The sequence below is a fragment of the Pedobacter sp. UC225_61 genome, from assembly GCF_044452285.1.
Lineage (GTDB): Bacteria > Bacteroidota > Bacteroidia > Sphingobacteriales > Sphingobacteriaceae > Pedobacter.
Map to the genome: position 1 here is coordinate 3,344,946 of NZ_JBIOAL010000001.1, position 347,818 is coordinate 3,692,763.

Below are 347,818 nucleotides of genomic sequence, written 5' to 3' on the forward strand. Positions count from 1 at the left end.
ATTGACCTATAGTTAAATGGTAAGCATCCTTTAAGGCTAAAAGATAAAGAGAGCCTGAAAATAATAGAATGCCTAATGAAAATAAAATAAATGAAAAGCCTATCAGTTTGTTTTTATAACGAGCAAACGTAGATAAGTAAAGTAGTGCAAAAGTATGATAAAACTGATATTCCACTCCTTTTTGCCATATTTCTAAAGAAGATGCACTTATTAAGTTTTTAAGGCTATGTGCACCAAATGCGCCCAATATAACTGCTAAAGCTCCAAAAAAGGCCGCAGTAAGAATAATACGTTTGTTCATGAGTTATCGGCTTTATACAATTGCTAAATTAACAAAATGCCCTTATAATCTCTGTAATCCTAAAATTAAATTAAATTTGTAGTACAGTCATGAAAAGAATATACATAACGCTCGGAGTTTTATTGTTAGGAATGATTGCAATGGCTTATCTCTATTTTTCTAATTTGAATACAGAGACCAATGCAAACGATTTGTCCTTAAATGCAGTAGCTTCAAATTCAGGTATTGTTTTCAGTTTTGAAAACGATAAAAGCTTCTATGAAATTTTAAGCGGACAAGAGTTATTTCAACATATTTTAGGGAAAAGTAAAGCAAAAAGTTTCAAATCTTTAAAAGAAAATCTACTAAGTCAACATGAAGTTAACACTTCAATTGATGGGCAAAAGGTATATGTTGGTCTTTTAGGAGGTGAAGGTGATCAAGTTGATTATTTAATCAGCGCTCAGTTTAAGTTAGGGAATGATCCACAAAAAACAGTAAATAGCTTAAATTCCCAAAAAGTAAAAGTTAATAAAATTGGAGAAATTTATCAACTCACATTTACCGATAGCACTAGTTGCTATGTAGGAATTAAAGATGTGTTGGTTGTGATTTCAAATACACCAAAAGTCGTGCAGCATATATTAAAAGAGCAGAATTTAACAGATTTAAGTTTCGCAAATTATATTAAGTCTAATAGTCGTTTTAATAAAAATACGTTAGCTAATCTATACATCAACTTCAATAAAGCCCCTAACCTTCTTAAAAGCATTTTAAACAGCAATTTAAATGGAGAACTATCCATTTTCAATAAGCAAAATAGCTTTGCGGCTTTAAGTTATAATTTCAGCAAAGAAAACCTACTATTTAACGGGAATACCGATGTTAATGATTTAACTAGTTACTATAAATTATTTACAACAGTACCGGAACAAAAAATAGTGATAGACAATATACTTCCGCATAAAACTGCAAACTATACTATTTATACGATTAATGATTATAAAAGTTGGTTTGAAGCTTTAACTACATGGTTTGAAAAACAAAAAAATAGTGAGAACGTACTTAAAAATATCACATCAATTAATCAAAAGTATAGATTAGATTTAAATCAGATCTTTCCAAAGTACTTTAAAAATCAATTTGTTACTTTTCAATTAAGTAGTGGAGAAAAGTTTGGAGCTATCGCTTTAGTTAATGGTGAAAAAGTAAATCAACTTTTATTGGATTTAAGTGCAGATTATGCACCTGATATTAAAATATTTAAGGAAGCCAACATTGCTTATTCTTTTTTTGGAGAGCCATTTAAAAAATTTGAAAGACCTTTTTACACCATTATTGATAATTACATGGTGTTGGCAAATAACGCAAGTAGTATCCAAGTATTTTTAAGTCGATATAGAAATAATGAGTTGTTAATTCAGGATGAGGATTATGCGAGTTTTAGAGACCAATTATCGTCATCAGCTACCATTTCATTCTATATAAACAATAAAAACTCGACTGATATTTTTGGACGTAACTTAAAACCACCTTATTACAAACAGTATCAATCGAAAACTGGCTTTAAAGAATTTGACGCATTTTGTTATCAATTGTCTGGAGATAATGGTAAATTTTTAAGTAATTTACTCTTACATACAAAAACTGAAAAGCCACTTGAAACAGATAGTTTACAAACAAATCCGTAATTAATGAAGAAAAAATACATTTTACTTGTCGGATTTTTATTTGTTGCTAGCATTTTAAAAGCTCAGCAATACGGATTATTTAATACTAAAACGCAGTTTGATGCTTTTGAAAACCCAGCTGCAAAATCATTTACATTAGATAGTTCCAGCAAATTTGCTTCTAATTTCTTTTTGCCAAACTTAGGTATTAACGCTGCAAATGGAGGAGGTGCTGAAGGTGTAATACGAAAATCAATTAATGAAACTATTTATGACACTCGCTCTTTGCCATTAGGCACAGGAAAAGCAAATACTTTTTATCAAAACACAAATATTTATCTGTTAACATTTAGAATTTTTAGTTCATATAAATATAACCAAGAAGTGGGCTTTGCATGGCAGGTGCGCTCCGATTCTCATGTTAACTACACCAATGAAACACTAGCTATTTTCGATAGTTATAAACGCTTTGACCAGGGACCTTATACTGATGTTTTTAATAACAATGGGTATCAGCAATCTTACCATCAATTTAGCGTAAGCATTCGCGAAAATTATAATAAAAAACTTGCTTTTGGCATTAAACTAAGCTTATTAAGTGGCATTGCTTACAATTCCTTAAAGATAGACAACTCCTATTTTTATGCGGATGCAAATGATAGATTAGATATTGGTGTAAATGGAACCTATAAAGGAAGTTTTCTATATAATGATGAAATATCAAAAAGAACGTTCTTCCCTACCTTTAAAAACCCTGGAGCATCAATTAGTTTAGGAACTACGTACACCTCGAAATCTGGTTATTATTTAATGGGAAATATTAAAGATTTAGGGTTGATTAAATGGAGTAAAAGTTCTTACATAGCTCATTTTAATACCTTAAAAAGTATTTATGATGTTTCTACAAAGAGCAGCAGTGCTATTAATGAAGAAATCACCGCTATAGCTAAAGATGTAGTTGAAAAAAATGGGTTTATTACGCCAACCAATGCAAAAGCAGATTTTTTAATCTCGAAAACGTTTAATTTTTATAAGCCTAGTTTCATTGTATCTAAAAATTTATTCCATCCAGGTGGAGACATTGCTTTAGTAAATACTTTTAAGATCAATACATTATCTGCTAGCGTAATACCTGTTTATAATTTAGATGATTTTGTTATGGTTGGTTTACAGGGTATGTATCAAACACCAAATTTTGAATTCCTTTTAGGGACTGATAATGTTGGAAAGACAATCTCATTAGCAAAAGGAATACATAAAAACGACGCTACTGTTGGCTCTGGTTACAATGGTGCTTCCTTTTACATGGGGCTGGGCATTAAGTTTGGTCGTACCGTAAATCATCCCCAAAATTTAAGTACAATGCCCGGTGTAAATGGTGAAAAGGTTTATAAAGGGGTTTTCAGAAGTCTATTCAACTTCTTTAAAAAGAGCTAAAGCTAATCTATTAGCTTTTATTTTTAGGTGTAGTAAACACGAAATCCTTTAAATAAAAAGGTTCAAAATAAGCCACATCTTCAAAATTCTCATTATTGAAAGCACTATAAGCTAGATTACTCATGTTTGTTGCAGAGTTAAAATTCGATGTAGAAAAATGGGCATTCTGGCTATCAAGTATAGCTTCACATTTTTCAGCTCCATCACCAATAAAGGTTACATAGTTGCTATCTAACTCTACTACAAAACTCTTTTCATCAATAATTTTAGCATTAACGGAAACCACCTCATGCAATTTGTTATTGAAAACGGCTGTAAAAACTTCCATTCTACGGGCATCAATCATAGGGCAAATTAAGCCCCCATAATTTGGATGTTGAGCTAAAAATCCGTTTGCCATCATTTGTAAGGTATTAACTCCAATTAGGGGCTTATCTAAAGCAAAGCATAATCCTTTAGCCGTAGATACACCAATACGTAAGCCTGTGTATGAACCCGGTCCCTTACTCACTGCTATAGCATCTAAATCTGCATAGGTTAATTTAGCTATTTTCATTACCTCATCAATAAATAAGGTTAAACTAGCTGCATGAATGTTCTGTGCTTTTTCTTCTTTCAATGCAATAGTTTCTCCATTTACTGCTAAAGCAACGGAGCAAACTTGTGTAGCGGTTTCAATTTGTAAGATGGTTGCCATTGCTCAAAGATAAGAAAGGTAAGGTGAAAGTATAAGATTTGAAAATGGTTTTATTAAGGTACTGGATCGTGACCATGTTTGCCCCAAGGGTGGCAACTTGCAATTCGTTTTAAGGTAAGCCAGCCACCATAAAAAGGTCCGTGTTTTTTAATAGCCTCTACACCATATTGTGAGCAAGTTGGCGTAAATCTACAACTGGCACCTAATAAAGGCGACAGTAATAATTGGTACAATTTAATAATGCCCAAAAATAACCAGGAAAATAAAAGCTTAATTATTTTCATGAGGCTATAATTTGAGTAGTTAACTTTTTAAAGGCTGTAATTAATTTCTTTTCTAAAAAAGTAAATTCATACTTTTCCTTACCTACAAATTGTAAGGATAACAGTAATAAGTCATCACGGTTTGCCAATGCTGTATACAAATGTGCTTCTTTGTGTAAGCGATAGGCTTCTCGTGTTCTACGTTTAATTAGATTACGATCTACCGCATGTTTATACCTCTTTTTAGCCACATTAATTACTACTTGTGTAGGGTATTTATGGGGTTCATCAACAAAAAGAAAGGTAATGCGAAATGGATATAACAAAAAAGAAGAACCGTTTTTAAATAGCAAGTCTAATGACTTTTTGCTACATAACCGTTCTTCTTTGTTAAATTTGTTCATGTTTTTGATTGCAATTTTGCAGATAGACTGCTAACACCTTAAATTAGGTGGCAATCAAAAATTATGCTTTATGACGACGCTCGTCAGAAACTGATAATCTTTTTCTTCCTTTTGCACGGCGAGAAGCTAATACTCTTCTACCGTTTGCTGTAGCCATTCTTTCGCGGAAGCCATGTTTGTTTCTTCTCTTTCTTTGCGAAGGTTGGAATGTTCTTTTCATAACTGTATAATATCTTAACTAGAGTTTTTAAATAAGAGGTGCAAATATAACGCGATTTTTCTATAAATGCAAGAGTGTTTAGTTTTTTATTTTAAATAGAAAATCAAACATAGTAATTCTTTTGTTTTTGTACTCCCCTTCTCAGTTTTTCCGGTAATCTAGATAGCTATCGGAACCGAATCTCGTTAGTTCAAATTAGGCAGTACTTAGCGTTCAACTAAATCTATTTAACCGTATAGTTAAAAATTGCTCTACCCACTTTTCCATCAGCATTAATACCTTCAACCACTACTTTATATGTTCCAGTGCCATCTGCATTAAAATAATTCAATGTTTTTTTATTCTCTTTATCAATGATCACATTAGGGTTCCAATAGATCGTTGAACGTAAATCTTCTTTAGCGATGTTACTTGGTGTATATTTTGGCGAATAAAATTCTTTATATGCATCGAAACCTTGAGTTCTAAAACCTATAATACCTGGAGAAGTACTATGTTTATACGAACTTCCTGTTTTGGTTGAAACTAAAATTATTCCTCCAGCACCCCCACCACCATAAACGGTTGTTAAGGCTGCATTTTTCAATACTTCTACTACAGCAATATCTTCCACAGGCATCGCTTCTATAAATTCCTGAGCTACTGGGCTTCCATTTAAATAAAATTGAACTACTGCATCGCCATCTCCACCTGGCACATTTGTGTTTCTATTTCTAGATAAAATCATTTGTCCATTAATTTTAGACATGCCTCCACCCCATTTATCTAAGTAATCAAATAAATCTATTGCATTCACAAGTTCATCTCCAGTAATTACTTTATCCGCATTTCCTGCTCCATTCAAGTTTGATGATCTTGCTAAAAAAGCATCCTTTTTAGCCTGTCCTTTAATCTCAACCGCTTTTAAAAGTATAGCGGAATTATTTTTAAAAGCTGTATAATCAGCAGCGTATTGTTTCTTGATATTCTCAGTATATGCACTCATATCTGCCGCAGCAACATTCCAGGTATCTGAAACAGTTTTATACACTGGATTTAAGGGTTGGTCTAAACTAAGCTTGATGTTACTTTTATCTTTATTTTTAGCCTGAATAATAAAAGAAACACTATCCATAAAGCTTAATTCGTCAAAGCGAAATTTACCATCCTTACCCGCAGTAGTATCTGTAGTAAAAATAGATCCCTTACTAGAAAGTAGCCTAATTTGTGCATCTGGAATTGGTTTTCCGCCCATCGTAGTCACAATACCCGAAATAGTTATTCCTTTTTCCACTTTATACGTTAAAGGTGGTGCCGTGTTATTAAGCACTTGGTCCCATTTAAATCTTCTCCAACCGTTTGTAAGCAATAAATAATCCAGATGTTTTGCAGCATCAGTGTTTGATTTGTTAAAATAATAACCAGGGTTTTCGATATACCCTTTTAAGTCTGATGTTAATAATAAATTAGATAGAATGTTGTTTTCTTCATCTTCAGAAGATTTCACTTTACTTTCATCAGTTACAGCTATAGAATAACTTCCTAATCCAGTTTGTGTTGCATGGGTTAAATCTAACGTTAATGCTACTTTATCTTTTTTAGTGTAGGTAGATTTATCCGTTGTTAATGCAATTTTTAAATCATCATTATGATTAATGAAAACTAAACGTTCTGCAACTGGTAAATTATTCGAATCGAATACTGTTAACTGTGCTATCCCAGTAGAAAAATCTTTTTTCGGAATAATAGTAGTAATAGTTGCTGCTGATTTTATTTTAGCACCATACTTAACTACTCCGTTATTTTGAGCTACAATTACCACATCCTTTTCACCAACTAGTTCTGGAGAGATAGTAATTTTTAGTAATAGGTTTGTGGTATCTAAATTATTAACAGCTAGAACATACCCAGCCTTTTTTACTACTGGCAATGCTACCTTTTTAGATTTCCCATCTTCATTAAAAACTGCACTATACACTTCACCATCAACTGGGGTGATGGCAAAAATACCCATACCAGCATGACTTGTTTCAAAAGACGTTACTTTCTCATTGTTCTTGTTCACAATATCGCCAGAAATTGCTTTACCATAACCAGTTTGATCTATGTATTTAAATGCTATTTTAGAACGAATACCTACAATCATGTTACCGCTTTCTGGAAAAAAACTAAGCTCTGAACTTCTAGTATTTTTTTTGACCACTGGTGCAATGGCTGTAAATGGATTTTCTATTTTAATAGCTTTTTTAAAGAAAAAATCTACTCCAAAATTCTGCATCCAAGGAGTATTTGCATAAACAACATAATTACCTTTTTTTATGCCGAATGGTAAAACCATCATCCCAACTCCCATACCAGATTCGAGTGGTATCTTTTTTGAAAACAAAACAGAATCCTTTTCATTTACCATATTCAGATTAAGTGTATTACTTAAGTTGGTAGGTAAATTATTTGCAGCGGTAACTGTATATGCTTTAAACCAAATTGTATCGCCCGCAGCGTAATATGGCTTATCGAAATGTAGATGCACCTTTTCTTGAGGTCTTTCTGAATTATATTTATGCAATGACTTTACAATCTTCGCAGTAGGATCTTGCGCATTTACGAGCAAAGAAATAGTTAGCAATAAGCTTAAAGAAGCAGCAGCAATTAATTTAGTTTTCATTCCTTAAATTTTAATACAATCTAAGAAGAAACTAACTATAAACCTAGTGCTAACTTTAATTTTACATATCCAGTTTTACTAACAGGTAACCAAATGCCTGATTTTAATAAGACCACGTAACTATCTTTTTCTTTTAATTCTATTTTAGTTACTTCTGCTAAATTAATAATGTACGAACGATGAATGCGAATAAATTGGTCTGCATCAAGGGTTTGCTCAAAGAAACTCATCGTTTTATTTTTATGGAAATTTCCTTCGGTTGTACTCAATTTTACATAATCATCGTCTGCCTCTATGTACTGTAGTTCTGTTACTGGAATAATTTTAATTACCCCAGCATTTTTAACGACAATACGATTATTTTGTGCAGGCGATAAGGCTGCAGTTTCTAGCAACTCATTACTGTTTTCGCCTTTGGCTAGTTTAGCAGGCAGTTTTTGCATTGCCTGATCGAAGCGAGTCCTTTTCTATCGGCTTTAACAGATAATCTACTGCATTCACTTCAAATGCCTTTATAGCATACTCATCAAACGCTGTGGTAAAAATTACTGCAGGATGCTTTTCAACCAACTCTAACATTTCAAAACCACTAATTTTTGGCATTTGAATATCTAAGAAAATAAAATCAGGTTGATGTAGATTTATAGCCTTTAAACCCTCAAAACCATCGCTACATTCGGCAACAATTTCGATATCAGGATACGATTTTAAATAATGTTTAACTACATCCCTTGCTAAGGCTTCATCATCAATTAGTATCGTTCTTATCATCTTTTTGAGGTATTTTAAGCGTAGTAATATACAAATTATTGTTTTGGGTTTCGGTTTGCAATAAGTTGCTATCTGCAAATAATAAGTAAAGTCTACGTCGTATTGCTGATAAACCAAACCCTGTGCCTTTACTTGCTGTCATTTCCGGATCGTATGGATTTGCTACACAAATCACTAAGGCATTATTTTCTAATTTAACTTTAATGGTAATGGTAATCGCTGCTGAAGTATTGTATAAGCCAAATTTGATTGCATTTTCTACAATAGGTTGCAACAAGGTTCCTGGCAAATATAACCCCAATGTGTTTTCTTCAATTTGTACATCAATGGTTAATCGATGACTAAAACGTACCTTTTCTATATCCAAATACAATTGAATGTATTCCATTTCTTCGGCCACACTAACCCAAACTTCATCATCACGTTTTAAGGTACCGCGTAAAAAAGCAGCCAATTTAGTAATCATTGTACCCGCTTCTGTTGGGTTTACAATAGTTAAGGCATACACTGAATTTAAACTATTGAATAAAAAGTGTGGCTGTAATTGATGCCTCAGCTTGTTAAGTTCTGCCTCTTTTGCTAAATTCTGAGCAGCTAATAATCTACCTTGTGTTTCAGATTGTTCTTCTAATCTGTACCACAAAATATTTGCTAAAGCACACCAGGTTAAACATAAAAAAGCGACTATAGCCCGGTATGGAAGTGAAAAATCTAAAAATAATTGATAATCCTTTTGGTTAATGAACAAGTAATTAAGTCCATATTTTGCCAAAAAAACAATAATAGCCGTTAATATTGCTGTTAACAATAGCAAAAATAACATCCGTTCATTTTTAGGCTGGTAATAGCCTAACATGTTGCTAATAATTATACAGCCAATGGCCAATAGACCATTACTTAAAATGCTATCGGCCAAGGCAATTTGCCAATTCAAATTTAACGTGTAGTAAATAAAAAGTGCACACAGTGCAATCCAACAGACAAGAATAGCGCCTGAAACTATTTTTATTTGCTTTATAGATAATGGGGTTGTAGTCAAAACACGAGGTCTAAAATCTGATTAATAGTTTCTTATATCTACCCCGCCAAACATCGCTATTCCTCTAATAATTAATATTTTATGTTGTCCTTCAACAATCGGCTGCACACTTCTTTTATCATCTAAGCCACCAAAAATTGCAGTTACTTCCGGTTTTACAATCCACCCTGGCGGGATGATAATTTTACACCCTCCGAAAATTGCGGTAACATCAATAATAATTTCCCCTTCAAAATCTGCTTGAGTTAAGTTTAAATCACAACCACCAAAAACTGCTGTTATTTCTCCACCCTTAAAGTTTTTAGAATAAATACTTTGATGACTTCCTCCAAAAACATTTACAGAATCTAAATAATCGTTGCTATTCGTTTTTTTTTCATCAAGTGGTGATGCTTCAACTGTTTCAGCTCCAGGATAAGCCTGAAAAGTATCTGGTTCCCCAAATCTTTTTTTCCACCTTTTATTTCTTCTTCCACAACCCCTATCTCTGTGACTAAAACTACTTTTAGGTTTAAGAATGATAAATAAGCCTAGTATCACTAACATTGCTGGAAAAACAACTTTACCAAAATCTATTTCGCTACCAAATGCTTCTTTAAAGGTGAAAAACGAACCTATCAGTATCATGATAAACCAACCGCTGTTTCTAAAATTGTGTTTAATTCCAATAAATAAACCTATTAAGATTAATATATTGCTCCAATGCCATAACCAATTAGGTAGATCTAATCCTAAATTATCAAGCATTAGAAGTGAGCCGATACCTACTATTAGCAAACCTGCCCAAACCTTGCCAGAACGATTTGCTATATCACTATTATTATTTTCCATTTTTATTTCCTTTAAATAAAATGAGCTCTCATGAATTTATTCATTTAGCTTCATCACGATTTCATTTGTGTTATAATTATACTCAAATGTAGAACGAACTTTTACATTAGCAAATAGCAGACTGCTATTTATGAGCTTATTCTCGGTAAAAAGCATTAATTACTCGGTAAAAAATCAACATTCATTTGTCTTAAAATCAGATCGCAGTAGAGGATAGTTCGAGTCTTGTTCGACAAAATGTCCAATTCTCACAAACTGACTAATCCAAAATTGGCACTTAACCAAAGTTAAACTAGAGCTTGACTCGAACACTACCAAAGCATAAGTCGCAGTAAGGTCGCGGTAAGGTCGCCTTAATGTCGCGGTAAGCACCAAGAAAAAATTTAGACGTGGTAACGGAAATCGTTATGGGATGGATAGTTTTTAAATATACTTTTTTTGGCAAAAGATGCAGTAAATTATTTGTTAATTTAGGCATTTAAATTAATGAAATTAACCATGAAAAGATTATTCAGCATTGCTGTTTTATTGTTACCGTTGTTAGCTAGCGCTCAAGATATGAGCAAACATTATAAAGTTTACGACGTAAAGAAGCAAAAAATAGTAACTCTTGATGATATTGTAACTGATTTAGGTAAGGCTAATGTTTTATTTTTTGGCGAAGAACATAACGATTCTACTGGTCATTATTTAGAAGCTACGTTATTTAAAAAGATTGCCGATGCGTATCCTGGTAAGGCAACTTTGACTATGGAAATGTTCCATACGGATGTACAACCTGTAATTAATGAATATTTGAAAGGCATCATCTCAGAGAAAAATTTTATTAAAGAAGCTAGAGCTTGGAATAATTATAAAGATTATAAACCAATGATTGAATTGGCTAAACTAAATAATTTGGATGTAATTGGCGGTAATGCAGCTGCTCGATACAGCAATGCTGTTACACGTAGCGGATTAGAGATTTTAAATCAATTACCAGAAAGTTCTAAGCAATTTATTGCTCCTTTACCTATTGACACTGCTACAGGTAGATACAATGATAAGTTTATTGAAACTTTAGGTGGACATAGTATGGGTGGCATGAAAGTCTATCAAACACAGAATTTTTGGGATGCTACAATGGCATGGAGCATTGCAAAATACGCTAAAAGCAATGCAAATAAAAAGATTTTTCAGGTGAATGGTCGCTTTCATAGTGATGAAAAACTAGGCACATTGGCAAAACTGAAGAAATATGCACCAAAATTGAAAATCTTAAATATCTCCTCTTTCTCTGCTGAAGATTTTGCGCAACCGGATTGGAGCAAATACAAAGATTTGGGAGATTATATCATTATAACTGATCCTACTTTGAAAAAAACCTTTTAATAAAAAAGCCTCCAATTAAATTTGGAGGCTTTTTTATTGGCTATTTATTTTTCAATAAATCTCTTATTTCTGTTAACAGTATTTCTTCTTTAGTAGGTGCTGGAGGAGCTGTAGAAGTCTTTGCTTCCTCCTTACGTTTTAACGAGTTTATTCCTTTTACCAAAAGGAAGACCACTAATGCTAATAAAAAGAAATTCAAGGCTACAGTCAAGAAACTTCCATAGGCAAAAATTGCAGTTTCTGGAATTTCTCTGGCTTTTTCGAGGGTTGTACCATCAGGCACATTTCCTTTTAATACAATATATAAGTTACTAAAATCTGGTTGTCCAATTATGGAAGAAACAATTGGCATCACTAAATCTTTAACCACACTATCAATTATTTTACCAAATGCACCACCAATAATTACACCGACTGCAAGGTCCATTACATTGCCTTTAATTGCAAATTCTTTAAATTCTTTTACAAAACCCATAGTTATTTGTTTTAGTTTAATTTAATAGAAATAAATATATCAAATTAAGCAAATAAACTGCGTAAAAATTTAAAAAAAAGAATTATAACAGCCTTTTGCCTTAATTTTAAAGCAAATGCTTATTTTTGGAAATTAAAACTGTTACTTCTACTATATGCTAAAGCAACATCTACAACAAAAATTACTTCAAAAGCTATCTCCGCAGCAAATACAATTTATTAAATTGTTGCAGGTACCTACTGTTGCTTTAGATACGCGTATAAAAGAAGAGCTAGAGGAAAATCCAGCACTAGAAGATCCTAGTTTAATGACTGCGGATGAACCTGTTAATGAATATGATGATTTGAATGAACGCGATGATTTCAATCAAGAATCAAGCGAGGAAAGTAACAATACAGATGAGTTTAACGTAGAAGATTATTTACAAGACGATAATACGAACGATTACAGCACTTCTTACAACAATGGAGATGATGACGAAGAGAAAAAAGAAACTCCAATAGCCATTGAAAGTACTTTTTTTGAAAGTTTACAAGAACAATTAGATCTTGTTCCTTTATCTGATACAGATTTTATTGTCGGCAAACAGATTATTGGCAGCTTAGATGATGATGGCTATTTACGTCGTCCAATTACTTCAATGATAGACGATTTGGCTTTCTCTCAAAATGTAATGGTAGAGGAAGAGGATGTATTAGAAATGTTGAAAGTAATTCAAGGTTTTGATCCTCCTGGTATTGCTGCTCGCGATTTACAAGAATGTTTGTCGCTTCAATTAAAGCGTAAGGATGTAAATAACCCAATTATTAAAAAAGCGATTGCGATTGTAGAACATCATTTAGATGAATTTACACGTAAACATTACGATAAGTTAGAAAAATCTGTCGGCTTAAATAGTGAAGAATTAAAAGAAGTTGTTGCTGAAATTTTACGCCTAAACCCTAAACCAGGCGATTCTAATCAAGTAACGACAAAACAGCTTCAAATTATACCTGATTTTCACATCAGCAATAATGATGGTATTCTAATTTTAACATTAAATTCTAAAAATGCTCCCGAATTAAGAGTGAGTCGCTCTTATATGGATATGTTTGATCATTACGATAAAGCCGCTCAGAAAGATAAAAAGTTAAAAGAAGCAGTTCAGTTTGTGAAACAAAAACTTGATTCTGCTAAATGGTTTATTGATGCCATTAAACAAAGACAACAAACTTTGTTAAAAACCATGAATGCGATTATGCATTACCAATACGAGTATTTTTTAACTGCTGATGAACGTAAAATGCGTCCGATGATTTTAAAAGATATTGCTGATAAGATTGGAATGGATATTTCTACCGTTTCCAGAGTTGCGAATTCTAAATATGTACAAACAGAATTTGGTACATTCTTATTAAAATCATTTTTCTCTGAAGCTATTCAGACTGAAAATGGCGAAGAAGTATCTAATAAAGAGGTTAAGAAAATACTAGAAGATTGCATTGGCAATGAAGATAAACGCAGACCTTTGGCCGATGAAAAATTAACTGAAATCTTAAAAGAAAGAGGTTATAACATTGCTAGAAGAACAGTTGCTAAATACCGTGAGCAAATGAACATTCCTGTAGCGAGATTGAGAAAAGAGCTTTAATTGATGTTTCGATGGTTCGTTGTTTAGGTTCTTCGTTCTGGATAAGCTTTACATTAAGCCCTCTTTCCAAACCAACTAACAAACAAAAAAACTAATCAACCACCTTACCACATTCTCATCGTACTCATTACTTGATATACATTATTCAATTGTAAACCCAATACAATTTCGTGGCTACCATAACTCACTTTGTTTAATTGTGAAGTTGTAAAATCGTACGAATACGTTAAACTGATGAGCTTATTAATGTTTAATCCTGCCATTGCAGAATAAGAGTCATTATATCTGTAACTTCCACCAACCCAAAAACGATCTTTAAAAGCAATCTTTAAGTTTGCATCTACAGATAATGGTGATGGATTCACATATTTAACCATTACTGAAGGGATAGCCGAAATATCTTCGTCGAGAAACAATTTATACCCTGCGGTAAAAAAAGCGTGAGGAACTTCTTTTCCGCCCTTGTAATTAGGATCACTAGTAAATGCTAATTTTTGAGGTAAGATTTGTTGTACCGAAGCTCCCGCAAAAAAACGTGCGCCATATAACCAAACGCCCATGCCTAAATCTGGCTTAACCTGACTTGTTATAGTATTGTTTAAAGCTGGGTCATTTGGGTTTTCTAAAGTAAGTTCGTTTACATTTAACCCAATTCTAGTAATTCCAACCGCAGCACCAACTGATAAATTCAGAGTCCCCGACAGCTGAAGATGATAGGCATACGTTAAATTAGCATCTAATCGAGAAATTGGCCCAGCCTTATCTAAAACTACTGTAGCACCCATACCATGATGTGCTGGCGATGCTGTATAATTTTGCATGTAATTATCATCCATAGGATTATTTCCTTTTTCTGGCATAGACAAAGGATTTCTCCATAAATAATCGCCCCCCTAAACTCCAATGTGCAGCAGCAAAAGTAGTTTGAGGTGCACCTTCAATACCCGACCATTGTTTTCTATATCCAGCTTTAAAATCAGTGTAATTTTCTATGCCGCTTAAGGCAGGATTTAACAAATAATTATTAAAAATATATTGGGTATACTGTGGCCTTTGCTGACCAAAAGAAGACAAGCTTATTCCAATTATAAAAATGATGAGGTAGTAACTTTTTTTCAAAACTATCTTATAATGGTTAAACTCCCTGTTATACTTTTTCTTCCGCTATTTGGATTGATAATATAGTAATAAGTTCCGACAGGTAAGGCTTGATTTTTATAATTCCCATCAAATGGTACAGGATAACCTTTACTATAAAAGACCCTTTGGCCATTTCTATCAAAAACTTCCACATTACAATTTGGGTAAGTATCCAAATACTTTACATTCCATACATCATTTACTCCATCTCCATTTGGTGTAAAACTATTGGGAGCATTCACATTTTGCAAGACATGAACATATACTTGATCTACGGTAATACACCCTTGATCTGAAGTAACTGTTAATGTATATTGTGTATCAACTTCTGGTTTTGCAATTGGATTTAAAATATTATCAGCACTTAAACCCATACTTGGTGTCCATTTATAGGTTAACCCCGTACCAGTAGCATTAGCTTGCATTTTTTTCTCACCACCTACTAAAATATAAAAGTCTGCACCTGCATCAGTTGTAGGAATTGGATAAACTTCAATATCTTGTCCAATGCTAACGGTACATCCATTTTGAGGTGTAAATGTATAGGTGATACGGTGCACGCCAGGGCCAGCAAGTTTCGGATCAAAAGTGCCATCAGATTTTATACCTGTACCACTGTATATGCCTGAACCATTTATTCCTGAATTTTCCTTAGCTTGATTGATGATGAACTCCCCAACATTCTCACAAACAGCAGAAAGAGGAGTAAATGTTAACTGTGGGGCTGGTTTTATGGTAACGTTATGAGTAATAGGCAGGTTACAATTTTCACCAGAATAAGCTACTAATTTGATGGTAAAGGTTTTATTTGTATTTCCTCCAAAAGGAGCATAAGCTAAAGGGATGTCATCACTTATTGGAAGTTTTGGATATGGGATACTAATGAAACGTGTAGGGTCATTTACAAAGTCTGGATAAATTTCTAACTTGGTTATACTACCGAAAGCTGCTGCTGATGTACTGTTTATGATTACATCATTACCGCTACATAAATTTGTTTCATTTTTAATTGTAAAATCGGCTTTAACAACTGCTCCATTCACTGTAAATGGATATGATTTTTCATCAGTACAACCATTTACATTTGTAATGGTAAGCTTAACTATATAATTACCAATTGCATTATAAGCATGTTTACCATCTTTTTGTGTCGAAGTATTTGCAGTTCCCGAAGTTGGATCTCCAAAATCCCATACATAGGTTAAACCAACATCAGTCCCATTTTGATCTTTTGATTTATTAATGAAATTGGCAAAACCATCTGCTAAACAAAAATCAGGAGTAGTAAAATCTGCAATTGGCAAACCTGTAACTACTATTGAATGGGAAACACTACTTGTGCAATTTTTGTTGGAGGTTGTAGTTAAAGTAATCGTATAGGTACCAGCAGTTGTATATTGATGACTCGGTGTTGATGAATCAGGCCTATCTTCACTTACGCCATCACCAAAATCCCAGTGCCAGTTTACTATTTTAGCATTCGTAAAAACTGATGTACTAATAGTTGATTGATCTGTAAGTATGAAATTTGTATTTATACAAGTAGTGGGTACTACAAATTTTGTATCTGGTACAGGATAGATCGTAATGGGTTGTGAGAAAACATCAGACGTACAACCGTTCTCTGCACTCACAAATAGTTTTACCGTATACGTACCCTCAACTGAGTAAGTATGTTTGGCACTTGTGTTTCGATCTTTCACTAGTGTTGTACCGTCTCCAAAATCCCATGTTCTATCTCTAATTACTTTTCCAGCAACATTTGGATTACTAGCATCCGTAAACGTAACTTCTTGATTAGCACATTTTTCGGTAACAGCAGTAAACAACGCTGTAGGTAAAGGATCCACCGTAAAACCAACACTTAATTCTTCTGTAGCACCACAAGCATCAGCAGATGGCTTTGTGGCGGTTACTCTAAAAGTATAATCTCTTGGAGTAGGATAAATAATTGGTTTAGGATAAAAATAAGTGTAATAATCTATGCCATTAATTGGAGTTGGAGGACCTTGGGGAGTTGGATTAGTTTGGGTAACTAAGCCATCGCCATTTTCTACATCCCATACTAATTGAGTAGGCTGATAAGGTAAATTAATTTTTAGATTGATGACTTCGTTGATACAACCTACACTAATTGGCTGATTTGTAGCAGCATTTTGGGGTTGAAAAGTAAAATTTTGAATATTAGCACCTGCTAAATAAGCATACGACTCTACATTTCCATATCCATACGCGATAGCAGAAAAACCACTAGCTGCCGTAAGTCTATGCTGAGGTTGTGAACCTGTTACATTTATAATTGCATAACTATATTCAGCATCTATTGCAATAAATCCTGTCACCGGGTTACCATCTAATCTGAAAGAAGCTACATCAGCTGTTTTAATGATTATATTTAAAAAATATCGATCAATATTTGTCAAGTTTCCAACTACAGCTTTCAAATCAGAAAAAACTGTAATGTTATTTAAAGTTTGTTCTACTGGATTTAAAACTGTGATTTCTGGATCACCTGGGTATTGCACATTGTTATTATTAGGATTATTTATGTTGCAACCTTGAGTAGTTTGATATTGAGCAACAGAAATAGGCTTATCTGCCGAAATTACATTCCCGCCACTACTAGCGTTAAAATAACTTACCCCCTTTGCATAGACATTTGTTGTACCATTTATTGTAATAGAGGTAGCATCTTGTGCAACAATAATTTTTAAAATATCTGTATTACCATGTGTTGTATTAAAAAATGGAGCAGTTACAAATTTTTTACCCCATGCGCTCACAGGAAAAAGTTGTTGGTATAAATTATCTCCACTACTAGGATTTATAGGACTACCTTGTTGACAAAAAGCAGCCCATGTATTACCAGAAAAAACTGCTATAGGCTTACAACCATTAGCCGCTTTAACATGACTACCAGATAAATCGCCTACTGCTTGATATTGATAAATTTCGCCTTTATTTAACGTTTTAGTATAAGATACACCAGCTAAGTGCTTTCCAGTTTTCTCATCTTGAGTAGGTGTAATTTCTATATCAGTTGCATCTGCCGTTGCAATTATGGTAAACTCAGCATAAGCACCATTGCTAGCCCGACTCACATGACTAAAAGTATAATATTCTTTGCCTAAGGTATTGGTTGGTAAAACCATTGTACCGCCTGTACGAGCATTATTAGAAATTACACTATACAATGAAATTGGTTTATCTGTTACAACATGAATAGCCATATTAGACTCTACAACATCTGAACTCCCAATATATACAGTATTCACAGTAGGGTCTATAGTTACAGGAAGACAAGTATTAGCGGCGATTGGTGCGTTAGGAGCTACCGTGCTACTTTTAATTAATGTATTCCCAATATAAATTTGATAATTGGTAACTTGATCTGCAGATAAAAACAATGTCAATCTTGATGCTACACCATCAATATGTCCGCTGTAAGCAACATAAAAATCTTTACCCTTATTAGATGTATTTTGCGCTAGTAGATTTTGAGAAAATCCTATTAAAAGAAATAAAGTAATTGCTAGACAAAGTTTCTTCGCCAAAGTATTACCTATCAAAAGTTTAGAGCGCATTTTACAATAATAATGTTTATTTACATACTAAACTGATGATTTTAAAGGAATTATAAAAAACAGTGTTACATCTTACGAAAGCAGGTTTTGTCGAGCAATAAACTCTAATTGTCTATTTGCTACCAACAACTTCTCTGTAAGTTCCTTATTCTCCTTACGAAGCGTATAAATTTCAATTGCTTTTTCAATATTAATCCTTAAATCCTCTTCCATCCAAGGCTTTTGAATATATCGATACACTTGACCTTTATTTATCGCATCTATTACAGCATCAATATCTGTATAACCTGTCAATATCATGCGTATTGGATCTGGATGTGCCTCTAAAATAGAAGCTAAAAACTCCACTCCTGTTGTTTTTGGCATCCGCTGATCTGTTATAATAATATGTATATCTTCTTTATCTAAAATTTTCCTGCCCTCATCTGCAGATTCGGCCGTAAAAATCTTATACAACCTACGATAAGTGGCTGCAAATGCACTTAAATTGTGCGGTTCATCATCAACATATAAGATGTTTGTGCTCATTAGGGATCGTAATAAAAGATAAAAATACTTTTTTATTATAACTCTTAAAAGACTAATTTAGTTGTTTTAACAAATAATTGAATTTTTATTATTCACAAATATCAATTTAACATCTAAAATGCAACCTAAAACTGGTTCCAATCCATCTTTATCTCAGCTTATTACAGAAACATCAGCGCAAAACAACGTTTATAAACCCGTATTTTTTAACCTAGGTGATAACATTCAAAAAACAGAGCTTGAAACATTAATTTCAAATAAAAACAACTTACAAGTCTACGATCATATCAATACTCAGGTAGAAGAATTAATAAAATGCCTACACCCTACTATCGTTTTCTTACCACCAACAGAATTAGCTAAAGCGGTTGAAAATCATTTTGGAAATAAACCCAAAGAAGAGTACGGAGTTTGGGTTTATTACCCATGGGCAGAAAAATTAGTTCATTTACTAAATGAACCAGAGTTTGCATTAGTTCGTACCAATAGAAATAAGCATAAAATTACCGATAAAGAGCAAAGCCTACTTTCGCAAAAGAAAATTGGTGTAATGGGACTTTCTGTTGGTCAATCCGTTTCGTTAACCTTAGCTATGGAGAGGGGTTTTGGAGAGTTGCGTATTGCAGATTTTGATGAATTAGATTTAAGTAACATCAACAGAATTCGAACAGGGGTATATAATCTCAAAATAAAAAAAACAGTTATTGTAGCGAGAGAAATCGCAGAAATTGATCCTTACTTAAATGTAGTGTGTTTTGAGGAGGGTATTACCGATGAAAACTTAGATGATTTCTTAACAAAAAATGGTAAATTAGATTTGCTAATTGACGAATGTGATAGTTTTGACATCAAAATCAACGCTCGTAACAAGGCAAAAACCTTGGGAATACCGGTATTAATGGAAGGCAGTGATAGAGGCACTATTGATATCGAGAGATTTGATTTAGAACCTAACAGACCTGTATTACACGGAATGGTTGAGCATTTGGATATGAGCAAATACAAAACGCTCTCAACAATGGATGAAAGAATTCCTTATATAACGGCCGTTACCGGTGTCGAAACGTTATCCCCACGCATGAAAGCTTCTGCTGTAGAAATTATGGCGACCATTTCTACTTGGCCGCAATTAGCAAGTGCAGTTACCTATGGCGGTGGTATTACAGCCGATCTTTCTAGAAAAATACTATTGGGTAATCTTAATGTTTCTGGCCGATTTTTCATCGATATGGACGAGCTAATTAGCGATTCCATCCCTTCAACACCAGCAACTACAGATGTAGATAGCATCGCCCCCCTCCAAATAACAGAATTAGAAGACTTTATTACCGAACATAAATTAGCATTTGAAAATAAAGCAAACCCTATTTCAGAAGATGTATTGAATCAATTAATACAAGCTACAGCCAAAGCACCATCTGGTGGAAACAATCAACCTTGGAGATGGCATTATAAAAATGGGTTATTGCATCTATTTTTAGAAAAAAGTGCTGCTCAGGCATATTTAGATCCACAATATATTTCTTCTTATATTTCTTTAGGTGCAGCAATTGAAAATCTGCTATTAGCTGCCGCAAACTTAAACTTAAATGCAAATTGGCACTTAACACCTCAATTGGCGCCAACACATATTGCCTGGTTTAATTTTACAGAAAACTATGCAGCGAGTGAGCAAGAAAAACAATTGGCAGCACAAATTGAATTAAGGCACACCAATAGAAAAATTACGCCGAGGCAAGAAATAGATGAAAATGATTTAACTCACCTATCTAGTTTAGTTACACAAGTTACTAATGCAAAGTTAACCTGGTTAACACATCCAGAGCAAATAAAGGCTTTAGGCGCTATTTCTACACATACTGATTTACTACGGTTATTTATTCCTGCTGCGCATGAGGACTTTATTACTAGAGAAATGCGCTGGAATTTGGATGAAGTAAATGCAACAGAAGATGGAATTGGTATTCACACCTTAGATTTAAGCAATAACGATCAAATTGGAATACGCCTATTAAAAGATAAAAAGATGATTAGCTTTTTACAGCAAATTAATGGTGGTAGCGGTTTTAAAAGGTTATCTATGCAACAGTTCATGGCTTCATCTGCTGTCGGATTAATTACCATGCCTAAAGGAGCTATCAATTCGTTTATTGAAGGCGGTATGGCAGCAGAGAAATTATGGCTTGGCGCTACGGCTTTAAATTTACAAATCCACCCTGTGAATGTGCCATTAATCTTTTTCTATAAAAATTCTGTTGAAGATAGTTTAAACATCCCTTTAGAAAGCAAAGCGCAATTAACACAAGCCGAGCAAGGTTTTAAACAACTATTTAATGTAACAGACGACGAGCAAGCTATTTTTATGTTTAGAATATTCAAAGCAACTCCGTCACCAGAAAGAACCATCAGAAAATCAACCTCTAAAATACTTTCCATTGGAAGAGCATAAACCACATATTGATAATTTATATTTCAAGGCATTTAGAGCGGTTGATAATCGTGATGCTTGCATGAAATTTATAGAGGGTCATACCCATGTGTTAGAAATTTTTGGAATTACCCAAATAACATCAGCAAAAATAGATTGGGTACTTAATCCCGATGTATTTGTGATATTAGTAACAGCTGAAGAAGGTGGCAGAGCACTTGCAGGTGGAAGAATCCATCAAGCTAATCGTAAAAATCCCTTACCCATAGAAGATGCCGTTGGTTACATGGACGAGCGCATTTATCAAATGGTAGAAGAAAGAACTGATGCTGGTACTGGCGAATTGTGCGGTTTATGGAATTCTTGGGATATTGCAGGTTTAGGCATCGGTAGCATGCACTTAAGTACAGCTTGTGTTGCCTATGCAGATTTAATTAATTTAAGCACACTGTTTGGCTTGTGCGCACCCGCAACCTATCGCAACTCGATTAGAGGTGGTTTTAGGGTAATTAACGAAATCGGTATTAATGGAAAATTCTATTATCCAAAAGAAGATCTTACCGCAACCTCAATTTTAGTGGATGATATTAAAGGATTACCTTTAACTCACGAACCCGAAAGAAGTATTGCAATGAATATGAGAGCGAACTCAATTACACAACAGCAAATACAATCTAAAACTGGAGAAACCATTACTTTACATTTCGATTTAACTGTTTAAAAGCATGAAAAGACTTTTACACATTTTATTCTTTTTTGCTTTTACCTTGCTATTTTTTGACGCGAATGCAGTAGGATATAAAGAAGGTATTGTTGAAAACGGCTTTACACCATCGTATTACAGAGATGGAACAAATAAGGTCGAATTAACTCAACTATTAGATAAAAAATTTACGCCGATTAAAACAGAAATCTTCAATTTCGGTTTAGATAGTGCTACTTTTTGGATTAAAATGACAAGGCAAAACGACAGCTCTTTTGCGAACGACATTTTATTTATAGACCAATCTCGTTTAGCACTTGCGGAGATGTATATTTTAAGAAATGGCAGTATTTTACAAATCCCCAACAGTTCTTCTATTTACACAAACAATACCTTAGCACAAGGTAAAGTTTTTAAAATTCCACCATTCATTTACAAGAATGATATCATCTTTTTAAAATTACGTGCTACAGAAACTTTCTTAGCACCAGTAAGTATTAGAAACGAAGGTTCTTTATTAAGCACTTTCTCTTTACGAGGTATTATTTTCGGATTTTATACAGGCATTATGGCTATTATGTTTGTATATAACCTTTTTCTATTTATCATCATAAGGGACAAAAGTTATTTATACTACATATTTTATATCCTCTTTACTTGGCTAACACAAATTTCAATACAAGGCTATTCTTCAAAGTATTTTTGGGTACACGGAAGTGTATTAGATAATTATTCTGTGGTATTATTCTCGAGTTTAACACTCGTATTCACTAGCTTATTTACACTCTCTTTCCTTAACACGAAAGTGTTTTCTAAAACTTGGAATAAATTAATTACCATATTCTTTTATCTCACATTAATTAATTTATTAGTCTTATACTTCTTTGGTATCTATTATGCTTTTATGACAATGCAGTTCCTTACCATCACTGGAACAATACTTGCATTATCAGCAGCCAACTTTGTATATTTTAAGAAACATTTCAAACCAGCGGGATATTATTTAGTAGCATGGTCGGTGTTGTTAATTGGAGCCATACTTTTCATTATGAAAGATTATGGAATTATTCCTTACAATAACTTCACCATTTATCTTTTACAAATTTCATCCGCAATTGAAGTGATGTTGCTTTCTTTTGCATTGGCAGATAAAATTAATTTCTTTAAAAAAGAAAATGAGGTAGCACAAGCACAAGCCTTAAACGCCTCATTAGAAAATCAGAAACTAATTAAAGAACAAAACATTGTCTTAGAAAGAAAGGTGCAAGAAAGAACCGAAGAATTGCAGAATACAAATTCAACACTCAATGTTACGCTAACTAATCTAAAAGATACACAATCTCAATTAGTGGATGCAGAAAAAATGGCAGCATTAGGCCAGTTAACTGCAGGTATTGCGCATGAAATTAATAACCCAATTAACTTTGTAACCTCTAACATTAAACCATTAGAATTAGATATTAATGATTTAAAAGAAATCATTACCAGGTATGAAGAAATTGATTTTGATAAAGATGTAAAAGAGCAAGTAGAAGAAATTGAAGCTTTTAAAAAGCAAATTGATCTCAATTTTGTTAATAATGAAATATCATCTCTCTTATCAGGTATTAGTGAAGGAGCAAAACGTACAGCAGAAATCATCAGAAGCTTACGAAACTTTAGTCGTATTGACGAAACCGACATGAAACCGATAGATTTGAATGAAGGTTTACAATCTACTTTAGTATTGGTAAGAAACAATTTACCTGATAACTTGACTGTCATTAAAGAATACGGCAATCTACCAAAAGTAGAGTGTCTACCTGGAAAAATCAATCAGGTGTTTATGAACTTGGTATCTAATGCTATTCAAGCGATTAAAACAAAAGAAATACAACGAGAAGAAGAGTTTTTAACCATTAAAACATGGTACGAAGATCAGCAGGTAAAAATTAGTATTAAAGATTCGGGGATAGGGATGACAGAAGAAACGAAACATCGTATATTCGAGCCGTTTTTTACCACTAAAGATATCGGCGAAGGTACAGGATTAGGTCTTTCTATTGTGTTTAGCATAATCGAAAAGCATAAAGGTCATATAGAAGTTATCTCAAAACTAGGCGAAGGAACAGAATTTATTATTACCTTGAATATAAATCCGCAATAAGCACTCAATGAAAACCCCAACCGTAAGAGTTTTATATATTGACGACGAGGAAAACAACTTACAAGCGTTTAAAGCAAGCTTTAGACGACAGTATGAAATTTATACGGCCATTTCTGCTGCAGAAGGTTTAAAAATTCTTCAGAATGTAAATGTTCAGGTTATTATTGCCGATCAAAAAATGCCCAACACTACTGGTGTAGAGTTTTTTAAAAGCATTACAGAAACTTTCCCAGACCCCATGCGTATCCTTTTAACAGGTTATACAGATATTGAAGCGCTGGCTGATGCAATTAACCACGGTGATATTTACCGTTACATCACAAAACCTTGGAATGATCTTGAGCTACACAACTCCATAAAAAATGCATACGATGCGTATAAAGCCAAAATAGACCTTCGGAATAAAATAGCGGAATTAGAGAAAACGAACGATGAACTGAACCGTTTTATTTATAGCATTTCTCACGAATTAAGAGCTCCTCTTGTTTCAGTTATTGGAATTGTTGGATTGGTAAAAATGGAAGGTTTATACAACTCTAGCGGTGAATACTGGAGTTTAATAGAAACTTGTTCTAACAAACTCGATTATTATATTCAAAAAACACTTCAATATTATAAAAACAATAAAACAGTAGCTGATAAAAGCCCTGTAGATTTCAATAAATTAATTTCTGAGTTAATAGAAGTTTATTCGTACACGGATAAAGACACACGCTTTACGGTTAATATTGATCAAGAAGTAGAATTTAAGGGTGATTTATTTAGAATTGAGGTTATTCTTGGTAATCTCATCTCAAACGCAATTAAATACCAGAAGGTAACTGAACTAAACAAAAAGGTAAATATAGATGTTGAAGTAACCAAGGAGTTTGCACAAATTAGCATTACCGATAATGGAATGGGGATTTTAAATGAGCATCTTGAAAAAATATTTACGCAATTCTTTAAAAGCAAAGTTCATCACGGTAGTGGACTAGGATTATTCATTGTAAAAGAAGCATTAAATAAAATTGAAGGGCGTATATCTGTAAGCTCGGATGTTGATCATGGTACAACTTTTAAAATAACAATACCTAATGCAAAGTGATATTAAAAAAGTAATGTTAATTGATGACAATGAAATTGATTTAAAAATCAACTCAAAACTCATTAGCTTATCTAACTTATTTCAAGAAATTATTATTTGTCAATCAGGTGAAGAAGCATTGGATTATTTAAGTAAACACATGAATGATGATGATAAATTACCCAATTTCATTTTATTAGATATTCAAATGCCAGAAATGGATGGTTTTGAATTTTTAGAACAATATAAAAAATTCTCTACCACACTCACCGATAAATGCCCTGTTGCAATGCTTTCCTCAACACTAGATTTTGGCGATACACAACGAGCAGAGGCAAATCCATACGTTATAAAACTATTAAAAAAACCACTTTCCCCTAAAGAGCTAGCTGAATTGTTATAAGTCGCTTTGTCATCCTAAGCGTAATTTGTCATTCTGAGCACAGCAAGGACAATCTAATTTACTTTACTACGAGCAAACTTTTATTTCTAGGTATTGTTATGCTACTATACCTAAAAATTTAAAGCCATGGAAAATCAAGAGAATATAGCCGGTTTAGGCAAAAACCATGATCAAGAAGCACACGATCACGATATTGCGAAAAAACAAAGTGAAGCAAAACCAGGTTCAGAAAATAATGAAATGGAGCCTTATAGTGTTAATCAAAACGGCGACAAGGAATTCAACCCTACTTCAAACCAAAGCGATGAAAGCGTGAAAGATGTTCATCAAAAAGCTGATGAATACGCCAAGAAAGAGCATGAAAAAGCAGAAAACTGGGAAAACAATAATAAAACAGGACCAGATGCCCCTCAATTTTAATAGGATTAAATTAAAACATAAAAACCGATCTGTTAATTAGATTGGTTTTTTTAGTTTAACACTATCTGGTTGATTAATCTTTCTAAAACACATAAACAATTGTAAAAAAAAGCCGTGATTTGCATCCACAAATCACGGCTTAGTTTTATAACAAGTAAAAATTTACGGTTTTGTTTCAGCTGGTGCTTTACCAATCAAATCCATAAACTGATCTAACTTAGGCGTAATAATAATTTGTGTACGTCTATTTTGACTTTTACCAGTAGGACTATCGTTAGAAGCAATTGGATTATACTCCCCTCTTCCACCAGCAGTTAAACGTTTAGGATCAACACCATAATTATTCTGTAAAGATTGAACTACTGATGATGCTCTTAATGCACTTAAATCCCAGTTATTTCTAATATTTGCTTTAGAGATAGGCACATTATCAGTATTACCTTCAATCAATACATCATAACCTTTATAATCAGTTATAATTTTAGCAATCTTACTTAAAGTTGCACTTGCTTTATCCGAAATTTCATAACTACCAGATTTATACAACATGTTATCAGAAAGTGAGATATAAACTACACCTTTAAGTACTTTCACATCCACATCACTCATTTCCTCTCTACTTAACGATCTAGTTAAATTGTTGGTTAAAACCATATTTAACGAATCGCTTTTGTTTTTGGCATTCACCAATTGTTGAATGTATTTATTCGAGCTGTTAATCTCATCTACCAATTTAGAGATGTTAACATTACCCTGACTAGTAGAATTTAAACATTTATTTAATGCAGCTTGTAAACCCGCAGCATTAGATTTCTCTGCAGCAATTTGTTCTTCTAAACTTTTAATTCTAATTTTTGAGCCAGAAACATCACTTTCGCTAGCTCTTAATTTCTGATTAAGTTCTTCGTTACTTTGTTGCAGTTTAGTATTATTAGATTGCAATTCAGCGAACTTTTTATTGCTGACACAACCTGTACCTAAGGTGATTACTAAAAGCACCGCTGGTGCTACTATTGATAATTTCATAATTCTATACATTTATGTAAAAGATTATTCCATTAACAAATTAATACTCCGTAAAGTTTTAATTTCAGTAATAAACCATAAAATGATGAAGGTTTACTTTAAACAAAAAGCGTTCTGCAACTACTTACAGAACACTTTTTGTTGTTATGATGTGAATTCTCTACAGTCTTTTCAATCCTTTAGTTTGAGCTTTATCCGCTTCTAAAAAACTAATGGCAAAACCTCCGCCAGGTGCCTCAAATTGCGTTAATTTTGTTTGCGCTGTTACTACCACTTTTCGAATTACATAAGCCTGGGGATTTGTTTTATAATGCGCATCCTTTGCATCAGCATAAATAGTGGCAATGTAGGTTTTTCCTTTATCTAAGAAGTCTAACTTAAATTCTGCAGTACGAGAGTTATCTCCATTTACACTACCTAAAAACCATTTACCAGTACCTTTTGCTTTACGAGCAACGGTAATATACTCACCAGGTTCTGCTTCAATGTATTTACTATCATCCCAATCAATAGCTACATCTTTTATAAACTGAAACGCATCAGAAAAGCGATTGTAATTTTCTGGAAGATCTGCAGCCATCTGCAAAGGACTATACATCGTTAAATATAAAGCAAGTTGATTAGCTAGAGTACTATTTACATGAGAAGTATTGCCTGGATTTAACTTACTAATGTCCATTTCAAAAATGCCAGGTGTATAATCCATCGGACCTCCCTGCAAACGTGTAAAAGGCAAAATAGTAACATGATTAGGTTTTGAGCCTCCAAAAGCTTGGTATTCTGTTCCTCTAGCCGATTCATTTCCTATTAAATTTGGATACGTACGAGCAATACCAGTTGGTCTAACCGCCTCATGTGCATTCACCATGATTTTGTATTGAGCAGCCTTTTCTATTGCATATTGATAATGATTTATAATCCATTGGCTATAATGATTTTCACCACGAGGCAAAATATTACCTACATAACCACTTTTAACAGCATCGTAATTATTAGCTTTCATGTATTTGTACGCAGTATCTAAATGGCGTTCGTAATTACGCACAGACGATGAAGTTTCATGGTGCATAATCATTTTAATACCTTTAGACTTTGCATACTCTCTTATTTCAGCCATGTTAAAATCTGGATATGGAGTTACAAAATCAAAAACATAGTCTTTAGAATTGCCATACCAATCTTCCCAGCCTTGATTCCATCCTTCTACCAAAACACCTCCAAAACCATTCTGCGCAGCAAAATCAATGTATTTTTTTACGTTAGCTGTGTTCGCACCATGTTTTCCATTTGGCTTAGCTTTCGTATAATCAGTTATACCTAATTGTACCGATGGAAAATCATCAGTATAAGCCCATGAACTTTTACCAGTAATCATTTCCCACCAAACACCTACATATTTTACAGGTTTAATCCATGAAGTGTCCTCAATCTTACTAGGTTCATTTAAGTTATAAATCATTTTCGATGCTAAAATATCTCTAGCATCATCACTTACCATAATGGTACGCCAAGGTGTATTAAATGGAACTTGAATGTAACCCTTATCCCCTTTCATATCCGGCGTTAACCACGATTCGAAAATCATGTTTTTATCATCCAAGTTTAAGTGCATACATGGGTAATTAATCAAGGCTGCTTCATGTAAGTTGATGTAAAGTCCATCAGCAGATTTCATCATTAATGAAGTCTGTACACCAGTTGGTGAAAATGCAGTTTGAGAAAGATTTTCAGTTCTAGCTTTTGCTGCAAAACCTCGTATTTCTGAAAGTTTTGACGTGGTATAATCGTATTCTTGTGTATCGTAATCTCCCGCAATCCAAAATGCAGTATGATCACCTGTCATAGCGAACTGAGTTTTTTCTTCCTTAATTACAAAATAAGTAAGCCCTTTTTGGGTAGGAAACTCATATCTAAATCCTAAACCTTCATCAAATAAACGAAAGCGGATAAGAATTTGTCTATTGGTTACTTTTTGAATTAGTGTAACGGCAAACTCATTGTAATGATTTCTAATCGTTTTAACTTCACCCCAAACCGGCGTCCAGTTTTCATCAAATGTAGATGATTGCGAACTGGCGATCGTAAAATCATTTATGAGCGATTTTTGATCGTTTTTCAATTCTAAACCTAGCTTACTAGTTTTAATAACTTCCTTATTTTTATACGTTAAATTATAAGTCGGGCTACCATCTGCAAGTAATGCGAAATTCATAGTCAATTTCCCATTTGGAGATTTAAGTTGCTGACCAAAAGCAAGGCAAAAAAATGCAATCGTTAAATATGCGGTGAAAATAAACTTTTTCATTTTTAGATATATTAAACTGTAATTGGCTCTAATCTAATCATAATATCTTTTAGCTTCAAAATGACATATTTATAGTATTGATACTTAAGAGCATAAAAAAGCCCATTAGTTAAGATTAACTACTTCAACTATTTTTAAAAACGATAATCTATAATTTTGAAAATTCACTATCTTAAGCCATGCCAACACTTATTCATCTCGCAGACGAAAGACGATCTAAAATGATTCTCAAGAATGGATTAAAGCTAGGTAAATACAACGGAGGAATCTATTGTATGCCTGTTCTTCCAGATTTTTATGTAACACATCAATGGCTAAGAGAACTTAAGTCATCCGGAATAAAAACTTTGATTGGAGTGTATTTTAAGATTGATTCTGATGAGTTAGTTTATGCAGGTAAATATGGACAAAAGCACAAGCACATAACTTTAGGTAAGGCAATAGCCGAAATCATTGCGCTTAAAGACCCACTAGGATATGAGCTCATTATTGATAGAAAGATTGAAGCTAAAGAAATAACGAAAATAAAATCACTACCCCAAACTATTGGATGGCGCTATATGCCCGATAGCCACAATCGAAAACCATGTATTTGTGAATATTGCATAAGAGGAACTATTAAAGCAGATCGCCTCCGAAAAAAGAACAATACAGAAAGCTAAGAATAAACTTATCTCTTTAGAACATACAGAGGGCTTCGGTTAATCCTGTCAGTATTACTGAAAGGATTGTGAGCCCACCAAGTGCTTTTCGAACCATTTCTTGGATGATTTGCGTTTAATCGTAGATTTAGCTAAAAAAATATGAAGCATCTGTAATGCAATTCGATGGGCTTTTAATTCTAGTGAATATTAAGTACACTAAACCTTAAATAACCATTTTCAATTTTTTGTACCTGCTTATTATCATCAAAAACGGTTAAATTAAACTTAGCTTCTAATAAATAGTCAGATTCTCTTTTTTGTATACTTATAATTTCAAACTTAGAATCTATTTGATCAGTTTGAGTAACTGAAGCAGGTTTACCTAAATCTGACTGACCATATGACTTAAAGTCACCATTATTATTTATCAACCTAATCGCAATTCCAGATATTGAATTATTTCTCCAGAAATCTGTTGAATATTTATACATTCCTGTAGAAAAAATATCTGTCTTGTTTTTTGGGTAATTTAGATATCCGCCATTATTCTCATTTGTATATTCTGTTTCCGAATTGTTATATACTTTTATAAATGACAAGATCATAAAGGACTTATCCGCCTTAATAGTAAAGTCTCGTATGAATAAAAGGGAATCTTTATCACCTTGTATCAGATAATTAAAATTAACACCTGAAGTAATTTTTGTATTTGATTGCGTCGTAAGCGTTGAACCTCTTTCAATTTTGTTTGATACATACTTTTTTCCGTTCACAGTATATGATACTGAGTCCTTAAGTAGTGTTATAGAAGGTTCATTTACGGTGTTTTCCTTTTTACAGGCAGAAAGCGACAGGAGGACTACGAACAGTCCTACGATGTTTACTAGTTTCATATTTGATTTCTGTTGTGTGTAATCAAAACTACAAAAAATAAATGCTAAAAAAATAGAGATAGGATAAAGTTACATTTCAAAAAAAGCCGTTCTTCTTATCGAAAAACGGCTTTTTAAATTGTGGGCCCACCTGGGCTCGAACCAGGGACCAAAAGATTATGAGTCTTCTACTCTAACCAACTGAGCTATAGGCCCCGAAAACCGATTAGGTTTTGCGAGTGCAATGTTACATATTTGCAACGAATTTTGGAAACCCTTTTTATGGAAAAAATAAAAAATATTATTTTCGACTATGGTAACGTCATTTTCGAAATAAATTTTAAGCGTACTCAAGCTGCTCTATTACAATTAGGTATCACCAATGTTGAAGAGTTTTTTGCGCATAAAAATCATAATCCATTATTTGATGATTTTGAGACAGCAGGAATTAGTCCAGCAGAATTTAGAGCAGGAATTAGAGCTGCAGCCAATAATCCAAACCTTACAGATGAGCAAATTGATGAGGCTTGGAATAGTTTGTTAATTGGCATTTCAGGTAATAATCACGAAGTTTTATTAGAAGTTAAAGAGAAATACAGAACCTTTTTATTAAGTAATAACAATGAAATTCATTACGATTGGATTATCAATTACATAAAAAAGGAATTTGGAATAGAAAATTACGATCAGTATTTTGAAAAAGCTTATTTCTCACAACACATGCGTTTACGCAAACCAAATGTGAACATATTTGAGCAAGTAATTAAAGAAAATAACTTAAACCCTAACGAAACGCTTTTTATTGACGATAGTCCTCAACATATTGAAGGTGCAAAAAAAGCGGGCTTACACACTTTATTAATGGATGTTCATCCAGAAAAGTTGAGAGATTTTTTACGCCAACATCATATTTTATAAAGATAAAGCAAGATTTTTCTTAAATTTATCTTGAATTAAAAAGAAAATGAGCGAAAAAAGATTTACTTCCTTAAAAGAATTTTACCCTTTTTACTTAACGGAACATAGAAATTTCACAAGTCGAGTTTTGCATTTTATTGGCACTGGATTACTCATTTTATCTTTATTTACTGGAATGTTATTCCACGATTGGCGCTTTATTGTTGCTATTCCTTTTATCGGTTATGGTTTTGCTTGGGTTGGCCATTTCTTCTTCGAGAAAAATAAACCAGCAACTTTTCAATATCCATTGTATAGTTTGGCTAGTGATTTTATTCTTTTTTGGGAATTATTAAATGCCAAACAATCGTTTAGGGTCAAATAGCTTTTACCTATACCGCTATAGATAAAAAGCTTTTGCTTTGACAATCCATTCTATATAGATTTGTTTAGAACGGTAAATTAATAAACTGTAAATCGGATTTATAGTTGAAATACTTTCGTTAAATTTACTATAAGTTCTTTCAAGGAACTTAACACCACTAAACAAAAATTGAACTATGGAAAACGATCCAAATGACATTAGCAAATGCCCATTTCACAATGGTAGTCTAAAAAACAACGTAAATAGTGGCGGTACAAAAAACCGCGATTGGTGGCCAAATAGATTGAATTTACATATGCTTCGCCAACACTCATCGTTATCAAACCCAATGGATGAGAGCTTTAATTACGCTGAAGCATTTAACAGTCTAGATTTACCAGCTTTAAAGAAAGATTTGCAAGTATTAATGACCGATTCACAAGAATGGTGGCCGGCAGATTTTGGTCATTACGGAGGTTTGTTTATTCGGATGGCATGGCATAGTGCAGGCACCTATCGTATAGGCGATGGTCGTGGTGGTGCTGGACAAGGACAACAGCGTTTTGCCCCATTAAACAGTTGGCCTGATAACGTAAATTTGGATAAAGCTCGTCGTTTACTTTGGCCAATTAAACAGAAATATGGCAACAAAATTTCTTGGGCAGATTTAATGGTATTGACTGGAAATGTAGCCTTAGAATCAATGGGTTTTAAAACTTTTGGTTTTGGTGGTGGTCGTGCAGATGTTTGGGAAGCAAGTGAAGATATTTATTGGGGATCAGAAACTACATGGTTAGGCAACGATAATCGCTATTCTAGAGGTTCTGAAGGTGTTGCAGGACATGGTGTTTTAGTTTCTGATGAAGATGCAGAGGGAAGTAAACATTCACATGATTTAGAAAAACCATTGGCAGCTGCACATATGGGTTTAATTTATGTAAACCCAGAAGGACCAGATGGGAATCCAGATCCGATTGCTGCTGCAAGAGACATTCGTGAAACTTTTGCTCGAATGGCAATGAACGATGAAGAAACGGTTGCTTTAATAGCCGGAGGACATACATTTGGAAAAACACATGGCGCTGCTTCTTCAGACCACGTTGGTAAAGAGCCAGAAGCTGGAAGTATAGAACAACAAGGTTTTGGCTGGAATAATACTTATGGTACTGGTAAAGGCCCAGATACCATTACAAGTGGATTAGAAGTAACTTGGACCACCACTCCTACACAATGGAGCAACAACTTTTTCGAGAACCTATTTGGTTTTGAATGGGAATTAACCAAAAGCCCAGGAGGAGCGCATCAATGGGTGGCAAAAAATGCAGATGAAATTATTCCAGATGCATATGATTCTTCAAAAAAACATAAACCTACAATGCTTACTACAGATTTATCCCTAAGGTTAGATCCAGCATATGAAAAAATTTCGAGACGCTTCTTAGAAAACCCTGATCAGTTTGCAGATGCATTTGCTCGTGCTTGGTTCAAATTAACACATCGAGATATGGGGCCTCGTGAACGCTATTTAGGTCCAGAAGTACCAGCTGAAATATTGGTTTGGCAAGATCCTATTCCAGCTGTGAATCATAAATTAATTGACGATAATGATATTGCTAGCTTAAAAGAAAAAATTCTATATAGCGGCTTGTCAATTTCTCAATTAGTTTCAACTGCTTGGGCTTCTGCTTCTACTTTTCGTGGTTCAGATAAACGTGGCGGTGCGAATGGTGCTCGTATTCGTTTAGCACCTCAAAAATACTGGAAAGTAAATAGTTCAAGTCAAATTGATAAGGTTATCAGTGCTTTAGAACAAATACAAAAAGATTTTAATGGTGCACAAACTGATGGAAAAAAAGTTTCATTAGCAGATTTAATTGTGTTGGCAGGATGTGCAGGTGTAGAAAAAGCAGCAAAAAATGCAGGTCAAAGCATTACAGTTCCCTTCACCCCAGGTCGTATGGATGCTTCTCAAGAACAAACTGATGTAGAATCTTTCAGTGCAATGGAACCATTAGCAGACGGGTTCCGTAACTATCAAAATTCTAGTTATAGAGTTTCTACTGAAGCATTGTTAGTGGATAAAGCTCAATTATTAAATTTAACCGCTCCAGAAATGACTGTATTAGTTGGTGGATTACGTGTATTAGACACGAACTTTGACCAATCTAAAAATGGAGTATTTACTGATAATCCTCAAGTTTTAACGAATGATTTCTTTGTTAATCTACTTGACATGAACACTTCATGGAAGTCTACAGACAAATATCAACAACTATATGAAGGAAGAGATCGTAAAACAAATGAATTGAAGTGGACTGCTACTCGTGCTGATCTTGTATTTGGATCTAATTCTGAATTGAGGGCAATTGCAGAAGTTTATGCTAGCAGCGATGCGCAAGCTAAATTTGTAAAAGATTTTGTAGCCACATGGAATAAAGTCATGAATTTAGATCGTTTTGATTTAGCTATACACTAATTCAACTCAAAGCATTTTCAAAAATCCCATGCTAAAAATTAGCTGGGATTTTTTGTTTTATCCTAATTAAGTAAATTATAGGTTTATATTTTGAATTACCACTATTCAAAGCCATATTTGCCACATGCGTATTCTAAAACAGTTTTTTAATGACATTTTTGCCTTTAACAGAAGGCAAGAACTGGCTTATGCTGTTTTAAATAGTAAATTATCGCGAACAAATTATGCAATAGGCTTTACTTTCCAAACTTCAAGTAAAGACTTTATTTCATAACCCCGGGTTCAGTTCAACCTTCTTTTTTAACTCGGGGAAATAAGTATTACTTATTCATTTCTTTTCCTTTTAATTCAACCTGCGACAAAAACCGCAGCCATATTTATTTACCTAATTTTTTAGATGATGAAAAAATCAATTCTACTTTCAAAAAGCGACTTTAAATTTTTAAATGAGCATTTTGAGAAAGCAATCATGAGTGATTACAACAAATCGCGATTAAGAGCTGAAATTAAAGATGCTACTATCTTTAATGATGAAGATTTACCCAATGATGTAGTTTCATTACATACTGAAGCTACAATTGTAAGTACAGCCGACCATAAAGAGTTTATTTTTAAATTGGTGAAACCTAAAGAAGCAAACATTAAACTTCAGAAAGTATCCATTTTTGCGCCGATAAGCATTGCATTACTAGGCTATCAAACCAACGATTTAATTAATTGGGAAATGCCTGATGGAATTAAAGAATTCAAAATATTAAAAGTAAGAAGGCTTACTCCGTCAGAAACAACAAATTGATTATAAACTATTTAAAACCTGCGCTTAAACATTTAAATTATTAATTAAGCGTAGGTTTTATTATTTTTGCAATATGAAAGCCGAAAGAATAGAAAAAATTAAATCTTGGATCAAAAGACTTGGCTTTTGGGGATTTATTTTCTTTCTAGTTAAAGGATTAGCTTGGCTAGCAATTGGATATTTTGCGCTTAAATAAGCTTAATAAGTTATAATCTACGACGAGCTTTCTCCTTACTAATTAATCCTAATTCTCTACCTGTTTGTCCGGCAACCGAAGTATTTTCTTGTGCTCTTCTAAATAAATAAGGCATTACCGCTTTAATTGGACCGTAAGGAACATATTTAGCAACATTATAACCTGCATCAGATAAATTAAAGCTCAAGTTGTCGCTCATACCCAATAATTGTGCGAAATAAGCATGTGGATGGTTATGTGGAATATTATTTTCATCCATCAACTCTGTTAATAAACGACAACTTTCTTCATTATGTGTACCACAAACAAATGCGATTTGATCAATATGTTTTACACAAAACCGTAAACTTTCATCGTAATCTTTATCAGTAGCACCTTTATCTGGTTGTATTGGTGATGGATAACCCATTTCAGCAGCACGTTTGCGCTCCTTTTCCATATAAGCACCACGAACCATTTTTACACCTAAAATAAATCCTGTTTCTTTAGCAATATGGAAATCCGCTTTTAAATCGGCCAGTTTATCATGACGATAGAGTTGGTATGTATTATAAACAATTAAGTGTTCTTTATTGAATTTGGTCATCATTTCTAAAGCCAATTCATCAATAGTATTTTGCACCCAACTATCTTCTGCATCAATCATTACAGGTACGGTTTTATCAAATGCAGCCTGACATATTTTTTCGCAACGAGCTTTTACTCTTGAAAATTCTTCAGCTTCAGTTGCCGTTAACTCTTGTTTAGCATCTAATTTTTCCAATAAAGCAAATCGACCAATTCCAGTAATTTTAAAAACAGTTATTGGCACTCTTGGATCACCATCGGCTCTATTAATCGTTCTGATAATTTCTTCACATGTAAAATCAAATACTTCTTCCTCATCTTCTCCCTCAACAGAATAATCTAAAATGGTTCCTACATTACCTAAACTTAATTGTTCAATGGTTTGTTCGCATTCGTTAATCGTTTCTCCACCACAAAATTGTTTAAAAATAGTAGCCTTAATTGCGCCTTTAATCGGGAAACCAATATTTAATAAGAAATTCGTAATCGGTGGGCCTATTTTTGTTAAAAAATTACTACTAATAAGTTTAAACAACCAATATGCTTGGTTTAACTCGCCGTTGGTTTTATTGCGAAAAGCGATTTCTGTATTGTCAAAATTGATTTTTTTTCTGGGCGATAGTTCCATTTTTAGTGTTTTGTTAGTCAGAAGAGTGCAAAAATATAAATTACAATCCTTGTTAAGGCAAAACACTTTGTAAATAATTGTAAATTTGCACCATAATGATAAAATTCAAACTCGAAGGCGAATTTATTCCGCTAATTGCACTCTTAAAAGCAACTGCATTGGTACAAAGTGGTGGCGAAGCGCAAACTGTTGTAGAAGATGGTTTGGTGAAATACAATGGCGTTGTAGATTATAGAAAACGTCTTAAAGTACGCGTGGGCGATAAAATCGATTTTATGGGCAAAATAATTGAAGTAATTTAATGGAACCTATAAAAAACGCTGATCATTTTATCTATTTCGAAACAGGTTTAAGTCCATTAAAAGAACTATTAGATCAAAATAAATACAGTAAGGTTTTTGTTTTTGCAGATACCAATACTGCAGAGTTATGCTTACCTACATTTAGAGCTTTTTTAGATGATTTAGAAGATTTCGATATTATTGAAACAGACCCAGGTGAGGAAAATAAAAACATCGATTTCTGTATTGGTATTTGGAAAACCTTATTAGATTTTGGTGCAGATCGTAAATGTTTGATGATAAATTTAGGTGGCGGTGTGATCACTGATATGGGTGGTTTTGTAGCGTCAACCTATAAAAGAGGAATAGATTTCATCAACATTCCAACCACACTCCTATCACAGGTTGATGCTTCTGTAGGTGGTAAAACAGGAATTGATATTGATAATGTAAAGAATATGGTGGGAACTTTTAGTTTACCACAAGCTGTATTTATTGAAAATGCTTTTTTAACAACATTATCTAAAAGAGAACTATTATCTGGCTTTGCCGAAATGATAAAACATGGTTTAATTAAAGATAAAACCTATTACGAACGTTTAAAAACAAGCAATTACGAAGCTTTAATCCCAGTAGAAATTTATCGTTCTATTGAAATTAAAAAAGAAGTAGTGACTGAAGATCCTTTAGAAAAAGGATTACGTAAAATTTTAAACTTTGGTCATACTATCGGTCACGCTGTAGAGAGTTATGCCTTAACAAATAGCAAGAAACCATTAACTCATGGCGAGGCAATTGCGATTGGTATGGTTTGTGAAGCCTATTTATCTGCAAAATACTGTAATCTAACTGAAGATGAATTGAAAGATATTTCTACTTATATCAACTCTATTTATCCGAAATGTACTATAAAAGAAAAAAGCTTTGATACACTTTTAACACTAATGCAAAGCGATAAAAAGAATGAGGATGGTGAAATTATGTTTTCATTATTAGATAAAATCGGTGAATGCGTATTTAACTGTCGAGTAACAAAAACTGATATTTTAAGCAGTTTAACTTATTACAATAATTTATAAAATGAAGTTTACTGGAAGCGATATTTCTGTAGGTGGGTTGTTTGGATTTGTCATCGTTTTAACTTTGGTTGAGATGTACATTAGTTATGTACACGATAAAAAAATATATACCAAACGCGATACTTGGACCAATATTTATTTGATGACGGTAGCTGTGGTAATTAATCTCTGCATGAAAACGGCAACGTTCTTTTTATTAGCCTATTGTTATCAATTCAGATTATTTGAAATCTCAAATGTTTGGGTGTATTGGATTGTTTTAATCTTAGCTCAAGACTTTTTATATTGGTTTTTACATACCGTTGGACATTATGTACGTTTCTTTTGGGCAATGCATGTCACGCATCATTCTTCAGAACATTTCAATTTAACAACAGGTTTCCGTTCTACAGTTTTTGAACCATTGTACAGAGTTTTCTTTTATTTGCCACTTGCATTTATGGGTTTTACAGCTATAGATATACTTTTTGCTTATTTAGTAACTCAAATTTATGGCAATTTAGTGCATACACAAGCGGTTGGGAAATTACATCCTTGGTTCGAATATATTTTCGTAACTCCATCTCATCACCGCGTTCATCATGCCAGTAATGTTCGTTATTTGGATAAAAACATGGGAATGGTGCTTATTTTATGGGATAGATGGTTTGGTACTTTTCAAGAAGAATTACCAGAAGATGCTATAAAATATGGTTTAACCACACAGCCTGAAGATACAGGACCCGTTAATATCATTTTCCACGAATTTATTGCTTTAAAAAATGATGTTAAAAAAGCACCAACCTTTATGGATAAAGTTAAATATATCTTAAATCCTCCAGGATGGAGCCATGACGGCAGTACCAAAATTGCTAAAGTAATGCAGCAAGAATTACATGAAGAAGAGCGAGTGAGTCATAAGATCGTTCAATCAGCAAAGCAAGAACCTAAACAAGTTTAATTCACTTCTAACCCAATCATTTTTAGAAGTTGTACTTAGCTAAAACCATAAATGAAAAATAAAATTTAATTCTGTTTAAATTATTTTCATTTCCCTATTGACAAATTAAATTCTGTATTGTACATTTGTCAGCGACAAGAAAAAAATGCAATTAACAAACACATATTACTTTGGTTACTTTTACTATTTTAGTAAGAGCCGGGGCTAGTATGCAAAAAGATAGATAATAATATTCAAATGTATATAAAAAGTCCCGGCCTAAAGCCGGGACTTTTTTTGTTTAACGCTTAACGCAAAATGAAAACAAAAACAAGGGTAGCCATACAAGGTATTAAAGCATCGTTTCACGAAGAAGCAGCATTTAAATTTTTCGGTAGAGATATTGAAACCATCGAATGCAATTCATTTAAACAAACTTGTGATAGCTTAGAAAATGATAAAGCGGACTTTGTAATTATGGCTATAGAAAATTCTATTGCTGGTAGTTTATTACCCAATTACACCTTAATTAGAGAATATAATTTTGCCATTAGCGGCGAAGTTTATTTGCCTATACAATTGCACTTAATGGCCTTGCCAGGTGTTAAGTTTAAAGATATTAGGTTTGCTACCTCTCACCCTATCGCTATCAGACAATGTGTTGATTTTTTTGACGATTACCCTACTATTCAAGTGATTGAAAGTAGTGATACCGCAGCATGTGCAAAAAAAATTAGAGATGAACAATTAACTGATACTGTTGCTATTGCAAATACATTAGCAGCAGAATTATACGGATTAAATATTATAGAGCGCAGAATAGAATCAAATAAGAAAAACTATACCCGTTTTTTAATTCTTCAAAAACAAAAGATAGAAGACACAAAAGAGATTAATAAAGCATCTATTTGTTTCCAAGTCGGAAACCATGTTGGTGCACTTTCTAAAGTATTAAATATTTTCGCAGAGCTTAACGTAAACTTAACCAAAATACAATCAATGCCTGTTTTAGGCAAAAGAAACGAATATTATTTTTATGTAGATATGGAATGGAGCAATATGGAAAATTACGATACTGCCATCCGCAAAGCATTAAAATATACTGTAAACTTTAATATTATGGGCGAATACGAAAAAAACGATACCGTTTAAGGAACGCCAAAAAACACAAATGACACTAATTACTTTATAAATATTTAAATCCCAAAAAATGAAATTACAATTAAACATTCAACCTTTAGATAGTTGGATAAACATCAAAAATGAGCCCTTACTAATTTCTGGTCCTTGTAGTGCAGAAACAGAAGATCAATTATTATCAACTGCACATTTATTAGCTGCAACTGGAAAAGTTAGCGTGCTAAGAGCTGGCATTTGGAAACCACGTACTCGTCCAGGAGAGTTTGAAGGTATTGGAAGCATTGGCTTAGAGTGGTTAAAACGTGCTAAAGCCGAAACAGGTTTACCAACAGCAGTTGAAGTTGCCAATGCAAAACACGTTGAAGAAGCACTTGCAGCTGGAGTAGATATCCTTTGGATTGGTGCTCGTTCTACTGTTAATCCGTTTACAGTTCAAGAAATTGCTGATGCGTTACAGGGTGTAGATATTCCTGTATTGGTTAAAAACCCCGTAAACCCTGATTTACAATTATGGGTAGGCGCTTTAGAGCGCATCAACAAAGCTGGAATTACAAAATTAGGTGCTATTCATCGTGGATTTTCATCTTTCGAGAAAAGTGCATTCCGTAATGAACCCATGTGGGAATTAGCTATTCAATTGAAAACACTATGTCCTGAATTGCCAATTATTAACGATCCAAGTCACATTTGTGGTAATCGTGAATTAATTCCTTACATCGCTCAAAAAGCACTAGATTTAGATATGCAAGGATTAATGATCGAGTCACATTTAGATCCTTCTGTTGCATGGACAGACGCTAAACAACAAGTTACTCCTGCAGCTTTAGCAGAAATGGTTGGCAAATTCACTTTACGTCAACCAGAATCTAAAAACGAAGAGTTTACGGATAAATTAGCTGATTTAAGAAAAGAAATTGATAAAATTGATGATTTAGTCATTCAGAAATTAGCTGAAAGAATGAGCATCACTCAAAAAATTGGCGAGTTTAAAAGAGACAACAAAGTAACTATTTTACAAGTTAATCGTTGGGATGAAATCATGAAAAAACGTACTGCTTTTGCAAAAGCGTTAAAATTAGATGTAAACTTTACAGAGAAATTTTTAGAATTAGTTCACGGTGAATCTATCCGTAGACAAACAGAAATTATGAATGCTGGCAAAGCCGAAGCTGGAATTGCCGCTGAAGCACATACAGAAGTTAAATAAAAAATAGTAACCTCGTCATTGCGAGTTTACGAAGCAATCTTAAAGAGAAATAAAAAGTTAAAGAGAGATTGCTTCATACCTTGCAACCGATAGCTATTGGATGACGGAAAAAGTTAAAAACATGTCTAAAAACGTATTGCTTTCTTTTAAAGGAAACAAACAAATTGATACCGAAATTAAATTAACAGGCTCGAAAAGCGAATGCAATAGAGCATTAATTATCAGTGCATTGAGTAAAGGCTCAGTTAGTGTAGATAATTTATCTGTAGCTGCAGATACCGTTACACTGAATGGAATTCTTGCTAGCTTAAAAACTGAAAACTCTCAACAACAAACTGTAGATGTTGGCCCTGCCGGTACTGCAATGCGTTTTTTAACAGCTTATTTAGCTATTCTGAATGGTAATTTTTTATTAACAGGAACAGAAAGAATGAAACAACGGCCTATTGGGATTTTGGCCGAAGCTATAAAAAGTATTGGAGGGAATATCACCTATGTAGAAAATGATGGGTTCCCTCCTTTACAAATTTCTGGATCTTTAAAACAGACAAGCCCAAAAGTTAAGATAAAAGGAGATATTAGTAGTCAATATATTTCAGCTTTATTAATGATTGCCTCATCGCTCCCACTGGGATTAACTTTAGAAATTGATGGGGAATTAACATCCAAACCATATGTAGATATGACTTTGGCGATGTTAGAACAAGTTGGCATCAGAAACGATTGGAATGAAAATACAATTACTATCCAACCTCAATCTTTTAATACTGCTAAGTTATATGTAGAACCTGATTGGAGTGCTGCTTCATATTGGTATGCAATTGCTGCATTATCAGATGAAGCAGCTATATTTTTACCTGGTTTAAATGGTTATAGTTTGCAGGGTGATAGTAAAATCACCGAAATCATGGCAAACTTTGGCATTACTTCTCAATTTAAAAATGGTGGTGTTTATCTCAAAAAAGAGCCTAAAAAAATAGAGCGCAAAATTTTCGATTTAAAAGAGTGTCCAGATTTAGCACAAACCATTGTGGTTATTTGTGCAGCCTTGGGACATGATGCAACCTTTACAGGGTTGGAAACCTTAAAAATTAAAGAAACCAATCGTGTTTTAGCTTTACAAACTGAATTAGCTAAAATTGGTGTAAAGTTTATCGAAAAGAATTTAAGTTATAAATTAGATTGTTCGGCTTTACATTTCCCGGAGAAAATAACCATTAGTACTTACGAAGATCATCGGATGGCGATGGCATTTGCTCCACTAGCTTTAAAAATTAACACTGTAGAAATTGAAGAAAAGCAAGTAGTTGAAAAATCTTATCCTTATTTTTGGGATGATTTGGAGAAAGCAGGTTTTTCTCTTGGTTGATTGGTTGGTTAGGTGTTTGGATAGAAAAACTAAAAAACTAAAGATTGAACAAGCTTAAAAACAACTAAACCAAAAAACGAACAAACCAAAAACGAAAAAACTAAAAAAATGGCAGGCAATTCCTTCGGAAAATTATTTAAAATAACCACTTTTGGTGAATCACATGGTGTTGCCATAGGCGTAATTATTGATGGTTGTCCAGCAGGCCTAACTATTGATTTGGACTTTATCCAATCAGAATTAGATAAACGCAAACCAGGGCAATCTAAAATTACAACGCAACGTAAAGAGAGCGATGTAGTTCAAATTTTATCAGGAACTTTTGAAGGAAAAAGTACTGGAACACCGATTAGTTTGTTAATCCCAAATGAAGATCAACGTTCTAAAGATTACGGACATAATGTAGATATATACCGTCCTTCTCATGCAGATTACACATACGATGCAAAATACGGTATTCGCGATCATCGTGGCGGTGGACGTTCATCTGCTCGAGAGACCGCTGCTCGTGTTGCGTCAGGTGCAATTGCCAAACTATTATTAAAAAAATATGGTGTCGAAATTTTCGCTCATGTTACTTCAGTTGGAACTATTGTTGCACCAAATTTAGAAAGCAATTCTATATCAGCTTTGCTAGAACAAAGAGAAGAAAACATTGTTCGTTGTGCGGATCCTGCTACAGCAAATCAAATGATAGACTTTATTGATTCAGTGCGAAAAGACGGCGATACAGTTGGGGGAAAAATAGGTTGTATCCTAAAAAATTGCCCAGTTGGTTTAGGCGAACCTGTTTTTGATAAACTTCATGCAGATTTAGGAAAAGCAATGTTAAGTATAAATGCAGTACATGGTTTTGAATATGGTTCTGGTTTTGCAGGTAGCGAAATGAGAGGTTCAGAGCATAATGATATTTTCCTTGCCGGAGATAAACCTAAAACATTAACCAATTTTTCGGGTGGTATACAAGGGGGTATTGCAAACGGAATGGATATTAATTTCGTGGTTGCTTTTAAACCTGTGGCAACTATCATGCACAATCAACAAACCATCAACTCTGCTGGTGAAGCTGCAGAAATTAAGGGAAAAGGTAGACATGATCCATGTGTAGTACCAAGAGCAGTTATCATTGTGGAAGCAATGGCTGCTTTAGTATTGGCAGACCATTTATTAAGAAATAAAGTGAGTAGAATTTAACTTTGTCAATCTTTTAGAGATTGACAAAGTTTGTTTATTCCTATTGTCGTCATTCCAGTAAAAGACATTAATATTTCAATTATGCGCATTAAAATACCCTTTCTAGCAGTATTTATTTTCATCAGTTCTACTGTTTTTGCTCAAAATTACAATGAACAAATCGCTAAACATCGCGAAGCATACAAAGCAGATTTTATTAAAGAAACTCGTTCGCCTTTAAAGGAAGCAGATTTAAAACACCTTCATTTTTTTGATGCAGATAGCACTTATAAAATATCAGCAGCAGTAGAAATACTGAAAAATGAGCAAATTTTTAATATGCCAACTTATGATGGTACAAGTAAAGAATTTATCCGCTATGCGAAAATAACATTTACGTTGAAGGGCAAAAAGTTAAGGATGACTTTATACAGGAACATCAGTTTACTTACAAATCCGACTTATAAAGATTTATTGTTTTTGCCATTTACCGACGAGAGTAATAATAAAACAACGTATGGAGGTGGCCGGTATATTGACTTATCTTTAAACGACATTAAAAACGGTTTTGTTGAAGTAGATTTCAACAAAGCGTATAATCCATATTGCGCTTATAGTGATGGTTACCGATGTCCAGTTCCACCTGAAGAAAATGATTTAGCAGTTGCTATTTTGGCTGGTGAAAAAAGCTATACCGGAGAGAAAAAGCATAAATAATTCATGTTTTCTTACTTTTAGTAAATAAACCTGAAAACTAATTTACTGTGATACAGTTCTGTACCCTAAGTTGTAAGAAATTTATAAATTTTAGATTTTTAATAACTTAAATTAAGCAATCCTTAACTAATTCATTAATGATGAGCTATAAATGCTTAATAGTAGATGATAATGAGATTGAACGCGATGCTATCGAAATGTATCTGCGTAAAATTAATACGTTAGATATACGAGCTGTTTGCAGCAATGGCGTAGAGGCAGCAGAAATATTAATTAATGAACCTATAGATATTGTATTTTCAGATATTGACATGCCAGAACTATCTGGAATGGGATTATTAAAAAGTATAAAAAATGCTCCTGTTTTCATTTTTATTACTTCGTTTACTGAATATGCTGCTGAAAGTTTTAATCTAGATGCATTAGATTTTATTGTAAAACCTGCCACTTTCGAGCGTTTGTTAAAAGCTAGTACAAAAGCTATAGAATATTTAGACCTTAAAAAATTGGCAAATTTAAATAGTAATCCTGTTCCAATAGCAGAAACAGATACTCATTTTTTTATTAAAGAAACTAAGGGCTTTACTAGATTAAATTATGATGATGTAATTTATATTGAAAGTATGGGCGATTTTTCTAAGATCTATACTGCGAATGATAAGCATATAACATTAGTAAATCTAAAAAATTTAGAACGTCAACTTCCTGCTTTTTTCATAAGAGTCCACAAACAGTATATCATTAATCTAAATCAGGTTTCTACTATTACAAACAACGAAATTATATTAAATTACAATAATGCTGTTCCTGTAAGCTTAACAAATCGACAAGAATTAGTAGAAAAAATAGCTAATAAAACTATTTCAAGGCATAAACCATAACTATTTTGACCGTTTAACCATTCTATCCTTACTTATCCCTTGGTGCACTAAGTAGATAAAAAAATTACCAAAGAATTTTCCGTACGCTTTCATTTTTGTAATACTCATTGTTCAAAATCAATCTTTGTAATACTGAATTCGTACAATTTCTAAAAAATTTGTTGTTATTTTTTAGTTAGTCGATGAAGCTAAGAAGATAGTCGATGAAGGTATAGATGTTGAAGATGTAGATTATGGTTAATTAGGCTTTAGGTAAGGATAAGGTGAAAACACTTCCTTTATTCTCCTCGCTTTCAACATGCAAAGAACCATTCATTAAAGTTGTAAACGTTTGGCACAATATCAAGCCAATACCTGTACCTTTTTCTTTATTGGTACCCAATGTACTTTTTCCTATCTCTTGGTAACCAGAATTATTAAAATTATCAACTTGATTTTTCAGTAAACCAACACCATTATCTCGTACCGCAATAGCCATCATATTATTCACTGACTGTGAAGAGAGTTTAATTGTTTCATTTTTTGCAGTAAACTTAATTGAATTACTAAGTAAATTACGCAAAATCAAAGCTGTCATATTCATATCTGCCAAACACATACTGCCAGATTTAATCTCATTTACAATTGTAATATTCTTTTGAACTGCAATGGCATGGAGTGCACTCACTACTTCTTGGGCGCAAAGTTGAACATCAAATTTTTCTATAATAGGTTTAAAACCTTGCATTTGGCTTGAGGCCCAATTCAACAGATTTTCCATCATGGATGAAGTATAGCCTAATGTAGTTTTTAAAAGCCCTGCATATTTTGTTAACTCTTGTTGACTGATGTTTCCATCTTCTAACAATTGTGTAAACGAAATTAACGAGTTTACAGGAGTTCTCATATCGTGACTAACCACACTAAATATGCGATCTTTTACTTTGCCAAGTTTTTCTAATTCTGCTTTTTGTTCTGATACTATTTTATTCAACTTGGCCGTTTTACGCTGTGTATAATAGACAAACAATGCAGATGCTAATAAAATTGAAGCTAATATTCCTAAAATTAAATTTACGTTTCTATTAAACTTTAATTCTGTTCTCTGCAACCCAATCTGCTTATCTTTTATCTCTTTATCTAATTGTGCTTTTAGTCGTTGTTGCTTCAATAAATTAGTTTGAAATTTCTTTTCGTTTTCTAAATCAGCTTGTTTTTTAAGGAATGTTAGGCGTTGCAATGTTTTTTCCTGATCGCTTAATGCAAGTTCTTGTTGCTGCTGTTTTGCCAATAAAACTTGCCTCTGCAATTCTACATTTGTTAATTGTTGTTTCAACTGATAATCCTTTTCCTTTACACCAAAATCGATTTGTAGTTGTCGCCGAATAATTTCTTTTTCTTTCTCTTGGTTAAAAATTTGATCCTTTATTACTATATATTGTTTATAATTTTTGAGCGATTGGTTAAAATCACCTTGCTTTTCATCTATTGAACTTAAATTCAAATATGCATCTCTTTGCACGTTTAATAAGTTGCTTTGTTGTCCAATTTTTAAGGCTTCAATTAAAAGATTTTCAGCTTTACTATATTCTTTATCTTTTTCATAAAAATTACTTAGCGCCAATAAACTATACGCGTAATCATCTTTATGATCTGCTTTTGAATTAATTTCATTTGCTTTTTGATATGCTTTAAGTGCCAAATCTTTTTCACCCATTGCTTCATATACTTCCCCAAAATCTTTGTTTAATGGCCCAATAACAGTTTGATCATCATTTGCTTGTGCAACTTTTAATGATCTGTTATAATTCTCTATTGCAAGTGCATTTTTTTGACTTGGTTTCACTCCCATCTTAATCAGATTTTCGTTTGAAGCTGTAAAATAAGCCTGACCAATGCTGTGATAGACTACAGCTACACCACGATCGTTCGGGTCTTCTTTTATAAATATTTTTAATGCTTTCTGTAAATAGTTTAGCGCATTATCTTGCTGCCCTAAATCCATGTATATATCTGAAATATTAGCATAACAGCTTGCTAAATCAATTTCATTACCATTTTTCAGAAAAATTGCTATTGCTTTTTGATTAGCATCTAATGCCTTTACATAATAGGGAACACCTGTATAAAGTGCACCTAAATTTAAATAAGTACCTGCAACCCAATCTAAATCATCTATTATTGTATAAACTTCTATCGCCTTTTTATAGTTCTCTTCTGCTTTCTGAAAATTAGTAAAACCATGATAAAACATTCCAAGCTTATAATAAGCTTGGGCTTCAAATCTTCTTAAGTTTAACTTTTTCGCTAAAAGGACGGTTTTATTTACAAATTCTTCGGATTTATCGAAGTTTTTCATTCGCATGTATTGGTAATACACTTCTTTTAAGATTACCAATTTTACTGAATCTTGTTTTACATGGCTTCCATTAACTTTTAATAAGCTATCTAATTTTAATTGAGGCGATTTTACTTGCGCAAATGTTCCAATGCTGATAAAAAACAAACAACAACTAAGTAAATATATTTTTGAGAAAGAGAACGTAAATTTATAATTCATCCTTTAATATAAAATACAGGTGAATTTAAGAACAGTCTTCTGTTCTAAAAAAAAGGTTAATAGCATAAAATGATCCAATAGGGTTGAATGGATCAATATAAGTTATTTTTATAGCTTATCGAAAGAATTGTTGATTAGTTAAACAAATCTGGAAATTGGTGTGGATTGCTTTCATTCATCATCGCATACACAGATTCAATTACATCATCAACCGAAGGCTTACTAAAATAATCTCCATCAGAACCATAAGGCGGGCGATGTGCTTTTGCTGTTAATGTTTTAGGTTGAGCATCCAATAAATAATATCCTTGTTGCTCTTCTAAAATTTGCTGCAAAATAAATGCAGTTCCACCACCTGGTACATCTTCATCAACCACTAACAGTTTATTCGTTTTTTGTAGCGATTTTTTGCAAAGTTGATCAATATCAAACGGTAAAAGAGTTTGCGGATCTATAATTTCAATAGATATTCCTAATTGTTCCAATTCTTCTGCCGCTTCTTCAACAATACGAAGTGTAGAACCATACGTAACTACTGTTAAATCTGTTCCAGATTTAATAATTTCAGCTTTACCCAAAGGAATGGTAAACTCGCCAACATTGTCTGGCAATTTTTCTTTCAGACGGTAGCCATTTAAACATTCTATGACTAATGCAGGTTCATCAGATCTAAAAAGGGTGTTGTACATGCCTGCAGCCTGTGTCATGTTACGCGGAACACAAATATGTAATCCTCGTAAAGAACCCAAAATTACTGCCATTGGCGAACCTGAGTGCCAAACACCTTCTAAACGATGACCACGTGTACGTACAATAACTGGTGCTTTCTGTCCAGCTTTGGTACGGTAAGATAAACTAGCTAAATCATCGCTTAAAATGTTTAAGGCAAATAACAAATAATCTAAATATTGTATTTCAGCAATTGGACGTAAACCACGCATGGCTAAACCAATTCCTTGACCTATAATGGTCATTTCTCTTATACCTGTATCTGTTACTCTTAATTCACCGTACTTAGCTTGTAAGCCTGCAAAACCTTGATTTACGTCACCTATATTTCCTAAGTCTTCACCAAAAGCAACTAAACGCGGATCTCTACCAAAGTTAGAATCAAAGCATGCATTTAGCAACTCTCTACCATCAATCATTTTGCTGTTGTCGTTATACTCAGCAGGAACAACATTTACTAAGAATGGGCTTTCTTTTCCTTCGGTGAATAACTTAGAACTGTATTTTTCTTCGTTGATTCCCGCTTGTTTCTGATACCATTTTACCAGAACATCACGTTCTGCTGACGGCATATTAATACTCTGACGAATTGCTTTTCTAGCAGATGAAATCACTTCTCTTCTTAAAGCATCTGGTGTTGAAGCTAATTGAGCAGAAATTTTAGTTAATATCGGGTTGCCATTTGCAAAAGCATTAATCATATTGATCACTTCACTTTGCTCTTGTTTGATGCTTTCTAAAAACTCGTTCCAAGCTTCTTTTTGCGTATTACGGACAAATGTTTTAGCTTCCTCTTCTAATGCAGTTAAATCTTCATCAGTCGAAATAGCTGATTCAATCATCCATTTGCGCATTTGTAAAATACAATCGTGCTCTTTCTCCCACTCTAATCTGTCTTTTTCTTTGTATCGCTCGTGTGAGCCAGAAGTAGAATGACCTTGTGGTTGTGTAACCTCGGTAACGTGTATTAAAACAGGTACATGCTCTGCCCTACACACATCAATTGCTCTTTGGTAAGTTTCGCATAAAGCGGGATAATCCCAACCTTTTACCTTAAAAATTTCATATCCGTTAGTTCCTTCTTCTCGCTGAAACCCTTTTAATATTTCTGAAATATCTTCTTTTGTAGTTTGGTATTTTGCAGGCACAGAAATTCCATAACCATCATCCCAAACCGAAACAGCCATTGGCACTTGTAAAACTCCAGCTGCGTTAAACGCCTCAAAGAAAACACCTTCTGAAGTCGAAGCATTGCCAATTGTACCAAAAGCAACTTCATTTCCATTTACAGAAAAGTTTTTAAGGTAATCTAACTCTGGGTTTTGTCTAAACAGTTTAGATGCATAAGCCAAACCTACCAATCTAGCCATTTGTCCACCTGTTGGCGCAATATCTGAAGAACAGTTTTTAATATCTGTTAAATCTTTCCAAGAACCATCATCATTTAGAGAACGTGTAGCAAAGTGACAATTCATTTGTCTACCTGCAGAAGAAGGATCTGCTTCAACACTTGGATTTGCATATAACTGAGCAAAAAATTCCTTTATTGTGGAAATTCCGGTTGCAAATGCAAAAGTTTGATCGCGGTAATAGCCTGAGCGCCAGTCACCTTTTTTAAAGGCTTTTGCCATCGCTATTTGCGGAACTTCTTTACCATCCCCAAAAATGCCAAACTTTGCTTTACCCGTTAATACTTCCTTTCGACCAAGCAAACTAGCCTGACGGCTCTCGAAAGCTATTTTATAGTCGTTAATTACGATTAACTTAAAGTCATCGAAACTTAATTCTGAAGTATCAATCTGATTAGTGGTAAGCTTTCCATCTGACATCATAAGCAATTATGGTTAGGCGACAAAGATACAATTCTTTCTAATTATGCTTTAAAAAGCTGGGCAAATAATATTTGGAATACTTTTTGTTTTAACCTTTTATATAGTAAATTTGTTAAAAGCGAAATGACCATGAAAAAATTAATTCTGTTAGCCTTTCTGATAGTAGGTACTGTAGTAGGTGTAAATGCACAGACTAAGCCTGCCGAGTTTAAATTTGATACTGAAACCCATGATTTTGGAAAGGTAACTTTAAATAAACCAGTTGTTTATACCTTTAATTTTACAAACATTGGTGATGCTCCTCTTATTATTACAAAGGTAGAAACTACGTGCGGCTGTACCGTTGGAGAATATACTCAAACTCCTGTTAAAAAAGGTGAGAAAGGTTTCGTAAAAGTAACTTTAACCCCCGCAGGATCTCCTTTGCCATTTAATAAGGCAATTACATTAACCTCTAATGCCAGAACTACAACTAAGGTATTATACATTAAAGGTGAATCAGTAGAAGGAAGCACCAAATAAAATTTTATAATTACTTAATAAAGTATCACATAGGTGATAACTTTTAAATCCATTACATTTAAACCCCGTTTTATTACGGGGTTTTTTAGTATCGTTATTATTTTACATTTAAAACCCCGATTATATCATGGGGTTTTTTATTTTTGTGCATGCCAAAAATTTCAGAAAAAGGGCTTCAAATGCCCGCATCACCAATTAGAAAACTTACTCCTTTTGCAGATAAAGCCAAAGCAGCAGGTAAAAAGGTATATCATTTAAACATTGGTCAGCCAGATATCGCTACACCAGAAGGTATGCTAAATGCCATTAAAAATATAGATTTTGATGTTTGGGCCTATACCCCATCTGAGGGAACACTAGCCTACAGAAAAAAATTAACTGAATATTACAATAAATTAGGGTATAACATTACACCAGAGAATATTTTAGTAACGGTTGGTGGTTCTGAAGCCATTACCATTGCTATGCAAACTTGTGTAAATGAAGGTGACGAAATTATAATTCCAGAACCTTTTTATGCAAACTACAATGGTTTCGCTTGTATGAGTAATGTAGTTGTTAAACCTATTTTATCGTACATAGAAAATGGTTTTGCATTGCCTCCTATTGCAGAGTTCGAGAAATTAATTACCAATAAAACGAAGGCGATCATTATATGCAATCCGAATAACCCTACGGGATATTTATACGCTAGAGAGGAATTAGAGGCGTTAAAAGCGTTGTGTTTAAAATACGATTTATTCTTGTTCTCTGATGAAGCTTATCGTGAATTTTGCTACGATGGCCGTGAGTTCATTTCACCAATGCACTTAGATGGTTTAGATGAAAACGTAGTGATTATGGATACGGTTTCTAAACGTTACAGTGCTTGTGGAGCTCGTTTAGGCTGTCTAATTACTAAAAACAAGGAAGTAATTGCTTCAGGGTTAAAATTCGCACAAGCAAGATTAAGTCCGGGTATGGTTGAACAAATTGCAGGAACCGCAGCTGTTGATACACCTGATAGTTATTTTGAGGAAGTAAATAAAGAATATACGTTACGTAGAGATACTTTAGTAAAACGCTTAAATAACATTGAGGGTGTGTTTTGCCCTAACCCAGGTGGCGCATTTTATGTGGTAGCTAAATTCCCTATTGATGACGCTGATGCTTTTTGTCAGTGGATGTTAGAGAGTTTTGACCATAATGGTGCAACGGTAATGATGGCACCTGCAACAGGTTTTTATTCTAGCCCAGGAAGTGGTAAAAACGAAGTGCGTATGGCTTATGTTTTAAATACGGACGACTTAAATGCAGCGATGGATTGTTTGGAATTAGCTTTACAGCAATATCCAGGGAGAACAGTTTAGTTGCAGTTTATTAAACTTAAAATAGTATTATGCGTCTGAAATTATGTTTTAGCCTTTTATTGATTTTATTAGTTGCAGGTACTGTCTGGGCACAATCTCCATATTATTATCAGCTAAAAGTTTATCACTTAAAAGGAGAAAGGCAACGTGAACTTACAGAAAGTTATTTAAGAGATGCTTACCTTCCTGCCCTACACAGTCAAGGATTTAAATCTGTAGGTGTATTTAAACCAATAGCTCTAGACACAGTAGAGCAATTAATCTATGTTTTTATACCTGCTCAGAAATTAAATAAACTGGTAGAATTAGAAAAAGCTTTATCAAAAGATAAAAATTATCTAATAAAGGGAAAAGCATATCTTGATGCAACATACAATCAGGCACCTTATTTAAGGATAGAGAACATCATTCTTGAAGCTTTTAAAGGAATGCCTGCACCTAAGCTTCCAAAGTTAAGCTCGCCTAAAGCAGAACGAGTTTATGAGTTAAGAAGCTACGAAGCTGCAACCGAAAAATTATCTAATAATAAAATTAACATGTTCAATGAAGCGGAAATGGACATCTTTACAAAATTAGATTTCAATGCCATTTTTTATGGACAAGTTATTGCTGGAAGCCACATGCCAAATTTAATGTATCTTACTTCCTTTAACAATAAGGCAGATCGTGATAAACATTGGGCAGCATTTGGTGTGGAGTACAAGAAAATTAGTGGTTTGCCTCAATACCAGCACAATGTTTCTAAAAACACAACACTTTTTTTATATCCTACTGATTATTCCGATTATTAACCAATACCTTTTAGGTGAGTAAGGTATTTGCCCTTATTCACCTCCTCCCAATCAACAAAAAGCTGTTTCTAGACTTAAATGCACCTTCTTGAGGTATAGTATGATTTTGATTATTTCAAAAGGTTTAACCATACAACTTAAGGGTGTTCGAATTACTTTTATCTCAAAAAATTAAAACTTGTCTTTTTCTTATATTTAATGAATTGTATTTCAATACATTATAACAATCAAGAAACAATCTTAGAATATCGTACAACCTCAACAGCTTAATTTTATAATTACTAAATGTTACACGGCACAGTAGTTGTAACAATTTCATTATATAATTACAATAATATTTTATGAAAAAGATTTTAATAGTGGAAGATGAAGTATTGTTGTTATCCTTTTTGCAACAACGCATTGAAAAGGAAAATTTCCAGGTAGATATAGCCTGTGACGGAGATGAAGCTGCGAAGTTGATCGCAAAAAACAAGTATGATACTATCATGGTCGATCTAATGCTGCCGTTTGTATCTGGTTTCGAATTGATTGTAAACATCAGAGATGATAAACGCAATGCTGAAACACCAATTCTAGTACTTTCATCATTAAGTGATGAACATACCATAGTAGAAACACTTTCTATTGGTGCCAATGACTTTCTTAAAAAGCCTGTCGCTTTAAATGTATTGTTAACTAAATTAAAAGTATTTGTTGGTGAATTAACACAATTACGCAGCGCTTAATCTCAACAAAATTTCATGCAAATAATACAACAACACCTACTAGGGTATCCTTTGTTTATACAAATTGCCCTAGTTATGATTGTGTTCTCAATCTGCCTATTCTTTTTGGTTAATGCACTTTTAGCGTTTGAGAGAATGTCCTCCTCTTATAGAGACATGCGCATTAAAGTAGCCAATAGATTAGTAAATACAGAACTAACAGAAAATTTAATGTTGCAAGATCAATTATCAGAATCTGCTTTTAAGCAATTAACTGCAAGGATCAATCATATAACATTAGAAAACAAATTGGTAAAACAAGTAGTAATTGATCAAATTATTTTTTACCATAAAAACTTTACAGATAGCACAGAAAGATTACTCAATATACTTTTCGGTAGATTGAATCTTATAGAAAGTGCCATCAAAAAAGTTAAACATGGTAAATGGGAATTAAAAGCTAAAGGACTGAGAGAAATCCAAGAAATGCAAACCGATTCGACCATGAGTGAATTAATAGACCCTTTGTTAAACACTAAGAATCATGATTTAAGAATTGAAGCACAAGCTGCATTTCTAAGATTAAATAAGGCTGATCCATTTGCCTTTCTAAGTAATGCTTCAGAAGAATTACTGGAATGGCATCAGATTATATTATATGAAATCATTACTAATTCACCTGAGCTTTCTCGGCCAGATATTGTTCCATTTTTAAACTCTACCAACGAGTCGGTCGTGTCTTTCTCCATCAAATTAGTAGTATACTATCAAATGCTAGATGTAACTCCAGTATTAATTCAGCTCATGAACCATCCAGCAGAGAAAATCAAAAAGGAAGCAATTACCGCCTTGGGTAACCTTAATGTACAGGCCGCTGAAAGTGATATGATTGCAAAATACCCTACCGAAAGTTTAAAAGTGCAGCTTAGGTTATTAACCGCTATTGGTAATATTGGCAGCGGCAAAAGCTTTGACTTTTTAAAAGAACAGTTCTTACAATCTGAAGATTTTTTTATCATTAAGGTTGCAGGTTGTGCCCTGGCCATCTATCCTTTATTTGATAAAGAAAAATTGTTAGCAGAAGCAGTAGGTCTTTCACCCTTACACTATAAAATTATTGAACATTGTACAAACACCCTAATTAGAAACTAATGTGGAATGAAACTTTTAAATTCTTACAGAGATTCTATGAAGTATTTATGTTCGATTATGCCACCGCCCTTATGCTCTCTTATGGCATGTTGGTGGTATTATCTATCATCGAAATAAGGGTTTATCTTAAAAGACAGCACTACATTGCGTTAAATTCAATATTAGCTTCACCTTATTCTCCAGGGATATCTGTTATTGCACCTGCCTATAATGAAGGTTTAAATATTATCAGTAATGTACATTCCTTACTAGCCCTTAACTACCCAAAGTTTGAAGTTATTATCATTAACGATGGCAGTACAGATCACACTTTACAAAAAATGATTGAAGAGTTTGATTTAGTGGTAATTGAATTTGCTTATAATGAACAAATTGTAACACAACGTGTTAAACAGATTTTCCGTTCATCTAATCCTGCTTTTTTTAACTTATTGGTAGTAGATAAAGAAAATGGAAAAAGCAAAGCCGATGCTTCTAATGCAGGCATAAATGTTTCTTCATACCCCTATTTTCTTTGTACGGATGTAGATTGTGTGATCCACAAAGACACTTTGCTAAAATTAATCAAGCCATTTATAGAATCGCCCACAAAAATCATTGCCACCGGTGCAGCGATCAGAATATCTAACTCTTGCGAAATAAAGAATGGCTTTTTAGTTAAGGTAAAAATACCAAATCAATACCTTCCCTTATTTCAGGAGTTAGAATATATTCGGGCCTTTTTATTAGGCAGAATGGCTTGGAGTAAAATTAATGGTTTAATGCTAGTGAGTGGAGGTTTGGGCATGTTTGATAAAGAAGTGGCTATTAATGCAGGAGGATAAGATCATAAATCTTTTGGTGAGGACATGGAATTAATAACTAGAATGCGAATGTACATGCATGACCAAAAGGAAAAATATGCAGTCAAATATATTCCAGAATCTTTATGTTGGACAGAAGTACCTGCAAAACTTAAAGTATATGGTGATCAGCGTACCCGATGGGCCAGAGGCTTAGCACAAAATCTTTGGCTACATAAAAAGGCAATATTCAATCCCAAATACGGGGTTTTTGGAATGATTTCTTTTCCCTACTGGTTAATTTTCGAATGGTTAGCTCCAATTATAGAAGCTACTGGTATTCTATATTACATATATATGGCTGCTACAGGTCAAATTAATTGGGAATACGCCATTATTCTTTTAATCTATGTTTACACCTTTTCTGTTACCATCACCGTTTTTGCAATACTTTGGGATGAGCTAATCTATAAACAGTATAGTTCTAAAATGGAAGTATTTAAACTCTGTTGTGTAGCCTTGCTAGAACCTATATTTTATCATCCTCTGGTTGTATTCTTTGCCATTAAAGGCGATTTCTATGCTATAACTGGTAAAAAATTAAGTTGGGGTAATATGGGACGATCCGGATTTAAGAACAGATTTACTAGAAAAACTAAAACACAAATTCCAAATGAATAAAAAGATAAATTATAGCTATTGCTTATTGCTCTTATTTAACCTAACGTTTTCAACAGTTTTTGCACAGAAAGTTGATGTAGATCAGTTATTAAAACAAGCTATTTTCGAGACCAATGTGACCAATAATTACCCTAAGGCATTACAAATAGCTAAACAGGCCTTAGTAATTAGTCCGGATTATACCGATGTAAGGTTACTTTTGGGTAGGTTGTATAAACTTACTGCACAACCAGACAGTGCAAGAGTTGCATTTAATTATGTATTGCAACAATCACCAAACAATGTAGATGCCTTGGCTTATCTTAAGAGTTTAGATCGTCAAGAAAATGAACAAGACATAGCAAACCTGGTCAATAAGATCAGTATTACTTACAACCCTACTTTTTTTGAAAAGGAAGACAAGAAAACATGGAATTTGTGGAACGTTTATTATGGCAGAAAAACCAAGTTTGGAACCATCATTGGCAGGGTAAATTATGCAGATCGCTCTTATGCACATGGCTATCAGTTTGAAGTTGAAGCTTATCCTAAACATAAAAATGGCTATTCGTTTGTTAATTTTGCTTATTCTAACGCCGCTATCTTTCAAAAGTATAGGGCAGCTTATTCTTATTTAAGAAGTTTCCAGAAAGGTTGGGAAGGTGAGTTAGGACTTCGTTACCAATATAAAACAGACGGTTTGTTAAGTTATAGTGGTTCTGTTGGTAAATATCTTGGTAATTATTGGCTAAACTTAAGGGCTTTTATTACCCCAAATGATGGGCAAGTATCACAATCTTATACGCTTACTAGTAGATATTACTTGGCAACTGGTGATGATTATTTTACAGCAATTATTGGTACGGGTATTTCTCCTGATGACAGAACGAGAAACTTTGAATTTTCAGAACGATTAAACACCAATTCATTCCGTTTTAGCCTAGGTTACCAGCGTTTGTTATGGAAAAGAAATGTAATTGGTATTTTGGGAACCTACAATCAAGAAGAATACGTTGCTGGTAAAAAGGAAAATGAATACGATGTAGCCATCAGCTTCCAACATCGATTTTAAGTTTATTCATCCAATTTCAATTTGCAGTTTTAGATGCTAAACAACAGTTATTAGCTCTTATTTGGCATTTTATTTGTATATTTGTAACCCAGTTAAGGTTTGTTTAAGGTTTTGTTCGAGACCGATAACTTAAAACTATAACTGAATATGGGGCCGTTTTGGATTTGACAGGGTGGAGCTAAGTATGTTAGCATGCAGTGCGTTGTACGGAGAGCACTTAAAAGAGAACGTTCAAAACAATAATTGGCGAAAATAACTACGCCTTAGCTGCTTAATTTAGAATTAAATGGCTTTTGTCTCGCTAACTGCTGCATTGTTAGGTTAGTAATAGAGGCATCGAAATAACAATGCTAGCTTTTGTAGGGTACAATACATTCGCGAAACAAAGTACCTAAGGAGAATGTTAAGGTCGGTTTCCAGCCCGACTGATCCCGACAACTAATTGGAAAATAAGCATGTAGAAGGCATAATTTATCACACAACTGGACAAGGGTTCGAACCCCTTCGGCTCCACAATAAACTAGCCCTTATCACAAGATAGGGGCTTTTTTAGTGTCCAATCGTAAAATAAACAATATATCTTACATCATATACCTATATTGTCGCAACAATTTTGAAAACGTTCAGAGGTATTTAAATACATCAGGAAAGCTGATGACCACAAAAACAAGTTCCTTTTGAAAAGTGCAAATAAAGAATTTGATGATTTTGAAGTACCGATTAGTAAAATTAAAAATCTTTGGTTAATACAAGGATGGATAGATAAAGGAGCATAATTATGAAAAACTTATTACTAATATTATTACTTGCACCAGCTATTGCATTTGGGCAGGTAAAGAAGAAAACCCAAACTAAGTTAACTGAAATTCAGTCCACAAAAGCTCAGGCATTGAAGTGGTTTAAAAACGTATATGTAGAAAACAATTTTAAAGACCCATATAGCTATAAATTGATGAAGTCAAGCATATATGCACATAGTTATTATGATGAGGCGCAAAGCAGGATAAGTACCGCTAGCGATGATGTTAACTATTATAAAAATGAAATTATATCTATCGATAGTACTGACAATAAATTCAAAAGATATAAAAATCAATAGACACATTGAACCTGGTTATTAAAGAATACCAAAAAGTTAAAAATAAAGCTGTAATGTATTATGGGATAAGCATTCAATGTTATGGTAAAAATGATTATGGAGCTAGCATATTAGGAAATTACCATTTTAATTTTTATAAAGGAGAATTAATTGGCGAAGTGAATAAATATGATTGGTTTTAATTATGACCAAGGCCAAACTCTATATACAAAAACAAAATTTAGTTCAGCGAGCAATTACTGCTGCCATGCACATATTACATGATAGTTTTATGTTTGGCACTCCACTTTGGCCAAAGAGAGGTTTTAATGTTGGATGGTATCCTGAAAAAATGGATTGTATAATGGTTGGTGCAAGAATAGATGAAGGGTATGGAGTTTTAGTATTAAACCTTAAAGCTCCAAATTATACTCGAATAACTAAACAATGCAAAGCAATTGAATTAATAATGTCTGATGCTATTTATGAAGATATTTTATTTACATATATAAGGGGTGGATATCACCACCATCATTTGGGTAATTGTACAGTAGTATCACAAACAGATCAATTAATTTTTGGATTTTCAGAAACAATACAACAATAACATGGTAATTAAACATAATTTAGGGATAGCTGGAAGGTTTCAAACTTTCAGGAAGAAATATATTTCAAGAAGTGGTGTTGAAGCGGCGAAAGAATTAAACATCAGTCAGGCTGGCATAAGCAGGATGGAAAATGGTATTGATCCTATCAACTCGGAGATAATCAAAAAATTGATAGACAAATTCCAGTTAAATAAGCAATGGCTACTGGATAATATTGGAAGTCCAATTAATAAAGCAGGGAAGTTGAAACCAACACCATTATTACTATCTGAAATAATGGATAGAGAACAGGCTTTGATTACCGAGGTTGCAATATTGAAGAAAAATTTTTCAAAACTTTGGGATGTTGTAGAGCATCAGGGTAAGGAGATTGATAGGCTAAATGAAAAAAATCACAACTAATTCGCAAACCAAAAACAAAAAGTCACATAAGTTTACAAGTTATTTAATTAGTTCTTTCGGCTCCACAAATCTTAAAGCCATCCCAAAGGATGGCTTTTTCTTTTAATTAGCTTTAGCAAAGCTCCCCAAGGATTTAAAGTTTATACCAACAACTAAGGCGCAAAACAAAAACCAAAGTGTAATTAAAAGCGGTGTACCCATTATCCAAACTTGATTTAAAAACCCTTTGGTTAAAATTCCATTCAATGCCATTAGTATTACTACGGTATCTAAAATCAATGGGATAACCAGGAAAGCAATGAATATTAAAACCTTCTTTTGATTTGCTATCGCTTTATATACTGTAATTAAGGGCGGTAAACAGATACAACTCACGATTAAGAATGCGATAACTTTAATCATTAGGAAATTCGAGTGATCTGCATTTAAAAACAAAGAACGTAAACCCCAAACTTCATCCCCACTTCCCGTAGCAGCCATAAACATTCGGCCGAATTGCATGTTTCCTAAAATGAATAGCAGTCCATAGGATTGATGTTGTGGTGTTTTGCCATATTTTAACAAATACCATCCCAACCATAGGAATATAAAAGTAAATAATGGTCCAGCAAATGTTGCTGCAACTGCATAACTAGATTGACAGTCTGCACACGTACTCCAAACATTAAAGTCTCGAGTTCCCCAACAACCACATATCATTCTCCCAGTTATGATGTGTGTTAGCTCATGCAATTCATGCATCAAAAAGAAGAAAATGATAAACAGCAGCAGGTTTTTAAAAGTCAGTTGTATTTTCATAAAAGATGTCATCATGCTATGACGTCTATACTTAAATTCAGGTTACAGCTAAAGAATAATTTAAATTCATTCGTTTAGGTCACAAGCTATACACATGCGTTAGATCTGATTTTTCAATGGAAAATACACTTTGTCTTCAACGCAAAGCCCTTTGACTGCAACGCAAAGCTCTTCGACTTCAACGAAAAGCCTTTCGACTTCAACGCAAAGCCTTTCGACTTCAACGCAAAGCCCTTCGACCTCAACGCAAAGCCCTTCGACTTCAACGCAAAGCTCTTCGACTTCAACGCAAAGCCTTTCGATCTCAACGCAAAGCCCTTCGACCTCAACGCAAAGCCCTTCGACTGCAACGAAAAGGTGAATTCTGTTAAGGAAAGTCCATAAACTTAAAAGCAAAAACCCCTCTTTCATTAATAAAGGGGCATTTACCACTTACTTTAACAAATGAACTAGCATTTGTATCTGTGCATCAAACTTTTCTAATTCAAAGTTCTGAGGATCGTCATGCCCATCAGGAATGCCATCATCTAAAACGGCATGAAAAGTTGGAATTAACCACTCTCCTTTTCTTAAACTAGCTGCAATATATATCAACGCTAATCTTTTATATTGAAGATCAGTAAAGCCAGGTTTTATGGCAATGGCATCATTCTTTTTACCAGGGTCGGCAATACGTGGCTGTATCACTTCGATATGTATAAAGCTACCGACAACACTTTTAGTCAATAAAGGGTTTTTTGTAGGACTTTCGAATTTAGTAGCGTGAATTTGTCGGCTTAAATCATTTGAGGTTATTGAGGCCCCTAGTCTATTGATGAAGATATGGGTAAGCTTAAAAGTACGTTTATTATCTAGTCTATTCCCACTCCAAGAAACAGAATCTATGTTCGTTGGAAAAGAAGTAGAGTCTGCTAAAAAATTACTCGTATCGTGAATTACAAAATAACTTGCTTTTATTCCGTCGACTGAACATATTGCCGAATCCAAAGATCCTCCGATTTCTTCATCAGTAATATTTGCTGTGCTTAAATATTTTTTAAGCGCCTTTTTGCGTACTACCTTAATATCTCCATTTAAAATCGAATTTAAGAAAGGGGGTAATGTTTTTAAGGTATCTCCTAAGTGAGCATATTTTTGAACATAGCGTAGTAGATAAGTGGCTTGTTGATGTTTTGTACCTATAAACTGCATTTTCTCAGCATCAAACTTTGCAGCTAGTTTAGATTGTCCCATTACTTTATAGCTAAACGCCATTGAAAATAGAGCTAGAAATAGAACTTTGGTTTTGTGAAGCATAAAAATCATATTGGTTTTATGAAACTAAAATAGATTATTTAAATAGTATACCATCATAGAAAATATATTTCTGCGTTCTAGGCTATCTTAAGCCAGTTTTTATGCAAAATACCTAAAAATGAGTATTGCACTACAATCTTTGTCTAGCTAATTTTAATCTATAATTAAACAGATAAAACAAATAGCTATGGAACAGACTAAGAAATTTTTATTATTTGCAATGGCACTGCCCATGTTAATGGCAAGTTGCGAATTATTTGAGGCAGAGCCTGAAGAAGAAGAAGTTAAAAAAGTTGACAATTCAACTTATACCTACTCCTACACTTGCCCTATTGGCTCAAAAAACACTATTCAAATTCCGAATAGGTTATCTGCAACCTGTAAAGCAAATTGGGAATATTTTGCTAGAACATACGGTTGTAATGATGCCAATAACTTCGATGAGGCAAATAGAAGAAAGGCACAATGTCCATGAGAGCTTTCTTAGTTATACTGCTAGTTTTTGTGTTGGGTTCGGCACACGCACAAATTAAACTAACATCAGGGCAATACACCACAGAAGATGGTTATTATACTGTTACCATTAATTATGATCAAAACAGTTTGACCTTAATTGAACCGAATAGAACTTCTGTTTATACAAGATTGGAAGGAAATGTATTTAGATTTATTCATCCCACAAATAAAATAGATTACCGCATTGAGGTGATAGATCCTGCTACCATTCAAACCTTCAAACCTAATGTGGATAACAGTAGATACACTATTCGGCTAAGCAAAGGCGATGCAACTGCAAATAACGAGCAATTTAAAACGTATTATGCAATGGCAGAACGCTATAAGGCTAAAATGACTACAGATAAGAAAGATGCGCAGTTATGGTCGTTTTGTGCAGCAGCTGCTATGGCTAGAAGTAGTATGAATGAGGAAGGTTTTAAAGATTACGCCAACAAGATTTCTCTTTCTATTAAACAAATTATCATTAATAAAGCCAAATGCCCGTGTGAAGATGCAATTCCTACGGAAATATGGAATAAAGCAAATTAATTACTAAATAAATGTCTCTCATTAAAGCCTCAGCGAAATCTGGGGCTTTTTTAATTTCAGTTCATTAATGCCCCAAAATAATTTCATTAACTTTGAATTTAACCAACCTGAAAAAATTCGGATGCAGCAGAAACGTATTGTCTTGTTAATTACTTTATTGGCGTTAATTACCAGCTTTATTCTGCTTAGTCTATTTATTGTTGATCATCCCATCCCAACGCTTGATCATAAAATTTCCTTATTTGTTCAAAAATATCACTCTGATAGTTTAGATAAAATTATGTTAGGTGTTAGTTTTTTTGGCGAGCTACCTTATTCCTTATTGATGGTAGTTTTGGTTGCCATGCTATTTTATCATTTTAAATATAAGCGTGAAGCCTATTTTACACTTTCTATTTTACTTTCTGGATTATTAATTTTAGGGATAAAAAATATAATTGATCGGCCTCGTCCAACGGCATTTTATGTGCGTTTAGTAGAAATAAACAGGTTTCAGAGTTACCCAAGCGGGCATGTACTTTCGTATGTACTATTTTTTGGGTTTATGATCTTCTTAATGAGAAAACTAAATCATCTTCCTTTAATTACCAGAAGAATAGTAACTTATTTTTCCGCTTTTTTCATCGCCACCATTGCTTTCTCTAGAATTTATTTAGGCGCACATTGGTTCTCTGATACGCTTGGTGGATTTTTATTAGGCTTAATCTGCTTATATCCACTGTGTTTCTTTTACTTAAAAAAGAAACGGGGATAAAGCCTTAGCCCTATCCCCGTCATCTAAATTAACGCTCTCGTATATATAGACGCTCGTTTCTTTAGTTTATTGTACAGTATTTAATTTTTTTATTCAAATTTTAAAGAATTCCAAAATTTGTTCTTATCAGCCTCGTGTGGGTTTTGGTATTTCTCCATAAATGTGAACGTATACATTTTAACATTTACATAAACAGTCAAGATATAGGCAATGCTGAAGTCTTCTTTTTCACCTTTTAAATCGAGTTTTAAGATATAAGCTGGTTTACCTTTAAAGGTGGTAATTGATTCGCTTAATGCAATAGCGCCAGGGCTGCCTCTTAACATTCCACCTTTAATGGTTTGGTACGTCTCTTTCCGTTTTAAACGTTCATTCAATGTATTCGCATCTAGACCCATTTTTTTTAAATCGGTAATCATTGCCATGCACTGTGCTGTAGAATCTACTGATGCAATCCATACCTGTTTTCCTTCGAATATAGTTTTATCAGGTTTGGAGGGAAAGGAAATTGAAGCATTTTCATCCAATTTTACGTACTCCCAAGGTAAGATGGAACCAAATAAAGCGGGTGAAAATAATAGGAATAGAAGTAATTTATGTTGCATTTTTTAGGATAAGCAACTAAGATATAAGATAATAGAAAGAGATACAATACCTAATTCTCTGTATTTCAAATTGCCCCAAAAAAGAGACGGAGATAAAGCTATTGCTCTATCCCCGCCATCTAAATTAACGCTCTCGTATATATAGACGCTCATTTATTTAGTTTATTGTATAGTGCTTAATTTTTTTTTATTTTTTTTCATCCTCTCTTTTCACTTGTTTATATGCCCATCAATTTTTAATCGGAAATAATTTCAATACTAATTTTTTTAGTATATATTTGTTTAACCATTGAATAATTTATGTTGTATGCAGTTGTAGATATCGAAACCACTGGTGGCTATGCAGCCGCTCATGGCATTACAGAAATTGCCATATACATTCATAATGGTCAAGAAGTTATCGAAAGTTATGAAACGCTAATCAACCCACATCAGCATATTCCAATACACATACAAGCATTAACTGGAATAGATAATGAAATGGTAGAAAATGCTCCTGATTTTAGAGATGTAGCTGCTAAAATTTATAGTTTGTTACACGATAAAATATTTGTAGCACACAATGTAAATTTCGATTATTCTTTTGTTCGTCATCACTTAGAAGCTTGCGGGTATAGTTTAAACAGTAAAAAACTATGTACAGTAAGGCTTAGTCGTAAAATATTTACCGGCTTACCTTCCTATAGTTTAGGCAAACTTTGCACCTCCCTATCCATCTCTTTAAACAATAGACACAGAGCTGGTGGTGATGCAGCTGCAACAGCCATTTTATTAGCAATGCTGATTGAAAAAGATGCTAATGGCGTAATTAACGATACCTTAAAAAGAACTTCAGCAGAGCAAGCTTTACCACCGAATTTGCAAAAAAGCGAAATAGATAAATTACCAAATACTCCTGGGGTATATTATTTTAAAGATCAGAAGGGAAAAGTAATTTATGTTGGCAAAGCGAAACAACTTAAAAAGAGAGTGTGCACTCATTTTACTGGACATAGTATTAGCATGCAACGACAGAATTTTTTAAGGTCTATTCATAGTATAGATTTTCAGACCTGTGGAACAGAATTAATGGCTTTTATTTTAGAGGCAGCAGAAATTAAAAAGCTTTGGCCAGAAAATAATAGAGCAATGAAACGCTTCGAACAGAAATACTCGTTGTATAGTTTCGAAGATCAAAATGGATATATCCGCTTAGGTATTGATAAATATCGAAAAAATGGAACGGTGCTATACAGTTTTAATAATTTATTAGAAGGACATCAATTATTAAGAAACATTGCCAGTGAACATTCCCTTTGTGAAAAATTGTGTTTCATTCAAACGCCAAAATTTGCCTGCACTGGTCACACAGATGGCACTTGCCAAGGAGCCTGTATAGGTGAAGAAAGTGCCGCACTTTACAATTTTAGGGTGAAAAGGGCAATTAAGGAATTACAAGATTTGTTACCTTCTTTTGCTTTAATTGACAATGGAAGATCGGAAGATGAAAAAAGTTGTTTGTGGATAGAAAAAGGGAAGTTTTACGGCATGGGTTATATTTCCGAGTATTGCGACATTAATGACTTAGAAACCTTAAAATCTGCCATTACCCCTTACCCATCCAATGATTACATTATGAATATGATTTTAATGCATAGTAATCAATTCCCACACAAAATGATCCCCATATCACTTGAAACAGCATTCTAATTTTATTCTTCCTTTAAACTCTTCATAATAGTTCCTAAATCATAATCAGTAAAAAGTACTATTTTTAATAGAGATTACACCTTTAAGAACACATCTTAAATTGGTACTTTTGTATATGAAAAATGATATCCCAGTTTACGATATACAAAACCTCAAAGCGTATAAACACGATGGGATTTTAGTAAGCAGATTTGGCTATTATTCTAAGCAACACCAACATTTACATTCAGCACACCGTCACTCGTTTTTTCATTTAGTACTTTTTACCGAAGGAAGCGGAACTCAACAGATCGATTTTAAAGAGTTTGCTGTAAAACCAGGGCTGATTTATTTCATGATTCCTGGACAAGTGCACAGCTGGAATTTTGAAACCGAACCTGATGGATACATTATTAATTTCTCTGCCGATTATTTAAGTTCATTCTTATTAAAACCTGATTATTTAGAAAGTTTCAGCTTTTTTAACGGACAACCCGATTCTCAAGTAATTGAATTACCAACTGAAGTTCAACACACGCTAATTTCAATTTTTGAAGATATATTGAAAGAAGGATCAATAGAGAAAACCGTTAACGATGATTTGGTAAAAACACTATTAATTCGGTTGTTTATTGAAGTTGCAAGAACCGATGATGCCCTACAAAAAGCAAATTACAATTCCTATAATCATACCCTGTTAAAGAATTTCAGAAACTTAATCGAAAAAAACTACGCTCAATTAAGGCTTCCAAAACACTATGCTGCCTTATTATACATCACCCCAAATCATTTAAATGCATTATGTAATGATTTTTTAGGGATACCAGCTGGTGTATTAATTAGAGATCGAGTGATTTTAGAAGCTAAACGTTTATTAATCAATCTAGATTTAAGAGTTTCGGAGATTGCAGATAAATTGAACTTTGACGATCAATCTTATTTCATCAAATTCTTTAAAAAATACGAAGGCATTACACCAGAAAAATTCAGGAAATTAAATACAACACACAATGGAAACTAACAAAGAATTCTACATCTCTCAATGGAATGGATTTATGCATGCTAAATGTCCTCGTTGTAGAGTTGGCAAAGTATTTACTGGACCAACGTACGGGTTTAAAATTCAGAAAATGAATGAAGTTTGTCCACATTGTCAACTTAAATTTGAACGCGAACCAGGTTATTTCTACGTTGCCATGTTTGTAAGTTACGCGATGAATGTCGCCGAAATGATTACCGTAAGTGTTGCCGCTTATGTTTTAGGTCTAGAACTAAATTTCGACAATTTATGGTATTTTGCAGCACTTTTATTTTGTACTACAATTTTGTTTTCTCCGTTTAACTACCGCTATTCTAGAATGGTTTTACTGTATTGGTTATCGCCAGGTTTACATTACGAACCTGAAAGAAGTTTGAAATAGCCTTTAAAATTATAGCCACAGATTAACAGATTTATCATCTCTAAAGAAATCTGTTAATCTGTGGCTAAAATAAATTTACTTGCTTTCTTTAAGCACCATATCAATGGTAATCGCAGTAGCCACAATAGCTACTTTCTGCTTATTCTCCGCATAAGTTGGATCTATTGAAACATTATATTTATCGGCAGAAGTAAAAATCTCTTTCATTGCACCAGCCCACTTCTTACTGATTTTACCCATTTCTACGCCTGCAGCATTTTTAATGGTGAAATTCCACGCTTTCCAGTCACCCGTAATTTGCGCAATCGTATCTCCCGTACTGGGTTCACTAATGGTAAAGGTTGGCTTAAAAAACTTAAACTTTTGTTTTATAGTGCCTACCTCCACCCCATTCGGATCGGTTACGCTAATCTTCGACATCCAAAATGTCCAGCCTCTACTTATCGTCGCTTGTAATTGATCATTTACATCGGTTATTTCTAACTGAAAAGGCATCATTGCTTTGTTAATCAAGAGGGTTAAAAATTTATGCCATCCACTCATTCGTTGTTTAATAATACCTATTTGAGCGCCTTGTTCATTGTAAACTTTGTATTCATTCGTAAACTTTAAAAAATTTACTTTTTCATCGATAAAATATTCATCGCCAAGAAAAAAAGTTGGAATTTGTTGATTCATTAATTTAGTTTTTTCGGTTTATAGCAACTAAAGTAATTAAATTTTTAGTTTGAATACCTACAATCTGCTCGATTTTTTAACCTTCAACCCCACCTAAAGATTGTGTAACTTTGCCAAACGAAAATTAAACAGTCATTGAAGAAAATGGCTTAACTCAAAATTAAAAAATGATAGAAATAGGAAAGTATAACGATTTAAGGATCGCAGCTAAAAACAGTGATGGCTTAAGTTTATCAGATGGGGAACGAGAAATTTTATTACCCTATTCGGATGTACCCAAAAACGCTGAACTTGGCGACAACATAAAGGTATTTGTATTTATTAATAAAGATGGTAACACCATTGCAACAACAAAACACGCTTTAGCAGAAACAGATGATTTTGCCTACTTAACTGTAGTTGATGCAAGTGAAGATGGCGCTTATTTAGATTTAGGCATTGGAAAAGACATTTATGTTCCCGTTCGTGAACAAAAAAGAGCAATGCATAAAGGAGAAAGTTATGTAGTGTACGTTTACTTAGATGAAAATAATCAGCGTATGCTTGCTTCTTCTCGATTGGATAAATTTATTGAAGAAGATGATTTTGATTTTGATGAAGGTGATGAAGTGAGTTTATTAATTAGTGAGCAAACAGATTTAGGCTTTAATGCCATCATTAACAACAGATATATTGGACTTTTATACCATAATGAACTGTTTGCCAACTTAAAACCTGGCGAAAAAAGAAAAGGCTGGATTAAAAAAGTACGTATTGAAGGTAAAATCGATTTGAGTTTACAGCCGTTAGGTTACAGTCATATTTTAGACACGAAAGATGTACTATTAAAAGAGTTAAGAGAAAATGGCGGCGTGATTGCTTTAGGCGACAAAAGTACTCCTGAAGAGATTTATGAGCGTTTCCAAATCAGTAAGAGTGCATTTAAAAAAGCAACAGGCGGTTTGTATAAGGAGCGGATTATAGTTATTAGCGATAGAGAAATTAAATTGGTAGTAGATCATTTGGCAGATTAATTAGCAGTATTGTACTTTATTAATCTTTTACAGATTGACAAAAGTTTATCATACGATTTACTTTTAAACTTTGCCATCCGATAGCTATCGGATCCAAAAAGGATCATCAACCTGAGGAGTTCGTTTTAGGTCGAAAGTTTAAGGTAAAATAAAAATAGTTTAAGGTAAAGCAAACCATTTGGCACTATTAAACGTATTTAATAATGAGTAGAATCTACTTAAGGGAGTTTTTTTGTGAGGTGCGGTTTGTAAGAGCTGCACCTTTTCTTTTTGCTTTTAGGTTACAAAATTGTAATTGTATGAAAATTATTTAACCTTTTATATTGAAATTGTTATCTTCACTTTTTAATTTAATAATAAAGAAGTTATGACAGGTACAGTAAAATGGTTCAACGATGCTAAAGGTTTTGGTTTTATAACCCCAGAAGAAGGCGGTAAAGATATATTCTGCCACCATTCTGCGATCCAATCTTCAGGACAAAGATCTTTGCAAGAAGGACAACAAGTTGAGTTTGAAGTAAAAGACGGCAAAAAAGGCCCGGAAGCTGAAAACGTAAGAGTAACCGGATAAGTAGAAATTTTTATTTATTTATTTGATGCAAAAAATGCCATCTGCCTTGGGTTGATGGCATTTTTGATTCTACCTAGAGTATAACATTTCTAGTGCAATTAGAAATTATGATGCTAAAAACCCTTGGATTGATTAATTTTACAAACCTAATACATTCATTTTGCTCAAGCTACTTACGTATAAAACACCTGCAAAATTTGCCGCAGCCTTTAAAGAATTTTACATCACCACAAACCTTAAGCAAGTTAAGGTATTAAGTACTGCAATTTTAGTCATCACTATTTTAACTAGAATTATTGGCATTGCTTTTTACGAAGAAGCCATAAAAATTACAAGATACACGGAATACTCTCTTGGAAATTGGATACAAATAGCTGGGGCTACCCTATTTTTCACCTTAAGCAAAATTGCGCTAACTTCTCCTAAATGGAGTTCTCAACATAAAAAGACCTTAGCCCTTTTCTTTATTGTATTTGTGCTTTTAATCTCATTTGGGGTAAGCTATGTAGTATCTACCTACAATACAAAAAACAATTTAACCATGTTTATGATAGGCATTGTAGCGGTAAGCCTATTCTTTGCCCTAGAGCTTAAGCAGATTAGTACCATTGCAGCTATTATTGTTCTTGTTTTTGTATTAGGTATGGTGATTCCAAAAATCACTTTTCAAGATAAAATGATGAATGTTTTTGCTGCAATTACCTTAGGATTTATCTTGATTTACTTTTCTAGGTATAGTTATTATTTCAAATCGCGTCACTTTGTAAAAATTAAAGAGTTAGAAGAAAAGAATGCAGAAATTGAGCATTTAAATACCCAAAAAGAAGAAATTCTTGCTTCTGTTGCACACGATTTAAGAAATCCTTTAAATAACATACAAGCACTAAGTGGTTTTTTATTAGCGGAAAACGAGCATAACGATGAAGCAAAAATGATTTCGAACGCTGCTAAACAGGCAAAAGAAATTATAAATGATTTAATTGAAACTGTAAAGCTAGATCAAACTAATTTAAAAACCGAAAAACAAGATATCGCCGCTTATTTGACTAAAATTATTCAAAAGTGGAAAGCAAATTCCAAAAGAGAGTTCTTATTTCTACCTAATGATATAGAGGCAGATGTTTATTTAAACTGCTCAAAATTGGAGCGAGTGATAGATAATTTAATTAGCAACGGATTAAAGTTTTCTAATGAAGATAAACCCATTGAAATTAGTTTAACTCAACAAAAAGACAAAATTGGTATCGTTATAAAGGATTTCGGTATTGGTATTCCAGAGGAACTGAAAGAACATATTTTTCATCAATTTTCTAAAGCCGGACGTCAAGGCTTACAAGGCGAAAAATCTATTGGCTTAGGTCTACATATTTCAAAGCGGATTGTAGAGCAACATGCCGGTAAATTAATTGTAAATAGTGTAGAGAATGAGGGCACAACTTTTACTATTCTTTTGCCCGTAGCTTAATTTTCTTCTTGTACAGTTGCAAATAAGTTGTGCGAAAAATTCACTAAAAACAACTCCTTTTTAGCCCTTGTTAATGCGGTATATAACCATCTTAAGAAATCAAGATCTATCATTTCATCCGTTAAATAACCTTGATCTACAAAAACGGCATCCCATTGTCCACCCTGAGCTTTATGACAAGTTACGGCATAGGCAAATTTAATTTGTAAAGCGTTGTAATAGGGATCTACTTTAATCGCTTCCATTTTATCTTTCTTACTATTTAAATGGCTGTAATCTTCTAATAACCCATCAAAAAGCTGCTTACTTTTTTCATGCGGAAGATTTGGCGTTTCTGCTTGTATGGTATCTAAAATTACTTTACAGGAAATAATTCCAGCATCAGGAAAATCTAAAAACTCCAATTGAACTTCAGCAAATCGCAACCCATATCGTTCTTCTTCTCGCCTCACTCTAATCACCTTTGCCATATCGCCATTGGCTATAAATGCAGTTTCTGGATTATCTGGCAACCAAAAATAATTATTACGCACGACCATAATTTGGTCGCCACCGCTCAACTCTTCCTCTCTATACAACAGTCTTGCTCTAATCTGATTGTTATATACATTTGCAGATTTATTAGAGCGACAAACCACCAATGAATTTTCAATCCCAAACTTACTATAGGCATATTCTAAACCCTCCACCAACTTTACACCAGTCATGCTAAAAATATCTTTATAGCTTTTGGTCATAAATTTGGGTAAAGAAATACTATCCTCATCGTAACTATTAATCAATTGACGGAGCATCGTTGCATTTGCCAAAATGCCCGATTTCTTTTCTTGTCGCACCACTTCTTTTAACTCAACAGCGGTAACTTTTAACCTAAAATTATCAACCAGGTATTTTTCATTTAAAGCTGGGCTATCAATACTACCAACTGGCGGAAGCTGAGCTGTATCGCCCACGAATAACAAAGAACAATTTTTATCCTTCCCCGTTGGTGCAGGTTGATAAACGAACTCAATTAAGTCTTTTAAAAACGAAGAACCGTTTTGCGGATTCCATTCATCGGCAATCATCGAAGCTTCATCCACAATAAAAAGCGTGTTTTCTACTAAATTTGGTGCAAGCTGAAAAGCCATCTCTGTAGAAACCGCACTCCGTTTTCTGTATATTTTTTTATGAATGGTTAAGGCTCTTTTATTCGTATAGCTACTAATTACTTTTGCGGCTCTACCTGTTGGCGCCAATAAAACCACTTTTAACTTGAATTGAGGTAAAGCTTTAACCAATGCCGCCACCGAAGTTGTTTTACCCGTACCCGCATACCCTCTTAAAATAAAACATTTATTCGTTTCATTTTTCATTAAAAAAGACGTTGCTTTTGCACAGAAAACCAATTGTTCATCGGTAGGCTGAAACGGATACGATTGGGCAATGATATTGGCTTTATCCATTTAGCAAAGATGCAATGGTAATGTTATAGAAAAAAGTTATTTTTGCCAACACATGAACAATAACAACAGCATCTTATTAATAGACCCAGCATTTGATCCAGCTACAGCATCAGCTTGTAACCTGTTGGTAAAAGTGGGCTTAGCTAGTTTTTCTTATGCGATAGTAAATAAAGAAACTAATCAAGTTAGTGCTGTTTTTGATGAACAAGAGTGTGAAAATAGCGCTCAAAAATTCGCAGACCGCTTAAAAACTGATTCTTATTTAACCTTACCTTATCAGAATGTTAAAGTTGCAGTTCATACAGAAAATGCCATTGCTATTCCAAATGATTTATATACAGAGGATAGCTTAAATACACACGCTCAGTTCTTTACCGAAACGCCAGTTGGTGATTTGTATGCACAAGCTCAACCTCATTTCGGTTTTACTACTATTTTTTCATTACCAAAAACCGCTAATGAGGCGTTAACTGGTTTTACTGGTGGGAAAAAATATTCGCAACATGCAGCCTTATTGGCAATGGCCGAAAAAATAAATGAAACCGCATTACTATTAGATTTTTCTGTTGGATCTTTTAATGCGTTATATATTCAACAGCAGCAAGTTGTTTTTCAGCAATGCTATGAAATAGACAACCTAGATGAGTTTAATTATTATCTCTTATTCATAATTAATCAGCTGGATATCAACACAAAAGAAGCAAAATTACACTTAAGTGGAATTATTCACGAAGGTGATGACAAATACACTTGTCTATTAAAATATTTTAGTAAAGCTGATTTTATAGCGGTCAGCAACGATCTTGATCAACAGATACTAGACGATATGCCGGCACATTATTACAGCAGTTTATTAGCCCTTGATCAATGCGTATAATTGGCGGAAAACTAAAAGGAAGGCAGTTTAATGCACCTGCAAACTTGCCTGTTCGTCCAACTACCGATATGGCAAAAGAGGCTTTGTTTAATATCCTTTACAATACCTACGATTTTGAAGAATGCGATGTTTTAGACCTATTTAGTGGGACTGGCAGCATTTGCATTGAATTTGCATCGAGAGGAATAAAACAGGTTACTGCAGTGGATAAACATCCGGGTTGTGTGGCTTGGATAAAAGCTGTTGCAGAGAAATTTGAGTTAGCTCAAATTGCACCTCAAAAAGCAGATACGTTTAAATTCTTGGAACAGGATAAAAATCAATACCATATCATTTTCGCCGATCCTCCTTACGATTTACCAAATATCCCAACGATCCCTCAATTGGTAATGAAGAATAATTTATTAACAGATAATGGGGTGTTAATTGTAGAACATCCACCCTTTTTAAAATTAAACTTATTACCTGGTTTTACCGAAGTACGTAAATACGGAAATTCTTCTTTTAGCTTTTTTGAAAAGGTTGAAGGTTAAACGCAAAGAACACACAGATTTTCGCAGAGAACACCATTAGCTGAACGTCATTGCGAGGTACGAAGCAATCTTACAACGACGGGTTAATTTCTAATGCTTTAAGATTGCTTCATACCTCGCAAACACGAAAAATTGCAATTTTTCGCTCCCCACTTCTTCCACTTATTAAAATTGAAATCGAATCACAATTAACTTAAAGTTAATTTTATACGGTAATCGCTGTGCTATTTTCTAATTTTTTGACCTGCTCTTACAGGGTCTTAACAAGGTCATAACAGGGTGGTAATAGGGTCATTATAAGGTTAACAACCATGTTAACTATTAGTTAATTACTTATGAATTTATTTTCTATCTTTTTTGTACTACTAATCAATACCTATTATCTATTGATTTGGAGGCTTTAGAGCGTTTTCTACTTTAGTCTTTCAGCTTAAACCTATATATTTACCGTATTGAAAAAAACAAAAAGATGAAAATTGCTTTATTCCCAGGCTCATTTGATCCAATTACCATTGCTCACGTAGATATTTTGAAACGAGCTTTGCCTTTATTTGATCGCATTATTGTTGGTATTGGTTTAAATAGTTCGAAGCAAAATTTCCTTTCTGCCGAAAAAAGAGAAGAAATGGTACGCACCATTTTTGTAAACAACGCCAATGTGGATGTTCAATTATACGAAGGCTTAACAGTGGATTTCTGCAGGAAAATTAACGCAAAATACATGGTTCGCGGCATCCGTTCTGCTTCAGATTTTGAATACGAGAGAGCAATTGCTCAAATTAATCAAACCATGATGCCTGAAGTAGAAACTATTCTATTATTAAGTAAACCTGAATATTCAGCAATCAGCTCAACGATTGTTCGCGATATTTTAAGAAACAATGGCGATGTTAGTCCGTTTGTGCCTAAAGAAGTGATTGAGTTTTTATAAGGATTTAACGCTTTACTTTTACAATCCTCCCTTGGATGGTCAACGTTTGAAGATCATATTATAAACTTTGCCAATCTGTAAAAGATTGACAAAGTAAAAGATTGACAAAGTAAATTAAACTAATTTCTCCGCCTTCAATACATCTAATATTAAGGGATAGGTATTTTTTATTTTTGCTTTAACGCCTAATGGAGCAACCCAAGATGCAGTTGTAATTCCTTCCTCTTTTTGAGGAATTAATTTCGGTACTCCTTTCACAAACATTTTATACCAATTTGTTCGCTTTAAAATTACCTTTCCACCTAATTCATATACGTGATAAGTTTTGCATAAACGTTCTTCACGTTTTTCTATTTTCACACCACATTCTTCTTCCACTTCTCTAACTGCAGTAACTTTTATCTTCTCACCCTTTTCTACTTTCCCTTTTGGCAAATCCCACTTCTTATTTCTAAAAATAAATAAAAATTCGCCATTCGCATTTTCTACTAAACCTCCTGCTGCTTTAATTAAGGTTAGCTTTTTTTTGATAGCTTTTAGTACCTCTTTAGGTGTTTTAGTAATGAGCATATAATGCTTTTGCTTACTTTTTTTTAAATTTCTATAAAATGTTATAAAATCAAAATCCTCTGTGTCAAGCTGTTGAATTTTCTCCAATTGTTTGGGTACTGTAACACCTATAAACAAAGTATTATCGTTAATATAAATTCTGTATTTTTGAGCCATGTATAATAAAAGTGATATTGAATTAAAGGTAGCTGAATTTTTATTACAAATAAAAGCAATTAAATTACAACCTAGCAATCCATTTACATGGGCATCTGGTTGGAAGTCCCCAATTTACTGCGATAACCGTATTACTTTATCGCATCCATCTGTTAGAACATACATTCGTCAAAAATTAGCACAGCTGATACAAGAAGAATTTGGTGCAGTTGATGTAATTGCTGGAGTAGCCACCGCAGGCATTCCACAAGGTGTTTTAGTAGCACAAGAATTAGGCTTACCATTTATCTATGTAAGATCTAAAGCAAAAGAACACGGTACTGGAAGTTTAATTGAAGGAGAAATTGTAGAAGGCCAACGTGTGGTGGTAATTGAAGATTTAATTTCGACTGGCAAAAGCAGCTTACAAGCGGTAGATGCGTTACGTGCTGCAGGATTATCTGTTGCAGGGTTAGTTGCAATCTTCACCTATGGATTTGATCAAGCGGATGAAAATTTTGCAAACGCTAAATGTCGTTATTCTACGTTATCAAATTATTCTACATTAATTAATTATGCTGCAGAACATAGTTTTATAGCACAAAATGATATCGATTTATTAAATAAATGGCGTGAAACTCCTTCAGAATGGGGAAAAGATGCCATTGTTAATTCTTAATTTTAATTTACAAAATACGATTGTATGACCATTATAGAAAGTACTGTTGAAATAAATTTACCAATTGATAAGGTGTATAATTTCTTGGAAGATTTAAATAACCATCAGCAGTTAATGCCTGAGAATATTTATAACTGGTCTTCTACAACAGATGAAGCTAGTTTTACCATTCAGAATATGGCAAAATTAGCCATTAAGATTGCTAACCGTGTACCCAATAGCGAGATAATTGCCGTTCCTACAGAAAAACCACCTTTTGATGTGGAATTAAAATGGACGGTTACGCCTAATGATAACGGTGGTACAACTGCAAAACATATTATTTCTGCAGATTTAAATATGATGATGAAAATGTTAGCTGCTGGTCCGCTTCAAAAATTGGCTGATCATCAAACCAATAAATTAAAAGAAATTTTAGGATAGACTTGTTTAGGCGTTTTCGTCTCCCTGAACTTGTTTCAGGGTCAGTTAAAAATAGATGCTGAAATAAATTCAGCATGACGTGGTTTCAAAAACACTTTTATTAATTTAAAGGTGTTTTTTTATGCCTTAAAATTTAATTAATACCTTAGGTATAAATAACTCGTTCAAATGCTGTCATCCAAAATTTTTAAAATTTCTATCGTCCTGTTATCCTCATTTGCTTTCTCCACCAGTTTTGCTCAACACATCACCAATTTAAAAACTGAATATCTAATAAATCCAATTGGTTTAGACAATCCTAATCCACGTTTTACTTGGCAAATGGTAGATTTTAGAGTTGGAGCAAAACAAACTGCTTACAGAATTATGGTGAGTACAGATTCCGTTGCTTTAGTACAAGGGAAAGCAAACCAATGGAATACAGGATGGTTGCAGACCAGCACTTCATTGAAAGTTTATGCTGGTCAATCACTAAAACCTTTTACCAAATATTTTTGGCGTGTAGATGTTGTAAATCAAGCTAAGGCAACAACTACAAAAATAGCAAGTTTTGAAATGGGCATGATGAATGCACATCATTGGCAAGGTTCATGGATTTCTGATAATGAAGATCCAAAGCTTAAACCTGCTCCATACTTCCGTAAAGTTTTTGAAACTACAAAAAAGATAAAAACAGCTAGGGCTTATATCGCTGCTGGGGGTTTATATGAGCTTTCTTTAAATGGTGAAAAAGTAGGAAACCACAGAATGGACCCAATGTATACACGTTACGACAGAAGAACGTTGTACGTTACATACGATATTACCTCTAAATTAAAAGCTGGTAAAAATGCAATTGGTGTATTACTAGGAAATGGCTGGTACAACCATCAATCTACTGCAGTTTGGGATTTTGATAAAGCCCCTTGGCGCAATAGACCAACATTTTGTTTGGATTTGAAAATAACGTACACAGATGGAACGACAGCAACCATTACATCTGGTAAGGATTGGAAAACAGCTTTAAGTCCGATAATTTTTAATAGTATTTATACTGCTGAACACTACGACGCAAGATTAGCACTTGAAGGCTGGAATACTGTGAATTTTAATGATACCAATTGGAAAAGAGTAATTAATCGCTCAGCACCCTCTGGAAACATTGTAGCGCAAGCTTTACACCCAATAAGAAATGTAGAAGAAATTACCGCTAAAAGTATTCGAAAATTTAATGATTCCACTTACCTATTCGATTTAGGCAGAAACATAGCTGGGGTGAGTAAAATCAAATTAAATGGTGCCGCAGGAACGGTGGTTAGATTAAAACACAGCGAGCGTTTGTACGCAAATGGAAGAGCCGATCTATCTAATATTGATGTACATTACCGCCCGACTGATGATAAAGATCCTTTTCAAACCGATATTTTAATTTTAAGTGGCAAAGGTGAAGAAAGCTTCATGCCGCATTTTAATTATAAAGGTTTTCAATATGTTGAAGTTAGTTCAAGTCAACCGATAAGCTTAAAAAAAGAAGATCTGGTAGGTTATTTTATGCACAGCGATGTTCCTGTAGCTGGAAGTGTTAAAGCATCAGATCCGCTAATTGAAAAAATCTATTATGCAACCAACAACTCTTATTTATCCAATCTTTTTGGGTACCCTACCGATTGTCCGCAACGCGAAAAAAATGGTTGGACAGGCGATGCTGCGATAGCCATAGAAACTGGATTGTATGGTTTTGATGGCATTATCATCTATGAAAAATGGTTAGCCGACCATAGAGATGAGCAACAGCCAAATGGCGTTTTACCTTCCATTATTCCTACGGATGGTTGGGGCTACGAATGGGGAAATGGACCAGATTGGACAAGTACCATTGCAATTATTCCTTGGAATATTTACCGTTTTTATGGCGACACGAAAATCTTGAAAGACAACTATGAGAACATTCGTAAATACATTAACCACATCAATGAAACCTACCCTACTGGATTAACCACTTGGGGCCTGGGCGATTGGGTGCCTGTAAAATCTGTTTCTCCTGTAGAGTTAACATCCACCTGTTATTATTATGCTGATGTGGTGATTTTAGCTAAAACAGCAAAAATTTTAGGCAAAACGGATGACTTTAAAAACTACACCGCATTGGCTTTAAAAATCAAAAATGCTTTTAATGCCAAATACTTAAACAAAACTACTGGCATTTATCATACTGGCTTACAAACAGAATTAAGTGTTCCCTTATATTGGGGCATTGTACCCGATGAAATGAAAGCCAAAGTAGCCAAAAATTTAGCCAAACGTGTAGCAGCAGATGGTTTCCATTTAGATGTTGGATTATTAGGAACAAAGGCCATTTTAAATGCATTAAGTGAAAATGGTTATGCCGATGTAGCGTATAAAGTTGCTGCTCAAAAAACATTTCCAAGTTGGGGTTGGTGGATTGCCAATGGCGCCACAACTTTGTACGAAAACTGGCCGATAGATGCTAAATCAGATATTTCTATGAATCACATTATGTTTGGAGAAATTGGTGCTTGGTTGTATAAAGCACCAGGAGGCATCAAGCCAGATGAAAACCAGCCAGGGTTTAAGAATGTAATTCTACAACCCTATTTCGTGGAAGGGTTAAATTCTTTTGAAGCCACCCACGATGGGCCGTATGGAAAAATCAAATCTGCTTGGAAAAGAACTAAAGATGGAATTAACTATCAGGTGACTATTCCTGCCAATTCAAGTGCAACAATTAACTTACCGCTTGTTCGAGATGAAGTAATTTACCTTAATGGGAAAAAAATAGCTGCCGGAAAAATTGAACTTCAGGCTGGGAGTTACGAGATAAACACGACTAGGCTTTAGAAATCTGTGAGATCGATCTAAGATGGCCTCCCAATATTGGTTGAATAATAGATGAAGCAAATGAAAAACACCTTACATTTTCAGTTTATTGAACCTGATCAGTCGCTTGTTGATTTTGTGTATGGTTTTTCTTCTCTACAACATTTTTCAAATCAATATGGAGCAGTTGTAATTCCCAATGGAAAAGTTGATTTGATATTTTCAAAAACTAACGACAATCAACTCCGAGTTGCACTTTTGGGTTTAGAAACCAAACCAAAAAATGTAAATCATGAGTTCTCCAACTTTTATTCCGTTAGTTTTAATCCACTTGCAGTAGAATATCTTTTTAATCATTCTATAGCCGATATTATCAACACTGGAAAAATACTACCTAGCAATTTTTGGGATTTCCATATTGATGACTTTAACAATTTTGAAACATTTTGTCATAAGATAGCGAAACATATCAATCAACTTTTACCTAGCAAAATAGACGAGCGCAAACGCAATTTATTTCAATTGATTTCTGCTTCTAATGGTGAAATTTCAATCAATGAACTTTCCGAAAAACTGTTTTGGAGTCAAAGACAAATCAATCGTTATTTCAGTCAACAATTCGGACTTTCTCTAAAAGCATACTGTAAAATACTTCGCTTTCAGGCCTCACTTCCTCACATAAAGAACGGCGAACTGTATCCACAGCTCAATTTTACCGATCAATCACATTTTATTAAAGAAATTAAACAACTTTCGGGTGTTTCACCAAAAGAGCTTCACAAAAATAAAAACGACCGATTTTTACAATTTTTATTCTACGATAGCAAATAATTTTGTAGTCTAGATTTAAAGATCATGTTATTACAAAATAAACAAATAGCTATTATTGGAGGTGGTCCTGGTGGATTAACCTTGGCAAGACTTTTACAGCTAAAAACCGCAAATGTAAAAGTGTATGAAAGAGACACCAATAAAGATGCAAGAGTGCAAGGTGCTCCACTTGATTTGCACGAAAATTCGGGGTTGGCAGCCTTGAGAGCTGCTAATCTGTTAGATGAATTTAAAAATAACTTTCTAGTTGGTGCAGATAAAACAACAATTACAAACGAAAAAGCTGATATATTTTACAGCGACCATGGCAACGAATTAAAGAAAGATGAAAATTTTGGACAAGAACATTTTCGTCCGGAAATAGATCGTGGAGTATTGCGAAAAATTTTATTAGAATCTCTACAATCTGAAATTATTGTTTGGGATAGCCATTTTTTATCTATGGAAAAACAAGGTGATGGATGGCTACTACATTTCAAAAATAAGGAAAGTGCTTATGCTGATATTGTAATTGGGGCAGATGGTGCAAATTCAAAAATTAGGCCTCACCTAACCTATATTAAATCTTTCTATACGGGTATAACTATGTTAGAAGGAAATATCTACAATGCTGTTACAAATGCACCTAAGATCTCTGCTATATTACGTGGTGGAAAAATAATGGCCTTTGGAAACGAAAAAGACATTTTAATGGGGCAAAAAGCCAATGGTGAGATAGGTTTCTATCTAAGTTTTAAAGCTGAAGAAAATTGGGCCGCAAAAAGTGGTTTAGACTTTTCAAATAAATTACAAATCCTTAATTGGTTTAAAACAAATTATGCTGAATGGGGCGATATATGGTATGAATTATTAGAAAACACCACGATGCCTTTTATTCCACGACCTATAAACTGCGTACCACTAGACCAAACTTGGGAAGCAAAGTCAAATTTAGCAATACTGGGTGATGCAGCACATGTAGTTCCACCTTTTGCAGGAGAAGGGGTAAATATGGCGATGCTTGATGCCTTAGAATTGAGTGAAAGCCTAACCAATAATAAACACCATTCTTTGCTGGAAGCAATTTCTTTTTATGAAATAAACATGAGAAAACGAGCTGCTAGTATAGCACAAGAGTCTCTTGAAAACGGGGAAAGAATGCATAATAAGAATGCTTTGAGAATAATGCTTGATTTTTTTAGCGGACATCACCCTGAATAACTTACCATGTTGGGCTTTAAGAGATACGAGGGTAATATATAGCAGACAAAATTTCAGTATAATTCCTTAATTTACAGACAATTAGTCTTTAAAAATTAAAACATACAGACAAAATTTCCGATTGGTAAAGCAAAAATACAATGGCATTTGTTTTGAATAAAAGGATGATATGAACTTCAACAATTTTACTATAAAAGCTCAAGAAGCAATTCAAAAAGCTTCTGAAATAGCACAGGGCAATCAGCAACAGGCTATTGAAACGGCACACCTATTAAAAGGTTTGCTAACTGTTGATGAAAATGTGGTTTCTTATGTGCTGAAGAAACTAAATGTGAACCTAAATGCCGTTAATCAAAACTTAACGGAAGCCATTGAAAAACTGCCAAAAGTTACAGGTGGTGAGGTTTATTTATCGTCTAGTGCAAATAGTGCATTGCAAAAAGCACAGTCTTATTTAAAAGAATTTAAAGATGATTTTGTATCCGTAGAGCATGTATTATTAGGCTTATTGGCTGTGAACGATGCGACTTCTAAACTGTTAAAAGAGCAAGGAGTTAACGAAAAAGACCTTAAAAAAGCAATTGTAGCTTTACGTGGTGACAATCATGTAACCGATCAAAATGCTGAGGCAACTTATCAAGCTTTAAATAAATATGCCCGAAATTTAAATGAATATGCCGAAAGCGGAAAGTTAGATCCGGTTATTGGTCGTGATGAAGAAATTCGTCGTGTCATTCAGATTTTATCTCGTAGAACGAAAAACAATCCGATATTAATTGGCGAACCAGGTGTAGGTAAAACAGCCATTGCAGAAGGTATTGCCTTTAGAATTATAAAAGGTGATGTGCCTGAAAACTTAAAAAGCAAAACGGTTTATTCGTTAGATATGGGTGCTTTAATTGCCGGTGCAAAATACAAGGGCGAGTTTGAAGAACGCTTAAAGGCCGTGGTTAAAGAGGTTACACAAAGTGATGGTGATATCGTGTTATTTATTGATGAGATCCATACGTTAGTTGGTGCTGGTGGTGGTGAAGGTGCAATGGATGCGGCTAACATTTTGAAACCAGCTTTGGCAAGAGGAGAATTAAGGGCCATTGGTGCTACTACTTTAGATGAGTATCAGAAATACTTAGAAAAAGATAAAGCGTTAGAGCGTCGTTTTCAAAAGGTAATGGTAGATGAACCTGATACACAAGATGCAATTTCTATTTTACGTGGGTTAAAAGAGCGTTATGAAACTCACCATAAAGTGAGAATTAAAGACGAAGCGATTATTGCTGCTGTAGAAATGTCTCAACGTTACATTGCCGATCGTTTTTTACCAGATAAAGCGATTGACTTAATGGACGAAGCAGCATCGAAATTACGTATGGAAATGGACAGTGTTCCTGAAAACGTAGATGCGTTGGATAGAGAGATTATGCGTTTAGAAATTGAACGTGAGGCCATTAAACGTGAAAAGGACGATAAAAAAGTAAAAGAACTTTCTGAAGAAATCGCCAATTTATCTGCAGAGCGTGATGAATTAAAAGCAAAATGGCAAGGTGAAAAGGACTTGGTTGATGCGGTAAATAATCAGTTAGAGCAAATTGAGCATTATAAATTAGAGGCAGAACAAGCAGAACGTGCTGGAGATTATGGAAAAGTTGCGGAAATCCGTTACGGAAAAATTAAAGAAGCACAAGACAAAGTTGAGCAACTAAAAGTTGATTTAGAAAACCAACAAAGCGATAGCAGAATGCTAAAAGAAGAGGTTACTGCTGATGATATTGCAGGTGTAGTTGCTCGTTGGACAGGTATTCCTGTACTTAAATTAGTGGCTAGTGAACGTGAAAAGTTATTGCATTTAGAAGATGAATTGCATAAACGTGTAGCTGGACAAGATGAAGCGATTGAAGCAATTTCTGATGCTATTCGTCGATCGAGAGCAGGTTTGCAAGATAAGCGTAAACCGATTGGTTCATTCATTTTCTTGGGCACAACTGGTGTGGGTAAAACAGAATTGGCAAAAGCGTTAGCTGAGTTCTTGTTCAACGATGAAAACGCCATGACCAGAATTGATATGAGTGAATACCAGGAAAGGCATGCAGTTTCTCGATTGATTGGTGCGCCTCCAGGATATGTTGGGTATGATGAGGGGGGACAGTTAACAGAGGCGGTTCGTAGAAAACCATATTCAGTAGTGTTGTTAGATGAGATTGAGAAAGCACATCCTGATGTATTTAATATCTTATTGCAAGTATTGGATGATGGTCGTTTAACTGACAATAAAGGTCGTGTGGTGAACTTTAAGAACACGATTATTATTATGACATCAAACATTGGTTCTCATTTAATTCAGGATAACTTTAAAGATCTAGATGATGAAAATCGTGATGAAGTAATTGCTAAAACGAAGAATGAATTGTTTGAAGTATTGAAACAAACTATTCGTCCTGAATTTTTAAATAGAATTGACGAGTTGATTATGTTCACTCCATTACAAAGAAGTGAAATTAGAAACATTGTGGATTTACAATTTAAACATGTTCAAGATACTTTAGCAGAAATGGGAATTACTATTGAAGCGAGTACAGAAGCTTTAGATTGGTTAGCTGAATTAGGTTATGATCCTCAATTTGGTGCCAGACCTTTAAAACGTGTAATACAAAAAAGGATTCTGAATGAGTTATCGAAATCTATTTTAGCTGGAACTGTGGATAAGGATAGTAAGATAAAATTAGATATGTTCGATCATCACTTTGTGTTTTTGAACGAAAAGTAAGATTAGTCAATATTAAAAAGCCGCAGATTTTAAATTTGCGGCTTTTTTATTGTTGCTATTTTTTACTTCATACTTTTTTCCCTAATCGCTTTAAACTCACTACCCTCTTTCCAACCCGGAAATGTAGTTTCGTTGCTTAAGCGATAACCAACATCAAATAACAATCTCAAATCTTCTACCATGCCTGAGAAATCCCATTTGGCAGGTTCAAAATTATCAGCAGGTGCGTGATAGCGATTTGTGGTATACTCTTCTTTTTGCGCTTTACCCCAAGCTAATCCGTGAGCAATATTGTCGTCTCCACCCTCGGTATATAAAGCGGGAATACCCACTTTTGCAAAGTTGAAGTGATCTGATCTGAAGTAAAAACCTGCGGATGGATTAGAATCTTTAACCACAACTCTACCCTGTTTTTTAGCAGCATCTACTAAATAATCTTCCAACTCAGACTGTCCTAAACCAACTGCAATGATATCTTTTGTCTTTCCACTCGCCGACATTGCATCGATATTAATGTTGGCTACCGTTTTATTTACAGGAACCAATGGATGTGATCCATAATATTCTGACCCTAATAAACCTTGTTCTTCAGCGGTTACTGCTAAAAATAAAATAGAACGTTCTGGTTGCTTTTTAGCTTTTTTAAACGCATCTGCTAATACTAATAAAGCAGCAGTTCCAGTTGCGTTATCTACTGCTCCATTGTAAATTGAATCTCCATTGATCGCTTCACCTTTACCTAAGTGATCCCAGTGCCCTGAGTAAATGATATATTCATCTGCCCTTTTTGTTCCAGGTAAAATAGCTGCCACATTGTGGGATATAGATTTTTTAATGGTATTGTTTATGGTAGTGGATACTTTTAATCCTAAATCAACTGGTTTAAATCCTTTTTTACCTGCTTGCACCATTAAATCAGCTGATTTATCAGCCATTTTAAACATTGCTTTTGCTACATCTTGGGTAATCCATCCTTCTAGTAAAGCTCTTGATTTATTGTCATCGGCAGCTGCTAAATACAACTTAGATTTAGACCAACCGCTTCTAACCACCGCCCATGGATAACTCGCTGCTTTATCTTCGTGAATGATAATTACACCAGTTGCACCCTGACGAGCTGCTTCTTCAAACTTATACGTCCAACGACCGTAATACGTCATGGTTTTACCTTTAAACAGAGTTGAATCCAAAAATCCAGGATCATTTACCATTACAACAACGGTTTTACCTTTTACATCTAAACCCTCGTAATCGTTCCATTTATACTCTGGAGCAACAATACCATACCCTGCAAAAACTAGTTCCGAGTTATCTACTTTAACCTGATTGGTTACATGACGAGTTGCACCTACAAAATCATCTAAATATTTAAGTGAAGTTGAGCTTCCACTAGCTGATTTTATTGTTAAATCTGTAGGTGTAGATTTAATATCTACCATGGGTACATCTTGGAAATAACTATCACCATTGGCTGGCTTTAAGCCTAATTTTTCAAATTCTCCTTTTAGGTAATTAATGGTTTTTGTTTCACCCTCGGTAAATGGTTTTCTACCTTCAAAATCATCAGAAGCCAAAACAGCAATGTGTTTTGAAAAAGCAGTATCATTTATTGCTTTTAGGGCAACTGAATCGGGTTGGGAATCTGCTCCGCTTTGTTTTGTTTGACAAGATGCAAAAGCTAGTGCACCAAAAGTCAATATCAATAGTTGTTTTTTCATAATTAAAGTTAATGTTTTTAGTGTATAAGCAACAAAAGCGCAGACCAAAAAGAATCTGCGCTTTTGCTATTATTTTTATGTGTTTTATTGTTTTCGTTCTACTTCTCTATCCATCTCTGTGATATTTACATTACTAGATTGAGAAAAATCTTCTAATAAGTAGTTATTAAAGTAATCGGCTAAACGCCAAAACATATATTCTGTCATGTCGCCAAAACCATGTCGCTGACCTGGAACAATCATATAATCAAATCGTTTACCAGCTTTTATCAGTGCATTTGCTACACGAATTGAGTTAGCTGGGTTTACGTTATTATCAACATCGCCATGCATTAATAATAAATGACCTTTTAGGTTTTTAGCTAAATCTGGGTTTTTATCAATGGTATATTTGAAAGTAGTATCGCCTTTGGCTGAAACAATTTCTTTAACACCATGATGTTTTTCACTCCACCAACGGTTATATATGCTATTATCGTGATTACCGGCTGCTGAAACTGCAACTTTAAAGAACTCTGGGTACACTAATAATGCTGCTGTAGACATGAAACCGCCACCAGAATGACCTGTAATTCCAACTCTACTAGCATCTATAAACGAGTATTTATCAGCTAATTGCTCAATTGCTGCTTTTTTATCTGCTAAACCATAATCGCGTAAATTGCCATAACCATACGTATGGTACCATTTTGAGCGGGCAGGATTTCCGCCTCTATTACCCACTGTAATTACGATGTAACCAAATTGCGCTAAACGATCTACCCTATCCATGCTACGTCCAAATGATTTATTTACTGCTTCGGTTTGTGGACCTGGATAAACATACTCTATAATTGGATATTTTTTAGTTGGATCGAAGTTAAATGGCTTATACATTACACCATAAATGTCAGTTACACCATCGTCTGCCTTCACTTTAAATGGTTCTGGGAATTTATAACCTGCAGCCATTAATAACGATAAATCAGCGGTTTCTAAATCCATTACTTTATTACCTAAATTATCCAGTAAAACCGATTTAGGAACTGTATTTACTCTTGAAAAGTTATCGATAAAGTATTTTGCCTCATCGTTCATGTTGATTGCATGATCAAAGTCTCCACTATTTAACAATTTCATTCCAGTACCATCAAAATTAATGCGGTAAAGGTGTAAATAGTAAGGATCTTCTTTTGTTTCACGACCGTTTGCTGTGAAATAAAGTACACGATTTTTTTGATCGATATTTACAATACCTTCACAATGAAATGCACCAGAAGTAATTTGGTTCTTCAATTTCCCATTTCCATCAAATAGGTAGAAATGTCCCCCAACCGTCACGCTCACTCCAATGGATAATTTCTTTGCCACCATCAATTAAGCCAGGACGTTGAACTTCTACATAGGTATTAAAACGTTCGTCGATAAGTTGCGTAACTGCTCCAGTTTGGATATTAATGGTACAAATATCAATACGCTTTAAATCTCTACTGGTACGTGAAAAATAGAATTTCTCATTATCTCCCAACCAAATAGACGGACGAAACTCATTGTCCCTATCTTTGTTTAAGCTCTCTTTACCCCAAGAAGAAATACTTTGATCTTTAAAAGCAGTGGTATTAATTACTTTTTGAGTTTTTGCAGCGAAATTGAATAACACAAATTCATCAATTGGAGATTCCTTTTCTCCGGGCATCTGGTATTTGTAGGTTTCTAAAGTTGGTCTGCCTGGAGTTACGCTATTGATCACCCAAAGGTCTTTTACTTTTCGAGAATCTGTTCTATCTAACACAAAATATTTAGCATCTGGCGACCATAAAACGTAAGCGCCACGTCTTTTTTTATCATTTTTTATAACCTCTTCATTATTTTCTCCATCGCCGTCATTACCGTACGAATAGAATTTTACACCATCTTTTGTAAGTTGATGCTCTACAATGGTACTATCATCTTCGTTTTTAACAGCTTTTAAATAATTGGCTTTATCCATCCAATACAAATTGTAATTACGTGAAAAAATTACAGCTGAAGAATCTGGTGCAACGGATCCCCACGATGGTTTTGCTTTAGGTTTATCATAGTTTTTAACTTCTGTTAATTTATTTGTAGCTAATTCGTAGTTAAAGAAAAAGATTTTCTTTTGCATAGAATCCGCAGCTTTTTTGTCTTTTCTATCTTTTTTTACTTCTTCTAGTGTACTTTTTATTTCGAAATTGATGCTCTTTTCATCTTTTGCAAACTTTAAATTTTCAATTGGTAAATGTTGTGCATCAAAAGGATCGCGAACAATTAACGTAATTTCTGCTGCTAGTTTCGCATTATCAAAAAGTGCTTTTTTACTTCTTGCAGCTGGTTCAACAATATACCAAGTTTTTCCGTTTGGGGTTTCGAATTGATACCAAAATCTATTGCTCAATTTTAACCAATGTGGATCAACAGCTGTTGAATAAATGATCTTTCTCAATTTAGTTGGAGAAAAACGAGATGCTGCCTGATAATTAGCCTTTTCTGGTGTTTGAGTGGTTTCTGTTAATGAAATGGTTTTAGTTTGTGCACTTACTTGAATGCTCAGAACTGAAAGTAAAAACAAGAGTGAGTAGAGTTTCTTCATTGATGATTGTTAACTAATAAATAAAAGGCCTAATTTATTTAAAATGTGTTTTTAAACATTGATTTATTTGTAATAAAACAGATAGAGGTGGTAATTTATTGAACATTTATAATTTTATCCACACTGTGAGAATTTCTCGTATAAATCTATCTTGTTTTCATAGTTTTGCACTAAATAGAATACCATGAAAAAGAATTTATTATCAATCATCGCAGCAGCATCGATTTTAGTAGCTAGTTGTCAATCTAAATCGCAATCTACAGCAGATGCAAGCGCAAAAGATAGTACAGATGTAGCTGTAGCCGATGGTACTGCTTCAGAAAAAATTGATGTAACGAATATAAAAGTTGCTGACGCAAAAACAATTTTAGAGCGTAAACAAGTGCCAATTTTATGTTACCACCAGGTTCGCAACTGGAAAGCTACTGATGGTAAAGTTGGTAAAGATTACATTGTAGAAATTCAGAATTTCAAAGATCAAATGAAAATGTTGGCAGATAGTGGGTATCATACTATCTTGCCTGATCAATTGTATGCGTACTTAAATACTGGAGCGAAGTTACCTTCGAAACCAATCATGTTAACTTTTGATGATACAGATATGGATCAGTTTACTGTTGTTAATCCAACACTTAAAAAATTGGGTTATAAAGCAGTTTATTTCATCATGACGGTTTCTATTGGTAGAAAAGGAAAATTTGTTGATTATATGACGAAAGAGCAAATTAAACAACTTTCTGATGAAGGAAATGTAATCGGTAGTCATACATACGATCATAAAAACTTCAAAAAATATGCTGGTAAAGATTGGGAAGAGCAATTAGATAAACCAACAAAAAAATTAGAAGAAATTACTGGTAAAAAAATGACGGAATTCGCTTATCCTTTTGGATTGTGGAATGCAGAAGGAATACCTGAGCTTAAAAAGCGTGGTTTTAGAATGGCTTTTCAATTATCTACCAAACGCGATGAAAAAGATCCATTATTTACCATTAGAAGAATTATAGCTAGTGGATATTGGAGCCCTAAAACATTAAGTAACAGCATTAAAAATAGCTTTTAATAGACTTGTCATTCTGAGTGCAACGAAGAATCTATTAACTATCTTACAGATTCTTCGCTACGCTCAGAATGACAAAAAATTTATGCCACTTCTTTAATTTGGTATTTCTTTCCGTTAAAATCGAACTCGCTACCTTTTTGTTTGCCCAACAATAACTTACCAATTGGAGAAACTGCCGATATCGCAAAAACAGTTTCCTTGCCTAAGTGTAACTGCCCAGCGCTAATACTTAAATAGAAATTACCTTGATTGGTATAGACTAAACTCCCATTGCGAGCTTCTTCAGAAAAAGGCGCATCCTTTAAAGAGCTTAATACTTTATGATTTTCTTCCGCATCAATTAATAATCGTTTATTTCGATCTATATCTTGTTGCATCATTTCGCGACTAGTTTCATACTTATCACCTGCGCTACTTTTTGTATCGTCGTTACTTGCTTCACGAGCTTGTTGCAAAGCAGTTTCAGCTGTTTGTATACGTTCGTTTATAAAATCTAAACAAAGTTGATATAGGGATGATTTGATTTCTTGCATAGTTTTTGGTTAAGCAAACTAAATATATTAAAATTTAAGTTGCAATACCACGATTTAGCATAATTGATTGGTTCCTCAATTATTAATTGAAAATGCAAACTGAAAAAATTACTTTTCTAGCCATTTAACTTTATCAGCCATAGGCGTTCTGTTTGCATCACGAGGTGCTTCATTATGATAACCCATGTAAAATAAGCCGTAACATTTTTCATTCTCAGCGAGACCTAAAAAATCTCCCAAACCAGAAATTAAAGGTGGAGAACTCCAGTATGCACCAACATTTAAAGCTTCAGCAGTTAACGCTATGTTTTGCACTGCACAAGCTGTTGCAGCAATTTCTTCCCAATCTGGCAACTTATCTGGGTTGAATTGAATATTAATAGCTAGAATGCAATCTGATTGTACGGTTTTAATCAAAAAGCTATCGTGTTTTTTCTGCAAAAAACTTGCTGGAGGAACTGTTTCTTTATACAATCGACCTAACTCTGCTCCTAACTTTGCTCTAGCCTGTTTCCTTATGACCACAAAACGCCAAGGTTGTGTTAATTTATGCGTTGGTGCATAATTAGCGCTTTCAAGAATTTGTTCAATAATTTCTACAGGTATTTCTTTTTGAATATAGCTATCAGGGAAGATGCTTCTTCTCTCTTTTATAATTTTTGATAGGATTTCATATGTATTACTCATCTAGCAAAAATAGAAGTTTCTGAAGGCAGTAGTAGTTATAAATTGTTTTATTGCTTTATTCTTGCATTGCTTAGTTATTTTAATTGCTTCCTCACTTGTTTTACTCGTCCATGAAATGCAATGCTTTCTTTATCAACTAAAAAATCCATCGTTTCGATCAATTCTTCTTTTATCCAAACATGTTTTAGAGTTAAATTAGCTAAAATATTAAGACAATGTGCTTTAATCGCAACGGGATTTTTATCATCAATTAACCAACTAAAAACAGTTTCAACTAAAGTTTCGGTGTCGTGCTTTTCTACGATCTCTTTTGCAATTTGAGGTGCATTTTTCTTGGTAATTAAAGCTAGTATTTTACTGTAATGTCTACGGCAAGAAAGATTTTGCTGTTGAGGAAATTTATCTAAAAAATAATGGATTTGAGGTAAAAACCGCTCGAAATTGGTTAGGCAAATCGTTTCTAAAATCCAAGAAGCTCTAAAAGCAATTTTTTCATTGTGGTAAAATGTTAAATCTATCAAATGCTTAATTGAATACCCGGCTTGAGCAGCAATGTTAGCCAATTTAGTCGCTTTTGTTTTGTGTAAAGTTGTTTTAATCTCTTCTAAAAGTAAATCGCTTTGCATAACCCAAAATTAATAAATCTGATTGTTGAAAAGTACAACTCTATAGCAATTTAGCAATAAATTAACTACCTTTGCACCTTATTTTTCAGCAACATGATTTCAGTTTCTAATCTATCCTTACGTTACGGCAAACGTACTCTTTTTGAAGATGTTAACCTTAAATTTACCCCAGGCAATTGCTATGGTGTAATAGGTGCCAACGGCGCAGGCAAATCTACCTTTTTAAAAATTCTAAGTGGTGAAGTAAATCAAACAAGTGGTTCGGTTGCCTTTACTCCTGGAGAGAGAATGGCCGTTTTAAAACAAAATCATTATGAATTTGATGAAAATACAGTAATTGAGACCGTTATGATGGGTCACAAGGAACTGTACGACATTATGATTGAAAAGGATGCTATTTATTTAAAGGAAGATTTTTCTGATAAAGATGGCGAACGTGCGGGAGAATTAGAAAATCTTTTTGCAGAGAAAGATGGTTGGAATATGGAAAGTAATGCAGCCACTTTATTAAGCAATTTAGGAATTAAGGAAGAGCATCATTATAAATTATTGAAAGAATTAGATGGTAATCAAAAAGTGCGTGTGTTATTAGCGCAAGCTTTATTTGGTAATCCTGATATTTTATTATTAGATGAGCCGACCAACGATTTGGACATTGATACGATTGCTTGGTTAGAGAATTTCTTAGCAGATTATCAAGCTATTGTATTGGTTGTTTCTCACGACAGGCACTTTTTAGATGCAGTTTGTACTCACATTGTGGATATAGATTTCAGCAAAATGAGTATCTATACGGGTAACTATACGTTCTGGTACGAATCAAGTCAGTTGGCATTGAAACAACGTAGTGACCAGAATAAAAAACTAGAAGAAAAAGTTAAAGAATTACAAGAATTTATTCAGCGTTTTAGTGCAAATGCTTCTAAATCAAAGCAAGCAACTTCTCGTAAAAAAGCATTAGATAAAATCGATATCTCTGAAATCAAAGCATCAAGTAGAAAATATCCTGCTATTTTGTTTAACAATTTAGGTCGCGAAGCAGGAGATCAGATTTTGCAAGTGGAGAATTTAAGTAAAACAGCAAATGGCGAAGTTTTATTTAGTGGCGTAAACTTTATGGTAAACAAAGGCGATAAAATTGCCATACTTTCTCAAAATAGTTTAGCGACAACTGCATTTTATGACGTTTTATCGGGTAGAGATAAGGATTATAATGGTGACTTTAAATTCGGTGTAACCATAAGCACTGCTGATATTCCGAACGACAACTCAGATTATTTTGAGGGAAAAGATGAAAACTTAGTAGATTGGTTACGTGAATATTCGGGTACTGATGCAGATGAGCAATTTGTAAGAAGCTTTTTAGGTAGAATGCTATTCTCTGGAGATGAAGTATTGAAAAACGTAAAAGTGCTTTCTGGAGGCGAGAAAATGCGTTGTATGTTCTCAAGAATGATGTTGCAATTGGCTAACTTATTAATGTTTGATGAGCCAACCAATCACTTGGATTTGGAATCGATTACAGCTTTAAATAATGGCATGAAAGATTTTAAAGGAACTATTTTATTTACCTCACGAGATCATGCGTTAACAGAATCTGTAGCTACACGAATTATTGAACTTACCCCTAAAGGAAGTATTGATAGAATGATGACCTATGATGACTATATTAATAGTGAAGAAGTAGCGAAGTTGAGAGAAGAAATGTATAAATAATTTAATAGTATATTTAAATAAAAGCCTTGATTAAACTATCAAGGCTTTTTTATTGAATAGTATTTTTATCACTATTCATTTTATCAGCATACTTTTTTAGTTTACTACCGCTGTATTTTCTATTTTTTACATAACTAGTCCACCTATATATTCGGTATGCTACTAAAGGCACTAGAATGATCAGCAATACTACAAACTCTATTTTCATAAATCCGATTAACTAACTACTTACTAAATTACATAAAAAAGCCCCGAAATTATCGAGGCTTTTCTTATATTATTGAATTTGATTAATGACCTGAATGACCATCAGCACCATGTGCATGACCATGACTTAATTCATCAGCAGTTGCTTCACGTACTGATAAAATTTTACCAGCAAAAATTAAGTTTTTACCAGCCATTGGATGGTTTAAATCAACAGAAATATGTGCTTCATGAACACCAGTTACACCAGCACGAAATTGATTACCTTGGTTATCTTGCAATGGAATAACGTCACCAACTTTTGGTAGTTCACCAGCTTCTTTAAACATATCGATAGGTAAATCTACATGAGCAGTTGCATCTAATTCACCGTAACCATCTGCGGGAGAAAGTTCAAAACTATACTCATCACCAGCTTTTAAGCCAGCTAAATGTTCTTCAAATTTTGGTAGCATCATGCCAACACCGTATAAAAATACTAATGGCTGTTCTTCGTTTGCTTTTTCAACAAAAACTTGCTGACCTTCTGGAGTAGTAGTGTGTAGTTCATAAGTTATAGACACTACTGTGTTCGAATTAATATTCATTCTTATTGGGTTAATTTAATAATTTTACTGCCTCGGCAACCGTATGTACTGGCAGTTGGCAAGTTTTATTTCGGCAAATATAAATCTTTGTTTCTTGGCTTTGCTTATCTTTTAACAAAGGAAGGTTACTTTTTGTTCCTCCCAATGTAATTTTATTAGGGATGTAGAAATTATTTAGTTCTTTTTTAACCTCTTGTACATCAAAACCCACTACCGCAATTTCATTAATACCGTATACTTCATTTAACAATTGAATGCACCAATTTGAGTACGCAGAGCCATACGCTTTTATACGTGGTAAAACCGATTTTAGCATAGCTGAAGCCTTTTCAAGGTAGCTCTCATCATCATAAAATAAACCTAATTTTTGTAGGTTTTGCGCCATCACAGAATTCGATGCTGGTATTACGTTATCCATCACTTCATGTTTACGAGCAATCAGTTTTTCACCATTTCCGGCTGTATAGAAGAACATATCATTCTCTTCATCACTGAAATTAGTTAACACATAATTGGTCAGAGATTTTGCTTCTTCTAGCCATTCCTCATTAAAATCCACTTCATAAAGAGCTATTAGGGCTTCAATCATAAAAGCATAATCATCCAAAAACCCAGGAATTGATGCTTTCTCATTTTTATAATTACGATATAAACCTCCATCTGATGAAACCATATTTTCTAAGATGAATTCCGCAGCCTTTTTAGCTCGCTTATAATATAGTTCGTAATCTAATACTTGTGATGAATCTGCTAATGCTTTAATCATCATTGCATTCCAAGCAGTTAAACATTTATCATCTAATCCTGGTCGTATTCTTTTGCTTCGTTCATCTAGTAATTTTGCTTTTGCCAAGGCAACTTTATTGTAAAGTGTCTCAGCATCAATTCTATGTATTTCTAAAAAATCAGCTTCCTCGTATATCCTCATCAAGATATTGGTTTGTTCTTCTTCCCAATTCCCTTCTTCGGTTACATTAAAATAATCGCCAATAAGTTCAGCATCTTCACCTAGTATTTTATCAAATGCTGATTTATCCCACACATAAAACTTCCCTTCAACACCCTCGCTATCCGCATCTAAAGCAGAATAGAACAATCCATTATCTGCACTCATTTCTCTAAAAATCCAATCAATTGATTCTACTATAACTTGCTTAAATGGTTCAAATTTTAAACATTGATATGCTTCAGCGTATAAACTAATTAGTTGTGCATTATCATACAACATTTTCTCAAAATGAGGCACATGCCATTTATCATCAACAGAATATCTGGCAAAACCACCTCCTATTTGGTCATAAATTCCGCCCATAGCCATGCGCTCTAGTGTAGTACAAACAGCTGTAAAAGTGGCTTCCTCTGGAGTTAAAAAACTATATCGAAGTAAAAAACTCCAATTATTGGGTAAAGGAAATTTCGGCGCTCTATTGTATCCACCTTCGGTGATATCAAAATGACGTTTCCAAGGTTCAATTATTTCCGCTAAATGCGATTTACTAAAAACAACTTCTTGTGTTGAAGAAACAATTTTCTCAGATTGTTGAATACCATCCGTTAATCGCTCTGCATAGTTTAAAGCCTTATCGGGTTCATTTTTCCAGAGGTCTGATACATTTCCTAAAATATTAATCCAATCGTTTTTTCTAAAATAAGTACCACCATAAATTGGTCGTTGATCTGGCAAACAGATAGCATTTAATGGCCAACCACCATTTCCATTCATTAATTGAACGGCCAACATATAAATTTGATCGATATCTGGTCGCTCCTCTCTATCTACTTTTATACACACAAAATTTTGATTCATTACTTCGGCAACTTCATGACTTTCAAAACTTTCGTGTTCCATTACATGACACCAATGACAAGCCGAATAGCCAATACTTACCAAAATCAATTTATTTTCTCGCTTTGCTTTTTCTAATGCATCTACTCCCCATTCATGCCATTCGACAGGATTATAAGCGTGTTGCAATAAATAAGGCGAAGAAGCGTGGATAAGATTATTGGGTTGTTGCATAGATTTGAATTTGAGATTTGAGACTAAGTTTCTCAACCTTGTAAAATTATAAATTATCTGTTTAACCCTTCTCGATTAATTATTGTTTTTTACTTTAGTATTTTCAAATCTTATATCTTAAAAAATGAAAATCACACATACCGAAATTTATCGTTTTAGTATCCCAATGGAACCTTTTGTAATTGCAACAGGCACTATGCATTTTGCACAAAATGTTTTTATCAGAATTCATACTGATTCGGGTATTTATGGTGTTGGTGAATGTTCGGCTTTTCCTATGATTGTAGGGGAAACACAAGAAACATGTTTGGCGATGGCTAAAGACTTTGCACAGATTTGGAAAGGGAAAAATCCATTGGAAATACCTGAACGGATGCAAGATTTATTAGCATATGCCGATCATAATGCAACCATTAAAAGCGCCTTTGATATGGCATTGTTTGATATTGCTTCAAAAAATGCAAAACAACCTTTATATCAGTTTTTAGGTGGACATACCAGAACTATAGAAACTGATATGACAATTGGCATTGATACACCAGGAGGAATGGCGCAAACAGCGTTGAAATATCAAAAAAATGGGTGTAGAATTATTAAAATCAAGTTAGGAAAAAAAGTAAACGAGGATATTGAACGTGTAAAACAAATTAGAGCAGCCGTTGGCGATGAAATGGTTTTGCGTTTAGATGCCAATCAAGGATGGAGTTTTGATGATGCACTTTTTGCCTTAGGTGAATTAGAATCTGAAAATATTGAGTTTTGTGAACAGCCTATGCGTACTTGGTTTGACGATAAATTACCTGAATTAGCCATAAATTCTCCTATCAAATTAATGGCTGATGAAAGTTGTTATAACCATCATGATGCTAGAAAGCTAATTAATAGTAAGGCTTGCGAATATTTGAATATCAAATTTGCAAAATCTGGTGGAATTTTAGAAGCACAGAAAATACATGAAGAAGCTTTACAACATGGCGTGAAATGTATGATTGGAAGTATGCTGGAAAGTAGAATTGCGTTAAGTGCTAATTTACATTTCGCATTGGCAAGTCCCAATGTGGTATTTTTCGATTTAGACACCTGTTTATTAGGTCATTTAGTTGATCCAGTTGTTGGTGGACTATCTTACGATGGTTACTTCTTAGCTGTTCCTGAAACAATTGGTATTGGTGCAGACGCAGATGAAGAGTTTTTAAAAACGTGTGAAAGCTGGACAATTTAATTTTTCATCGAACTAAAAAACCCGTTCGTCGATAATTACGAAGTTTTCGTATAATAGTACCTAGTAGCATGCAACTTTTTTTGATTGTGGTCGTCTTATTAACAAAACCCACAAATTATGAAAACTTCAATCAAAACAATTTTTGCTACTGGCTTAATCGCGTTAGCAACCATCTCATCAGCAACTGTTTATGCAGCTAATCCTGTAAATGAAACATCGGTTTCTGCAAGTGCTGTAAAAATCTCGTCCATTAATAAATTAAAAATTAGTGGAAATGTAGAGGTTACTATTATCCAAAATTCAAAGTCGAACGTATTATACACAAATGAAGGAAACGAAGACGTTTCGGTAAAAAAAGTAGGTAGTTCTATATATGTAAGTTCAAAAAACAAAAATCAAAATGGAAAAATTACTATTTATGTTGACGATATTTATAGAATAGAAGCTTCAGAAAATGCTTCTGTACTTGCAAACAACTTATTAACTTTAAAATATCTTCAGGTTTACGTAACAGATAATGCTTATGTAAAATTAAATGCTAAGACTGAGAATTTATACACTACAATAACAGGATCTTCTAAATTAGATTTGAAAGGATCGACAGATTTATATACCATTAATATGGATAAATCATCTAAAATTAGTTTAAACAGATTTCAATCTAAACAAACAGACATGCAATCTTCTGTGTATGTTGCAAGTAGAGACTAAGAAATAATATAGAATTTAAAAGCCTATCAACTTTTGGTAGGCTTTTTTATTTGATTAAAATTTGGGTAAAAGCTAAACTATCGCCATTAAAAGCGTTAAAATCAACAACGTGGTTAATTCCATTAATACGAGCTTTATCAGAATGTTGCCAAAATTTCCAAGTGTTAGTAGGCAATTTTAGCTTAGGCTGATGATAATGTGCTACCCAAAAAGGATAATCATCATAATAGCTTCTTAAATTATCTTGATAGAACTTAAGTCCAGAATAAATAATAGGTTTAACTTTTGCTTTTTCTTCAATTTGGATGATAAATGCGTTTAATTCTTTGCGCATCTTTTCTGGAGCAACTCCATCTAAACTTTCTATATCTACAACTGGGGGTAAATCTCCTTTCTCAAAATTGGCGGTTTGTAAGAAAAAATTGGCTTGCCATAAACCAGACCGTTTTGGTCTAAAAAAGTGATACGCTCCTACTTTTATTCCTGCTTTTGGCGCTTCACGCCAGTTTCTAAGAAAATATGGATCTACATTTAAAAGCCCTTCGGTAGCTTTAATAAAAGCGAATGTAACATGTACATCGTCTTCTTTCATTGCTTTTACCTTTTGCCAATCTATTTTTCCTTGATAATAGGAAACATCAATTCCATGAATGGAATACTTTTTAGGGATTTTGATATTGAAACTCTCGTAAGTTCTATAGTTTTTATCTTCGCCCGGGTGGTGTAACCAAAACCAAGTTGATGTAGCTATTTTTACTACATAGCCATAATAAAATGGCGATAATAGCACTAACAAAATACCAACAATTGCAAATTTTAGCTGTATAGATAAGCCTTTGCTTTTTTTTCGAGAAGGTTTTCTTTTCTTGACTGGCATTTTATTTTTTAATTCCTGCTAAATTCTTTTTGAATTTAGCAGGAATTGATATTATTTGCTTAATTCAGCAAAGTATTTATGAAATAATGGCAATGTTTCAATGCCTTTGTAATAGTTGTAAATATCGTACTTCTCATTTGGTGAGTGTAAAGCATCGCTATCTAAACCAAAGCCAAACAATACCGATTTAATGCCTAAAACATCTTCAAACAAAGCAACAATTGGAATACTTCCACCGCCGCGAGTTGGAATTGGTTTTTTTCCAAAACTATCTTCAATTGCTTTTTCCGCAGCACGATAAGCAACACTATCTGTTGGAGTCACTACTGGTTCACCACCATGATGGGCAGTAACCTTTACTTTCACATATTCTGGTGCAATACTTTCGAAATGCTTAGTAAATATGGCCGCAATTTCATCTGAATTTTGATTTGGCACTAAACGCATAGATATTTTTGCATTTGCTTTACTTGGCAGTACAGTCTTAGCACCCTCACCTATGTATCCACTCCAAATACCATTTACTTCTAAAGTTGGTCTGGTTCCTGTACGTTCTAGAGTGCTATATCCTTTTTCGCCCCAATCCGCTTTAATATCAAGATCTTCTTTATATTCAGTCAAATCAAATGGTGCAGAATTTAATGCTTTTTTCTCTTCGTCTGTTAATTCTATTACTTTATCGTAAAATTCAGGTATAGTAATGTGATTGTTTTCATCATGTAATGAAGCAATCATCTTACATAAAATAGTAGCCGGATTTGCTACTGCACCACCATAAACGCCAGAGTGTAAATCTCTATTTGGACCAACAACCTCCACTTCCATGTATGCTAAACCACGTAAACCAGTTTCTATTGATGGGTTTTCCATCGAAATCATTGATGTATCAGAAATTAAAACTACATCGGCTTTTAATCGCTCTGCATTAGCTTTTACGAAAATACCCAAGTTTGCAGAACCTACTTCTTCCTCACCTTCTATCATAAATTTAACATTGCAAGCCAATGTATTGGTTTTCATCATTAATTCGAAAGCTTTTACATGCATGTAAAACTGTCCTTTATCATCGCAAGCACCACGAGCGTAAATTTTACCATCGCGTACTGTTGGCTCAAAAGGAGGAGTCTTCCATAATTCTAATGGGTCTGGTGGCTGAACATCGTAATGACCATAAATTAAAACCGTTGGGAGTTTTGCATCTATAATTTTCTCTCCATAAACTATCGGATAACCAGCTGTTTCGCAAATTTCAACTTTATCAGCCCCTGCTGCTGTTAATTTTTGCGCTACAAAATCGGCTGTTTTCAATACATCACCTTTATATTTAGGGTCGGCACTAACCGATGGAAAACGCAATAATTCGAACAACTCATCTAAAAAGCGTTGCTTATTATCTTCAACATATTTTTTGATTTCTTGCATAACATTTATATTTTGAACAAATATAGGTTTTTCGATAAAAGCATTATCAAAACAGTTGAACGAAAAATTGGTTAAAAATTTTTAACTAAAAGTAAATCAAGGCTATAATGCATTTGTAATAATCATATATTTGCATTTTAATATGTACAATTTGCGCTATATAATATTTTAAAGGATGAGGTTTCGGGCGATAGCGCTATTTGTTGCACTTATATTAGGTTTTTTCTTTAAGTCTACTGCTCAAATTACTCCGGCTAGCTGTCCAGAGTTTGCTCAATATTTTTCAAAAGATAGTGTAAATGTGGTTACTTTTGGTGCCAGTACCGTTCAAGGTGTAAATGGCTTAGATTTTCAATCTCAATTAACTACAAATTTTCTTAATTGCTATACTGGAAAAACCATCAATATACAAAAATATGGTGTATATGGAGAAACAACTGCTCAGGGTTTATTAAGAATAGACAATGCAATTGCCGGAAAAACAGGCTTTATTGTTTTACTAATAGGTGCAAATGATGCCATACAAATTGAAGCTGGTAAATTAAAAATCTCAGAAACTGAAGCTAACATGCGGACGTTAATTGTGCGATCGTTAAATCAAAATTTAGTACCTATTGTTTGTACACTGCAAAATTTTGATGACCGCAGAGACGCACGTTTAAGGAGAGTAAATGTACAAGTAAAGCTAATTAATGATATTTATAAGAAACTAGTAATAGAATATGGCATTTATTTAGCCGACATTAATGCGGTTATACGAAGAGATTTTTCATTGTATCAAGATGATATTCATCCTAATGCTCGTGGTAACAGGCTAATTAGCTTTGTCCTTTTTGATACCATAAATAAAATTATTGCTGAAAGATTCTTACAGTTTACAGTAACTCAAAATTATCCAAACCCTGGGAGAGATATAACTTCTATAGACATTATTATGCCTAAGCAAGATAAAGTAGAGTTTAAAATTTACAATCTGCAAGGCAAACCAATACAAACTGTATTAAACGAATATTTAAATACAGGAAAACACACCATTCAGCTAAATTTATCCTTATTAGCACCAGGTGTTTATATTTATCGAATAGTTTCTAGCTCTGGCTTGTATGCTGCCACAAAAAAAATGATTGTCATTCGCTAATTTAAATCTTTTGTTCCTGCTTCTTTCCTCAGTATATTAGCAAAACCAATCTAATTATATATTATGGAGGAATTTACAAACGAAAATATTGATTTAGATAAACTTCCACACTACCAAGTAGTAATACTAACTGCTCCTCATCCTAGTTATTGGAAAGTAATTCTAATTAATATTTGCATTTTTTTATTTCTTACTGGAATAGGCTTAACTGTACTTTTGATAGTTAATGAAGAAGTTAAACCTTATTCTTTGTCAATTATTAGTAGTTATTTAATTGTTGCAATTCTAATTTTTATATTATACAGAGCGAGTTTTAAAAAGAGAGGTTTCGCATTGCGTGAAAAAGATATCATCTATAAAAGTGGCATAATTGCAGAAACGACAACTATAGTGCCTCTAAACAGAATACAACATGTAGCACTAGATGAAGGCATTTTCTCTAGAGTTTTCAAATTAGGCAAACTTCAAATCTTTACTGCAGGTGGTCAATCTGGGCATTTGCATATTGCTGGTATTGAGATAGAAAAAGCAAGAAGCATAAAAGAAATGTTGCTGAGGAAATTAGATCAAATAGAAATTTAGCTGAAAATCAATAAAATGAATTACGATTTCAGTAAACCCCAAAGGCAGTCTGCGGTTGGCATTATTATCATGGCCGCCAATACCTTACAACAGTTAATTAGGGCATTAATTTTTCCTTTAATTTATGCTTTTATAAAAGCAGAGCAACAACATGTCATCTATTTTGGTTTAATAATAGTGGTTCTAATTAGCATTCTTTTTGTTTACTCTTATTTCAATTACCGAAATTTTACTTTCTTTTTAGATGAGCAAAAACAAGAATTTGTTATCAATAAGGGCATTTTCAATAAAACCCAATTAACAGTTCAATTGGATAAAATTCAGCAAGTAAACATTAATCAAAATTTATTGCAAAAAATTATCGGTATTTATGGATTGAAAGTAGATACAGCGGGTAGCGAACAACAAGAAGTAAGTATAAAAGCCATTGACGAAGAAATAGCAAATAGTTTGAGAGAACATTTACTGAGTAGAAAAAGTATTTCTACGAAAGAAAATCACAATCAAGAAACCGAAACAGTCAAAGATGATATCCCTTTTCTAAAAGTTAGTATGGGAACTTTGTTTAAAGTGGGCTTAACATCCAATTATGGAAGCACGATTGCATTGTTACTTGCTTTTATTTATCCAGTATTTCATAACGCAAAAGAATTTTTAAAAGTTTTTGACATGGATAAAGGTCAAGTAGAAAATGCTGTTGAGAGTTTGTTTACATTATTCTCATTAGGTATTTTAATTACTGTATTTTTATTTCTTATCCTCGCTCTTAATGTAATTAGAACATTTGTGAAATATTTTGAATTTCACATTAGCAAACACAAACATTCGTTATTAATATCTCATGGTTTATTGGCCAAGAAAAACACCTTATTAAGTCCTAATAAGGTTCAAATTACTTCATATGATCAGAACTATTTTCAAAAGAAAATGAATTTACTGAATATGAATTTGAAACAGGCTTCATCTGGAGAGGTTAAAAAAGGCAAAGACTTAGAAAGCAATAATTTGCAAATACCGGGTTGCAATCCTTCGGAAAGAGATGAATTGATAAAAATGATTATGGGAGAAATTCCCACAAAAGGTAAGACATTCATTCCAGATTGGAGATTTTTAAACTTGCCCATTTTTTTCAGAGTTGTATTTCCTGTTGGATTATTTTTGATTTTATGGGCATATATTCCAGAATTAAAGCCTTATTACACAGCGGCTATTATTTATTTTTTATTAGCGATACCGATGATTTACATCAGTTATAAAAGACATCGATTAACTGTTAACAAAGAATTTATCATCAAAAGAAGTGGTATTTGGGATGTAAAACATGCGCTACTTTTTCCTCATAAAATACAAGCAATTACTACATTTCAATATCCTTGGCATAAAAGTGTAGACGTTGGTCACGTTAATTTACATACTGCAGCAGGCATTATTCATTTCAAATACGGCAATTATACTGAAATTAAAAAATTGGTAAATTATTGGTTATATCAAATAGAAAGTGGCAGTGAAGAGTGGATGTGAGATGAATTTAGAATGGATTTATTCATGAAACGCTATACTATGATTTTAGACATCTTAAAGCATCATTATCCCTTTAATCTCCCCTACTTTTTTATAAATATCGACCACCGCATTTGCATCTAACATCCATTTTTTAACGGTTACAGAAATGTACTTACCTGTTTTAGATGGCGTTTCAATAAAATTATCATCAGGTAATACTGCTCTCAATTCAGTTAATTTAGCTGCACCTCCTGTTAGGATAAACTTAAAAGGATACAAACCAGGGAAAGTCTGTACTTTTTCTAACTTTTCTTTAAAATTAGCAAACACGTCAGTATTATTTTCCTCTGGGATATCATTAAAATCTAACTTGTGATTTAAATTATTTTCTTCCATAAGCGATTTTTGTCAAATTCCATTCCAAATTAAAAAAGATGTTATTTTGGCACAATACAATTTTGCAGTTGCGAACTCTTCAATCATTCAACAATTAATCAACAAATTCATCAATTCCCCTTACAATTTCTTATTTTTGAACATCAAAAGAAGGAACGGATTTGGATTATTTAGCAGGATTAAACCCACAACAAAGAGCAGCAGTAGAAAACACCGAAGGACCAGTAATGATTGTAGCTGGTGCAGGTTCGGGCAAAACAAGGGTTATTACATATAGAGTTGCCCACTTAATAGAAAAGGGAGTTGATGCCTTTAACATTTTAGTGCTCACATTTACCAATAAAGCCAGTAAAGATATGCGTGAGCGTATCGGAAAAGTGGTTGGTAATGAGGCTAAAAACATTTGGATGGGAACTTTCCACTCTGTTTTTGCGAAAATTTTACGTGTTGAAGCTGAAAAAATCGGTTATCCTTCAAACTTTACCATTTACGATACCGACGATAGCAAAAGTTTAATTCGCACTATATTAAAAGAGATGCAATTAGATGATAAATTGTATGCTGCAAACGTAGTTTACAATCGCATTTCATCGGCTAAAAACAATTTAGTTTCTGCAACAGAATATTTAGAAAATAGTCAAATTCAAGCTGAAGATGCGGGAAATAAACGTCCACTTTTAGGTTTGATTTACGAAACATATGCCAAACGTTGCTACAAAGCTGGCGCAATGGATTTTGACGATTTGTTGTTTAAAACCAACGTTTTACTAAAAAATCACCCTGATGTTTTAAATAAATACCAGCATAAATTTAAGTATTTAATGGTTGATGAGTACCAGGATACTAACTTTTCTCAATATACCATTGTTAAAAAATTGGCTGCAGCGCATCAAAATATTTGTGTAGTTGGTGACGATGCACAAAGTATTTATGCTTTCCGTGGAGCAAATATTCAGAATATTTTAAACTTCGAACGTGATTATCCGGAGTTGAAGGTTTACAAGTTGGAACAAAACTATCGTTCTACACAAAATATAGTAGAGGTTGCCAATAGCATCATCGCTAATAACAAAAATCAGTTAGAGAAAAATGTATTCTCTGAAAATGAAAAAGGTGATAGAATTAAAGTTTCGAGAGCTTTTTCCGATAATGAAGAAGGTAAATTAGTTGCTGAAGCAATTGTACAAGATCGAGCAAATAGCGGATTGAAATACCATGATTTCGCGATTTTATACCGTACCAATGCCCAAAGTAGAGCAATGGAGGAAGCTTTGCGCAAGTTAAATGTGCCATATAAAATTTACGGTGGTTTGTCTTTTTATCAACGTAAAGAGATTAAAGATTTAATTGCTTATTTCCGATTAACTTTTAATCCAGCTGACGAAGAAGCAATAAAAAGAGTAATTAATTATCCTCGTCGTGGTTTGGGTGATACTACAGTAGAGAAAATATCAGCCGCTGCAGATCAACATGATGTGACGATGTGGCAAGTAATTTGTAATCCGCAGCAATACATACAAGGTAGAATTGCAAATCAATTAAATGATTTTGCAGTTATGATCCAAAGTTTTGCTGCAGAATCTAAAAAATTAGATGCCTACGAAACTGCTTTATATATCGCTCAACATTCGGGTATTTTAAAAGAATTACATACCGACGATAGCGTTGAAGGTCGTTCTCGTTATGAAAATATACAAGAATTATTGAACGGGATTAAGGAATTTGCAGAGCGAGAAGATATTGAAGATAGAAGTTTAGCGATTTTTATGCAAGATATCGCTTTGTTAACTAATGATGATAATGATAAAAACAAGGATGCTGATACTGTTTCTTTGATGACCATTCACTCTGCCAAAGGTTTAGAGTTTAAAAATGTATTTATCGTTGGTTTAGAAGAAAACCTCTTCCCTTCTCAAATGTCTTTAACTTCTCGTATTGATTTAGAGGAAGAACGTAGGTTGTTTTATGTGGCTATTACTCGAGCAGAAAAGAAATTAACTATTACATATGCTACTTCTCGTTATCGTTGGGGACAATTAACTTCATGTGAACCAAGTCGTTTTATCAATGAAATTAATCCATCTTATTTAGAATTAGAAGTTGTAAAACCTGCAAAAAGTAGTTTTGGAGAAAATAGTTTTGACAGTGAACGTAAAAGCTGGAGTCAGCAACGCGAGTTTACACCAAAACCTACAACAAGCACCACTACAATAAGGCCAAAAACAACTTCCATTTTGCCAAAAGCACATGTGCCAACTCCTGGTTTTACCCCAAATGCATCAAATGAATTTCAAAATGGAATGGATGTAGAACATGAAAAATTTGGCTTTGGAAAAATTGTAAACTTAGAAGGAACTTTGCCAGATGTGAAAGCAACTGTATTTTTTCAAGGTTTAGGTAATAAACAATTGTTATTGAAATTTGCTAAGCTACGCATTGTTAAATAAAGATTTAATCCACTCATATCTATAATTTTTCAGCTTTATATTTTATTTACTACCTTTGATACATTAAGGGCTTCAGCATTTCGATGAATTCTTAACCAAAGTTTCTAATTAAAATATCGCTCCGGTTTTTCAACCACGTATTTTTGTTTTGGTTATTTCATAATGTGCCCAACAATAACTATTTTCAACACTAAATTTATTCAATGAATTTCGATTATAATACAACTCGTAGCGACTTAATTTTGGCGGAGTATGGTCGTAATGTACAAAATATGGTAAAGTACATTATAGATTTACCAACCAAAGAAGAACGCAATAAATATGCACAAGCAGTAATAGACTTGATGGGTTTTTTAAATCCACACCTGCGTGATGTTGCAGATTTTAAACATAAATTATGGGATCATTTACACATCATTTCTGATTTTAAGATTGATGTAGACAGCCCATACCCAAAACCAAATCCAGAAGCAGCACAATTTAAGCCAGCACATATTGGTTATCCCCAACAAAAAATTAGGTATAAACATTATGGAAAAACTGTAGAAAAATTGATTGAAAAAACGATGGAAGAAGAAAATCCGGAACGTAAATCAGCTATGGTACAAGGCATTGCAAACTTTATGAAAATGGCTTATGTGCAATGGAACAAAGACAATGTCTCTGATGAAGTAATCTTTAAAAATTTGCGTGAGCTTTCTGGAGGTAATTTAGAACTCGATGAAAATGTAAACTTGCAAAAAGTTGAGTTCAGACCTCAAGTAAATAGACCAAATAATAACAATCGTGGTCGAAATAACAACAATAAAGGGCGCCAAAATAACAATAACGGCGGACGCCAACAGAGAAATAACAATCCAAAACAAAGACATTAATCCAATCTATCGTTATTACACCGTATTAGCGAAATAAACACTAGCAAATGAATGCATTCGAAATTATAGGTGGTAAAAAATTAAAAGGCGAAATCACTCCGCAAGGAGCAAAAATGAAGCCCTACAAATTTTATCCGCTGTTTTATTAACCGATGAAAAAATTACCATCAGCAATATTCCAGATATTAAAGATGTAAATAAACTGATTGAATTATTAGGAGATTTAGGTGTACTTGTTGAACGTATCAACAAAGACACTTACACTTTTGAGGCTAAAAATATCAAATTAGACTTTTTTGAATCTGATGTATTTAAAGCTAAAGGTGGTGGCTTACGTGGTTCTATCATGATTGTCGGCCCATTATTGGCTCGTTTTGGAAAAGCGGCTATTCCTAAACCTGGTGGCGATAAAATTGGTCGTCGTCGTTTAGATACACACTTTATTGGTTTTGAAAAATTAGGTGCTAAATTCATTTACGATAGCAAAAAAGCTTTCTTTAATGTTGACGCTACCAATTTAAGAGGCGCTTACATTTTATTAGATGAAGCATCGGTAACAGGAACTGCAAACATTGTAATGGCTGCTGTTTTAGCAAAAGGGACTACAACTATTTATAATGCTGCTTGCGAACCGTATTTACAGCAACTCTGCAAAATGCTTAACCGCATGGGTGCAAAAATATCTGGCATTGGCTCTAATCTATTGACTATTGAAGGTGTTACCAAATTAGGTGGCACTGAACACAGAATGTTGCCAGATATGATTGAGATTGGTTCTTTCATCGGCTTGGCTGCCATGACGGAGTCTGAAATCACGATTAAAAATGTATGTTACGATGAGCTTGGTGTTATTCCTGAAGTTTTTAAAAAATTAGGAATAAAATTAGAGCGCAGAGGTGACGACATTTACATTCCTTCTCAAAAACATTATGAAATAGATACGTTTATTGATGGTTCTATTCTAACCATAGCTGATTCACCTTGGCCAGGATTTACACCAGATTTATTAAGTATTGTTCTTGTTGTGGCAACACAAGCTAAAGGAAATGTGCTTATCCATCAGAAAATGTTTGAAAGTCGTTTGTTCTTTGTAGATAAATTGATTGACATGGGTGCACAAATCATTTTATGTGACCCACATCGTGCTACAGTAAACGGAATTGATAAGAAATATCAGCTTCGTGGAATTAGCATGACTTCTCCAGATATTCGTGCTGGAGTTTCCTTATTAATCGCTGCTTTATCAGCTGAAGGTACTTCTACAATTTATAACATTGAGCAAATTGAACGTGGATACCAAGATATCGATATTCGCTTAAGAGCATTAGGCGCACAAATTAAACGTGTAGAAGGCTCAGGCCCAAGTCACTAATTTGAGAATTAGTATAAATAAAAATCCAGCAAGATAATCATTGCTGGATTTTTTATTTACATAAGTCATGTAGGGTTAGCCTCTTATTGCATTAATAATATCGTATTGTGTAATAATTTCAAATTTACCATCTTCCAATTCAACCAAAACAGCACTATTTTCCTTATTAATTAAGGTTGAAATCCTATCTATAGAAGTATTCAAATCCACAAATGGGAAAGTTGAACTCATGATTTCATTTACAGGGGCTGACTTTAAACTTGGATTTTCAAGTAATGCTTTTAAAATATCACTTTCAGCTAATTTACCAACTAACATTCCTTTTTGCGTTACAGGGATTTGAGAAATGTTAAGCATATTCATAGTGTTAATCGCTTCAAGAATTGTTTTTTCACAGTCTATCGTTACAATTTCTGAACGTTCTTTTTTAGCAATGATCGTTCTAGCCGTTAATTTTTCATCTTTTAAGAAACCACGTTCACGTAACCAATCTTCGTTATACATTTTACCCATATAACGACTTCCATGATCATGAAATATAACGACAACCACATCTTCTGGTTTTAACTTATCTTTCAGTTGCAGTAATCCAGCAATTGCTGAACCTGCAGAATTACCTGCAAAAATTCCTTCTTTACGAGCAATATCACGAGTCATTAAAGCGGCATCTTTATCAGTTACTTTTTCGAAAAGGTCAATTACATCGAAATTAACATTTTGTGGTAAAAAATCTTCTCCAATTCCTTCCGTGATGTAAGGATAAATTTCGTCTTTATCTAAAATTCCAGTTTCCTTGTATTTTTTAAAAACTGAGCCATAGGTGTCAATTCCCCAAACCTTAATATTTGGATTTTGCTCTTTCAAATACTTTCCTGTTCCAGAAATTGTACCTCCAGTACCAACACCAACTACTAAATGTGTTATTTTACCTTCTGTTTGTTTCCAAATCTCAGGTCCTGTTTGTTCATAATGAGCTTGGCTATTTGATAAATTATCGTATTGATTTGGCTTCCATGAATTTGGCACTTCACGTTCTAAACGAGAAGAAACAGAATAATAAGAACGAGGATCTTCAGGTTCAACATTTGTTGGACATACAATTACTTCGGCACCAAATGCTCTTAAAGCATCAACTTTTTCTTTTGATTGCTTATCAGTTGTAGTAAAAATACATTTGTAACCTTTAATAATGGCAGCCATAGCCAACCCCATTCCTGTATTACCAGATGTACCTTCAATTATAGTTCCACCCGGTTTTAATTTACCAGTTTTTTCAGCGTCTTCAATCATTTTTACCGCCATACGGTCTTTAATTGAATTACCAGGATTAGTTGTTTCAATTTTCGCTAAAACGGTAGCCGAAATTTCTTTAGTAATGTTATTTAATTTAACTAATGGTGTATTACCAATTGTTTCTAGAATATTATTGTACCACATGTTACAAAAGTACAAAATGACAATAAGTATTTTATAGATTAATATTTAATAGAAACTAAATTTTAAATTTAATTATATAACAGAATATTGTTTTATAATCTACTTATTAAGTATACTATAAATATTACAAAATTAGGCTAGCTTATATATTTTTCCAGGCAAAGAAATTAGAATACCTTGCATTTCGAGGGTAAGTAATGCAATAACTAGCTTACTTTGTGGCAAATTCGTTTTTAAACTTAAATCATCTACATGAGCTGGATTATCCTGTAATGCATTTACGATTTGTTGTTCATCTTTCGATAAATTAAGTGGTAGCTGAGCCTAAATCTCAGCTTTTTTAACCTGTTCATCATCCCAACCCAAATAATAAATCAAATCTCTAGGATGATTAATTAGTCCTGCCCTATTCGTCTTAATTAAGAAATTACATCCCTCAGAAAATTCGTCATTTACTCTTCCAGGAAATGCATACACATCTTTATTGTAAGAATTGGCTAGTTCAGCTGTAATTAAAGCACCACCTTTTAGTGAAGCTTCTACAACTATCGTGACATCAGAAATACCAGCAATAATTCGATTTCTTTTCGGAAAATTTTCTCGATCTGGGTTTGTACCAGGTAAAAATTCGGTAAGCAAGCCACCATTATGCACCATTTTCTGAGTTAATGCTTTATGTACAGCTGGATAAATCCTATCCAAACCATGACCTAATACACCAACAGTTGGCACTTCGAAATTTAAACTTTCTTTATGGGCTGCAGCATCGATGCCATGAGCTAATCCACTCATAATTATAACATCATATGGCTTTAAAACTTCAACTAATTGCTTACATAGTAGTTTACCATAATTGGTTGCATTTCTAGTACCAACTATACTGACAATTCTTTTATGATTTAGATTAGCAGTGCCTTTATAATACAATAATAGTGGTGAATCATAGCAATTTCTTAATCTTTTGGGGTAGTTATCATCTGCATAAAATAGAACTTCTATGTTGTGCTTCTCAATAAAATGTAAGTGTTCTTTAGCTTTTTCTAAAGCATCTGTATGTAAAATAGCATTCGCTCTAATCTCACCAATGCCTTCTAACTTTACTATCTGTTCTTTCGTTGCTTCAAATACTGCTTCGGCACTACCGAAGTGAATCAGCAGATTTTTGGCAAACATTGGGCCAACTCCTTTTATTAAACTTAAGGCTATTTTATGGACTAAACTCATCAAATCTAAAGTAGAAGCAAATGGCTACTTTTTAAAGTAATTAATTTTAATGTATTAAAAATCAGATACTTAAAATAAAACTACAAAAATAGTTTGTTAACTATAAAAATAGTAGTAAATTTAATTAACCTTTAAGAAAATTATATAATGAGAGAGTTAACAAAAGCAGAAGAACAGGTAATGCTTATCCTTTGGGAAATGAAGGAAGGCTTGGTGAAAGATGTGATTGATAAAATGGAATCACCAAAACCAGCATATAATACAGTATCTACTGTAATTCGAGTATTAGAAGGTAAAGGTTTTATCTCACACAATGCAATAGGTAATACCCATATCTATTTTCCAGTGATTAGCGAAGAACAATATAAACACTTTGCATTTGATAAGGTGATGAATAATTACTTTGAAAACAATTACCAAAGCTTAGTATCCTTTTTAGTGAAAGAAAAAAATATGGATATGGGAGAGCTTGATGAGTTAATTGCCTTAGCTGAAAAACTTAAAAACAAGAAATAATGGATTGGTTATATTATTTGCTCGAAGCAAATCTGTACTTGCTTATTTTTTACGGATTTTACCGTTTTTTTTTACAAAACGAAACATTTTATAACAGCAACCGTTATTTTTTGCTGTTAAGTAGTGTAACTGCTTTTATACTACCAATACTGCAATTAGGGTTTTTAAATCCAACCCCTATAGTAGATAACGCAACTTTTCCTCCACCTACAGTTTATGTGGAGAGAGCTTTACTACTATACCCACTACTCCTGTTGTAGAAACATTTAATTTCACAGATTACCTATATCCTATTTATTTATTCATTGTAGTGTGCTTTGCGCTCAAATTAGCGTTAAGTCTTTCAAAAATAATCGGGATTTGGTTAAAAGCTAAAAAAGCTAAAAGTGGTAATGTAACTTTAATTGAATTAAATGAGCAAACTACCGCTTTTTCATTTTTCAACCTTTTATTTATTCATCCACATCTGGTGGAAAAAGAAACCGTTTTAAATCACGAAATGGTGCACATTAAACAGAAACATAGTTTAGATATTCTATTTTTTGAAGTTTTACAGATGATATGTTGGTTTAATCCAATTATCTATTTTATTAAAAAGGACATTAAACTGTTGCACGAGTACATTGCAGATGAGCTCAGTACCAACTCTGGTTTACAAAAACACGAGTATGCGATGTTCCTTATCGAAAACTCTTTTGGCATTGCGCCAACCCCTCTTACAAATCAAATTTTCAATCAATCAATATTAAAAAGGAGAATTAACATGTTAAACAAAAAAAGAACAGCAGGCCGAGCTAGGCTCAGGTTGCTGATAGCACTTCCCTTGGTCGGGGCAATGCTTTGCGCCTCTACAATGGCATTTACAAAAGATTACGGCTATATAGATTTGCTTCCGGAGAAAAGCAAAAGTGTAGCACCAATCCAAGAAACCCCAGCTATAAAGAAAGATCAAATAAAATTTCCGCCGCCAAGAGTTACTCAATCATATTATTCACCTAAGAAATATGATAAATCAACAAAAAACCATAGTTCGCTCGAAAATAAATTAATTATAATCAATGGGAAAGAAGTAGACTATAAGAACGATTTTTATGGTATTATGGGTGCTGATAAAATTGTTACTTTAAAAAGTACAGATGCTCTTAAAAAATATGGCGTTAAGGCTAAATATGGAGCGGTTGAGGCTACAGGCAAAAACATAAAAATCATTAATACACCTATTGATAAAATTAAATTTCCACCGCCAATAGTAAGACCAGATGTTGCTTATTTTTTCGCTCAAAGGGATTATAAAGCATCTGCTAGTCACCCACCATTTACCGAAAAAAGGTATATAGTTGTAAATGGCAAACCAATTACAGATACAACATTTTATAATGTAATGAACGCCAGCAAGATTAAATATCTTAAACCTTCGGATGCTATTTCAAAATATGGAGATAGAGCTAATTATGGTGCGGTTGAAATTACTGGTGGCAAAATTAATTATCTTAAACCAGGTCAAATTGCTCCTCCACCTCCACAGGACCAAATAAAATTTCCACCACCAATTGTAAAACCTGATAGAAAAAATTTAAAAAGACCGCCAGCAGTTGAACCACCTCCGCCAGGTTACAAACCTAAATCAGATCAAATTAAGTTTCCTCCCCCTGTTGTAAGACCAGATAATCAAACTGTTTTTTACCCAAGAAATGAATACAGACACGATGGAAAAAATTATACTCCAACTCAAATTGACAAAAGATATATAGTCATTAACGGAGAAGCGGTAAAAGACAACGCTAAATTTTATGGTGTGTATAATACAGAAAGCATCGTGGTTTTGAGTGTAAATCAAGCTATGAAAATTTATGGAAATGCTGGCAAATATGGAGCTGTAGAGATTAAAGGATCAGCTATTAAATATGCACCAGCTTTACTACAACCACCATTTTATGGAAATCTGAAATTAAATCGTTCTTCGGGAGATTTCTTAAAAATTCCAGATTCAGAAGCTGATTTAAAAACCTTAACTGTTTACAACGCTAAAAATGCTATCGTTTATAACAGTACAGATTATCGTGATGATTGGAATGGAAAAACTGGAAATTACAAGAAAAATGAAGGTGTAAAAATTTCTTCAGGAGTGTATACTTACTTTATGAAAATTGATGGTAAACCATTGGCCAACAAAAGAGGAAGAATTACTATTCAATAATTATTGTGGGATGTAAACCACATATTTAGTATCAAAAAACTCTTCCTCAAAATAAGCTGAAAGCGGATGTAACTCTGCTTTCAGTTTACTTTCTTTAATCTCTTCTGTTAAGTCGCCACCTTTTAAATAAAGAATGCCGTTTTGAATAGCATTCTTATTCTCTTTAGCAAACTTTCCGCGTATCCATGGATAAAAATCTATTAAACGAGTAACCGCTCTAGAAACCACAAAATTATATTTATCTGTTACTTGTTCTGCTCTTAAATGGCTAGCTTTTACATTTTTTAACCCTAAAGCTGTCGCAACTTCTGTAACTACTTTTATCTTTTTCCCAATAGAATCTACCAAATGAAAATCAGTTTCTGGAAATAGAATAGCTAATGGAATACCTGGAAAACCACCACCTGTACCTACGTCCAATACCTTCTCACCTGCTTTAAAAGTGCAAAATTTAGCAATCCCTAATGAATGTAAGATATGACGTTCGTATAATTCGTCAATATCTTTTCTAGAAATAACGTTGATTTGCGCATTCCAAAAACTATACAAATCATACAATTGCGTAAACTGAGCAAGTTGCTGTTCCGTTAAATTTTTAAAATATTTTAAAATGATATCAGGCTTAACTTCAGACATAATAAAAGGTTATTTCCACTGTACTTTTTTAACAAATATAGATAGAATGGCATTAAACACTAAAAAAACAAATAAAATGATATCTAATAGTGGAAACCACCAACTTAATTCGCCATAATTTAGGCGTTTTAATAAACGTGGATAAATGAAACTTCTGATCAAAATACTTAATCCAAATACTCCTAAAGCAATATAAAGTGTTTTTGGAAAACACAACAAAGCAATTCCTAACCCATAAAACAAAAACTGAATAACGATTTGTAAGGATAATATAAATTGATGTTTTGATTTATACATTTTGCCTGCGCCAAAGTGCCTTTTCTTTTGTCTTAAATAGGCGATAAATGAAATTTTGGGCTCACTCCAAACTTGAGTTTCCTTGTTAATCCGAATTTCTGTATTGTACCTATTTGCATTTGCATTTACAAAAAGATCATCATCACCAGATGGAATATGCATGTGTGCAGCAAAACCTTTATTTTTAAAGAAAAGTGATTTTTTATAGGCCATATTTCGACCTACACCCATGTATGGCATTCCTTTTAAGGCAAAAGACAAATAATTTACTGCTGTAAAAAATGTTTCAAAACGAATTAATCTATTTAATAATCCGCGTTTTTTAAAATAAGGAGAATAACCTAATACAATTTCTGTGCTCTCATCTTCAGGTTGTTGCATACCCATTAACCAATTTGGTGAAGCTGGTTCACAATCTGCATCCGTAAAAACCAACCATTCGTAGCTTGCGGCCTTAATCCCCATGGTTACTGCAAACTTTTTTCCTGCAATAAATTTTTCTCCATCAGCAACAGAAACTACTTTAAGTCTCTCATATTTCTTTGCAAACTCTTTTAAAATATCGGCGGTGCCATCCCAAGAACGGTCATTCACTACAATTACCTCAAAATTTGGATAATCTTGTTGAAGAATAGTTGGTAAATATGTTTTTAAATTTTCTGCTTCATTACGAGCACAAATAATCACACTAATCGGATTTTTAGCTTGTTCTGGAAGGGCTTCAACCTTAACTAAGGCTAATTTTAAATGAATAAACAAGCTAAAATAAAGCTGAACAAGAAAGCAAAAAGCTAAAGCGCCGAGTAGGCAAATCTCTAATAAATTTAATTCCACAATATTTTTTTGAAAGCTAGCAAATCTCTCATTTTTAATCTGTAATGTGGCTTTATGTTGATAAAAAATTCAAGAGCCTGATAAAAGGAATATTCTTGCTATTTTTGACAGATTTTTGAAGAGGATAATAAACACATATGAAATTTACTTTACAGGCTAACGACCCATCATCAAAAGCTAGAGCGGGAACAGTTACAACTGCCCATGGCGATATTAAAACACCAATTTTTATGCCTGTTGGTACTGCTGGAACGGTAAAAGCAGTACACCAAAGAGAACTAAAAGAAGACATTAAAGCGCAAATAATTTTAGGAAATACCTATCATTTATACCTTAGACCAGGTTTAGATATTATCGAACCAGCTGGGGGTTTACATAAATTTATTGGCTGGGATAAACCTATTTTAACAGATAGCGGTGGCTATCAAGTCTATTCTTTGAGTAAAGTTCGTAAAATTAAAGAAGAAGGAGTTACGTTTCGCTCGCATATAGATGGTTCAAAACACTTGTTTACACCAGAATATGCAATGGATATTCAGCGCACAATTGGAGCTGATATTATTATGGCTTTTGACGAATGTACTCCTTATCCTTGCGATTATAAATATGCTGCCAATTCTATTAACATGACGCATAGATGGTTAAAACGTTGCTGCCATCGTTTTGACACCACTGAGTCGAAATATGGTTTCGACCAAACACTTTTTCCAATTGTACAAGGATCTGTTTATAAAGATTTACGTGTAAAATCTGCAGAATTTATAGCCTCAATGAATAGAGAGGGTAATGCAATTGGTGGCTTATCTGTTGGAGAACCAGCCGAAGAAATGTACGGAATGACAGAAGTTGTGTGCGATATTTTACCTGTAGATAAGCCTAGATATTTAATGGGAGTTGGTACACCAATTAACATTTTAGAGAATATTGCACTTGGCGTAGATATGTTTGATTGCGTAATGCCAACAAGAAATGCTAGAAATGGAATGTTATTTACACGAAATGGTATTATTAATATCAGCAATAAAAAATGGGAGAATGATTTCTCTCCAATAGATGCGGATAGCGATTTACATGCAGATCAGGTGTATTCTAAAGCCTATTTAAGACATTTAATGCACTCTAAAGAAATACTAGGTGCGCAAATTGCTACACTTCATAACCTACATTTTTATTTATGGTTAGTGAATGAAGCCCGAGAAAAAATCATTTCAGGAGAGTTTTACGCTTGGAAGAATAAAATGGTAACTATATTAGGTAATAAATTATAAATGAAATACATCAGGCAGCGTCTAAAAATTATTGATGGTTTTATTATAGGCAAATACCTAGGCACATTTGTGTATACCTTAGTTTTGTTTGTAATTATCATTGTGATCTTTGATCTTTCTGAAAAATTGGATGATTTTTTAGAAAAGGACATGACCATTTGGCAAACTATTACTGATTATTATGCCGGTTCTATTCCATTTTATGTAAACATGCTATCGCCGTTAATTAATTTTATCGCGGTAATATTTTTTACGGCAAAAATGGCCGATCAAACTGAAATTGTACCGATTTTAAGCGGTGGAGTAAGTTTTAATCGCTTTTTAAGACCTTACTTTATCTCTGCATTTATCATTTTCTCTGTTAATTTATTATCGAATTTATACATTCTTCCGTATACCAATAGGATTAAAAATAAATTTGAAAACGAGGTTATTGATAAGGATAAGGCTTATACAAAAACGAATATCCACATGAAAATTGATAGCAATACGTATATCTATCTCGAAAATTTCGATAATAGAACAAATATAGGCTATCGTTTTTCTCTTGATAAATTTAAAGGCGACATCCTTAAGAAAAAGCTAGTTGCTGATCAAATTTCTTACGATTCAGTTAAAAGAGTTTGGAGATTAACAAATTATACGGTTAGAAATGTAGATGGGATGAAGGAATCGATGATTTATGGATCTGCTTTACAAAAAGATACGGTACTCGATATGAAACCAGATGATTTCTCTGTATATCAGAACGTTTTTGAAAGCATGAGCGGGAAGGAATTATCGGACAAGATTAAAAAAGAAAGAACGAGAGGCTCAGGAATAATGAGCGATTTACTTTTTGAACAATATAAACGTTGGTTTCAGCCCCTATCAGCTTTTATATTAACGTTAATCGGCGTAGCCCTTTCCTCTCGTAAAGTACGAGGAGGTGTAGGTTTACCACTTGGAATAGGTATTATTTTAAGTTTTGCCTACATTGTTTTTAATCAATTTGCTAAAATGTTTTCTACAAAAGGAGGTTTATCTCCACTATTAGCCGTATTACTGCCAACTATATTCTTTGGAATTTTAGGTTTGTACTTACTTAGAAGAGCTCCAAAATAAGATGAATACTGAGCTTAAACCAAACGAAAACAGAAACCTTATTATATTACACATAACCGTTTTTATTTGGGGGTTTACAGGCATTTTAGGCGCATTAATATCCATCGATGCGGTACAATTGGTCTGGTATCGTGTTTTAATCGCTAGCGTGAGCTTATTTGCTTATTTTATGTTGAGCAAAACCAGTATTAAGGTTAGTAGAAAGCAATTTCTACAATTCTTTTTTACAGGAAGCATCGTAGCCATGCATTGGATTTTCTTTTTTCACTCCATTAAAGTGGCCAACGTATCTGTAAGTTTAATCTGTTTATCTTCAGTAACTCTGTTCATTGCAATTTTAGAGCCCATCATAAAAAAACAAAATATTTCTAAAGGTGATATCTTTATTGGTTTATTGATCATTTTAGGCATTTACTTAATCTTTAAATTTGAAACTAAATACACCACTGGAATAATCTTTGGGCTTTGTTCTGCAGTTGCAGCAAGCTTTTTTTCCACTATAAACTCAACTTTAGTTCAAAAAACCGGTCCTAGCATTATAGGCTTTTATGAAATGGCTGGAGCGTTCTTCTGGATAACGGTATATCGCATATTTGATAAAAGTTTATCTACTGAAAACTTCAATTTAAGTGGAATAGATTGGTTTTATTTACTCCTTTTAGGCACCATATGTACGGCTTTAGCATATGTAGCTGGTGTAGGAGTGATGCGCACATTATCTGCATTTAGAGTGGCTCTAATCACAAATTTAGAACCTGTGTATGGCATTGTTTTAGCCTTTATTTTGTTTGGTAGCAAAGAGCATATGACCTCTGGTTTTTACTTAGGTTCGTTATTAATTTTAGCTGCAGTATTCCTTTATCCTATCTACAAAAAACGTAAAAATAAGAGTTAAAGCTCCTCTCTTGCGTTAGCTTCAATTCGATTGTGTCACTTCCAACTTGATTAGAATCCGTAATGCAATAGCAGGTTTTTTTTACAATTACGATTTCCCGTTTTCACGGGAATGATGAGTAAGAATCAAAGCTAATTACTGCAACTACTCTAGGGTAGGGGATACGTTTTTCATCCTTAAAAACAAGCTCTAAAATAGCCCATTTTACAGTCGAATTTTAGCCATAAAAACAGGTGAAAAAATAGCCTATTTCTGCACACATTTACACTCTTAAATTTGAGGCAAAAGAGGATACATAGACACTAAAAAACTCTTATTATCTGGTGCGTTTTCTTCATAAAATTGAGCCTATTTATTTCTTCATAGCTAACAAAAATATATACATTTTTAAAAAGGAGCAGAAAATTTTTGCTTTAAAATCAACATAAATAGTGTATCTTAACATCATCAAATTACGGAGATAGGACATAAGATTAAATTCTCCATATAACGCCCTTGATCATTTAATTTTTACATAAATAGCTACTACTATTGTTAATTACATAAAATTTATAATTTATTTAAAATCAATACATTAAATAATATAATATAAATTAAAAAATAAGATAAAGTGCATATTTAAAAAATTATAAAACTAACAATTTTAGCATACCACCTAAATGAATATAAATAAAGCATATACAAAATTGAAAATCAGTATTTTATCTACAATAGTATTAAGTTTTATTTCAATTAGTGTTTTTGGCCAAATTTTCAACAGTGAGCAAAACCCACTTAGTGTAAAATGGAGACAGATTAACAGCAATGGCTTTACACTCATCTATCCTACCGAGTTAGAAAAAGAAGCTCAAAGAATGGCAAATACAATCGGCCAAATTTACCCCTCAGTTGGACAAAGTTTAAACCGCCAAAAAATAAGCATTCCAATCGTCTTTCAAAACCGCGGAACTATAGCAAATGGCTTTGTTCAATTGGCTCCAAAAAAGGTGCAATTTTACACCACTCCTCCGCAGCAATTTGACAGTCAAGATTGGTTAAATAATTTAGCTGTTCACGAGCTTAGACATGTTGCGCAATTCGATAAAATTACTGGCGGAAAAACACATCCTTTTCCAGAAGAAATTTATTTTGCTTACATGGGCTTAAGTATCCCAACTTGGTTTTTTGAAGGTGATGCAGTGAACAGCGAAACTTCATTAACAAATGTTGGTCGCGGCAGACAGCCTTCATGGATTATGCCTTTTCGAACTTCACTATTAAACGGGAAAAAATTCTCGTATTCAAAAGCGTATTTTGGATCGGACAAAGATCAAACACCAGGTTATTACCAATTAGGATATTTGATGGTTACTAACCTTAAAAAAGAATTTGGCGAAAGCATACAAGATAGCTTACTCACCGCCATTCATAATAGCCCGCTTAGATTATATCCTTTTTCTCAAAGCTTAAAAGAATTCACTGGAAGTAATACCAAAAACTATTACTTAAAAACGATTGCTCAACTAGAAAATGAATGGACAAAACAAGATGATTTAAACAAAAGCGAAAATTATGAGAGTTTAAATCATCGAGCGAAATATGCCAGCAGCTATTTTTTACCTATAGAGTTAGCGAACAACCATATCCTAACTTTAAAGCAAACTAAAGCCGAAACCGCAACTTTTGTGGTTATTGATGAAGCTAGAAACGAAAAAGAACTCTTTAAAATCGGGTATCAGGAACAGCCTTGGTTTAGTTATGGGGATGGAAAATTGGTTTGGGATGAAATAAGAGTTGATCCACGTTACCGACAAAGAAGTTATAGCGTAATTTGCATCTATGATTTCGCGACACAAACAAAACGTCAATTAACGTTTAAAACCAGGCTCTTCTCTCCTGCCCTTTCTGGTGATGGAAAAAAATTAGTTGCAGTACAAATTGATTTAAGTAATCAAAGTAATTTAGTAGAACTTGATTTGCAAACCGGAAAAATCAATAAAACATATCCAAATCCTGAAAATCTCATTTTACAAACTCCGGCACTCAATACTGATGGAACTCAACTGAGTTGGATTAGTGTGAATGAAAAAGGAAAATCGCTTTGGCTCCAAGATAAAACTGGAAAAAAAATGCAACTAATAACCGAAACTACTCAGCAGTTAAGCAGGCCAACATTTATTGGCAATGGAATTGCATTTAACGCCCATCTAAGCGGAATAAACAACATTTATGACGTCAACCCTATCAATAAAAAAATAACGGCGCTAACGGCCGCAAAATACGGCGCTTTTAATCCGAGCTTATCTGCCGATGGCAAATCAATTCTTTTTAACAATTACCAGGTAATGGGTTATGGAATTGCAAAAACCCCTATTTCACATCGAAAAATTCAAGAAAATCACTTTGTTTATTTTGGTGCAGCAGCTAATAAGCAAGAAAAAATCAATATTTTCAAAGACATACCCGATAGTACGTATCAATCTAAATCTTACCAACCTTTAGCGCATCTTTTCAATTTTCATAGTTTAAGTCCAACAATAGATGAAGACGACAGACTTGGTTTACGCTTAAAATCTAACGATTTATTGAACATTTTCGATTTCTCAGCAGGAATTGATTATTACAGCGATTTAAAAAAAATAGCATACACCGCTGACTTGTATTTTAAAAGCTTATATCCTATTTTAAACGCAAAGTTCACTAACCGACCAAGAACTGGATTTTATCGGTTAGGAAATGCGATAAATCAAGCGAATTGGCGAGAAAATTATCTTGATATAAAAGCAAGCATCCCTCTCAATTTTAGTGCATACCATCATAATTATGGTTTTTTGGCAGAGCTGGGCACAAGCTATACGCAACGGAATTTTGCACCAAAAGAGGCTTTGCTATTTAACAAGACCATTAAATTCCCTATAAATTACAAATTAGGTTTTAGTCATAGTGTACGTACAGCAGAGCGAGATGTAGCTCCTAAATGGGCGCAAATTATTAATTTAAGCTATTTTAATCAGCCTTTTGATAAGCGTTTAACTGGTGATTTATTTGCTTTTGAAAGCGCATTCTATTTTCCTGGAATTGCTAAAAATCATTCTTTTATGGCTAGTTTTAATTACCAAGAAAGCAGTGGCGCTTTAAAATTTAATACTGAAATTAATACCGTATATGGCTATGGACAAATTAATGCGAAGAGCGAATTAAGAAATACATTGTTACTCAATTACCGCTTCCCATTTGCCTTTCCAGATGCAGAAATTGGCTCTTTAGCATATATTAGAAACTTAAGAGGTGGAGTTTTTAGTCATTATGAAAACATTGGCTCAGAAACAAATTTAACACAACCTAAAACTTTTGGCGTAGAAATGCGTAGTAGTATAAACTTGCTGCGTTATCAGCCTGTTGTTGATTTAGGCGCAAGAGTGGTATTTGTTAATAAAACTTACAATCAAAACCCTATCTTAGAATTACTATTTAATTACAGTTTTTAATCGCTCATCTCCCAAAGGGGATTTATTTAAAATAAAATGAAAGCAAAAACTATTATCATCATTGTTATAACTGCACTTTTAACCATTTTCTTAATGATTAATAGCGAGCCAGTAGAATTCGATTTTATTATTGGTGCTCCAGTTGCTATATCAAAACTCATTGTAATTGGCATCTGCATCATCATTGGTTTCATTTTAGGTTTTTTAGCTGGCAGACCACGAAAAACAGTAAGCAGTTATGATCCTGAGATTGAAAACCATCAGGCTAACGAAAATAAATCGACCTTGAGCGATGAGGATAGGGATTATATCAGTTAAAGAGAATTATCAAAGGTTAAATCTTTCTTTTTCTTCACCACACCAAAATTATAGCTGATACCTAAATACCCAATTCGTGAGTTGCTTTTAGTGACTACATGCTGTGTTAATAATGGACTACTTAACTCTGCTTCTTGTCTTTGCGTTTTAAACACATCAGATACTGTTAAATACAGTGAACCTTTCTTTTGAAAAATATCTTTTCTTACACCAAAATTAAAAACAAAACTAGGCAAATATTTCCCTTGTGGGGTTAAACGAGCAGACCTGTAATTAGAATTAACCTGCATAATTGTACTTTTTGTCAAATTATAACTCGAATTAAAATTAACACTCCATGTAAAGGTGTTCTTTTTTGAGCCATAACCTAAGTTAGATGCATCTAGTTGATTGTAAAATGCATTAGGTGTAAGGTTGATAAATACTTTATCGTTTATGTTTGCAGAAAACACTACATCTGCGCCAATTGCCTGATCATTAACTAGATTTTGTTGCGTAGTGATTAATGTTGTACTGTTTAAGGGTGTAGTAATGGAAGTAAAACCATTGTATTTATAGCGGTAATAAATGCCAGGTAAAATCGAAAAATTATCATTTTTCCATTGATAACCTAATTCTATAGAATGAATAATCTCTGGTAAAAGATGTGGATTACCTACACGAATATTTGTTGGGTCAGCATACTCTGCAAATGGGTTTAAATCATCACCTTCTGGTCTATGCACTCTCCTACTATAATTTAACTGCAATTCTCTACTATCTGATAAGTCGTAAGTAAGATGCAACGTAGGATACACCTTAAAATAATGATTAGGAATTGTGATATTAGTGGTTATAAGATGCGAATTAATATCCGAATACTCTCCTCTTAACCCTAACATTGCTCCAAATTTTTTCCAAGATTGTTCTATTGTTCCATAAAAAGCATGTATGTTCTCGTTATAAATGAAACGATTGGTTTTTAATGCATCAGCGACGAATTTTTGTTGAGCATAGTTGTAGGCTTCCCCATAAAAATCTAGGTCTTGCTGGTTGTATTGTCCTTCATACCCCAATTCTAGTTTTGTGTTATCTGAAATTGGATTTTCATAACCAATGGTAAGCTGCTTGTTATCTTGTGTCTGTTTAATCAGCGTGTTATCCAATTGATTTGCACTTGCAGGTACCCTATATGAATTTATGTAATGGTTATCTTCTACTTCTGGCGAGTGAGAAGCGTTAAACTCTAATCGTATTTTATGCTCTTCTTTCTTAAAATTGTGCTCAAAGAAAAAAGTTCCATCCGCTTCTCTTTCGTATTCGTAATTTGTTCTTGTCCGGTCATAATCAGAAATTAAGCCTGTAGTATTGCTTACTTTCTTAAGCGTAAAATCGTGTTTGTGCATATTACGGAAATAATAATTTCCAGAAATACCTATACTATTCTTATCATCAATCGCATAATCCATTCCTAGTGCAGCAGTATTAGAGAACGGTCTTGCTTTAGCACTGATATCGTCTTGATAATAGCTTGATACAGAACTAGCAGGATCAATCTGTGTTCTATTATTCGTTGTTAATCTTAAGCGATAATCCTGTTTAATACTGTAACTTCCAAATACATTTACCTTACCTGGATTATAATTAGCATTCACATTGGCATTATACCTATCCTGATTTCCTGCGTTTGCTGTTAAACCCCCATTAAGTCCTCTTTTTGTGTTTTTCTTCAGTACGATATTGATTATTCCACCTGTACCATCTGGTTTATATTTTGCTGAAGGATTGGTAATTACTTCTATTCTGGCAATACTATTGGCTGGCAATTGTTGTAAAGCAGCCGCAGCATTTTTTCCCATAATGGGCGATACTTTACCGTTGATTAAAATTGTTGCCGATGAATTTCTCAAACTTACATTCCCATCAATATCGACTTGCACTAAGGGTACATTTTGTAATACTTCACTAGCAGAGCCAGATTTAGCCATCACATCTTGATCTACATTATAAATTTTACGATCTATAGAATTAGTGTAAAGTTGTTTTTTAGAGGTAACCACTACTTCATTCAGTTTTTTTGCACCACTGTTTAAACTGATATCCTGATTTAGCTTTCTCTGGGTAGAGTTCAGTATTAAATTACTTGTTTTATAGTTTTCGAAACCAATGTAACTCGCAATTAGATAATAATTGCCATCTGCTAGTGCAGTAAATTTATATATTCCTTTTCCTGTAGTAATTTCTTGTTTTAAAACTGTATTACCACCTTCTTTCATTAATACAACAGTCACAAATTCTAAAGGTTGACCAGTTGTTACATCTGTAATTTTACCTGATATAGCCCCGCTGTTTTGTGCATATAAAATGAATGGGAAAATGAATACGAGAACTAAGGCGAGGAGTAATTTTTTATGCATATTTATAATTTTGCTACATAGTTAGCCTTAGAATCTGTTTGAATTTTGTAGTAACTAGTTTGATACAAAAATTGTTAAAACATAACAGGTATACCTTAATATTTTGGTATCTTGAATTACAATTACAAAAAAACTATGTGGAAATTATATGCTGTCCTTTCTGCACTTTTTGCTGCTGCAACTGCTATTCTGGCTAAAATTGGAATTAAAGGCATTAACGGAAATCTCGCGACAGCTATTCGTACCGTTGTTATTCTTTTTATTGCATGGGGAATTGTTTTGGCCAGCGGCGAAATACGTGAACTTAAAACATTGACCAAAAACAATTTAATTTTCTTAGCCTTATCAGGAGTTGCCACAGGTTTATCGTGGATATTTTATTTTAAAGCGTTAGAAACCGGGAATGTATCTAAAGTTGCACCTATCGATAAATTAAGTGTGGCGATTGCTTTGGGTCTTGCTTTTTTAATTTTAAAAGAACCTATTGACGCTAAAACGTTAGTAGGTGCTTTATTGGTGGTTGCAGGTAGCATTATCATCATTCTATAAACACCCTGATTTAGAACTAACTACAGGATTGCTACAGAGTGTTTGATTTTATTTATAAAAAGATAAATTCATGAAACATACACTTTTTACAATCGCTTTTTTAGCTGGCTTAAGTGCTGCTAGTTTTGCCCAACAAAAAACAGGTTTCCATCTTATACAAACTCATAAAATACAAAGTGATGGCGGTTGGGATTATCTAACCGTAGATCAGAAAAACAATAATTTATATGTTTCACATGGCAATCAAGTTAACATTCTCAATAAAAACACTGGAGATTCAACTGGTGTAATTCATAACACTTTAGGCGTACACGGAATTGCTATTGCTAGTTCTTTTCAAAAAGGATATACAAGCAATGGAAGATCAGGAACATGTACTGTTTTTGACTTGACCACTTCATCAATACTAGGACAAATTACCGTTGGACAAAATCCAGATGCTACTTTTTTTGATGATTTCTCTAAAAAGGTAATCGTTTTTAATGGCAAAAGCTTAGATGCAAGTATTATTGATCCACAAACAGATAAAGTAATAGCAACAATCCCATTGGGTGGGAAACCAGAAGCTGGCGTATCTGATGGCAAAGGGAAAATATATGTAAATATTGAAGATACTGGAGAAATTGTATGTTTTGATCCAATTACTTTTAAGGTTTTATCGAGATATAAACTTAAGGGTGGTGAAGAACCAAGTGGCTTAGCAATTGATAGAGCAACATCACGCTTATTTACGGTTTGCGCAAACAAAGTGATGCTCATTTTAGATGCTAAAACAGGCAGACAGGTTGTAACTTTACCTATTGGGGATGGTTGTGATGGTGTTGTATTTGATCCTATCTTAAAAACAGCCTATAGTTCTAATGGTGAAGGCAATATCACTGTAGTTAAAGAGGAAAGCGCAGAAAAATTTGTAGTACAAGAAACTATTGCAACTAAAAGCGGCGCAAGAACAATTGCATTGGATGCTGTTACACATCATCTTTTTTTACCTACAGCAGAGTTTGAAAAAGCTACCGGTACAGCACGTCCAAAAAGAATATCAGGAAGTTTTAAAATTTTGGAAATCGGGAAATAATCATTTTAAAACCACATAGAAACAGATTCAAATAGGAGTTATTCAAAAACTATCTGTCCTATGTTTCTATGTGGTCATTTCTTTAAGAATAAAACTTCCGAATTAAACTTGGCAATACGATAAGTAGTAATGGCAATCCAATCACAAACCCACCTATCACTGCAATAGCCAATGGCTGATGCAGTTGTGCTCCTGCACCAATACCAAGCGCCAATGGCATTAAAGCTATAATTGCACCTAAAGCCGTCATCAGTTTTGGCCTCAATCGCGTCGAAATAGCAAAAGTAATTGCATCATCTACGCTTTTTTCACGTAGGGATTCCTTAAACTGTAAGAACGTAAAAATGGCATTTTCACCAATAATTCCTACAATCATTATTAAACCCGTATAACTGCCCACATTAAGTGGTGTATGAGTAATAAACAATGCCAAGTAACTGCCTGATATGCCAAGTACCGCTATTAAAAGGATTAGAAATGCAATTTTGAAATCTTTAAACAAGAATAAGATCACACTAAAAACTAATAAGCTGGATGCAATTAGAATGGTTAACAATTCAGAAAAAGATTGTTGTTGCTCTTTGTAAGCCCCACCATATTCTATGTGATAGCCAGAAGGTAAGTTAATTTTAGTACTTACCGCAGCCTGAATATCTTTCATAGCACTACCCAAATCTCTGTTATCAAGCCTTGCAGTAACCACACCAATTGATTGGAGGTTTTCACGTTCAACTTCTGCACTACCTGATTTTATTTCAACTTTTGCTAAATTTTGAATCGGAATTGCGGTTCCATCTGGTAAAAATATTTTAAGACTACTTATATTGGAAACGCCAAAACTCTTACTATTTGGATACACCATGCGAATGGGAGAAAGTTGTGTATCGTACAAATCACCAATTAAATTACCCTGCATCGCAGTTTGGACTTGCATTTGGAAACTTTCTGGTGTAATTCCATATTGGGCAAGTGTAGTAAAGTTTGGAAGGATATTTATAGTTGGACCAGAAAGTATGATGCCATCAAATACATCGGCAGTTCCATTGATATGTGTAACTATATCAGAAACTTTCCTTGATAGTTCCTGCAGTTTTTCTTGATCATCACCAAAAATCTTTACTTCTATGGGTTGCGTAGAGCTCATTAAATCGCCGAGCATATCTCCTATTACCTGACCAAAATCTACAACTAATGCAGGTTGTGTACTTTCTATATGATCTCGTATTTCTGCAATTACATCATCGGTACTTTTATCCCTATTATGTTTCAATTGAATTAGATAATCTCCTGTATTTGGTTCGGTGATAAAGAAACCCATTTGCGTTCCTGTTCTTCGAGAATACGCCTCTACTTCTGGTATTTTAACTAATTCTTTTTCTACTTCTCTTAATATTCTATCGGTTTCTGCTAAGGAAGTTCCTGGGGGTGTAGCATAATCTAACACAATACTTCCTTCATCCATTTCTGGTAAAAATCCTGTTTCTAAACGTGGAAACACCACTACAATTGAAACAATAAGTAGTATGATAAATATAAAACTGATGTAGCTACGCTGGAAAAAATATCCAACCCATTTTTGAGATTTCACCTCATGTACTATCGGCTTTACGTTTGATGCATTTCGTTTTGAGTTTTTAGTAAGCAACAAATAAACAACAGGCAAAGCTATCCATGTGACAAAGAATGAACAAACCAGTGTAGTAATCATGGTGTTGGTCATTACCTGAAAATAAGAACCAGCAACACCTGTCATCAATACAAATGGGATAAAAATAACAATGGTACTAATAGATGAACCCAACATAGCCGGGAAAAGATAATTAATAGCTTTGCTCAATAGGTTTACTGTTGGCTCTTCTGGATGCTCTTCATGCGTTCTATGAATTTGCTCCACCACAACAATCGAGTCATCTATAATTAAACCGATAGCTGCAGCAATAGCACCTAAAGTCATGATGTTTAACGAATAACCCATAAAATATAAGGCAATTACGGTTAAACAAAGTGTAATAGGAATGGTAATGAGTATGGTGGCACTTGCTTTTAGTGATCTTAAGAAAATAATAGCAACAATTATGGCTAGCGCCAATCCAATCCAAAGGCTATCTCTCACACTTTTGACTGATTCATTCACAAAATCTGCTTGCACATAATACGGCTTAATGATTACTCCTGCAGGTAAAATACTTTTCAGTTTACTCACCTTAAGCGCCATTTCTTTAGAAAGGTCAACCAAGTTGGCGTTAGGTTGTTTAATAACCGCTATTAAAATTCCGTCTTTTCCATTGGCATTAATTCTAGTGTATTCTACACTTTCCTGTATTTTTACTGTGGCTATATCCTTAACCTTTACAATTCTGTTCCCTCTTCTAGCGAGCACTAATTCTTCTAAATCAGCTTTGCTTTTAACTGTTGCATCTGTTACCGATAAGTACAAATAATTAAATTCGGAAACGTAGCCGTTAGATTTAATAAAATTGGTTTGACTTAAAGTGGTATTAATTTGTTCGGGAGAAATACCCAATACTTGCATTTTTTGAGGATTGAGTTCTATCCAATATTCTTTAGTTTTCCCACCAATCACTCTAATCTCAGAAACGCCATCTACTTGAGATAAAAAAGGCTTAACCGTAAAATCTGCTATCTTTTTTAATTCGACTGGAGATTTAGAATGACTTTCTAAACTGTATCCACTTACTGGCAAAATGGATGGATTCATTTTCTCAACAGAAATAGTTACTCCAGCAGGTAATGAAGCTGTTATTTTTGCTATTTGAGCTTCTATCCTTTGTTGACTCAAATCAATATCAGCACCTGGATTCATGTAAGCAGATAATTCACAACTTCCTCTGCTTGTTGTACTTCTTACCAATTGAAGATCTGGCACCTGTTTTACTGCATTTTCTAATGGCCGAGTTACGGTAAGCACCATTTTATCAACAGGTTGCAGCTCTGCCTCAGCAATAATTTTTATTTTAGGGAAAGTGATTTCAGGAAATAAAGATGTTTTTAACTGTTCAAAAGAATACACACCGCCCAATAAAACAATAACGAGCACAGCTAGGATAGGATTTTTATGAGAAATAAAAAAGCTCTTCATCTTATTTCAAAATTTTAACTTTCGCAGTATCTGCAATACCATAATTCCCACTCGTTATAATTCTATCTTTTTTATCAAATTTTGGCGCAATTACTTCTATGAGATTAGTGTTTTCAATGCCTTTTGTAACATTAACTTTTACAGCTGTAGAATCATTTATCATTTTCATTACCCAAAATTCATCTTCTGTTTCATTGGCTAATACAGCAGATTTTGGCAGCACTTGTGCATTCGGGTGATTAAGTTTCGTCAATCTAACTTTTGCAATTAAACCTTCGGGGATAAGATTGCCAGCATTTACTTTAATAATATAGCGTTGGGTTTGCGCTAAAGAGTCAACCGCTGGCATGGTTCCAGATAGCACACCAGCAAGCCTCTGCCCATCGGGTAATTCGATTTGCAAGTTGTGATTGCTTTTAATGAGTTGGGTATATTCATAGGGAAGATCTAACAAAAACACCAAACTATTTCGGTTACTGATGGTTGCCATTGCTTCTCCTTCTTGCACATAATCTCCTTTTTGATGATTGACTTGGACAATTAACCCAGATTGTGCAGCACGAATGTTAGAAATACCAGAAAACTTTAAACTTGGATCTAGCTTATTCACACTGTTTCCAATTGCCTTTGCTTCTTTGGTAATTAAGCTAAATAGAACTTGGTTACTATTTACTTGTTTTCCAGTTTGCGCATTTGCAGTTAGTACATATCCATTAATATTTGCCTTAACAAAGCTTTTTTCTAGGTAAGCAGAAACTGCTGTTACTTCAACTGACTCGATTAATGAGCTATCACCTACTGTAGTGATTTGAACAGGCGTAATTGGGTCAGGTGCTTCTTCAGATTCGGTATTTGCTGCATGTTGACAAGAAGCAAACACGAATAAACTAAATGCACCAATCGCTAAAATTTTAAAATACCTATTCATGTTATTTATTCCAGTAATTAAATTGATTAATTAATTTTAAACGATTAATATTAGTTTGTCTAAGCAGGTTTTTTGCGGACATATAATTGTTTATGGCAATGATGTAATCTGCCACTTTCACATCTCCAGTATGCAGTAATTTACTATTCACATCAATTAATCCCTTTGCAAATCTAATTTGCTCGTTAATTTGTATAGATAATTGATCTGTATTGCTAATCTGTTTAGAGAGCATATACAATTGCTGTTTTTGCTGCCGGATGAAGAAATCTTTATACGTGCTTGCCGTAAGAGTAGAAAAACCTAATTTATCGTATTGCATTTTCTTTTGATGGCCATCGTAAATGGGAATAGATAGCGTAAAGCCAACACTTGCACCAAAGTTTTTATAGGGTTGCAAAATAAACGAAGAATTATAACCACTATTGACATAAACACCGAGTTTTGGCTTATAATTTAAATCAATAGCTTGCTTTTGGTTGAGGTATTTAAGACTATCTATATCAAATCTTTTAGTAAAAAATGCATTATCTGTTAGTAAAACTGGGTTTTGTAATTTCGGTTCTTCTAAAACAGCAACGGTTGTATCGGTAATTCCTGATAAGTAGTTAAGCATTGCATAATCACTTTGATACTGAACTTCAGCTTGTTTTAATGTTAGCTGTTGTTGTTGCAGTGTCACCAAAAAAGTGAGATATTCTGATTGCTTATAGATATTATTTCTAGTCAGCTCTTTTAATAGTGCTTCTTCTTTTTTTAACAATGAAAAAACGTCTTTATTAAAATTAACATCTTGCTGACTAGCATAAACTGTTATGTATTGGTCTATTATTGATTTCTTTAAATCGAAAGTAGAAAGCTCTCCTGCATAAGCAATGGAATCGCTTTGTAGCTTTATACCTAGCAATTGATTGTTAATTTTTTTCTTATTTAGCAGGTCATAATTTACGTTTAACAAAGCTTCTAAGACTTGGCCGTTAGTTAGCGCTTCATCATATCCGTAACCCTTAATAATAGGCGCATACATTCCTGCTGAACTTGCTGTTATTTGAGGTTTTCTGGCGGCTAAAACAAGTAAACTATCAATTTTAAGTGCTTGCTTTTGATTTTTATAGTCTTTTAGAGTTGGACTAGATTTAACAGCTTCTTGAAGAAAATAATCGATATTTCGAGAAGGATTCTGCGCCTTAATTGCTGTTGTAAAAAGCAGTGTGATGACGCAAATGATTAGATTTTTTTTAAAAAGTATCATTCAATTACGCATTTTAGAATAGCATATAAATATCTCATTTAGCTACAAAATAGCTATCAAATATGGAGCAAATCTGTAGTTCCATTAAAAAGTGTAGTTTCATTACTAAATGTTATTTTTAGAATTGGTCGTCCTTGTGGGGCACGAAGCAGTCCTACAACGCCAGTAAAAAACAATAACCGCTTTAAAATTGCTTCGTGCCTCGCAAGGACGATTTTGCTATATAGCACATTGAAATTATCATTTTTTAAAAAGTATAGCTAGCCATTAATCCATTCGCACCATCTTGTCTGTAAGGCATTACCGACAACTTTGTGGTGTTTTTTGTTGTAAATATCCTTTTAACATGAGGATAAACTAGATAAGCTAGTTTAGTAGATGCAATTCCGAACCCTGCCCCTGCTACTACATCACTAAACCAATGCTTGTTATTATACATTCTTAATGTGCCCGTTGCTGTGGCAACAAAATATCCAGCATAGCCAATCCATGGCGATTTGTATTTAAATTCCTGATATAGGAATTCTGCAGCTGCAAAAGCTGATGCTGTATGCCCTGATGGAAAAGAATTATTACCCGATTCATCTGGCCTTATCCTATGCACACCACGTTTTACGAAATGCGTAGAAATGCCCATTATAGCTGCCGAAGTTACATATAACATCGAGGCATCAAACATGTTATGTCTTCCTTTAATACCCGATAAATTTAATGCGTAAACTGCTAATGCTGGTGTAAATTGTGCATAATCATCAACATGTGCTGCAAATTGCGGGTGGTCTTCTTGCAATTCATATCGTGTACTTACATCTAATTCCTTCAATGCACCATGATTATACACCGCAGCAAAACCGTATCCAATTAAAACTGCTGGTGCAATAAAATGAACTACCCTAAATCTTTCAGGTTTTATTTCTTCCGTAATATTTTTTATGGCTATCGGATTTAACCTCACATTAGAAGTAGTATCCTGCTGTTGCGCAAAACAAGTAGTTGCCATAAAAATAAACAGCAAGCTACTTGTTACATTTTTTAAACTCATTTAAATTCTCTTACTTTTTAACTGGATTTCCTTTTGCATCAAATAAAAGATCTTTACCCTTTACTTCTGCCTCATAAATTACTGTACCATCTGCTTTGGTTATTTTAGCAGATTCGGTTACTTTCAAACCTTTGAGTTTCATTTTAACTGCTTCTGGAAATTCAGCAACTTTAATTTCAGTTTCGGTTTCTGTTACTACGCCATTAGCGGTATAAACTTCAGAAGTTTCTTTTCCGTTTAATGTAAATTCTGCTTCATAATTAGCCTCTTCTTTTGTCCAGCCAACTTTTGTGGAAGCATGATTTTTTGTAAAAGCAGCTTTTACTGCCGCAGGAACTTTACTCGCATTTAATTTTTGCGCATAACTTGCTGATGCAACAAATACTAGCGTTACAATTAGTCCAAATAATTTTTTCATGATTTTAGAATTTTTTATAAAATTAATTTTCAATTCTATAGTAATTCTGTAGCAGGGTTATTTACTAAAAATGAATAGTAAAGAGATGCTTTTCGTTATGATAGTCGTACAAGAGTGCGAAACCATACAATGCGCAGATTTGCTTTGAAATGGCTAATCCTAAACCCAAACCTTCAGAAGGAGCAGATTTAGAAAATCGTTCAAAAAGCTGATGATTTAAGCTGGTATCTTGTCCAGTGTTAATGATTTGTAATGAATTTTTTTGTAATATTACTTCAATAGACCCACCTGTATGGTTATGCCGAACAGCATTACTAAAAAGATTGTTTATGAGTATATCTGCTAGATACCTACTCATTTTCAATTGACAATTCTCTAATTGTTGAATTATCTTCAATTCATCTTTTTCAAAAAGCTCCTGAAACTGCCTTATTTTATTTTCTAACAGTTCTTTCATATCAATATCTTGCAAATCAGGGATAAGGTTATTTTCTATTTTCGCCAGCAACAGCAAAGATTGATTGAGCCTTGATAAGCGGCCAACTGCTTGATAAATATCTTCGAGTAATGCGCCTTGTTGTTTGGTGAAGGATTCTGTCTGTAGCAAAGAATCAAGTTTAGAATTGATTACGGCAAGGGGCGTCATCATTTCATGCGAAGCATTATCTGTAAAACTTTTAAGTTCCTTGTAATCTTGTTGCACACGAGCTGCCATTGCAGTAGCTGAATCATTTAGCTCGTTAAATTCATCAATTTTAGTTGGCACTCTATTAATTTTGCCCATCCCCGATACTTCATAAGCTTTCATTTGGTTTAGTAGCGTATAAAATGGTTTCCACAATCTATTTAATACAAAGCGATTAATTAACATTAAGCTGATTAGTAAAAAACAGGTTATACCAAGGGTGATGATTAAAATGATCCGTACCAAATCTTCCGATTCAACTCTTGATTTTGTTATGGTGACTACAAACTTTTTTCCATTTAAGTTGATGGTTGTAATTAAACTTCTACCAGGTTCAATTTCTTGTTCTTTTGCATTATAGTAGGTGGTGTAGCTAAATTCTCTAAGTTGATTATTGCTTTTAACTTCTTTATAATGAACCTGCTGATCTAAATAACTCGCTGGTAGTGGAAGTTTTTGATACGTTTTTACATATTGATTTATTTCATTCTCTTCAACAGCTAAATCCTTATCCAATTTATCGGTTAATATAAAATGAATAACTAAGTAATAGATAATTCCTGTAATTGTTAAAACAATAAAGGAAGTAAGAATATTTACTTGATTATATCTACTCGACAATTTCATGCTGCGGCAAATTTATATCCAATACCATATACAGAATGAAGATAATCCTTTCCACCAGCTTCCATCAATTTTTTCCGTAGATTTTTAATGTGTGTATATATAAAATCAAAGTCGTTTGCAATATCCATTTCATCACCCCATAAATGCTCGGCAATTGCATTCTTGGTGACTATTTTACCTTTATTGGATAAAAAATAAACTAATAAATCAAATTCCTTTTTTGTTAAAGTTATGGTCTGATCTTTAACGGTAGTCAGCATGGCAAAAACGTCTACTTTAATTTCATTAAATACAATCACGTTATGTCCATCAAAATTTTTGCGACGAACAATGGCACTTACCCTTGCTTTTAATTCTGATAAATGAAAGGGCTTAACTAGATAATCATCTGCTCCTAAATCAAGTCCTGCTAACTTATCGTCTAAAGAATGTCTTGCAGAAATAATAAGCACACCGTCCTTTTTCTTCAAGTTTTTAAGCTCTCCCAATAAATTTAAGCCTTCTCCATCAGGCAAGCCTAAATCTAATAGAATACAATCATAATTATACAATGCTATTTTCTCAGATGCTGTTAAATAATTGGTTGCATACTCGCATATATTACCTTCTTCTGTAAAATAAGTTAATATGCTATCTAAAAGCGCCTGTTCATCCTCTATGATTAAAATCTTCATGCTTTTATAAAGTAATGAAATTTATATGTAAATGCCCAATAGAATAAAATGCACTTATTTTTAGCTAAATAAATGCTGTTAGCTTTTTTATATTTTCTTCTTTTTTAGATTGAAGATTTACTTTTGAATAAGGTGTAAAATAGTGGTGAAATTGAAGCATTTCCAAGTTTATACTATCCCATTGGTGTTGGGTGTAAGTAAGTCCAATCGTTTCTTCCCATTCTTTTTTTAATGCCGAAGCAAAATCAATATAACGATCAGAAGAAAAATGATAGAAATCAGCATCGCAAATTACCATTTCCATTAAATTCACAGGTTTTTGAGGATACCTAGTTGCTAAAATACAGGATCTTACATCTGCAATTTTCTCGCTTGCAATGCCTAAATTAGCTAAAAACTGTGTAGCAATCTCTATACTAATTAATTCATGGTCTTTATATGCCTCTGTATAACCAGTGTCGTGAAACCAGGCAGCAAGCATGACAATTTCCATTTCCTCCACGTTTAAACCAGAATTTGAACCAATTTCTTGTGCCGCTGTAACTACATAAGCCGTGTGTAATTCGTTATGAAAATAAAGTTTTGGGTTTAGTTTCTCTTTTAAGAGATTCGTTACAAACTGGCTAACTGTAATTATTAAATCTTTAAAATCCATATGATCTCACTTCAATACAAGAGTAAAGATGAAATCTGTAGAAATTTTGAAGTAACAAAAAAAGAGCAAACTTAAGTTTGCTCTTTATAAAACTGAAAACTAAAGATAGTTAATTAGCTAACGCTCCTTCAATATCAGCCAAAATATCATCAATATGTTCTAAACCGATAGATAAGCGGATTGAACCTTGTTCTATTCCAACTTCTAAACGCTGTTCTTCTGTTAGTTTACTATGTGTACTCGTAGCTGGATGTGTAGCGATTGAACGTGTATCAGCCAAATTTGCGGAAATAGAAAACATTTTCAGCCCATCCATAAATTTACGAGCCCCATCTATACCTCCATTTACAACAATGGTTACAATCCCTCCACCCTGTGACATTTGTTTTTTGGCAATTTCGTGTTGAGGATGTGATTTTAAGAATGGATATTTTACCAATTTAATTTTGGGATGCTTTTCTAAATATTCTGCAACCTTTAAGGCATTTTCGCAATGGCGATCCATACGAACAGCTAAAGTTTCTAAGCTTTTTGATAATATCCAGGCATTAAAAGGAGATAAAGATGGTCCGCTATGACGAGCAAAGTTCATCACTTCGGTAATTAAATCTTTTCTTCCTAAAATAATCCCACCTAACACACGGCCTTGTCCATCAATATATTTAGTAGCTGAGTGAATAGAAATATCAGCACCCAATTTTAGCGGCTGTTGCAAGTAAGGGGTAGCAAAACAATTGTCAACTACAAAAAGTACCTTATGTTTTTTAGTTAGTTGTGCGATAAATTCTAAATCAATGATATCTATACCAGGATTTGAAGGCGTTTCTACAAAAACAATCTTGGTGTTTGGTTTAATCAATGCTTCCCAATCTTGTGGTTTATCTAAATCTGCATAATCAAATGTTACACCCCATTTAGAGAACACATTGGTTAATAATTGATGTGTTGAACCAAAAACCGAACGGCTTGAAACAATGTGATCGCCACTTTTTAAGAAAGCACCAAATGTGGTAAAAATAGAAGCCATACCTGTAGCCGTAGCAAACCCATCCTCAGCGCCTTCTAACAAACACATTTTCTCTATAAATTCTGAAGTGTTTGGGTTAGAATAGCGGCTATACACGTTTCCCTCTTTCTCATTGGCGAATAAAGCACGCATTTCTTCTGCATCATCAAACTTATAACTTGAGGTTAAATAGATTGGTGAAGAGTGTTCTTTGTGTAAACTTCTTTCTGTTTGGGTACGGATAGCGATGGTTTCAAAATTTTCGGACATAATAGGGTTCATTAGTTCATTACTATGAATGTTCAATAGTAATGCGTGTTACGTAAAGCAGTTAGTATTCTATTTATTAATTGTATATGTAAAATTTATTGTTGCAGATCGACCTAAAATATTCGATACCGAGCAGTATTTATCAAATGTCATTTGTAAAGCTCGTTCTACCTTAGTGATGCTTAGCTCTCCAAATAAATCAAAGTGAATATTTATCACATCAAAAATTGGAGGCATTTCTTCATCTCTGCGTGTGGCTTTGATGTTTATTTTAATATCGTTTAACGGCTCCTTTTGCTTGGTCAATACATTTACCATGTCGATACCACTGCACCCACCTAAACCAACAAGTAAAGTTTCCATTGGCCTAAAGCCTTTGCCCTCACCTCCAATAGCAGGTTTTGCATCTAGTTCTACTGTAAATCCGGCTTCGTTACTAGCTTCAAAGTTAAATTTCCCGCTTTTGCGGATTAGATTTATTTCCATTTTAATTAAACGTTATAAAAAACTTGGTTCTCTTTTTCTAATTCAGAAAGTTGAACTGGTTTTTCAAAAATGGCAAAAACAGATGATCCACTGCCACTCATTAGCGCAAATGTAGCACCTGCAGCATAAAGCTTTGTTTTTATTTCGTCAATTTGTGGATATTTTGCACAAACTGAGGTTTCAAAATCGTTTACAATTTTACCTTTCCATTCGCTTAAGGGCAAATGTATCAATTCTTTTAATGAAATTAGAGCCTGCTTTACGCTTACATTTTGGTAGGCTTCGGCAGTTGAAACATGTACAGAAGGTTTTACCAACACCATATAATACGCAGATAAATCTAGTTCTATATCTTCAAATTCGTCTCCTTTACCAAATGCATAGGCTGGTTTATTTTCAATAAAAAAAGCACAATCTGCTCCTAAATTTCTGGCATAGTCTTGCATTTTTTCAACTGACAAACCCAAATTAAATTTCTCATTCACGAGTTTAATTAAGAATGCTGCATCAGCAGAGCCACCTCCTAAGCCAGCACCAACAGGAATATTTTTTAATAAAATGATTTGCTGATTTGGCAACTTAAAATCACTTTGTAGCTGTTTAAATGCCTTTAAGCAAATATTATCCTCAGCTTTTCCTGGAATATCAATGCCTTTTATAGTACAATTAGTTTCTTCGGCATCAATTAATTCTACCACATCGTACAACTTAACAGGATAAAAAACAGTTTCGAGGTTGTGGTAACCATCATCTCGCTTTTCGGTTAAGAATAAGCCTAAATTTAGTTTAGCATTAGCAAATGATAGCATCTTATTAATTACGATTATACAGTTACGGTTTTGGATTATGCGATTTGGCAGGTAAACCTTCATTGCAAACATACAAATTGTAAATTATTTATAAATACTTGGAAAAACTCCACAATGTGGAAAAAACATAAAACGTACAGACATTAAAATTTTTAGTTTTGTAATAGGATTATTCTTCCTTTAAGATAAGATGAAACAATATTTAGATTTAATGCAACATGTGCTAGATCATGGCACACAAAAACACGACCGCACAGGCACAGGAACAATTAGCGTTTTTGGTTATCAGATGCGTTTTAATTTGCAGGAAGGTTTTCCGATGGTAACTACCAAAAAATTGCACTTAAAATCTATTATACACGAATTAATTTGGTTTTTAAGTGGCGATACTAATATCAAATACTTAAAAGATAACGGCGTAAAAATTTGGGATGAATGGGCTGATGAAAACGGGAACTTAGGTCCGGTTTACGGTTCGCAATGGCGTAGTTGGCCAAAACCAGATGGAGAAAAAATTGATCAGATTAGTCAAATCATTAATACCATAAAAAACAACCCTGATTCGAGAAGGATTATTGTTTCTGCATGGAATGTTGCCGAAATAGAAAACATGGCTTTACCACCTTGTCATGCATTTTTTCAATTTTACGTGGCTGATGGAAAATTAAGTTGTCAATTGTATCAACGCAGTGCGGATATATTTTTGGGCGTACCTTTTAATATCGCTTCTTATGCTTTATTAACCATGATGGTGGCACAAGTTTGTGGCTTACAATATGGCGATTTCATTCACACACTTGGTGATGCACATTTATACAATAACCATACTGAGCAGGCCAAATTGCAATTAAGTAGAGATACTAAAGCATTACCTCAAATGCATATTAATCCAGCAGTAAAAAATATCTTCGATTTTAAGTTTGAAGATTTCACTTTAGAAAACTACGATCCACATCCTCATATTAAAGGAGCGGTGGCGGTATAATTAGTTCATTAGTATCATTGGTTCATTAGGTGTAGCCTGATTAGCATAATTGATTACACAGTTTATATCATCCCTAAGAAGATTTAAACAAAAAACAATGAGCTACAATAGAATCGAGGATTTAGAAGTTTACATGCTTGCAGAAGAATTTTCCAACGAAATTTGGAACATTGCAGCTAAATGGGATTATTTTGCAAAAGATACTGTTGGCAAACAGATATGCAGATGTGCGGATTCAATAAGTGCAAACATTGCTGAAGGATATGGCCGTTTCCACTTTAAAGAAAAAAAAATTTCTGCTATTATAGCAGAGGATCAATCTTAGAAACAAAATCATTTCTAAGAAAAATGAAACACAGAGGCTTGATTACAAGTGAAGGATATGAGAATTTATTTAATAAATTAGAAACTATTCACATTAAACTTAATGCTTATATAAAATATATTGGAAGAAATTCATCAAGTAAATAAAGCTTAGGCTATTTATGAACTAATGAACAATTGAACCAATGAACAATTGAACCAATGAACAAAGTATCCATAGTAGTAGCCATTTCAGAAAATAATGCCATTGGAAAAGACAATCAGTTGTTATGGTATTTACCTGCCGATTTAAAACACTTTAAAGATATTACAACTGGTGGCACCATCATCATGGGGCGTAAAACCTATGATTCTATTGGCAAGCCCCTGCCTAATAGAAGAAACATTGTAATTACGCGTAAAACAGATTTAGAAATTACAGGTGTAGAAGTCGTAAATAGTTTACAAGAAGCATTATCACTTTGTGCACAAGAACAAGAAGTGTTTATTATTGGCGGTGCTGAAATTTACAAACATGCGCTTGATGTTACCAATAGGATATATTTAACAACCGTTCATAAAAGTTATGAGGCGGATGCCTTTTTTCCAGAATTAGCTAAAAATGAATGGGAAGAAATCCATCAAGAATATCACGAAGCTGACGAAAAAAATAACGTAGCTTACACTTTTTCAACATTAGAACGCAAATAGCGAAATTTCCTTAATAAAATTTCAATAAGATACCTATTATTTAAAAAAATAATTAGATTTGCCGACTTGTTTAAAAAACAGCATACTATAGAAAAAAATAATTTACAAACAAATGCAAGGTAAAGGTTTTATTAAATTTATGGCAATACTATTAGGTATTGTCTGTCTGTATTCTCTCTCATTTAATCTAGTTACTTATAACGTAGAAAAAGATGCCAAAGCTTATGCTAAAGGCGATGTGGCGAAAGAAAAAGCGTATCTGGATTCAATGGCGACTGTAGCTGTTTATCCTGGTTTAGGGTTAACCTATCAACAAGTAAAAGGTAAAGAGATTAACCTTGGTCTTGATTTAAAAGGCGGAATGAACGTTACGATGGAGATTTCGTTGGCTGAGCTGACTAAATCTTTAGCTGGTAATACTTCAGATGCTAATTTTAATCAGGCATTACAAAACGCACAAACTCAAATGAACGCTGGTGGAAAAGATTTCATCACTTTGTTTGTGAATGAATATGAAAAACTTGCACCTAACGGAAAATTAGCAGATTTCTTTGCTAATCAAGATAATGCTAGCCAATTAAAAGCGAACGCAAGCAACGGCGATGTTAAAAATTTCTTATCTAAAGAAGCGAATAGCGCAATAGATCGTTCATTTACTATTTTACGTAGTCGTATTGATGGTTTTGGTGTTGTGTCTCCTAACATGCAAAAACAAGAAGGTTCAAATAGAATCTTTATTGAGATGCCAGGTGTACAAGACAAAGAACGTGTTCGTAAATTATTACAGGGTTCTGCAGAATTACAATTTTGGCAAGTTTATCAAAACGAAGAGGTTGTTAATATCTTAGAAAACATTAACAAAACACTTGCATTAACCGTAAAAGATACGGTAGCTGTAACTGCTGCTAAACCTGCAGATACTGCAGCAAAAGGCAGTAAATTAGCTAATTTAACTAAAGGTGCTCCAAAAGATACTTCAGCAACTGCTAAAAAAGCAGAAGCAAGCAAATCTAATCCGCTATTCTCAGTATTAAGCATTCCTACATATACTGCAGAAAATGGTCAACAAGCATTGCGTCCAGGACCAGTTGTAGGTTGGACTTTACAAAAAGATACAGCTAAAGTAAAAGCATATTTTGCTAGACCAGAAATTAAGTCATTAATTCCAGGCACCATGAAATTCATGTGGAGCTTGAAACCAATGGAAGGCAGCAAAGTATTTGAATTGTATGCGATCAAAGTTTCTTCTTTAGATGGAAGACCTGATTTAGGTGGCGATGCAATTTCTAACGCAATGCAAGGCTACGATCAGAAAAACAGACCAGAAGTAACCATGTACATGAACAGCGATGGTGCTGCTAAATGGAAAAAAATTACTGCTGATGCATCTGCTGATCCAAACAATAAAAAAGCAATTGCTATTGTTTTAGATAATACCGTTTATTCTGCACCAACTGTACAGAATGAAATTCCTAATGGTGTATCTTCTATTTCTGGTAGCTTTACCTTAGAAGACACTAAAGATTTAGCCAACATCTTAAAAGCTGGTAAATTACCTGCTCCTGCTAAAATCGTTTCAGATTTTGTAGTAGGTCCTTCATTAGGTCAACAAGCAATTGATAGCGGTTTATCATCATTTATAATTGCATTTGTTGTAATTCTAGCATTTATGGCTTTATATTATAACAAAGCTGGATGGGTAGCTAACCTTGCCTTGTTAATTAACTTATTCTTTATTATGGGTGTGCTAGCTGCATTTGGCGCTGTACTTACCCTACCTGGTATTGCTGGTATCGTATTAACTATTGGTTTATCCGTAGATGCGAACATTCTAATCTTCGAGCGTGTCCGAGAGGAACTTGCCCATGGTAAAAACACTGCCGTTGCAATTAAAGAAGGTTTTAAACACGCAATGTCTTCAATTATTGACTCGAACGTAACCTTATTTATCTTAGGTATTATCCTATTTATCTTCGGTACAGGCCCAGTTCAAGGTTTTGCAACTACATTATGTGTGGGTATTGTAACTTCATTATTTGCGGCTGTGTTAATCTCTCGTGTAATTTTTGAAGGTTTATTAAGCAAAAAAGCAAACATCTCTTTCGATAATAGCGTAACTAGAAATGCATTTAAAAATATTGCATTCAACTTCGTTGGACATAGAAAATTATACTATGTAATTTCTTCTGTAATTATTCTTGCAGGTATTGGTTTCTACATTAAAAATGATGGTTTAAACTTAGGTGTAGACTTTAAAGGTGGTAGAACTTACATGGTTAAGTTTGATAGAAAAATGAATACTGAGGAAGTGACTAAGAAATTAGTGGCCAACTTTGAAGGTGAAGAAGCGTTAGTAAAAACTGCTGGAACTGATAATTCATTAAAAATCACTACTCCTTATCACATTACAGATCAAGATCCTAATGCTGATAAAATTGTAGAAAATGCATTAAGAAAAGGATTAACAGAAACTGGAGCTAAATTCGAAATTGGAAGTTCTCAAAAAGTAACACCAACAATTGCGAGTGATATTATTACAAGTGCGGTTTATGCAGTATTGTTCTCGTGTCTAGTAATGTTTATCTACATCGTAGTTCGTTTTAGAAAATGGCAATATGGTTTAGGTGCGGTTATCGCATTATTCCATGATGTGTTATTGGTAATTTCATTATATACTATTTTAGACGGTGTATTGCCTTTCCCATTAGAAATTGGACAAGATTTCATTGCAGCTATTTTAACGGTAATGGGTTATACCATGACAGAGACTGTAGTTGTATTTGACCGTATCCGTGAAAAATTAAATGAAAGCGGTAAAACTGATGTATATGGTGAAGAACGTAATACATTAATCAACTTTGCATTAAACAGCACATTAAGTCGTACAATTTTAACTTCATTAACTGTATTTTTCGTGTTAATGGTAATCTTCGTATTTGGTGGTGATAGTATCCGCGGATTTATATTTGCTTTATTAATTGGTCGTATTATCGGTACCTATTCATCATTGTGTATCTCTACACCAATTGTAATTGATTTATCTAAAAACGAAAAGAAAGCCGTTAAATAACTTTCAATCGTTATAAAATACAAGGGTTCCGAAATTCGGAACCCTTTTTTGTTTTTTTTGAATTCGTCATTGCGAGGTACGAAGCAATCTCATTCTTAAGTGTCGTCTATCGGTGAATGTCTCCACCCACCGTAATTTACTTTACTAAATATGATCGGCGAAACACCGACCACTAGGCGAATAGTATTTACCTTAACCAATATTTCTTAAACAGGATTAACCTGTATTGCCTCAATAACTTTCTATATTTGTCAAACTAATTTATACATTCATTAGTTGTTCTATATATGGAAAACGGAAGACAAAAAATAGTGATCGTTGGCGGAGGTTTTGGTGGTATTGAATTGGCTAAAAAACTTCGAAATAAAAACGTTGATGTTGTCATTCTTGACAAACACAATTACCATACTTTTCAACCCTTATTGTATCAAGTTGCTACTGGAGGCTTAGAAGCAGATTCCATTGCATTTCCCATTCGTAAAATATTTAAAGGACAAAAAAATCTTACATTCAGAGTTACTGAAGTAGAAAAAGTAATTCCAGAAGAAAATAAGTTATTAACTACTATTGGCGCAATTCATTACGACCATTTAGTCATTGCAACTGGATCAACTAGCAACTTTTTCGGTCAGGCAGAAATAGAGGAAAATGCCATGCCGATGAAATCTATTCCTGAAGCATTGAATCTGAGGAGTTTGATTTTACAAAATCTAGAGGCCTCTTTAATTACTAAGGATGCTACAAGTAAAGCCGAACTATTAAACTTTGTGGTAGTAGGCGGTGGGCCAACTGGTGTAGAAACGGCAGGTGCCTTGGCCGAACTGAAAAAACACGTATTAAAAAATGATTACTCAGAAATAGATATTGATAAAGTTAACATCTACTTGATTGAGGGATCCCCTGAATTATTGGGGCCAATGTCTCCGCAGGCTCAAAGAAAGTCTCAAGAGTTTTTAGAAGAACTTGGAGTAACCGTTTTTACAGAAGCTAGGGTAAAAAGTTACGATGGTAAAATGATTTCATTAGTTGATGGGAGATCCATCCCCTCTTCTACTGTAATTTGGAGCGCAGGAGTGAAAGGTGTCGTGTTAGATGGTTTAAAACCAGAATGTACAGTCAGAGGAAATCGATTAAAAGTTGATAGAATTAACAAGGTAGAATGTTACCAGAACATTTACGCCATTGGCGATGTAGCTGCAATGATTACCGATGAAACTCCAAATGGACACCCTGGCGTTGCTCCTGCAGCGATACAACAAGGTAATTTGTTGGCTAAAAATTTAATCCATATCATTGAAGGTAAACCAACGGAGAATTTCAAGTATTTCGATAAAGGTTCTATGGCAACAGTGGGTAGAAACAGAGCTGTGGTAGATATTGGCAAAATCCATTTCCAAGGCATATTTGCGTGGTTTACATGGATGTTTGTTCACTTGATGACTTTAGTTGGCTTCAGAAATAAACTAATTGTTTTTGTAAATTGGGTGTGGAGCTATTTTAGCTACGATAGAGGCACACGTTTAATCATCAGGCCATTTCTTAAGGGAGATCGATGGAAAGCTATAAATAGTCCACAAGCGCAAAAGACAGAAGAATAGTGCATTAGTCAATAGTTCATTGGTCTGAGTAAATAAACATTGAACTTATGATACGAATGAACCAATGATATGAATGAACAAGTGAACCAATGAGCCAAAAAATAAAAATAGTAGAATGTCCACGTGATGCCATGCAAGGCTTACACGATTTTATTCCGACTGCCTTAAAAGCCCAATACATTAACCTTTTATTGCAAGTAGGCTTTGACACGATTGACTTTGGTAGTTTTGTTTCTCCAAAAGCAATTCCGCAACTGCGAGATACTACTGAAGTCTTGGCGCAACTAGATTTAAGTACAACTACATCTAAATTATTAGCTATTGTAGCGAATATAAGAGGCGTTGAAGCAGCTATTCAACACGATCAGATTACCTACCTCGGTTTTCCATTTTCCATTTCAGAAACCTTTCAACAGCGCAATACAAATTCGAGCATTGCTCAATCTTTAAACACCGTGGAAGAAATGCTTCATCTATGTGATAAACATCGAAAAACGGCAGTAGTTTATTTATCAATGGGTTTTGGCAATCCTTATGGTGATGAATGGAATGTAGAGATTATTGAAAAATGGGCAGAAGAATTAGTAAATAGAGGTGTACACATACTTTCTTTAGCAGATACAACCGGTGTTTCTACACCCGAAAAAATTGAAACCATTTTGCCAGTATTGGTAAAGAAATTCGATAAAACAGAAATCGGCATTCATTTACACAGTACTCCATTTACTCGATTAGAAAAAATTGAAGCCGCTTATAAAGCTGGCTGTACTCGTTTTGATAGTGCACTAAAAGGTTTTCGGCGGCTGCCCAATGGCAGCAGACGATTTAACTGGAAATATGGCTACCGAGGATTTGATTTCTTTCTTGCAAAGCAAAGATGAGCACTTAGGATTAAACATGGATAAATGGCATGAAGCGATGCTATTTTCATCCAAAGTTTTCTTGGGCAATTGAGCATCTAAATTTAATATCTAATGGATAAAAAAATAATTGACGGTGCTTCTTGTAATGTTATAGCTGGCACACATAAAGGTAAATCTGGTATAGTTAGAGATCTCAATACTAGTAAAACTGGACATTTAACGATCACGGTAGTACAAGAAAACGGGGTTAGATTTAAAACATTAGCCAAAAATGTAGTAGTAATTTAATTGTTTGGATTTCAATTTCATCAGCTGTATGCTAGCTCTATAAATTCAGTATTGTAAAATGTTTTATACCAATAATTTAAAACAATTGAATTTATATATATTTAAAAATCAGCAAAGCTGTTACCAAAAACTAAGCAAACAATATGATGAGAAAATTACTTACACTCCTGTTTATGGTATGTGTAGCGCAAACTACATTTGCCCAAGACCTTGAACCTACAGATTATTTTAGCAAAGATTTTCATGCACAACGCAGAGAAGCTTTGCGTAAAATTATGCCAGATAGTTCAGTAATGGTCGTATTTGCCTATCCAACACGAACTTTTTCAAATGATGTAGATTATCTCTATCATCAAAACCCAGATTTGTATTACTTTTCTGGATACAAAGAACCCGATGCAGTGCTATTTATTTTCAAAGAAGCACAAACAGACGACAAAGGCAATGCGTATAAAGAGTTATTTTTTGTACAGAAAAGAAATGCTCAACAAGAAAGCTGGACAGGCAGACGTTTGGGTGTAGAGGGTGTAAAAGAAAAGTTAGGTATTCCGATGGCCTTTAACGGAAGTGACTTTAAGGATTATGCAATCAACCTGTCTAAGTTCAAAAATATCATCTATAGTTTGCCAGCAACAATGGCACCATCTAAAACAGAATCTCCGCTTTTAGCTGGATTAGTGAATTCGTTTGTGAAGAAAGCGAATATCTCTTTGGACAATACATCAGATGTAAATACGGCTAGAAGGCTTTACTATAAATTAACAGGACAGTTAAGAGAAATTAAAACACCAGAAGAATTAGTAATGCTACGTAAAGCGGTAGAAATTTCTTGCCATGCACATACTGAAGTGATGAAAGCGGCAAACACCAATATGAGTGAGCTTGAAATACAAGGCATACAGGAATTTGTACATAAAAAATACGGTGCAGAGGAAGTAGGCTACGGTTCTATTGTAGGTGCTGGAGAAAATGGCTGTATTTTACATTATGAAACCAATACTAAAACAAAAGTTGGCAATTCTTTAGTGTTAATGGATGTAGGTGCAGAATACCATGGTTACAGTGCAGATGTTACGCGTACCATACCTGCAAATGGTAAATTTACAGAAAGTGAAAAACAGATCTATCAAATTGTGTACGATGCGCAAGAAGCTGCTTTTAAAACGTTGAAAGATGGTTCTACCTTTGGTGCAGCAAGCAATGCAGCCAATGAAGTTATTTCGTCGGGCTTATTAAAATTGGGTATTATAAAAGACAAAAAAGACTATAGAAAATATTATACGCATGGCCTAAGTCACCACATTGGGTTAGATGTGCACGATAGAAGTAGTTCAGGCACACTCCTAGCGAACATGGTGATTACTATTGAACCTGGTATTTACATTCCTGCCAATAGTGATTGTGATAAAAAATGGTGGAGCATAGGTGTACGTATTGAAGATGATGTATTAATTACAAAAGACGGTTATGAAAACCTGTCGAGCTTTGCACCAAGAAGCATTGCAGATATTGAGAAGAAAATGGCTGCCAAAAGCGTTCTTAATGACTTTGTTTTACCAAGTTTAAAATCAGGTAAATAATTAATTAAAGAGAATAATTGTCAGAAACAAACAAACTAAGAAGCTATTTAAATTTTGTTTCAGAATTATGTTATAGAGAATAGGTTGTCTAAGCGGGTCGTCATTTCGACCTTGTGGAGAAATCTTTTAAAGCTATTATTTCCAAAGATTTCTCCGCTCGCTGCGCTACGGTCGAAATGACGATAAGTACTTGGGTCGTCTTCGACGATATTTTTTACAACAGAAATTTAACAGTTTCTAAAAAAGCCATTCACAAATCATATGAATGGCTTTTTCAATTCTATAGCTTTAATGCTACACTTTCTTTACCATTTTAAAATGCTGAATACCAGCTTCCTCAAACTGATCTCCTTCGGCAACAAAGCCAAATTTAGCATACAAGCTCATGGCATCTAATTGCGAATTTAAATAAATGTAGTTCGCATCTGAAGGTAAATCATCTAAGGCAGTTGCAATTAAAGCTCTACCTACACCCTGCCCTCTAAATTCTTTTAACACGGCAAAACGTTCCAGTTTATATCCCTTATCCGTTTTACGCCAACGACAAGCGCCACAAGGTTGATGATCTGATAATGCTAAAAAATGTGTCGAAACATCTTCGTTTTCCCATTCTAATTCTGGTGGACAATTTTGTTCATCTACAAAAACGATTTTACGAATGGCGAAAACTTTTTCTAGTTCTTCTTTAGTTATTGCTTTTTGTACCTGTAGCGTGTCCATCTTTTTTAGTTTTTTTATAGTGTTTTATATTTTTCGACTTTTCTTGATTTAGTTCTTCAGCCGCATCAATAGAATGAGAGCAATGAATATCTGTCTCATTTTTAGCCAACATTGCTAATTTAACGTAATATTTATGAAGTTGGTCTAGTTCTTCTTCTGTTAAATCTTCAATATCAACCATCCTATTACTGGTATGTTCTTGTGCGGCAATTAATTCGTTTAACTTTAATTGAATTGCTTTACCATCTTTATTTTGTGCTTTCTGAATTAAAAAAACCATTAAAAAGGTAATAATGGTTGTTCCAGTATTAATTACCAATTGCCACGTTTCAGAATAATCAAACAATGGTCCTGTAACCGCCCATAAAATAACAATAGCGGCTGCACCAATAAATGCAGGTGAGCTTCCTGTAAATTTTGTAGCCGCATTTGCAAAACGTTCAAATAAGCTATTTCCTTTTTTCTTTTTCATGAGTTATTATTTTCTCTAAGTTGGCAATATTTAAGCAATAAATAATAGTGCAATAAAAAAGCGTAACAAGTTATTTATCCTGTTACGCTTTCCATTCTTAAAACAACCCGTCTAAGAAAATGTTTGCATTGCTACAATTTATCGTTTGCGTTGATGCAGTTTAAATCTTCAAAAGCACCAGTTAAACGTTTCACAAACTCTTCCTCGCCTTTGCGTAACCAAACACGTGGATCATAATATTTTTTATTTGGCTTATCATCTCCATCCGGATTACCAATTTGACCTTGCAAAAATGCTTCGTTCTTTTTGTAGTAATCTAAAATGCCTTGCCAAAATGCCCATTGCATATCCGTATCAATGTTCATTTTAATTGCTCCATACGAAATCGCTTCTCTAATTTCTTCTTGAGATGAACCAGAACCACCGTGGAAAACAAAATTGATTGGTTTCTCAGCAGTTAAGTTATATTTTTCTTTAATGTAATCTTGAGAGTTCTTTAAAATAATGGGCTGTAATTTAACATTACCTGGTTTATATACGCCATGCACATTACCAAAAGCCGCAGCAATGGTAAAGCGATCGCTCACTTTGCTCAATTCGTCGTATGCATAGGCAACCTCACTTGGTTGTGTGTACAATTTAGAGCTATCTACATCGCTATTATCTACACCATCTTCTTCTCCACCAGTTACCCCTAATTCAATTTCAATCGTCATGCCCATTTTGTTCATGCGTTTAAAGTATTCCACACAAACTTCCATGTTTTCTTCAATTGGCTCTTCAGAAAGATCCAACATATGCGATGAAAATAAAGGTTTACCCGTTTCAGCGAAGAATTTTTCGCCATGCGTTAAAAGACCATCAATCCAAGGCAATAATTTTTTAGCTGCATGATCGGTATGTAAAACTACAGCAACACCATAATGCTCTGCTAATAGATGTACATGTTTAGCTGCAGATACTGCACCCAATACACATGCATTTAAATTATCGTTATTTAATGTTTTACCAGCGTAAAACTGTGCACCACCATTAGAAAGTTGAATCATTACAGGAGAATTAACCGCTTTTGCAGTTTCCATTACTGCGTTAATCGTATTCGTTCCTGTAACATTTACTGCTGGTAATGCAAATTGATGCTTTTTAGCCTGTTCAAATAATTCCTGAACGGCTGCTCCGTAAATTACGCCTTTATAGCCTTTTAAACTCATTTCTATTTAAATTTGATATGTCGAAGTTATAAAAAAAAACAAGAAAACAATAATTTTTGCCTAAGTGTATTTTTTACAATAACTACCCTCACATTTTAGTCAATTGATGAATGATTGAATTGTTAAATGAATGTGAGTTCGATATAAGAAATAGTATTTAAATAGCAAACACAACGGCCGTGATTTAAAATTATTGACAGCTGAAACATATTTATAGGTTCTGTCGCTTCGCGGACAAACTTTTTTCCTGTAGATGAAAAAAGTATGCAAATACCGTAGCAAAGCGAAGCTCATTTATACCATTAAGAACATATAAGCTTATAAATAAAATCCACGACTGAGCCCAGCGCTATTAAAGTTAGCACTAAAGCTTATTGGTGCTTTCCGCACTGGACAAGGTCGATTTAGTAAAACGGAGAGATGCTACTTAGGCTTGAGATAGCTTATAAATACAAAATGCCTACCCCGAACTTAAGTTAAATTGGTAATTTTCAAAAGCCAACTAATGCCACACTCTAACAATCGAACAACCACTAGCACAATACTGTTTTTCTTAACTATTTTTTTTGTTTCTTTGTACTCGCATTTTTAACTAGTAACATGGCTTGGTTTAAGAGAGAAAAAAAAGGTATCAGTACCACAACAGAAGAAAAGAAAGAAGCACCAGATGGCTTGTGGAATAAATGTCCAAACTGTAAAAAAGCATTACACAGTGCAGATTTAATTGAAAACAAATACGTTTGTCACTATTGCGATTACCATTTACGAATAGGATCTAAAGAATATTTTCAAGTTCTTTTTGACAATAATGAGTTTACCGAAATGTTCGCTAATTTAACTTCTGGCGACCCTTTACACTTTAACGATAACAAACCTTATACCGAGAGAATAGTAGAAAGCCAAGTTAAAACAGGCTTAAAAGACGCTATTCGTGCTGCTCATGGTAAAGTTGATGGTCAGGAATTAATGGTTGCCTGTATGGACTTTGCGTTTATTGGCGGTTCGATGGGTTCGGTAGTTGGCGAAAAAATTGCTCGCTCTATCGATTATAGCATCAAAAATAAAGTACCGTTTTTAATGATTTCTAAATCTGGTGGTGCTCGTATGATGGAAGCAGCATTTTCGTTAATGCAAATGGCAAAAACATCGGCTAAACTGGCTTTATTAGCGCAAGCTAAAATTCCTTATATTTCTTTATTAACCGACCCTACCACTGGTGGTGTTACGGCATCTTATGCCATGTTAGGCGATATCAATATTGCTGAACCGGGGGCTTTAATCGGCTTTGCTGGGCCACGGGTAATTAAAGAAACGATAAAGAAAGATCTTCCTAAAGGATTTCAAACGTCTGAATTTGTATTGGAACACGGCTTTTTAGACTTTATTGTAGATAGAAGACAAATGAAAGCTAAATTGGCTAGTTTCTTGAAAATGATGAAGAATTAGGTTGTTCATTTGTTCACTAATTCATTTGTTCATTAGGCAAATTGCATAACTAATGACACTAATGAACTAATATACTAAAAAGCTCCTTTTGGGGCTTTTTTGCTTTATTAAGCAATTGAGCACTACTTACAATTCCAAAAAATTTAATAATCGGATGATAACTTTTATATTTGTTTATAAATGTTTACTATCCGATTAATTAGCACTAAGCCACGAGTTATAGGGCATTTTAACAGACGACAAACCAACGATGAACAGATATAAAGAAACATTTGACACTTGGAACAATATTGCTTCAATATACCAAGACAAGTTTATGGAAATGGACTTGTATAATGATACCTACGACTTTATTTGTACTTTTATTGACAAACCCAAAGCAAAAATATTGGAAATCGGTTGTGGACCTGGAAACATTACCAAATATCTTTTATCTAAAAGACCTGACTTTGAAATTTTTGGAATTGACATAGCTCCAAATATGATACGACTTGCAAAACAGAACAATCCGACTGCAAGTTTTGCTATTATGGACTGCCGAAAGATCAACACTCTTGACAAGAAATTTGATGGAATTATTGGTGGATTTTGTTTGCCATATTTATCGCAGACAGAGTGCAAAGAACTAATTTCTAACGCTTATGACTTGCTAAACTACGATGGCTTAATATATTTAAGTTTCGTAGAAGGTGAACCAGACAAATCTGAATTTAAAGTTGGTAGTGGCGGACGAGTTTATTTCAATTACTATAAATTGGACGACCTAAAAAAAAAACTGAAGAAGTTTAAATTTGAAGAACTAAAAACATTTAAAGTGAAGTACAAAATTTCAGAAACAGAATTTGAAATACATACAATACTGACTGCGAGAAAGAAAAACGCCCTATAACAAGGGTTTTGCATCAGGCATGCTGAAGTGGGAACTTGAAGCATTGTGCTTCTAATGAACTTTAGTAATAAATTGAAACTTTGTGCTTAGAACCCCGCCCGAACGTAAAGCCTCAAAACGTATTTCTATCCAAATGCTTGTTAAGTGACAATTTTTAGATTAACACGTATGATTTGAGAATCCAACATTTTATGTATAAAAAACTGAAAAATGGATAACAACTATTTACCAAAAACAGAAATTGAACTTGAAGATTGGATGAGCGAAAATTGTTTCAATTTCAACAGTTATTCAATAAATGGAAACAGTATTCATGAAGGTTTTGGAATTGACAAATCAGGTGGACTTTTTATTTGGTATTACACGGAACGTGGGAAAAAAGATAATTTAAAATACTTCAAATCAGAAATTGAAATAGTAGAATACGCTTTTAATCAAATTAAGTCTGATAAATGGGCGAAGACGCATTGTATTGGCTTTTCAACAGACATAAATAAGATTACAGAATTGAAAAGCGAATTGCAAAAAATGAATATAGAATTTTTTGAAGACAAAATACCTTATTTCGGAATAGACAGACCTGCATACAGAGTATTTGTATTAGGTTGTGACATTCAAAAAACAGAACGTTTTAAGGAAAAATATTTGACAGAAAAATAAAAACGTTCACAGACGGGCACCAGCAAGGGGGCGTTACGGCATCGTATGCCATGGTAGGCGATATCAATATTGCTGAACCGGCTTGCTGGACCACAGGCAATTAAAGAAATGATACGAATGAAGATTATAGTAAGAAGCTCCTTTGGAGCTTTTTTGATTTACGAAGCAAATGATCTCTCTTACAATTCCAAAAAATTTAATAATCGGATGTTAAACTTTTATATTCGTTTATAAATATTTACTGTTTAATTAAGTAGCGGTAAGCGGGTGAGTTAGCGGTAAGAATAATACAGATTACACAGAGAAGCAAAAAGGCATTTTAAAAAATGACAGAAATTTTTGTAGGAAGCAAACAATTGACGATTAGAGATGAAATCAAAAACATTTCATTCCCTGTTTTAGTCCACTACCCGACCAATGTGGCATCAAGACCTATTTCGTTTGGACCCTATGTGATGGATGTAAGTCCTGATGCAGAAATTATGAATGGCAAGTTTCCGTTAATAATCATCTCACACGGCAACGGAGGTTCACATCTTTTGTACAGAACAATCAGCACACATTTGGCAAAAAATGGGTACATCGTAGCAATGCTCGAACATTATGGGAATAATCGGAACAACAATACCTTAGAAAACACAATTGAAAATCTTGAAACTAGACCAAGACACGTTAGTTTAACAATTGATTTTCTACTTGCTGATAATTGGTTCAATAAAAATAGTGCCCAAAACAAAATTGGAATTATAGGTCACTCAATGGGAGGCTATACGGCATTGGCCTTAGCCGGTGGTGTGCCTAGAACAAAGGAAGGTGTCGTTGTAGAAGTTGTACCCGACTTCCGAATTAAAGCAATTGTATTACTCGCACCAGGAGCAGGTTGGTTTATGAATTCGCTAGAAAAAGTAACCATCCCAATATTAATGTTCACTGCTCAACATGATCCGATTACACCAAAATGGAATGGAGAGATTGTTTTGAATTATGTTCCTGACAAGTCCAAAGTCAAATTAATCGAAGTTGAAAATGCAGGACACTTTTCATTTTTAAGCCCATTTCCAGCGGCAATGAAAAACCCAAATTTTCTTCCATCAACAGACCCAGTTGGGTTTGACAGAGAAAAATTTCATAGCCAACTATCAATAGAAATACTTGACTTTTTTAACGACAAACTAAATAAAAATTAATCTGACGACAACTACCAGCCACTAAAAGGGTTTGCAAAACTGGATGGAAATTCTTTTTTGACCGTTCCAGTTTTCTAGTAACTTTACTGAGCCACCCAGCTCGCAATGAATCGAAACTTTAGCGATAATTTACAAACAGATAAAACAAAAGAACCGACAAAACATTTGACAATTTTAAATGAACTGCACAAACTGTAACACTGAAATAACCGCTAAATTTTGTCCAGAATGTGGGCAACCAAAAAGCTTAAAAAGAATTGACAGACATTATATCGTTCACGAAATTGAACACGTGCTCCATTTTGAACGTGGAATTTTATACACCATACGTGAACTCTCCATTAATCCGGGACTAAATATTCGGAAATACCTTTCAGAAAACAGAAGTCGACTGGTAAAACCTATCCTATTCATCATCATCACTTCTTTAATTTACACCCTTTTAAATCATTTATTTCATATTGAAGACGGCTTTGCAAACTATCAGCAAGCTAAAGGCGAAGCGCCGAGTGCTGTTGGTGATGCTGTAAAATGGGTGCAAGATCATTATGGTTATGCAAACATTATGATGGGAGTATTTATTGCCCTATGGTTAAAAGTGTTTTTTAGAAAATATACCTACAACATTTATGAAATTGTGATCATGCTTTGCTTTGCTATGGGCATGGGCATGTTAATTTTTTCAGTTTTTGTGGTTATCCAAGGGTTAACTCATTTCAATTTAATGACTTTTGCTGGTGTAGTTGGTGTTTTATACACTGTTTGGGTAATTGGACAATTTTTTGAAGCCAAAAAAAAGAGGAGTTACGTAAAAGCACTTATTGCCTATTTTTTAGGGATGATTTCATTTTGGATTTTTCCAATTCTCATTGGAACAGTGATAGATGTAGTAAACAAATAGTACATGAATAAATAAATAAGTTTTATCAAAAGCTCATTAGTTCATTGGTTTGGCAGTTTGCCTAATGAGCCAATGATACTAATGAACAAATGATAATGAACTTGTATTACTAATGATACAAGTGAACTAATGAACTATTTTACAAGATAAAACTCTTCAATACATCGCTGTAAATTCGTTCATCTGCACTTCCAGCAGCGGTAACCCTAAACTCATATTCCACTCCGCTAGTTAAGGGCTCTACCAGCACAGCGCTTTTGGTAGAAAGAAAGGTAGTCCATGTCTCCGTACCTACTACACGGTACTCATACTGATACATGCCAGCCCCATTCACTTTAGTCAACTTTATGGTCACCATGCCCTTATCTGTAGACTTTACCGTAAAACCAGTAGGTTTTGGCAAAATTCCAACTGGGTTACCCCCTTTCGATAAACTAAAACCAGAACTCAATAAAACCACTTCATCGTCATTGCCATAAATTAGTACATAATGAGATAATTTTAGTAAAAGAGCTTCTAGGTTTTCGCGAGCTTGGTTTTTTAAGGCTATTGCTGCTTTTCCCCCAGTTTCTGCATCACTTAATGCAGCGGTATAATCATTGTCTGCTGCCGTAATTTCCCCTAAAGATGGTACTGGTGCTGCAAAATTTGCATTTGCAGTCATGCTGTTAATAATAAATTTGGCTTTGTTACTGAATTCTGCATCACGGTAACGTGAAAAGCTAGTTATAATTTTTGATTTTGACATTTTCTATGTGTTTTGAATACCACAACAGCTCAGGTACTATCCTACTTCATTGATCATGAGCTAGAGTAGGTAAACTGCTATGGTGAGTTTTTTAAAAGATATATGATATAGTATTTCATCCGCTTTTAGCTAGTCAATTTGTCACGAACATTAAGCTATTGTTCATCAACATTGGCATTTTGTTCTTGTACATTACTATTTTGTTCATCAACATTAACCTTTTGTTCATGAACATTTTGGTTTTGTTCAACAACATTTTGGTTTTGTTCAACAACAATTTGCTTTTGTAGATGAACAATGACCCTTTGTTCAACAACATTTTACTTTTGTTCATCAACATTTCGCTTTTGTTCAACAACATTTTGCTTTTGTAGATGAACAATGAACTTTTGTTCATGAACATTTTGTTCATGTTAATCAGCATTGCGCTAATGTTCTTGAACATTTTGCTGATGTTCATCAACATTTCGCTTCTGCTGTCATTTAATTGGCTAACTTAATTGCGAATGAGGTAAAGATGATTTAAAAACTAAGGGGGATGACCTGCTTTTTGTTCGGGTAAAAGAACAACTATAAATAATAGATTGTCTTTAAGATTAAATTGGGCACTACTTACTTTTAACTCCATAGTTTTTATTTTTTGCTGTACAGCAAGTTTTAATACTTTATCTAGGGAGGATAAAAAGCAAGTGGTATTGTCGAATGTAATACTACCCTCTTTCTATTTCTAAAGTAGACAGTAAAATGAAGAAAGCAAATTCTCCATCTTTCGAGGTTTTAATTAGGAGTTAATTAAGTTTACATTAAAGAAAATGAAGTTGAAAAAAATAGGGATAGACCCAGTTTTCTTGTAGAATGTTAAAGTTTGTTAATGGTGGTTTATTGGGTACATATGTTCTAGGCTTATTCATTTCACAGCCATAAACCTGAAAAAGAGGTATAGGATTTATAGGTTATTTTTCAATACTTTTATACTAGAAAAGGATAACGTTTATCAGACCTATCTGCTGAAAAATGGGCGGATAGGTCTGACGACGTCAGACTTATATACAAGTATCTGCAACCCGTGACGAACATGCTAACTTGAAACCGACAGAGCAATATACGAACAAGAATGAAAGAAACGCTTAACGACTTGACAACGCTTTTTGACGAAGCAAAGCAAAAGAGGGAATTTGAATTTGTTCAGACACTCATCAACTATACAGGGATGGGTGCAAAAGAACTGTCAACCAACTTGCATGAATGGTTTGATGCAATTGAATTTTATAAAGGACTTTATTTTCAGTTTTCCAATAAAAAGAAAACAAGAATTGGGATACTACTATATTCAACATTTTTTGAAAACAGCGATTTCTATAACATACTCGGAAGTTTATGCAAAATAAAATTGGGTTATAAAGGTTCATCATACCTTTTCTGGAAAACAAAGAAATATGAAAGACTTTTAGGAATTGGAGAAAAGCGAGATTTTTTGGTTGAACTTTTGGACGATGCAGGAAAACTTAATATCATTTCCTTTTTTGAAGAAAATCACTATAAAGAAATCAGAAATTCATTTTTTCATTCTGCATATTCTTTAAGCGATGAGGAATACATACTTCACGACTCTGAACCAATTCGTATTGATGGTGTTGGACAATCCTCGTTCAATGTTGCAGAGTTTCTGTATCCAAAAATTGAGAACATTATTCAGTTCTTTGACGCATTTAAAAAATTATATTTAGATAGTTTTGCATCCTACCAAGCCGAAAAAGAAGTAGATGCGTTATTCCCTAACCCATGTAAAGCGACAATTTTAGGTTCCAAAGATGGACTTAAAGGTTTTAGAATTAAAAATTCAGTTCAGTTCTTTGGCGAGTGGCATGATTCAGGTGTTTGGTATGACGAGAAATACGACATGTGGGCGGGACATAACATCAGAATGAATTTTGCCAATGTAGAGACAATAGAAATACAGGAATCACTAACCAGATATGAAGGCAAAGAGGACATTAACCGAAGTGATTTGGAATTTCAAAATTTAGTAGATAAAATACTTGAAAGAGGTGATGCTAATGAAATTTACAGAGCAACACATTTACTTGTGAAATTTGGCGATGTTCGGTTAAAGAAAATGATTGCTGAGACAAATGGTTTTAAGCAAAGGAATTTTCCTAAAATCATTTTACCATTTTACCGACAAGCAGTTGAAGTCGGGTCAAAAATTATGGACATGACACAGGTGAAAAAAAATATTGAGAAACTTGAAAATTTTATGAACCCCCAATGAATTGGGCAGCAAGTAACACGGGTTTTGCGTCAGGCGGGCTGACGTGCAAACTTGGAGCTGTTGTGCTTCTATAACTTTACTAATAAAATTGAATCTTTGTGTTCCGAAACCCGCCCGAACGCAAAGCCCAAAACGTTATCGGATATTTGAAAACATTGCCTGATAATTGTACTGCTAGAATTAAATAATTGGGATGAACAAATATATTTTCTCAATAACGTTCATTTTTATTCTATTTACATTAAAAAGAAATAATATAAATGGCTAATAATACTCATGGTGCTCTTCTTAAAAGAGGGATTGAAAGTACTGTAGCTCAAAATCTTGTTGAAGCTGGTTATACAATCGAAAGATTACAATACAAAACTTTAGAAGACTTAATTGCTCTTGGAATACCAGAAGTACAATCAAAAAAACTATTAGATGGACGCCCTCCAATTCCAGACGACACGTTTTCTCAAGTTTTACATGATTCCAAACATGTTTGCTGTATTTGTAGAGAAGCAAGTAGAGGAATTATTATTCACCATATCGAAGAATGGGCAATGAGTCGAAGTCATGATTATGATAATTTGGTTGTATTATGCTCACTACATCACGATGAAGCTCACACTAAAAGATATTTAACAATCGTTCTTAGTTCAGACAAGATCCGCTTCGCTAGAGAGAAATGGTATGCCCAAGTCAAGGCTCATGACACTGCGGTAATTACCGGCAATCTTATTCCCGAGTTAGAGAATCAGGAAATCAGTGAAGTTGAAGTGAGTGATGTGGAACAACTCATTAATTCACTTAAATCTAATACTATCATCCGATTAAAAGAAGGAAAATACAATCTTTCTGACATCGCAAAATACGACTCTAATCCAAACGTAAGATGGCGAACTGTTTTTAACGGTTACGAACCTCATATTGAAAACATAAAAAATCTGAAAATTGTTGGCGAGGGAATGGTTGAACTTTTAATTAACCCATCATATGCATGGGTTCTGAGGTTTAATAATAGTTTAAACATTGAAATAACTAATATAACCGCAGGACATACCACCCCCGGAAGTTGTACTGGTGGTGTATTTATATTTAATGAATGTCACCGCATAAAAATATCGAACTGTGACCTTTATGGATGTGGTACATATGGATTGACATTCAATAAAAGTTCTAACGCAACTATTAATAAAACGATTGTTCGAGAATGTACATACGGTATTGCCCAATTCTTTAATTCAAGTAAAATAATTTTTAGAGATTGTTCATTTTTAGACTGTAAAGAGTTTGATTTATTGACCATTCTTGAATATTGTGAAGATATTTCATTTTTGACATGCAATTTTCACAATAATTATATCTCCTGGGATGAACGATATTTTATAGAGACAGATAGGACCTGCAAGGATATTGTAATTGAATATTCAGAAATAAAGAACAACAAGGTTCTAAATTGGTCTAATGAACCTGAGATAATTTTAACAAGACATAATGATTATAGCAATAATAACTTTCAACACCCAGAAGACAGGTGGTATTTTGATGATGAAAATTAACGATGAAAGACAAATCCCCCCTCTAGCGTAAGCGTCCCGCTTGTGCTATAACATATCAATTTGTAATGCCTAAAAATCCTATATTTAATAATGAGTATAAAATATAAGATTAGGAACCAAGAGCGGTTATACTTTGTCAGTTTTGCTGTAGTTTATTGGTTGGATATATTTATTAGAAACGAGTATAAAGATATTTTAATAGATAACCTAAACTACTGTCAAAAGGAAAAAGGGTTAGAGATTTATGGCTGGTGTATCATGTCAAGCCATGTTCATTTAATTATTGGGACTAATGGAAACAAAACAGAAGATATCTTAAGGGATTTCAAAGGCTTTACTTCCAAATGTTTAAGAAAGTCGATTACTGAAAACCCGACTGAGAGCAGAAAGGAATGGCTATTATGGATGATGCAAAGGGCGGGAAGTAAAAACAGCAATAATAAAGACTTTCAATTTTGGCAACAAGATAACCATCCAATTGAACTATGGGATAATTATATGATGGAACAGAAGTTGGATTATATTCATGATAATCCAGTTTCATCAGGAATAGTTAATGAACCCATGCACTATCTATATAGCAGTGCAAGGGATTATGCAGGTATAAAAGGTCTATTGGACATTAAATTGATCAGTTAAATTATTTTATATATTTAGTCACAAGCGGGACGCTTGCGCCAGATTGGGGCACAAACCATGGCTCCCACCAGTTAACGAGAACACTGTATCTAATCGATCAAGCTACATTCTTTCTCTTTCTAAAAACACTTTTGCTGACGATTTAAAATCTTCTAAGCTAGTGAATTGTTTGTCACATGTATTTGTAAGTCGTGATCTGTCCTTTCTTGGTAGCTTTTCAAAATCTTCATTTACCACCCACCCTCTAAAGTTTAAATTAGCCTTTTGATATTCTAAGCAGCTAATCGTCGCAAGCCTAGCTTTGGAAGCATCTTTTACTCCAAAAAGATATACTGGATGTCCATTAGGGGAAAAAGAATAATCCGCTTCCAAATCATCTCTTTCAGGGATTGGTAAAACTTTACTTTTTGGATTAAATTCTTTAAGCTCTTTCCCTATAAATTCATCCAATATCTCATAAAACAAATTTTCAACTACTTCTTTTTTGAAATAACGCATACTACCGATTTTCGCATATGCTTGCGTAATATGCATTATATCGGTGAAAATTGTTTCCGAACTTGTATTTAAGCAAATATTACCATTTTCCTCATTTAACCCATTTTCAGAAATTATTCTTTGTAAAATAGACTCTTTATTTTCAGTATCAATATCGTAAGAATAAGACAGACGCTGCAGAGTTAATCCGTAATCGCATAAAGAATATGAACCATTTCCATTTGTATTTAAAAATAAATCGACCATATCACCGTCCTCATGATAAATAGGCAAATACAATTGGAATATTCCAGGTCTCTTTTGTTGAATTGAAACCCTGTCGTTAAAATCACTTTTAATGTGATTTAATATTTTTTCCATCATTGGTTACTTAAATTATCACCGAACAAGTCTCTTTGACCGCTTGGAGGTGGAAAGTATTTATGTTTGTCAGAAGAATTAATATTAATACGTTTTACATAGTATTGTATTGCTTCTTCTATAGTTAAGTATTCTTTAGTTATCTCAATCCTGTCCTCTGATTTCACACCGTTGTTTAATCTATCAGCAGTAGAAGTATGTATATGACAACTAGCGTGATGAGGAAAGTGTATTGTTCCGCCATGTGCGCCGTTACATCTTAAAAGTACAATAGTGCCTTTTTCTTCTCTCGGATTATAAACGAGACCTATTGAAAAATTTTCGCTAAATGTTAGATTTTGATTAATAAATCCACTAAAACTATATTTATCGTCTAAAGATTTTAGTGTGAATGACCTTTTCATAAATCCAGAACGTCCTTGCTTCATCTCCATTGGAGCATCGACAACAATTTTAGCGCATGTAATAAGCTCTTCTAAAAATTTTTCTGTGAACATTGTAATCAAAAATAATAAAATCAAGTCTGTATTCACATTTTATTTTCAACTATGCGAAATCAAACACATATAACTGCTCAACTGGGATATTGTTAATAAATTTTGTCAACTGGAATGTTAGATAAACGGATAAACTTGGATAAATTTCATCTAGTTCCTTATATTAGAATAAATTAATTCTCTGACAAATGCCAAATATTGAAAAATTAAGTATAAAATTATATCATTACTTTTTTTATCATTTTTATACTGCAGCTACTTTTCATGAAAATAAGTTTTCGCAACATTCTAAATTTAGATCAAAGAAATTTTTAAACTAACAGATCTAAATTATTATGCCTATAGTACGAAGAGCAGAAGATTTAGATACCGAGTATTTACTTAGTCAGGCTGGAAATAAATTTTTTGAAGACTATATTCCAAAAAAAATACCTTCCAAAATGTATGAATCTATAAAGATCTCAACAGATGAATTAACGATAAAACTTATAGACAAATACCAAAGAGACTTGATTTCAATTGTACATGGAAACTTTAAATTACATAATAAAATAAAGTATTTTGAAATTGCATGTACCTATTCGAAACTTGAGAGAAATGGTTATTTAACCTATTTATTTGAGATTTTAGTTTATGAATTTGGTTATAAAATTTTGTCCGACAGCCAGCATTCTAGTCCAGGCTCAAAGGAGTTTTGGCAAGCTCATCTAAGAAGAAATAAGTTTAGTATTTATCGTTTAAATTTAGAAACGAACTATAAAAGAAACGCTAGTAGATTTAAAGAAAGCGAAATATGGACTCAAAAAATAAGTAAACTAGTTAATCCATTTTTTGACAATTTGGACTATCTCACCGAAGATGACACCGAGGTTATTGAAGATGTCGAAAATTATGCTGACTTAGATGATGATTATGAAGAAGTTATCGAAATATTGGATGTGAATGATATTTCAGATGAAGATTTAAGTTTCGAAATGGAGAACGAAAATTCATCTCCTGAAGATATAAGATTAGTAGCACAAAAATATGTTGGTTAGAATTTTATAAATTCAGGTATATTAAGGCTGTTGAAACAACAATAGTTAATACTTAACCTGCTATTGTACAAAAATTTATTTAATTTACACATTAGTAAGACCAAAAACATTCGTCTCGCTTAAAGAAAATCACTATGAAATATATTAAGCCTATAGTCTTTGGGAACTCCTTTACATGCCCACATTGTGGAGTTTTATCAAAACAGGACTGGACATATGACAACTGGCACTTTAAAGGACAGCAATCGCCAAAATCTGCTGATTTAGTTACTGGACATTGTCAACATTGTAACGATCATACATTATGGGTTAAAGATAAAATGTTTTATCCTGACAATGGTGCAGTTCAATTTCCAAACCTCGATATGCCTGTATCTGTTAAAAAACTTTACTTGGAAGCTGCCAGTATATTAACTAAGTCACCCAGAGCATCAGGAGCACTGTTAAGACTTTCAATTCAGATGTTATGTAAAGAATTAGGAGAAACTGGTGATAATATTAATCTGGATATAAAAGAGCTTGTTAATAAAGGCTTACCAAAAATAGTTCAGCAATCATTGGATATTGTAAGAGTAACAGGTAACGAGTCGGTCCATCCAGGACAGATTGATACCGACGATGAGAATGTTGTGATCAGACTATTTGAACTAATAAACATTATTGTTGAATATATGATATCACTTCCATCTAAAGTAAATAGTTTGTACACTTCTTTACCAGAGGATAAGTTAATTGGGATTAATAATCGTGATAAATAATCGTACGCGTAGATTGATGAAACATTAGCCCAATGGCGCATGCCTATGGTGTGTGAAAATAATTAGTAAGATTTTAAAATTAAAGAACCTTGAGGTGTAATATAAATCCATAATAATGAAGGATTATACTTTGCAAGGCAGTGGGTTTTAACATCCCAATTCGGCAAACCACTGAACGTTAGCTGTAATATTATATGAACATATCACGAAAATTAGCAGAGGGGGTAGCAGGTTGGCTATTTTATGAATTTCATAGCAGACGCTATGAACTTTTTTCGGAAAAATATTTAACTGCCCCTATTGGCAATATTTTGCATGGACAGTTTGACAGAAAAGTAATTGCCGAATATAATCACCCAATTTTGACAGCCGCAAAAAAAACACCTGGACGACCTCCTCAACTAGACTTTGTTATTGTTGACAAAGGCCTCATTACTGTAGCGGTAGAATCCAAATGGATAGGGCAAACTTCTGTAAGTGTTGCAGATATTATTTGGGATATGATTAGACTAGAATTGATTTCAAACCAGACAGGAGCTAAATGTTATTTTATTTTGGGTGGACAGAAGAAAAAACTAAATTCTTTGTTTGAACATGCACGATTTCTTGAAAAAACTCCTGATGGAAGAACTAGACCGGTTTTAAGATTATTGAAAGGAGTAAAAAAGGCATCTCTTCGACTTGGTTCACCTATTGAATCAAGAGGTGAGATAATAAAGCCAAGAATGCAACAATATTCAAATGTTTATATGCCAAGTGTTGTAGGAAGTAATTATCCAGAATATTATCCCAAGGAATGCAGAAATGCGGACTTTCAGGTTTATGTATGGGAAATACTATCCCTCAAAAACAATAGGTTTAAACCCGTAAACAATAAACATTACAAATAATACTACTGCTAACACGGGTTTTTGCCTTAGTGGGCGAAGTAAGGATATTAACATTTGAGCAACTAATAAACGTAAGTGTACGCAGGCCCAACTCTAGTGCAAGCGTCTCACTTATACTACAACATATCAGTTTATGTTATCTAAAACTCATATTAACTGATACAATACTTCAAGATCTCCAAATAATATAACGAATGAAAACCAGAAGTTTTACCCCTTTCCCCATCTTAACCACAGAAAGGTTAACGCTTAGGCAATTAACCACCCATGATTGTCAAGCTATTTTTGCATTGCGTTCTGATGCAGCAATAAACAAATACCTTGGCAGACAACCCAGCAAGACGATTGATGAAGCACTACACTTTATTACTACTATGAATGAGCACATTCAGCAAAATAATTCTATGTATTCGGTAATTACGCTAACCCAAACAAAAGAGGTGGTGGGTACAGTTTGCCTATATAACTTTTCAACTGAAAACAATAGTTGCGAAGTTGGGTACGAACTGATGACGAAATTTCAAGGACAAGGCATCATGCAAGAAGCAGTAACGGCAGTGATCGACTTTGCATTTGAGCGCTTACAGGTTCATCACATAACTGCATTTACGCATAACGACAATAGCAATTCAACAAAATTATTGGAGAAATTAAACTTTATGCCATTCACAGCAACTGATGAAGAAAATCCTGATTTTACCACATTTACCTTGACAAATTCGCCCAACGCTATCTCATGCTAGAGGGGTATAAAAAGAAATCTTTATCTTAGTTCATCAAAACAGCCCATCATGAAAAAACTAATCGTACCCCTATTTTTACTTATTTTGCTTTCTAGCTTTACCATCCATCGTTTACATAAAGCTAAAGCGGTAATCATTTGGCAACCTTCCCATCAAACCGATACCGGTGTAGATTTTAGTGAAGCAGCAACCTGTAATGCCATCGTTGAAGCGGCAATGGCTACGAAACCTAAATTAAAAGAATACAAAGTGTGGAGTTTAGGTAAAGAAGGTTTGCACCATAACAATGTAGGGAGCAATACGGTTATTGAACATACATCGGCCATTATAGAGGGTAAAATTTCTGGCTATGCCTATGAGCTACAAGAAGCAAACAAGAAAAAACCAGATGTGTTTATTGCAGTCCACAACAACGGTGGCACAAAGCGTCATGCCATTTGGGGTTTTGTACATGAAGGCGATCCATACGAAGCCGAAAATAAAGAATTAGCCGCCAGATTAATTGCAGCGGTAAGTGCCGCTACAGATTTAGAAAATAGAGGGGTACAATTAGATAGCTCTACCGGAAGAAATGATTATGTGTGTACAACTACGGGCAAACGTGGTTTTTACAGCTTAGATGAAAACGTGAATACGGCAAGATACAGAGTACTGTTAGAAGTTGGCGACAATGGCGTGAGTAAGGCATTTTTAGAAAATCCCGCGAACCAGAAAAAAATTGGAGAAGCCATAAAAACGGAACTCAACAAATGGTTAATGGAGAAAAACTTAAACTAGTTAGCACGAAAAATTAGTGCTCGTCGCTTTGCTGTTAGCTTTTGTTGTGTTGTAAACGCACAAGAGAAAAAGATCGATTCGAATTACGATGAAGCTGCTGCCAAAAAAGAAACAGACAGCCTTTTTAAAGGGCATATTTAAGACGGTCGTCATTGCGAGGCACGAAGCAATCCTAAAGCATTGATAAAGAAACCCAGCGTTGTAAGATTGCTTCGTACCTCGCAATGACGAAGGAACTCAGCATCAAGTCTCGTCCTTTCGACTGGAGTGAAACGAAATGGAGAACCACGAAGTGCTCAGCAAAGCTAAATCTTTCTCAAGGTTAAAAAGATTTAGCCTTGCTCGAAAAAACGAATGAAAAAAAATCTGATCATTAAAACCAATTACTCTTCTTTCTGCTGAAACTTATAAAACAAATAACCTAAAAAGGGTAAAATAAGCAAACTCCCCAATAACAATCCCAAACCCAAACTATCAATCGTTTTTACAGGAGCCATACTCTCAAAAAGAGAAATTTTATCTCCATTTTTTAGTCGAATGAAATTCGGGAAATGAGCGTAACTGATCGCCAATAAAATCATCGTGACCTGAAAACCTGCTAAAATGCGTAGTACTTTTGTCTTTCCTTTTAGCAACAAATACCACAACACTACTAGCGATAGGCTTGCTAAACACACAGCTGTTAACCCGATGTTATTTTGAAATACCCAATCTATTAAAGGCACATTATCTAATTTAGCTGCCATAAAAACAAATGCACCACACACTACCGCAGCTATATTCATAAACTCCGCCTTTTTGATGAATCGTTTTTTATCTTCATCAGCTTTGCTCTCTCCTATTAAATAAATTGACGCTAAAAAACCACACAAAGCAACAGTAAATAAACCTACTGCTATCGAAAACCAATTTAACCAGCTAAATACATAGGCATCTACAAAAGTGGTGGCTTCGGTATCTATCTGACCAGACAGTACACTACCGGCTATAATACCAAGAAATAAAGGGGTAATGAAACTAGAATACTTAAAAATTCGATTATAGAGCCATTGCATGTCATCTTTAACGGCATCGTAATGCCTAAATACAAAAGCAGTGCCTCTGGCAATAATGCCAATTAACATAATCACCAATGGGATATGTAAATAAACCGACATGGTGCTGTATATTTTTGGAAAGGCCACAAATAAAATCACAACGGTAATAATGAGCCACATGTGGTTGGCTTCCCACACTGGACCAATGGCATGATACATCGTTTTACGCGTTTTACTTCTGTTTTTAGATGACGTAAATAACTCGATAATCCCAGCACCAAAATCGGCCCCGCCTAATAAAAAGTAGAGCAAAATAGCTAGGCACAAAAAAGAGATGACTACATATTCCATAGCTATTTAGGATTTGATGTTTTTGATGTACTATATAATACAGGCACCATTTTAATCTGTCGGTACAATAGAAAGATAACGATTACACTTAACGACGCATAAATTGCCGAGAACAAATAAAACGACCAAGCAATGCCAGGCATTGGCGTTACGGCATCTTTAGTGCGCATAATGCCATAAATAATCCATGGTTGACGACCAACTTCTGTCACTACCCAGCCTGCTTCTAAAGCAATGTAACCTAAAGGGATGGCACAAACAAATAGCCATAAGACCCATCTCCGTTCTAGTAGCGATTTTTTACGCAACAGCAGGATAAAATAAGTTAGTGCTATGAGCACCAATACACTGCCAATGCCTACCATGATCTGAAAAGCATAGTGTGTAATGGCTACAGGCGGATGTTCATGTGCTGGAATTTTATCTAACCCTTTTACTTCAGCCTTAAAGTCGCCATGCGCTAAAAAACTTAATGCACCAGGAATTTCTAGTGCATAATTTACTTCTTTATTCTTTTCATCTACAAGACCACCAATTAAAAGCGGAGCAGGTTTTTGTGTTTGATATAAAGCTTCCATAGCCGCTAATTTTGCAGGTTGTCTTTTCGCTACATCTTTCGCAGAAATGTCTCCACTGATCGGTTGTAACACAGCACAAATGGTGGCAAAGGTAGCCGCAATTTTAAACGCTTTATAATGGAAATCTTTGTTTTGCTGTTTTAAAATCATGAGTGCATGTACACCTGCTACGGCAAAACCAGTGGCTGTAAAAGCGGCTAAACACATGTGCAAGGCTTGTGTAAACCAGGCTTTATTAAACATGGCTGCAATGGGATCTATGTTTATATATTTTCCATCCACAACATCAAACCCTGCAGGGCTATTCATCCACGCGTTAGCTGCAACCACTAAAATACCTGAAGCTAGTCCACTTACCCCTACAACTACTCCGGTAAACCAATGAAACCATTTATTCAATTTATTCCACCCGTACAGGAAAAACCCTAATGCAATCGCTTCTATAAAGAAAGCGGTTCCTTCTAAAGAAAAGGGCATCCCGAAAATTGGTCCAGCATGTTCCATAAACTTTGGCCAAAGCAAACCCAATTCAAATGAAAGCATCGTACCAGATACAGCACCTGTCGCAAAAAAGATCGCTACACCTTTGCTCCACGCCTTCGTAATGTGCTGATAGACTTCATTATTGGTTTTTAACCATTTGTAGTGGGATACTGCCATGAAAAACGGCATCACCATACCGATACATGCATAAATAATATGGAAGCCCAATGAAAGGGCCATTTGCGAACGAGCTGCTAAAAAATCATCCATAGAAATTGGATTAGAGTTTAGCAAAGATAAGGGATAAACGTTTAGCAATAAGCGAATTATTGGCGCTTCAAAAAAGAATTTGAAATATAGAACGTTTATAAATTGTATTTTTTATTAAAAAGATAGCCACAGATTCGCAGATTATAATAAACAAATCTGTTAATCTGTGGCTAAAAATATCGGCTAAGCTACCCTACTGTTAATTCTTGATAGGCTGCCGTTAAACTACGCACAATTCCATCGCCTTGCCATTCTGGTGCACCTGGTATAGCTGTTGCTTTTAAAATTTCTTCCTTTGTTTTTCCAGCTTTCATTTCTGCTTTTACAAAAGTTAAAAGGCTTTCAAGGTAATTTTGATACGCTTTAATGTCTGATTTATTGATGACCACTTTTTCAGGGTCTAAAGCATGTCCGCAAATAAAAAGCGTATCGTTATCAAATTGTTTTTGAATTTTATCTAATGCAGTGATCCAATTTCCAATATGCGCACCATTATCTTTATCTATATAAGGATAACGACGATTGAAAACTAAATCGCCTACATGTGCAATATTCGCATTCTCGAAGTGATACACCACATCGCCATTGGTATGACCCGAGCCATAATAATAGCCACTTATTTTCTCTTTGCCTACTGGAGCTTTCCAACCCTTGCCAAACGTGATATCTGGAAAAAGTTGTTTGTCTTCGTTTTTAGCTTTTTCTGCAGCTAACTTTTGATTGATTAATGAATTTTGATGTGCTACAACGTGCTCGGTCAATCCTTTAAAGGAAATGTTTCCAGCCGTATGATCGCCATGATGGTGTGTATTTAATAAATACTTGAACGGTTTTTCGTCAAGTTTTTTTAATTCATCTATGACATGAGGTGCAGAAGCAGGGAATTGAGAATCAACAACTACAAAACCACTAGAACCATTTAGCCATCCAATTGTTCCGCCTTGCTCCATAAAAATACCTACATCATTGCGTAAGGCTTTAAACTGGTAGGCTCTTGCTAAATTCGTATTGGCAAAAACATCTGACTTATAAAAAGCTAGCATTGCTGCTGCCAATGCTGAATGCTGAATAAATTGTCTTCTATGCATATGAGGAAAATTAAAAAACCACGAAAAAATTTCCGTGGTTTAAATTTAATAAAATAAAGGTTAATTATTATACCCCTGTACCTGGAATTGTACCTGGTTCATGACCATCGCCAAAGGCGTTATGCGTACGACCATGTTTTTTTTCAAATTTACTAGTCATGTTTGAAGAAGAGTTTTTCTCCATATTTTCTTCGTTTCTTGGTGTTTCTTTTTCAGTATCTGTTACAGTCGCATCTTTTTTAATGGTACTGTCTTTTTCATTATAATTTTCCATGATATTTAGTTTTGATGTAGTTAAATAACAATGGTGAGAAATTATTGTTTGCTTGATTTGGGAATCAGCTGGTGTTAAACAAAAAATCCCATCAGCATTATTCTGATGGGATTTATAAAATTCTATTTCAATTTAATTAAGACTCTGGCGTTGTCTCTTTCCTTTTAACAAAAAAATAATACAATAGCAGGTGGAGAATAAAGCTACCAAAGCTAATCATTAGCAAAACTTTATTGTCATTTTTAAAAAACTCCCAAAATCCCCATGCTATGCCGATATTTATAACAATAAGTGCTATGTTTATTTTATATTTCAAATAATTGATCATAATTATATGTTTAATAAGTTAATTTAATCGCCAAGTTATTGTAATCAATATAATCCTATCACGATAACCCTGATACGATATAAAATACTACTTTAGTTAAGGCTTTGACTTAGTCTCTTTCTTTTTAACAAAAATATAATACAGTAGAAGATGAAAAATAAAGCTGGCAACGCAAAGCTTAAGTAGATATGTGTTACCATTCTTAAAAAATTCATAAAAACCCCAAACCACGCCAATATTTATAGCAATAAGTGCAGCGAAAATTTTAAATTTCAAATAAGTAATCATAATTATATGTATTTAGTTGATAATAGTTAAGGCAAGCAAGCAACTGCTGCAATTCCTAAACAGGCCTCCCAGTAAGCAGTACAAGCAATAGTACATGCTAAACTTCCTCCACAATGTTGAAGAATTACACATTCTAAACATTCATAATAGGATTTATCTTTGAAACAACTAGGAGCTGCTAAATAGCCAACTTCTGTTTTAAAACTAGGATTTTGTAATAATAGATTATTAGATTTTGGGGCAGAAAAATTAATTACTCTCATATCTTTGTTCAAATTAAGTTCCATTAACGATTTGTCATCAGCAGTAAGAATTGAAAATTTTATAGCGCCTTCCGGTAAATTTTCTATGAAAACCTTCGTCCAGAAATATTTATTATTCAAATTATAAACATTTAAAAAACCACTTTTCTCTTTAGCAGTAAATGGTATAGAAAGTAAAATTATTCTTGTACTCTCAATAGTAGTCTTTTTAATATTTATTGAATCTATTTTGTAATCATTTTTTTTTATGAAAGCAATCCAACCCTTATCATTTCTAAGTTCTGTAAAAATGTCATTCTCATAACTAATTTGAACTGTTTTTTTAACTCGCTCTTGTAGATTAATAACGTTTGGATCTTTTTCACCATTTACGGTGTTACTGACCTTTGGCTTTTCATACAAAAGCTTTTCATAGTTCTTGTTTGTGGGATCATCTTTAGCTTCCTTTTTTGCACAAGAATAAATCGTTCCGCTTATAAGCAAACATAAGATCACATAGATAGATAGTTTTTTCATAGTTGTATTTGTTTTAAATTTAAACAAACCTAACTAAACATATTTGTTTACTAACGTAACATTTTTGATGTATTTTATTAATTAAATTGTTTAACTGAAAATAAATTAGTATAAACTTTCAATTAATTTAATTTAGTTAAAAGAAAATTATAAGCATTAAAAAAGCCCTAGCAAATACTAGGGCTTTTATGTTAGTGTAAATTAATTAAATACAATTATGCTAAAGCATTTTGTTTTACCACCATTTTAACTTTTTCTAATACATAATCCAAATCTTCTTTAGTAGTGTATTTACTAAATGAAAAACGTACTGAAGGGCGATTAGGATCAGCTTTTATCCCATTTAAAACATGCGAACCAATGTTAGAGCCTGATGAGCAGGCACTACCACCTGAGGCACAAATACCATTAATATCTAAATTAAATAACAACATATCTGCCATGTCCATTTCTGGAAATGATACATTTAATACCGTATACAGGCTTTTATCTGCTTCGGTTTCACCGTTAAAGGCTATACCAGGAATTTCTGCTATTAATTGCTCTTTTAAATAATCTTTTAATGATTGGATATACGCTTGATGCTCGTCCATTTCTTTATACGCAATTTCTAATGCTTTCGCTAAACCTACAATTCCATATACATTTTCTGTACCACCACGCATATTGCGCTCTTGTGCACCACCATAAATCATTGGCGGAATTTTAATATTGCTGTTTACATATAAAAAGCCAACCCCTTTTGGTCCATGCAATTTATGTGCTGCACAAACGATAAAATGAGCTTTCAGGTTACGTACATCATGTGGATAATGCCCCATGGTTTGAACAGTATCTGCGTGGTAAATTGCATTGTATTTTTCACAGATATCACCTACTTTTTCCATATCCGTTAGCGTACCTAACTCATTGTTGGCATGCATTAACGATACAAAAGAACGTGAATTATGCTGAAGTAATTCTTCTAAATGGTTATAGTCTATTTGTCCTTTTTCGTTGATATTTACAAAGCTTAATTTATCTATTACTCCATCTTTCAGCAACATATTTAGGGTATGTTCTACCGCATGATGTTCTATTTTAGAAGTAATTGCATGTTTAATCCCATACGCAGAAATGCCACAACGAATTGCTGTATTATCTGCTTCTGTACCACCTGAAGTAAAAAATATTTCTGATGGTGAAGCATTTAACAAACCCGCCACTGTTTTTCTCGCTTTCTCTACCAATGTTCTTACTTCGCGACCAAGCGCATGTATAGCAGATGGATTTCCGTAGAAATTCTCCATTACATTAGTCATTTCAGCAATAACTTCTTTATCTAATGGTGTGGTTGCGGCATTATCTAAATAAACTCTTTTCATTTTAGTATGATTATCCTAATGTGATATTAGTTGAGTTGTAATATTTCTTTAATATCTGATATAATTTTGTTCGCCAAGTTTTCAGCTACCGTTTCATTTTCAGCTTCGCTATAAATACGGATAATTGGTTCTGTATTAGAACGGCGTAAATGCACCCATTCGTTCGCAAAATCAATTTTCAAACCATCTATTGTACTTGTCTTTTCGTTTTTATATTTCTCTTGTACTTTAATTAATAACGCATCTATATCCATTTCTGGCGTAAGCGTTATTTTATTTTTAGAAATATGATATTGTGGATAGCTACGTTTCAAGATCGAAATAGATGTTCCTGCTTTTGCTAAGTGCGATAAAAATAAAGCAATACCAACTAAGGCATCGCGGCCATAGTGTAATGCTGGATAGATAATTCCACCATTACCTTCACCACCAATAATTGCGTTTGTAGCTTTCATTTGGTTCACCACATTTACTTCCCCTACTGCCGATGCATTGTAAACACCACCAGCTTTTTCGGTGACATCTCTTAAAGCACGCGTTGATGATAAATTAGAAACCGTATTGCCTGGTGTGTTTTTAAGGATATAATCTGCAACAGCAACAAGCGTGTATTCTTCGCCAAACATAGTTCCATCCTCATTTACAAAACAAAGGCGATCTACATCTGGATCTACTACAATACCTAAATCAGCTCTTTTTTCTTGTACAACTTTAGCAATTTCAGTTAAGTTTTCTGGTAAAGGTTCGGGATTGTGAGGAAACTCTCCATTTGGTTCGCAATACAATTCATAAACGGTTTGTACACCTAATGCTTTAAGCAAAGCAGGAATAAAAATACCACCGCTTGAGTTTACACAGTCAATTGCGATTTTGAAATTCGCTTTTTTAATGGCCTCAACGTCTACCAAAGGTAGCGCCAGAATTACATCAATATGCTTTTGTAAGTAGGTATCATTTGAAGTTACCTTACCTAGCTCGTTTACATCAGCAAAGGCAAAATCAGCATTTTCTGCAATTTCTAAAACTTCTTTTCCATCAGCATCGCTAATAAACTCTCCGTTCTCATTTAATAATTTTAAGGCATTCCATTGCTTTGGATTATGGCTAGCGGTTAGGATAATTCCACCACCAGCTTTTTCTAAAGGAACTGCAATTTCTACAGTTGGCGTAGTAGATAAACCTAAGTCTATTACCTCAATGCCTAAACCTTGTAGGGTGCCAATTACTAAATTGTTAACCATTTCTCCCGAAATACGGGCATCACGGCCAAGTACAATTTTATTATTTTGAGTTTTGTTAATTACCCATGAACCATAGGCTGCAGTAAATTTAACAATGTCGATTGGGGTTAAACCATCGCCAGCTTTTCCGCCAATGGTCCCTCTAATTCCGGAAATAGATTTTATTAAAGTCAAGTTTTGTAGATTTTTTCAAAAATAATAAAAATTTAAGGAATGACTTCTATTTTAACACACATGAAGGTAATAAAATGAATGTATTAAAGTAGTAAGCGGTAGATGCGCATATTTAACTAAAAACATTAAATCTCTATGTATTATCGACATAATGTATAAAATACAAATCTCCGCCCCTGCGGCTCATGCTAAAAAAATTTTAAATCCATATCTGTTGCCCACAATGTATATATTTGTTCTTTACAAAACGTCAAACTCATCAGTGGAATGCAGCGAAAATGGTTTCAATATTGGTTTAATTCTCCCTACTATCATATTCTTTACAGTCAGCGGAACGACGAAGAAGCAGAGTTTTTAATTGATAATTTGTCTGCCTATCTTAAGCCAAAAAGTAACAGTAGAATACTAGATATTGCTTGCGGAAGAGGTCGTCATTCTATTTATTTAAACAAAAAGGGGTATGATGTTACCGGAATAGACCTCTCAGAACAGAGCATTAAATATGCCCAGCAGTTTGAACAGAAAAACCTGCATTTTTATGTGCATGACATGCGCAAATTGGCTTACATTAATTATTTTGACTTTGAGCTAAACCTCTTTACCAGCTTTGGTTATTTCGATACTGAAAAAGATCATATTAATGCCTTAAAATCATTTAGAAAAGGATTAAAAGCAGATGGAACATTGGTTATTGATTATTTTAATACGCAGAAAATAATTAAGAATTTAACCAATCAGGAAACTAAAACAGTGGATGGTATTGAGTTTCACCTTCATAAGTTTGTTAGTGAAGGGAAAATCATTAAACATATTAATTTTGAACACAGATTAAAGGCATATGCTTTTGAGGAACGTGTACAGGCATTTTTTTTAGCAGATTTTGAGCGTATGTTTAGCAAAAGCGGCTTAACCATTACTGCAATTTTCGGTAATTATGCACTTGATCCATTCGATGAAATAAAATCTGATCGTTTAATTCTTGTGTGTAAAAAAGCATGATAGCAGAGTTACAACAATTTGATACCGAGTTATTTTTAAAAATTCATCGTGGTCTAAGCAATGAGTTTTTCGATTGGTTAATGCCATTAATGAGAAACCGTTTCTTTTGGTCGCCATTGTATCTTTTTATCGTTGTATTTTGTATCAGACAGTTTAAAAAACAAGGTTATTACATCATCTGCATGCTTTTGGTAACTTTTGCTATGGGCGATTTAATTGCATCAAGAATAATAAAGCCAAATGTTGCACGAATAAGGCCTTGTAATGAAGTTAGTTTAACTAACGAAATCATACATCGTGTACCTTGTGGAAGCGGCTATAGTTTTCCATCCTCCCATGCTACTAACCATTTTGGAATTGCAGTATTTTTAATCTGTCTTTTTTACACAAGATGGAGGCCTATTTTACCATTAGGATTAGCTTGGGCATTCATTATCAGCTTTGCGCAAATATATGTTGGTGTACATTACCCTATTGATACGTTTGCAGGTGCTATATTAGGAACTTGCATTGGTCTATTTACCTATTATCTTTATAAAAAATTACAACCTACAGCTTAATGGAAATCTGGAAATTTCTCGTTTTATTCTTTTGTGCTTTTTTAGGGGGCTTAGCTATCTTTTTAGTAAAGAATGACAAATCTCAATTGTTAAAACTCATTCTTTCTTTTAGCGGGGCGTATTTATTTGCGATAACTGTTTTACATTTAATACCTGATGCTTATAGTGGAACTGATAAAAGTGAGATCGGTATCTTCATTTTAATTGGATTTCTGTTACAAATATTTCTAGAACAATTTTCTGAAGGTGTAGAACATGGCCATATCCATAAACACCATGATGGGCATGTTTTCCCATGGGGTATTATGATCAGTTTATGTTTACATGCATTTTTAGAAGGAATGCCTCTAGCTAAAGATCAAAACAATGAATTGATTTTCGGCATCTCTTTGCATCACATTCCTGCTGCATTTGCATTAGCTAGTATTTTAGTACAAAATCATTTTAAGCCTAACAAAGTTGTGCTTTACATTTTACTTTTCGCTTTCATGGCACCAGCTGGATATTATTTCAGCCTAAGTTTAAGCAATGGAAGTATCAGCGGTATGGAGCCTTATTTTAACAAAATGATGGGCATTGTCATCGGAATATTTTTACATATTTCCACTACAATCCTTTTCGAATCAAGTGCTGATCATAAAATTAACAAGCGCAAAATGTTGGCCGTTTTATTAGGTATTGGAATTGCGTTAATTGGTTTTTATAGCGCAGGACATAGTCATTAAATTTTTGATTGTTTTTTTTAGGTTATTGTATTGCTAAATCGTCATTGTAAGTACGAAGCAATACTACAATGAAGTAAAGGCTGTATAACTTATCGCTTTAAGTTGGGGATTTTTGATTTATCGAGAAATATAATTTTTTCTTTTACCTGTCCTATTTTTACCATTTCATCTGCTCCTGTTGAAGCCCCTCCAATTCTTAAAATTGCATCGCAATGATTAATTAGGTTTATGGCTATTGGATGGAAAATCTCATTAAAAATATCATCTCCAATTTGTCTTGAACCTGCTGCTTCAATAAGTGGTAAAGCAAACCATTCTCCTAATACAGGCATATGTCCCATTCTATATAACTCTAATGCTGTATCAGTCATTGCCTTTACATTTGCTTCAATTAAATGTGGATTATCATTTGTGCCTGAACGATAAGGTCCTGCCACAAGTATCATAAGAGGTCTGTCTATTTGCATTAAAGTATATTATTGAGTCTTATATATTGAAGTAATAGTATTGTCTTTCCATCTTTAATCTCTCCGTTTTCTATCATACTCATTGCCTTTTCGATTTTGAATTCTAAAACTTCAATATTTTCTTCTTCATGCTCCAAACCACCACCTTCATTTACTTTCATTTCTTTCGAATATTCGGCAATAAAAAAATATAGGATTTCTGTTACAGAACCCGGCGACATATATGCTTCAAAAATTTTATTTACATGTGTAATCTTATATCCGGTTTCTTCTTCGGTCTCTCGCTTGATACAATCTTCTGCATTATCTTTGTCCAATAATCCCGCACAAGCTTCAATTAACATCCCTGTTTCATTTCCATTTATGAATGTAGGGAGGCGAAACTGTCTAGTGAGAATTACCGTTTCTTGATGTTTGTTATAAAGTAAAATTACAGCACCATTTCCTCTATCATAGGCTTCTCTACTCTGAGTAAGTTTAGTACCATCCTTTTTTGTATACTCATAAGTTATTTTTTTAAGTATATACCAATTGTCAGAAAAATCTTAGTATCTACTATTTTTATATTGTCTATCATTTTCAGCTTGTCATTTAAATTGTAATCTAGCTTTTACCCTCTCATTTTATCTAACAAGAGATTTAGCCTTTCAGCTTCTTCAGGTGTAAGATTAGGTGCAATTAAAGTAGAAAAATCAATTTTCTTGTTTATTTCTTTTAACAAAGATAGACCTGCATCAGAAATAATAATGTCAACTGCTCTTTTGTCGTATGTATTAATAGTTTTCTTAACGTATCCCTTTTGAATTAATCGATCTACAATTCTAGAGGTGTCGCTCATTTTGTCCACTATTTTAGCTTGAATTAAACCTATGGTAGAAGGACTTGGGTATTGATTTCTGATGATTTTTAACACATTGTACTGCTGTTGAGTAATATCAAAAGGCAATAATATGTCTTTTACTTGCTGACTACTCCAATGGAACGTGTGTGTAATGTTAATTAGGGTCTTTTGGAATATGTTTTCAGATTTTTGGGTTTTTGTTTCTTTTTCTACTAGCATTATTTGTTTTTCGGTTGGTTAGATGATGGAAGTGAGGTTTTCTGACTATTATCTTTCCCATAATTCCACGGACAATGCTTGCATTTATTTTTACAGCAATATCCTCTTTTTAAATGATATGCTGCTGTAAAAACCATTAGGCCATCTTCGTTGAGATAATAATCAATACCTTCTTCCATTAATTAAGCAATTTAACGACCAAATTAGGAGCAAAATAAGATTGTAACTGTGTACCACTTCCATGAGTTGTCCAAACCTGTTGAGGAGCAACATTTTTTATAGTTTCCAAAATGGCTTTCCAATCCACATGATCTGAAATATACAATTGAACTTCGTTTTTACTTTGTAAGTGTTTCCACCCTGTGGCAAAAATCCGAACCACATTTATAGCTTTTATATAACTATGAAAAACCATTGGTGGTACAATGTAAATCATACCAGATTGGTTATTTTTCATCACCTTTCTATCGTAAACTTCATATTTACCAACCTGCATGCCCATTTGCTCGTAAATTTTCACAAAAGGCATAATACTATGATGCACCAATATTCTTTTTTCAGGGCAATACTGATTGATCATGCTGATTAAACGTTGACTTTTGCCAAGTGCATAAGCGCCCAACATGATATTCATTTTCACCTCGTTTAGCTTTTCAATTTCAGTTATCGCATTAGGATGTTCCGTTTCTGGATTTGCGAAAGTAGTTTCAGTAATCAGCACATCTGCACTCACAAACTCAATGGGTTCACAGGTGGCATCTTCCTCCAATTTATAATCTCCAGTATACAAATAATCCACGCCCTCATAACTCATCAATACTAAAGCAGAGCCTAATATATGTCCAGCAGGATAAAAACTGAGTTCAACTCCATTTATTACGAATTTCTCTTTGTAAGTTTTAATGTGAAAATCTGCAGCAGCGAATTTTTTGTACCGATGTTGCATAAAAACTGATGTCGCTTCGGTACAATACACATTTTGATTTCCACCAACTGCATGATCGCCATGCGCATGAGAAATTACAGCATGTACTACAGGCTCCTTTGGATCTAAATAGAAGTTACCATAGCTACAAAATAAGCCAGTTTTAGTTTGAACGATAAAATCGTCTATAATTTGAGTGGGGTTTGACATAAGTTTAATTTAGCAGCTAAAGGCTTAAAAACTGCTGATGTAAATCTAAAACTTGTAGAATAACTGAGGTATTTTCAGTGTTATCAATAAAATAATCAGCCATTTTAGCTTTTTGTTCATCGGTAAACTGCTTATCCATTCTGGCTTGTACTTGTGCTTCTGTAACTCCATCGCGTTGCATTACTCTTGCTAATTTTAAGCTTAAAGGTGCAGTCACTAATATGTTTTTATCGCACATTTTATACGAACCACTTTCAAATAACAGAGCGGCTTCTTTAAGTGTATATGGCACTGATTGTGGCATTTCTTTTTCCCAAACATCAAATGCCCTAAACACTGCTGGGTGTACTAATGAGTTTAATTTTTCGAGCTCTGCTTTATTATTGAATACAATATTTGCGATATGTTGATTGTTTAAAATCCCAGTAGGCGAATAACTTGCAGCACCAAAGGCTTCTTTAACTCCTTCTACTAAAATTAAATCTGTAATCATGAGCTGTTTAGCAACAGCATCTGCATAAAAAACAGGAATACCCAACGTTTCGAACACTTTACAAATAGTGGTTTTCCCACTACCAATTCCGCCTGTTATACCTACTTTTAACATTATTTTTCGATGATAAAATTGATTTTATTAGGCGTTACGCTTAAAAATTTACAATAATCTGGAAAACGAGTAACTTTCACAGAAAACTTATGATGACCTAATTGTTTCCACTCGTTCACATCGACTGAGGCTTCTATAAAATCCTCATCTACTTCTTGATAACTTGATAAAGCAACCATAAACTTAACCGTTACTTTTTTTGGATAGAGTTTAATATCGTAAAAATCTTTGTTATTGATTACGTTAAGTGGTACTTCAACAGTTTTCTCGGTAAATTCATCAACAGGGATTTTCACATTAACACTACTTGGGTAAATGCTTATATTATTGGAGCTATTTTGTTTAATTGCTATTCTACTATTGGTAGGTTTTTGTAAGTTTTCCAATTTTAACGTATCGGTATACCAAGCTGATATTTTTGCTAACTCTTCTTGCGGACCAGAAATATTTACATACGCTGGTGTTAATTGTATTTGATTTGAAATTCCGTATTGTTTAACAAAACTTAAATTTGACACCAGTTTTATAGGTACACGCTTATTTGTGCGTTTTGAAAAATCGAAATATAAGGTATCTGGCTTTATAGAAATGATTTTTTGAGCACTTCCTAATTGCTTATTAATTTGTGGCAATTGCTCTGAAAACAGCACGAAACTTCTGTTACTTAATTTTTCTAAACTTACGGTAATGGACTGCGGTTTAATGCGCAAACGCGAAAAAAGCAATTGCCAGCCAGTTCCTTCTACTTGTAAATCCACTACATCAGGCTGTAAAGGTTTAAATGCTTTTTTTTGTGGTTCATCTTTGTATATCAACTCTGTTTTAGCTGTATACATGTATTTATTATTAAGCGCCATAAATAACCAAGCAGCTATTGCACAAAGTAAGCAGGTAATGAGTAATACAAACCGCTTGCGCTCTATTTTAGTTAGTTTAATAAATGGCATGGTGTAAATTTACAAAAAAAAAGCCGCTCTCTCGAAATTACGAAAGAGCGGCCTTAACATGTAGAGATTAATTATGCTTTTGGAGTTGCCGCAGTAGTAGCTGCTTTAGTTGCATCTAAAGAAACTGCAGATTTATCGAAACGAATTTTTGTTCCACCTTCAACTTCAATTAAAAAAGTAGTATCGTTTGAACCTACAATTTTACCATGAATACCAGCGGTAGTTACAATTTTATCGCCAATACCCAAACCTTCAACTAATTTTTTATGGTCTTTAGCTTTTTTTACTTGAGGTCTAATCATAAAGAAATAGAAAACAATCATAATTAATACCATTGGTATGATTGTACTATATAGGCTATTTCCGCCCGCTGCTTGTAAAATTACTGGTGATGTCATTATTATATTTTGTTTAAATGTTGAATTGCTTTATTGTTAATTGTTATCTTATTTTGGTTAACCAAAAACTATTTTACTTCTTTTACCTCGCCTACCAAGTGTAATTTCGCTGCTTCTGGATTTGCATTAGAAGTGATAGTCACAACTTTATCTTGCATTCCCATTTTACCTGTACTATCGAATGTTACTTTAATAACACCTTCTTCCCCTGGCTTAACTGGAGCCTCAGGATATTCTGGTTTAGTACAACCACAGGTAGCAGTTGCATCTGTAATAATTAATGGCGTTTTACCATTATTTTTAAACTTGAATTCGAAATGTACTTTCTCACCCTGTTTAATTGCGCCAAAATCGTAAATCTCTTTTTCAAATTTAACTTTAGGCGCATCTTCAGCTAAAACTGCAGGTGTTGTACCAGTTACTGCAGCAGCTTTTTCTTCTACTTTTTTAGATGCACTTTGTTTACATGCTGTAAAGGCAATTGCAACTAATGCGATAGCAAATATTCTTCTCATTCGTTTTTATTCTTTTAAGATATTAGTCTTCTATTAGACCTCTACCTAGCTTTTTAATACTATTTGTTCTTTTTAAATCGTTTAAAATTTTATCTAAGATACCGTTTATAAACGAATTACTTTTCGGTGTACTGTAATCTTTTGATAACTCTAAGTACTCGTTAATGGTTACCTTAACCGGAATAGATGGAAAATTCATCAACTCGCAAATGGCCATTTTCATTAAAATAGTATCCATTAATGCAATTCTTTCCGATTCCCAATTTTTAGTGCGCTCAGCAATTAATTCCTGATAAGCGTTATCATTTTTTAAGGTATAGGCAAAAAGATCTTTCACAAATCTGCTATCTTCTACCCAATCAGCACTAATTGGTGTTAGTTTATTTTTAAATGGATCTTCCGAAGTAAAGTTCTTTAATGTTTTAGCAATCATGCCTTGCATTACTTCTCTATCTACCGACCAGTTGATGAATTTATCTTCAAATGCTTGAACGATATTTAAATTCTTCAATAATATTTTACGGAAAATGAATTTGATGATTTCTTTAGAACTTTCTAACGTTTCCTCTCCTTCTTCAAGATAAGCAGCATATTCTTTTGTATCCTTTAATTTAATGAAAATAGATTTCACCAATTCTGGATCTGCATGCCAATTCACTTGGTATTTATTAATTGCCGCAGTATATTCTGGATTTTGCTTTAAGGTTACTGCAAATTTATTGTGCAATAATTTCTGATTTGGACTTAAATCCTCCGCAGTTGGCAAATGTTTATTTGCTCTTTCAATTGCATCGTTTGCGGTATATTCTGTTACATCCACCAATAAGGCAAGCATACGGATATACATTTCGTAAACACTATCAATACTTTGCATTAAAGTTTTTTGACTGCTTACTACATCTTTTTTTTCTGTCATGTGCCAAGCAAAAATATTTTGCAAAGCTTTGATTCTTAGGTGCCTTCTGTTTAACATGAATGTAAGAACGAGTGGTAATTTCTACCGTTTATACTAATTAATATGATGATTTTATTTTTTTAATGTCGCTTATTCTTTTTTCCGCAATTCTAGCCGCAGCTAAATTGGTAGGTATTTTTTCTGATTTAGATAACTTAAATACTTCGCGAGTTGCATCGTATATATGCTCGGTTAATTGCATGGTACGTTTTTTACCAAATCCTGTTAATTCAGAGTAGCAGTTAATTAAACCTCCAGCATTAATTAAATAATCTGGTGCATATAAAATTCCTTTATCCAACAACAACTGACCATGAACATCTTCATCTGCCAATTGGTTATTTGCCGAACCAGCAATGATAGAGAATTTCATGTTTTTTATGGTTTTATCATTCACTGTAGCACCTAATGCGCATGGCGAATAAATATCTGCACCAATGGTGAATATTTTATCTGCATCGATTGGTTTTGCTTTGTATTTACGAGCAACCTCATGCAAACGTTCTTCGTTAATATCGCTAATGTAAACCTCTACATTTTCTTGTCTCAACAAATCAACCAAGTGCTCACCAACATTACCAATACCTTGTACTACTACAGATTTACCAGCCAACATATCGGTACCAAAAACTTCTTTAACCGATGCTTTGATTCCTAGAAAAACTCCTTTAGCAGTATATAGCGCAGGATTACCAGCACCGCCTAATGATTCTGGAACACCTGTAACATGGCTAGTTTCCATGCGGATATATTCCATATCTCTAGTCGTAGTACCCATATCTTCGGCAGTAATAAATTCACCGTTTAGATTTTTGATAAAACGACCATAACTTCTCATTAAAGCCTCAGTTTTATTCTTTCTTAAGTCTCCGATAATTACTGCTTTTCCACCGCCTAAATTTAATCCAGTAATGGCAGATTTATAGGTCATTGCTTTCGATAAACGCAACACATCTTCTAAAGCCTCAGCTTCAGAACTGTAATTAAACATACGTGTTCCGCCTAAAGCAGGACCTAATGTGGTATCATGAATAGCAATAATGGCTTTTAATCCGGTATCGGGATCATTGCAAAAAACCACTTTTTTATGGCCTGATGCGCTTAATTGGTCTAAAACAGAAGTGACGATAGAACTAGTACCAGACATACAAATTTGTTGAATTGACGGTGGCAAAATTAAGATAAAAAAACCATTATTTTACTTTGTTTTTATTAAAAAAAGAAACTCTTTTGGCTAACTTTACCAGCTGATGAAACATCTTCTATTTTTAAACAAATACTTCTATAAATATAAATGGTGGATAATTCCTGGAATTATCTTTGTCATCATTTCAAATATATTTGGCGTTGTACCTGCACAAGTAGTTGGCCATGCGTTTAACTTAATCACCGAAAACATTTTAATCTATCAGTTATTTGATGGCTTTGATCGTCAGCAAATTATCTATGATATTTTTAGTTATAGCTTATTCTTTTTTGGCGCACTCATATTAGTAATGTACCTCATCAGAGGATTGTTTTTATTCTTTATGCGACAAACCATCATCCTCATGTCTAGACATATTGAGTACGATATGAAGAATGAAATTTATGCGCATTATCAAAAATTAAGTCTCGGTTTCTACCGTCGGAATAATACTGGAGATTTAATGAATCGTGCTACAGAAGATGTAAATAGAGTGCGAATGTATGTTGGACCAGCTATTATGTATACCATTAATACGGCTGTTTTATTCTCATTAATTATCTATTTCATGTTTGATGTAAATAGCAAATTGGCTATTTATTGTTTACTTCCACTTCCAATTTTAGTCGTTACCATTTATTATGTAAACACGATTATCAATCAAAAAAGTGAGCGAATTCAAGAACAGTTGTCACGATTATCGAGTTTTGTACAAGAACGGTTTTCAGGCATTCGCGTAATTAAATCGTATGTAAGAGAAAATCAAACACAATCCGTTTTTGCAGACGAAAGTATTGCGTATAAGAATAGTTCTATGAATTTGGTTAAAGTTCAGGCATTATTTTACCCTACCATGCTTTTATTGGTTGGCTTAAGCACTATTTTAACGGTGTATATAGGTGGAAAGCAAGTAATGGAAGGTTCCATTACCCCTGGTAATATTGCCGAATTTATAGTGTATGTAAATCAGTTAACTTTTCCTGTAACCATGCTCGGTTGGGTAACTACCTTAATTCAAAGAGCAGCAGCATCGCAAAAACGGATTAATGAATTTTTACAACTACAACCTGATATTACTTCTACAACTTCGGAAACCCCTGTTTTTGATGGAAAAATTAGTTTCAAGAATGTAAGTTTTACGTATCCAGATACGGGTATTGAAGCCATAAAAGATGTCAGTTTTGAAGTAGAAAAAGGGCAATTTGTAGCAGTAATTGGCAGAACTGGGTCTGGAAAATCTACGTTGGCCAATTTAATTATGCGCATGTATGATTCTGATTCAGGAAAAATTGAAATTGACGGCATTGAATTAAGAAATTTAAACTTAAGTAATTATAGAAATCAGATTGGCTTTGTACCTCAAGAGGTATTTCTTTTTTCTGATACCATTAAAAATAACATCGCTTTTGGTTTAAGTGAAGTCAAATCTGGTCAGGTAGAGAAAGCTGCTCAAAACGCAGCAGTATACAACAACATTATAGATTTTGACTTGAAGTTCGAAACCATGCTTGGCGAACGTGGCATTACACTTTCTGGCGGACAAAAACAGCGTGTTTCTATTGCTAGAGCATTAATTAAAGAACCTAAAATATTAATATTTGATGATTGTCTTTCGGCAGTTGATACCAAAACCGAAGAAGAAATATTAGGCAATTTAGGCGAAATTATGAAAGGCAAAACGTGTATTTTAATTGCGCATCGAATATCAACCATTAAAAACGCCGATAAAATTATTGTGTTAGATGATGGAAAAATTATCGAGCAAGGCACACATCACGAATTGCTTAAAAATGGTGGTGTTTATGCAGAAATGTACGACAATCAATTATTAGAAGAAGAGAATTCATCTGTTTAATTTAGCTTCATTTAAAACAGAATTTGATGATGTTAATGGTATCAATCGTTTAAAAAATTGAACGAACTTTACCAAAAAACTGTATATTTAAAAATCATCCCACCCTCACCTTTCTTCAATACAAATCCTAATTTTTTCTTGATGCTTATCGCGACATTAAGGCGACCTTATGGCGACCTTACCGCGACTTATGCTTTGGTAGAGCTCTAGTCAAACTCGTGTTTAGTTTAGGTTACTTACCAGTTTTGATGCACACAGGTTTTCAAAAGTGGACATTTTCTCGAATAAGACTATAACTAGGCAAGGAGTTGATCAATACGCACACAACTTATATACCGTAAACTACGTAAAACTGATTTAATCAACTTCGCTAAAACATAAACACTCTTTAGGCCAAATGGTATTATATATTAATTTGAACAATTACTATAATTCTATTTTGAACTTTAATAATTATTGCTTTATATTTACCCCAACCTTAAACTAATTACAACACACAACAATGGGAGATTTTGACAACAAAGAGAGAGAAGAGGTTTTTTCTAAGAAAGTTAGAGCTGGTAAGCGTACTTACTTTTTTGATGTAAAAGCAACACGTTCAGGCGATTATTACCTAACCTTAACAGAGAGCAAAAAGAGATTAGAGGATGGTGTTTTTGTAAAACATAAAATCTTTTTATACAAAGAAGACTTTGAAAAATTTACAGAAGGTTTAACAGAAACTGTAGAGTATATCAAATCTCATCAAGAAGTAGTTGAAAAACGTTACGAATATTCTGAAAATGCAGAATATAATCATACACCAAAAACTGAAAGCGACGATTTTTCTTTCTAATTAAAAAATAACATATAAAAGTCCTCTGATTAAAATCAGGGGATTTTTTTTGTGCTATTATTAACATGCATCAGTTTGTTATTTTAATTAACTCAAGCCTAAGCAAGACTCATTCGTTAACCTAAGATCGACCTTGTCCAGTGCGGAAACTACCAATTACCCTACGTAGAAACTTTAATAGCGCTGGGTGCAGTCGTGGGTTTTTTTGCATACTTTTTTCATCTACAGGAAAAAAGTTTGTCCGCGAAGCGATAGAACATAAATATACCTCAGAAATCAGTTCTTAAATACAATGTTTGTCACTAGTTGCCATCTAGGCACTGAATTAATTATATTCGTTTAATCAAATCCTTAACCATGAAATCATTTAAACTGCTGTTCATTTTACTTTTTGTTGGAACTCATCTATTTGCTCAAGAAGAAAAAACGGACACCAAACTCACTAAAATGCTAGCAGAGCTTGCTAAAGACTTTAAAGGTGATGTTGGAATGTATGTGAAAAACCTAAAAACTGGTAAAACTGCAAGTTTTAATGCAGATACCATCTTCCCAACAGCAAGTATGGTTAAAGTACCCATCACCTGTGGTATTTTTAATAAAATAGAAAAAGGTGAGCTCAGTTATCAAGCGCAATTAATTTATAAAGACAGCTTACTATATGCTGGTGAAGATATTTTAGGTTCTTTTAAAAACAATGAAAAGATTTGGCTGAGTAAGGTTTTAATGCTAATGATTACCACTAGCGATAATACAGCAAGTTTATGGAGCCAAAGTTTAGCAGGAACTGGAACAGCGATAAATGAATTAATGGAGCAAAACGGATTAAAATATACACGTGTAAATTCTAGAACGCCTGGCAGAGAGCAAAACCGCAAGCAATTTGGTTGGGGACAAACCACACCACGAGAAATGGCAACACTATTAACCCTTATTCGCGATGGAAAAATGATTAGTCCTGCAGCATCAGAACGTATTTACCGTAATTTAATCCGCATTTATTTTGACAAAGAAGCATTATCTGAAATCCCTCCTTATGTTCAAGCTGCATCAAAATCTGGTGCGGTAGATGAAGCACGTTCGGAAGTGGTTTTGGTAAATGCACCACATGGCGATTATGTATTTTGCATTGCTACAAAAAACCAAAAAGATACCTCTTGGACTCATGATAACGAAGGTACTACGCTTATAAGAAAGCTTAGTCGAACATTATGGCACTATTTCGAGCCAAAATCTGATTGGAAACCCGCAGCAGGAATGGAGAAATATTATTAAACTGAGTTCGAATAATAAATCTTGCTTTTATTAGAATTGCCGTCATTGCGAGGTACGAAGCAATCTTACAACTCAAGCAAAGGAGTATAACCCGCCGCTTTAGGATTGCTTCGTACCTCGCAATGACGATTTGACGTTACAATAACCTGTAAATAATCATTTTATCAAATTTAATAATCGAACTCCAATTATTAACTAAACTTGGCTAGCCATTATAGAAGAGATAATTAACAATGCATACAGGCTGATACAGATAATAGTTAATATACCCCAATATTTAAAGAGAGATTTTAGCTTACTCAATGCATCATTCAAACTGTTTTGTTCTCCATATAAAATGCCTTGCTTGGCTTTAGAAGAATATTTGAACATTAATAAACTTGGATAAAAAACAGCAAAGGCATATACTAAACAAATTACTGTAAAAAAGATGCTTCCAAATCTACCCATCTGCCCTGCCATCAGCATAATTTCTGGACTAGAATTCATTGCAGCACCTATTGTAAATGCACCAATAACCATCATACCTGTAAAAACAAAACCTACAATAGCTAAAAAGCCAGCCCATTTGGCTATTTCGTAAAGGTGGCTACGCATTTCTTCACTTACTACTAAATTGTTTTGTTCTGGTGTTTCGTTGGTCTCTTCTAAGTTTTCCATTTTAAGGTCTTTATATTGATTTTCAAAGATAAACATAATAAATATTAATATCTTTGCGCCCTTTGAGGGTGAAAATCGTAAATCGTAAATTTAAAATCTAAGATATAAATGGCATTACAATGTGGTATAGTTGGCTTACCAAATGTGGGTAAATCGACCTTATTTAACTGTTTATCAAACGCAAAAGCACAGGCTGCAAATTTTCCTTTCTGTACTATTGAACCAAATATTGGTGTAATTACTGTACCAGATGATCGTTTAACTAAGCTTGCAGAATTGGTAAAACCGAATAAAGTTCAACCAAATACTATTGAGATCGTAGATATTGCTGGTTTAGTGAAAGGTGCATCTAAAGGTGAAGGTTTAGGTAATCAGTTTTTAGGGAACATTAGAGCAACAAGTGCAATTATACACGTTTTACGTTGTTTTGATGATGGCAATGTAATACATGTGGATGGCTCTGTTGATCCTATTCGTGATAAAGAAATTATTGATACTGAATTACAGTTGAAAGATTTAGATACAGTAACCAAACGTATTCAGAAAGTAGAAAAAATGGCTAAAACTGATAAAGAAGCCAAAAGAACTTTCGATATTCTTTCTGTGTTTAAAGCTCATTTAGAAACTGGAAAATCTATCCGCACTGCGAAAGTAGAAAAAGATGATTTTGACTTTATTGAAGATTTAGGTTTACTTACTCAAAAACCTGTAATGTACGTGTGTAACGTTGATGAAGGTTCGGTAATTAATGGCAATACATATGTTGATTTAGTTAAAGCTAACGTTGCTGATGAAAACGCTGAAGTTTTAGTAATATCTGCTAAAATTGAATCGGAAATTGCTGAATTGGATAGCTATGAGGAACGTCAGGAGTTTTTAGCAGATTTAGGATTAACGGAATCTGGTGTAAATAAATTGATTAGAGCGGCCTACCGATTACTTGATTTGTATACTTACTTTACTGCGGGTGTACAAGAGGTTAGAGCTTGGACAATCACCAAAGGGTTTACTGCTCCGCAAGCTGCTGGTGTAATCCATACCGATTTCGAAAAAGGATTTATTCGTGCTGAGGTGATTAAATACAATGATTTTATAACACTTGGTTCTGAAGCTGCTTGTAAAGAAGCTGGTAAGCTAGGTGTTGAAGGTAAAACTTATGTAGTTGAAGATGGTGATATTATGCACTTTAGATTTAACGTATAAGTTTTAATTTTGTTTAAAATATATAAGCTACCTCTAAAGGGTAGCTTTTTTTGTTGGTCGAAGTCAAGTCCTCTTTGCGATCCCGATTTTTCATCGGGAGTGGCAATCTCCTATTTGCAGGTTATCAAGTTTTTCTGTTTTAAGCATGGAGGAGATTGCTACAGTCGGTGAAGAATCTCCTTCGCCATGACGAAAATTGCATTGCTTTTCAAAAGCTTTAAAGCAATATCCCTTTTAAAACTAAAACGGCAATACTAAAGTAAATTACAATTCCGGTTACATCTACCATGGTGGCTACAAAGGGTGCAGATGAGGTAGCAGGATCGAGCTTTAAACGTTTCATGATAATTGGCATCATAGAACCGATTAAACTACCCCAAAGAACAATTCCTATAAGGGTAAAAAATATGGTTAAGGCAATTAGAAACCAATGTGTACCATAGTTATACAAATCAAGATTTTGCCATAAAGATATTCTGATAAAGCCAATAGTGCCAAGGATTAAACCCAATAGTAATCCCGAAATAAGCTCTCGTCGCATTACTCGCCACCAAGATGCAATAGTGACTTCTCCGAGTGCCATTGCCTGTATGATTAAAGTAGAGGCTTGCGAACCACTATTGCCACCACTACTCATAATTAATGGTATAAAGAGAGAGAGTACTACTGCTTTTTCCAATTCAATTTCGAAGTGTTGCATGGCAGTTGCCGTAAGCATTTCTCCAAGGAAAAGAACAATTAGCCAGCTTGCTCTTTTTTTAACAAGTTTTAGAATTGGCATATCTAAATAGGGTTCATCAAGTGCTTCTGTACCCCCTATTTTATGCATATCTTCAGTGTATTCTTCGTGTGCAATCCACAAAATATCGTCAATAGTTACAATACCTAACAGGATATTCTGATCGTCGATTACAGGCAAAGCAACTCTGTTATTCATCCTGAACACATTAATTGCCTCTTCTTGCTGGTCGTTTACTTTTAAAGCAATTAAACGGTTATCCGTGAGTTCTCCAATTTTAACCTCAGGGTCTGCTAGGAGAATTTCTCGAATTCGAATATCATCTAAAAGTACCCCGTCTTTGTCTATAACATATACCACATCTATGGTTTCAGAATTTTTACCATAGCGACGAATGTGTGAAAGTACACGGTTAACTGTCCACTCTATTTTGACGGCTATAAAATCTGGCGTCATCAATCGCCCAACGCTATCTTCTTTGTAGCCTAATAGATTTAACGCTTCTTTTCTATCGTTATCTGGAAGCAGGCTAAGGAGCTTTTTAACTGCGTCGCCTTTCAACTCTCCTAATAATGCGGTTCTATCATCGGGCGGTAGTTGCCTAATAATTTCTGTTAGTTTATTGTTTTGAAGTTTTTTAATGATCCGCTCTTGCGTAGGGAAATCGAGAATACGAAATACGTTTACGGCTCTTTTGATGGAAAGTGTTTCGATGAATTTAACAGCATGTTGTGGAAGTTCGTCTATTAAATGTTCTACATCTGAGATGTTGAGTTCATTTAAATAGGTTTTTAACTGCCTATCACTATCGTTTTCTAACAATTGTAATATTTCATCTACTAGCAGTTCTTCCATAACACTATTTTTAAAATTACATCTTATTTCTGTTTACATCGTTTTGCAAAAGTGCCTTTTTCTTTTCAGAAAGCCAATTATTAATATCCAAAATAGTTTTATATTTTTGCTAGGCATTAAATAACTGTTCCCGTAGTTCAATGGATAGAATTATGGTTTCCGGTACCATCGATATGAGTTCGAATCTCGTCGGGAACACATTACATCAACAGCCTTTCTTAAATTTGGAAGGGCTGTTTGATTAAAACCTTAAGATTTACTTTTACGTAAATACAGTTTTGAACGCTAAATTTTAAAAAATGCCTACAAATATAGTCCCGATCCCTGCAAATGAAATGGATAGAATATTAAATTTATATGAATTTGATATTGATTATTCAAACTTAGAAAGCACTTTTAAAGACCTTACTCGCTTAGCAGCAAAAATTTCAGGAACCGATATTTCATTGGTTAATCTGATTGATTCATATACACAATGGTCAGTCTCAAATTTTGGTTTAGATATAGACCAAATGGCTAGAGAAGACTCGGTTTGTCAATACACGATATTAGAAGATGATCATTTCGAAGTAGAAGATCTTTCTATCGATACTCGTTTTCAAGATAAATCATACGTAGCCAATCCACTTAATTTGCGTTATTACTTTGGTGTTCCTTTAAAAACAAATACCGGACATAACATTGGGGCACTATGTGTATTAGATAAGGGGCAAAAGAAATTAACTCCAGAAAAAATTGAGCTGTTAAAAATAATCGCCAAAGAAATTATAACAAGACTAAATACGATAAAGGTTATTGAAGATTTGAAAAACAGACTCTTAGCGGAAAAGGAAACGAGTAAGAAGGTTGCTCATGATATTAGAGGTCCGTTAGCCGGTATTATTGGGGTTTCTGAAATTATTCAAGATCAGGGTAATGATAGCAAGCTTGCAGATATTTTAGAAATGGTTAACTTAATACATACCAGTGGTAAATCTGTTTTAGATTTGGCAGATGAAATTTTAACAGAAAAAAGGATTAGCAAACCGTTAAAAGAGGATGATTTTAATTTATTAGTACTAAAAGAGAAACTTTTAAAGTTGTATACCCCTCAAGCTAAATACAAGGATATCAATTTCACTGTACATATTAATGAAACAAATGAAACCATAGGTTTTTCTAAAAATAAATTGCTACAAATTATAGGGAACTTAATTTCCAATGCACTTAAGTTTACAACAGAGAAAGGGAATGTAGGTGTAGATTTAGATTTGCAAACAATTGAAGATCAAAAATATTTAAACATAGCAGTGACTGATGATGGAGTTGGGATGAGCGATGAATCTATCGATCGTATTTTAAATGGAACCAATACATCTTCAGATGGTACCGTAGGCGAAAAAGGTTATGGTTTTGGATTGGTGATGGTTAAACACTTAATTGATGGCTTAAAAGGTAAACTAGAAATTAGCTCTATTGAAGGAAAAGGAACGAAATTCGAAGTTAAAATTCCACAATATTAAAAAAGGTTCCATGAAACATGGAACCTTTGCTAAACTATCGTCAGCATGATGAACGAAATACTATTGCCAACCTCCACCTAGTGCTCTATATAAAGAAACACTAGCATTTAATTGTGCTGTTTTTAAGGTAGTTAAATCTAATTCCCCTTGTAATAAATTTCCTTGAGCGGTAATTACCTCTAAGTAATTTGCCATTCCACTTTTAAAAAGTAAGTCTGAATTTTTAACCGCTAATTGTAATGTTTTCACTCTGTTTTGAGCAATAGCATATTCAGATTTAAGGTTAACTATTTTGGCTTGTTCATTCGAAACTTCTACCACTGCACCAATTACAGCTTGTCTGAATAATAAAACCGATTGATCTCTTTCTACTTTAGCTAATTCAAATTGGGTTTTCAACTCTTTGCGTTGAAAAATGGGTTGGGTAATTCCTCCACCAACAACACCAAATAATGAAGCTGGAATGTTAAACCAATTGCTTGCTTGAAAAGAATTCAATCCGCCACTTGCAGAGATCACTAAACTTGGATATAATCTTGCGTTTGCAATACCAACTTTAGCATTTGCAATTTTCAATCCTAATTCTACATTTTTCACATCCGGTCTAATGCTTAACATCGTTGCCGGCACACCAGTTGCCAATTGATCTGGAACAGTTAGTTGCTCTAAAGTAATTGCTCGTTCTACAGCAAAAGGAAATCTTCCTGTTAAAGCACTTAAGGCATTTTCTTGAATACTTATTTCTTGTGTAATTTGAGGAATGAATTGAGCTGCTCTTAACTGTTGTCCTTCTGCTTGTTGAATAGCTAATGATGTAACTTGGCCAGCATCAAACTGCATTTTTATCATTTTTAATGTATTGTCTGTTAATTCTACATTTCTTTTGGCTACAGTTAATTGTGCATCAAGCATTAATAATCTGTAAAAGCCTGAAGCTACTTCTGCTACAATTCTAGTCTGTACGGCTTTTTTAACCTCGGCAGATTGTAAATATCCAGCGTATGCTGCTTCTTTTTGTTTTTTAATCTTGCCCCAAATATCTGCCTCCCAAGTTAAAGCTAGATTTGCGTTATAATCTTCAATGTGACTTGTATTTAAAAATTGCGAAGTACTTAATCCGTTTAAACTGTTATCCGATGGACGATTTGAACTTGCATTAATTTGCAAATTCAATTGGGGAATATTACCCAATTTCGCTCTCTTCAAAATCAGCTCTGCTGCATCAATATTTTTTAAGGCAATTTGTAAATCGAAGTTTCTAAGTAGCGCACTATCTATTAAATTCAGCATTGCTGGATTACTGAAAAACTCTTTTACTGGTAGTGAGCCAATGCTAGCATCTTCAGTAGTTGCTGTCCCCCTAAAGTTAATAGGTACATCTTTAACTGGTGTTGCAATGTCTTTTGTAAGACCACAACTGCTTAACACCAAAAGCAAGATTGCGAGAGAACTAGTTATTATTGTTTTCATTTTATTATATTTTTAATTGTACCATTTCCTTAACCACAAGGAAATTAGTGGCAAGAACTCACTTAAAACTGGTTGTTCTTGTTGTGTTTGATTGTTTTGATTAGTTTCCATGATTTTCTGAATGTATTTCTGCGTGCTCAACCGCTAATGGAGCACCGGTAATTTTTTCTTGTAAAAACTGAAAGATGATAAACAATACAGGAATAACGAATACGCCCAAAATAACTCCAAAAACCATCCCTCCTGCTGCTGCAATACTAATAGAGTGATTTCCTAATGCTGATGGCCCAACGGCTCTCATCATTGGAATCATACCTACAATAAATGCTAATGAAGTCATGATAATTGGACGTAACCTTAATTTTGCAGCCTCCAGCGATGCTGATAATAAAGTTTTTCCTGCTCTCCTACGCTGAATGGCAAACTCTACAATTAGAATGGCATTCTTAGCCAGCAAACCAATTAGCATAACTAGTGCTACCTGCACATAAATGTTGTTTGAAATTCCTGTTAAACCAATTGCAGCAAATACACCAAATATTCCTGTCGGGATAGATAGAATTACCGCCCAAGGCAAAATGTAACTTTCATACTGAGCTGATAACAAGAAATAAACGAACAATAAACACAGGATAAAAATGATAGCAGATTGTCCACCAGACGAAAGCTCTTCTTTGGTCATTCCAGAAAATTCATAGCCATAACCGCCTGGCAATTGTTTTGCTGCAACTTCTTCTACTGCTTTTATGGCATCACCAGAACTAAAACCAGGTTTTGTCATTGCGTTTAACCCTATTGAATTAAATAGATTGTAACGTGATGCTGTTTCTGGCCCATAAACTCTTTCCAACTTTACCAAGGTATTAATTGGAACCATTTCACCTGTTTTGTTTTTCACAAACACACCATCCATTGCGGCCGAATTTGCACGGTCTGTTTTATCTGCTTGCACAACCACTCGGTAATATTTACCAAAACGGTTAAAGTCTGATGCTTGTGCACTACCGAAATAAGCTTGCATGGTTTGCAAAATATCTTTCACACTCACACCCAATTGCGCTGCTTTTACTTCATCTAATTTCATTTCTAATTGAGGATAGTCAGATTTAAATGAGGTAAAGGCAAAGGCGATTTCTGGACGTTTCATCAGCTCTGCTATAAAATTGCTAGAAACTGCGCTAAACTTATCTAATGAGCCACCAGTTTTATCTTGTAGCACCATATCTAATCCATCGATATTACTAAACCCTGGAACAGTTGGAAAAGTGAACACAAAGAAATTAGCACCTTTAATGGCTGATAATTTGCCCCTAACTTCATTCATAATTCCATCAATATCCTTTATCTTACCTCTATCATCTGTTAATTTCAACAACACAAATAATACTCCTGATGATGGACTAGACGATTGTGTAAGCATATTGAAACCTGATAAACCCATTAAAGTTTGTTTAGACTCCATATTGCCTAGTAAACTTTCCGCTTGTTTAATTACATCCGTTGTACGATCTAAAGATGCTCCTGCTGGCATTGAAAGTGAGATAGCTAAAAAGCCTTGGTCTTCTGATGGGATAAAGCCTGATGGGGTTCTTTTTATCATCACTGCCGTAGAAATAATTACCGCAGCTAAGCCAACTAATGTCAACCAACGAAAGCGAACTAAGAATTTTAACGTATTGGTGTATTGATTGGTAATTTTCTCAAATCCTGAGTTAAAGCCTGCAAAGAATTTCTCTTTAAACGTTTTCTTTTCCGCACCTGTGTGATGAATTTCTTTCAAAAACAAGGCAGCCAAAGCTGGACTTAACGTCAATGCGTTTACTGCAGAAATTACAATCGCAATAGCCAAGGTAAAGGCAAACTGTCTATAAAATAAACCTGTTGAGCCTTCCATAAATCCTACTGGCAAAAACACAGCAGACATAACTAGGGTAATGGAAATAATTGCACCAGTAATCTCACTCATCGCGGCAGCAGTTGCAACTTTTGGCGCTAAATGGCGATGTTCCATTTTTGCGTGTACCGCCTCGACGACCACAATTGCATCATCGACGACAATACCAATTGCTAAAACCAACGCAAAAAGTGTAAGGAGATTGATTGAGAAGCCGAAAATCCACATGAAGAAAAACGTTCCCAAAATGGCTACTGGTACTGCAATAGCTGGAATTAACGTAGAACGGAAATCTTGCAAAAAGATGAATACAACAATGAAAACCAAAATAAAGGCTTCAATTAACGTGTGTATTACCTGATCAATTGACTGATCTAGTGAATTCTTTGTATTATATAAGATTAAGTGTTTTACGCCTTTTGGAAAGTTCTTTGAAGATTTTTCCATCAGCTTTGCAATAGCAATTTGGATTTGATTTGAGTTAGAACCTGCTAATTGAACAATACCGATATTAATACCTGGTTTACCATTTACCCTAGTAAAATTGGTATAAGAATATGCACCAAATTCTATTCTTGCTAAATCTTTTAATCGTAAAATAGAACCATCGGGATTAGCTTTGATAACCATTTCGCCATATTCATCTGGCTTGTTTAATTTTCCTTTATAAGTAATTACGTATTCAAAAGACTTTTTACTGCTTTCGCCAAATTTACCTGGTGCAGCTTCTAAGTTTTTATCCTGAATAACAGCCATTACTTCTTTTGGTGTTAATCCGTAGGTTGCCATTTTCGAAGGATTTAACCAAACTCGCATCGAGTAATCTTTATTGCCACCAAAAATGCTTGCAGAACCCACACCTGGAATACGTTTAATATCTGGAATGATATTGATTTGAGCGTAATTAGCTAAAAAAGTCTGATCGTAGTTTTTCTCATCATCCGTGAAAAGATCGACCACCATAATTAAACTGTTTTGTTGTTTTGCGGTAGTGATACCAGCTTGTACAACTTCGGTTGGCAATTGACTTGTAGCTTGCGAAACCCTATTTTGAACGTTTACAGCAGCTTGATCGGGGTTGGTACCTAATTTAAAGTAAACTGTAATTACTAATGATCCATCGTTACTTGCTGTAGAGCTCATGTAACTCATGTTTTCTACCCCGTTAATTGCTTCTTCTAATGATGGGGCTACAGAACGCAATACCGTTTCTGCATTCGCACCTGGATAAAAAGCCATCACCTGAACAGCAGGAGGAGCTATGTCTGGAAATTGTTGTAGTGGTAATTTAGATAATCCTAGTACACCTAGAATTACTAAAAGGATAGAAATAACCGTCGCTAAAACCGGTCTATTTAGAAATATTTTGAACATCTTATTATTATTTATTTGAGGCGTTATAAGCAGTTACTGCTTTTATTTTTTCAGGCTGAATTAAATCTCCTTCTTTTAAACTTTCGAAACCTTTAGATACAATTTGGTCTCCTGATTTCAACCCATCTTCTACCAAATAATTGGTACCGCTTGTACCTAGCACCTTTATGGGTTGTTTACTTATTTTGTTGTCTTTACCTACTGCAAATACAAACACTTTATCTTGAATTTCGATAGTTGAAGCTTGCGGCACTAATAGGATATTACTATGTTCAATGCCCAATCTCACTTTACCTGTATTGCCAGATCTTAATAAACCTTGTGTATTTGCAAAACTGGCTCTTAATGTAATAGCACCTGTAGTTTTATCAAACTGACCGTCTATCATGTCTATTTTCCCTGTTGAAGGATAAATTGTTTGATCTGCTAAAACCAAAGAAACTGCTGGCAAATGTTTAATTCTATCTGCAACCGAATTGCCTTGGTATTTTGCGTTAAAATTGATGAAGTCGGTTTCTGCTAAAGAAAAGTAAACATGTACTTCACGAACATCAGAAAGTTGGGTTAGAGATTCAACATCTGTTGGACCCACCAAACTGCCTTGTTTTTTAGGCAACCTGCCGATGTAGCCACTTATTGGCGCTTTAATTTGAGTATAGTTTAAATTGATTTGCGCACTATTCACATTAGATTTTGCTTGTTCAACATTTGCTAAAGCTATTTCATGTGCTGTTTTTGCAGTTTGCAGTTGAAACGCAGAAACCACTTTTGCTTGAACTAATGGAGTTAGCTTATCAATTTCAAGTTGTGCATTTAACACAGCAGCTCTTGCAGCTTGTAGCGCAGCTTTTGCTGTATTTAATTGGGCTCTAAAAGGAAGTTCAGAAATTTTAAAAAGCAATTGACCTTTAGTTACTAATTGTCCTTCGTTTACAAGAACTCTATCTATTGTTCCAGCAATTTGTGGACGAATTTCTAAGTCCGTAGCACCTTGTATAGAAGCTGGATAATCTACAAATGTTTCTTGTGAACTTTCATTAATAGTAATTACAGGTAATGCTGGTGCAGGGGCTGCTGCCATTTGATCAGGAGTGTTTGTACAACTAGCTAAAAACAAGACGACTGTAATAACTAACAGAATTACCCATTCGTTAAATAATTTAACATTGTTAGATATTGGAGCAAATTTGGAGATATAATTCATAATTATTGAGATTTTATTTGTTTATTTTAACGTATATAATTTATCTAACAGCGTTAGATTATTGAGCAAAAAAAATGTTTAGTCATTAATAGTTTTAATAATTGCCTTAATCGCACTTCTTAAGATTTGCTGATTAATCTCATCATTGGCTCCTTTCTGAACTAAATTAATAGAAACCAAGCCATGAATTAACGACCAGAAAGTATAATATTTTAAGCAAGAGGTATCTTCAGACACAGGTTGTTTGGTCAATAATTTTTCAATCGCATCATAAAACAAATCCGTTGTATATTCTGCTTCAGGCATTTTAGTGTAGAGTTCGCAACAATTAACTTGCACGCCGTACATTAATTGGTAAAACTCTTTTTCTTCAAAAGCAAAATCCCAATAGGCTAGCCACATTGCTTCTAATTGTTCTTCTGGATCTGTTTTACTATCTCTTGCAGCTTTTACCTTAACACCTAAATGCATATAACCTTGTCTGGTCAATTCAAATAAGATACCTTCTTTATTGGAAAAGTATTCATAAATAATTGGTGCTGTATATTCAATTACATCAGCAATTTTGCGCATACTTAAAGCAGCCCAACCCTCTTGTTTTACAATTTGTAAAGCAGCATCTAAAATACTCTTACGGGTATCTTCTTTCTGACGCTGAATTCTTTCTTTACTTCCCATTTTAATTTAAGTGTTATAAAATAATCTAACACTGTTAAGCAAATGTATAAACAGTTTTAAAAATACATATCATTCTTTTGTCAGATATTTTTAAAGTACCTATATAGCTCATATAAGCACTTTTTGACATTCTATTTTTTGTACATTTTTAATTAGTAGGTCAAATCAAAGAATTTTTATCAACTTTGTAGGTTCAACAACTAACCATTTATTTTGGCTATTTATCCTTGTATTTTTTGCATTTTTAATTACCTTTAAATGCATCCCTAATTATTAAGTATTCCATGAAGTATAGTATACCTCTCTTATTTATATTTTTATTTTGTATTACAGGTGTAAAAGCTCAGTCTGCTGATGATCTTTTTGCGCAAGCTCGTAAAGCTGCATTCGATGAAAGTAATTACCCTAAAGCAATTGCCTTAAGTAAAACTGCTTTACAGGGAAGCCCAGATTATGCAGATATACGTGTGTTTTTAGGTCGTTTATATACGTGGTCGAAAAAACCAGATAGCGCTCGTTTGGCTTTTAATGAAGTAATTACCAAGCAGCCAAAATATGAAGATGCTTATGTTGGCTTGGGCTATTTGGAATATTGGAATGACAACTCTGAAAAAGCATTAACTGTGGTTAACAATGGACTTAAAAATGTGCCAACATCTGAGCCACTAAAGTTGTTAAAGGCAAAAGTTTTAAATGATTTAAAACGTTGGCAGGAGGCTGATGAGGTAGTGAGTGAAGTTTTAAAAAACAATCCTTCTTTAACTGAAGCACGCTCTTTGGCCAGTAGAATTAAAGAGAACAGCGCAAAAAACAAAGTAAGTTTAAGCTACGATTATATTTATTTTGATAAACAATTTAATGATCCTTGGCATTTAGTAAGTGTTGATTATGGTAGACAAACTAAATATGGGTCGATTATTGGCAGAGTAAATTATGCAAATAGATTTAATACGAATGGGTATCAGTTCGAACTTGATATGTACCCTCGCATTTCAAATACCTTTTATGCATATGTAAGTGGAGGAGTTTCTAATACAGTTGGAGTTTTTCCAAAGTATAGAGGCGGATTCTCGCTTTATGCTAATTTACCATTAAGCTTTGAAGCTGAAGCAGGTTTTAGATTCCTACATTTCAGTGATAACACATGGATTTATACAGCTTCAGTAAGTAAATATTACAAAAGTTTTTGGTTTAATTTCCGCACCTATTTAACTCCTTCAACTAACGCCGTTTCTCAGTCCTATGCCTTAACCACACGTTATTATTTTGGTGGAGTAGATGATTATTTTAGTTTAGCACTTGGCACAGGTTTATCTCCAGATGATAATCAAAGCAATGTACTTCTTAACTCTAGTACCTATCGATTAAAGTCCAATAATATCTCATTAGGCTATAGAAAATCTATTAAGACCTTTAATGTGTTGACGCTGAAAGTTGGATACGATAACCAAGAATACTTAAAAGATACAAAGGGTAATCAGTTAGATTTTGGTATTGGCTATTTAAGGAGATTCTAATTCTTATGAAAAGAAACAAGTTATTATTGATTTTATGGCTCATACCTGCCATCCCTTTGTTGATGTTGATTGTTTGGTTTTTAACGCCAAAAACAAAATTGGTAGTAGCCATTGTTGATAAAACTGTTTTAACTAGGGATGGACAAGAACATATTTCTTTAGATTGGGTTCTAAATCAAGAAAAATTCACAAAAACAAGTAAAAAAAGATACCATGTAGGTAATGATTATTTCGGTTTCTTCCCGAAGGATAAGGAAAGGTTTAGGTTAAAAGGTTTAGAGCGTTTTACTAACAATCAACTTAAACAATTAAGTGATGATGCTAACTTAGCTTATTTTACAGATACCTATGGCATTTATAAAAAGGAATGGTACAACGAACAAAATGCCGAAAGAAGTTCTGGGATCTTATACGGTGGACTTAGTACTAATGATCTTGATTTTTTAGAAATGATGAAAGCTAAGCACAAACTTATCATCACAGAGTTCAATACAATAGGATCGCCAACAAGTGTAGAGAACAGAAATCGATTTGAACAGCTTTTTGGGATGCATTGGACAGGTTGGACTGCTCGCTACTTTAATAGTTTAGATACTGCTGTTAATATGGAATTACCAAAATGGTTAGTGCAAAACTATAAAGCGGCAAATAATAAAAAATGGCCATTTAAACGTTCAGGAATTGCTTTTGTAAGTGATTTTGATCAAGTAGTAATTTTAGAAGATAGCACCCACTTAAGTAATCCATTACCTTATATTGTTAGTTCTAAATACGGACAAGATAAATTTTCTTTACCCGAAAAAATTAAATATCCATTTTGGTTTGATGTGATTGTTCCAAACCAACAAATTAATAAGCGTGTAGCTGATTTTAAAATTTATCTTAATCAGAAGGGAAAAATAGAACTAAAGAAATATGGTATTCCAGAAAGTTTTCCTGCAGTATTAATGCATAATGCTGCTGATTATCAGTTCTACTATTTCTCTGGAGATTTCTGTGATAACCCGATTTCTATGACTTCTTCTTATTTTAAAGGAATAGGGTTTTTCAAGTTTCTACTGTTCGATACACAAGATCCGATGGAGCGCAAAAGTTTCTTTTGGAATTTTTATCGACCAATGTTAACTACTATTTTAAAAGACGAGGTTGGTAAGAAGAAGTAGATTATTGCTTTAATACTGGGCTATATTTTTTGATTAATGAATCTGGTACAATCTTACCCCCATTTACAATTTTAGCATTCTTCTTTTTAAAGTTATCAAAAGCATTTTTTAATTGATTGTAAGCTGCTTCATCTTGCACAGAAACTTCTTCCATTGCATTATTCAACTTGAATAAGGTGTTTCCATTCAAATGATATTCACCCATTACAAAATCTAACATGTCCGTTTTCGTTTGAATCATCGGGTAACTATGAACATTTCTAAAGTTACGAGCAGTATCCAACCCTTGGCCTAACCAGCTTACGACTGAAGGTGTTTTAATGGCAAAATTTTTCTTTAAATAAGCCAATATACTTGGAGTAATATCAAAATGTGTAGATATTGATTCCATTTGTGCAGTACGTTTTAACATTGGCGAATAAATAATTAACGGCACGTGATAACGATCTATCTTATTACTCATTGGAATTTCAGGCATTCGGTGATCTCCAGTTATGAAAAAGATCGTATTCGCATAATCATTTCTTTTTTGGTATTTGGCAAAAAAGTTTCTTAATGATTCATCCGTATACATAATACTAGAGTACTGGAGTTTGTAATTGCGATAATCTGATTTTTTAGAATCATCAAATTTCAATTGATCCATTCGTTGCTCAAATAATTTCAAATATTTTTCTTGGTTATTAATAAAGAATGGATTGTGCGTTGCTACAGTTAAAATTACATTTAACTCTGGGGCTTTTTCTGCTACTGCTCTTCGTGTATTTAAGTAATAGTTGAACAACTGATCATCTGTATATCCCCATGTAAAACCATTATGAGCTGGAAGCTTTTGGTAACCACTTGGAAATGTAAATTCATCATTAATTTCATCTACAGCGTTTCTCTTTAAAAAGGCATTCATATTATCGAATTTAGAATCTCCTCCATAATAAAAAGAAGTATGATAACCGTTGTGTTTAAGCAAACTGTACAGCGATAAATGATCTGGCATTTGGTTACCCATTTCTAAGAAACCATTTTTTGAGAAAGGTAACGATCCCATTAATGAAGGTAACACGGCAAACGTACGTCCACCCTCACTTAAAAAGTTTTTCCAATACAAGCTTTTACCCGACAAAGAATCAATAAATGGAGTAAAATTACCTAAATAAGCACCTTCGTTTGTAAATGCTCTACCTAAGCCTTCAACCAATAAAATTACTATGTGTGGAGGTTTTACATTAGGTTTCAAAAAGGGTGTTAGAACATCTGGCGTTTCATCTGTGTGTAAAAATGGATATTCATTTTCGTCTATGTAATTAAACGATGCGACTTTAGATGTGTTTCCCTCTTCATAATCACCAATGTAATTATCTGCGTAAATATCAATTTCATCATTTGCTGGAAAGAAATGATCGTAACTTGCGGTAAAGAAATAATCAGATTTATTGACAACCAAATTATTAGAAAAATCTGAATCCAAATTAGGAAGCCCAATAAAACTATTAACAGGAATAAATAAAAGTAAAACTGATAAAATCGGCAATGCCAAAGCTACCTTAGAGCCAACATTAACTTTTTTAGTTAAAAACCTAAATGCTGCAATAACACCAATTACTACTATTAAAAAACCTATTGATATACCAATGCTTAATCCGCCAGATGCGCCTATAGTTTGTTTAATATCTGCAATAGAATAACCATATAAATCGCCTCCAAGTGGCACTAATGACGTATTAAAATAACCAATTAAAATAAGTTGTGCTATTGCAAGTATGGTTAATACCACATAGCTACTAGTATAGGCGGCTTTTTGTGAATAGAAATAGATGAGCACAAAAATTAAATACTCCAACCATAGCCATTTTAACCAAAAAATAATATCCATTAACCATGACCATCCAATAACGGTAAATAAATGCTGTGGCATTTGACGTGTGATACCATTTAATATGAGTTCTAAAAGGCTAAGTAAAAACAAAATGCCAAGCCAAACGATCATCACTTTTGCAAATGCCTGACTTGCTGAATATAATTTTTTAAGATTATCTGAATGAATTGCTTTGTTTTTCATAACTAAGTCTTAGATTTTTTGGCAACTGTGAAACCCTGTCTTGTCATTTCACCCCAGGAATTCTTTTTTCGTAATAAATCGATATTTCCCTTTATTGCAGACCAAACGCCAAACGGATGAAATAAAAATGGTTCTAAAAGCGCCGTTAAAAACAACCTTAAGATGTCTTTTTTACGTTTATATTGATTATAGGTGAGTACCTCCATTAAAATAGCAAAAGAAGAATACATTATTCCGAAACTGAAAACCATGCCTAATAACCCAAAAAAGAAACGCCAATAGGTTAAGCCAAATAGTGCCAAAATTAAAAAGCACATCATGCCAACAAATTCTATAATAGGCGCTAAAAATTCAAAAAAGAACCAATAAGGATAACTTAACATCCCCAACAATCCATACTTTGGATTAAAGAACATTACTTTATGCATTTGTAGGGTTTCTATAGTACCCCTGGTCCATCTATTACGTTGTCTACCCAGTATTTTAAAAGTTGCAGGTGCTTCAGTCCAACATAAAGGATCTGGAATAAATTTTACTTTATATGGCAAATTTAATTCTTCCATATATCTTCTCATCCGCACAACAAGCTCCATATCTTCACCCACGGTATTATGGTTGTAACCCCCACATTTCACTACAATATCTCTATCAAACGCACCAAAAGCGCCAGAAATCAATAACAACCCGTTTAATCTACTCCAAGCCATTCTACCTAATAAAAATGCTCTGATATATTCTAAGGTTTGCACTCTAGGCAAAAATTCATTTGGCAAATTAACTTGCACCAACCTACCGTCTTCAATTTTACATCCATTGGCTATTCTAATCACTCCTCCGGTTGCTATAATTCGATGTGATGTACTTTCTAAAAACGGTTTTGCGAGCTTGAGCAATGCATCTTGTTCTAAAATACAATCAACATCTATACAAACAATGTAATCCTTTTGAGAAATGTTAATTCCAACGTTGAGCGCATCAGCCTTGCCCCCGTTTTCTTTATCAACTACAATTAATTTGCGATAAACCTTTTTACTGCTTTTATAAACTCCTCTAACTGCTTTGGTTTGAATTTGTTGATTTACAAAATGATCTGTTTTATATAAACTATAGGCATTTATTAATTTTTCTAACGAATCATCTTTACTTCCATCGTTTATAATAATCACTTCTAAATTATTGTAGTAAATTGATAAAAGTGATCTCACATTTTCTATAATATTCGCTCCTTCATTATAGGCTGGTGCTAAAATACTTATGCTTGGTGCTAATGATGAACTAGCCAATGCTCTATAATCAGTGAAACTATTTTTAAGTAAATGCTTTTTTACTTCGCCAATTGAATACAAGCCAATAAATATGTAAAGGCTTAAAAGCAATAAAGAATAGACTAAAATGATGTTTGTAAATGTATCTACTATAATTGACTGCCAACTCATTTTATCTCTCCTTCAATTTGTTTAATAATTTGATCTAAAGGATAATTATGAGCAGTTTGTAGTTCTTTTAACTGATGTATGCTTGATGAATTAATGTGAGCAACGGTACGAACTATCATGCGTTTTAAATCATTATCTTCTTGGTTTAAAAAGCTTATTAACGTTGGAATACTTTCATCTGAAGCAATATTTTGCATGACAGCCACAATTGCCTTTTGATTTTTTAATGTTTCATGTTCATATCTTTCCAATAAAACAGCCTCGGTATCGCTATTATAAATTTTCTCTACTGTATAAATGGCTTCTAATCTAATATCCTCATTATCATGAATTAAGCATTCTATTACTTGGTCATAAGCCTCAAATCGGTGATAGGTTCTTGTCAGTTTAAGTGCAAATGTAATTACACTCGTATTCTTTGATTTAAGCCATTTTTCAATTTTATTGAAATTTTCTGGCGGAAGCATTGAAAGTTCCTTTAATAATGCAATCTGTTGCCATTCTGTAAGTTGATATGAAATTACATCCAGAAACCTGAGTCCTTTAAACCCATATAACTTAACAATGGTAGTTTGGGCTTCCATCCTTACCAAATCATTTTTATTGTTGGTAAGTCTATAAATTTTATTGAGATATTCCTTTTGCTCCATTATGCCAAGCTCTTGTATAGCCTGTGCTTTAATGTGCCATTCCTTATTATTTAGCTTTTTTAGTGCGTTCTCATTTAAATGCAATTGAATGTACAGTTTTTTCAAATTTGTAGCAGAAACTCCTGAAATATTCTTTTTTGCAGATAATAATTCCTTGGTAAGTAAGCGCTTAAAATAAGGGTTATTTAGCATTTTTTTGGTTCTGGCTGTAATCGGAAATGGGGTTTCCGTTGAATATTCATTCTCAGAAAAAATCGCATTTCTGATCAATAAATCAGCCATGAGTTTCCATTTTACATACTTATTTCGTCTGCTCTTTCTTATCGTTAAATTAATCATAATAAAACAGACCATGAGCAATGCAATACCCAAAAAAATTAATGTTATAATCTCAAGATAAATCATCTTGCTTTCATCAAATCAAATCTTCTAACCCTAACTGTTAATTCATTAGGACTAAATGGTTTTGTAATGTAATCATCTGCACCAAGTTGAAATGCTTCTAAAACAATATCTTCTTGACCCATACCGGAAAGAATAATGATAGAAATTTTATGATCTGGATGATTCTCCTTTATTTCTGCTATGATTTCTAATCCAGAAACATAAGGCATCATGATATCTGATATAACTAAATCAGGAATGTGTTCTCGTATTTTACTCAAAGCCTCCCGCCCATCTCTTGCTAGAATCACATCATGTCCATCTTTCTTTAGCCTTAATTCTAAAGTTTTGAGAGTTAGTTCTTCGTCCTCTGCAATTAAAATTTTCATTAATAGTTAGTTAGGTAGAGTATAGTTGGTAGGATTTCTACAAGCAAAAATTAATAATTTTTTTATTAAAAACCTAAGTTATCACTGTAAATTATTTCTCTAATAAATATATTTTTAAAATATTAGAAATTTTATCATGCTGTATTAACTACTATAATATACTTTATCTTGAAATGAAATTAGAATTGCACTAAACTTACAACTGATCTACTTGTTTATTCTTCATTTTAACAGATTTACTCTTAATTGATTTTTTAAGTTTCATCCATTGTTCATCAAAAAAATCACATGACATGTAATTAACACCTACTCTCAATGCTTTTAAACCGCTTACACCTTGTAATTCTTCTAATTCTAGCATTTCCAAGTCATCTTGCAAAAACTCTTGTTCTTGTAGGTATTTGATATATTCTAGATATTCATTTGCTTCGAAAGCGTTAAAATAAACCAACGAAATCTTTCCTGGTTGAGTTAGTCGTTCTTCGGTACCTTTAACTAATACTTTATCTATTCTTTTCTTAACAACTTCATAACGAATGTTATATGCTCCTTCTACATCAAATCTTCTTTCATCATTTCTAAAACTGATATCTATTGGATTTGAATGAATAAATATTAACTGTGTAGTTAATAAAGCTCGTGGCATTTGACTTACCAAACTATTAGTTAAACGAGCAACTTCTACCATTGCTGTGAGTTGCCAAAGGCGAATATTTTTTAAGTATAATAAATCAAACGGCACATCTGGTGCGATATCTTGTCCAATATAAATATCATATTCTACTCCATCGGTTCTAAATTTGGCGAAGTAACATGGGTATGAATTTTGTAAAGTTTGTTGTGCTTCTTCTAAATATTCACTCACGGCAGTATTAATAAACTGCATTGAAGTTTCTAATGTCCTTCTGTGTTCAAAAGCAACACCATTCTCTGAATTAATACTATTAAAATAATTCTGAACGATTTCTTTTGTCTGTGGGTGTCCCTTTTCGATGTGCGTTAGCATTGGATACACTTCCAACTCTAAAAATTCATTTAGTAATGCTTCCTCGCTTGAACTAATGAAATCGTCTATTTTTTTAATCCAATCCTTACAGTTAAAAAGAATCTTATCAATTAAATCTAGCGGTATGATGGTCCTTAAATTAGTTAAAGTTTCACTTAAAATATCTAATTGTATTTTAAGATCTTCTTTTAACGCATAATTACGTTCAATCGTCGAATTTCGAATATCTATTGCACCAAATAATGGATAAAGTCCTTTAAAAGTAACCGTTTCTATTTCTTGAGTTTTCTTTTTTCCTTTGCTATTCTTAATAAAATCCCAAACAACTTGGTTAAATTTCCATTGTACTGATGGTTGTAATGCAGTAAATTTATCTTTTAATACACTATCCATTCTTGCATTAAACTCTTCAATTCTATACTGCAACAATTGTCCTAAAAGTGGTAAAGCTGAATGTAATCTAGATAATAACTTTTCGTTAACTTCTAAGGCTTCTGTAGAATAAATTTCCATTATACCAGCCAATTGGTTGTTGTAAAAAATCGGCACAAATGAATAAGAATGAATACCGTTTTTTTGTAATACTTCTAAAAACGGAAACTTTTCTATTTTTTCACTATCTAAATTATTAAAGAAAACAGGCCTTGGATTTTCCTTGTATTCATTAACCAAACCATAAAATGTTTCTTCTTCGAGGTCGTATTTTTTAGCAGAGTCAAGTAAAATACTTTGTGAGTGCTGATGGCTATCAAAAACGAATTTATTATTCACCATTAAAAATGGCAATAATCCAAATTCAATATGGCCATCACCTACTAGGGTTTTTAAGGCTTGAATTACATGCTCATATGCTTCATTTTCGTAGGTATGATTAACTAATGCATCGCGAATACCATCTATCGCATGTTGCAGTGTAACATCAGCTAGAGAAATTACTGTAAATCCATCGAATTTAAATTTGCTAAGTGGAATTAGCTTTTGTAATAACTCAATTTCATTGCCCTCTTGTATTTGAATAGTTAATAATTCAAAATTTAATTCAGGTAATTTTCCATCATATTTTATATCAATAAATTGAGTATCTGCGTTAATGTTGTAATAGGTGGTTAAATGCGTTTCTGGATTGGTATAGGCATATAAAATTTCGTTTTTAAAGATAGAGGTGTAGTTATAAAACCTCTCCAATATCATTCTATAAATGAATTGCAATTGTTGTTTTTCTTTAGATGATTCATCAACAATATCCTTACTTAATTTTTTCTGCTCTGCATGTAAGGATAAAAATTCATGAAATGAATCGGTGCTAAAGAAAATTTTATCTGGCACAGGTGTACTCAATGCCCAGAATAAATCCTTTTCATTTGCCATCAAAGGCGTTAAAATGGTAAAAATAAGTTCGAGTGTATCTTTATATTTTACTAAATCTTCTGCTTTAATATCACTTTGTAATGCCTCTTCACGTTCTATTTTCTCTAATAAAAATCGATAAAATTCAGCTTTTAGTGTCTGCTCGGTTTTTAATCTGCTTTTTAAATAAGCAATTAAAGGCCTAAAAGACAGGGTAAACTCTACCTGACATGTTATACATGCATTTTTATTAATGTGGATTACCTCTGTGTTCATCTCTTCTCTAATTAATACCTAAAATTCATCGATACATAAGGATACCATCCTTCGTTCGAATGCCCCATCACAAAACGAAATATAGTTAAAGATGCAGGGGAAAAATATACACCAGCACCAACACCATGATGCCATACATCTGAATTTTCGTTATTTTTCCAAACCCTACCAACATCATAAAATCCCATAAGACCAACTTGACCAGGTAATACATAACTTACAAAATCGCCTAGTTTGGCTCTTAATTCTAAATTGTTATAAAAACTATGTTGTCCCGCAAATCTAAATTGGCGATAGCCTAAAAGATTTCCTTGTCCGCCTAAAAATAAATTTTGATAAAATGCTGGTTTACCAACTGTTACTCCTCCACCAAAACGATCTGCCAGCACAAAGTTAGCTCTTCCATCTAAATTTTTATATACAGCAATACTTCCAATGAATTGCCCATATGAGTTTGCATATTTATTTAAACCTTTAAAAGCAGACCATTTAAAATCTACATAACTTCCTAAAGTTGGTAAAATTTCATTGTCACGTGTATCGTTTACAAAATTAACAACAATTCCACCATATAATTTATTTTTTGTTACTGTAATACTATCATAAGAATGTAATTCTGAAAGATTTGTAGTTATTCTGCCAATATTATCTTCATTATCGTATCTATACAATTGAAAATTTGGGCCAATACTAAAAGTAGATTTAGGTCTACGCCACCTTAATGTTGATTCTATTTGGTAGATATTAAACCTAGTTCGATAATATTTTTTCTCGTTATCGTATTTTGTTTCGTTTCCAACGCCAAAAAAGTTTTGTGTATTATCTGGAGCATAAGCATCTGCTTTTAAGGTAAAATCAGCCTTACCTACGGCTTTAAGCCAGTCTCCAAAATAATTAAATCTAAATGCTGTTGTTGCAAATGAATGTAAAAAAGAAAAATGTTGTGAATTACCATATGGCTGTTTTCTAAATCCAGGATTGGTTATTTTATAATTAAGACCTAATAATAATCCATCATCTGTATTATAACCTGCATTAAGTGTTAATGAAGAACGATGATACATATCTTTTCCTAAGTAAGAAACATTTGACGTATCGGTTGACATTCTTTTGCTTAACTTATTTTGATCATCACCTTCAAACTTAGAATTATCGTTTTTCCTTCCAAATAATTGAACAGTTCTAGAAGAATTAGGCACATCGTATACCTTTTTTCCTGCACCAGCAATTACTCTTAAGTTAATATTTGATGTTTTGTTATCTAATACTAAACTATCATTCCCATCTTTAGTATATAAACGTATTTCTTTTGTCACTTCTGGATCAAAATTTCGGCTGAAGATCTCTTCTTTAATGTTTCCTTCTTTAGAAATTTTATTGATTTGGACTTTTAAATATTGATTTGCAGAATCTGTAATTACAATTTTTTCATTTTTATTACTTGTTTGGATATCAACAATTCTATTGAAGAAATGATAATATTCATTCATCAATTTTGGTAATGCTGCTCTTCTCTCTTTAAATTGTTTTAAGAATTGATCATGGCGTAAAGAATAGCTAGGTTCTGGCAATTTCTTTAATGCTTTTTCAAAAACATCATCTGTTAGTTTTGCGCAAAAATCTTGTATGATTTTATCCCATTCTGCTTCTGTAAACTGCGACATTAATCTACTATTCATGGCTCTACCTTCCCACAAAAACCAATTAATGTTTTTGATATTTCTTTCAAATCCTTGCATCATTGGTAAAAGTGACGAAGATTGTGCGTACCGCTGAATAAACCCATCAGTGCTATAAAAAACCATATCACGATCTCTTGGAACAGCTAAATATTTAGCGCCTTTTTCTGTTTTTTCAGGCTTCCATCTCCATTGGTCTTCATGACGATCCCAATCACCAAGCATTACATCAAGTGCTCTAGCCCTTAATAATAATTCACCATCGTAAGTGTTATCATTATCATCATCTAGTTTCTTAAACATTTTTGCAGTATTGTCAGAATCGCCAAGAGGTTCTCTTTCTTCCAATAAGCAAAGTGTATTTGCAAAAAGACCAGAATAATCTCCAAGATTAGCATCAGGAGAAACCCAACCAATAATTGGTGTACTGTGAGGAACATTTACAGCATCTGCAATTGTAGGCACAACTAATGCCCCAAATGGATGTTGAGCAGACATATTATCTTTTACAATATCTTTGGCAAATGTTTCTCTAAGCCCTTGTGGTAAAAGAACTTCTGGAAACTTTTCTACACTTCTTAATACCCATTCTTTTCCACTTTTATCTTTTAATCTAAGTGAATGAGATTGATTACCCCCACCTAATTGTGTTGGTGTTAAACCTCCCTGTATTTCAGAAATACGCAAAACCGGAACTTTTGTTTCTTGAGCATAATCTTTACGGTAATTTTCGCCAAAAAGAAAACGGTGAAACTTTCCTACGCTATCATAAGATGGATGTACTTTTATACTAATGCTATCACCCTTAATTGCCTTAAATTCATTTTTTTTTGTAGCAGCTAATTCTTTAAATGGTTGCGTATAACTAAATACCTTTTTTACACCGCTATCTGCATAAATATAATACTCATAACGCATATCATTATTAATTAGTTGATCTGCAATCACGTATCCTTGATTTTCTTCTTGAAACAAAGAGTTTTTTCCCTTTTTATTTGGTGTCATTTTAGATCCTGCACCACTTACAATTTGTAACTGATCACTTTTAATTAATTGCAAACCATGCTCATGTCCAGCTACATAAATTACATTCGATTTTTTTCCGAAAACTCCATTCACACTTTTCATCATATCTTTATACAAAGGATGATTTAAATCTTCTGGACTTAATAATGTAGAGCGCAACAGTGGATAAACAGAACCTATAATTGGTAATGGAATTACCAAATTTTTATTGAGTAATGTTAATGGTAGCAAATGATTTTTCCATGTAAAATAGCCACCATGTGCACCATAACTTTGAAATGGATGATGAGAGGCTAATATGATAATTTTGTTCCTGTTTTGTTCCATTAAATCTTCCATACGAGCAATTACCTCATCTTTTGTCTGACAATCGCAATCTGCTGCTGGGTTTGCTTTATTGTATGGAAATAGCCACCATTCACTATCGTAAGCTATGATTGTTAATTTATCTGTCAATTTAATTGCCACAGGGTCTGGACAACCATTAGCGGGAATCAACCTTAAAAGAGGATCGTTAAATGATTCTAAATATTCACTTTGTGCTTGAATTTTAGCTAAACCGTTGGGTCCAGATTTGTCCCAATCGTGATTACCTGGCACGAAATAAACAGCAGCACCAGCATCTCGCATTGGTTTGAATTGAGATTGTAAAATTTTACTGGTTTCTGCAAAATCTCCATAACCCGGAATAGCCATTCCAACAGGATAAATATTATCTCCTAAATAAAGTGTGGTCGTTTTTCCTTTAATTACGTGTTTGGCTGCATTTTTTAATGATTGTGCTTGCCCAGTATTCATTTCTCCAGCATCGCCGATTAAAATAACTCGATATTTAACAAAGTCTTGTCCTAGTGCTACAAAACCTTGAAATAAAAATACAATGAGGAGTAATTTTTTTAACATATTGATAATTTGAGCTTTAACAATTTTATTAATTTACGATTTAAGGTTTTTTATAATCAAACCTTAAAATATTTCCAACTTGTGTTTCGCTTCCTTCATTGGATATATATAAGTTGCCAGCAGCGTCGAAAGCAATTCCCTCTGGTTGATTAAATATATTAGAGCTTAAATGGTATACATTTTTTATTTTCCAATTTCCATCAGTTACTACTAATGCTTTATTAACAGATGAAACAATATACCATTCTTTAGTTAATGGATTCATTGCTAAAGCTGATGGATGAAAAGTGCCCTTCTTTTTACCTGTTAATTTGTCTATCTGGCTTACGTCTGTATTAAATGTACCTGTTGATTTGAAAGAACCGTCACTTTGTAAAGTTAAAATGTAACCACTAGTTTTTTTAGTACCCTTATCCACGCTGCATTGCTTACATAACACATATAATTGTCCAGTTGTTTCATCACCAAACATACCTTCATATTCGCCTTTTGGCAACAAATCTTTTGATTCTTTAACATTTGCAGCTTCCGGTTTACCAACTTCACTTAAAGGAAAAGAATATAGAGTTCCGTTACTTTTTAACAAAATTGCCCAACCTTTAATAATAGAAACATCTTCGTAATCACCTTTTTTCCCAAATTTCGTTGCCTTCTCTTCTTTAGAACCCAATGGTAAAGTGAATAAACTTCCATCTTCATCCATCTCGGCATATACGGTTTTATTATCTCCATTATTAAAAGCTATTCCAGATATCTCTTGCAAAATATCAGGCATTTGATATTTATGTGGCTTATTCAAGTCATATCCAACCGGACTTTCAGGCCCTAGACCTTTTTTCTCTACACAAGATAATGCTGTAAAACTTGCTAAAAATGCAAGCACACTTAACACTACAACATAATTTTTATTCACTCTATTTTTCAGCTTGTTTACCATCTTATTTTACTGTTTTAGCAATTGATAAATACGATATTGAGATTGTTTTGGTTCTTGTTTTGTTACGATTGGAATATTAATCATTTTGTCATTTAGTAGTACAGCTTGTACATTGTCTTCTAATTGAAGTTTGATCATAGCTTTTATTTCCTTTTTTATCACCTCATCAAAAATTGGAAAACACACTTCAATTCTTCGATAAATATTTCTGTTCATCCAATCTGCAGAACCCAAATAAATCTCTTCATCACCTTGATTCTGAAAGACAAATACCCTGCCATGTTCTAAGTAACGATCTACAATTCTTCTAACCCTAATATTTTCACTCATTCCTTTTACACCAGGAATCAATCGACAAATACCTCTAATAATTAGCTCTATTTTTACCCCAGCTTGTGATGCTTCGTATAGTTTAGCAATTAATACCTTTTCTTCTAAATTATTAAGTTTAATAGTGATAGTGGCGTTTTCTCCCTTTTTTGCGTGTAGGATTTCTCGATGTATTAAAGCAATAAATCGCTGTTGTAAATTAAATTGTGCTACCATTAAATAGTTAAACTTAATTAAGTCTGGATCTGTTGGTTTAACTCTTTTCGCCAAAAACATAAACAGCAATTCCATTTCTCTCAACATGCCCTGGTGAGCAGTCATTAAAATATGATCTGTATAAAAATTGGCAGTAGTTTCATTAAAGTTTCCAGTTGCAAATAAACCAGAATAAACATAGCGTAAACCTATTTTACGTTTCACCAATGCGATTTTGGCGTGTACTTTTAAAGCCGTTACGCTATAGCTAATATCTACACCCGCCTCTTTCATTTTTTTTGCCCATTTGATGTTATTTGCTTCATCAAAACGAGCTTTTAGCTCTACTAAAACAAATACTTTCTTTCCATTTTTAGCAGCGCTGATTAATGCGTTTACAATTTTAGAATCGCTGGCCACACGATAAAGTGTACTATAAATCTCTTCAACTTCAGGATCTGTTGCAGCTTCATTAAAAAACCGTAAAACACTATCGTATGATTGATATGGAGGATTGATAAGGATATCCTTTTCCAAAATCTCCTCATACAAGGATTTTCCTTTTATAATAACTGGATAATCAATTTTAGGCCATTCAGGATTATTTAATTTTGGAATATTTATCGGAAATGAAAAAAGGTCTTTTAAATTATGATATCTACCACCTTCTACTACATTTGCATTCTGCAAATTCAGTTTTTTAGCCAACAATTTCAGTGTAGCCTCTGGAACTCCTGGCTGATGCAAAAAGCGTGTTGCTAAACCAAAATCGCGTTTTTGCAATTGTTTTTCTATTTGATCTGCCAAGTTGCCAGCATATTCATCCTTAAGATCAATTTCTGCTGTTCTTGTAATTTTAAAACTAAAACATCCAGTTATTTCAGCTCCCTTAAACAATATATCTAAATTACTTCTGATGATATCGTCCAAAAACACAATAAATGTTTCCTCTTTTATAGTGGTTTTAAAAAAGCGAGGTAAGTTATTGGATGGAATATTTAGAATAATCGTCTCTTGTCTCTCATTTTGTATGAGATTAATTAGAAAATAAATTTCGTTGTTATTTGGAAAAAATGAAGATTTCGCCTTGGCCAGATTTACAGGTTGTAAAAATGCCAAAACCTGACTTAAGAAATATCTATTTACAATTGAGCTTAACGGCTCAGGAATATCATTTCCATAAACAAAGTTGATTTTATTTTCTCGCAATTGCGGAATAATTGACGATTTTAAAATTTGTCCGTATTCCTGTTGATGGGTTCGAATAGCGGCATTTACTCCTTCCAATAAATCATCTTCAACGTGAATATTGTTCTTTTCCTTTTTGCTCAATTTAGTCAACGCTAATAGAACTGGCATACGAACGCGATAAAATTCATCCAAATTGGAAGAATAAATAGAAAGAAATTTAATTCGTTCTAATAGAGGCACATTTTCTCTATTCGCTTCTTGCAAAACACGTTCATTAAAGGATAGCCAACTTAAATCTCTATCGTAAAAAACGTTTTCTAATACAGTTTCGGGCATTTTAAGATAATTTACCGTAGGCGATATAAGAAATTACGTAGGCTAAAACAGCAGCAATTAAACCGAACATAAAAATATTATACGCTATTCTGATAAGTTTGTATTTACGACCTAACACCACACCTTGAGAATAGACATCGGTGATTAAAGTACCGTACAAAAATTCATTATCGTTCATCACCCTAATCATTCCTTTAGAGTAATCGTTTAATGCCATTTTATAGAAATTACCAAAGAAAAGTAAATTTACTTTTTTACGTTCTAGGTCATTATCTGTAAATAAACCATCTGGAATTGATGGCCGTGTTGCCAAAATGGAGAAAATGATGGTGGATAAACTAACCATCAACAAAATAAATGTTGGAACGATTAAAAAGGCGTTATCTTCCAATCTTCTAAGCACCAAACTCACAATTAACGATAAAATAATAGAGTTAACCGTAATCAATAACTGTGCTTTATTATCTGCCATGTCACTCAACCTCTGGTTATTAGCCGATGTAATCCTAAACATCGTTTCAATACCTTTATCTGGTCTTTTTTTATCTTTTTTGGTTAATAATTTTTCTTGTTTAAACGGATTATCGTCTTTAACCGGCTTTGTCAATTTTTTATCGGTACTAATTAAAACTGGTTCATCCTCATCTTCATCTTTAAGCTTGCTCTTTAATTTCTCTAAATTTTTTAATTTCTGGTCATTTAGCAATAAAATGCAATAATCTGTATGGTATTGGTGCGTTTCTAAGAACTCAATATCAGTTTTACGCCATTGCTTTTTACTAATCTCTTTATTGTATAGCAACTCTACTTCTTTATGCATGAGTTTACCTTTTTTTCTAAAATCGTCTGTTCCTAAATGGAAAAGATCCCCATCGCAAACGATTCTTTCTAATTGGTTAGTAGGTCTTTGAGGCATTTTTGTAGAAAGAATAACCTGCATCACTTCATCTCTAACAGCAGCTGATACATCGAGTTTTTTCAAAAATTCTACAGCTAAGTCTGCTCCTTTTTGTTCATGGGCTAAAGGTGCTTCGAAATAACCCGTATCATGAAACCAAGCTCCTGCGGTTACAATAAAAAAATCTTTATCGTTTAATTGATAGTGATTGGCAATTTGCATTGTCGATTTTACCACATCTTTAGTGTGGTTTAAATTGTGATAAACCAATTTTTCATCATGGTGTGTATTGAAATATTCCAATACATATTTTTCCACTTCTTGTTGCAGGTTTTTATAATTCATTTTAGTTTTTAACTGTTTTAGAGCTGATTTAAATTCTTTTAAGATTACAGATTCGATAGAATGGCAGCTATTTTCTAATTGGGATACATATTTACGAAATATAAGAATTTTTATTTATGGCATATCAAAAACCCCATAAAATGAAAATTGTTTTACATGGAAAAATTAATTTCAATCTTATTTAACAAAACAACCTGTATGTTTAATTGTTATAAATAGATAATAAATTACCTCATGCCTACTCGACATCTTAAATTCCAATTTTTACCTTTTATAATCTGCTTAATTATTCCACTTGCAATCGGGGTTATTGGTGGATTATTAACCATAGAATCTACAAAAACATGGTATGTTACATTAAATAAACCTTCGTTCAATCCACCTAACTCCATTTTTGGTCCAGTTTGGACAACACTATATATTTTAATGGGTATCTCATCTTATTTAGTATGGAGAAAAAGAAAAATTTCAATGGGGTATTCTTGGGCGGCCACTATTTATATATTGCAGCTGTTGTTAAATTTAATGTGGTCTTATTTATTTTTTTATGAGCACAAAATTGGCTTCGCATTAATAGAAATAGGTGTTTTGTTATTAACTATTATCATAAATGCTTTCATTTTTTATCGCATAGATAAAGTAGCTGGGTGGTTATTTTTGCCTTATATTCTTTGGGTCAGCTTTGCATCTTATTTAACCTATTCTATTTTTATTTTAAACTAATTTCAAAAGAAAACAATATTTTTATAGGGTGATGTATCCTAAAAAGCTATTCGTTTTCTTTTTCTTGCTTTTGGTGCTACAGGTAAAAGCCCAAAAAGTAGGCTTAGTTTTGAGCGGCGGTGGTGCTAAAGGCTTAGCTCATATTGGTACGTTAAAAGCACTCGAAGAAAATAACATTCCTATAGATTATATTACAGGAACATCAATGGGTGGTATTGTTGGAGCTATGTACGCCGCAGGTTATTCGCCATCACAAATAGAAAAAATTGCCTTAAGTTCTGATTTTCAAAATTGGGTAAGCGGAAAATACAAAAGCGATTACAGTTTTTACTTTCAAAAAAATAGTGCAAATGCCTCTGTTTTAACAGCTAAACTAGCTATTGATACTAGCTTAAGACTTAGTTTTAGATCTAATTTGGTGAATGATATTCCACTTAATTTTGCATTATTAGAACTATTTTCACAAGCTTCTGCTATCTCAAAAGATAATTTTGATCAACTTTTTGTGCCTTATCGTTGTATGGTTTCTGATGTTTTATCTCAAAAAAGCATTACTGTAAGCAAGGGAAGTTTAGCTGAAGCTGTTAGAGCTACAATGACTGTTCCTTTAATTTACAGGCCAATTAAATTGGATGGAAAATATGTTTTTGATGGGGGATTGTATAATAATTTCCCAGCAGATATTATGAAAAATGAATTTAAACCAGATTTCATTATTGGCGCCAATGTTTCTTCTAAAACTTTTAATGAATATCCAAAAAACGATGACAGACTAATGAATCGACTTTTGGTCTATATGTTTCTTTCTAAATCTGATTCAACACTAGTTGGACAAAATGGAGTGTATATACAACCCGATTTAGTCGATTACAGTACGACAAATTTTACACCTGTTGAAGAATTAATAAAACGTGGTTATGATGCAACAATTGCAGATATGGATAAAATTAAAAGTTCAATATCACGACGAGTTACCCCACAAGAATTATTAATTAAAAGAACAAAATTTAATGAGCGTAAACCAGATTTAGTCTTTAGTAATGTAACCGTTTCTGGCGTTAATTCTCAACAAAAAAAATACATAGAACGTCTTTTTAAAAGCGATCAGGCAACTTTTGATCTTGAAGACATCAAAAGAGGTTATTATAAATTGGTAGCTGATGAAACCTTTGAAACTGTTTATCCAAAAATTTCTTATCGACCAGAAACTGATAGTTATAACTTTGAAATTGTAGCCAAACCGAAAAAGAGTTTTAAAATAGATTTTGGTGGAAATATCTCTTCAAGACCTATTAGCAACGTGTATTTAGGTTTACAATACAATTATTTAAATCGCAAAGCTTATACTTTTGGAACGAATTTCTATTCAGGTAGATTTTACGAGTCAGTTCAATTAAGTGGAAGAGTAGATTATCCCTCTGGATTGCCTTTATTTTTAGCTGCAGAGCTTACTTATAACCACTGGAATTATTACAACACAAGTCAAATTTTTATCGAAAATCCCCATCCAACATACATTGAACAAGCAGATAGAAAAATAGATCTTAAATTAGGAATGCCTTTAAATCGCAATGCGAGAATTACATTGAGTGCTGCTTTTATTAACAACAGTGATAGATACAGTCCTACAAATACGTTTACAGTTGGTGATGTTTTAGATAGAACAACTTTTAATGGACTAAAAACCAGCTTATTATTTGAACAAAACTCTCTTAACAGAAAACAATATGCAGATAGAGGTCATAGTTTATTCTTCAGTGCCAATTTTTTAACTGGAAAAGAGAATTATACTCCAGGAAATGTTTTTGGAACTTATAATTCTTTTGTTAAAAATACAGTTATCAAACGTACATTTAGAGAATGGGAAAGTATTAAATTAAGTGATGAAAATTATTTTTTTCATACCAAAAACTATACATTGGGTTATTTGGCAGAAGGTGTTATTTCTAATCAACCTCTATATTTTAATTATTACGAAACACTTTTAGCCGCTCCAGCATTTTATCCTTTACAAGATAGTAAATCTCTCTTTTTAACTAATTTTAGAGCAACTAGTTATCTGGCTGGCGGATTAAAAAATGTTTTTAACATTAAACGAAATTTTGATGTACGCTTAGAAGGTTATTTATTTTTACCTTACAAAGAATTTGAAAAAATTGGAGTGCAAGGTGTTGGGTATGCAAAAGCTTTTAGCAAATGGCATTATGCAGGCACTGCAGGTTTGGTTTATCATACTCCAGTTGGTCCAGTAAGTTTAAGTTATAATTTATACGACGATCCTGTGAAAAGAAATGGTGTTTTACTACATTTAGGCTATCTAATTTATAATAAACGATCTTTAGAATGAAACATATAATTATAGTTTTTTTACTGATTTTAGGCGGTAAAAGTTTTGCTCAAACTGCAGATATCAATAATTTTTTAGTAAAGGAAAGCTTATTAAAAAATAGCAAACTTGCTGTAATAGCTGCAGATTCGTTAGATAATCCATTAGAGAAAATAAATGGCACCTATACTTTTAGTGTTAGTGGATTTACACAGTCGTTAACTTTTAATGATGGTGTAGCAATACTACCTTTACCAATAGATAAATCAACCTTTGTTTACATAAAACATCAAAACGATAGTGGTACACATAGCAAACTACTTTATGTATACAAAAAAGATGGCAATTTAAATCCTTTTACAATTAGCCGTATATTTCTGATTATCATTCCATTAATCATTATAATTTTAGCTTTTGCCTTTAAGAAATTCATTTATATAGCCATTATATTGCTATTAATTTTCATGTATTTCAGTTACAGCAATGGATTAAATATTGCTACATTTTTCGAAACTACTTTCGATTATCTGAAGAATTTAGTGTAGACAAAGTTAATCTTCCTTAGAATGGCATTCCAATTCCGAAATTATATTGCATGAAGCGATAACGATCTGGGTTGTGAGTAAGGTAATAGTTGTTTTTAAAATCACTCGCACCATTTAAAAATTTACTAATTACCCATTGTTCAGAACCTTTAAATTGAGGGTCTTTTATTTTCAGCCCTAAATCAAATCTGAACACAAAAAATTGTACATCAAACCTAAAACCCATACCTGCACCAATAGCAATTTGTTTACCTAATTCTTTAAGTTTAAAGTAGGTTTCAGGTTGAGGATTGCCGGGTGAGATATTCCAAACATTTCCCATATCCACGAAAGTGGCACCTTTTAATTTTCCACCAAATAACTTGTTAATGAGCATGTATCTATACTCCAAATTACTTTCTATGCGCATTTGTCCTAACTGGTCAATCCCATAAGATGAGTTTCTGGCATCAGCGCTCGTAATTACATCTCTATTATAATTACCTGGCCCTAAAGTTCTGGCCTGCCAAGCCCTTACACCACTAGAACCACCAGCATAAAATAATTTCTCAAAAGGAACAGCAACAGAATTTCCATACGCATAACCAACACCACCATTTATTCGGGCAATAAATTGTCTATCTCCACCGAGTCTTTTATACCAACGTATATCTACTTCAGGCCTAACATATTGGTTAAATGGCAATCCAAATATTGTTGAATAATCGCCATTTCTTGGATCGTGTTTATTGCCTGAAATACTAGTTGCTAATTGTAAAAGGTTACCAGCAAGATCTATATTACCTCTAAAATAAATAAAAGATCTATTTTCTAATAGTTTATCCGCATTTAAAGAATAGGCATATTTTACTCCAAGTGTAAAGTCTTTACGACCAAGAAGTTTAATGTTATAAGAGTTTTTTTCAAAGATTTCTTTATTGTTATTGTACTTATCTATATCGCTTTTATCAAGAGTATCTATTAAAACATTGCCAAAACGATATTCGAAATTAAGGGGTGTAAGAGAGTGCAATTTAGATTTTGTTTCTACCCAGTCGTAACTAATAGAGTTAATAAATATTCTACGGACAGTAATATCTTTCTGTAATGCATATAAATAACTCGATGAAAATGTAGTATACGGCATTCCATTTTTTCCCATCAACGGGATGGCAAACGGCACCATTAATCTTGGTACGGTTAAGCTGGCACTAACAGAAAAATCTCGCTGATAAATATCTCTAAATATCGACTGGCCCTTGCCAATTCTGGATTGTAATCCACCCTTAACTTGAAATTGAAACTTTTCAGCTCCTTTTAAAAGGTTATTATTTGTATAGGTATTACTTAATGTAAATCCAACTGTACCGCTATTAAAAGGGACTTCACCTTCAATACGATTGCTCATCGGCTTTTGAAGGATAAGCAAAATCACAGGTTCAACTTTGTTACTACTATCTTTCGCTTTAGTGTAGTCTATTTTAACATTCTTAAATACATTTAACTCATAAAGTCGATCATAGGTTAACGTCTCTTTTCTAATGTCATATAATTCGCCTTCTCTAATAAAATCATAACGGGTGATAGGATTTCTTCTAAATTTTTTCGAAAGATCTATATAACGAATGCCTCTAAAAGTCCTTTTATTCTTTAAAGAATCTGATAGTTTGTCTAAATCATTAAAACCCTCTGAATTTTCGGCAACGATAATATTTGTTTCACCAATGGTATATACTTTATGTTTTAAACTGCTATCTATCGGATTATCAATAATCAATTTTACACTTACTCTACTGTTATTTTGGTTAGAATTTGGTTCATATCTAACGTAGGGTCTTACAAAATCGTAATACCCATTTTGACGCATTACTTGATAAATTTGCTCACGTTCATAACTCAACGAATCTTCATCGTATTGCATTCCCTCTCTCAAATGAGTAAAAGATGCTTTGTTAGTTAAATAAATGTTTTTTAATGTAGTATCAGGAATTGCATAACTTATTTTATTCACAAAAAATGCAGGTCCTTGGTTGGCAACAAATCTTAATTTAGCCTTCTTGTCTTTTACTTCGATTTCAGATTTCACCTTGGCCATAAAAAAACCTTTACTTTTTAAGTATTTTTCTATCTGAACACGAGAAATTTCAACTAGATTACTATCTAAAATTGGTGGTGGAGAACCTAATGGCTTGATATTGCTGGTTTTGTATCTGCCGTTTTTTGTATTAAAAAGATTGTATATCGCAACGTTAATCCCTAATCCTTCTGGAGGTCTGATGTCTTTTTGTACATAATTATAAGCTTCTTCTTCAAAGGTTTTATCAATACTATCTATTTTCACTTTTTTAACAATAGATTGGTAACCTTCAATGTATTTTGTTGAAGAACATCCTGCGATAAAAACAAGAATAAATAGTAATATTGTAAGAATTTGTACCTGCTGCTTATAGTTATACTTGTATGCTTTCAAAATCTCAAATCAGTTATATAAAATCTCTACATCAAAAAAAGTACCGCAAAGAAAGTGGAATATTTATTATTGAAGGTATAAAATCTATTACAGAATTCATAAACTCTAACTACCAGCTACATAGTATATATTACACTCCCACGCACTCCTCATCCTTACCGAAAAACACCGCAAATATAAAGTTATTTGAAGTAAACAACGTCGAATTAGAGAAGATTAGTACTTTACAAACTCCTCAAGGAATTTTAGCGTTGGTACATATTCCTGTTAAACAGAAATTAGCTATTAAAAGTTTGCATAACTCTTTTTCTTTAGTATTGGATGATGTACAAGATCCTGGAAATTTCGGGACAATTATTCGTACTGCAGATTGGTTTGGAATAAAAAATATAATTTGTTCTGAAAACACTGTCGAGGCATATAATCCTAAAACCGTTCAATCTACCATGGGCTCTTTATGCCGTGTAAACATTATTTATACGAACCTTCACTCATTTTTTGAAGAAGTAAAACTTCCTATTTTCGGAGCATTATTAAACGGAAATAACATCTATAGAACTGATTGGGGCAAAGAGGGATTAATTTTATTAGGAAACGAAGGACACGGAATTAGTGAAGAACTGCTTGAAAAAATTACTATTCCAGTTACTATTCCGCGTATTGGCGAAGCTGAATCATTAAACGTAGCTGTTTCTGCTGCGATATTTTGTAGTGAATTAAGTAGAGGCAATAAATAAATTGAAATTTTAAGCATTGTGCTTTGCATCCTAACATATAATTGTTATTTTTGCAACCTTGAATTTAAAAGGTCGAGTGGCCGAGTGGCTAGGCAGAGGTCTGCAAAACCTTGTACAGCGGTTCGAATCCGCTCTCGACCTCAGATTTTATATTAATTAAAGAAAATAAAGCTCATTATCATGGCAGTAACAAGATTAAAAAGAAAAGACAGATATAATAAAACAGTTTCTCGTCAAGAAGTTAACACGTTGAAATTAGCTACTAATATAGAATTAGGAAGCCGTTCTAAACAATCTAAAACAGATCAGTTGGCTAAAAACAATGCTGTATTAGCTCAATTAGAAGCTAAAGCGTAGTCAATTTCTTTCTTTAAAGTATTAAAAAGCATCTCAGATTATTTTTGGGATGCTTTTTTGTGCGCCATATTTTGGCATTTCCCTCCTCTCTTATACCTTTAAAACAATTCAAATTAAATTTGCGTAAGCAAATACTTACTTATAAATTTGTAAGCAAACGCTTACGTAATAAATATGAGAAGAGATGTATTTCAGGCAATCGCTGATCCAACTAGAAGAGAAATTATAAACCTAATTGCTTTTCAATCGTTAAACTTAAATGCAATTGCAGAAAATTTTGACATGAGTAGACCTGCTATTTCTCAGCATATCAAAATCTTAACAGAATGCGGTTTAATCTCCATTAAAAAAGAAGGAAGAGAACGATTTTGCGAAGTCAAATTTCAAAAACTAAAGGAAATTTCTAAGTGGATAGAACAATATAGTTCGTTCTGGAATAATAAATTAGATGCGCTCGAAATTTATTTATCAGCTAATAAAACTAAAGTAGAACCTAAAAAATAATACTATGAAATCAGAAAATGTTGTCGTTGAAAGAACATACAATGCTCCTATTGATAAAGTTTGGAGCGCAATCACTAATGTTGATGAAATGAGAAACTGGTATTTTCAATTAAAAGATTTTAAACCTAAAGTTGGTTTTAAGTTTGATTTTCTTGGCGGTCCAGAAGATGGAAAACAATACCTTCATCTGTGTGAAGTGACCGAAGTTGTGGACGGTAAGAAAATAACATACAGCTGGCGATATGATAATTATCCAGGAAATTCATTTGTGACTTGGGAATTATTTGATAAAGGGAACCAAACTTTATTAAGAATAACACATACTGGCTTAGAAACTTTTGCTGGTCTAGGTGCCGAATTTGAAAAAACAAGTTTCAATGGTGGTTGGACTTACTTTGTACACACCGCATTAAAAGGTTATTTAGAGCCTGAAGTTTAAGGATTACTCTATACAAAAGCTAAATAAATTTTAATCTAGCACTGTAAAGCTCTAGTATACAGTGTTAGATTTTTTTCGTTAATTTTAAAAATGAACGAGAATACAGAAATTCCTCTTCCAAAATTAAATTTTACGCCAGATGGTGATTTAATTATTAAACCTTCAGAAACTTCATCTGAAAAAGATTTTGATTTCTTTATAGGAAAATGGAATCTTCATAATAAAAAACTACAATCAAGGTTTACAAATTGTACAACGTGGATCGAATTTAATTCTACTCAAGAAATGTATCCCATTTTAAATGGCCTTGGAAACATCGATAATTTTTTAGCAGAATTTGATGGTGAACCATTTGAAGGCATGAGCCTTCGATTATTCAATCCGAAAACAAGATTGTGGAGTATTTATTGGTCTGATTCAAACACTGGAGTACTAGACCCTCCTGTTTCAGGTTTTTTTGAAAATAACATTGGGCATTTCTTCACGAAAGATGTTCATGAAGGAAAAGAAATTATCATGGTATTTCGTTGGGATGTTAGAGACAAAGATAATCCAATTTGGAGTCAAGCTTGCTCTATGGATAAAGGATTGAATTGGGAATGGAATTGGTATATGTATATGAGTAAAATGTTATAATTTTTAAACATGGAAACAAAAATAACTACCATTGATGAATATATTAATGGCTTCCCGAATGAGGTGCAAGAACATTTAAGACAAATTAGAGAAACTATAAAAAATGTAGCTCCGCAGGCAAAAGAGAAAATAAGTTATGGGATGCCTACTTTTTATTTGAATGGCAATTTAATCCACTTTGCAGGCTATAAAAATCATATTGGTTTATACCCTGCTCCTCAAGGCATTGAAGCTTTTAAAGATGAGTTATCAATTTACAAAGGTGCAAAAGGATCTGTACAATTTCCTTTAAATAAACCAATGCCGTTAAATCTTATTGCTAAAATAACTAAGTTTAGAGTAAAGGCGGCACTAGAGAAATCTATGTAATTAAACCAATTCTTTACAAATTCGCTTAATTAACCCTGGGCCTTCATAAATAAAACCAGTATATAATTGCACTAAAGAGGCTCCAGCATCCATTTTATCTTTCGCATCTTGCGCAGAATGTATACCGCCAACACCAATAATTGGAAAAGATTTTCCTGATTTCTCGGCTAAATACCGAATAACTTCTGTTGATCGTTGGGTTAAAGGTTTTCCACTTAAACCTCCCATTTCACTTTTCACTTTTTCTTCTGTATATAACCCGTTTCTGTCTATGGTTGTGTTTGTTGCAATTACACCAGCAATGCCAGTTTCTTTTACAATTTCTACAATATCGTCTAATTGCTCATTCGTTAAATCTGGTGCAATCTTCAATAAAATTGGTCTAGAAATATCGTTTTTTAAATTGCGTTGCTGTAAGGTATTTAACAATTCCTTTAGCGGTTCTTTTTCCTGTAAAGCCCTTAATCCAGGTGTATTTGGTGAGCTTACATTTACCACAAAATAATCTACAACATCAAACAAACGATCAAAACATTTGATATAATCGCTTACGGCATCTTCATTTGGGGTATTTTTGTTTTTGCCAATATTCCCGCCAACAACAATTTGAGGTTCTTTTTCTTTGAGCAAGCGTAAACGTTCAGCCATTACATCAACACCTTTATTATTAAAACCCATTCGGTTTATAATAGCTTCATCACCTTGTAACCTAAACATTCGTGGTTTATCGTTACCTGGCTGAGGCAAAGGTGTTACCGTTCCAACTTCTATAAATCCAAAGCCTAAATTGCTTAATGACTCGACATATTCGCCATTTTTATCAAATCCTGCAGCTAAACCTACCGGATTTTTAAATCTAATACCAAAAACTTCTCGTTCTAAACCTTTTATATGAACATCATAGCTGCTTCGTAAAATTGTTTTCCCGAATGGAAAATAATCATGAAACCATTTTAAGCGTTTTACCACAAAGTGATGTACGTTCTCAGGATCGAACTTAAAAAATAGAGGTTTAATGAGGCGATACATGTCACGAAGATAAGAAGCATTTTCATATTTTAGAATTCGTGACAAAAAAAAGCCGAAACATTAAATGTTTCGGCTTAAGAAATATTTGTTTCTTATTAGTTAATATGCAGCTGTAAATTGCTCCTGGTGATGTGTATTATTTTCTAATTCATCTGCAATTACAATGGCTAAATCTTCCACTGATAAAATCGAGCGACCTTCTTCATTAAATACAGGACTAGTTTTACCTAAACGATATTTACCTGTTCGACCTGTAGTTATCCCTTGGTGCATTTCTATTGCAGGACTAAAAAATACCCAATCAAATTCAGTTTCTTGTTTTAACGTATTGAAATAATTTCTCACTGCAGATGCGCCAGAATAATATTCTTTTGGAAATTCAGGGCCATCAACTAATTGGTTACCTTCAATTTGTAATGTACCAGCACCACCAATGTAAATATATCTCTTTACCCCTGATGCTTTTACAGCTTCCTGAATAGAGGTAGATCCATTAATAATATCATCATAAATATTTGGGTTTGTCCAACCACCATTGTAAGCACTTATTACAGCATCCGCCCCTTTTAGCGCTTCAGTTAATTTTTCTGTTTCAAAAACATCTATGGCTTTTTTAATTATTTTTTCATTGTCTTCAATTTTGTCAACATTACGAGCAATGGCAATTACTTCGTTGCCTCTAGTTAATAGTTCGTTTAAAATGGCTTTGCCTACAAATCCTGTGGCGCCTACTAATGCTATCTTCATATTATTTAATTTTTAATTGTAATTAATTTTATTACAGTTTACGTCAAAAAAAAGTTAATTGAATTTATTGCTAAAATCTGCTAAACTTTGTTTGTTCAATTGCTCAATTAAGATCAATTCTGTATCGTTATATAAATTGTTTAAATGTTCATTAATATTTTTTCCAACCGGACATTTTGGATTTGGTGTATTTTTTTGAGTTCCTAAAAGTGAAATCTGTTTTACACTTTGATAAATTGCGCCAAGTGTAATTTCGTTAGCAGAAATTGCTAAGGATGACCCTCCATTTTTTCCCTCTTTACTTTGAACAAAACCATTATTACGTAAATTGGTTAACTCTTTACGCACCATTGCTGGATTAATATTGATACTACCAGCTAAGTACTCTGAAGATAATAACTCTCCATTAGCTTTATCTAATAGCGTTAAAATATGCAAAGCGATGGCAAATCTTCCGTTGTTCATTCTGTAATTATTTTTATTACAGTACAAAGCTATAAACAAAATTTAGAAATGCAAATTTAAATTGAAGATGGCAAATGGAAATGTTCAAATCTGTATTTCATCTTACTGTTTCCATCTTACTGTTTCCATCTTACATATTAATATAGCAAAGTATTTTGTTCTTTAAACTTGTCCCGATAGCTATCGCGAGTATCTAGCAAGAAGTAAAGCGGAAAGTAGGACTGATTTCGTCGTAGTTTACTGCCCTTCATTTTCAAAAACTTATACTTGAAAACGCCCTTAAAAAATCGTATTTTTGCACCCGAAATGATTTCTATAAACGACTTAACCTTCTTAATTGGCTCAAGAGCCTTATACGACGAAGCGAACTGGCACATAAAACCAGGCGATAGAGTTGGACTAATCGGTGCAAATGGTACTGGAAAGTCTACTTTACTTAAAATAATTGTGGGAGAATATGCACCATCTTCTGGCAGCATATCAATGGCGAAAGATCTAAAAATTGGTTATCTGAACCAAGATTTATTATCGTACGATTCACATCATACCATTTTGCATGTGGCAATGGAAGCTTTTGAGCGTCAAAATCAATTGCATGATGAGATTGAAGAATTATTAAAAAAGATTGAAACCGATTACAGCGAAGAAATTTTATACAAATTAAGCGACAAGCAACAAGAGTTTGAGGCCTTAGATGGTTATAATATTGAATATCGTGCTAACGAAATTTTAGCTGGTTTAGGTTTTAGTACCGAAGATCAACATCGTCCATTAAATACGTTTTCGGGTGGATGGAGGATGCGTGTAATGTTGGCCAAAATTCTATTACAAACTCCTGATATTTTATTACTGGATGAGCCTACCAACCACATGGATTTACCATCTATTAAATGGTTAGAAACGTATTTAGGTAGCTTTGAAGGTGCAATTGTTATTGTATCTCACGATAGATATTTCTTAGATAAAATTGTACGTAAAACAGTTGAGTCTCGTAAAGGAAAGTTAACTGTTTATGCAGGAAATTACTCTTTCTATTTAGAAGAAAAAGCCTTACGTGGTGAAATTCAGAAAGGTGAATTTAAAAATCAGCAAGCTAAAATTAAACAAGAAGAGCGTTTAATTGAACGTTTTAAAGCTAAAGCGAGTAAGGCTAAAATGGCGCAATCGCGAATGAAAGCGTTAGATAAAATGGAACGTGTAGAAGATGTTGATGATGATAATCCGACAGTAAACTTCAGTTTTAAATTCTCTAAACCTTCTGGTAGGCATGTCGTTAAAATTGAACACGCCACTAAAAGTTATCCGAACATTGATATTTTAGATGATGCAGAAGCATTGATTGAAAAAGGTGATAAAATTGCCTTAATTGGTGCCAACGGTAAAGGTAAATCTACATTATTACGAATGATTGCTGGAACTGAGAAATTTCAAGGTTCTTGCGAAACTGGCCATAATGTGACGACCACTTTCTTTGCTCAACATCAGTTAGAATCTTTGCATCTTGACAATACCATTTTAGAAGAATTACAAGCATTTGCACCTAAACATACCGATACAGAATTACGTTCTATTTTAGGTTGTTTCTTGTTTACAGGCGATGATGTTTTCAAGAAAATTAAAGTATTATCTGGGGGAGAAAAATCGAGGGTTGCTTTAGCGAAATCATTAACTACTGATTCGAATTTCTTGATTTTGGATGAGCCAACCAATCACTTGGATATCCAGTCGGTAAACATCTTAATTCAGGCTTTACAACAATACGAGGGTACTTTTATCGCTGTATCTCACGATAGGTATTTCTTAGATAATGTGGCTAATAAAATTTGGTTTATTGAAGAGGAAAAAATCAAAGAATATCCTGGAACATACGCAGAATATGAAGAATGGAATAGCAAAAGGGTAATTCCTACGCCAAAACCAATTCCTGTTAGACCTACAGAAGAAAAGAAACCAAAAGCAGTTGAACCTGCCCCTGCAAATGCACAACAACAATTAAAAAAGTTGAACGAGAAATTGAAGAGAATTGAGGAGGAGATTGCAGCTTTTGAATTGAGTATTAAAGCCGTTGAAGCAGAATTAGCAAAAGAAGAAGTGTTTTCTAATCAACGTAAATTAGATGAAACTAATAAAAAGTATTTGGCAGAAAAAACTTTGTTAGATCATGCCCAAAAAACATGGGAAGAATTAGCATCTGAAATTATGGAATTGGAGGCATAAAAGTTTCTCGTCGTTGCGAGGCACGAAGCAATCTTAAAGAATTATTTACGTTGTAAGATTGCTTCTTGCCTCGCAATGACGACCATTTTAATAAACTAGTCTATTAAATTTTTCATGAAAAGGATTATACCACTATTTTTGTTTTTTTCGCTGGCATTATTCTTATTCAATTTAAATTCATCAGCACAAAATCCAATTGTTGTGTATGATAATAAAGTATATCAGCCTACTATTAAAACGGTAGAATGTTATAACACTAAAAAGGAGCAATCTTTTCCAATTATCACCTTACGTAGTGCCGAAACTATCACTTTTACATTTGATGATTTAAAAGGCGGCAGCAAAAACTATAACTACACCATTGAGCATTGTACTTTTGACTGGAAACCTTCTAAAATTAATCAGCTAGATTATTTAGAAACCTTTAAAGAGGATATTATTTTTAAGTACCGCTATTCTTTTAATACGTTACAGAAATTTACTCATTACGAACTTAAACTTCCAAACGAGCAGATTAAGCCTAAACTATCAGGCAATTATTTATTAAAGGTTTATGAAAATAATGATCCTAAAAAAGTTATTATTACGCAACGCTTTTACATTGTAGATAATTTAGCAACTGTGGGTGCAGAAGTTGTGCCAAGCAGCCAGGTTGAATATCGATTAAATAAACAAAAAGTGAACTTCACGATATTTCATCCGATGCCAATACAAAACCCATATATGGATGTAAAGGCCGTTGTGATGCAAAATGGCATCCCTCAAACTGCAATTACTAACACTAAACCAACTTTTGTAAAGCAAGGCTCTTTAGTTTATAATGAATTAAACACCAATGAGTTTTGGGCTGGGAATGAATTTCGAAAGTTTGACATTAGAAGTTTCCGCTACAAAGCTGAGCATGTACAAGATTTTTATAAGGATAGTACATTAAACGTGATTTTATTCCCCGACCAGCCTAATGGAATTGCGAAATACAGTACTCAGTTTGATGAAAATGGAAATTTCTTTATTCGTAATCAGGATGGTAGAGATAATATTACCGATAGTGATTATGCGAACGTTCTTTTTACATTAAATGCAGCAGCTCCTACTGCAAAAGGCAATGCCTATGTTGTTGGTAGATTTAATAATTATATTTTGAATGATGAAAGTAAATTAAACTACGATTTAACTAAAAAACGTTTTTACGGGAATGTTAAATTGAAACAAGGTTTATACGATTTTAAATATGTTTGGGTCACCGAAGAAAGAAAATTTGATGATACCGTTTTTGAAGGTTCATTTTATGAAACTGATAATAGCTACCAAGTATTAGTGTATTACCGCAAACCTGGTGGACGATGGGACGAATTAATAGGGTTCAGCAACATCAACTCTATTAAAAAATAGTCCATTGGTGTCATTAGTTTAGTAGTGGCAAAATGCGAAAAATCTTTATTATCAGCCGTCCAATCAAATGAACTAGTTAGCTATTTAACAAATGAACTAAATTTTCAAAACCCAAACACTCACACTCCCAGCATTACAAAAGAATTCTCCAAAACCATTCTCGTCTATTAAAACTTCTTCTTTTCGTTTTGCTAAAACATCAATAAAAGTCTTTCCGCTAAATGATTTTCCTATTTCCATTGCTTTAAAACCCTCTTCTCCATTGCTCATTAGCACAGCAATACCAGAATTTGGATGTTCTTCATCCCCGCTTCTAGTCCAACCAATACAGTTGTTATGATCCAAATAATCGTGTTGTTCACCATACGCCAAATATTGTCTAGTTTTTAAGAGTTCAGGTAATTCAGGCAAGGCTACCAATTCAACAGTTTTACCATCATCTTCATAATTTGCACCGTATACATCAGTAAAAAACACACAAGGAATACCTTGTTCGCGTAGTAAAATTAAAGCATAAGCTAATGGACGAAACCAGAAATCTATAAATGATTCTAGTGCTTGCAAAGGTTGCGAATCGTGATTGTCTACAAAGGTAATTGCCAATAGTGGATTTCTTTGAACTAATGTATTATCAAAAATTTTATCCAAATCGTAATCCTTCCCTCCTGTTGAGGCTAAATAAAAATTATGATGCAATAATGAATCAAACAATTGTGTTCTTCCACCAGTAACTTCTATGTACTCTTCTAATTCTCCTACATCAACAATATTCCAGTTTTCTGAAATGATAAGGAAATCTCTATTGCAATCTTTTTTCAATTCATCTATCCATTCTATCACAAATTCTGGAGAAATATGTTTTACGGCATCTAGCCTGAAACCATCCATTTTACAAGTTTCATAATACCATTTCCCCCATCGTTTTAATTCTTCCTTTACCGCTGGATTTCTGAACTCTATATCATCAAACATTAAATAATCGTAATTACCCAATTCATTTGATGGTACTTTTTCCCATCCCTCGCCATACTCATTTTGAATTGCGAAAATTGCTGTTTCATTTAAATCTTGTGCCCAATCTACACCGCTAAAGCAATGACGATCCCAAATAAATTCCGAGTATTTTCCTTGCCTGCCTGGAAAAGTGAATTTCGTCCATGCTTCTATTTCCATTACCTCAGAAATAAATTCATTTCTATTATCTGGATTGACTTTTCTAACTTCTATTTTTTCCAGCTCATCTCCACCTGCTTTATGATTAAAAACTACATCAGCTAAAACATTAATTTTATGTTCATGTAAAGCATTAATCGCTTCCATATATTCATCTTTGCTTCCATATTTTGTGTGTACGCTATTCTTCTGATCAAACTCTCCAAGATCATATAAATCATAGCTATCGTAGCCAATTGAATATCCACCATTACTACCTTTATATGCTGGTGGAAACCATACTGCAGTAAAACCCATTTCTGTTAAATTGGCTGCTTCATTTTTCGCTTTAGTCCATAAATTATTTTGTTCATTATAATACCAGTGAAAATATTGAATGAGGGTTTGATTTTGCATATAAAAGATATTTAGCATCTATAACCGTAAAATAAGATTTATGTTTTGCATTAATCACTGAAAATTAGGCTTTCTGCTAAATTTGGTTTCTATAATTTCTTTCGTACACCTATCGATGGTTTCTTAGCATACACTGAATATTACTTTAGTTAATGTTGAAAGAATTGTAATAAATGTACAAACAGCTATCAATTTTCTGTATTTTCGCCCCAATTATGAGTACAAAAGCTAAAAGTCCAAAAAATTCCCACACTATTATGAATGAATTGGTGTTGCCAAACGATACCAATACCTTAAACAATTTAATGGGTGGACGCTTATTGCATTGGATGGATATTGCTGCTGCAATTTCTGCACAAAAGCACTGCAATAGAATTGTGGTAACTGCATCTGTTGATAATGTTTCGTTTAAACATGCTATTAAATTAGGTGATGTAATAACCATTGAGGCTAAAGTTACTCGTTCTTTTAACACATCTGTGGAAGTTCGTTTAGATGTTTGGGCAGAGAATATTCCCTCTGGAACAAGGGCAAAATCTAATGAAGCTTACTACACTTTTGTAGCGGTTGATCAGAGTGGAAGAACTATTCCTGTACCTGAACTAAAACCAGAAACAGAAGAAGAAATTGAATTGTATAATGGTGCTTTACGTCGTAGACAATTACGTTTAATTTTAGGCGGAAAAATGTCACCAAATGATGCAAGCGAATTAAAAGCTTTATTTTTTAAGGATTAAAAATGAAATATGACTACTTATACTACTTTAATAATTTTAAGTGGATTAGTTATATTCTCCTATTTATTTGATCTAGTTGCTAATAAAACTAAATTACCTTCTGTTTTATTATTGTTGCTATTAGGTATTGGTCTACGCGTATTAGTTGATAATTTGGGTTTACAAACCTTTAACTTCTTGCGCATATTACCCACTTTAGGTACAGTAGGCTTAATTTTAATTGTATTTGAGGGTTCACTAGATCTTAAGTATGATAGTGCGAAGAATAAAGTTATTAAGAGTGCTTTTTTATCTGCATCATTGATTCTACTTCTAACTGTTTCAATTATAACTTTTATTATTTATCAAATCACAAGGCAAGATTTATACCTGTGTTTTGCCAATGCTATACCCTTCAGTGTAATTAGCTCCGCAATTGCTATTCCTTCAGTAGCCTCTCTTCACAAAAAGACCAAAGAATTTATTATTTACGAGAGTTCTTTCTCAGATATCTTGGGAATAATTTTATTTAATTTTGTTGTTTCCAATCAGCATATTTCTGTAGGTTCTTTTGCCAGTTTAGGATTAGAAACGATTCTCATATTTGTATGCTCTGTATTTTCCTGCTTGTTTTTACTCTATGTTATGGGTAAAATTTCTCACCATATTAAGTTCTTTTTAATAATTTCTATTTTGATTATGGTGTATGCCATTGGTCAATCTTATCACCTATCTTCCTTAATTTTAATTTTGGCTTTTGGTTTATTTTTAAACAATGCCGATACAATTAAAAATGCTTGGTTTAAAACCACTTTTATTTATAAAAATTTAGCTAATGATTTAGCACAGTTACATCAACTCTCGGCAGAGAGTGCTTTTATTATTCGTACATTCTTTTTCGTAATCTTTGGTTTTACGATGAACATTTATGAGCTAAACAATCAAGATATTTTAATAAATGGCTTTTTAATTTTATGCAGCATTTACCTCATACGTTTTGCTTATTTGTACTTTTTTAAGAAAGAGCACTTACTCCCAGAAGGTTTTGTATCCCCTCGTGGGTTAGTTAGCATTCTATTATATTACAATTTACCAGATAGCCTGAAATTATCAGAAATTGGTACTGCGTATTTATTTATGATTGTTTTAGGTTCTAGTTTAGTAATGAGTATTGGATTAATGACCTCAAAAAGTAAAGCCAATCTACCTGATTAACTTCCCATTTCTAATATTTTATCGAATTCTGTTGCTTTCAAGGGCATTACTGATAATCTCCCTTGTCTGACTAAAGAAATGTCTTTTAAGCTTTCTTCGGCTTTTATTTGCTCTAATGAAACTGGTTTAGCTAAAGATTGAACCGGAGCCAAATCTACCACCACCCAATTTGGATCGCTAGTTGTTGGGTCTTGATAAAATTCCTTTACCACTTTTGCAATTCCTACCACATTTTTTCCGTCATTGCTATGATAAAAAAGAACTAAATCGCCTTCTTTCATCTCTCTGAGATTATTACGAGCTTGGTAATTTCTAACGCCATCCCAAAAGGTACGACCATCTTTATTAAATTTTTCCCAACTGTATTTAAAAGGTTCTGATTTGACTAGCCAGTAATTCATGTAATATCTATTTGGTTTCAAATTTACAATTTATACCTGTTTTTGGTTCATCGAATTTTAAAAGATTTATTTATATTTAAAATATGAGAAGATTATTGTTAATGAGCTTACTACTTATAATTCTAGCTTCAACTCATTTGGCAGCACAAAAAACACACGCCGATTCACTACGGAAAGCAGTACGTACTGATGCACGAAAATTTAAACTAAGTGCCGATGATTTTAAAAAATTTAGGAATGGAAGCATCAGTAAAAATTCAGATCTTTTTAAACCAAATTCTACTGTAAGCTTGCCTCAATTTTTAAAAGATTCCACTTATGTAAGCCATTATCGACATACTACCTTTTTAAGAACACGGAAAAGAAGGACAGCTGGTCATCATGTATTGATTTGGGGAACTGCTATAGTGGTAGCACCAACCATTGTTTTTTTAGGTCTTTAAATTACAATTAAAAGTTTTATCGATCCAATTTCTGTATTAAGTATTTGTACTGAAAATAAATGCATCAAATAGGTAATTCGGCTTACTTTATCAAGCGATTATGAACAGCGAATCTAATTAGTGCTGCAGTATTTTTAGAATTTGTTTTATCAATTAAACTTTGTCTATGTCCTTCAATTGTTCTTTTGCTTAGAAAGAGCTTCTCAGACATTTCATTGTTTGTGTATCCTTCGGCAATAAGATGAAGAATTTCAATTTCTCGAAGTGTAAAATCTATGGCTGGCAGATTGTTATCTGACTTTTGCAGCTTAGAATCAAGCATCTTTTCTACAATTTTCATGGTGAGCTCTGAACAAAGATATTTACCACCATTTGCAATAAATTTTAATGAAAACACAAGTTCATCAGCGTTTACATTTTTTAGAATATATCCCATAGCCCCTTCTGCAAATGCTTGATATATATATTTTTCATGATCATGCATGGATAGCACTACAACATGAATAGTAGGATTAATTTGTTTTATTTCTTTTATTAATGTTATACCGTCCATTTCTGGCATATTAATATCTGTTAACACAATATCGATTTTTAAACCAGATTTAACTTTTTCCAAAGCTTGCTTTCCATCAAATGCTTCACCAATAACATTAATTTCCTTATCAGCTTCAAGCAGCATTTTAATTCCATTGCGAACAATGTTATGGTCTTCGGCTAGTAGTATATTTAACATAATCTCTTATTTGTAGTAACCATAAACACTTATTGATTTTTAAAGCTTATTTTAACTTTTGTTCCTTCTTTAGATGATGTAACTTCCATATGTCCATCTAAAAGTGAAACTCTACTTCTAATTCCTCTTAAACCAGATCCTCGAGTCATTAAAGTTTCCAAATCTTCCTTAAAACCAGCACCATTATCACACACCCAGATGGTTACCATATCATTTTCTATACCAACAGAAATTTCTGCCTTGTTCGTTTTTGCATGTTTTATAGAGTTATTGATTAATTCTTGTATTATTCTGAATACTGATAGCTGCAAATCGGCTGATAGAAGATTAGCCTCCTCATTTAATTTGATAATAACCTGAAAGTTTTTAGAGCTTAAACGCTGCGCCATTTCACGAATACCTTCTATAAAACCAAAGTCACGGAGTACAGAGGGAGTAAGCTCGTAAGAAAGTTCTCTAGTTTCTTTAATTGCTTGATCTAACAATTGGTGTACCATCTGAAATTCGACCTTAACATCTTCGTTTAATTTCTTAGATGGGAGATGAAGTCTTATCCCATATAAAAGCTGACAAATACTATCGTGTAATATGCTACTTATTTTTTGTCTTTCATTCTCTTGTGCCTTAAACGTAGTAGATAAGATTAGTTTTTGTTTCTCATTGTGAATATCTTGCTTAGCTTGAACAATTTTCTTTTGTTCGGTCATATCTAACAATATCCCGATTGATAATTGTTTACCTAATTCCGTTTGGATACGATGACCTTTTGTAGCCACATATTTAATTTGCCCTTTGATGAGTACTCTAAATTCTAAATCAATTTTTTCTTCTTGGCTAATATCATTTAGCAATTGTCGCTTTACAAAGAGTCGATCTTCTGGGTGTATTAGCTCCAGAAACTTTTTTACGCTACCATCAAATTCCCATGAACGGAGCTCTAATAGTTTTAAGCTAAATTCATCAAGAAATACTCTATTTTCTATCAAGTCAATAGACCATGTTCCAGTACCAGAAGCCATTAAGGACATCTCTAAACGTTCAGTAGTTACTTGGAGTTTTTGTTGGGCTAATTTACTTGCAGTAATATCGGTAACGGTAATATAATAAGCTAATACATTGGAAAACGAATTATGAACGGCAATACCTTCCATTTTTGTGTAAATTTGTTCTCCATTAAAAAGTTGCACTTTAACCTCTGCCGACTGTTTAGCCTCATTAGGCTGCATTTTATGCAAAAAGGAATAAAATTTTTCAAAATCATCAGGAGCTATAAAACGCTGAAATTTTTGATTAATCAACGCATCCTTTTTTAATGAAAGTAATTTAACACCAATTTGATTTGCTTTAGTTATTGTGCCTAGGTGATCTACAATAAAATAGCCAACAGGAACTGAATTAAATAAGTCGGCAAACTCTGCTCTTTCAGTTTCGAGTCTTTTTGCAGATATAATTAATTCATCATTCTGCATTTCCAATTCCGATTGGGCATTTTGTAATTCTACTAATAGAGTAACTAACTTGTTTTCTGTTAAGGATTGACGCTCATGATTTGAGATTATCTTTTCAATTTGTTGTTTATAATTCAACATAAGTTACCCTTATTATTTTCATGACGTAAATTGGCTATTGCTTTTGGACATTACAATTGTGCCGTAGGATTATATTATGAGTTTTCAATTACTCAGGTATGCTATGCCAATTGTAATTAGTACTCGAAATATGTTCTAAATAATAGTATCCAATGTTAATTTAACAAGTTATATAGCATATTGGTTTTTAGCGATTATGAATATTTAATAATGCGCTATCTATTCTTCCTTATATCGAGATAAGATATAGGTAACTTATTTTTTATTGGATTTAGGTAATCCATTATAATTTAAGTAGCCATTAAAGTGTGCAACTTTCCAAACGTTGTAGATATGTCAGTTAGCGAGCTTTAAAGATATGTCAATTAGCGAGTTTTAACGTAGCTCTCTTGTTCCGTATTTTAGGCCATCGTATTTTGTATGACACACCATTTTTTGCTGTAATAAATACACTTGAATTTTTTCGAGATTATTACCTACTGCAGATACTGCTTTAATAATATCCTCTTTATTAGCACCTAAATGCCTTCTAAGGAACGAAATTTCGTCTTTATTTACCATTGTTTTATTTTTTGACATTATTTAATGAATAATACTTCTATTGATCTAAGGACTTTAAGAAAATCTTACTTTACCGCCTAAGTATTAAATATAAATTGACACTAAAAGTTTTTGCTAATAAGTAAATACCGTATAAATCGGTATAGAATACGTATTTCTCCCTAAGAAATTAACATAATTTAATTGAACACAATATAAACACGCACAAAGAAACAGTATAAATAGCCTAAAGAACCAGTATAAATACACCAAACGTAGCTATGTTCTAATTGTTATCATATTGTCTAATTGATAATATAAAACCAGCTATTATGCAAGTATCCGATTTCGATGTAATACTAAATGAACACACTCGTCCACTGAAAGCATTTGCTTTTAGGTTTACAAAAGATCTAAATGATGCAGATGATCTTTACCAAGACACCATTTTAAAAGCAATACGTTACTTTGAAAATTTTAAGGAAGGGACTAATTTGAAGGCTTGGCTGTTTACAATTATGAAAAACACATTCATTAATGATTACAGAAAGGAAGTCAGATCAAATGCTGTAGTCCTTAAATCTGTGGATTTATCATCGGTAAAGCTTCTAGAAAGTTCTTCAAAAAATCTCGCTGAAGGTAGGTTTATCATTAATGATGTACATATAAGTTTAAATAAGCTACCAAAAGAATATTCTTTACCATTTATACTTCATTTTGAAGGCCATAAGTATCACGAAATTGCTGATAAACTTGACATTCCAATTGGGACAGTAAAAACCAGAATTCATATGGCCCGTGAAATTTTAAAAAAGCAATTAAAAATGTACGATAAGAAAAAGTCCATAGCTTAATTTTTGTTAACCTGAAACATATTGCTTTTTATATTGTTCAAGTCTTATATCAATTTACTTTAATCAATTAAAATTATTTTACTATGAAAAAATTAGGTTATTTAAGTGTAATCGCCCTAATGGCTTTCACTTTTCAAAGCTGCAATTCAAATTCAAAAAATTCGAATGATGCTGATAGTTTAGCTATGGACACTACGATGCATAGTGATACTACCGGAGCTATGGCTGTAGATCAAGATGATACAGAGTTTGCTGGAAAAGCTGCTGTAGGCGGAATGGCGGAAGTTGAGTTCGGAAAGATCGCTTTAAGTAAGTCAACTAATGCTGAGGTTAAAGCATTTGCTGAGATGATGGTAAATGACCACGGTAAAGCAAATGAAGAGTTGAAAACTATTGCAACTTCAAAAAATATTGCGCTTCCTACTTCATTAGATGAAGAACATACAAAGAAAATGAACGATTTAAATAAACTAACTGGTCGTGACTTTGACAAGGAATATGTTAATGCTATGGTAGATGGTCACAAAAAGACCTTAGACCTAATGGAAAAAGAAGCAAAAGATGGCAAGGATGCTGAACTTAGAGCATTTGCTAGCAAAACTGCCCCTATTGTTAAAGCGCACTTAGATAAGATTCAAAAAATTAATGACAGTATGAAATAAATGTCTTTTGATTAAAAAAGCCTTCGAAAAATTCGAAGGCTTTTTTGTTTAGTCATTTTTTGCCTTTATTTTTCTAGTAGTATCTTTTTTGCATCCTGATCATCGTATGTATCAATCAACTGATTTAATTCAACTTTCATCTCGGCAATGATTTTACTGTATGCCTTTTGCTCATATAAATTATGCATTTCATTGGGATCCTTTTGTAAGTCGTACAACTCCCAAGAATTTACCCTTTTATAAAAACGAACCAATTTGTAGCGTTGGTTTCGTACACCAAAATGAGGGGAAACGGAATGCTCGCCATTTTCATAATAGTGATAATAGATCGCATCGCGTCCTTTGACATTCTTATTTTTAAATAAAGGTAACATGGATTGCCCTTGTTCATCTTTTGGAATGGCTACACCTGCTGCATCTAACATCGTTGGGGCAATATCCAAGTTCATTACAAAATTATTAGAAACCGTACCGGGTTTAATCACTCCTGGATAACGCATCACCATTGGTGTACGGAAGGATTCTTCATAGATCCAGCGTTTATCAAACCAACCGTGCTCGCCCATGTAAAAACCTTGATCTGAAAGGTAAATAACAATGGTGTTTTTAGTTAAATTATGTTTATCCAAATAATCCAGTGTACGGCCAATATTCCTATCCAACGATGTTGCCGTACTTAGATAATCTCGCATGTAGCGCTGAAATTTCCATTCAGTTAGTGCATTGCCAGTTAGTTTTTGCTGATTGAACTTAGCTTCTATCGGTTTATAATAGGCATCTACTTTAGCTCTTTGCTGTGCATTCATTCTCTTAAAATTCCCATCTTTGCTTTCATTTTCTTCAGATCCAAACATCTTTAAATCGTAGCCCATAATCATCGTCTTTGAAATGGTCATGTCCTGAACTTTTGCTGCTGCTCTGGTGGTATAGGTATCGTAGAAATTATGAGGCAAAGGAAAAGTAATATTATCAAATTTACCTAGATCGGTGGTATCTGGTAACCAAACGCGATGCGTAGCCTTGTGCCCTATCACCAAGCAAAATGGTTTAGCAGTATCTCTTTTATCCAGCCAATCTTCGGTCACATCTTCAATTACATTAGATACGTACCCATCAAAACGTTTTTTAGAACCATCCATCATATCAAAATCAGGATTATAATATTGCCCTTGTGCGGGTAAGATTTGCCAGAAGTCAAATCCCTGAGGTTTACTTTCTAGATGCCACTTACCAATCCATGCGGTTTGATAGCCACCTTTCTGCAATTGCTTTACAAATGTATCTTGATCGCCATTAAATACCGAACTCTCATTATCTTTAAAGCCATTTTTATGGCTGTATTTTCCTGTCAGGATAACTGCCCTGCTTGGTCCACAAATGGAATTGGTTACATAAGCTTTATCAAAACGAGCTCCTTCTTTTGCAATGCGATCTATGTTTGGCGTTTGCATCAATTTGCTACCGTAGGCACTTATAGCTTGATAAGCATGATCATCAGAAACTATAATAACAATGTTGGGTTTAGTTTGAGCCATCGAATTGAACGATAAACCAAAACATGATACGAAAAGGAGGATCACGATTCTAAGTATTTTCATTGCTATTATAAAAATATTATGTTATACATATATAAGCTAAATACTCAAATATTTTATGCATTTACAAGCTCTTTTGTTATTTTATTGCCCTCACTACCCTATTCACTACATTTTCGATTAATGTGGTCGTATTTAATACGAAGTAATTCCTTTAATTTTTCGGTTTTACCGTTACGCAAAGGACATTTCCTATCGTGCGAAGGACATTTCCTATCATGCAAAGGACATTTCCTATCGTGCGAAGGACATTTCCTATCACGCAAAGGACATTTCCTATCATGCAAAGGACATTTCCCATCACGCAAAGGACATTTCCTATCACGCAATCGACATTTCCTATCACGCAATCGACATTTCCTATCACGCAAAGGACATTTCCCATCACGCAAAATGCTTTTTCTTACACTAAATTGGCTTGTTTGTTCATAAAGAAGACTTCAAAGGTGTGCAGAACCACAACTTAAATAGGAAAGTATCCAATGGTGAGCGCATTATTTAGCACCTTTAACTGACAAAGAGTTTTAGGTTGAAAAACATGCTTATCAAGCACAGCTTCAAAATATTTTATATATTTATTTATGAGAAAACAATTGTTATTCAATACGTTATTGATATTTTTTATCTCAACTAAATTACCCGCTCAAACGGTAAACAAAGATTCAATTGAGAATATAGCGGTTAAAGATGTTAAAAATCTTTTTAAGTTAAAAAATCCTCAATTACACAATTTTAGAAAGTATAGGTATACCAGTAGCTCAGATTATTTTAAACCTAATGAGTTAAACGTGAGCAATGTTTCCTTATTAAAAGATTCAGTATACATAAATACCTATAGAACTGCGGCTTATTACCAAACGAAAAGAGACGCACGGCTGCTCATTACATTGTTTTAGGAGCAGGAACTATAGTCGTGGCATCAACAGTTGTAATTTTTGCACTGTTAGCAAAAACGACTAAATAAAAAAGCGCCCCGATGTGAAATCGAGACGCTTTTTTATTTAGTTGTGAAGTACTTAATCTTTCTTTTTATCTAACGCATTTTCGATACGGTCTGTTAAATCTAACAAATGGTATTTGCTTAGAGAATCTGCTTGTGAAGAGGCAGCAGATTTAGTACTAAAATATAATTCGCGTAATTGACCTTTTACAACTGACATCACATCGCTTTGTGAAGATGTTAAACCGCTTGGAGCACCTCCTCTACCTACCAAAATGGCATTAGTAGCTGTTGGTGCTGGAGCTGGGTTTACAATTGAAATTAATTTTTCTACGTATGCCTTTTGTAAGTTACGACGATATACATCAATTGCAGCACTTGATTTTAACTCTGTGAAAATCGAACTATTTAAATCTGTAAATAAATCTGTGATTTTATACGCTGTTGCACCATCTGCAGCTTCTGCAGCTACTAATTTACTTAAGGTGCTAGTGCTTAATAAACGGTTTAATGTATTTCCTTGTAATCTAGCAACTACTTCTAATGGGTTTTGATCGATATTATCTAAAATAGACTGATTTAATAACCATTTTGGTGTGGTAAACAATTGCCTGTTTAAGAAATCCATTGCTTCCTTTTGCGTTGCTGCTGGTGTGCGTTCGTAAACTAAACCAGCTTGCTCTACCATTTTAGGGTTTTCGTAAACGCCACCCACGTTTTTAGCTACGTGACCCATATAACGACCGAATTGGGTTGTTAATTGACCATACATATTTGCTAAATTATCGTATCCTTCATTTGCTTCTTTTGTCCATGCTGGTAAGTTTGGCAAAATCACTTTTAGGTTTTTAATACCATAATCACTCGCTTTCATGGCGTTATCACTTAAATCTTCGTTTTGCGAATGTGGATCATCTGGATTAGATTCTGTACCAAACCATAAACGTCTGTTTTTAGCAGATTCGATTACTGCTTTATTTAATCTTTCTACTTCATCTCCAGGAGTTTTTGTATCTGCATAGTATTTATATCCCCATTCAATTGCCCATCTATCGTAATCGCCAATGCGAGGATATAATCCTTTTGCACTAATATTATCTTCTGGTTGCGCAACATAGTTGAAACGAGCATAATCCATAATAGATGGTGTATGTCCATTTTCTTCTACCCATTTTTTATTACGTAAGTTTTCTACTGGTACAGTTGAACTTGAACCGTAATTGTGCAATAAGCCTAAGGTATGGCCAACTTCGTGTGAAGAAACGAAACGAATTAAATCGCCCATTAATTCATCACTAAATACCATTTTACGAGCTCTTGGATCAACTGCAGCTGTTTGAATCATGTACCAATCGTGTACTAATGACTGCACATTGTGGAACCAGTTAATGTGACTTTCCATAATTTCTCCACTACGAGGATCTGAAATACTTGGTCCGCTGGCATTAGCAATTTCTGAAGGTTTGTACACAATTGCCGAGTGACGAGCATCATCTATACTCCACGTTGAATCTTGTGCAAATGTAGGTGCTTCTTTAGCTATTACTGCATTTTTGAAACCCGCTTTTTCGAATGCTTTTGCCCAATCGTTAACCCCTGCAATTAAATATGGAACCCATTTTTTTGGAGTTGCTGGATCGATATAATAAACAATTTGTTTTTGTGGCTCTACTAATTCTCCACGTTTGTATTTTGCTAAATCTTGTGGTTTAGGTTCTAATCTCCAACGCTTAATTAAGTCGATTTCTTTTACACCTTGTGGATTTAAATCAAAGTCGGTGTACCCCACTGTGAAATAACCAACACGAGGATCAGCGTATCTTGCTTTCATAGGTACTTTTGGCAAAATAACTAATGATGTGTTTAATTCTATAGTTGCAGAACCTGCAGAAGCGCCCCCGCCTCCACCTGTTGGCGCTGCTGGACCAAATGGTGATGCCGCAGCTGTTAGGCTATACGTTTTCGTGGTACTTATTTCTACGTTAAGTGGAAAACTACGCATGTTTTGGATATAGCTACGATCTGATAATTGTGCACCTAATCTAAATCTAGTTTTAGATGCTGGTGAACTGAAATAGAAAATATCATTATCACTATTAATGTAGTCAGTAACATCGATTACGCTTGCAGTTTTATCTGGACTATATGCAGCAATGTTAAAAGATGCTGCAATGGCTTGGATGTTTGAGTTTTTTAATGACTGATACATTGAAGCAGTACTATCTGGACTGTAAGTTTTAAAACTTACTTTACGCATAAAAATGCGATTATTTGGTCCTTTCTCAAAACGGATAACTGTACTTCCAATCACATCTCCAGCATAACCTTGTGCAGCTCTTACATCTGCACCAGATTTAGCAATACGGCTTACTACTAAAATATCTCTACCTAAAGTAGTATCAGCAATTTCAAAAAAGAATTTATCTTCTAATTTGTGGGTAGTAATCATCCCTCTGCGGGTAAGTGTTTTATCGGTGATTACTTGTGCGTAAGGTTTTGGTTGTGCTCTTACGTTAGAACCTAGGGCAGCCCCCGGACCTCTACGTGTGGTATCAGCCGCACCACTTGGCGGTCTAACTTGTGCTTGTGCGAAAGTAATAGCACTCACAGTTAATAAAATGGTTAGTAAATTTCTTTTCATGTAAATAAGTTAATTTAAAGTAAATATAGTGGGCAATGTCTCAATAGCAGGAGGAGCGATATAACTTTCTAGTTACAAATTACAAATACTTATAAATGTCGAATGTTAAATTGCTTTATTATTGGAGGTTGAAAAGTGGTACTGTTTTTAATTCTTAAGTTTACACCGATTAATGAATCATTTTAAAAAGCATTTCTTTTAGTAATTCGCCATCAGTAGTATTGCCTGTACTATCTAGTCCTTTACTTTTAAGATCATATTCTCTTAATAAACTAATGATATCGAATGTTTTTGCATCATTAAATGTTCTTGCAGCGGCTTCATAATCTTTAATAAAATACGGACTTACGCCTAACTCTTTAGCGGCATCGTTTTTATTGGGTAAGTAATGGTATTTTAAAATCTTAGTAAAGTAGGCGTTCAAGTTTGCCATTACCATTACCATTGGGTTTGCTTTAGGGTTATCTGCAAAGTAATTCACAATTTGATTGCATTTTAACACATTTCTTGCTGCTAATGCTTTTTGCAATTCGAATACATTATACTCTTTACTGATCCCAATGTTTCGTTGAATATGATCTGTTTGGATAATGGTATCCTTACTAATATTTAAACACAGTTTTTCAACTTCGTTAGCAATTTTAGAAAGGTCAGTCCCCAAATATTCTGCCATCAGCGCTGCTGCTTGTGGCGCAATTTGATAGCCTTTTTCTTTAATGTGCTCTTCTATCCAAGGCATTAATTTGTAATCGCGAACTGGATCTGATTGAAAGACAATGCCATTAGTATTTATGGCTTTGTAAATCTTTTTGCGCTTATCAAAGTTGGCATATTTATAAGCCAGTACTAGAATTGTACTTTGCAAAGGCTTTTCGAAATAATTAAGTACTACTTCTGCTTCTTTCCCGCTTCCTTCGGTTTCTTTTGCCCATTTTAGATCTTGTGCTTCTTTTACAATAATGAGTTGGTATTCAGACATCATCGGATACCGTTTTGCAGCATTTAAAATGGTTGCCATATCGGTGTCTTTGCCGTACAAAACCGTTTGGTTAAAACCTCTTTCTCCATCACTTAACACGTTATTCTCCATGTAATCAACTACCTGATCAATGTAATAAGGTTCTTCGCCCTGCAATAAATACAAGGGTTTAAATTTTCTGGCTTTTAAGTCTTTTATAATTTCTATGGCACTCATTTGCGGTAAATTTACAATTTACCATTTACGATTTACGATTTTGAGGCAATAGTTTATTCACAAATATTAACTTTGGACAATGCCGATATTTAACCCAACTCCACTTAATCTTCCACATCATCCTTTTAAAATTACCCAAAGGGATGATGTGTACTTTATTTTTGATGAGATACGGAAAAAGCATTTGGTTTTAACTCCTGAGGAATGGGTTAGGCAACATTTTATCCATTATTTAATTAAAGAGAAAAACTTTCCTGCTGCTTTACTACAAATTGAAGGCGGATTAAGCTTAAATCAAACCAGAAAACGAAGTGATATTTTGGTGTACGATAATTTGGGTGAAAAAATAATGGTGATTGAATGTAAAGCGCCATCGGTTGCTATTACTCAAGCTACATTTGATCAAGCTGCTCGGTATAATTCTGTTTATAAAGCTAGATGGTTGGTGGTTACTAATGGTTTACAACATTATTATGCGCAGATAGACCATACTAAAGGGAAGTTTTTATTTGTGGAGGAATTGCCGGATTATAAGAGTTTGTAAATCGCTTTGTCATTCTGACGAAGGAAGAATCTCTTGCTATTTAATATAGATTCTTCCCTGCGCTCCGAATGACAAATATATTCTGAATGACTATTATATTTTGAATAACAAGTTTGTTCTTGCTTTTATCTTCGGACTTTTCTGACTTTCCCGACTCTCTTCTAAGAATACACCGCCTTCCAAAACTGGGTTTTTGAGCTATAAATTGCTTCGTTGCACATGGCTACGCAAATTGCTGCCTGTGTACCCGTGTTTATGTTAGAAACAGGTGTTCTGTTTTCTGTAATGGCTTTATAAAATTCTTCTAAAGCGTAAATAGTTCCGTCTTTTGTGGGTTTATCTAAAATTGGGATACCACCATCTGTATTTACTACAATTTTTGTAGCACCAGTTACACCATCTACAATGCCCAATTGTTTAGCTGTTTCCTTTTCAGGGTAAAAAATTCCAGTATTAGGTAATAAATTAACAGCCCCTTTTGTGCCTTTTATTTTAAATAGATATCCATCGTGTGCATTGCCACAGGTTGCGCCAAAATTTCCAATCATGCCAGCTTTTTGATAGCGTAATGTAGCTTGAATGTTATCGTAGGTTTCTCTGCCATCTTTAAAAATATCAATTCCACCAGTGCCTATAATTTCATCTGGCTGCGTTTCGAAAGCCCAATTGATAAAATCTATTTGATGCGACAATAATTCTGCTGCGAGTCCACCAGAATATTCTTTGTACATCCGCCAGTTAATTTGTCTTTCCAATGCAGAATTTGGTACTGGCCTACGCCAATTCCCATTCCTATCCCAACGACAATCTATCTGAGAAACTTTACCCAAATATCCACTTTGTATCATTTCCTTAACTTTAAAATACAAAGGAGAATAACGGTATTGATAACCCACCTGAAAAACCTGTTTAGGGTATTGCTTCACTAACTTACGAAGTGCCAAAGCTTGCTCTATGTTGTAGGTCATTGTTTTTTCTACATACACATGTTTGCCAGCTAAAACAGCATCTTTCGCAATTTTAAAATGTTCGCTTAAGGGTGTTGCAATAAATACAGCATCAATCTTTTTATCGTCTAAAATTTTCTTGTACTCTTTTATGGCAATGGCCGATGAAGGCACATACTTTTTAGCTTCTTCTAGTCTAAAATCAAGTACATCGCAAAATGCAACGATGTTAAATTTATCACCCATTGCTTTAATTACCGATAAAACGCCTTTGCCTCTATCCCCGCAGCCAATCATAGCTACATTAATAGGCGCTAAAGTCATGCTGGCAAAAATATTTTCGGCTAGTAGCATACTCGAACCAAGCAAAGCTGATTTTTTAACAAAAGAACGACGTAGCATTATAAAGTTTTAATTTTTATAGTTCTAAAACTCACTTTATTTCCATGATCTTGCAATAGCAAATGACCTTTTGCAGCTTCGCCAAAGTTTTTCCAATCTTTATATTTACTAATAGCTACTAATTTTTTGAACTCTTCAGAGCCTCTAGTGTATTCTAAAACTTTAACTCCATTTAAATAATGTTCAACTTTATTGTTTGGATAAACTACCAATCTTCCATTATTCCAACTACCGATTGGTCTTAAATAGCGAACTTCTTTTTTTGCAGTAAGTAAATCATATAATGATGCTAAGGTTCTGTTTCCATCACGACCTAATTTTGCATCTGGGTGTCTTTCATCATCTAATACCTGATATTCTAAACCAATTGCAGAACCTGTATTTTTCTCAGCCAATGTTACGAAGTATTTCACTCCACTATTTGCACCTTCGCTTAATTTAAATTCGAACGATAAATCGAATGCCGCATACTGCTCTTTGGTTACAATATCTCCACCATTCGTAGATTCTGCGCCATTTGATGGCAATACTGTTAATTGCCCATTGGCAATATCCCATCCTTTTGCTGGAAATATAGTTTTATAGGCACCAACCCAACCTTCATTTGTTTTCCCATCAAACAATAGTTTATACCCATTAGACTTCTCGTATGCAGATAAGGTATTTGGAGTTAAGTTAACAGTATAAATGCCTTTTGGAAAAGCTTGTGGTTTTAAATTTTCTGTTTGAATGTTGATGTTTTTAAAATATACTTTTTTTCCATCCAATTTAAGATTTGCGCCAATTCCATGCACTTGCAAGCCAATAAAACCTGTTTTATCTAAAGTATCAATTACATAGGCAACAGGAATTCCATTCACCCAAGTTTTGGTTTCATTACCAATGCATTCTATTTTGTAATGGTTAAATTCTTCCGATTTATATGCAGATTTTGCAGCTGTATTCAATTCCAAAGGATATAGCCATAGTCTTCTTGCTTCATCATACACTCCGCCAGTCCATGCTCTAGCAGTTGGGTCTATTTCAACTTGTCTACCAAATACTATTCCTTTGCCTTTATTCCCAGCGGCATCATAATGACTACGCGTTTGTATGCCAGAATTGGTTTCAGTTCCTTCTAATTTCACATCTAGTTCCAAGATAAAATCACCGTATTCCTTTTCTGTAACTAAAAATGAGTTTGGAGATCCTTTAGTCATTGTTCCCACAATTGCGCCATTTTCTATGGCATAAGGCGCTGAGCCTACAATAGCTTTCCATCCTTTTAAAGTTTTCCCATCAAATAAGGGTTTACTTTTTTGGGCATGAACAACTGAAAAAATACTTACAAATGAGAGAGTTAAAAGACACGATTTTTTAAGGTAACTGAACATATTTATGTAGTTGATTTTCTAATTTTTTATTCGCCGTCATTGTGAGACAAGAATCAATTTTACAACTAAAGCAATTAGTTATGGCTTTAAGATTACTTCGTTCCTCGCAATGACGAATTACTTATTAATATTTAAAGATTTTCCCGCCAGCCATTACTTCCTGTAGCTTTTCATCAAAAGTGGCTTTTGCACCAGTATGAACTGCGGCGTTTGTCATAATATTTGCAATCGAATGTGCGTATCCTGCTTCTACTGGAGCATTAGGTGTTTTTCTACTTCGTACACATTCCATCCAATTACGCATGTGACCAGAGGTTAGCGCATCACCACCCATATTCGCAGCAGTTTCAACTTTAACTACCTTTTTGGAAAGATCAAATGGTTCTAATAGATTCGGTTTCATGCCCATTGCAGCTGCTTCTCTTACGCCTAACCCGCCTTTTGGCGATACTTTATTGGTAATTAAATTTAGTTCGCCACCATTAGAATAATAAACTTCACCAACATCTCCTACACTGTTTTGCATTCGTGAGGTAAAAGTAACTTGAAAACCATCATTTCCATTTGGTTGGCCATAATCAAACACGGCTACCATCGAATCCCAATTTTTACGACCGTCTTTCCAAGTGTAAATTCCGCCGTTAGCTACTACACTTCGTGGATGATTTAATTTAGTAAACCAATGTACTGTGTCAATTTGATGCGACATCCATTGTCCTGGCATACCTGAAGAATAGGGCCAAAACAATCTATATTCTAAATATTTTCTTGGATCAAAAGTATCTGCTGGGCGATTTAACAAAAATCGCTTCCAATCGATATCTTCTTGTTTAAGTTTAGCAACTAAATCTGGTCTACGCCATCTACCTGGCTGGTTCACATTCCAAACTAAATCTACCGCAGTAATTGCACCAAATTTACCTTCTTGAATATACTGAGCTGCATTTGCATAATTTTCTCCACTTCTGCGTTGCGAACCAATTTGAACAATTTTATTGCTTTCTTTAACTGCTTTTAAAGCTGCTTTTGCATCAGCCATTGTTTCTGCAAATGGTTTTTCAATATACGCATCACATCCAGCCTTTACTGCTTCAATAGTATGTAACGCATGTTGAAAATCGGCTGTACTTACAATTACAGCATCCAAATCTTTCATAGCATACAACTCATCATTGTTTCTACATGCTTTAATGTCATGACCCATTTTTTCTTTAATATGGGCAATACCTAAGTCTCTACGATAGCTCCATAAATCAGAAAGACCTACAACATCAAAATTGAGCTCTTTATTATGATTTTGGAAACATGGAAAAAGTGTGTCTTTAAATCGGTCGGAAAAACCAACTACACCTACCCTAACTCTATCGTTAGCACCAATAATTCTGCTGTAACTTTTTGCGCTGCTAGTTAATGTACCAGCATAAGTAGCCGCTGCAAGCAATGCCGACTGCTTTATAAATGTTCTTCTAGTATTACCCATTCTAGAACTGCAATTAAATGACGTGAAAGATTTATTATTTGGTTAGATTAAAATGATTTAACCCAAATCAATAATATGATTTTTTAATCAGAAAGTAATTGCGTTTAACTTAATATTTTTGCGCAAACGTTTTAGAATAGGTTTAAAGTACATTAATTTTTATCGTTAAAAAATGCTCTCTTATTTATATTGGCACCTATTAATAACAAAAAAATTAAATTCCTTTAGTCTGAATATTCCAGAAAGTATATTTCCCTAGAGTATAAATTGGTGTTTCGGCACCATGAAAGAACTTCACATCTGCTCGCTTCCCTTGTTTGAATAGCATTCCTTTTAAGGTATACTTTTTATCAATTGTTAAACCAGCAGCTTGATCAGCTGGCATAATGGCTCTAATTTCTAACTCCAAATTATTGAGTAGTGATTCTTTTGGTCTTGCTTCATCTTTAAAACTTTTAAATACGCCCATCTTTACAGCCTGATCGCTTACTATTGTATCTGTTATTGCGGTAAGTTGTAATGGAAAATCTGTTAAAAAGCTAGGTTCATTACTAAGATTAATCATTTTATGCTTAAACTTTTCGGTAGCATCAGCTTCTGTATTTACATTTTTTGTCCATTCAGGATTAAGTTTGATAAAGTCGCTAACTTCTTTTTCAAGAAAAATCTTAGAATCAAATCCTTTCGGGCTTTCAGAACAGGCGAATAAAGCTATCGCCATTAACACATACAATAATTTTCTCATTAGATTAAGGAATTATAAATTCAAGTTAGCCATTTTTTCTGTAGAAGAAACAGGTTTTAATTTTTTAACCTGCATAGGGTAAACGCCTAAAACATAAATAGAACCATTGGTTTTTTTATAATAATTTACATCTGCACGTTTGCCTTGTTTATAAATTAATGCCTTTAGGTAATATTTACCACCCAATACCAAGCCTTTTGCTTCATCATCAAATTGGAAAATGCCATTTATTCTTAATTTCATTTGGTTCAGCAAAGAACCTTTATTACGAAGTAAATCTGTATACGTTTCAAAAGTAGCAATCTTAAAACTTTTCGTTCCCATTACGGTATCACGAATGTTTGTTGCCTGCAAAGGAAAATCTACCAAAAAATCTATATGGTTACTCAAACCCTTAATTTCTCTTTGAAACTTATCAAGCGCCTCAGCATAAACAACACTGTCTTCACTATTTAACTCTGGATTTTTATTTATATAGTCGATTAAACTTTGTTCTATAAAAATCTTCGATTGATAAGTGATTTTAGCATCGGTTTTTTGTTCATTAGTACATCCTAAAAGAACAACAAAAAGTGCAATAACTAATACAAATCCTTTTGATTTCATTTAAATTATCCTTCTAACGTTTCTAAACTTTCAGTTATGATTTTAATTTTCGATTCTGCATCGGCCTTTTTATTGCGTTCGTTTGCAATAATCTCTGGTTTTGCATTTTGCACAAAACGCTCATTACTTAATTTCGCATCAACCGATTTCAAGAAACCTTGTAAATATTCCAATTCTTTCGATAATCGTTCTTTCTCTGCGTCTAAATCTACATTTTCATTTAAAACGATGAAGAATTCATCATTTCCTACCATAAAACTAGCTGCACCAGCAATTTTATCGTTCACTAACTCTACCTCATTAATATTTGCCAATTTAAATACATTGTTAATCCATTTTTCGTAATCTAAACCTGAATTTACTTTTATACTTAATGGCAACGCATCTTTAGGCGAAATTTGACGTGTATTTCTCACATTTCTAATTTCAGAAATCAATTCTTTAATTAGTTCTGCTTCTTTTAATAACGTTTCATCAGCTTTGCCAATTGTTGGGTAATTTGCAACTATACAACAGTCCATTTCTGCACGCACACCAAACAACTCATCATGGTACAGTTCTTCAGTTAAGAATGGCATAAATGGATGTAATAATTTCAAAATTTCTTCAAAATATTGGATAGTGATTTTCTTAGTTGCTGCATCAATTGGATGTTGATATGCAGGTTTTACCATTTCTAAATACCATGCGCAGAAATCATCCCATACCAGTTTATAAGTTGCCATTAAAGCTTCAGATAAACGGTATTGTTTAAAGTTGGATTCGATCTCTGTTAATGCTTCGTTAAAGCGATTTTCGAACCAATTAATTGCTTGTTGATTAGGGTTTTCTAAATTTTCATCAACTTCCCAACCTTTAACCAAACGAAAAGCATTCCATATTTTATTGGCAAAGTTTCTTCCTTGTTCGCAATAGGTTTCATCAAACATTAAATCGTTACCAGCAGGAGATGACATTAACATACCAACTCTCACACCATCTGCTCCGTATTTTTCAATTAACCCAATTGGATCGGGAGAATTTCCTAACGATTTAGACATTTTTCTACCTAATTTATCTCGGACAATACCTGTTAAATACACATTTGTAAATGGTTTTTTGCCCATAAACTCATGTCCAGCCATAATCATTCTAGCCACCCAGAAAAACAAAATTTCTGGTGCCGTTACTAAGTCATTGGTTGGATAGTAGTAATTAATGTCTTTATTGTCAGGATTTTTAAACCCATCAAAAACAGATATCGGCCATAACCAAGAAGAGAACCAGGTATCCATTACATCATCATCCTGTTTTAAAAATGGCTCCAATTGTTTTTTAAATCCAGCTTTATCAGCCGCTGCATCCACTAGGTTTTTCTTTTTCCAGAACTCTTCTAATGCTTCATCTTTGGTTTTTGCAACTACCCAATCTCCTTTATCATCATACCAAGCTGGAATGCGTTGTCCCCACCATAATTGACGAGAAATATTCCAATCACGCACATTTTCCATCCAATGACGATACGTATTTTCGAACTTATTAGGAATTAAGTTTACATCTCCATTCAACACATCATCTAAAGCTGGTTGCGCCATCTCTTTCATTTTCACAAACCATTGCATAGAAAGTTTTGGTTCTATAGCTGCATCTGTACGTTCAGAGAAACCAACTTGTGACTTATAATCTTCAATCTTCTCTAGATGACCCGCTTCTTCAAGCATTTTGGCAATCTTTTTACGAGCTACAAATCTATCTTCACCTACCAAAATAACGGCTAACTCATTTAAAGTTCCATCGTCATTTAAAATATCTATAACTGGCAATTTGTGTTTTACACCTAACTCGTAATCGTTCAAATCATGCGCTGGAGTAACTTTTAAACAACCTGTCCCAAATTCAATATCTACATATTCATCTTCAATAACTGGAATTTCGTGATTAACCAAAGGCACGAAGACCTTTTTGCCTTTTAGATGTGTAAAACGTTCATCGTTAGGGTTAATACAAATCGCTGCATCGGCCATAATCGTTTCAGGCCGAGTGGTCGCAATGGTTAAAAATTGATCAGTAGTTCCAGCAATTAAATAGTTGATGTAATATAATTTCTGATTTACTTCTTTACGAATCACTTCTTCATCAGAAACTGCAGTTTTTCCTGCCGGGTCCCAGTTTACCATGCGTATACCACGATAAATCCAACCTTTTTTGTACAAATGGATAAAAGAACCAATTACCGCTTCCGAAAGATCTTCTTCCATGGTAAAACGTGTTCTATCCCAATCGCAACTAGCACCTAATTTTTTTAACTGTTCTAAAATGATACCACCATACTTCTCCTTCCACTCCCACGCATATTTTAAAAATTCTTCACGAGAAATATCTTTTTTATTAATTCCTCTTTCCTTCAGCATCGCTACAACCTTAGCTTCTGTTGCAATTGAGGCGTGGTCAGTTCCAGGAACCCAACATGCATTTTTACCTTGCATACGAGCTTTCCGAATCAATACATCCTGAATGGTATTGTTTAACATATGCCCCATGTGCAATACGCCAGTAACATTTGGTGGTGGAATTACAATGGTGTAAGGCTCACGTTCATCAGGTTCTGAATGAAAAAACTTTTTATCAAGCCAATAGCTATACCATTTATCTTCTGTTTCTGTAGGATTGTATTTAGTAGATATGCTCATTTATATGTTGGTGTCGAATTTAGCTGGTAAAAATACATTTTTAGGCGGAAAAGACCAAAGCAGAAAAGGGTCACTTTGCCTAGAAAGTCATTATACCACTAATTTAGAGACAGACAGTAAAGATTTCTATTTTAAATTTCAGCAATTAAAATTTCATTTTTTGAATTCGAATTGCATTTAAAATTGCCAAAAATGCAACACCAACATCGGCAAAAACTGCCTCCCACATGGTGGCTAAACCACCAGCTCCTAAAATTAAAACCACAGCTTTTACTACAAAAGCAAGTGTAATATTTTGATACACTACACTTTTTGTTGCTTTACCAATTTTAATAGCAGTTACAATTCTACTCGGCTGATCATTTTGTATAACAACATCAGCAGATTCAATGGCCACATCGCTACCCATTGCCCCCATTGCCATCCCTAAATCGCTTAATGCTAAAACTGGCGCATCATTAATTCCGTCACCTACAAAAGCAACTACGCGAGTTTTATCCTTCTTTAGTTCTTCTAATCGAGCAACTTTATCTTCGGGTAGTAAATCTCCATGCGCAACGTCAATTCCTAATGTTGCAGCAATTTTTTGAGTAATCGAATCTTTATCGCCACTTAGCATTACAATTTGACTAACACCATTTTTATGCAATTCTTGAATAGCTTGTTTTGCATCTGATTTTAATTCATCAGTGATAGTTACATAACCAGCGTATGTATCATCAACAGCTAATAAAACTATGGTTTCGACTTCTTCATCAACATCTGCTGGATACTTTAATTTAAACTTTTTAAATAGTTTAGTATTTCCAGCAACTATCTTTTGATTTTCAATTTCAGCAGTTAAACCATGACCCGAAATTTCTTTTACATCATTTACTTTAAGTAGCTTTTTATCACCATGATGCGCTACAATGGCCTTTGCAATTGGATGGGTAGATTGACTTTCTATTGAAGCTAACAACGTCATAAACTTCGCTTCATCAATTTCAGCTTTTATTGCCGAAACCTTAAAAACACCATGTGTTAACGTTCCTGTTTTATCTAATACTACAGTGTTAATTTGAGTAATTACATCTAAAAAGTTAGATCCTTTAAATAAAATTCCATTGGCAGATGCTGCTCCAATCCCTCCAAAATATCCTAATGGAATGGAAATTACTAAGGCACAAGGACAGGAAATAACCAAAAATACTAATGCACGGTATAACCAAGTTTGAAATTGATAATCTGAGACAATAAAATAAGGCAACACCACTAGTGCAAGGGCTAAAAAGAAAACGATTGGTGTATAAATTTTAGCAAATTTTCGAATAAACAACTCTGTTTTTGCTTTACGTGAAGTTGCCGATTGTACCATTTCTAAAATTCGAGATAAAGCACTGTCTGCAAATTTCTTTGTTACTTTCAGTGTTATAACTTGATCAAGGTTTAGCATTCCAGCTAAAACAGTTTCACCTTTTCTAAAAGTTTTCGGTGTACTTTCACCAGTTAAAGCAGCGGTATTAAAACTCGAACTATCACTTATCAATTCACCATCTAATGGAGCTTTCTCTCCTGCCTTTAATTGAATAGTTTCTCCAATTGCTACCGTTTCTGGTTTTACGCTTTCAAATTTTTCATTTCTAAAAACATTCGCTGTATCTGGCCTAACATCTAATAATGCTTTTATATTTTTTTTAGCACCAGCAACTGCAGCTCCTTGAAATAATTCTCCAACAGTATAAAATAGCATTACTGCAACGGCTTCTGGATATTCGCCAAGAGCTAATGCGCCAATAGTTGCTAATGCCATTAATAGAAATTCTGTAAAAACTTCTCCACTTAATATGGTTTGGACTGCTTCTTTAATAACTGGATAAGAAACTGGTATATAAGCCACTATATACCATGCAATACGAATGTAATTAGTGAAAAAATCTACTTTAAAATAATCAAATGCAATGGCAACTATTAATAGAGCTAAACTAAAAATTGCTGGCAAATAGGTTTTAAAAGAAGAAGCATCTCCATGGTCGTGATCGTGTTCATCACCATCTTCATGATGATGACCGTGATCGTGGCTGCAGCACGCATCGGTTTGTTTATTATGTAAATGCTTTTCTTTTTCCATTTTATTTAGAATAATTCAAAATTACGTAATTAATTAACCACAAGGCACATTTTTATATTGATTTTTCTGTGCTGCACAATAAAAAGTGTTAAAATATGTTAATATACTATAACCGCAAAGACATGAAATCGTTTAGATTATCAATATTTAACAGCGAAATTTTCCGCAAAATTGGTTTAAGCAGAATCTATTACTGGTTTAACAAGTAATATTTCTATTAACTTCATACGAGTTCGATAGGTATTTCTTAATTTTCAACTTTAACTATTTATTAAAGCATGAAAATTCAACAACTCAAAAATTATTTTACAGTTTTAGGAATTTTGGCAGGCAGTTTATCCGCCTATGCACAAAATATCCCCAAAAAATTGATTGATCCAGCTAATATGGATCTAAGTGTTAAACCTGGCGATGATTTTTATCAATATGCTAGTGGAACTTGGATTAAAAACAATCCTGTACCAGCTAAAGAAACACGATGGGGTTCTTTTAATGAACTTCGTGAATTTAATGCACAAGCCGTTAGAAGTTTAGTAGAAGCTGCTGCTGCTGATAAAAAAGCACCTGCTGGTTCTGTTACCAAACGTGTTGGCGATTTCTATGCCGCTGCCATGGATAGTTTAACCATAGAAAAATTAGGTTATACTCCTATCAAAGCAGATTTAGCAAAAATTAAGCAAATTAAAGATCTTCAAGGTCTTTTAGATCATATTGCCTACATGAGAACATCAGGTATTGGTGGTCCAATGTTTGGTTTTGGAGTTGGTCAGGATAGAAAAAATGTTACCAAATATGTTGTGAATATTTCGCAAGGTGGAACAACATTAGGAGATCGTGATTACTATTTAAAAGATGATCCGCAAAGTCAACGAATTAGAGCGGCGTACAATACCTATATGGTAAAATTATTTACACTAACAGGTAGTAGCGAAACTGAAGCTAAACAAAAAGCAACCACTGTATTTAATATAGAGAAAGCGTTGGCTGAAATTCAGATGAGCCGTATCGAAATGCGTGACCAATATAAAACGTATAATAAATTAACCGTTGTAGAATTTAATAAGATTACTCCAAACATTAACTGGACTACTTTAATGCCTAAACTTAAGGTTGTTGGACAAGATACAGTGTTAGTTAATTCGACTTCCTTCTTTAAAAACTTAAATGATATGTTAACGAGTGTACCATTGGCAGATTGGAAAACGTATTTGGAGTGGAATATTCTAAAAGGAGCTGCTAATAATTTAAGTTCGCCGTTTGTTAATGCATCATTTGCATTTACGCAAGCTCAAACTGGTCAGAAGGTGCAAACCCCACGTTGGCAAACAATGTCGTCATTAACAGATCGTACGATTGGCGAATTATTAGGTCAATTGTATGTGGCCAAATATTTTAAGCCTGATGCAAAAGTACGTATGGATCAAATGATCGTAAACTTGCGTAAAGCTTTTGAGATTAGAATTAATGGTTTGGAATGGATGAGTGCGGCCACCAAACAAAAAGCATTAGAAAAGCTACATGCTTTTACACCAAAAGTTGGTTACACTACTAAATGGCAAACATATGATGGTTTAGAAATTAATCGAGCTACTTATTTCCAAAATTTACGTAATGCAGGTATTTGGGGATATAACGAAAACATTAACAGATTAGGAAAACCTGTTGATAGAACTCGTTTTGGCATGACACCTCCAACAGTTAATGCTTCTTACAGTCCAACGATGAATGAAATTGTTTTCCCTGCTGGGATTTTACAATTCCCTTTCTTTGCTCCAAATGCAGATGATGCTGTAAATTATGGTGGTATTGGCGCTGTGATTGGTCATGAAATGAGCCATGGTTTTGACGATACTGGAAGTCAATATGATAAAGATGGAAATCTTAGAAACTGGTGGACTGATGAAGATCGCACAAAATTCAATGAAAAAACAAAAGCTTTAGGAGATCAGTTTAGTGCATACACTGTAGTGGATACCATTCACGTACTGGGTAAGTTGACTATGGGCGAAAACATTGGAGATTTAGGTGGATTAAACGCTGCCTATACTGCTTTTAAAATGACTAAACAAGGTCAGAGTAATGAGAAAATTGATGGTTTTACACCAGATCAACGTTTCTTCTTATCATGGGCACAAGTTTGGCGAGGTAACATTTTACCAGAAGCAGCAGCACAGTTAATTAAAACAGATCCACATTCACCAGGTCCATACAGAACAATAGGTGCACCTGTAAATATGGATGCGTGGTATGAAGCATTTGATGTAAAACCAGGAGATAAATTGTATAAAAAACCAGAAGATAGAATTAGGTTGTGGTAAAGTTTTTAGCTACTAGATAAAAAAACGCCATTTCGTTGCTTTCGAAATGGCGTTTTTTTATTTATACTTTTCCTGAACTTTCTTGGGAAGCTTACTCAATACCAAAGACCTAGAAGTAGCAACACGTTTTTTCAATTCCGTATCATTCAATACCTCTAAATTATCTATTTGCACCCATTGCTTTTTAGCCATATGCGAAGCTTGACGAATACCATCACGAGCCGCTAACTCTTCGAATTCTTCTGGTGTACATTTTGTCGAAAAGCTATTTCCTTCATCAATGGCAATAATTACAAAAATTTTATCTTCAATCATAAAACAAAGATGTTCCCATTTTATACCCTCTGTAGTACCTGGGAAGCTTAAACAGTATTCTCTAAAAGTTTCTATATCCATAAATTGAAAGATTAAAGCTGAAAGACCAAAGATAAAAAACCAATGCTAAAGCAAAATACTAAATTTGCAACCTAATCCTGAAAATCCTAAAATCATTTTAATCCTGATCTGACGATGAATATCCTTACCCAAACCGCTGATGGCTCTAATACGTTATTTAATGAAACCATCGGTGAACATTACCACTCTGCTCATGGTGCACTGCAAGAAAGTAAACATGTTTTTTTAGATGCTGGATTAAAACATACCATCTCCCAAAAAGAAGAAAAGGAAATTAGTGTATTAGAAGTAGGTTTTGGAACAGGCTTAAATTTCATTTTAAGTTTTGCACATTGCGAAGAAAACAACATTAAATTAAATTATACTGGCATTGAAGCTTTTCCACTTTCAAAAGAAGTGATTGAAAAAACAGGCTATGAGCAATATGTTACTCAAGAGGTTTGGCAAAAATTCATTACTCACTACGAAGCAAGCTTAATTCAAAAACAACCTTTATCATCGCTTTGTGGATTAGAAATTGCCCACACAAAACTAACTGATTTTAAAGCTCCGAAACAATTTGATGTATTATATTACGATGCGTTTTCGGTACAACATCAACCCGAAATGTGGACAAATGAAATGATTGCACATGCTTGTAGTTTCCTTAATGTTGGTGGTGTTTTCGTAAGCTACGCCATTACCGGAAATTTAAAACGAGCAGTTAAAAGCTGTGGTTTTACCATCGAAAAATTGCCTGGCGCTCCTGGAAAAAGAGAAATGCTCAGAGCGGTTAAAGTAGAGTAGTTCTTTCTATTTCGCAATAAACACAATTAACAATAGAGCAATTCTAAAGCAATCTTTTATCTTTATTAAAAATTATCGCCATGAAAGAAATCTCCTTGCCTTTTATTGCCAAGTTAGCCTTAGTGCTTTTATGCATCCTAATGCTAGGTTATTTAGCCATTTTAGGCAAAAGCTTATTGGCACCCTTGTTATTTTCGTTGTTAATGGCTTTTTTACTCTTGCCGCTTGCCAATTTTTTAGAACGAAAATTAAAATTTAAAAGAAGCTTGGCAGCAATAACGTCGGTAATTTTAATGATTGCTATTCTTTATGGCATTCTTTATTTTTTAGGCAATCAATTAACAGAACTTTGGGCAGATTGGCCTTTATTGGTACAACAAGTAACTACGGCTTTTCACGACATACAAAGTTGGGTAGCCAAAACATTTCATATTAATGAATACAAACAAAAATCATATTTAACCGATGGTATAGAAAAATCATTAGCTACGAGTGCCGTTGTTATCGGAACTACGCTTTTAACCCTTTCGTCTAGCTTATTATTTTTAGCATTCACTCTATTATTCACCTTCTTTATTTTAAACTACCGTAGATTATTATTTACGTTTTTATCAACCGTTTTTGCCGAAGAACATAAAGCAAAAGTGAATGATATTGTAAGAGAAATACAAAGGATTATTAGGCGATATGTCACCGGTTTATTTCTTCAAATGTTAATTGTTTCACTATTAATGATTATCACTTTATCGCTGCTAGGGGTAAAATATGCTATCCTTTTAGGTCTTATTGCAGGTATTTTTAATATTATTCCATATTTAGGAATTCTTACCGCATTATTAATAAGTGCTTTAATTACGTTCGCCACGGCTGGAGCATCTTCTGCATTATTTGTCATTTTTGCTTTTATTGGAGTTCATACAATCGACGGAAATATTTTAATGCCATTAGTAGTAGGTTCCAAAGTAAAAATCAATGCATTATTTGCTTTCATTGGTATTATTGTAGGCGAAATGATTTGGGGCATTTCTGGAATGTTTTTATGTATCCCTTATTTAGCGATGTTGAAAATAATTTTTGAAAAAACGGATGGATTAAAACCTTGGAGTATTTTATTAGGTGAAGAACAAAAAGCTACACCAAGAAAACGTAAAGTATATCGAATTACCAAAAAAATAAAGCTTGAAGAAGCAGAATAATGAAACCTGAAAAAGAAAATAGGTCACCACATATTTTAACTACATCTGCCAATTTATTAGGCTTTTGTTTTATTGTTTTAACATCAGTTAAGATTTCCAAATTAACAGAATCCACCTTTATTGATGAAGGTGCAGCTTTAGCAATTATCGTATTTATGAGCAGTTGCTTGTTATCTTTTCTTGGCATGCGAAGTACAACTGCTCGTGCACTAAAAATGGAGCGAAGTGCAGATATTTTGTTCTTATTTGGTTTAATAGTTCTTTTCATTACTACTATACTTATTGCCTTTAATATCATTAAATAATTATGCCTGCAAATATTCCACCTCCAGCTACATCAAGTCCAGATACTGCTTTTTTAAGATTGCTAAATGTGTTAGACACACTTCGCACACAATGCCCATGGGATAAAAAACAGACCATGGAAACGCTAAGACATTTAACCATCGAAGAGACCTATGAGCTTTCTGATGCTATTTTAGAAGGTGATACACAAGAAATTAAAAAAGAACTAGGCGATTTAATGATGCACTTGGTGTTTTATGCTCGTATTGCAAGTGAAACAAATGATTTCAACATTACTGATGTGTTAAACGGGGTGTGTGATAAATTAATTAATCGCCACCCACACATTTACGGCGATGTTGAGGTGAAAAATGAGGAAGATGTAAAGCGAAATTGGGAACAGATTAAACTAAAAGAAGGAAATAAATCCGTTTTAGGTGGGGTTCCTGCTGGATTACCCGCTTTAGTAAAAGCGAGTAGAATTCAAGAAAAAGCTAGAGGCGTAGGTTTCGATTGGGAAGAAAAAGAACAAGTTTGGGCTAAAGTTGAAGAAGAATTACAAGAATTTAAGGATGAATTTAACATCGCAAAAAACGAAAACATTGATAAAGAAAAAGCAGAAGGCGAATTTGGAGATTTACTGTTCTCATTAGTGAATTATGCTCGATTTATAGATATTAATCCGGAAAACGCTTTAGAAAAAACCAATAAGAAATTCATTAAACGCTTTCAGTTTTTAGAAAGTAAAGCAAAAGAAAGTGGCAAAGCTTTACAAGATATGACATTGGCAGAAATGGATGTGTATTGGAATGAAGCGAAGAAATTGTAGAACTTTTAAAGGCATGTCCTATGTTTATTGTAAGAATGAGATTGCCGCAGTCGGCGAAGAACCTCCTTCGCAAAGACGACAAGTTAGGCTAACATCACGTTCGTCATTGCGAGCGTAGCGTGGCAATCTCCTATTTGTAATTTATTATCTTAAATATTCAGTCCCGATAACAAATTAAAACTTATGAAACCTCAATCCATAACTTTTAAAAAACCTTTTAGGCTAATCCAACTTTTTAGGAACATTAACACCTATGGAAAAGAAGAGAAATCTTTTGAGGATAGGAAGGCTAAAATAGATTGGAAGTCCATTCAATCAACTTCTGGCATAGTTAACAATGAGGTAGTTTCCTTGCCTCAATCTATTTTGCAGCAACCCAATTTTGAAAACTGCGATTTGCTACTAATGATTGATGATAATTTTCAACAACAGCAAAATGTGGTGTACACCGAAGAAAAAAATCTGTGCTTTAAACGAAACAGCTTAAATAAGTTTGATTTTTTACAAGTAAAACTAGATGATAAAATTGAATTGTATCTAAAACCAGGTTATTTCGAAGTTGGCGATCCTCCTAGAAGCGAATTTAAACTATGTGAATTAGAAAAGGACAAACCAATTTCCATTAAAATTAACGGAAAACGAGATTTTTCCTTAACGGGAAGAAGAGCTCGAACATTTGTAGAGCAAGAATACATTTTTCATTACCTGGGTGATTTTAAAGAATGTAGTATTATAAATGATCCATTTCCTATTACGGTTAAAACTACTCCTTCACTTGTTAAAACCATCGACTTAACTAAAAGCCTTTATTAACAACAAATAACCTTAGTTCAATTTATAAGTCGTTTTATTAGAATTTCCGTCATTGCGAGCAAAGCGAAGCAATCTTAAAGGATGGGTTACATTTATGCTCACGTTGTAGGTTGCTTAGTGCCTCGCAATAACGATTATCAAATTTAATCTGCGCATCTGTGGCCTTTAATATTTCATATATTTGCCATTACATACATACACAAATGAAAAAAATCTACACACTTTTACTTCTTTGCCTTTTTACTTTAACAGCTACCGCACAAACTGACATCACTCCTAGCAGTAAAAAACTGACTAAAACAGAAACTGAAGAATTCTTTACTCCTACTTTCAAGAAAAAGAACCTCATCAATTTTCCAATTTTTAGGGCATATACTTACCAGGATAAAAGCGGAACCTATTATGTCGCATTATCTGAAAGTGCAGACACCGTAAACAAAGAAAAAGATACTGTAAACTATTCTCTTAAGGCATTTAATTTTAAAGTTGATAAAACAATAAGCGTTAAAAAATGGGAGATTAACGATTTTAAAACGCCTAACTTAAAAGGCGAAGAAAAGGAAAGTTCAATTTGGTTTTGGACAAAATACTGTGAGTTTAATGATTTAGATGCAGATGGTTTAATAGAACCAATTATTGTTTATGGTACTTTTGGTGCAAATGGTTACGACGATGGTAGAGCTAAAATTTTAATCTATTATAAAGGTCAGAAAGTTGCAATTAGACACCAAAACGGTGTATTAGATCATGAACGCAAAACACAAGTAGATGTAACATTTTATAGTTTGCCTACCCAAATTCAAACACACATAAAAGAATTGATGGAAAAAATGGTTAAAAACAAGCATGCCATTTTCCCTACTGCTTATGCAGAAAAGATGGATAAAAAAGCTGTTGCTATTAGTAATGAATAAGTTCAAAATAGATTAAATTTAATTACTATTCATTAACTTTAAATACAATTAAATACAAAAAAATGAAACGCCTCTCCATTTTACTCTTAATTACTTTCCTATTTGCAAGTTGCAGAAGTAAAGATTCTAAAACAGTTAAATATCCTTATGCTGTTAAAAAGGCTTACAATTGGGATATGAACGCTGATCCTAAGAATATGATTATTGCTATGAATGCCCTTAAAGCTTTTGAGAGTAGAGACACGGCAGCTTTAAAAACATTTATGAGTGATAGCGTTTACCTTTCAGTTGATGGTTATGAACTAAATGGAACCAGAGCCGAATTCTTAAAGGCAGCACAACAAGAAATGGATAAATACAACAGTATTACCATTAATATGGATGATATGGAATCTGTAGTTAGCGAAGATAAAAGTGAAGAATGGGTTAGCTTGTGGTATAAACAATACGGAGAAAGTAAAGACGGCAAAAGAAGCAGCATGAGCATGTTTAATGATATAAAAATTGAGAATGGAAAAGTAGCAAGATGGACGGAATATGTCCGTCATCCTATGGAAAGATAAAATTAAAGTCTCGATGAAAATCGGGACTTTTTTATGAATTCAATTATAATAACAAACTCGTCTTTGCGAAGGAGGTTCTTCACCGAAGCGACAATCTCATTCATGCTATAGGGTGATTAATTAAAAAGGAGATTGCTTCGTGCCTCGCAAAGACGGCAATAGTGGTGAGCTGAAAGAAAGAGCCTTAGCGGCGGCGAGCCAGAAAACCCTTCGACAAGCTCAGGATGACAAGCATGGAGTAAATAAATTGGAAAAGATTAGCTTCGCTGAGCACTTCGTGGTTCTCCACTACGGTCGAAATGACGAAAAATAAAATTAACCGTGTTTCTTCTTCTTATTCATAATCGCTTTCTGACCAATACCATAATTAGTGGTCTTCGCATTGCTCTCTTTTCGTTTATGAAATGCAGCGTCGCGGTATTCTTCTTCCTCTTCTTGTTCTTTAGCCAATTTACTTTTCTGTGCAGAAGCTTTGCCCATATCCTCCACCAACAAATCTTCAGGTAAATCTGCAACCTCTATCTTTTTACCAATAGCTTGTTCTATTTTGCGTACTTGAGGCAATTCTAAATCTGTAGTAAAGGTAATGGCCATTACATCTTCATCGCCTTGCTTTACAATTCTGGTTAAATACGTTTCTTTTTGTACCGGTAATTCAAAGTGGAAAATAAACGGAATACCTTCTAAATCTAGTGTAGGTAAACCTTCATTCGCTATAATCAATACTCGAGCTTCATCAACCGCTTTAAAATCTTCAATGTCATCAAAGCCTGCTTCATCAAAAAATAAAGGTTTGTATACAAAAACGTCATCGGCCTTGCCATCAAATAAATCTTTGGCTAAAGTTTGAGCAGTTAAACGAGTATTTACAAAAACTACCACTTTATCAAATACCTCTGCATCCTTCAATAACAGATTTAACAAGTTCAATTTGGTTCTAAAATTTGGCACATGATACAAAAGCTGTGTATGTGTTTCCGTTTCACTATCACCTAAGTCCTCTACCTCAATGGTAGTTGGTAATTTCATAAAAGGTTCAATCATTATAGCTAACCGATCATGCATTACTTCTGTAAATATTAAATGCTGACATTTCTGAATACTGTTTGCCAACTCGTTAATTGGTAATTGCATACCTAATTTCACCATATCTGCAGCATCATCTACAATAAGCATTTGAATTTTGTTAGTGTTCAATCCTAGCTTCAAATAAACTGCTCTCGCTCTCGAAGGAACTGCCACAACAATATCTACTCCATCCGTTAATTCATTTATTTGTGCTTCCATACTGCCATCTGCATGAAGTCCAACAATACGAATGGTTTGATTTCTATTTAAAAGTTCAAACTGCGCCATCACTTCTAACACCTTTTCTTTAGTTGGCACTAAAATCAACGCTCGTGGTGCTTCTTCAAAGCCATATTTTAAGCGCATTAAAACACCAAGAATATAGGTTGTTGTTTTCCCTGCTCCTTCTGGCCCAATGGCAATAATATCTTGTCCGCCTAAAATACGTGACATGGTTTTAGCCTGAATTTCTTTTGGACTTAGGTATCCTGCTGCTGTCATAGCAGATACTAAAGGTTTGCTTAATTTTAATTGTTCTAAAGACACTTTTTGCTTTGTAAATTGATGAGGGAACAAATTTACAGAAAATATAAAGGACTATCAGAAATCAGCGTTTAATAGTAGGAGATTTATTTTAATTTCGCTGTCGCGTTTTATAGCTTATCCGCGTATAGGTTATCAAAACAAACATAAACATGAAGAAACTAATTTTTATTTCGTTACTAGCCGCTACACTATTAGCCTGCGAAAAAGACAAAAACGCTAAAGATTTTAAGGGAACCTATACTGGTACTTTTAGAACAAAACAAGATGGGAAGATGGTGATGATTGATACAGAACTAACCTTATTAAATGGAAACTTTGAAGTTAAAAAGGGTCCAAAATTAGGCAATGGCTCTTTTAAACTAGAGGACAAGAGAACTGTTACTTTTTCTGATAAAAATGTTTGGACTGCTGACTTTGATTGGAATTTAATTTTAAATGGTACGTATACCTATCAGGCATTGGCAGATAGTTTAATTTTAACGAGAGTTTTATATGCTACAACCCCAATCGACAATAACTATTACCAATATAGATTAAAGCAGTTGAATTAATTAATGCTTAAGCCTCAGCTATCAAATCTTGATGATTTAATTCGTAACTGTAAAACCGGTAATCTGCAGTATCAAGAAATGTTGTATAAACATTTTTATGGCTACGCATTGGGTATTTGTTTACGGTATTTAATAAATAGAGACGATGCACTTGAAGCTGCTAACGATGCATTTATTAAGGCTTTTAAGTATTTAAACACGTTTAAAGAAGGTGCAGATTTTAAGCCTTGGTTTAGAAAGATCTTAGTGAACACCTCATTGGATTACAAACGCAAAAACATGCGTTTTAGTCAGGCGATAGAGATGACAGATACCGCAGCACAAACTACCTATTCATCGGCGATAGACCAACTTTCGATGAAAGATATTTTGAGTTTAATGAAGAATTTAAATGAGACACAGCATATCGTTTTTAACCTATACGAAATAGATGGTTATACACATAAAGAAATTGGAGAGTTGTTAAATATTCCTGAAAGTTCATCGCGAACGTATTTAAGCAGGGCGAAACAAGCACTCCAAAATTTATTGATTACTCATTCAATTTATACGAAATGAAAAATATGGATGAAGAACTAGTTTTACGGATAAAATCTGTTTTTGAAGACGCAGATGACGGGGGTAGCGAAAACGGCTGGTTGGCATTGCGTGAAAAATATCCAGAGCAAAGTAAGAAATTACCTATTTGGTGGATAACAGGCATTGCTGCGTCTATTTTAGTTGTTTTTGGTTTGTTCTTATGGGTTAATAAATCGCCAAAAGAAATAGAACACACTACACAAACCGTTCAAACAAAAACAGATGTAAAACCAACGACTGGTAGTAAACAGCAAGAACAACCTATCATTTTAAAACAGGATAAAGTGGTAACATCTCCTATTGAAAAAGTTGGGCAACCACTAGTTTTAGCTCAAGAAGATACATTTATAAAAGCTGTTGAACCTAAAGTTATAGAGAAGAAAGTAAAAATTAATCCTATTGAAAATAGTGCTGCAGTAAACGCAATAGCCCAAGCTGGTGTTGCTCATAAGATTGATACGGTTAAGGAGAAGATCCAACAAAATTCAGTTATTGCTAACAATCCTGTTGTCATTCCAAGTGAAACTATAAACACCAAAAAAACGACAGAAGAGTTTTTGAAGGAGCAAACGAAGCTATTAGCTAAAAGCTCCACCAAAGTGGAAGAAAAAAGCAAGGCCATTAAAAACTCTATTGATGTGTTTACCGGTACTTTTTTAAACTACTATGCAGATAATGCTGTGAAATTAAATGCTGGCTTTGGGGTGAATGCAAATGTGAAGGTTACCAAAGGTATATTCTTAAGTTTTGGTGCAGGGGTAAGTCAAAATAAAATTGATTACAAAAACAGTGTTCCGGTAGCGGCCGTTGCAAGTTCAGATGCATTAAACTCTTATGTTGCTAAAGGGGGTATGGTCGTAAGTACATCGAGCATTAGTGATGTGAAAATCAATGCCCAATTATTGAATTTAGATTTACCAGTTACCTTAAAGTTTTATCCTACAAAAAAACAAAACTTCTATGTAGCAGCAGGTGTCAATTCAAACTCATATTTAAATCAAAAGTATACGTATGGGTATAATGTAAATACAGTTTCTAGTTTAGGGTATACTTCAGAACCAAAAGAAGAAGTAGAGAAAACAAAACTAAAGGGTTTCGATTTTGCCAACAGTGCTATTTTCGCCATTGGTATCAATCAGAACATTGGCAAAAGCAACTCCATAATTTTCGAACCTTATTTTAAACCTGCCATTGGTAGTATGGGCGAAAAAATCTTAAAATAAACACAGTAGGATTAAATTTAAAATTCAGTTTTACGCCTAGTCAAAAGAAATAACTAATTAGTTTATTCTTCGGCTAAGTACAGGCGAAAATCTCTTTTATAATCAATGCGTCATTGCGAGGTACAAAGACAACCGAACATAGTGAGTTCACGAATACAATTAAAATAACAACTAATTATGAGTAATCTTACAACTATGGGTATTGTATATCGCTTTAAGATTGCTTCGTACCTCGCAATGACGGAATGGAATTAGCAATGGCGAACATTAAGGCTAAAGAAAACAGCTTATCATTTTTTTGATACAAACAGACTGATCTCTGCAATATTTTGTAAGTTTATCTATTGGAAAATTTAAACTAACGAAATGAAAAAAATCATCCTCAACCTCTTCCTAATCGCCATTAGTGGAAGTGTTTTTGCACAAGATGCCATTAACTATCAACTGCCGCCAAAGGCGATTGCAGATTTATTATTGGCAAAACCAACACCTAGCGTAAGCATTGATAGTAAAGCTGAATGGATGTTGTTTAGCGAACGTAATTCTTTCCCATCTGTAGAAGAATTAGCCATGCCCGAGTACCGTATTGCGGGTATGCGTATTAATCCAAATAACTACTCGGCAAGTCGCCAAACGTTTATTAATAATTTCAGTTTAAAAAATATAAAAACCGACAAAACAGTAGCAGTTACTGGTTTGCCAAGTCCATTGTATGCAAGTAGCGTAAACTGGAACCCAAGCGAAACTAAAATTGCCTTTACACAAACTACTCAAAACAGAGTTGATTTATACGTGATAGATGTAGCCACAGGCAAGGCAATGAAAGTGAACAAACAACCTTTAAATGCCATTATGGGTGGCGGTGCAACATGGGTTGATGATAATACCTTATTGTATAGAGTAGCTGTAAAAGCGGCTAACTTAGCACCAACTCGTCCTTTGGCACCTAAAGGCCCAACCATTCAGCAAAACTTAGGCAAAGCTGCTCCTAACCCAACCTTACAAGATTTAATTAAATCTCCTTTTGACGAACAATTGTTCGAGTTCTTTGCAACTTCGCAATTGATACAAAACAAAGCAGGTGTAGAAACTCCAATTGGCAAACCAGCCATTTACAGTGGCATTTCTATTTCGCCAGATAAAAATTACATGATTTTGCGTACCATCAAAAAACCATTCTCTTATTTAGTATCTGCTGGCGGTTTTCCATCGGTAGTAAACATTACAGATAGAACTGGAAAATTGGTTAAACAACTAGCAGATTTGCCATCAAGTGAAGAAAGACCTTCAGGTTACGATAACGTACAAAACGTACCAAGAGGTTTCGATTGGCGTGATGATGAGCCTGCAACAATTGTATGGGCTAAACCTTTAGATAGTGGTTTGATTAAGAAAAACGTAGAATTTCATGACGTTGTGTTAGAATTATCTGCTCCGTTTACAAGCACACCTAAAGAACTCTTTAAAACTAAAATGAGATTTGGTGGCATTAGCTGGGGTAATGCTACATTAGCCTTGGTAAGAGAAAATTCTAGAACCAAACAAACGTCTAAATTAAGTCGTTACAACCCAACCACAGGTGCAGTAGAAACTTTATACGAGTTGAGTACAAATGATGCCTATAACAATCCTGGGTTTCCAGTAACCGAAAAAAATAAATATGGTCGACAAGTAGTATTAACCACAGACGGTGGCACTAAGTTATTGTTAAACAATACCACAGGTGCATCTGCCAAAGGCGATTTACCTTTCTTAGCGAAGTTTGATTTAAACACTAAAAAATCAGAAATCTTATGGCGCAGTCAACCAGGCAGCTTCGAAATGGTAACCGATGTGTTAGATCCACAGAAATTAGTGTTATTAACACGTAGAGAAAGCCAAAAAGATGCACCAAACTATTTCATCAAAAACTTAGTGTTACGTGTAGCAGATAGAAAGATCACCAACTTCACCAATCCATACACACAATTAGAAGGAGTAACTAAAGAAAAGATTTCTTACAAACGTGCTGACGGCATTGATTTAACAGGTGATTTATATTTACCTAAAGGATACAACAAAGAGAAAGATGGTCCATTGCCAGTTTTAATATGGGCGTACCCTCGCGAGTTTAACTCTGCAACAGATGCTGCACAAATTAGAGGTTCGCAAGATAAGTTTACCACCATCAGTTCTGGCGGCCCATTGTTTTTTGTAACCCAAGGCTATGCCGTATTAGACAATGCAGAAATGCCAATTGTAGCTAAAGATGGCAAAAAACCGAACGATACGTTTGTAGATCAGTTAAAACTAAATGCGGAAGCGGCTATTAATAAATTAAGTGACATGGGTGTGGGTGATAGAAATAGAATGGCAGTGGGTGGACATAGTTACGGTGCATTTATGACGGCCAACTTATTAGCACACACTAATTTATTTAAAGCTGGTATTGCCCGCAGCGGTGCATACAACAGAACCCTTACTCCTTTTGGTTTCCAAAATGAAGACCGTACCTATTGGGATGCTCCTCAATTGTATTATGAAATGAGTCCGTTTAGCTACGCGAACAAAATTAAAACGCCAATCTTGTTAATTCACGGAGAAATGGATGATAATCCGGGTACTTTCCCTATTAACAGCGAACGTTTATTTAACGCAATTAAAGGCTTTGGTGGCACCACTCGTTTTGTGTATTTACCGTATGAAGCTCACGGCTACAGAGGAAAAGAAAATATCTTGCACATGCTATGGGAAATGAATACTTGGTTAGATACGTATGTAAAGAACGCTAAACCAACAGTATCAAAATAATTGGTTGAACCACATAGGAACATAGCTAACATAGACTAAACGTATAACTATGTGTACTAGGTTTCTATGTGGTTTTTAGTTTAAAAAATTAAACAGTAAGAAGTTAAGACGTAATGTTACTTCATTCCCTAATGGTAAAAAAATCGCCATGTTAAAAAAGACGAGCCTCCTCCTAATAATTGCCCTAGCCGTTACTGTCAATGTCCAAGCGCAAAAAACAAAAAAGTTCAACGTTATTGCCTTTTACACAGGCATAAATGACCAAGCTCATGTAAGTTATGTACACGATGCCAATACCTGGTTCCCAAAGATGGCAGAGAAATACAACTTTAGCTATGATTCTACCTCGAACTGGAGTAACCTGAATGCAACATTCTTAGCTAAGTATCAAGTTGTGCTGTTTTTAGATACTCGACCAGAAAAACCTGAACAACGGTTAGCATTTGAAACCTACATGAAGAATGGTGGAGCATGGATGGGTTTCCACTTTTCGGCTTTTGCTTTAACCCCGTCTACTTACCCACAAAATTGGGATTGGTACCACAACGAGTTCTTAGGTTCTGGACAATACGGCAGTAATACCTGGCGACCTACTTCTGCAATTTTAAGAACAAACAGCAATCATCCAGTCACTAAAAACTTGCCCCAAACCTTTAAATCTCAACCTAACGAATGGTATAGATGGGAGAAAGATTTACGCAAAAACCCAAACATAGCTATTTTATTAACTGTCGACTCTACCAGCTTCCCTTTGGGCACTGGACCTAAAGCACATGAGATTTGGCAAAGTGGTTTTTATCCTGTCGCGTGGAGCAATAAAAACTACCACATGATTTACGTAAACATGGGACATAACGACATGGATTACGAACACAAGTATGGAAAAACCACCACATCTCTATCGCATACCTTTGAGAACGAAACACAAAATCAATTTATCATCAATAGCCTGTTATGGTTAGGAAATGGTAAACAACCAATAGGAAAAGAAACACGATTTAAATTAAAAGAAAAGTTTTGAAAAATATAGAAATTAGTACCGCAGCAAGAAACAAACTATTAAGTTTTTTATCAGATTTAACTACAGATGAATTAAACTATATCCCGACAGGATTTAACAATAATTTAGCTTGGCAAATGGGACATTTAGTCGTAAGTCAGCAATTGTTGTGTTACCGTTTATCGGGTAATGAATTGGTAATTGAAAAAGAACTGGTTGATTTATATAAAAATGGATCTAAACCAGAACGATACATTAGTGCAGCAGAAATTGAACAAATGAAAGGCTATTTATTGAGTACCATCGATCAATTAGCAGTCGACTTAGCACAAAACAAATTCGATAACTACACACCCTACACCATTTCAACCTTCCCGGGCTTAACCTTAACCAGCATAGACGATGCAATGGCATTTATTGCCTGTCATGATGGTTTACATTATGGCTGTTGTTTAGGGTTAAAGAAGTTAGTGAAGATGCAGGGGTAAGGACCTATTAGGTGCACTAAGCACCACCCCCCAACCCCCGCCAGCGGGGGACATGCATAATGCAAAAAAGCATGACTTATAACCCTGCAATAATAAACTAGACAAGTAAGCATCATGTCTCTCCCGCTGGCGGGAGAATTAAAGAGGGTGGCATCAACCAAAAATAATTTCATAAACCAACCCCCGCCCACAGGGGGCATGCATAATACCCAAAAAGCATGACTTATAACCCTGTAATAATAAACTAGACAAGTAAGCATCACGTGCCTCCCGCTGGCGGGAGAATTAAAGAGGGTGGCATCAACCAAAAATAATTTCGTAAACCAACCCCCGCCCACAGGGGCATGCATAATACCCGAAAAGCATGATTTATAACCCTGTAATAATAAACTAGACAAGTAAGCATCATGTCTCTCCCGCTGGCGGGAGAATTAAAGAGGGTGGCATCAACCAAAAATAATTTCGTAAACCAACCCCCGCCCACAGGGGCATGCATAATACCCGAAAAGCATGACTTATAACCCTGTAATAATAAACTAGACAAGTAAGCATCATGTCTCTCCCGCTGGCGGGAGAATTAAAGAGGGTGGCATCAACCAAAAATAATTTCGTAAACCAACCCCCGCCCACAGGGGCATGCATAATACCCGAAAAGCATGACTTATAACCCTGTAATAATAAACTAGACAAGTAAGCATCATGTCTCTCCCGCTGGCGGGAGAATTAAAGAGGGTGGCATCAACCAAAAATAATTTCGTAAACCAACCCCCGCCCACAGGGGCATGCATAATACCCGAAAAGCATGATTTATAACCCTGTAATAATAAACTAGACAAGTAAGCATCATGTCTCTCCCGCTGGCGGGAGAATTAAAGAGGGTGGCATCAACCAAAAATAATTTCGTAAACCAACCCCCGCCCACAGGGGCATGCATAATACCCGAAAAGCATGACTTATAACCCTATAATAATAAACTAGACAAGTAAGCATCACGTGTCTCCCGCTGGCGGGAGAATTAAAGAGGGTGGTACATTCATCTTCTTCTTATAAAATCAACATTTGAAACCTTACCTTTGCTAGCTAAAGCCCATTCTTTTGAGATACTTCTTCCATATCGGTTACAACGGCCATACGTATAGTGGTTGGCAAAGACAGCCAAAAGTAAACAGTGTACAAGAAGTTATTGAAGATAAGCTGAGTCAGATTTTTAAAACACCGTTAACCATCAATGGTTGCGGCAGAACCGATTTAGGTGTACATGCCAGTCAGTTCTTTTTCCATGCAGATATTGAACAAGAATGGGACTTTGATTTAGTCTTCAGACTGAATAAAGTACTACCACACAATATTGCCATTTTCGATATCATCCCTTTAGCAGGAAAACCACATGCTAGGTTCGATGCCGTTCAGCGTCAGTACGATTATTACATTCACACCTATAAAAATCCTTTTCTAAGTCAGCTAAGTTCATATTATGAGTTTGACAAGCTAGATTTAACAGAGATGAAGAAGGCAACTGCTTTATTAGCGCAGTATAAAGATTACCGAGCTTTTTGTACCACGCCCGATAAAAACGAACATACCATTTGCAATGTGATGGAAGCCAATTTATACACCGCTGCAAACGGCGATCACATTCGATTTCACATTGCTTCCAATCGTTTTTTAGGAAAGATGATTCGCATTATTACAGGGAAGCTCTTAAAAATAGGAACTGGCAACATGAGTGTTGATGAGTTTGAAAACCTACTCATTACCAAAGAAACACCAGCCCTCCTAGAAATTGCACATCCTACAGGTTTATATTTATCTAAAGTAACGTATCCTTATTTAAACTTACCTCCAAGAACAGAGTTTGCCGGCTTACAACAGAAAGATTGGGTTGAGGTTTAGGTAATTTTACATGAAAGTTTTGTGTGCAATTAGCCACCCCCTGCCCCCGCCATCGGGGGACATGCATAACGGCAACCAAGCATAATGCAAAGAAAATAGCAAAGTTTACAAGTAATAAATTATTACAAGTAGGCACTTAGTGTCCCCCGCAGGCGGGGGAATTAAAGGGGGTGGTAGCCAGACCAAGAAACCACCCCTGCCCCGCCATCGGGGGACATGCATAACGCCAAACAAGCATAATGCAAAGAAATAGCAAAGTTTACAAGTAATAAATTATTACAAGTAGGCACTTAGTGTCCCCCCGCAGACCGGGGAATTAAAGGGGGTGGTAGCCAGACCAAGAAACCACCCTTTGCCCCCGCCAGCGGGGGACATGCATAACGCCAAACAAGCATAATGCAAAGAAAATAGCAAAGTTTACAAGTAATAAGTTATACAAGTAGGCACTTAGTGTCCCCCCGCAGGCGGGGGGAATTAAAGGGGGTGGTTCGTATCCCTAGCCTCAAACTCTTCAATGAAAAACAACAACGTTCTTTCAACATTTGCAATATCATTTAAAACTTCATCATCATCAAACCTGATTACTGAAAATCCTATTTGTTTTAATTCATTCTCTCTTATCGTATCTTTTTCAGCCACATGTTCCCATTGATGTGTGATACCATCCACCTCTATAATTAGCATTAATTCCTTGCACATGAAGTCGGCGATATAATTTAAAATTGGACGTTGTCTTCTGAATTGATACCCTTTTAATTTTCTACCACCTAATATAAATTTCCAAATACACGCTTCTGCTTTAGTCATGCTTTTTCTATTCTGATTGGCAAAGGTTTTAAGTCTTTTATTATAATGCCATAAATTATCTGAATTCGCATTATCCATAGGTGTAAAAAATAAAATGATTATAACTGATATAGTGTCCACCACCCCCCAACCCCCGCCAGCGGGGGACATGTATTGCACCAAAAAGTATGATGCAAAAGAAATAGTGAAATCTTGTAAATAGCAAACTATATATGCAAGTAATTAGTATCACTATCAAGTGAACAACCATATCCCCCCGCTGGCGGGGGAAGCAAAGGGGGTGGTACGCCAATTCAAAACACCCCCCAACCCCCGCCTGCGGGGGACAAGTATAGCGCAGCATGATGTTAAATTAAAATATAAACCAGCTATAACAATCCTACAATAGCAAACCATACAAGTGAACTACCAATATCCCCCGCCTGCGAGGGAAGTAAAGAGAGTAGTACACCAATTCAAAACACCACCCCCAGCCCCCGCCAGCAGGGGACAAGTATAGCGCAGCATGATGCTACATCAAATACAAACCCACTATAGCAGCTCTCTAATAAAAAACATACAGGTAAACTACCAATATCCCCTGCTGGCGGGGGAAGTGAAGGGGGTGGTATTGCCAAACTAAAACACCACCCCCAACCCCCGCCTGCGGGGGACAAGTATAGCGCCAAACAAGCATAATGTTAAATTAAAATATAAACCAGCTATAACAATCCTACAATAGCAAAACATACAGGTAAACTACCAATATCCCCTGCTGGCGGGGGAAGTGAAGGGGGTGGCATTGCCAAACCATAACACCACCCCCAACCCCCGCCTGCGGGGGACAAGTATAGCGCCAAACAAGCATAATGTTAAATTAAAATATAAACCAGCTATAACAATCCTACAATAGCAAACCATACAGGTAAACTACCAATATCCCCCGCTGGCGGGGGAAGTGAAGGGGGTTGTATTGCCAATCCAAAACACCACCCCACCCCCCGCCAGCGGGGGACAAGTATAGCGCCAAAAGAATAGGATAGCCATAAATTACTGCACCATCCTCGTTAACACATTGGTGGTTCCCTCTTGCCCACGTGTACCAATAGCTACCACACGACCGTAAATGCGCTTACCACTTGGCAAATTATCAAACGTATATTCACGTTTAGATGAACCTTTAGATACCCAACTGCTCTCTATGGTTAACGGCTCTTCTGTATATTCAAAAATGTAAGATTTTGCATTTTCTACCGCTTTAATCACAAACTTAATCTCCCCTGGTTTCATTCCATCTTGTAAAGAAAACTCTTGAGGAGCCGATAAACTAGATGCACTTTCGGTTTCATTCGCCAAATCGAAGCCCGAGCTAATTAACTTCGAACGGTTGCCCTCTGCCATAGCTTCAATGGCTTGCGCCAACAAACGTAAGCTACTTAAGAGTGCTTCACGGGCATCATTCTTTAACGACACCGCTACTCGATCTCTCGATGACGCTGCTGTTAATGCAGTAGCAAAATGTCGTGACTAGTAATGGCAAGTTTTGACTAAAAATGAGTAGTAATTGGTGGTTTTGGTAAATTTTAACAAAAAATGGTGGTTTTTATGGTGTGGCTTCACCAAGCTTTTCACCTCATCCATTATCCCTCCTATCTTTTAGCTTACAGTTAATTTCTTTGCGTATGCTACAGTAAAGGCACATTTCTTCTAGTTCAAAAGGCAAATGGTTGGCTAAATGGGGTTAATGATTTTACATTTTGTAACGCAGATGTTGGTCATTGTATGGCATACAATGACCAACATCTGCGTTACAATGACCAATGTATAGCATACAATGCCCATTGTATAGCATACAATGAAACAAAGCCGACATACAATGGCCTTTGTATGCTAAATGTAAGCCAATGTATCGCATACAATGCTCATTGTCTTCCATACAAAAGTTAATTTATGTTAAACTTTGGCTATTTTTTAGCAGGTACGCCTAAAACATTTTCACTCTTACAACTTTTCGCTATATTTAACTATCATCCCATTAGTTAAAGTTTAACATTTAAAATTAATATAGGATGAGTGTACATAATGAAATTTTCGTCTGCGCTAAAAACATTAAGCTGTTAAAGAATTGTTGCGAAACTACTAGCTACCGTAAACTAAAAGAAATTAAGCTTGCGTATGGCATTACAGGTACTAAAGAAGTAACCGTAGATCATGTTTGCCTTTTCTTTGGCATCACACTAGAGCAATATAGAGAAAGTCAAAAGATAACAAAGAAGGAGGATAAATGAAGTGTACACCCTAACCTATTGATGCATTTGGTTTTACAATTGCTTAATTTACATTAGATTTTAGTTTTTAACGCTAACCCAAACTAAGCTAGTTTAGTGTTAAGATTAGGGAAAATCCAGTATCTAAAAATGAATAAAGAGAAAGCTAAATTATTTAGAAAAGTAAATACCACGGCGCATAATGTTCATCATAATTTTGGTGGAGATTTTAAAAATACGAGAAACAGCAGGAAGGAAACACTTGAACAAACTCAAGGTAAAATGTTTGGAAAAAAAGAAAGAGGTTTAGATTACACGCCTCTTTATAGATTTCTCTTATCAAAAGTAGGTTCCAATTGGGATGAGGTTTTTAGTGAAGCTAAAGCTAGGCTAGATAAAACTGATCCTATATTTTGGATCGTTGCCCTAAATGGCGACGAAAAGAAAGACTTTGTAAGAGTTGGTGAAACTTCGTATTTCTCTGGTTTATATGTTGATGATCATAACATCCTACAATTGTCTAACCCAAATTTGAAAGCAAGCGATATGGAACCGTATTGTAGTTGTTGTACACATACATTTAACGGTAAATTATTCGGCACTGAATAGAAACTAACAGGCATAGGCTAGTGTATTAATTGCATTTGGTTTTACGAATTGCTTCAGGTATCTTTAATAATTAACGCTACTCTCTATTCATATGATGACCTCACTTTTGGAGGTTACGGTTTCCCGTATAGTTAAGAAAAATAGAAAGTTTAGTTTAGAGTTAGGGTAAGAGGATTAGAATTTATTTCCGTGTATAAACGTTTATACACGGATATTAGCGCAACGGTTAAAGCTTGACTATTATGCTTTAAACAAAATTTTAGATAATAATAATTACGCAAAGCTAGAGGTTAGCTGCAAGGCTTAAAGAAAAAAATGACAAATAATAAATGACATGGCAAAACCAAGAGTTTTTTTAAGTTCAACTTACTTTGACCTCAAACATGTAAGGAGACACGTAGAGGCATTTATTAAACAAATGGGATATGAATCTGTTCTTTTCGAAAGTGGAGACATTCCTTTCCATCATGACCAAGCATTGGATGAATCATGCTATGCAGAAATTGATACATGTCATATATTAATTCTCATTATTGGCGGTAGATATGGAAGTTCAGCAACAAATGATGCAACTCAACAGGAAAAAGAACAGAAAGAGAAAGAAATTTCATTCTATAATTCAATAACAAAAAAGGAATATGAGAAGGCTAGAGAAAAGGGAATTCCAATTTTTATTTTTGTTGAAAAGGGAGTGTACGGAGAATATGACACCTTCAAAAAAAATAGAACTAATAAAACAATATCGTTTGCCCATGTTGACAGTGTAAACATTTTTAGATTACTTGACGAAATAATAGCGCAAAGAACTAACAATTTCGTTAAAGGTTTTGAAAATTTTGATGATATTACAACTTGGCTTAAAGAGCAATGGGCAGGTATATTTGCAGATTTTTTAAGCAGGCGAACAACTGACACAAAGATAAAGAATCTACAAGAACAAATAGAAGAACTGAAAGAAATATCAGGAGCCTTAAAAGTGTATAATGAAGCAATACTGGTTTCGACAAAAGCCAAAGATGGTACGAAATTAATAAAACAAGAAGAGTTAAAGTTAAGGATTAGAAAAGCTTCTAGATTTAAAAGAGAACCATTAATTGATTATATAATTAAAGCTGGTAATAAAGAAATAAATACCTTGAGATTATATGAATATTTCACCATAACAAAAACTCTTGAAGAATTTGCAGAAAAAATAATCTTTGATAAGGGTTTTATTAATTCATTCAGTAGAAGGGCCCATGAAGAATATAAGAAAATTAGAAATGTTTATTTAGATGAAAATAATCCAGTAGACCATAAAGAAATTGAAGGTTTTGACGAACCTACCGAAGATACAAATTAGTCAAGCAGCTAACAAAACATCTTACAATAGACGAGGTTTTCTACTTCCCTCCAAGACTAGCCTATGTACATGGCATGTGATGTTGTCAATAATAGTAAAATTCAATAAAAAATTGCTATAATTATATAATATCACTTTTGATTCGACAAGAAAATGAATAATTCAAATGAAATTTCAAGAATAGAATTGAATCAATTAGATCTCTTCGGGCCTGTACCAAAATCTATTGTAATTGATAATAAAATAAATATTAGAGAATACTTTCTACCTTTTAATGAAATTAGTATTCAATATTTCGATGGTAACTTAAGAGACCAATGGACGAAATCTCATAATCATATAACTTATTTACCCGTAGGAATTGTAAATAATATTAGTAGTTTAGTTTTATTTCATTACACTTCAATGGAAAATTTTAAAAGCATTATTTCTTCTAAAGAATTATGGGCTTCTAAAATAGGGTTAATGAATGACCATAGTGAAATAAAATACACTAGAGATCTTTTTATAAATCAATTATATAATTTACTAGAAAATAATAGTGAAAAGATTGAAATCATAAGCAGAGTTGTGAAAATTTACAATGAACAAATCTGTAAGAATATATATTCAATATCTTTTTCTAAAAGAGCAAATTTACTAAGTCAATGGAATAGATATGCTGGGCAAAATGGAGTATCAATAGGTTTTAATACTATTCTTTTAGAAGAAGCCTGTCAATATCAAAGTAATTTTAAATTGATTGAAGTTGAATATGAGACTAAAAACCAAGTATTAATTTTAAAAAAAATTGCAGAGAGCTTTTTTGAAAATTATGATTTTAGTTTATCCGATGAAGATTTTACTTCATTTTTTATCAAAAATTTTAAAGATGATTTAGATGATTTGACTTGCAAATTTAAACATAGTGGATTTAGAGAAGAAGAAGAAATAAGATTAGTCATTAAACAAGAACTAGTTGATAAAAAACATTTTCAGTTTAACTATAATGAAATTTATAAAAGGACTAAAAAATTAGATATGGATTTTGAATATATTTTTTCTGCTCCTAATGAAAATCCAAAAGAAAAAATGAATGAAATATACAAAGTACTTTTTGATGCAAAAATGAAATTCTTAAGCATAATAGACTCTGGAATCCCTTATAAATGGAATTAATATAAAATTGCTCTAAACATGGAATTTGCTTAAGACTAACAAATAAAAATTTGTCAAAGGGCAATTGTGATGAAATTATGCAGAAAGTTAACAGTGTAGCATGAAAACTGGAACTTGCAAGCAAAAACTTAAAAATAGAAAAACTTAAATAATAAGATAAATAACCCAAAAACTTAAGAGGAAAAATTGGTGAAATTCGCCGTATCTTTTTATATTACGAGCAACAAATATTTACCAATACCATAACAAAATGAGAAACCTAATTTTTTTCATGCACTCTTCCCTTGATGGTTTTGCAGCAGGACCTAACGGAGAAATGAATTGGATCCATGTAGACGAAGAACTCTTTGACTTTGTTGCTAAACTAACAGATAAAGCCGACACTGCATTGTATGGACGCGTAACCTATGACATGATGCAAAGTTATTGGCCAACTGCTGGTGATGAACCAAATGCATCTAAACACGACAAAGAACATTCAGTATGGTACAAAAATGTTTCAAAAGTGGTGTTATCCAGAACCATCAGTGGAGAAGGTTTAGAAAACACCACCGTAATTAGCGATCAGTTAGAAGACAACATCAATAGCATCAAAAACCAAGACGGAAAAAACATTTTAATCTTTGGCAGTCCTTCAGCTTCTCATTCCTTATTAGCACATAATTTAATAGATGAGTTTTGGTTATTTGTCAATCCGGTTTTAATAGGAGAAGGAATTCCGCTATTTAAGAATATCACAGCACTCACCAAACTGAACCTAATCGAAACGAAAACATTTACAAGTGGAGTAATTGCCCTTCACTACGAAAAGAAACGATAAGAAAGTTTACTCATGGCAGCAAAGGAATTAGCGCATTACGATGCCCAGGCAAGCTGAGCATGACGGGTTTGGGCTAATAACCTTCCATCTTGCGAAGCATTCTATCATATTACCCACTGTCCCAAAGAGCGTAGGGCAGACAGGAACGGCGGGCCATGCGCAAGCCTAGAGCGTGGAAGCATCGTTCCTGACTTGATGTTATTCATTAGCTTTTATGTTTTTATCGGTATTCATGCTCTCGCAAGCTCGGGATGGTTACTTTTTCATCAAGGAGATACTGCGAAGTATTCTTGAGGACAAAAGAAAATATATACTACCGAAAAACAGGAGCCCCATCGGCGGCGGCGAGCCGAGGCAAGACAGTGCGTTGGCAAAAAAAAAACAACAATGAGATTGCCACAGTCGGTGAAGAACCTCCTTCGCAAAGACGGTGAGGATACATACTACCACTGTCCCAAAGAGCGTGAGGCAGACAGGAACGGCGGGCCATGCGTAAGCCTAAAGCGTGGAAGCATCGTTCCTGACTTGATTTTTGTTAAACTTTTCATCAAGGAAAAGTTTAGAGCCCCATCGGCGGCGGGGAGCCGAGGCAAGCCAGTGCGTTGGCACAAAACAGAAATGAGATTGCCACAGTCGGCGGAAACCTCCTTCGCAAAGACGGGTAGGTCTGCTAGTTATGAGCCGGAGTAAGCTAAGCATGACGAGTTGTAAGACCAGTGAACAACTGAACTAATAGACAACTGAACTAGTGAACCAATTATTTAAACCGTATCGCTTTCAACGGACTAATCCTACTCACTAATAGTGAAGGAATTAACAACACCAAAGCACAAATCACAATTGTTGCAACATTTAACAACAACACATCTATAAAATGTATTTCTATAGGCACGTACGACAAGTAATAATTAGTTTGCTCTAGTTTAAACACATGCGAATACTGCTGAAAATACGCTAAACCTAAACCTAATATATTCCCTAATACTAAACCAATGCCTACCAAGTAAATGGCATTGTACAAAAAGATCTTCATCACACTGAAATCAGAAATTCCCATGGCTTTCAACAAGCCAATCATGGTGGTCCGTTCTAAGATCATAATCAGTAAGGCAGTCACCATATTAATGACCCCAACAATCATCATTAAAAAAAGTAACACTTTGGTATTTACATCTAACAAAGAAAGCCAAGTAAAAATTTCTGGCGTACTTTCCTTTACAGATCTCGACCGTAGTTTAAGTTCGAGATTGGCATACACATCATCGGCCACAGGTTTTAGTTGAGTAAAGTCTTTAATCCGTACCTCTATCCCACCCATTTGGTTAGGCTGCCATTTATTTACACTTCTAATGATATTGATATCGCCAATGGCAAAGTTTTTATCAATGTTTTCGATCCCTACACTATACACACCTACAATTTTAAACTTTCTTATTTTAGGAGGGTTTTGTACAAAATGCATTAAAAAGCTATCTCCTGTTTTAAGCTTTAACCGATTTGCCGTATACTCGGATATTAAGATTTGATTTGCCGAGCTATCGGCAAAATTAATTACCCTTCCACTAATTAAGTGCTTTTTAATAAAGCGCCAATCGTAAGTCCGATCAATTCCTTTAAAGTTTACCCCTTCTACTTCGCCATTGGCTGAAATAATAGCAGGCTTGGTAGCAAAAGGATAATAAGATTGTAAGTTGGGATTATTTTTTAAATACTGTAGCGTGGTATCATTCGGTACAAAAGGAGATTTCTCGAAAGAGCCGTTTAAATCGAAGCGGTAAATCTGTACATCGCCAATAAAGCCTCTTACTTTATCTTGTATTTCGGTTTTAAATCCTTTAATAATGGCAACAGAAAGAATCATCACCGCCAAGCTCAGCATTACACCAGCTATTGCTATGCGTACAATTAACTTACTAAACGTACGTTCAGATTTTATGGCGATTCGCCTCGCTATGAAATATTCTATATTCAAATTTTGCAATAAATTGTAACTTAGCAAAAGTGCTAATTCGAATTCGATTTAGCGTATACTTCTTTAAAAAATCTAGAAATGAAAAAAATTACTGTCCTTTTTACGTCGTTACTTACTGTTTTTGCCTTTGCCGCTTGCGGACAAGGAGTAAATGTTAAGCTGAATTCTAATGTGCCTAACCCTTACAAAGTAAAGGCCGAAAATATTGATAAGCCTAAGGATGGGAAAAAATTTATGACCGGTGCTGAGCAAACAGAAAAGTATTTGCCTTTATTAAAAGGTAAAAGAGTGGGTATGGTGGTTAATCCAACATCTATTATTGGCAACGTAACCGTAGTAGATAGTATATTGAAACGCGGAGTAAACATTGTTAAAATATTTGGTCCAGAACATGGATTTAGAGGTGATGCCAGTGCAGGGGTAAGTGTAGATGATGCGGTTGATGCGAAAACTGGTATTAAAGCTATTTCCTTATATGGCAAACACAGTACACCAACTAAAGAAGATTTAGCAGATGTAGACATTATGATTTTTGACATTCAGGATGTAGGCGTTCGCTTTTATACCTATATGAATACCTTGCAACATGTAATGGAAGCTTGTGCTCGTGATGGGAAAGAAGTGATGATTTTAGATCGTCCAAATCCGAATGGTTTTTACATTGATGGACCTGTTTTAGATCCTAAATACAAATCGGGCATTGGTTTACAACCTATTCCAATTGTGCATGGCTTAACCTTAGGCGAATATGCACATATGTTAAACGGCGAAGGTTGGTTAAAAGACAAAGTGAAATGTAAAATTACGGTGATTAAAAATGCAAACTACACACACGATATGCCGTATGTGTTGCCTGTAAAACCATCTCCAAATTTAAATACACAACAATCTATATTATTGTATCCAACAACTTGTTTATTTGAAGGAACCTATTTAAATCATGGTCGTGGTACACTATCTCCATTTACTATTGTGGGCGCTCCGTACCTAAAAGGAAAATATGAGTTCTCTTTTACGCCAAAAAGTATTAAAGGCATGAGCGAAACGCCATTGTTTATGAATGAGGTTTGTTACGGATTAGATTTAAGAAAGTACGATGTTTCAAACTTTAGAAAAACTAAACAGATTAACTTAAGCTGGATCATGGAATTGTATAAAGCATCGCCACGTAAAGCAGATTTCTTTAACAATAAATTAAGTGCTGAAGTAGGTACCATTGAAGCGAGAATTGGTGTTGGCAATTTTAGACAACAAATTATTGACGGTGTTTCTGAAAAAGAGATTAGAGCAAGTTGGGAACCAGGATTAAGTCAGTATAAACAAATGCGTAAAAAGTATTTGTTGTATCCTTAGTAATTGAAAATCGCGTCATTGCGAGGCACGAAGCTAAAGAATTGCGACCTAAGCAACATTAAAGCACCCTGCCGTCATTGCGAGGCACGAAGCAATCTTAAAGCGATATAAAACACACCCATAGTTGTAAGATTGCTTCGTTCCTCGCAAGGACGAAGCTAAAAAATGAGACCGAAGCAATCCTAAAGCACCCTGCCGTCATTGCGAGGCACGAAGCAATCCTAAAGCGACATAAAACACACCTATAGTTGTAAGATTGCTTCGTTCCTCGCAAGGACGAAGCTAAAGAATTGCGACCGAAGTAATCTTAAAGCGTTTTACCTAACCGCCATAGTTGTAAGATACTCAGTTCCTCGCAATAACGATTAACCGATTAAGTTCTATTTAGCCAAACAAGCTTGATTGGCGTTTGTTATGATACTGATAAGATTTAATCTATTATCTTTCAATTCACATTCACACTCCAAAAGCTATGAACAACGAGAAAACAAAGAAAAGCGAAAAGGTATCGAGTAACTTTTTAGAACCGCAGCCTAAAGGTAAAGTAGATAAAGGCAATAAAGTGGTTAAAAAGACAGAAGATAAAATTTATACCAAAGAACCTGCACTAGCAAAGACTAAAAATCCTGCTCAACAAAAGGAGAACAGTGAACAACCTGTTCATTCGATAAAAAAATAAACACACATGTTATTCCCAACTCGATCCGACAACTATCGGATGGTGTCTCGCCTTCCGATAAATTAAATAATTCAAAAACTCCTTTAGAAATGACTCATAAAACAAAGATTGTAATTGCTGGTATTGGAGGAGTTGGAGGTTATTTTGGCGGATTGCTAGCAAGGGCTTATGCGGGGAATGAGAATATTGAGGTGCATTTTATTGCCAGAGGAGCACACTTAAAAGAAATTCAAAATCACGGGTTAACCGTTATCAAAGGAGACATTGACTTTATTGGAAAACCTTTTTTAGCGACTGACAATGCAACTGAGATTGGCATTGCCGATTATGTCATTATATGTACTAAAAGTTATGATTTAGCCGAAATGCTAAACCAATTAATGCCTTGCATTGGTGCAGAAACCGTATTACTTCCTTTATTAAACGGAGTTGAAGCCGTAGAGAAAATAAGAGACCAATTTCCAAATCAGTTGGTACCTGCAGGTTGTGCGTACATCGTTTCTGCACTAAAAGAACCTGGTATAGTAGAAAACATGGGCAACAGGCAAGAAATTTATTTTGGTTTGGACAATGCCACAGACCAGAGGTTAACTGCATTAGAAGATCTATTAAAGGCTGCGGGTGTAGAGGCTACTCTATCTAACAACATTTCCAAACTCATTTGGGAAAAATTTATTTTCTTATCGTGTATAGCAACAGCAACATCATTTTATAACAAACCCATTGGCGAGTTATTGAAAGAAAACAGAACTGCACTTCAAGATTTCATTAGTGAATCTGCTGCTATAGCTACAGCAAAAAATATTGAGGTTGAGCCAAACACAGTTGGTAAGGCAATGAAACATTACATATCTCTTCCTTTTGCTACAACGTCATCTATGCAAAGAGATTTTCAATTTAACAGCAAAAAGACAGAGTTAGAATCTATCACTGGCTATGTGGTAAAACAAGGAAAAAGATTAGGTATACCAACACCATACTTTGAAGTTGCCTACCAAGCGCTATTAAAACGGTAATTATTTTTTAGTTGCTGCTTTAGCTTGTTTCAGAAACTGCAATAATACTTTCTCGTCGTTTTCCATTGCCGTTTTGCTATCGGGCTTTACTGTATTAATTTTCTTTAAGTATTTCTGCAAGCCTTCGTTTTCAAAAGTTTCTAATAGCAATGGATACACATAAGAACTTTTGCAAACCGCTCGGGTGTTGCCCAATTTACTAGCTACACAATCTAACACTTCTACAATAGCTTTCTTTTTAGGTAAATCGGGTTTGTTAACTGTACAACTTGCCAATTGTCGTAAGGCTTCCAATGTTCCACCCCATGTTCTAAAATCTTTAGCCGTAAAATCGCTTCCGGTAATTTCTCTAATGTAATTGTTTATCATTCCAGAATCTACCGACTTATGCGCTTTACCTTTGGTATAAAACTGAAATAACTCTTGCCCAGGAATATCTTTGCATTTTTTTACCAATTGCGCTAAGGTTTTATCATTCAATAGCACCTCTTGCTTTACACCTTTTTTACCCACAAAGCTCAACGTCGATTTACTACCATTTTCTTTAAAATGATTATCCTTTAAAGTACTTAGTCCATAACTACCATACGCCTTTTTATAACTTTCGTTACCAATCCTAATTAAGGTTTTCTGCATTACCTGCAAGCAAATGGCCAATACTTTACGCTCGTCAAAATCTTTTCTTCTTAAATCTTTGGCAATTTTCTTACGTGCATCCGTTAAGGTTTTTCCAAATTCTAACAACCTAAAATACTTATGGTCAGACCTTCTAGATGTCCAGTCGCTATGGTAACGGTATTGCTTTCTGCCCGCAGCGTCTATACCTATGGCTTGTAAATACCCATTCTTTTTTGGCGAAATCCAAACCTCTGTCCATGCGGGAGGAAGTACCAATTTCTTTATTCGTTCTAAATCAGCTTCATTTTTTATTCGCTCACCATTTTTATCTACATAATAAAACTGTCCAGGTTTTCCTTTCCTATAAATACCTGGTTGCGCCGGATGAACATAGACTAAGCTGCTAGAATCAATAATTTCGGAAGTTGGAACCATAGCGTAGTAAAAAATATGAGTGAAATTTTTAGTTATTTTGTAGTATTAAAACAACCATTGAACAAAATAAAATGAGAATAGTTTTTATGGGTACGCCCGATTTTGCCGTTGCTTCTTTAAGTGCTTTACAACAAGCCGGTTTCACTATTGTTGGTGTAGTTACCGCTGCGGATAAACCTGCGGGTCGTGGACAAAAATTAAACGAGAGCGCTGTAAAAAAGTATGCCCTAGCAAACGACTTAAGAGTTTTACAACCTTTAAAATTAAAAGACCCTTTGTTTATTGAGGAGTTAAAATCGTTAAATGCCGATTTGTTTGTTGTGGTTGCGTTTAGAATGTTGCCAGAAGTTGTTTGGAATATGCCGCCAAAAGGCACCATCAACTTACACGGATCTTTATTACCACAATACCGTGGAGCGGCACCAATTAATCATGTTATTATAAATGGTGAGAAAGAAAGCGGGGTAACGACTTTCTTTTTAAAACAAGAAATTGATACTGGCGATATTATTTTTTCTGATGCAGTAGAAATTACAGACGATGAAACTGCTGGAAGTTTACACGATAAGTTAATGGTGGTTGGCGCAAACTTACTGGTTAAAACAGTTAAAGCTATTGAGGCTGATGACTATAACGAAGTACCACAGCCGCAAAGCGATGACTTAAAAGCTGCACCCAAAATATTTAAAGATTTTTGCAAAGTAGATTGGAACCAATCCAATCAAACTGTGTACAATCACATTCGTGGATTAAGCCCTTACCCTACCGCTTTTACCACTTTAAATGATAAAATAGTAAAGATTTTTAAAGCAATCCTAGAAGATAAAGAACCTGGCATTTCTACAGGTGCTTTTTTAACAGATGGAAAAACGTATTTAAAATTTGCGACGAAAGATGGTTTTATCTCTCTAACGGATGTGCAATACGAGGGTAAAAAGCGAATGTTGATTGATGAGTTTTTAAGAGGAATGCGGTTGTAACTTCACCTAAACCTCTCTGAAAAGGAGAGGGAATTCATGATGGAAATTAAAGGTGTAGATTTGAACCTCCTTCACAAAGACATTAAGGGTAGTAGCATCATGTTCGTCATTGCGAGGCACGAAGTAATCTCCCATTTATTATTTATAGCATAAAGGAGATTGCCACGGCTTGAGAAGAACAAGCCTCGCAAAGACGTCCGCTTTACAACCTTTACCAAACTTTAATCTTTTTATCAAGAGAAAAGAAAGAGCCTTACCGGCGGTGAGCTAGAAACTAAAGTAGAAAGGTCTCTCCGCTACGGTCGAGATGACGCGACCGACTTATATCAATGCATTTAACTTTGCACTAAGCGCTTTCGCAACTTCATTAAAATAACGCTTTTTGCCATACCCCATCACCCATCTAATTCCGCCACTTGCATTCGTTACAAAAACCTCTTCAGCTTCGTTTAAAATTTCTGGATTAATTTGAGCTTCAATAAGTGGTAAACCATGAGTTTTGGCCAATTGTAAAACTACACTTCGCATTACTCCTGCCACACACCCTTCTGATAGTGCGGGTGTATAAATTTGTTTTTGGTAAACTACAAATACATTAGAGCTTGTGCTTTCACACAAAAAACCATTTTGATTTAAAATCAAAGCTTCATCTAAACGGTGTTGCTTTTGAAATAAACCAGCCATTACATACAACAGTGCATTACTGGTTTTATAATTAGATAGTTTGTTAATTGATTTAGTGATTTCATCGTACACATCTATAATTAAACCCTTTTTGTTTAATTCATACTGTGCTTGCTCTAATGGAATGGCTTCTAGTACATAGCCCGCTTTATTAATTGAGGGTGTATACAATCCTTCTCCATCTCTATAAATAGTGAGCCGAAAACGAACGTTGCCATTAAATTTGTTTTTTTTAAGAAGCTCTGCCGTTTTTTGTCGTAGAAAATATTCATCTAATAAAGCGTATCCCTCCATCTTCAACGCTTTCATGCCGGCCCGTAACCGATCTGCGTGTTGCTCGGCAAATTGTAATTTACCATTACACATCCGCATAGATTCGAATAGACCATCACCAAATTTAAACCCACGATTACTAGACTTTATAATTGCATGATCTGCAGCAACAAATTCATCGTTAAATAAAATATAATGCGACATACATTATTGTGGTTGTAGTGAGTAATTTCGCCATTTAAGTAAAACAGCTTTAAAATCTGCAGGCAAAGGCGCTTCAAACTCCATGTATTTTTTTGTAGTTGGATGAATAAAACCCAAGGTTTGTGCATGTAAAGCTTGGCGAGGCATAATTTCAAAACAATTGTTTACAAATTGTTTGTATTTAGTAAACGTAGTCCCCTTTAAAATCTTATCACCACCATAATTTGCATCACTAAACAATGGATGTCCAATGTGTTTCATATGGGCTCTAATTTGATGCGTACGACCTGTTTCTAACTGGCAACTTACTAAAGTAACATAGCCTAAGCGCTCTAAAACCGAATAATTAGTCACCGACCATTTGCCTTTTTCTTCATCATCGTACACATCCATTACTATGCGGTTTTTTAAACTACGACCAATGTAACCTTCTATTCTGCCCTCTTTTTCTATATCGCCCCAAGCTAATGCAATGTATTTACGGGTAATGCTGTGATCAAAAAATTGCTTAGCCAATTTGGTCATGGTAATTTCGTTCTTGCTAATTAGCAGCAAACCAGATGTATCTTTATCTATACGGTGTACTAAACCTGGCCGACCATCATTTCCTGGCAATGTTGGTAATTGTTCAAAATGATACGCTAAGGCATTAACCAATGTCCCTGTGTAGTTGTTAAAACCTGGATGGACCACCATACCTGCAGGTTTATTTACGACCAATAAATCGGCATCTTCATAAACAATATCTATTGGGATGTTTTCTGGATAAACTTCTGTATCGCGTGGTGGGTGTGCAAACACAATAGAAATTTCATCTAATGGTTTTACTTTATAACTGGATTTAACAGTTTTCTTATTAACGAGTACATTACCTGCATCAATTGCATTCTGAATTCTATTTCTTGACGCATTTTCTAGACGGTGCATCAAAAACTTGTCAATTCTTAGCAAAGACTGTCCTTTATCGACAACAATATTAAAATGCTCAAATAAATCTTGTTCTTCCTCTTGCTCTATAATATTGTTTTCCATGCTGCAAAAATAGGATTAACAATTTGATAATTGTAAAAAAAATAGATTGGCTTGTTTTTTGTTAAGCAGAATGTAATAAACTATTTGCCTATGAAAGCTTTTACTGAAAATGTTAGAATAGTACTTAATTTTTTTCCTTATCTGATGAGAAAGATTTACTTTCGTGATTGAAAATCAAACAGATAAACAAAATGAAAAAAAAATTAACGGCGCTTAAATCTTTATTGATTATAGGCGCTTTTTTATTGCCCTTAAATTTAATGGCTCAAGAAGATGTAGGAGACTTATTTAAAGCTAGTCCTGCAGATGCTACAAAACTAATAGATGCATACATCAATCCTCTTTTTAAAGGCTTGGGTGTTGGCTTAAATTCTGGATGGAATACATCTGCTAAAACTAAAGGTTTTTTACGATTCGATTTACGAATTACAGGTACGTTAGCATTTGTGCCTAAATCAGACCAAACTTACAACACTAATGGCTTAGGCTTACAAAACGTTAGTCCTGCTACAGGCTCAAATGGAATTGGCCCAACTGCTTTTGGTGATGACAATGAAGGTGCTTTAATGAAATTTAATGCTGACCCTACTAAAACATTTAGATTACCACAAGGAACAGGAATTCATTTCGTTCCTTCTCCACAAGTACAACTAACTGTAGGCTTACCAAAAAATATTGACGTATCGTTACGTTTAGTTCCTAATGTTAAACTAGGTGAAGATGCTGGAACAATCAATATGTTCGGTATCGGTGCTAAAGTAGAAGTGTTACCATTACTTATGGGTAAAAAAGATAAGTTATTGCCTTTTGATTTAGCAGTTGCTTTAGGATTAACTAGATTAAATTATAACTTACCATTAGATATTAATAATGGTAAATATGCTAACCAAAAGGTAGACATTAAAATAAACGGCTTTAGTGCTGATGCAATTATATCTAAAAGCCTATTGTTCTTCACGCCTTTTGCTAGTGTAGGTTTCAATACTTCTAAATCTAATTTAAGTGCATTAGGCACCTATGATTTTGATGCACCAACGATTGCAAATCCTAATGGAACGCAAACCTATACTGATCCAGTAGCAATTAAGAACAATGATATTAGTGGCTTAAAAGCGTCACTTGGCTTTCAGTTAAAGTTATCATTCTTTAAAATATATGCTTCTTATACTCAAGCACAATATAGCTATGTAAATGGTGGTATTGGCTTCGGTTTTGGTAAATAAAATTTTAAATCATCAACATAAAAGCTTCTCTTTGGGGAAGCTTTTTTTATTTAATGCAAATTTACAGTCCAGTACAACAGCTCCATTTTCAATCATTAACCTCAGTTTACGTAAAACGAGACGATTTAATTGATCCGTATATTTCGGGAAATAAATGGCGTAAGCTCAAGTACATTTTACAAGATGTAGCATTAAAAGGCAAGAAGCATCTAGTTACATTTGGCGGCGCTTACTCTAATCATTTAGTGGCTACTGCAGCAGCTGCAGCAAGGGCCAATTTAAAAGCAACTGCATTTGTGCGTGGGGAGCAAGTTGAAAATGAACTATTATTACTTTGCCACTTATTTGGAATGCAACTCATTTTTACCGATCGTGAAAGTTATAAGAGTAAACAACATCTTTTTACTTCTCATTTTGGTGATGATAATGATGCTTATTTTATAGATGAAGGTGGCACAAGCGAGGAAGCTGTAAAAGGTTGTGCTGAAATTATAACAGAACTTACAAAACCTTTCGATTATATATTTTGTGCCGCTGGTACTGGAACTACAGCCGCTGGATTATTAAGAGGTATTAACCAAGAAAACCTAACAGCTCAACTCCATGTAATTCCTGTATTAAAAGGTGGAGATTTTATAGCCAAAGAAATTAGTCATTATGAAAATGATGTAAGCAAATTATACTTACATACTGACTATCACTTTGGTGGTTACGCTAAAACAACTACAGAATTATTACAGTTCATAAAAACTTTTAGTGCTGAAACAGGAATGCTGATAGATCCTGTTTACACAAGTAAACTATTTTATGCTATTTATGATTTAGCTGGTAAAAACTATTTCAAAAAAGACGCAAAAATAGTAGCCCTACACACTGGAGGTCTGCTAGGTATTTTAGGAATGAAAGAAAAACTATTTCAGGTTTAGAGATAAGAATTGTTAAGAAGGCTTAACGTTAATTGCTCTCATTTTATGATTTTCCGTTATTACTTCGAAAGCTACCTCATCTAAAATTTCAACTTCATGTGGGCAATCGGTTTTAGTAAACCCATATTCTATATTTGTACTGCTATCTTTTATATTGCCAATTCCTTTACTAGAATTAAAACTAATTACCACTCCATATCTCATAACTCTTCTCTTTAAATGTAGGGTAAGGTAGGCATTATTTATTAAGGAAAATTTTAAATAATATTCTCCAATTTTTGGACCTATTAGGAAGAAATTAGATGTAATTGTCTCTTAGTATTTTTCCACAATTTATAAAAGCAAAACATTTTTTTAACAAAAACTAACTTTAAATCATTTAAACCTAGTTTTTGCCTTTTAAGTTCAAATAGTGCTTAAATTTGATAATTTGGCACATTTTATTACTTTTGAACATACCAAAACTATAAATTTTATGTATCAACTTAGTGTAGCACCAGATCAAGTAAATCAAACTTTGCAACAACATATTTTAGCGGATGGTTTCGACTTGACCTATGATATGGAAAAAAGTAATGGCGCTTATATTTACGACTCTAAATACAACCGCAGATTATTAGATTTCTTTACTTGCTTTGCTTCAGTGCCGTTGGGCTACAACCACCCAAAAATGATTAACGACGAAGCTTTTAAACACAGTTTGTTATTGGCAGCAATGGCTAATCCATCTAATTCTGATGTTTATACACAACAATATGCGCAATTTGTAAAAACCTTTGGAGAAGTTGGTATTCCAGATTATTTGCCACATGCTTTTTTTATTGCTGGCGGAGGTTTAGCTGTAGAAAATGCACTTAAAGTGGCAATGGATTGGAAAGTTCAAAAAAACTTTGCTAAAGGATACAAAGAAGAAAAAGGATTTAAAGTATTACACTTCGAGAAAGCGTTTCACGGTCGTACAGGCTATACCTTAAGTTTAACAAATACACTACCAGATAAAACGAAATGGTTTGCTAAGTTCGATTGGCCAAGAGTATCCGTTCCACAAGTAAAATTCCCTTTGGTTGATGGAAACTTAGCTACTGCAATAGAATCAGAAGAGGCTTCTATTGTTCAAATTAAACAGGCTTTTGCTACTCATAAGGATGATATTTGTGCAATTATTGTAGAGCCAATTCAATCAGAAGGTGGTGATAATCATTTACGTGAAGAGTTTTTAATTCAGCTTCGCCAACTGGCAGATGAAAATGAAGCATTTTTAATTTACGATGAAGTGCAAACTGGTGTAGGATTAACAGGTAAGTTTTGGTGTCACGAACATTTTAGTGAACAAGCTCGTCCAGATATTGTTGCATTTGGCAAAAAGATGCAAGTTTGTGGTATTTTGGTGGGTAAGAAAGTAGAAGAAGTAGAAGGCAATGTATTTAATGTACCCTCTCGTATCAACTCTACGTGGGGAGGTAATTTAGTAGATATGGTTCGCTCAACGCAGATTTTAAATATTGTACAGGAAGATCAGCTTTGTCAAAATGCCACAGAAGTAGGGCAATATTTGATTGAAAACCTAAGTAAATTAGCACAAAAACACGATAAAATGAGTAATGTTCGTGGGCGAGGATTATTAGCCGCTTTCGATTTCCCAACAAAAGATATGCGTAATGCTTTTATTCAAAAAGGAATTGAAAATAACGTTATGTTTTTAGGTTGTGGCAATCAAACTATTCGTTTCCGTCCTGCTTTATGTATTGAGAAAAAACATATTGACGAAGGAATGGAAGTAATGGAGAAGATTTTACCTAATCTTTAAGTAAAAAAATATTCTTTAAATAGACCTGCTTAACCAAAATTAAGCAGGTTTAATTTTTTAAATGCTTTTATAACTTAAGTCAGACTTATAAATTGATTGATACTTTTATCTTGCAACCATAAATTTTGACGAATGAAAAATAAAAAGCAAAGCATATTTTGATAGCCATAGTTTTAATTGTTTTAATATGGATTTTAAAGGACACCTTCTCGCAGTCTAGCATCGAAGATTTAAAAGGTGGTTTTAAAGAGGTGGTTTCTTATAGAAATGAAAATAATACTGGCCCAATTCAACGTATCTATGCAGTTACAGTAAAAGATACAACCAAAGCTCAGCTAATTGATTATGGAAACTTTAAACCACATACAAAATATGGCAATACAAAGGTTTATTTCTTTATAGAAGGAAGTGACGTTCCATCAACACTAAATCCAGGTGATGTAAATTTTGATGCTAAGTACAACTCATCTTGCTTTGCACTATACGAAAAAAGCGCAATGGGAAACGTTGGTTTAATAAAAAAACCTTTCAAATAACTCTATAAACGTTTATCAAAAGGAATACTGTTATATACTATTTAAGATCAAATAGATTATCTACACCCAAAAGTTTTCTACACGTAAAACCTTCTCCATACTTAGCGCCAATATTTTTACCAAATTCCATTGCTCTACCAAATACTGCTTCTAAAAATTCTGGTGAAGAAATATAAGTTTGTGGAGCATGTTTATCTGAGCTATCAAATTGTGTTTTAAAAGCTCTAATTGCTTTTTCTTTTTGCTCCATAAACTCAGTAATATCAACAATAATATCGGGTTTAATGTATCGATCTTGTATGTATTGCAAGATTAATCTAGGGCGCCAAGCTTCTTGCACAACCCCATCAAGTGTAGTTTCAATTTTAATTAATCCTGATAAAAAGATAGCATCATTTGTTAAATCTCCTGCTCTACCATGGTCTGGGTGACGATCATGCAAAGCATTGGTTAAAATGATTTCTGGTTGATATTTGCGCACCATTTTTATGATTTCAAGCTGATGCTCTTCGTCATTCTTGAAAAAACCATCTCTAAATTTCAGGTTTTCACGAGCATGCAATCCTAAAATTTTTGCAGAGTTTGCTGCTTCTTCATCACGTGTTTCTGCAGTACCTCTTGTACCTAATTCACCACGTGTAAAATCAACAATTCCTACTTTTTTACCTAAGGCAATATGCTTTAAAATAGTTCCAGAACACCCTAATTCCGCATCATCAGGATGTACAGCAAAAACAAGTATATCTAACTTCATTTTATTTATTTTCATCCAGTAGGTACTGAATTTTCTTTTTAACTTTTGAAGAATTTGGCTTTGTGAACGAATAAAAATAATCTACAACTTCGCCATTTTTATTAATTAAATATTTATGAAAGTTCCATTTTGGAGAAGAGTTAATATGTCCATTTAGTTTCTTTTCACTTAAAAACTTAAACAACGGGTGAGCTTGACTTCCTCTTACCATTATCTTTTCAAAAACTGGAAACTTAACTCCGTAATTTACCTCGCAAAACTCATTAATAGCTGCACCATCTAAAGGTTCTTGTCTACCGAAATCGTTTGATGGAAAACCTAAAATTTCAAATCCTTGGTCTGCATATTTATCTCTAAGTTCTTGTAATTCTTTTAATTGAGGAGTAAAGCTACAACCAGAAGCCGTATTCACAACTAGTAACACTTTGCCTTTATAATCAGACAAGGTTTTTTCCTTTCCACTTAATAATTTTGCTTTAAATGGATAGATGGTTTGAGTTGAATTCATTTTAATTATTGATAATAACCAGAATTGACAATGATGGATTCAATGTCTCTATCTTGAACAGGATCGTAGGTGTTTTTTAAATTATGTCCAACTACCCTAGCTACTAGTTGGTAGGAAAACGCAGCAAAGCCACCTTTTGTTTGCTTAACAATGTCATAAGTTGTACGTCCAAGCTCACGATCTATCAGTTTGGTTAAAATCTGACCTTGAGTAATGGTCAGCTCTTTTATTTCGGTATTAAACATGTTTTTAATTTCATTATCACATTCTTTTACCAATTTCTTTTGATCTTTTTTATCTGGTACCGTTGCTAAATCGATTTCTAACTTTTCGTATCTTCTTTTAGCATATAATGCATAAGGCATTACTTTTAACACATTATATCTTAACCTATTAAAAGCAGCTTGTTCTTCTGCAGAATGCCAAATTCGCTTACCATTTATAACAACTTCATTTAAGCCAATCCACGGTATCATGTAGCCATTATCATTTGTAGCTGCCACTCGGATAGTATCGTTTTTTCCAAGTACAGGCCAAATTGCACCTGCATTACTTTCTTGTGCTTTTACCGCATTTGAAGCAATGATGACAATAAACAGAATAAAGAGACGATAATATTTCATAAATTTATGCCTATACAAAGTTAAAGCTAATTTTATATATTCGTTTTATCTACAATCGAATATAATCTTTTATAGCTTAAATTACTACAATTTTACCTAGAAAATACAAATGAAGAGCACTTTAGTGATTGATATTGAGGCGGAAAAGCAAGAAATTTTAAAAAGGTATCGGGCCCTTTTGCGTGCTTCTAAATCTACATTACAAAAAGGAGATAAGAAAGAAATCAGGAAAGCTTTCGAAATGGCATTGGAAAGCCATAAGGATATGCGTCGGAAATCAGGTGAACCTTATATCTATCATCCTATAGCCGTTGCCCAAATTGCTGCAGAAGAAATTGGGTTGGGAACAACATCCATTGTATGTGCTTTATTGCATGATGTTGTTGAGGATACAGATATTACATTAGATGATATAGAACGTGAGTTTGGTAAAAAAACTGCTAAAATTATAGATGGGTTAACTAAAATATCTGGCGTTTTCGATTACAACAGTTCATTGCAGGCAGAGAATTTTAGAAAAATGCTCTTAACCTTAGCGGATGACGTTCGTGTAATCTTAATTAAACTAGCTGATCGCCTGCACAACATGCGTACCATGGATTTTATGCCAAGACAAAAGCAGCTTAAAATCGCTTCAGAAACTATTTATTTATACGCCCCTCTTGCGCACCGATTAGGCTTGTACGCGATTAAATCTGAATTGGAAGATTTATCGATGAAGTATCTTGAACCTGATACCTACAAATACATAGCTACTCAGTTAAACGAAAAAAAGGCAGAGCGAAATTTATTCATTAAAACCTTCGTAGAACCTGTTAGTGAAATTTTAGCCGAGCAAGGATTGGTAGCAAATATTTATGGTAGGCCAAAGTCTATCCATTCGATATGGAATAAAATGAAAAAGAAAAATATTCCTTTTGAAGAGGTATATGATCTTTTCGCTATCCGAATTATTTTAGACAGTGCACCTGAACATGAAAAAGCAGATTGTTGGAAGGCTTATTCAATTGTAACCGATTTATATCGTCCAAATCCAGATCGTTTACGCGATTGGGTTTCATCCCCAAAAGGAAATGGTTATGAATCATTACATACAACTGTAATGGGTCCAAAAGGACAATGGGTTGAAGTACAAATTCGTACACAACGGATGAATGAAATTGCAGAAAAAGGTTTTGCTGCACATTGGAAATATAAAGAATCGAGTAACGATAATGGATTAGATCAGTGGATTCAAAAAGTTAGAGAAATGCTAAGTAATCCGGAAGCTAATGCACTTGATTTTCTAGATGATTTTAAAATGAATCTCTTTTCTGATGAGATTTTCATTTTTACCCCAAAAGGAGCTTTACTACAATTGCCATTAGGCGCAACCGCTTTAGATTTTGCTTTTGAAATTCATACAGATGTAGGCGCAAGATGTATTGGAGCTAAAGTGAATCACAAATTAGTACCACTTTCTCATAAATTACAAAATGGCGATCAGGTAGAAATTATTACTTCAAGCAAGCAAGTTCCTAAAGAAGATTGGCTAAATATCGTTGTTACTGCGAAAGCTAAATCAAAAATCAAGTCCTCTCTAAAAGAAGAGAAAAGGAAAATTGCGGAGAATGGAAAAGAAACTTTAGAGCGTAAACTGAAATCTTTAAAAATCACCTACAATACAGATAACTTAAATAAACTCACGTATTTCTTCAAACTTCAGTCTACGCAAGATCTTTTTATCGCGATAGCTAATGGAAAAATTGAATTGAAAGACTTGAAGGATTATCTATCGAGTGAAAAGGAGATTGAGAACCGTGGTAATGATTATAAAAACGATGGTAAACAGGTTGAAGCTTTACTAAACAAAGTTAAAGGACCAGAATCTGATATTTTGTTAATAGGCGAAGATTTACAAAAGATAGATTATACACTTGCGGCCTGTTGTAATCCAATTCCTGGGGATGATGTTTTTGGATTTGTAACGGTAAATGAAGGTATTAAAATTCACCGTACTAATTGTCCTAATGCCGCACAGCTGATGGCAAATTATGGGTATAGAGTTGTAAAAGCTAAATGGAACGGTCAGCAAGAACTTACATTTTTAACTGGCTTGCATATTATTGGAATTGACGATGTTGGGTTAATTAACAACATTACAAAAGTTATTTCTAACGATTTTAAGGTAAATATGCGATCGATTACGGTTGATACAAATGATGGTATTTTTGATGGATCAATTATGATTTTCGTAAACGACAAAGAGCATTTAGATAATTTAATTAAGAACTTATTAGAAGTAAAAGGTGTAACTGGAGTAACACGATTTGATGCACAGTAACTTGAATTTACCAATTGGCAAAATGTATTAACAATCTTTACACTTTGTTAATTATTAATCGGTAAAATCATTTTAATCGGTGTAATCATTTACCTACCTTTGGAGAGGAGTTTAAAACTATGTCTGAACAGAATACTAGTGAGTTGGTTAGAAAAATATTTGAAGCCTATCTCGAAAATAAAAACTTAAGAAAAACCCCTGAGCGTTTCGCCATTTTAGAAGAAATTTATTCTAGAAATGATCATTTCGATGTAGAAACACTTTATATCCACATGAAAAACCAAAAGTATCGTGTAAGTAGAGCTACGGTTTACAATACACTAGAATTATTGGTATCATGCGATTTGGTGACCAAACACCAGTTTGGGAAAAACATGGCGCAGTTCGAAAAATCTTATGGGTATCATCAACACGATCATGTTATTTGCATTGATTGTGGTAAAGTAGTAGAATTCTGCGATCCACGTATTCATCAAATTCAAAGCATGGTTGGTGATTTACTGAAATTTGACATTAAACATCATTCTTTAAATATGTACGGAGTTTGTTTTGATTGCAGCGCTGCTGCAACAATTAAAAATACCGCTACACAAAAATTAAATGCAACTAACTAATTCAATCATAATAATTTCTATTTTTTAATTTAAAATAATGACGCAAGTAGACGTACTACTAGGCCTACAATGGGGCGACGAGGGTAAAGGAAAAATTGTTGATGTTTTAAGTCCACAATACGATATGATAGCCCGTTTTCAAGGCGGTCCAAATGCTGGTCACACATTAGAGTTCGACGGTAAAAAATTTGTACTAAACACTATTCCTTCTGGAATTTTTAACGAAGGTATCATGAACCTTATTGGTAATGGTGTAGTGATTGACCCAATTATTTTAAAAAGAGAATTAGATAATCTAAAAAAAGCTGGGCACGACCCAGTGGCTAGTGGTAAATTAGTAATTGCCCGTAAAGCACATTTAATTTTGCCTACTCATCAATTATTAGATGCAGCAAATGAGCAAAAGATGGGTGCCGGTAAAATTGGATCAACTTTAAAAGGTATTGGCCCAACATATATGGATAAAACTGGCCGTAATGGTTTACGTGTTGGCGATACGACACTACCTGATTTTAAAGCTCGTTACAATAAACTAGTTGAAAAACACAAAGAAATTCTTTCCCATTACGAATTTGCGTATGACCTAGCAGAAAAAGAAGCTGCATTTTTTGAGGCGATCGAATTCATCAAAAATATACCACATGTTGATAGTGAGCATTTTGTTAATCAATATTTAAAAGAAGGTAAAAAAGTTTTAGCAGAAGGTGCACAAGGAACCTTGCTTGATGTTGATTTCGGCTCCTACCCTTTCGTAACCTCATCAAATACAACTACGGCAGGTGCCTGTACTGGTTTAGGGATTGCTCCTAATAAGGTTGGCGATGTTTTTGGAATTTTTAAAGCGTACTGTACTCGTGTAGGTGGAGGTCCATTTCCTACCGAATTAGATAATGAAGTTGGCGAAAATTTACGTCAAATTGGTCATGAATTTGGTGCAACTACAGGCAGAGCTCGCCGATGCGGATGGATTGACTTACCAGCCTTAAAATATGCCATTATGTTAAATGGAGTAACTGAGTTGATTATGATGAAAGCAGATGTTTTAGATAGTTTTGATACTATTTATGCATGTACTCATTATGAACATAATGGGGAGACAATAGATTATATGCCGTATGACATTATTTCTATTCAACCAAAACCAGTTTTAAAAGCTATAGAAGGTTGGAAAACAGATTTAACAAAGATCACTTCACTTGATCAAGTTCCTAGTCAACTGGCTGATTATATCGCATTTTTAGAAAAAGAACTAGAAGTACCAATTAAATATCTTTCTGTTGGACCAGATAGAACACAAACGCTAACATTGAGATAACAATAAAATTCTTTCACGAGGAATCCCATTGAATCAAAACTCAATGGGATTTTTTTTTGTTATAACTGGAATATAAATCTCATTTATATATATTTAACATATTATCTATTATATTTATTTTTTTGCAGTCAAAACCTAAACTAAATTAATGCGATTTTTCTCAAGCCTGAATACTTATTATCGCTTGCTCATGCTGATAATAAGCACAACAGCTTTATTTTTCTTGCTTTTTATATTTTTATATTCGTATACTAAAAAACAAGAAAAAGAAGTTTATAAATCTGCTTATAAAGAGTATCAAAATGAAGCTAATTCCATTTTTGAGTTAAATTCTAAAACACATATTGCTGCAATTATAGATGTTACTTTTTGGGATGAGTTAGTGGACTTTACGAAAACCAAAAATGAAAAATGGTATAAGGATTATATTGAAAAAGAGTTCCCGACTTACGAAGTAGATTACATAGGCATTTTTGGTTTAAACCAAGAATTGCTAAATAAAACTACATCTTCTAAGCTAAAAACAATAGATTTTATTCCAAAGCAAATTATGCCAACTCTTTATAAATCGAAGTTGGTTCGATTTTATATGAAAGTACCTGAAGGAGTTGTTGAAATCTTTGGAGCTACCATACATCCATCAAATGATCCTAAAAAGAATAAATCAAAACCATCAGGTTATTTCTTTATGGCTCGACTTTTAAATCAAAAATTCGTTCAGAATCTAGGGAAAATATCTAGCTCCACAATTAAAATAACTGATACAAATTATCACGTTCCAACTGATGAAAATTCTATAGAAGTAAGTTTAAATTTAAATGACTGGAAGAATGATACCATCGCTAATGTAAACTTTGAAAGACCATTTAATTTAAATTTTTATAACACAAAAAAAATCCTCTTCATTATAATTATTGCTACTATTTTAAACTTCTTAATTTACTTTTATTACTACAGAAGGTGGATTTATAAACCTTTAAAACTCATCACCAATACGTTAGAAAAAGAAAATGAAAATTCTATAACAGGCTTAAAAAATGCACATGGAGAGTTTAAACATATTGGAAATCTCTTTGAGGAAAATAACAAGCAAAGAAAACAATTAGAAATAGCCAAAGAAAAGGCAGAAGAAAGTGACATGCTAAAATCATCATTCTTAGCAAATTTATCCCATGAAATTAGAACACCGATGAATGCCATTATGGGTTTTAGTGACCTACTTCATGATACTAATTTGAGCGAAAAGGATAAAACGGATTACTTAAAAATAATTAGAAATAACGGAAAGAACTTGATTTCAATTATTGAAGATTTAATAGAAATGTCTAAGATTGATTCAAAGCAAATCGCTCCAAATTATCAATCTTTAGATTTAGATAAATGTATTTCTGAATTACATCGTGCCATTAAAATAACTATTCCAGAAGAAAAAAGAATTGAATTTTTAATTCATCAAAGTACATCACCTTTAAAACAAAAAATTCTTACAGATGAAATTAAGCTAACCCAGATTTTAACAAATTTGATTACAAATGCAATCAAGTTTACCAAAAAAGGATATGTATCTATCGGTTATAAAGTAAATGAAGATGACAAAATTTTAGAAATATGGGTAGAGGATTCAGGTTTGGGTATTGATGAAAAAAATGTAAAAATCATATTTGATAGATTTAGACGAGTTGAAGATGAATTCTCTATAGAAATATCAGGATTAGGTTTAGGATTATCAATTACAAAAGCTTATGTAGAATTATTAGGTGGATCTATTAATGTGAAGTCAACACCAGGAATTGGTTCAACATTTTCTATTTCCATTCCATTAATATATGAAGAAACATTAATAGATGTAGATTTCGTACAAGACACTTACAAATTAAGCAAAGCTGAGAATGAAACAATTCTGATTGCTGAAGATGATGATATTAACTTTTTATTGATTCAAAAAATACTTCAATCCAAAAATTATAAAATTTTAAGAGCAGTAAATGGGAAAGAAGCTGTTGAAATTTGTAAAAATAATACCAATATTAATCTAATCTTTATGGATATTAAAATGCCTATTATGAATGGTTTTGAAGCCTTAGAATTAATAAGGCAGTTTAATAAGAATCTACCAATAATTGCAAATACCGCTTATTCTTCATTCGAAGATAAAGAGAAAATTATAAATGCAGGATTTACAAATTACATTTCCAAACCGCTAAACAAGAACGAAATATTTTATTTATTAAATTCGATTTTCAGCTAAATATTACTCATCATCTAACAAGCTCACACATTTTTCTGATAACACTAATCGAGCTTCCATTGAGGTGAGGCTTTGTGTATCCTTTATAAATTTATAAAAACTGGTAATAATCGCTAAAGTTTCATCATCTGGTTCGCAAGCCTGATATTTTTCTAAATGTGGGATCGACTTTAACATCACCAACTTGTATTCCTCTCGGGCTTTGGCATAAGCAACTGCATCTTTTGCTTGGTTTGCAGCTCTCATTTGGTCAGCAAAAACTCTCGACTTGTTTAAATAAATAAAGCCTAATGCTCTATACGGAACAAAATAATTAGGTTCTCCTTTTAACGATTGCTCATAGTATACAATTGCTTCATTAGGATTTTCTGTTTCCTCATACATTTTTCCTAAATGATAAGCCAAACTAGTTATTTGCTTTGTAGTTAATTCATCAGTTCTTTTATATAATGTCAATGTTTTCGCAATAATTTTCGCTGTAACTGGGTTTGTTCTATTAACGGTAAAATCTGAATATGCTTCTTTGATTGATTTAGATTGAGCAAACAAAGAGAAATAACTGATACATAATAAACAAAATACTAGGTAGACTTTTTTCATAGAATTAAAAATTGATAAATATATAAATGCATTTGTAAGATATAAAAAATAAACATTTAATTAACTTTACACCTAATAAATGAACAACGCTGAGATTAATGCATTTAAACAAAAAGCCTTGCAATGGGCAGCTTCATTTGAAGTGTGTTGTTGTTTAGATTCTAATAAATATAGCGACCCTTATACGCAATACGACTGCTTAATTGCTATTGGAAGTGAACAAACTTTAGAAGTAAACGCTGGAAATGCTTTTGATAAACTTCATTCTTTTTATGAAGAACATAAAGATTGGATGTTCGGGTTATTGAGCTATGAACTTAAAAATGAAGTTGAAGATTTAAGCTCTCGACACACAGATCAGTTAAATTTCCCAGATTTATTTTTCTTTATACCCACCTATATAATCGCTTTGCAAGGTGAGCAAATTAAAGTAATCAAAGGAAATCCTTCAATTATTGAAACAATTGATCAGATTGAGCTTAATCATTCAACAACAAAACCCAACTTAAAAATCGAAAGTAAATTCGATAAAGAAGCATATATCAACACAGTAGAAAAATTAAAAACTCACATTAAACGAGGTGATATTTACGAAGTCAATTTTTGTCAGGAGTTTTTTGCAAACCATGCAGAAATAATTGCACTTGAAGTTTACAATGAATTGAATATATTATCTCCTACTCCATTTGCAGGGTTTTTCAAAATTAATCATCAATATATTTTATCGGCAACACCAGAACGTTTTTTATGCAAACGTAATAATCGTTTAATTTCTCAACCTATAAAAGGCACTGCAAAAAGAAGCAAAAATCCTGTTCAAGATGAACAGATTAAAATTGCTTTAAAATCAAGCATTAAAGAGCAATCTGAAAATGTAATGATTGTAGATTTAGTCCGTAATGATTTAACCAAAAGTGCTGTTGCTGGAAGCGTTAAAGTTGATGAACTATTTGGCATTTACACTTTCCCTCAAGTTCATCAAATGATATCTACTATTAGCTGCGAAATTAACCCAACCATTCATTTTATTGATGCCATTAAAAATACATTCCCAATGGGATCAATGACAGGTGCTCCAAAAATAAAAGCGATGGAGTTAATAGATGTTTATGAAAAAAGCAAAAGAGGTGCTTTCTCAGGATCTTTTGGTTGCATTAGTCCAACCGGGGATTTTGATTTTAATGTTATTATCCGCAGCATTTTATACAATCAAAAAGAGCACTATCTATCATTTCAAGTTGGCGGAGCTATAACTTACGCAGCAGATTCGGAAGCTGAATATGAAGAGTGTTTGTTAAAAGCTTCAGCTATTTTGAAAGTATTAGGGCGATAAAAAAGGAGAAATTTCTTTCTCCTTTTAACCTATGTCCTTTTTTAATTTTATCTTCCTTTATAGTATTTCATTGCTTCTGGTAAATCTCTTTGAATTTGTGCAATTCGAGACTCATCAGTTGGGTGAGTACTTAAAAATACTGGTGGTTTTGCTCCATTTGAACTAGCTTGAGACATTCTTTGCCAAAAACCTACTGCTGTAGAAGGATTATATCCAGCCATTGCCATAAATGATAAGCCCATTTTATCTGCCTCTAATTCCTGGTTTCTACCATATTTTAAGATAGTTAATTGACCACCAATTCCGTATAATTGATTCACTACTGCTTGTGTTGTTTCAGATTTATTTGATGTAGCAACACCAACTGCCGCACCACCAACTTGTGCCAATGCCATTTGTGAAGCTCTTTCTGCAGAGTGTTGCGCTATAGCATGAGCAATTTCATGACCCATTACGGTAGCTAAACCAGCCTCATCTTTAGTGATTGGCAAAATACCTGTATAAACAGCAACTTTTCCACCTGGCATACACCATGCATTAATTTCTTTACTTTCAATTAAATTAAACTCCCATTTATAATTTTTAATCTGCTCTCCATATCCATTCTGATTCATATATTGTGTTACCGCAGCAGCAATTTTTGCCCCAACTCTCTTTACCATTTGGGTTTGAGAAGAATTTGTGGAAACAACTTTTGTACTCGGATCACTTAATAATTGAGCATATCCAATAGCTGCTTGTTGTTGCAACTGAGAAGTCATCTATTAAACTTAATCTACTTCTACCAGTTAAAGGAACAGTAGAACAAGAAGATATTGCCAACAAACCTGTAGCAAGACCTATAATCATTAATTTTTTCATAGTAAATGGTTAAATTTTTGAGCGTATTAAAGGTTAATTCTTTAAGTATTTCCTTTCTAACAATTATCTTGATAGATAGTTTGAAAATTTTTTAACCCTGCTTCTTTTTAAAGAGATAAACTTTGGATTCTTTGCCTTTAAGTAGTCTTTCCAAATTCTTTTGATGAGTCACTAAAATAAGCAAGCAAACGCACATTCCGTACAGTACTTCAGACTTTACAGAGGACTGAAAAACAAATACTACACTTATGGGGAAAGTAAAGCCTGCACATATCGAACTTAACGATACATACTTTGTTGTTAATAAAATTGTCACAAAAACAATAACACATAACATTGCTGCAGCTGGATTAACTGCCAAAACCATCCCAAATAATGTAGCAACTCCCTTTCCTCCTCTAAAACCAGCAAAAACAGGAAATAAATGTCCCATTACTGCAATTACACCAAGTGCTAATTGATAATTTACAAATTGAGTAGAGTTGTGTGGACCTGTTACGGATAAACCAATAAGATGTGCAAGATTAGTAGCAGTATACCCCTTAAAAATATCGATAAACATTACGGCTATACCTGCTTTTTTTCCCAAGACACGAAAAGTATTTGTAGCACCAGCATTTCCACTGCCATATTCCCTTACGTCAACGCCATAAAAAGCCTGACCTAACCAAACTGCTGTTGGTATAGAACCGAGTAAATAGGCTGCAATTAACGCTGAAATTGAATAGATCGAAATCATGGCCTACAATTATACTAAAAAAATAAGATTCAAGATGGTAGAATTTATAGGGTTAGACTGCTTTTAAACTTAAATCTAAACTTTTTACAGAATGAGTTAACGCACCCATCGAGATATAATCAACACCACAAGCTGCATATTGCGCTACATTCTCTTCTACTATCCCTCCAGAAGCTTCCGTAATAAATCTGCCATCGATTAAATCAATTGCTTCTTTTAACAAAGGCAATTCGAAGTTATCAAGCATTATACGATTAACATTTCCCTCAGCTAAAACTTGATTTAATTCATCTAAGTTTCTAACCTCAATTTCTATCGTTAATTTTTTATGTGTCTGTTTTAAATATTTGTTTGCCGCAATGATGGCATTTGCAATTCCACCAGCATAATCAACATGATTATCTTTAATCAAAATCATGTCGTATAAACCAATGCGATGATTTACACCCCCACCAATTTTAACTGCCCATTTTTCTAAATAGCGTAAACCAGGTGTCGTTTTGCGTGTATCTAAAACTTGTGTTTTGTAAGGCTTTAATAATTCAACAATGCGATTAGTTTTAGTAGCAATGCCACTCATACGCTGCATACAGTTCAGCACTAATCTTTCTGCTAATAAAATTGCATGTGTACTACCTTCTACTGTAAAAGCGATATCGCCATACTTTACAGCAGCGCCATCTTGTAGCATAACATCAACTTTTAAAGAAGAATCTATTTGATTAAAAATTTCTAAAGCCAGTTCAACACCAGCCAAAATTCCATCTTCTTTTACAATTAATTTAGCTTTGCCCTGTACATTTGCAGGAATAGTAGAAAGTGAAGTATGGTCGCCATCACCTACATCTTCGGCAATAGCATTCTTGATAAATTGATCAACTAATTTCTTATCCAAAACAGTAAATTTTAATTCAAAATTAGCAATTAACTGTATAAAATACTATTCTTTATCAGGTTCAATCCTTAATTCGGTGATTAAGAAAACGTTAGCTGGGTTTTTCTTTAAGGTAATTGTTACCCTGAATTTCCCAGTTTTGGCAGCTACAGAGAATATGCCTAAACGATAGTTTGGATTGGTACTTAAGCGATGTATGATAGCGCTTTTATTTGGTGGATTTTTTACAAAAAAATCTTTTAAAATCTGTTCGGCCTGTGCTTTACTGTATACATCTTCTTGATCAATGATGATTAATTCTACAGATGGAGCAAAGTTTTTAGCAATTTCTTTGGAGTTTCCTAATTTAAATTGCACAGACAAATCGTCAATAATATCTGCTTGTAGCGTATTATTTGATGGAAAATGCAGGAGTAAGAGCAACAACGCAAGTAACGGTTTCATCATGTGTGTTATAAAACTACCAATTCTTTAGCTAAAATTATGCCATTTATTCAATCATAATGTTTAAAAACTTTCATTAAAGCGCTAATAGGTTTATATTTGTAATGATAAATAATTAATCGCAAATCAAAGTTATTGCTTGTTTATCCGATACAAAAAATTAAAAATGAAAGCTAAAAAACTCGTACTGTTAATTCTTGATGGCTGGGGCTACGGGAAAAAAGATAAATCTGATGCTGCTTATATAGCTAATACTCCTTTTTTGATTCTATTTTAAAAAAATACCCTAACTCTAAATTAGAAGCATCTGGCGAAGCGGTTGGTTTACCTGCAGGGCAAATGGGCAATTCGGAAGTTGGCCACATGAATTTAGGTGCTGGCAGAGTGGTTTATCAAGAATTAGGTAGGATTAACAAAGCAATTACCGATAGAACTTTGCATAGTAATGAGACTGTAGTAAATGCCTTTAACTATGCAAAAGAAAATAATAAAGCAGTTCATTTTATAGGCTTGGTATCTGATGGAGGTGTACATGCCCACATCAATCATTTAAAGGCATTGTGTGATGCAGCCAAGGAAAAAGGATTAAAAGATGTTTTTATTCATGCTTTTTTAGATGGAAGAGATACAGATCCAAACTCTGGTTTAGGTTTTATTAGAGATTTAGATAATCATTTGAAGACTGCAACAGGTAAAATTGCTAGCTTAATTGGTCGTTATTACGCAATGGATAGAGACAACCGTTGGGAGCGAGTGAAATTGGCCTATGATGTAATGGTAAATGGAGTTGGCGAGAAAGCTAGTAATGCTGAAGAGGCTATCCTAAAATCATATAATGAAGGTATTACTGATGAGTTTACTAAACCAATAGTACTAACCAACTCAGATGGAACACCAACTGCCACTATTAAAGCAGATGATGTTGTGATTTGCTTTAATTACAGAACAGATAGAGGTCGCGAAATTACTTCGGTATTAAGCCAAAAAGATTATCCAGATTTTGGAATGAAAAAATTGCCACTGTATTATGTAACTATGACTACATACGACGAAAGTTTTCAAAACGTAAAGGTTGTATTTACAAAAGATGATCTTTCTAATACCTTAGGCGAAGTGTTGGAAGCACATCATAAAAATCAAATTCGCATTGCGGAAACAGAGAAATATCCTCACGTTACATTTTTCTTTTCTGGTGGAAGAGAAAAGGAATTTGAAAATGAAAAACGAATTTTAGTTCCTTCACCAAAAGTAGCTACTTACGATTTACAACCAGAAATGAGTGCAGCAGGAATTACTTTAGCTATAAATAAAGAATTAGAAAGCGGTTGGCCAGATTTTGTTTGTTTAAACTTTGCTAACCCAGATATGGTTGGACATACAGGCGTTTTTGATGCTGTTGTTAAAGCGGTAGAAACTGCAGATAATTGTGCAGAACAAGTCGTGACAACTGGTGTGGCAAACGGATATTCATTTATTATTTTGGCAGATCATGGCAATTCAGAGTTTATGATTAACAATGATGGTTCTGTAAATACAGCACATACAACCAATTTGGTCCCGTGTATTTTAATTGATGAAGACTACAAAAGCATAGCCGATGGAAAACTAGGTGATATCGCTCCCACTGTTTTAAAAGTTATGGGTATTGATATTCCTGAAATCATGACTGGAAATTGTTTAGTGTAATGAAGAAACTCATTTTTGCTTGCTGTGTCATTTTTTGTAGTGCTTGTACGTTAAAAGAACAAGATAAAACACAAGCTAAAACCTATTTTGATTTAGAGACCTATTTTAAACAAGAAGCAACTCGTTTAACAAAATCGAATCAACCTATATACAAAACTGTTTTGGTAAATGGCAAAGCCGAAGAAAAAAAGCTACTTATCAAAAACTGGGAAAAGGAATTTAGCTCCTTTATTGATGCAGATATAAATAAAACATCTTGGAGAGGTTCTTTTAAATTAACTAAAACAGATAGCTTAACCACATATACATCCGACAGTAAAAAAATTCCTGTTAAGAAACTAGAAATAGCGTATAAAAACAATAAAGTGATGGCTATTAAAATTTTCGTCACTAACACAAATGATTTATATACTTCACAAGATAGCTTGAGTTATTATCCAGATAGTTTGTATCAGATAAAAAAGATACAGCACATTAAACTGATGGATGAAAAGAATTATCAGATTACTGGAAAGTTTAAATAGCAAAAGCCACTTTAAGAGTGGTTTTTTTTATTATTGCTCGTCTTTTCGACGCAAGAATCTATCTGCTACTTGCACGTTTTTTGCTTAAATAATTTCTTAGTATGAATATCAACAAGAGTAATCTTCAGAGTAATTGTCATACAACAATTACTCATCTTCCAACAATTCATTAACAACAGCATTAACAAAAATTAAAAAAAATTTGCGTAGTTAAATAGCTACATATATATTTGTAGTCATATAACTACATAAAATGAATTTAAGAAGAGATGTATTTCAAGCTATAGCAGATCCAACAAGAAGGGCTATCTTGATATTGGTTGCTTCACAATCTATGACAGCAGGTGCAATCGCATCTAACTTTGACACGGCAAGACCAACCGTTTCTAAGCATTTGCAAATACTTACTGAGTGCGAATTGTTGCATCAAGAACAAAATGGAAGAGAGATTTCTTATCACATCAATGCAAAGAAAATGAAAGAAGTATCTGATTTTATTGAACCCTTCCGCAACATGTGGGACGACAGATTTAATAAACTAGAAAGTATCATGAAAACCTATCAAAATAAAAAATAGTATCTCATGGAACGAAAAACAAAAATTAATGCCGAGGATGGCAAACAGGAATTACAAATTACACGAGAGTTTGATTTGCCGTTGGACTTACTTTTTAAAGCTTATGTAGAACCAGAAATTTTAGAGCAATGGATGGGAACAAAAGTATTAAAGCTGGAAAGTAAAAATCACGGCAGTTATCAATTTGAAACGACAGACCCAAAGGGAAATAAACATTTGTTTAATGGTGTAATTCACGAATTTGTTCCTAATCAGAAAATTACAAGAACCTTCGAAATGGAAAATACCCAATTTGGCATCCAACTTGAATTTTTAACCTTTGAAAAACTAACCAACGACACCTGCAAACTAACCATGCATGTGATATATAAATCTGTAGAACTGAGAAATCAAATTCTTGCTTTACCTTTTGCAAAAGGTATAAATATGGCGCATAACAGAATACAAGATATCTTAAGTGAATTTAGTAATTATCGCAAAAAATAATATCCTTATGACCACAAAAACAACTAAAATTATTTTTTGGATTGCTACAGCTTGGCTTTTCTTAGGTATGTTATCTACTGGAATAGTACAAACATTAAAAGTAAAAGATGAAGTAATTATGTTTACACATTTAGGCTATCCAGCTTATTTACTTACCATACTTGGAGTATGGAAAATTTTGGGAGTTATATTTATACTTATCCCTAAATTTCCAGTAGTAAAAGAATGGGCCTATGCTGGTTTCTTTTTTACCATGTCGGGAGCTATTTTTTCTCATTTAGCCATTGGCGATGGCGCAAAAGAATTTTTTGGACCAACATTATTACTTATTCTGACCATAATATCTTGGTATTTTAGACCTACAAACAGAAAAATCGCTAGATTTAATAACTAAAAACATGAATCCTAAAGTTGATTTTTATTTTAATAAAGCTGCAAAATGGCAGGATGAATTATTACAACTAAGAACAATTGCACTAGATTGTGGATTGACTGAAGAGTTGAAATGGGGTGTTCCATGCTATACATTTCAAAATAATAACATCGTTTTAATTCACGATTTTAAAGAGTATTGTGCGTATTTATTTTTTAAGGGTATATTGCTAAAAGATCCTAATGGCATACTTATTCAACAAACTGAAAATGTACAAGTAGCTCGTCAAATACGATTTACCAATATTCGAGAGATAATTAATAGCAAAGCTATTTTGAAAGCTTACATTTTTGAAGCTATAGAAATCGAAAAAGCCGGAATAAAAGCCGAATTTAAAAAGACTACTGAATTTCTTGTTGTGAAAGAATTTCAACATAAGTTGGATGAAATTCCAGCGCTTAAAACTGCTTTTAATGCCTTAACACCGGGTCGACAAAGAGCATATTTATTATATTTTTCAGCACCTAAACAAGCTAAAACTCGTGAAACAAGAGTTGAAAAAAGTATCCCTCCTATTTTTGAGGGAAAAGGATTGAATGATTAAATTACCTACAAAACATGTAACACATGAATAGTTCAAAAAGAGAATTATCGTCAGAACAACAAGCAGAACTACTTGGCATCTTAAAAAGTCGCTTTGAAAAAAATATGAACCGACATAAAGGTGTCGAATGGGCCAAAGTGCAAGAAAAACTAGAAGCAAATAGTGAGAAAATATGGTCGCTAAATGAAATGGAAATGACAGGTGGCGAACCAGATATTGTTGTCCCGATAGCTATCGGGAACGGTAAAAAAACAGATGAATATGTTTTTTGCGATTGTTCAGCAGAAAGTCCGAAAGGCCGCAGAAGTATTTGTTACGACCATCATGCATTAAATGCAAGAAAAGAGCATAAACCAGAAAATAGCGCAGTAGAAATGGCAGCTGATATTGGAATTACGATTCTAACAGAGGAACAATACCGAGAATTACAACAACTAGGAAATTTCGACACAAAAACATCAAGCTGGGTGATTACACCAGAACCTATCAGAAAATTAGGAGGTGCATTATTTTGTGATCGTCGTTATAACACAGTATTCCTATACCACAATGGTGCAGAATCGTATTATGCAGCTAGAGGTTTCCGAGGATGGTTAAAAGTTTAAATCTTCAAAATTATACTTAACAAAAAAGCCCTCGAGAATTTCGAGGGCTTTTCTATTATATATTTCTACTATTACTTCAAGCTCGTAATTTGTGCTTTTACGTAATCGATTAAAGAAATAATATCTTTTCTTAAAGGTTGTATTGTTAATACTTTCTGAAAATCAGCAATTGAATTATTAAATATCGTTAACACAGCAGCTTTTTCTGTTGCTTTTTTAATCTTGTACGATTTGAAAATAGCGTAGTCTTTATAAGCAATACCCCTATTTTGTAAAATTTGAGTATCTTCTTCACCGTTTATTTCAATTGCTTTCGAAAAATCTTTTATTGCAGATGTATAAAAGTTTTCTCTTAGCTGGTTAAGCGCTTCCTTAGGCAAATTCGCAATGTTTAATCTTGCTTTGCCTCTATAGTAATATGCAGAGTAATCACTTGGTTTTAAAACAATTAAGCGACTATATGCAGTAATTGCCTTTTCAAAATCTCCACATTGGAAATTTGAATAGGCTAACATTCTTAACACATTTACATTATTTGGGTCAGAGTTATCTGCTTTCTCAAGCTGAGTTACTGCGGTTTTATAATCGCCTTTCATCCACGCTTGTGTACCCATTTTCTCATAATTACCTTGGGCATAAGAAGAACCGGCAGCAGAAACTATAAATAATAATAAAAATGTTTTTTTTAGATAATCCATTAAGCGTTTTATTTAGTTAAAATTACAAAATCCCTATCAAAGGAGCAATAAATACAAGTTCACATTTAGGATACTTACGCTATTGCAACTATCATACCATTTGCAAATATTAAGGTAAACGCTAAATTAGCTTAAATATGATACACGCAAACAATATTTTTTAGGCTGACTTTTTAACAGGCACATTACATGTTTTCTTTTTTGGCATAAGAGTTGAAAATATAGCTAATCATACACAATTAATACTTTTTTTACGACAACGCTGTCAGTTTGTCGTTTTATACTATTTTTAAAAGGCCAATAAATGAGCAAACAAGATCAATTTGATTTTAGTCACGCACTACCCATAATAAATGAAGATACCGAGTTCTTCCCTTTAATGTCTCAACAAGATGAAGATGAGATGAATAATGAAGAAACACCAGAAATATTGGCTATCCTGCCACTAAGAAATACAGTTTTATTTCCAGGCGTAGTAATACCAATTACTGTTGGAAGAGATAAATCTATTAAACTGATAAAGGAAGCCTACAAAGGAGATAAAATTATTGGTGTGGTTTCGCAACGGGATGTATCTATAGAAGATCCAACTTTTGAGCAATTAAATAGCGTTGGTACTGTAGCACAAATCATTAAAATGCTGCAAATGCCTGATGGTAATACAACCGTTATTATTCAGGGTAAACAACGTTTTCAATTAGTAGAAGAAGTTCAATCTGAACCTTATATTAAAGCAATCATTGCAAAATTTGCCGAATCAAAGCATAAAGCGGATAAAGAATTTAAAAATTTAGTGGCATCCATTAAAGAAATGTCATCTCAAATTATTCAGCTTTCTCCAAATATTCCGAGTGAAGCTGGAATTGCATTAAAAAATATAGAAAGCACTTCTTTCTTGATCAATTTCATCTCTTCGAACATGAATGCAGATGTTGCTGATAAACAAAAAATGCTTGAAATGGGCAATTTGCGCAAACGTGCCGAAATGGTAATGGAACTTTTAACAACTGAATTGCAGATGTTAGAGCTTAAAAACCAAATTCAATCTAAAGTACGTACCGATTTAGATAAGCAACAACGCGATTATTTTTTAAATGCACAATTAAAAACCATTCAAGAAGAATTGGGTGGAAATTCATCTGATTTAGAATACGATGCCTTACAAGTTCGTGGTAAAAAGAAAAAATGGGCAAAACCTGTCGCAGATCATTTTGCTAAAGAATTAGAAAAATTAGGCAGAATGAATCCTCAAGCACCAGATTATTCTATTCAAATGAATTATTTGGAGTTATTGCTCGATTTACCTTGGGGAGATTTCACTAAAGATAATTTCGATTTAAAACGTGCTCAGCGCATTTTAGATAAAGATCACTTTGGTTTAGAAAAAGTAAAACAACGCATTATAGAATATCTAGCTGTGCTGAAATTAAAAAGAGACATGAAAGCCCCTATTTTGTGTTTGGTAGGTCCTCCAGGAGTTGGTAAAACGTCTTTAGGTAAATCTATTGCCAAAGCGATTAACCGTAAATATGTACGTATGGCTTTGGGTGGAATTAGGGATGAAGCCGAAATTCGTGGTCATAGAAAAACATATATTGGCGCCATGCCAGGTCGAATTATTCAATCTATTAAAAAAGCTGGTGCAGCAAACCCAGTTTTTGTATTGGATGAAATTGATAAAGTAGGTTCAGATTTTAGAGGTGATCCTTCATCGGCCTTACTAGAAGTTTTAGACCCAGAACAAAACAATGCTTTTAACGATCATTACGTAGAAGCAGATTATGATTTATCAAACGTATTATTTATTGCAACTGCAAATTCATTAAGTACCATACAACCTGCACTTTTAGATCGTATGGAAATTATTGAGGTGAATGGGTATACAATCGAAGAAAAAATAGAGATTGCTAAAAAATATCTATTACCAAAACAAAAAGAAATACACGGTTTAAAAGCTAAAGATATTTTGCTTAAATCTTCATTAATTGAAAAAGTGATTGAAGATTATACACGTGAAAGTGGTGTACGTGGTTTAGAAAAGAAGATTGGCTCATTAGTGCGTGGGATTGCAACCAAAATTGCAATGGAAGAAACCTATGAACCTGCTTTGAATTTAGACGACGTGGAACGCATTTTAGGCGCTCCTATTTACGATAAGGATGCCTATGAAGGGAATGAAGTTGCGGGCGTAGTAACTGGTTTAGCATGGACATCAGTTGGTGGCGATATTCTTTTTATTGAAGCGAGTTTAAGTCCTGGAAAAGGAAAATTAACATTGACCGGTAATTTAGGTGATGTGATGAAGGAATCAGCTGTTATTGCTTTAGCTTACATTAGAGCACATGCAGGTTTATTTGGTATTGACAATGCATTGTTTGATCAGTTTGATATACATGTTCACGTACCCGCAGGTGCTACACCAAAAGATGGCCCATCAGCAGGGATTACCATGCTTACTGCATTAACATCGGCATTTACACAACGTAAAGTAAAATCTAATTTAGCCATGACAGGCGAAATCACACTTCGTGGAAAAGTATTGCCAGTTGGAGGAATTAAGGAAAAAATATTAGCTGCTAAACGAGCGAATATTAAGGAAATCATTTTATGTAAGTCAAATCGAAAAGATATTTTAGAAATTAAAGAAGATTACATAAAAGATCTTAAATTTCATTATGTTAGTGAAATGAGAGAGGTAATTGAATTAGCTCTGACGAAAGACAAAGTGAAAAATGCACAAGATTTAAGTATAAAAAAACCAGTTGTAATTAATTAAGCCAATGCGATTAAAACTCTCTTTATTTTTTGCTGTATTATTTTTAGCAGGCATAAGTAGTTTTGCTCAAACTTTTAAAAATGAGTTTGGTTTTAAAAGCGATAATGATGCTTATCTTTTTTACGGACAAGATCGGTATTACACAAATGGCTTATTTATTTATTTTCGTCATGCTATGGATCAACAAAAACTAGGTGAAAAATTAGAAAAAGTAACCTATGAGATTTCTGCTGGACAAAAAATGTACAATCCTATTTCGGGATATGTTCCAGATCCAAATAAGCAAGACCGTCCGTTTGCAGGTTATTTATACGCTGGCGGAAATGTAAATTTCTTTTATAAAAATGAGCGAATTTTAAAAGCTGGATTAGAAGTTGGAACTGTTGGACCAAATGCATTAGGAGAAGATGCACAAAAATTACTACATGATATTGTTGGTTTTTACACCATTGATGGCTGGCAGTATCAAATTAAAAACGAATTAGCAGTTAATCTTTCTGCTCAATACATGCAGTTATTACATCGTTCTGCAAAAAATAATTTAGATTTCTCCTTAGAAGGATATGCCAACGCAGGTACAACTTTTAGTGGTGCAGGAGTTGGTGTTTTGTTTAGAGCCGGAGACATTAATCAGTTATTTAACTCTTCATACACAAATAGTTCAATTAGCAATAATGCAAAAACAGCTAAATTGGTAAAAAAAGAACTATTCTTTTATGCCAAACCGCAGCTTAATGTAGTTGCTTACGATGCCACAATTCAAGGAAGTATGTTTAACAATAATAGTCCCATAACTTTTGAGCCAAAACGAATTGTATTTGCACAGCAATTAGGTTTCAATTACAGCACACCTCGTTTCACATTCGATTATGGTGTATTATTTAAATCTAAAGAAATAAAAAGTACAGCAAAAGCGCATCAATACGGTACAATTTCTATGTTGTATAGATTTAATTAAAGATTTCTAGAATAATTTAAAAGCCCTGACTAATCTAGTCCGGGCTTTTTTCTATTTTCTTTTTTTGAAGAAGTAATTGATTTAGTTGTTAATCTCTTCTCAATAACAGCTTTCGGAATTTTAGTTGGCTTACGTTTTTTCTGCACTTGCAGTGATTTCGTCAATAAATTCATCAACTTAATCACCGTTCGCTGTTTATTTAAAAGCTGGCTCCTATCCTCCTGAGAAACAATATGTAAATTACCTTCTGTATCTAATCTGTTTGCCAATTTTTCTTGCAACAATTTTTTTTCTTCGTCAGATAAAAAAGAGGCATTCGAAACGTTAAAAATAAGTTCCACTTTACTCGAAACTTTATTTACATTTTGCCCACCTTTCCCTCCGCTTCGCGATGTTTTAAAAATTACTTCCTTAATTAGCTCTTCTTTAACCAGTATCATACTACAAATGTAGCCTTAAGATCCTAATTATTCAGCTCCACCTACCTCTTTTGTTTCGCTTACTTTTTTCCTTAAACTTACAATATCCTTATCCAATTGGTAAACTCCACCTCTATCATTGCCAACCAATTCTAATTTTTCAAGTATAGTTTTAGCCATTTTTTCTTCTTCCAATTGTTCGTCTAAATACCATTGCAAGAACTTAAATGTGAGATAATCTTTCTCATTTAATGCAAGTTCCACCAAATCATTAATAGATTGAGATACTTCTAGCTCATTCTTCAAAAAATCTCTAAACACATCAATAACTTGCGAATAAATATTTTGTGGCATTGCTAAAGCTGGTATAATAGCATGTCCATCTCTATCATTGATATAATGTATAAATTTTAACATGTGATGACGTTCTTCATCGCTTTGCTTATAAAAAAACTCTGTATAACCCTCTAATCCTGGCTGAGTTTCTAACCATGAAGCTACTGCCAAATAAATTTGAGAAGATTGCGCTTCTATTTTAACTTGCTCGTTTAAAGCATTTAACATTCTTTCAGATAATAACATTGTGTTCAGTTTAAAATGAGTTAGTATAACAAATTGAATACCTTAAAAGTTCTATAAAGCTTTCAATCATTGATAAATAACTTTCTATAAATTAATTCAAAATACTACTTTTGCAATCATGAGAAAAAATCTAGTTGTAGCAATTGATGGCTATTCTTCTTGCGGAAAAAGTACGTTAGCAAAAGCCCTAGCTAAAAAATTAGATTTCATTTACATCGATAGCGGTGCAATGTATAGAGCGGTAACTTTATTTTTTATCCGCAACAAAGTTGATGTTAACAACGAACAAGCCGTAAAAGATGCTTTACAGCACATTGAATTAAATTTTCATGCTCGAGATTACGAATCTCATATCACGTTAAATGGCGAAGAAGTTTCTGAAGAAATTAGACAAATGCCAGTTTCTGAAAGTGTAAGTGAGGTTTCTGCCAATAAATTAGTGCGGCATGATATGGTAAAACAGCAACAGCGCATGGGAAAATCTAAAAACATTGTGATGGATGGCCGCGATATTGGCACTGCAGTATTTGAAGATGCTCAGGTCAAATTCTTTATGACTGCCGATCCAAAAATCAGAGCAGAACGTAGATATAAAGAATTAATGGCCAAAGGCGATACTAAAATAACATTAGAAGAAGTTTTCGAAAATTTGGCGCATCGCGATTACGCTGATACTACAAGAGCAGAAAGTCCTTTGGTAAGAGCAGAAGATGCCATTATTTTGGATAATACAGATATTACTGAAGAAGAACAACTTGATTTTGCTTTAGAAAGAGTTAAACCTTTTTTAGAAAAAATTTAGTTCTCCTAAGCATTTCTCAAGTTAGGATATTAAAATAAATTGGTATTTTACAGGCAAATTAAAATGCCGTATGAAATTCAATTACTTCCTAAAATCAATTGCTTTAATTGCTTTATTACTTTGCAATGGCACTTTACAAGCTCAACAAAAAGGCTGGATTAATTTATTTAATGGAAAAGATCTTAAAGATTGGACCGTAAAAATTGCTAAACATGAGGTTGGTGATAACTTTGCAAATACCTTTCGAGTAGAAAATGGATTAATGAAAGTGAGCTATGATGGCTACAAAGAATTTAATCAACAATACGGACATATTTTTTACAAAAAACCATTTTCTTATTACTTATTAAAGGTAGAATATCGCTTTGTGGGTGAACAAGTTAAAGGCGGTGAAGGTTGGGCGTTGAGAAACAGCGGAGCAATGTTACATTGTCAAGATCCAAAAACCATGTTAAAAGATCAAGACTTCCCTATTTCTATTGAAGGTCAATTATTAGGTGGTGATGGGAAGCATGAGCGTCATACCAGCAATGTTTGTACACCTGGCACAACAATTTACATGGATGATAAATTAACAGTAGCGCATTGTTTAGAATCAAATTCAAAAACTTTTCATGGCGAACAATGGGTTACGGCAGAATTTTTAGTTCTAGGAGATTCGGTCATTAAACATTTTGTGAACAAAGAATTGGTTTTAACCTATACAAAACCGCAAATTGGTGGAGGAAACGTTGCAAATTATGACCCAAAAGTTAAGGAAGATGGAAAAAGACTAACTGAAGGTTTTATTTCTTTGCAAAGCGAAAGCCATCCTATTGAGTTTAGAAAAGTTGCTTTATTTGATTTAGCGCCTTATGAAAAGGACAAAGTAAAATTGGATAAAGTGATTGATGAGTTGCTTAAATAATTTAATACATTTTCTAAATGGATATTAAATACAGCTTCGAAAAACGACCTAATGCTGATGCAATTATAGAATTATATGATAATGCAGGTTTACCAAGACCAACGCATGATAAAGAAAGGATTCAGAAAATGTTCGATAATTCCAATTTAATTGTAACCGCTTGGGATGGCGATTTATTAATTGGCGTTTCTCGTTGTATTACAGACTGGGTTTGGAGTTGCTATTTAGCTGATCTTGCTATTAGAAAAGAATATCAAAAAGATGGAATTGGCAAAAAATTAATTAATCTAACCAAAGAAAAAGTTGGGGAACAATCTATGGTTCTACTTCTATCAGTTCCAACAGCATTAGAATACTATCCAAAAGTTGGATTCAAAAAACAGGAAAGTAGTTTTATTATTAATAGAGAGGAATAAAGTGTAACTCAAAAATTCTAAAACCTTTACTATCAGCAATTGTTACCTTTAGATTAGTAAAAATTAAGATTTCTATAGTATTACTCCGATATTAGCAGAATTTTGATAAATACACAAACTATCTACAGTATGACTAAAAACTTTTTCCTTTCTATTATTCTACTTTTTATTTCGTTGAACTTAAATGCCCAAGATCTATATAAAGTTAAGGCTGATAAATTAAATGTTAGAGAAACAAGCGATCCAAGTAGTAAAATAATTGGGTTTATTCCACAAAATGAAAATGTTGCGGTTTTAGATTCTTCAAATACAAAATACTTTAAAGTTAAAGTAACCAATGGCGAGGGTTATGTAAGTAGCGAATACCTCACAAAAATTGCGTCGGCTCCAACTAAGCAAACACCTATCGCAAAACCAATAGTTGAAAAAAAAGCTGTTAAAGACAATTCAAGCATCATTTTTTTAAGTTTAGTTGCTGTTGTACTTCTTATTATGTTATTTTTAATTTTTAAGTTTTTAATGAATAACAAACTTTTAATGGTGATTTCTGCTGTGATTGTTATAATTATAGGCTATTTCTGTTATGTAGGTTTTGTCGTAAAAAAGAATATTACTGGTAAATTTACCAGCGAAAGCGATTCGCAATATTTATCATTTGACTTTAAATCCAAAGATTCAGTAACAATTCAAGATACCTATGTTGATACTTTATTTACTGCTCCTTATGTTATTGAAGACAATATGATAAAAACAAAACAGCAAGAAAACACAATTTTATTGATGATTTTGGATGAAAAAACATTAATTGGTGAAGGATTTACTAAAGCTGTTTATCATAAGAAATAAAGTTTTTTTAACATAGTGTGATGTCGCTTTTAGTACATGTTGTTGTATAAACCCTATTGTAGCAAACATGAAACGCAGCGAGTAATCGAAAAGCGAGGCTAACTTAAATTGAAATACAAATAGTGCCTTCCTAAAAATTATTAATTCAGTAATACTTAATTAACGTAAATTATATTATTACCTACCAGCAATTACTATATCCTTAATTATCAGTAACATTAATTAAAAAATTCTTTTCTATTAAAAAATAAATTTCTACCTTTGCAGTCCCTAAATAGGGAACAAAGGAGATTATTAATTAATGGCTAAAAAACAAGTAGCAGAAAAAGAACTAGAGGCTAAAACAGCCGAACTACAAGGTGCAGACGCTCGTCTAACCGAGAAAGAAACAATTGAGTCAGAAGCTGATTCGGTTTCTATCGAACAAATCAAATCATCATTAGCAACACCAGATCAAGATTTTGATTGGGATGCAGATGATAAAGTATTTGGTAACTACAGTGACGCAGACCGTAAAAAGTTTGAAGATATGTACACAGATACTTTCAACCAAATCACTCAAGGCGAAATCATTAGTGGTATCGTTGTATCAATCAACAACAAAGACGTAGTATTAAATGTTGGGTTTAAATCTGACGGTTTAGTTTCTACTTCTGAGTTCCGTGATACACCTGATTTGAAAATTGGCGATTCAGTGGATGTTTTCGTAGAAGCTCCAGAAGATGCGAATGGTCAGTTGATTTTATCTCGCAAGAGAGCAAAAACACAACGTTCTTGGGAAACCATCAACGCTGCGCTTGACAATGATACCATTATCAATGGTTTCGTGAAAAGCCGTACTAAAGGTGGTTTAATTGTTGACATCATGGGTGTAGAAGCATTCTTACCAGGATCACAAATCGACATTAAACCTATCCGTGATTACGATGTTTACGTTGGTAAAACAATGGAATTCAAGGTTGTAAAAATCAACCACGAATTTAAAAACGTTGTAGTTTCACACAAAATCTTAATTGAAGACGATTTAGAAAGCCAAAAAGTTGAAATCGTTTCTAAATTAGAAAAAGGTCAAGTATTAGAAGGTACTGTTAAAAACATTACTGATTTCGGTGTGTTCATCGATTTAGGTGGTGTTGACGGTTTATTGCACATTACTGATATTTCTTGGGGCCGCATAGAGCATCCAAAAGAAGTATTGTCATTAGACGAAAAAATCAACGTTGTTGTTTTAGACTTTGATGATGAGAAAAAACGTATTGCTTTAGGTTTAAAACAATTAACTCCTCACCCTTGGGAAAATTTAGATGCTAACTTAGCTGTTGGTTCTAAAGTTAAAGGTAAAATTGTTACTGTTGCTGACTACGGTGCTTTCTTAGAAATCATCCCAGGTGTTGAAGGTTTGATCCACGTTTCAGAAATGAGCTGGTCGCAAAACCTACGTTCACCACAAGAATTCTTGAAAGTTGGCGATGAGATCGAAGCTGAAGTTTTAACTTTAGACAGAGATGAGCGCAAAATGAGCTTAGGTATTAAACAATTAACTCAAGATCCTTGGGGTAATGTTGCTGAGAGATATCCAATTGGAAGCAAACACAAAGCTGTTGTTAAAAACATGACTAACTTCGGTGTATTTGTTGAAATTGAAGAAGGAATTGACGGATTAATTCACATTTCTGACTTATCTTGGAGCAAAAAAGTTAACCACCCTAACGAATTCACTAAAGTTGGTGATACATTAGATGTTGTAGTTTTAGAACTTGATGTTGAAAACCGCAAATTATCTTTAGGTCATAAACAATTAGAAGAAAACCCTTGGGATACTTTCGAAACTATCTTTACCCTTGATTCAGTTCATACAGGTACAGTAGTTAAAGTAACTGATAAAGGTGCTGTTATTGCTTTACCATATGGTGTTGAAGGTTTCGTACCTACTAAACACATGGCTAAAGAAGACGGTTCTGTAATCAAAGCTGAAGAAACTAATGATTTCAAAATCATTGAGTTTAACAAAGATGCTAAACGTATTGTTGTATCTCACGCCCGTATCTGGGAAGAGGCTAAAGCTGAAGTTGCTGCTGAAGAAAGAGCTACTAAAAAGAAAGAAGCTAAAGCTTCTGTAAGTGCAGTTAAAAAAGTGAAAGATTCTGTAGAGAAATCTACTTTAGGCGATCTTAGCGTTCTTGCTCAATTAAAAGAGCAAATGGAAGGCGAAGAAAGCAAAAAGAAATCTAAGTAGTTTTAACTAGCTAATATATTAAAAGCTCTCGATTAAAATCGGGAGCTTTTTTTGTTTTAAACCAATATAATTTCATTTAAACTTTGACTTATATTTCTTAAATGCCCTAAGATTAATCAGATTTTCTATTTTTGAACATCAAATCCAATACAAATGAAAAAAATCGTCTTTGCTTTTCTACTTTTCGCTTTCAACTCTAATATTTATTCACAAGAAATCAATATTATCCCTAAACCTGTATCGATAGGTATTAGTAAAATTAGCACTGAAAAAAGACCTTTTATAATAGATCAAAACACCATCATTGCAGTTTCAGAAAAGGTCGATCAAAATGTTGCGGAATATTTAAAAAATTACATCGAAACTTATTATAATCTCAAACTTAGAATTGTTTATCAAAAAATAATTAAGAACAAAGCAAATTCTATTATCCTAATAAACGCTGAAGATCATGGGAAGCCAGGTCAATATAAGCTTATTGCATCTGCTAATAATGTTACCGCATCAGGTGCAACTAATGAAAGTTTATTTTATGCTGTTCAAACAATCATTCAGCTCTTGTCTCCAACAAGTCAATTAAACAAGCTTTTAGTTCCTGATGTTGAGATTATTGACTATCCTCGCTTCGCATACCGCGGAATGCACTTGGATGTGAGTAGGCATTTTTTTGATGTTGCTTTTATAAAAAAATATATTGATTATCTCGCCCTGCATAAAATGAATTATTTTCATTGGCATCTAACAGATGATCATGGATGGAGAATTGAAATTAAAAAATATCCAAAGCTAACTGAAATTGGTGCTTGGAGAAATGGCAGTATTATTGGCTTATGGCCTGGAAAAGGAAATGAAAGTATTAAATATGAAGTTTTACCTACAGAAATTAAAATTACGCCAAAAGACGCTATCATTAAAACCGACAATATTCGTCATGGAGGTTTTTATACACAAGAAGAAATTAAAGATGTAATTGCTTATGCCGCAAAGCGATACATTACTATTATCCCAGAAATTGAAATGCCTGCACACAGTATGGCATTGTTAGCTGCCTATCCTGAATTAGGAACAGAGCCTAACAAAAAGTACACTGTCGCAGAAACTTGGGGCATGATGAACAAATACAATAATGTTTTACAACCAACAGAAAAGACATTCAAATTTTTAGAGGATGTATTGACCGAAGTAATGGCTTTATTTCCTTCTCCATATATTCATATTGGTGGAGATGAAGGCTCGAAAGTTTGGTGGAAAAGTTCATCTGTTGCTCAACAAATTATGAAGGATAATAATTTAAAAGATGAAAGTGCCTTGCAAAGTTATTTCATTCACAGAATAGAGAAATTCGTAAATAGCAAAGGAAAAACTATTATTGGTTGGGATGAAATTTTAGATGGCGGTTTAGCCCCAAATGCAATTGTGATGAGCTGGAGAGGCGAAAAAGGTGGCATCGCGGCAGCAAAAGAAAAGCATAGAGTTATAATGACACCTGAAAACATGATGTATTTTAATCATAAGCAATTTTTACAAGATGATAGCTTAGCAGCGGCAAAATATTCACCATTAGAAAATGTGTATAAATATGATCCTATTCCTGCTGAATTAGATGCTGAACAGGCAAAATATGTTTGGGGTGGACAAGGAAATTTATGGTCAGAATATATCGCTAATCCCGCGAAGGCAGAATATCAACTATTCCCAAGACTGGATGCTTTGAGTGAGATTTTATGGAGTTCAAAAGAGAATAGAAACTATCCTGATTTTTTAAGAAGATTAAAAACTCAATTTACACGCTACGATTTAATGAATATAAATTATAGCAAGAGGTATCTAACTGAAAAACCTTAATTCATGCGAAAAACACTAGCCATTATCGTTTCGTTACTTACTTTATTCGCTATTAAAGAAGGCTTTCATATCTTAAATGCAACAGATAAAGATATTGTCAATCAAAGATCAATACTTATTGTAATTGCTTTAAGTATTGTTATACCACTTATTTTATTATCATTATGGCTTTGGAGTCCACGAAAGAATAGACCAGAAAATTAGTCTAAAAACTTCTCTTTTAATTCTAGAGTTGGCATCCAACAACTTTCTTGTTTCCCAAACCATTTATAGCGGTTTTTAGCGATGTAATTATAAACTGCATCTCTAATAAAACGAGGAATGATTATAAAACCATATAACAAAGGCCACAGCCCATTTAATTTTCTAACAACTCGTAATGCTGCAGTTGAGCGTTGATAAACTTTACCATTTTCTAACAGAATAAAACTATCTAAATTTTCTGGAGCGATATTAAATAAAGCGATTTTTTCAGTAGCATATTCGCTTTGTAAGGATGCAAAATGGAAAATATTTTTATGATCTCTTTTAATTGTAAACTGCACTGCCCCATTACAGAGATTACAAATTCCATCAAAAAATATAATCGGATGCATATACAAAGATAGCCGATTTTATTTGGCAAATAATTGAATTATATTCGTTAGTGGATATGAAAATTATTACTTGGAATTGTAATATGGCTTTTAGAAAAAAGGCCAAACTTATTTTGTCTCATCAACCTGATATACTTGTTATTCCAGAATGTGAGCACCCAGATAAGATTAATTTCGATATAGATTTTCCAAAACCTAAAAGTATGTTATGGTTTGGAAAAAATCAAAATAAGGGCTTAGGAATATTTTCATACAATGATTTTGAGCTAACAGTATTAGACAATCATAACGAAAATTTAAGGATGATTGCCCCAATAAGAGTTAATAAAGGCGATATCGGTTTTAATTTATTCGCTATTTGGGCAAATAATCCAGAAGATAAAGATGGACAATATGTCGAGCAAGTTTGGAAGGCAATTCATCATTATGATTTTTTAATTAGTCAAACAAATACTATCCTGATAGGAGATTTTAATAGCAATACAATCTGGGATAATCCCCGAAGAATTGGCAACCATTCTGCCGTTGTAAAACGATTAGAAGATAAAGGAATTTATAGTGTTTATCATTCACATTACAAACAAATACAAGGTTTAGAAGCTCATCCAACACTTTATTTGTATAGACATCAAGATAAAAGGTATCATTTGGACTATTGCTTTGTTTCTGAGGATTTCTTACAAAACCTGCAGGCTGTAGAAATTGGAGAATACGAATACTGGACAAAATACAGTGATCATGTCCCTATTATTGTAACTTTTAAATCTTAATGTTTTTTGCACTTCTGTTCAACCTAAACCTGATTGCAGCGAACACGAAGTAAAGGGGAAAGCAGGGCTGCCTTTCCGATGAAAACTGAACCTTGCTTTTCAAATCAATTTTCAACCTTTTTCAACTTTAAAACATTTCAACTTTCCAACATAAAAACATTTGTCTATATTTGCCCAATCCTTGTTCCATGCAAAAGAGAACCCTGCTAAACGGTCAGAAATTTCAAATCACAATTAAGCGACTTTGTCATCAGTTAATTGAGAACCACACCGATTTTACCAATACTGTATTAATTGGCATTCAGCCTAGAGGAACTTACTTTGCAGATCGTGTACATCAAGAACTTTCTGAAATTTTAAAAACAAAATCCATTAAAAAAGGAAATTTAGATATTACTTTTTTTAGGGATGATTTTAGAAGAAAAGATGGATTAGTTACCGCAAGCAGCAATACCATAGACTTTATTATTGAAGGAAAACAAGTCATTTTAATTGATGATGTATTATGGACTGGCAGAACAATTCGTGCTGCTATGGATGCATTATTAGCTTATGGTAGACCAGAAAAAGTAGAATTAATGGTTTTGATTGACAGAAGATTTTCTAGGCACTTACCTATCGAACCAAATTATATTGGACAACAGGTAGATTGTGTTGACTCACAAAAAGTTAAGGTGAGTTGGAAAGAGAATGAGGGTGAAGATAAAGTGATTTTATTATCAGATAAAAAGCAATAACATAAAATGGCAGCAGACAAACTATCAACACGACATCTTTTAGGCATTAAAGATATTAACCTGAATGATATTGAATTGATTTTTGAAACCGCTGATAATTTTAAAGATGTCATCAATCGTCCTATTAAAAAGGTTCCTTCCTTACGGGACATCACTATTGCCAATATATTTTTCGAAAACTCTACTCGCACCAAACTTTCATTTGAATTAGCCGAAAAAAGACTTTCTGCAGACGTGGTAAACTTTGCTGCCTCTTCGTCATCAGTTAGTAAAGGCGAAACTCTAATAGATACAGTAAACAACATATTAGCCATGAAAGTTGATATGGTGGTGATGCGTCATCCATATGCAGGGGCTGGAGTTTTCTTAAGCAAACACATTAAAGCACAAATTGTTAATGCGGGCGATGGCGCACATGAACATCCAACACAAGCTTTATTAGACGCCTACTCTATCCACCAGAAATTAGGAGACGTGAGAGGCAAAAAAGTAGTAATTGTAGGTGATATTTTGCATTCGAGAGTTGCTATTTCAAATATACTTTGTCTACAAATGTTAGGTGCAGAAGTGATGGTTTGTGGACCAACAACTTTAATTCCGAAACACATTGCATCGCTAGGCGTTAAAGTAGAACACGATTTAAAGAAAGCTTTGAATTGGTGCGATGTGGCAAACATGTTGCGCATCCAATTAGAAAGACAAGACATTAAATATTTCCCATCACAACGTGAATACGCCATGATGTATGGCCTTAACAAACAGATCCTAGATAATCTTGATAAAGAAATTGTAGTCATGCATCCAGGCCCAATTAACCGTGGTGTAGAGATTACTAGCGATGTTGCTGACAGCAAACAATCGATTATTTTAGAGCAAGTAGAAAATGGAGTAGCAGTTAGAATGGCTGTGCTTTATTTACTGGCAAGTCAAAACGATTAAAAGCACTTACTATAAAGCATTTAGTACTTTAACACCCATTTTCTGGCTTCCAAACTTCTCACACTTTGGAACTCATCTATACCAATTTCCAAATCTATTCGTTAAACCTGTGTTATCAACAGATGTTAATTACTTATGTTGATAAGCTTTGATACTATTTATAATTTAGTACCAACCATATTTGAAACCTATGCATAAGAAATACCTCTTAGTTCCCTTCTTTTTAGTTGGCGGTATTGGCGCCAGTTTTGCCCAAGTAAGTCCATTAGTGAATCTTAATAAAAATTACCAGACTGGTTTAGAATTGCTACAAAATGAAAAATATGTAGCAGCTGCCCAACAATTTAAATTGGTAGAACAAATAAGAAGCAAAGCAAGTACACAACAAGAAAGCAATGCCGAATTATCTTTATTGAAAGAAAATGCTAAGTTTTATGCAGCTGTTTGTGCGTTAGAATTAGGAAATGAAGATGCTGAAACATTGTTTCAGGAATTTATTAGAGAATATCCACTAAATCCTAATACGAAGTTGGCATATTTCCATGTTGGAAAATCTTATTTCGCACAAAAGAACTATGCCAAAGCATTAGAATGGTTCGAAAAAACAGAACCTAGTTCACTTTCGCAAAAACAACGAGTTGAATATCAATTTAAACAGGGTTATGCGTATTTCGAGTTGAAGAATTATGAAAAAGCCGAACCATTATTTGAAACTGTTAAAAAAGAAGATTCTCAATTTAAAGAAAGTGCAACGTATTATTTTGCCTACATCAACTACCTAAATAAAGAATATAAAACTGCCTTAGCCAATTTCGAAAAGTTAAAAGGTTCTCCTACTTACGAAGCGAGTTATCCGTATTACATTACTTCTATGTATTATTTGGATGAACGTTACGATGATGTAATCGACTATGCAATTCCTGCAATGGCAAAAACGAAACAACAGTTTGAACCTGAAATGTTAAGTTTAGTTGCAGCCTCTTATTTCGCTAAATCGGAATTTAAAAATGCAGAAAAATACTTCGCAGAATTTTATGCAAAAGATAAAAGCCAAAGCAAAAACAATCTTTTTATTTATCAATATGGATACGCTTTATCCCAAAACGGAAAGTTTAAAGAATCAATTCCAATATTAGAGAAATTAACTACAGATGATATTTACCTACAAAATGGAATGTTTACGTTAGGTAAATCAGCACTTAAATTAAATAATAAAGAAAAAGCGAGAAGTGCATTTTTCAGAGCATCAAGGTTAGATTTCGACAAAAACATACAAGAAGAAGCATGGATTAATTATGCAAAATTGAGCTACGAGTTAGAATTCAATTCACAAGCATTAGAATCAACGCAGAGTTTTTTAAAGCAATTTCCTAGCTCAAAAAGAATAAATGAAGCAAAAACCTTATTGGGAGAGATTTTATTAAGCAGTAAAAATTATCAAGCTGCTATTGATATTTTAGAACCTATTCAAAATAAAACTCCTGAAGCAAAAGAAGCGTATCAAAAAGTAACCTATTTCCGAGGATTAGAATTTTATAACGAAAGAGCTTTCCCTAACGCTTTATCTATGTTTTTACGTTCTGGTAATTTTCCAGAGGATAAAGAGATTTATGCATTAAGTGTATACTGGATGGCAGAATCGATGTACGAATTGCGCAAATTTGGTGAGACTGTTAAAACTTTTGAAAAATTCTTAGCTATTCCAGCTGCGGAGAAAACAGAAGTATACAATTTCGCTAACTATGCATTAGGTTATGCTGCCTTTGAAGACGAAAAATATGCTAAAGCGGCTACATATTTCGAACGTTTTCTAAAAGGAGATGATAAAGATCCAAAAACAGTAAATGATGCAACCATACGTTTGGCAGATTCATACTTCGTCAATAAAAATTATAACGAAGCCATGTTAAACTATAATAAAATCATCAATGGTAAATTAACTGGAGAAGATTATGCATTATTTCAACGTGGTATGATCCAAGGTTTGCAAAAACAAGACGATGCAAAAATTGCGACCATGCAAAGTTTATTAAGTAAATTCCCTACATCAAATTACGCTGATGATGCTGGCTTTGAAACTGCATATACATACTTTAATAAAGGAGAATTTGATAAGTCTAAATCCGATTTAATTGATTTAGTCGCAAAATATCCACGTAGTAGTTACATTCCTCGTGCTCTAGTAACCATTGGTTTAGTGCAGTACAATCAAGACCAAGATGATGCAGCGTTAGAATCATTCAAAAAAGTAATTAGAGATTATGCAAGTGCACCAGAAGCTAAACAAGCATTAGAATCGATAAAAAATATTTATGTAGATAAAGGCGATGCCAATGGTTTTATCAGCTATGCAGCCACTACCCCATTGGGAAATTATTCAATGAGCGAACAAGATAATATCATTTTCCAAGCGGCCAACAATAGATATTTAAAAGGCGATGCACAAGGAACCTACGAAGCTGTAAATGCATATTTCGATAAATTCCCTAAGGCCATTCACGATAAGGAAGCGAAATTTATCAGAGCAGAATCTTTAGTAAAGTTAGGCCGCTCTGCAGAAGCAATTGCAGATTACGATTACATCCTTAACGATTGGACAAGTGATTATACCGAACGTTCATTAATCAGTGTCTCGAAAGTATTAATGGATGAGAAAAAATACAATGAAGCGATCGTTTACTTAAAAAGGCTAGAAACTACAGCGGATTATAAAGTGCATTATACATATGCAATTAATAACTTATTAAAAGCATACAATGCCTTAAATATGCCTGATGATATGCTTAAATATGCAGATCTAATCAAAAACTCTGATAAAGCATCAGAAGAAGAAAAAAACAGTTCAGACTTATACCTAGGTAAAGCCTATTTATTAAAAGCTGATACCGTTCAGGCAGTAAAATCATTTAATAATGTAGTTGCTAAAACCAAAACTCTAGCTGCCGCAGAAGCAAAATACAATTTGGCCGTTTTACAATATGCCAAAGGCGATTACAAAACTTCGCAGAAAACCTGTTTCGATTTGATTAACAACATGCCTTCTTACGATTACTGGGTGGCTAAATCTTTCATTTTATTATCTGATAATTATTTAGCATTGAAAGATAAATTACAGGCAAAAAGCACCTTATTAAGTATCATAGACAATTACGAAGGCAAGGATGATATTATTCCAACCGCCAAAGAGAAATTAGCAAAACTAAACTAGACGATGAAGATGAGATTAAATAAAACCCTATATACGACTTTATTCTTTTTAACTGCAGGTACTTTTATAGCAAAAGCACAAGATGTTAAACCTCCAGAAAAAGCTGTTACCGAGGAAGTTGAAATCATTAGACCTTATAAACCTGTGTTAGCAGAAGCGGTTAAATTGAGAAGAAGCCCAGATTTAGACAATATCAAAACATATAAAGCTAAGTTTAACTACACACTTACCGATCGAAAATTAGAGCTTAACTCTGATATCCAAAAATTACAAGCGCAGCAATTGGCAGATGAACGTGCTGCCGAATTGGTAAACAATTATGTAAAAGGTGGAATTGGTTCTTTGTCTACAATTTTGGGTGAAGCATATGTAAACATTGGTCGTGATGAAGCATTGCAAGCTGGTGCATTTTTCAGACACTTTAGTCAAGAAGGAAAACTCAATAAACAAAATGAAAACACACAACAGTTAAGTGTTTTTGGCAGAAGTATTGGGAATAAAGCTACTTTAAATGGCCGTTTGAATTACGAAAGACATGGTTTATATTTTTATGGAATAGATGATTTGAAACCAACATTAAATCCAAACCCAGAAAGGCAAGTGCTAAACTTTTTCGAATTAGAAGGAGAAGCAGTAAACAAATATACTGGCGATGAAAATGCATTAAGTTATGCTGCGAAAATTAACGCTTATATGTTCAACGATAAATTTGATGCGAAAGAACAAGCATTAACACTAACAGGATACTTGAACAAAAGAATTAGCAGTTTTAATGTAGGATTAGCAGCAGCAGCTGAAATTGGAAATACAAAAGATTTTAGCACAAGCGTATCTAATAACTTGTTACGCTTAAATCCTTATGTAAAATTACAAGCAAAAGGAGTTAAAATTACCGCAGGAATAAACTTTGTACAAGAGTTTGGAGATTTTTCAGACACTAGAATTTTCCCTACCATTACAGCAGATTTTACCTTAATTCCAGATTTCTTACAAATATTTGGGGAAGTAAAAGGTGATGTTAATCGCAATACATTAAAAAACTTTACCGACGAAAACCCTTTCTTAAATAGCAACATCGCTATCCAAAACAGTGTAGAAAAAATAAGCATTAGCGGAGGTATAAAAGGAACAGGTGGCCCAGGTTTTGGTTACAAAGCTAGATTTTATAGCAAGAAAATAACCGACATGCCTTTATTCGTTAACAATTTTAACGACTTCAATAAATTTGATGTGATTTATGATTTCGGAACGATGAAATTATTAGGCTTGGAAGGAGAAATTTCGGTACAAGTAAGTAACAATTTAAAATGGACTGGAAAATTAAACATCGAAGATTATAAAGCTGCTGCTGAACAAGAAAGTAATTATAAACCACAATTGCGCATCGGTTCTAATCTTTCGTATACGTATAATAAAAAGCTAAATTTCAATGCTAGTGTGGCAATACAAGGGGACAGTAATGCTAAATTATATACTGCGGATCCAATAACAGCTACTGGCACCTATCCTCCTGTTCCCGATTTCACAAAAGAAAGTATTGTAAACGTAAAAGGCTTTGTAGATTTAGGCATTGGTGCAGATTATAAAATCAACAATAAATTCTCAGTCTTTGCTAAAGCCAATAATTTACTCAATACAAAATATAGCAAGTATTTGTACTATCGTGTAAATGGTTTAAATATTTTTGGTGGCTTAACCTATTCATTTTAACAGGTTAAGAAATTAAGTATTGATTGATACCGAATTAAAATTTATTTTTACCAGAATGGATATATTATTATACCTAACAGAGCTTTTACAAACCCGCAAAACAGTGGGCATTGTTGGCTTGGGTACGTTATATAAAAAAAAATCACCTGGTAAATACGATGCAGATAAACATGCATTTGTTCCACCTCGCTATACTTTAGCATTTACTACTGAGCTAAAAGAACAAGAAGAATTAGCCAATTTTATTAGTAGCAAAAGAAATATCACTACAGATTCTGCCAATTACTATATTGGAGAATTCGCTGAAAAAATACACGCAGAGTTAGCAGATAAATACGAAGCTAATTTAGAACCAATAGGTAAGTTAAAATTAGTTAACGATGAACTAACTTTTATACCAGAACAAGAAAGCAATTTTGGTTTCGAATTTTTTGGGTTACCAACCTTAACTGAAATTAATTCAGAAACTGAAGAAAAAGAAAATGTAATTCCAGCTGAGGAAATCGACGAGCATACTATTGAAGAAATAGAAGAAGAAAATAAGCTAGAAGAAGAAAATCCTGGTCAGGAAACCACCGATAATTTAGATGAACAACCAGTTTATGATGAAATAGCTGAATTAGAAGCTCCAATTTTAGTTCATCCCACTCATAATCCTCCAATAATCGAAACTACTGAAGAGGAAGAAAAAGAAGAGGATTTAGATGAAGTTTCATCTCAAGACTTTATTGAAGAAGAAACTGAACCTAAAAAAGGACTGCCTTTCTTCATGAAATTTCTAATTGTACTCCTTATTATTATAGCCGCTGGTGCAATCGCTTATTTTATAAATCCTCCATTTTTTGATAAATACATCAGAAATAACTTTGAGGGAAAACAAGATAAGAATGTACCAACAGTGCCAAATGATTCGTTAACAAATAAAGCTGATTCTTCACAAATTGATAGTCTTGCAAAAAATAACAATTTGGTTAATCTAGCTACAGATTCTGCCACATCAACTATTGATAGCAGTAAAGTAATGATTTATGAAGTATTGGTAAGTGCAGTTGCCACAGAAAAAAAAGCAAACAAAATTATTGCAAATTTGGCATCCCAAGGTGTGAATGCTAAAAAAATTAAGCTTTCTAAAACCATGATTAATATTAGTGCTGGTTCTTTTTTAACAAATGGAGAAGCATTGAAATATAGAGATAGCTTAAGAATAAAATTGAGAAACCAAGGGATTTACATCCAACCAATTAAACCAAAAACACACACAAAATAAATATGATTACATTGTTAATGGCTGCTGTAGATACAGCAAATAGCGTTATAGATTCCGCAAATAGAATTGCTGCTCCAACAACACCCGCTCAACCAGAATTACACTTTATAGATTTATTATTTAAAGGAGGTTGGGTAATGCTACCACTAGCATTATTAGCATTTTTAGGGTTAGTAATTTTTACAGAACGTTATTTAACTATTCGTAAATCATCAAAAGACGAATCAAATTTAATGTTCCAAATCAGACAAAATATTCACGAAGGAAGATTAGATAGCGCTATTGCTTTATGTAAAAACACAAAATCACCTTTGGCTAGAATGTTAGAAAAAGGGTTAAAAAGAATTGGTAGACCAATTAAAGACATTGAAGGAGCCATTGAAAATACTGGAAAACTCGAAGTTTCTAAACTAGAAAAAAACATTGGCATATTAGGTATTATTGCAGGTATTGCACCAATGCTAGGTTTCGTGGGTACAATTATCGGAGTAATCACTATTTTCCATGATGTATCAATTAAAGGCGCAATTGAAATTGGAACTATTTCTGGTGGTTTATATACCAAAATGATTACTTCTGCAACAGGATTAATTATTGGAATTATAGCCTATGTTTTATACCACATTTTAAATATGATGGTAGAAAAAATCATCCTTAAAATGGAAACCGATGCAATTGAATTTATAGATTTATTAGAAGAGCCAGGCAAATAATGAATTTACGCAAAGGAAAAAAAGGTACAGTTGAGGTTCACACCTCTGCACTGAATGATATCATGTTCTTCTTGCTGCTGTTTTTTCTATTGGCATCTGCAGTAGTCAATCCAACAGTGGTTAAATTGTTAGTACCACAATCTTCAAGTGGACAACAATCTACCGCTAAAAAAGCAGTAACGGTAACTATAGATGATAATTTAAAATATACCATCAATAAAAAACCAGTTACCCTAACAGAATTACAAACAGAATTAGAGCGATATCAAAAAATCGAACCAGATTTAACTGTAATTCTATACGTAGCACGTAATGTGACTTATCAGGACGGATTTCAGGTATCTGATATCGCAAACAAAATGAAATTAAAGCTTGTTGTAGCTGTAGAGCCCAAAAAATAATGATGACCACGAGCGAAGAAAATAATTATCCGAAAGCAATTGCAATATCTGCAGGGCTAATGGCTCTATTTATTGCGTTGAGTTTTATTTGGGTAATTGGTGCATTTAAACCAGAAGAACCACCAGGCATGGGTGGAATGGTGGTTAATTATGGTACATCTGCAACAGGAATTGGCAACGATTATACCAGTATTGAAGAACCATCAATGGATCCGAATGCCAACAATAAATTACCAGATAAAGTTACACCAGAGCAAAAAGTTACTCCTACAACTTCATCTCAAGTTGATAAGAAGGACGTACTTACTCAAAATTCAGAAGACGCCGTTGCAATCAATACAAAAGCAACTAAAAATAATAATGCACCCACTAGTGCAACAGAAAACAAAACTGCACAGCCTACTATTAATCCAAATGCATTATATAAAGGCAATAAAAATAATGGTAAAGGACAAGGTGATGGCACAGGAACAACACCTGGTAATCAGGGAAGCATAAATGGAGATCCGTTAGCACCAAACTATGGAGAAGGTGGTTCTGGAAATGGAAATTCGCCAATTCCTTTAAGCAAATTTAATAACCTAATTACGCCTAAAGACGATGGGCAACAAACTGGAAAAATTTCCATTAAGGCCTTTTACAATAAAGAAGGAAGAATAACAAATGCACAAGTATATTTAAGGACATCTACACTAACAGATCCAGAATTGCAAAAAAAATGCTTGCAAGCAGTACTCAACTCATCGCTATCAAAAAATGAAATCGGCGGAACTGACAGAAGCGGAATTGTTACTTTCTATTTTAAAGTAAACTAATTTTTATAGGCACAAAACCTAAGCTCATCGTCATGCTGAGTTTATTTCAGCATCTTTCATGCTATAAAAACCCTGAAATAAACTAATTCTTATGGCGTTTTATATAAACGGTCGTCATGCTGAGCGCAGTCGAAGCATCTTTTTAGCAGGAAAGACCTGAAAAGCTAAGCATTTCGCTATTTTTAACTAACTCAAGACAGAACCATAAATATATCTCTGAAATCAATGTTTTAAAACACTGTCATTGTGTTTAGCATTTAAATTTTACACCAAAATATACTAACCTTTACTACTTTTGTGGTCTGTAAATAACTCCATGACCTACCAACAAACACTTGATTATCTATACAGCAAACTCCCCATGTTTACACGTGTTGGAGCTGTTGCTTTAAAAAAAGATTTACATAACACACTAGCCATGTGTGCTAAGCTAGGTGATCCTCAAAAAAAGTTCAAAAGCATTCATGTAGGTGGCACCAATGGCAAAGGATCAACATCGCACATGTTAGCAGCTATTTTACAACAAGCTGGCTATAAAACAGGTTTATATACCTCTCCACACCTCAAAGATTTTAGAGAACGTATTCGCATCAATGGTAAAATGGTTGCTAAACAATTTGTGAAGGATTTTGTGGCAAGCCAACAAGAAATTATTCAAGAAATTGAACCCTCTTTTTTTGAAGTTACAGTTGCCATGGCATTCGATTATTTTGCAAAAGAAAAAGTAGATGTTGCCATAATCGAAGTCGGATTAGGTGGTCGATTAGATTCTACCAACATCATCACTCCAGAACTTTCTGTAATCACTAATATCAGCTTAGATCATACTAACATTCTTGGAGATACCTTGCCAGAAATTGCAGTTGAAAAAGCAGGTATTATAAAAAAAAATATCCCTGTTGTTGTAGGAGAAAAACAAGCAGAAACTGAATCCGTTTTTATCAATAAAGCTAAAGCAGAAAATTCATCCATCAGTTTTGCAGGTTCTTCTTTGCACATCGAAAATGCACATCAAAAAAACGCACATCTAATTGTCGATATTTACAAAAACAATCAATTAATCTACCCTAATCTTTCCTTAGACTTAACAGGAAGTTATCAATTAAAAAACATACTCACAGTAATCGAATCCATTCTTAAATTAAAAGAAATAGGATATAACGTACCTGATGAAACGATATATACAGCATTAAAAAATATTAAAAAGATAACTGGTTTACAAGGCAGATGGCAAACTTTAAGTAAAAATCCATTAATAATTTGCGATACTGGCCACAATAAAGCAGGCATTACAGAAGTAATGCAGAACATTAAAAACACCCCACACCAAAATTTACACGTAGTAATTGGAATGGTCAAAGACAAAGATATCTCAGGCGTACTAGCTTTATTTCCAAAAAATGCTACCTATTACTTTTGTCAACCAAATTTAGAAAGAGCATTACCAGTAAACGAGCTAGTCAGTCAAGCAGCCACATTTGGTCTAAAAGGAAAAAATTTCACTACCGTGCAAGCCGCATTTCAAAAAGCAAAAAGCAAAGCAATAGCAAAAGACTTAATTTTTGTCGGTGGCAGTACCTTTGTTGTAGCAGAAATTTTATAATAAATTATAAAGAATTCACATTTACTTCACAATCAGATTGTTATTTTTACCGACAGTTAAACCAATTTATAATGAGATTCAAATACCTATTTTTTCTGTTCCTTTTAGGTTTATTTAGCCCAAGTTTTGCGCAAAAGTGGACCAAATCTACAACAACAAGCACTAGCACAAATTATCCTGAAACTGTTGCTCGACCAAAATTAGTAGTAGGTATGGTAATAGACCAAATGCGTTGGGATTATCTATACCGTTTTTATAACCGCTATTCAAAAGGAGGTTTTAAACGCCTAATTAACGAAGGTTTCTCAGTCGAAAACACATTTATACCTTATTTACCTACCCAAACAGCATGTGGGCATTCATCAATTTATACTGGCTCCGTTCCAGCCTTAAATGGTATAATTGCCAATTCATGGTACGACCCAACATTAGGTAGAGATATGTATTGTACAGAAGATAAAGAAGAAAAAACAGTTGGCAGCACATCAAATGCAGGTCAAATGTCTCCAAAAAATCTAAAAGTTACTACAATTACCGACGAGCTTCGCTTAGCAACCAATTTCCAAGGAAAAGTAATAAGTATTTCCTTAAAAGATCGAGGCTCAATCTTACCAGGAGGTCATTCCGCTAATGCCGCATATTGGCACGATGGTCTAACAGGCAATTGGATAACAAGCACCCATTATATGAAAAACTTACCAAACTGGGTAAATGATTACAATGCGCAAAAAGTATCAGATAAATTCTTCAATCAAGATTGGAACACACTCTATCCAATAAACACCTATACAAATAGCGACTCAGATAACGTAACCTATGAAGGTAAATTCACTGGCGAAACCTCTTCATCATTCCCACATTTAACCAAACAATACGTTGGTAAAAATTACGAAATGATTAAAAGCTTACCCTATGGAAACACAATGACCATAGATTTCGCAAAACTAGCTGTACAAAACGAAAATTTAGGCAAAGATGCAATTACAGATTTTTTAGCAATTAGCTGCTCTGCAACAGATTATGTAGGGCATCAATTCGGACCAAATTCTATAGAATTAGAAGACACTTATTTAAGATTAGATAAAGACCTAGAAGAACTATTTACCTATCTAGATAAAACCGTTGGTAAAGGAAATTATCTATTCTTCCTTTCCGCAGATCACGGAGTTGCTCATGCACCAGAATTTTTAAATAAAAATAATATTCCAGCCGAAAGATACACCACAAGAGCAGTGGTAAAAGGATTGGACTCACTATTACAACAAAAATTTCAGCTTAATAAAGCTATTATCAATATCATGAATGATCAAGTAATTTTCAATCGTAAAGTTATAGATAATAGCACAGCAGATTTTACTGCAGTTAAATCAACAGTTATCAACTACTTAAAAAAACAAAGAGGGGTAAGCAACGCAATAGACTTAAATAATTTGCAAAACACAACATTACCTGCCACATTAAAAACCAGATTAGAAAATGGATACAATCCAAAATTAAGTGGCGATATTCAAATTATTGGCAACGCAGGCTGGTATAATTCCAGTTCTTCATCAGGCATTGGTCATGGTGGTTGGTATCCTTACGATTCTCACATTCCATTAGTATTTATGGGATGGAAAGTAAAACCAGGCAAAACAAACGAAACACATTACATGACAGATATTGCTGCAACATTAGCTGCCATGTTACACATTCAAATGCCAAGTGGAAGCATTGGTACACCAATAACAGAGCTTACACATCAATAAAAAATAGTCTTTATCGAAAAGCAAAAGCAGGGCAACAAACAACGTTAGCCCTGCTTTCGTTTATAGTCCTCATTTCACTTCGTTACACTCAGGGCTATCCACTCAATCAGGTTTATAAAACAAAAATCCGTGCAATAACATCCTCATCCCTTAACCTATTAACTGCACCACTTAAACTAGCAACCGCAATGCTTAAAATGATCCTATCAATTAGTATCCCCCCAACCAAAAATCACTAAAAAATTAAAAGGCTTAAGCATTGAGCAATAAACTACACCGTTAAATAACAATCTACATATCATTAATCCACAACTAACAGACTAATCCCCACTTTTTGCTAACTTTGCATACCAAATACAAAAACCTTCATGGAACAAATTCAAGTATATAAACCAAAAAATAAAATTCGTTTTGTTACTGCTGCCGCCCTTTTCGATGGACACGATGCAACCATTAATATTATGCGTCGAATCTTACAATCATCAGGAGCAGAAGTAATTCACTTGGGTCATAACCGTTCAGTAGAAGAAGTAGTAAATTGTGCCATACAAGAAGATGTACAAGGCATCGCTATGACATCTTATCAAGGTGGCCATATCGAATATTTTAAATACATGTATGATTTGCTACAAGAAAAAGGCGCAAAACATGTTAAAATATTTGCAGGCGGAGGTGGTGTAATCCTTCCATCAGAAATAAAAGAATTACAAGCCTACGGTATTACACGAATTTATTCACCAGATGATGGTCGTAAAATGGGATTACAAGGCATGATTAACAATATGCTAGAGCAAACCGATTTTATTACAACCAAAGCAATTACAACAGAGCTTCAAAATATACCAAATAAAGAAGTCAAAAGCATAGCATCAGCAATTACAGTTGCAGAAAATGATCCAGAAGGTGCGCAGAAATTTGTAAATGAACTAAAAAAACTAACACTAAAAAATCAAGCACCTGTTTTAGGTATAACCGGTACAGGCGGTTCTGGTAAATCATCTCTTGTCGATGAATTAGTGAGAAGATTTTTAATCGAAGTAAAAGATAAAACCTTAGCAATTATTTCAGTAGATCCTTCTAAAAGGAAAACTGGCGGTGCATTATTAGGTGATAGAATTCGAATGAATGCAATAAATAACCCAAGAGTTTATATGCGTTCATTAGCTACCCGCCAAGCCAATTTGGCACTTTCTAAAAACGTTCAAGAGAGTATAGATATTTGCAAAGCCGCAGGTTACGACTTAATCATCGTCGAAACCTCTGGTATCGGACAATCTGATACAGAAATCACAGAACATTGCGATATTTCTTTATACGTAATGACCCCTGAATTTGGAGCTGCTACACAACTAGAAAAGATCGATATGCTCGATTTTGCTGATTTAGTAGCCATCAATAAATTCGATAAACGCGGTGCTTTAGATGCACTTCGTGATGTACGTAAACAATATAAACGCAATCACAATCTTTTCGATGCCAAGGATGAAGAAATTCCAGTATATGGAACAATGGCATCACAGTTTAACGATCCTGGAATGAATAATCTTTTTGTTGCTTTACTAAAAGGCATAAAAGAGAAAACTAAAGTAGATTTTATATCAGAAATGGAAATGACTGCCAGTCAATCAGAAAAAATCTACATCATTCCACCAGATCGCATTCGATATCTATCAGAAATTGCAGAAGCCAGCGAAACCTATAATGAATGGGTAGATAAACAATGTAAAATTGCCAGAAAACTATATCAACTTCAAGGAGTAATTGATTTTTCTACAGAATTTAAAAACTTTGGCAAAGGATTAAAAGAAGCCTATACTTTTCTAGAAGAACAATTAGATGGTGAATGCAAACGCCTACTTCGCCAATGGCCAGCTACAAAACAAAAATATAAAGAAGAATTTTTTGTGTATAAAGTACGTGATAAAGAGATTAAACAACCGCTTTATTACGAATCCTTATCGAAATTACAAATCCCTAAAGTATCGCTACCTAGATATGAAGATTGGGGAGATATTTTACGTTGGTTACTAACAGAAAATGTACCAGGAGAATTTCCATATGCAGCTGGTGTCTTTCCATTAAAACGAGAAGGAGAAGATCCAACACGAATGTTTGCAGGAGAAGGAGGCCCAGAACGAACCAATAAACGTTTCCATTACGTATCATTAGGTCAACCAGCGCATCGTTTATCTACAGCATTTGACTCCGTTACCTTATATGGAGAAGATCCGCATATTCGTCCAGATATTTATGGAAAAATTGGTAACTCTGGTGTAAGCATTGCCACTTTAGACGATGCGAAAAAACTATATTCTGGTTTTGATTTATGCGCACCATCTACCTCAGTTTCCATGACCATTAATGGACCTGCTCCTATGTTATTGGGCTTTTTTATGAATGCTGCTATTGATCAGCAATGTGAAAAATATATCATAGAAAATGGATTAGAGAAAGAAATAGAAGCTAAGATCAAACAAATTTATAAAGCTAAAAATATAGAGCGTCCATCTTATCAAGGAGAATTACCCCAAGGTAATAATAGTTTAGGCTTAATGCTATTAGGAGTAACTGGAGATGAGGTTTTACCAAAAGATGTATATGCCAAAATAAAAGCATATGCGATAAGTTCTGTTCGTGGTACTGTTCAAGCAGATATTTTAAAAGAAGATCAAGCACAGAACACCTGCATTTTCTCAACAGAATTTGCCTTAAGAATGATGGGCGACATTCAGAAATATTTTATAGATGAAAAAGTTCGCAACTTTTATTCAGTTTCTATCTCCGGATATCATATTGCAGAAGCAGGTGCTAATCCTATATCTCAATTAGCTTTCACATTAAGTAACGGATTTACTTTTGTAGAATACTATCTAAGCCGTGGTATGAATATTGATGATTTTGCTCCAAATTTGTCTTTCTTTTTCAGCAACGGTATTGATCCAGAATACTCAGTAATTGGTCGTGTAGCACGTAGAATTTGGGCTAAAGCGATTAAAAATAAATACAAGGGAAATGATCGTTCACAAAAATTAAAATATCATATTCAAACTTCTGGTCGTTCTTTACATGCGCAAGAAATTGATTTTAACGATATAAGAACTACGTTACAAGCATTATATGCAATCTACGACAACTGTAATTCATTACATACCAATGCGTACGATGAAGCAATTACAACACCTACAGAAGAATCGGTGCGCAGAGCGATGGCAATTCAATTGATCATTAACCGTGAATTGGGATTAGCAAAAAATGAAAACCCATTACAAGGCGCTTTTATTATTGAAGATTTAACAGATTTAGTTGAGGAAGCTGTTTTAGCTGAATTTAAACGAATTAATGATAGAGGTGGTGTTTTAGGAGCTATGGAAACCATGTATCAAAGAGGAAAAATTCAAGAAGAAAGCTTGTATTATGAAACCTTAAAACATACTGGAGAATTTCCGATTGTTGGTGTAAACACATTCCTTAACAAAAATGGTTCACCTACAATTGTACCTGGTGAAGTAATTAGAGCTACAGAAGAAGAAAAACAATACCAAATAACTACGCTTAAAGCTTTTCAAGATAGAAATGCTACTAAAACAGCACAAGTGTTAAAGGATTTACAAAAATCAGCTATTGCTGGAGAGAATATCTTCGAACAATTAATGGAAGTTTGTAAAATTTGTTCACTAGGACAAATTAGTAAAGCACTTTATGAAGTTGGGGGTCAATACCGTAGAAATATGTAATCAAGAAATATCAAACAAAAAAGGGCTAGATAATTAATCCAGCCCTTTTTTGTTATATTCTTATAAGAGTTAAGCATGAAATCCAGCTAAACTTATAATCCATTGTAGGATTCTTCATTCTTTCAGCAACACGTAATAAACGGTCTGGTAAATTCATTATATAATCTCTAGCTTTCTCACCTGCTTCATTTAACTCTTTCACGCTATCTATTTTCCATTCTTCAATTAGTTGCTGCATAATTTCTACATAATCTACAGCTGTATAAACCCCTAAGCGTTGAGCTGCATCAGTAAAATGACCGAAAGTTTGTCCTATTTTCAATCCCATCTCACGTAAAAAGTGGGCAGGCATTACAATTTTCTTACGCATCATATCTTCAAAAGCGATCATCGCTTCATTTGGATCAACTTCAAAAATCTTTGACATAAAATCTTTATAGGCTTTTGCATGACGTAATTCATCAGCTGCTATTACACCACACATTTTTGACAATAGCACATCACCATCTTTTTTAGCTAAAGATGCTACTCTTCTATGTGAAATATTTGTAGCTAATTCTTGAAAACTAGTGTAAACAAAATTACGATAAGGATCATGTCCAGTTCCTATGTCGAATCCATCAGCAATTAAATATTGCGTAGAAATTTCCATTTGACGCATGTCAACTCTACCAGAAAGATATAAGTATTTATTTAATAGATCCCCATGACGATTTTCTTCTGCTGTCCAGTTTCGGTTCCATCTCACCCAACCACCTTCTTCATCACGAGATATATCATCCATGGTCATTAACCACGATTCATAAGTAGGTAATGCTTCTTCAGTTATAGTATCACCTATTAATACAGCAACCAAATCATAAGAAAGATCTTTGGCATTCTCTTTTAATATTTTAATATCCTGATAAAAAGATTCACTTGTAGAATCTGGCAAAAAATCAGAAGGTTGCCAATTGGTATCTATAGGTTTCAAATAGGTAGGCATCATTTTAAGCATGTATTTTTCAACATGCGATAATACTTCCTTTCTTGATCCAAAATTGATTTTCATCGTTTTCTAATTAAGGTACAAAGATACGCATTAACCCTTGTTTAGCCTTAGTTTATTTGTAATAAAAGCGTTTGTATAGTTTAAAAGTACCATTATTAGCTAAAAAAGGAGCTTTATA

The 347,818-nt window shown here is 33.8% G+C and carries 313 protein-coding genes, 3 tRNA genes, 1 other RNA gene and 6 pseudogenes (1 of these 323 running past the window's edge); 186 read left to right on the forward strand and 137 right to left on the reverse strand.

All coding sequences use genetic code 11. The features are described 5' to 3' along the window. Positions 1-301: the 5' portion of a DUF423 domain-containing protein gene (locus ACHMWN_RS15215; protein WP_397302775.1), read on the reverse strand. It extends 86 nt beyond the left edge of the window; 301 of the gene's 387 nt are visible here — the first part of the coding sequence; it begins with the start codon at positions 299-301; its stop codon lies off the left edge, out of view. Positions 302-390: 89 nt separating this feature from the next. On the opposite strand from ACHMWN_RS15215, the gene ACHMWN_RS15220 reads away from it, so the two are divergent. After that, entirely contained in the window at positions 391-1,971 is a 1,581-nt protein-coding gene (locus ACHMWN_RS15220; RefSeq protein WP_397302778.1) for a hypothetical protein, read from the forward strand. Between the two features lie 3 nt (positions 1,972-1,974). Further along, positions 1,975-3,387, forward strand: a complete 1,413-nt coding sequence (locus ACHMWN_RS15225) for a DUF5723 family protein (protein WP_397302781.1) — start codon at positions 1,975-1,977, stop codon at positions 3,385-3,387. Between the two features lie 10 nt (positions 3,388-3,397). Here ACHMWN_RS15225 and tsaB read toward each other — a convergent pair whose 3' ends face one another. The 8 genes and pseudogenes from tsaB to ACHMWN_RS15265 form a co-directional block, all read right to left on the reverse strand. After that, entirely contained in the window at positions 3,398-4,084 is a 687-nt protein-coding gene (tsaB, locus tag ACHMWN_RS15230) for a tRNA (adenosine(37)-N6)-threonylcarbamoyltransferase complex dimerization subunit type 1 TsaB (protein ID WP_397302783.1), read from the reverse strand. Between the two features lie 53 nt (positions 4,085-4,137). Continuing rightward, entirely contained in the window at positions 4,138-4,368 is a 231-nt protein-coding gene (gene yidD, locus ACHMWN_RS15235) for a membrane protein insertion efficiency factor YidD (RefSeq protein WP_131554126.1), read from the reverse strand. After that, positions 4,365-4,751: a ribonuclease P protein component gene (gene rnpA / locus ACHMWN_RS15240; RefSeq protein WP_397302787.1), complete on the reverse strand. Its 387-nt coding sequence runs from the start codon at positions 4,749-4,751 to the stop codon at positions 4,365-4,367. Before rnpA ends, yidD begins: the two co-directional genes overlap by 4 nt. 61 nt (positions 4,752-4,812) lie before the next feature. Beyond that, complete coding sequence (gene rpmH / locus ACHMWN_RS15245; protein ID WP_055133745.1) at positions 4,813-4,971, reverse strand: 50S ribosomal protein L34; 159 nt, start codon at positions 4,969-4,971, stop codon at positions 4,813-4,815. Between the two features lie 223 nt (positions 4,972-5,194). After that, positions 5,195-7,615 (reverse strand): DUF1416 domain-containing protein, encoded by a 2,421-nt coding sequence (locus ACHMWN_RS15250; protein WP_397302791.1) that lies wholly within the window; start codon positions 7,613-7,615, stop codon positions 5,195-5,197. 35 nt (positions 7,616-7,650) lie between these two features. Then, positions 7,651-8,386, reverse strand: a pseudogene (locus ACHMWN_RS15255) (LytR/AlgR family response regulator transcription factor). Continuing rightward, entirely contained in the window at positions 8,364-9,320 is a 957-nt protein-coding gene (locus ACHMWN_RS15260; protein WP_397302794.1) for a sensor histidine kinase, read from the reverse strand. The pseudogene ACHMWN_RS15255 and the gene ACHMWN_RS15260 overlap by 23 nt, the downstream one beginning before the upstream one ends. 126 nt (positions 9,321-9,446) lie before the next feature. After that, positions 9,447-10,256, reverse strand: a complete 810-nt coding sequence (locus tag ACHMWN_RS15265) for a LiaF transmembrane domain-containing protein (RefSeq protein WP_397302796.1) — start codon at positions 10,254-10,256, stop codon at positions 9,447-9,449. A gap of 498 nt (positions 10,257-10,754) precedes the next feature. Here ACHMWN_RS15265 and ACHMWN_RS15270 point away from each other — a divergent pair, with 498 nt between their 5' ends. Further along, on the forward strand, positions 10,755-11,627 hold the full coding sequence (locus ACHMWN_RS15270; RefSeq protein WP_397302799.1) for a ChaN family lipoprotein: 873 nt from the start codon (positions 10,755-10,757) through the stop codon (positions 11,625-11,627). A 40-nt stretch (positions 11,628-11,667) separates the two neighbouring features. On the opposite strand, the gene mscL is transcribed toward ACHMWN_RS15270, so the two are convergent. Then, positions 11,668-12,102 carry a large conductance mechanosensitive channel protein MscL gene (gene mscL, locus ACHMWN_RS15275; protein ID WP_397302801.1) on the reverse strand — a complete coding sequence of 145 codons (435 nt, stop codon included), beginning with the start codon at positions 12,100-12,102 and terminating at the stop codon, positions 11,668-11,670. Between the two features lie 154 nt (positions 12,103-12,256). On the opposite strand from mscL, the gene rpoN reads away from it, so the two are divergent. Beyond that, positions 12,257-13,732: an RNA polymerase factor sigma-54 gene (gene rpoN / locus ACHMWN_RS15280; protein WP_397302804.1), complete on the forward strand. Its 1,476-nt coding sequence runs from the start codon at positions 12,257-12,259 to the stop codon at positions 13,730-13,732. A 104-nt stretch (positions 13,733-13,836) separates the two neighbouring features. Here rpoN and ACHMWN_RS15285 read toward each other — a convergent pair whose 3' ends face one another. The 4 genes from ACHMWN_RS15285 to ACHMWN_RS15300 form a co-directional block, all read right to left on the reverse strand. Continuing rightward, positions 13,837-14,592, reverse strand: a complete 756-nt coding sequence (locus ACHMWN_RS15285; RefSeq protein WP_397302806.1) for a type IX secretion system membrane protein PorP/SprF — start codon at positions 14,590-14,592, stop codon at positions 13,837-13,839. Then, positions 14,573-14,851: a type IX secretion system membrane protein PorP/SprF gene (locus ACHMWN_RS15290; protein WP_397302809.1), complete on the reverse strand. Its 279-nt coding sequence runs from the start codon at positions 14,849-14,851 to the stop codon at positions 14,573-14,575. Before ACHMWN_RS15290 ends, ACHMWN_RS15285 begins: the two co-directional genes overlap by 20 nt. A gap of 2 nt (positions 14,852-14,853) precedes the next feature. Next, positions 14,854-18,456 carry a PKD domain-containing protein gene (locus ACHMWN_RS15295; protein WP_397302812.1) on the reverse strand — a complete coding sequence of 1,201 codons (3,603 nt, stop codon included), beginning with the start codon at positions 18,454-18,456 and terminating at the stop codon, positions 14,854-14,856. 72 nt (positions 18,457-18,528) lie between these two features. Continuing rightward, complete coding sequence (locus tag ACHMWN_RS15300; protein ID WP_182921919.1) at positions 18,529-18,984, reverse strand: response regulator; 456 nt, start codon at positions 18,982-18,984, stop codon at positions 18,529-18,531. A gap of 118 nt (positions 18,985-19,102) precedes the next feature. On the opposite strand from ACHMWN_RS15300, the gene ACHMWN_RS15305 reads away from it, so the two are divergent. From ACHMWN_RS15305 to ACHMWN_RS15330, 6 genes are all read left to right on the forward strand, one after another. Further along, on the forward strand, positions 19,103-21,433 hold the full coding sequence (locus tag ACHMWN_RS15305) for an Rv1355c family protein (RefSeq protein WP_397302815.1): 2,331 nt from the start codon (positions 19,103-19,105) through the stop codon (positions 21,431-21,433). Continuing rightward, positions 21,420-22,133, forward strand: coding sequence for a hypothetical protein (locus ACHMWN_RS15310; protein ID WP_397302818.1), 714 nt, complete (start codon positions 21,420-21,422; stop codon positions 22,131-22,133). Before ACHMWN_RS15305 ends, ACHMWN_RS15310 begins: the two co-directional genes overlap by 14 nt. A 4-nt stretch (positions 22,134-22,137) precedes the next feature. Further along, positions 22,138-24,261, forward strand: a complete 2,124-nt coding sequence (locus ACHMWN_RS15315; RefSeq protein WP_397302820.1) for a 7TM diverse intracellular signaling domain-containing protein — start codon at positions 22,138-22,140, stop codon at positions 24,259-24,261. A gap of 7 nt (positions 24,262-24,268) precedes the next feature. After that, a complete protein-coding gene (locus ACHMWN_RS15320; RefSeq protein WP_397302823.1) occupies positions 24,269-25,348 on the forward strand; it encodes an ATP-binding protein in 1,080 nt (359 codons plus the stop codon). After that, positions 25,338-25,730 (forward strand): two-component system response regulator, encoded by a 393-nt coding sequence (locus tag ACHMWN_RS15325; protein ID WP_397302825.1) that lies wholly within the window; start codon positions 25,338-25,340, stop codon positions 25,728-25,730. The genes ACHMWN_RS15320 and ACHMWN_RS15325 overlap by 11 nt, the downstream gene beginning before the upstream one ends. A gap of 126 nt (positions 25,731-25,856) precedes the next feature. Continuing rightward, positions 25,857-26,150 (forward strand): hypothetical protein, encoded by a 294-nt coding sequence (locus ACHMWN_RS15330; RefSeq protein ID WP_397302828.1) that lies wholly within the window; start codon positions 25,857-25,859, stop codon positions 26,148-26,150. A 162-nt stretch (positions 26,151-26,312) separates the two neighbouring features. Here ACHMWN_RS15330 and ACHMWN_RS15335 read toward each other — a convergent pair whose 3' ends face one another. Both ACHMWN_RS15335 and ACHMWN_RS15340 read right to left on the reverse strand, forming a co-directional pair. Further along, positions 26,313-27,176, reverse strand: coding sequence for a flagellar motor protein MotB (locus ACHMWN_RS15335; RefSeq protein ID WP_397302830.1), 864 nt, complete (start codon positions 27,174-27,176; stop codon positions 26,313-26,315). Positions 27,177-27,336: 160 nt separating this feature from the next. Beyond that, a complete protein-coding gene (locus ACHMWN_RS15340) occupies positions 27,337-29,481 on the reverse strand; it encodes a glycoside hydrolase family 97 protein (protein WP_397302831.1) in 2,145 nt (714 codons plus the stop codon). 221 nt (positions 29,482-29,702) lie between these two features. Between ACHMWN_RS15340 and ACHMWN_RS15345 the strand changes: the two genes are divergently transcribed. Continuing rightward, entirely contained in the window at positions 29,703-30,143 is a 441-nt protein-coding gene (locus ACHMWN_RS15345) for a hypothetical protein (RefSeq protein ID WP_397302834.1), read from the forward strand. A gap of 179 nt (positions 30,144-30,322) precedes the next feature. On the opposite strand, the gene ACHMWN_RS15350 is transcribed toward ACHMWN_RS15345, so the two are convergent. Then, complete coding sequence (locus ACHMWN_RS15350) at positions 30,323-31,018, reverse strand: hypothetical protein (protein ID WP_397302836.1); 696 nt, start codon at positions 31,016-31,018, stop codon at positions 30,323-30,325. A 121-nt stretch (positions 31,019-31,139) separates the two neighbouring features. Beyond that, positions 31,140-31,213: transfer RNA gene (locus tag ACHMWN_RS15355), tRNA-Ile, on the reverse strand. A 66-nt stretch (positions 31,214-31,279) separates the two neighbouring features. Here ACHMWN_RS15355 and ACHMWN_RS15360 point away from each other — a divergent pair. From ACHMWN_RS15360 to ACHMWN_RS15375, 4 genes are all read left to right on the forward strand, one after another. Next, positions 31,280-31,915 carry an HAD family hydrolase gene (locus ACHMWN_RS15360; RefSeq protein ID WP_397302838.1) on the forward strand — a complete coding sequence of 212 codons (636 nt, stop codon included), beginning with the start codon at positions 31,280-31,282 and terminating at the stop codon, positions 31,913-31,915. Between the two features lie 46 nt (positions 31,916-31,961). Further along, complete coding sequence (locus ACHMWN_RS15365; protein ID WP_397302840.1) at positions 31,962-32,279, forward strand: Mpo1-like protein; 318 nt, start codon at positions 31,962-31,964, stop codon at positions 32,277-32,279. A 175-nt stretch (positions 32,280-32,454) separates the two neighbouring features. After that, positions 32,455-34,734: a catalase/peroxidase HPI gene (katG, locus tag ACHMWN_RS15370; RefSeq protein WP_397302843.1), complete on the forward strand. Its 2,280-nt coding sequence runs from the start codon at positions 32,455-32,457 to the stop codon at positions 34,732-34,734. A gap of 400 nt (positions 34,735-35,134) precedes the next feature. Next, positions 35,135-35,530 (forward strand): GreA/GreB family elongation factor, encoded by a 396-nt coding sequence (locus ACHMWN_RS15375; protein ID WP_397302846.1) that lies wholly within the window; start codon positions 35,135-35,137, stop codon positions 35,528-35,530. A 206-nt stretch (positions 35,531-35,736) separates the two neighbouring features. On the opposite strand, the gene ACHMWN_RS15380 is transcribed toward ACHMWN_RS15375, so the two are convergent. Continuing rightward, positions 35,737-36,921: a proline dehydrogenase family protein gene (locus tag ACHMWN_RS15380; RefSeq protein ID WP_397302849.1), complete on the reverse strand. Its 1,185-nt coding sequence runs from the start codon at positions 36,919-36,921 to the stop codon at positions 35,737-35,739. A 95-nt stretch (positions 36,922-37,016) separates the two neighbouring features. On the opposite strand from ACHMWN_RS15380, the gene ACHMWN_RS15385 reads away from it, so the two are divergent. The 9 genes from ACHMWN_RS15385 to ACHMWN_RS15425 all read left to right on the forward strand — a co-directional run bounded on the left by ACHMWN_RS15385 (position 37,017) and on the right by ACHMWN_RS15425 (position 45,687). Further along, positions 37,017-37,223 carry an RNA-binding S4 domain-containing protein gene (locus tag ACHMWN_RS15385; RefSeq protein ID WP_397302850.1) on the forward strand — a complete coding sequence of 69 codons (207 nt, stop codon included), beginning with the start codon at positions 37,017-37,019 and terminating at the stop codon, positions 37,221-37,223. Beyond that, on the forward strand, positions 37,223-38,281 hold the full coding sequence (gene aroB / locus ACHMWN_RS15390) for a 3-dehydroquinate synthase (protein WP_397302853.1): 1,059 nt from the start codon (positions 37,223-37,225) through the stop codon (positions 38,279-38,281). The genes ACHMWN_RS15385 and aroB overlap by 1 nt, the downstream gene beginning before the upstream one ends. A gap of 1 nt (position 38,282) precedes the next feature. Beyond that, complete coding sequence (locus ACHMWN_RS15395; RefSeq protein ID WP_397302855.1) at positions 38,283-39,221, forward strand: sterol desaturase family protein; 939 nt, start codon at positions 38,283-38,285, stop codon at positions 39,219-39,221. A gap of 297 nt (positions 39,222-39,518) precedes the next feature. Then, positions 39,519-40,352, forward strand: coding sequence for a prephenate dehydratase (locus ACHMWN_RS15400; RefSeq protein WP_397302857.1), 834 nt, complete (start codon positions 39,519-39,521; stop codon positions 40,350-40,352). Positions 40,353-40,410: 58 nt separating this feature from the next. Then, positions 40,411-41,547, forward strand: coding sequence for a chorismate mutase (locus tag ACHMWN_RS15405; protein WP_397302858.1), 1,137 nt, complete (start codon positions 40,411-40,413; stop codon positions 41,545-41,547). Positions 41,548-41,668: 121 nt separating this feature from the next. After that, entirely contained in the window at positions 41,669-42,916 is a 1,248-nt protein-coding gene (aroA, locus tag ACHMWN_RS15410; protein WP_397302861.1) for a 3-phosphoshikimate 1-carboxyvinyltransferase, read from the forward strand. Positions 42,917-43,024: 108 nt separating this feature from the next. Next, positions 43,025-44,110 carry a chorismate synthase gene (gene aroC, locus ACHMWN_RS15415; RefSeq protein WP_397302864.1) on the forward strand — a complete coding sequence of 362 codons (1,086 nt, stop codon included), beginning with the start codon at positions 43,025-43,027 and terminating at the stop codon, positions 44,108-44,110. 81 nt (positions 44,111-44,191) lie between these two features. Further along, positions 44,192-44,806, forward strand: coding sequence for a DUF1684 domain-containing protein (locus ACHMWN_RS15420; RefSeq protein WP_397302866.1), 615 nt, complete (start codon positions 44,192-44,194; stop codon positions 44,804-44,806). Positions 44,807-44,943: 137 nt separating this feature from the next. After that, a complete protein-coding gene (locus ACHMWN_RS15425) occupies positions 44,944-45,687 on the forward strand; it encodes a LytR/AlgR family response regulator transcription factor (RefSeq protein WP_397302868.1) in 744 nt (247 codons plus the stop codon). 241 nt (positions 45,688-45,928) lie between these two features. Here ACHMWN_RS15425 and ACHMWN_RS15430 read toward each other — a convergent pair whose 3' ends face one another. Together ACHMWN_RS15430 and ACHMWN_RS15435 are read right to left on the reverse strand one after the other, a co-directional pair. Further along, the gene (locus tag ACHMWN_RS15430; RefSeq protein ID WP_397302871.1) at positions 45,929-48,172 is read right to left on the reverse strand and encodes a tetratricopeptide repeat protein; all 2,244 of its coding nucleotides are present in this window, start codon (positions 48,170-48,172) and stop codon (positions 45,929-45,931) included. A gap of 188 nt (positions 48,173-48,360) precedes the next feature. Next, on the reverse strand, positions 48,361-50,787 hold the full coding sequence (locus ACHMWN_RS15435; protein ID WP_397302873.1) for a thiamine pyrophosphate-dependent enzyme: 2,427 nt from the start codon (positions 50,785-50,787) through the stop codon (positions 48,361-48,363). A 129-nt stretch (positions 50,788-50,916) separates the two neighbouring features. Here ACHMWN_RS15435 and ACHMWN_RS15440 point away from each other — a divergent pair, with 129 nt between their 5' ends. The 13 genes and pseudogenes from ACHMWN_RS15440 to ACHMWN_RS15500 all read left to right on the forward strand — a co-directional run bounded on the left by ACHMWN_RS15440 (position 50,917) and on the right by ACHMWN_RS15500 (position 59,910). Next, positions 50,917-51,309, forward strand: coding sequence for a DUF1573 domain-containing protein (locus tag ACHMWN_RS15440; protein ID WP_397302875.1), 393 nt, complete (start codon positions 50,917-50,919; stop codon positions 51,307-51,309). A 149-nt stretch (positions 51,310-51,458) separates the two neighbouring features. Continuing rightward, positions 51,459-52,658: a pyridoxal phosphate-dependent aminotransferase gene (locus tag ACHMWN_RS15445; protein WP_397302878.1), complete on the forward strand. Its 1,200-nt coding sequence runs from the start codon at positions 51,459-51,461 to the stop codon at positions 52,656-52,658. Between the two features lie 29 nt (positions 52,659-52,687). Continuing rightward, positions 52,688-53,449, forward strand: a complete 762-nt coding sequence (locus ACHMWN_RS15450) for an NIPSNAP family protein (protein ID WP_397302880.1) — start codon at positions 52,688-52,690, stop codon at positions 53,447-53,449. A gap of 341 nt (positions 53,450-53,790) precedes the next feature. After that, positions 53,791-54,177 (forward strand): response regulator transcription factor, encoded by a 387-nt coding sequence (locus ACHMWN_RS15455; protein WP_397302882.1) that lies wholly within the window; start codon positions 53,791-53,793, stop codon positions 54,175-54,177. A 15-nt stretch (positions 54,178-54,192) separates the two neighbouring features. Then, positions 54,193-55,308, forward strand: a complete 1,116-nt coding sequence (locus tag ACHMWN_RS15460) for a HEAT repeat domain-containing protein (protein ID WP_397302885.1) — start codon at positions 54,193-54,195, stop codon at positions 55,306-55,308. After that, positions 55,308-56,132 carry a glycosyltransferase family 2 protein gene (locus ACHMWN_RS15465; protein ID WP_397302887.1) on the forward strand — a complete coding sequence of 275 codons (825 nt, stop codon included), beginning with the start codon at positions 55,308-55,310 and terminating at the stop codon, positions 56,130-56,132. Before ACHMWN_RS15460 ends, ACHMWN_RS15465 begins: the two co-directional genes overlap by 1 nt. An 18-nt stretch (positions 56,133-56,150) precedes the next feature. Beyond that, positions 56,151-56,771 (forward strand): annotated as a pseudogene (locus ACHMWN_RS15470) (glycosyltransferase); the annotation flags it as partial. Continuing rightward, entirely contained in the window at positions 56,764-57,822 is a 1,059-nt protein-coding gene (locus ACHMWN_RS15475; RefSeq protein WP_397302889.1) for a YaiO family outer membrane beta-barrel protein, read from the forward strand. The pseudogene ACHMWN_RS15470 and the gene ACHMWN_RS15475, both read left to right, overlap by 8 nt. A gap of 149 nt (positions 57,823-57,971) precedes the next feature. Then, positions 57,972-58,338: a transfer-messenger RNA gene (gene ssrA / locus ACHMWN_RS15480) on the forward strand. Positions 58,339-58,600: 262 nt separating this feature from the next. Next, positions 58,601-58,921: a hypothetical protein gene (locus tag ACHMWN_RS15485; protein WP_397302892.1), complete on the forward strand. Its 321-nt coding sequence runs from the start codon at positions 58,601-58,603 to the stop codon at positions 58,919-58,921. Between the two features lie 5 nt (positions 58,922-58,926). Next, positions 58,927-59,103 carry a hypothetical protein gene (locus ACHMWN_RS15490; protein WP_397302894.1) on the forward strand — a complete coding sequence of 59 codons (177 nt, stop codon included), beginning with the start codon at positions 58,927-58,929 and terminating at the stop codon, positions 59,101-59,103. A 2-nt stretch (positions 59,104-59,105) separates the two neighbouring features. Then, the gene (locus ACHMWN_RS15495) at positions 59,106-59,507 is read left to right on the forward strand and encodes a hypothetical protein (RefSeq protein ID WP_397302896.1); all 402 of its coding nucleotides are present in this window, start codon (positions 59,106-59,108) and stop codon (positions 59,505-59,507) included. Position 59,508: 1 nt separating this feature from the next. Continuing rightward, entirely contained in the window at positions 59,509-59,910 is a 402-nt protein-coding gene (locus tag ACHMWN_RS15500) for a helix-turn-helix domain-containing protein (RefSeq protein WP_397302899.1), read from the forward strand. A 102-nt stretch (positions 59,911-60,012) separates the two neighbouring features. Here the strand turns inward: ACHMWN_RS15500 and ACHMWN_RS15505 are convergent, their stop codons facing one another. From ACHMWN_RS15505 to ACHMWN_RS15515, 3 genes are all read right to left on the reverse strand, one after another. Then, complete coding sequence (locus ACHMWN_RS15505) at positions 60,013-60,708, reverse strand: hypothetical protein (RefSeq protein ID WP_397302901.1); 696 nt, start codon at positions 60,706-60,708, stop codon at positions 60,013-60,015. A 99-nt stretch (positions 60,709-60,807) separates the two neighbouring features. Further along, positions 60,808-61,119 carry a hypothetical protein gene (locus ACHMWN_RS15510; RefSeq protein ID WP_397302903.1) on the reverse strand — a complete coding sequence of 104 codons (312 nt, stop codon included), beginning with the start codon at positions 61,117-61,119 and terminating at the stop codon, positions 60,808-60,810. A 21-nt stretch (positions 61,120-61,140) separates the two neighbouring features. Beyond that, positions 61,141-62,004, reverse strand: coding sequence for a hypothetical protein (locus ACHMWN_RS15515; protein WP_397302905.1), 864 nt, complete (start codon positions 62,002-62,004; stop codon positions 61,141-61,143). A gap of 187 nt (positions 62,005-62,191) precedes the next feature. Here ACHMWN_RS15515 and ACHMWN_RS15520 point away from each other — a divergent pair, with 187 nt between their 5' ends. The 3 genes from ACHMWN_RS15520 (at position 62,192) to ACHMWN_RS15530 (ending at position 63,805) form a co-directional block, all read left to right on the forward strand. Beyond that, positions 62,192-62,479 (forward strand): hypothetical protein, encoded by a 288-nt coding sequence (locus ACHMWN_RS15520; protein WP_397302907.1) that lies wholly within the window; start codon positions 62,192-62,194, stop codon positions 62,477-62,479. Then, positions 62,476-63,051 (forward strand): hypothetical protein, encoded by a 576-nt coding sequence (locus ACHMWN_RS15525; protein ID WP_397302909.1) that lies wholly within the window; start codon positions 62,476-62,478, stop codon positions 63,049-63,051. Before ACHMWN_RS15520 ends, ACHMWN_RS15525 begins: the two co-directional genes overlap by 4 nt. Positions 63,052-63,118: 67 nt before the next feature. Beyond that, positions 63,119-63,805, forward strand: a complete 687-nt coding sequence (locus ACHMWN_RS15530) for a phosphatase PAP2 family protein (RefSeq protein ID WP_397302912.1) — start codon at positions 63,119-63,121, stop codon at positions 63,803-63,805. A gap of 89 nt (positions 63,806-63,894) precedes the next feature. On the opposite strand, the gene ACHMWN_RS15535 is transcribed toward ACHMWN_RS15530, so the two are convergent. Then, positions 63,895-64,410: a hypothetical protein gene (locus tag ACHMWN_RS15535; protein WP_397302914.1), complete on the reverse strand. Its 516-nt coding sequence runs from the start codon at positions 64,408-64,410 to the stop codon at positions 63,895-63,897. A 300-nt stretch (positions 64,411-64,710) separates the two neighbouring features. Between ACHMWN_RS15535 and ACHMWN_RS15540 the strand changes: the two genes are divergently transcribed. The 3 genes from ACHMWN_RS15540 (at position 64,711) to ACHMWN_RS15550 (ending at position 67,499) form a co-directional block, all read left to right on the forward strand. Further along, complete coding sequence (locus tag ACHMWN_RS15540) at positions 64,711-66,099, forward strand: exonuclease domain-containing protein (protein ID WP_397302915.1); 1,389 nt, start codon at positions 64,711-64,713, stop codon at positions 66,097-66,099. 115 nt (positions 66,100-66,214) lie between these two features. Next, a complete protein-coding gene (locus ACHMWN_RS15545) occupies positions 66,215-67,099 on the forward strand; it encodes an AraC family transcriptional regulator (RefSeq protein WP_397302917.1) in 885 nt (294 codons plus the stop codon). Continuing rightward, positions 67,089-67,499: a DUF983 domain-containing protein gene (locus tag ACHMWN_RS15550; RefSeq protein ID WP_397302919.1), complete on the forward strand. Its 411-nt coding sequence runs from the start codon at positions 67,089-67,091 to the stop codon at positions 67,497-67,499. The genes ACHMWN_RS15545 and ACHMWN_RS15550 overlap by 11 nt, the downstream gene beginning before the upstream one ends. Before the next feature lie 75 nt (positions 67,500-67,574). On the opposite strand, the gene ACHMWN_RS15555 is transcribed toward ACHMWN_RS15550, so the two are convergent. Continuing rightward, on the reverse strand, positions 67,575-68,177 hold the full coding sequence (locus tag ACHMWN_RS15555) for an LURP-one-related/scramblase family protein (protein ID WP_397302921.1): 603 nt from the start codon (positions 68,175-68,177) through the stop codon (positions 67,575-67,577). A gap of 167 nt (positions 68,178-68,344) precedes the next feature. On the opposite strand from ACHMWN_RS15555, the gene ACHMWN_RS15560 reads away from it, so the two are divergent. The 3 genes from ACHMWN_RS15560 (at position 68,345) to ACHMWN_RS15570 (ending at position 71,226) form a co-directional block, all read left to right on the forward strand. Further along, on the forward strand, positions 68,345-69,190 hold the full coding sequence (locus ACHMWN_RS15560; protein WP_397302922.1) for a S1 RNA-binding domain-containing protein: 846 nt from the start codon (positions 68,345-68,347) through the stop codon (positions 69,188-69,190). A 367-nt stretch (positions 69,191-69,557) separates the two neighbouring features. Next, on the forward strand, positions 69,558-69,761 hold the full coding sequence (locus tag ACHMWN_RS15565; protein WP_182921963.1) for a cold-shock protein: 204 nt from the start codon (positions 69,558-69,560) through the stop codon (positions 69,759-69,761). 160 nt (positions 69,762-69,921) lie between these two features. Further along, complete coding sequence (locus ACHMWN_RS15570) at positions 69,922-71,226, forward strand: sensor histidine kinase (RefSeq protein WP_397302924.1); 1,305 nt, start codon at positions 69,922-69,924, stop codon at positions 71,224-71,226. Here ACHMWN_RS15570 and ACHMWN_RS15575 read toward each other — a convergent pair. Beyond that, positions 71,223-72,671 carry an ATP-dependent RecD-like DNA helicase gene (locus ACHMWN_RS15575; protein WP_397302926.1) on the reverse strand — a complete coding sequence of 483 codons (1,449 nt, stop codon included), beginning with the start codon at positions 72,669-72,671 and terminating at the stop codon, positions 71,223-71,225. The two genes, ACHMWN_RS15570 and ACHMWN_RS15575, sit on opposite strands and share 4 nt — an antisense overlap. Positions 72,672-72,723: 52 nt before the next feature. Here ACHMWN_RS15575 and ACHMWN_RS15580 point away from each other — a divergent pair, with 52 nt between their 5' ends. The 3 genes from ACHMWN_RS15580 (at position 72,724) to coaD (ending at position 75,012) form a co-directional block, all read left to right on the forward strand. After that, positions 72,724-73,548, forward strand: coding sequence for a DUF3822 family protein (locus tag ACHMWN_RS15580; RefSeq protein ID WP_397302927.1), 825 nt, complete (start codon positions 72,724-72,726; stop codon positions 73,546-73,548). Further along, positions 73,539-74,081, forward strand: coding sequence for an RsmD family RNA methyltransferase (locus ACHMWN_RS15585; RefSeq protein WP_397302930.1), 543 nt, complete (start codon positions 73,539-73,541; stop codon positions 74,079-74,081). The genes ACHMWN_RS15580 and ACHMWN_RS15585 overlap by 10 nt, the downstream gene beginning before the upstream one ends. Positions 74,082-74,550: 469 nt before the next feature. Further along, a complete protein-coding gene (coaD, locus tag ACHMWN_RS15590; protein ID WP_397302932.1) occupies positions 74,551-75,012 on the forward strand; it encodes a pantetheine-phosphate adenylyltransferase in 462 nt (153 codons plus the stop codon). 114 nt (positions 75,013-75,126) lie between these two features. Here the strand turns inward: coaD and ACHMWN_RS15595 are convergent, their stop codons facing one another. After that, positions 75,127-75,738: an NUDIX hydrolase gene (locus ACHMWN_RS15595; protein WP_397302935.1), complete on the reverse strand. Its 612-nt coding sequence runs from the start codon at positions 75,736-75,738 to the stop codon at positions 75,127-75,129. Between ACHMWN_RS15595 and pyrE the strand changes: the two genes are divergently transcribed. From pyrE to clpB, 6 genes are all read left to right on the forward strand, one after another. Then, positions 75,737-76,396 carry an orotate phosphoribosyltransferase gene (gene pyrE / locus ACHMWN_RS15600; protein WP_397302938.1) on the forward strand — a complete coding sequence of 220 codons (660 nt, stop codon included), beginning with the start codon at positions 75,737-75,739 and terminating at the stop codon, positions 76,394-76,396. The two genes, ACHMWN_RS15595 and pyrE, sit on opposite strands and share 2 nt — an antisense overlap. Positions 76,397-76,420: 24 nt before the next feature. Further along, a complete protein-coding gene (locus ACHMWN_RS15605) occupies positions 76,421-76,819 on the forward strand; it encodes an SRPBCC family protein (protein ID WP_397302941.1) in 399 nt (132 codons plus the stop codon). A gap of 168 nt (positions 76,820-76,987) precedes the next feature. After that, the gene (locus tag ACHMWN_RS15610; RefSeq protein WP_397302944.1) at positions 76,988-79,657 is read left to right on the forward strand and encodes a glycoside hydrolase family 78 protein; all 2,670 of its coding nucleotides are present in this window, start codon (positions 76,988-76,990) and stop codon (positions 79,655-79,657) included. 60 nt (positions 79,658-79,717) lie between these two features. Further along, positions 79,718-80,467 (forward strand): helix-turn-helix domain-containing protein, encoded by a 750-nt coding sequence (locus ACHMWN_RS15615; protein WP_397302946.1) that lies wholly within the window; start codon positions 79,718-79,720, stop codon positions 80,465-80,467. Between the two features lie 24 nt (positions 80,468-80,491). Beyond that, entirely contained in the window at positions 80,492-81,667 is a 1,176-nt protein-coding gene (locus ACHMWN_RS15620) for an FAD-dependent oxidoreductase (protein ID WP_397302948.1), read from the forward strand. A 169-nt stretch (positions 81,668-81,836) separates the two neighbouring features. Beyond that, positions 81,837-84,431, forward strand: a complete 2,595-nt coding sequence (gene clpB / locus ACHMWN_RS15625) for an ATP-dependent chaperone ClpB (protein ID WP_397302950.1) — start codon at positions 81,837-81,839, stop codon at positions 84,429-84,431. Between the two features lie 62 nt (positions 84,432-84,493). Here clpB and ACHMWN_RS15630 read toward each other — a convergent pair whose 3' ends face one another. The 3 genes from ACHMWN_RS15630 to ACHMWN_RS15640 all read right to left on the reverse strand — a co-directional run bounded on the left by ACHMWN_RS15630 (position 84,494) and on the right by ACHMWN_RS15640 (position 88,739). Continuing rightward, entirely contained in the window at positions 84,494-86,149 is a 1,656-nt protein-coding gene (locus tag ACHMWN_RS15630) for a M28 family metallopeptidase (protein ID WP_397302953.1), read from the reverse strand. 84 nt (positions 86,150-86,233) lie between these two features. After that, the gene (locus ACHMWN_RS15635; protein WP_397302956.1) at positions 86,234-87,502 is read right to left on the reverse strand and encodes a prolyl oligopeptidase family serine peptidase; all 1,269 of its coding nucleotides are present in this window, start codon (positions 87,500-87,502) and stop codon (positions 86,234-86,236) included. After that, positions 87,438-88,739 carry a DPP IV N-terminal domain-containing protein gene (locus ACHMWN_RS15640; RefSeq protein WP_397302959.1) on the reverse strand — a complete coding sequence of 434 codons (1,302 nt, stop codon included), beginning with the start codon at positions 88,737-88,739 and terminating at the stop codon, positions 87,438-87,440. The genes ACHMWN_RS15635 and ACHMWN_RS15640 overlap by 65 nt, the downstream gene beginning before the upstream one ends. Before the next feature lie 184 nt (positions 88,740-88,923). Between ACHMWN_RS15640 and ACHMWN_RS15645 the strand changes: the two genes are divergently transcribed. Further along, complete coding sequence (locus ACHMWN_RS15645; RefSeq protein ID WP_397302961.1) at positions 88,924-89,802, forward strand: polysaccharide deacetylase family protein; 879 nt, start codon at positions 88,924-88,926, stop codon at positions 89,800-89,802. An 80-nt stretch (positions 89,803-89,882) separates the two neighbouring features. On the opposite strand, the gene ACHMWN_RS15650 is transcribed toward ACHMWN_RS15645, so the two are convergent. The 3 genes from ACHMWN_RS15650 to ACHMWN_RS15660 form a co-directional block, all read right to left on the reverse strand. After that, on the reverse strand, positions 89,883-90,335 hold the full coding sequence (locus ACHMWN_RS15650) for a 3-oxoacyl-ACP synthase (RefSeq protein ID WP_397302964.1): 453 nt from the start codon (positions 90,333-90,335) through the stop codon (positions 89,883-89,885). Positions 90,336-90,443: 108 nt separating this feature from the next. After that, positions 90,444-91,022 (reverse strand): nitroreductase, encoded by a 579-nt coding sequence (locus tag ACHMWN_RS15655; protein ID WP_397302967.1) that lies wholly within the window; start codon positions 91,020-91,022, stop codon positions 90,444-90,446. Positions 91,023-91,096: 74 nt separating this feature from the next. Then, on the reverse strand, positions 91,097-91,648 hold the full coding sequence (locus tag ACHMWN_RS15660) for a hypothetical protein (protein ID WP_397302969.1): 552 nt from the start codon (positions 91,646-91,648) through the stop codon (positions 91,097-91,099). Between the two features lie 93 nt (positions 91,649-91,741). On the opposite strand from ACHMWN_RS15660, the gene ACHMWN_RS15665 reads away from it, so the two are divergent. Continuing rightward, entirely contained in the window at positions 91,742-93,364 is a 1,623-nt protein-coding gene (locus ACHMWN_RS15665) for an ABC-F family ATP-binding cassette domain-containing protein (protein WP_397302972.1), read from the forward strand. Between the two features lie 49 nt (positions 93,365-93,413). Here the strand turns inward: ACHMWN_RS15665 and ACHMWN_RS15670 are convergent, their stop codons facing one another. The 3 genes from ACHMWN_RS15670 to ACHMWN_RS15680 form a co-directional block, all read right to left on the reverse strand. After that, positions 93,414-93,572: a hypothetical protein gene (locus ACHMWN_RS15670; RefSeq protein ID WP_397302974.1), complete on the reverse strand. Its 159-nt coding sequence runs from the start codon at positions 93,570-93,572 to the stop codon at positions 93,414-93,416. Positions 93,573-93,654: 82 nt separating this feature from the next. Then, the gene (locus ACHMWN_RS15675) at positions 93,655-94,158 is read right to left on the reverse strand and encodes a peptidylprolyl isomerase (protein WP_397302977.1); all 504 of its coding nucleotides are present in this window, start codon (positions 94,156-94,158) and stop codon (positions 93,655-93,657) included. A gap of 10 nt (positions 94,159-94,168) precedes the next feature. Next, positions 94,169-96,178, reverse strand: a complete 2,010-nt coding sequence (locus ACHMWN_RS15680) for a thioredoxin domain-containing protein (protein ID WP_397302979.1) — start codon at positions 96,176-96,178, stop codon at positions 94,169-94,171. Between the two features lie 124 nt (positions 96,179-96,302). Here ACHMWN_RS15680 and ACHMWN_RS15685 point away from each other — a divergent pair, with 124 nt between their 5' ends. Both ACHMWN_RS15685 and ACHMWN_RS15690 read left to right on the forward strand, forming a co-directional pair. Continuing rightward, positions 96,303-97,400: a mandelate racemase/muconate lactonizing enzyme family protein gene (locus tag ACHMWN_RS15685; RefSeq protein ID WP_397302982.1), complete on the forward strand. Its 1,098-nt coding sequence runs from the start codon at positions 96,303-96,305 to the stop codon at positions 97,398-97,400. Between the two features lie 117 nt (positions 97,401-97,517). Beyond that, positions 97,518-98,111, forward strand: coding sequence for a GIN domain-containing protein (locus tag ACHMWN_RS15690; RefSeq protein ID WP_397302984.1), 594 nt, complete (start codon positions 97,518-97,520; stop codon positions 98,109-98,111). 46 nt (positions 98,112-98,157) lie between these two features. Here ACHMWN_RS15690 and ACHMWN_RS15695 read toward each other — a convergent pair whose 3' ends face one another. Then, the gene (locus tag ACHMWN_RS15695) at positions 98,158-98,988 is read right to left on the reverse strand and encodes a glycoside hydrolase family 25 protein (protein ID WP_397302987.1); all 831 of its coding nucleotides are present in this window, start codon (positions 98,986-98,988) and stop codon (positions 98,158-98,160) included. Positions 98,989-99,039: 51 nt separating this feature from the next. Next, a complete protein-coding gene (locus tag ACHMWN_RS15700) occupies positions 99,040-100,410 on the reverse strand; it encodes a dipeptidase (RefSeq protein WP_397302989.1) in 1,371 nt (456 codons plus the stop codon). 175 nt (positions 100,411-100,585) lie between these two features. Here ACHMWN_RS15700 and ACHMWN_RS15705 point away from each other — a divergent pair, with 175 nt between their 5' ends. From ACHMWN_RS15705 to ACHMWN_RS15715, 3 genes are all read left to right on the forward strand, one after another. Next, positions 100,586-101,548, forward strand: a complete 963-nt coding sequence (locus ACHMWN_RS15705) for a GDSL-type esterase/lipase family protein (protein WP_397302992.1) — start codon at positions 100,586-100,588, stop codon at positions 101,546-101,548. 63 nt (positions 101,549-101,611) lie between these two features. Further along, positions 101,612-102,130 (forward strand): PH domain-containing protein, encoded by a 519-nt coding sequence (locus ACHMWN_RS15710; protein WP_397302993.1) that lies wholly within the window; start codon positions 101,612-101,614, stop codon positions 102,128-102,130. Positions 102,131-102,145: 15 nt separating this feature from the next. Beyond that, entirely contained in the window at positions 102,146-103,651 is a 1,506-nt protein-coding gene (locus ACHMWN_RS15715; RefSeq protein ID WP_397302996.1) for a PH domain-containing protein, read from the forward strand. 54 nt (positions 103,652-103,705) lie between these two features. Here ACHMWN_RS15715 and ACHMWN_RS15720 read toward each other — a convergent pair whose 3' ends face one another. Next, positions 103,706-104,029, reverse strand: coding sequence for a DUF493 family protein (locus ACHMWN_RS15720; protein ID WP_397302997.1), 324 nt, complete (start codon positions 104,027-104,029; stop codon positions 103,706-103,708). A 161-nt stretch (positions 104,030-104,190) separates the two neighbouring features. On the opposite strand from ACHMWN_RS15720, the gene ACHMWN_RS15725 reads away from it, so the two are divergent. From ACHMWN_RS15725 to murA, 3 genes and pseudogenes are all read left to right on the forward strand, one after another. Continuing rightward, a complete protein-coding gene (locus ACHMWN_RS15725; protein ID WP_397302999.1) occupies positions 104,191-106,476 on the forward strand; it encodes an ATP-dependent helicase in 2,286 nt (761 codons plus the stop codon). Positions 106,477-106,679: 203 nt separating this feature from the next. Continuing rightward, positions 106,680-107,351 (forward strand): DUF4290 domain-containing protein, encoded by a 672-nt coding sequence (locus tag ACHMWN_RS15730; protein ID WP_397303002.1) that lies wholly within the window; start codon positions 106,680-106,682, stop codon positions 107,349-107,351. 47 nt (positions 107,352-107,398) lie between these two features. Continuing rightward, positions 107,399-108,723, forward strand: a pseudogene (murA, locus tag ACHMWN_RS15735) (UDP-N-acetylglucosamine 1-carboxyvinyltransferase). 75 nt (positions 108,724-108,798) lie between these two features. Here the strand turns inward: murA and ACHMWN_RS15740 are convergent. The 3 genes and pseudogenes from ACHMWN_RS15740 to dprA form a co-directional block, all read right to left on the reverse strand. Further along, the gene (locus ACHMWN_RS15740; protein WP_397303005.1) at positions 108,799-110,160 is read right to left on the reverse strand and encodes a pyridoxal-phosphate dependent enzyme; all 1,362 of its coding nucleotides are present in this window, start codon (positions 110,158-110,160) and stop codon (positions 108,799-108,801) included. A 132-nt stretch (positions 110,161-110,292) separates the two neighbouring features. Further along, positions 110,293-110,466, reverse strand: a pseudogene (locus ACHMWN_RS15745) (DNA-protecting protein DprA); the annotation flags it as partial. 18 nt (positions 110,467-110,484) lie between these two features. Beyond that, positions 110,485-111,384, reverse strand: coding sequence for a DNA-processing protein DprA (dprA, locus tag ACHMWN_RS15750; RefSeq protein ID WP_397303008.1), 900 nt, complete (start codon positions 111,382-111,384; stop codon positions 110,485-110,487). Positions 111,385-111,531: 147 nt separating this feature from the next. On the opposite strand from dprA, the gene ACHMWN_RS15755 reads away from it, so the two are divergent. After that, entirely contained in the window at positions 111,532-111,900 is a 369-nt protein-coding gene (locus tag ACHMWN_RS15755) for a BlaI/MecI/CopY family transcriptional regulator (RefSeq protein WP_397303010.1), read from the forward strand. Positions 111,901-112,210: 310 nt separating this feature from the next. Then, positions 112,211-114,097 (forward strand): M56 family metallopeptidase, encoded by a 1,887-nt coding sequence (locus tag ACHMWN_RS15760; protein WP_397303013.1) that lies wholly within the window; start codon positions 112,211-112,213, stop codon positions 114,095-114,097. On the opposite strand, the gene rsmG is transcribed toward ACHMWN_RS15760, so the two are convergent. Together rsmG and ACHMWN_RS15770 are read right to left on the reverse strand one after the other, a co-directional pair. Next, on the reverse strand, positions 114,098-114,733 hold the full coding sequence (rsmG, locus tag ACHMWN_RS15765; protein WP_397303016.1) for a 16S rRNA (guanine(527)-N(7))-methyltransferase RsmG: 636 nt from the start codon (positions 114,731-114,733) through the stop codon (positions 114,098-114,100). It lies immediately after the preceding gene. A 9-nt stretch (positions 114,734-114,742) separates the two neighbouring features. Next, positions 114,743-115,864, reverse strand: coding sequence for a glycosyltransferase (locus ACHMWN_RS15770; protein WP_397303019.1), 1,122 nt, complete (start codon positions 115,862-115,864; stop codon positions 114,743-114,745). 137 nt (positions 115,865-116,001) lie between these two features. Here ACHMWN_RS15770 and tgt point away from each other — a divergent pair, with 137 nt between their 5' ends. The 5 genes from tgt to ACHMWN_RS15795 all read left to right on the forward strand — a co-directional run bounded on the left by tgt (position 116,002) and on the right by ACHMWN_RS15795 (position 122,916). Continuing rightward, positions 116,002-117,132: a tRNA guanosine(34) transglycosylase Tgt gene (gene tgt / locus ACHMWN_RS15775; RefSeq protein WP_397303022.1), complete on the forward strand. Its 1,131-nt coding sequence runs from the start codon at positions 116,002-116,004 to the stop codon at positions 117,130-117,132. Further along, positions 117,133-118,236: an LptF/LptG family permease gene (locus ACHMWN_RS15780; RefSeq protein WP_397303024.1), complete on the forward strand. Its 1,104-nt coding sequence runs from the start codon at positions 117,133-117,135 to the stop codon at positions 118,234-118,236. It begins immediately after the preceding gene. A gap of 1 nt (position 118,237) precedes the next feature. Continuing rightward, positions 118,238-119,131, forward strand: coding sequence for a DMT family transporter (locus ACHMWN_RS15785; RefSeq protein WP_397303026.1), 894 nt, complete (start codon positions 118,238-118,240; stop codon positions 119,129-119,131). Between the two features lie 659 nt (positions 119,132-119,790). Then, positions 119,791-122,598, forward strand: coding sequence for a TolB family protein (locus ACHMWN_RS15790; RefSeq protein ID WP_397303028.1), 2,808 nt, complete (start codon positions 119,791-119,793; stop codon positions 122,596-122,598). Positions 122,599-122,634: 36 nt separating this feature from the next. Continuing rightward, positions 122,635-122,916 carry a hypothetical protein gene (locus ACHMWN_RS15795; RefSeq protein WP_397303030.1) on the forward strand — a complete coding sequence of 94 codons (282 nt, stop codon included), beginning with the start codon at positions 122,635-122,637 and terminating at the stop codon, positions 122,914-122,916. Here the strand turns inward: ACHMWN_RS15795 and ACHMWN_RS15800 are convergent. After that, the gene (locus ACHMWN_RS15800) at positions 122,913-125,312 is read right to left on the reverse strand and encodes a TonB-dependent receptor domain-containing protein (RefSeq protein WP_397303033.1); all 2,400 of its coding nucleotides are present in this window, start codon (positions 125,310-125,312) and stop codon (positions 122,913-122,915) included. The genes ACHMWN_RS15795 and ACHMWN_RS15800 overlap by 4 nt on opposite strands. Positions 125,313-125,447: 135 nt before the next feature. Between ACHMWN_RS15800 and ACHMWN_RS15805 the strand changes: the two genes are divergently transcribed. Then, the gene (locus ACHMWN_RS15805) at positions 125,448-125,861 is read left to right on the forward strand and encodes an EamA family transporter (protein ID WP_397303035.1); all 414 of its coding nucleotides are present in this window, start codon (positions 125,448-125,450) and stop codon (positions 125,859-125,861) included. 70 nt (positions 125,862-125,931) lie between these two features. Further along, the gene (locus ACHMWN_RS15810) at positions 125,932-126,936 is read left to right on the forward strand and encodes a YncE family protein (protein ID WP_397303038.1); all 1,005 of its coding nucleotides are present in this window, start codon (positions 125,932-125,934) and stop codon (positions 126,934-126,936) included. A gap of 82 nt (positions 126,937-127,018) precedes the next feature. On the opposite strand, the gene ACHMWN_RS15815 is transcribed toward ACHMWN_RS15810, so the two are convergent. From ACHMWN_RS15815 to ispE, 11 genes are all read right to left on the reverse strand, one after another. Beyond that, a complete protein-coding gene (locus ACHMWN_RS15815; protein ID WP_397303041.1) occupies positions 127,019-130,036 on the reverse strand; it encodes an efflux RND transporter permease subunit in 3,018 nt (1,005 codons plus the stop codon). A 1-nt stretch (position 130,037) separates the two neighbouring features. After that, positions 130,038-130,964 carry an efflux RND transporter periplasmic adaptor subunit gene (locus ACHMWN_RS15820; protein ID WP_397303044.1) on the reverse strand — a complete coding sequence of 309 codons (927 nt, stop codon included), beginning with the start codon at positions 130,962-130,964 and terminating at the stop codon, positions 130,038-130,040. Position 130,965: 1 nt separating this feature from the next. After that, entirely contained in the window at positions 130,966-132,216 is a 1,251-nt protein-coding gene (locus tag ACHMWN_RS15825; RefSeq protein WP_397303045.1) for a TolC family protein, read from the reverse strand. 247 nt (positions 132,217-132,463) lie between these two features. Then, positions 132,464-133,258, reverse strand: coding sequence for a phosphatase PAP2 family protein (locus tag ACHMWN_RS15830; RefSeq protein ID WP_397303048.1), 795 nt, complete (start codon positions 133,256-133,258; stop codon positions 132,464-132,466). A gap of 10 nt (positions 133,259-133,268) precedes the next feature. Beyond that, positions 133,269-133,676: a hypothetical protein gene (locus tag ACHMWN_RS15835; RefSeq protein ID WP_397303051.1), complete on the reverse strand. Its 408-nt coding sequence runs from the start codon at positions 133,674-133,676 to the stop codon at positions 133,269-133,271. A 64-nt stretch (positions 133,677-133,740) separates the two neighbouring features. Then, positions 133,741-134,988 (reverse strand): sensor histidine kinase, encoded by a 1,248-nt coding sequence (locus ACHMWN_RS15840; RefSeq protein ID WP_397303053.1) that lies wholly within the window; start codon positions 134,986-134,988, stop codon positions 133,741-133,743. Next, a complete protein-coding gene (locus ACHMWN_RS15845) occupies positions 134,985-135,662 on the reverse strand; it encodes a response regulator transcription factor (protein WP_397303056.1) in 678 nt (225 codons plus the stop codon). The genes ACHMWN_RS15840 and ACHMWN_RS15845 overlap by 4 nt, the downstream gene beginning before the upstream one ends. Positions 135,663-135,726: 64 nt before the next feature. Next, positions 135,727-136,317 carry a hypothetical protein gene (locus ACHMWN_RS15850; protein ID WP_397303058.1) on the reverse strand — a complete coding sequence of 197 codons (591 nt, stop codon included), beginning with the start codon at positions 136,315-136,317 and terminating at the stop codon, positions 135,727-135,729. A gap of 109 nt (positions 136,318-136,426) precedes the next feature. Beyond that, positions 136,427-137,593, reverse strand: coding sequence for a trans-sulfuration enzyme family protein (locus ACHMWN_RS15855; RefSeq protein ID WP_397303061.1), 1,167 nt, complete (start codon positions 137,591-137,593; stop codon positions 136,427-136,429). 69 nt (positions 137,594-137,662) lie between these two features. Continuing rightward, positions 137,663-138,079, reverse strand: a complete 417-nt coding sequence (locus ACHMWN_RS15860; protein WP_397303064.1) for an OsmC family protein — start codon at positions 138,077-138,079, stop codon at positions 137,663-137,665. A 5-nt stretch (positions 138,080-138,084) separates the two neighbouring features. Further along, the gene (gene ispE, locus ACHMWN_RS15865) at positions 138,085-138,888 is read right to left on the reverse strand and encodes a 4-(cytidine 5'-diphospho)-2-C-methyl-D-erythritol kinase (protein WP_397303067.1); all 804 of its coding nucleotides are present in this window, start codon (positions 138,886-138,888) and stop codon (positions 138,085-138,087) included. Between the two features lie 190 nt (positions 138,889-139,078). Between ispE and ACHMWN_RS15870 the strand changes: the two genes are divergently transcribed. The 8 genes and pseudogenes from ACHMWN_RS15870 (at position 139,079) to ACHMWN_RS15905 (ending at position 148,286) form a co-directional block, all read left to right on the forward strand. Then, positions 139,079-139,873, forward strand: coding sequence for a thymidylate synthase (locus tag ACHMWN_RS15870; RefSeq protein ID WP_397303069.1), 795 nt, complete (start codon positions 139,079-139,081; stop codon positions 139,871-139,873). A gap of 133 nt (positions 139,874-140,006) precedes the next feature. Beyond that, positions 140,007-140,344: pseudogene (locus ACHMWN_RS15875) on the forward strand (four helix bundle protein). Positions 140,345-140,398: 54 nt separating this feature from the next. Beyond that, entirely contained in the window at positions 140,399-140,887 is a 489-nt protein-coding gene (locus ACHMWN_RS15880) for a dihydrofolate reductase (RefSeq protein WP_397303071.1), read from the forward strand. 112 nt (positions 140,888-140,999) lie between these two features. Next, positions 141,000-143,957: a protein translocase subunit SecDF gene (gene secDF, locus ACHMWN_RS15885; protein ID WP_397303073.1), complete on the forward strand. Its 2,958-nt coding sequence runs from the start codon at positions 141,000-141,002 to the stop codon at positions 143,955-143,957. A gap of 287 nt (positions 143,958-144,244) precedes the next feature. Beyond that, entirely contained in the window at positions 144,245-145,555 is a 1,311-nt protein-coding gene (locus ACHMWN_RS15890; RefSeq protein ID WP_397303075.1) for an NAD(P)/FAD-dependent oxidoreductase, read from the forward strand. Between the two features lie 89 nt (positions 145,556-145,644). Further along, entirely contained in the window at positions 145,645-146,436 is a 792-nt protein-coding gene (locus tag ACHMWN_RS15895; RefSeq protein ID WP_397303077.1) for a hydroxymethylglutaryl-CoA lyase, read from the forward strand. A gap of 93 nt (positions 146,437-146,529) precedes the next feature. Continuing rightward, positions 146,530-146,706, forward strand: coding sequence for an RNA-binding protein (locus ACHMWN_RS15900; protein ID WP_397303079.1), 177 nt, complete (start codon positions 146,530-146,532; stop codon positions 146,704-146,706). A gap of 146 nt (positions 146,707-146,852) precedes the next feature. Then, positions 146,853-148,286, forward strand: coding sequence for an aminopeptidase P N-terminal domain-containing protein (locus tag ACHMWN_RS15905; protein WP_397303082.1), 1,434 nt, complete (start codon positions 146,853-146,855; stop codon positions 148,284-148,286). A 294-nt stretch (positions 148,287-148,580) separates the two neighbouring features. On the opposite strand, the gene ACHMWN_RS15910 is transcribed toward ACHMWN_RS15905, so the two are convergent. The 3 genes from ACHMWN_RS15910 to fbaA form a co-directional block, all read right to left on the reverse strand. Next, complete coding sequence (locus ACHMWN_RS15910; protein ID WP_397303084.1) at positions 148,581-149,006, reverse strand: GNAT family N-acetyltransferase; 426 nt, start codon at positions 149,004-149,006, stop codon at positions 148,581-148,583. Continuing rightward, complete coding sequence (locus tag ACHMWN_RS15915) at positions 148,972-149,478, reverse strand: low affinity iron permease family protein (protein ID WP_397303087.1); 507 nt, start codon at positions 149,476-149,478, stop codon at positions 148,972-148,974. Before ACHMWN_RS15915 ends, ACHMWN_RS15910 begins: the two co-directional genes overlap by 35 nt. A gap of 131 nt (positions 149,479-149,609) precedes the next feature. Further along, complete coding sequence (fbaA, locus tag ACHMWN_RS15920; RefSeq protein WP_397303089.1) at positions 149,610-150,689, reverse strand: class II fructose-bisphosphate aldolase; 1,080 nt, start codon at positions 150,687-150,689, stop codon at positions 149,610-149,612. Positions 150,690-151,289: 600 nt separating this feature from the next. On the opposite strand from fbaA, the gene accD reads away from it, so the two are divergent. The 5 genes from accD (at position 151,290) to ACHMWN_RS15945 (ending at position 155,772) form a co-directional block, all read left to right on the forward strand. Continuing rightward, positions 151,290-152,135: an acetyl-CoA carboxylase, carboxyltransferase subunit beta gene (accD, locus tag ACHMWN_RS15925; RefSeq protein ID WP_397303092.1), complete on the forward strand. Its 846-nt coding sequence runs from the start codon at positions 151,290-151,292 to the stop codon at positions 152,133-152,135. A 250-nt stretch (positions 152,136-152,385) separates the two neighbouring features. Further along, on the forward strand, positions 152,386-153,024 hold the full coding sequence (locus ACHMWN_RS15930) for a class I SAM-dependent methyltransferase (protein ID WP_397303095.1): 639 nt from the start codon (positions 152,386-152,388) through the stop codon (positions 153,022-153,024). 210 nt (positions 153,025-153,234) lie between these two features. Beyond that, entirely contained in the window at positions 153,235-153,684 is a 450-nt protein-coding gene (locus ACHMWN_RS15935; protein WP_397303098.1) for a hypothetical protein, read from the forward strand. Positions 153,685-154,010: 326 nt separating this feature from the next. After that, the gene (locus ACHMWN_RS15940; protein ID WP_397303100.1) at positions 154,011-154,871 is read left to right on the forward strand and encodes an alpha/beta hydrolase family protein; all 861 of its coding nucleotides are present in this window, start codon (positions 154,011-154,013) and stop codon (positions 154,869-154,871) included. A 178-nt stretch (positions 154,872-155,049) separates the two neighbouring features. Then, positions 155,050-155,772: a DUF3667 domain-containing protein gene (locus tag ACHMWN_RS15945; protein ID WP_397303102.1), complete on the forward strand. Its 723-nt coding sequence runs from the start codon at positions 155,050-155,052 to the stop codon at positions 155,770-155,772. 139 nt (positions 155,773-155,911) lie between these two features. Here the strand turns inward: ACHMWN_RS15945 and ACHMWN_RS15950 are convergent, their stop codons facing one another. Beyond that, a complete protein-coding gene (locus tag ACHMWN_RS15950; RefSeq protein WP_397303105.1) occupies positions 155,912-156,520 on the reverse strand; it encodes a fibronectin type III domain-containing protein in 609 nt (202 codons plus the stop codon). 1,114 nt (positions 156,521-157,634) lie between these two features. Between ACHMWN_RS15950 and ACHMWN_RS15955 the strand changes: the two genes are divergently transcribed. The 3 genes from ACHMWN_RS15955 (at position 157,635) to ACHMWN_RS15965 (ending at position 160,975) form a co-directional block, all read left to right on the forward strand. Further along, the gene (locus ACHMWN_RS15955) at positions 157,635-158,792 is read left to right on the forward strand and encodes a hypothetical protein (RefSeq protein ID WP_397303108.1); all 1,158 of its coding nucleotides are present in this window, start codon (positions 157,635-157,637) and stop codon (positions 158,790-158,792) included. Between the two features lie 260 nt (positions 158,793-159,052). After that, positions 159,053-160,336 carry a right-handed parallel beta-helix repeat-containing protein gene (locus tag ACHMWN_RS15960; protein ID WP_397303110.1) on the forward strand — a complete coding sequence of 428 codons (1,284 nt, stop codon included), beginning with the start codon at positions 159,053-159,055 and terminating at the stop codon, positions 160,334-160,336. Positions 160,337-160,426: 90 nt separating this feature from the next. After that, positions 160,427-160,975: an REP-associated tyrosine transposase gene (locus ACHMWN_RS15965; RefSeq protein ID WP_397303112.1), complete on the forward strand. Its 549-nt coding sequence runs from the start codon at positions 160,427-160,429 to the stop codon at positions 160,973-160,975. A gap of 102 nt (positions 160,976-161,077) precedes the next feature. Here the strand turns inward: ACHMWN_RS15965 and ACHMWN_RS15970 are convergent, their stop codons facing one another. Together ACHMWN_RS15970 and ACHMWN_RS15975 are read right to left on the reverse strand one after the other, a co-directional pair. Beyond that, on the reverse strand, positions 161,078-161,833 hold the full coding sequence (locus ACHMWN_RS15970; RefSeq protein ID WP_397303115.1) for a DUF1828 domain-containing protein: 756 nt from the start codon (positions 161,831-161,833) through the stop codon (positions 161,078-161,080). Continuing rightward, positions 161,833-162,330, reverse strand: coding sequence for a hypothetical protein (locus ACHMWN_RS15975; protein WP_397303117.1), 498 nt, complete (start codon positions 162,328-162,330; stop codon positions 161,833-161,835). Before ACHMWN_RS15975 ends, ACHMWN_RS15970 begins: the two co-directional genes overlap by 1 nt. Before the next feature lie 335 nt (positions 162,331-162,665). On the opposite strand from ACHMWN_RS15975, the gene ACHMWN_RS15980 reads away from it, so the two are divergent. The 5 genes from ACHMWN_RS15980 to ACHMWN_RS16000 all read left to right on the forward strand — a co-directional run bounded on the left by ACHMWN_RS15980 (position 162,666) and on the right by ACHMWN_RS16000 (position 166,535). After that, positions 162,666-163,367, forward strand: coding sequence for a hypothetical protein (locus tag ACHMWN_RS15980; protein ID WP_397303118.1), 702 nt, complete (start codon positions 162,666-162,668; stop codon positions 163,365-163,367). A gap of 134 nt (positions 163,368-163,501) precedes the next feature. Next, positions 163,502-164,125 (forward strand): DUF4145 domain-containing protein, encoded by a 624-nt coding sequence (locus ACHMWN_RS15985; RefSeq protein ID WP_397303121.1) that lies wholly within the window; start codon positions 163,502-163,504, stop codon positions 164,123-164,125. 194 nt (positions 164,126-164,319) lie between these two features. After that, positions 164,320-165,015 carry a hypothetical protein gene (locus ACHMWN_RS15990; RefSeq protein WP_397303123.1) on the forward strand — a complete coding sequence of 232 codons (696 nt, stop codon included), beginning with the start codon at positions 164,320-164,322 and terminating at the stop codon, positions 165,013-165,015. Between the two features lie 194 nt (positions 165,016-165,209). Beyond that, positions 165,210-165,758, forward strand: coding sequence for a GNAT family N-acetyltransferase (locus ACHMWN_RS15995; protein WP_397303126.1), 549 nt, complete (start codon positions 165,210-165,212; stop codon positions 165,756-165,758). Positions 165,759-165,806: 48 nt separating this feature from the next. Beyond that, on the forward strand, positions 165,807-166,535 hold the full coding sequence (locus tag ACHMWN_RS16000) for an N-acetylmuramoyl-L-alanine amidase (RefSeq protein ID WP_397303129.1): 729 nt from the start codon (positions 165,807-165,809) through the stop codon (positions 166,533-166,535). A gap of 383 nt (positions 166,536-166,918) precedes the next feature. Here the strand turns inward: ACHMWN_RS16000 and ACHMWN_RS16005 are convergent, their stop codons facing one another. From ACHMWN_RS16005 to glmM, 7 genes are all read right to left on the reverse strand, one after another. Further along, positions 166,919-167,923, reverse strand: a complete 1,005-nt coding sequence (locus ACHMWN_RS16005) for a cytochrome d ubiquinol oxidase subunit II (protein WP_397303130.1) — start codon at positions 167,921-167,923, stop codon at positions 166,919-166,921. A gap of 2 nt (positions 167,924-167,925) precedes the next feature. Then, positions 167,926-169,254: a cytochrome ubiquinol oxidase subunit I gene (locus tag ACHMWN_RS16010; protein WP_397303132.1), complete on the reverse strand. Its 1,329-nt coding sequence runs from the start codon at positions 169,252-169,254 to the stop codon at positions 167,926-167,928. A gap of 188 nt (positions 169,255-169,442) precedes the next feature. Further along, on the reverse strand, positions 169,443-170,342 hold the full coding sequence (locus ACHMWN_RS16015; protein WP_397303135.1) for an MBL fold metallo-hydrolase: 900 nt from the start codon (positions 170,340-170,342) through the stop codon (positions 169,443-169,445). A gap of 67 nt (positions 170,343-170,409) precedes the next feature. After that, a complete protein-coding gene (locus ACHMWN_RS16020; protein WP_397303138.1) occupies positions 170,410-170,616 on the reverse strand; it encodes a hypothetical protein in 207 nt (68 codons plus the stop codon). Positions 170,617-171,258: 642 nt separating this feature from the next. Beyond that, positions 171,259-172,011 (reverse strand): hypothetical protein, encoded by a 753-nt coding sequence (locus ACHMWN_RS16025; protein WP_397303140.1) that lies wholly within the window; start codon positions 172,009-172,011, stop codon positions 171,259-171,261. Positions 172,012-172,226: 215 nt separating this feature from the next. After that, entirely contained in the window at positions 172,227-173,375 is a 1,149-nt protein-coding gene (locus tag ACHMWN_RS16030) for a cysteine desulfurase family protein (RefSeq protein ID WP_397303142.1), read from the reverse strand. Between the two features lie 26 nt (positions 173,376-173,401). Then, the gene (glmM, locus tag ACHMWN_RS16035) at positions 173,402-174,790 is read right to left on the reverse strand and encodes a phosphoglucosamine mutase (RefSeq protein ID WP_397303144.1); all 1,389 of its coding nucleotides are present in this window, start codon (positions 174,788-174,790) and stop codon (positions 173,402-173,404) included. Between the two features lie 267 nt (positions 174,791-175,057). Here glmM and ACHMWN_RS16040 point away from each other — a divergent pair, with 267 nt between their 5' ends. From ACHMWN_RS16040 to ACHMWN_RS16050, 3 genes are read left to right on the forward strand one after another with little or no spacing between them, the layout of a single operon-like run. Continuing rightward, complete coding sequence (locus tag ACHMWN_RS16040) at positions 175,058-175,789, forward strand: class I SAM-dependent methyltransferase (protein ID WP_397303147.1); 732 nt, start codon at positions 175,058-175,060, stop codon at positions 175,787-175,789. Further along, a complete protein-coding gene (locus ACHMWN_RS16045; RefSeq protein WP_397303150.1) occupies positions 175,786-176,349 on the forward strand; it encodes a phosphatase PAP2 family protein in 564 nt (187 codons plus the stop codon). The genes ACHMWN_RS16040 and ACHMWN_RS16045 overlap by 4 nt, the downstream gene beginning before the upstream one ends. Then, positions 176,349-177,074 (forward strand): ZIP family metal transporter, encoded by a 726-nt coding sequence (locus ACHMWN_RS16050; protein ID WP_397303152.1) that lies wholly within the window; start codon positions 176,349-176,351, stop codon positions 177,072-177,074. Before ACHMWN_RS16045 ends, ACHMWN_RS16050 begins: the two co-directional genes overlap by 1 nt. A gap of 89 nt (positions 177,075-177,163) precedes the next feature. On the opposite strand, the gene ACHMWN_RS16055 is transcribed toward ACHMWN_RS16050, so the two are convergent. The 11 genes from ACHMWN_RS16055 to ACHMWN_RS16105 form a co-directional block, all read right to left on the reverse strand. Continuing rightward, a complete protein-coding gene (locus ACHMWN_RS16055) occupies positions 177,164-177,541 on the reverse strand; it encodes a DUF4406 domain-containing protein (RefSeq protein ID WP_397303155.1) in 378 nt (125 codons plus the stop codon). Then, the gene (gene nudK, locus ACHMWN_RS16060) at positions 177,541-178,065 is read right to left on the reverse strand and encodes a GDP-mannose pyrophosphatase NudK (protein ID WP_397303607.1); all 525 of its coding nucleotides are present in this window, start codon (positions 178,063-178,065) and stop codon (positions 177,541-177,543) included. Before nudK ends, ACHMWN_RS16055 begins: the two co-directional genes overlap by 1 nt. An 86-nt stretch (positions 178,066-178,151) precedes the next feature. Next, positions 178,152-178,601, reverse strand: a complete 450-nt coding sequence (locus tag ACHMWN_RS16065) for a MarR family winged helix-turn-helix transcriptional regulator (RefSeq protein WP_397303157.1) — start codon at positions 178,599-178,601, stop codon at positions 178,152-178,154. After that, positions 178,601-178,780, reverse strand: coding sequence for a DUF5522 domain-containing protein (locus ACHMWN_RS16070; RefSeq protein WP_397303160.1), 180 nt, complete (start codon positions 178,778-178,780; stop codon positions 178,601-178,603). Before ACHMWN_RS16070 ends, ACHMWN_RS16065 begins: the two co-directional genes overlap by 1 nt. Beyond that, complete coding sequence (locus tag ACHMWN_RS16075; RefSeq protein ID WP_397303161.1) at positions 178,780-179,736, reverse strand: exonuclease; 957 nt, start codon at positions 179,734-179,736, stop codon at positions 178,780-178,782. Before ACHMWN_RS16075 ends, ACHMWN_RS16070 begins: the two co-directional genes overlap by 1 nt. Before the next feature lie 16 nt (positions 179,737-179,752). After that, a complete protein-coding gene (gene coaE / locus ACHMWN_RS16080; RefSeq protein WP_397303164.1) occupies positions 179,753-180,343 on the reverse strand; it encodes a dephospho-CoA kinase in 591 nt (196 codons plus the stop codon). Beyond that, a complete protein-coding gene (locus ACHMWN_RS16085; protein ID WP_397303167.1) occupies positions 180,343-181,290 on the reverse strand; it encodes a CdaR family protein in 948 nt (315 codons plus the stop codon). Before ACHMWN_RS16085 ends, coaE begins: the two co-directional genes overlap by 1 nt. A 71-nt stretch (positions 181,291-181,361) precedes the next feature. Beyond that, entirely contained in the window at positions 181,362-181,688 is a 327-nt protein-coding gene (yajC, locus tag ACHMWN_RS16090; RefSeq protein WP_173270147.1) for a preprotein translocase subunit YajC, read from the reverse strand. Positions 181,689-181,756: 68 nt separating this feature from the next. Beyond that, entirely contained in the window at positions 181,757-182,203 is a 447-nt protein-coding gene (locus tag ACHMWN_RS16095; protein WP_397303171.1) for a DUF1573 domain-containing protein, read from the reverse strand. Positions 182,204-182,225: 22 nt separating this feature from the next. Continuing rightward, entirely contained in the window at positions 182,226-183,176 is a 951-nt protein-coding gene (gene nusB / locus ACHMWN_RS16100) for a transcription antitermination factor NusB (protein WP_397303174.1), read from the reverse strand. 40 nt (positions 183,177-183,216) lie between these two features. Continuing rightward, positions 183,217-184,305: a Glu/Leu/Phe/Val dehydrogenase gene (locus ACHMWN_RS16105; protein ID WP_397303176.1), complete on the reverse strand. Its 1,089-nt coding sequence runs from the start codon at positions 184,303-184,305 to the stop codon at positions 183,217-183,219. A 103-nt stretch (positions 184,306-184,408) separates the two neighbouring features. Between ACHMWN_RS16105 and ACHMWN_RS16110 the strand changes: the two genes are divergently transcribed. The 3 genes from ACHMWN_RS16110 (at position 184,409) to ACHMWN_RS16120 (ending at position 188,306) form a co-directional block, all read left to right on the forward strand. Continuing rightward, positions 184,409-186,199 (forward strand): ABC transporter ATP-binding protein, encoded by a 1,791-nt coding sequence (locus ACHMWN_RS16110; protein ID WP_397303179.1) that lies wholly within the window; start codon positions 184,409-184,411, stop codon positions 186,197-186,199. 502 nt (positions 186,200-186,701) lie between these two features. Continuing rightward, entirely contained in the window at positions 186,702-187,034 is a 333-nt protein-coding gene (locus ACHMWN_RS16115) for a DUF3276 family protein (protein ID WP_397303181.1), read from the forward strand. Between the two features lie 357 nt (positions 187,035-187,391). Next, positions 187,392-188,306 (forward strand): serine hydrolase, encoded by a 915-nt coding sequence (locus tag ACHMWN_RS16120; protein WP_397303184.1) that lies wholly within the window; start codon positions 187,392-187,394, stop codon positions 188,304-188,306. A gap of 195 nt (positions 188,307-188,501) precedes the next feature. On the opposite strand, the gene ACHMWN_RS16125 is transcribed toward ACHMWN_RS16120, so the two are convergent. Next, the gene (locus ACHMWN_RS16125; protein ID WP_397303186.1) at positions 188,502-188,966 is read right to left on the reverse strand and encodes a DUF5362 family protein; all 465 of its coding nucleotides are present in this window, start codon (positions 188,964-188,966) and stop codon (positions 188,502-188,504) included. 108 nt (positions 188,967-189,074) lie between these two features. Here ACHMWN_RS16125 and ychF point away from each other — a divergent pair, with 108 nt between their 5' ends. Continuing rightward, positions 189,075-190,169, forward strand: coding sequence for a redox-regulated ATPase YchF (ychF, locus tag ACHMWN_RS16130; protein WP_397303189.1), 1,095 nt, complete (start codon positions 189,075-189,077; stop codon positions 190,167-190,169). 217 nt (positions 190,170-190,386) lie between these two features. Here ychF and mgtE read toward each other — a convergent pair whose 3' ends face one another. Further along, on the reverse strand, positions 190,387-191,763 hold the full coding sequence (mgtE, locus tag ACHMWN_RS16135) for a magnesium transporter (RefSeq protein ID WP_397303192.1): 1,377 nt from the start codon (positions 191,761-191,763) through the stop codon (positions 190,387-190,389). Between the two features lie 126 nt (positions 191,764-191,889). On the opposite strand from mgtE, the gene ACHMWN_RS16140 reads away from it, so the two are divergent. Both ACHMWN_RS16140 and ACHMWN_RS16145 read left to right on the forward strand, forming a co-directional pair. Continuing rightward, positions 191,890-191,961, forward strand: a tRNA-Arg gene (locus ACHMWN_RS16140). 101 nt (positions 191,962-192,062) lie between these two features. After that, entirely contained in the window at positions 192,063-193,265 is a 1,203-nt protein-coding gene (locus ACHMWN_RS16145) for a GAF domain-containing sensor histidine kinase (protein WP_397303195.1), read from the forward strand. A 60-nt stretch (positions 193,266-193,325) separates the two neighbouring features. Here ACHMWN_RS16145 and ACHMWN_RS16150 read toward each other — a convergent pair whose 3' ends face one another. From ACHMWN_RS16150 to ACHMWN_RS16165, 4 genes are all read right to left on the reverse strand, one after another. After that, entirely contained in the window at positions 193,326-194,735 is a 1,410-nt protein-coding gene (locus tag ACHMWN_RS16150; RefSeq protein ID WP_397303197.1) for a TolC family protein, read from the reverse strand. A 100-nt stretch (positions 194,736-194,835) separates the two neighbouring features. After that, a complete protein-coding gene (locus tag ACHMWN_RS16155) occupies positions 194,836-198,003 on the reverse strand; it encodes an efflux RND transporter permease subunit (RefSeq protein ID WP_397303199.1) in 3,168 nt (1,055 codons plus the stop codon). 7 nt (positions 198,004-198,010) lie between these two features. Further along, the gene (locus ACHMWN_RS16160; protein WP_397303202.1) at positions 198,011-199,207 is read right to left on the reverse strand and encodes an efflux RND transporter periplasmic adaptor subunit; all 1,197 of its coding nucleotides are present in this window, start codon (positions 199,205-199,207) and stop codon (positions 198,011-198,013) included. 78 nt (positions 199,208-199,285) lie between these two features. Further along, entirely contained in the window at positions 199,286-199,885 is a 600-nt protein-coding gene (locus tag ACHMWN_RS16165) for a TetR/AcrR family transcriptional regulator (protein ID WP_173273566.1), read from the reverse strand. Positions 199,886-200,169: 284 nt separating this feature from the next. Here ACHMWN_RS16165 and ACHMWN_RS16170 point away from each other — a divergent pair, with 284 nt between their 5' ends. Further along, a complete protein-coding gene (locus ACHMWN_RS16170) occupies positions 200,170-201,402 on the forward strand; it encodes a YaiO family outer membrane beta-barrel protein (RefSeq protein ID WP_397303204.1) in 1,233 nt (410 codons plus the stop codon). Between the two features lie 5 nt (positions 201,403-201,407). Then, entirely contained in the window at positions 201,408-202,565 is a 1,158-nt protein-coding gene (locus ACHMWN_RS16175; protein WP_397303207.1) for a hypothetical protein, read from the forward strand. Position 202,566: 1 nt separating this feature from the next. On the opposite strand, the gene ACHMWN_RS16180 is transcribed toward ACHMWN_RS16175, so the two are convergent. The 9 genes from ACHMWN_RS16180 to ACHMWN_RS16220 all read right to left on the reverse strand — a co-directional run bounded on the left by ACHMWN_RS16180 (position 202,567) and on the right by ACHMWN_RS16220 (position 217,949). Beyond that, entirely contained in the window at positions 202,567-204,621 is a 2,055-nt protein-coding gene (locus ACHMWN_RS16180) for an LTA synthase family protein (protein WP_397303209.1), read from the reverse strand. 2 nt (positions 204,622-204,623) lie between these two features. Beyond that, the gene (locus ACHMWN_RS16185; protein WP_397303212.1) at positions 204,624-206,057 is read right to left on the reverse strand and encodes a glycosyltransferase family 2 protein; all 1,434 of its coding nucleotides are present in this window, start codon (positions 206,055-206,057) and stop codon (positions 204,624-204,626) included. Beyond that, entirely contained in the window at positions 206,054-206,989 is a 936-nt protein-coding gene (locus ACHMWN_RS16190; protein ID WP_397303215.1) for a HEAT repeat domain-containing protein, read from the reverse strand. The genes ACHMWN_RS16185 and ACHMWN_RS16190 overlap by 4 nt, the downstream gene beginning before the upstream one ends. Before the next feature lie 119 nt (positions 206,990-207,108). Further along, positions 207,109-207,480: a response regulator transcription factor gene (locus ACHMWN_RS16195; RefSeq protein ID WP_397303217.1), complete on the reverse strand. Its 372-nt coding sequence runs from the start codon at positions 207,478-207,480 to the stop codon at positions 207,109-207,111. 196 nt (positions 207,481-207,676) lie between these two features. After that, positions 207,677-210,109, reverse strand: coding sequence for a GAF domain-containing protein (locus tag ACHMWN_RS16200; protein ID WP_397303220.1), 2,433 nt, complete (start codon positions 210,107-210,109; stop codon positions 207,677-207,679). 11 nt (positions 210,110-210,120) lie between these two features. Then, positions 210,121-213,717 carry a BamA/TamA family outer membrane protein gene (locus ACHMWN_RS16205; protein ID WP_397303223.1) on the reverse strand — a complete coding sequence of 1,199 codons (3,597 nt, stop codon included), beginning with the start codon at positions 213,715-213,717 and terminating at the stop codon, positions 210,121-210,123. Positions 213,718-213,757: 40 nt separating this feature from the next. Further along, the gene (locus tag ACHMWN_RS16210; RefSeq protein ID WP_397303226.1) at positions 213,758-214,654 is read right to left on the reverse strand and encodes an SdiA-regulated domain-containing protein; all 897 of its coding nucleotides are present in this window, start codon (positions 214,652-214,654) and stop codon (positions 213,758-213,760) included. A gap of 6 nt (positions 214,655-214,660) precedes the next feature. Continuing rightward, positions 214,661-216,706, reverse strand: coding sequence for a polyphosphate kinase 1 (gene ppk1, locus ACHMWN_RS16215; protein ID WP_397303229.1), 2,046 nt, complete (start codon positions 216,704-216,706; stop codon positions 214,661-214,663). Between the two features lies 1 nt (position 216,707). Beyond that, entirely contained in the window at positions 216,708-217,949 is a 1,242-nt protein-coding gene (locus ACHMWN_RS16220) for a Pycsar system effector family protein (protein WP_397303231.1), read from the reverse strand. A gap of 234 nt (positions 217,950-218,183) precedes the next feature. Between ACHMWN_RS16220 and ACHMWN_RS16225 the strand changes: the two genes are divergently transcribed. From ACHMWN_RS16225 to ACHMWN_RS16235, 3 genes are read left to right on the forward strand one after another with little or no spacing between them, the layout of a single operon-like run. Then, complete coding sequence (locus tag ACHMWN_RS16225) at positions 218,184-218,672, forward strand: TspO/MBR family protein (protein ID WP_397303232.1); 489 nt, start codon at positions 218,184-218,186, stop codon at positions 218,670-218,672. Between the two features lie 31 nt (positions 218,673-218,703). Then, a complete protein-coding gene (locus tag ACHMWN_RS16230) occupies positions 218,704-221,019 on the forward strand; it encodes a patatin-like phospholipase family protein (protein ID WP_397303235.1) in 2,316 nt (771 codons plus the stop codon). After that, positions 221,016-221,543 (forward strand): hypothetical protein, encoded by a 528-nt coding sequence (locus ACHMWN_RS16235; protein WP_397303237.1) that lies wholly within the window; start codon positions 221,016-221,018, stop codon positions 221,541-221,543. Before ACHMWN_RS16230 ends, ACHMWN_RS16235 begins: the two co-directional genes overlap by 4 nt. Positions 221,544-221,559: 16 nt before the next feature. Here the strand turns inward: ACHMWN_RS16235 and ACHMWN_RS16240 are convergent, their stop codons facing one another. Continuing rightward, complete coding sequence (locus tag ACHMWN_RS16240; RefSeq protein ID WP_397303239.1) at positions 221,560-223,992, reverse strand: BamA/TamA family outer membrane protein; 2,433 nt, start codon at positions 223,990-223,992, stop codon at positions 221,560-221,562. Between ACHMWN_RS16240 and ACHMWN_RS16245 the strand changes: the two genes are divergently transcribed. The 7 genes from ACHMWN_RS16245 to ACHMWN_RS16275 all read left to right on the forward strand — a co-directional run bounded on the left by ACHMWN_RS16245 (position 223,983) and on the right by ACHMWN_RS16275 (position 227,034). After that, positions 223,983-224,729, forward strand: a complete 747-nt coding sequence (locus ACHMWN_RS16245) for a TrmH family RNA methyltransferase (RefSeq protein ID WP_397303240.1) — start codon at positions 223,983-223,985, stop codon at positions 224,727-224,729. The two genes, ACHMWN_RS16240 and ACHMWN_RS16245, sit on opposite strands and share 10 nt — an antisense overlap. A 70-nt stretch (positions 224,730-224,799) precedes the next feature. After that, positions 224,800-224,870: transfer RNA gene (locus tag ACHMWN_RS16250), tRNA-Cys, on the forward strand. Between the two features lie 39 nt (positions 224,871-224,909). Continuing rightward, positions 224,910-225,086, forward strand: coding sequence for a spore protein (locus ACHMWN_RS16255; RefSeq protein WP_372818139.1), 177 nt, complete (start codon positions 224,910-224,912; stop codon positions 225,084-225,086). A gap of 174 nt (positions 225,087-225,260) precedes the next feature. Beyond that, the gene (locus ACHMWN_RS16260; protein ID WP_397303243.1) at positions 225,261-225,590 is read left to right on the forward strand and encodes an ArsR/SmtB family transcription factor; all 330 of its coding nucleotides are present in this window, start codon (positions 225,261-225,263) and stop codon (positions 225,588-225,590) included. A gap of 4 nt (positions 225,591-225,594) precedes the next feature. Next, the gene (locus ACHMWN_RS16265) at positions 225,595-226,029 is read left to right on the forward strand and encodes an SRPBCC domain-containing protein (protein ID WP_397303246.1); all 435 of its coding nucleotides are present in this window, start codon (positions 225,595-225,597) and stop codon (positions 226,027-226,029) included. 90 nt (positions 226,030-226,119) lie between these two features. Beyond that, on the forward strand, positions 226,120-226,665 hold the full coding sequence (locus tag ACHMWN_RS16270; protein WP_397303248.1) for a hypothetical protein: 546 nt from the start codon (positions 226,120-226,122) through the stop codon (positions 226,663-226,665). A 9-nt stretch (positions 226,666-226,674) separates the two neighbouring features. Continuing rightward, complete coding sequence (locus ACHMWN_RS16275) at positions 226,675-227,034, forward strand: iron chaperone (RefSeq protein ID WP_397303250.1); 360 nt, start codon at positions 226,675-226,677, stop codon at positions 227,032-227,034. Here the strand turns inward: ACHMWN_RS16275 and ACHMWN_RS16280 are convergent, their stop codons facing one another. The 3 genes from ACHMWN_RS16280 to ACHMWN_RS16290 all read right to left on the reverse strand — a co-directional run bounded on the left by ACHMWN_RS16280 (position 227,035) and on the right by ACHMWN_RS16290 (position 229,275). Then, on the reverse strand, positions 227,035-228,063 hold the full coding sequence (locus ACHMWN_RS16280; protein ID WP_397303609.1) for a quinone-dependent dihydroorotate dehydrogenase: 1,029 nt from the start codon (positions 228,061-228,063) through the stop codon (positions 227,035-227,037). Between the two features lie 99 nt (positions 228,064-228,162). After that, entirely contained in the window at positions 228,163-228,810 is a 648-nt protein-coding gene (locus tag ACHMWN_RS16285; protein WP_397303252.1) for an NAD(P)-dependent oxidoreductase, read from the reverse strand. Between the two features lie 54 nt (positions 228,811-228,864). Beyond that, the gene (locus tag ACHMWN_RS16290; RefSeq protein ID WP_397303255.1) at positions 228,865-229,275 is read right to left on the reverse strand and encodes an Rrf2 family transcriptional regulator; all 411 of its coding nucleotides are present in this window, start codon (positions 229,273-229,275) and stop codon (positions 228,865-228,867) included. 306 nt (positions 229,276-229,581) lie between these two features. On the opposite strand from ACHMWN_RS16290, the gene ACHMWN_RS16295 reads away from it, so the two are divergent. Beyond that, the gene (locus ACHMWN_RS16295; protein ID WP_397303612.1) at positions 229,582-231,492 is read left to right on the forward strand and encodes an ABC-F family ATP-binding cassette domain-containing protein; all 1,911 of its coding nucleotides are present in this window, start codon (positions 229,582-229,584) and stop codon (positions 231,490-231,492) included. A gap of 114 nt (positions 231,493-231,606) precedes the next feature. Beyond that, positions 231,607-232,884, forward strand: coding sequence for a DUF5103 domain-containing protein (locus ACHMWN_RS16300; RefSeq protein WP_397303256.1), 1,278 nt, complete (start codon positions 231,607-231,609; stop codon positions 232,882-232,884). Positions 232,885-232,980: 96 nt separating this feature from the next. On the opposite strand, the gene ACHMWN_RS16305 is transcribed toward ACHMWN_RS16300, so the two are convergent. Further along, positions 232,981-234,453, reverse strand: coding sequence for an alpha-amylase (locus tag ACHMWN_RS16305; protein WP_397303259.1), 1,473 nt, complete (start codon positions 234,451-234,453; stop codon positions 232,981-232,983). 215 nt (positions 234,454-234,668) lie between these two features. Here ACHMWN_RS16305 and ACHMWN_RS16310 point away from each other — a divergent pair, with 215 nt between their 5' ends. Next, positions 234,669-235,190: an acyl-CoA thioesterase gene (locus ACHMWN_RS16310; RefSeq protein WP_397303261.1), complete on the forward strand. Its 522-nt coding sequence runs from the start codon at positions 234,669-234,671 to the stop codon at positions 235,188-235,190. Positions 235,191-235,199: 9 nt separating this feature from the next. Next, positions 235,200-236,384 (forward strand): cation:proton antiporter, encoded by a 1,185-nt coding sequence (locus ACHMWN_RS16315; protein ID WP_397303263.1) that lies wholly within the window; start codon positions 235,200-235,202, stop codon positions 236,382-236,384. On the opposite strand, the gene ACHMWN_RS16320 is transcribed toward ACHMWN_RS16315, so the two are convergent. Beyond that, positions 236,381-236,785 (reverse strand): EVE domain-containing protein, encoded by a 405-nt coding sequence (locus ACHMWN_RS16320; protein ID WP_397303265.1) that lies wholly within the window; start codon positions 236,783-236,785, stop codon positions 236,381-236,383. The genes ACHMWN_RS16315 and ACHMWN_RS16320 overlap by 4 nt on opposite strands. Before the next feature lie 83 nt (positions 236,786-236,868). Between ACHMWN_RS16320 and ACHMWN_RS16325 the strand changes: the two genes are divergently transcribed. Continuing rightward, positions 236,869-237,228 carry a hypothetical protein gene (locus tag ACHMWN_RS16325; RefSeq protein WP_397303267.1) on the forward strand — a complete coding sequence of 120 codons (360 nt, stop codon included), beginning with the start codon at positions 236,869-236,871 and terminating at the stop codon, positions 237,226-237,228. Between the two features lie 82 nt (positions 237,229-237,310). On the opposite strand, the gene ACHMWN_RS16330 is transcribed toward ACHMWN_RS16325, so the two are convergent. From ACHMWN_RS16330 to ACHMWN_RS16340, 3 genes are all read right to left on the reverse strand, one after another. Then, positions 237,311-237,961 carry a response regulator gene (locus tag ACHMWN_RS16330; RefSeq protein ID WP_397303268.1) on the reverse strand — a complete coding sequence of 217 codons (651 nt, stop codon included), beginning with the start codon at positions 237,959-237,961 and terminating at the stop codon, positions 237,311-237,313. 29 nt (positions 237,962-237,990) lie between these two features. Further along, on the reverse strand, positions 237,991-239,550 hold the full coding sequence (locus ACHMWN_RS16335) for a PAS domain S-box protein (RefSeq protein WP_397303271.1): 1,560 nt from the start codon (positions 239,548-239,550) through the stop codon (positions 237,991-237,993). 375 nt (positions 239,551-239,925) lie between these two features. Continuing rightward, positions 239,926-240,129 carry a DUF3606 domain-containing protein gene (locus ACHMWN_RS16340; RefSeq protein ID WP_397303273.1) on the reverse strand — a complete coding sequence of 68 codons (204 nt, stop codon included), beginning with the start codon at positions 240,127-240,129 and terminating at the stop codon, positions 239,926-239,928. 293 nt (positions 240,130-240,422) lie between these two features. Here ACHMWN_RS16340 and ACHMWN_RS16345 point away from each other — a divergent pair, with 293 nt between their 5' ends. Both ACHMWN_RS16345 and ACHMWN_RS16350 read left to right on the forward strand, forming a co-directional pair. Further along, positions 240,423-240,944, forward strand: a complete 522-nt coding sequence (locus tag ACHMWN_RS16345) for an RNA polymerase sigma factor (protein WP_397303275.1) — start codon at positions 240,423-240,425, stop codon at positions 240,942-240,944. Positions 240,945-241,027: 83 nt separating this feature from the next. Further along, on the forward strand, positions 241,028-241,606 hold the full coding sequence (locus ACHMWN_RS16350) for a DUF4142 domain-containing protein (RefSeq protein ID WP_397303278.1): 579 nt from the start codon (positions 241,028-241,030) through the stop codon (positions 241,604-241,606). Between the two features lie 65 nt (positions 241,607-241,671). On the opposite strand, the gene ACHMWN_RS16355 is transcribed toward ACHMWN_RS16350, so the two are convergent. After that, positions 241,672-243,204, reverse strand: coding sequence for a sulfatase (locus ACHMWN_RS16355; protein ID WP_397303281.1), 1,533 nt, complete (start codon positions 243,202-243,204; stop codon positions 241,672-241,674). A gap of 578 nt (positions 243,205-243,782) precedes the next feature. Here ACHMWN_RS16355 and ACHMWN_RS16360 point away from each other — a divergent pair. Continuing rightward, positions 243,783-244,097 (forward strand): hypothetical protein, encoded by a 315-nt coding sequence (locus tag ACHMWN_RS16360; RefSeq protein ID WP_397303284.1) that lies wholly within the window; start codon positions 243,783-243,785, stop codon positions 244,095-244,097. Positions 244,098-244,217: 120 nt separating this feature from the next. On the opposite strand, the gene ACHMWN_RS16365 is transcribed toward ACHMWN_RS16360, so the two are convergent. Continuing rightward, complete coding sequence (locus tag ACHMWN_RS16365; protein WP_397303287.1) at positions 244,218-246,782, reverse strand: zinc-dependent metalloprotease; 2,565 nt, start codon at positions 246,780-246,782, stop codon at positions 244,218-244,220. A gap of 169 nt (positions 246,783-246,951) precedes the next feature. Continuing rightward, positions 246,952-247,977 (reverse strand): DNA polymerase III subunit delta, encoded by a 1,026-nt coding sequence (holA, locus tag ACHMWN_RS16370; RefSeq protein ID WP_397303289.1) that lies wholly within the window; start codon positions 247,975-247,977, stop codon positions 246,952-246,954. 79 nt (positions 247,978-248,056) lie between these two features. Between holA and ACHMWN_RS16375 the strand changes: the two genes are divergently transcribed. Beyond that, positions 248,057-248,521, forward strand: coding sequence for a type I restriction enzyme HsdR N-terminal domain-containing protein (locus ACHMWN_RS16375; RefSeq protein WP_397303292.1), 465 nt, complete (start codon positions 248,057-248,059; stop codon positions 248,519-248,521). Between the two features lie 161 nt (positions 248,522-248,682). On the opposite strand, the gene ACHMWN_RS16380 is transcribed toward ACHMWN_RS16375, so the two are convergent. From ACHMWN_RS16380 to ACHMWN_RS16410, 7 genes are all read right to left on the reverse strand, one after another. Beyond that, the gene (locus ACHMWN_RS16380) at positions 248,683-249,870 is read right to left on the reverse strand and encodes a Gfo/Idh/MocA family protein (RefSeq protein WP_397303294.1); all 1,188 of its coding nucleotides are present in this window, start codon (positions 249,868-249,870) and stop codon (positions 248,683-248,685) included. Then, the gene (locus ACHMWN_RS16385; protein WP_397303297.1) at positions 249,870-251,243 is read right to left on the reverse strand and encodes a DUF1080 domain-containing protein; all 1,374 of its coding nucleotides are present in this window, start codon (positions 251,241-251,243) and stop codon (positions 249,870-249,872) included. The genes ACHMWN_RS16380 and ACHMWN_RS16385 overlap by 1 nt, the downstream gene beginning before the upstream one ends. Positions 251,244-251,367: 124 nt before the next feature. Then, entirely contained in the window at positions 251,368-252,723 is a 1,356-nt protein-coding gene (locus ACHMWN_RS16390) for a Gfo/Idh/MocA family protein (RefSeq protein ID WP_397303299.1), read from the reverse strand. Positions 252,724-252,937: 214 nt separating this feature from the next. After that, complete coding sequence (locus ACHMWN_RS16395) at positions 252,938-253,468, reverse strand: hypothetical protein (protein WP_397303302.1); 531 nt, start codon at positions 253,466-253,468, stop codon at positions 252,938-252,940. 12 nt (positions 253,469-253,480) lie between these two features. Then, on the reverse strand, positions 253,481-254,074 hold the full coding sequence (locus tag ACHMWN_RS16400; RefSeq protein ID WP_397303305.1) for a hypothetical protein: 594 nt from the start codon (positions 254,072-254,074) through the stop codon (positions 253,481-253,483). Positions 254,075-254,079: 5 nt separating this feature from the next. Then, positions 254,080-256,743: a valine--tRNA ligase gene (locus ACHMWN_RS16405; protein ID WP_397303307.1), complete on the reverse strand. Its 2,664-nt coding sequence runs from the start codon at positions 256,741-256,743 to the stop codon at positions 254,080-254,082. A gap of 145 nt (positions 256,744-256,888) precedes the next feature. Further along, positions 256,889-258,853 carry a heavy metal translocating P-type ATPase gene (locus tag ACHMWN_RS16410; protein ID WP_397303309.1) on the reverse strand — a complete coding sequence of 655 codons (1,965 nt, stop codon included), beginning with the start codon at positions 258,851-258,853 and terminating at the stop codon, positions 256,889-256,891. A 278-nt stretch (positions 258,854-259,131) separates the two neighbouring features. Between ACHMWN_RS16410 and ACHMWN_RS16415 the strand changes: the two genes are divergently transcribed. After that, positions 259,132-261,171, forward strand: coding sequence for a M13 family metallopeptidase (locus ACHMWN_RS16415; RefSeq protein ID WP_397303311.1), 2,040 nt, complete (start codon positions 259,132-259,134; stop codon positions 261,169-261,171). Between the two features lie 57 nt (positions 261,172-261,228). On the opposite strand, the gene ACHMWN_RS16420 is transcribed toward ACHMWN_RS16415, so the two are convergent. Next, a complete protein-coding gene (locus ACHMWN_RS16420) occupies positions 261,229-261,567 on the reverse strand; it encodes an MmcQ/YjbR family DNA-binding protein (protein WP_397303313.1) in 339 nt (112 codons plus the stop codon). Between the two features lie 114 nt (positions 261,568-261,681). Between ACHMWN_RS16420 and mnmD the strand changes: the two genes are divergently transcribed. The 7 genes from mnmD (at position 261,682) to ACHMWN_RS16455 (ending at position 266,953) form a co-directional block, all read left to right on the forward strand. Continuing rightward, on the forward strand, positions 261,682-262,353 hold the full coding sequence (gene mnmD, locus ACHMWN_RS16425; RefSeq protein WP_397303315.1) for a tRNA (5-methylaminomethyl-2-thiouridine)(34)-methyltransferase MnmD: 672 nt from the start codon (positions 261,682-261,684) through the stop codon (positions 262,351-262,353). Positions 262,354-262,433: 80 nt separating this feature from the next. Next, entirely contained in the window at positions 262,434-263,549 is a 1,116-nt protein-coding gene (locus ACHMWN_RS16430; RefSeq protein ID WP_397303318.1) for an AI-2E family transporter, read from the forward strand. After that, entirely contained in the window at positions 263,549-263,854 is a 306-nt protein-coding gene (locus ACHMWN_RS16435; RefSeq protein ID WP_397303320.1) for a hypothetical protein, read from the forward strand. The genes ACHMWN_RS16430 and ACHMWN_RS16435 overlap by 1 nt, the downstream gene beginning before the upstream one ends. A gap of 2 nt (positions 263,855-263,856) precedes the next feature. Next, entirely contained in the window at positions 263,857-264,663 is an 807-nt protein-coding gene (gene mazG, locus ACHMWN_RS16440) for a nucleoside triphosphate pyrophosphohydrolase (RefSeq protein WP_397303322.1), read from the forward strand. Between the two features lie 183 nt (positions 264,664-264,846). Then, positions 264,847-265,476 (forward strand): hypothetical protein, encoded by a 630-nt coding sequence (locus tag ACHMWN_RS16445; protein WP_397303325.1) that lies wholly within the window; start codon positions 264,847-264,849, stop codon positions 265,474-265,476. Positions 265,477-265,679: 203 nt separating this feature from the next. Continuing rightward, positions 265,680-266,390 carry a M949_RS01915 family surface polysaccharide biosynthesis protein gene (locus tag ACHMWN_RS16450; RefSeq protein WP_397303327.1) on the forward strand — a complete coding sequence of 237 codons (711 nt, stop codon included), beginning with the start codon at positions 265,680-265,682 and terminating at the stop codon, positions 266,388-266,390. A 62-nt stretch (positions 266,391-266,452) separates the two neighbouring features. Next, entirely contained in the window at positions 266,453-266,953 is a 501-nt protein-coding gene (locus ACHMWN_RS16455) for a nuclear transport factor 2 family protein (protein WP_397303330.1), read from the forward strand. A 315-nt stretch (positions 266,954-267,268) separates the two neighbouring features. On the opposite strand, the gene ACHMWN_RS16460 is transcribed toward ACHMWN_RS16455, so the two are convergent. Then, positions 267,269-268,567 (reverse strand): DEAD/DEAH box helicase, encoded by a 1,299-nt coding sequence (locus ACHMWN_RS16460; protein ID WP_397303333.1) that lies wholly within the window; start codon positions 268,565-268,567, stop codon positions 267,269-267,271. Between the two features lie 149 nt (positions 268,568-268,716). Here ACHMWN_RS16460 and ACHMWN_RS16465 point away from each other — a divergent pair, with 149 nt between their 5' ends. The 7 genes from ACHMWN_RS16465 (at position 268,717) to truA (ending at position 277,091) form a co-directional block, all read left to right on the forward strand. Then, complete coding sequence (locus tag ACHMWN_RS16465) at positions 268,717-269,118, forward strand: hypothetical protein (protein WP_397303334.1); 402 nt, start codon at positions 268,717-268,719, stop codon at positions 269,116-269,118. A gap of 3 nt (positions 269,119-269,121) precedes the next feature. Then, positions 269,122-269,676 (forward strand): RNA polymerase sigma factor, encoded by a 555-nt coding sequence (locus ACHMWN_RS16470; RefSeq protein ID WP_397303337.1) that lies wholly within the window; start codon positions 269,122-269,124, stop codon positions 269,674-269,676. Beyond that, the gene (locus ACHMWN_RS16475) at positions 269,673-270,920 is read left to right on the forward strand and encodes a hypothetical protein (RefSeq protein WP_397303340.1); all 1,248 of its coding nucleotides are present in this window, start codon (positions 269,673-269,675) and stop codon (positions 270,918-270,920) included. The genes ACHMWN_RS16470 and ACHMWN_RS16475 overlap by 4 nt, the downstream gene beginning before the upstream one ends. 366 nt (positions 270,921-271,286) lie before the next feature. Next, positions 271,287-273,710 carry an alpha/beta hydrolase family protein gene (locus ACHMWN_RS16480; RefSeq protein WP_397303342.1) on the forward strand — a complete coding sequence of 808 codons (2,424 nt, stop codon included), beginning with the start codon at positions 271,287-271,289 and terminating at the stop codon, positions 273,708-273,710. A 148-nt stretch (positions 273,711-273,858) separates the two neighbouring features. After that, positions 273,859-274,731: a ThuA domain-containing protein gene (locus ACHMWN_RS16485; protein ID WP_397303345.1), complete on the forward strand. Its 873-nt coding sequence runs from the start codon at positions 273,859-273,861 to the stop codon at positions 274,729-274,731. Beyond that, positions 274,728-275,198 carry a DinB family protein gene (locus ACHMWN_RS16490; RefSeq protein WP_397303348.1) on the forward strand — a complete coding sequence of 157 codons (471 nt, stop codon included), beginning with the start codon at positions 274,728-274,730 and terminating at the stop codon, positions 275,196-275,198. The genes ACHMWN_RS16485 and ACHMWN_RS16490 overlap by 4 nt, the downstream gene beginning before the upstream one ends. 1,095 nt (positions 275,199-276,293) lie before the next feature. Then, positions 276,294-277,091 carry a tRNA pseudouridine(38-40) synthase TruA gene (gene truA, locus ACHMWN_RS16495; RefSeq protein ID WP_397303350.1) on the forward strand — a complete coding sequence of 266 codons (798 nt, stop codon included), beginning with the start codon at positions 276,294-276,296 and terminating at the stop codon, positions 277,089-277,091. A 474-nt stretch (positions 277,092-277,565) separates the two neighbouring features. On the opposite strand, the gene ACHMWN_RS16500 is transcribed toward truA, so the two are convergent. After that, positions 277,566-277,976: an endonuclease domain-containing protein gene (locus tag ACHMWN_RS16500; RefSeq protein WP_397303352.1), complete on the reverse strand. Its 411-nt coding sequence runs from the start codon at positions 277,974-277,976 to the stop codon at positions 277,566-277,568. A 951-nt stretch (positions 277,977-278,927) separates the two neighbouring features. Further along, positions 278,928-279,350, reverse strand: coding sequence for a hypothetical protein (locus ACHMWN_RS16505; RefSeq protein WP_397303353.1), 423 nt, complete (start codon positions 279,348-279,350; stop codon positions 278,928-278,930). A gap of 596 nt (positions 279,351-279,946) precedes the next feature. On the opposite strand from ACHMWN_RS16505, the gene ACHMWN_RS16510 reads away from it, so the two are divergent. The 5 genes from ACHMWN_RS16510 to ACHMWN_RS16530 all read left to right on the forward strand — a co-directional run bounded on the left by ACHMWN_RS16510 (position 279,947) and on the right by ACHMWN_RS16530 (position 284,073). After that, entirely contained in the window at positions 279,947-280,165 is a 219-nt protein-coding gene (locus ACHMWN_RS16510) for a hypothetical protein (protein ID WP_397303355.1), read from the forward strand. Positions 280,166-280,294: 129 nt separating this feature from the next. Continuing rightward, positions 280,295-280,753: a hypothetical protein gene (locus ACHMWN_RS16515; RefSeq protein WP_397303357.1), complete on the forward strand. Its 459-nt coding sequence runs from the start codon at positions 280,295-280,297 to the stop codon at positions 280,751-280,753. Positions 280,754-281,087: 334 nt separating this feature from the next. Continuing rightward, the gene (locus ACHMWN_RS16520) at positions 281,088-282,095 is read left to right on the forward strand and encodes a DUF4062 domain-containing protein (protein WP_397303360.1); all 1,008 of its coding nucleotides are present in this window, start codon (positions 281,088-281,090) and stop codon (positions 282,093-282,095) included. 153 nt (positions 282,096-282,248) lie between these two features. Beyond that, complete coding sequence (locus ACHMWN_RS16525; protein WP_397303363.1) at positions 282,249-283,253, forward strand: DUF2971 domain-containing protein; 1,005 nt, start codon at positions 282,249-282,251, stop codon at positions 283,251-283,253. A gap of 250 nt (positions 283,254-283,503) precedes the next feature. Next, complete coding sequence (locus ACHMWN_RS16530) at positions 283,504-284,073, forward strand: dihydrofolate reductase family protein (RefSeq protein WP_397303366.1); 570 nt, start codon at positions 283,504-283,506, stop codon at positions 284,071-284,073. 757 nt (positions 284,074-284,830) lie between these two features. Here ACHMWN_RS16530 and ACHMWN_RS16535 read toward each other — a convergent pair. Continuing rightward, positions 284,831-286,045, reverse strand: a complete 1,215-nt coding sequence (locus tag ACHMWN_RS16535) for an ABC transporter permease (protein WP_397303369.1) — start codon at positions 286,043-286,045, stop codon at positions 284,831-284,833. 78 nt (positions 286,046-286,123) lie between these two features. On the opposite strand from ACHMWN_RS16535, the gene ACHMWN_RS16540 reads away from it, so the two are divergent. From ACHMWN_RS16540 to ACHMWN_RS16550, 3 genes are all read left to right on the forward strand, one after another. Beyond that, a complete protein-coding gene (locus tag ACHMWN_RS16540; protein WP_397303371.1) occupies positions 286,124-287,398 on the forward strand; it encodes an exo-beta-N-acetylmuramidase NamZ domain-containing protein in 1,275 nt (424 codons plus the stop codon). 472 nt (positions 287,399-287,870) lie between these two features. Beyond that, positions 287,871-288,077: a hypothetical protein gene (locus ACHMWN_RS16545; protein ID WP_397303374.1), complete on the forward strand. Its 207-nt coding sequence runs from the start codon at positions 287,871-287,873 to the stop codon at positions 288,075-288,077. Positions 288,078-288,166: 89 nt separating this feature from the next. Continuing rightward, positions 288,167-289,093 carry a ketopantoate reductase family protein gene (locus tag ACHMWN_RS16550; protein WP_397303376.1) on the forward strand — a complete coding sequence of 309 codons (927 nt, stop codon included), beginning with the start codon at positions 288,167-288,169 and terminating at the stop codon, positions 289,091-289,093. Here the strand turns inward: ACHMWN_RS16550 and ACHMWN_RS16555 are convergent, their stop codons facing one another. Next, positions 289,094-290,146, reverse strand: a complete 1,053-nt coding sequence (locus ACHMWN_RS16555; protein WP_397303379.1) for a DNA topoisomerase IB — start codon at positions 290,144-290,146, stop codon at positions 289,094-289,096. Positions 290,147-290,217: 71 nt separating this feature from the next. On the opposite strand from ACHMWN_RS16555, the gene fmt reads away from it, so the two are divergent. After that, on the forward strand, positions 290,218-291,126 hold the full coding sequence (gene fmt, locus ACHMWN_RS16560) for a methionyl-tRNA formyltransferase (RefSeq protein WP_397303381.1): 909 nt from the start codon (positions 290,218-290,220) through the stop codon (positions 291,124-291,126). 321 nt (positions 291,127-291,447) lie between these two features. On the opposite strand, the gene ACHMWN_RS16565 is transcribed toward fmt, so the two are convergent. Further along, the gene (locus ACHMWN_RS16565; protein WP_397303384.1) at positions 291,448-292,287 is read right to left on the reverse strand and encodes an aminotransferase class IV; all 840 of its coding nucleotides are present in this window, start codon (positions 292,285-292,287) and stop codon (positions 291,448-291,450) included. 3 nt (positions 292,288-292,290) lie between these two features. After that, positions 292,291-293,319 carry an RluA family pseudouridine synthase gene (locus tag ACHMWN_RS16570; protein ID WP_397303386.1) on the reverse strand — a complete coding sequence of 343 codons (1,029 nt, stop codon included), beginning with the start codon at positions 293,317-293,319 and terminating at the stop codon, positions 292,291-292,293. Positions 293,320-293,510: 191 nt separating this feature from the next. On the opposite strand from ACHMWN_RS16570, the gene ACHMWN_RS16575 reads away from it, so the two are divergent. Both ACHMWN_RS16575 and ACHMWN_RS16580 read left to right on the forward strand, forming a co-directional pair. Further along, positions 293,511-294,542 (forward strand): DUF6588 family protein, encoded by a 1,032-nt coding sequence (locus ACHMWN_RS16575; protein ID WP_397303387.1) that lies wholly within the window; start codon positions 293,511-293,513, stop codon positions 294,540-294,542. A gap of 53 nt (positions 294,543-294,595) precedes the next feature. After that, positions 294,596-295,468, forward strand: a complete 873-nt coding sequence (locus tag ACHMWN_RS16580) for a 1-aminocyclopropane-1-carboxylate deaminase/D-cysteine desulfhydrase (RefSeq protein ID WP_397303390.1) — start codon at positions 294,596-294,598, stop codon at positions 295,466-295,468. Between the two features lie 12 nt (positions 295,469-295,480). Here ACHMWN_RS16580 and ACHMWN_RS16585 read toward each other — a convergent pair whose 3' ends face one another. Then, positions 295,481-295,672, reverse strand: coding sequence for a hypothetical protein (locus ACHMWN_RS16585; protein WP_397303392.1), 192 nt, complete (start codon positions 295,670-295,672; stop codon positions 295,481-295,483). A gap of 271 nt (positions 295,673-295,943) precedes the next feature. On the opposite strand from ACHMWN_RS16585, the gene lat reads away from it, so the two are divergent. Together lat and ACHMWN_RS16595 are read left to right on the forward strand one after the other, a co-directional pair. Next, positions 295,944-297,275 (forward strand): L-lysine 6-transaminase, encoded by a 1,332-nt coding sequence (gene lat / locus ACHMWN_RS16590; protein ID WP_397303394.1) that lies wholly within the window; start codon positions 295,944-295,946, stop codon positions 297,273-297,275. Between the two features lie 158 nt (positions 297,276-297,433). Beyond that, a complete protein-coding gene (locus ACHMWN_RS16595; protein WP_397303397.1) occupies positions 297,434-297,811 on the forward strand; it encodes a hypothetical protein in 378 nt (125 codons plus the stop codon). Between the two features lie 37 nt (positions 297,812-297,848). Here the strand turns inward: ACHMWN_RS16595 and bshB1 are convergent, their stop codons facing one another. The 3 genes from bshB1 to ACHMWN_RS16610 are packed head-to-tail and all read right to left on the reverse strand — an operon-like array spanning position 297,849 to position 299,696. After that, positions 297,849-298,565, reverse strand: a complete 717-nt coding sequence (bshB1, locus tag ACHMWN_RS16600; protein ID WP_397303400.1) for a bacillithiol biosynthesis deacetylase BshB1 — start codon at positions 298,563-298,565, stop codon at positions 297,849-297,851. A 1-nt stretch (position 298,566) separates the two neighbouring features. Beyond that, positions 298,567-299,073 (reverse strand): glutathione peroxidase, encoded by a 507-nt coding sequence (locus tag ACHMWN_RS16605; RefSeq protein WP_397303402.1) that lies wholly within the window; start codon positions 299,071-299,073, stop codon positions 298,567-298,569. A gap of 5 nt (positions 299,074-299,078) precedes the next feature. Continuing rightward, a complete protein-coding gene (locus ACHMWN_RS16610; RefSeq protein WP_397303404.1) occupies positions 299,079-299,696 on the reverse strand; it encodes a DUF4294 domain-containing protein in 618 nt (205 codons plus the stop codon). Positions 299,697-299,805: 109 nt separating this feature from the next. On the opposite strand from ACHMWN_RS16610, the gene ACHMWN_RS16615 reads away from it, so the two are divergent. From ACHMWN_RS16615 to ACHMWN_RS16630, 4 genes are all read left to right on the forward strand, one after another. Continuing rightward, entirely contained in the window at positions 299,806-302,019 is a 2,214-nt protein-coding gene (locus ACHMWN_RS16615; protein WP_397303406.1) for a RelA/SpoT family protein, read from the forward strand. Between the two features lie 119 nt (positions 302,020-302,138). Then, entirely contained in the window at positions 302,139-302,633 is a 495-nt protein-coding gene (locus ACHMWN_RS16620; protein WP_397303407.1) for a Fur family transcriptional regulator, read from the forward strand. Between the two features lie 37 nt (positions 302,634-302,670). Next, a complete protein-coding gene (locus ACHMWN_RS16625; protein WP_397303409.1) occupies positions 302,671-303,948 on the forward strand; it encodes an adenylosuccinate synthase in 1,278 nt (425 codons plus the stop codon). Positions 303,949-304,096: 148 nt separating this feature from the next. Continuing rightward, positions 304,097-306,196 carry a response regulator gene (locus tag ACHMWN_RS16630; RefSeq protein ID WP_397303411.1) on the forward strand — a complete coding sequence of 700 codons (2,100 nt, stop codon included), beginning with the start codon at positions 304,097-304,099 and terminating at the stop codon, positions 306,194-306,196. Positions 306,197-306,199: 3 nt separating this feature from the next. Here the strand turns inward: ACHMWN_RS16630 and ACHMWN_RS16635 are convergent, their stop codons facing one another. Then, positions 306,200-306,796 carry a tetratricopeptide repeat protein gene (locus tag ACHMWN_RS16635; protein WP_397303413.1) on the reverse strand — a complete coding sequence of 199 codons (597 nt, stop codon included), beginning with the start codon at positions 306,794-306,796 and terminating at the stop codon, positions 306,200-306,202. 79 nt (positions 306,797-306,875) lie between these two features. Between ACHMWN_RS16635 and ACHMWN_RS16640 the strand changes: the two genes are divergently transcribed. After that, entirely contained in the window at positions 306,876-308,129 is a 1,254-nt protein-coding gene (locus tag ACHMWN_RS16640) for an anthranilate synthase component I family protein (protein WP_397303415.1), read from the forward strand. Between the two features lie 47 nt (positions 308,130-308,176). Here the strand turns inward: ACHMWN_RS16640 and ACHMWN_RS16645 are convergent, their stop codons facing one another. The 4 genes from ACHMWN_RS16645 to ACHMWN_RS16660 form a co-directional block, all read right to left on the reverse strand. Beyond that, positions 308,177-308,890, reverse strand: coding sequence for a M48 family metallopeptidase (locus tag ACHMWN_RS16645; protein ID WP_397303417.1), 714 nt, complete (start codon positions 308,888-308,890; stop codon positions 308,177-308,179). 191 nt (positions 308,891-309,081) lie between these two features. Then, a complete protein-coding gene (plsY, locus tag ACHMWN_RS16650; RefSeq protein ID WP_397303419.1) occupies positions 309,082-309,729 on the reverse strand; it encodes a glycerol-3-phosphate 1-O-acyltransferase PlsY in 648 nt (215 codons plus the stop codon). Between the two features lie 52 nt (positions 309,730-309,781). Next, entirely contained in the window at positions 309,782-310,624 is an 843-nt protein-coding gene (gene nadC / locus ACHMWN_RS16655; protein WP_397303421.1) for a carboxylating nicotinate-nucleotide diphosphorylase, read from the reverse strand. Positions 310,625-310,669: 45 nt separating this feature from the next. Beyond that, positions 310,670-311,068, reverse strand: coding sequence for a DUF4783 domain-containing protein (locus ACHMWN_RS16660; protein ID WP_397303424.1), 399 nt, complete (start codon positions 311,066-311,068; stop codon positions 310,670-310,672). A gap of 166 nt (positions 311,069-311,234) precedes the next feature. Between ACHMWN_RS16660 and gpmI the strand changes: the two are divergent. The 7 genes and pseudogenes from gpmI to ACHMWN_RS16695 all read left to right on the forward strand — a co-directional run bounded on the left by gpmI (position 311,235) and on the right by ACHMWN_RS16695 (position 315,923). Continuing rightward, a pseudogene (gene gpmI, locus ACHMWN_RS16665) lies at positions 311,235-312,754 on the forward strand (2,3-bisphosphoglycerate-independent phosphoglycerate mutase). Next, on the forward strand, positions 312,754-313,278 hold the full coding sequence (locus tag ACHMWN_RS16670) for a hypothetical protein (protein ID WP_397303426.1): 525 nt from the start codon (positions 312,754-312,756) through the stop codon (positions 313,276-313,278). The pseudogene gpmI and the gene ACHMWN_RS16670 overlap by 1 nt, the downstream one beginning before the upstream one ends. A gap of 253 nt (positions 313,279-313,531) precedes the next feature. Beyond that, entirely contained in the window at positions 313,532-313,855 is a 324-nt protein-coding gene (locus ACHMWN_RS16675; protein ID WP_397303428.1) for an ArsR/SmtB family transcription factor, read from the forward strand. Positions 313,856-313,861: 6 nt separating this feature from the next. After that, positions 313,862-314,341 (forward strand): SRPBCC domain-containing protein, encoded by a 480-nt coding sequence (locus tag ACHMWN_RS16680; RefSeq protein WP_397303431.1) that lies wholly within the window; start codon positions 313,862-313,864, stop codon positions 314,339-314,341. 7 nt (positions 314,342-314,348) lie between these two features. After that, positions 314,349-314,735: a DoxX family protein gene (locus ACHMWN_RS16685; protein ID WP_397303434.1), complete on the forward strand. Its 387-nt coding sequence runs from the start codon at positions 314,349-314,351 to the stop codon at positions 314,733-314,735. A 4-nt stretch (positions 314,736-314,739) separates the two neighbouring features. Then, positions 314,740-315,318: a YdeI family protein gene (locus ACHMWN_RS16690; RefSeq protein WP_397303437.1), complete on the forward strand. Its 579-nt coding sequence runs from the start codon at positions 314,740-314,742 to the stop codon at positions 315,316-315,318. 23 nt (positions 315,319-315,341) lie between these two features. Beyond that, positions 315,342-315,923, forward strand: coding sequence for a DUF4256 domain-containing protein (locus ACHMWN_RS16695; protein WP_397303439.1), 582 nt, complete (start codon positions 315,342-315,344; stop codon positions 315,921-315,923). Positions 315,924-315,994: 71 nt separating this feature from the next. Here the strand turns inward: ACHMWN_RS16695 and ACHMWN_RS16700 are convergent, their stop codons facing one another. Beyond that, entirely contained in the window at positions 315,995-316,621 is a 627-nt protein-coding gene (locus tag ACHMWN_RS16700) for a tetratricopeptide repeat protein (protein ID WP_397303442.1), read from the reverse strand. Positions 316,622-316,925: 304 nt separating this feature from the next. On the opposite strand from ACHMWN_RS16700, the gene lon reads away from it, so the two are divergent. Further along, the gene (gene lon, locus ACHMWN_RS16705) at positions 316,926-319,397 is read left to right on the forward strand and encodes an endopeptidase La (RefSeq protein WP_397303445.1); all 2,472 of its coding nucleotides are present in this window, start codon (positions 316,926-316,928) and stop codon (positions 319,395-319,397) included. Between the two features lie 4 nt (positions 319,398-319,401). Further along, positions 319,402-320,355 carry a lipid A deacylase LpxR family protein gene (locus tag ACHMWN_RS16710; protein ID WP_397303446.1) on the forward strand — a complete coding sequence of 318 codons (954 nt, stop codon included), beginning with the start codon at positions 319,402-319,404 and terminating at the stop codon, positions 320,353-320,355. Between the two features lie 29 nt (positions 320,356-320,384). On the opposite strand, the gene arfB is transcribed toward ACHMWN_RS16710, so the two are convergent. Both arfB and ACHMWN_RS16720 read right to left on the reverse strand, forming a co-directional pair. Beyond that, positions 320,385-320,795 (reverse strand): alternative ribosome rescue aminoacyl-tRNA hydrolase ArfB, encoded by a 411-nt coding sequence (gene arfB / locus ACHMWN_RS16715; RefSeq protein WP_397303449.1) that lies wholly within the window; start codon positions 320,793-320,795, stop codon positions 320,385-320,387. 27 nt (positions 320,796-320,822) lie between these two features. Beyond that, positions 320,823-321,356, reverse strand: a complete 534-nt coding sequence (locus tag ACHMWN_RS16720; protein WP_397303452.1) for a ferritin — start codon at positions 321,354-321,356, stop codon at positions 320,823-320,825. 118 nt (positions 321,357-321,474) lie between these two features. On the opposite strand from ACHMWN_RS16720, the gene cmk reads away from it, so the two are divergent. From cmk to ACHMWN_RS16755, 7 genes are all read left to right on the forward strand, one after another. Beyond that, positions 321,475-322,158: a (d)CMP kinase gene (gene cmk, locus ACHMWN_RS16725; protein WP_397303455.1), complete on the forward strand. Its 684-nt coding sequence runs from the start codon at positions 321,475-321,477 to the stop codon at positions 322,156-322,158. A 70-nt stretch (positions 322,159-322,228) separates the two neighbouring features. Continuing rightward, positions 322,229-323,065 (forward strand): DUF1080 domain-containing protein, encoded by an 837-nt coding sequence (locus ACHMWN_RS16730; protein ID WP_397303457.1) that lies wholly within the window; start codon positions 322,229-322,231, stop codon positions 323,063-323,065. Between the two features lie 17 nt (positions 323,066-323,082). Beyond that, positions 323,083-323,481: a GNAT family N-acetyltransferase gene (locus ACHMWN_RS16735; protein WP_397303459.1), complete on the forward strand. Its 399-nt coding sequence runs from the start codon at positions 323,083-323,085 to the stop codon at positions 323,479-323,481. 129 nt (positions 323,482-323,610) lie between these two features. Further along, positions 323,611-324,327 (forward strand): SH3 domain-containing protein, encoded by a 717-nt coding sequence (locus ACHMWN_RS16740; RefSeq protein ID WP_397303462.1) that lies wholly within the window; start codon positions 323,611-323,613, stop codon positions 324,325-324,327. Between the two features lie 301 nt (positions 324,328-324,628). After that, a complete protein-coding gene (gene rpsA, locus ACHMWN_RS16745) occupies positions 324,629-326,563 on the forward strand; it encodes a 30S ribosomal protein S1 (protein ID WP_397303464.1) in 1,935 nt (644 codons plus the stop codon). 153 nt (positions 326,564-326,716) lie between these two features. After that, a complete protein-coding gene (locus ACHMWN_RS16750; RefSeq protein ID WP_397303467.1) occupies positions 326,717-328,408 on the forward strand; it encodes a beta-N-acetylhexosaminidase in 1,692 nt (563 codons plus the stop codon). Between the two features lie 3 nt (positions 328,409-328,411). Then, positions 328,412-328,612 (forward strand): hypothetical protein, encoded by a 201-nt coding sequence (locus ACHMWN_RS16755; protein WP_397303470.1) that lies wholly within the window; start codon positions 328,412-328,414, stop codon positions 328,610-328,612. Here ACHMWN_RS16755 and ACHMWN_RS16760 read toward each other — a convergent pair. Next, positions 328,609-329,004 carry a thiol-disulfide oxidoreductase DCC family protein gene (locus ACHMWN_RS16760; protein ID WP_397303473.1) on the reverse strand — a complete coding sequence of 132 codons (396 nt, stop codon included), beginning with the start codon at positions 329,002-329,004 and terminating at the stop codon, positions 328,609-328,611. The genes ACHMWN_RS16755 and ACHMWN_RS16760 overlap by 4 nt on opposite strands. A gap of 56 nt (positions 329,005-329,060) precedes the next feature. Between ACHMWN_RS16760 and ACHMWN_RS16765 the strand changes: the two genes are divergently transcribed. From ACHMWN_RS16765 to ACHMWN_RS16820, 12 genes are all read left to right on the forward strand, one after another. Continuing rightward, positions 329,061-329,774 carry an endonuclease/exonuclease/phosphatase family protein gene (locus tag ACHMWN_RS16765; protein WP_397303474.1) on the forward strand — a complete coding sequence of 238 codons (714 nt, stop codon included), beginning with the start codon at positions 329,061-329,063 and terminating at the stop codon, positions 329,772-329,774. A 188-nt stretch (positions 329,775-329,962) separates the two neighbouring features. After that, positions 329,963-330,511: a bifunctional pyr operon transcriptional regulator/uracil phosphoribosyltransferase PyrR gene (gene pyrR / locus ACHMWN_RS16770; protein ID WP_397303476.1), complete on the forward strand. Its 549-nt coding sequence runs from the start codon at positions 329,963-329,965 to the stop codon at positions 330,509-330,511. Between the two features lie 6 nt (positions 330,512-330,517). Then, complete coding sequence (locus ACHMWN_RS16775) at positions 330,518-331,450, forward strand: aspartate carbamoyltransferase catalytic subunit (protein ID WP_397303479.1); 933 nt, start codon at positions 330,518-330,520, stop codon at positions 331,448-331,450. A gap of 190 nt (positions 331,451-331,640) precedes the next feature. Next, positions 331,641-334,658, forward strand: a complete 3,018-nt coding sequence (locus ACHMWN_RS16780; protein ID WP_397303481.1) for a tetratricopeptide repeat protein — start codon at positions 331,641-331,643, stop codon at positions 334,656-334,658. A gap of 9 nt (positions 334,659-334,667) precedes the next feature. Continuing rightward, entirely contained in the window at positions 334,668-336,368 is a 1,701-nt protein-coding gene (locus ACHMWN_RS16785) for a hypothetical protein (RefSeq protein WP_397303482.1), read from the forward strand. Between the two features lie 55 nt (positions 336,369-336,423). Then, the gene (locus tag ACHMWN_RS16790; protein WP_397303485.1) at positions 336,424-337,635 is read left to right on the forward strand and encodes an SPOR domain-containing protein; all 1,212 of its coding nucleotides are present in this window, start codon (positions 336,424-336,426) and stop codon (positions 337,633-337,635) included. A 2-nt stretch (positions 337,636-337,637) separates the two neighbouring features. Beyond that, positions 337,638-338,348 (forward strand): MotA/TolQ/ExbB proton channel family protein, encoded by a 711-nt coding sequence (locus ACHMWN_RS16795; RefSeq protein WP_397303488.1) that lies wholly within the window; start codon positions 337,638-337,640, stop codon positions 338,346-338,348. Then, entirely contained in the window at positions 338,348-338,749 is a 402-nt protein-coding gene (locus ACHMWN_RS16800) for an ExbD/TolR family protein (protein ID WP_372818311.1), read from the forward strand. Before ACHMWN_RS16795 ends, ACHMWN_RS16800 begins: the two co-directional genes overlap by 1 nt. Before the next feature lie 2 nt (positions 338,750-338,751). Next, positions 338,752-339,564: an energy transducer TonB gene (locus ACHMWN_RS16805; protein WP_397303491.1), complete on the forward strand. Its 813-nt coding sequence runs from the start codon at positions 338,752-338,754 to the stop codon at positions 339,562-339,564. 316 nt (positions 339,565-339,880) lie between these two features. Continuing rightward, positions 339,881-341,167 carry a bifunctional folylpolyglutamate synthase/dihydrofolate synthase gene (locus ACHMWN_RS16810; RefSeq protein ID WP_397303493.1) on the forward strand — a complete coding sequence of 429 codons (1,287 nt, stop codon included), beginning with the start codon at positions 339,881-339,883 and terminating at the stop codon, positions 341,165-341,167. Between the two features lie 71 nt (positions 341,168-341,238). Next, entirely contained in the window at positions 341,239-342,915 is a 1,677-nt protein-coding gene (gene pafA / locus ACHMWN_RS16815; RefSeq protein ID WP_397303495.1) for an alkaline phosphatase PafA, read from the forward strand. Positions 342,916-343,283: 368 nt separating this feature from the next. Then, positions 343,284-346,649 carry a methylmalonyl-CoA mutase family protein gene (locus tag ACHMWN_RS16820; RefSeq protein WP_397303498.1) on the forward strand — a complete coding sequence of 1,122 codons (3,366 nt, stop codon included), beginning with the start codon at positions 343,284-343,286 and terminating at the stop codon, positions 346,647-346,649. A gap of 52 nt (positions 346,650-346,701) precedes the next feature. On the opposite strand, the gene ACHMWN_RS16825 is transcribed toward ACHMWN_RS16820, so the two are convergent. Then, positions 346,702-347,700, reverse strand: coding sequence for an acyl-ACP desaturase (locus tag ACHMWN_RS16825; protein ID WP_397303501.1), 999 nt, complete (start codon positions 347,698-347,700; stop codon positions 346,702-346,704). Between the last annotated feature and the right edge of the window lie 118 nt (positions 347,701-347,818).

Coding starts and splice junctions, on each gene's coding strand:
- ACHMWN_RS16405 (WP_397303307.1), bottom strand. CDS start 256,743: ATGAGCATATCTACTAAATACAATCCTACAGAAACAGAAGATAAATGG.
- ACHMWN_RS15715 (WP_397302996.1), top strand. CDS start 102,146: ATGAATTACGATTTCAGTAAACCCCAAAGGCAGTCTGCGGTTGGCATT.
- ACHMWN_RS16300 (WP_397303256.1), top strand. CDS start 231,607: ATGAAAAGGATTATACCACTATTTTTGTTTTTTTCGCTGGCATTATTC.
- ACHMWN_RS15680 (WP_397302979.1), bottom strand. CDS start 96,178: ATGCAACAACCCAATAATCTTATCCACGCTTCTTCGCCTTATTTATTG.
- ACHMWN_RS16475 (WP_397303340.1), top strand. CDS start 269,673: ATGAAAAATATGGATGAAGAACTAGTTTTACGGATAAAATCTGTTTTT.
- ACHMWN_RS15980 (WP_397303118.1), top strand. CDS start 162,666: ATGCCTATAGTACGAAGAGCAGAAGATTTAGATACCGAGTATTTACTT.
- ACHMWN_RS15500 (WP_397302899.1), top strand. CDS start 59,509: ATGGTAATTAAACATAATTTAGGGATAGCTGGAAGGTTTCAAACTTTC.
- ACHMWN_RS15900 (WP_397303079.1), top strand. CDS start 146,530: ATGGATAAAAAAATAATTGACGGTGCTTCTTGTAATGTTATAGCTGGC.
- ACHMWN_RS16120 (WP_397303184.1), top strand. CDS start 187,392: ATGAAATCATTTAAACTGCTGTTCATTTTACTTTTTGTTGGAACTCAT.
- ACHMWN_RS16825 (WP_397303501.1), bottom strand. CDS start 347,700: ATGAAAATCAATTTTGGATCAAGAAAGGAAGTATTATCGCATGTTGAA.
- ACHMWN_RS16790 (WP_397303485.1), top strand. CDS start 336,424: ATGGATATATTATTATACCTAACAGAGCTTTTACAAACCCGCAAAACA.
- ACHMWN_RS15320 (WP_397302823.1), top strand. CDS start 24,269: ATGAAAACCCCAACCGTAAGAGTTTTATATATTGACGACGAGGAAAAC.
- ACHMWN_RS15385 (WP_397302850.1), top strand. CDS start 37,017: ATGATAAAATTCAAACTCGAAGGCGAATTTATTCCGCTAATTGCACTC.
- ACHMWN_RS16630 (WP_397303411.1), top strand. CDS start 304,097: ATGCGATTTTTCTCAAGCCTGAATACTTATTATCGCTTGCTCATGCTG.
- ACHMWN_RS16660 (WP_397303424.1), bottom strand. CDS start 311,068: ATGAAACCGTTACTTGCGTTGTTGCTCTTACTCCTGCATTTTCCATCA.
- ACHMWN_RS16085 (WP_397303167.1), bottom strand. CDS start 181,290: ATGCCATTTATTAAACTAACTAAAATAGAGCGCAAGCGGTTTGTATTA.
- ACHMWN_RS16170 (WP_397303204.1), top strand. CDS start 200,170: ATGAAGTATAGTATACCTCTCTTATTTATATTTTTATTTTGTATTACA.
- ACHMWN_RS16800 (WP_372818311.1), top strand. CDS start 338,348: ATGAATTTACGCAAAGGAAAAAAAGGTACAGTTGAGGTTCACACCTCT.
- coaD (WP_397302932.1), top strand. CDS start 74,551: ATGAAAATTGCTTTATTCCCAGGCTCATTTGATCCAATTACCATTGCT.
- rsmG (WP_397303016.1), bottom strand. CDS start 114,733: ATGTCTGAAGTTAAGCCTGATATCATTTTAAAATATTTTAAAAATTTA.
- ACHMWN_RS15545 (WP_397302917.1), top strand. CDS start 66,215: ATGAAAAATGATATCCCAGTTTACGATATACAAAACCTCAAAGCGTAT.
- ACHMWN_RS16305 (WP_397303259.1), bottom strand. CDS start 234,453: ATGCAAAATCAAACCCTCATTCAATATTTTCACTGGTATTATAATGAA.
- ACHMWN_RS16330 (WP_397303268.1), bottom strand. CDS start 237,961: ATGTTAAATATACTACTAGCCGAAGACCATAACATTGTTCGCAATGGA.
- ACHMWN_RS16195 (WP_397303217.1), bottom strand. CDS start 207,480: ATGAAAATTTTAATTGCAGAGGACGAAGAACTAACTCTCAAAACTTTA.
- ACHMWN_RS16175 (WP_397303207.1), top strand. CDS start 201,408: ATGAAAAGAAACAAGTTATTATTGATTTTATGGCTCATACCTGCCATC.
- ACHMWN_RS15565 (WP_182921963.1), top strand. CDS start 69,558: ATGACAGGTACAGTAAAATGGTTCAACGATGCTAAAGGTTTTGGTTTT.
- ACHMWN_RS16335 (WP_397303271.1), bottom strand. CDS start 239,550: ATGTTGAATTATAAACAACAAATTGAAAAGATAATCTCAAATCATGAG.
- ACHMWN_RS16290 (WP_397303255.1), bottom strand. CDS start 229,275: ATGAACAACGGAAGATTTGCCATCGCTTTGCATATTTTAACGCTATTA.
- ACHMWN_RS15690 (WP_397302984.1), top strand. CDS start 97,518: ATGAAAACTTCAATCAAAACAATTTTTGCTACTGGCTTAATCGCGTTA.
- tsaB (WP_397302783.1), bottom strand. CDS start 4,084: ATGGCAACCATCTTACAAATTGAAACCGCTACACAAGTTTGCTCCGTT.
- ACHMWN_RS16580 (WP_397303390.1), top strand. CDS start 294,596: ATGCAAATTTACAGTCCAGTACAACAGCTCCATTTTCAATCATTAACC.
- ACHMWN_RS16785 (WP_397303482.1), top strand. CDS start 334,668: ATGAGATTAAATAAAACCCTATATACGACTTTATTCTTTTTAACTGCA.
- mazG (WP_397303322.1), top strand. CDS start 263,857: ATGCCTGCAAATATTCCACCTCCAGCTACATCAAGTCCAGATACTGCT.
- ACHMWN_RS16390 (WP_397303299.1), bottom strand. CDS start 252,723: ATGGGTAATACTAGAAGAACATTTATAAAGCAGTCGGCATTGCTTGCA.
- ACHMWN_RS16360 (WP_397303284.1), top strand. CDS start 243,783: ATGAGAAAACAATTGTTATTCAATACGTTATTGATATTTTTTATCTCA.
- ACHMWN_RS16435 (WP_397303320.1), top strand. CDS start 263,549: ATGAAACCTGAAAAAGAAAATAGGTCACCACATATTTTAACTACATCT.
- ACHMWN_RS16525 (WP_397303363.1), top strand. CDS start 282,249: ATGAATAATTCAAATGAAATTTCAAGAATAGAATTGAATCAATTAGAT.
- ACHMWN_RS16510 (WP_397303355.1), top strand. CDS start 279,947: ATGAGTGTACATAATGAAATTTTCGTCTGCGCTAAAAACATTAAGCTG.
- ACHMWN_RS16730 (WP_397303457.1), top strand. CDS start 322,229: ATGAAATTCAATTACTTCCTAAAATCAATTGCTTTAATTGCTTTATTA.
- ACHMWN_RS15375 (WP_397302846.1), top strand. CDS start 35,135: ATGAAAAAATCAATTCTACTTTCAAAAAGCGACTTTAAATTTTTAAAT.
- tgt (WP_397303022.1), top strand. CDS start 116,002: ATGAAATTTACTTTACAGGCTAACGACCCATCATCAAAAGCTAGAGCG.
- ACHMWN_RS15300 (WP_182921919.1), bottom strand. CDS start 18,984: ATGAGCACAAACATCTTATATGTTGATGATGAACCGCACAATTTAAGT.
- ACHMWN_RS16340 (WP_397303273.1), bottom strand. CDS start 240,129: ATGTCAAAAAATAAAACAATGGTAAATAAAGACGAAATTTCGTTCCTT.
- ACHMWN_RS15340 (WP_397302831.1), bottom strand. CDS start 29,481: ATGAAAAAGTTTATTTTCACCGCATATTTAACGATTGCATTTTTTTGC.
- ppk1 (WP_397303229.1), bottom strand. CDS start 216,706: ATGCCCGAAACTGTATTAGAAAACGTTTTTTACGATAGAGATTTAAGT.
- ACHMWN_RS16345 (WP_397303275.1), top strand. CDS start 240,423: ATGCAAGTATCCGATTTCGATGTAATACTAAATGAACACACTCGTCCA.
- bshB1 (WP_397303400.1), bottom strand. CDS start 298,565: ATGAAGTTAGATATACTTGTTTTTGCTGTACATCCTGATGATGCGGAA.
- ACHMWN_RS16780 (WP_397303481.1), top strand. CDS start 331,641: ATGCATAAGAAATACCTCTTAGTTCCCTTCTTTTTAGTTGGCGGTATT.
- ACHMWN_RS15940 (WP_397303100.1), top strand. CDS start 154,011: ATGACAGAAATTTTTGTAGGAAGCAAACAATTGACGATTAGAGATGAA.
- ACHMWN_RS16775 (WP_397303479.1), top strand. CDS start 330,518: ATGGCAGCAGACAAACTATCAACACGACATCTTTTAGGCATTAAAGAT.
- ACHMWN_RS15995 (WP_397303126.1), top strand. CDS start 165,210: ATGAAAACCAGAAGTTTTACCCCTTTCCCCATCTTAACCACAGAAAGG.
- ACHMWN_RS15840 (WP_397303053.1), bottom strand. CDS start 134,988: ATGAAATTGTCGAGTAGATATAATCAAGTAAATATTCTTACTTCCTTT.
- ACHMWN_RS16255 (WP_372818139.1), top strand. CDS start 224,910: ATGGCAGTAACAAGATTAAAAAGAAAAGACAGATATAATAAAACAGTT.
- pyrE (WP_397302938.1), top strand. CDS start 75,737: ATGTATAATAAAAGTGATATTGAATTAAAGGTAGCTGAATTTTTATTA.
- ACHMWN_RS15950 (WP_397303105.1), bottom strand. CDS start 156,520: ATGTCAAAATCAAAAATTATAACTAGCTTTTCACGTTACCGTGATGCA.
- ACHMWN_RS16430 (WP_397303318.1), top strand. CDS start 262,434: ATGAAAGAAATCTCCTTGCCTTTTATTGCCAAGTTAGCCTTAGTGCTT.
- ACHMWN_RS16750 (WP_397303467.1), top strand. CDS start 326,717: ATGAAAAAAATCGTCTTTGCTTTTCTACTTTTCGCTTTCAACTCTAAT.
- ACHMWN_RS15485 (WP_397302892.1), top strand. CDS start 58,601: ATGAAAAACTTATTACTAATATTATTACTTGCACCAGCTATTGCATTT.
- ACHMWN_RS15720 (WP_397302997.1), bottom strand. CDS start 104,029: ATGGAAGAAAATAATTTAAATCACAAGTTAGATTTTAATGATATCCCA.
- ACHMWN_RS15525 (WP_397302909.1), top strand. CDS start 62,476: ATGAGAGCTTTCTTAGTTATACTGCTAGTTTTTGTGTTGGGTTCGGCA.
- ACHMWN_RS15295 (WP_397302812.1), bottom strand. CDS start 18,456: ATGCGCTCTAAACTTTTGATAGGTAATACTTTGGCGAAGAAACTTTGT.
- ACHMWN_RS15850 (WP_397303058.1), bottom strand. CDS start 136,317: ATGGATTTTAAAGATTTAATAATTACAGTTAGCCAGTTTGTAACGAAT.
- ACHMWN_RS15350 (WP_397302836.1), bottom strand. CDS start 31,018: ATGAAACTAGTAAACATCGTAGGACTGTTCGTAGTCCTCCTGTCGCTT.
- ACHMWN_RS15495 (WP_397302896.1), top strand. CDS start 59,106: ATGACCAAGGCCAAACTCTATATACAAAAACAAAATTTAGTTCAGCGA.
- ACHMWN_RS16740 (WP_397303462.1), top strand. CDS start 323,611: ATGACTAAAAACTTTTTCCTTTCTATTATTCTACTTTTTATTTCGTTG.
- pafA (WP_397303495.1), top strand. CDS start 341,239: ATGAGATTCAAATACCTATTTTTTCTGTTCCTTTTAGGTTTATTTAGC.
- ACHMWN_RS15250 (WP_397302791.1), bottom strand. CDS start 7,615: ATGAAAACTAAATTAATTGCTGCTGCTTCTTTAAGCTTATTGCTAACT.
- ACHMWN_RS15650 (WP_397302964.1), bottom strand. CDS start 90,335: ATGCAAGAAATCAAATCATCCCTATATCAACTTTGTTTAGATTTTATA.
- ACHMWN_RS16200 (WP_397303220.1), bottom strand. CDS start 210,109: ATGAACACAGAGGTAATCCACATTAATAAAAATGCATGTATAACATGT.
- ACHMWN_RS15870 (WP_397303069.1), top strand. CDS start 139,079: ATGAAACAATATTTAGATTTAATGCAACATGTGCTAGATCATGGCACA.
- ACHMWN_RS15785 (WP_397303026.1), top strand. CDS start 118,238: ATGAATACTGAGCTTAAACCAAACGAAAACAGAAACCTTATTATATTA.
- ACHMWN_RS16395 (WP_397303302.1), bottom strand. CDS start 253,468: ATGAGAAAATTATTGTATGTGTTAATGGCGATAGCTTTATTCGCCTGT.
- ACHMWN_RS16520 (WP_397303360.1), top strand. CDS start 281,088: ATGGCAAAACCAAGAGTTTTTTTAAGTTCAACTTACTTTGACCTCAAA.
- ACHMWN_RS15345 (WP_397302834.1), top strand. CDS start 29,703: ATGATTCTCAAGAATGGATTAAAGCTAGGTAAATACAACGGAGGAATC.
- ACHMWN_RS15560 (WP_397302922.1), top strand. CDS start 68,345: ATGATAGAAATAGGAAAGTATAACGATTTAAGGATCGCAGCTAAAAAC.
- ACHMWN_RS15420 (WP_397302866.1), top strand. CDS start 44,192: ATGCGCATTAAAATACCCTTTCTAGCAGTATTTATTTTCATCAGTTCT.
- ACHMWN_RS15670 (WP_397302974.1), bottom strand. CDS start 93,572: ATGAAAATAGAGTTTGTAGTATTGCTGATCATTCTAGTGCCTTTAGTA.
- ACHMWN_RS15550 (WP_397302919.1), top strand. CDS start 67,089: ATGGAAACTAACAAAGAATTCTACATCTCTCAATGGAATGGATTTATG.
- ACHMWN_RS15810 (WP_397303038.1), top strand. CDS start 125,932: ATGAAACATACACTTTTTACAATCGCTTTTTTAGCTGGCTTAAGTGCT.
- ACHMWN_RS15905 (WP_397303082.1), top strand. CDS start 146,853: ATGAGAAAATTACTTACACTCCTGTTTATGGTATGTGTAGCGCAAACT.
- ACHMWN_RS16010 (WP_397303132.1), bottom strand. CDS start 169,254: ATGGATGATTTTTTAGCAGCTCGTTCGCAAATGGCCCTTTCATTGGGC.
- ACHMWN_RS16515 (WP_397303357.1), top strand. CDS start 280,295: ATGAATAAAGAGAAAGCTAAATTATTTAGAAAAGTAAATACCACGGCG.
- ACHMWN_RS16695 (WP_397303439.1), top strand. CDS start 315,342: ATGAATAGTTCAAAAAGAGAATTATCGTCAGAACAACAAGCAGAACTA.
- ACHMWN_RS15800 (WP_397303033.1), bottom strand. CDS start 125,312: ATGCATAAAAAATTACTCCTCGCCTTAGTTCTCGTATTCATTTTCCCA.
- ACHMWN_RS16095 (WP_397303171.1), bottom strand. CDS start 182,203: ATGAGAAGAATATTTGCTATCGCATTAGTTGCAATTGCCTTTACAGCA.
- ACHMWN_RS16575 (WP_397303387.1), top strand. CDS start 293,511: ATGAAAAAAAAATTAACGGCGCTTAAATCTTTATTGATTATAGGCGCT.
- ACHMWN_RS15910 (WP_397303084.1), bottom strand. CDS start 149,006: ATGGACACGCTACAGGTACAAAAAGCAATAACTAAAGAAGAACTAGAA.
- ACHMWN_RS16325 (WP_397303267.1), top strand. CDS start 236,869: ATGAGAAGATTATTGTTAATGAGCTTACTACTTATAATTCTAGCTTCA.
- ACHMWN_RS16445 (WP_397303325.1), top strand. CDS start 264,847: ATGAAACCTCAATCCATAACTTTTAAAAAACCTTTTAGGCTAATCCAA.
- fmt (WP_397303381.1), top strand. CDS start 290,218: ATGAGAATAGTTTTTATGGGTACGCCCGATTTTGCCGTTGCTTCTTTA.
- ACHMWN_RS15575 (WP_397302926.1), bottom strand. CDS start 72,671: ATGGATAAAGCCAATATCATTGCCCAATCGTATCCGTTTCAGCCTACC.
- ACHMWN_RS15660 (WP_397302969.1), bottom strand. CDS start 91,648: ATGCAAAGCGATTTACTTTTAGAAGAGATTAAAACAACTTTACACAAA.
- ACHMWN_RS16020 (WP_397303138.1), bottom strand. CDS start 170,616: ATGGAAAATTATAATGAAAAAGACAGTACCATTAAAAAAGATGCGACT.
- ACHMWN_RS15955 (WP_397303108.1), top strand. CDS start 157,635: ATGAAAGAAACGCTTAACGACTTGACAACGCTTTTTGACGAAGCAAAG.
- ACHMWN_RS16015 (WP_397303135.1), bottom strand. CDS start 170,342: ATGCATAGAAGACAATTTATTCAGCATTCAGCATTGGCAGCAGCAATG.
- lon (WP_397303445.1), top strand. CDS start 316,926: ATGAGCAAACAAGATCAATTTGATTTTAGTCACGCACTACCCATAATA.
- ACHMWN_RS16190 (WP_397303215.1), bottom strand. CDS start 206,989: ATGGCTGATTTATTGATCAGAAATGCGATTTTTTCTGAGAATGAATAT.
- ACHMWN_RS16025 (WP_397303140.1), bottom strand. CDS start 172,011: ATGAAAAAACTATCTATCTATGTGATCTTATGTTTGCTTATAAGCGGA.
- ACHMWN_RS16105 (WP_397303176.1), bottom strand. CDS start 184,305: ATGTCTGGTACTAGTTCTATCGTCACTTCTGTTTTAGACCAATTAAGC.
- ACHMWN_RS15860 (WP_397303064.1), bottom strand. CDS start 138,079: ATGGAAATAAATCTAATCCGCAAAAGCGGGAAATTTAACTTTGAAGCT.
- ACHMWN_RS15540 (WP_397302915.1), top strand. CDS start 64,711: ATGTTGTATGCAGTTGTAGATATCGAAACCACTGGTGGCTATGCAGCC.
- ACHMWN_RS15530 (WP_397302912.1), top strand. CDS start 63,119: ATGCCCCAAAATAATTTCATTAACTTTGAATTTAACCAACCTGAAAAA.
- ACHMWN_RS16385 (WP_397303297.1), bottom strand. CDS start 251,243: ATGTTCAGTTACCTTAAAAAATCGTGTCTTTTAACTCTCTCATTTGTA.
- ACHMWN_RS15455 (WP_397302882.1), top strand. CDS start 53,791: ATGAAAAAGATTTTAATAGTGGAAGATGAAGTATTGTTGTTATCCTTT.
- ACHMWN_RS16150 (WP_397303197.1), bottom strand. CDS start 194,735: ATGAAAACAATAATAACTAGTTCTCTCGCAATCTTGCTTTTGGTGTTA.
- ACHMWN_RS16005 (WP_397303130.1), bottom strand. CDS start 167,923: ATGGAATATGTAGTCATCTCTTTTTTGTGCCTAGCTATTTTGCTCTAC.
- ACHMWN_RS16455 (WP_397303330.1), top strand. CDS start 266,453: ATGAAACGCCTCTCCATTTTACTCTTAATTACTTTCCTATTTGCAAGT.
- ACHMWN_RS15285 (WP_397302806.1), bottom strand. CDS start 14,592: ATGCCAGAAAAAGGAAATAATCCTATGGATGATAATTACATGCAAAAT.
- ACHMWN_RS15990 (WP_397303123.1), top strand. CDS start 164,320: ATGAACATATCACGAAAATTAGCAGAGGGGGTAGCAGGTTGGCTATTT.
- ACHMWN_RS16070 (WP_397303160.1), bottom strand. CDS start 178,780: ATGGAAGAAGGTATTGATTATTATCTCAACGAAGATGGCCTAATGGTT.
- ACHMWN_RS16605 (WP_397303402.1), bottom strand. CDS start 299,073: ATGAATTCAACTCAAACCATCTATCCATTTAAAGCAAAATTATTAAGT.
- ACHMWN_RS16465 (WP_397303334.1), top strand. CDS start 268,717: ATGAAGAAACTAATTTTTATTTCGTTACTAGCCGCTACACTATTAGCC.
- ACHMWN_RS15700 (WP_397302989.1), bottom strand. CDS start 100,410: ATGCAAGAAATCAAAAAATATGTTGAAGATAATAAGCAACGCTTTTTA.
- ACHMWN_RS15585 (WP_397302930.1), top strand. CDS start 73,539: ATGCGTATAATTGGCGGAAAACTAAAAGGAAGGCAGTTTAATGCACCT.
- ACHMWN_RS15435 (WP_397302873.1), bottom strand. CDS start 50,787: ATGATGTCAGATGGAAAGCTTACCACTAATCAGATTGATACTTCAGAA.
- ACHMWN_RS16555 (WP_397303379.1), bottom strand. CDS start 290,146: ATGGTTCCAACTTCCGAAATTATTGATTCTAGCAGCTTAGTCTATGTT.
- ACHMWN_RS15930 (WP_397303095.1), top strand. CDS start 152,386: ATGAACAGATATAAAGAAACATTTGACACTTGGAACAATATTGCTTCA.
- ACHMWN_RS16540 (WP_397303371.1), top strand. CDS start 286,124: ATGAAAAAAATTACTGTCCTTTTTACGTCGTTACTTACTGTTTTTGCC.
- ACHMWN_RS16210 (WP_397303226.1), bottom strand. CDS start 214,654: ATGGTAAACAAGCTGAAAAATAGAGTGAATAAAAATTATGTTGTAGTG.
- ACHMWN_RS16375 (WP_397303292.1), top strand. CDS start 248,057: ATGCCGATATTTAACCCAACTCCACTTAATCTTCCACATCATCCTTTT.
- cmk (WP_397303455.1), top strand. CDS start 321,475: ATGAGAAAAAATCTAGTTGTAGCAATTGATGGCTATTCTTCTTGCGGA.
- ACHMWN_RS16710 (WP_397303446.1), top strand. CDS start 319,402: ATGCGATTAAAACTCTCTTTATTTTTTGCTGTATTATTTTTAGCAGGC.
- arfB (WP_397303449.1), bottom strand. CDS start 320,795: ATGATACTGGTTAAAGAAGAGCTAATTAAGGAAGTAATTTTTAAAACA.
- ACHMWN_RS16065 (WP_397303157.1), bottom strand. CDS start 178,601: ATGCTAGTAGAAAAAGAAACAAAAACCCAAAAATCTGAAAACATATTC.
- ACHMWN_RS16755 (WP_397303470.1), top strand. CDS start 328,412: ATGCGAAAAACACTAGCCATTATCGTTTCGTTACTTACTTTATTCGCT.
- ACHMWN_RS15755 (WP_397303010.1), top strand. CDS start 111,532: ATGAGAGAGTTAACAAAAGCAGAAGAACAGGTAATGCTTATCCTTTGG.
- ACHMWN_RS16410 (WP_397303309.1), bottom strand. CDS start 258,853: ATGGAAAAAGAAAAGCATTTACATAATAAACAAACCGATGCGTGCTGC.
- ACHMWN_RS15805 (WP_397303035.1), top strand. CDS start 125,448: ATGTGGAAATTATATGCTGTCCTTTCTGCACTTTTTGCTGCTGCAACT.
- ACHMWN_RS15655 (WP_397302967.1), bottom strand. CDS start 91,022: ATGAGTAATACATATGAAATCCTATCAAAAATTATAAAAGAGAGAAGA.
- ACHMWN_RS15365 (WP_397302840.1), top strand. CDS start 31,962: ATGAGCGAAAAAAGATTTACTTCCTTAAAAGAATTTTACCCTTTTTAC.
- ACHMWN_RS16295 (WP_397303612.1), top strand. CDS start 229,582: ATGATTTCTATAAACGACTTAACCTTCTTAATTGGCTCAAGAGCCTTA.
- ACHMWN_RS15730 (WP_397303002.1), top strand. CDS start 106,680: ATGAATTTCGATTATAATACAACTCGTAGCGACTTAATTTTGGCGGAG.
- ACHMWN_RS15450 (WP_397302880.1), top strand. CDS start 52,688: ATGCGTCTGAAATTATGTTTTAGCCTTTTATTGATTTTATTAGTTGCA.
- lat (WP_397303394.1), top strand. CDS start 295,944: ATGTATCAACTTAGTGTAGCACCAGATCAAGTAAATCAAACTTTGCAA.
- ACHMWN_RS15815 (WP_397303041.1), bottom strand. CDS start 130,036: ATGAAGAGCTTTTTTATTTCTCATAAAAATCCTATCCTAGCTGTGCTC.
- ACHMWN_RS16235 (WP_397303237.1), top strand. CDS start 221,016: ATGAAACATATAATTATAGTTTTTTTACTGATTTTAGGCGGTAAAAGT.
- ACHMWN_RS15960 (WP_397303110.1), top strand. CDS start 159,053: ATGGCTAATAATACTCATGGTGCTCTTCTTAAAAGAGGGATTGAAAGT.
- ACHMWN_RS16260 (WP_397303243.1), top strand. CDS start 225,261: ATGAGAAGAGATGTATTTCAGGCAATCGCTGATCCAACTAGAAGAGAA.
- ACHMWN_RS16400 (WP_397303305.1), bottom strand. CDS start 254,074: ATGAAATCAAAAGGATTTGTATTAGTTATTGCACTTTTTGTTGTTCTT.
- ACHMWN_RS16675 (WP_397303428.1), top strand. CDS start 313,532: ATGAATTTAAGAAGAGATGTATTTCAAGCTATAGCAGATCCAACAAGA.
- ACHMWN_RS15835 (WP_397303051.1), bottom strand. CDS start 133,676: ATGAAAAAATTATTTGGACTAATTGTAACGCTAGTATTTGTTGCATCA.
- ACHMWN_RS16265 (WP_397303246.1), top strand. CDS start 225,595: ATGAAATCAGAAAATGTTGTCGTTGAAAGAACATACAATGCTCCTATT.
- aroB (WP_397302853.1), top strand. CDS start 37,223: ATGGAACCTATAAAAAACGCTGATCATTTTATCTATTTCGAAACAGGT.
- ACHMWN_RS16765 (WP_397303474.1), top strand. CDS start 329,061: ATGAAAATTATTACTTGGAATTGTAATATGGCTTTTAGAAAAAAGGCC.
- ACHMWN_RS15795 (WP_397303030.1), top strand. CDS start 122,635: ATGAAAGCAAAAACTATTATCATCATTGTTATAACTGCACTTTTAACC.
- rnpA (WP_397302787.1), bottom strand. CDS start 4,751: ATGAACAAATTTAACAAAGAAGAACGGTTATGTAGCAAAAAGTCATTA.
- ACHMWN_RS16350 (WP_397303278.1), top strand. CDS start 241,028: ATGAAAAAATTAGGTTATTTAAGTGTAATCGCCCTAATGGCTTTCACT.
- ACHMWN_RS16415 (WP_397303311.1), top strand. CDS start 259,132: ATGAAAATTCAACAACTCAAAAATTATTTTACAGTTTTAGGAATTTTG.
- ACHMWN_RS15970 (WP_397303115.1), bottom strand. CDS start 161,833: ATGGAAAAAATATTAAATCACATTAAAAGTGATTTTAACGACAGGGTT.
- ACHMWN_RS16420 (WP_397303313.1), bottom strand. CDS start 261,567: ATGGATATAGAAACTTTTAGAGAATACTGTTTAAGCTTCCCAGGTACT.
- ACHMWN_RS15325 (WP_397302825.1), top strand. CDS start 25,338: ATGCAAAGTGATATTAAAAAAGTAATGTTAATTGATGACAATGAAATT.
- ACHMWN_RS16275 (WP_397303250.1), top strand. CDS start 226,675: ATGGAAACAAAAATAACTACCATTGATGAATATATTAATGGCTTCCCG.
- ACHMWN_RS15465 (WP_397302887.1), top strand. CDS start 55,308: ATGTGGAATGAAACTTTTAAATTCTTACAGAGATTCTATGAAGTATTT.
- ACHMWN_RS16040 (WP_397303147.1), top strand. CDS start 175,058: ATGCAGCGAAAATGGTTTCAATATTGGTTTAATTCTCCCTACTATCAT.
- ACHMWN_RS16205 (WP_397303223.1), bottom strand. CDS start 213,717: ATGTTAAAAAAATTACTCCTCATTGTATTTTTATTTCAAGGTTTTGTA.
- ACHMWN_RS15615 (WP_397302946.1), top strand. CDS start 79,718: ATGAAAAACACCTTACATTTTCAGTTTATTGAACCTGATCAGTCGCTT.
- ACHMWN_RS16620 (WP_397303407.1), top strand. CDS start 302,139: ATGTCTGAACAGAATACTAGTGAGTTGGTTAGAAAAATATTTGAAGCC.
- ACHMWN_RS15935 (WP_397303098.1), top strand. CDS start 153,235: ATGGATAACAACTATTTACCAAAAACAGAAATTGAACTTGAAGATTGG.
- ACHMWN_RS16635 (WP_397303413.1), bottom strand. CDS start 306,796: ATGAAAAAAGTCTACCTAGTATTTTGTTTATTATGTATCAGTTATTTC.
- nusB (WP_397303174.1), bottom strand. CDS start 183,176: ATGTTAAACAGAAGGCACCTAAGAATCAAAGCTTTGCAAAATATTTTT.
- ACHMWN_RS16735 (WP_397303459.1), top strand. CDS start 323,083: ATGGATATTAAATACAGCTTCGAAAAACGACCTAATGCTGATGCAATT.
- ACHMWN_RS16165 (WP_173273566.1), bottom strand. CDS start 199,885: ATGGGAAGTAAAGAAAGAATTCAGCGTCAGAAAGAAGATACCCGTAAG.
- ACHMWN_RS15225 (WP_397302781.1), top strand. CDS start 1,975: ATGAAGAAAAAATACATTTTACTTGTCGGATTTTTATTTGTTGCTAGC.
- ACHMWN_RS15630 (WP_397302953.1), bottom strand. CDS start 86,149: ATGAAAAAACAACTATTGATATTGACTTTTGGTGCACTAGCTTTTGCA.
- ACHMWN_RS16185 (WP_397303212.1), bottom strand. CDS start 206,057: ATGAGTTGGCAGTCAATTATAGTAGATACATTTACAAACATCATTTTA.
- mgtE (WP_397303192.1), bottom strand. CDS start 191,763: ATGGAAGAACTGCTAGTAGATGAAATATTACAATTGTTAGAAAACGAT.
- ACHMWN_RS16570 (WP_397303386.1), bottom strand. CDS start 293,319: ATGGAAAACAATATTATAGAGCAAGAGGAAGAACAAGATTTATTTGAG.
- ACHMWN_RS16125 (WP_397303186.1), bottom strand. CDS start 188,966: ATGGAAAACTTAGAAGAGACCAACGAAACACCAGAACAAAACAATTTA.
- ACHMWN_RS15665 (WP_397302972.1), top strand. CDS start 91,742: ATGATTTCAGTTTCTAATCTATCCTTACGTTACGGCAAACGTACTCTT.
- ACHMWN_RS15640 (WP_397302959.1), bottom strand. CDS start 88,739: ATGAAGAAACTCTACTCACTCTTGTTTTTACTTTCAGTTCTGAGCATT.
- ACHMWN_RS16820 (WP_397303498.1), top strand. CDS start 343,284: ATGGAACAAATTCAAGTATATAAACCAAAAAATAAAATTCGTTTTGTT.
- ACHMWN_RS15335 (WP_397302830.1), bottom strand. CDS start 27,176: ATGAAATTATCAATAGTAGCACCAGCGGTGCTTTTAGTAATCACCTTA.
- ACHMWN_RS16355 (WP_397303281.1), bottom strand. CDS start 243,204: ATGAAAATACTTAGAATCGTGATCCTCCTTTTCGTATCATGTTTTGGT.
- ispE (WP_397303067.1), bottom strand. CDS start 138,888: ATGCTATCATTTGCTAATGCTAAACTAAATTTAGGCTTATTCTTAACC.
- ACHMWN_RS15710 (WP_397302993.1), top strand. CDS start 101,612: ATGGAGGAATTTACAAACGAAAATATTGATTTAGATAAACTTCCACAC.
- ACHMWN_RS16450 (WP_397303327.1), top strand. CDS start 265,680: ATGAAAAAAATCTACACACTTTTACTTCTTTGCCTTTTTACTTTAACA.
- ACHMWN_RS16485 (WP_397303345.1), top strand. CDS start 273,859: ATGTTAAAAAAGACGAGCCTCCTCCTAATAATTGCCCTAGCCGTTACT.
- ACHMWN_RS15915 (WP_397303087.1), bottom strand. CDS start 149,478: ATGAAAAAGAAAAAAGGAAATAGCTTATTTGAACGTTTTGCAAATGCG.
- aroA (WP_397302861.1), top strand. CDS start 41,669: ATGTCTAAAAACGTATTGCTTTCTTTTAAAGGAAACAAACAAATTGAT.
- ACHMWN_RS15975 (WP_397303117.1), bottom strand. CDS start 162,330: ATGTTCACAGAAAAATTTTTAGAAGAGCTTATTACATGCGCTAAAATT.
- ACHMWN_RS15510 (WP_397302903.1), bottom strand. CDS start 61,119: ATGAAAGAGGGGTTTTTGCTTTTAAGTTTATGGACTTTCCTTAACAGA.
- ACHMWN_RS16280 (WP_397303609.1), bottom strand. CDS start 228,063: ATGTATCGCCTCATTAAACCTCTATTTTTTAAGTTCGATCCTGAGAAC.
- ACHMWN_RS16320 (WP_397303265.1), bottom strand. CDS start 236,785: ATGAATTACTGGCTAGTCAAATCAGAACCTTTTAAATACAGTTGGGAA.
- pyrR (WP_397303476.1), top strand. CDS start 329,963: ATGCAAAAGAGAACCCTGCTAAACGGTCAGAAATTTCAAATCACAATT.
- mnmD (WP_397303315.1), top strand. CDS start 261,682: ATGAATATCCTTACCCAAACCGCTGATGGCTCTAATACGTTATTTAAT.
- ACHMWN_RS15780 (WP_397303024.1), top strand. CDS start 117,133: ATGAAATACATCAGGCAGCGTCTAAAAATTATTGATGGTTTTATTATA.
- ACHMWN_RS15460 (WP_397302885.1), top strand. CDS start 54,193: ATGCAAATAATACAACAACACCTACTAGGGTATCCTTTGTTTATACAA.
- ACHMWN_RS16245 (WP_397303240.1), top strand. CDS start 223,983: ATGCTTTCAAAATCTCAAATCAGTTATATAAAATCTCTACATCAAAAA.
- ACHMWN_RS15405 (WP_397302858.1), top strand. CDS start 40,411: ATGAAATTACAATTAAACATTCAACCTTTAGATAGTTGGATAAACATC.
- ACHMWN_RS15220 (WP_397302778.1), top strand. CDS start 391: ATGAAAAGAATATACATAACGCTCGGAGTTTTATTGTTAGGAATGATT.
- ACHMWN_RS16550 (WP_397303376.1), top strand. CDS start 288,167: ATGACTCATAAAACAAAGATTGTAATTGCTGGTATTGGAGGAGTTGGA.
- ACHMWN_RS16470 (WP_397303337.1), top strand. CDS start 269,122: ATGCTTAAGCCTCAGCTATCAAATCTTGATGATTTAATTCGTAACTGT.
- ACHMWN_RS15825 (WP_397303045.1), bottom strand. CDS start 132,216: ATGATACTTTTTAAAAAAAATCTAATCATTTGCGTCATCACACTGCTT.
- rpmH (WP_055133745.1), bottom strand. CDS start 4,971: ATGAAAAGAACATTCCAACCTTCGCAAAGAAAGAGAAGAAACAAACAT.
- ACHMWN_RS16690 (WP_397303437.1), top strand. CDS start 314,740: ATGAATCCTAAAGTTGATTTTTATTTTAATAAAGCTGCAAAATGGCAG.
- ACHMWN_RS15305 (WP_397302815.1), top strand. CDS start 19,103: ATGCAACCTAAAACTGGTTCCAATCCATCTTTATCTCAGCTTATTACA.
- ACHMWN_RS16720 (WP_397303452.1), bottom strand. CDS start 321,356: ATGTTATTATCTGAAAGAATGTTAAATGCTTTAAACGAGCAAGTTAAA.
- ACHMWN_RS15270 (WP_397302799.1), top strand. CDS start 10,755: ATGAAAAGATTATTCAGCATTGCTGTTTTATTGTTACCGTTGTTAGCT.
- ACHMWN_RS15895 (WP_397303077.1), top strand. CDS start 145,645: ATGAGCCAAAAAATAAAAATAGTAGAATGTCCACGTGATGCCATGCAA.
- ACHMWN_RS16285 (WP_397303252.1), bottom strand. CDS start 228,810: ATGAAGATAGCATTAGTAGGCGCCACAGGATTTGTAGGCAAAGCCATT.
- ACHMWN_RS15890 (WP_397303075.1), top strand. CDS start 144,245: ATGGAAAACGGAAGACAAAAAATAGTGATCGTTGGCGGAGGTTTTGGT.
- ACHMWN_RS16315 (WP_397303263.1), top strand. CDS start 235,200: ATGACTACTTATACTACTTTAATAATTTTAAGTGGATTAGTTATATTC.
- ACHMWN_RS16155 (WP_397303199.1), bottom strand. CDS start 198,003: ATGTTCAAAATATTTCTAAATAGACCGGTTTTAGCGACGGTTATTTCT.
- ACHMWN_RS15440 (WP_397302875.1), top strand. CDS start 50,917: ATGAAAAAATTAATTCTGTTAGCCTTTCTGATAGTAGGTACTGTAGTA.
- ACHMWN_RS15605 (WP_397302941.1), top strand. CDS start 76,421: ATGACCATTATAGAAAGTACTGTTGAAATAAATTTACCAATTGATAAG.
- ACHMWN_RS15675 (WP_397302977.1), bottom strand. CDS start 94,158: ATGAATATTAATTCGAACACAGTAGTGTCTATAACTTATGAACTACAC.
- ACHMWN_RS16270 (WP_397303248.1), top strand. CDS start 226,120: ATGAACGAGAATACAGAAATTCCTCTTCCAAAATTAAATTTTACGCCA.
- coaE (WP_397303164.1), bottom strand. CDS start 180,343: ATGTTAAAAGTAGGTATAACAGGCGGAATTGGTAGTGGGAAAACCACT.
- ACHMWN_RS15595 (WP_397302935.1), bottom strand. CDS start 75,738: ATGGCTCAAAAATACAGAATTTATATTAACGATAATACTTTGTTTATA.
- holA (WP_397303289.1), bottom strand. CDS start 247,977: ATGAGTGCCATAGAAATTATAAAAGACTTAAAAGCCAGAAAATTTAAA.
- ACHMWN_RS15425 (WP_397302868.1), top strand. CDS start 44,944: ATGATGAGCTATAAATGCTTAATAGTAGATGATAATGAGATTGAACGC.
- ACHMWN_RS15845 (WP_397303056.1), bottom strand. CDS start 135,662: ATGAAGATTTTAATCATAGAGGATGAACAGGCGCTTTTAGATAGCATA.
- ACHMWN_RS16700 (WP_397303442.1), bottom strand. CDS start 316,621: ATGGATTATCTAAAAAAAACATTTTTATTATTATTTATAGTTTCTGCT.
- ACHMWN_RS16045 (WP_397303150.1), top strand. CDS start 175,786: ATGATAGCAGAGTTACAACAATTTGATACCGAGTTATTTTTAAAAATT.
- ACHMWN_RS15695 (WP_397302987.1), bottom strand. CDS start 98,988: ATGCCAGTCAAGAAAAGAAAACCTTCTCGAAAAAAAAGCAAAGGCTTA.
- ACHMWN_RS16680 (WP_397303431.1), top strand. CDS start 313,862: ATGGAACGAAAAACAAAAATTAATGCCGAGGATGGCAAACAGGAATTA.
- ACHMWN_RS15880 (WP_397303071.1), top strand. CDS start 140,399: ATGAACAAAGTATCCATAGTAGTAGCCATTTCAGAAAATAATGCCATT.
- ACHMWN_RS16220 (WP_397303231.1), bottom strand. CDS start 217,949: ATGAATTATAAAAACCTGCAACAAGAAGTGGAAAAATATGTATTGGAA.
- ACHMWN_RS16795 (WP_397303488.1), top strand. CDS start 337,638: ATGATTACATTGTTAATGGCTGCTGTAGATACAGCAAATAGCGTTATA.
- ACHMWN_RS15610 (WP_397302944.1), top strand. CDS start 76,988: ATGCTGTCATCCAAAATTTTTAAAATTTCTATCGTCCTGTTATCCTCA.
- ACHMWN_RS15395 (WP_397302855.1), top strand. CDS start 38,283: ATGAAGTTTACTGGAAGCGATATTTCTGTAGGTGGGTTGTTTGGATTT.
- ACHMWN_RS15985 (WP_397303121.1), top strand. CDS start 163,502: ATGAAATATATTAAGCCTATAGTCTTTGGGAACTCCTTTACATGCCCA.
- ACHMWN_RS15965 (WP_397303112.1), top strand. CDS start 160,427: ATGAGTATAAAATATAAGATTAGGAACCAAGAGCGGTTATACTTTGTC.
- fbaA (WP_397303089.1), bottom strand. CDS start 150,689: ATGAGTTTAAAAGGCTATAAAGGCGTAATTTACGGAGCAGCCGTTCAG.
- ACHMWN_RS16000 (WP_397303129.1), top strand. CDS start 165,807: ATGAAAAAACTAATCGTACCCCTATTTTTACTTATTTTGCTTTCTAGC.
- rpsA (WP_397303464.1), top strand. CDS start 324,629: ATGGCTAAAAAACAAGTAGCAGAAAAAGAACTAGAGGCTAAAACAGCC.
- ACHMWN_RS15620 (WP_397302948.1), top strand. CDS start 80,492: ATGTTATTACAAAATAAACAAATAGCTATTATTGGAGGTGGTCCTGGT.
- ACHMWN_RS16610 (WP_397303404.1), bottom strand. CDS start 299,696: ATGAAATATTATCGTCTCTTTATTCTGTTTATTGTCATCATTGCTTCA.
- dprA (WP_397303008.1), bottom strand. CDS start 111,384: ATGAGTTTAGTCCATAAAATAGCCTTAAGTTTAATAAAAGGAGTTGGC.
- ACHMWN_RS15555 (WP_397302921.1), bottom strand. CDS start 68,177: ATGAATCAACAAATTCCAACTTTTTTTCTTGGCGATGAATATTTTATC.
- ACHMWN_RS15820 (WP_397303044.1), bottom strand. CDS start 130,964: ATGAATAGGTATTTTAAAATTTTAGCGATTGGTGCATTTAGTTTATTC.
- ACHMWN_RS15705 (WP_397302992.1), top strand. CDS start 100,586: ATGAGGTTTCGGGCGATAGCGCTATTTGTTGCACTTATATTAGGTTTT.
- accD (WP_397303092.1), top strand. CDS start 151,290: ATGGCTTGGTTTAAGAGAGAAAAAAAAGGTATCAGTACCACAACAGAA.
- yajC (WP_173270147.1), bottom strand. CDS start 181,688: ATGACATCACCAGTAATTTTACAAGCAGCGGGCGGAAATAGCCTATAT.
- ACHMWN_RS16810 (WP_397303493.1), top strand. CDS start 339,881: ATGACCTACCAACAAACACTTGATTATCTATACAGCAAACTCCCCATG.
- ACHMWN_RS16110 (WP_397303179.1), top strand. CDS start 184,409: ATGAAACATCTTCTATTTTTAAACAAATACTTCTATAAATATAAATGG.
- ACHMWN_RS16805 (WP_397303491.1), top strand. CDS start 338,752: ATGACCACGAGCGAAGAAAATAATTATCCGAAAGCAATTGCAATATCT.
- ACHMWN_RS16145 (WP_397303195.1), top strand. CDS start 192,063: ATGCCTACAAATATAGTCCCGATCCCTGCAAATGAAATGGATAGAATA.
- ACHMWN_RS16160 (WP_397303202.1), bottom strand. CDS start 199,207: ATGAATTATATCTCCAAATTTGCTCCAATATCTAACAATGTTAAATTA.
- ACHMWN_RS16365 (WP_397303287.1), bottom strand. CDS start 246,782: ATGAAAAGAAATTTACTAACCATTTTATTAACTGTGAGTGCTATTACT.
- ACHMWN_RS16030 (WP_397303142.1), bottom strand. CDS start 173,375: ATGAAAAGAGTTTATTTAGATAATGCCGCAACCACACCATTAGATAAA.
- ACHMWN_RS15505 (WP_397302901.1), bottom strand. CDS start 60,708: ATGAAAATACAACTGACTTTTAAAAACCTGCTGCTGTTTATCATTTTC.
- ACHMWN_RS15945 (WP_397303102.1), top strand. CDS start 155,050: ATGAACTGCACAAACTGTAACACTGAAATAACCGCTAAATTTTGTCCA.
- clpB (WP_397302950.1), top strand. CDS start 81,837: ATGAACTTCAACAATTTTACTATAAAAGCTCAAGAAGCAATTCAAAAA.
- ACHMWN_RS15580 (WP_397302927.1), top strand. CDS start 72,724: ATGAACAATAACAACAGCATCTTATTAATAGACCCAGCATTTGATCCA.
- ACHMWN_RS16545 (WP_397303374.1), top strand. CDS start 287,871: ATGAACAACGAGAAAACAAAGAAAAGCGAAAAGGTATCGAGTAACTTT.
- ACHMWN_RS16670 (WP_397303426.1), top strand. CDS start 312,754: ATGAAGAAACTCATTTTTGCTTGCTGTGTCATTTTTTGTAGTGCTTGT.
- ACHMWN_RS16625 (WP_397303409.1), top strand. CDS start 302,671: ATGACGCAAGTAGACGTACTACTAGGCCTACAATGGGGCGACGAGGGT.
- ACHMWN_RS16055 (WP_397303155.1), bottom strand. CDS start 177,541: ATGCAAATAGACAGACCTCTTATGATACTTGTGGCAGGACCTTATCGT.
- mscL (WP_397302801.1), bottom strand. CDS start 12,102: ATGGGTTTTGTAAAAGAATTTAAAGAATTTGCAATTAAAGGCAATGTA.
- ACHMWN_RS15400 (WP_397302857.1), top strand. CDS start 39,519: ATGAAAACAAAAACAAGGGTAGCCATACAAGGTATTAAAGCATCGTTT.
- ACHMWN_RS16685 (WP_397303434.1), top strand. CDS start 314,349: ATGACCACAAAAACAACTAAAATTATTTTTTGGATTGCTACAGCTTGG.
- ACHMWN_RS15645 (WP_397302961.1), top strand. CDS start 88,924: ATGAAAAAGAATTTATTATCAATCATCGCAGCAGCATCGATTTTAGTA.
- ACHMWN_RS15535 (WP_397302914.1), bottom strand. CDS start 64,410: ATGCAACATAAATTACTTCTATTCCTATTATTTTCACCCGCTTTATTT.
- ACHMWN_RS15830 (WP_397303048.1), bottom strand. CDS start 133,258: ATGAGTTTAAAAAATGTAACAAGTAGCTTGCTGTTTATTTTTATGGCA.
- katG (WP_397302843.1), top strand. CDS start 32,455: ATGGAAAACGATCCAAATGACATTAGCAAATGCCCATTTCACAATGGT.
- ACHMWN_RS16530 (WP_397303366.1), top strand. CDS start 283,504: ATGAGAAACCTAATTTTTTTCATGCACTCTTCCCTTGATGGTTTTGCA.
- ACHMWN_RS15475 (WP_397302889.1), top strand. CDS start 56,764: ATGAATAAAAAGATAAATTATAGCTATTGCTTATTGCTCTTATTTAAC.
- ACHMWN_RS16500 (WP_397303352.1), bottom strand. CDS start 277,976: ATGGATAATGCGAATTCAGATAATTTATGGCATTATAATAAAAGACTT.
- ACHMWN_RS16480 (WP_397303342.1), top strand. CDS start 271,287: ATGAAAAAAATCATCCTCAACCTCTTCCTAATCGCCATTAGTGGAAGT.
- plsY (WP_397303419.1), bottom strand. CDS start 309,729: ATGATTTCGATCTATTCAATTTCAGCGTTAATTGCAGCCTATTTACTC.
- ychF (WP_397303189.1), top strand. CDS start 189,075: ATGGCATTACAATGTGGTATAGTTGGCTTACCAAATGTGGGTAAATCG.
- ACHMWN_RS16225 (WP_397303232.1), top strand. CDS start 218,184: ATGCCTACTCGACATCTTAAATTCCAATTTTTACCTTTTATAATCTGC.
- ACHMWN_RS15360 (WP_397302838.1), top strand. CDS start 31,280: ATGGAAAAAATAAAAAATATTATTTTCGACTATGGTAACGTCATTTTC.
- ACHMWN_RS16310 (WP_397303261.1), top strand. CDS start 234,669: ATGAGTACAAAAGCTAAAAGTCCAAAAAATTCCCACACTATTATGAAT.
- yidD (WP_131554126.1), bottom strand. CDS start 4,368: ATGAAAATAATTAAGCTTTTATTTTCCTGGTTATTTTTGGGCATTATT.
- secDF (WP_397303073.1), top strand. CDS start 141,000: ATGCAAGGTAAAGGTTTTATTAAATTTATGGCAATACTATTAGGTATT.
- ACHMWN_RS15445 (WP_397302878.1), top strand. CDS start 51,459: ATGCCAAAAATTTCAGAAAAAGGGCTTCAAATGCCCGCATCACCAATT.
- ACHMWN_RS15685 (WP_397302982.1), top strand. CDS start 96,303: ATGAAAATCACACATACCGAAATTTATCGTTTTAGTATCCCAATGGAA.
- ACHMWN_RS15265 (WP_397302796.1), bottom strand. CDS start 10,256: ATGGAAAATAATAATAGTGATATAGCAAATCGTTCTGGCAAGGTTTGG.
- ACHMWN_RS16075 (WP_397303161.1), bottom strand. CDS start 179,736: ATGTCAAACCCCACTCAAATTATAGACGATTTTATCGTTCAAACTAAA.
- ACHMWN_RS15790 (WP_397303028.1), top strand. CDS start 119,791: ATGAATATAAATAAAGCATATACAAAATTGAAAATCAGTATTTTATCT.
- rpoN (WP_397302804.1), top strand. CDS start 12,257: ATGCTAAAGCAACATCTACAACAAAAATTACTTCAAAAGCTATCTCCG.
- ACHMWN_RS16565 (WP_397303384.1), bottom strand. CDS start 292,287: ATGTCGCATTATATTTTATTTAACGATGAATTTGTTGCTGCAGATCAT.
- ACHMWN_RS15315 (WP_397302820.1), top strand. CDS start 22,138: ATGAAAAGACTTTTACACATTTTATTCTTTTTTGCTTTTACCTTGCTA.
- ACHMWN_RS16230 (WP_397303235.1), top strand. CDS start 218,704: ATGTATCCTAAAAAGCTATTCGTTTTCTTTTTCTTGCTTTTGGTGCTA.
- aroC (WP_397302864.1), top strand. CDS start 43,025: ATGGCAGGCAATTCCTTCGGAAAATTATTTAAAATAACCACTTTTGGT.
- ACHMWN_RS16180 (WP_397303209.1), bottom strand. CDS start 204,621: ATGAAAAACAAAGCAATTCATTCAGATAATCTTAAAAAATTATATTCA.
- ACHMWN_RS16640 (WP_397303415.1), top strand. CDS start 306,876: ATGAACAACGCTGAGATTAATGCATTTAAACAAAAAGCCTTGCAATGG.
- ACHMWN_RS16615 (WP_397303406.1), top strand. CDS start 299,806: ATGAAGAGCACTTTAGTGATTGATATTGAGGCGGAAAAGCAAGAAATT.
- ACHMWN_RS16115 (WP_397303181.1), top strand. CDS start 186,702: ATGGGAGATTTTGACAACAAAGAGAGAGAAGAGGTTTTTTCTAAGAAA.
- ACHMWN_RS16050 (WP_397303152.1), top strand. CDS start 176,349: ATGGAAATCTGGAAATTTCTCGTTTTATTCTTTTGTGCTTTTTTAGGG.
- ACHMWN_RS15635 (WP_397302956.1), bottom strand. CDS start 87,502: ATGGTGGCAAAGAAATTATCCATTGGAGTGAGCGTGACGGTTGGGGGA.
- ACHMWN_RS15515 (WP_397302905.1), bottom strand. CDS start 62,004: ATGCTTCACAAAACCAAAGTTCTATTTCTAGCTCTATTTTCAATGGCG.
- ACHMWN_RS15520 (WP_397302907.1), top strand. CDS start 62,192: ATGGAACAGACTAAGAAATTTTTATTATTTGCAATGGCACTGCCCATG.
- ACHMWN_RS15855 (WP_397303061.1), bottom strand. CDS start 137,593: ATGTCCGAAAATTTTGAAACCATCGCTATCCGTACCCAAACAGAAAGA.
- ACHMWN_RS15330 (WP_397302828.1), top strand. CDS start 25,857: ATGGAAAATCAAGAGAATATAGCCGGTTTAGGCAAAAACCATGATCAA.
- ACHMWN_RS16380 (WP_397303294.1), bottom strand. CDS start 249,870: ATGCTACGTCGTTCTTTTGTTAAAAAATCAGCTTTGCTTGGTTCGAGT.
- ACHMWN_RS15380 (WP_397302849.1), bottom strand. CDS start 36,921: ATGGAACTATCGCCCAGAAAAAAAATCAATTTTGACAATACAGAAATC.
- ACHMWN_RS16645 (WP_397303417.1), bottom strand. CDS start 308,890: ATGACTTCTCAGTTGCAACAACAAGCAGCTATTGGATATGCTCAATTA.
- ACHMWN_RS16760 (WP_397303473.1), bottom strand. CDS start 329,004: ATGCATCCGATTATATTTTTTGATGGAATTTGTAATCTCTGTAATGGG.
- ACHMWN_RS15740 (WP_397303005.1), bottom strand. CDS start 110,160: ATGTGGTACAATAATATTCTAGAAACAATTGGTAATACACCATTAGTT.
- ACHMWN_RS16585 (WP_397303392.1), bottom strand. CDS start 295,672: ATGAGATATGGAGTGGTAATTAGTTTTAATTCTAGTAAAGGAATTGGC.